The organism is Micromonospora sp. WMMD735, from assembly GCF_049178995.1.
Taxonomy (GTDB): domain Bacteria; phylum Actinomycetota; class Actinomycetes; order Mycobacteriales; family Micromonosporaceae; genus Micromonospora; species Micromonospora wenchangensis.
In genome coordinates this window covers 6,970,208-7,431,580 of record NZ_JBMHMJ010000002.1, presented here as the reverse complement: position 1 = coordinate 7,431,580, position 461,373 = coordinate 6,970,208, and the positions used below count along the sequence as shown (strand labels likewise).

The 461,373-nt window shown below is 73.5% G+C and carries 323 protein-coding genes, 1 tRNA gene, 4 pseudogenes and 1 riboswitch (2 of these 329 only partly in view); of the genes and pseudogenes, 146 read left to right on the top strand and 182 right to left on the bottom strand.

The window, feature by feature from the left end:
• From pdxS to pgsA, 5 genes are all read right to left on the bottom strand, one after another.
• Nucleotides 1-437, bottom strand: the 5' portion of a protein-coding gene (gene pdxS / locus ACN268_RS32260) for a pyridoxal 5'-phosphate synthase lyase subunit PdxS (RefSeq protein ID WP_421486751.1). Its footprint begins 481 nt before the window's first position; the window shows 437 of its 918 coding nt (coding positions 1-437); it begins with the start codon at nt 435-437; the stop codon falls past the left edge of the window.
• 162 nt (nt 438-599) lie between these two features.
• Nucleotides 600-1,103 carry a hypothetical protein gene (locus tag ACN268_RS32255; protein WP_421487059.1) on the bottom strand — a complete coding sequence of 168 codons (504 nt, stop codon included), beginning with the start codon at nt 1,101-1,103 and terminating at the stop codon, nt 600-602.
• Nucleotides 1,104-1,111: 8 nt separating this feature from the next.
• Nucleotides 1,112-2,281 (bottom strand): glycosyltransferase family 4 protein, encoded by a 1,170-nt coding sequence (locus ACN268_RS32250; RefSeq protein WP_421486750.1) that lies wholly within the window; start codon nt 2,279-2,281, stop codon nt 1,112-1,114.
• Nucleotides 2,282-2,295: 14 nt separating this feature from the next.
• Nucleotides 2,296-3,237, bottom strand: coding sequence for a phosphatidylinositol mannoside acyltransferase (locus ACN268_RS32245; protein ID WP_421486749.1), 942 nt, complete (start codon nt 3,235-3,237; stop codon nt 2,296-2,298).
• Nucleotides 3,234-3,854, bottom strand: a complete 621-nt coding sequence (gene pgsA / locus ACN268_RS32240; RefSeq protein ID WP_421486748.1) for a phosphatidylinositol phosphate synthase — start codon at nt 3,852-3,854, stop codon at nt 3,234-3,236. The genes ACN268_RS32245 and pgsA overlap by 4 nt, the downstream gene beginning before the upstream one ends.
• A 251-nt stretch (nt 3,855-4,105) precedes the next feature.
• On the opposite strand from pgsA, the gene ACN268_RS32235 reads away from it, so the two are divergent.
• Entirely contained in the window at nt 4,106-6,253 is a 2,148-nt protein-coding gene (locus ACN268_RS32235; RefSeq protein ID WP_421486747.1) for an elongation factor G-like protein EF-G2, read from the top strand.
• Nucleotides 6,254-6,430: 177 nt separating this feature from the next.
• On the opposite strand, the gene ACN268_RS32230 is transcribed toward ACN268_RS32235, so the two are convergent.
• The 4 genes from ACN268_RS32230 to thrS form a co-directional block, all read right to left on the bottom strand.
• Complete coding sequence (locus ACN268_RS32230) at nt 6,431-7,489, bottom strand: aldo/keto reductase (protein WP_421486746.1); 1,059 nt, start codon at nt 7,487-7,489, stop codon at nt 6,431-6,433.
• 146 nt (nt 7,490-7,635) lie between these two features.
• Nucleotides 7,636-8,286: a CG0192-related protein gene (locus ACN268_RS32225; protein WP_421486745.1), complete on the bottom strand. Its 651-nt coding sequence runs from the start codon at nt 8,284-8,286 to the stop codon at nt 7,636-7,638.
• A 106-nt stretch (nt 8,287-8,392) separates the two neighbouring features.
• Entirely contained in the window at nt 8,393-8,965 is a 573-nt protein-coding gene (locus ACN268_RS32220; protein ID WP_421486744.1) for an HIT family protein, read from the bottom strand.
• Nucleotides 8,966-9,045: 80 nt separating this feature from the next.
• On the bottom strand, nt 9,046-11,049 hold the full coding sequence (thrS, locus tag ACN268_RS32215) for a threonine--tRNA ligase (RefSeq protein WP_421486743.1): 2,004 nt from the start codon (nt 11,047-11,049) through the stop codon (nt 9,046-9,048).
• 211 nt (nt 11,050-11,260) lie between these two features.
• On the opposite strand from thrS, the gene ACN268_RS32210 reads away from it, so the two are divergent.
• A complete protein-coding gene (locus tag ACN268_RS32210) occupies nt 11,261-12,124 on the top strand; it encodes a DUF1775 domain-containing protein (protein WP_421486742.1) in 864 nt (287 codons plus the stop codon).
• A gap of 9 nt (nt 12,125-12,133) precedes the next feature.
• Here the strand turns inward: ACN268_RS32210 and ACN268_RS32205 are convergent, their stop codons facing one another.
• Nucleotides 12,134-13,057 (bottom strand): ADP-ribosylglycohydrolase family protein, encoded by a 924-nt coding sequence (locus ACN268_RS32205; protein ID WP_421486741.1) that lies wholly within the window; start codon nt 13,055-13,057, stop codon nt 12,134-12,136.
• Nucleotides 13,058-13,130: 73 nt separating this feature from the next.
• Between ACN268_RS32205 and ACN268_RS32200 the strand changes: the two genes are divergently transcribed.
• Together ACN268_RS32200 and ACN268_RS32195 are read left to right on the top strand one after the other, a co-directional pair.
• The gene (locus ACN268_RS32200) at nt 13,131-13,820 is read left to right on the top strand and encodes a response regulator transcription factor (protein WP_204927653.1); all 690 of its coding nucleotides are present in this window, start codon (nt 13,131-13,133) and stop codon (nt 13,818-13,820) included.
• Nucleotides 13,821-13,849: 29 nt separating this feature from the next.
• Nucleotides 13,850-15,253 carry a HAMP domain-containing sensor histidine kinase gene (locus ACN268_RS32195; protein ID WP_421486740.1) on the top strand — a complete coding sequence of 468 codons (1,404 nt, stop codon included), beginning with the start codon at nt 13,850-13,852 and terminating at the stop codon, nt 15,251-15,253.
• Between the two features lie 226 nt (nt 15,254-15,479).
• Here ACN268_RS32195 and ACN268_RS32190 read toward each other — a convergent pair whose 3' ends face one another.
• Nucleotides 15,480-16,499 carry an adenosine deaminase gene (locus ACN268_RS32190; RefSeq protein WP_421486739.1) on the bottom strand — a complete coding sequence of 340 codons (1,020 nt, stop codon included), beginning with the start codon at nt 16,497-16,499 and terminating at the stop codon, nt 15,480-15,482.
• Nucleotides 16,496-17,290, bottom strand: a complete 795-nt coding sequence (locus tag ACN268_RS32185; RefSeq protein ID WP_421487058.1) for a trans-aconitate 2-methyltransferase — start codon at nt 17,288-17,290, stop codon at nt 16,496-16,498. Before ACN268_RS32185 ends, ACN268_RS32190 begins: the two co-directional genes overlap by 4 nt.
• A gap of 85 nt (nt 17,291-17,375) precedes the next feature.
• Here ACN268_RS32185 and ACN268_RS32180 point away from each other — a divergent pair, with 85 nt between their 5' ends.
• Together ACN268_RS32180 and ACN268_RS32175 are read left to right on the top strand one after the other, a co-directional pair.
• A complete protein-coding gene (locus ACN268_RS32180; protein ID WP_204927726.1) occupies nt 17,376-18,359 on the top strand; it encodes an aldo/keto reductase in 984 nt (327 codons plus the stop codon).
• Nucleotides 18,360-18,447: 88 nt separating this feature from the next.
• Nucleotides 18,448-18,642, top strand: a complete 195-nt coding sequence (locus ACN268_RS32175) for a hypothetical protein (RefSeq protein ID WP_204927656.1) — start codon at nt 18,448-18,450, stop codon at nt 18,640-18,642.
• Nucleotides 18,643-18,841: 199 nt separating this feature from the next.
• Here ACN268_RS32175 and ACN268_RS32170 read toward each other — a convergent pair whose 3' ends face one another.
• The 7 genes from ACN268_RS32170 to ACN268_RS32140 form a co-directional block, all read right to left on the bottom strand.
• A complete protein-coding gene (locus tag ACN268_RS32170; RefSeq protein ID WP_011905669.1) occupies nt 18,842-19,045 on the bottom strand; it encodes a cold-shock protein in 204 nt (67 codons plus the stop codon).
• Nucleotides 19,046-19,395: 350 nt separating this feature from the next.
• Nucleotides 19,396-19,668: a DUF4235 domain-containing protein gene (locus ACN268_RS32165; RefSeq protein ID WP_204961321.1), complete on the bottom strand. Its 273-nt coding sequence runs from the start codon at nt 19,666-19,668 to the stop codon at nt 19,396-19,398.
• Entirely contained in the window at nt 19,665-20,024 is a 360-nt protein-coding gene (locus ACN268_RS32160) for a DUF3618 domain-containing protein (RefSeq protein ID WP_377687554.1), read from the bottom strand. The genes ACN268_RS32165 and ACN268_RS32160 overlap by 4 nt, the downstream gene beginning before the upstream one ends.
• The gene (locus ACN268_RS32155; RefSeq protein WP_204927659.1) at nt 20,021-20,455 is read right to left on the bottom strand and encodes a phage holin family protein; all 435 of its coding nucleotides are present in this window, start codon (nt 20,453-20,455) and stop codon (nt 20,021-20,023) included. The genes ACN268_RS32160 and ACN268_RS32155 overlap by 4 nt, the downstream gene beginning before the upstream one ends.
• 228 nt (nt 20,456-20,683) lie before the next feature.
• Nucleotides 20,684-21,922: a mechanosensitive ion channel family protein gene (locus tag ACN268_RS32150; protein WP_204927660.1), complete on the bottom strand. Its 1,239-nt coding sequence runs from the start codon at nt 21,920-21,922 to the stop codon at nt 20,684-20,686.
• Nucleotides 21,923-22,002: 80 nt separating this feature from the next.
• Nucleotides 22,003-22,824 (bottom strand): DUF1206 domain-containing protein, encoded by an 822-nt coding sequence (locus ACN268_RS32145; protein WP_204927661.1) that lies wholly within the window; start codon nt 22,822-22,824, stop codon nt 22,003-22,005.
• 60 nt (nt 22,825-22,884) lie between these two features.
• Nucleotides 22,885-23,247, bottom strand: a complete 363-nt coding sequence (locus tag ACN268_RS32140; RefSeq protein ID WP_145918850.1) for a hypothetical protein — start codon at nt 23,245-23,247, stop codon at nt 22,885-22,887.
• Nucleotides 23,248-23,326: 79 nt separating this feature from the next.
• Between ACN268_RS32140 and ACN268_RS32135 the strand changes: the two genes are divergently transcribed.
• Nucleotides 23,327-24,553, top strand: coding sequence for a cysteine desulfurase-like protein (locus tag ACN268_RS32135; RefSeq protein WP_421486738.1), 1,227 nt, complete (start codon nt 23,327-23,329; stop codon nt 24,551-24,553).
• Nucleotides 24,554-24,562: 9 nt separating this feature from the next.
• On the opposite strand, the gene ACN268_RS32130 is transcribed toward ACN268_RS32135, so the two are convergent.
• Entirely contained in the window at nt 24,563-26,050 is a 1,488-nt protein-coding gene (locus ACN268_RS32130; RefSeq protein WP_421486737.1) for a glycoside hydrolase family 3 protein, read from the bottom strand.
• 139 nt (nt 26,051-26,189) lie between these two features.
• Here ACN268_RS32130 and ACN268_RS32125 point away from each other — a divergent pair, with 139 nt between their 5' ends.
• The 5 genes from ACN268_RS32125 to ACN268_RS32105 all read left to right on the top strand — a co-directional run bounded on the left by ACN268_RS32125 (nt 26,190) and on the right by ACN268_RS32105 (nt 30,990).
• Nucleotides 26,190-26,312 carry a hypothetical protein gene (locus ACN268_RS32125; protein ID WP_269756964.1) on the top strand — a complete coding sequence of 41 codons (123 nt, stop codon included), beginning with the start codon at nt 26,190-26,192 and terminating at the stop codon, nt 26,310-26,312.
• 95 nt (nt 26,313-26,407) lie between these two features.
• On the top strand, nt 26,408-27,358 hold the full coding sequence (locus ACN268_RS32120; RefSeq protein ID WP_421486736.1) for a TIGR03557 family F420-dependent LLM class oxidoreductase: 951 nt from the start codon (nt 26,408-26,410) through the stop codon (nt 27,356-27,358).
• Nucleotides 27,359-27,531: 173 nt separating this feature from the next.
• Entirely contained in the window at nt 27,532-29,163 is a 1,632-nt protein-coding gene (locus ACN268_RS32115; protein ID WP_421486735.1) for a RecQ family ATP-dependent DNA helicase, read from the top strand.
• Between the two features lie 61 nt (nt 29,164-29,224).
• Nucleotides 29,225-29,728, top strand: coding sequence for a hypothetical protein (locus ACN268_RS32110; RefSeq protein WP_421486734.1), 504 nt, complete (start codon nt 29,225-29,227; stop codon nt 29,726-29,728).
• 230 nt (nt 29,729-29,958) lie between these two features.
• On the top strand, nt 29,959-30,990 hold the full coding sequence (locus tag ACN268_RS32105) for a helix-turn-helix domain-containing protein (protein ID WP_421486733.1): 1,032 nt from the start codon (nt 29,959-29,961) through the stop codon (nt 30,988-30,990).
• 201 nt (nt 30,991-31,191) lie between these two features.
• On the opposite strand, the gene ACN268_RS32100 is transcribed toward ACN268_RS32105, so the two are convergent.
• Genes ACN268_RS32100 through ACN268_RS32065 form a run of 8 tightly spaced genes read right to left on the bottom strand, consistent with a single transcriptional unit; the run spans nt 31,192 to nt 40,012 of the window.
• On the bottom strand, nt 31,192-32,175 hold the full coding sequence (locus tag ACN268_RS32100) for a DNA topoisomerase IB (RefSeq protein ID WP_421486732.1): 984 nt from the start codon (nt 32,173-32,175) through the stop codon (nt 31,192-31,194).
• A gap of 1 nt (nt 32,176) precedes the next feature.
• On the bottom strand, nt 32,177-33,166 hold the full coding sequence (locus ACN268_RS32095; RefSeq protein ID WP_421486731.1) for a glycosyltransferase family 9 protein: 990 nt from the start codon (nt 33,164-33,166) through the stop codon (nt 32,177-32,179).
• Complete coding sequence (locus ACN268_RS32090) at nt 33,163-33,864, bottom strand: SDR family oxidoreductase (RefSeq protein ID WP_421486730.1); 702 nt, start codon at nt 33,862-33,864, stop codon at nt 33,163-33,165. Before ACN268_RS32090 ends, ACN268_RS32095 begins: the two co-directional genes overlap by 4 nt.
• Nucleotides 33,861-35,354, bottom strand: coding sequence for a PfkB family carbohydrate kinase (locus ACN268_RS32085; RefSeq protein WP_421486729.1), 1,494 nt, complete (start codon nt 35,352-35,354; stop codon nt 33,861-33,863). Before ACN268_RS32085 ends, ACN268_RS32090 begins: the two co-directional genes overlap by 4 nt.
• Complete coding sequence (locus ACN268_RS32080; protein WP_421486728.1) at nt 35,351-36,133, bottom strand: D-sedoheptulose-7-phosphate isomerase; 783 nt, start codon at nt 36,131-36,133, stop codon at nt 35,351-35,353. Before ACN268_RS32080 ends, ACN268_RS32085 begins: the two co-directional genes overlap by 4 nt.
• Entirely contained in the window at nt 36,133-37,350 is a 1,218-nt protein-coding gene (locus ACN268_RS32075; RefSeq protein ID WP_421486727.1) for a glycosyltransferase, read from the bottom strand. Before ACN268_RS32075 ends, ACN268_RS32080 begins: the two co-directional genes overlap by 1 nt.
• The gene (locus ACN268_RS32070; protein ID WP_421486726.1) at nt 37,335-38,309 is read right to left on the bottom strand and encodes a glycosyltransferase; all 975 of its coding nucleotides are present in this window, start codon (nt 38,307-38,309) and stop codon (nt 37,335-37,337) included. Before ACN268_RS32070 ends, ACN268_RS32075 begins: the two co-directional genes overlap by 16 nt.
• On the bottom strand, nt 38,306-40,012 hold the full coding sequence (locus ACN268_RS32065; protein ID WP_421486725.1) for an HAD-IIIA family hydrolase: 1,707 nt from the start codon (nt 40,010-40,012) through the stop codon (nt 38,306-38,308). The genes ACN268_RS32070 and ACN268_RS32065 overlap by 4 nt, the downstream gene beginning before the upstream one ends.
• A 186-nt stretch (nt 40,013-40,198) precedes the next feature.
• Between ACN268_RS32065 and ACN268_RS32060 the strand changes: the two genes are divergently transcribed.
• Both ACN268_RS32060 and ACN268_RS32055 read left to right on the top strand, forming a co-directional pair.
• Nucleotides 40,199-40,648 (top strand): SRPBCC family protein, encoded by a 450-nt coding sequence (locus tag ACN268_RS32060; RefSeq protein WP_307826362.1) that lies wholly within the window; start codon nt 40,199-40,201, stop codon nt 40,646-40,648.
• An 89-nt stretch (nt 40,649-40,737) separates the two neighbouring features.
• A complete protein-coding gene (locus ACN268_RS32055) occupies nt 40,738-41,505 on the top strand; it encodes a polyprenol monophosphomannose synthase (protein ID WP_421486724.1) in 768 nt (255 codons plus the stop codon).
• A gap of 28 nt (nt 41,506-41,533) precedes the next feature.
• Here the strand turns inward: ACN268_RS32055 and ACN268_RS32050 are convergent, their stop codons facing one another.
• Nucleotides 41,534-43,138, bottom strand: coding sequence for a phytoene desaturase family protein (locus tag ACN268_RS32050; RefSeq protein ID WP_421486723.1), 1,605 nt, complete (start codon nt 43,136-43,138; stop codon nt 41,534-41,536).
• A 70-nt stretch (nt 43,139-43,208) separates the two neighbouring features.
• On the opposite strand from ACN268_RS32050, the gene ACN268_RS32045 reads away from it, so the two are divergent.
• Nucleotides 43,209-44,642, top strand: a complete 1,434-nt coding sequence (locus ACN268_RS32045; RefSeq protein WP_421486722.1) for an aldehyde dehydrogenase family protein — start codon at nt 43,209-43,211, stop codon at nt 44,640-44,642.
• A gap of 51 nt (nt 44,643-44,693) precedes the next feature.
• Here ACN268_RS32045 and ACN268_RS32040 read toward each other — a convergent pair whose 3' ends face one another.
• Nucleotides 44,694-45,095, bottom strand: coding sequence for a ChaB family protein (locus ACN268_RS32040; RefSeq protein WP_421486721.1), 402 nt, complete (start codon nt 45,093-45,095; stop codon nt 44,694-44,696).
• A gap of 167 nt (nt 45,096-45,262) precedes the next feature.
• On the opposite strand from ACN268_RS32040, the gene ACN268_RS32035 reads away from it, so the two are divergent.
• The 4 genes from ACN268_RS32035 to ACN268_RS32020 all read left to right on the top strand — a co-directional run bounded on the left by ACN268_RS32035 (nt 45,263) and on the right by ACN268_RS32020 (nt 47,616).
• Complete coding sequence (locus tag ACN268_RS32035) at nt 45,263-46,246, top strand: YihY/virulence factor BrkB family protein (protein ID WP_204927686.1); 984 nt, start codon at nt 45,263-45,265, stop codon at nt 46,244-46,246.
• Between the two features lie 62 nt (nt 46,247-46,308).
• Nucleotides 46,309-46,725, top strand: coding sequence for a DUF2795 domain-containing protein (locus ACN268_RS32030; RefSeq protein WP_421486720.1), 417 nt, complete (start codon nt 46,309-46,311; stop codon nt 46,723-46,725).
• Between the two features lie 52 nt (nt 46,726-46,777).
• Nucleotides 46,778-47,239, top strand: coding sequence for an SRPBCC family protein (locus ACN268_RS32025; RefSeq protein ID WP_281899028.1), 462 nt, complete (start codon nt 46,778-46,780; stop codon nt 47,237-47,239).
• A gap of 113 nt (nt 47,240-47,352) precedes the next feature.
• Nucleotides 47,353-47,616, top strand: coding sequence for a hypothetical protein (locus ACN268_RS32020; protein WP_421486719.1), 264 nt, complete (start codon nt 47,353-47,355; stop codon nt 47,614-47,616).
• Nucleotides 47,617-47,777: 161 nt separating this feature from the next.
• On the opposite strand, the gene ACN268_RS32015 is transcribed toward ACN268_RS32020, so the two are convergent.
• Nucleotides 47,778-49,190 carry an MFS transporter gene (locus ACN268_RS32015; RefSeq protein WP_421486718.1) on the bottom strand — a complete coding sequence of 471 codons (1,413 nt, stop codon included), beginning with the start codon at nt 49,188-49,190 and terminating at the stop codon, nt 47,778-47,780.
• Between the two features lie 161 nt (nt 49,191-49,351).
• Between ACN268_RS32015 and ACN268_RS32010 the strand changes: the two genes are divergently transcribed.
• Nucleotides 49,352-49,564, top strand: a complete 213-nt coding sequence (locus ACN268_RS32010) for a hypothetical protein (RefSeq protein ID WP_204927690.1) — start codon at nt 49,352-49,354, stop codon at nt 49,562-49,564.
• Nucleotides 49,565-49,582: 18 nt separating this feature from the next.
• Here the strand turns inward: ACN268_RS32010 and ACN268_RS32005 are convergent, their stop codons facing one another.
• Complete coding sequence (locus ACN268_RS32005; RefSeq protein WP_421486717.1) at nt 49,583-50,416, bottom strand: hypothetical protein; 834 nt, start codon at nt 50,414-50,416, stop codon at nt 49,583-49,585.
• Nucleotides 50,417-50,622: 206 nt separating this feature from the next.
• On the opposite strand from ACN268_RS32005, the gene ACN268_RS32000 reads away from it, so the two are divergent.
• Together ACN268_RS32000 and ACN268_RS31995 are read left to right on the top strand one after the other, a co-directional pair.
• Nucleotides 50,623-51,552, top strand: coding sequence for a hypothetical protein (locus ACN268_RS32000; RefSeq protein WP_421486716.1), 930 nt, complete (start codon nt 50,623-50,625; stop codon nt 51,550-51,552).
• Between the two features lie 191 nt (nt 51,553-51,743).
• The gene (locus ACN268_RS31995) at nt 51,744-52,109 is read left to right on the top strand and encodes a DUF6401 family natural product biosynthesis protein (protein WP_421486715.1); all 366 of its coding nucleotides are present in this window, start codon (nt 51,744-51,746) and stop codon (nt 52,107-52,109) included.
• A 66-nt stretch (nt 52,110-52,175) separates the two neighbouring features.
• On the opposite strand, the gene ACN268_RS31990 is transcribed toward ACN268_RS31995, so the two are convergent.
• A complete protein-coding gene (locus tag ACN268_RS31990; RefSeq protein WP_421486714.1) occupies nt 52,176-53,048 on the bottom strand; it encodes a mechanosensitive ion channel family protein in 873 nt (290 codons plus the stop codon).
• 186 nt (nt 53,049-53,234) lie between these two features.
• Between ACN268_RS31990 and ACN268_RS31985 the strand changes: the two genes are divergently transcribed.
• Both ACN268_RS31985 and ACN268_RS31980 read left to right on the top strand, forming a co-directional pair.
• Nucleotides 53,235-55,355 carry an ATP-binding SpoIIE family protein phosphatase gene (locus ACN268_RS31985; protein WP_421486713.1) on the top strand — a complete coding sequence of 707 codons (2,121 nt, stop codon included), beginning with the start codon at nt 53,235-53,237 and terminating at the stop codon, nt 55,353-55,355.
• Nucleotides 55,356-55,526: 171 nt separating this feature from the next.
• On the top strand, nt 55,527-56,822 hold the full coding sequence (locus ACN268_RS31980) for a cation:proton antiporter (protein ID WP_421486712.1): 1,296 nt from the start codon (nt 55,527-55,529) through the stop codon (nt 56,820-56,822).
• 35 nt (nt 56,823-56,857) lie between these two features.
• On the opposite strand, the gene ACN268_RS31975 is transcribed toward ACN268_RS31980, so the two are convergent.
• Nucleotides 56,858-57,796, bottom strand: a complete 939-nt coding sequence (locus ACN268_RS31975) for an NAD(P)/FAD-dependent oxidoreductase (protein WP_421487057.1) — start codon at nt 57,794-57,796, stop codon at nt 56,858-56,860.
• Between the two features lie 94 nt (nt 57,797-57,890).
• Between ACN268_RS31975 and ACN268_RS31970 the strand changes: the two genes are divergently transcribed.
• Nucleotides 57,891-58,106, top strand: coding sequence for a DUF3072 domain-containing protein (locus ACN268_RS31970; RefSeq protein WP_357934125.1), 216 nt, complete (start codon nt 57,891-57,893; stop codon nt 58,104-58,106).
• 2 nt (nt 58,107-58,108) lie between these two features.
• Here the strand turns inward: ACN268_RS31970 and ACN268_RS31965 are convergent, their stop codons facing one another.
• From ACN268_RS31965 to ACN268_RS31955, 3 genes are read right to left on the bottom strand one after another with little or no spacing between them, the layout of a single operon-like run.
• Complete coding sequence (locus tag ACN268_RS31965) at nt 58,109-58,609, bottom strand: metallophosphoesterase family protein (RefSeq protein WP_421486711.1); 501 nt, start codon at nt 58,607-58,609, stop codon at nt 58,109-58,111.
• A 42-nt stretch (nt 58,610-58,651) separates the two neighbouring features.
• Nucleotides 58,652-59,431, bottom strand: coding sequence for an SDR family oxidoreductase (locus ACN268_RS31960; RefSeq protein ID WP_421486710.1), 780 nt, complete (start codon nt 59,429-59,431; stop codon nt 58,652-58,654).
• Nucleotides 59,432-59,471: 40 nt separating this feature from the next.
• A complete protein-coding gene (locus ACN268_RS31955; RefSeq protein WP_421486709.1) occupies nt 59,472-61,319 on the bottom strand; it encodes a glycoside hydrolase family 15 protein in 1,848 nt (615 codons plus the stop codon).
• A gap of 184 nt (nt 61,320-61,503) precedes the next feature.
• Between ACN268_RS31955 and ACN268_RS31950 the strand changes: the two genes are divergently transcribed.
• Nucleotides 61,504-62,091 carry a general stress protein gene (locus tag ACN268_RS31950; RefSeq protein ID WP_421486708.1) on the top strand — a complete coding sequence of 196 codons (588 nt, stop codon included), beginning with the start codon at nt 61,504-61,506 and terminating at the stop codon, nt 62,089-62,091.
• A gap of 234 nt (nt 62,092-62,325) precedes the next feature.
• Here the strand turns inward: ACN268_RS31950 and ACN268_RS31945 are convergent, their stop codons facing one another.
• Both ACN268_RS31945 and ACN268_RS31940 read right to left on the bottom strand, forming a co-directional pair.
• Nucleotides 62,326-62,511, bottom strand: a complete 186-nt coding sequence (locus ACN268_RS31945; RefSeq protein WP_421487056.1) for a DUF397 domain-containing protein — start codon at nt 62,509-62,511, stop codon at nt 62,326-62,328.
• Nucleotides 62,508-63,275, bottom strand: a complete 768-nt coding sequence (locus ACN268_RS31940; protein WP_421486707.1) for a DUF5753 domain-containing protein — start codon at nt 63,273-63,275, stop codon at nt 62,508-62,510. The genes ACN268_RS31945 and ACN268_RS31940 overlap by 4 nt, the downstream gene beginning before the upstream one ends.
• Before the next feature lie 427 nt (nt 63,276-63,702).
• Here ACN268_RS31940 and ACN268_RS31935 point away from each other — a divergent pair, with 427 nt between their 5' ends.
• Together ACN268_RS31935 and ACN268_RS31930 are read left to right on the top strand one after the other, a co-directional pair.
• Nucleotides 63,703-63,984 carry a hypothetical protein gene (locus ACN268_RS31935; RefSeq protein WP_421486706.1) on the top strand — a complete coding sequence of 94 codons (282 nt, stop codon included), beginning with the start codon at nt 63,703-63,705 and terminating at the stop codon, nt 63,982-63,984.
• Complete coding sequence (locus ACN268_RS31930; protein WP_421486705.1) at nt 63,981-64,235, top strand: flavin reductase; 255 nt, start codon at nt 63,981-63,983, stop codon at nt 64,233-64,235. The genes ACN268_RS31935 and ACN268_RS31930 overlap by 4 nt, the downstream gene beginning before the upstream one ends.
• A gap of 50 nt (nt 64,236-64,285) precedes the next feature.
• Here the strand turns inward: ACN268_RS31930 and ACN268_RS31925 are convergent, their stop codons facing one another.
• Both ACN268_RS31925 and ACN268_RS31920 read right to left on the bottom strand, forming a co-directional pair.
• On the bottom strand, nt 64,286-64,882 hold the full coding sequence (locus ACN268_RS31925; protein ID WP_421486704.1) for a DUF1684 domain-containing protein: 597 nt from the start codon (nt 64,880-64,882) through the stop codon (nt 64,286-64,288).
• 368 nt (nt 64,883-65,250) lie between these two features.
• Nucleotides 65,251-65,778 carry a GNAT family N-acetyltransferase gene (locus tag ACN268_RS31920; protein ID WP_088644082.1) on the bottom strand — a complete coding sequence of 176 codons (528 nt, stop codon included), beginning with the start codon at nt 65,776-65,778 and terminating at the stop codon, nt 65,251-65,253.
• Between the two features lie 136 nt (nt 65,779-65,914).
• On the opposite strand from ACN268_RS31920, the gene ACN268_RS31915 reads away from it, so the two are divergent.
• Nucleotides 65,915-66,397 carry a MarR family winged helix-turn-helix transcriptional regulator gene (locus ACN268_RS31915; RefSeq protein ID WP_421486703.1) on the top strand — a complete coding sequence of 161 codons (483 nt, stop codon included), beginning with the start codon at nt 65,915-65,917 and terminating at the stop codon, nt 66,395-66,397.
• Between the two features lie 10 nt (nt 66,398-66,407).
• Nucleotides 66,408-67,394: a pirin family protein gene (locus ACN268_RS31910; RefSeq protein ID WP_421486702.1), complete on the top strand. Its 987-nt coding sequence runs from the start codon at nt 66,408-66,410 to the stop codon at nt 67,392-67,394.
• A gap of 60 nt (nt 67,395-67,454) precedes the next feature.
• Here the strand turns inward: ACN268_RS31910 and ACN268_RS31905 are convergent, their stop codons facing one another.
• Nucleotides 67,455-67,583: a hypothetical protein gene (locus ACN268_RS31905; protein WP_269756975.1), complete on the bottom strand. Its 129-nt coding sequence runs from the start codon at nt 67,581-67,583 to the stop codon at nt 67,455-67,457.
• Between the two features lie 136 nt (nt 67,584-67,719).
• Here ACN268_RS31905 and ACN268_RS31900 point away from each other — a divergent pair, with 136 nt between their 5' ends.
• Complete coding sequence (locus ACN268_RS31900) at nt 67,720-69,309, top strand: phospholipase D family protein (RefSeq protein WP_421487055.1); 1,590 nt, start codon at nt 67,720-67,722, stop codon at nt 69,307-69,309.
• Here ACN268_RS31900 and ACN268_RS31895 read toward each other — a convergent pair.
• On the bottom strand, nt 69,238-70,011 hold the full coding sequence (locus ACN268_RS31895; protein WP_421486701.1) for a hypothetical protein: 774 nt from the start codon (nt 70,009-70,011) through the stop codon (nt 69,238-69,240). The genes ACN268_RS31900 and ACN268_RS31895 overlap by 72 nt on opposite strands.
• A gap of 317 nt (nt 70,012-70,328) precedes the next feature.
• Here ACN268_RS31895 and ACN268_RS31890 point away from each other — a divergent pair, with 317 nt between their 5' ends.
• A complete protein-coding gene (locus tag ACN268_RS31890) occupies nt 70,329-71,150 on the top strand; it encodes a SigB/SigF/SigG family RNA polymerase sigma factor (protein ID WP_088644086.1) in 822 nt (273 codons plus the stop codon).
• A gap of 227 nt (nt 71,151-71,377) precedes the next feature.
• Here ACN268_RS31890 and ACN268_RS31885 read toward each other — a convergent pair whose 3' ends face one another.
• From ACN268_RS31885 to ACN268_RS31875, 3 genes are read right to left on the bottom strand one after another with little or no spacing between them, the layout of a single operon-like run.
• Nucleotides 71,378-71,971 (bottom strand): GNAT family N-acetyltransferase, encoded by a 594-nt coding sequence (locus tag ACN268_RS31885; RefSeq protein WP_421486700.1) that lies wholly within the window; start codon nt 71,969-71,971, stop codon nt 71,378-71,380.
• The gene (locus ACN268_RS31880) at nt 71,968-73,488 is read right to left on the bottom strand and encodes an APC family permease (protein WP_204927900.1); all 1,521 of its coding nucleotides are present in this window, start codon (nt 73,486-73,488) and stop codon (nt 71,968-71,970) included. Before ACN268_RS31880 ends, ACN268_RS31885 begins: the two co-directional genes overlap by 4 nt.
• 53 nt (nt 73,489-73,541) lie before the next feature.
• On the bottom strand, nt 73,542-74,168 hold the full coding sequence (locus tag ACN268_RS31875; RefSeq protein WP_204927901.1) for a GOLPH3/VPS74 family protein: 627 nt from the start codon (nt 74,166-74,168) through the stop codon (nt 73,542-73,544).
• Nucleotides 74,169-74,310: 142 nt separating this feature from the next.
• Between ACN268_RS31875 and ACN268_RS31870 the strand changes: the two genes are divergently transcribed.
• From ACN268_RS31870 to hrpB, 3 genes are read left to right on the top strand one after another with little or no spacing between them, the layout of a single operon-like run.
• A complete protein-coding gene (locus tag ACN268_RS31870) occupies nt 74,311-75,156 on the top strand; it encodes a helix-turn-helix domain-containing protein (protein WP_420117138.1) in 846 nt (281 codons plus the stop codon).
• Between the two features lie 40 nt (nt 75,157-75,196).
• On the top strand, nt 75,197-75,397 hold the full coding sequence (locus ACN268_RS31865; RefSeq protein ID WP_420117137.1) for a DUF397 domain-containing protein: 201 nt from the start codon (nt 75,197-75,199) through the stop codon (nt 75,395-75,397).
• A 25-nt stretch (nt 75,398-75,422) separates the two neighbouring features.
• Nucleotides 75,423-78,029, top strand: a complete 2,607-nt coding sequence (gene hrpB, locus ACN268_RS31860; RefSeq protein ID WP_421486699.1) for an ATP-dependent helicase HrpB — start codon at nt 75,423-75,425, stop codon at nt 78,027-78,029.
• A 22-nt stretch (nt 78,030-78,051) separates the two neighbouring features.
• Here the strand turns inward: hrpB and ACN268_RS31855 are convergent, their stop codons facing one another.
• Nucleotides 78,052-78,777, bottom strand: coding sequence for a PP2C family protein-serine/threonine phosphatase (locus tag ACN268_RS31855; protein ID WP_421486698.1), 726 nt, complete (start codon nt 78,775-78,777; stop codon nt 78,052-78,054).
• A gap of 254 nt (nt 78,778-79,031) precedes the next feature.
• Between ACN268_RS31855 and ACN268_RS31850 the strand changes: the two genes are divergently transcribed.
• Together ACN268_RS31850 and ACN268_RS31845 are read left to right on the top strand one after the other, a co-directional pair.
• Nucleotides 79,032-81,641: a glycoside hydrolase family 9 protein gene (locus tag ACN268_RS31850; protein WP_421487054.1), complete on the top strand. Its 2,610-nt coding sequence runs from the start codon at nt 79,032-79,034 to the stop codon at nt 81,639-81,641.
• A gap of 129 nt (nt 81,642-81,770) precedes the next feature.
• Complete coding sequence (locus ACN268_RS31845; RefSeq protein ID WP_421486697.1) at nt 81,771-82,181, top strand: hypothetical protein; 411 nt, start codon at nt 81,771-81,773, stop codon at nt 82,179-82,181.
• A 41-nt stretch (nt 82,182-82,222) separates the two neighbouring features.
• On the opposite strand, the gene ACN268_RS31840 is transcribed toward ACN268_RS31845, so the two are convergent.
• From ACN268_RS31840 to ACN268_RS31805, 8 genes and pseudogenes are all read right to left on the bottom strand, one after another.
• Nucleotides 82,223-82,423, bottom strand: coding sequence for a DUF397 domain-containing protein (locus ACN268_RS31840; protein ID WP_421486696.1), 201 nt, complete (start codon nt 82,421-82,423; stop codon nt 82,223-82,225).
• Complete coding sequence (locus ACN268_RS31835; RefSeq protein WP_421486695.1) at nt 82,414-83,181, bottom strand: Scr1 family TA system antitoxin-like transcriptional regulator; 768 nt, start codon at nt 83,179-83,181, stop codon at nt 82,414-82,416. The genes ACN268_RS31840 and ACN268_RS31835 overlap by 10 nt, the downstream gene beginning before the upstream one ends.
• A 208-nt stretch (nt 83,182-83,389) precedes the next feature.
• A pseudogene (locus ACN268_RS31830) lies at nt 83,390-83,953 on the bottom strand (snapalysin family zinc-dependent metalloprotease); the annotation flags it as partial.
• Between the two features lie 96 nt (nt 83,954-84,049).
• Complete coding sequence (locus ACN268_RS31825; protein WP_402900997.1) at nt 84,050-84,307, bottom strand: UBP-type zinc finger domain-containing protein; 258 nt, start codon at nt 84,305-84,307, stop codon at nt 84,050-84,052.
• Nucleotides 84,307-85,884 carry a Na+/H+ antiporter gene (locus tag ACN268_RS31820; protein ID WP_421486694.1) on the bottom strand — a complete coding sequence of 526 codons (1,578 nt, stop codon included), beginning with the start codon at nt 85,882-85,884 and terminating at the stop codon, nt 84,307-84,309. Before ACN268_RS31820 ends, ACN268_RS31825 begins: the two co-directional genes overlap by 1 nt.
• Nucleotides 85,885-85,921: 37 nt before the next feature.
• A complete protein-coding gene (locus ACN268_RS31815; protein WP_421486693.1) occupies nt 85,922-86,887 on the bottom strand; it encodes a TIGR03885 family FMN-dependent LLM class oxidoreductase in 966 nt (321 codons plus the stop codon).
• Between the two features lie 66 nt (nt 86,888-86,953).
• Nucleotides 86,954-88,366 (bottom strand): NADP-dependent succinic semialdehyde dehydrogenase, encoded by a 1,413-nt coding sequence (locus ACN268_RS31810; protein ID WP_421486692.1) that lies wholly within the window; start codon nt 88,364-88,366, stop codon nt 86,954-86,956.
• An 11-nt stretch (nt 88,367-88,377) separates the two neighbouring features.
• Nucleotides 88,378-88,641: a DUF6343 family protein gene (locus ACN268_RS31805; protein WP_421486691.1), complete on the bottom strand. Its 264-nt coding sequence runs from the start codon at nt 88,639-88,641 to the stop codon at nt 88,378-88,380.
• A gap of 253 nt (nt 88,642-88,894) precedes the next feature.
• Between ACN268_RS31805 and ACN268_RS31800 the strand changes: the two genes are divergently transcribed.
• Nucleotides 88,895-89,749, top strand: a complete 855-nt coding sequence (locus ACN268_RS31800) for a GDSL-type esterase/lipase family protein (protein WP_421486690.1) — start codon at nt 88,895-88,897, stop codon at nt 89,747-89,749.
• A 94-nt stretch (nt 89,750-89,843) separates the two neighbouring features.
• Here the strand turns inward: ACN268_RS31800 and ACN268_RS31795 are convergent, their stop codons facing one another.
• The 3 genes from ACN268_RS31795 to ACN268_RS31785 form a co-directional block, all read right to left on the bottom strand.
• Entirely contained in the window at nt 89,844-90,566 is a 723-nt protein-coding gene (locus ACN268_RS31795) for an EcsC family protein (RefSeq protein WP_421487053.1), read from the bottom strand.
• Nucleotides 90,567-90,729: 163 nt separating this feature from the next.
• Nucleotides 90,730-90,879: a hypothetical protein gene (locus ACN268_RS31790; protein WP_168222413.1), complete on the bottom strand. Its 150-nt coding sequence runs from the start codon at nt 90,877-90,879 to the stop codon at nt 90,730-90,732.
• Between the two features lie 153 nt (nt 90,880-91,032).
• Complete coding sequence (locus ACN268_RS31785; RefSeq protein WP_421486689.1) at nt 91,033-91,914, bottom strand: peptidase M23; 882 nt, start codon at nt 91,912-91,914, stop codon at nt 91,033-91,035.
• Nucleotides 91,915-92,332: 418 nt separating this feature from the next.
• Here ACN268_RS31785 and ACN268_RS31780 point away from each other — a divergent pair, with 418 nt between their 5' ends.
• From ACN268_RS31780 to ACN268_RS31770, 3 genes are all read left to right on the top strand, one after another.
• A complete protein-coding gene (locus ACN268_RS31780; protein ID WP_088646244.1) occupies nt 92,333-93,253 on the top strand; it encodes a proteasome assembly chaperone family protein in 921 nt (306 codons plus the stop codon).
• 172 nt (nt 93,254-93,425) lie between these two features.
• Nucleotides 93,426-94,235, top strand: a complete 810-nt coding sequence (locus ACN268_RS31775) for an exodeoxyribonuclease III (protein ID WP_421486688.1) — start codon at nt 93,426-93,428, stop codon at nt 94,233-94,235.
• Nucleotides 94,236-94,373: 138 nt separating this feature from the next.
• Nucleotides 94,374-94,694, top strand: coding sequence for an antibiotic biosynthesis monooxygenase family protein (locus tag ACN268_RS31770; protein ID WP_302741989.1), 321 nt, complete (start codon nt 94,374-94,376; stop codon nt 94,692-94,694).
• Nucleotides 94,695-94,710: 16 nt separating this feature from the next.
• On the opposite strand, the gene ACN268_RS31765 is transcribed toward ACN268_RS31770, so the two are convergent.
• The 3 genes from ACN268_RS31765 to ACN268_RS31755 form a co-directional block, all read right to left on the bottom strand.
• Nucleotides 94,711-96,060, bottom strand: a complete 1,350-nt coding sequence (locus ACN268_RS31765) for a lanthionine synthetase LanC family protein (RefSeq protein WP_421486687.1) — start codon at nt 96,058-96,060, stop codon at nt 94,711-94,713.
• 77 nt (nt 96,061-96,137) lie between these two features.
• On the bottom strand, nt 96,138-96,857 hold the full coding sequence (locus ACN268_RS31760) for a class F sortase (RefSeq protein ID WP_421486686.1): 720 nt from the start codon (nt 96,855-96,857) through the stop codon (nt 96,138-96,140).
• 299 nt (nt 96,858-97,156) lie between these two features.
• Nucleotides 97,157-97,771 (bottom strand): hypothetical protein, encoded by a 615-nt coding sequence (locus ACN268_RS31755; RefSeq protein WP_421486685.1) that lies wholly within the window; start codon nt 97,769-97,771, stop codon nt 97,157-97,159.
• A 222-nt stretch (nt 97,772-97,993) separates the two neighbouring features.
• On the opposite strand from ACN268_RS31755, the gene trmB reads away from it, so the two are divergent.
• Both trmB and ACN268_RS31745 read left to right on the top strand, forming a co-directional pair.
• The gene (trmB, locus tag ACN268_RS31750; RefSeq protein WP_421487052.1) at nt 97,994-98,623 is read left to right on the top strand and encodes a tRNA (guanosine(46)-N7)-methyltransferase TrmB; all 630 of its coding nucleotides are present in this window, start codon (nt 97,994-97,996) and stop codon (nt 98,621-98,623) included.
• A gap of 147 nt (nt 98,624-98,770) precedes the next feature.
• Nucleotides 98,771-101,284: a DEAD/DEAH box helicase gene (locus ACN268_RS31745; RefSeq protein WP_421486684.1), complete on the top strand. Its 2,514-nt coding sequence runs from the start codon at nt 98,771-98,773 to the stop codon at nt 101,282-101,284.
• Nucleotides 101,285-101,457: 173 nt separating this feature from the next.
• On the opposite strand, the gene ACN268_RS31740 is transcribed toward ACN268_RS31745, so the two are convergent.
• Together ACN268_RS31740 and ACN268_RS31735 are read right to left on the bottom strand one after the other, a co-directional pair.
• Entirely contained in the window at nt 101,458-102,183 is a 726-nt protein-coding gene (locus tag ACN268_RS31740; protein WP_421486683.1) for a nucleotidyltransferase domain-containing protein, read from the bottom strand.
• Nucleotides 102,184-102,204: 21 nt separating this feature from the next.
• Nucleotides 102,205-102,495, bottom strand: coding sequence for a hypothetical protein (locus ACN268_RS31735; RefSeq protein ID WP_421486682.1), 291 nt, complete (start codon nt 102,493-102,495; stop codon nt 102,205-102,207).
• A 283-nt stretch (nt 102,496-102,778) separates the two neighbouring features.
• Here ACN268_RS31735 and ACN268_RS31730 point away from each other — a divergent pair, with 283 nt between their 5' ends.
• The 5 genes from ACN268_RS31730 to ACN268_RS31710 all read left to right on the top strand — a co-directional run bounded on the left by ACN268_RS31730 (nt 102,779) and on the right by ACN268_RS31710 (nt 107,735).
• Nucleotides 102,779-103,423, top strand: coding sequence for a hypothetical protein (locus ACN268_RS31730; protein ID WP_204927922.1), 645 nt, complete (start codon nt 102,779-102,781; stop codon nt 103,421-103,423).
• A 227-nt stretch (nt 103,424-103,650) separates the two neighbouring features.
• Nucleotides 103,651-104,394 (top strand): GNAT family N-acetyltransferase, encoded by a 744-nt coding sequence (locus tag ACN268_RS31725; protein WP_421486681.1) that lies wholly within the window; start codon nt 103,651-103,653, stop codon nt 104,392-104,394.
• Complete coding sequence (locus ACN268_RS31720; protein ID WP_363656656.1) at nt 104,391-105,362, top strand: hypothetical protein; 972 nt, start codon at nt 104,391-104,393, stop codon at nt 105,360-105,362. The genes ACN268_RS31725 and ACN268_RS31720 overlap by 4 nt, the downstream gene beginning before the upstream one ends.
• Complete coding sequence (locus tag ACN268_RS31715) at nt 105,359-106,093, top strand: iron-containing redox enzyme family protein (RefSeq protein ID WP_421486680.1); 735 nt, start codon at nt 105,359-105,361, stop codon at nt 106,091-106,093. Before ACN268_RS31720 ends, ACN268_RS31715 begins: the two co-directional genes overlap by 4 nt.
• 145 nt (nt 106,094-106,238) lie before the next feature.
• The gene (locus tag ACN268_RS31710) at nt 106,239-107,735 is read left to right on the top strand and encodes a peptide ligase PGM1-related protein (protein WP_421486679.1); all 1,497 of its coding nucleotides are present in this window, start codon (nt 106,239-106,241) and stop codon (nt 107,733-107,735) included.
• Between the two features lie 32 nt (nt 107,736-107,767).
• On the opposite strand, the gene ACN268_RS31705 is transcribed toward ACN268_RS31710, so the two are convergent.
• Entirely contained in the window at nt 107,768-108,247 is a 480-nt protein-coding gene (locus ACN268_RS31705; RefSeq protein ID WP_421486678.1) for a cytidine deaminase family protein, read from the bottom strand.
• Nucleotides 108,248-108,480: 233 nt separating this feature from the next.
• On the opposite strand from ACN268_RS31705, the gene hrpA reads away from it, so the two are divergent.
• Nucleotides 108,481-112,536 carry an ATP-dependent RNA helicase HrpA gene (gene hrpA / locus ACN268_RS31700; RefSeq protein ID WP_421486677.1) on the top strand — a complete coding sequence of 1,352 codons (4,056 nt, stop codon included), beginning with the start codon at nt 108,481-108,483 and terminating at the stop codon, nt 112,534-112,536.
• Here the strand turns inward: hrpA and ACN268_RS31695 are convergent, their stop codons facing one another.
• Nucleotides 112,537-113,475, bottom strand: a complete 939-nt coding sequence (locus ACN268_RS31695) for a LysR family transcriptional regulator (RefSeq protein WP_421486676.1) — start codon at nt 113,473-113,475, stop codon at nt 112,537-112,539.
• Nucleotides 113,476-113,552: 77 nt separating this feature from the next.
• Between ACN268_RS31695 and ACN268_RS31690 the strand changes: the two genes are divergently transcribed.
• From ACN268_RS31690 to ACN268_RS31660, 7 genes are all read left to right on the top strand, one after another.
• Nucleotides 113,553-114,236, top strand: coding sequence for a succinate dehydrogenase cytochrome b subunit (locus ACN268_RS31690; protein ID WP_364317426.1), 684 nt, complete (start codon nt 113,553-113,555; stop codon nt 114,234-114,236).
• Between the two features lies 1 nt (nt 114,237).
• Complete coding sequence (locus ACN268_RS31685; RefSeq protein ID WP_421486675.1) at nt 114,238-116,175, top strand: fumarate reductase/succinate dehydrogenase flavoprotein subunit; 1,938 nt, start codon at nt 114,238-114,240, stop codon at nt 116,173-116,175.
• Nucleotides 116,172-116,933: a succinate dehydrogenase/fumarate reductase iron-sulfur subunit gene (locus ACN268_RS31680; RefSeq protein WP_145918780.1), complete on the top strand. Its 762-nt coding sequence runs from the start codon at nt 116,172-116,174 to the stop codon at nt 116,931-116,933. The genes ACN268_RS31685 and ACN268_RS31680 overlap by 4 nt, the downstream gene beginning before the upstream one ends.
• Nucleotides 116,934-117,136: 203 nt before the next feature.
• Nucleotides 117,137-118,321, top strand: a complete 1,185-nt coding sequence (locus ACN268_RS31675) for a zinc-dependent alcohol dehydrogenase (protein WP_421486674.1) — start codon at nt 117,137-117,139, stop codon at nt 118,319-118,321.
• A complete protein-coding gene (locus ACN268_RS31670) occupies nt 118,318-119,337 on the top strand; it encodes an SDR family NAD(P)-dependent oxidoreductase (RefSeq protein ID WP_421486673.1) in 1,020 nt (339 codons plus the stop codon). The genes ACN268_RS31675 and ACN268_RS31670 overlap by 4 nt, the downstream gene beginning before the upstream one ends.
• Nucleotides 119,338-119,424: 87 nt before the next feature.
• Nucleotides 119,425-120,432, top strand: coding sequence for a serine hydrolase (locus tag ACN268_RS31665; protein WP_421486672.1), 1,008 nt, complete (start codon nt 119,425-119,427; stop codon nt 120,430-120,432).
• 146 nt (nt 120,433-120,578) lie between these two features.
• A complete protein-coding gene (locus tag ACN268_RS31660) occupies nt 120,579-121,724 on the top strand; it encodes an MBL fold metallo-hydrolase (RefSeq protein ID WP_421486671.1) in 1,146 nt (381 codons plus the stop codon).
• A gap of 23 nt (nt 121,725-121,747) precedes the next feature.
• On the opposite strand, the pseudogene ACN268_RS31655 reads toward ACN268_RS31660, so the two are convergent.
• Nucleotides 121,748-123,255 (bottom strand): annotated as a pseudogene (locus ACN268_RS31655) (deoxyguanosinetriphosphate triphosphohydrolase family protein).
• 271 nt (nt 123,256-123,526) lie between these two features.
• On the opposite strand from ACN268_RS31655, the gene ACN268_RS31650 reads away from it, so the two are divergent.
• A complete protein-coding gene (locus tag ACN268_RS31650) occupies nt 123,527-126,007 on the top strand; it encodes a Tex family protein (RefSeq protein WP_421486670.1) in 2,481 nt (826 codons plus the stop codon).
• A 268-nt stretch (nt 126,008-126,275) separates the two neighbouring features.
• Entirely contained in the window at nt 126,276-126,710 is a 435-nt protein-coding gene (locus tag ACN268_RS31645) for a hypothetical protein (protein ID WP_421486669.1), read from the top strand.
• Here the strand turns inward: ACN268_RS31645 and ACN268_RS31640 are convergent.
• Genes ACN268_RS31640 through ACN268_RS31630 form a run of 3 tightly spaced genes read right to left on the bottom strand, consistent with a single transcriptional unit; the run spans nt 126,685 to nt 129,712 of the window.
• Nucleotides 126,685-127,944 (bottom strand): glycosyltransferase family 4 protein, encoded by a 1,260-nt coding sequence (locus ACN268_RS31640; protein ID WP_421486668.1) that lies wholly within the window; start codon nt 127,942-127,944, stop codon nt 126,685-126,687. The two genes, ACN268_RS31645 and ACN268_RS31640, sit on opposite strands and share 26 nt — an antisense overlap.
• Before the next feature lie 5 nt (nt 127,945-127,949).
• Nucleotides 127,950-128,879 carry an NAD-dependent epimerase/dehydratase family protein gene (locus tag ACN268_RS31635; protein ID WP_421486667.1) on the bottom strand — a complete coding sequence of 310 codons (930 nt, stop codon included), beginning with the start codon at nt 128,877-128,879 and terminating at the stop codon, nt 127,950-127,952.
• Nucleotides 128,876-129,712 (bottom strand): sugar transferase, encoded by an 837-nt coding sequence (locus tag ACN268_RS31630; protein ID WP_421486666.1) that lies wholly within the window; start codon nt 129,710-129,712, stop codon nt 128,876-128,878. The genes ACN268_RS31635 and ACN268_RS31630 overlap by 4 nt, the downstream gene beginning before the upstream one ends.
• Nucleotides 129,713-129,902: 190 nt before the next feature.
• Between ACN268_RS31630 and ACN268_RS31625 the strand changes: the two genes are divergently transcribed.
• The 3 genes from ACN268_RS31625 to ACN268_RS31615 are packed head-to-tail and all read left to right on the top strand — an operon-like array spanning nt 129,903 to nt 133,496.
• The gene (locus ACN268_RS31625) at nt 129,903-130,976 is read left to right on the top strand and encodes a polysaccharide biosynthesis protein (protein WP_363656629.1); all 1,074 of its coding nucleotides are present in this window, start codon (nt 129,903-129,905) and stop codon (nt 130,974-130,976) included.
• The gene (locus ACN268_RS31620; protein ID WP_421486665.1) at nt 130,973-131,971 is read left to right on the top strand and encodes a dTDP-4-dehydrorhamnose reductase family protein; all 999 of its coding nucleotides are present in this window, start codon (nt 130,973-130,975) and stop codon (nt 131,969-131,971) included. Before ACN268_RS31625 ends, ACN268_RS31620 begins: the two co-directional genes overlap by 4 nt.
• 55 nt (nt 131,972-132,026) lie before the next feature.
• Nucleotides 132,027-133,496 (top strand): O-antigen ligase family protein, encoded by a 1,470-nt coding sequence (locus ACN268_RS31615; protein ID WP_421486664.1) that lies wholly within the window; start codon nt 132,027-132,029, stop codon nt 133,494-133,496.
• A gap of 58 nt (nt 133,497-133,554) precedes the next feature.
• On the opposite strand, the gene ACN268_RS31610 is transcribed toward ACN268_RS31615, so the two are convergent.
• From ACN268_RS31610 to ACN268_RS31595, 4 genes are read right to left on the bottom strand one after another with little or no spacing between them, the layout of a single operon-like run.
• Nucleotides 133,555-134,808 (bottom strand): glycosyltransferase, encoded by a 1,254-nt coding sequence (locus ACN268_RS31610; RefSeq protein WP_421486663.1) that lies wholly within the window; start codon nt 134,806-134,808, stop codon nt 133,555-133,557.
• Between the two features lie 5 nt (nt 134,809-134,813).
• The gene (locus ACN268_RS31605) at nt 134,814-136,016 is read right to left on the bottom strand and encodes a glycosyltransferase (RefSeq protein ID WP_421486662.1); all 1,203 of its coding nucleotides are present in this window, start codon (nt 136,014-136,016) and stop codon (nt 134,814-134,816) included.
• On the bottom strand, nt 136,001-137,494 hold the full coding sequence (locus ACN268_RS31600) for a lipopolysaccharide biosynthesis protein (RefSeq protein ID WP_421486661.1): 1,494 nt from the start codon (nt 137,492-137,494) through the stop codon (nt 136,001-136,003). The genes ACN268_RS31605 and ACN268_RS31600 overlap by 16 nt, the downstream gene beginning before the upstream one ends.
• Nucleotides 137,491-138,447 carry an NAD-dependent epimerase/dehydratase family protein gene (locus ACN268_RS31595; protein WP_421486660.1) on the bottom strand — a complete coding sequence of 319 codons (957 nt, stop codon included), beginning with the start codon at nt 138,445-138,447 and terminating at the stop codon, nt 137,491-137,493. Before ACN268_RS31595 ends, ACN268_RS31600 begins: the two co-directional genes overlap by 4 nt.
• 222 nt (nt 138,448-138,669) lie before the next feature.
• Here ACN268_RS31595 and ACN268_RS31590 point away from each other — a divergent pair, with 222 nt between their 5' ends.
• The gene (locus ACN268_RS31590) at nt 138,670-140,700 is read left to right on the top strand and encodes a hypothetical protein (RefSeq protein WP_421486659.1); all 2,031 of its coding nucleotides are present in this window, start codon (nt 138,670-138,672) and stop codon (nt 140,698-140,700) included.
• Between the two features lie 50 nt (nt 140,701-140,750).
• Here ACN268_RS31590 and ACN268_RS31585 read toward each other — a convergent pair whose 3' ends face one another.
• Complete coding sequence (locus tag ACN268_RS31585) at nt 140,751-141,290, bottom strand: acyltransferase (RefSeq protein ID WP_364315399.1); 540 nt, start codon at nt 141,288-141,290, stop codon at nt 140,751-140,753.
• A 117-nt stretch (nt 141,291-141,407) separates the two neighbouring features.
• Entirely contained in the window at nt 141,408-142,616 is a 1,209-nt protein-coding gene (locus ACN268_RS31580; RefSeq protein ID WP_421486658.1) for a glycosyltransferase family 4 protein, read from the bottom strand.
• Between the two features lie 244 nt (nt 142,617-142,860).
• Between ACN268_RS31580 and ACN268_RS31575 the strand changes: the two genes are divergently transcribed.
• Nucleotides 142,861-143,574 (top strand): NeuD/PglB/VioB family sugar acetyltransferase, encoded by a 714-nt coding sequence (locus tag ACN268_RS31575; RefSeq protein WP_421487051.1) that lies wholly within the window; start codon nt 142,861-142,863, stop codon nt 143,572-143,574.
• On the opposite strand, the gene wecB is transcribed toward ACN268_RS31575, so the two are convergent.
• Together wecB and ACN268_RS31565 are read right to left on the bottom strand one after the other, a co-directional pair.
• Nucleotides 143,503-144,627 (bottom strand): non-hydrolyzing UDP-N-acetylglucosamine 2-epimerase, encoded by a 1,125-nt coding sequence (gene wecB / locus ACN268_RS31570; RefSeq protein ID WP_421486657.1) that lies wholly within the window; start codon nt 144,625-144,627, stop codon nt 143,503-143,505. The two genes, ACN268_RS31575 and wecB, sit on opposite strands and share 72 nt — an antisense overlap.
• A gap of 64 nt (nt 144,628-144,691) precedes the next feature.
• Nucleotides 144,692-145,933, bottom strand: coding sequence for a glycosyltransferase family 4 protein (locus ACN268_RS31565; RefSeq protein WP_421486656.1), 1,242 nt, complete (start codon nt 145,931-145,933; stop codon nt 144,692-144,694).
• A gap of 182 nt (nt 145,934-146,115) precedes the next feature.
• Between ACN268_RS31565 and gmd the strand changes: the two genes are divergently transcribed.
• The 3 genes from gmd to ACN268_RS31550 are packed head-to-tail and all read left to right on the top strand — an operon-like array spanning nt 146,116 to nt 149,449.
• The gene (gmd, locus tag ACN268_RS31560) at nt 146,116-147,129 is read left to right on the top strand and encodes a GDP-mannose 4,6-dehydratase (protein WP_421486655.1); all 1,014 of its coding nucleotides are present in this window, start codon (nt 146,116-146,118) and stop codon (nt 147,127-147,129) included.
• Complete coding sequence (locus ACN268_RS31555) at nt 147,126-148,328, top strand: glycosyltransferase (RefSeq protein WP_421486654.1); 1,203 nt, start codon at nt 147,126-147,128, stop codon at nt 148,326-148,328. Before gmd ends, ACN268_RS31555 begins: the two co-directional genes overlap by 4 nt.
• Nucleotides 148,325-149,449, top strand: a complete 1,125-nt coding sequence (locus ACN268_RS31550) for a DegT/DnrJ/EryC1/StrS family aminotransferase (protein ID WP_421486653.1) — start codon at nt 148,325-148,327, stop codon at nt 149,447-149,449. Before ACN268_RS31555 ends, ACN268_RS31550 begins: the two co-directional genes overlap by 4 nt.
• Nucleotides 149,450-149,479: 30 nt before the next feature.
• On the opposite strand, the gene ACN268_RS31545 is transcribed toward ACN268_RS31550, so the two are convergent.
• The 4 genes from ACN268_RS31545 to glgC all read right to left on the bottom strand — a co-directional run bounded on the left by ACN268_RS31545 (nt 149,480) and on the right by glgC (nt 155,238).
• Nucleotides 149,480-150,763, bottom strand: a complete 1,284-nt coding sequence (locus ACN268_RS31545) for a hypothetical protein (RefSeq protein ID WP_421486652.1) — start codon at nt 150,761-150,763, stop codon at nt 149,480-149,482.
• 64 nt (nt 150,764-150,827) lie between these two features.
• On the bottom strand, nt 150,828-152,135 hold the full coding sequence (locus tag ACN268_RS31540; RefSeq protein WP_421486651.1) for a hypothetical protein: 1,308 nt from the start codon (nt 152,133-152,135) through the stop codon (nt 150,828-150,830).
• Between the two features lie 158 nt (nt 152,136-152,293).
• Nucleotides 152,294-153,931, bottom strand: a complete 1,638-nt coding sequence (pgm, locus tag ACN268_RS31535; protein ID WP_421486650.1) for a phosphoglucomutase (alpha-D-glucose-1,6-bisphosphate-dependent) — start codon at nt 153,929-153,931, stop codon at nt 152,294-152,296.
• A 74-nt stretch (nt 153,932-154,005) separates the two neighbouring features.
• Nucleotides 154,006-155,238 (bottom strand): glucose-1-phosphate adenylyltransferase, encoded by a 1,233-nt coding sequence (gene glgC, locus ACN268_RS31530; protein WP_421486649.1) that lies wholly within the window; start codon nt 155,236-155,238, stop codon nt 154,006-154,008.
• A 95-nt stretch (nt 155,239-155,333) separates the two neighbouring features.
• Between glgC and glgA the strand changes: the two genes are divergently transcribed.
• Nucleotides 155,334-156,536, top strand: a complete 1,203-nt coding sequence (gene glgA, locus ACN268_RS31525) for a glycogen synthase (RefSeq protein WP_421486648.1) — start codon at nt 155,334-155,336, stop codon at nt 156,534-156,536.
• A 448-nt stretch (nt 156,537-156,984) separates the two neighbouring features.
• Here glgA and ACN268_RS31520 read toward each other — a convergent pair whose 3' ends face one another.
• Complete coding sequence (locus ACN268_RS31520) at nt 156,985-157,296, bottom strand: hypothetical protein (protein ID WP_421486647.1); 312 nt, start codon at nt 157,294-157,296, stop codon at nt 156,985-156,987.
• 61 nt (nt 157,297-157,357) lie between these two features.
• Nucleotides 157,358-157,633, bottom strand: a complete 276-nt coding sequence (locus tag ACN268_RS31515) for a hypothetical protein (protein WP_421486646.1) — start codon at nt 157,631-157,633, stop codon at nt 157,358-157,360.
• A 193-nt stretch (nt 157,634-157,826) separates the two neighbouring features.
• On the opposite strand from ACN268_RS31515, the gene ACN268_RS31510 reads away from it, so the two are divergent.
• The 3 genes from ACN268_RS31510 (at nt 157,827) to ACN268_RS31500 (ending at nt 163,705) form a co-directional block, all read left to right on the top strand.
• Nucleotides 157,827-160,055, top strand: a complete 2,229-nt coding sequence (locus tag ACN268_RS31510; protein WP_421486645.1) for a maltotransferase domain-containing protein — start codon at nt 157,827-157,829, stop codon at nt 160,053-160,055.
• The gene (gene glgB, locus ACN268_RS31505) at nt 160,043-162,145 is read left to right on the top strand and encodes a 1,4-alpha-glucan branching protein GlgB (RefSeq protein ID WP_421486644.1); all 2,103 of its coding nucleotides are present in this window, start codon (nt 160,043-160,045) and stop codon (nt 162,143-162,145) included. The genes ACN268_RS31510 and glgB overlap by 13 nt, the downstream gene beginning before the upstream one ends.
• A gap of 72 nt (nt 162,146-162,217) precedes the next feature.
• The gene (locus tag ACN268_RS31500) at nt 162,218-163,705 is read left to right on the top strand and encodes a M48 family metallopeptidase (RefSeq protein ID WP_421486643.1); all 1,488 of its coding nucleotides are present in this window, start codon (nt 162,218-162,220) and stop codon (nt 163,703-163,705) included.
• 15 nt (nt 163,706-163,720) lie between these two features.
• Here the strand turns inward: ACN268_RS31500 and ACN268_RS31495 are convergent, their stop codons facing one another.
• On the bottom strand, nt 163,721-164,761 hold the full coding sequence (locus ACN268_RS31495; RefSeq protein ID WP_357932909.1) for an App1 family protein: 1,041 nt from the start codon (nt 164,759-164,761) through the stop codon (nt 163,721-163,723).
• Nucleotides 164,762-164,920: 159 nt separating this feature from the next.
• Between ACN268_RS31495 and yaaA the strand changes: the two genes are divergently transcribed.
• The 3 genes from yaaA (at nt 164,921) to ACN268_RS31480 (ending at nt 167,533) form a co-directional block, all read left to right on the top strand.
• Nucleotides 164,921-165,721 carry a peroxide stress protein YaaA gene (yaaA, locus tag ACN268_RS31490; protein ID WP_421486642.1) on the top strand — a complete coding sequence of 267 codons (801 nt, stop codon included), beginning with the start codon at nt 164,921-164,923 and terminating at the stop codon, nt 165,719-165,721.
• Nucleotides 165,722-165,818: 97 nt separating this feature from the next.
• Nucleotides 165,819-166,484 (top strand): hypothetical protein, encoded by a 666-nt coding sequence (locus ACN268_RS31485; protein ID WP_421486641.1) that lies wholly within the window; start codon nt 165,819-165,821, stop codon nt 166,482-166,484.
• 86 nt (nt 166,485-166,570) lie between these two features.
• Entirely contained in the window at nt 166,571-167,533 is a 963-nt protein-coding gene (locus ACN268_RS31480) for a TAXI family TRAP transporter solute-binding subunit (protein WP_421486640.1), read from the top strand.
• A gap of 4 nt (nt 167,534-167,537) precedes the next feature.
• Here ACN268_RS31480 and ACN268_RS31475 read toward each other — a convergent pair whose 3' ends face one another.
• The 5 genes from ACN268_RS31475 to ACN268_RS31455 form a co-directional block, all read right to left on the bottom strand.
• Nucleotides 167,538-168,959, bottom strand: coding sequence for an ATP-binding protein (locus tag ACN268_RS31475; RefSeq protein WP_421486639.1), 1,422 nt, complete (start codon nt 168,957-168,959; stop codon nt 167,538-167,540).
• Between the two features lie 10 nt (nt 168,960-168,969).
• Nucleotides 168,970-169,626, bottom strand: coding sequence for a response regulator transcription factor (locus tag ACN268_RS31470; protein WP_204927976.1), 657 nt, complete (start codon nt 169,624-169,626; stop codon nt 168,970-168,972).
• 167 nt (nt 169,627-169,793) lie between these two features.
• Nucleotides 169,794-171,548, bottom strand: coding sequence for a CDP-glycerol glycerophosphotransferase family protein (locus tag ACN268_RS31465; RefSeq protein ID WP_421486638.1), 1,755 nt, complete (start codon nt 171,546-171,548; stop codon nt 169,794-169,796).
• Nucleotides 171,549-171,764: 216 nt separating this feature from the next.
• Nucleotides 171,765-173,885: a DUF6077 domain-containing protein gene (locus ACN268_RS31460; RefSeq protein WP_421486637.1), complete on the bottom strand. Its 2,121-nt coding sequence runs from the start codon at nt 173,883-173,885 to the stop codon at nt 171,765-171,767.
• 167 nt (nt 173,886-174,052) lie between these two features.
• Nucleotides 174,053-174,691, bottom strand: coding sequence for a TetR/AcrR family transcriptional regulator (locus tag ACN268_RS31455; protein ID WP_421486636.1), 639 nt, complete (start codon nt 174,689-174,691; stop codon nt 174,053-174,055).
• A 178-nt stretch (nt 174,692-174,869) separates the two neighbouring features.
• Here ACN268_RS31455 and ACN268_RS31450 point away from each other — a divergent pair, with 178 nt between their 5' ends.
• The 4 genes from ACN268_RS31450 to ACN268_RS31435 all read left to right on the top strand — a co-directional run bounded on the left by ACN268_RS31450 (nt 174,870) and on the right by ACN268_RS31435 (nt 179,968).
• Entirely contained in the window at nt 174,870-175,763 is an 894-nt protein-coding gene (locus ACN268_RS31450) for an ABC transporter permease (protein ID WP_421486635.1), read from the top strand.
• A complete protein-coding gene (locus tag ACN268_RS31445; protein ID WP_088645414.1) occupies nt 175,756-176,574 on the top strand; it encodes an ABC transporter ATP-binding protein in 819 nt (272 codons plus the stop codon). Before ACN268_RS31450 ends, ACN268_RS31445 begins: the two co-directional genes overlap by 8 nt.
• A gap of 170 nt (nt 176,575-176,744) precedes the next feature.
• Nucleotides 176,745-178,253, top strand: a complete 1,509-nt coding sequence (locus tag ACN268_RS31440; RefSeq protein WP_145918733.1) for a bifunctional cytidylyltransferase/SDR family oxidoreductase — start codon at nt 176,745-176,747, stop codon at nt 178,251-178,253.
• A gap of 23 nt (nt 178,254-178,276) precedes the next feature.
• Nucleotides 178,277-179,968 carry a CDP-glycerol glycerophosphotransferase family protein gene (locus tag ACN268_RS31435; RefSeq protein WP_421486634.1) on the top strand — a complete coding sequence of 564 codons (1,692 nt, stop codon included), beginning with the start codon at nt 178,277-178,279 and terminating at the stop codon, nt 179,966-179,968.
• 133 nt (nt 179,969-180,101) lie between these two features.
• Here the strand turns inward: ACN268_RS31435 and ACN268_RS31430 are convergent, their stop codons facing one another.
• The 4 genes from ACN268_RS31430 to ACN268_RS31415 form a co-directional block, all read right to left on the bottom strand.
• Nucleotides 180,102-180,950, bottom strand: a complete 849-nt coding sequence (locus ACN268_RS31430; RefSeq protein WP_421487050.1) for a C39 family peptidase — start codon at nt 180,948-180,950, stop codon at nt 180,102-180,104.
• A 271-nt stretch (nt 180,951-181,221) separates the two neighbouring features.
• A riboswitch (cyclic di-AMP (ydaO/yuaA leader) is annotated at nt 181,222-181,366 on the bottom strand.
• A gap of 715 nt (nt 181,367-182,081) precedes the next feature.
• Nucleotides 182,082-182,843, bottom strand: a complete 762-nt coding sequence (locus ACN268_RS31425; protein WP_421486633.1) for a hypothetical protein — start codon at nt 182,841-182,843, stop codon at nt 182,082-182,084.
• 131 nt (nt 182,844-182,974) lie between these two features.
• Nucleotides 182,975-183,370 carry a hypothetical protein gene (locus tag ACN268_RS31420; protein WP_421486632.1) on the bottom strand — a complete coding sequence of 132 codons (396 nt, stop codon included), beginning with the start codon at nt 183,368-183,370 and terminating at the stop codon, nt 182,975-182,977.
• A gap of 296 nt (nt 183,371-183,666) precedes the next feature.
• Nucleotides 183,667-185,013 (bottom strand): acyltransferase family protein, encoded by a 1,347-nt coding sequence (locus ACN268_RS31415; RefSeq protein WP_421486631.1) that lies wholly within the window; start codon nt 185,011-185,013, stop codon nt 183,667-183,669.
• Nucleotides 185,014-185,193: 180 nt separating this feature from the next.
• On the opposite strand from ACN268_RS31415, the gene ACN268_RS31410 reads away from it, so the two are divergent.
• The 3 genes from ACN268_RS31410 to pseI all read left to right on the top strand — a co-directional run bounded on the left by ACN268_RS31410 (nt 185,194) and on the right by pseI (nt 188,846).
• Entirely contained in the window at nt 185,194-186,519 is a 1,326-nt protein-coding gene (locus tag ACN268_RS31410; protein ID WP_421486630.1) for a polysaccharide pyruvyl transferase family protein, read from the top strand.
• Nucleotides 186,520-186,608: 89 nt separating this feature from the next.
• Nucleotides 186,609-187,727, top strand: a complete 1,119-nt coding sequence (locus ACN268_RS31405; RefSeq protein WP_421486629.1) for a glycosyltransferase family 2 protein — start codon at nt 186,609-186,611, stop codon at nt 187,725-187,727.
• A 69-nt stretch (nt 187,728-187,796) separates the two neighbouring features.
• Nucleotides 187,797-188,846 carry a pseudaminic acid synthase gene (gene pseI, locus ACN268_RS31400; protein ID WP_421486628.1) on the top strand — a complete coding sequence of 350 codons (1,050 nt, stop codon included), beginning with the start codon at nt 187,797-187,799 and terminating at the stop codon, nt 188,844-188,846.
• A 45-nt stretch (nt 188,847-188,891) separates the two neighbouring features.
• On the opposite strand, the gene ACN268_RS31395 is transcribed toward pseI, so the two are convergent.
• Genes ACN268_RS31395 through ACN268_RS31380 form a run of 4 tightly spaced genes read right to left on the bottom strand, consistent with a single transcriptional unit; the run spans nt 188,892 to nt 191,586 of the window.
• Nucleotides 188,892-189,371 carry a hypothetical protein gene (locus ACN268_RS31395; RefSeq protein WP_421486627.1) on the bottom strand — a complete coding sequence of 160 codons (480 nt, stop codon included), beginning with the start codon at nt 189,369-189,371 and terminating at the stop codon, nt 188,892-188,894.
• Nucleotides 189,355-190,101, bottom strand: a complete 747-nt coding sequence (locus tag ACN268_RS31390) for an SDR family NAD(P)-dependent oxidoreductase (RefSeq protein ID WP_421486626.1) — start codon at nt 190,099-190,101, stop codon at nt 189,355-189,357. The genes ACN268_RS31395 and ACN268_RS31390 overlap by 17 nt, the downstream gene beginning before the upstream one ends.
• Complete coding sequence (locus ACN268_RS31385) at nt 190,094-191,338, bottom strand: AMP-binding protein (RefSeq protein ID WP_421486625.1); 1,245 nt, start codon at nt 191,336-191,338, stop codon at nt 190,094-190,096. Before ACN268_RS31385 ends, ACN268_RS31390 begins: the two co-directional genes overlap by 8 nt.
• On the bottom strand, nt 191,335-191,586 hold the full coding sequence (locus ACN268_RS31380) for an acyl carrier protein (RefSeq protein WP_169733084.1): 252 nt from the start codon (nt 191,584-191,586) through the stop codon (nt 191,335-191,337). Before ACN268_RS31380 ends, ACN268_RS31385 begins: the two co-directional genes overlap by 4 nt.
• Before the next feature lie 89 nt (nt 191,587-191,675).
• Between ACN268_RS31380 and ACN268_RS31375 the strand changes: the two genes are divergently transcribed.
• On the top strand, nt 191,676-192,188 hold the full coding sequence (locus ACN268_RS31375) for a GNAT family N-acetyltransferase (RefSeq protein ID WP_421486624.1): 513 nt from the start codon (nt 191,676-191,678) through the stop codon (nt 192,186-192,188).
• A 103-nt stretch (nt 192,189-192,291) separates the two neighbouring features.
• Here the strand turns inward: ACN268_RS31375 and ACN268_RS31370 are convergent, their stop codons facing one another.
• The gene (locus tag ACN268_RS31370) at nt 192,292-194,085 is read right to left on the bottom strand and encodes a hypothetical protein (RefSeq protein ID WP_421486623.1); all 1,794 of its coding nucleotides are present in this window, start codon (nt 194,083-194,085) and stop codon (nt 192,292-192,294) included.
• Nucleotides 194,086-194,433: 348 nt separating this feature from the next.
• On the opposite strand from ACN268_RS31370, the gene pseB reads away from it, so the two are divergent.
• The 7 genes from pseB (at nt 194,434) to ACN268_RS31335 (ending at nt 201,792) form a co-directional block, all read left to right on the top strand.
• Nucleotides 194,434-195,417, top strand: a complete 984-nt coding sequence (pseB, locus tag ACN268_RS31365; protein ID WP_363656547.1) for a UDP-N-acetylglucosamine 4,6-dehydratase (inverting) — start codon at nt 194,434-194,436, stop codon at nt 195,415-195,417.
• Nucleotides 195,414-196,571, top strand: coding sequence for a DegT/DnrJ/EryC1/StrS family aminotransferase (locus tag ACN268_RS31360; protein ID WP_421486622.1), 1,158 nt, complete (start codon nt 195,414-195,416; stop codon nt 196,569-196,571). The genes pseB and ACN268_RS31360 overlap by 4 nt, the downstream gene beginning before the upstream one ends.
• Before the next feature lie 12 nt (nt 196,572-196,583).
• Entirely contained in the window at nt 196,584-197,420 is an 837-nt protein-coding gene (locus tag ACN268_RS31355) for a hypothetical protein (protein WP_204927995.1), read from the top strand.
• Nucleotides 197,417-199,222 carry a class I SAM-dependent methyltransferase gene (locus ACN268_RS31350; protein WP_421486621.1) on the top strand — a complete coding sequence of 602 codons (1,806 nt, stop codon included), beginning with the start codon at nt 197,417-197,419 and terminating at the stop codon, nt 199,220-199,222. The genes ACN268_RS31355 and ACN268_RS31350 overlap by 4 nt, the downstream gene beginning before the upstream one ends.
• Nucleotides 199,223-199,332: 110 nt before the next feature.
• Nucleotides 199,333-200,061 (top strand): cytidylyltransferase domain-containing protein, encoded by a 729-nt coding sequence (locus tag ACN268_RS31345; RefSeq protein WP_421487049.1) that lies wholly within the window; start codon nt 199,333-199,335, stop codon nt 200,059-200,061.
• Nucleotides 200,058-201,146, top strand: coding sequence for a PseG/SpsG family protein (locus ACN268_RS31340; protein ID WP_421487048.1), 1,089 nt, complete (start codon nt 200,058-200,060; stop codon nt 201,144-201,146). The genes ACN268_RS31345 and ACN268_RS31340 overlap by 4 nt, the downstream gene beginning before the upstream one ends.
• Before the next feature lie 13 nt (nt 201,147-201,159).
• Nucleotides 201,160-201,792 carry an alpha-ketoglutarate-dependent dioxygenase AlkB gene (locus ACN268_RS31335; protein WP_421486620.1) on the top strand — a complete coding sequence of 211 codons (633 nt, stop codon included), beginning with the start codon at nt 201,160-201,162 and terminating at the stop codon, nt 201,790-201,792.
• Between the two features lie 43 nt (nt 201,793-201,835).
• Here the strand turns inward: ACN268_RS31335 and ACN268_RS31330 are convergent, their stop codons facing one another.
• On the bottom strand, nt 201,836-204,325 hold the full coding sequence (locus tag ACN268_RS31330; protein WP_421486619.1) for a DNA gyrase/topoisomerase IV subunit A: 2,490 nt from the start codon (nt 204,323-204,325) through the stop codon (nt 201,836-201,838).
• Nucleotides 204,326-204,363: 38 nt separating this feature from the next.
• On the bottom strand, nt 204,364-206,421 hold the full coding sequence (locus tag ACN268_RS31325; protein ID WP_421486618.1) for a DNA gyrase/topoisomerase IV subunit B: 2,058 nt from the start codon (nt 206,419-206,421) through the stop codon (nt 204,364-204,366).
• Between the two features lie 311 nt (nt 206,422-206,732).
• On the opposite strand from ACN268_RS31325, the gene ACN268_RS31320 reads away from it, so the two are divergent.
• Nucleotides 206,733-207,989: a hypothetical protein gene (locus ACN268_RS31320; RefSeq protein ID WP_421486617.1), complete on the top strand. Its 1,257-nt coding sequence runs from the start codon at nt 206,733-206,735 to the stop codon at nt 207,987-207,989.
• A gap of 69 nt (nt 207,990-208,058) precedes the next feature.
• Here the strand turns inward: ACN268_RS31320 and ACN268_RS31315 are convergent, their stop codons facing one another.
• Nucleotides 208,059-208,511: an RrF2 family transcriptional regulator gene (locus tag ACN268_RS31315; protein WP_421486616.1), complete on the bottom strand. Its 453-nt coding sequence runs from the start codon at nt 208,509-208,511 to the stop codon at nt 208,059-208,061.
• 145 nt (nt 208,512-208,656) lie between these two features.
• On the opposite strand from ACN268_RS31315, the gene ACN268_RS31310 reads away from it, so the two are divergent.
• The 4 genes from ACN268_RS31310 to ACN268_RS31295 all read left to right on the top strand — a co-directional run bounded on the left by ACN268_RS31310 (nt 208,657) and on the right by ACN268_RS31295 (nt 212,987).
• Nucleotides 208,657-209,874, top strand: coding sequence for a globin domain-containing protein (locus ACN268_RS31310; protein ID WP_421486615.1), 1,218 nt, complete (start codon nt 208,657-208,659; stop codon nt 209,872-209,874).
• Between the two features lie 240 nt (nt 209,875-210,114).
• Entirely contained in the window at nt 210,115-211,335 is a 1,221-nt protein-coding gene (locus ACN268_RS31305; protein ID WP_421486614.1) for a glycosyltransferase, read from the top strand.
• Between the two features lie 64 nt (nt 211,336-211,399).
• Nucleotides 211,400-212,263: an alpha/beta fold hydrolase gene (locus tag ACN268_RS31300; RefSeq protein ID WP_421486613.1), complete on the top strand. Its 864-nt coding sequence runs from the start codon at nt 211,400-211,402 to the stop codon at nt 212,261-212,263.
• A 100-nt stretch (nt 212,264-212,363) separates the two neighbouring features.
• On the top strand, nt 212,364-212,987 hold the full coding sequence (locus ACN268_RS31295; RefSeq protein ID WP_088647384.1) for a hypothetical protein: 624 nt from the start codon (nt 212,364-212,366) through the stop codon (nt 212,985-212,987).
• A 92-nt stretch (nt 212,988-213,079) separates the two neighbouring features.
• On the opposite strand, the gene ACN268_RS31290 is transcribed toward ACN268_RS31295, so the two are convergent.
• Complete coding sequence (locus tag ACN268_RS31290) at nt 213,080-213,976, bottom strand: DUF72 domain-containing protein (RefSeq protein ID WP_421486612.1); 897 nt, start codon at nt 213,974-213,976, stop codon at nt 213,080-213,082.
• A 138-nt stretch (nt 213,977-214,114) separates the two neighbouring features.
• Between ACN268_RS31290 and ACN268_RS31285 the strand changes: the two genes are divergently transcribed.
• A complete protein-coding gene (locus ACN268_RS31285; protein ID WP_421486611.1) occupies nt 214,115-214,621 on the top strand; it encodes a DinB family protein in 507 nt (168 codons plus the stop codon).
• A 10-nt stretch (nt 214,622-214,631) separates the two neighbouring features.
• Here ACN268_RS31285 and ACN268_RS31280 read toward each other — a convergent pair whose 3' ends face one another.
• A complete protein-coding gene (locus ACN268_RS31280; RefSeq protein WP_421486610.1) occupies nt 214,632-215,678 on the bottom strand; it encodes a polyprenyl synthetase family protein in 1,047 nt (348 codons plus the stop codon).
• Between the two features lie 4 nt (nt 215,679-215,682).
• Nucleotides 215,683-216,144 (bottom strand): hypothetical protein, encoded by a 462-nt coding sequence (locus ACN268_RS31275; RefSeq protein WP_421486609.1) that lies wholly within the window; start codon nt 216,142-216,144, stop codon nt 215,683-215,685.
• A gap of 183 nt (nt 216,145-216,327) precedes the next feature.
• On the opposite strand from ACN268_RS31275, the gene ACN268_RS31270 reads away from it, so the two are divergent.
• On the top strand, nt 216,328-216,672 hold the full coding sequence (locus ACN268_RS31270) for a hypothetical protein (protein ID WP_421486608.1): 345 nt from the start codon (nt 216,328-216,330) through the stop codon (nt 216,670-216,672).
• Between the two features lie 149 nt (nt 216,673-216,821).
• A complete protein-coding gene (locus ACN268_RS31265; protein ID WP_421486607.1) occupies nt 216,822-217,544 on the top strand; it encodes a Pr6Pr family membrane protein in 723 nt (240 codons plus the stop codon).
• Here ACN268_RS31265 and ACN268_RS31260 read toward each other — a convergent pair.
• From ACN268_RS31260 to ACN268_RS31245, 4 genes are all read right to left on the bottom strand, one after another.
• Nucleotides 217,506-219,572, bottom strand: a complete 2,067-nt coding sequence (locus ACN268_RS31260) for a glycogen debranching N-terminal domain-containing protein (protein ID WP_421486606.1) — start codon at nt 219,570-219,572, stop codon at nt 217,506-217,508. The genes ACN268_RS31265 and ACN268_RS31260 overlap by 39 nt on opposite strands.
• Complete coding sequence (locus ACN268_RS31255) at nt 219,569-219,934, bottom strand: SCP2 sterol-binding domain-containing protein (RefSeq protein ID WP_421487047.1); 366 nt, start codon at nt 219,932-219,934, stop codon at nt 219,569-219,571. The genes ACN268_RS31260 and ACN268_RS31255 overlap by 4 nt, the downstream gene beginning before the upstream one ends.
• Nucleotides 219,935-220,066: 132 nt before the next feature.
• Nucleotides 220,067-220,573, bottom strand: a complete 507-nt coding sequence (locus tag ACN268_RS31250; RefSeq protein WP_421486605.1) for a mycothiol transferase — start codon at nt 220,571-220,573, stop codon at nt 220,067-220,069.
• Between the two features lie 103 nt (nt 220,574-220,676).
• A complete protein-coding gene (locus ACN268_RS31245) occupies nt 220,677-221,048 on the bottom strand; it encodes a VOC family protein (RefSeq protein ID WP_421486604.1) in 372 nt (123 codons plus the stop codon).
• 263 nt (nt 221,049-221,311) lie between these two features.
• Here ACN268_RS31245 and ACN268_RS31240 point away from each other — a divergent pair, with 263 nt between their 5' ends.
• A complete protein-coding gene (locus ACN268_RS31240; RefSeq protein ID WP_421487046.1) occupies nt 221,312-222,709 on the top strand; it encodes an acyl-CoA synthetase in 1,398 nt (465 codons plus the stop codon).
• Between the two features lie 4 nt (nt 222,710-222,713).
• On the opposite strand, the gene ACN268_RS31235 is transcribed toward ACN268_RS31240, so the two are convergent.
• The 4 genes from ACN268_RS31235 to ACN268_RS31220 form a co-directional block, all read right to left on the bottom strand.
• Nucleotides 222,714-223,553 (bottom strand): metallophosphoesterase family protein, encoded by an 840-nt coding sequence (locus ACN268_RS31235; protein ID WP_421486603.1) that lies wholly within the window; start codon nt 223,551-223,553, stop codon nt 222,714-222,716.
• A 77-nt stretch (nt 223,554-223,630) separates the two neighbouring features.
• A complete protein-coding gene (locus ACN268_RS31230) occupies nt 223,631-224,269 on the bottom strand; it encodes a 4'-phosphopantetheinyl transferase family protein (protein WP_421486602.1) in 639 nt (212 codons plus the stop codon).
• A complete protein-coding gene (locus ACN268_RS31225) occupies nt 224,266-225,315 on the bottom strand; it encodes a 2-oxoacid:ferredoxin oxidoreductase subunit beta (RefSeq protein ID WP_421486601.1) in 1,050 nt (349 codons plus the stop codon). The genes ACN268_RS31230 and ACN268_RS31225 overlap by 4 nt, the downstream gene beginning before the upstream one ends.
• A complete protein-coding gene (locus tag ACN268_RS31220; RefSeq protein ID WP_421486600.1) occupies nt 225,308-227,209 on the bottom strand; it encodes a 2-oxoacid:acceptor oxidoreductase subunit alpha in 1,902 nt (633 codons plus the stop codon). The genes ACN268_RS31225 and ACN268_RS31220 overlap by 8 nt, the downstream gene beginning before the upstream one ends.
• A gap of 359 nt (nt 227,210-227,568) precedes the next feature.
• On the opposite strand from ACN268_RS31220, the gene ACN268_RS31215 reads away from it, so the two are divergent.
• From ACN268_RS31215 to ACN268_RS31205, 3 genes are read left to right on the top strand one after another with little or no spacing between them, the layout of a single operon-like run.
• Nucleotides 227,569-229,089, top strand: coding sequence for a serine/threonine-protein kinase (locus ACN268_RS31215; RefSeq protein WP_421486599.1), 1,521 nt, complete (start codon nt 227,569-227,571; stop codon nt 229,087-229,089).
• Between the two features lie 17 nt (nt 229,090-229,106).
• Nucleotides 229,107-230,411 (top strand): sensor histidine kinase, encoded by a 1,305-nt coding sequence (locus ACN268_RS31210; RefSeq protein ID WP_421487045.1) that lies wholly within the window; start codon nt 229,107-229,109, stop codon nt 230,409-230,411.
• Nucleotides 230,375-231,037, top strand: coding sequence for a response regulator (locus ACN268_RS31205; RefSeq protein ID WP_204928153.1), 663 nt, complete (start codon nt 230,375-230,377; stop codon nt 231,035-231,037). Before ACN268_RS31210 ends, ACN268_RS31205 begins: the two co-directional genes overlap by 37 nt.
• Nucleotides 231,038-231,106: 69 nt before the next feature.
• On the opposite strand, the gene ACN268_RS31200 is transcribed toward ACN268_RS31205, so the two are convergent.
• From ACN268_RS31200 to ACN268_RS31190, 3 genes are all read right to left on the bottom strand, one after another.
• The gene (locus ACN268_RS31200) at nt 231,107-233,671 is read right to left on the bottom strand and encodes an FtsX-like permease family protein (protein WP_421486598.1); all 2,565 of its coding nucleotides are present in this window, start codon (nt 233,669-233,671) and stop codon (nt 231,107-231,109) included.
• On the bottom strand, nt 233,671-234,477 hold the full coding sequence (locus ACN268_RS31195; RefSeq protein ID WP_421486597.1) for an ABC transporter ATP-binding protein: 807 nt from the start codon (nt 234,475-234,477) through the stop codon (nt 233,671-233,673). The genes ACN268_RS31200 and ACN268_RS31195 overlap by 1 nt, the downstream gene beginning before the upstream one ends.
• 142 nt (nt 234,478-234,619) lie before the next feature.
• Nucleotides 234,620-237,445: an AAA family ATPase gene (locus ACN268_RS31190; RefSeq protein WP_421486596.1), complete on the bottom strand. Its 2,826-nt coding sequence runs from the start codon at nt 237,443-237,445 to the stop codon at nt 234,620-234,622.
• An 826-nt stretch (nt 237,446-238,271) separates the two neighbouring features.
• Here ACN268_RS31190 and ACN268_RS31185 point away from each other — a divergent pair.
• Nucleotides 238,272-238,541, top strand: coding sequence for a DUF5988 family protein (locus tag ACN268_RS31185; RefSeq protein ID WP_421486595.1), 270 nt, complete (start codon nt 238,272-238,274; stop codon nt 238,539-238,541).
• Between the two features lie 171 nt (nt 238,542-238,712).
• On the opposite strand, the gene ACN268_RS31180 is transcribed toward ACN268_RS31185, so the two are convergent.
• Nucleotides 238,713-239,489 carry a thioesterase II family protein gene (locus ACN268_RS31180; protein WP_421486594.1) on the bottom strand — a complete coding sequence of 259 codons (777 nt, stop codon included), beginning with the start codon at nt 239,487-239,489 and terminating at the stop codon, nt 238,713-238,715.
• Nucleotides 239,490-239,765: 276 nt separating this feature from the next.
• Entirely contained in the window at nt 239,766-241,505 is a 1,740-nt protein-coding gene (locus ACN268_RS31175; RefSeq protein ID WP_421486593.1) for an MFS transporter, read from the bottom strand.
• A gap of 81 nt (nt 241,506-241,586) precedes the next feature.
• Between ACN268_RS31175 and ACN268_RS31170 the strand changes: the two genes are divergently transcribed.
• Nucleotides 241,587-242,195: a TetR/AcrR family transcriptional regulator gene (locus tag ACN268_RS31170; protein ID WP_421486592.1), complete on the top strand. Its 609-nt coding sequence runs from the start codon at nt 241,587-241,589 to the stop codon at nt 242,193-242,195.
• Between the two features lie 122 nt (nt 242,196-242,317).
• On the opposite strand, the gene ACN268_RS31165 is transcribed toward ACN268_RS31170, so the two are convergent.
• The 4 genes from ACN268_RS31165 to ACN268_RS31150 form a co-directional block, all read right to left on the bottom strand.
• Nucleotides 242,318-242,584: a PqqD family protein gene (locus tag ACN268_RS31165; RefSeq protein WP_204928161.1), complete on the bottom strand. Its 267-nt coding sequence runs from the start codon at nt 242,582-242,584 to the stop codon at nt 242,318-242,320.
• Nucleotides 242,585-242,801: 217 nt separating this feature from the next.
• Complete coding sequence (locus tag ACN268_RS31160) at nt 242,802-264,011, bottom strand: SDR family NAD(P)-dependent oxidoreductase (protein ID WP_421487044.1); 21,210 nt, start codon at nt 264,009-264,011, stop codon at nt 242,802-242,804.
• A gap of 159 nt (nt 264,012-264,170) precedes the next feature.
• On the bottom strand, nt 264,171-264,407 hold the full coding sequence (locus ACN268_RS31155; RefSeq protein ID WP_088642118.1) for a ferredoxin: 237 nt from the start codon (nt 264,405-264,407) through the stop codon (nt 264,171-264,173).
• Entirely contained in the window at nt 264,404-265,591 is a 1,188-nt protein-coding gene (locus ACN268_RS31150; protein WP_204928163.1) for a cytochrome P450, read from the bottom strand. Before ACN268_RS31150 ends, ACN268_RS31155 begins: the two co-directional genes overlap by 4 nt.
• Before the next feature lie 357 nt (nt 265,592-265,948).
• On the opposite strand from ACN268_RS31150, the gene ACN268_RS31145 reads away from it, so the two are divergent.
• From ACN268_RS31145 to ACN268_RS31130, 4 genes are all read left to right on the top strand, one after another.
• Nucleotides 265,949-267,295 (top strand): KamA family radical SAM protein, encoded by a 1,347-nt coding sequence (locus ACN268_RS31145; RefSeq protein WP_421486591.1) that lies wholly within the window; start codon nt 265,949-265,951, stop codon nt 267,293-267,295.
• A 28-nt stretch (nt 267,296-267,323) separates the two neighbouring features.
• On the top strand, nt 267,324-268,580 hold the full coding sequence (locus ACN268_RS31140) for a pyridoxal phosphate-dependent aminotransferase (RefSeq protein WP_421486590.1): 1,257 nt from the start codon (nt 267,324-267,326) through the stop codon (nt 268,578-268,580).
• A 64-nt stretch (nt 268,581-268,644) separates the two neighbouring features.
• The gene (locus ACN268_RS31135) at nt 268,645-269,574 is read left to right on the top strand and encodes an ACP S-malonyltransferase (RefSeq protein ID WP_421486589.1); all 930 of its coding nucleotides are present in this window, start codon (nt 268,645-268,647) and stop codon (nt 269,572-269,574) included.
• 25 nt (nt 269,575-269,599) lie between these two features.
• Entirely contained in the window at nt 269,600-271,144 is a 1,545-nt protein-coding gene (locus tag ACN268_RS31130; RefSeq protein ID WP_421486588.1) for an AMP-binding protein, read from the top strand.
• Nucleotides 271,145-271,289: 145 nt separating this feature from the next.
• Here ACN268_RS31130 and ACN268_RS31125 read toward each other — a convergent pair whose 3' ends face one another.
• Nucleotides 271,290-272,885, bottom strand: coding sequence for a D-alanine--poly(phosphoribitol) ligase (locus ACN268_RS31125; RefSeq protein WP_421486587.1), 1,596 nt, complete (start codon nt 272,883-272,885; stop codon nt 271,290-271,292).
• A gap of 159 nt (nt 272,886-273,044) precedes the next feature.
• On the opposite strand from ACN268_RS31125, the gene ACN268_RS31120 reads away from it, so the two are divergent.
• Nucleotides 273,045-273,299 (top strand): phosphopantetheine-binding protein, encoded by a 255-nt coding sequence (locus tag ACN268_RS31120; protein WP_088642125.1) that lies wholly within the window; start codon nt 273,045-273,047, stop codon nt 273,297-273,299.
• Nucleotides 273,300-273,364: 65 nt separating this feature from the next.
• On the opposite strand, the gene ACN268_RS31115 is transcribed toward ACN268_RS31120, so the two are convergent.
• Complete coding sequence (locus tag ACN268_RS31115) at nt 273,365-274,231, bottom strand: aldo/keto reductase family oxidoreductase (protein WP_421486586.1); 867 nt, start codon at nt 274,229-274,231, stop codon at nt 273,365-273,367.
• A gap of 122 nt (nt 274,232-274,353) precedes the next feature.
• Between ACN268_RS31115 and ACN268_RS31110 the strand changes: the two genes are divergently transcribed.
• Nucleotides 274,354-274,818 (top strand): winged helix-turn-helix transcriptional regulator, encoded by a 465-nt coding sequence (locus ACN268_RS31110; RefSeq protein WP_421486585.1) that lies wholly within the window; start codon nt 274,354-274,356, stop codon nt 274,816-274,818.
• A gap of 24 nt (nt 274,819-274,842) precedes the next feature.
• On the opposite strand, the gene ACN268_RS31105 is transcribed toward ACN268_RS31110, so the two are convergent.
• The 10 genes from ACN268_RS31105 to ACN268_RS31060 form a co-directional block, all read right to left on the bottom strand.
• On the bottom strand, nt 274,843-275,748 hold the full coding sequence (locus ACN268_RS31105) for a proline iminopeptidase-family hydrolase (RefSeq protein WP_421487043.1): 906 nt from the start codon (nt 275,746-275,748) through the stop codon (nt 274,843-274,845).
• Between the two features lie 11 nt (nt 275,749-275,759).
• Complete coding sequence (locus ACN268_RS31100; RefSeq protein ID WP_421486584.1) at nt 275,760-291,776, bottom strand: SDR family NAD(P)-dependent oxidoreductase; 16,017 nt, start codon at nt 291,774-291,776, stop codon at nt 275,760-275,762.
• Nucleotides 291,777-291,835: 59 nt separating this feature from the next.
• Nucleotides 291,836-296,599 carry a type I polyketide synthase gene (locus tag ACN268_RS31095; protein ID WP_421487042.1) on the bottom strand — a complete coding sequence of 1,588 codons (4,764 nt, stop codon included), beginning with the start codon at nt 296,597-296,599 and terminating at the stop codon, nt 291,836-291,838.
• 37 nt (nt 296,600-296,636) lie between these two features.
• Entirely contained in the window at nt 296,637-305,657 is a 9,021-nt protein-coding gene (locus ACN268_RS31090) for a type I polyketide synthase (protein WP_421486583.1), read from the bottom strand.
• 48 nt (nt 305,658-305,705) lie between these two features.
• The gene (locus tag ACN268_RS31085; protein ID WP_421487041.1) at nt 305,706-311,087 is read right to left on the bottom strand and encodes an SDR family NAD(P)-dependent oxidoreductase; all 5,382 of its coding nucleotides are present in this window, start codon (nt 311,085-311,087) and stop codon (nt 305,706-305,708) included.
• Between the two features lie 365 nt (nt 311,088-311,452).
• Nucleotides 311,453-312,718, bottom strand: a complete 1,266-nt coding sequence (locus tag ACN268_RS31080; protein ID WP_421486582.1) for a family 16 glycosylhydrolase — start codon at nt 312,716-312,718, stop codon at nt 311,453-311,455.
• 279 nt (nt 312,719-312,997) lie between these two features.
• A complete protein-coding gene (locus ACN268_RS31075; protein WP_088642133.1) occupies nt 312,998-313,216 on the bottom strand; it encodes a hypothetical protein in 219 nt (72 codons plus the stop codon).
• 75 nt (nt 313,217-313,291) lie between these two features.
• Nucleotides 313,292-314,395, bottom strand: a complete 1,104-nt coding sequence (locus ACN268_RS31070; protein ID WP_421486581.1) for an NYN domain-containing protein — start codon at nt 314,393-314,395, stop codon at nt 313,292-313,294.
• A gap of 167 nt (nt 314,396-314,562) precedes the next feature.
• Entirely contained in the window at nt 314,563-315,576 is a 1,014-nt protein-coding gene (locus ACN268_RS31065) for a cupin-like domain-containing protein (RefSeq protein WP_421486580.1), read from the bottom strand.
• Nucleotides 315,573-315,851, bottom strand: coding sequence for a hypothetical protein (locus ACN268_RS31060; RefSeq protein ID WP_421486579.1), 279 nt, complete (start codon nt 315,849-315,851; stop codon nt 315,573-315,575). The genes ACN268_RS31065 and ACN268_RS31060 overlap by 4 nt, the downstream gene beginning before the upstream one ends.
• Nucleotides 315,852-315,968: 117 nt before the next feature.
• Here ACN268_RS31060 and ACN268_RS31055 point away from each other — a divergent pair, with 117 nt between their 5' ends.
• Together ACN268_RS31055 and ACN268_RS31050 are read left to right on the top strand one after the other, a co-directional pair.
• Entirely contained in the window at nt 315,969-316,658 is a 690-nt protein-coding gene (locus tag ACN268_RS31055; protein WP_421486578.1) for a YoaK family protein, read from the top strand.
• A 204-nt stretch (nt 316,659-316,862) separates the two neighbouring features.
• Complete coding sequence (locus ACN268_RS31050) at nt 316,863-322,328, top strand: carboxyl transferase domain-containing protein (protein WP_421486577.1); 5,466 nt, start codon at nt 316,863-316,865, stop codon at nt 322,326-322,328.
• A 162-nt stretch (nt 322,329-322,490) separates the two neighbouring features.
• Here ACN268_RS31050 and ACN268_RS31045 read toward each other — a convergent pair whose 3' ends face one another.
• The 4 genes from ACN268_RS31045 to ACN268_RS31030 all read right to left on the bottom strand — a co-directional run bounded on the left by ACN268_RS31045 (nt 322,491) and on the right by ACN268_RS31030 (nt 327,338).
• Nucleotides 322,491-324,104, bottom strand: coding sequence for a class I adenylate-forming enzyme family protein (locus ACN268_RS31045; RefSeq protein ID WP_421487040.1), 1,614 nt, complete (start codon nt 324,102-324,104; stop codon nt 322,491-322,493).
• A 188-nt stretch (nt 324,105-324,292) separates the two neighbouring features.
• Nucleotides 324,293-325,057 (bottom strand): ABC transporter permease, encoded by a 765-nt coding sequence (locus ACN268_RS31040; protein ID WP_145918663.1) that lies wholly within the window; start codon nt 325,055-325,057, stop codon nt 324,293-324,295.
• Nucleotides 325,058-325,082: 25 nt separating this feature from the next.
• Nucleotides 325,083-326,063 (bottom strand): ATP-binding cassette domain-containing protein, encoded by a 981-nt coding sequence (locus tag ACN268_RS31035; RefSeq protein ID WP_421486576.1) that lies wholly within the window; start codon nt 326,061-326,063, stop codon nt 325,083-325,085.
• A 93-nt stretch (nt 326,064-326,156) separates the two neighbouring features.
• Nucleotides 326,157-327,338, bottom strand: a complete 1,182-nt coding sequence (locus ACN268_RS31030) for a glycosyltransferase (protein ID WP_421486575.1) — start codon at nt 327,336-327,338, stop codon at nt 326,157-326,159.
• A 168-nt stretch (nt 327,339-327,506) separates the two neighbouring features.
• Here ACN268_RS31030 and ACN268_RS31025 point away from each other — a divergent pair, with 168 nt between their 5' ends.
• The gene (locus ACN268_RS31025) at nt 327,507-328,451 is read left to right on the top strand and encodes a 3-oxoacyl-[acyl-carrier-protein] synthase III C-terminal domain-containing protein (protein ID WP_421486574.1); all 945 of its coding nucleotides are present in this window, start codon (nt 327,507-327,509) and stop codon (nt 328,449-328,451) included.
• 81 nt (nt 328,452-328,532) lie between these two features.
• Nucleotides 328,533-329,444, top strand: coding sequence for a 2-hydroxy-acid oxidase (locus tag ACN268_RS31020; RefSeq protein ID WP_421486573.1), 912 nt, complete (start codon nt 328,533-328,535; stop codon nt 329,442-329,444).
• Nucleotides 329,445-329,529: 85 nt separating this feature from the next.
• On the opposite strand, the gene ACN268_RS31015 is transcribed toward ACN268_RS31020, so the two are convergent.
• The 6 genes from ACN268_RS31015 to ACN268_RS30990 all read right to left on the bottom strand — a co-directional run bounded on the left by ACN268_RS31015 (nt 329,530) and on the right by ACN268_RS30990 (nt 336,839).
• Entirely contained in the window at nt 329,530-330,555 is a 1,026-nt protein-coding gene (locus tag ACN268_RS31015; RefSeq protein ID WP_421486572.1) for a histidinol-phosphate transaminase, read from the bottom strand.
• A gap of 6 nt (nt 330,556-330,561) precedes the next feature.
• Nucleotides 330,562-331,836: an FAD-dependent oxidoreductase gene (locus ACN268_RS31010; protein ID WP_421486571.1), complete on the bottom strand. Its 1,275-nt coding sequence runs from the start codon at nt 331,834-331,836 to the stop codon at nt 330,562-330,564.
• Complete coding sequence (locus ACN268_RS31005) at nt 331,833-333,533, bottom strand: prenyltransferase/squalene oxidase repeat-containing protein (protein WP_421486570.1); 1,701 nt, start codon at nt 333,531-333,533, stop codon at nt 331,833-331,835. Before ACN268_RS31005 ends, ACN268_RS31010 begins: the two co-directional genes overlap by 4 nt.
• Nucleotides 333,530-334,567, bottom strand: coding sequence for a UbiA family prenyltransferase (locus ACN268_RS31000; protein ID WP_421486569.1), 1,038 nt, complete (start codon nt 334,565-334,567; stop codon nt 333,530-333,532). Before ACN268_RS31000 ends, ACN268_RS31005 begins: the two co-directional genes overlap by 4 nt.
• A complete protein-coding gene (locus ACN268_RS30995) occupies nt 334,564-335,583 on the bottom strand; it encodes a polyprenyl synthetase family protein (RefSeq protein ID WP_421486568.1) in 1,020 nt (339 codons plus the stop codon). The genes ACN268_RS31000 and ACN268_RS30995 overlap by 4 nt, the downstream gene beginning before the upstream one ends.
• A gap of 230 nt (nt 335,584-335,813) precedes the next feature.
• On the bottom strand, nt 335,814-336,839 hold the full coding sequence (locus ACN268_RS30990; protein WP_421486567.1) for a methyltransferase: 1,026 nt from the start codon (nt 336,837-336,839) through the stop codon (nt 335,814-335,816).
• Between the two features lie 168 nt (nt 336,840-337,007).
• Here ACN268_RS30990 and ACN268_RS30985 point away from each other — a divergent pair, with 168 nt between their 5' ends.
• On the top strand, nt 337,008-337,871 hold the full coding sequence (locus ACN268_RS30985; protein WP_421486566.1) for a TauD/TfdA dioxygenase family protein: 864 nt from the start codon (nt 337,008-337,010) through the stop codon (nt 337,869-337,871).
• Nucleotides 337,872-337,920: 49 nt separating this feature from the next.
• Here ACN268_RS30985 and ACN268_RS30980 read toward each other — a convergent pair whose 3' ends face one another.
• Nucleotides 337,921-339,093 (bottom strand): cytochrome P450, encoded by a 1,173-nt coding sequence (locus ACN268_RS30980; protein ID WP_421486565.1) that lies wholly within the window; start codon nt 339,091-339,093, stop codon nt 337,921-337,923.
• Between the two features lie 187 nt (nt 339,094-339,280).
• Here ACN268_RS30980 and ACN268_RS30975 point away from each other — a divergent pair, with 187 nt between their 5' ends.
• Both ACN268_RS30975 and ACN268_RS30970 read left to right on the top strand, forming a co-directional pair.
• A complete protein-coding gene (locus tag ACN268_RS30975) occupies nt 339,281-340,462 on the top strand; it encodes a nucleotide disphospho-sugar-binding domain-containing protein (RefSeq protein WP_421486564.1) in 1,182 nt (393 codons plus the stop codon).
• A 30-nt stretch (nt 340,463-340,492) separates the two neighbouring features.
• Complete coding sequence (locus tag ACN268_RS30970) at nt 340,493-341,698, top strand: cytochrome P450 (protein WP_421486563.1); 1,206 nt, start codon at nt 340,493-340,495, stop codon at nt 341,696-341,698.
• Between the two features lie 82 nt (nt 341,699-341,780).
• Here the strand turns inward: ACN268_RS30970 and ACN268_RS30965 are convergent, their stop codons facing one another.
• Nucleotides 341,781-343,178, bottom strand: coding sequence for a condensation domain-containing protein (locus ACN268_RS30965; RefSeq protein WP_421486562.1), 1,398 nt, complete (start codon nt 343,176-343,178; stop codon nt 341,781-341,783).
• A 90-nt stretch (nt 343,179-343,268) separates the two neighbouring features.
• Here ACN268_RS30965 and ACN268_RS30960 point away from each other — a divergent pair, with 90 nt between their 5' ends.
• The 3 genes from ACN268_RS30960 to ACN268_RS30950 all read left to right on the top strand — a co-directional run bounded on the left by ACN268_RS30960 (nt 343,269) and on the right by ACN268_RS30950 (nt 345,685).
• Nucleotides 343,269-343,973, top strand: coding sequence for a 4'-phosphopantetheinyl transferase family protein (locus ACN268_RS30960; RefSeq protein ID WP_421486561.1), 705 nt, complete (start codon nt 343,269-343,271; stop codon nt 343,971-343,973).
• A gap of 72 nt (nt 343,974-344,045) precedes the next feature.
• Nucleotides 344,046-344,327: a phosphopantetheine-binding protein gene (locus tag ACN268_RS30955; protein ID WP_421486560.1), complete on the top strand. Its 282-nt coding sequence runs from the start codon at nt 344,046-344,048 to the stop codon at nt 344,325-344,327.
• Nucleotides 344,328-344,371: 44 nt separating this feature from the next.
• Nucleotides 344,372-345,685, top strand: coding sequence for a glycosyltransferase family 2 protein (locus ACN268_RS30950; RefSeq protein ID WP_421486559.1), 1,314 nt, complete (start codon nt 344,372-344,374; stop codon nt 345,683-345,685).
• A 45-nt stretch (nt 345,686-345,730) separates the two neighbouring features.
• On the opposite strand, the gene ACN268_RS30945 is transcribed toward ACN268_RS30950, so the two are convergent.
• From ACN268_RS30945 to ACN268_RS30935, 3 genes are all read right to left on the bottom strand, one after another.
• Nucleotides 345,731-346,966, bottom strand: a complete 1,236-nt coding sequence (locus ACN268_RS30945) for a beta-ketoacyl-[acyl-carrier-protein] synthase family protein (protein ID WP_421486558.1) — start codon at nt 346,964-346,966, stop codon at nt 345,731-345,733.
• A gap of 70 nt (nt 346,967-347,036) precedes the next feature.
• Nucleotides 347,037-347,297, bottom strand: coding sequence for an acyl carrier protein (locus ACN268_RS30940; protein WP_204928196.1), 261 nt, complete (start codon nt 347,295-347,297; stop codon nt 347,037-347,039).
• Between the two features lie 168 nt (nt 347,298-347,465).
• Nucleotides 347,466-348,749, bottom strand: coding sequence for a cytochrome P450 (locus ACN268_RS30935; RefSeq protein WP_421486557.1), 1,284 nt, complete (start codon nt 348,747-348,749; stop codon nt 347,466-347,468).
• Between the two features lie 166 nt (nt 348,750-348,915).
• Between ACN268_RS30935 and ACN268_RS30930 the strand changes: the two genes are divergently transcribed.
• The 3 genes from ACN268_RS30930 (at nt 348,916) to ACN268_RS30920 (ending at nt 350,815) form a co-directional block, all read left to right on the top strand.
• On the top strand, nt 348,916-349,461 hold the full coding sequence (locus ACN268_RS30930; RefSeq protein ID WP_421486556.1) for an RNA polymerase sigma factor: 546 nt from the start codon (nt 348,916-348,918) through the stop codon (nt 349,459-349,461).
• Nucleotides 349,458-350,219, top strand: coding sequence for a hypothetical protein (locus ACN268_RS30925; protein ID WP_421486555.1), 762 nt, complete (start codon nt 349,458-349,460; stop codon nt 350,217-350,219). The genes ACN268_RS30930 and ACN268_RS30925 overlap by 4 nt, the downstream gene beginning before the upstream one ends.
• A 119-nt stretch (nt 350,220-350,338) precedes the next feature.
• Entirely contained in the window at nt 350,339-350,815 is a 477-nt protein-coding gene (locus ACN268_RS30920; RefSeq protein WP_377682801.1) for an iron chaperone, read from the top strand.
• A 79-nt stretch (nt 350,816-350,894) separates the two neighbouring features.
• Here the strand turns inward: ACN268_RS30920 and ACN268_RS30915 are convergent, their stop codons facing one another.
• The 3 genes from ACN268_RS30915 to ACN268_RS30905 form a co-directional block, all read right to left on the bottom strand.
• Nucleotides 350,895-351,476, bottom strand: coding sequence for a hemerythrin domain-containing protein (locus ACN268_RS30915; protein WP_421486554.1), 582 nt, complete (start codon nt 351,474-351,476; stop codon nt 350,895-350,897).
• Nucleotides 351,469-352,683 carry a hypothetical protein gene (locus ACN268_RS30910; protein ID WP_421486553.1) on the bottom strand — a complete coding sequence of 405 codons (1,215 nt, stop codon included), beginning with the start codon at nt 352,681-352,683 and terminating at the stop codon, nt 351,469-351,471. Before ACN268_RS30910 ends, ACN268_RS30915 begins: the two co-directional genes overlap by 8 nt.
• Before the next feature lie 76 nt (nt 352,684-352,759).
• On the bottom strand, nt 352,760-353,506 hold the full coding sequence (locus tag ACN268_RS30905) for a GAF and ANTAR domain-containing protein (RefSeq protein WP_421486552.1): 747 nt from the start codon (nt 353,504-353,506) through the stop codon (nt 352,760-352,762).
• Nucleotides 353,507-353,741: 235 nt separating this feature from the next.
• Between ACN268_RS30905 and ACN268_RS30900 the strand changes: the two genes are divergently transcribed.
• The 5 genes from ACN268_RS30900 (at nt 353,742) to ACN268_RS30880 (ending at nt 359,339) form a co-directional block, all read left to right on the top strand.
• Nucleotides 353,742-354,191: an STAS domain-containing protein gene (locus tag ACN268_RS30900; protein ID WP_421486551.1), complete on the top strand. Its 450-nt coding sequence runs from the start codon at nt 353,742-353,744 to the stop codon at nt 354,189-354,191.
• Nucleotides 354,188-354,634, top strand: coding sequence for a hypothetical protein (locus tag ACN268_RS30895; RefSeq protein ID WP_421486550.1), 447 nt, complete (start codon nt 354,188-354,190; stop codon nt 354,632-354,634). The genes ACN268_RS30900 and ACN268_RS30895 overlap by 4 nt, the downstream gene beginning before the upstream one ends.
• A 98-nt stretch (nt 354,635-354,732) precedes the next feature.
• Complete coding sequence (locus tag ACN268_RS30890; RefSeq protein WP_421486549.1) at nt 354,733-356,991, top strand: catalase; 2,259 nt, start codon at nt 354,733-354,735, stop codon at nt 356,989-356,991.
• A gap of 96 nt (nt 356,992-357,087) precedes the next feature.
• Nucleotides 357,088-357,528 (top strand): hypothetical protein, encoded by a 441-nt coding sequence (locus tag ACN268_RS30885; RefSeq protein WP_421486548.1) that lies wholly within the window; start codon nt 357,088-357,090, stop codon nt 357,526-357,528.
• A 152-nt stretch (nt 357,529-357,680) separates the two neighbouring features.
• Nucleotides 357,681-359,339 carry a glycoside hydrolase family 27 protein gene (locus ACN268_RS30880; RefSeq protein ID WP_421486547.1) on the top strand — a complete coding sequence of 553 codons (1,659 nt, stop codon included), beginning with the start codon at nt 357,681-357,683 and terminating at the stop codon, nt 359,337-359,339.
• A 62-nt stretch (nt 359,340-359,401) separates the two neighbouring features.
• On the opposite strand, the gene ACN268_RS30875 is transcribed toward ACN268_RS30880, so the two are convergent.
• The gene (locus ACN268_RS30875; protein WP_421486546.1) at nt 359,402-360,247 is read right to left on the bottom strand and encodes an alpha/beta fold hydrolase; all 846 of its coding nucleotides are present in this window, start codon (nt 360,245-360,247) and stop codon (nt 359,402-359,404) included.
• A gap of 101 nt (nt 360,248-360,348) precedes the next feature.
• Between ACN268_RS30875 and ACN268_RS30870 the strand changes: the two genes are divergently transcribed.
• Both ACN268_RS30870 and purU read left to right on the top strand, forming a co-directional pair.
• The gene (locus tag ACN268_RS30870; protein ID WP_421486545.1) at nt 360,349-360,822 is read left to right on the top strand and encodes a MarR family winged helix-turn-helix transcriptional regulator; all 474 of its coding nucleotides are present in this window, start codon (nt 360,349-360,351) and stop codon (nt 360,820-360,822) included.
• A 94-nt stretch (nt 360,823-360,916) separates the two neighbouring features.
• Complete coding sequence (gene purU / locus ACN268_RS30865) at nt 360,917-361,768, top strand: formyltetrahydrofolate deformylase (protein WP_357935914.1); 852 nt, start codon at nt 360,917-360,919, stop codon at nt 361,766-361,768.
• A gap of 78 nt (nt 361,769-361,846) precedes the next feature.
• On the opposite strand, the gene ACN268_RS30860 is transcribed toward purU, so the two are convergent.
• From ACN268_RS30860 to ACN268_RS30830, 7 genes and pseudogenes are all read right to left on the bottom strand, one after another.
• Nucleotides 361,847-363,484 carry a DHA2 family efflux MFS transporter permease subunit gene (locus ACN268_RS30860; protein WP_421486544.1) on the bottom strand — a complete coding sequence of 546 codons (1,638 nt, stop codon included), beginning with the start codon at nt 363,482-363,484 and terminating at the stop codon, nt 361,847-361,849.
• Nucleotides 363,485-363,546: 62 nt separating this feature from the next.
• On the bottom strand, nt 363,547-377,523 hold the full coding sequence (locus ACN268_RS30855) for a type I polyketide synthase (RefSeq protein WP_421486543.1): 13,977 nt from the start codon (nt 377,521-377,523) through the stop codon (nt 363,547-363,549).
• Nucleotides 377,524-377,567: 44 nt separating this feature from the next.
• A complete protein-coding gene (locus ACN268_RS30850; RefSeq protein WP_421486542.1) occupies nt 377,568-378,425 on the bottom strand; it encodes an alpha/beta fold hydrolase in 858 nt (285 codons plus the stop codon).
• Nucleotides 378,426-378,506: 81 nt separating this feature from the next.
• Complete coding sequence (locus ACN268_RS30845) at nt 378,507-379,544, bottom strand: ketoacyl-ACP synthase III family protein (RefSeq protein WP_421486541.1); 1,038 nt, start codon at nt 379,542-379,544, stop codon at nt 378,507-378,509.
• 47 nt (nt 379,545-379,591) lie between these two features.
• Complete coding sequence (locus tag ACN268_RS30840) at nt 379,592-393,508, bottom strand: SDR family NAD(P)-dependent oxidoreductase (RefSeq protein WP_421486540.1); 13,917 nt, start codon at nt 393,506-393,508, stop codon at nt 379,592-379,594.
• A gap of 91 nt (nt 393,509-393,599) precedes the next feature.
• Nucleotides 393,600-396,689, bottom strand: a pseudogene (locus ACN268_RS30835) (type I polyketide synthase); the annotation flags it as partial.
• Nucleotides 396,690-396,733: 44 nt separating this feature from the next.
• The gene (locus ACN268_RS30830; RefSeq protein ID WP_421486539.1) at nt 396,734-408,496 is read right to left on the bottom strand and encodes an SDR family NAD(P)-dependent oxidoreductase; all 11,763 of its coding nucleotides are present in this window, start codon (nt 408,494-408,496) and stop codon (nt 396,734-396,736) included.
• Between the two features lie 184 nt (nt 408,497-408,680).
• Between ACN268_RS30830 and ACN268_RS30825 the strand changes: the two genes are divergently transcribed.
• The 4 genes and pseudogenes from ACN268_RS30825 (at nt 408,681) to ACN268_RS30810 (ending at nt 418,197) form a co-directional block, all read left to right on the top strand.
• The gene (locus ACN268_RS30825) at nt 408,681-409,886 is read left to right on the top strand and encodes a cytochrome P450 (protein WP_204928633.1); all 1,206 of its coding nucleotides are present in this window, start codon (nt 408,681-408,683) and stop codon (nt 409,884-409,886) included.
• The gene (locus tag ACN268_RS30820) at nt 409,883-410,092 is read left to right on the top strand and encodes a ferredoxin (protein WP_307826481.1); all 210 of its coding nucleotides are present in this window, start codon (nt 409,883-409,885) and stop codon (nt 410,090-410,092) included. Before ACN268_RS30825 ends, ACN268_RS30820 begins: the two co-directional genes overlap by 4 nt.
• Nucleotides 410,093-410,188: 96 nt before the next feature.
• A pseudogene (locus ACN268_RS30815) lies at nt 410,189-416,671 on the top strand (SDR family NAD(P)-dependent oxidoreductase); the annotation flags it as partial.
• 11 nt (nt 416,672-416,682) lie between these two features.
• Entirely contained in the window at nt 416,683-418,197 is a 1,515-nt protein-coding gene (locus tag ACN268_RS30810) for an FAD-dependent monooxygenase (protein WP_421486538.1), read from the top strand.
• A 66-nt stretch (nt 418,198-418,263) separates the two neighbouring features.
• On the opposite strand, the gene ACN268_RS30805 is transcribed toward ACN268_RS30810, so the two are convergent.
• Entirely contained in the window at nt 418,264-418,515 is a 252-nt protein-coding gene (locus ACN268_RS30805; protein WP_421486537.1) for a phosphopantetheine-binding protein, read from the bottom strand.
• Nucleotides 418,516-418,535: 20 nt separating this feature from the next.
• The gene (locus ACN268_RS30800) at nt 418,536-419,495 is read right to left on the bottom strand and encodes a ketoacyl-ACP synthase III family protein (RefSeq protein ID WP_421486536.1); all 960 of its coding nucleotides are present in this window, start codon (nt 419,493-419,495) and stop codon (nt 418,536-418,538) included.
• Between the two features lie 627 nt (nt 419,496-420,122).
• Here ACN268_RS30800 and ACN268_RS30795 point away from each other — a divergent pair.
• Complete coding sequence (locus ACN268_RS30795) at nt 420,123-423,116, top strand: BTAD domain-containing putative transcriptional regulator (RefSeq protein ID WP_421486535.1); 2,994 nt, start codon at nt 420,123-420,125, stop codon at nt 423,114-423,116.
• Nucleotides 423,117-423,268: 152 nt separating this feature from the next.
• On the opposite strand, the gene ACN268_RS30790 is transcribed toward ACN268_RS30795, so the two are convergent.
• Nucleotides 423,269-423,442, bottom strand: coding sequence for a hypothetical protein (locus ACN268_RS30790; RefSeq protein ID WP_421486534.1), 174 nt, complete (start codon nt 423,440-423,442; stop codon nt 423,269-423,271).
• Between the two features lie 513 nt (nt 423,443-423,955).
• Between ACN268_RS30790 and ACN268_RS30785 the strand changes: the two genes are divergently transcribed.
• From ACN268_RS30785 to ACN268_RS30765, 5 genes are all read left to right on the top strand, one after another.
• Entirely contained in the window at nt 423,956-424,741 is a 786-nt protein-coding gene (locus tag ACN268_RS30785) for an AfsR/SARP family transcriptional regulator (protein ID WP_421486533.1), read from the top strand.
• Nucleotides 424,738-425,514, top strand: coding sequence for a thioesterase II family protein (locus ACN268_RS30780; RefSeq protein WP_421486532.1), 777 nt, complete (start codon nt 424,738-424,740; stop codon nt 425,512-425,514). Before ACN268_RS30785 ends, ACN268_RS30780 begins: the two co-directional genes overlap by 4 nt.
• A gap of 184 nt (nt 425,515-425,698) precedes the next feature.
• Nucleotides 425,699-426,550: a hypothetical protein gene (locus ACN268_RS30775; protein ID WP_377684955.1), complete on the top strand. Its 852-nt coding sequence runs from the start codon at nt 425,699-425,701 to the stop codon at nt 426,548-426,550.
• Nucleotides 426,547-429,657, top strand: coding sequence for a non-ribosomal peptide synthetase (locus ACN268_RS30770; protein ID WP_421486531.1), 3,111 nt, complete (start codon nt 426,547-426,549; stop codon nt 429,655-429,657). The genes ACN268_RS30775 and ACN268_RS30770 overlap by 4 nt, the downstream gene beginning before the upstream one ends.
• 12 nt (nt 429,658-429,669) lie before the next feature.
• On the top strand, nt 429,670-430,887 hold the full coding sequence (locus tag ACN268_RS30765; RefSeq protein WP_421486530.1) for a cytochrome P450: 1,218 nt from the start codon (nt 429,670-429,672) through the stop codon (nt 430,885-430,887).
• A 346-nt stretch (nt 430,888-431,233) separates the two neighbouring features.
• Here the strand turns inward: ACN268_RS30765 and ACN268_RS30760 are convergent, their stop codons facing one another.
• From ACN268_RS30760 to ACN268_RS30725, 8 genes are all read right to left on the bottom strand, one after another.
• Nucleotides 431,234-431,449 carry a DUF5988 family protein gene (locus ACN268_RS30760; RefSeq protein WP_421486529.1) on the bottom strand — a complete coding sequence of 72 codons (216 nt, stop codon included), beginning with the start codon at nt 431,447-431,449 and terminating at the stop codon, nt 431,234-431,236.
• A 163-nt stretch (nt 431,450-431,612) separates the two neighbouring features.
• Nucleotides 431,613-432,647, bottom strand: coding sequence for a 2-oxoacid:ferredoxin oxidoreductase subunit beta (locus tag ACN268_RS30755; RefSeq protein WP_421486528.1), 1,035 nt, complete (start codon nt 432,645-432,647; stop codon nt 431,613-431,615).
• A complete protein-coding gene (locus tag ACN268_RS30750; RefSeq protein ID WP_421411581.1) occupies nt 432,637-434,517 on the bottom strand; it encodes a 2-oxoacid:acceptor oxidoreductase subunit alpha in 1,881 nt (626 codons plus the stop codon). The genes ACN268_RS30755 and ACN268_RS30750 overlap by 11 nt, the downstream gene beginning before the upstream one ends.
• 27 nt (nt 434,518-434,544) lie before the next feature.
• Nucleotides 434,545-435,393 carry an alpha/beta fold hydrolase gene (locus ACN268_RS30745; protein WP_421486527.1) on the bottom strand — a complete coding sequence of 283 codons (849 nt, stop codon included), beginning with the start codon at nt 435,391-435,393 and terminating at the stop codon, nt 434,545-434,547.
• A gap of 95 nt (nt 435,394-435,488) precedes the next feature.
• Nucleotides 435,489-436,388 carry an NAD-dependent epimerase/dehydratase family protein gene (locus ACN268_RS30740; RefSeq protein WP_421486526.1) on the bottom strand — a complete coding sequence of 300 codons (900 nt, stop codon included), beginning with the start codon at nt 436,386-436,388 and terminating at the stop codon, nt 435,489-435,491.
• A 154-nt stretch (nt 436,389-436,542) separates the two neighbouring features.
• Nucleotides 436,543-437,058 carry a hypothetical protein gene (locus ACN268_RS30735; RefSeq protein WP_421486525.1) on the bottom strand — a complete coding sequence of 172 codons (516 nt, stop codon included), beginning with the start codon at nt 437,056-437,058 and terminating at the stop codon, nt 436,543-436,545.
• A complete protein-coding gene (locus ACN268_RS30730; RefSeq protein WP_421486524.1) occupies nt 437,048-438,850 on the bottom strand; it encodes a RyR domain-containing protein in 1,803 nt (600 codons plus the stop codon). The genes ACN268_RS30735 and ACN268_RS30730 overlap by 11 nt, the downstream gene beginning before the upstream one ends.
• A 61-nt stretch (nt 438,851-438,911) precedes the next feature.
• Nucleotides 438,912-443,117, bottom strand: coding sequence for a HEAT repeat domain-containing protein (locus ACN268_RS30725; RefSeq protein WP_421486523.1), 4,206 nt, complete (start codon nt 443,115-443,117; stop codon nt 438,912-438,914).
• A 299-nt stretch (nt 443,118-443,416) separates the two neighbouring features.
• Here ACN268_RS30725 and ACN268_RS30720 point away from each other — a divergent pair, with 299 nt between their 5' ends.
• On the top strand, nt 443,417-444,403 hold the full coding sequence (locus tag ACN268_RS30720; RefSeq protein ID WP_421486522.1) for an SCO2521 family protein: 987 nt from the start codon (nt 443,417-443,419) through the stop codon (nt 444,401-444,403).
• On the opposite strand, the gene ACN268_RS30715 is transcribed toward ACN268_RS30720, so the two are convergent.
• The 7 genes from ACN268_RS30715 to ACN268_RS30685 form a co-directional block, all read right to left on the bottom strand.
• Nucleotides 444,382-445,359, bottom strand: coding sequence for an SCO2522 family protein (locus ACN268_RS30715; protein WP_421486521.1), 978 nt, complete (start codon nt 445,357-445,359; stop codon nt 444,382-444,384). The two genes, ACN268_RS30720 and ACN268_RS30715, sit on opposite strands and share 22 nt — an antisense overlap.
• Entirely contained in the window at nt 445,344-446,273 is a 930-nt protein-coding gene (locus ACN268_RS30710) for an SCO2523 family variant P-loop protein (protein ID WP_421486520.1), read from the bottom strand. The genes ACN268_RS30715 and ACN268_RS30710 overlap by 16 nt, the downstream gene beginning before the upstream one ends.
• Nucleotides 446,273-448,114 (bottom strand): SCO2524 family protein, encoded by a 1,842-nt coding sequence (locus ACN268_RS30705; RefSeq protein WP_421486519.1) that lies wholly within the window; start codon nt 448,112-448,114, stop codon nt 446,273-446,275. The genes ACN268_RS30710 and ACN268_RS30705 overlap by 1 nt, the downstream gene beginning before the upstream one ends.
• A gap of 223 nt (nt 448,115-448,337) precedes the next feature.
• The gene (locus ACN268_RS30700) at nt 448,338-449,126 is read right to left on the bottom strand and encodes an SCO2525 family SAM-dependent methyltransferase (RefSeq protein WP_421486518.1); all 789 of its coding nucleotides are present in this window, start codon (nt 449,124-449,126) and stop codon (nt 448,338-448,340) included.
• A gap of 662 nt (nt 449,127-449,788) precedes the next feature.
• Nucleotides 449,789-449,983, bottom strand: coding sequence for a DNA-binding protein (locus ACN268_RS30695; RefSeq protein WP_421486517.1), 195 nt, complete (start codon nt 449,981-449,983; stop codon nt 449,789-449,791).
• A gap of 105 nt (nt 449,984-450,088) precedes the next feature.
• Nucleotides 450,089-450,160: transfer RNA gene (locus ACN268_RS30690), tRNA-Val, on the bottom strand.
• A 56-nt stretch (nt 450,161-450,216) separates the two neighbouring features.
• The gene (locus ACN268_RS30685; protein WP_421486516.1) at nt 450,217-450,849 is read right to left on the bottom strand and encodes a TIGR02611 family protein; all 633 of its coding nucleotides are present in this window, start codon (nt 450,847-450,849) and stop codon (nt 450,217-450,219) included.
• Nucleotides 450,850-451,141: 292 nt separating this feature from the next.
• Between ACN268_RS30685 and ACN268_RS30680 the strand changes: the two genes are divergently transcribed.
• Nucleotides 451,142-451,573, top strand: coding sequence for an SsgA family sporulation/cell division regulator (locus ACN268_RS30680; RefSeq protein ID WP_053653619.1), 432 nt, complete (start codon nt 451,142-451,144; stop codon nt 451,571-451,573).
• Nucleotides 451,574-451,685: 112 nt separating this feature from the next.
• Here the strand turns inward: ACN268_RS30680 and ACN268_RS30675 are convergent, their stop codons facing one another.
• Nucleotides 451,686-452,462 carry a glucose 1-dehydrogenase gene (locus ACN268_RS30675; protein ID WP_421486515.1) on the bottom strand — a complete coding sequence of 259 codons (777 nt, stop codon included), beginning with the start codon at nt 452,460-452,462 and terminating at the stop codon, nt 451,686-451,688.
• A 155-nt stretch (nt 452,463-452,617) separates the two neighbouring features.
• Here ACN268_RS30675 and ACN268_RS30670 point away from each other — a divergent pair, with 155 nt between their 5' ends.
• From ACN268_RS30670 to ACN268_RS30655, 4 genes are all read left to right on the top strand, one after another.
• Nucleotides 452,618-453,532, top strand: coding sequence for a helix-turn-helix transcriptional regulator (locus ACN268_RS30670; RefSeq protein WP_421486514.1), 915 nt, complete (start codon nt 452,618-452,620; stop codon nt 453,530-453,532).
• A 7-nt stretch (nt 453,533-453,539) separates the two neighbouring features.
• Nucleotides 453,540-453,995: an RrF2 family transcriptional regulator gene (locus ACN268_RS30665; RefSeq protein WP_204924179.1), complete on the top strand. Its 456-nt coding sequence runs from the start codon at nt 453,540-453,542 to the stop codon at nt 453,993-453,995.
• A 162-nt stretch (nt 453,996-454,157) separates the two neighbouring features.
• The gene (locus ACN268_RS30660; RefSeq protein ID WP_007075522.1) at nt 454,158-454,337 is read left to right on the top strand and encodes a DUF4236 domain-containing protein; all 180 of its coding nucleotides are present in this window, start codon (nt 454,158-454,160) and stop codon (nt 454,335-454,337) included.
• 160 nt (nt 454,338-454,497) lie between these two features.
• On the top strand, nt 454,498-455,028 hold the full coding sequence (locus tag ACN268_RS30655; RefSeq protein WP_421486513.1) for a potassium channel family protein: 531 nt from the start codon (nt 454,498-454,500) through the stop codon (nt 455,026-455,028).
• Here the strand turns inward: ACN268_RS30655 and ACN268_RS30650 are convergent.
• Together ACN268_RS30650 and ACN268_RS30645 are read right to left on the bottom strand one after the other, a co-directional pair.
• Nucleotides 454,988-455,893 carry a hypothetical protein gene (locus ACN268_RS30650; protein WP_421486512.1) on the bottom strand — a complete coding sequence of 302 codons (906 nt, stop codon included), beginning with the start codon at nt 455,891-455,893 and terminating at the stop codon, nt 454,988-454,990. The two genes, ACN268_RS30655 and ACN268_RS30650, sit on opposite strands and share 41 nt — an antisense overlap.
• A gap of 24 nt (nt 455,894-455,917) precedes the next feature.
• Nucleotides 455,918-456,439 carry a VOC family protein gene (locus ACN268_RS30645; RefSeq protein WP_420118955.1) on the bottom strand — a complete coding sequence of 174 codons (522 nt, stop codon included), beginning with the start codon at nt 456,437-456,439 and terminating at the stop codon, nt 455,918-455,920.
• Nucleotides 456,440-456,489: 50 nt separating this feature from the next.
• Between ACN268_RS30645 and ACN268_RS30640 the strand changes: the two genes are divergently transcribed.
• Both ACN268_RS30640 and ACN268_RS30635 read left to right on the top strand, forming a co-directional pair.
• Nucleotides 456,490-456,951 (top strand): MarR family winged helix-turn-helix transcriptional regulator, encoded by a 462-nt coding sequence (locus ACN268_RS30640; RefSeq protein WP_421487039.1) that lies wholly within the window; start codon nt 456,490-456,492, stop codon nt 456,949-456,951.
• Nucleotides 456,952-457,008: 57 nt separating this feature from the next.
• A complete protein-coding gene (locus ACN268_RS30635) occupies nt 457,009-458,997 on the top strand; it encodes a tetratricopeptide repeat protein (protein ID WP_421486511.1) in 1,989 nt (662 codons plus the stop codon).
• Between the two features lie 217 nt (nt 458,998-459,214).
• Here ACN268_RS30635 and ACN268_RS30630 read toward each other — a convergent pair whose 3' ends face one another.
• Nucleotides 459,215-460,690 (bottom strand): HAMP domain-containing sensor histidine kinase, encoded by a 1,476-nt coding sequence (locus tag ACN268_RS30630; protein ID WP_421487038.1) that lies wholly within the window; start codon nt 460,688-460,690, stop codon nt 459,215-459,217.
• A 41-nt stretch (nt 460,691-460,731) separates the two neighbouring features.
• Nucleotides 460,732-461,373, bottom strand: the 3' portion of a protein-coding gene (locus ACN268_RS30625; RefSeq protein WP_088642184.1) for a response regulator transcription factor. Its footprint extends 15 nt past the window's final position; the window shows 642 of its 657 coding nt (coding positions 16-657); the start codon falls outside the window, past its right edge; the stop codon is at nt 460,732-460,734.

Here is a 461,373-nt window from a genome sequence, read left to right as displayed (position 1 = left end):
GCCTCGCCCAGGTTGGTCGCGCCGCATACGAACGGGACGGTGAACGCCCACTTGTCGATGTGGTTGGCGTAGTCGGCCGGGGTCAGCACCTCGGACTCGTCGACGTAGTCGACGCCGAGCGACTGGAGGATCTGCGCCTCGACGAAGTGGCCGATCCGGGCCTTGGCCATCACCGGGATGGAGACGGCCTGGATGATGCCGTCGATCATGTCCGGGTCGCTCATCCGGGACACGCCGCCCTGGGCCCGGATGTCGGCCGGCACCCGCTCCAGCGCCATCACGGCCACCGCGCCGGCGTCCTCGGCGATCTTGGCCTGCTCGGCGGTGACCACGTCCATGATCACGCCACCCTTGAGCATCTCGGCCATGCCCCGCTTGACGCGGGCGGTGCCCCAGACCTGGGCGTCACCGGCGTTCGGGGAGGTCGTTTCGGGCACGGCTCATCACTCCTCGGACGTGCTGGGGGGTGGGTTCCGGCTGATGCTACGACCGTGGCGACGCCGTTCCGACAGCCAATCGGCCCCACGGTGGCCTGCCCTGTGGCCCGCGTCACCACGTCCGCGCAGCGCCCCCGGCGGCCCGGCCGGCACGCCGTGGGGTCAGCCCGTGGGGACGTCGGCGGGCAGGGCCAGGGTGGGGTCGTCGATGTCGAAGTAGCGCGGCCACGGATGGCGACGGCCCATCCGGCACACCCGCACCAGCGGTCGGCTACGCGCGCTACGGGCGTCCCGGACCAGGTCCGTGTGCACCTGCCGGGACAGGGCCAGCCGCCGGCTCGCCGCGATCACCGCCTCGCACGCCGGATCGGCCGGGTCGAGCCGGACCGCCCGCAGTTGCCGGGTGAGGTCGTTCTCGGCCGCCTCCCGCTCCTCGGGGACGGCGTCCAGGGCGATCCGGGCCGCCGCGTACAACTCGACGCCGTAGCGCTTCTCGGCCAGCACCGCGGCGGCGGCGGCCCGGCGCAGCAGGTGCGCGTCGAGGGCCCGTGCCGCCGACTCCGCCCGGGTCTGCAGCCGCTCGACCCGGCCGGCCGTCCAGACCAGGTAGACCACGAGCAGGGCGGCCACGACCGCGGTGCCCAGCACCGCCCACAGCTGCGGCAGCGTGGTGCTCACCCGGGACCACCCAGCCCCGCCCACTCCTGGTCGATGACCCGCCCGTCGGTGGCCTCGATGGCCGCCGCGTAGACCTCCACCACCCGGCGGGCCACCACCGGCCAGTCGAAGTGGGCGACCACCTGGTCGCCGCAGGCGGTCAACGCCGCCCGCTGCGCCGGGTCGTCGAGCAGTTCCGCCAGGGCGGCACGCAGGCCGACCGGGTCGCCGGTCGGGAAGAGCCGGCCGGCCCGCCCGCCGTCGAGCACCCGACGGAACGCGTCCAGGTCGCTGGCGACCACGGTGGCGCCGGCCGCGAGCGCCTCGGTGAGGATCATGCCGAACGACTCGCCGCCGGTGTTCGGGGCGACGTAGAGGTCGACGCTGCGCAGCATCCGGGCCTTGTCGACCTCGGAGACCAGGCCGAGGAACGTCACCCGGTCACGCAGTTCGGCCGGGAACCGCCCGAACAGGTCGTCCGGATCGCCGGGCCCGGCCACCAGCAGGCGCAGCCCCGGCCGGTGCGGGGCCAGCGCGACGAAGGCGTCCCGCAGGATCGGGAAGCCCTTGCGGGCCTCGGTGAACCGGCCGAGGAAACCCAGCGTCCCGCCGCTGCCGGTGGCGCACTCCCCCGGCCAGCCGGGCAACGGCTCGACGCCGGCGAACTTCGCCACCGCCACCCCGTTGGGGATCTCCACCGCCCCGCCGTCCATGTGCTCGACCTGCACCTTGCGGGCCAGCGCGCTGACCGCGATCCGGGCGGTGATCCGCTCCAGCAGGATCTGGAGCACCCCCTGGGCGGCGGCGAGCACCCGGGAGCGGGTCATCGCGGTGTGGAAGGTGGCCACCACCGGCCCCCGGGCGGAGAGCACCGCCAGCATCGACAGGCTCGGGGTGAGCGGTTCGTGCACGTGCAGCACGTCGAAGTCGCCCCGGGTGAGCCAGCGCCGCACCCGGGCGGTGGAGACCGGCCCGAACGCGATCCGGGCCACCGAACCGTTGTACGGCAGCGGCACCGCCCGGCCGGCGGAGACCACGTACGGCGGCAGCGTCGACTCCTCGTCGGCGGGGGCCAGGACGCTCACCTCGTGCCCCAGCCCGAGCAACGCCTCGGCCAGGTCCATGACGTGGTTCTGCACCCCGCCCGGGACGTCGAAGGAGTACGGGCACACGATGCCGATCCGCACTGGCGCCCCCTCCCTCAGACCGATCCGGCGCTGGCCGGGGGCGGCGGCGCGGTGGACCCGCCGTCGGTGGAGCCCCGCTGGTCCAGCCACATCCGCTGCAACATGTGCCAGTCTTGCGGATGACGGGCGATGCCCGCCGCCAGACGGTCGGCAATCCGCTGGGTCAGCACCCGGACCCGCTCGTCCAGGGGTGCGCTGTCCGGTTCGGGCACCGGCAGCGGGCCCTCCAACTGCGCGCGCGGCATCTCCGGTTCGTACCACAGCGACGCAACGTAGAGCGGGGCGCCGGTGCGGATGGCCAGCAGGGCGGGCCCGGCCGGCATCTTGGTCCGCGCGCCGAAGAAGTCCACCTCGATGCCCCGGGCGGACAGGTCCCGGTCGGCCAGCAGCGGCACCACCGCGCCGCTGTGCAGCCGGTCCACCAGCACGTCGAAGGCCGGCCGGGCACCGCCGTGGGTGGGCAGGATCTCCATGCCGAGCGTCTGCCGGAAGGCGAGGAACCGCTGGTAGACGCCCTCCGGCTTGAGTCGTTCGGCAACCGTGGTGATCGGCCAGCCGGTGGCCGCGACCCAGGCGCCGGCAGCGTCCCAGTTGCCCGCGTGCGGCAACGCCACCACCGCGCCCCGGCCGGCCGCCACGTCGGCGGCGAGCATGTCCGAGCCCCCGAGGTGGAACCCGTCGAGGATCTGCCGGCGGCTGAGCGAAGGCAGCCGGAACGCCTCCATCCAGTACCTGGCGTACGACCGCAGCCCCTGCCTGACCAGCGCGTCCAGCTCCGGCTCGGGCAGGTCCGGGCCGACCACCCGGCGCAGGTTGGCGCGCAGCCGGGTGGCGCCCTTGCCGCGGCCCCGGTGGGCGTGGTCGGCACCGGCCCGGAAGGCGGCGGCGACCACGGGCCGGGGCAGCGCGCGGGCCAGCCGCCAGCCGGCGACGTAGCCGAGCTCGGTGAGGTTCACTCGCGGCCGACCAGTTGCGCCTGCCGGTACACGTGGGCCACCCGCTGGCCGACCGTGAAGATCGACACGGCGGCGAGCAGCCAGAGCGAGATCTCCAGGGCCGGGCCGACCCCGAGGCCGGTGAGCAGCCCACCGACCCCGACGATCAGCAGCCGCTCGGTGCGTTCCGCGACGCCCACGTTCGCGCTCATGCCCAACCCCTCGGCGCGCGCCTTGACGTAGGAGACCAGTCCCCCGGCGGCCAGGCAGAGCAGCGCGGCGGCCACCCCGGAGTGGTTGCCCTCGGTGGCCAGCCAGTAGGCGACCGCGCCGAACACCGCACTGTCGGAGACCCGGTCCATCGACGAGTCGAGGAACGCGCCGAACCGGGTCGATCCGCCGCTCATCCGGGCCATCGTCCCGTCGAGCATGTCGGTCAGCGCGAAGAACGTCACGATCAACGCTCCGGCGACGAGGTGGCCACGGGCGCCGAAGCCGAGCGCGCCGACGAGCACGCCGACGGTGCCGGCCACGGTGACCGCGTTGGGGGACACACCGGCGCGGAGCAGGCCGCGCGCGACCGGCTCCACGACGCGGGTCATGCCCGCGCGGGCCGTCACTTGGAAGATCTTCGCCATGGCGGTCCCACGATAACGGCCGGCAGTCCCGCGCGGTACGGCCGGTCGCCCGACCCGCCCGGGAGGCTTGTGCCGGCCCCCCGCCGGGTGTGAGATCGGGGTGGAAGGTGAGCCAGCTCACCGTCGCGGCCGTTGACCGTCGTCCGGCCGGCGGGTCACCGGAGGATAGCGCCGCGGCACCCGCACCGGGCCCCGCTTCCCGTCGCGCGCGGCGGTCGCCATCCACCACCGGCTGAGGGAGGTGCGCCGCGATGGCGCAGAGGAACCACGACAGGGCTGCCACCGGCGTGCCGGCGGTGACCGACCCCGGCACCGTACGCAACGTGGTGCTGGTCGGGCACTCGGGGGCCGGCAAGACGACCCTGGTCGAGGCGCTGCTCGCAGCCAGCGGCACGATCGACCGGGCCGGCAGCGTCGCCGCCGGCACCACCGTCGGCGACCACGACCCCGCCGCGGTACGCCAACAGCGTTCCGTCGCCCTGTCCTGCGCGCCGCTGGTGCACGCCGGGGTGACGGTGAACCTGCTGGACACCCCCGGGTACGGCGACTTCGTCGGCGAGCTGCGGGCCGGTCTGCGGGCCGCCGACGCGGCACTGTTCGTGGTGTCCGCCGTCGACGGGATGGACGCCGCCACGGCCGCCCTGTGGGAGGAGTGCGCCGCGGTCGACCTGCCGCGTGCGGTGGCGGTCGCCCGGCTGGACCATCCGCGTGCCGACTTCGACGAGGCGGTGGCGCTGTGCCAGCGGGTCTTCGGGGACAACGTGCTCCCGCTGCACCTGCCGATGCTCGGTGACGACGGCGAGTCGGTGGCCGGTCTGCTGGCGTTGGTCACCCGGCGGGTGCACGACTACTCGGCCGGGCTGCCCGCCACCGTGCGCGACCCGGACCCGCAGCACCTGCCGGCGATCACCGAGTCCCGGGGCGAGCTGATCGAGGGGATCATCGCCGAGAGCGAGGACGAGACCCTGATGGACCGCTACCTCGACGGTGCGGAGATCGACCCTCAGGTGCTGGTCGCCGACCTGGAGAAGGCGGTCGCCCGGGGACACTTCTACCCGGTGGTGCCGGTTTGCGCGGCCACCGGCGTCGGGCTGGACGTGCTGCTCGACGGCCTGGTGTCGGCGTTCCCGTCGCCGCTGCAACGGCCGGTGCCGGCGGTCACCGGGCTGGACGGCTCCCCCCGCCCGCCGCTGGACTGCGACCCGGACGGCCCGCTGGTCGCCGAGGTGGTCCGGACCACCGTCGACCGGCACGTCGGCCGGGTCTGCCTGGTCCGGGTCTTCTCCGGGACGCTGCGCCCCGACCAGACGGTGCACGTGTCCGGGCACGGGAGGGCCGACCGGGGGCACCCCGACCACGACGCCGACGAGCGGATCGGGCACGTCTACCGTCCGCTCGGGGCGGCCCTGCGGGAGGTGGACGCCTGCGTCGCGGGTGACATCTGTGCGATCACCAAGTCGGGCAGCGCGGAGACCGGCGACACCGTCTCGGCGCGCGACGAGCCGCTGCTGATCGCGCCGTGGGAGATGCCGGAGCCGCTGCTCCCGGTGGCGGTGGTGGCCCGCAGCCGCGCCGACGAGGACGCCCTCGCCCGCAACCTGGGCCGGCTGATCGTGGGCGACCCGACGCTGCGGCTGGAACGCAACCCGCAGACCCACCAGCTGGTGCTGTGGTGCATGGGCGAGGCGCACGCCGACGTGGTGCTCGACCGGCTCCGGGCCGGCGGGGTGGAGCTGGACACCGAGCCGGTGCGGGTGCCGCTGCGGGAGACGTTCACGGTGGCCGCCACCGGGCACGGGCGGCACGTCAAGCAGTCCGGTGGGCACGGCCAGTACGCGGTCTGCGACCTCACGGTGGAGCCGTTGCCCCGGGGTGCCGGGATCGAGTTCGTCGACCGGGTGGTCGGCGGGGCGGTGCCGCACCACTTCGTACCGTCGGTGGAGAAGGGCGTACGGGCGCAGTTGGCGCAGGGGCTGGTCGCCGGCCACCCGGTGGTGGACGTGCGGGTGACCCTGGTCGACGGCAAGGCGCACAGCGTCGACTCGTCCGACGCCGCGTTCCAGACCGCCGCCGCGCTCGCCCTGCGCGACGCCGCCGGGCGGGGCGGGACGACGCTGCTGGAGCCGGTGGACGAGGTGGTGGTCCGGGTCGCCGACTCCTCGGTCGGGGCGGTGCTGGGCGACCTGTCCGGCCGGCGGGGCCGGGTGCTCGGCACCGAGGCCGACCCGGACGTCGAGGGCCGCACCCTGATCCGGGCCGAGGTGCCCGCCCTGGAACTGCTGCGCTACGCGGTGGAGCTGCGCGCCCTGACCGCCGGCACCGGCACCTTCCGCCGCACCTTCTCCCACCACGACCCGATGCCCGCCCACCTCGCCGCCGCCCCCTCCACCCCCCACTAGCCCACCCGTCCTTCCCCACCCACCCCCACCCCCACCCACCCCGCAGCGCCGATCATGGAGTTGTGGTGGGGTTTTAGCCCCGATACGCGAGTTATGCGGAGCCCCACAACTCCATGATCGACGGGGTGGGAGGGGCGGGAGGGGTGGGGTGGGGGTGGGGAAGGGCGGGTGGGGTGGTCAGGGGCGGGCGGTGGGGATGGGGGGGAGCGGCCAGTGGGGGCGGTCGGCGTCGCGGAGGGCGGCTGTGCGCAGCGCGGCGAGCTGCCGTTCCACCTCGGCGAAGTGGTCCGGCGTGAGCGGGCCGAGGCGCAGCGCGGCGGCGTTCTCCTCCACCTGGGCGACGGTTCGGCAGCCGGGGATCGGCACCGCCCGGCCGCTGCGTGCCCAGATCCAGCCCAGCGCGCCCTGGGCCAGGGTCCGGCCGTCGGCGGTCAGCGCGCCACGGACGGCGGTGACCCGGCGCAGCCACTCCGGCGCGGGCCGGCCACCCCGGAACCACTCCAGCCATCCGGGGGTCATTCCCCGCACGTCGTCGCGGGGCAGGGTGGAGCCCGCCGTGTACTTGCCGGTGAGCAGCCCCATCCCGAGCGGTCCCCGGTTGACGCTGGCCAGGTCGTACTTGTCGCAGGTGGCCAGCATCGCCGGCGCGTCGCGCAGCACCGACAGGTTGTGCTGGATCGCGGTGGCGTGCGCAGCCACCTGGGCGAAGCCGGCGGCCCGGTCGGCCCGGTCGGTGCTCCAGCCGTACGCCCGGACGAGGCCGTCGGCGACCAGGTCCTCGCAGGTGCCCACCAGCGCCTCCACCCGGGGCAGCGGCAGGTCACCCAGGTGCAGCTGGTAGAGGTCGATCCGGTCGGTGCCCAGCCGACGCAGGGAGTCGACGACCGCCCGCCGCAGGTACGCCGGGGAGGCGTCCTCGCCGGTGGCCTGCCGGGCCCGTTCGTCGAAGGTGTACCCCCACTTGGTGGCGATCACCGCCTCGTCCCGGCGGCCGACCAGCGCCCGCCCGAGGACCCGTTCACCGTGCCCGGCGCCGTACGTGTCGGCGGTGTCGAAGAGGGTCACGCCGAGGTCGAGGGCGCGGCGGACGGCCCGCACCGACTCCTCATCGTCGACCGCGCCCCAGCCCAGCGGCTGGGATCCTTCGGCCCAGGGGCCACCGATCGCCCAGCACCCCATGCCGAGGGCGCTGACCTCGATGCCGCTGCGACCCAACACCTGTGTCGTCACTGCCATCGCCGCATCGTGTCACCTTCCGCAGGCGTGGGGAGACGAAGCTGACGCATCGTGCCCGATCGACCACAAGCGACACCCCCGGGCGCGGACTCCGGGCGACGGCGACCCGCCCGGCCCACCCGTGGTGTCGGGACTCCGCGGGGCGGTCAGCGGGGCCTGACGCATGCCAGCGGCACCAGGGTCGACTGCCCCGGCCAGCGGCCGGTCAGGGTGGCGGCTGCCGGCCCGCCGTCGGGCAGTCCACCGACCGGTCCGTCACCGGGCAGTCGGCGCGCGACGAGCAGGTCGACGGTGTCGGTGCCGATCCGGGTCGGGTCGCCGTCGACCACCTGGCGTACCGCGCCGACGACCGGGGTTCCCACGCTGCCGGTGGTGGCCACCGTCATGGACGGCTCGCGGATCTCCCGCACCCCGTCGATCTCGAAGTACTCCTGCGCCTGACCGGTTCCGGTGAGGATCGCGGCGGCCAGGGCAGCGGCGTAGACCGGGTCGCCGCACCCGTCGTAGACCCAGCGGGGGCCGAGCACCGAGTGGTGGGTGGTGCCGACCAGCCACTCGTCGGCGTCGGCCAGCGGCGCGTCCCGGTAGGTCAGCGGGACCTCGTGGACCGGGCCGGCGTCGACCCGTACCAGGATCGTCTCGATGCCGACGGCACCGGCGGGGTCGTCGAACCGGTAGGCGGCCACCCGGACCGGCTCGCCGGCGGCCGGCCCCGAATACCACCGTCGGCCCGGCAGCCAGTCGGCCAGGAGTTCGAGCTTCGTGGGGCGGATCTCCGCCTGGTGCAGCAAGGCCATGATCACATCCTAGGAGTCGGCACACCGGCCGCCGCACCCGTCACGCGGCCCGGTCGACCGGCCCGCGCCCGACCGTGCCGTGGCGGATGCGCGTCCCGGCCGCCGGTCAGGACGGCCAGGCGCGGGCGAGCAGCTCGCGGGTGTCGGAGAGCAGTTGCGGCAGCACCTTCGTCCGGCCGATCACCGGCATGAAGTTGATGTCCCCACCCCACCGGGGCACCACGTGCTGGTGCAGGTGGGCGGCGATGCCGGCGCCGGCCACCCCGCCCTGGTTCATCCCCAGGTTGAACCCGTGCGCGCTGCTGACCTGCCGGACCACCCGCATCGCGGTCTGGGTGAACGCCGCCAGCTCCACCGTCTCGGCCTGGTCGAGTTCGGTGTAGTCGGCCACGTGCCGGTAGGGGCAGACCAGCAGGTGCCCCGGGTTGTACGGGTAGAGGTTGAGCACCGCGAAGACGTGCGTGCCCCGGGCCACCACCAGGCTCCGCTCCGGCGGCAGGCCGGGGGCCAGGCAGAACGGGCAGCCGGCGGGCTTCTCGTAGCCCCCCTCGGGGCGGTCCTCCCCCGAGATGTAGGTCATCCGGTGCGGGGTCCAGAGCCGGTCGAGCCCGTCGGCCAGGCCGTCGTCCGCCGGGCCGTGGTCCGTGTCGCCGTCGAGGTGCCGCTCCGCCCCAGTCACACCGCCGATCCTACGATCTCCCACCACGACCGCCACCGGCCCGTCGGTACGGGGGCCGGTGGCGGGTGGGTGGGGCCGGGTCAGCCGGCGGCGGACGGCCCCGCGTTGGCCCGCGAGGAGACCACGTCGAGCACGTGGTCGACCGCCTCGGCGACCGGCACCCCGTTGCGCTGGGAACCGTCGCGGTAGCGGAACGAGACGGTGCCGGCGGCCACGTCGTCGTCCCCGGCGATCACCATGAACGGGATCTTCTGCTGCTGGGCGGTGCGGATCTTCTTCTGCATCCGGTCGTCACCGGCGTCGACCTGGGCCCGGATGCCCTTGGCGCGCAGCGCCGCGACGAAGCCGTGCAGGTACTCGGTGTGGTCCTCGCGGATCGGGATGCCGACCACCTGCACCGGGGCTAGCCAGGCCGGGAACGCCCCGGCGTAGTGCTCGGTGAGGACCCCGAAGAACCGCTCGATCGACCCGAACAGCGCCCGGTGGATCATCACCGGCCGCTGCCGGCTGCCGTCGGCCGCCTGGTATTCCAGGCCGAACCGCTCGGGCAGGTTGAAGTCGACCTGGATGGTGGACATCTGCCAGGTCCGGCCGATGGCGTCCTTGGCCTGCACGGAGATCTTCGGCCCGTAGAACGCCGCACCGCCCGGGTCGGGCACCAGGTGCAGGCCGGACTCCTCGGCGGCCGAGCGCAGCGCCTCGGTGGCCCGCTCCCAGTTCTCGTCGGTGCCGACCGACTTGTCCGGGTTACGGGTGGACAGTTCGAGGTAGAAGTCGTCCAGGCCGTAGTCGCGCAGCAGCTCCAGGACGAAGGCGAGCAGCGACTTCAGCTCGCCGGCCATCTGCTCCTCGGTGCAGAAGATGTGCGCGTCGTCCTGGGTCATGCCCCGGACCCGGGTCAGGCCGTGCACCACGCCCGACTTCTCGTAGCGGTAGACCGTGCCGAACTCGAACATCCGCAGCGGCAGCTCCCGGTAGGAGCGACCCCGGGACCGGAAGATCAGGTCGTGCATCGGGCAGTTCATCGGCTTGAGGTAGTAGTTCGCCCCCTCCACCTCCATGGGGGGGAACATCCCGTCGGCGTACCAGTCGAGGTGCCCGGAGACCTCGTACAGGTGGCCCTTGGTGATGTGCGGGGTGTTGACGAACGAGTAGCCGGCCTCCTCGTGCTTGACCCGCGAGTAGTTCTCCATCTCCCGGCGGATGATGCCGCCCTTGGGGTGGAAGACCGCCAGGCCGGAGCCCAGCTCGTCGGGGAAGCTGAACAGGTCGAGGTCCACCCCCAGCTTGCGGTGGTCGCGCCGGGCGGCCTCCTCCAGCAGCTTCAGGTACGCCTTCAGCTCGTCGCGGGTCGGCCAGGCGGTGCCGTACACCCGCTGGAGCTGCGGGTTCTTCTCCGACCCCCGCCAGTACGCGGCGGCCGAGCGCATCAGCTTGAACGCGCCGATCAGCCGGGTGTTCGGCAGGTGCGGGCCCCGGCACAGGTCCGACCAGCAGACCTTGTCCTCGCCGGCGGCGAGGTTGTCGTAGATGGTCAACTCGCCGCCGCCCACCTCCATCACCTCGCTGGTGTCCAGCCCCTCGCCCTTGACCTCGATCAGTTCGAGCTTGAACGGCTCGGCGGCCAGCTCGGCCCGCGCCTCGTCCAGGCTGCCGAAGCGGCGGCGGCGGAACCGCTGGCCGGACTTGACGATCTCCTGCATCCGCTTTTCCAGCTTGGCCAGGTCGTCGGGCTGGAACGGCTTGTCGACGGCGAAGTCGTAGTAGAAGCCGTTCTCGATCGGCGGGCCGATGCCCAGCTTGGCCTCGGGGAAGACGTCCTGCACGGCCTGCGCGAGCACGTGCGCGGTGGAGTGCCGCAGCACGTTGAGCCCGTCCGGCGAGTCGAGGCTGACCGGTTCGACGGTGGTGTCCTCGGCGGGGGCCCAGTCCAGGTCGCGGAGCTGGCCCTGCGGGTCGCGGACCACCACGACCGCCTTCGGGCCGGCGGCGGGCAGCCCGGCCGCGGCCACCGCGTCGGCCGCCGTCGTCCCGGCGGCCACGACGACGGGGTCGGCCACGACGGGGGTACGGGGTGCGGACACGGTGAACTCCTCAACGGCAGGCGGCACGGATGGGCCGGACGCGCCGGCTGCTTCGATGCTATCGGTCCCGCCGTCGCCCCCGGTCGCCGGGAAAGGAAGCCCGGTGGCGGCGTCGACCCGCACCGGCGTTGAACCTTTTCGGCCCGCCGTCCGAACTACCAGGTGTGGCCGGAGCCGGTGTCGGCCACGGCGAGACGGATGGGGGCGGAAGATGACGACGACCCGAGGTGACGTCCGGCGGCGTCGGGGCGTGCTGGTGCTGGCGGCGGTGGCGGCCGGGGTGTTCGGCGCCCCGGGCGCGGCGCTGGCGGACGGGCTGTCGGCCAGCCCGAGCCAGGCGGTACAGGGCGACGCGGTGGAACTGACGTTCGTGGTGCCCGAGCAGCGGCCCGGCGCGCGCACCGAGAAGATCGAGTTCAGGATGCCGCAGGACGCCCCGATCGGTGAGGTGTATCCGCTGTCGGTGGACGGCTGGGCGCCCCTGATCACCTCCCGCGAACTGGAAGCGCCGGTGGCCGGCATCCACGCCCCGTCGGTGAGCACGGTGACCTCGGCGGTGGTCTGGACCCGGGGTGCCGGGCCGGCGGTGGCGGGTCCGGCCCGGCTCTCGGTGGCCATGGGGCCGCTGCCGCAGACCGACCGGATGACCTTCGAGGTGGTGCAGACCTACTCCGACGGGACGGTGGTGCGTTGGGCCGACCCGGCCGGCGGCGGGCATCCCGCCCCGACGCTGGCGCTGGTGCCGCCCGCTCCCGGCGCGGCGACCGGGCACCACGGTGGCGCGGCCGACGGGACGGACGCCCAGGCTGCCCCGGCCGACGACGCCGCACCGGCCGACGACGAGGGCGGCCCCAGTGCGGACCTGCTGCTCGGCGGTGGCCTGCTGGTCGGGTTGGGCGGCGGTGCGGCGATCGGCTGGGTGGCGAGCCGGTCGCGCCGTCGGGCCGCCGCCGACGACCCGGGGGACGACGACCCGACGGCGGAGGCCGGCTCCGCCCCCGGCGAGCGGGGCTGGCGGCTCGACGGGCACGCCCCGGGCGACCACGCCGACGCCGGGCGGGTGTCGGCGCGCTGAACGCACCGGTCAGTCCAGCCAGTCCGGCAGCGGCTCCCGGGCGGCCACCCAGTCGGCGGGCACCCCGCCGGGCGTGCCGACCCCGGTGTGGCCGCCGATGATCCCGCCGACGATCGCGGCGGTGGTGTCGACGTCCCCGCCCGCCTCGACGCAGGCGCGGATGGCGGCCGGGTAGTCGGCCAGGTGGGTGGCGACCACCCAGAGGGTGAACGCGACCGTGTCCTGGGCGGTCACCCGGGCGCCGTTGCCCAGCGCCGCGACGGCCTCGTCGAGGTCGCGACCGAGCAGGCCGATCGCCCGGCGTACCCCCCGGTGCACGGCGCTGGCCGGGTCGATCGACCCGGCGACGGTGGTGAGCAGCCGGGCCACGTCGGGGCGGGGTTCCCCGTCCAGCCGGGCCCGGGCGGCGAGCGAGGCGGCGACGGCCACCGCGACCGCGCCGGCGATCCCCTCCGGGTGGGCGTGGGTGACCTCGGCGCTGACCCGGGCGCGGGACGCCGCGCGGGTGGTCGAGTCGGCGTACCAGGCGCCGAGCGGGGCGACCCGCATCGCCGCGCCGTTGCCGCAGGAGCCCTGGCCGTCGAAGGCCGACGCGGCGGCCACCGGCCACGGGGTGCCGGTGCGGATCAGCCGCAGGATGCTCACCGCGCCCGGCCCGTAGCCCCGGTAGGGCTCGGCCCGGGTGGCGAAGGCCAGCGCCAGCCGGTCGGCGTCGACGTCGCCGTGGATGGCGAGTTCGGCGAGCACCGAGCAGGCCATCTCGGTGTCGTCGGTCCACTGCCAGGGCGGCGGGGGCAGCCGGCCGGCCGCGAGGTCGTCGGGTCGCCGGCCCGGTACGAAGAACTGCGAACCGAGGGCGTCGCCGACGGACAGCCCGGCGAGGCTGTCCCGGGCCAACGCCAGCCGGGCGTCGGGAAACAGGGTGAACGGCATCGTCGTACCATTTTGCCCGGTTCGCGGATCCGCCGCAACGCGCCCGACTTGCCACGGGCAGTACGGTGCTGACGTGGCCACCGTGCTCCTGGTCGAAGACGACCACGTCGTCCGTGGCGCGATGCTGCGGTCGCTCAGTGAACGGGGGCACGCGGTGCACGCGGTCGGCACGGCGCTGGACGCGCTGCGTCGGGTCGCCGCCGAAACCCCCGATCTGGTCGTGCTCGACCTGGGCCTGCCCGACCTCGACGGCTCGGACGCGCTGCGGATGCTGCGCGGCATCACCGACGTGCCGATCATCATCGCCACCGCCCGCGACGACGAGCAGTCGGTGGTCCGCCTGCTGCGGGCCGGCGCGGACGACTACATGGTCAAACCGTTCACCGGCGCCCACCTGGACGCCCGGATCACCACCGTGCTGCGCCGGGTCGGCCGGGCCAGCCGTACCGTCGCGCCGGCCGTGCACTCCGTCGGTGGGCTGCGGGTGGACGTGGGTGAGCGCAGCGCGGTGCTCGACGGGGAGCCGCTGGCGCTCACCCGTAAGGAATTCGACCTGTTGGCGTATCTGGCGGCGCGGCCCGGCCGGGTGGTGTCCCGGCGGGAACTCTTGGAGGAGGTATGGCGCCAACCGTCGGTCGGCGAGGACCAGACCATCGACGTGCACCTGTACTGGCTGCGCCGAAAGATGGGCGAGTCCGCGGCGAAGCCGCGCTACCTGCGCACCGTGCGGGGGGTGGGGTTCCGGCTGGTGGCCCCCGACTGAGGCCGGCGCTGGCCGCGTTGACGGCCGGCATGTGCACGCTGGTCGCGTCGGCGTTCCTCGTCCCGCTCGGGTTGACCCTGCGGGAGGAGGTGCGCGAGGAGGCGCTCGCCGACGCGGCGCGACGCGGGGCACTGGTCACCGGCGCGCTCGCCGTCAGCGCCGAGCCGGCGGCGGTCCGCCGCGCGGTCGAGGCGACCGGGGACGACCCGGCGACCCGTCCGGTGGTGCACGGCCTGGCCGGGAAGCAGCCGGCCGGCCGGGCGTCGGCCGACGACCTGGAGCGGGCGCGGGCCGGGGAGCAGTCCCGGGTGGTCGACGTCGACGGCGGGTTGATCCGGCTCGACCCGGTGGTGCTCGACGGCCGGGTCGCCGTGGTCGAGGTCTTCGTGCCCGACGCCGTCCTCGACGAGGGGGCGGGCGGCACCTGGTTGCTGCTCACCGGGGTGGCCGTGGCGTTGGTCGGCGCGGCGGTGATCGTGGTGGACCGGGTCGCCGGGCGGGCGGTCGACTCCACCCGGGCCCTGGTCCGCGCCGCGCTCGCCGTGGGCGACGGTGACCTGGGGGTACGGGTCGAGCCGAGCGGCCCGCGCGAGCTGGCCGAGGCGGGCTACGCGTTCAACCGGATGGCCGACCGGTTGGTCGCCGCCCGTACCGACGAACGGGAGCTGGTGGCGGACCTGTCGCACCGGTTGCGTACCCCGCTGACGGTGCTGCGGCTCGACGCCGAGGGGCTGGACTCCGACGACACCAGCGTCGGCTCGTTCAGCGCGGCGGAGCTGGACCGGCGGCGGACGATCAGGCGCATCCGGCAGGCGATCGTCACCCTGGAGGGCGAGATCGACGTGCTGATCAAGACGACCCGCAAGGCGGTGGCGCACGAGGCCGGGCCGGCCGAGTGCGACGTCAGCGAGGTGGTCCGGGACCGGATGGTGTTCTGGGCGGCGCTGGCCGGCGACCAGAACCGCCCGCACCGGGTCAGCGGCGCCCAGTTCCGCATTCCGGTGCCGGTGCCCCGGGCCGAGCTGGCCGCCGCCCTGGACGCGGTGATCGGCAACGTCTTCCGTTACACCCCGCAGGGCACCGCGTTCGAGGTGGCCGTCTCCCGCCGGGACGGGTACGTGGCGATCCGGATCGACGACGCCGGGCCGGGCATCGCGAACCCGGACCGGGCGTTGCGGCGCGGGGCCAGTGACCAGGGCTCGACCGGGTTGGGGCTGGACATCGCGCGGCGGGTGGCGTTGCAGGCCAACGGCTCGGTCAGCCTCGACCGGGCCCGCCTGGGCGGGGCGAGCGTGGTGATGCTGCTGGCCGATCCGCAGGCGACGCCCCGGCAGGTCAACCGGTTCGGGTTGGTGGGCCGGATGGCGCGGGAGGCCCGGGAGCAGAAGGGCGGGGGCCGCCGCTGGCCCCGGCGGCGGCCCACCGACGGCTGAGCGGGCGGCGCTGACTGTGCTGTGGCGCAAGGTTTCCTTAGATCCGGATTAACGACGGCGACGCGGGGCCGGCGGGCTGACAGGATCGGGGCCGAACCCATCGGTTCCACCGGCCTGTCGCCCCTGACACCCACCGGCCGGTGGATCGGTACGCGCGGCGGGGGCACGGTCCCCCACACCAGCTCCCGCCGCGTGTACACCACTCTTCCCGGTCACCCGTGACGGTTCAGCGGGTCGCCACGAAGGCGTCGATCTCGGCGATGATCCGGGCCTGTCCGGCCGGGTCGAGGAACGACGCGGACACCGCCTCCCTGGCCAGTGCGGCGAGCCCGTCGGGGCCGGCGTCGAGCAGCCGGGCGGCGACGGCGTACTCGTCGTTGAGGGTGGTGCCGAACATCGGCGGGTCGTCGGAGTTGATGGTGACCCGCACCCCCGCGTCGACGAGTCGCCGCAGCGGGTGCTCCTCGATCCGGGCGACGGCCCGGGTCCGTACGTTGGACGTCGGGCAGACCTCAAGCGGGATGCGCCGCTCGGCCAGGTACGCCAACAGCTCCGGGTCCTGGGCGGCGGAGATGCCGTGGCCGATCCGCTCGGCGCCCAGCTCGCGCAGGGCGTCCCAGACGGTCTGCGGGCCGGTGGTCTCCCCGGCGTGCGGCACGGACCGCAGCCCGGCCGCCCGCGCCTGGTCGAAGTACGGCTTGAACTGCGGCCGGGGCACCCCGACCTCGGGGCCGCCGAGGCCGAAGGCGACCAGCCCGTCGGGGCGCTCGTCGAGGCTGATCCGCAGGGTCTCCTCGGCCGCCGGCAGGCCGGCCTCGCCGGGGATGTCGAAGCACCAGCGCAGCGCGATGCCGAAGTCGGCCTCGGCACGGCGGCGGGCGTCCTCGATGGCCTCGCAGAACGCCGGTGCGGGGATGCCCCGGCGCACGTGCGAGTAGGGGGTGACGGTCAGCTCGGCGTAGCGGACCTGCTGGCGGGCCAGTTCCCGGGCCACCTCGTGGGTGAGCAGCCAGACGTCGTCGGGGTCGCGGATCAGGTCGACGACGCTGAGGTAGATCTCGATGAAGTGGGCGAAGTCGCGGAACGCGAAGTAGTCGGCGAGGGCGTCCGGGTCCGCCGGTACGGGACTGCGTCCCTCGTGCCGGGCGGCCAGTTCGGCGACGATCCGGGGGGACGCGGAGCCCACGTGGTGTACGTGCAGCTCCACTTTGGGCAGTTCGGCGATGAAGGCGGACAGGTCGGTCACTGCGGCTCCTTGTGCCGGGCACCCGTACGGGCGACCACGAAGATCCGACGGAACGGGAAGTACACCTGACCCTGCCGTACCGGGTACGCGCGGGCCAACAGGTTCTCCAGCGCGGCGCGGAAACCGGCGAGGGCGGTGTCGTCCAGCACGGCCCGCACGGGGCGCAGGGCGGTGCCGTCCAACCAGGTCAGCACGGGGTGTTCGGCGTCGGCGAGGGCGGGCAGCCGGTGCAGGTAGGTGGTCTCCCAGGCGTCGACCGCGCAGCCGGCGGCGGTCAGCGCGGTGGCGTACCCGACCGGGTCGTCGACGGGGTCCTCGCGTAGCAGCGGCCGGACGGTGGCCGCCCAGCGGGGGTCTTCGGCGACCTCCCGGAGCGCCCGGTGCGAGGGGCCGGTGAAGTTGCCGGGCACCTGGAACGCCAGCCAGCCGCCGGGCGGCAGCGCGTGCGCCCAGCGGCGCAGCAGGGCCGGGTGGTCGGGCACCCACTGCAGCACGGCATTGGCGACCAGCACGTCCACGTCGGGGGTGGGCCGCCAGTCGGTGACGTCGCCGACGGTGAAGTCGACGGTGGTGTCGAGTGTCCGGGCCCGCCCGATCATCTCCGGGGAGGAGTCCAGGCCGCTGATCCGGGCGTCCGGCCAGCGTCGGGCGAGGGTCGCGGTGAGGGTGCCCGGACCGCAACCGAGGTCGACCACCGCGCGTGGCCGGTCGGCGTCGACCCGGGCCAGCAGGTCGTGGAACGGGCGGGACCGCTCGTCGTCGTAGCGCAGGTACGTGCCCGGATCCCACATGACCAACCCCCAAACCGTACGTACGTTTTGTTACAAGGTACGGCCGGCGCTGCGCCCCGGCAAGCAGGTCACTAGGCTCGACGGCATGGAACAGCGCAGCTTCGACCGGCTCGGCCGGCAGGTGGGTGTGGTCGGCCTCGGTGCCTGGCAGCTCGGCGCGGACTGGGGACAGGTCAGCGAGAGCGACGCCCTGGCCGTCCTCGCCGCCGCCGTGGAGTCCGGCGTCACCTTCCTCGACACCGCCGACGTCTACGGCGACGGCCGCAGCGAACAGCTGATCGGGCGGTTCCTGCGGGACAACCCCGGGCACGGGCTCACCGTCGCCACCAAGATGGGCCGCCGGGTCGAGCAGACGCCGCAGGCGTACACCCTGGACAACTTCCGGGCCTGGACCGACAGGTCCCGGGCCAACCTCGACGTGGACACCCTCGACCTGGTGCAGCTGCACTGCCCGCCCACCGAGGTCTTCGCCGACGACCGGGTCTTCGACGGCCTCGACACCCTCGTCGCCGAGAAGCGCATCGCCGGGTACGGCGTCAGCGTCGAGACCTGCGACCAGGCGCTCACCGCGATCGCCCGGCCGGGGGTGGCCAGCGTCCAGATCATCCTGAACGCGGTCCGGCTCAAGCCCCTCGACGAGGTGCTGCCGGCCGCCGCCGCGGCCGGCGTCGGGATCATCGCCCGGGTGCCGCTGGCCAGCGGCCTGCTCTCCGGCCGCTACGACGAGCACACCACCTTCGCCGCCGACGACCACCGCACCTACAACCGGCACGGGGAGAGCTTCGACGTCGGCGAGACCTTCTCCGGCGTCGACTTCGACCTCGGCCTGACCGTGGTGCGCCGGCTCGCCCCACTGGTCGGCGACGGGCGCACGATGGCGCAGTTCGCCCTGCGCTGGGTCATCGACCAGCCCGGGGTGACCGTGGTCATCCCCGGCGCCCGCAACCCGGAGCAGGCCCGGGGCAACGCCGCCGCGGCCGGGTCCCCCGCGCTCACCGGGGCCGAGCTGGACACCGTCCGGTCGGTCTACGACGAGCTGGTCCGCCCCCGGGTGCACGACCGGTGGTGAGCCACGCCGGCCGGGTCGTCGCGTCGGTGCCGTCCGGCCGGCATCCTGGTGACCGGGCCGGGTCGACCGGCCCACGGAGGGGGGACCGGTGAGGGGATGGCTCACGCTCACCCTGGGCCTGCTGGCCGTGGTGGTCGGCGCCGTCTGGACGGTCCAGGGCCTCGGCTACGTCGACGGCAGCCTGATGAGCGACGAGCGGCTGTGGGCCGTCGTCGGGCCGCTGCTGGTGCTGGCCGGCCTGGTGCTGCTCTGGCGTGGCCTGCGAGCCCGCCGGCTGCCCTGACCGGCCCGACGAGCTGCGGGCCGGCGGCTGCCCCTGACGGGCGTGCCGGGCTGTGGCCCGGCACGCCGACGGGGGGCGGGACCGATGCGGAAGCCCCGCGTCCGGGGATGCGGAAAGCCCCGCGTCCGGAAGGACACGGGGCTTCTCGTCGATCCGGCTGGCCGGACCACCCGGGCCGGCGAACGCCGACCGACTTCGCTCAGAGGGGGCGGACCTGCTCGGCCTGCGGACCCTTCTGACCCTGGGCGATCTCGAACTCCACCCGCTGGTTCTCCTCCAGCGTGCGGTAGCCGCTGGTCTGGATGGCCGAGAAGTGGACGAACACGTCAGCACCCCCGCCGTCGACGGTGATGAAGCCGAAGCCCTTGTCAGCGTTGAACCACTTCACGGTTCCCTGCGCCATGTGTATCTCCTTCTAAAACCGGCGGCCGAGCACGCTGTGCGGCCGATTGGCCGTGTGCGGGCGGCGACGACCCGGGCGGGCCCCCCACAGCGGGAGACCGCTCCGTGCCGACACCGTCTCGCAACAGCGGGGATCAGCAAACCACGTACCCAAAAACCTTGCACAGCCTAATCGACGAAATTCTCCGACATGTGACCTGACGGATGCCCGACGCACGCTGGCCGGGTCGTCCCGACCCGGGCGAAAGGCCCCCCGTCCGTCGATGCGTACGGGGGGCCACAGGTCGTCGTCACCATCCGGTAGGACAGCCGTCGCGGCTGGTCACCGGGGTTACGGCCGGTCGGGACGGGTCAGTCGGGCCAGCGCCCGGTCAGCCGCCGGACGCCGACCGCGCCACCCCGGTCCACCGCCGCCCGGACGACCGAGAAGATCGCCCCCTGCAACGCCGCCGCCGCGAGGATCTCGCCCCAGCGGCGGTCCTCGTCGGTGGGGTTGGGCGCCTCGCCGTCCCCGGCGGTCGCCTTCCACACCTGCCGGAAGATCATTCCGGCCAGCGCGCCCGCCGCCAGTCCCAGCACCACCCCGACCGGCTTGTACGCGGTCCTGCCGATGCCCTTGCTCACCTGCGCCTCCCCCGAACGATCAACAACACCACCACGGCGGCCACCGCGCCTGCCGCTATCGTCGCCCACGGCACCGGATCGCGCCGCACCGCCACCGACGTGTCGTACGCCTGGGCCCGCGCGTGGTCGACGCTCTGGGCCGCCTGGCCGCGTACCCGGGCCACGGTCAGCGCCGCCTGCTCGCGCACCCGCTCCTTCGCCTGCTCCGCCGAGTCCTTCAGCCGGGCCTTGACGTCGGCCTTGGCGGCCAGCAGTTCCATGGTCTCGCCCAGCTCCACCCGGGTGCGCCGGATCTCCTCGCGCAGCGCCTCGGTGTCGCCGGTGCCGTTGCCGTTGCTGCCTGTCGTGCCGGTCATGCCCGTCCCCTGTCCTTCACCGCGGCGGCGACCGTGTCCACGTCCGCGCGGACGCTGCGGACCGTCGCCTCCGGCATCGGGGGGACCGCGTGGCTGACCTGCTTCTTCCCCACCAGGGCGAGCACCCCGGCGACGAGGAAGAGCACCACCGCCACGATCAGCGCCGCCGCCCACGCGGGCAGCACCAGGGCCAGCAGCAGGATCGCGGCGGTGACCAGTGCGCCGAGGCCGTACAGGGCCAGCGCCCCGCCGCCGCCGAAGAGGCCGATCCCGATCCCGGCGTGTTTGCCCTTCTGGGTCAGTTCCGCGCGGGCCAGGGCCAGCTCGTCCCGGACCAGTCGGGAGACCTGCTCGGTGGCCCGCTGCACCAGTTCGGCGGTGGACGGCTCGCTCCCGGTCCGGGACGTACGGTGGTTCGCGACGTCAGCCATGCTGTCCTCCTTTCGTCATCACCGCGCTGTATGCCCGGAGCCGCCGTCCGTCAATCCTGCGCACGGTGACCAACCACATCTGACCGCAGGTCGGGCCGGGGCGTCCGGCAAAACGCCGAAGCGGGTACGACGAGCGCCGCGACCGGCAGTCGCGGGGCTCGTCGGGGCTGGGGATGGCTCCGCCCCCGCGACCGGCGGTCGCGGGGGCGGGACGGGGCTGTGGGTGGCTCAGCGGCGGGCGTCGCCCCCCGGGTCCGCACCGACGGTGACGGCCTCACCCCGGGCGTCCTGGTCCGGGCCGACGAACGCCTCGCTGCGGGCATCGCCGTCGTCGCTGCCGCCGAAGACCCGGGCGTCGTCGGGCAGCTCGCCCTCGGCGCGGCGGCGGACCTGACGCCGCGGCGGCACCCACTGCCACGGCAGGTTGCCGGCGCCGTCGCCCACCTCGGCGCGGGTCCGGGGCAGCGCGGTCGGCCGGTGGTCGCGGACCCAGCCGACCAGGTGCTCCCGCACCAGGCAGCGCAGGTCCCACAGGCTGCCGGCGTCGGCGGCGCTGACCAGGGCACGCACCTTGATCGCACCGCCGGTGGCGTCGGTGACCTGGAGCACGCAGACCCGACCGTCCCACAGGTCGGTGCTCTCGACCAGCCGGCGCAGCTCCTCCCGCATCGACTGCACCGGCACCGACCAGTCGAGGTGGAACTCGGCCGTGCCGAGCACCGCCGCCTCGGTCCGGGTCCAGTTCTGGAACGGGGTGCTGGTGAAGTACGAGGTGGGCAGGATCAGTCGCCGGTCGTCCCAGATCTGGACCACCACGTAGCTGAGCGTCAGCTCCTCGATCCGGCCCCACTCCCCCTCGACCACCACCACGTCGTCGAGGCGGACGGCGTCGCTGAAGGCGAGCTGGAGGCCGGCGATGACGTTGCCGAGCAGGCTCTGCGCGGCCAGCGCGGCGACCACACCGACCACACCGGCGCTGGTGAGCACGCCCGCGCCGACGCCGCGTACCGCCGGGAAGGTCATCAGCATCACGCCGACGGCGAGCACCACGATCACCACGATGGTCAGCCGGCGCAGCAGCACCACCTGGGTGCGTACCCGCCGGACGTGCCGGTTGTCGGGCACGTCGACCCGCAGGAACCGGGCCAGCGCGGTGTCCTCCGCCACCACCAGCAGGGAGGCGACCAGCCAGGCCACCGCGGCGACCACCCCCAGCACCAGGATGTGCAGCACGGCCTGCCGCCACCCGGTGCCCACCGCGTAGCCGGTGGTCCAGCGGACCGCGAACTGGACGGCCACCACCGTGCCGGCCACCTGCAACGGCCGGTGGACGTGCGCGGTCAACTCCGTCATCAGGTGGGACCGCCGGCCGAGCCGGCGGATCAGCCGGTGTACCACCTCGACGAGCAACAGAGCGATCGCCGCCGCGGTGGCCGCGGCGGCGATCGTCTCGAGGTAGTCCTGCACGTGGTTGTCTCCCTCCGGCCGGGCTGATCGCAATCGGGCAAAGGCCCAATGGTGCCCGGCGTTTCCGGTATCGACCAGGCTCAGATCTTGCGGAACCGGGACTGGAAGAAGCAGTAGACCCCGAAGGCGGCGATGCCGAGCGCCATCAGCGCCAGGATGAACGGCCCGTACGGCTGGTCCCGCAGGGTCCGCAGCGCGGCGTCCAGGCCACGGGCCTTCTCCGGGTCGTAGTTGATCGCGGCGACGACGATCAGCAGACCGGCGACGGCGAACACCGCGCCCCGGGCGATGTAACCGGCCATGCCCAGCCGGCGGACCGTCTGCCGGGTCTTGCCGTTCATCTCGTTGGTCTTGAGGTTGCGCTCGAACTTCTTCTTGTAGCCGTAGATCACCATGCCGATGCCGACGGCGGCGAGCACCAGGCCGGCGAACCCGACCAGACCACGGCCGCCGCTGGAGGCCATCAGCTTCTCGCTGAACTGCTCCTGCTGGTCGGCGCTGTTGGAGCTGGCGTCCTGCACCACCTGGATGGAGGTCCAGGCGAGCCAGAGGAAGACGACGGTGCGGACGGCCGAGGCGATCCGCTCGAAGAGACGTTCCTTGCCGCGCTTGGCGTGGTGGCCGACGGCCGCCTCCAGCGCCTGCCAGATGGCCATCGCGATCAGGCCGACGGCGATCGCGATCAGCAGGAACTTGCCCATCGGCTGGGCGCCCAGGGCACGCAGCGCCCCGTTCTGGTTTCCCTCCTCGCCGGAACCGGCGAAGGCGATCTGGAGGATGATCCAGGCGAAGAGCAGGTGGACGATCCCGTAGCCGATGAAACCGGCCCGGGCGAGGAGTTCCAGCCAGCGGCTGTCCGCGGTGCGGCTAGCGGTGGCTTCGGCGTTCCGGGTGAGTGACATGGGCCCACAATCTCCGTTCGGGAAGATCCCCAAACGTGGTGCCCGCGCCCGGCGTGCAGGTCAGCTGCCGGCGTTGCGCGACACCCGGATCTGCACCTGTTGGTCGGTGACGCTGTCCAGGGTGACCGCGAAGCCACCCACCTCGGTGGCCTGCTGGCCGATGGTCAACGAGAGCTGCTCGCCGGCGACCTCGACGGTCACCTGGTCGCCCTGCGCGCCGATCAGCTTCGCCTCGACGCCGAGGATGGAGGCACGGGCGTCGACACCCCGGTCGAAGGTGACCGTGCAGGCGTCCAGGCCACAGTCGGTGTCGGCGCCGTCCGAGCTGCATCCGGCCAGCACGGCCACGCCGAGCGCCAGGCCGGCCAGCAGGCCGGCGGTCCGCCGGAGGGGGGTGGGGGTGGTGGCGCTTCGCTTCGTCACCCCACCAAGGGTACGAGACGCAGCCCACCCCGCCACCCGGGTGGATCTTCGGGTCGGTCCGGCGGGCTAGGGTCCGGGCATGCCGTTCGACATCACCCGTACCCGGGCCGCGTACCCCGCGCTCGCCGAGGGTTTCGCCCACTTCGACGGTGCCGGTGGCACCCAGACCCCCCGGACGGTGATCGACGCGGTGGCCGAGGCGATGCGCATCGCCGTGGGCAACCGCAGCACCGCCTTCCTGCCCGGCCGCCGGTCGCTGGAGCTGGTGGCGGGGGCCCGCACCGCGGTGGCCGACCTGCTGGGCGTCGCACCGGACGGGGTGGTGCTCGGGCCGAGCGCGACCGCGCTGACGTACACGCTGGCCCGGACGCTGGGCGCGGACTGGGGCCCCGGGGACGAGGTGGTGGTCTCCCGGCTCGACCACGACGCCAACGTGCGGCCCTGGGTGCAGGCGGCCGAGGCGGCGGGGGCGACCGTACGCTGGGCCGAGTTCGACCCGGCCACCGGTGAGCTGCCCGCCGGGCAGTACGCCGACCTGGTCGGCGTGCGGACCCGGCTGGTGGCGGTGACCGCCGGCAGCAACGCCACCGGCACCATGCCGGACGTGGCGGCGATCGCCGCGACGGCCCACGCGGCCGGCGCGCTGGTCTGCGTGGACGGGGTGCACTCGGTGCCGCACGGCCCCACCGACCTGGCCGCCACGGGTGCCGACTTCCTCGTCACCAGCGCCTACAAGTGGTCCGGGCCGCACCTGGCCGCGGTGGTGGCCGACCCGGCCCGGTGGGCGGGGCTGCGCCCGGCCAAGCTGGTCCCCTCCTCCGACGCGGTGCCCGACCGGTTCGAGGCCGGCACGCCGAGCTTCCCGCTGCTCGCCGGGGTGGCCGCCGCCGTCGACCACCTGGCCGGGCTGGACCCGACGGCCACCGGTGACCGGCGGGCCCGGGTCCGCGCCGGGCTGGCCGCCGCGCAGGATCACGAGGGGACGCTGTTCGCCCGGCTGGCCGAAGGGCTGGCCGCCCGGCCGGCGGTCGCCGTCCTGCCGGCCGGCGTGCGGCGCTGCCCGACGGTGTCGTTCCGGCTGGCCGGGTGGACGCCGGCCGGGCTGGCCGCCGCGTTGGGGGCCGCCGGGCTCTGCCTGTCCAGTGGGGACTACTACGCCTACGAGTACTTCCAGGCGCTCGGCCTGCGGGACAGCGGCGGGGCGGTACGGGCGAGCGTCTACCACTACAACACCGTCGACGAGGTGGACCGGCTGCTGGCCGAGCTGGACCGGCTGGCCGAGCAGGGGGAACCGGCGGACCGCTGAGCGGGCGGGTCAGCGGGTTCCGGTGAGCAGTTCGGCGGCGGCGCGGGCGGCGGCCCGGGTCGCGCCGTGGGTGGCCAGGTGCAGGCCGCCGGTGACCAGCTCGGGCAGGCCGAGTTCGACTATCACGGCGTCCGGCCGGGTGGCCAGCGCCCGGTCGACCGCGGCCCGCATCCACGGGTGCCGGTGCAGGTCCCGCACCACCAGCACCAGGGGCCGGCCGGCCGCCGCACCGGTCGGGTCGGCGGGCAGGTCGGCCTCGGTGAGCCGGACGGTGGTGGTGCCGGGGAGCAGGTCGGCCAGGGGTGCCCCGAGACCCCACGGGGTCTCCGCGCCGATCGCGATGTTGTGCGGTGCGGCGAACTCGACCACGTGCGCGGCGGCGGTCAGCGGCAGCCGGCCGACCGCGTCGCCGCTGACCCGCACCGCCCGCCGGGCGGCGGTCAGGCCGACCGGCGAGCCGTCGGTGGGACGCGGGGCGGGGTCGGGCCGGCCGGCGCGGGCGGCGGTGCTCCACTCGGCGAGCTGACCGACCCGCTTGGCGGCCTCGGCGAGGCGTTCCTCGGGCAGCTCACCGGCGAGCACCGCGGCCACGATCGCGTCGCGCAGGTAGCGGGCGGCGGCCTCGTCGGCGCGTTCGCCGCCGACGCAGATCGCGTCCGCCCCGGCGGCGAGGGCCCGGACGGCGGTGCCGGCGAAGCCGTACCGGTCGGCGACGGCGCGCATCTCCACCGCGTCGGTGACCACCACGCCGGAGAAGCCCAACTCCTCGCGGAGCAGGTCACCGAGGATGCGGTGGCTGAGGGTGGCCGGCAGGTCGGGGTCGAGGGCGGGGACCAGCAGGTGCCCGGTCATCACCGCCTGCACCCCGGCGGCGACGGCGGCCCGGAACGGGACCAGCTCACCGGCGTCCAGGCGGGCCCGGCTGGCCCCGATGCGGGGCAGGTCGTGGTGCGAGTCGACCCGGGTGTCGCCGTGGCCGGGGAAGTGCTTGGCGCAGGCGGCGACGCCTGCGGACTGGAGGCCGCGTACCCAGGCGGCGGTGTGCCGGGCGACCAGGTGCGGGTCGGCGCCGAAGGACCGCACCCCGATCACCGGGTTGGCCGGGTTGATGTTGACGTCGGCGTCGGGGGCGTAGTTGAGGGTGACGCCGAGGTCGGCGAGTTCGACGCCGAGGTCGCGGGCCACGTCCTCGGTGAGCGTCGGGTCGTCGACCGCGCCGAGGGCGAGGTTGCCGGGACGGGAGCTGCCCCGGCCGGACTCGATCCGGGTGACGTCCCCGGCCTCCTCGTCGATGGCCACCAGGACGTCGGGGCGTTCGGCGCGCAGCGTCGCGGTGAGCGCGGCCACCTGCCCGGGGTCGACGACGTTGCGGGCGAACAGCACCACCGCGCCGAGCCCCTCGGCCAGCCACCGACGGACCCAGTCGGGCGGGGTGGTGCCGACGAAGCCGGGCTGCAGGACGGTGGCGGCCAGACCCGCCAGGTTGCGCTCGTTCATCCGGCCCCGGTACCCCCGTCGCGTGTCGACGGCCCGATGCCGTCGCGGTGCTGCCATGGTCACACCGGGCAAGGTAATAGTCAATAAACCTTACTGTTACTGTCTGGCGTCGGTCGGAGGGACGTGCGACAGTGCGGGCATGGACCTGCCGCTCGCCGACGCCACCTCACCGGCCGACATCCCCGGCGTACGCCTGCTCGGCCTGGTGGTCGGCGGGTTGCTGCTGCTGGCCGCCATCCGGGCCATGTTCGGCCGCCGCTGAGTTCGGCCGCCGCCGGCCGACTGATCACCCGCCGACCGGGGTACCGCTGGCGGAGGTCGCGCCGCACCCGGCGGCGGGCCCGGCGAGGGGGCACCATGAAGATCGGCTACTTCCTGTCCAGCGAGGAGTACACCCCGGCGCAACTGCTGGAGCAGGCCCGGGCCGCCGAGCGGGCCGGTTTCCAGGCACTGTGGATCTCCGACCACTACCACCCGTGGACGGACGCCCAGGGGCAGAGCCCCTTCGTCTGGTCCGTCATCGGGGCGCTGAGCCAGGTCAGCTCGTTGCCGGTGAGCACGGCGGTGACCTGCCCGACGGTCCGCATCCACCCGGCGGTGCTGGCGCAGGCCGCGGCGACCAGCGCCGTCATGCACTCCGGCCGGTTCGTGCTCGGCGTCGGCACCGGCGAGGCGCTCAACGAACACATCTTCGGCGACGCCTGGCCGCAGACCGACGTGCGGCTGGAGATGCTGGAGGAGGCCGTGACGGTGATGCGGGAGCTGTGGCGGGGCGACTTCGTCAACCACCACGGCCGGCACTACACGGTGGAACACGCCCGCGTCTACACGCTGCCCGACGCGCCCCCGCCGGTGTACGTCTCCGGCTTCGGGCCCAAGGCCGTCGACCTGGCCGCCCGGATCGGTGACGGCTACGTCAGCATGATGCCCGACGGCGACCTGGTCAGCCGGTTCCGGGACAACGGCGGCGGCGACAAGCCGTGCCAGGCCGGCTTCAAGGCCGCGTACGCCGACACCGCGGACGAGGGCGCGCGGATCGCCTACGAGACGTGGCCCAACGCCGGGGTGCCGGGCGAGCTGTCCCAGGTGCTGCCCTCCCCCCGGCACTTCGAGCAGGCTGCCCAACTCGTCACGCCGGATCAGGTGCGGCAGGGCTTCGTCTGCGGCGACAGCGCCGACGCCCACCTGGAGATGATCGACAGGTACGCCAAGGCCGGCTTCGACGAGGTCTACGTCGCCAACACCGGCCCGCACTGGCAGGGCCTGTTCGACCTCTACCAGCGCGAGGTGCTCCCCCACCTGAGCTGAATTCCACCGTCCACGGGTCACCGACACGCACCGCCGTCGGTGACCCGTGGTCGATCACGTGTGCGCGCCCGGTCACCGCGCCTGACCTGCGACGTACCGGCCACCGTGGGCGGTGTGCCCGATCCGGTGGGAGCGGTTTCGCCGCCGATCCACCCGGGTACCTCCGGCCCTCGATGAAGCTGTCCATGCACTCGACGACGTTGCGCCGCGCGGCGCGCAGCCTGTTCGGCTGGAAAGCGCTGCGGCCCAACCAGCTCGCCGCCATGCGCGCGGTGATGAAACGACGCGACGCCCTGGTGGTGCTCCCCACCGGAGCCGGCAAGTCGGCGATCTACCAGATCCCGGCGAGCCTGATCCCCGGGCCGACGGTGGTGATCTCCCCCCTGCTGGCCCTTCAGCAGGACCAGATCGCCGCGCTCAACGAACGCCAGCGCCCCGAGCTGCGCGCCGTGCGGATCAGCTCGGACGAGAGCGCCGCCCAGCAGGCCGAGGCGATCGAGGAGATCCGGCAGGGGCGGGCGGAGTTCCTCTTCATCACCCCGGAGGCGCTGGCCAACCCCGACCGGATGGCCGAGGTGAGGTCGCTGCAACCGGCCCTGGTGGCGATCGACGAGGCGCACTGCATCTCGGCGTGGGGGCACGACTTCCGCCCCGACTACCTGGCGTTGGGCCACCTGATCGACGGTCTGGGCCGGCCGCCGGTGGTGGCGCTGACCGCCACCGCCTCCCCGCCGGTACGCGACGACATCATCGCCCGGCTGCGGCTGCGCGACCCCGAGGTGGTGGTCTCCGGGCTGGACCGGCCGAACCTGTTCGTCGAGGTCGCCCACTGCCCCACCGACGACTACCGCTGGCGGCGGCTGATCGCGCTGCTGCGTGACGACGAGCGGCCCGGCATCATCTACGTGCCGACCCGGCGGGCCGCCGAGGAGCTGGCCGCACGGCTGACCACGGCCGGGTTCCCGGCGGAGTACTACCACGGCGGGATGCCCACCGCCGCCCGGCACGGGCTGCACGAGGCGTTCCTCGCCGACCAGGTGCCGATCATGGTGGCGACCTCGGCGTTCGGCATGGGCATCGACAAGCCGAACATCGCCTGGGTGGTGCACATGGCGCTGCCCGACTCGCCGGACAGCTACTTCCAGGAGATCGGCCGGGCCGGGCGCGACGGTGCGCCGGCCCGGGTGCTGCTGCTGTGGCGGGCCGAGGACGTCGGCCTGCAGCGCTACTTCTCCGGCGGCCTGCCGGACGAGACCGAACTGCGGGACCTGGCCGCGCTGCTGCGTCGCCGGGCGACGACCAAGAAGGCGCTGCGCGAGACGACCGGCCTCGGGCCGCGCAAGCTCGGGCAGTACCTGGCCCTGCTGGAGCAGATCGGGGCGGCCGAACCCCGGGCCGGGCAGAAGATCGGCGCACCGCGCTACTCCCCCACCCCGGCGGAGGCGGGCGCGGCGGCCCTGGCCGAGGCCGAACGGCAGCAGACGGTGACCCGCTCGCGTACCGACATGATGCGCGCCTTCGCCGAGACCACCGGGTGCCGGGGGCAGGTGCTGCTGGCCTACTTCGGCGAGCAGATGTCGCAGGTCTGCGGGCACTGCGACAACTGCCACGCCGGCACCAGCGTGGCGAGCGACGGCGCGGTCGGCCCGTTCCCGGTGCACAGCCAGGTCCGGCACCCGGAGTGGGGTCCCGGCCTGGTGCTCAACTACGAGGAGGACCGGATGACGGTGCTCTTCGACGAGGTGGGTTACAAGACGCTCTCCGTGCGCGTGGTGTCCGAACAGGGTCTGCTGACGCTGGACTAGCCTGACCCGGGCGACCGCCGGGGGCGGTGCCCGCAGTGGAACGATCGAGAGGGGCTCAGTCGTGATCGAACAGCCGGCGTACACCGGGTTCGGGTTCTCCGACGAGGAGTGGGGGCTGCTGGTCGGCCTGCCGCAGTCGGTCCTGACCGCGGCCAGCGCCGCCGAGTCGGACGGCGCCCGGCGCACCCGCGCCGAGAACGCGGCCGGGCTGGAGACCATCGCCGCCGGCCGGGAGTCGGCGAGCCCGCTCGTCGCCGCCGTCGCCGGGGAGATCGTCTCCCGGGTGGGCGACCCGGAGGCCGGCGAGGAACTGCCGGTGATCTCGCCGGCCGACCCGCAGGCGCTCATCGACGACGTGCTGGTCCGGGCCGGACAGGCGGCCACCCTGCTGGCCGCGAAGGTGGACGAGGGCGAGGTCGGGGCGTACCGGCACTGGCTGGTGGAGATCGCCGACCAGGTGGTCGGGGCGGCGTCCAGCGGGGGGCTGCTCGGCCTCGGCGGCGACCAGGTCAGCGACTCGGAGCGGAAGTTCCGCGACCGCCTCTCCCAGGTCCTCAACGACTGACGTCGACCCACGGCGACGGGCCGGGCCAGCCTGACGGCGGCCCGGCCCGTCGCCGTTTCGTGGTGGTGATCGACCCGAGGTCGCCGATCGTGCGGTATCCCGGGCGCTCCGATGCCGCTATGTCGGCGAAACAGCGGCATCGACAGACCCCACGACCCCCGCGCGGAGCGGGCCCGTGGGGTCTTCGTCCAGAATGGAGGGGAAGTGCCCGCCGACGGGGGAGGCCGGACATGGTGCACCGCACGGTGATCGACACTGAACAACTGCCACCGACGGAACGGTTCGGGATGTGGCTGGACCTGGTCGCCCGCACCTCCACACCGTTGCGGATCCGCTCCGACCACCAGCACGACTTCCGGGCCCGCGCCGAGTTCGTCGAGCTGGGCCCGATCCGGCTGGTGCGCTACCGGTACCCGTCGCTGGAGGCGGTCCGCACCGCGAAGCTGGTCCGCCGCACCGAGGTGGACTTCCACCTGCTCGCCCTCACCACCAGCGGCACCGGCGTCGCCGGGCAGGCCGGGCGCCGGAGCCGCCTCGACGCCGATGAGTTCACCTTCTACGACGGCTCCCGGCCGCACGAGGTGAGCCACTTCGGTGACGGCGACGCGCAGCACGCCACCTCGGTGGTCGCGTTGATCCCGTACGGGGCGATCCCGCTCACCCCGGACCAGCTCGCCCCGCTGCTGGCCGGCCGGATGTCGGCCGGCGAGGGGATCGGCGCGCTGGTCGCCCACTACCTGACCCGGATCGCCACCCATCCGGAGCAGTACCAGCAGGCCGACGCCGAACGGCTGGGCGGGGTGGCGCTGGACCTGATCTCCACCATGCTCGGCCGCTACCTGGTCGCCGAGGACGAGATGCCCCGCGAGGTACGCCGCCGGGCGCTGCTCACCCAGGTGCGGGCGTACGTCCAGCGGCGGCTCGGCGACGCCGGGCTGACCCCGGCCACCATCGCCGAGGCGCACCACATCTCGGTACGCAGCCTGCACCGGCTCTTCGAGGAGGAGCACGCCACGGTGGCGTCGTACATCCGGGAGCTGCGGTTGGAGCGGTGCCGGCGGGACCTGGCCGACCCGACGCTTGCCCACCGGCCGGTGCAGGCCGTCGCCGCGCGCTGGGGTTTCCGGGACAAGGCCCACTTCAGCCGGGCCTTCCGCGCCGCCCACCGGCTCACCCCCCAGGAGTACCGGATACAGCACCTGCAACAGGCACGGATCGTCAACAGCACGGCGTCCGCAGTCAACCCGGGACCGACATACTGACAGCGGGCCGGCGGTCACCCGAGCGGCCGGCCCGACGGTAACGGGGGACCGCGGCGTGGCGTCCGTGACCCGGATGGGTCACGGACGGCCGCCCGGTGCCGCAGCCCGCCCGGCGCGCGACCGCCGTCGCCCCGGATGGCCCTCCCGGCCGCACCGGCCCCGACCCCGTCGCGCCTCCCCCAGGACCTGCGGCGGGGTCGGTCAGGTCTCCTCCAGCAGCTCCAGCACCGACCGTTCGACCTGCTCCCGCGGGGCGTCGGCGGGCACCGGCAGCACCACGCCGTCGTGGTAGAGGTCGACCACCCGGGGATCCACGTACGACGTACGGGCCACCGTGGGGGTGTTGCCGAGCAGGTCGGCGACCTCCCGCATCACCCCGGCCACCGCCCGGCGACGCGCCGTCACCGAACGCTGCGTCCCCACGGTCGCCAGTTCCGTGGCCGCCCGGACGGTGGCGTGCCAGGTGCGGAAGTCCTTCGCGGTCATCTCGCCGCCGCTGGCGTCGCGCAGGTAGCCGTTGACCTCGTCGCTGCGCACGTCCCGCCAGGTCCGCCCGTCCCAGTAGCCGAAGAGCCGCTCCTCGGTACGCCGCCGCCGCCGCAGGGTGGTCAGCACCCGGCACAGTTGCGGGTCCTCGATCCGGCGGACCTGCTCGATGCCGCCCTTGGCCGGGAACTCGAAGACCACGCAGCCGCCCCGGGACCGGGCGTGCTCCGGACGCAGGGTGGACACGCCGAAGGTGGCGTCCTCCCCGACGGCGTACTGCTCGTTGCCGACCCGGAAGGCGCCCATGTCGAGCAGCCGGGCGACGGTGGCCAGCACCCGGTCCCGGTTCAGCCCCCGCCCGGTCAGGTCACCGGCGATCCGCTCGCGCAGGGTCGGCAGCCGACGGGCCACCTCCAGCACGTGGTCGAACTTCGCCTCGTCCCGCTTGCGCCGCCACTGCGGGTGGTAGAGGTACTGCCGTCGGCCGGCGGCGTCGGTGCCGGTGGCCAGGATGTGCCCGTTGGGGTACGGCGCGATCCACACGTCGGACCAGGCCGGCGGGATCACCAGCTCGGACAACCAGGCCAGCGTGTCCGGGTCCCGGACCCGCTCACCGTGCCGGTCCAGGAAGGTCCAGCCCTTGCCGCGCCGGCGACGCCCGTAGCCCGCCCGACCCGGATCACTGCGCCTCAGTCGCACCTCAGACCCGTACCGTTTCCTCGGCCTCGTCCACGGCGGCCAGCACCCGGTCGACCGGGAGCGCCGCCCATCTCGCCGCCGTACCTACCCCCGGCCCGGCGGCGCAATCCTCGCCCGCCGCCCAGAGGACCCGGTGCCACGGCCGGTCGGCCGGCGGGCCCCAGCGGGCCGGCGGCACCGGGCCGAACAGCAGCACCGACGGGACCCGGTAGGCGGTGGCCAGGTGACCGACCCCGGTGTCCCCGCTGACCACCAGCCGGGCGGCGGCCACCAGGGCGGCCAGCTCACCCAGGTCGGTCCGGCCGGCCAGCACCGCCGAGTGGGGCAGGCCGGCGCCGGCCGCCACCCGGTCGGCCAGGTCCCGTTCGCCGGCCGAGCCGGTCACCACCACCCGGTGCCCCCGGTCGGCCAGCCGCCGGGCCAGCGCGGCGAACCGGTCCGCCGGCCACCGCTTCGCCTCGACCTTGCTGCCCGGGTGCACCACGGTCACCCCGACCGGCAGCCGGCCCGCAGGTGGCCGGCGCAACGCCAGGTCGGTGCGGTCGGCCGGGATGCCGTACCAGTCGAGCAGCCGGCACCAGCGGTCCACCTCGTGCTCGTCGTCGTCCCAGTCGGGTCCGTCGCGGTGCCCGGCCGGCGGGCACCGGAAGGCCACCAGCCGGCCCGCGCCGGCCAGCATCAGGTGCGAACGCGGCCCGCGTCCGTGCAGGTTGACCGCCACCTCCGGCGGCGGCCCGGACCACGGCGGCACGCCATCCGGGGGCGGGCCGGGCCACCGGCCGGCCGACGGCGGGACGGGCCAGGGCGGCGGGCCGAGGTCGTCGGTGGGCAGCAGCCGGTCGACCCCGCCGACCAGCTCGACCAGCGGGCCCAGCCAGGCCGGCGCGGCCAGCACCAGTTCCTCGCCCGGGTGCCCGGCCCGCAGGGCGCGTAGCGCGGGCACCGCCGTGGCCAGGTCACCGACGCCGAGCGCCCGCAGCACCAGGATCACGGGTACGAGGTCTCCTGCTCGGCGCAGACCACCAGCTCCCGCACGGCGCTGCCGGGCGGCTGGGAGAGCGCGAACATGATCGCGGCGGCGGTGTCGGCCGGGTCGTTGAGCTTCGCGTCCGGCCCCGGGCGGTACTGCGGGTCACGGTCGTCGAAGAACGCGGTCCGCATCCCGCCGGGGATGAGCAGGGTCACCCCGACGCTGCCGGCCAGCTCGGCGGCGAGCGACCGGGTGAACCCGACCACCCCGAACTTCGCCGCGCAGTACGCGGTGGCGTCCCCGACCGCCTTGACACCCAGGGTGGAGGCGACCGTGACGACGTTGCCCCGGGACGCCTCCAGGTAGGGCAGCGCGGCCCGGACCACCGCCACCGTGGCGAGCAGGTCCACCACGACGATCCGTTCCCAGGTGTCGCGGGGGACGTCGGCCAGTTTGCCGGGCACGTCCATGCCGGCGGCGGTCACCACCGCGTCCAGCCCGCCGACCCGCTCGGCCAGGTCCCGGGTGGCCTCCTCGGCGGCCCGGGTGTCGGCCAGGTCGCACTCGACCCACGGCACCCCGTCGTCGGGGGGCTGCCGGTCCAGCACCAGCGGTCGTCCGCCGGCCCGCGCGACGGCGGTGACCACCGCCGCGCCGAGACCGCTCGACCCGCCGGTGACCAGGACGGCCGGACCGGCACCGGGTGGACTGCTGCTCATCGTGCTCCCTTCGTCGTCGGATGCGCCGGGCGGGACCCGGCGGGTTCCGGCCGCACGTCGCCGGTCGGGCCGGTGCGCCGGCGTTCGCCCCGGGCCGCCGCGATCATGTCGGTGGTGGAGCGCCCGTCCAGGTACGGCACCACCACGCTGTCCCCGCCCCACCGGCGCAACAGCTCGCCCTCCGGCAGGCCCGGTCCGTCGCCGACGCCGGTGGCGTAGTCCCCGCCCTTGACCCAGATGTCGGGCCGCAGCCAGCCCAACGTCGCGTGCGGGGTCGGTTCGTCGAAGACCACCACCGCGTCGACGCAGCTCAACGCCGCGAGCAGCCGGGCCCGGTCGCCCTGCGGGATCACCGGCCGGTCGGGGCCCTTGAGGCCGGTGACGCTGGTGTCGGAGTTCAGGCAGACCACCAGGCAGTCGCCGAGCTGCCGGGCCGCCTGCAACGTCGCCACGTGCCCGGCGTGCAGCAGGTCGAAGCAGCCCCCGGTGGCGACCACGGTGCCGCCGGCCGCGCGGACCTCGGCCACCACCGCGCCCGCCGCGGCGGCCCCGATCCGTTCCCCGCCGCCGACCAGCACCGGCGGGCAGTCCCGCACCGGTACGGGCAGCGCGGCGGCCACTCCGCCGTCCGCCACGTACGCCGACGCCGCCCCGACGGCCGCCTGGACCGCCTCGGAGACCAGCGCGCCCCCGGCGAGCGCCACCGCGGCGGCCGAGGCGAACCGGTCCCCCGCCCCGCAGGTGTCCCCCTCGGCGCTGACCGGCGCGGAGACCATCAGCGGCGTCGCCCCGGCGGAGCAGAGCAGCGCACCGTCGCCACCGAGGGTGACCACCACCGCGCCGGCCCGCCAGCGTTCCCGCAGCCCCTGGCCGGCGCGGGCGGCGACCGCCAGCCGGGACCCGCCCGGCGGCACCTTGGCCAGTTCCCGGGCCTCCGGCTCGTTCGGGGTGACCAGCCGCACCCCCGGCACCGCGACCGGGCCCCGGGGGTGCGGGTCCCAGACCACCGGGGCGCGGGTCGCGGCCAGCGCCGCCCGCAGCGCCGGCTGTCGGGCCATCCCCCGGCCGTAGTCGCTGACCAGCACGGCGGACGCCCCGGCGAGCAGCCGCAGCACCGCCTCGGTGGGTGGGCCGGGTTCGCCCGCCACGCCGCCCCGGTCGTGGCGCAGCAGCACCCGGCCCCGGGCCCGCAGCCGGACCTTCTCCGGGGTGGCCCCGGCCAGCGGCAGGCCGTACACCTGCACCCCGGCGGCGGTGAGCAGGGAGCTGAGCCGGGCCGCCCCGGCGTCGTCGGCGAGCGCGGTCACCAGCGCCACCTCGGCACCCGAGGCGGCGGCGAACACGGCGGCCAGGCCGGCCCCGCCGGGCCGGTCGGCGGCGGCCGTCTCGTCCAGCACCGGCACCGGCGAGTCGGGGCACAGCCGGTTCACCACCCCCTCGACGTCCCGGTCGAGCAGGGTGTCCCCGACCACCACCAGTGGGCCCCTCACGCCGGGTCCCCGCGTCGCCCGTCGGCCGCCGGGTCGACGACCACCTCCACCCCGGCCCGTACCGGCCCGTCGTCGGCCACCGACCGGTCCGCCGCCCCGGGCGGATCCACCGGGGGGCCGGCGGGGTCCACGGGCGGGGCCGGCGACGCGGCGGCGCTGGCCGCCGCCTGGCCGGCCAGCGCGGTCAGCGCCGTGGGCAACGCCCGGTCGACGTACTCGCAGAGCACGTGGGTGGAGACCAGGTGCAGTTCCTGCACCACCTGGCTGTCCGGCGAGGCGACGCCCAGCGCCTCGTGGCAGGCGTCGGCGAGCGGGTTCGGTGTCGGGCCGGTGAACGCCCAGCAGCGCAGCCCGACCTCCCGGGCGGCCGCCACGGCGGCGAGCAGGTTGCCGCTGGACCCGCTGGTGGACATCAGCAGCAGGACGTCACCGGGACGGCCGTGGGCCCGCACCTGCCGGGCGAAGACCTCGTCGTAGCCGTAGTCGTTGCCGATCGCGGTCAACGCGGAGGTCTCGGCGTGCAGGGCGATCGCCGACAGCGGCCGGCGCTCGTCGCGCAGCCGGCCGACCAGTTCGGCGGTGAGGTGCTGGGCCTCGGCGGCGCTGCCCCCGTTGCCGGCGACCAGCAACCGGCCGCCGCCGACCAGGATGCCGGCCAGCTCGGTGCCCCAGCGGGCCAGCAACGGCTCCGCCGCACGGTACGGCAGCAGCGCCTCGGCCAGCAGGGTCAGGTGCGCGTCGAGCAGGCCGGCCCGCGCCGCCCGGGTCGAGGTCGTCATCAGGCGACCACCCGGCTCGGCCTGCGTACGGCGGCGACCTCGGCGTACACCTCGGTCAACCGGTCGGCGGCGGTGGCCCACGAGTAGCTGCGGCGGGCCCGCTGCAACGCGGCGGTGGCGTAGCCGTAGCGGCGGGCCGGGTCGCCGAGCAGGCCGGCCAGCGCGGCACCCAGCGCCTGCGGGTCCCGGGCCGGCACCAGGTCACCGGTCACCCCGTCGACCACGGTGTCCCGGATGCCGCCGACCGCTGTGCCGACGACGGGCACGCCGCAGGCCATCGCCTCCAGCGGGGTCAGCCCGAACGGTTCGTACCAGGGGGCGGCGACCAGCACGTCGGCCGACCGGTACCAGCGGCCCATCTCCTCCCGGGGCACCGCCCCGACCAGCCGGACCCGGTCGGCCACCCCGCAGGTGCCGGCGAGCGCCCGCAGTCGCCGGGCGTACGGGTCGGTCTCCAGCAACCCGGCGGGCGGCCCGCCGACGACCACGCACTCGGCGTCGGGCACCAGGGCCATCGCCCGGATCACCGTCTGGAAGCCCTTGCGTTCCACCAGCCGGCCGACGGTGAGCACCCGGGGCCGGTCGGCGTCGCGGTCGACGGCCGGGCCGAGCGGGGCGAAGGTGTCCAGGTTCACCCCGGACGGCACGACGGTCATCCGGGACCGGGGGACGCCGAGCCGGACCAGTTCCCCCACCTCGTCGCGGCACTGGGCGACGACCCGGTCGACGGCGCACCCCAGTTCCCGTTCGTAGCCGATCCGCCGGGCCGGGCTGGTGTCCTGCACCCCCTGGTGACGTCGCTTGACCGTGCCCAACGCGTGGTACGTCTGCACCACCGGCACCCCGGTCTGCCGGCCGGCGGCCAACGCGGCCAGCCCGCTCATCCAGAAGTGCGCGTGCACCACCTCGGGCACCCAGTCCCCGCCCCGCCAGCGGTCGGTGAGCCAGTGGCTGAACTCCTTCATGTGCGGCAGCAGGGCATCCTTGGCGACCGGCTCGGCCGGCCCGGCGGGCACGTGCACCACCTCGTACCCGTCCGGGGCACGCACGGCGACCGGCAGGTCGACGGCGTCGCGCCGGGTGTAGACCCGGACGTCGTGGCCGGCCGCCACCAGCGCGGCGGAGAGTTCCGCGACATGCGTGTTCTGCCCACCGGCGTCCTCACCGCCCAGCACGGCGAGCGGGCTGGCATGCTCGGAGATCATCGCGATGCGCATACTTCCTCCTCCAGCAGGCGGTCCCAGTCGGCGAGGAAACGGTCCAGGCCGTAACGGCCCAGCGCGGCGGTACGCGCCTGCGCACCCGCCCGGCGGGCCTCGGCGGGGTCGGCGACGAACCGGGCGGCGGCGGTCAGCAGGGTGTCGACCCGGGTGGACAGCGCCCCCGCCCCGGGGGGCACCGCCTGCACGGCCTCGGTGGTGGCCAGCGCGACCACCGGCATGCCGATCGTCATCGCCTCGATCAGGCTCAACCCGAGCGAGGTCCACCGGCACAGGTGCAGGTAGGCCCGCCGCCGGGCCAGCTCGGCGTGCATCCGGTGCTGCGGGACGTCGTCGTGGCTGGTCAGCCGGTCGGCCGGCAGTCCGAGGTGGTCGGCGAGCCCGGCCACCTTCATGCCGAAGACGTCCAGCGGGGCGATCTCGGCGAACCGGGCGAGCAGGTCGGTGCCGGTGATCCGGCCCCGGCGTACCGGCTCGTTGATCACCACGGCGAGCCGGTCCAGCTCACCGGTCCAGGTCACCGCGGGCGGCACCACGCCGTGTTCGACGACGGCGGTGCGGGTGGACCCGTTGTCCCAGAACAGCTCGTTGAAGTGGGTGACGTGGGTGAGCAGCAGGTCGTCCCGGTCGGCCATCGGGTGCCGGGTGTCAGGCACGTCGCCCTTCGGGGTGTTGTGCTCGACGTAGACCGCCGGCACGGCCCGACCCACCGGCCGGCCGAGCCACTCGCCGGCCAGGTCGTGCTCCTCGGGGCGTTGCAGCAGCACCACGTCGACGTCGGCGTGACGCAACTGCTCCGGGGTCACCTCGACGGCGCTGTCCGGCCACGGGTAGGTACGCGCCCGGCCCAGCCCGTACGGGCCCCGGTCCGGGGTGACCGGCACCAGGTAGCGGTGCCTGCCGTGCACGAAGGACGTGGTCCAGGAGCCGTGCACGTGCCAGAGCAGGATGTTCATCGGTCACTCCCCCGCCCGGCCGTCACCGGCGTCACCCCGGACCGCGTCACCCCGGCCGGGCCGACCGGGGCGTCGGCGGGGACGCCGAGCAGGCGTACCGCGTCGAGGACCCGGCCCGGTTCGACGGCCGACAGGCAGGGGTGGCCGGGCACCGGGCAGACCGTGGCCCGGGTGTCCCGGCACGGCGCGGCGGCGTCGCCCAACCGGACCGTCGGCACCCGGTAGGGCCCCCACTGTCCGTAGGGGACGGTGGGGGCGAACAGGCTGACCACCGGCACGCCCAGCGCGGCAGCCAGGTGCGCCGGCCCGGTGTTGCCGACCACCAGCGCACCGGCGTCGGCGAGCACCCCGGCCAGGTCGGCCAGACCCGTCCGGCCGCCCAGGTCGAGGCCGGTGTCGCCGGCCACCCGGGCGGTCAGCGCCGTCTCGTCGGGTCCGCCGGTGACCGCCACCCGGTGCCCGGCGGCGGTGAGCGTCCGCACGATCCGGGCCGCCAGCTCGGGTGGCACGGCCCGGCTCGGCACCGCCGAACCGGGGTGCAGCACCAGGTATCCGGGGCCGCCGAGCCCGGCCGGCGCCGGCGGCACCCGGTCGGTGCGGACCCGCAGTCGCGGATCGTCGCCGGCCGGCAGCGCGAACCCGGCGGCGGCGGCCAGCGACAGCGCCCGCTCCGGCTCGGGCAGCCCGGCGGGGACCCGGTGCCGCACGTCGAGCAGCGAGCCCGGATAGTCGTCGCTGATCGCGCTGACCCTCGGCACGCCGGCCAGCCGCAGCAGCAGCGCCAGCGGCAGCGGTGACTGGTGGAAGGAGGTGAACACGACCGCCTCGTCGGCGCGGACGGCACGCAGCCGGTCGGTGAGCCGGTCGATGTCCTGCGGGTCGACCGGGTCGGGGGCGCCGTCGATCCAGGGCAGCGGCCACTCGACGATCTCGTCGACGCCGGGCAGCAGGGCGGCGGCGGCGCGGCCCCGGGGGCCGCAGAGCAGCACGACCCGCTCGGCGTACGCGGCGACGGCCCGCACGGCCGGGCCGGTGACCAGGACGTCCCCGGCGGAGTCGCTGCGGGCCACCAGCACGGTGCCGGCCCGGCGCGGCGGTGGCCCGGCGACCAGGGCGGACCGGGTCAGGATCAACTCCACGGCGGCGGACAGATCGGCGGCGACCTGCCCGGCGGCGGCCACCTCGACGGCCCGGGTGGCCGGGGTGGGCACGAGCACCCCGGCGGCACCGGCCGCGGCGGCGGCCCCCAGGTCGGCGGCGATGTCCCCGACCAGCACGCAGCGCTGCGGGGTGGTGCCGAGCGCCCGCGCGGCGGCGTGCACCATACCGGGCGCGGGTTTGCGGCAGGCGCAGCCGGCCCGCTCGTCGTGCGGGCAGCACTGCCAGGTGTCGAAGGGGCCGAGCAGCTCCTCGACCCGGGCGTTGACCGCCCGCAACTGGGCGGCGGTGAACAGCCCCCGGGCCAGCCCCGACTGGTTGGTGACCACGCCGAGCCGCAGCCCGGCGGCGCGCAGCCGGTCCAGCGCCGCCCGCGCGCCGGGCACCGGCCGTACCTTGTCGGGGTCGCCGTTGTACGGCACGTCCTCGATCAGGGTGCCGTCGCGGTCGAGCAGCACCGCGTCGTACAGTGCGCGGCCGTCCCGGCCAGCGACCGGATCAACCCGGGCTGACCTGCGCTGATACGGCTCCGCGTCCCGTCGCACGGGCGGCGGGTTCCCGAGGCCCCGGGGAGTAAACCTGGCCCTACCGGGCGGTACGCCGCCCGGCGGCGTCGGGCCGGCACGCGCCGTCGACCCGCCCGCGTCGGTGCAGCGTTACCCGTCGCCCCGGAGAAGCTAACGCGGCGGGTTAGGCCGGGCGGGCCCGGGTACTGGTCAGCGGTGGCAGTCGTGGAGAAAGTGATCGATGCACCCCCGCAGCAGGTCTTCGACGTGCTGGCCGACGGTTGGACGTACAGCGACTGGGTGGTCGGCACGGTGCACGTGCGTGACGTCGACGCGCAGTGGCCCCGGGTCGGTACCCGACTGCACCACCGGGCCGGTCCCTGGCCGTTCTCCCTGGAGGACGCCTCGACGGTGCTGGTCTGCGAGCCGCCGCACCGGCTGGTGCTGCGGGCCGGCCTGTGGCCGGCCGGGGAGGCGGTCGTGGTGTTCACGCTGACCCCGGAAGGCGACGGCGCGACCCGGGTCCGCATCGGCGAGGACTTCGCCGCCGGCCCGTTGCGCTGGGTCCGCAACAAGCTCAACGACCTGGTGCTGCACCAGCGCAACAAGGAGACGCTGCGCCGGCTCTCCGACATCGCCACCCGGCAGAAGGCCGACGAGCGCGCCGAACGGTGACCGGGCGGTCGCGGGGAGCCTCGGCGGGGTCCCGTCGGGCTTTTGGCTACCCTGTGGGGGAATGCCGACCCCGACTGAGGATGTCCGAGATGATCGAACCCGTGGAGCTGCCGTCACCGTGGCGGGACGCACGCCTGACCGTCGTGGTCCCCACCTACAACGAGGCGGGCAACCTCCCGGTGCTGGTCGAACGGCTGCTGACCCTTCCGCTGCCGGGCCTGAAGGTGCTCGTCGCCGACGACAACTCACCCGACGGCACCGGTGAGGTGGCCGACAAACTGGCCATCGAGAACCCGGACCGGGTGCAGGTCGTGCACCGGGCCGGCAAGGAGGGCCTGGGCCGGGCGTACGTGGACGGCATCGGCCGGGCCCTCGACGGCGGCGCGGAGTACGTGGCGCAGATGGACGCCGACCTGTCGCACCCGCCGGAGGCGCTGCCCGGGATGCTGGGTGCGCTGCTGTCCACCCAGGCGGGGGTGGTGATCGGTTCCCGCTACGTGCCGGGCGGGCAGCTCGACGAGGCGTGGCCGCTCTACCGGCGGGCGCTCAGCGGCTGGGCCAACCTCTACGTGCACACCCTGCTGCGGGTGCGCATCCGCGACCTGACCGCCGGCTTCAAGATCTGGCGGGCGGACGCGCTGCGCGACATCGGCCTGCACCGCGTGCAGTCGAACGGTTACAGCTTCCAGGTGGAGATGCACTACCTGGCCACCAAGCTGGGGCACACCATCCTGGAGGTGCCGATCCGGTTCGAGGAGCGGCGCGACGGCCTGTCCAAGATGACCACCGCGACCAAGGTGGAGAGCGCGCTGATGCCGTTCAAGCTGCGTACCCGGCACCGCAACCTGGACTCCTGACCCCGCAGCGGGGTCGTGGGTGGACGGTTCAGCGGTAGAGCGTCCGGTGCGCGGCGTCGATGACGCCGGCGTACAGGCCACCGGTGACGGCGCGGTCACGGGCCAGCGCCGCCCGGGCGGCGTTCGCGCCCGGCGCGCCGTGCACCCCGCCGCCGGGGTGTGCCGACGCGCTGGCCAGGTAGAGCCGGTCGACCGGGGTGTCGGCCCGACCCAGGCCGGGGATCGGGCGCAGGAACAGCTGCTGGTACGCCGCGGCGGTGCCGCCGCCCAGCGCCCCGCCGACCAGGCTCGGGTCGCCCCGCTCCAGCTCGGCCGGCCCGGCGACGTGCCGGCCGACGACGAGGCTGCGGAACCCGGGGGCGGCGGCCTCCAGCACGTCCTCCATCCGGTCCACCTGGCGGGCGACGTCCTCGGCCCGCCAGTCCCGCCGGAACGGCAGGTGGGTGTACGCCCACAGCGACTCGGTGCCGGCCGGCGAGTGCGTCGGGTCGGCGGTGGTCATCTGCCCGGCCAGCAGGAACGGCTTCGTCGGGATCTCACCCCGGGCCAGTTCGGCGGAGTAGCTGGTGAGCCCGTCGAGGTCGGCGCCCAGGTGCACGGTGCCGGCGCCGGCCACCGCCGGGTTGGTCCACGGCAGCGGGGCGGACAGCGCCCAGTCGACCTTGAGGGTGGAGCCGTCCCAGCGGAAGTGGGCCAGGTCCTCGACCAGCCGCGGCGGTAGCTGGGCGGCCCCGACCAGATCCAGGTAGAGGGCGGGGGCGGGGACGTCGGCGAGCACCGCCCGGCGGGCCCGCCACAGCTGCCCGCCGACGGTGCGCACCCCGACCGCCCGGCCCCGGGCGGTCAGCACCCGGTCGACCTCCGCCCGGTAGCTGATCCGGCCGCCCCGCTCGGTGAGCCGGGCCACCAGCGCGTCGGTGATCCGCTGCGCGCCGCCGACCGGCACCGGCCAGCCGACCTGCTGGCCGAGCATGGCCAGCAGCCAGCCGTAGACGCCGGAGCCGGCCTCCTCGGGGGACAGGTCGGTGTGCAGGGCGCAGCCGGCCAGCAGCGCGGGGCCGCCCTCGCCGGTGAACAGTTCGCTGCCGAGTTTGCGCACCGGCAGGACCAGCCGGCGGGCCAGCCGCAGCGCGCCGCCGACCCGCAGTTGGCGCAGCAGGCCCAGCCCGCCGCGTACCGGGGGGAAGGGGGTGGTGATGGCGTCGAGCATCGGCCCGGCCACCTGCGCCCAGTCGGCGTACGCGTGCCGCCAGCGGTCCCCGTCGTCGGGGGCGAACGCCTCCAGCGAGGCGGCGGTGGTGTCCAGGTCCCGGTTGATCACCGCGGCGCGCCCGTCGGGCAGCAGGTGGGCCAGCACGTCGGGGGCGTGCGTCCAGGTCAGCCCGTAGCGGGGCAGGTCGAGGCCGGCCAGCACCGGCGAGGCGTACCCGAGGGGGTAGAAGGAGCTGTACAGGTCGCTGAGGTAGCCGGGGGCGGTGACCTCGGCGGAGCGGACCGCCCCGCCCGGCGCGCCGGTCGCCTCCAGCACCAGGACGTCCCAGCCGGCGTCGGCGAGCAGGTTGGCGGCCACCAGGCCGTTGTGTCCGGCGCCGATGACGACGGCGTCCGCGGTGTCCGTGCCCGGCGAGATCATCAGATCCAGCTACCCGGCGGGCAACCGGGCGAAACGTGTTTGCTTCGACGGGAGCGGGGCATCCCGCCGCATGTACCGGGTGGAGCAACTCATCGGTGGGGTGTGGGGCGCGGGCGGGGCGGGCGGTGAGCTGACCGTCCTCGATCCGGCGGACGGCCGGCCGGTCGGCACCGTGCCGGTGGCGACGGCCGACGAGGTCGCCAAGGCGGTCGGGGCGGCCCGCGAGGTGGCCGCCGGGTGGGCGGCGATGCCGGCGGCCGGGCGGGCGGCGCTGCTGCACGAGGCGGCGGACGCGGTGGCGGCGGCAGCCGAGGAGCTGGCCGCCGCGACGACGGCGGAGATGGGCAAGCCGTTGGGTGACGCCCGGGGCGGGGTGGCGGCCGGCGTCGGCACGCTGCGCCAGTACGCCGAGCTGGGTCCGCTGCGCGGCGGCCGGACGCTGCACGGCGACGGCGACGCGATCGACTTCATGCTGCCGCAGGCGCGGGGCGTGATCGCCGCGATCACCCCGTGGAACGACCCGGTGGCGGTCTCCTGCGGGCTGCTCGGCGCGGCCCTGGTCACCGGCAACGTGGTGCTCTACAAGCCGAGCGAGCGGACCCCGGTCACCGGGTGGCTGCTGGCCCGGCTGTTCGACGGGGTGTTCCCGGCGGGGGTGTTGTCCCTGCTGACCGGGGGTGCGGAGGTGGGTGCGGCGCTGGCCGCGCAGCCGGTGGACGTGGTGGCGCACGTCGGGGCCACCGCGACCGGCCGGGCGATCGCGGCGGCCTGCGCCCGCACCGGGGCCAAGGCGCTGCTGGAGAACGGCGGCAGCGACCCGTTGGTGGTCGACGCCGGGGTGGACCCGCGCTGGGCGGCCGAACAGGCGGCCCTCGGGGCGTTCGCCAACGCCGGGCAGCTCTGCGTGGCGGTGGAGCGGATCTACACGCACCGCGACGTCGCCGAGGACTTCGTCGACGCGCTGGTGGAGCGGGCCGGGGCGCTGGTCGTCGGGCCGGGCCGCGACCCGGCGACCGAGCTGGGCCCGCTGGTCGACAGGCGGCACCGCGACCAGGTGCACGGGCAGGTCACGGCGGCGGTGGCGCAGGGGGCGACGCTGCGCGCCGGTGGGGTGCTGCCGGACGGGCCGGGGGCGTTCTATCCGGCGACGGTGGTCACCGACTGCCGGCAGGAGATGCCCCTGGTCCGGGAGGAGACGTTCGGGCCGGTGGCGGCGGTGGTGACGGTGGACTCGTTCAGCGAGGCACTGCGGTGTGCCGCCGACTCGCCGTACGGGCTGGCGGCGACGGTGCTGACCGGGTCGATGAGCCACGCCCAGCGGGCCTTTCGGGAGCTGCCGGTGGGCACCGTGAAGGTCAACGCGGTGTTCGGGGGCGCGCCGGGTGGTGCCGCGCAGCCGCGCCGGGGCAGCGGCCAGGGCTTCGGGTACGGCCCGGAGCTGCTGGACGAGTTCAGCACGGTCAAGGCGGTGCACCTGCAGCCGCCGGCCGGCGGGCACTGGTGAGCCGGGGCCGCCCCGAACCGGGGCGGCCCCGCGTTCCGCGCGTACCCCCGGTCAGTCGCCGCGGGCCTTGCGGGTGGCCCGGTCGTTGGCCTTCGCGATGGCCTTGACCAGTTCCGGCTTGGTCATCCGGCTGCGGCCGGGCACGTCCAGTTTCTTCGCCACCTGCATCAGGTGGTCCTTGGTGGCGTTGGCGTCCACCCCACCGGCGGTGGGGGCCCGGCGGGCGGGGCCACCGCCCTCGGCCTGCCGGTCGCTGGGCCCCTTGCGGCCCTTCGGCTCCCAGTGGTCGCCGACCTTCTCGAAGCTGTGCTTGACGGCGGCGAAGGCGGCGCGGTGCGCGCGCTCCCCCTCGCCGTAGGTCTCCACCGCCGAGTCGTGCGTCTTCTCCCAGGTGCGCTGCGCCTTCTCCGGGGAGCGTCGCAGCGTGCTGGGCAGTACCTCGCGCCCGGGCATCCCGTCCTCCTCCGCGTCGACTTCGTCTGGCTGACCGAACCGTTCCCTGGGCCGGCACCGGCAAACACCGACGTCGGGTTTGTCGATTTCCGCCGTCGGGTACCGCCCCGCCCAGACGCGCGCCGGACGCCGGGTCCGCCGGGTCGTCGGGCGACGAGGAGCCGAACATGGCAGCGACGACGGAGCCGACCACGGTCGCCGATGACGGACCGCAGCTACGGATTCCCCGGCGGATGCGCCAGTTGAGCTGGTCCACCTGGCGGGGGGTGCTGGTCCGCAGCGGGCGGGGTTTCGTGAAGGACAACTGCGCCGACTGGGCGGCGGCGTTGACCTACTACGGGGTGCTCGCCCTGTTCCCGTCCACGGTCGTGGTGGTGGCCCTGGTGGGGCTGGTCTCCGACGGCGAGCGGACGGTGGACACCGTGCTGGACCTGGCCCGCGACATCGGGGCCGGTTCGGTGGTCGGCAACGAGGGTTTCGTCTCGGTGGTGCGCACGGTGGTCGACCAGCAGAGCGGCACGAAGGTGCTGCTCAGCTTCGGGTTGGCGGGCGCGTTGTGGTCGGCCTCCGGCTTCATCGGCGCGTTCACCCGGGCCTCCAACGCGATCTACGGCGTCGAGGAGGGCCGGCCGTTCTACCGGTTGCGCCCGTTGCAGATCGGGATGGCCGCGCTGTCCCTGCTGCTGCTCGCCGTGGTGGCGCTGGGTCTGATCGTCAGTGGCCCGGTGACCGACGCGGTGGGTGACCTGGTGGGCGCGGGCGGACTGGCCCGCACGACGTGGAGCGTCGCGAAGTGGCCGGTGCTGGCCATGGTGATGATGACGCTGTTGTCGCTGATGTTCTGGATCGCCCCCAACGTCCGGCAGCCCCGGTTCCGGTGGCTCACCCCGGGTGGGGCGGTGGCGTTGCTGTCCTGGATCGTCGTCTCCTTCGGCTTCGGCCTGTACGTGGCCAACTTCGGCTCGTACGACGTCACCTACGGCAGCCTGGGCGCGGTCATCGCCTTCCTGGTGTGGCTGTACCTGTCGAACTCGGCGCTGATGTTCGGGGTGCAGATCAACGCGGAGTTGCAGCGCGGACGCAGGTTGCAGGCGGGCGAGGACGACCCGGGTGAGCCGGTGCTGCCGCCGAAGGCCACCGCCGGTTCGTGACCCGTCGGGTTCGGCGTCCGGATCGGTGTTTCCCCGGGGCGGGCGCGGGTAGCACAACAGACATGGAACGTGGCAGCAGCAAGCACGCACCGAGGGTCGACGACCAGATGAGCCAGGAGGTCAGCGGCCTCGTCCAGGGGCCGGGCACCGGTGGCTCCCGGGTCGAGGAGTTCCGCGAGGCGGAGCCGGCCGGCGAGGACCAGCCGGGCGCGACCACGGCACCGGCGGGCGACCTGCGCACCGGCACCCCCCAGGGGATGACCTCGGAGGACGTGGAGGCGCGCAGCCGGCTGGGTCGGTTCATCACGATGACGGCCCTGCCCGGGGACCGGCTGACGTTGATCGCCAACGCGCGGGAGAACGACGCGCCCGACGACCTGGTGGCCGCCCTGGAGCGCCTGCCGGAGGGCACCCGTTTCCAGACGATTTCCGAGGTGTGGGCCGCACTCGGGCACCGGAACGAGACGACGCGTTGGTGACCGGATCGGCCCACGATCCGGACGAGCACCAGCGGCCAGAGGAGGATTTCGCATGAGCGGCGTCATCGAGCACGTGGACGTGTCGGTACCGGTACGGACCGCCTACGACCAGTGGACCCAGTTCGAGGAGTTCCCCCACTTCATGGAGGGGGTGCAGGAGGTCCGGCAGCTGTCGGAGACGATGACCCACTGGACGGTGGAGATCGCCGGGGTCAAGCGCGAGTTCGACGCCGAGATCACCGAGCAGCTCCCCGACGAGCGGGTGGCCTGGAAGTCGACGGGTGGCACCCAGCAGGCCGGTGTGGTGACGTTCCACCGGCTCGACGAGGGCAACACCCGGGTGACCCTGCAGATGGACTTCGAGCCGCACGGCGTGGTCGAGCAGGCCGGCGACAAGCTGGGCGTGGTCGACCGGCGGGCCAAGGGCGACCTGGAGCGGTTCAAGCAGTTCATCGAGCGTCGCGGTCAGGAGACCGGGGCGTGGCGCGGGTCGGTCGACCGGCCGCAGCCCTGATCCCCCTTCCCCCGACCCGGACGCACACCTCCGACGGCCGCCGGTTCCCCGGCGGCCGTCGCCGCGTCCGGGTCCGGCCGTTTGCGATCATCGGGTCGGGGTACCGCGACGGTATGACGGACAACGACGGCAGGGTGTGGCGGGACGAGGAGAAGACACCGCTGGAGGAGCTGGACCGGGCGATCGCCAGGTCCACCATCGACGGGCAGGCCGACGACCCGACCGGCAACGACGCGGGCGAGGAGGCCGCCTTCGGGCACGGCCCCGAACCGGTGGACCGGGAGGCCGGCCCGCAGACCGGGCGTCGGGAGATGACCGACACCGAGCGCGCCTACCGCCCCTCCACGACGGGACGTACCGGACCCGACACCATGTGACGGTCCGCGTCCGCGTCCGCGTCGGCGTCGGGGTCGGGGTCGGGGTCGGCGTCGGCGGCTTCTGGGCCGATGATGCGGTGTCCCGGTCGAACGACACCGCATCATCGGCCCAGAAGCCCGATTGCGCGGGACGGTCGAGCCCGAGAAGGGCGGAAGCGGGCTCAGTGGGTGGGGGGCGGTGCGGCCGTCTGGCGGGCGGCGGCGGCGTGCGCCACCAGCAACGCCACCGCCAGCACGGTCAGCGCCGGGCCGAGCAGCCGCACCGACGTGTCGCCGAGCAGCACGCCCAGCCCGGCCGGGATGAGGGCCGCCCCGATGCCGGCGGCGCCGATCTGCACGCCGATCACCCGGTCGGCGTGCTGCCGGCCGACCCGTTCGGCGGTGCTCAGGGTGAGCAGCGGGAACACGGGCGCGGCGGCGAACCCGAGGACGACCAGGCCGGCCACCGTCACCCAGCCCGGCCCCGGCAGCGCGATCAGCACCGCCCCGACGGCCATGCCCAGCAGGCTGCCCCGCAGCACCCGGGCGGTGCCCAGCCGCTCGGCGACCAGCCCCTGCACCACCCGCCCGACGAAGAGGCTGCCCCAGTAGCCGGAGACCGCCACCCCGGCGGCCTCAGCGGACACCCCCCGCCCCTCGGTGAGTAGCAGGAACGCGTAGAGCCCGGCGGACACCTCGATGGCCACGTAGACGGCGAAGGCGAGCGCGCCGAACCAGACGGCGGGCAACCGGAGCGTGTCGGCGATCCGCACCCCCACCGGGCCGCCGTCCGACCCGCCAGGCCCGGCCACCGCCGGACCGTCCACCGGTCCACCACGCCCGGCCACCGCCGGGTCGTCCACCGATCCACCACGCCCGGCCACCGCCGGGTCGTCCACCGGTCCACCACGCCCGGCCACCGCCGGACCGTCGACCGGCCCGGGGTGGCCGGCCGGCGCGACGACGGTGTCGTCGGGCCGCGCACCGACCGTCCGGTCGACCGGCGCGGCGTGCGGCGACGGGGGGCCGGCCGCACGGTCCCGCCAGGCGCCGACGGTGAGCGCGAACGCGGTGGCCAGCGCGAGCTGGGCGGCGGCGGTGACGGCGTACCCCCAGCGCCAGCCGGCCCCGGTGCTCAGCATGGCGGTCATCACCAGCGGGCCGATGGCCACGCCGAGGCCGAAGAAGGCGTGCATCCAGTTCATGTGGCGCGGGCCGAACGCCCCTGCGGCGTACGCGTTGAGGCCGGAGTCGATCGCCCCGGAGCCCAGGCCGAGCACCAGCGCACAGCCGATCAGCACGGTCAGCGCCGGTGCGCTGGCGTACCCGGTCAGCGCGAGGCTGGCCAGCAGGGTGCTGCCGGCCAGCAGCCGGCCCACGCCCAGCCGGGCGAGGGTGAACCCGGCCAGGACGCTGGAGGTCAGGTACCCGATCGTGCCGGCGGTGAGCACCAGCCCGACCGCGCCGGTCGGTACGCCGAACTCGGTGCTGATCGAGGGCCAGCCGACGCCGAGCAGGCCGTCGGGCAGGCCGAGACTGACGAAGGCGAGGTAGGCGAGCAGGAGCAGGGAGGTACGGGGCGGGGCGACGGACACGGAGGCTCATCCTGCCGCATCACCGGGAACGGGTCGACGTGATTGTCACCTCCCCCGAACCGGTGGTTTGGAACGCCCGGACGGGCAGTAAACCGGACAGGTCGTCCAGAATCCACCGTTCGGCTGACGGTAATCCGAAGGGGTCGCGCAAGACTTTCGGGATGCAACAGGGCTCCGGTTTCCTCACCCCTCGTCAGCGTCGCCTGGCCTGGCTCGGCTTCCTGCTCGCCGCCATCCAGGCCCCGGTCTCCGCCAGGTTCTCCTCCGACGACTCGTGGCTGTTCAGCCTCTGCGTCGCGCTCATGGTGGCCACCGTGATCATCGCCGACGACGCCAGCCGTCGTCGCCCGGCCGACGCCACCAGCGCGGACTGACCCGCCCGGCGGCCCCCGTCACGGGGTCGGGCCGGGGAACTCCCGCTGCGGGCAGCTGAGCGGGCGGGCCGGGTCGATCCGGTGCAGGGCGTACCCGGCGCCCTGGGTCGGGACGTGTGTGCTCGGCGCGCGGTCGCCGATCTGGATCAGGGCGTGCCAGCCGGTGCGCTGCGCGGTGTACCGGGTGCAGCCGTCGATGACCTCGGTGTGCTGCCGGGCCGCCACGGTGGCCCGGCTCTGGACGAAGCTCGTCGGGTCGGCCGGGTCACTCCCGGCCAGCAGCAGCGAGGACGCGGCCGTCGTGGTGTGCGCCCAGAACGACTCCCCCGCCGTCAGCCAGAGGTCGGCGACGGTGACCACGTCGTGGTCGACCAGGCTGGAGAAGGTCAGGTCGGGGTCGGCCGCACCGGTGGTGCCGGAGTGCGTCACCGGCGGCAGGGTGATCGTGGCGGTGTCCGTGCGCTGCTGCACCCAGTACGGGCCGGGCGTGTACGCGGTGACCGCGGCCGTGTAGGCGCCGAACGGTCGGTGTCCGGCCGTGGAGTCGACCACCACGAAGTCGGTGCGGCCGAGCCCGTAGAGGCTGGTGGCGAGCGTGCTGCCGGCGGCGTCGCGCAGGGTCAGGTCCCAGTCGGCGGTGGCGGCGGGCTGGACGGCGACCACCGACCAGTGCCGCTGGTAGGTGCGGTAGGTGTAGTCCTGTGCGGTCCGGGCGATCTGCACGTCGCCGTCGCCGAGCGCGGTGCCGGCCACGGCCGCCCCGGGGTGGGCGAGCGGCACGGTCAGGGCCAGGGCGACGGTGCCGGCGAGGCGCACGCCGAACCACCGGCGGGCGGAACGGGACAGAGCCATCGATGGGATTCCTTCCGGGTGGGATCTGGACTGTAGCGACGCCGGACCGTCCGGGGCGTCGTCCCGCGCTGTCGGATATCGGCCCCGCCACGGCGGCCACCGGTGTGCGACCTTGTCGGCATGCCGCCGCACACCGGCACCGGGCCCGGCAGCCGTCGCGCTCCGGTCGCCGTACACCGGCACCCCGACCCCGAGGAGCGCCGACCGTGACGAGACGACCGACGGTGTGGACGTGGCTGCTGAGCCTGCTGGCGGTGGTGGCGCTCACCCCGACCCCGGCGTCGGCCGCCCCGGTCGTGGGCGAGCGGGACGCCCGCGGCCTCGCCGCCGTCCGCAGCGCCGCCGCGCAGGCGACGTGGTCGACCGGCCCGGTCGCACCCGGCGTCAGCCAGGGCTGGGTGTGGAACAACGCCAACCCGCTCAACGCCGCCTACCAGGTGGGGCTGTCCCCCACCGGGGCCGGCGACACGACCCCCTGCCAGTTCGAGGTGGCCCGGACCTGGTACTCCCGGGAGCCGGGCGGCGAGCGCCGGTTCCACTTCGTGGTCCGCAACAGCGGCACGCTCACCTGCACGGCCACCGTCCTGCTGTCCTGGCTGACGCCGACCCACGACTGGTCGACAGGCGCGCTCGCGCCCGGGGCCAGCGGCAACTACGGCTGGGTGGAGCAGATCGCGCCCACCGTGTCGTACCTGCTGGGGGTGACGCCGACCGGGGCGACCGCGACGGCCGCCTGCCAGTTGGAGATCACCCGCAGCTGGTACCGGCAGGAACCGGACGGGGTACGCAAGTTCTACTTCGTGCTCCGCAACATCGGTACGATCACCTGCTCCGGTCAGTTCCAGCTCGCCCGGACCGACCCGTCGGCGTCGTGGTCGACCGGCACCCTGCCCGTCGGGGGCTCGGCCACCTGGACCTGGAACAACGCCAACCCGCTGACCGCGGTCTACCTGCCCGGACTGGCCCCGACGGGAGCCGCCGGGGGCAACGCCTGCCAGTTGGAGGTGACCCGGAGCCGGTACGTGCAGCGGGCCAACCCCGACGGCTCCCGCCAACGGCAGTACGTGCTGACCGTCGGCAACGTCGGGCAGCTGCCGTGCGGCGGGACCGTGCTGCTCGGGTCGTTGACCCCCTGACACGCCGGGGCGGATTCCGGCACCGCGTCCCGTTGCTGTCCGCCCCGACGCCGACGGTGGGCGGTGCGCCCTCTGGCCGCCGGGGCGCGGATCGGTCCCGGTGGCCGAGGGCCGGTCGACCGGCGGGGGGGGCCCGTACCGGCCGGCTGGCCGACTCCGCCGGGGTTACCGGGTGGTTAACCTCGGTCCTCATGCGAGTGCCGTACCCCCAGGTCGCCACCCGGACCGCCGCGCGCGCGGCACGCTCCCACCTGGCCCTGCTCAGCGCCTCGGTCGGTGCCCCCGGCCTCGCCGCCGCCGCGGCCCGGCCCGGCCTGCTCGCGCTGGTCGACCAGCACGCCGCGGCCATCCGGGACAGCCTCGACGGTGACCGCCGGCCGCTGACCCCGGCCGCCCTGTCCGGCTACGCCGAGGGGGTACGCGACACCGCCCGCGCGCACGGCCTGTTCCCCGAGGGCGCGGCGGACTTCACCGCCCCGGACTGGGTGCTGGTCCGTCTGCTCGCGGTCTGCGCCCTGGCCCGCACCCTCGACCCCCGGCACCTCGACCCGGCCTGACCGGAAGCACGCAGGCAGGGTGCCCGCGCCACGCGCGGACACCCTGCCTGTACGTGTGCTTCCGACTCAGCTGCCCGGACGGCCGAACTGCTGGGTCTCGTCGCCGGAGCCGGACTGGTAGGTGCCCCGGCCACCGGCCATCGTGCGGGCCTCGTCGACGCGCGGCATGGCCTGTGTCCGCTCGCCGCCCCGGTCGGCCATCTGCCGGCTCATGTCGCCCTGCCCGGCCGCGCGGGCCCGCCGGTGCTCCTGGACCGCCCGCGACTCCTCGGCCGCCCGGTCCAGCCAGCCGTCCCAGCGGGACTGCATCGGCTTCACCAGACCACCGCCGACGCCGACGATCAGGATGCCGGCCACGGTGGCGAGCACCGCGATCAGGACCGGCGTGGTGACCGTGGTGGCGATGCCGACCTGGTTGAGCGCGGCGATCACCCCGAGCGCCAGGATGAACACGGCCGTCAGGTCGGCCAGCACCTTGCCGTACGACAGGCCACCGAGCGCACCGGAGACCAGGTCCCGCACGGCGTTGGCGATGGCGGCGGCCACGACCACGATGACGATCGCGACGAACGCCCGTGGCAGCCAGGCCACCACCCCCCGGATGAGGTCGCTGATCGCGTTGGGGCCCCACACCCCGAACGCGAACTGCAGGGTGAACAGCAGCACCGCGTAGTACGCCAGGCGGGCCAGGATGTCACTGGCGTCGTACTTGGTGCGTTCCAACGCGCGTCTGATCCCGCCCCGTTCGACCGCCCGGTCGAAACCCACCCGTTCCAGCGCCGCGTCCACGATCTTCAGTACCGCGCGGGCGATGAGCCAGCCCACCACGAGGATGACGATGAACGCGATGGCTCTCGGCACGAACAGCAGCACCGATCGCCACATGTCGGTCAAGGCGCTACCGATGTCGACCTGCCTGACCGCAAGGGTTTCCGGCATGATGTCCCTCCTGTCCAATGGACTGCGCCGCCCGGTTACCCGTCCGCCGCAGCAGCACGCCGGAGAATCCGCACCGATTTTCCCGACATGTCTATAGAAAAGTGGCGGAACTGCACGAACGTCGGTGTCAGTGGAGGCGCCGGGCATGATCGGGTCGTCCGGGCCGGCTCCGGATAGGCTGCGGGCATGCCAGGCACGGTCGGGCGGGTCCCGACGTCACCAACCCCCGCACCGGGGCCGGCCGGGGTCGAACCGGAGGCGACGGCCGTGCCCGCCCACCCGTGGGCCGACACCCCGCTGGGCCCGCAACAGGGTTGGGACGTGACCATCCGCGTCCTGGTCGACGTGATCCTGTCCTGCCCCGTACCGATGGCGCTGCACTACGGCGACGACTTCGTGCTGCTCTACAACCAGGCGTACGCGGAGGTGATCGGCGACCGGCACCCGGACGCGATGGGCCGGCCCGCCCCCGAGGTCTACGCCGACCTGTGGCACACCCCGGGCGTCGGCGAGGTCATCGAGCGCGCCTACCGGTACGGCGAGTCCTTCCTCCAGAAGGAGTCGGTGCTCCCCGTCCACCAGCAGGGCACCGGCGAGCACACCGTCTTCACCAGGGGCCACTCCCCGGTCCGCGACAGCACCGGGCGGATCGTCGGCGTGCTCACCGTCGCCGCCCAGACCAGCCAGCTCACCCAGCAGTTGCAGAGCCTGTCCGACTTCGCCGCGGCGCTGTCGGGCACCCTCACCCTCGACGACGTGGCCCGGGTGACGCTGCGCTACGCGCTGCACTCCTTCGACGCCGACCAGGTCTCCTTCGCCGTCGACGACGGCCCCGCCTGGCGGCTGGTCCGCCGGATCCGGGGAGAACTGCTCGACGAGGCCGACGAGCGGCTGCCCCCGCTGTGGCGGCCCGTCCCGCCGGACACCACCGCGCCGGTGGTGGTCGGCGCGCGCAGCGGGGTGCCCTTCTTCGCCGGCGACGGCCAGCCGCTGCGGGACACCGCCGTCGACCGGCACGACCAGAAGATCCGTTCACTGGCCGCGTTGCCGCTGCGCTCGTCGGTGATACGCGGCGGCCTCGCCGTCGGCTACCAGACCCCGCACGGCTGGACGGCGGCGGAACGGGCGCTGCTGGCCGCCTCGGCCGAGCTGGTCGGCCAGGCGGCGGAGCGCGCCCGCCGGTTCGAGACCCAGCACGGCACCGCCCAGCTGCTGCAACGCAGCATGCTCCCGGAGCAGTTGCCGGCGCTGCCCCGGCTGCGCATCGCCGCCCGCTACGACCCCGGGGTCGACGGCAACGCCGCCGGGGGCGACTTCTACGACGCGTTCCTGCTGCCCTCCGGTGACCTGGGGGTGGTGCTGGGCGACGTCGCCGGACACGACGTGCAGGCGGCGGCCCGGATGGGGCAGGTACGCGCCGCGCTGCGGGCGCTGGCGCTGACCGATCCCCGCCCGGACGCCGTCCTGGCCGGGCTGGACCGGCTGGTGGCGAGCCTGGGCACCGAGACCGGCACCCACGAGCTGTTCGTGACGGTGGCCTTCGGGGTGGTCGACGCCGACCGGGGCGAGATCACCCTGGCCAGTGCCGGGCATCCCCCGCCGCTGATCCGGCGGACCGGGCCGGACGGCGTCGCCACCGCCGTCTTCGTCGAGCTGCCGACCGGTGCACCCCTGGGGTTGGGGTGCCGGCCGCACACCGCGACGGTGCCCTTCGCCCCCGGCGACACCCTGCTGCTCTACAGCGACGGGGTGGTCGAGCGGCGGCGGCAGAGCCTCACCGCCGGCCTGGCCGGGTTGGCGGCGGCGGTGGCCGGGGCGGCCAGCGGTGACCCCCGGGCGCTGTGCGCCGTCGCCACCGGCGCGGTGGCCGGGGCCACCGAGGACGACGTGGCGGTGCTCGCGGTCGAGCACGCGCTCAAGCCGAGCCGGTCGGCCGGGATGGAGATGCCCGCCGAACCGACCGCGCCCAGCCGGGTACGCCACTGGATGACCGCACAGCTGGCCGAGTGGCAGGTGCCCGAGGCGGTGATCGGCGCGGCCGTGCTGTGCACCAGCGAGCTGACCACCAACGCGTTGCTGCACGCCGGCACCGCCGCCCGGGTGGAGATCGACCTCAGCCCGGAACGGCTGCTGGTGTCGGTGGCCGACTCGGGCACCCGGGGCACGGTGACCCGCGCCCAGACCGACACGCTGAGCAGCCGGGGCCGGGGCCTCGGGCTGATCGAAGAGCTCTCCGACGCCTGGGGCACCGACCCGACGGTCCGGGGCTCGACGGTCTGGTTCGAGATCCTCCTGCCCACCGGCTGACCGCCCCACACCGGCCGGTCCGGCCCGGGTCGGTCGGCCGGCGGCCCATCGGCGGCCACTGATCGACCGCCCGTGCCGGGACAAGCCGGACACCCAGGCTTAGCCCGGCCGGTCACGGGGCACAGTCCCACCCCCGCCCACACCGGTGGCCGGGGGTGAGAGGCGGTCGGGGTGGAACTGGTCGATGTCGAGTTCGCGCTGGTGGGCGTGGGTGCCCTGCTGGCCGGGGTGCTCCCCCGCCTGCTGGAGCGTCGTCCGCTGTCGATGCCGATAGCGTTCCTCGGCCTCGGGATGCTGGTCTTCGCCCTGCCGATCGGGCTGCCCGCGCCGGACCCGTTGCGGTACCCGCAGGTCGCCACCCACCTGACCGAGATCGGCGTGATCGTGGCACTGATGGGCGCCGGCCTCAAGATCGACAGACCGTTGAGCTGGCGGAAGTGGTCGTCCACCTGGCGGTTGCTGGCGATCGCGATGCCGCTGTGTATCGCGGCGGTGGCGCTGCTCGGCTGGTGGTGGGCGGGCCTGGTGCCGGCCGCCGCGCTGCTGCTCGGCGCGGCCCTCGCCCCCACCGACCCGGTGCTCGCCTCCGACGTGCAGGTCGGCGAACCCACCGACGCGGAGGACTCCGAGGACGAGGTGCGCTTCGCGCTGACCTCCGAGGCCGGCCTCAACGACGGCCTGGCCTTCCCGTTCGTCTACGCGGCCATCGCGATCGCCACCGCAGGGCTGGCCCCGTCGGGCTGGTTCGCCGAGTGGTTCACCGTCGACGTGCTCTACAAGCTGGCCGTCGGCATCGGCGGGGGCCTGCTGGTCGGCTGGCTGCTCGGCAAGCTGTTCTTCCGCGCCCCGAGCGAGCTGCGGCTGGCCCGGCACGCCGAGGGCTTCCTCGCGCTGGCCGCCACCTTCCTGGCGTACGGGCTGGTGGAGGTGATCGGCGGGTACGGCTTCCTGGCCGTGTTCGTCGCTGCGCGGGCGATCCGGGCCGCCGAACGGACCCACGAGTTCCACGCCGTGCTGCACGACTTCGCCGAGCAGACCGAGCGGCTGCTGACCGTCCTGCTGCTGCTCCTGTTCGGGGGCGCGGTGATCACCGGTCTGCTCGCCCCGCTCACCTGGCAGGCGGCGACGGTCGGGCTGGCCCTGGTGTTCGTCATCCGGCCGCTGTTCGGGTGGCTGTCGCTGCGCGGCGCACCGGGTCGACCGGCCGAGCACTGGGTGATCTCGTCGTTCGGCATCCGGGGCGTCGGCTCGTTCTACTACCTGGCGTACGCCACCACCAAGGCGGACTTCGCCCAGGCGGACCTGATCTGGGCGACGGTCGGCCTGGTGGTGGTCGTGTCGGTGGTGGTGCACGGGATCGCCGCGACCCCGGTGATGCAGTTGCTGGACCGGGCCGGTGAACGCACCTCCGACCCGTCGGAGCGGGGTCGACGCGACGAGCCGGCCCTGGACGCCGCCCGGGGCTGACCGGGCACCGGATGCCGGGTCGGCCGGTCGCACGGTCAGGTGAGCCGGCGGGCGAGTTCCCGGCCCAGGTCCCGGCCGGAGCGCCAGGCGCTCTGCACCCGGGGCCTGCCGAAGGCGTCCCCGGCCAGCCCGACCAGGTCGTCGTCGAGGAAGAACCCGCCCTCGGGGTCCGGCTCGACCGGCCGGGCGTACGTCCACCGGTGCACGTGGGTCAGTTCGGCCGGGTCCGGCAGCCCGAGCAGGTCCCGCACGGCCTCCTCGATCGCCGGGCCGGCCGCGCCGGGCTGGGCCAGGTGCCCGGCGGCGAACTCCGGCGTGGTGTGGGCGACCAGCACCGGGGCGCCGTCGCCCCGCCGGTCGCCGTCGTCACAGACCAGGGCGAGCACCGGGTGGTCGTTGACGAACGCGCCCCGGAAGTCGGCCCACCGCCGGCCGGGGAAGCGCAGCACCGCCGCGAGCACCGGCGACCACCGCTGCCGGCCGGCGGCCCGGGTGACCCCGGCCAGCGCCGGGTCGAGCAGCAGGGCGGCCTGCGGACCCGGGGTGCACAGCGCCACGGCGGCAGCGGGCTCCCCGTCCACCACCGGGCCCGGTGCGACGCCCGACACGAACCGGTCCACGGTCACCGGCAACTCCCGGGCCAGCTCCTCGACCAGGGAACGCAGGCCGCGCGGGGCGGCCCAACGGACCGGTCCGGGCACCTCCCGCCGGCCGTCCGGGCCGTACGCGACGAAGGTGTCGGTCCACTCCCGCACCAGCCCGGCGGCCTGCCAACGCCGGACGACCTCGACGAAGTCCGGGTCGTCGGCGGTCAGGTACGCCGCCCCCAGGTCGGCGGGGCGGCCGTCGAAGCGTCGGCTGGCCATCCGGCCACCGGCCACCCGACCGCGTTCCCGGACCTGCACCGGTACGCCCGCCCGCGCCAACTCCCCGGCGCACGCCACCCCGGCGATGCCGGCACCCACCACGATCACATCCGTGTCCACCTGTTGATCGTAGGCACCGCGACCGGCATGAGCGGGCGACCGGCGGGGTATTGGCACGGCTGTTCGAGGAGAGGTGAACGTGATGACCGACCGCAACGACCAGCAGCCCGACCCACGTGGGGCGATCAAGGACCCGGATGAATGGGTGACCGGGGACGAACCGCCCACCGCCGCCCAGGAGTCGTACCTGCACACCCTCGCCCGGGAGGCCGGCGAGGAGGTGCCGGACGACCTGACCAAGGCGGAGGCGTCCCGGCGGATCGACGAGTTGCAGGAGGAGACCGGCCGGGGCCGGTGACCTCAGCGGGGTGGCAGGCGGTGCAGCACGACCCGGTCGAGCTGTCCCGCCGCCACCTCGGCGGTCAGGTAGGTGGCGTACGGCTGGGCCCGCCGGTCGGTGGGTGAGCCCGGGTTGAGCAGTCGCAGGCCGCCCGGCGCGACGCTGTCCCACGGGATGTGCGAGTGGCCGAAGACGAGCAGGTCGTGGTCGGGAAACCGGGCCGCGCAGCGCTGTTCCCGGCCGCTCTTCGGCCCGGTCTCGTGCACCACCGCCACCCGCAGGCCCGCCAGCTCCACCTCCGCCACCTCGGGCAGCCGGGCCCGCAGGTCGGGGCCGTCGTTGTTGCCGTACACGCCGACCAACCGACGGGCCCGGTCGGCGAGCCGGTCGAGCAGGTCCACCGCGACCCAGTCCCCGGCGTGCAGCACCACGTCGGCGGCGTCCACCGCCGTCCAGACCTCGTCCGGCATATCCCGGGCGCGCCGGGGCAGGTGGGTGTCGGCGATCATGAGCAGCCGCATCAGGCGGGCCTTCCGGGCGGGGGCCGGGCGCGGCCGGCCGGCTCAGGCGCCCTGACCCTGATTCTGCATCAGGCCGCCGTCCATGAAGTACGTCGACCCGGTCACGTAGTCGGCGTCGTCGCTGGCCAGGAAGACCGCCAGTTTGGCGATCTCGGCCGGCTCGGCGGCCCGCTTCCACGGGATGCTCTGCACCTGCTCTTCCAGGTATTTCGGGTCGTCGATGGCCTCCTGGTTGAACGGGGTGAGCACCATCCCGGGTCCGATGTTGTTGACGTTCATCCGCATCGGGGCGACCTCCAGGGCGAGGCTCTTGGCCAGTTCGAGCATGCCGCCCTTGCTGGCGTCGTAGTCCGCCCCGCCGGCCCGGGCGACCTCCTGGTGGATCGAGGTGATGTTGATGATCTTCCCGCCGCCGCCCTGGTCGCGACGGTGCCGGACGAACCGTCGGCAGCAGAAGAACATCCCGTACAGGTTGGTACGGATGCACCGGTCCCAGGTCGCGGTGTCCAGGTCGGCCACGCCGATGCCGGAGGCGTCCACCCCGGCGTCGTTCATCAGCACGTCAAGCGCGCCGAACTGCGCCAGCGCCTCGTCGAACATCGCCTCGACCTGGTGCTCGACGCTGATGTCACCCTGCACCACCACCGCCCGTCGGCCGGCCTTCTCGATCTCGGCCCGGGTGTGGTTAGCGCCGGCGTGGTCGTGCAGGTAGTGCACCACCACGTCGGCGCCCTCCCGGCCGAACTCGATCGCGGTGGCCTGCCCGATGCCCGAGTCCGAGCCGGTGATCAGGGCGGTGCGGCCGGTCAGTCGTCCGCTCATCAGCGTGTCCCCTCCGTCGGTCCGTGCCGGTCGGCACGGCTCACGTCGACGTCGCCACGACGTCGGTGCCGGTCGTCACGAAATGCGGCCGGTCCGTGGCGAGGTCGCGTCGTCGTTCGGCGATGTCGGTGAGCAACCCGGCCGCGTTGATCAGGCCGATGTGCGAGAACGCCTGCGGGAAGTTGCCCACCTGTTCGCCGGTGGCCTGGTCGATCTGCTCGGCGTAGAGGCCGAGGTCGTTGACCCGGCCGGCGAGCTGCTCGAACAGCCGGGTGGCCCGCTCCTGCTCGCCGGCCAGGGCCAGGCAGCTGGCCAGCCAGAACGAGCAGATCACGAAACCGGCCGGGTCACCGTCCCAGCGGCGCAGCAGCCCGTCGCGCGACAGCCGCCGCTCCACCACGTCGATGGTGGAGCGCATCCGCGCCTCGGCGGCGGGCAGGAAGCCGACCAGCGGCATGAGCAGCACCGAGGCGTCCAACCGGTCGGAGTCGAAGGCCCCGGTGTACGCGCCCAGCCGGTCGTTCCACCCCCGCCGCAGCACCGCCGCGCGGACCTCGTCGCGGGCCCGCGTCCACCGCGCGACGTCGGCCGGGTCGCCGAGGCGGGGACCGAAGCGGACCGCCCGGTCCAGCGCCGTCCAGCACTGCACCTTCGACGACAGGTAGTGCCGTTCGGCGTCGCGGGACTCCCACATGCCGGAGTCCGGCAGGTGCCAGGCCCGGACCGCCTGGTCGGCCAGGGCCCGCAGCAGGTGCCGTACGTCGGGCGACATCGGGTCCAGGTAGTGCCGCATCAGCCAGGCGGCGTCGAGGATCTCGCCGAGCACGTCGTTCTGCCGCTGGGTCCAGGCGTCGTTGCCGACCAGCACCGGGCGGCTGTCGGCGTAGCCGTGCAGGTGGTCGAGGGAGTGTTCGGTGAGGTCCCGCTCCCCCTCGACGCCGTACATGATCGGCACCCGGCCGTCGTCGATGCGGCCCATCGCCCGCGCCACCCAGGAGAACTGCCGGTCGGCCTCGTCCGGGCAGGCGGACCGCCACAGCGCCTGGAGGGTCAGGCTGAAGTCGCGGACCCAGACGTAGCGGTAGTCGTAGTTGCGGTCGCCACCCACCTGTTCCGGCAGCGACGTGGTGGCCGCCGCGACGATCGCGCCACTGGGCTGGTAGGTCATGCCCTGCACCACCATCGCGCTGAGTCGTACCTGGTCGCGGTACAGGCCCCGGTAGTCGTGCAGGTCGGCCCAGGAGCGCCAGCCGGCCACCGCGTCGGCCACCACCCGGTCGGCGGCGGGCAGCGCCGGTTCGCCGCCGTCGTAGGTCGGGGCGTACCCGAGGGTGAGCCGCAGGGTGTCCCCGGCCCGGACGGTCGCGCGGCCGACGGCGTCGCCGTGCCGGCAGGCCAACGGCACGTCGGAGCGCAGGCTGAGCCGGCACGCGCCGGCACGCGCGTCGATCACCCCGTCGGCGTGGGTCAGGTACGCGGTGACCCGGCCGTACTCGAACCGGGGCGCGAACTCGACGCGCACCGACACCTCGCCGGAGAGTCCCTCGACGAGCCGGGCGAGCACCCGGGGCGAGCGCAGGCCGATGTCGTGCCCGCGTGCGCCGGGCTCCAGGGCCAGCGCGTCGGTGACCGCCACCGAGCCGGTGCCGGTGTGGAAGACGGTACGCAGCACCAGCGAGTCGTCCAGATAGGAGCGGGACACCCGGACGTCGTCGCCCTCCGGGGCGATCGACCAGTGCCCGGCCCGGTCGTCGAGCAGCCGCCCGAACACCGACGGGCTGTCGAACCGGGCCGGGCACCACCAGTTGACCGAGCCGTGCCGGTCCACCAGCGCGGCGCTGCGCCCGTCGGCGAGGAACCCGTGCTCGCTGATCCGTCCGCTGTCCACGGGGCGGGTTACCCGGGCTCCTCGTACCGCATGCCTCGCCCGGCGGGGTTGTCCCCGCGGCCCGGATTGCCGGGCGACTCGTATTGCCGGGCGACTCGTATTGCCGGGCGACTCGTATTGCCGGGCGGCCCGGCGTTATCCCGGCGGGTCGGCGGGAACGCCTGTCGTTGACGAAGGAGGAGCCATGACCAGAGCAGCGAACCCGACCGCCACCTGGCGACCCGGGATGCCGGGCGGCGACAACCTCCCGTCCGGTCCGGCCGGCCGGCCGGCGACCCCGCCGGGGGACGGGCACGGCCCGCAGGGCGGCCCGCCCACGGTGACGATCGGCGCGTACCCGGACTACCCGTCCGCACAGCGCGTGGTGGACTACCTGGCCGACAACCGGTTCCCGGTGGAGCACACCGCGATCGTCGGGACCAACCTCACCCTGGTGGAGACGGTGCTCGGCCGGCTCACCACGGGACGCGCCGCCCTGCTGGGTGCCGGCACCGGCGCGTGGTTCGGGCTGTTCATCGGCCTGTTGTTCGGCATCTTCACGGTCGGCAACTGGCTCGCGGTGATCCTGGTCGGACTGGTGATCGGCGCGATCTGGGGTGCCGTGTTCGGCGCGGTGGCGCACGCCATGTCCGGTGGCCAGCGCGACTTCACCTCGGCCAGTTCGTTGCGCGCCGGCCAGTACGCGGTGACCGTCGACGCCGCCCTGGCCGACCAGGCGCGGCAACTGCTCGGCCGGATGCACCTGACCCCGACCGGGGCCACCGCCCGCTGACCCGTCCGACCCCGCCGCCGTCCCGACGCGCCCAGCGCCGGGGCGGCGGTTCGCGCCGGGGCGGCGGTTCGCGCCGGGGCGGCGGTTCGCGCCGGGGCGGCGGTTCGCGCCGGGGCGGCGGTTCGCGTCGCCGGCCCCCCACCGGGACGGGCGGCCCGACCACGACACGCCGGGAGCACCCGTCACCCGGGCGGCGAGGAAGGCCCCGGCCGACGGGGGCACTGAGATTTCTGGCTAGCGGGACGCCTTCGCGAAGTCCACGAACCCCCGCCACGCACCCGGCGCGAACGCCAGCGTCCCACCCGCACGGTCCTTCGTGTCCCGCACCAGGACGACGCCGGGCAGGTTGTCGGCGACCTCGACGCACGCGCCGCCGTTGTCCCCGCTCTTCGTGCTCTTGCGCCACCGCGCGCCGGTCATGTCCATGCTGCCACCGCTTTCCTGATGAGGTCGAGAGACTGCGACCGGGGTAGGGCCTCGCCGACTATGCGGGCCCACCTCCGTTCAAGGCTAGCGATCTCTGCTGCGTCGTCAATGATGTGTGCGCTGGCCGGACCGTCCTGGTGCGCCATCCGCGCACCGTCCGGCAGCTCGGCCAGGATGAACGGACCGCCCATGCCCAGGTAGATAGGCGTGTCGAGCGGTACGACGTGCACCTGCACGCACGGCAGTTCGGCGCAGGCCGCGAGGTGTTCGCACTGCTCGCGCATCAGCTTGCCGTCGCGGCCTGCGCGCCGCCGGAGGACCGCTTCATCGATCACCGCGACGACGAGCGGAGGCTCTGGCCGGTGGAGGATCGCCTGCCGCTGCATCCGTGTCGTCACCAGTTCGTCGACCTCTTCGGGGGTGGGTGTCGCCAGCGCCAGCGTCGCCCGCGCGTACGCCTCGGTTTGCAGGAGCCCCGGCACCCACGCGAGTTCGAACCATCGCAGCTCGACCGCTTCGCGCTCGATGTCCGCCCATCGTCGGAACCAGACCGGCTCGTGGCGCTTCACCGCATCCGGCCAGAGGTCCAGGACGTCGCGGCCCAGGACCGCCGCGACCTTGGCGCGATGCCGGGTCTGCGGGATGCTCCCGTGGCGTGCCCACCTGGCTGCGGTCTTCGGGTCGACCCCGACCTGAGCTGCCAGGCTCTCGGCGGTTTCCCCGGTCTGCGCCATGGCCTCTTTGACTGCCAGATTCATCCCGCTCCCTCCTATTTTGCGGCCGAACGTTCTGAACGTCTGCCTGCATATTGCTACGCGGTGTGTTTGCTCCACAACCCTCGGCAAGGTGGATTCCAGAGCAGCGCGGCCGGTTGGAGAAGAGATCCGGCGGCTGCGTCTGCTGCGGGGGCCGTCTCCTGTGGAGGGGCAGGAGGCGGCCCCCGTTCCATCCACCGCTACGAAGGGGGAGCACCGTGCCGGACACGCCGGAGCCCGACAGCCCGCCGCCGCCCGAGCCGCACCACAAGCCTGACGACGCACCACCGGCACGCCCGTCGGTGCCCGGCCCGATCGGGCCGTTCGTCCCACCGTGGCGGGGCCCCGGCCGGCTGGCGAACGCCGTCCCCTGCCACCGCCGGACCCCCTGCCACCGCCGGGCCCCTCGGCTGGAACGGGAGCCAGCCCGGTGACCCCGCACACGATCCGCCCCGGCGACGTGCTCCACCTGACGCGCGCCGCGAGCGTGCAGTTCATCCGTCCGATCACGGTACGGGTCATCCGGGTGCTCGCCGACCGGCACACGTACGACTGCTGGTTGTGGATCGACGCCTACGAGCTGGACGCAGCCGGCGACGCGGTCCGGCGGCGGACCCTGTTCCTGATGCCGGCCGGAGCGACGCGCCTGGAGCCCGGCCCCCGTCGACCGGCTCCGCGCAGGCCGATCCCGGGAAGGGTCGTGGTGGCGTGACCGAGCTGCTTCCCGGCCGGCACACGCCGCTGCCACCCACCTGGCTCTGCCGGATCGACGCCCACCCGTGGCCCTGCGGGGAAGCGAAACTCGCGCTCCTCGCGGCGTACGCCGACGACCGGCCGGGCCTGCTGACCCTGCTGTCGACGCTCAAGGAGGAAGCCGAAGACCAGCTCACGCAGCTCGACGGCGGCAGACCCGTGGACGCCACCGACCGCTTCCTGACCTGGACATGCCGGGCCGGCCGCTGACCGCACCTCTCGCCGAGCGGCGGGGTGGGTGGGGCGGGGACGTGGCAGGGTCAGCGGTCGCGGCGGGGATAGACCAGTTCACCGGCCCGGATCGGTGTGACGAGCCGGTTCTCCGGGGGTGCCAGCGGGCAGGCCCAGGTGTCGTCGTACGCGCAACTGGGGTTGTAGAGATAGTTGGCGTCGAGGCGCACCCGGTGACCGGGGAGCACGGTGAGTCCCCGCCCGAAGGTCCCCTTGACCGTGTCGGTGAGATACCGGCCACCACCGTACGTCTCCCGACCGCTGGTGCCGTCGCGGACCGGCACGAACAGTCCCCCGCCGTACGCCTCGATCCACCACACGGTCAGCGGCCCCCACGGTGTCTCGGCGACCGCCACCCGCCGGTAGCGGACCACCCCGTCGGGGCCGCCGGTGTCGATGGTCTCGGCGCCGGAGGCGGGTCGCAGCGGGGCCTCGACCACCGCCGCCGGGTCCGGTGGGAACCAGCCGAGCCCGGGGAAACCGGCCCGGTCGGCGGCCGGCAGTGGGCTGGCCGGGTGGCTCCGGAACAACTCGTCCCGGGCGGCCCGGAAGCCGGTCAGGTCGGTGTCGGACAGGTAGAGCGCGGCGGTGCGTTCCCGCCAGTCGAGCACGTCGAGGTCGTCCACCCGTCGACCCTAACCAGCCCCCAGCCCGACCCAGCCACTCTCCCACCACCCCAGCCCCTCTCCCCTCCCCCGCCCTGAGCCCCTCTCCCCCGCACCCCCGCGCCCTCCCCGAGCCGCCGTCCCCGGTGATCAAGAGGTTCGCGTCAGTATCGGGCTGAACGATGACGCAAACTTCTTGATCACCGGGGACACCGCCGGGACACCGCGCCGAGCGGCGGTGATCAAGAAGTTTGCGTCAGCATTCCGGCTCAACGGTGACGCAAAGCTCTTGATCACCCGGGACAGGGCAGGGCCGCGGCGAGGGCGGGACGGGTGAGCGGGGGCGACGGGTGAGCGGAGGCGGGATGGGTGAGCGGGAGCGGAGCGGGTCAGTCGTCGGTGGCGAGGCGGGCGTGCAGGTGCTCGTCGTGGCGGTGGCCGTCGCCGTAGCGGTACGACTCGCGCAGCGTCCCCTCCCAGCGGTAGCCGGCGCGGGTGGCGACCCGGCAGGAGGCGGGGTTGTCGACCGCGTGGCACAGCTCGATCCGGTGCAGGTCGAGGTGGGTGAAGGCCCAGCCGGTGAGCGCCCGCAGTGCGCCGACGGCGACGCCGCGTCCACGCGCGGGCCCGGCGGTCCAGTAGCCGACGGCGGCGTTGCCGTGCCGGATCTGGTGCACGGAGACCCCGCCGAGCAGCGTCCCGTCGGTGGCGTCGGTCACCGCGACGGAGACGTGGCTGCCGTCGCTGCGGTCGGCCCGTCGGGTGATCCACGCGGCGGCCTGCGCCAGGTCGGTCACCCCCTGCCCGTTCCACCTGACGATGTCGGGGTCGACCAGGGCGGCCAGCACGGCCGGCGCGTCCGCCGCCCGCCAGGGGCGCAGCACCAGGCCGGGTGCGGTGATCTGCACAGGTTCCACCGGGGCAGTCTGGCAGCTCACCGGCCAGCGTTTCCTTTCAAATCCCGAAGTTCCTCCCGTCAAGCAAGGCTGTCTGACTGCTCACACGGGCAGCAGAGAGCTTGTTGAAATTTGAAAGAGTGCTATTGTTCGGGGCATGACGGAGGGCCTGGACAGCGAGCGGATGGCCTGCTGGCGTGCCTACATCGAGGCCAGCCAGCGGCTGTTCACCCGGCTGGAGGACGATCTGCGCGCCGACGGTGAGCTGAGCTTCGCCGACTACCACGTGCTGGTCCTGCTCTCCGAGGCACCGGGCCAGCGGCTGCGGATGGGCGAGCTGGCCACCCGGCTGGTCTTCTCGCCCAGCCGGCTCACCTACCAGATCTCCACCATGCAGCGGCGGGGTCTGGTCGCCCGGCAGTCCTGCCCCGGGGACCGTCGGGGCAGCGAGGCGGTGCTCACCGCCGCCGGGCTGCTGGCCCTGCGTGAGGCCGCGCCGGGGCACCTCGCCTCGGTCCGGCGGCACCTGATGGACGACCTCGACGACGCCGAGGTCGCCACCCTGACCCGGGTCTTCGACCGGCTCGGCCGGCGGCTGCGCGCCGACCGGGACGCGTCGTCCACCCACCGCGACACCTGAGGAGCCCGTGATGCCCGCGATCACCGTCGACGACGTCCTCGTCCTGCCCCGCCTGCCCCGGCTCGACGAGACCACCAGCTACCGGCCGGTCCGCCGGCTGACCACCGCCCCCAGCGGCTACGAGGGTGAGGGTTTCCCGGTCCGCCGCGCCTTCGCCGGGGTGCCGATGTCGGATCTCGACCCGTTCATCCACCTCGACCAGATGGGCGAGGTGGACTACGCGCCGGGCGAGCCGAAGGGCACCCCGTGGCACCCGCACCGGGGCTTCGAGACGGTCACCTACATGATCGACGGGATCATGGACCACCAGGACTCGCAGGGCGGCGGTGGCACCATCACCGACGGCGACACCCAGTGGATGACGGCCGGCAGTGGCCTGCTGCACATCGAGGCCCCGCCGGAGCACCTGGTCGCCAGCGGCGGTCTCTTCCACGGCCTCCAGCTCTGGGTCAACCTGCCCCGGGTGGCCAAGATGATGCCGCCGCGCTACCAGGACATCCGTGGTCGGGAGTCGGCGCTGCTGACCACGCCGGACGGTGGCGCGCTGATCCGGATCATCGCCGGTGAGATCGCCGGGCACCGGGGGCCGGGGTCGACCCACACCCCGATCACCATCGCGCACGTCACGCTGGAGCCCGGCGCGGAGCTGGACCTGCCCTGGCGGGCCGACTTCAACGCGCTGGTCTACGCGCTCTCCGGTCGCGGCACGATCGGCACCGACCGGCGGCCGTTCCAGGGCGGCCAGTTGGCCGTGCACGGTCCGGGCGACGCGCTGCGGGTGACCGCCGCCGGCAAACAGGACGGCAACACCCCGGCGCTGGACCTCTACATCATGGGCGGAAAGCCCATCCGGGAGCCGGTGGCGCACTACGGGCCGTTCGTGATGAACACCCGCGCCGAGCTGATGCAGGCCTTCGAGGACTTCCAGGCCGGCAAGCTGGGCGTGGTTCCCGCCCAGCGGCTGCCGCACACCGGCGGCCAGGGCGACCGCCCCTGAGACCGACTCCGACGGGCGTCCCGGTGTCACACCGGGACGCCCGGGGCGGTGCCGCGTCGGTCAGGAGACCGCGAAGATCCCGGCCACCCCGAGGATCACCATCAGCAGCACCGCCAGGATCGCGCCGCGTTCGCTCTCGACCGCATCCGTACGGTCCTCGGTCGCGGGGTTCGTCGTCTCGGCGGGCATGGCCTGGCCTCCTCGGCGTTCACGGCTTCGCGGGGTGCGGTAGGCCACCGTCCGGGCGGGGTCCGGGAGACCCGGAGTGCGTACCGGCGGTGGGGGTCCTACCGTGAGGACGTCGTCGACCTCGGGAGGCTGGAACGTGGCGATCGAGGACTGGTTCCTGACCGCTGAGGAACGCGCCAACCCGGTCTCCGGGATACCCGTCTGGACGTCCGGAAACCTCGCCGAGCCTTTGATTCACGGGTCGGCGTACTTCGACCGCCTGGTCACCGAGGTCGAGGCGCTCGGCGCGGGTGACCAGCTCTTCTTCACCGACTGGCGGGGCGACCCGGACGAGCGGATGCGCCCGGACGGCCCGACGGTGGCCCAGCTCTTCGCCCGGGCCGCCCAGCGGGGCGTGCTGGTCAAGGGGCTGCTCTGGCGCTCCCACCTCGACGCGTTGTCCTACAGCGAGGCGGAGAACCGCGACCTGAGCGAGACGGTCAACGCCGCCGGTGGCGAGGTGCTGCTCGACCAGCGCGTCCGGCGGGGCGGGTCGCACCACCAGAAGCTGGTGGTGCTGCGCCACCGCGACGCCCCGGAGCGGGACGTCGCCTTCGCCGGCGGAATCGACCTGTGCCACAGCCGCCGCGACGACGCCGACCACCACGGCGACCCGCAGGCGCTCGCGATGTCGCCACGGTACGGCCCGCACCCGCCGTGGCACGACGTGCAGCTGGCCGTCCGGGGGCCGGTGGTCGCCGCGCTGGACACCACGTTCCGCGAGCGGTGGACCGACCCGATGCCGTTGGACTCGGAGAACCCGCTGGCCTACCTGCGGGACCGGCTGCGCGGCTCCGACCTGAGCCCCGATCCGCTGCCCGACCCGTCGGCCGATCCGCCGCCCTGCGGCCCGCACCACATCCAGGTGCTGCGCACCTACCCGGCGGTGCGGCCCCGCTACGCGTTCGCCCCGGACGGCGAGCGGACGGTGGCCCGGGGCTACACCAAGGCGGTACGCCGGGCCCGCCGGCTGATCTACCTGGAGGATCAGTACCTCTGGTCGACCGAGGTGGCCGAGCTGTTCGCCGAGGCGCTGCGGGACAACCCCGACCTGCACCTGGTCGCGGTGGTCCCCCGCTACCCGGACGTGGACGGCGCGTTGGCGCTGCCGCCCAACACGGTGGGCCGGGAGCAGGCGCTGTCGCTGTGCGAGCGGGCCGCGCCGGACCGGGTGCACGTCTTCGACGTGGAGAACCGGGCGGGCGACCCGGTCTACGTGCACGCCAAGATCTGCGTGGTCGACGACGTCTGGGCGAGCGTGGGCAGCGACAACTTCAACAGGCGCTCCTGGACGCACGACAGCGAGCTGTCCTGCGCGGTGCTCGACGAGACCCGCGACGAGCGGGTGCCCGTCGACCCGGCGGGTCGGGGTGACGGGGCCCGGGTGTTCGCCCGGGACCTGCGGCTGCGGTTGTGGCGCGAGCACCTGGACCGCGACCCGGACGGTGCCGACGACGCCGACCTGCTGGACCCGGCCGACGCCGTCGCGGCGATCACCGCCACGGCGGACGCCCTCCAGCGGTGGCACGACTCGGGCCGCTCGGGCCCCCGGCCGCCGGGCCGGCTGCGCCCGCACCGGCCGGAGCGGCTGCCCTGGTACACCCGGCTGTGGGCGCTACCGGCGTACCGGCTGGTCTACGACCCCGACGGCAGGCCGCTGCGCGCCCGCCGCAAGGGCACCTGGTAGCTCCCGCCGGTCGGCGGTCGGCGCGGGCGGGGTGGGGTGGCGGGTCAGCCCGCCCGGGTGGGCGAACGAGGTACGCGGGGCGTAGCAGCCGCTGGCGATGAGCAGCGGGTTCTCCGGGCGCAGCGCGTAGCTCGGGTGCCGGGGGTCGAGGAACTCCACCGACTCGATCTCGAACGGGCTGACCGGTTCGCAGACGTAGGGGTAGACCCCGCTGAACAGCTCGCCGTCGCGCCGGGTGAAGTACCGGTGGTGGCCGGTGCGCAGCAGGTGGCCGGTGTGCCCGATCCGGGCCCGGGTCCGGATCAGCGGGACGCCGCCGACCTCGGTCTCGGCGACCAGCACGTCGCCCCGTACCCGCAGGGTGGTGTGTCCCAGCACGGCCGGGGCGCCCCGGGCGGCGGCGTAGTCCCGGACCCGGGGGCTGGAGGTGACGTAGTGGGTCCACCAGCCGCCGGGGGTCGCCCCGTCGGGCGCGTCGACCCCGGCGAGGGCCACCCCGACGTAGGTCAGCGAGTACGCGCCGAGGCCGGAGGTCTGACCGGCGTCGTCGACGACGTACTGGTTCATGAAGACCTGCCGGTCGGGGCGCGGACACAGGCCGGGCGGGACCAGCGCGACGACCGCGTCCGGGTCGGCCGGCAACCAGCTGAAGTGCAGCGTACGGCTGTCGACGACGAGCTGCGGGTCCGCGGGGTCGAGCACGTGGTCCTCCGTACGGCGGTGGTCTCCCGCGACGCTACGGGCGGTCCTGTCGGCGGGACAAGGACGGATAGCCGACACCGCCGCCGTGGTGTCGGGTTCCGGGTGGCCCGCCGGTCCGACAGGTGCCTGTGATCACAATCGACGCGAACCATGTCCGATAGTGTGGCTTTGTTACTTGAAATCACTTAAGTACATCAGCCTTTCGGCTAGATTTCCGCTCACCGATCAGGCTATGGTGGCTTCCGAACGGCCCATCTGAAGCTAAACCGAAGCGTCACGTCTTTTTGACCGCGGACGAGGTGCAGGGAGGACCACCAATGACCGCGCCCACCATGAGCAAGCCGGCGGCGACACCGTCCACCACCGAGAAGCTGGACCCGCGCGCACTCACCGACAGCGCCGCCGACCTGCTGAACGCGATGGCCGCGCTGCCCGCCGGCCACCCGTCCCGGGCCGCGCTGCGCGACCGGGCGATCGAGGCCTGGCTCCCGCTGGCCAACCACCTGGCCCACCGCTACAGCGGCCGGGGCGAGCCCACCGACGACCTCGCCCAGACCGCCGCCGTCGGCCTGATCAAGGCGATCGACAAGTTCGACCCGTCGCGCGGCGTCGACTTCGCCGGCTACGCCATCCCGACCATCATCGGCGAGCTGAAGCGGCACTTCCGCGACCGCACCTGGGACATCCGGGTCCCCCGGCGGCTCCAGGAGCTGCGGCTGGCCATCTCCGACGCCAACAGCTCGCTGTTGCAGACCCTCGGCCGCTCGCCGACGGTCGCCGACATCGCCGCCCACCTCAAGCTCACCGAGGAAGAGGTCCTGGAGGGCCTGGAGGGTGCCCGCGCGTACAACGCGGTGTCGCTGTCCACCCCGACCGGCGACGGCGACCGCGCCACCGAGCTGGGCGACATGCTCGGCGGCGAGGACAACGAGTTCGAGCTGGCCGAGCTGCGGGTCGCCCTCGGCCCGGCGCTGGCCACCCTCGACGAGCGCGAGCAGAAGATCCTCACCCTGCGCTTCTACGGCAACCTGACCCAGTCGCAGATCGCCGACCAGATCGGCGTCTCGCAGATGCACGTGTCCCGGCTGCTCGCCCGGGCCCTGACCAAGCTGCGCGGTCAGCTCGACGGCACCTACTGAGGGGGTGGAGGCGGTCACCGGTCCCCGGTGACGGTCACGACCACGGGGCCCGGCCGGCGGTTCGCCGGCCGGGCCTTCCCGACATCGAACGACGCACCGGCCCCGACGCACCCGCGTCGGGGCCGGTGCCACTTCGGTTGGCGTCCACGCCGGTACGCGACGCCGACGTCGCCCGGGACGCCGGTCAGCCGACCGCCGGCTCCCGCCACAGTGGCCCGGGACGCCGGTCAGCCGCCTGCCGGCTCCCGCCACATCGGATAGAACGGCGTGCCGTCGGGCAGCCGGAAGACCTCGCGCAGCCGGTAGCCGTGCCGGGCGTAGAGGTCCCGTCCCGCCTCGCTGCTGGCCTCCAGGTAACCGGGCACCCCGTGGGCGTCCAGCCAGGCGTGGTGGTGCCGCAGCAGCGCGGTGCCCAACCCCTGCCCCTGCCGCCCCGGCCGGACGGCGAGCAGCGCCAGGTGGTGGTGGTCGGGGTGCGGATGGTTGGCGGCGAACAGCTCGTCGAGGTGCTGGAACCGGGGCGTCCACTCCCCGCAGGCGGCGGCCAGCCGGTCGTCGTAGTCCACCGGGGCCGGCGACCCGCCACCGACCTGCGGGAACCAGACCGCCACCGCGTCGCGGTCGGCCGTGCCGAAGACCAGCCCGTGCCGCATCGCGTGGTCGACCAGGATCTCGAAGTTGTCGGCGAAGACGGCCTCCCGCTTGGCCTCGTCGGGCACCAGCCACCGGGTCGCCGGGAGCACCAGGAACGCCTCGGCGATCCGCTCGGCGACCCACCGGGTGTCGGCGGCGGCGAGCCGTCCGATGGTCGGCGCGGTCACCGCCGGGACTCCACCGGCACCGGCTGCTCCACCGGAGGGCCGAACAGCGAGGTGGCCGTGCTCTCCGCGCCCCGCCCGATCCGGGCGTAGACGTCGGGACGGTTGGCGCGCAGCACCAGGCCCCACAGCAGGCCGATCAGCGCGGCCACCGGGTAGACCCCGGGGATGATCCAGCGCAGCGGCGAATCCGGCGCGACGCCGAGCAGGGTCGCGAAGTTCGCCACCGCCACCGCCACCACGGCGGCCAGCGCGACGGTGGCCAGTGCCGGGGCGATCGCCCGCTTCCACAGCGACTCGGCGGTGTCGGAGCGGGCGAAGTAGACGATCACGGCGACGCTGGTGGTGGCGATCAGCAGCAGCACGCCGAAGCCGCCGCCGGTGCCGGCGTAGTAGAACAGCTGCACCACCGGGTCCCAGCCGTTGACCGCGTACAGCACGATCACCAGCAGGCCGAGCAGGCTCTGCGCCAGCGAGGCCATCCGGGGTGCGCCGGTGCGCGGCGAGGTCTGCCCGAAGGCGGCCGGCAGCACCCGCTCCCGGCCCAGCGCGAAGGCGTACCGGGCGGTGGTGTTGTGGAACGAGATCATCGCGGCCAGCACCGAGGTCATGAACAGCGCCTGGCCGATGGTGACCGCGGTGTCGCCGAGGTGCGCGGCGGCCAGGTTGAAGATCAGTTCGATGCTCTGCTCACCGGCGGCGGCGGAGATGTTCTCCGGGCCGACGGCCACGGTCATCGACCAGGAGGAGAGCGCGTAGAGCCCGGCGATGATCGCCACCGAGAGGTAGGTCGCCAGCGGGACCGTCCGCCGCGGGTCCTTGCTCTCCTCGCTGAACACCACCGAGGACTCGAAACCGACGAACCCGGTCATGGCGAGCACCAGCAGCGCGCCCGCCCCCGGCACCAGGAGGTTGGCCGGGGCGAGGGCGGCGAAGCTGGTCGAGCCGCCCGCCGGGTGGCTGAGCTGGCCCAGGTCGAACACGACGATCACCACGATCTCGGCGATCAGCAGCACCGCCAGGACCAGGCCGTTGACGTCCACCCGCAGCAGGCCGAGGAACGCGACGAGCGCCCAGGCGACCAGCGCCACCACGGACCAGTGCGGCTCGACGCCGAACAGGGTGCCGAGCACCGGGGCGGCGGCGGCGCCGATCGCGCCGTACAGGCCGACCTGGAGTGCGTTGTAGGCGATGAGCGCGACCCAGGCCGCGCCGACGCCGGCCGGGCGGCCGATGCCCCGGGCGACGTAGGCGTAGAACGCGCCGGCGTTCTCGACCCGGCGGGCCATCGCCACGTAGCCGACGGAGAAGAGCGCCAGGACGGCGCCCACGGCGAGGAAGGCCAGCGGCATGCCGGTGATGCCGGTGACCGCGTAGCCGGTGGTGACCACGCCGGCCACCACGGTCAGCGGCGCGGCGGCGGAGAGGACGAAGAAGATGACCGACGGCACGCCGAGGCGGCCACGGGCCAGGGCGTCGCTGACGTTGCTGGGGCGGTCGACTGTCGGATGCGGGGGCATGGGGCTGCTCCGGAAGAGGGGGAGATGAGGGGGAAGGGGGTGGCGCGGCGAGATCAGGGGATGCCGCGCAGCACCGCCGCGCCGACCGCGGCCTCGGTGTGCACGACGAGTTCCTTCAGGGGAGGCGGCAGCGAACCGACGAGGGTGGACAGTCGGTGGTGGGCGCGGGGGCCGGCGCTCCACAGCACCTCGCGGGTCAGCCCGGCCGCGGCCACCAGGCCGAGCAGCGTCGTGTCCGACACCAGCGGCTGTTCGGGCCGCTCCACCAGGGCCCGCAGCCGGGTCGCCGGCCAGGCGGCGGCGTTGAGGTCGATCGGCAGGTAGCTGACGGTGGTGCGCAGCAGGCGGCGGTTCTCCTGCCGGCGCAGCACCCCGGCCCGGGCCAACCGCTCCCCCACCGAGGTGGTGGACGACTGGGCCAGGAAGGCGAGCCAGGTGCGCACCGCCTGGTGCTGCGACTCACCGATCAGTTGGTCGAGCACGGTGTGGGCCAGCGCGTCGGCCGGGGGACGCCTGTCGATCACGGTGACCAGTCCACCGGAGACGGTGATCTGTCCGAACAGGATCAGCTCGGCCAGCAACCCGGCGGCCAGGCCGAGCCCGGTGGCGCTCGGGTGCAGTTTGGCCTTGCCACGACTGTCGTTGTGGGCGATCAGAAAGAACTCGTCGGCGACCAGCAAACGAGCCTCCCACGCATTGTCCACAGGTGATCCACGCCGGGTGACAGGATGCCCCCAGAGCTCCAGCTTTGCAACTCCCGGATTCGATGGTTGCACTCCGTGCTCATGCGACCTGCGGATCTTGTCGTGACAGACTCGGAGGGTGACCGTCAGCCCCACTGTTCGCCGCCGCCGCATCGCCCGTGAACTCCGCCAACTGCGGGAACGCGCGGGCATGACACTGGACGTCGCCGCCCGCCAACTCGACATGTCCAAGAGCAACCTGTCCCGGATCGAGAACGCCCAGATCGGCATCAAACCCCGGGACGTACGCGCCGCGTTGGCCCTCTACGAGGTGACCGGGGTCGATGCCGAGGCGCTCATCGAGATCGCCCGGGGCGCCCAGCAGCGCGGCTGGTGGCAGAACTACAGCGACGTGCTGCCCGAGTGGTTCGAGTTCTACGTCGGGCTGGAGGCCGAGGCGGAGAGCCTGCGCACGTACGAGGCCGAGTCCGTCCCCGGGCTGCTGCAGACCGAGGCGTACGCCCGGGAGATGTTCCGTCGTACGGCCGGCGAGGAGGGGCTGGAACGCAAGGTGGCCGCCCGGCTGCGCCGGCAGGAGGTGCTGCACCGGGAGTCTCCCCCGGTCGAGCTGTCGGTGGTGCTCAACGAGGCGGTACTGCTGCGCCCGGTGGGCGGGCCGGCCGTCATGGCGGAGCAGTTGACCCACATGGCCACGGTCGCCCGATCACCGAACGTGACATGTCACGTACTTCCGTTCGCATCCGGTGGGCACCCCGCGATGAGCACTCCGTACGTGATCATCACGTTTGCCGACGCGGCCGACAATTCCGTGGTTTACCTGGACAATCTCACGCTGGGTCTGGCGCTGGAGGAAGCGGGACACGTGCGCGGGTATACCCTTGTGCACGAGGAGCTGTGCCGGATGGCACTGGATCCGGCGGCGTCTCTGGCCCGCCTGGAGGAGGCTGCTCGTCACTTTGCGTGATCGCATTGCGGCACGCCCGGGGGGAACGGAAGGTACGGGAATGCAGGCGCTGCCTCTGTCCATGATGGACTGGCGGACCAGCAGCCGCAGCAGCGGCAACGGCAACTGTGTGGAGATCGCCACCACCGACGACCGGATCGCGGTGCGCGACAGCAAGGACCGGTGCGGGCCCGCGCTGGTCTTCTCCGCCCACGCCTGGACAGCCTTCGTCACCGGCATGGAGGCGGTACGCCGGGGCTGACCCCGGGCGTGCCACAGTGGCAGCCGTGCTCTCCGACGTACCCCTCGACCTGCCGGTCCGGCCGGCGCTGGCACCCCTGCTGCGAGCGCTGACCGACGCCGGCGGTGCGGTCCTGGTCGCCCCGCCCGGCACCGGCAAGACCACCCTGGCCCCGCTCGCCGTGGCCGACGGGGTGGCCGGGCGGGTGCTGGTCGCCCAGCCCCGCCGGGTGGCCGCCCGCGCGGCGGCCCGGCGGATGGCCGACCTGCTCGGCGAGCGGGTCGGCCACCGGGTCGGCTACGCCGTGCGCGGCGACCGCCGGGTCGGCCCGGACACCCGGATCGAGGTGGTCACCACCGGCCTGCTGGTCCGCCGGCTGCTGCGCGACCCGGACCTGCCCGGGGTGGACGCGGTGCTGCTCGACGAGGTGCACGAGCGGCAGCTCGACGCCGATCTCGCGCTGGCCTTCGCCGTGGAGGCCCGGGCGGCGCTACGGCCCGAGCTGTGGCTGGTGGCGATGTCGGCCACCCCGGAGGCGGACCGGTTCGCCGCGTTGCTCGGCGGCGACACGCCGGCCCCGGTGGTCCGCGCCGAGGCGGCCCTGCACCCGGTCGCCCGGGTCTGGACGCCACCGTCGCGCCCGGTCGCGCCGCCGGGCGCGGGACGGGTCGATCCGCTGCTGCTCGACCACGTCGCCGCGACCGTCCGGCGGGCCCTGCACGAGCAGGACGGCGACGTGCTGGTCTTCCTGCCCGGGGCGGGCGAGATCGGGGCGGTGACCCGTCGGCTGGCCGACCTGGCCGACCGGGTGGCCGTCCTGCCGCTGCACGGGCGGCTGCCCGCCGCCGCGCAGGACGCCGCACTGCGCCCCGCCGACCGCCGTCGGGTGGTGCTCGCCACCTCGGTGGCGGAGAGCAGCCTGACCGTGCCCGGGGTCCGGGTGGTGGTCGACGCCGGCCTGGCCCGGGTGGCCCGTACCGACCTGGCCCGGGGGCTGGGCGCGCTGGTCACCGTGCCGGTGTCCCGGGCCGCCGCGACGCAGCGGGCCGGCCGGGCCGGCCGGCAGGGCCCCGGGGTGGTCTACCGCTGCTGGTCGGAGGGGACCCACGGCCGGCTCGCCGCGCAGCCCGAGCCGGAGATCGCCAGCGCCGACCTGACCGGCTTCGCGCTGGACCTGGCCGCCTGGGGCAGCCCCGACGGGGCCGGCCTGGCGCTGCCCGACGCGCCGCCGCCCGCCGCGCTGACCGTGGCCCGGGAGACGTTGACCGCCCTCGGCGCGATCGACGCCGACGGCCGGGTGACCGCCCGGGGACGGGCCATCGCCGCCACCGGCACCCACCCCCGGCTGGGCCGGGCCCTGCTCGACGGTGCCGCCCGGATCGGCCGGGACCGGGCCGCCGAGCTGGTCGCCCTGCTCGCCGAGGACGGCCTGGCCGGGCGGCACGACGACCTCACCGCCGCGTGGCGGCGGCTGCGCGACGACACCGACCCCGGTGCCACCGCCCGCTGGCGCGCCGAGGTCCGCCGGCTGCGGGCCGCGCTGCCCGCCGGCGATCCCGACCGGGCCGGCACCCCGGCCGGTCCCGCCCGCACCGCCGACCGGGAGCGGCCCGGCGACCGGCCGGCTGCCCAGGGACGGAACGGCCGGGGACGGGCCACCGGGCCGTGGCTGCCCGACGATCTGGCGGCGGGGCTGCTGGTGGGGCTGGCCCATCCGGAGCGGCTGGCCCGGCTGCGCCGGGCCGGTGGGACGTCGTACCTGATGGCGGGTGGGACGGGGGCGGAGCTGGCCGCCGGGTCGGCGCTGACCGGGACGGGCTGGCTGGCCGTCGCGGTGGCCGACCGCTCGCCGGGCGCGCCGACGGCCCGGGTCCGGCTGGCCGCCCCGCTCGACGAGGCGACCGCCCGGGAGGTCGGCGGCGCGTTGCTGACCGAGGTCAGCGAGGTCGGTTGGGTCGACGGCGACGTGCTGGCCCGCCGGGTGACCCGGCTCGGCGCGATCGAGCTGGCCAGTCGGCCGCTGGCCCGACCGGCCCCGGAGCTGCTGGCCGCCGCCCTGGCCGACGGGCTCCGCCAGGCCGGCCTGGACCTGCTGACCTGGACCTCGGCGGCCCGGTCGCTGCGCCAGCGGCTGGCGTTCTGCCGCCAGGCGCTGGGCGGGCCGTGGCCGGAGGTCTCCGACGACGCGCTGCTCGCCGCCGCCGACCGGTGGCTCGGGCCGGAACTTGCCGCCGCCCGCCGCCGGGCCGATCTGGCCCGGACCGACGTGGTCGGGGCCCTGCGCCGGCTGCTGCCCTGGCCCCAGGCGGGCCGGCTGGACGAGCTGGCCCCGGAACGTGTCGAGGTGCCCAGCGGCTCCCGGGTCCGGGTCGACTACGCCGATCCGGCCGCGCCGGTGCTGGCGGTGAAGCTCCAGGAGACGTTCGGCTGGCAGCAGACGCCCCGGCTGGCCGACGGCCGGGTGCCGCTGCTGCTGCACCTGCTCTCCCCCGCCGGCCGGCCCGTCGCGGTCACCGCCGACCTGGCGTCGTTCTGGCGTACCGGCTACCCGCAGGTGCGCGGGGAGCTGCGCGGGCGCTACCCGCGCCACCCCTGGCCGGAGGACCCGGTCACGGCCGCGCCGACCCGGCACACCACGCACCGTCGCCGCTGAGCCCGCGCAGCGCCGGTCGCGGTCACTCGTCGACGACGTCGGCGATCAGCACGGTGATGTTGTCCGGGCCGCCGGCCCGCAGGGCGAGGTCGATCAGGCGGCGGGCGCAGTCCTGGCGGCCCGGGGTCTCCCGCAGCACCTCGGCGAGGGTGTCCGGGCGGACGACGTTGGACAGGCCGTCGCTGCACAGCAGCCAGCGGTCGCCGGCCCGGGGCACCATCGTGGCGTACGACGGGGAGACCTGCTCGCCCTGCAACGCCTGGGTGACCACGGCCCGCCGGGGGTGGCTGGACGCCTCCTCGGGGCTGATCACCCCCTGGTCGACGAGCATCTGGACGAAGGTGTCGTCCCGGGTGACCTGTTTGAGGGTGCCCTCGCGGAACAGGTAGGCCCGGGAGTCGCCGACGTGGGCCAGCGCCAGGCAGCTGCCGGTACGGGAGAACAGCAGGGCGGTCAGTGTGGTGCCCATGCCCTGCCGCTCGGGGTCCTCCCGGACGGCCTGGTGGATCCGCGCGGTGGCCAGCTCGATGCCGGTCTGCAACGCCGCCACCAGGGCGTCCTCGGGGGTCTCCACGTCCAGTGGGGCGACCGCGTCGATGGCGATCCGGCTGGCCAGGTCGCCGGCCGCCATCCCGCCCATGCCGTCGGCGACGGCGACGAGCCAGGCACCGGAGTGCAGGGCGTCCTGGTTTCCGCTGCGGATCAGCCCACGGTCGCTCGTCCCGACGGAACGAAGCTTCAGGGTCATGGGTGGCAGCCTGCCAGGCGGAGGGCGTTGTTGTCTCTAGGAGATCAGGACGACTGCGCGTGGCGCGGCGAATCTCACTGCCGCAGGCGTCGGTCCGGGCGGCTGCGACCAGCCCGAAGGTCATCCAGTCGAATCGATTGACAGGGAGGAGACGCGCTGGAAACATCTGGCTGATAGCTGGGAGCGCTCCCAGCGACAGGCATCGACGGCACACCCCACCACTACCCTTCCGCCCGGAAAGGAATCCCGTGATCCTGACCCGACGACGTCGGCGGCATCTCGCGGTACTGGCAGCGACGACCCTGATCCTCACCGGCGCCGGCACCGGCGTGGCCCACGCCGAGGTCCCGCCGGACGCCCCCGAGCAGATCAGCAACGGCGACTTCAGCGAGGGCGTCGCGCCCTGGTTCTCCTACGGCACCGGCCCGCTCGACGTCGTCGACGGCCGGCTCTGCGTCACCGTCCCCGCCGGGCTGGCCAACCCGTGGGACGCCGGCATCGGCCACGACGGGGTCCGGCTCAACGCCGGCGCGGAGTACAAGCTCAGCTTCGACATCTCGGCCACCCCCGGGCTGAGCGTCAACGCCGTGCTCCAGCTCGGCAGCGCCCCCTACACCTCGTACGCGAGCGTGCCGGCGGTGGCCGCCCCGACGAGCAAGCGGGTCGAGCAGACGTTCACCGTCCCGGACGACAACCCCAACGCCCAGCTCATCTTCCAGGTCGGTGGGGCCGCCGCCGAGCAGCGGATCTGCCTGGACAACGTCTCGTTGCGCGGTGGTGAGGCCGCCCCGCCGTACGTGCCGGACACCGGCCCCCGGGTGCGGGTCAACCAGGTCGGCTACCTGCCCGGCGGCCCGAAGAACGCCACCGTGGTGACCGAGTCGACCGAGGCGCTGCCCTGGCAGCTCAAGTCGGCCGCCGGCACGGTCGTGGCCAGCGGCCAGAGCACCCCGCGCGGGGTCGACGCCGCCTCCGGGCAGAACGTGCAGACCGTCGACTTCTCGTCCTTCCGCACGCCCGGCACCGGCTACACGCTGGTCGCCGACGGCGAGACCAGCCACCCGTTCGACATCTCCGGCGACCTCTACGACCGGCTGCGGGCCGACGCGATGCAGTTCTTCTACGCCCAGCGCAGCGGCATCGAGATCGACGGTGACCTGATCGGCGAGGAGTACGCCCGCCCGGCCGGCCACCTCGGCGTGGCCCCCAACCAGGGCGACACGCAGGTGCCCTGCCAGCCCGGCGTCTGCGACTACTCGCTGGACGTGCGCGGCGGCTGGTACGACGCGGGCGACCACGGCAAGTACGTGGTCAACGGCGGTATCGCCGCCTACCAGCTGCTGAGCGCCTTCGAGCGGACCAAGACGGCGGAGACCGCCGCCGGTGGGGCCGCGCTGGGCGACTCGACGCTGCGGCTGCCCGAGCGGGGCAACGCGGTGCCGGACATCCTCGACGAGGCCCGCTGGGAGATCGAGTTCCTGCTCCGGATGCAGGTGCCGGCCGGCAAGCCGCTGGCCGGAATGGTCCACCACAAGATCCACGACAAGGCGTGGACCGGCCTGCCGCTCGCCCCGCAGGACGACGCCCAGCCGCGTGAGCTGCACCCGCCGACGACCGCCGCCACCCTGAACCTGGCCGCCGTCGCCGCGCAGTGCCAGCGCCTGTTCGCCCCGTACGACGCGGCGTTCGCCGCCCGCTGCGGCACCGCCGCGTCGAGCGCGTACGCCGCGGCCAAGGCGCACCCGGCGGTCTACGCCGACCCGAACGACGGCATCGGCGGCGGCGCGTACGACGACACCAACGTCACCGACGAGTTCTACTGGGCGGCCGTGGAGCTGTACCTGACCACGGGCAAGAAGGCGTACCTGGACGACCTGACCGCCTCGCCCCAGCACACCGGCGACGTGTTCGCCACGGGCGGCGCGTTCAGCTGGCAGAGCGTGGGCGCGGTCGGCCGGCTCGAACTGGCCACCGTGCCGAACGGCCTGCCGGCCGCCGACCGGGCCCGGGTCCGCGCCTCGGTGACCGCCGCCGCCGACAACTACCTGACCACCCTGCACGCCCAGGCGTACGGCCTGCCGGTGCCGGGCGAGGCGGCAAGCTACGTCTGGGGCAGCAACAGCAACATCATCAACAACATGGTCGTGCTGGCTACCGCGTTCGACCTGACCCGGGACGCGAAGTACCGGGACGGTGCCGTGCAGGCGACCGACTACCTGCTCGGCCGCAACGCGCTGAACATGTCGTACGTGACCGGCTGGGGCGAGCAGAACGCGCGCAACCAGCACAGCCGGATCTTCGGCAACCAGCTCAACCCGGCCATGCCGAACCCGCCGGTTGGCTCGCTCGCCGGTGGCCCGAACGCCGCCCTGCAGGACCCGTTCGTCGCCCAGCTGCTCAAGGACTGCGCGCCGATGTTCTGCTACGTCGACGACATCAACTCGTACTCGACCAACGAGGTGGCGATCAACTGGAACTCGGCGCTGGCCTGGCTCGCGTCGTTCCTCGCCGACCAGGGGGAGGCCAAGGCGGTGGCCCCGCGCACCTGCGCGGTCAGCTACCAGGTGCACGGCACCTGGCCGGACGGCTCCAACACCCAGGTCGTCCTGCGCAACACCGGTGACACCGCGATCGACGGCTGGACGCTGCGCTACGCCTACAACGGCGACCAGAAGGTCACCCAGGCGTGGTCGGCGAAGGTGACCCAGTCCGGGGCCACCGTGACGGCGAAGAACGAGGCGTACAACGCGAAGATCGCGCCGGGCGCCAGCATCACCTTCGGTCTGCTCGCCAAGACCGGGACGCTGGCCAACCCGGAACCGGATCTGATCACCGTCAACGGCGGCGCCTGCACGGTGTCCTGACCGGCACTCCTACCCTCGGACCCCGGGCTGCCACCCGGGGTCCGAGCGCGCCGGGCGGTCGTCCCCCGACCGCCCGGCGCCCCCGCCCGACCGCCCGGCACGCCCGGCCCAGCAGTGGAGACGAGTCCGATGCCCGAGCAGACCACGATCTCCGACGCCGAGCGTCGGCGCATCGTCCACGAGTTCGTCGACGGGACCGTCGGCGACGCCCACCCCGAGGTGGTGGCGATGGTCCGTGACCTCACCCACCGGGTCCGCGACACCGTCGAACTGGCCCGGGCCGCCGGCATCACGCCCGAGTCGCCCCGCGCCGGCCACGTGGTGGCCGCGCTGGTCTGCGCGTACGGCGAGGTCTTCGACCGGGTCGACGACGCCGGCTACCGCAGCGCGCTGCTGGCCCGGCTGGAGGTCGCCAACGACCCGCGGACCGAGCGGTACTTCCAGCTCCTCGCGACGGTCAACGGCTGGACCGCGCCGCCCACCCTGACGCCGGTGCTGGACTGGTTCATCGCCGCGCTGCGCCACCACCCGGCGCCCTGACCCGTACCCCGCCGACGCGGTGACGACGGTGGGCGGGCAGGTCAGCCGGCCTGTCGCGTCGACCGGGCCAGGCGCAGGAAGCCGCGCCAGGCACCCGGGGTGAAGGCCAGGGTGCCGCCCGCACGGTCCTTCGTGTCGCGGACGAGGACGACACCCGGCAGGTTGTCCGCCACCTCGACGCAGTTGCCACCGTTGTTGCCGCTCCTGGTGCTCGTGTGCCACCGGGCGCCGTTCAGCTCCATGATGTCGCCGCTTTCCTGACGAGTTCCAGGGATCGCGCCCGGGGTAGGGCCTCCCCCACTATGCGCGCCCACCGGCGTTCCAGGACGGCGATGTCCGCACGCTGGTCGATGATCTGCGCGCGTACCTGCCCGTCGACGTGCGCCACCCGCGTGCCGTCGTCCAGCTCGGCGACGACGAAGGGCCCGCCGAGGCCGGCGTACATGCCCGTCTCGGCCGGGACCACGTGCACCTGCACGGTCGGCAGCTCGGCGCAGGCGGCGAGGTGGGCGCACTGCTCGCGCATCAGTTCGGGCCGGCCCGGCACCGGGCGGTGCAGCACCGACTCGTCGATGACGGCGACCAGGAGCGGCGGGCGGTCGCGGTGCAGGATCGCCTGGCGGGTGAGGCGGGCCGTGATGAGCTGGTCGACCTCCTCCTCGGTGAGGGTCTCCCCGGCCAGGGTCGCCCGCGCGTACGCCTCGGTCTGGAGCAGGCCGGGCACCCAGGCCAGCTCGAAGCCGCGCAGCACGACGGCCTCACGTTCGATGTCGGCCCACGGCCGGAACCACGCTGGCTCGTGTCGCTTGTGCAGGTCCGGCCAGAGGTCGAGGACGTCCCGCTTGAGCAGCGCGGCGACCTCGGCACGGTGCCGGGTCTGGGGAATCCGCCCCTGGCTGGCCCAGCGCGCCGCGGTCTTCGGGTCGACCCCGATGCGGGCGGCGAGGCTCTCGGCCGTCTCACCCGCCTCGGCCATCGCCTCCTTGACTGCCAGATTCATCCTGACCCTCCCCGGACATCCTGGATATCCGGAGCCATCTTGCTACGCCGTGTGATCATGTCGCAACCCTTCGGCACGACGAGACCCGGCGGCGGCACCGACGGGCCGGACTCCCGTCGGCGGCACCCACGGGGCCGCGCTCCCGACCCGGGGGGCGGGAGGCGGCCCCTGCACCGTGGACCGACGGGGCTCAGGAACCGGCGGGGGCGCCGACGGCGACCGGCGCGGGGGCACCGTCACCACGCCAGACGTAGCTGACCCCGGCCGGCGCGGTGAGCGAGCCGGCGAACAACGCGTTGACCCGGGACGCCTCGGCGCTGCTCGGCCTGGCGTTGCGGCACGACACCGGGGCGCTGCTGCCCGACATCAGGTCGGTGCACAGGCCGGTCCGGTTGTCCGGCAGGCCGAGGATGTGACCGATCTCGTGGGTGGCGATCCGGGTCCGGTCGTACCCCTGGTCGACGGCCTGGGTGCCCATCCAGACCCGGCCGTTGCCCAGGCTGGTGGTCTGCGCCCGGGGCCAGCCGGTGTCGACGTAGATGGTGATGTTGCCGGGCGTGCGGGCGACCAGCCGGACGTTGGTCACCGAGCTGTTCCAGATCGTCGCGGCCTGGTCGAAGTTGGTGCGGAACTCCCCGGCCCGGCTCGCGTCGTAGTAGACCGTCCGCGCGGCGGCGGACGCCGCGCCGCCACCCGTGGCGACCACACCGGTCGCCGTGAGCACCAGCGCCAGCAGGGTCCCGGCGGTACGCGAGAACTGTCGTCGGCGCATCGTCCGACCTCCCATCGATAGAAGTTCACCGATGTTAAGCGGTCGGTCGGAACCCGGTCGAATAGCGGTTACGTCATACCGCCACCACCGGACGGCTCAGCCGATCTCCTCGTCGACGAAGCACCAGCGCCAGGACTCCCCCGGCTGGATGGACCGCATCACCGGATGCCCGCTCGACTCGAAGTGCTTCGTCGCGTGCTGGTACGGCGACGAATCGCAGCACCCCACCTGCCCACACTCCACACACGACCGCAGGTGCACCCAGTCGTCGTTGCCGACGGCCACGCACTCCGGGCAGGCGTCGGTGACGCTCGGCTCGACGGTTCCCGCCCCGGTCAGGTGCGCACAGCTCATCAGTCACTCTCCCGTCGCAACAACGACTCCTCCAGGTCCAGGTCGCGGTACGCCCGCACCAGCACCTCCTCGGGAATCCGTCCCTCGTCACGGGCGGCCCGGAAGACCTCCCGCTCGGCGTCGATCATCTCCTGCCGCAGCCGACCGTACGCCTGCGACGGCGTCTCCCGGTCGCTGCCGCCGAGCCGCTCCCACGCCAGGTTGGTGCGGCTCTGCACTAGCCCGCGCAACCGCTCCACCACGGCCGGCGGCGCGCCCTCGGCCAGTTCGTCCAGCTTCTCCCGGGCCGCCCGCCCGGCCTGCTGCTGCACCGTGGCGGCGGAGAGCGCGTCGGCCACCGGGTCGTCCGGGGGCAGCTTCAACCGGCGGGCCAGCCACGGCAGGGTCGCCCCCTGACCGAGCAGCGTCGCCATGATCACCGCGAAGGCCAGCCAGATGAACAGCGCCCGCTGGTAGGGCTGCTCCCCGGACAGGGTCAGCGGCAGACCCAGCGCGGCGGCCAGCGTCACCACCCCGCGCATCCCGGCCCAGCCGATGACGATCGGGAACTGCACCGGCGGCCCCGGGTCCCGCTGCCGGACCCGGGGCACCAGCCGGGCCAGGTAGGTGGCCGGGAAGACCCAGACGAAGCGGGCCAGGAAGACCGCCGCCAGCACCGCCGCGGTGATCCCCACCAGCCGGCCGGTCGGCTCGTCGAGATCCTGCAGCACCTCGGGCAGTTGCAGGCCGACCAGCAGGAAGACCAGCCCCTCCAGCAGGAACTGGACCAGCCGCCAGAACGCGCCGGTCTGCAACCGGGAGGCCGCCGACAGCAGCAGCGGCATCTTGTGGCCGATCCCCAACCCGGTGACCACCACCGCCACCACCCCGGAGGCGTGGATCTCCTCGGCGGCGAAGACCACCGCGAACGGCACGATCAACGACAGCGCGTTGTCCAGCAGCGGGTCGGTGGTCCGCTTGTGCAGGTAGCCGAAGACCACCACGCCCAGCAGCCCGACCAGCACCCCGCCGCCGGTGGCGACCACCACCTCCTGCGCCACGTACCCGAAACTCACCGAGCCGGCGCTGGCGGTGGCCGCGACGATCGCCACCCGCAGCAGCACCAGCGCGGTGGCGTCGTTGACCAGGCTCTCCCCCTCCAGGATGGTCACCACCCGCCGGGGCAGGCCCACCCGCCGGGCCACCGCGGTGGCCGCGATCGCGTCCGGCGGGGCCACCACCGCGCCCAGCGCCACACAGATCGCGTACGGCAGGTCGGGCAGGAACAGGTGCACCACCGTGCCCACCACGAACGCGGTGAAGATGACCAGCCCCACCGCGAGCAGCAGGATCGGCCGCAGGTTGAGCCGGAACGCCGGCACCGAGGTCTCCAGCGCCGCCACGTAGAGCAGCGGCGGCAGGATGCCCACCAGCACCAGGTCGGGATCGAGCCGCACGTGCGGGAAGCCCGGCAGGAAGGACAGCCCGAGACCGAGCACCACCAGCAGGATCGGCGCGAGCAGACCCAGCTTGCGGGCCAGCGCGGCACCGAAGGTCGCGATCGCCAGGAAGACCACGACCTCGAACAGAGCTTCCATGGAGTAGCAGCCTAGGGGTACGGACGGCCCGGGGTGATCACCCGGCGGCGCGCAGCTTCGGCAGCACCTCCGCACCGAACGTGTCGATGAAGGCGCGCTGCTCCTGCCCGACGTGGTGCAGGGCGATCTGGTCGAAGCCCAGCGACAGGTACTCCTCCAGCCAGCCCACGTGCCGGCCCAGATCCGCCGACACGTTCACCACCTCGGCGACCTGCTCCATCGGCACCCGCTCGCTGACCACGTCGAAGTGCTCGGCGGTGTCGAGGTCCCAGCAGACCGGCGGCGCGAAGACGTTGCTGCGCCACTGCTCGTACGCGATCGCCTCGGCCTCGGCCTGCTCCGGCGCCCAGCTCACGTGCACCTGCAGGTGCAGCGGCCCCCGCCCGCCCGCCTCCCGGTAGGCGTCGATCATCTCGCGCAGGTGCGCGGTCGGGGCGTTCACCGTGATCAGGCCGTCCGCCCACTCGGCGCACCACCGGGCGGTGGCCACGCTGACCGCCGCCCCGATCAGCGCCGGCGGTTCCTCCGGCCGGGTCCACAGCTTCGCCCGGTCCACCCGGACCAGGCCGTCGTGGCTGACCTCCTCGCCGGCCAGCAGCGCCCGGATCACCTCCACGCACTCCCGCAGCCGGGCGGTCCGCACGTCCTTGCGCGGCCAGCCGTCGCCGGTGATGTGCTCGTTGCTCGCCTCGCCGGTGCCCAGCGCCGCCCAGAACCGCCCCGGGTACATCGCGCCCAGGGTGCCGATCGCCTGCGCGATGATCGCCGGGTGGTAACGCTGGCCGGGGGCGTTGACCACCCCGAACGGCAGCCCGGTGGCCTGCAGCGCCGCGCCCAGCCAGGACCAGGCGAAGCCGGACTGGCCCTGCCGGGTGCTCCACGGCGAGAAGTGGTCCGACGACATCGCGGCGTCGAAGCCGGCGCGTTCGGCGTGCACCACCGCCTCCAGCAGGCGGCTCGGATGGATCTGCTCGTGGGAGGCGTGGAAGCCGAACACCGTCATGGCGTCCTTCCGTACCCATGACGGTGTCCGGTTAAAGCTCGCCCGCGCCGGTCGCCCGGCGCGGGGTCACTCGGCGTGCGCGCCGGCCCCGGCGGTGGCGGCGCCCTCCCCCACCCAGACGGTCTTGGTGTTGCAGAACTCCCGCATCCCCAGCGCCGACAGCTCCCGGCCGTAGCCGGAGTTCTTCACCCCACCGAAGGGCAGCTCCGGGTACGAGGTGGTCATGCCGTTGACGAAGACGTTGCCGGCGTCCAGGTCGGTGGCGAACCGCTCCTGCTCGGCCGGGTCGGTGGTCCAGGCGTTCGCGCCCAACCCGAACGGCGTGCCGTTGGCCACCGCGACCGCCTCGTCGTACGAGGACACCCGGTACAGCCCGGCGACCGGTCCGAATACCTCCTCGGCCCACATCCGCATCTGCGGGTTCAGGTCGGTGACCACGGTCGGCGGGTAGAACCAGCCGTCGCCGGTCGGCTTCTCGCCCCCGCAGAGCACCGTCGCGCCGTGCGCCACCGCGTCGCGCACCTGGGCGTGGATCTCGTCCCGGCCGCTCTCGCTGGCCAGCGGGCCGACGTCGGTGTCGGCGTCCATCGGGTCGCCGACCCGCAGCGCGGCCATGTTCGCGGCGAACTTCCCGGCGAACGCGTCGAAGACGTCGGTGTGCACGATGAACCGCTTGGCGGCGATGCAGGACTGGCCGTTGTTCTGGCAGCGGGCGGTGGTGGCCACCTCGGCGGCCCGGTCCAGGTCGGCCGAGGGCATCACCACGAACGGGTCGCTGCCGCCCAGCTCCAGCACCGTCTTCTTCAGCTCCCGGCCGGCGATCTGGGCGATCGAGCGGCCCGCGCCCTCACTGCCGGTCAGCGTCGCCGCCCGGACCCGGGGGTCGCTGAGGATCCGGTCGACGGCGTCGGAGCCGACCAGCAGGGTGGTGAACGCGCCCTCGGGGAAGCCGGCCCGGCGGAACACGTCCTCCAGGTAGAGCGCGGTCTGCGGCACGTTGGAGGCGTGCTTGAGCAGGCCGGTGTTCCCGGCCATCAGGGCCGGCGCGGCGAACCGCATCACCTGCCAGAGCGGGAAGTTCCACGGCATCACCGCGAGCACCGCCCCGATCGGCTGGTAGCGGACGAAGGCCCGCTTCGCCTTCACCGCGGCGGCGTCGGCGGGTTCGTCGGCGAGCATCCGCTCCGCGTTCGCCGCGTAGAACCGGCAGGCGGTGGCGCACTTGGTGACCTCGGCCCGCGCTGCGGCGTAGGTCTTGCCCATCTCGGTGGTCATCAGCCGGGCGGTGTCGTCGCGTTCGGCGTCGAGCAGGTCCGCGGCGGCGTTCATCCACTGCGCCCGCTGGGCGACCGTGGTCCGGCGCAGGTCCCGGAACGCCAGGTCGGCCCGTTCGATGGCGGCGTCGATCTGCTCGCTCGACATCGGCTCGTAGGACTTGAGCACCTGACCGGTGGCGGGGTTGGTGGTGGCGATGGGCATCTCTTCTCCTGTCACTCGAAGAGTGAGTGCCGCGCGCCCGGCTGCTCACGGCGGCGGGCCGCACGGCGGCGCTGGATGACGACCAGGTCGACCACCGCCACGACGGCGAACAGCGCGCACGGCACACCCAGCCAGGCCAGCCCGGCCCCGAACGCCACGACCGCGAGGACGGTCATGGTGACCAGGCCGAACAGGGCCAACGCCAGGCGCAGGTTCAACGCGCTGTACGCGTGGCCGACCGTGCCACGGGCACGCCGGGGCTGCGATCTCGTCATCGTCTCGGCCTACCCCGGCACGGACGCCGCTAACCGGTCCCGACGCCCGGATCACCCCACGTCGACGCCGCCCACCGGGCCGATGTCGGGCGGTTGACCTGCCCGGATAGCCCCGCTCCGACCTGTTCTTACCAGATTCATGTTTCGAGCTGTTGAATCTGCCCGGAAGTCGACACGAGCGGGCCGCCGCACCCGGTACGGCCCGTAGAGTGACCGGGCTGTCGCTCTGCGCCGTCTGACCGGGGGAAGACGCATGCCTCGACGCTGGGTCGCCGCCGTAGCCTGCCTGCTGGCGCTCACCGCGCTCGCCTGCGAGGAGGGCGGCGGGGCCTCCCCGCGCCCGACGAAGAGCGGATCGACACCGACCGGCCTGCCCGGCACGATGGCCGCCCTCGGCGACTCGATCACCACCGGGTTCGGTTCCTGCCTGGTGCTCACCTCGTGCCAGCGCAACTCCTGGTCCACCGGGGACGGCATCCGGGTGGAGAGCCACTACCGGCGGCTGCTCGACGCCGACGCGCCGATCCGCAACCGGGCCCGCAACCACGCCGTGCCGGGGGCCCGCGCCGAGGCCCTCGCCGGGCAGGCCGGTGCCGCCGTCAAGGACAAGGCCGACTACGTCACCGTGCTGATCGGCGCGAACGACGCCTGCCGCGACGACATCGACGCGATGACCGCGCCCGCCACCTTCCGCAGCCAGGTCGACAAGGCGCTGCGGGTGCTGCGCGAGGGCCGCCCGAAGGCCCGGGTCCTGGTGGCCAGCGTCCCCGACCTGAACCGGCTCTGGGAGGTCGGGCACACCGAGTCCCGGGCGGTGCGGATCTGGAAGACCGGGATCTGCCCGGCACTGCTGGCCAACCCCACCTCGGACGCCAAGGCCGACCGGGATCGCCGGGCCCGCTTCGCCGAGCGGATCGACGCGTACAACAGCCAACTGAAGGCGGCCTGCCGGGCGTACGGGTCGCGGTGCCGCTACGACGGCGGGGCGGTGCACCGGGTGCGGTTCAGCCTGGACGAGGTCAACGCGTTGGACTGGTTCCATCCCAACGTCGCCGGGCAGAACCGGCTCGCCGACGCGACGTTCCCGGCGGCCGGCTGGCGACTCTGAGCCACCCCGGCACCGGCTCGCCCGCAGCCGGATGTCGCGGCGTGCGCGGGCCGCGCCCGGTGGTGGGCCGGACGCGGCCTGGCACCACCGCCGGTCAGGGGCGGCGCGGGTGGGGCACGCCGCCCTGGTGTTCCCGGTAGAGCGCCTGGGCGCGCTCGGCGAGATCCTTGGTGGCCGACGAGTTGGCCCAGGTGCCGAGGATGATCGCGGCACCGGGGACGACCTTGGCGAAGACCCGCTTGGCCGCCCGCACCCCGGCCATCCGGGCCAGCCGGACGCCGAGTTGCAGCATCACCCGCCCGAGCGGGTTCTGGGCGGCGTGACCGAACAACGCGCCGGCCCGCTCCCGACCGGCCGCGACGCCCAGCGCCAACCGGGCCGCCTCGGCCGCCTTGTGCACCTTCTGCAGGACGAGCAGGTCGGTGGCCCGGTCCGGGTGCACCGGGTCCGTGCCGTACGCGGCGGCCACGTGCAGCACCAGCCGGGCCTGGGTCCAGGCCAGCACGCCGACGTCGATCACCGCGCCGGGCAGCCCCGCCGCACCCGAGACCGCTCCGGAGAGCCGGGCCCGGTTGACGAAGCGCCGGATGGCCTGCTCGGCCAACTGGTCGGCGGTGGCGTCGGGGCGTTCCGCCCGGGCCCGGGCGACCCACTGCGCCGCCTCCGGACCGAGCCGGCGGACCGCCTCCAGGGCCAGGTGTTCCGGGGCGTACTGCGGGTCGTCCCGCATCCGGTCCCAGAGCCGGGCCGGCGGCGCCTCCGGCGCGTCGCCCGGATCACCGGCCGGCACCGCCGGGACCGGAGCCGACGCCCCCACCGTCGCCGGGACCGTGGCGGTCGGCGACCCGCCGGCAGGTGTCGCGGGGACGGCCGGGCCGGCGGTTTCCGCCGGTACCGGCGGCGTGGGGACGGTCGGTTCGTCGTCGGCGGGGACGGCGTCGGTCACGGATGCTCCCGGGGTGGAATCGGTTCGCGGACGGTCAGCGGCGACGGCCCGACAGCTTGCCGGCCGCCTGCTTGAGCCGTGCCTGGTTCTCCGGCTTGGCCAGCTCGCGCCGGCCCCGGTCGACCAACTGCTGCCCCTTGGGGGAGCGCAGGAAGGCGCTGATCCGCTGCATCAGTGCTGACATGTCGTCCTCCGATCGGGTGTCCTGCGTCATGTGTACCCGATCCCGGCAACCGCCAACCGTCCACTGTGTCCGGTCGAGGGTAGCCATCCGTCGACGCCGACGCGAACCGGCCCGGCCCGGCCGGGGCATTGCGGGCCGGGCCGGGCCGGCGGCTCAGACCAGGATGGCGGCGACCACCTCGGTGGCCCGCCACTCGTGCTGGGCGTAGAGGTCCGGGTAGGCGGAGATCTGCACGGCCTGGGCGGCGACGGTGAGCGGGAGATCCGCCCAGCCGGGGATCTCCAGCAGCGCGGTGAGGAACGCCCGGGTGGCGAATGCCGGGTCCATCAGCTGGCCGACCTCGCCCCAGCCGCTGCTCGGGCGCTGCTGGAACAGCCCGACCGAGTCGTGGTCCCAGCCGATCGCCTGATGCGGGTAGTTCTGCGACTCGGGCAGCACGCCGCTGGCGTAGTTGTAGAGGTTGCTCTCCTGCATCGCGGTGGCCACCGCGATGACCAGGGCCCGGCGCGGGACGCCCATCGCCCGGCCGGCCTTGACGATCTCCTTGGCGTTGTCCATCTGGGCCTGGTCGAGGCCGGCAACCGGGACGATCCGCTTCGGCCGGGGCTTCGGCTTCGGCCGGGGCTTGGGCTTGGTGGTCCTGGTCGCGCTCGGGGTCGGGCTCGGGGTGGCGGCGGACGGGCTGGCGGCGGACGGGCTGCTGGGCACGACCGTGACCGGGGTACGGACCTCGGCCCGGGAGGCGGCCTGCTGCTGGGCGCGCTCGGCGAGGGCGGCCTCGGTGGCGGTCCGGTCGTCGGCCCGCTCGTCCGGCAGCGCCTGGACGCCCGCGACGGCGGTGACGCCGAGGCAGCAGAGCACCCCGGCGGCGAGGAGCGCCGGCCGGCGGCGGAGGTTAACGAGCCCGCCGAGGCGGGTACGGAGGGAACGGGGTTCACGGAGAACGCCGACCTGAACGGACGAGGGGGTGTCGTCCGAACGGCCAGTCATGCCCTGAGGGGCGCCCTGGTCGTCGATGGTGTCGTCGTCACGCATCCGCCGAGGCTAGGCATGCCCTTTCCCGTCCACCCACCTGCAGGAAGTGGCCCTCGCCACATTTTCCGGCGGGTCGCCGGGACGCCCACCCCGGACGCGGGACCGGGGTGCCAGACCACCCGCAACGGGCATTACAGTCAGCTACCGCGCCCGCCGTCGTCGGAGCGGGTCCACCACCCAGACCGCCCCGCCCGACTACAAGATCCATGATGTCCCCCTTTCAGGCGACACGCCGGAACCATCCGGCCGAGCGCTCCCGGCCCGTCGGACGAATTGGTCGCTTCCTCCGGGTTTGATAGCCGGATCGGTCACGACGCGCCCAGTGATGGAATGGATGACGCCGACGGGTACGTTCCCCGAACCGGGTGCCGTCCGTGCGCGGCCACCCGTAGGCGCATTTCCTCAGGAGGTCCGACCGGTGCTCGACCCACACGAGCTGTACCAGCTCACCGACGATCTGCCCGACCTCGGTCAGCCGGTGCTGATCCAGGCGCTCACCGGCTTCGTCGACGCCGGAAACGCCACCCGGCTGGCCCGCGAGCAGCTCCTCACCTCACTGGACGCCCGGACGATCGCCACCTTCGACGTCGACCAACTCTTCGACTACCGGTCCCGCCGTCCGGTGATGACCTTCGTCGAGGACCACTGGGAGGACTACGACGCCCCCGAGCTCGCCCTGCACCTGCTCCGCGACGACGACGAGACGCCCTTCCTGCTGCTCACCGGCCCGGAGCCGGACCTGCAGTGGGAGCGGTTCGTGGCGGCGGTCGGCGCGGTGGCCGCCCGGCTCGACGTCCGGCTCACCGTCGGGCTCAACTCCATCCCGATGGCCGTCCCGCACACCCGCCCCACCGGGGTCACCGCACACGCCACCCGTCGCGAGCTGATCGCCGGCTACGAACCGTGGTTGCAGCGGGTGCAGGTCCCGGGCAGCGTCGGTCACCTGCTGGAGTACCGGCTCGGCGAGGCCGGCAGGGACGCCCTCGGGTTCTCCGCGCACGTGCCGCACTACGTCGCCCAGACCGAGTACCCGGCCGCCGCCGAGGTGCTGCTCGCCTCGGTGTCCCGCAGCACCGGGCTGCTGCTGCCCAACGAGAGCCTCCGCTCCGCCGCCGAGGTGGTCCGGGTGGAGATCGACCGGCAGGTCGCCCAGACCGACGAGGCCGCCGCGCTGGTCACGGCCCTCGAAGAGCAGTACGACGCGTTCGCCCGGGGCCGGGGGGAGAAGAACCTGCTCGCCGCCGAGACCGGCCCGCTGCCCACCGCCGACGAGCTGGGCGCCGAGCTGGAACGTTTCCTCGCCGAGCAGACCCGACCCGGCGAGACCCCCGGCGCCTGACCCACGGCCGGGCGGCGGCGACGCCGCCCGGCCCGCCCACCCGCAGCCCCCCGCGCAGCCGACCCGACGACGGGCCGTCCCGGCGGGGTGGGCCGGGATGGCCCGCGCGTCGCAGCCGACCCGACGGCGGGCCGTCCCGGCGGGGTGGGCCGCGATGCGGCAGGCTGGGCACATGCGCCTGGCGACCTGGAACGTGAACTCGGTGAAGGCCCGCCTGCCCCGCCTGCTCGACTGGCTGGCCGGCACCGCCCCCGACGTGGTCTGCCTCCAGGAGACCAAATGCCCCGACGGGGCCTTCCCCGTCGCCGAGGTCGGCGAGCTGGGCTACGAGGTGGCCAGCCACAGCGACGGCCGGTGGAACGGAGTCGCCATCCTGTCCCGCGTCGGACTGACCGACGTCGCCGTCGGGTTCCCCGACGAGCCGGGCTTCCCCCGGCCCGAGGCCCGCGCCATCGCCGCCACCTGCGCCGGGGTCCGGATCTGGTCGGTGTACGTGCCGAACGGCCGCGCGACAGACGACCCGCACTACGCGTACAAGCTGGCCTGGCTGGCGGCGCTGCGGGACGCGGTGACGCCGGAGGTCGCCGCCGGTGGCCCCGTCGCCGTCTGCGGGGACTTCAACGTCGCCCCGACCGACGCCGACGTGTGGGACCCGGCGCTCTTCGTCACCTCGACCCACGTCACCCCCGCCGAGCGGGCCGCCCTGGCCGCCCTGCGCGACCTCGGCCTCAGCGACGTGGTGCCCACCCCGATGAAGGGCCCGCACCCGTACACCTACTGGGACTACCGGGCCGGCATGTTCCACCAGAACAAGGGCATGCGGATCGACCTGGTGTACGCCTCCGCGCCGCTGGCCGACGCGGTCCGCTCCGCGTACGTCGACCGGGAGGCCCGCAAGGGCAAGGGCCCCTCCGACCACGCTCCGATCGTGGTCGACGCCGACCTGCCCGACGCGGAGCCCGGCCCGGCCGAGGTGGGGTAGCGCGCACGCCCCGGCCGGCCGCGGGTGGATTGTGGAGAGTCGTTGCGGCCGGGGCGACAAGAACTCTCCACGATCCGGACGCCGGACGCGGCGCACCAGCCGGGGACCGACCCGGCCGCGCGGGGCTAGGGTGGGCAGATGGCAGTCGTGAAGATCAACGCGATCGACGTCCCGCCCGGTGCCGGCGAGGAGCTGGAGAAGCGGTTCGCCGCCCGGGCCGGCGCGGTGGAGAACTCCCCCGGTTTCCTCGGCTTCGAGCTGCTGCGCCCGGTGGCCGGCGAGAGCCGCTACTTCGTGTACACCAGGTGGGAGACCGAGGAGGCGTACCAGGCGTGGGCGGCCGGGCCGTCGCGGGCCGCGCACGCCGGTGGTGGGGGCGGCGAGCAGCAGCGACCGGTGGCCTCCGGCGCGACGCTGCTGGAGTTCGAGGTGGTCCAGCAGGTGGCCGGCAAGGGCTGACCGCAGCCCCGGCCGGTCAGAGCCAGGGCAGGACGGGCGCGGTGGTGGGGGCGGCGAGCCGGGCGAGCCAGCCGGCGATCCCGGCGGCGCCCTGCATGAAACCGGGCTCCGGCGGCAGCTCCGCCGGGGTCCGGGTGTGCTCGGTGTTGCACCAGGCGACACCCGTCGGGGTGGCCACGGTCCGGGCGAGCACGTCCCCGGCGAGCCGGTGCGCCCAGGCGAGCAGGGCGGGGTCGGCGGTGGCCCGGTAGCGGTCGAGCAGCAACTGCCCGACGCCGGCCGTGCCGCAGCACCGGGCGAGGTTGTCCCAGAACCCCGGGTACCGCCGCTGCGGCAGGCCGCTGTCGCGCAGCGCCCCGAGGCACCCGTCGACGGCCTGCTGCCAGCGGGGCTGCGGGTCGACGGTGTCGAGCAGGGTGAACAGCCGCACCGTGCCGGTCGGGCCGTGGCACCAGCCGAAGTTGACCGCCGGGCGGTCCGGGCGGGGCGGGACCAGCAGCGGCAGCGCCCAGCCGTCCGGCTGGCGACCCATGGCCAGCAGTCCGTCGGCGGCCCGGACGGCGGTGTCGAGCAGGTCGTCACGGCGCAGGGTGACACCGGCGACGGCGAGGGCGTACGCGACCCCGGCGGTGCCGTGGGAGAAGCCCGGCATCAGCCGCTCGTCGCCGGCGCGCATCCGCCAGTGCGGACCGTCCGGGTGTTCCTCGGCGAGCCCCACCAGCCCGTCGGCGAGGACGTGCGCCGCCTGCTCCACCACCGGACCCGTGTCGACGGCGTCGAGGAGGGCCAGCAGGATGCCGGCGTCGCCGGAGATGACGTCGGAGCAGCGGTCCGGGTCCACCGGGCGGTCCCGCAGCCGTTCGGCGACGCGCGCCGTCACCGACGCGGCGGCGTCGAGGGCTACCGGGTCGGCGGCGACCCGACCCCAGGCGCGCAGGGCGACGGCGGCCCCGGCCCAACCGCCGAACATCCCGTCGTCGGGCAGCGTCGCGGCATCCGGCTCGTGCCGGGCGAGGTGCACCAACCGGTCCCGGGCACCCGCCGCGACCCGGTCGAGAGCCGCCCCGGCCCCGCTGCCCGACCCGGTGACGGTGCCCGCCCCGGCCCCGCTGCCCGACCCGGTGACGGTGCCCGCTTCGGCCCCGCTGCCCGACCCGGTGACGGGCGGCGTGGCCTCGGTGGGCAGCCCGGCCGCCGGGGAGGCGCCGGCCGCGGTGGCCTCGGCGCAGCCGAGCAGCACCCCGGCGGTGCCGGCGTACAGGTCGTCGAAGGGTTCGCCCGCCTCCCGCCAGCACGGGCCGCCCTCGGCGGGCACCGCCACCGACTCGATCCAGGTGAAAGCCTGCCGCACCACGTCCGCCGTCACCGCGCGATCCTGCCACCCGCCGTCGTGCGGCGTCGCCGCAATATCGGCCCGGCGGTCAGGGTGACATCGGTCGGCGGTCAGGGTGACCGGGTCGCCGCCAACGAGGCGAACGCGATGACGTTGTCGGCGTATCCGGTGCGTCCGCCGATCCACTGGCCGCCGCAGGTGATCAGCCGCAGGGCCGGTGCGCCGTCGCGGCCGTAGACCCGGTCGGCGGGCAGGGCCGACTTGTCGAAGAACTCCACCGAATCGACCCGGAACACCACCACCCGCCGGTCGTCCCGGGTCACCTCGATCGTGTCGCCCGGGTTGAGTTTGCGCAGGTCGTAGAAGACCGAGGGGCCGTCCTTCGAGTCGACGTGGCCGACGATGATCGCCCGGCCGGGCTCGCCGGGGGTCGGGCCCCGGTCGTACCAGCCGGTCTCGTCGTGCCGGTCGAGCGGAGGTACGTCGATCGACCCGTCCCGGGCCTGACCGACCGGGGCCACCGGGGCGGCCACCTTGATCGCGGGCACGGTGAGCCGTACCGGGCGGCTGGCCGGCAGGCTGCCCGGTACGGGGCTCTGCCGGGCACCGGCGGCCGGACGTTGCGACGGGGTGCCGGTCCGGTCCAGCGGCCCGACCGAGCGCCCCAGCCCGGCACCGGTGGCGAAGACACCGAGCAGCACCAGCACCACGGCCAGCGGCACCGACCAGGGGCCGCGCGTCGAGGACCGGCCGCCGTCCGGGGCGGCCGGGGCCGGGCCGGCAGCCGTCGGGCCGCCGGACGGGACCGGGGCACGGAACGGCGGCGACATCGGATCGTCGGGCGGCCGGGGCGGAGCGCCGCGCCGCGCGGCGGCGGACGGCGACGGTCCGGGCACCGGGCCGGCCGGCGGCGGGATCAGGCCAGCCCAGCGTGGGCGGGTGCCGCCGGGCACCGGGCCGGGGGGACGGCCGTGGGCCGGCGTACCGCCGGGGGGACGGCCATGGGACGCCGTACGGCCGTGGGACGTCGGGTCGCCGGACGGAGCGACGGGCCGGGAGTCCGCGGGCGGCGGGCTGCCGGGGGGCGGGAGGGGGCCGTGGCGCGGACCCGGGGAGGCGGGCGGCACGGTCACTGCCCGGCGACGCCACGCGGCCGGCGGGCCGCCACGATACCGACGACGGCCCCGGCGATGGTCAACGCCAGCCCGCCGGGCACGAGCAGCCCGCCGGGTATCCCGTCGCCGCCGGCCGCGCCGCCGAAGCCCGTGTGCGGCCCGGGGCTGGGCTTGACCTTCTTGACCACCTGGAGCGCCGTCGAGGCGGTCGCCCCGTCGGGGCATTCCAGTTTGACCCGGTAGTTGCCCGGCCGGACCCGCTCCCTGACCATCGGCGCGGCGGTGAGCAGGCCGTGCTGCGGCTGCACCTGGACCCGGCCGAAGGCGTCGGACACGACCGTCGCCGGGATCGAGTTGTCGTGGCAGCTCGCCCGGATGCCGACCAGGTAACCCGGCTCGACGGTCCCCGGGGTCACCTCGACGAAGAGCACGCCGGGTGGCGGCTGCGGGTCACCGCCCCCGTCGGGCGGGGGCTGATCCGGCCCGGGGGCCGCGGCGACGGCCGGCGGGGCGACCGGGACCGGGGCGACCGAACCCGGGACGGCGGAGGCCGGGACGGCGTGCCACAGGGCGGGGACGAGGGCACCGAGGGCGACCGCCAGCGCGGTGCGGTGCAGCGCGATCGACACCTCTCCCCCTTCCGGCCCCCCGGGCGGCACCCGGACCCGACCCGGACGCCGACCTGCCGTACGGGATGAATCGTCTCACCCTCCGACCGACGGCACATCCGATACGGCGGAACCGTCGCGTACGCTCGGGTCGCTGTGACCTCCATCGACCAGAACCCCGCCGTCCCGGTGGCCCGGCCGGGCACCGGGACGATCCGCACCTTCCACCCCCGACGGGGCCGGATGACCAGCCGGCAGACCGATGCGCTGGCCCGGCTGCGGCCGGCGTACGGGATCGAGATCGCCGACCTCGACGGGCCGGTCGATCCGGCCGGGTTCTTCGGTCGGGGCGCGCCCGTGGTGCTGGAGATCGGCTCCGGGATGGGTGACGCCACCGCGGCGATGGCCGCCGCCGACCCGGACCGTGACTACCTGGCGGTCGAGGTGCACACCCCGGGCATCGCCAACCTGCTCGACCTGGTCCAGCGTCACGGCCTGGGCAACGTCCGGGTCGCCCAGGGTGACGCGCTGGACCTGGTCCGGGCCATGCCGGAGCGCTGTCTGGACGCGGTGCACGTGTTCTTCCCCGACCCGTGGCCCAAGTCGCGGCACCACAAGCGGCGGATCATCCAGCCGGAGCACGTGGCGTTGCTGCGGTCCCGGCTGGTCGGCGGCGGGACGCTGCACTGCGCCACCGACTGGGCCGAGTACGCCGAGTCGATGCGCTCGACGCTGACCGCCGATCCGGAGCTGGTCGACGTGCACGGCGGGTACGCGCCCCGGCCCGCCCACCGTCCGGTGACCAAGTTCGAGCGGCGGGCCCTGACCGCCGGCCGCGACGTCTTCGACCTGGTCCACCGCCGCCGCGCCTGAGCCCGCCGGACCGCCCTGGCGGTGGTGTCCGGCCACCGGCGACACCGCCACCTCGACCCGCCGGCGGTTCCGCGCGACCGGGGGCGGATCAGGGCGGGCGGCCCGGTTGGCGGGCGGGGTGGTGGTGCGGGCACGATGGGGGGCGTTATGACGCTCACTGCCGCGCTGCCTCGAAGCGCCGACCCCGACACCCTCTTCGACGCGTTCGCCGGTTGGGCGAAAGAGCGTGGGCTGGACCTCTACCCGCACCAGGAGGAGGCGATCATCGAGATCGTCTCCGGCGCGAACGTGATCATGAATACCCCGACCGGTTCGGGCAAGAGCCTGGTCGCTATCGCGGCGCACTTCACCGCCCTGGCCGACGACCGGACGAGCTTCTACACCGCGCCGATCAAGGCCCTGGTGTCGGAGAAGTTCTTCGCGCTCTGCGAGGTGTTCGGCGCGGAGAACGTCGGCATGCTGACCGGCGACGCCAGCGTCAACGCCGACGCCCCGATCATCTGCTGCACCGCCGAGATCCTGGCCAACCTGGCGCTGCGCGAGGGGAAGCGGGCCGACGTCGGCCAGGTGGTGATGGACGAGTTCCACTTCTACGCCGAGCCGGACCGGGGCTGGGCGTGGCAGGTGCCGATCATCGAACTGCCGCAGGCGCAGTTCGTGCTGATGTCGGCCACCCTGGGGGACACCACCCGGTTCGTCGACGACCTGACCCGGCGCACCGGCCGGTCGACCGCCGTCGTCCGGTCGGCCGAGCGGCCGGTCCCGCTGATCTTCTCGTACGCGATGACGCCGCTGCACGAGACGCTCGAAGAGCTGCTGGAGACCAAGCAGGCCCCGGTGTACGTGGTGCACTTCACCCAGGCCGCCGCGCTGGAACGCGCCCAGGCGCTGATGAGCGTGAACGTCTGCACCCGGGCCGAGAAGGACATGATCGCCGCCGCGATCGGCAACTTCCGGTTCACCTCCGGCTTCGGCAAGACGCTGTCGCGGCTGGTGCGGCACGGCATCGGCGTGCACCACGCCGGCATGCTGCCCAAGTACCGCCGGCTCGTGGAGACCCTGGCCCAGGCCGGGCTGCTGAAGGTCATCTGCGGCACCGACACGTTGGGCGTGGGCATCAACGTGCCGATCCGCACGGTGCTGTTCACCGGCCTGAGCAAGTACGACGGGGTGCGCACCCGGCTGCTCAAGGCCCGCGAGTTCCACCAGATCGCCGGCCGGGCCGGACGGGCCGGTTTCGACACCATCGGGCGGGTCGTGGTGCAGGCCCCCGAACACGTGATCGACAACGAGAAGGCCCTGGCCAAGGCCGGCGACGACCCGAAGAAGCGGCGCAAGGTGGTGAAGAAGAAGCCGCCGGAGGGCTCGGTCGGCTGGGGCGAGCCGACGTTCCAACGCCTGGTCGAGGCCGAGCCGGAGCCGCTGACCTCCAGCTTCCAGGTCAGCCACTCGATGCTGCTCAACGTGATCGGCCGGCCGGGTGACGCGTTCGCCTCGATGCGGCACCTGCTCACCGACAACCACGAGGACGCCGCCGCCCAGCGCCGGCACATCCGCCGGGCGATCGCCATCTACCGGGCGCTGCGGGCCGGCGGGGTGGTCGAGCAGCTCGACGAGCCCGACGAGACCGGCCGGCGGGTCCGGCTCACCGTCGACCTCCAGCTCGACTTCGCGCTCAACCAGCCGCTGTCGCCGCTGGCGCTGGCCGCCATCGAACTGCTCGACGCCGGGTCCCCGTCGTACGCCCTGGACGTGCTGAGCGTGATCGAGTCGATCCTCGACGACCCGCGCCAGGTGCTCTCCGCGCAGCAGTTCAAGGCGCGCGGCGAGGCGGTCGCCGCGATGAAGGCCGAGGGCATCGAGTACGAGGCCCGCATCGAGCTGCTCGACGAGGTGACCTGGCCCAAGCCGCTGGCGGAGCTGCTGCACGCCGCGTACGAGATGTACCGGCAGGGGCACCCCTGGGTCGCCGACCACCAGCTCTCCCCCAAGTCCGTCGTGCGGGACATGTACGAACGCGCGATGACCTTCGGCGAGTACGTGCAGTTCTACGGGCTGACCCGCTCCGAGGGCCTGGTGCTGCGCTACCTCGCCGACGCGTACAAGACGCTGCGGCAGACCGTTCCCGAGGACGCCAAGACCGAGGAGCTGGTCGACCTCATCGAGTGGCTGGGCGAGCTGGTCCGGCAGGTCGACTCCAGCCTGATCGACGAGTGGGAGCGGCTGCGCAACCCCTCCGACGTCGCGGACGCCGCCCAGGCGCACGCGTCGCTTGAGGAGCGGGTGCCGGCGGTGACCCGCAACGCCCGCGCCTTCCGGGTGCTGGTCCGCAACGCGTTGTTCCGCCGGGTCGAGCTGGCCGCCCTGCGCCGCTGGTGGGACCTGGGCGAGCTGGACGGGGCGTCCGGGTGGGACGCCGACGCCTGGGCGGAGGCGCTGGAGCCGTACTTCGCGGCGTACGACGGGATCGGGGTGGGGCCGGACGCCCGCGGCCCGGCGCTGCTCATGATCGAGCAGGGACGGGAGAAGTGGACCGTCCGGCAGATCCTGGACGACCCGGAGGGCGACCACGACTGGGGGATCAGCGCCGAGGTCGACCTGGTCGCCTCGGACGAGGTGGGTGCCGCCGTGGTCCGGGTGACGGACGTCGGGCAGCTCTGAGTCTTTCTTCGCAGGGGCCGTCCGGTGTGTCCGTGTCCGGTCCGGCGTCGGTGGCCGCCGGTCGCGTGGATGGCCACCAGCGGGACAGCTTCCTGCGGACGATCCGCCGTGATCTCGTCCGGAATCAGTTGGCTAAATCTTGGCTGCCTGGGACGTTACGGCGAGGCGGGAGTTCAAAGAGCGCGCTTCGCGCGAGCGACTGTCCGGCGGGCGTCGAGCCAGGCGACTACGGCTGTCCGTATCCGAGGCGAGGAGACGGCTTCGCCTCGCCGTCTCGCGCTGAGTTGGTCGATCAGCCAGGTTGGGGCGTGCGCCTGTTCGATGGCCTGCGTCTTGGTGAGGAGTTCGCCCTTGTCGAGTGCGTGGCGACCCCTGGCCATGGAGGTAAGGCCGAGTTCAGCGATGGTGGGGTCCACCCATATCCACGGACGTCGAGCGGCCCAGGCCCAGTAGCCGGTGAGCTCGGCGCGGGCCGCCGCTCGTATGTCCTCGGCTGAGACTGCGGGGAAGACCTCGCGCGGCGAGCGTCCGAAGACCTCGTATCCGTGTCTCGCTAGTTCTGCTCTTGTGACCCGGGAAAGAATGCGGTGAACGAGTCGACCGTGGGTCCAGGTCGGATGCTGCTCCTCGATTTCGGAGACGGTCGCAGTGTCGACGTATACGCAGCCCAGGCTGAAGCCCGCGCCGCTCCCGCTGTCGAGTCGACGGTGGATCACTGAAAGTGCTGCCTGCCGACCGGTGTCAACAGGGCCGTCAACAAGCGCAACCAGGTCAAGATCGCTGATGCGTGGGATGTAGTCACCGGTGGCCAACGACCCTGCCACCAGGAGATCGCTGACCCAACCGAGTTCCTTCAGTTCGTAGCCGAGGTCCCGAACGGCAGCAGGTGATGTCGCCATGGTGGCGAGTGTAGGAAACGCCTACAGCAGCCGACATGAATTTCGCTGCTCGATGGTCTCGCTCAACTGTTGTCCCGCAGTCCGGTCCGACCCGACGTCGTTGTAGGCCTGCTGCTGGATTTGATCGATCACAATGGGTGGGTCGACGGCCAACAGGGCCTCTCCGATGGCGAGGGCGGAACTCCCGTACGCGAGCCCGATCTCCACGCCTCTCCGCGCCTTCTCGGCGACCAGGAGGTCACGGACGAGGTCGCCGTCGCGTTCGGGCAGGGGCACGGTCTGGAGATCGAGTTCAGGTCCGCGCGTCCACACCAACCTGTCCCGGGCAATTTGGTTGGGTACATCCCGAACTCGCGCTCCGCGTCGTTCGTCACGCGACCAGTGTCCAGACGGGCAGTCGGAGGGAGCCGCGGGAGAACCTCAGGGGTGGCTGGCCGTCTTCGGGCGGACGAGACCACGCTGTCGGCCATGTTCCGGCGGACTGGCCAACTGCAGCCGGACTGGACCGGGATCGGCGACCTCCACCCCTGGGCGATGTCACACCCGTCGATTAGAATGTATGTACTAATCGAGTTCCTGACCTGGGAGGACGCTCGTGACCGCGCCCGTCAACGCCCCCCTCACGCCGTACGCCACCCTCCTCGGCTTCACCCGGTACGTCGACCGCACCGGGCCCACCAAGGCAAGCTTCGTCGGCGGGCTGCGCAAGCAGCGGGCCAGCCGGCACGGCTTCAACCCGCACGGCCAGTTCGTCAAGGCGCTCAAGGCCGACATCGCCTTCCACACCGGCGGCACCCACCTGGCCGGGGTGGCCGATCTGGTCAAGCCGCGCTGGCGTCCGCTCTACCAGGCGCTGACGCCCGGCGCGACGGCGTGGCTGGAGTCGCTCGGCGAGCCGACCGGCGTCGACCTGGCGCAGACCCGCGACGCCCTCGCGATGCTCGGCGACCTGCCCGTCAAGATCAACCCCCACTTCGGCATCCGGTATGCCGACGGCCACGCCGAGGCGGTGCGACTGCACTTCGACGAGACCCCGCCGAGCGAGGAGGCGGCCCTGGCCACCCTGCACCTGATGGCCCGGCACATGGACGCGGTGCTGCCGCACGCCGAGCCGGTCCTGGTCGACGTGCGGCGCGGGGTGGCCCACCGGACGCCCGAGCACGTCAAGCCGGCACAGGTCGAGCAGTGGCTGGCCGGCGAGGCGGCCGCCTTCCGGGCCATCTGGTCCACCGCCGCCTGACCACGATTCCGGCACATCCACCTACACATTGACCTGCTTAATTGTTTGAGACAGCTCGGACGGCAGCGTTGCCGTCCGATCTGTCTGTCGTTGCAGACTTCCCCAAAGACCGTTCTGATCATCGCAGAAGCCGACACCGACCGTAGAGTGTTGCGGAAATCACGTTCATCTACCTCGATGTGTAATGGCGCAGGTACGCACCAGTCCGATCGGAGGTGGAATTCCCGATGAGTCATGTCCGGTTCCGCTACTTCGCCGGCGCAGAATCGATCCCCCCCGATTTCGTCCACCGAATACGCACCGACCTGGCCCGGTCGATGCCCCGGCACCGGGTGGCCGACTACCTGACCACCAAACAGCACATCCTGCGGGAGAGCCACCACCTCGTCGCCGCCGAGACGGCCCAGGGGTGCGTCGGGCTCGTCGCCGCCACCGAACGCGACCCCGACGACCGGCCCTTCACCTACGTCGAAACCCTGCTGGTCGCCGAGGAACACCACGGGGGAACCGTCGCCTTCGGCCTCGTCTCCCGACTTTTCCGCGAAATCACCCGCCGGCTCGGCGAATTTCCGGAACTGGTGGCGATGAAGACCTACACACCGAAGGCGTACACGGTCATGCGCCGGTTCACCGTGCACGACGACATCCGCTGCTATCCGTCCCTCGACGGCTCCGACCCCGACGAGGTGCGCCGGCTGGCCGGGCGGCTGGCCGCCCAACTGTCACCGGAGTGCCGGTTCGATCCCCGTACCGGGGTGATCGTGCACGGCGGCGGCACGGTCGGCAGCGATTTCTGGCAGTACCGGCCACGCTCCGGAAACCGGCGCGTCGACGCCTTCTTCTCCGCCGAGGTCGGCGAATTCGACCGGGTGCTGTGCCTGGTGCACGCCCCGACACCGGCCGCCCGCGCGGCACTGGCCGCGGCATTGCGTATCACCCCGAATCCGGCACCCCGACAGGAGATCGCGTGAACGACGTAACCATGTCCGGCGGCGCGGCACGGGACTGGCTGGCCGGGAAGGGCTACCCGTTCACCGACAACGTCGCATTCCACCGCTCGGCCGGCGAGTTCGACGGGGGCGGCCAGTTCGGCGTCGAGATCCCGGCGGTGAACTCGATGCGCGACCTCGAAATCATGGTCAAACTGCTCAACGAGCACGGCGTCCGGGTCACCCGGTTCAACGAGACGTTGGGGTCCTTCCTGCTCTCCGACGCCGAACTGACCGACATGTTCGCGCTGTGCCGGGAGAACGACCACGGCATCGTGGTCAGCCTGGGCCCCCGCCCCGAGTACGACACGAAGAGCGCCTTCTACCGCACCGGCTTCGGCCTGGAGATGGGCCGGCAGATCAACAACAGCGACGGCATCCGCGCCTGCGTGGCCGAGGCGCTGCGGCTCGCGGCGCTCGGCTGCCGGGGCATCACCGTCTACGACATCGGCGTGCTGCGGGTGCTCGCGGAGCTGCGGTCGGACGGCCTGCTCCCGGCCGACCTGGTCTTCAAGACCTCCAGCCACTGCATGCCGACGAACCCCTTCCTGGCACGGATCTTCGCCGAGAACGGCGCCGACAGCATCACCCTGGCGCACGACCTGGGCCTGCCGATGATCCAGGAGATCCGGCGGCTCAACCCCGAACTGCCGATGGACGTGCCCACCGACGTCTACCGCACCAAGGGCGGCTTCATCCGGTTCTACGAGCTGGCCGAGATCGTCCAGATCGCCGCCCCGGTGATGCTCAAGATGGGCGCGAGCGTGCAGGAACACCCGTACGACCCACCGAGTGAGGCACGGACCGTCGAGCGGGTCCGGCGCGTCGCCCGCGGCCTGGAAATGCTCGACCGCCACCTTCCCGACAAGACCGCCATCTCCCGCCGCAGCCGGCAGTACGCGATTCCGGCCGCGGCGTCCGACCGACGACAGGGGCCGGCAAGCGCATGACCACGAAAGAGCACGCCGCATTCAAGCAGGAGGTCGACGAACTGCTGCGGCAGATGGTGCAGCAGTTCTACCGCGAGGTCGAGGGCGCGGACCACCTCTTCCGGGCCAGGGACATCAACATGGCCTACTACCAGCGGCACGTCATCGAGATCATTCTCCGGCTGCGGATGAAGCGGTGGATCGACGCGCTGACGATCCACTACTTCACCAAGCACAACCCGGTGCTGGCCAAGAAGTGGTGTGCGTACACCGAGGACGAGATGCTGCACGACTCGATGTTCGCCAAGGACCTGGAACGGGTCGGGGTGAGCCGGGAGGAGATCTACTCGACCGAGCCGATGTTCTCCACCAAACTGCTCCAGGGTTACTTCTACTACGGCCTCGAACACGAGGGCCAGCCGCTGGCCTCGCTGTCCAGTTCGTACTTCATCGAGAACGTCTCGCTGATGACCCAACCGGACTGGATCGAGAACGTCGAGCAGGTGCTCGGCGCGGGCATGGCCAAGGGTCAGCAGGCGCACGTCAACCACGACCTGGAGGACGACCACACCGATTTCGTGTGGGACGTGCTCATGACGTTCGTGCACACCGACGACGACCGGCGACGGGTGGTGGAACACATCACCAACGTGTACCGGCTGTTCTGCGCCTTCTACACCGAGCTGTACCACCGCACCGTGCTGAAACAGGACGGCGCATTCGCTGTGGTGAAAGCGCTGACCACCCCCTGAGGAGGCGAATCGCGGGCGGACGCGGGTCACCTCGGGACACCGGTCGCGGTGTTAGGGTCGGGCCCACCTTCCGTCGGACGGCGGTCACGTCACCACCGGTGGCGTGACCGCCCGTCGACCTCCGCCGCCGAGGAGAATGATCGCGATGGCCGTCACCGGTAACCGTCGTGCCGTCGTTTCCGTGCAGAGCCGGGAATGCAGCCCCGAACTGTTGGAACGGTTGAGCGGGTCGACCCTGTTTCCCGAACGGCCGGTCGGGGCGACGATCGTCGCGGTGGTCTGCCGGGGCGGCGGTTCGCTGCTCTACCTGACCGCGCCCCGCATGATCGACGCCGACCGCCAGGTGGACTACTTCCTCGGGCTGTTGCCGCAGGAGCCGGTCGACGGGCGGGACCCCCGCCGGGACCGGGTGGTCATCGGCAGCCTCGACGACTCCTCGCCCCGCTGGCTGAGCGACAAGCTGCTCGACCCGACGAACCCGGCGGCCACCCGGTTGCGCGAGCGCGTGGCCGACTTCGTCGCCGCCGCCCGGCAGGCGGGCGACGAGGTCACGCTGAGCTACTTCGAGCCGTCGGGCAACCTGCAGGACTACGCCGCCGCCCTCGGCGTCCCGGGGGACCAGGCCGACGCCGGGTACATCCCGCTCGGCACCAAGAGCGCCGGCCGGGACATGTTCCGGGCGCTCGACATCGCGGTGCCGGCGGGCACCCCCGAGTGCCACGACGTCGACACGCTCGCCGAGGCGGTCGCCGACCTCGTGCTGGCCGGGCGACGCCGGCTGGTGCTCAAGCTGAGCAGCACCGCGTACGGCGCCGGGATGGGCAACGCCACCGTCGACCTCACCGAGGTCACCGGCACCGACCGCGCCGAGGTGGTCGCCGCCGTGGCCAAACGGCTACCCGACAGCCGGCTCGTCGACGGCAGGCTGGGCTGGGCGGAGTTCGCCGGCCTGATCCCCCATGCCGGCATCGTCGCCGAGGAGTTCGTCGAGGCCGACGAGCTGCGCAGCCCCAGCTTCCAGGGGCGGGTGACCCCCACCGGTGCCGTCGAGTGCGTCTCCACCCACGACCAGGTGCTCGGCGGGGCGGGCCTGACCTACGTCGGCAGCTCGTTCCCGGCCGACGCCGCCTACCGCGCCACCGTGGTCGAGTACGGCCTGCGCGTCGGCAGGTACCTCGTGGCGCAGGGCGTCACCACCGGCGACTACGGCGTCGACTTCATCGCCGCCCGCCGGGGTGACACGTTCCGGGTGCTCGGCTGCGAGCTGAACCTGCGCGCGACGGGGACCAAGCACGGTTTCGTGATGGCCAGCCAACTGCTCGACACCGTGCCGGACGCCGACGGCCGGCTGTTCACCGACACCCCCGACGGCCGCGCGGAGCGCGTCTACCAGGCGTCCGACGCGATCACCGACCCGTCGTTGGTGGGGCTGACCCCGGCCCGGCTGATCGACGCCGTCGAGCGGTCACCGCTGCGCTACGACCACACCCGGCGCACCGGCACGGTGCTGCACATGCTCAGCGCGCTGCCCGCCTACGGCAAGTTCGGCGCGGTCTGCATCGGCCGGGACGCGGCCGAGGCGGCGGAGCTGATGCGGGCCACCCGCGCCCTCGCCCTGGACGTGGCGGCCCACGACGCCTGAGCGCGCCCGGCCGGCGGGGCGACGGCCCGGGCTCAGTCCTCCGAGGCGGGGCGGCTCGCCGGGACGGTCGGCATCGGCCACTGCCCCGTCCGGACGATGGCGGAGGCGTCGAGCCGCTGCTCGGCCCAGACGTAGGTGTCCGGCAGCAGATCGGCCACCGGCACCTTGCGCAGCGCGTCCAGCGGCCCGACGATGACCTGGATGCCCGGGTGGTAGTCGAGCAGCACCTGCCGGCACCGCCCGCACGGCGGGATCACCCCGCGCCCCCGGTCACCCACCGCGACGATGGTCTCCAACTCCCCCACGCCCTGGGTGGCGGCGGCGCCGATGGCCACCAGCTCCGCGCAGGGGCCACCGGTGAAGTGGAACAGGTTCACCCCGGTGAAGACCCGGCCGTCGGTGGTCCGGGCCGCCGCCGCGACGGTGTGGTTCTCGCTGCGGCAGCGCAGCTTGGCGACCGCCGTGGCGGCCTGGACCAGCGCGCGGTCGGTGTCCAGCATCGTCGTCGTCATCCGGCAGCCCCCGTGGTCGCGTCGTCGGCGCTCAGCGTAGCCCGGCGGCGGCCCGTTTCCCGGGCAGCGCACCGGGGGACGTGACCGGTCACCCACCGCCTCGCACACCCGCCCCACCCGGCCCGCGACCTGCACCGCGACGGCCTGGGCCACCCGACCCACCACCGGCCGTGGGGCTCCCGGGCGTAACCCGGGGGCGGTCCGGCGGTCGGCTGCCTATCCTTGGCGACGACATGCAGAATCCAGCCGCCTCCGGTCCCGCCGCGCCCGCCGACGCCCCGACCGCCCGTGAGCTGCACCGCCGGCTCACCCCGTTGATGTTCCGCGACCAGCGTCGCCTGCAGCGGCGGCTGGAGGGGGTGCGCCGGCTGCGTGACCCGCAGCGGCGCGACGAGGCGCTGGCCGAGATCGCCGTGGAGGTGTCCCGGGCGGAGGGCCGGCTGGCCACCCGGCGGGCCGCCGTGCCGACGATCACGTACCCGGCACAGTTGCCGGTCAGCGAACGCCGCGACGACATCGCCGCCGCCATCCGCGACCACCAGGTGGTGATCGTGGCCGGCGAGACCGGCTCCGGCAAGACCACCCAGCTACCCAAGATCTGCCTGGAGCTGGGGCGGGGGATCACCGGCCTGATCGGGCACACCCAGCCCCGCCGGCTGGCCGCCCGCACGGTCGCCGACCGGATCGCCGAGGAGCTGGGCACCGAGCTGGGCGACGTGGTCGGCTACAAGGTGCGCTTCACCGACCAGGTGAGCGACCGCAGCCTGGTCAAGCTGATGACCGACGGCATCCTGCTGGCCGAATTGCAGACCGACCGGATGCTCCGCCAGTACGACACGTTGATCATCGACGAGGCACACGAGCGCAGCCTCAACATCGACTTCATCCTCGGCTACCTGCGCCAGCTGCTCCCCCGGCGGCCCGACCTCAAGGTGGTCATCACCTCGGCGACCATCGAGACCGACCGGTTCGCCAAGCACTTCGCCGACGCCGACGGCCGGCCCGCGCCGGTGGTCGAGGTCTCCGGGCGTACGTACCCGGTGGAGGTCCGCTACCGGCCACTGGTGGAGGTCACCGAGGGCGACGACGACGGGGACGACGACGAGGAGAACGTCCGCGACCAGATCCAGGCGATCGGCGACGCGGTGCAGGAGCTGGCCGCCGAGGGGCCGGGCGACATCCTGGTCTTCCTCAGCGGCGAACGGGAGATCCGGGACACCGCCGAGGCGCTGGGCAAGCTGACCCAGTCGAAACGCGCGCTGCTCGGCACCGAGATCCTGCCGCTGTACGCCCGGCTGTCGGCCGCCGAACAGCACCGGGTCTTCGCCCCGCACGCCGGACGCCGGGTGGTGCTCGCCACGAACGTCGCGGAGACCTCGCTGACCGTCCCCGGCATCAAGTACGTGGTGGACCCGGGCTCGGCCCGGATCTCCCGCTACTCCAGCCGGCTCAAGGTGCAGCGGCTGCCGATCGAGCCGGTCTCCCAGGCGTCGGCCAACCAGCGCAAGGGCCGCTGCGGCCGGACCTCGGACGGCATCTGCATCCGGCTCTACGACGAGCAGGACTTCGCCTCCCGGCCGGAGTTCACCGACCCGGAGATCCTGCGTACCAACCTCGCCTCGGTCATCCTCCAGATGACCGCGATCGGCCTCGGTGACCTCGCCGCGTTCCCGTTCATCGACCCGCCGGACCGCCGCAACGTCACCGACGGGGTCAACCTGCTGCACGAACTGGGCGCGCTGGACCCGACCGAGACCGACCCGGCCAAGCGGCTCACCCCGCTGGGTCAGCGGCTGGCCCAGCTCCCGGTCGACCCCCGGCTGGCCCGGATGGTGATCGAGGGCGAACGCAACGGCTGCGCCACCGAGGTGCTGGTGATCGCCGCCGCGCTGTCGATCCAGGACCCGCGGGAGCGGCCGGCGGAGAAGCAGGCCCAGGCCGACCAGGCGCACGCCCGGTTCACCGACCGGGAATCCGACTTCGTGTCGCTGCTCAACCTGTGGCGGTACCTGCGCGAGCAGCAGCGGGAGCTGTCCTCCAGCGCGTTCCGCCGGATGTGCCGGGCGGAGTACCTCAACTACCTGCGGGTACGCGAGTGGCAGGACATCGTCGCCCAGTTGCGGCAGGTGCTGCGTACCCCGGAGCAGGGTGACGGGCGGCGGGGCCGGCGGGGCGCGGCGCAGGCCCCGGCCGACGGCGGCCGGCGCGGGGTCGCCGCCGACCTGCCGGAGGAGATCGACACCCCGAAGGTGCACCAGTCGCTGCTGCCCGGCCTGCTGTCGCACATCGGGCTCAAGGACGCCCAGAAGCACGAGTACCTGGGCGCGCGGGGAGCGAAGTTCGCGATCTTCCCCGGGTCGGCGCTGTTCAGGAAGCCGCCGCGCTGGGTGATGGCCGCCGAACTGGTGGAGACCTCCCGGCTGTGGGGGCGGGTCGCCGGGCGGGTGGAGCCGGAGTGGGTCGAGCCGCTGGCCCAGCACCTGGTCAAACGCAGCTACAGCGAGCCGCACTGGGAGAAGAAGCAGGCCGCCGTGATGGCCTACGAGAAGGTCACCCTGTACGGCGTTCCGCTGGTCACCTCCCGCAAGGTCAACTTCGGTCGGATCGACCCGGCGCTGAGCCGGGAGCTGTTCATCAGGCACGCCCTGGTGGAGGGCGACTGGCAGACCCACCACCAGTTCTGGCGGGACAACGAGAAGCTCCGCACCGAGATCGAGGAGCTGGAGAACCGGGCCCGCCGCCGGGACATCCTGGTCGACGACGAGAGCATCTTCGCCTTCTACGACCAGCGCGTCCCCGCCGACGTGGTCTCCGGCCGACACTTCGACGCCTGGTGGAAGACCGCCCGCCGCCAGCAGCCCGACCTGCTCACCTTCACCCGGGAACTGCTGGTCAACGCCGGACGGGGCGGGGTCGACGAGGCCGACTTCCCGGACGAGTGGCGGGCCGACGGGGTGACCCTGCCGCTGACGTACACCTTCGACCCGACCGCGCCCACCGACGGCGTCACCGTCGACATCCCGCTGCCGCTGCTCAACCAGGTGCCGGCGGAGAGCTTCGACTGGCAGGTGCCGGGGCTGCGGGAGGAGCTGGTGATCGCGCTGATCCGGACGCTGCCCAAGGCGGTGCGGCGCAACTTCGTCCCGGTGCCCGACCACGCCCGTGCGGCGCTCGCCGCGATCACCCCGGGCGAGGAGCCGCTGCTGGACGCGTTGGCCCGGCAACTGCGCCGGATGACCGGGGTGACCGTGCCCCGCGAGGCGTGGGAACCGGCGAAGCTGCCACCGCACCTGCGGGTGACGTTCCGGGTGATCGGCGACGCGGACCAGCCGGTCGCCGAGGGCAAGGACCTGCCGGCCCTGCAACGCCAGCTCCGCCAGGAGGTACGCCAGGTGGTGGCCGCCGCCGCGCCGGAGCTGGCCCGCAGCGGGCTGACCGGGTGGACCATCGGCACCCTGCCGCGCACCGTCGAGCAGGTCCGGGCCGGCTACGCGGTGACCGCCTACCCGGCGCTGGTGGACGAGGGCACGACGGTCGGGGTGAAGGTCTTCGACTCCGAGGCCGAGCAGGCCGCCGCACACTGGGCGGGCACCAGGCGGCTGCTGCGGCTGACCGTGCCGTCACCGGCGCAGTTCCTGCAGGGGCGGCTGAGCAACGAGGCGAAGCTGGCGTTGAGCCGCAACCCGCACGGCGGGGTGCAGCAGCTCATCGCCGACGCCGCCGGGGCCGCCATCGACAAGCTGATCGCCGACGCGGGTGGGCCGGCCTGGGACGCCGACGGCTTCGCCGCGCTGCGCGACCGGGTCCGCGCCGACCTGGTCGACACGGTCGTGGAGGTGATGGGCCGGGTCCGTCAGGTGCTCGCCGCCGCGTACGCGGTGGAACAGCGCCTCGGCGCGACCCGCAACCTGGCGGTGGTGGCCGCCCTGGCCGACCTGCGCCAGCAGCTCACCGGCCTGGTGCACGACGGTTTCATCACCGAGACCGGGTACGCCCGGCTGCCCGACCTGCTGCGCTACCTGACCGCGATGGAACGCCGGCTGGACCGGCTGCCCGCCAACCCGCAGCGGGACAAGTCCCAGCAGGACCGGATCGCCACGGTGCAGCAGGAGTACCGGGACATGGTGGCCGCGCTGCCCCCGGCGCGCCGCGACTCGGCCCCGGTACGGCAGATCCGCTGGATGATCGAGGAGCTGCGGGTGAACGTCTTCGCGCAGGCCCTCGGCACCCCGTATCCGGTGTCCGAGCAGCGCATCTACCGCGCGATGGACGACGCCGAGGGGCGCTGATCAGGGCAGCGGCTCCACGCCCGGCGGCAGGTCGCTGGTGCTGGTGGCCGCGTGCACGTAGTCGAGCAGGATGCGCCGCAGTTCCCGCCCGGCGTGGGTGGGCACGACGTCGCGACGGCGGGCCACCGCGATGGTCCGGCGCACCCCGGGCGGGGCGAGCCGGGTGACCCGGATGCCGGGGCGCCGGCTGACCACGATGCCCGGCACCAGGGCGATGCCCAGTCCGGCCTCGACGAAGCTGAGCACGGCGTCCATCTCGCCGCCGTCGACCGAGAAGGTGGGCTCGAAGCCGGCCTCCCGGCACGCCTGGATGGTGGCGTCGCGCAGGTCGTAGCCCTCGCGGAACATCACCAGCGGTTGGTCGCGCAGGTCGGTGATCCGCAGTTCGCCACTGACCAGGGCGGCGGGCAGCGGCTCCACCGAGGCGACCACCAGGCTCTCCCGCAGGATCGGGTCGACCCGCAGCCCGGGGTCGGCCCCCTGCGCGGGCATGATGATCAGGGCGAGGTCGAGGTCGCCGCGCAGCAGGTCGCGGACGAGGTCCTGCGAGCCGCCCTCCTCGACCCGCAGGTCGACGGCGGGGTGGGCGTCGCGGAACCGGCGCAGCACCGGCGGGGCGAGCGAGGTGGCCAGGCTGGGGGTGGCCCCGAGCCGGACCCGGCCCCGGCGCAGGCCGACCAGTTCCTGCACCTCCCGGGTGGCGGTGTCGACGTCGGCGAGGATGCGTTTGGCCAGCGGCAGCAGCACCTCACCGGCGGCGGTGAGGGCGATGTTGCCGCGTACCCGCTCGAACAGGGGGGCGCCGAGGGTGGTCTCCAGAGCGTGAACTTGCTTACTCAACGACGGCTGGGTTATGCCGACGATGTCGGCGGCTTGGGTGAAATGTCGTACTTCAGCCACCGCGACGAAGTACCTCAGCTGATGGAGCTGCATCTTCATAGCTTACGGCTATCGAGACTGCGAGTTCGATGCATTGGACGACTGATTGCCGGGCTCCTAGCGTCGGTCAGGTGGTAATCACGAAAACTCGGTCGCCCATCCGCTCCAACGTCGGCCTCAAGGCCGTCATGGCGGTGACGGGCATCATGCTCGTGCTGTTCCTCGTCGCCCACATGCTCGGCAACCTCAAGGTGTTCACCGGCGAGACCTCGTTCGACCACTACGCGCACTGGCTGCGCGACATCGGCAAGCCGCTGCTGCCCGGGGTCTGGTTCCTGTGGATCCTGCGCACCGCGCTGGTGGTGGCCGTGATCGGGCACATCTGGGCGGCGACCGTGCTGGCCGTACGGGCGCGCGCCGCCCGCCCGGTGCGCTACGCCCACCGCAAGAAGGTCCAGGGCAGCTACGCCGCGCGCACCATGCGCTGGGGCGGCGTGATCATCCTGCTCTTCGTGATCTACCACATCCTGGACCTGACCACCGGCACCCTCAACCCGGTCGGCGACGCCAGCAACCCGTACGGCAACGTGGTCGCCGACTTCGCCCCGGACCGCTGGTACGTGACGCTGTTCTACACGCTGGCGATCGTCACCGTCGGCTTCCACCTGCGGCACGGGCTGTTCTCCGCGTTGCGCAGCCTCGGCCAGCAGACCCCCCGGGGCGAGCGCCGGGCCCGCACCGCCGCGCTGGTCTTCGCCGTCGTGCTCTGCGCCGGCTACCTGGTGGTCCCGTTCGCCGTACTCACCGGATTGGTGTCCTGACATGGAACTCTTCACCGAGGGCGAGCCGATCGCCGACACGAAGGCTCCCGACGGCCCGGTCGAGAAGCGCTGGGAGACCCGCCGCTTCGAGGCCAAGCTGGTCAACCCGGCGAACCGGCGCAAGCTGACGGTGATCGTGGTGGGCACCGGCCTGGCCGGTGGCTCCGCCGCCGCCACCCTCGCCGAGCAGGGCTACCGGGTGCGCAGCTACTGCTACCAGGACAGCCCGCGCCGCGCCCACTCGATCGCCGCACAGGGCGGCATCAACGCCGCCAAGAACTACCGCAACGACGGCGACTCGGTGCACCGGCTCTTCTACGACACGGTCAAGGGCGGTGACTTCCGCTCCCGCGAGTCGAACGTGCACCGGCTCGCCGAGGTGTCGGTCAACATCATCGACCAGTGCGTCGCCCAGGGTGTCCCGTTCGCCCGCGAGTACGGCGGGCTGCTGGACACCCGCTCCTTCGGCGGCGCGCAGGTGCAGCGCACCTTCTACGCCCGGGGCCAGACGGGCCAGCAGCTGCTGCTCGGCGCGTACCAGGCGCTGGAGCGGCAGATCGGCCTGGGCAACGTGGAGATGCACACCCGGCACGAGATGCTGGAACTGGTCGTCGTGGACGGCCGGGCCCGGGGCATCGTGGTCCGCGACATGGTCACCGGTGAGATCAGCACCGAGATGGCCGACGCGGTGGTGCTCGCCTCCGGCGGCTACGGCAACGTCTTCTACCTCTCCACCAACGCCAAGGGCTGCAACGTCACCGCCTCCTGGCGGGCGCACCGCAAGGGCGCGTACTTCGCCAACCCCTGCTACACCCAGATCCACCCGACCTGCATCCCGGTCTCCGGCGACCACCAGTCGAAGCTGACCCTGATGAGCGAGTCGCTGCGCAACGACGGCCGGGTCTGGGTGCCGAAGGCCAAGGGCGACGACCGCGACCCCCGGCAGATCCCGGAGGACGAGCGGGACTACTACCTGGAGCGGATCTACCCGTCGTTCGGCAACCTGGTCCCCCGGGACATCGCCTCCCGGGCCGCCAAGAACGTCTGCGACGAGGGCCGGGGCGTCGGGCCGACCAAGCTCGGGGTCTACCTCGACTTCGCCGACGCGATCGAACGGCTCGGCCGCAAGGCCATCGAGGCCAAGTACGGCAACCTGTTCGAGATGTACGAGCGGATCACCGGCGAGGACCCGTACCGGGTGCCGATGCGGATCTACCCGGCCGTGCACTACACGATGGGCGGGCTGTGGGTCGACTACGACCTCCAGTCGACCATCCCCGGCCTGTTCGTCATCGGTGAGGCCAACTTCTCCGACCACGGCGCGAACCGGCTCGGCGCGTCGGCCCTGATGCAGGGCCTGGCCGACGGGTACTTCGTGCTGCCCACCACCATCGCCCACTACCTGGCCTCCGGTCCGCTGGACAGGGTCGACGCCAGCCACCCGGCGGCGGTGCAGGCCCGGCGCGAGGTGGAGGACCGGATCGCCCGGCTGTTGGCCGTCAACGGCGACCGGACGGTGGACTCGTTCCACCGGGAGCTGGGCCAGATCATGTGGGAGCACTGCGGGATGGAGCGCTCCGAGGCCGGGCTGCGCAAGGCCATCGACGAGATCCGGGCGCTGCGGGAGCAGTTCTGGCAGCGGGTCCGGGTGCCTGGTGACGGCGAGGGGCTCAACCAGTCGCTGGAGAAGGCCGGCCGGGTGGCCGACTTCTTCGAGCTGGCCGAGCTGATGTGCATCGACGCCCTGCACCGCGAGGAGTCCTGCGGCGGCCACTTCCGGGCCGAGCACCAGACCCCCGACGGTGAGGCGCAGCGCGACGACGACCGGTTCGCCTACGTGGCGGCCTGGGAGTTCACCGCGACCGGTGAGCCGGCCGTGCTGCACAAGGAAGACCTGAAGTTCGAGTACGTCCACCCCACGCAGCGGAGCTACAAGTGAACCTGACCCTGCGCATCTGGCGTCAGTCCGGCCCCCAGGACAAGGGGCGGATGGTGACCTACCCGGTCGACGACGTCTCCCCCGACATGTCGTTCCTGGAGATGCTCGACGTGCTCAACGAACGGCTGATCCTCGCCGGGGAGGAGCCGGTCGCGTTCGACCACGACTGCCGCGAGGGCATCTGCGGTATGTGCGGTCTGATGATCAACGGGGACGCGCACGGCCCGCAGCGCGGCACCACCGCCTGCCAGCTGCACATGCGGCAGTTCTCCGACGGCGAGACGATCGACATCGAGCCGTGGCGGGCCCGGGCCTTCCCGGTGATCAAGGACCTGGTGGTCAACCGGAGCGCCTTCGACAAGATCATCGCGGCCGGGGGCTACATCACCGCGCCGACCGGCAGCGCCCCCGAGGCGCACGCCGCGCCGGTGGCCAAGGCCAACGCCGACGCCGCCTTCGAATCCGCCGCCTGCATCGGCTGCGGGGCGTGCGTCGCGGCCTGCCCCAACGGCTCCGGCATGCTCTTCACCGCCGCCAAGGTCACCCAACTCTCGCTGCTGCCGCAGGGCCAGCCGGAGCGCTACACCCGGGTGATCGGCATGGTCGACGCGCACGACGAGGCCGGCTTCGGCGGCTGCACCAACGCCGGCGAGTGCACCGCGGTCTGCCCCAAGGGCATCCCGCTGAACACCATCGGCCGGCTCAACCGGGACTACCTCACCGCCACCGCCAAGCGCGGCGACACCCCCGGCTCCTGAACACCTGCTCCACCACGACCGCCGCACCCCCGGCTCCGGGGATGCGGCGGTCGCCGTCTCTCCTGCGCCGTCGCCGCCGTCCACCGGGATGCGCGGCGGCGGATCGCCGGGCGGCCCGGCGCGGGTAGGCAGGCACGCCGCCGGTTCAAGCGCCCCTGCCGGGGTAGCAGACCCCTCGACGGCACCGAGAGGGGACAGCAGCGATGAAGGCACTGACCTGGCACGGCACGCGCGACGTCCGGGTGGACGAGGTCCCGGACCCCCGGATCGAGGCACCGACGGACGCGATCGTCCGGATCACCTCGACCGCGATCTGCGGCTCCGACCTGCACCTGTACGAGGTGCTCGGGCCGTACCTGAAGCCGGGTGACATCCTCGGGCACGAACCGATGGGCATCGTCGAGGAGGTCGGCTCCGGGGTGACCCGGCTCAAGCCCGGCGACCGGGTGGTCGTCCCGTTCAACATCGCCTGCGGACACTGCTGGATGTGCGAGCGGCAGCTCTTCGCCCAGTGCGAGACGACCCAGGTGACCGCCGAGGGCAAGGGCGCGTCGCTGTTCGGCTACACCTCCCTCTACGGCTCCGTCCCCGGCGGGCAGGCCGAGTACCTGCGGGTCCCGCAGGCCCAGTTCGGCCCGATCACCATCCCGCAGACCGGGGCCGACGAGCGCTACCTGTACCTCAGCGACATCCTGCCCACCGCCTGGCAGGCGGTGAAGTACGCCGACACCCCGCCCGGCGGCACCCTGGCCGTGTTCGGGCTCGGCCCGGTCGGGCAGTTCTGCGCCCGGATCGGCCGGCACCTCGGCGCGGGCCGGGTGATCGGGCTGGACCTGGTGCCGGAGCGGCTGGAGATGGCCCGCCGGCACGGCATCGAGACGCTCGACGTCAGCCAGCTCGACGACGTGCCCGGCGCGCTGATCGACCTGGTCGACGGGCGCGGCCCGGACGCGGTGATCGACGCGGTCGGCATGGAGGCGCACGGCTCGACCAGTGGCAAGCTGGCCCAGCACGCCGCCGGGCTGCTGCCGGACAAGCTGGCCGACAAGATGATCGACAAGGTCGGTGTGGACCGGTTGACCGTGCTCAAGGCCGCGCTCAAGGCGGTGCGGCGCGGCGGCACCGTCTCGATCTCCGGGGTTTACGGCGGCGAGGTGGACCCGATGCCGCTGATGGAGATGTTCGACCGGGGCATCCAGCTGCGGATGGGCCAGTGCCACGTACGCCGGTGGACCGACGAGATCCTGCCGCTGCTGTCCGGCGACGACGACCCGCTGGGCGTGGAGGACCTGCGGACCCACCGGATGCCGCTGGTGGACGCGCCGAAGGCGTACGAGATGTTCCAGAAGAAGGAGGACGGCTGCGTCAAGGTCGTACTCGCTCCGTGAGCCGGGTGGTGGTGGTCACCGGGGCCACCAGCGGCATCGGCCGCGCGGCGGCCCTGGAGTTCGCCGGGCGCGGGGACCTGCTGGTCCTCGCCGCCCGCTCCCCCGAAAGCCTGGCCGAGGTACGCCGGGAGTGCCACGACGCCGGCGCCGGGCGGGTACGCACGGTGCCCACCGACGTCACCGCCCCCGACGCGCTCGACGCCCTGGCCGACACGGCGGAACGCGAGTTCGGCCGGATCGACGTGTGGGTGCACACCGCGGCGGTGATGGCCTACGGCCGGTTCGAGGAACTGCCGGCGGCGGTCTTCGACCGGGTGGTCCGCACCGACCTGCTCGGCGCGGCCGGCGTCGTCCGGGTGGCGCTGCGCCGGTTCCGGGCGGCCGGCGGGGGCACCCTGATCCTCACCGGCTCGGTCCTCGGGCACGTCACCGCCCCCTACATGAGCGGCTACGTGACCAGCAAGTGGGGCCTTCAGGGACTGGTCCGCACCGTGCAGCAGGAGGCCCGGGAGCTGCCCGGGGTGCACGTCTGCCTGGTCACCCCGGGCAGTGTGGACACCCCGGTCTACCAGCGGGCGGCGAACTACCTGGGCCGGGCCGGCCGGCCCCCGCTGCCGGTCACCACCCCGCAGCGGGTGGCGAGGGCCATCGCGCGTTGCGCCGACCGGCCCCGCCGGGAGGTGTCGGTGGGCCGGGTCAACCTGCTCATGCGGGGTGGCTTCACCCTCCTGCCGGGCGTCTACGACGCGCTCGTCGGGCCGCTGATGCGGCGCGGCGGGCTGACCGGGCAGGCCGTCGCGCCGCACGACGGTGTCGTGTTCGCCCCGGACCCGGCCGGCGCGGCGGTGCGCGGCGGCTGGCTGCCGGAGCTGTCCGCCCTGCTGCGCCGGTCCGCCGTACCGGCGCGCAGGACGGCCGCCGCGCTCGGGACGGGGGTGGCGGTCGCGGCCGGGACGGCGCTGGCGGTCGGGACGGCGCTCGCGGCGGGTGGCGCGGCCCGGCGTCGACGACGCTGAGCGGCGCCCCCACCACCCCCGACCGGTCACCTAGAGTGGTGGCCCGGAGACAACTCCGGGCCACCACTCGACGGGAGAGACGTGACGGTGAACCGCAGGACGGCGCTGGGTCTCGGCACGGCAGCCACGGCGGGAGCGGTGCTCGTCGGCACTGCGGCGTCGGCCGCCGCCCGCCCCGGTAAGTCCGCCACCGCCGGGGCGAGCCCGGAACTCGTCGCCCCACGGATCGCCGCGGCCTTCCAGCGGGAGAAGTCGCTGACCGGCGGCAACTGGCAGGTCCACCTCAGTCTGGAGAACGGCGCCACCCCACTGGTCGCGGTCTCCGAGTCCGCCGACCGGCGGGTCGAGGCGTACAGCGTCAACAAGATCGCGGTGGCTGTCGCGGTGCTCGACCGGGTCGACCGGGGGCTGCTCACCCTCGACCAGCGGGTCGAGGTGGCCGCCTCGACCGTGGTGCCCGGCGGTGACGGCATCTTCGTCCTGGACACCGCCTACCCCAGTTCGGTGACCGTCGGGCACGTGCTGGCCAACCTGCTCACCGTCTCCGACGACACCGCGTCGCGGCTGTGCGGCCTGGTCTGCCCGGCCACCGAGATCAACCGCACCCTCGCTGCGAAGGGCTTCCCCAACACCCAGGTGCAGCCGCTGTCCGACCCCCACCGGTTCTATCTCGGCACCAGCACCGCCCGGGAGACGCACGCGCTGCTGCGCGCCCTGGTCGCCGGCACGTTGCTGTCGCCGTCGTCGACCGCCCTCGTGCTCAAACTGCTGCGCTCCCCGGTCGCCTTCACCGACGGCATCCGGCGCACCATGTCCTCGGCGGAGCGGGCCCGGGTGGCCACCAAGGCGGGCTGGTTCGTCGACGCCCGGCACGAGGCCGGTGTGGTCTTCGACACCACCGGGGCGGCCGTGCTGACCTACGTGCTCTTCGCCGACGGCCAGGCCGACCGGGACAACTTCGGTGCCACCCACCCGGTGGTGCAGGCTCGGGCCCGGCTCGGCCGCTTCCTCCTGGACGCCACCACGCAGCTGAGGGGCACCGCCGACGCGCCCCGGCACCGGGTGGCCCGGCAGCGCCCCAGCAACGGCGGCTGACCACCTGGGCCCGCTCCCCCGGGCCCGGGTCGTCCGCCGGCCCGCCGGCCGGCCACCCGAAGCGGGACGGACCGTGGCTCGACGTGGGCGGGAGCCGTCGGCGGTGACTACCGTGTACTGCGGGACACCGGCGAGGGGGACGACACATGGGGAAAGCGGCGGAGCGCACGACCGGGCGGACGATCGGCGGGCAACTGTGGCGGGTGGCGGGGCTGGCCGCGCTCGCGGGCCTGGCATGGACGGCCCGGGACGTGCCGGCGGCCCTGGGCGGCCGGCTGACCGGGGCACGCGCGGAACGGGCCGCCCGCTCCGCGCAGTTCCGCGACGGCACCTTCCACAACCGGGTCGCCACCCGCACCATGCCCGGCGGTGATCCCGACCGTAACCTGCTGCGGGAACTGCTCTTCGGTCCGCAGCGTCGCCGCCCGACCGCACCGGTGCCGTTGCTGCGGCCCACCCCCGCTCCGACCACCGACGTCGCGCGGGAGCTCAACGTCGTCTGGTACGGCCACGCCTCGACCCTGATCGAGATCGAGGGACACCGGGTGCTGATCGACCCGGTGTGGAGCGACAGGTGCTCGCCGTCGGCGGTGGTGGGGCCGAAGCGGCTGCACGAGCCCCCGGTACGCCTCGACGAACTGCCCACTGTCGACGCGATCCTCATCTCCCACGACCACTACGACCACCTCGACATGGCCACCGTCCGGGAGCTGGTCCGCCGGCAGTCGGCGCCGTTTCTGGTGCCGCTCGGCGTCGGCGCGCACCTCGACCGGTGGGGGGTGCCCGACGACCGGATCATCGAGCTGGACTGGTCGCAGGGGCACCGGATCGGCGGCCTGGAGATCACCGCGACCGCCGCCCAGCACTTCTCCGGCCGGGGGCTGCGCCGCGACGGCACGCTGTGGAGTTCCTGGGTGGTCGCCGGGGCGCACCGCAAGGTCTTCTACACCGGCGACTCCGGCTACTTCGACGGGTACGCCGAGATCGGCGCGGAGCACGGGCCGTTCGACGTGACGCTGATGCAGATCGGCGCGTACGACCGGGCCTGGCCGGGCATCCACATGTTCCCCGAGGAGGCCGTCGCCGCCCACCTCGACCTGCGCGGCGACCTGCTCGTCCCGGTGCACTGGGCCACCTTCAACCTGGCCCTGCACGACTGGTCCGAGCCGGTCGACCGGCTCTGGGCCGAGGCCAAGGCGCGGGGCGTACGGCTGGCGGTGCCCCGCCCCGGCGAGCGGGTGGTGGTCGACGACCCGTCGGCGGTCGACGGCTGGTGGCAGACGATCGCCTGACCGCAGGCGTCCACCGCCGCCGCTCAGAGCACGAAGGCGTCGGTCCACAGCGCGCCGGAGCGGCCGGACAGCACGTCCAGCATCGCCGCCGCCTGCCCGTCGGTGAGCTGGGCGACGAAGTCGACGATGGCCCGGCCCCGGGCCCGGGAGATCCGGTCCGGGGTACGCGGGTGCAGCTCGGCCTCGGCCAGCTCCACCAGGTCGGGCAGGCGGCGGGGCAGCCGGGACTCCTCCTCGGGGTCGAGCAGCCACTCCCACAGCGACTCGACCAGGGTGCCCAGCAGCCGGGCCTGACCCCGCTGGTGCAGGGCCAGGTCGGGGCGGGCCAGCACGAAGCGGTGGTGGACGAACTTGAGCACCTGCACCTCGTGCCACTGGGCGCGGGCCAGCAGCACGTGGCCGGAGCGTACGTCCGGGGTGGCGGTCACCGTGATCGCGTCGACCAGCCGGGTGGTCCACCGGGCCGAGAACCGGGCCACGTACTGCTCCGCCTCGATCGAGCCGTCGAAGGGCAGCGCCAGCAGCCCGTCCACCAGTTCCTCGCGGACGTGCTCGACGGCGGCGGCGAACGCGTCGTCGTCGGCGATCCAGGCGTCCTTGCGGTGCAGCTGCCGGCGCAGCGCCTCGATCGCCGAGCCGGGTCGGCGGGCCGCGCCGGCCAACGCGGCGTCGGTGACCGCCCGCAGGTGTCCGCCCTCGCGCTGCCAGGCCATCAGGCGGCCACGGTGCCCTGCTGGAGCACCCCCACCCGGTAGAAGTCCTCCACGTCGTGGATGGCGTACGCGATGTCGTCGGCGGTGTCCATCACCGACGCCTCGACGGTCTGCTGCCACTGCGCGATCCGCCCGGCGAACGGCGCGCGGGCCTGCCGCAGGTCGGCGAGTTCCGTGCCGTACGCGCCGAACTTCAGCGAGCCGCTGTCCGGGTCGTCGGGTGGGGCGGCGGCACCCCGGGGCGCGGGACGCAGGTGCCGGGGGTGCGGGTCGGGGTGGTCCAGCCGGGTCCACGGGTACTTCAGCATCGCCGCCCGCACGGCGGCGGTCAGGTCGAGGCCGGTGGTGGCCGCGCCGCGGATCTCGGTGCTGGTGACGATCCGGTACGACTGGGCGTTGCCCTCGAAGCCGTCGGCCAGCCCGAGCCGCTGCCGGGCCAGCCGGTCGAGCACCCGTTCCCCCAGGTGCCCGAACGGCGGGTGGCCGAGGTCGTGGGCGAGGGCGGCGGCCTCCACCACGTCCGGGTCGCAGCCGCCCAGCTTGTCCAGCAGGTCCCGATGCGCCGGGTCGGCGGTCAGCCGTTCGGCGATCGCGCGGGCCACCTGGGCGACCTTGAGACTGTGGGTGAGCCGGTTGTGCACCAGCAGCCCGGAGCCGACCGGGCTGATCACCTGGGTCACCCCACCGAGCCGGGCGAAGAACGGTGAGGCGACGATCCGGTCCCGGTCGGCCCGGAACGGGCTCACGGCCAGGTCGCCGAGGGCTCGGGCGCTGCCACCGAAGAGCCGACGGGCACGCGGGTCCGCAGGTTGGTCCATGATCGCCACGCTAGCGCAGCCGACCGCCCGGCCGCGCCGGCTCGCACCGGGCCGCCCGCGGGCCGGGGCCCGGGGGCCGGCAGACGGTGCCCGGCGGTCGGGCAGGTCGCGGCCGGGCAGGCGGCTGCCGGACAGATGGCGACCGGCGACCGGGCAGGCGGCTGCCGGGCGGGCGGCGGTCGCCGGCACGGTCCCGGCGGGGGTGGCGCGGGGCGTCGGGGGTGGGCGGCACAATGCAGCAGGGAACCCGAAACGAAGGCGGATCAACATCGTGACCCAGTCAGTCCATCAGCGGATCGCCGACGAGCTCGGCGTCGCCGAGCGCCAGGTGCGGGCGGCCGTGGAGCTGCTCGACGGCGGCGCGACCGTGCCGTTCATCGCCCGTTACCGCAAGGAGGCCACCGGCCTGCTCGACGACGCCCAGCTGCGCACCCTGGAGGAGCGGCTGCGCTACCTGCGGGAGCTGGACGAGCGGCGGGCCGCGGTGCTGGAGTCGATCCGCAGCCAGGGCAAGCTGGACGAGGCGTTGGAAGCGCAGATCATGGCGGCCGACTCGAAGTCCCGGCTGGAGGACATCTACCTGCCCTACAAGCCCAAGCGGCGGACCCGGGCGCAGATCGCCCGGGAGGTCGGGCTGGAGCCGCTGGCCGACACGCTGCTCGGCGACCCGACCCGGGACCCGAAGGAGACGGCCGCCGGGTTCGTCGACGCCGAACGCGGGGTGGCCGACGCCGCCGCCGCGCTGGAGGGCGCGCGGGCCATCCTGATCGAGCGGTTCGCCGAGGACGCCGACCTGATCGGCGCCCTGCGTGAGCAGATGTGGTCGCGGGGCCGGTTGGTCGCCCGGGTACGCGACGGGCAGCAGGACGCCGGCGCGAAGTTCGCCGACTACTTCGACTTCGCCGAGCCGTACCCGAAGCTGCCCTCGCACCGCATCCTGGCGATGTTCCGGGGCGAGAAGGAGGGCGTGCTCGACCTCACCATGGCCCCCGACGCCGAGGAGGACCCGGACGCCCCGCCCACCGGTCCGACCCGCTACGAGGCGGCCATCGCCGGCCGGTTCGGCATCAGCGACGCGGGCCGGCCCGCCGACCGGTGGCTGGCCGACACGGTGCGCTGGGCGTGGCGGACCCGGATCCTGATCCACCTCGGTGCCGACCTGCGGATGCGGTTGTGGCAGGCGGCCGAGGAGGAGGCGGTCCGGGTCTTCGCCACCAACCTGCGCGACCTGCTGCTCGCCGCCCCGGCCGGCAGCCGCGCCACGATGGGTCTCGACCCGGGTCTGCGGACGGGGGTGAAGGTGGCGGTGGTCGACGCCACCGGCAAGGTGGTCGCCACCGACACGATCTACCCGCACGAGCCGCGTCGGCAGTGGGACGCCTCGGTCGAGACGCTGGCGAAGCTGGCCGGGGCGCACCGGGTGGAGCTGGTCGCGATCGGCAACGGCACCGCCAGCCGGGAGACCGACAAGCTCGCCGCCGACCTGATCAAGCGGTATCCGCAGCTCGGTCTGACCAAGGTGATGGTCTCCGAGGCCGGCGCGTCGGTCTACTCCGCCTCCGCGTACGCCTCGCAGGAACTACCCACGTTGGACGTGTCGCTGCGCGGGGCGGTCTCCATCGCCCGCCGGCTCCAGGACCCGCTGGCCGAGCTGGTCAAGATCGACCCGCGCTCGATCGGCGTCGGGCAGTACCAGCACGACCTGTCCGAGGTGAAGCTGTCCCGCTCGTTGGACGCGGTGGTGGAGGACTGCGTCAACGGCGTCGGGGTGGACGTCAACACCGCCTCCGCCCCGCTGCTGACCCGGGTCTCCGGCATCGGTGCCGGGCTCGCCGAGAACATCGTGCTGCACCGGGACGCCAACGGGCCGTTCCGCACCCGCGCCGAGCTGAAGAAGGTGGCCCGGCTCGGCCCGAAGGCGTTCGAGCAGTGCGCCGGCTTCCTGCGCATCCCCGGCGGTGACGACCCGCTCGACTCGTCCAGCGTGCACCCGGAGGCGTACCCGGTGGTGCGTCGCATCCTGGCCAGCACCGGGCAGGACCTGCGCTCGCTGATCGGGAAGTCGGCCCTCCTGCGCGGGCTGCGGGCCACCGACTTCGTCGACGACACCTTCGGCCTGCCCACCGTCACCGACATCCTCGCCGAGCTGGAGAAGCCCGGCCGGGACCCGCGACCGGAGTTCCGCACCGCCACCTTCGTCGAGGGGGTGGAGAAGATCGGCGACCTCACCCCCGGGATGCTGCTGGAGGGCGTGGTCACCAACGTGGCGGCGTTCGGCGCGTTCGTCGACGTGGGCGTGCACCAGGACGGCCTGGTGCACGTCTCGGCGATGTCGCACACCTTCGTCAAGGACCCGCGCGACGTGGTGAAGTCCGGTGACGTGGTCCGGGTCAAGGTGCTCGACGTCGACGTGCCGCGCAAGCGGATCTCGTTGACCCTGCGGCTGGACGACGAGGTGCCGGCGGGCGGTGGCCGGCCGGCCGGCGACGGGCAGCGGCGCGAGCGCGGCACCCCCCAGGGCGGGCGCGGCGACACCCCGGGCGGCCGGCGCGGCGGCGCGGGCGGGTCCGGTGGCGCGGGGAGGTCCGGTGGCGCGGGGAGGTCCGGTGGCGCGGGCGGGTCCGGCGGCCAGCGGGAGCAGCGGGGCGGTTCGCGGGGCGGGCCGCAGCAACGGCAGGGTCGGGGCGGCTCCGCGCCGGCACCCGCCAACGACGCGATGGCCGAGGCGTTGCGCCGGGCCGGCCTGGCCTGACCCGGCCGGCCCCGCCCCGCCCGGGACCGACCGGGCGGGGCGGCAGCCCGCCCGGCACCGCGTCCCGGGCGGGGCGGGTGCGCGCTCGCTGGACCGGTTCGACGGGCGGCGGACCGTGCACCGGGGCCGGGGACGACGGGTGGCGGGCGGCGGGACGTGCACCAGGGCCGGGGCCGGCGGGTGGCGGACCGTGCACCAGGGCCGGGGACGACGGGTGGCGGGCGGCGGGGCGTCGCCGGGTCGCCGACGGTGGGCGTACCGTCGCGGCATGGACGGTGACGGCGATCCGCAGTGGCGGGAGCGGCGGCAGCGGGCGGTCCGGGCACACGCGGCGGCCGACGCCCGTCGGCGCGACGGCGAGCACGCGCAGGCCGAGGAGCTGGTGGCCCGGTTCACGGCCGAGGCGGCCCGGCGCGGGCTGCGCACCACCCGCCTGGTGGCCCAGGGCTACGACGGGCGGGGCCGGTACCGGACCGGGCTGACCGGCTGGTACGTCGACCGGGCCGGCCTGCGCGCGGTCGCCGTCGACGGCCGGTTCTACCTGCTCACCGTGCCGTCGGGCGTGCGCGCACTGCTGTTCGGCGTCGACGTGCCGCCGGCCCGGCCGCCCCTGGTCGTCGGGCGCGGCGGCCGCGACGGCGAGTCGATCCCGCTGGCCGACCTGCTCACCCGCCGGCTCACCGCCGGCGACGACTGGCCCTGAACCCCGGGTCCGCCACCATCTCGTGCAGGGTCCGCTCGACCCGGTCGGCACCCACGGCCACGGAGAACATCCGGTCGTAGTAGGCCCGACCGGCCTGCCCGAGCAGTTCCAGCTTCTCCCGGCCCAGGTCGCAGACCTCACGCAGGGCGTCGGCGATCGAGTCGGGGTCACCGGGCCGGGCGGTGATCCCCGCGCCGCTGTCCCGGGCCACCGCGGCGGCGTCGCCCTCCGCGGCGACCAGCAGCGCCCGTCCGGCGGCCAGGGTCGCCTGCACCTTGCTCGGCATCGTGTACGCGGACATGCCGCCCGGGCGCAGGCTCACGTAGTGGACGTCCCCGGTGGCCATCAGCGCGGGCATCCGTTCCCGGGGCAACTGTCCGAGGAACCGGACGTTGGACGCGCCGACCTCCGTGGCGCGGCGACGTAGCCGATCCTGCGTGGTGCCGGAGCCGGCGATCAGGCACACCAGCCGGGGGTCGTCGGTACGGGCGCAGGCGTCGACCAGCGAGTCGAGCCCCTGCGCCTCGCCGAGCGCGCCCGCGTACACCAGCACCACCTGGTCGGGCCGGAGCCCGAGTTCGGTGCGCAGGTCGGCGGCGCGGACACCCAACGTCTCGTCCGCCCACACCGGGACGTGCACGAGCTTGTCCCGGGGCACGCCCCGGTCGGCGAGCAGGTCGGCGGCACCGGGTGCGACGTGGGCGACCCGGGAGGCGCTGCGGTACATCGCCCCGCACCAGGCGGCCATCCCCCGCTCGACGGTCCGCGACACCGGGCCGGTGCCGAGGAAGCCGCTCGCGACCACGCTGTCCGGCCACAGGTCCAGCACGTGCAGCAGCACCGGCACCCGGTGCACGTAGCGGGTGAACCACATCGGCAGGGCGACGCTGATCGGCGAGTTGCCCACCCAGAGGGCGTCCAGTCCGCGCAGCGCCGGGGTGCCGGAGACCAGCGCGGACACCGCGAACGACCCGTAGTTCGCCACCCGGCGCAGCGCGGAACCGTCGTGGCTGGGATAGAGGGCCACCCGGCGGACCCGGGTCGCCCCGACGACCTCGTCGTGGCGGCGGGCCAGCCGGTAGCCGGGGGCCAGCCGGCCGGTCGGGTAGTTCGGGAACCCGGTGAGCACCCGGACCTCGTGGCCCCGTTCGGCGAGGGCGCGGGCGAGCATCCCGGGCAGGGCCGCCGGGCCGGGCTCCGGGTCGTACCACTGGGTGAGCAGACCGATCCGCATCCGCCTCACCCCGCCGCCACGCCGGCCACCGGCCGGTCCGACCGTTCGCCGTCGGCCCGCCACAGGGCGCGCAGCGATGCGGCCAGGTCGTACGCCGGGGTCCAGTCGAGCACCCGGCGGGCGCGGTCGACATCGGCGCACATCCAGGGCACGGCGGCCGAGCGGGTGGCGTCGGGCGGGAAGCCGCCGGGGCGGATCTGACCGGTGAACCCGGCCACGTCGGCCAGCAGCCGGACGACGTCGCGGGTGGCCGTCGCCCGTCCGCTGCCCACGTTGACGACCCGTTGCGCGCCGACGGGGGCGCACCGCGTCGCGGCCAGCACCGCCGCCGCCACGTCCCGCACGTCGACCAGGTCCCGGTACGTGTCGTGCAGGCCGAGGGCGATGTCGTCCGCGCCGTCGGCCATCGCGGTACGGATCATCGCGGTCGCCCGGGCCAGCATGTTGCCCGCCGGCATCCCCGGCCCGACCGGGTTGAAGACCCGCAGCACGACCGTGTCGACCCGACCGGCGTCGCCCGCCAGCTCGGCCAGCCGGGTGGCCGCCAGGTGGCTGAGCCCGTACTCGCTCACCGGTACGGCCGGATGATTCTCCCCGACGGCCAGACCGTGCGGCACGACGCCGTACTCCGCCGCCGAGCCGATCCGGACCAGCCGTGCACCGGGCGCGGCGACGGCCACCGCCTCGATGAGCTTCGCGGTCGCCACGACGTGTGCCTGGACGAAGTCGGGTCCGGAGCCGACGATGCGGCCCGCCGCGCTGACCACCACGTCGGGTCGTTCCCGGGCGACCAGCGCGGTCAGCTCGGGCAGCTCCATCCGGGCCGGGTCGCACCGGGTGCGGGAGGGGGCCCGGACGGTGGTGTGGCCGGCCAGCGTGGCGTGGATGTGCCGGCCGAGGAATCCACCCGCGCCCAGCAGCAGCACCCGGTTCATCGGGGCCGCACGACGTCCCGGTCGTCGGCCGACGACGTGGACGGGTGGCCGGCGGCCGACGACGTGGACGGGTGGCCGGCGGCCGACGCCGTGGACGGGTGGCCGGCGGCGGTCGGCGCGGCGGGCCGGTCGTCGGCGGCCGACGGGGCGTTGCCGGTGAACTCGTGCCAGGTGGCCGCGCCGGGGGCGGAGATGCCCTCCCGGGTGAGCACCACCCTGACGGTGGCCAGCAGGATCCTCAGGTCCAGCAGGAAGGACCGCCTGTCGACGTACTCGATGTCGGAGGCGAACTTCGCCTCCCAGCTCAGAGCGTTGCGTCCGCGTACCTGGGCGAGCCCGGTGATGCCCGGCCGCACGTCGTGCCGGCGGGCCTGCTCGGGGGTGTAGAGGGTCAGGTACCGCACCAGGTGCGGGCGGGGGCCGACCACGCTCATCTCGCCGCGCAGCACGTTCCAGAACTCGGGCAGCTCATCGAGGCTGCTCGCCCGCAGCCACCGGCCGACCCGGGTGAGGCGTTGCGCGTCGGTGACCAGCCCGCGCTGCGGGTCGGGGTGGCGCATGGTGCGGAACTTCACCACGTCGAACAGTTCGCCGTGCAGGCCGGGCCGGGTGTGCCGGAACAGCACCGGCCGGCCGTGGGTGACCAGCACCAGCAGGGCCACCAGGGCCAGCAGGGGCGCACCGAGGGTCAGCACGACCAGCGCGCCGAGCACGTCGAGCAGCCGCTTGCATCTGTCGTACGGGCGGCGGGTCGACGGGTCGGTCTCCCGTCCGGTCACCGGGCCGGCGTCACCGGCGCGCGGCTGTGCCGCGGGGGCAGCAACTTTGGACATGGAACAGACCTACCACCTTCCCGGCGACCGTTCCGCAGTTTCACATTTGCCGCACCGGTGGGCCGGCAATGGTGGCCGCGCAGCACCGCGCGAAACGTGAAACGTGATTGTTCCTCCCTTTCCCGGAAGCGCGCACGGTCTCGTTATCGCAACAGTATGGTCACCATTGACGAGATCGTGATCCCCGAGGATGGTCCGACGGGAAAAGGCAGGAGGAGATATGCTTTCCTCGCTTGCGGACAGGCGTTTCCTGGTCACCGGGGGCACTGGTTCGTTCGGCCAGACAATGGTTTCCCGACTGCTCGACGCCGGCGCCGCCGAGGTGCGGGTCCTCAGCCGGGACGAGTCGAAGCAGGACGCGATGCGCCACCGCCTCGGCAACGACCGGGTCCGCTACTACATCGGTGACGTGCGCGATTACGACAGCGTGCTCAAGGCCGCCCGGGGCATGGAGTTCGTCTTCCACGCCGCGGCGCTGAAGCAGGTGCCCTCCTGCGAGTTCTTCCCGCTGGAGGCGGTCCGCACGAACGTGCTCGGCAGCGCCAACGTGGTCGACGCCTGCGAACGCGTCGGGGTGGAGACGCTGGTCCTGCTGAGCACCGACAAGGCCGTCTACCCGGTCAACGCGATGGGCATGACCAAGGCGTTGATGGAAAAGGTGGCGCAGGCGCACTCCCGTAACAACGCGACGGCCCGCACCAGGGTCTGCTGCGTGCGTTACGGCAATGTCATGTACTCGCGCGGATCGGTGATTCCGTTGTTCATCGACCAGATCCTGCGCGGCGGTCTGCCGACGGTCACCGACCCGTCGATGACCCGTTTCCTGATGTCGTTGCCCGAATCGGTGGAACTGGTGGAGCACGCGTTCACCTACGGCCAGCCGGGGGACGTGTTCATCCGCAAGGCCGACGCCTGCACCATCGGCGACCTGGCCACGGCGCTGTGCAACCTGTTCGGGGTGCCGGCGAAGTTCACCGTGCTCGGCATCCGGCACGGCGAGAAGCTCTACGAGACCCTGGCCAGCCGGGAGGAACTCGCGTTCGCCGAGGACCTCGGCGACTTCCTGCGGGTGCCGGTGGACAGCCGCGACCTCAACTACTCCCTCTACTTCGAGGAGGGCGACGTCGAGCACGGCGGGCTGGCCGACTTCCACTCGCACAACGCCCGCCGGCTGTCCGTACCGGAGATCGAGTCGTTGCTGATGACGCTGCCCGAGGTACGCGCGCAGGTCGCCGCGGCCACGGCGGCCGTGGTGACGAGTTGAGCGCGGGCACCGACGCCGCCCGCCCGGACCGGGTGCCCCGCCGCCGCACCGACCACCGGCCGGACCAGCGGGCCGCCGCCCCGGTGCGACGGGTCCTCGTCGTCGGGGTCACCGGCATGCTCGGGCACACCGTGCTGCGCGAGCTCGCCGACGATCCGACGCTCGACGTGCACGGCCTCGCCCGCAGCATCGACGACCGGGCCGGCCACTACCCCCCGCACCTGCTGACCCGCATCGTCCCGGCCGTCGACGTGACCCGGTTCGACGACGTCCGGCGGCTCGTCGACGAGCTGCGGCCCGACGTCGTCGTCAACTGCGTCGGCGTCATCAAGCAGCGGCCGGACGTGCAGGACGCGGTGCCGACGGTCACCCTCAACGCGCTCCTGCCCCACCTGCTGGCCGACGCCTGCGCACAGGTCGGCGGCCGGCTCGTCCACGTCAGCACCGACTGCGTGTTCTCCGGCCGGCGGGGCGGCTACCTCGAGGACGACCTGCCCGACCCGCCCGACCTCTACGGCCGGTCCAAGCTGCTGGGCGAGGCCACCGGCGCGTCGGCGCTCACCCTGCGTACGTCGATCGTCGGGCACGAGCTGACCACCCGCCGCTCCCTGGTCGACTGGTTCCTGTCCCAACAGGGTCAGGTGCGCGGCTTCACCCGGGCGGTCTACAGCGGGGTGACGACCGTGGAGTTCGCCCGGCTGCTGCGCACGGTGGTCCTGCCCCGGCCGGAGCTGACCGGCCTCTACCACGTCGCCGCCGAACCGATCACGAAGTACGACCTGCTCCGGCTGGTCGCCGAGGTCTACGGGTGGCCCGGTGAGCTGGTGCCGGACGACGCGTTCGTCTGCGACCGGTCGATGCGCGCGGACGCCCTCGCCCGCGCCACCGGTTACCGTCCGCCGAGCTGGCCGGACATGATCACCGCGCTGCACGCCGCCCGGGAACGCTGGACGTCCGACCCGGCCCGGCCGGGCCTGGCGGGCGTACCGCGCTGACGCAGCAAACGACCATCGCCGGCGCTGCCGGCCCGTCGGAGTCGAAGGACATCACGTGGGGAACCGAGTGGGTCAACTGTGCCTGGTCGTCGGGGCGGTCCTGGCCGTGGTGGTCACCACCGTCGCCAGCGTCACCGTCCCGCTGGTCGCGGTCGGCGCGGTGGCGCTGCTGCTGCTCGCGCTGTTCGCGCTCGCGCAGCAGATGGACGGCTGGCGCTGGCTGCTGGGCCTGACCATGGCGCTGCTGGTCTGCGCCTCGTCCAAGCTGCCGAGCCTGGTGGAGGCCAGCTTCTATCCCCGGTACGCGGCGGTGGCCGCCCTGGTCGTCTGGGCGCTGGGCGCACCGGGCCGGACGGTGGCGCGGGTCGACCCGTGGACCCGGCTGCTCGTCGGCGCGCTCTGGGCGATGGCCGGCCTGGCCACGGTGAGCTTCACCTGGTCGGTGGTGCCGTTGGAGACCCTGCAACGGGGGGTGGCGCTGCTCCTGCTGGCCGCACTCGTGCACGTCCTGGTCCGCCGCCGGTGGCCCGACCGGGCGGTCATGCTGGCCGACCTGCGCATGGTCTACCTGGTGCTCAGCGGGTCCGCCCTGATCAGCCTCGGCGTCGGGCTCACCGACGGCACGCTCGTCGCCGCGCTGTCGCGGACCGACCGGTTCGAGGGCCTCTACAACAACCCCAACATGCTCAGCATCGTCTGCGCCCTGACCACGCCGCTGGGCTGGGCGGTCTACCGGCAGTCCCGCCGTCGGGTGGAACTGCTCGGCATGGTGCCGGCCGTCGCCTGCCTGCTGCTGTCGCAGTCCCGCACCGGCCTGATCGCCGTGCTCGCCGGGGCCTGCTGGGTCGTGCTGCGCAACGGGCTGGGCCGGGTGGTACGGCTGGGCGCCGGACTGGCCGTGGGGCTACTGGTGGCGTACCTGTTCAATCTGCTGCCGGTCCTGTTCGCCGGCCCCTGGGTACGCCAGCTCGTGCTGCGCTTCACCGACCCCACCGGCGGTGACCTGTCCAACGGCCGCACCGAGATGTGGCAGGCCACGGTGGACCTGTGGTGGCAGAACCGACCCACCCTGGGCTTCGGGTACGCCTCCCGCAACCACCTGTTCGCCCTCGCCAGCCTCGACGAGTCCTTCGGGACCGGGGTGAGCGTGGTGCACAACAGCTACCTGCAACTGCTGCTGGAGTTGGGGCTCGCCGCCGTGGCGCCGCTGGTGCTGCTGCTGCTGGCCGTCGGACGGGTCGCCCTGCGCTCCCCGGTGCGCCGGGCCGACTCCGGGCTGGTCTGGCTCGTCGTCACCGGCCTGCTGATCCAGATCACCGAGTCGGCCATCTTCGGCACCGGGCAGACGTACCCGTACGTGTTCTGGTGCGTGGTCGCCGGGGTGCTGCTGCACCTGCCCGGTGGACGCGCCGACGCCGACGCGGCGCAGGCGGACCCGACGGCGGACCCGACGACGGCGACCCCGCCGTGGGTCGGTGCCCCGGCCGGCGACCTGACCCGCCTGCCGGTCCCCGCCCTGCGCTGAGGTCACCCGACGGTGGGCGTCCCGACCGGGCACGCCCACCCCGTCGTGTCCACCCGGCTCAGCGCCGGTCGTCGGCCACCAGGAAGGCGCTGACCTCGGCCCGCCAGGCGCGGTGGTCGAACGACCCACGGGCCCGGGACCGGGCGGCCCGGCTCATCGCCGTCCACTCCTCGTCGCGCAGCCGCAGCGCCCGCTCGATCCCCCACCGCACGTCGTCCGGCCCGTTGCCGTCGAGCACCAGCCCCTCGACGCCGTCGTGCACGTGGGCGGCCAGGTCGCTGGTGTGGTTGAGCAGCACCGGACAGCCGGCGGCGAGGCTCTCCGGCACCTTGGACGGGAAACCGTTGGCCGCGTACCCGCCGGTGGGGCGGACCAGCATCGAGAAGTGCGACTCCGCGAGCAGCGTCAGCACGGTGTCGCGGGGCACCCGACCGAGGAACCGCACCTCGGCGACGATCCCGTCGAGGACCGTGACGTCCAGGTCGGAGTGGGTGGCGGCGGCCTCGCGGGTCACCCCGGCGATGGTGAGGCTGACCCGGCGCTGCTGCTGCGGGGTGAGCCGGGCGATCCCACGCAGGATCACGTCCAGCATGTCCTTGCGGCCGGGGGTGCCGGCGTAGAGCAGCCGCAGCCCGGTGGAGAGCGCGGGTGGCCGGGCCGTCGGGAAGTCGTCGCAGTCCACCTGCGGCGGCACCACCAGCACCGACATCCCGTGCCCGGTGAGGTAACCGGCCAACGTGGTGGAGACCGCGGTGGCCCGGTCGACCAGCCGGGTGGCCAGGAACGTCGACCACCGGTGCCGGACGTAGTACGGGGTGAGCCAGCCGTGGCGGAACTGCCGCCGGTCGTGGCGTTCGCTGGCGTCGACCACCACCGGGCAGCGCAGCGCCAGCCGCAGGACCGCCCAGTTGCCCAGCGTCATCAGTGCCATCGGGAGCAGCACCACGCTCACGTCGCCCCGGCGTACCCCCTGCCGACGGGCGGCCCGCAGCACGCGGACCGGACGGGCCAGCCGGGCCGGCAGCCGGGTGAGCCGGTGCCGGCCCCGCACCCGCAGGGTGACCAGGTCGACGCCGGCCGGCTCGGGCGGTCGGGCGGGGAAGGCCAGTTCGCAGGGCCAGTCGTTGACGACGAGCGTGCGGGTGCCCTCGGGCGCGGCGGACCGGGCGAGCTGCAACAGCCGGTTGGAGGTGGCGTCGCCGTACGGGAAGGCGTAGGCGCCGACGAGCAGCGGACGCGGTGGGCCGGTCCGCCCGGTCGGTCCGCCGTCGGGCAGGGGTCGCCGACCCGCGACCAGGGTCTGTTCGTTCATCTCTGTCACCGTCCCGAGCCGACCGGTGGCCGGCTGCTCTGTCGTGGCGTGCGGTCCCGCCCGGGGCGGGCCGCCGCCCACCGGTGGTAGATCTCCAGGTGGGTGGTGGCCGCCGTGTCGATGGCGAAGGCGCTCTGGAAGAACCGCTCGGCGGCCACCGCGGGGGCGGTCGACGCGGTGTACGCCGCCGCCCGGCCCACCGCCCGTGCCCACACCTGCGGCGGGGCGTCGACCCCGACGACGGTCACGCCGGGCAGCCGCTCGTCGATGAAACGCACGCCGGGCAGGTCGGCGGCGACCGTGCCGACGCCCAACGCGACGGGCTCCAGCACTCCCCCGGGCAGCCCCTCCAGGCAGGACGGGTGGACGACGACGTCGGCCTGCCGCAGCAGCCCGCCCACGTCGTCGCGGGGGCCCAGCAGGTGCACCCGGTCGCCCAGCCCGACGGCGTCCGCCGCCGCGCGGACCCGCTCGTCGTCGGCCGGGTCACCCGGCCCGACGAGCACCGCGTGCGCGGACACGCCCCGGTCGCGCAGCGCGGCCAGGATCGGCGGGAGCAGCCAGCGGCGTTTCTCGGGTGAGGCCCGGCCCACGGTCACGCAGACCAGGTCGGCCGGTCCCGCGCCGATCAGGGCCCGCAGGTCGTCGGGGCTGGGGCGACGGAGCCGGTCGAGGTCGAGCCCGTTGAGCACCACCCGGCACCGGTGGTCGGCACGCCAGCCCGGGTGGTAACCGAACGTCAGCGAGCTGGGCGAGACACCGAGGATGTCGGTGGCGCAGACCCGCAGCAGCCGCCCGCAGACCCACCGGTAGACCCGGCGGCGCAGGGTGCGCGTCGCGTTGTCGTCGCCCCGGAAGTGCGCGACCCGTCCGGGTACGCCGCGCAGCGCGGCCAGCGCGAGCGGCACCCCCGAGAAGTTGGCGCAGTCGGCGTGCACCACGTCCGGGCGCAGCCGCCCGAGCAGCCGCAGGAACCGCAGCGGGAAGCGCGGGTCGAGGGGGATCGCGGTGACGCTGCCGCCGTGCCGGGCGACCACGTCGGCCAGCGGCCCCGGGCCGACCCGGTCGCTGAGCGTCACCACGTGCAGGTCGACGCCGCCGGCCGCGAGCCGGGGCAGCAGTTCGGCGGTACGCATCTCGGTGCCGCCGAAGTTCAGCTCACCGACGACCCGCAGCACCCGCAGCCGGCCGGTCACGACGGACCGCACCGGGCCAGCGCCCGCCGGTAGCCCACCAGCGCGGCCGGCACCATGGTCGACAGGTACGCGACGCAGGCCGCCGCCGGCAGCCCGGCCAGGCCGAACTGGCGCAGCCCCCAGACCTTGAGCACGGTGGCCAGCACCAGGAACGCCGCCCATCCGACGAACTGCGGCCGGAGCAGGCCGATGCTGTTCTGCACCATGATCAGCGGGGAGGTGACCGCGACCAGCAGCGACCAGCCGGCCAGTCCGACGAGGACGGGTAGCCGGATCGTCGACCGGTCGACGGACCCGAGCCAGAGCGCGATCAACCGGTGGCCGGTCACGACCAGCGTCAACCCGACCGAGCCCACCACCACCCCGTAGAGCAGCACCATGCGCCGGGTGTTGCGGCGTACCCAGTCCACCTCGCCCCGGGCGAGGGCGGCGCCGTTGACCGGCCAGACCGTCATGCCCACCAGCCCGACGAAGACCCACAGCACGCCGAACAGCTTTCCCACGACCGCGTAGTGCGCCGCCGCCGCGAGCCCCAGCACGTTGGCGACCAGCGGGTTGTCCACGTTCAGCGCGATCGACGACATCGTGGTGAGCACGAAGAACCGCACGCCCAGCCGGAGCAGGCCGGCGACGGTGTCGCGGTGCACGAGTCGCGGCCCCGGCCGGTGCGCCTGAGGGCAGGACCAGAAGTAGGTGACGGTGTTGAGCAGGTTGGTCACCGGCACCGCCAGCACCGCACCGGCGACGACCACCAGCGGTGGCCAGCCGGCGGTGATGGCGACGAGCACCACGGCCAGGGCGGCCAGGGCTCCGGCCGACTGCCAGGCGTTGCTCTGCACCATCTGGCCACGGGCGTACTGCACCCGCTGGACCAGCGAGAGCGGGATGTTGACCACGAAGGCGCCGAAGCAGATCAGGACCAGGGTGGGGGTCTGCGCGGCGACGCCCGGGTCACCGACGGCGAACAGCTCCACCCAGGGCACCACCGGCGTCACCACCAGCAGGGCGGTCAGCAGCAGCACCGCGACCACGCCCAGGGTGGCGAACGCGCCGGAGATCTCCCGGGCCTGTTGGCGGGGGTCGTCGGCCAGTTGGCCGAGCCGGGTGAGCAGCCCGTTGCCCAGCCCCAGGTCGGCGAACCAGGCCATTCCGGTGAGCGCGGTGATCGCCATCCACAGGCCGTACCGCTGCTCACCGAGGTACCGGAAGCAGGCGGGGGTCAGCACCAGCGGCGCGGCCAGGCCGATCCCCTTGGCCACCATCGCGGTGGCGATGCCCACCGTGACGGTACGGTCCCGGCCCGGCCCCGACGCCGGGAAACCGACCGGCAGCGCGGCGGTGGCCGTCGTGGCGGTGGCCGTCGTGGCGGTCGCCGTCGTGGCGGTGTCGACGGTCGTGGCGGTCGCCGTCGTGGCTTCGGCCTTGGCGGCTCCGGTCGTCGTGGCGGTGGGGGCCGTGCCGGCGGTGGCCCGGCCCACGGCCCGGGTCACCGGTGGGTGGCGGGGGCGACGGCCAGCCGCTCGGCCAGCCACTCGGCCGTGGCCCGCAGCCCCTGCCGGCGGGCCACCGGGGTGACGTCCGGGAACAACTCCCGCAGGGCGGTGTTGTCGGCGAGCGAGTGCGGAACGTCCCCGGTACGCGGTGCCACGTGCTCCCGGGCGATCGGCCGGCCGAACAGCTCCTCCAACTCGTCGAGGACCTGGAGCAGGCTGGCCCGCGCGCCGAAGGCGAGGTTGACCGGATGCGGGTGGTGCACCCGGCGGCGCAGCGCGTCGAGGATCACCTCGCAGACCGTGCCCACGTAGGTGAAGTCGCGGGACTGGGTGCCGTCGCCGTGCACCTCGACCGGCTCGCCGCGCAGGGCGGCGTGGGTGAACCGGGGGATGACTGCCGCGTACGGGTGGTCGTGGCGCTGCCCGGGGCCGAACACGTTGAAGAACCGGAACGCCAGCGTGGGCAGCCCGAATGACGCCTGGTGGGCCAGCGCGTACGCCTCGGTGGCGAGCTTGCTGGCCGCGTACGGGCTCATGGGCCGGGTCCAGGTCAGCTCCGCCTTGGGCAGTGCCGGGTTCATCCCGTACACCGACGAGGAGGAGGCGACCAGCACGTGCCCCACGTCGTGCCGGCGGGCCGCCTCCAGCACCATCAGCGTGCCGGTGGCGTTCGCGTGGTGGGAGGCGAGCGGGTCGCGCAGCGACCGGGGCACGCTGGGCAGCGCGGCCAGGTGGACCACCGCCTCCCGGCCCGCCATCGCCGCGTCCAGGGCCGCCGGGTCCAGGATCGACCCCTCGACGAGGTCGACGTCCAGCCCGGCGAGGTTGCCGCGCAACCCCACCGAGAAGTCGTCGAGGACGCTGACCTCCTTGACGGCCGGCTCGCCGAGCGCGGCGCGGGCCAGGTTGGCGCCGATGAAACCGGCCCCGCCCGTGATCAGAATGCGCATGAACCACCCCCATGTACGCACATCACCTGTACATCGAGCCGGGACGCGGCACGTTACGGCGGCGGCGCGAAATTCACCCTGCCCACGGCGGGGACGTCGGCCTCCGGGCGGGCCGGCATCCGCCGAACGGCCGACGGTGCTGTCCGGGAGCCGACCGAAAAACGCCGTGAGCTGCGCAAACGCGCACAGTGACTGCATCGTCGTGCGTCGTGGAGGTGGGGGATGCCCGAGCTGATCGTCTACCGGTCCAACGCCCTGATGTCGGTCAGGTCGCGGTTCGACGCCACCCGGGACGTGGTGATGCCGGCCAACCTCGCGTACCCCGAGGGGATGGTCGGCCTGTGGCACTCCGGCCTGCCGCAGGTGAGCCTCGTGCCCTCGACCGCGACCGACGCCCAGGTGTGGCCGGTGATGTCCGCCGTCGGCACCCGCATCCACGACACCTCCGACGACAACTGCCCGATCAACACCGGCTGGTCCTACGTCGGCGGCAACCACGGCTACAACGTCGGCAACCAGATCGTGGTGGCCAACCACGGCAAGACGACCGCCGACGTGGGGTCGCAGTGGAGCGACGGGACCCGCATCTTCACCCTGCTGGCCGTCACCAACGCCAGCAGCCTGCTGTTCGGCAACCCGTACACCGTGGTGGACGGCATCGCGCAGGGTGCCCGGGTGAAGCCGGCCGGGCCGCTCACCCACGTCTCGGGGGCGACCAACCGGACCACCGTGCCGATCACCGGTCTCACCCCGGACGTGCAGATCCGCCCCGCCACCCACTCGCACACGGTCGCCGTCGAACTCGACGGGCGGCCGGTGCCCGACGGTCGGTCGACGGGCCTGGAACTGGTGATCCGGGAGTCCTACCTCATCCCGTCCTACCAGGGGATGATCGACACGGCGCGGGCGAACGTCGGCACCCCGATCGCCACGATCATGCCCAGGATCCCGTCGCTGTGCCGGATCGCCAACGTCTACCGCTGGTCGCCCGGCGGCGGCCTGCTCGTCACCCAGACGGTGACCGCCCTGACCCGGTTCGCCCTCAACGCGGGCGTCACCCAGTGCGCGCCGCTGACGCCGGTGACGGGCGGGTCCCGCCGGCAGTTCATGCCGAACGTGGGAGTGGCCGGCGGCCTGAACTGGTCGGTCTGGGCCAACATCGACACCCTCGCCGCGCTCACCGACGTCACCCCGGCGGCCCTCGTCGACCGGACGATGCCGGCGGCCGGCATGACCCAGTGGGTGGTCAGCGGCGGCGGCGTGCAGCAGTGGGGTATCGCCGTCGGATTGCTGCCGGTCGCGGACGGGGTGCCGCAGGTCCGCGCCCGCTACACCACCGCCAAGAGCTGGTTCATCAGCTCCAGTCTGAAGAAGAACTACCCGCAACTGGTGTGGGGGCGCACCATGGCCGCCGGGGAGTCGGTGACCGGGACCGCCTACCGCCGCTACCTGGCCCCGCCGTCGACCGCCACCGAACTCGTCGTCTCCACCGGCGACGACGACTTCGTGGTGATCGAACGGGTCGGCACGGTCGCCCAGGCCGAGCTGGCCGCGCCGCAGCTGTTCCACCGGCTGCTGGTCCCGGTGGGCGCGACGAACCTCACCGTGCCCGACCGGGTCACCGTCGCCGGGGTGCCGTACGCCGTGCCGGTCTCCCCCGGGTACGGGACGTGGCGCGCGGACCCCGACGAGGCCCTGCCGCAGCCGCTGCCGGGGGCGTCCGGGGCCCGGGGCGGCTACTTCCTCGTCCGGTCCGGCCCGACGGTGGAGAGCACCTGTACCGGCGCCTACCAGCGGCTGCTGCTGCACCCGTTCTTCCTGGCCGAGCCGACCCCGGTCGACCGGGCGTGCGTGGAGGTGACCCGGGTCGGCACCGGCGTGCTGCGCCACGGCGTGTACGCCCACGACCCGGCCACCGGTCGGCCCGCCCTGCTCGGCCCGGTCGCCGACTTCGGCACCGTGGCCGTCACCACCGTCGGGGTTAAGGAGTCGGTGCTGGGCGCACCCGTCCTGCTGCCGGCCGGCTGGCACTGGTACGGGCAGGTGTGGCAGGTCAGCGGCGTCACCGCGCCCACGGTGCGGGCCGGTGGCGTCGGCTGCGCCACCGTGCTGAACCTGGGTTCGACGGCGGCGGCGATGACCGGCGACCGGTTCGGCTACGAGGTGAGCGCGGTGACCGGCGCGCTGGGGGCGATCACCATCGGTGGGGTGCACGGGTTCCCCCCGCCGCAGGTCGCCTACCGGCGGGCCTGACCCGACGGCCGAGCAGGCGGTCGGGTGATCGGGGCGGGGCGTCGTCGGCGTCAGCCGGTGGGGACGCCGTAGATCCGCTTCATCGCCTCGTGCTTGGCCGGGACGGGCAGGTGCCCGATGCCCAGCGACTTGGCCCGCAGCCGTTCCAGGTACTCGTCGGTGGTGCGCACCGGCCGGGCCGGGACGCCGGCCGCCACGGTGTTGTCCGGGACGTCCCGGGTGACCACCGAACCGGCCCCGATGACGCACCGGTTGCCGATGGTGACACCCGCCAGGATCATCGCGCGCATGCCGATGTAGACGTCGTCGCCGATCGTGATCGGTGCGGTCCAGTCGAGGTCGGGATAGTCCTTGCGGAGGATCAGCGTGCCACCGTCGTGGGTGATGAACTGCACCTCGGAGGTGACGTAGACGTTGTCGCCGATGGTGATCAGCCAGGGTTCCGAGCCGAACATCGCCCGGTTCACCCCGTAGAACCTGACCCGGCCGGTGAGGTTGACCCCCAGGGACCTGACGAACGCCTCGGGGTCGCGGGACGCGGCCAGATGGTCCCGTACGCGCCGGGCCATCGTACGAACACGACTGGGCACTGGCTGTCCTCGATCGCAGGTCAGGTACGGTCACGGGCTGCCGGCACCCGCCGGGTCCGGTCACTGGCACAACGAGCGGGGTACGGCCCCGGTGACGGGTGGCCCCGCCCTCGGCGGTCAGCGGCAGAACTGGCGGGCGTGTTCCAGCACGTTCAGTTCCCGGTGCCGCTGCCGCCAGTGCCGGTAGCGCCGCCCGGCGGTGTGCTTGGCCTCGGCGCGTTCGACGGGTGTCCGGTCGGCGAGCAGGTCCAGCGCCCGGCTGAGGCCGGCCGCCGTCGCCGGTCGGACCACCATCCCGCCGGTGTCGGCGATCAGGTCGCTGAACGGCGTGTTGTCCGAGCAGACGACCGGGCAGCCCGAGGCCAGGCTCTCCAGGATCACGTGGCCGAAGTTCTCGCCGAGGGTGGGGAAGAGGAAGGCGTCGTACCGGCTGAACGTCGGCATGACGTCCGCCGCCACGAGTTCGCCGAGGTAGCGGACCCGGACGTGCCCCGGCATGGCCGCGATGAGCCGTCGGCAGCGCGACCAGTAGTGCGGGTCCTCCACCGGGCCGAAGATGTCGAACTCCACCGGCCGGGTCGTGCCGGCCACCGCCTCCAGGGCGGTGGACAGGTTCTTCATCGGCGAGATCCGGCCGACGAAGACCAACCGCAGCGGGCCGTCGTGCGCGACGACCGGTGGGGGCGGGTCCGCCGGGATGGGGCTCTCGTTGCCGTTCACCATCACCTGCGCCCACGGCAGGTTGGCCCGGATCTGCCGCTCCTCCAACCCGCTGCACGCCTGCCAGCGCACCCGCAGCCTGCGCAGCAGCGGCGCCCACAGCGCCAGGAAGATCCGCTTCTTGGCCGACCTGATCGCCAGGGCGCCGGGCGACAGCTCGCCGCGCGGGGCGACCAGGACGGCCCCGACCCGGACCAGGCGCAACGCCACCGCCAGGATCGCCAGCACCGAGAACAACGACCAGATGCTGTTGACGTAGAGCAGGTCGACCGGGCGGGCCCGGACGTGGCGGACCAGCCGGGCCCAGTGCCGGGGCGCCCACGGGTTCAGGTAGAAGACGGCGGACCGCCCGTCGCGTCGCAGCAGCCTGCCGGACAGACCGGGGTACGGTGCTGACGAGCCGAGATCCCGGTCCCGGGTGATCAGGGTGACGTCGAGATCCCCCGGCAGGGTGTCCAGGATGAACCGCAGCGAGCGGATCGGGCCGCCGCCCCGGAAGCCCGGCTCGAACACCCCCGCGGTCGCCACCACCCGGTAGGTGCCCACGGACCGTCGTGGCGTGCCGGCGACTTCCAGGGAGGGCAGCCTTGTCAACTTGTTCACCATCGGCTCACCTTCACCGTGCCGCCCGAGAAGCGGCGTCCCGTAGGAATGTCCGCACCGCCCGGGCCGCGGCCGGAGGGCCCGGCCCGTACGGGAGGTCGCAGTCGAGGGGAAGGGTGCGTCCGCGGGCCGTGGACTCGACCCGTGCCCCCGCCCGGCGAACACCGACGGTGCCGCTGCGGGGTGGCGGGCGGAGCGCGACCGGCGCTCCCCGTGGCCGAGGGGGCAACGGTTGACGACCGACGTAGTGATCGTAGGCGCGGGTGGGATGGGCAGGGAGATGTTCGGGGTAATTCGGCTGCTCAACGACCACGCGGTGGGTGCGCGGCCGTGGCGGGTCCTCGGCTTCGTCGACGACTACCCGACCGGGGAGAACGTGGCCCGGGTACGCCGGCTCGGTGTCCCCTTCCTCGGCCCCACCCGCTGGCTCGCCGGTGGCCCGGCGGGCCTGACGGTGGCGCTGGGCGTCGGGCACCCCCGGCTGCGCCGCGAGACCGACCGGGCCCTCGCCCGGTACGGCCTGCCCGCCGCCACGGTGGTGCACCCGGCTGCCGAGATCGGGCCGGACTGCGTCGTCGGCGAGGGGCTGTTCGCGGCCGGCGGGGCCCGGGTGACGACGAACGTGGTGCTGGGCCGCCAGGTGCACCTCAACCAGAACTGCACCGTGGGGCACGACAGTGTGCTCGGCGACCACGTCTCGGTCAATCCGCTCGCCGCGGTCTCCGGCTACTGCCGGCTGGACGACGGCGTCATGGTGGGCACCACCGCCGCCGTCCTGCCGGGACTGCGGGTCGGTCGGGACGCCGTGGTGGGCGCGGGCGCGTGCGTGACCAGGGACGTCCCGGCGGGCACGGTGGTCACCGGGGTGCCCGCCCGGCCGGTGCCGGGGTCAGCGGCGGATGCCCGCCCAGTCGTGGTGCCGGCGCACGGTCGACAGGATGAAGTCGACCACCCGGCGTGAGGTGTCCGGGACCCGGTAGTCCGGTGGGCAGTCGACCGGACCGGCCGCCACCTGGTCCACCACGACCCGTACGCCCTCGACCACGCCGGCCGGGTCGAGGCCGGTCATCACGATCGCGCCGGCGTCCAGCGCCTCGGGACGCTCGATGGACTCCCGCAGGGTCACCGCCGGGAAGCCGAGGATCGCCGCCTCCTCGCTGACGGTGCCGCTGTCGGACAGCGTGCACCGGGCGTGCCGTTGCAGGGTCACGTAGTCGAAGAAGCCGAACGGCTCGTGGAAGGTGATGCCGTCCAGGAGCGTGCCGTCGACGGCGAGCACCTCCAGCCGCTTACGGGTGCGCGGGTGGGTGGAGACCAGCAGCGGCAGCCGCCACTCGTCGCGTACCGCGCACAGGCAGTCGAGCAGCCGCCGGAGCCGGTCCGGATGGTCGACGTTCTCCTCGCGGTGGGCGCTGACGACGAAGTAGCCGCCCGGTTCGAGGGCGAGCTGCGCCAGGATGGTGGACCGTTCGATCTGTGGCCGGTAGTGGTCGAGCACCTCCCGCATGGGTGAGCCGGTGTGCAGGATGCGGCGGGGGTGCAGGCCCTCGGCGAGCAGGTTGCGCCGGGCGTGCTCGGAGTAGACCAGGTTGAAGTCGGCGACGTGGTCGACCAGCCGCCGGTTGGTCTCCTCCGGCACGTTCAGGTCGAAGCAGCGGTTGCCCGCCTCCATGTGGTAGACGGGCACCTTCATCCGCCGGGCCATCAGCGCCGCGATGGCGCTGTTGGTGTCACCGAGCACCAGCAGCGCGTCCGGCCGCAGCTCGCCGATCGCCTTCTCGGTGCCGACCAGCACCGCGCCGAGCAGGCTGCCGAGCGACCGGGTGTCGGCCCGCAGGAAGCGGTCGGGCGGGCGTACGCCCAGCTCGGTGAAGAAGATGTCGGACAGCGCCGGGTCCCAGTTCTGTCCCGTGTGCACCAACGTGTGCTCCACGGTGCGGTCCAGCGTGTCGATCACCCGGGCCAGGCGGATGATCTCCGGCCTGGTCCCGACGACGGTCATCACCCGGGTCACGGACGCCTCCTCGTGGTTGGTCTCGGTGGTTGCGGGCACCGCCGGCCGGACGGGTCGGCGGTGGTCACGACGTCCGGCCCTGCGGGGGCACCCGGTGCGGCGGTTCGTCGACCGCCTGCCACGCCTGGTCGAGCACGCTGACCCGGGGCCGGCTGAGCCGCCACCGGCGGTAGGCCTCCCCCGCGCTGAGCCGTGCCGCGCGCCGCTGGGCGGGCGGGGCGGTGGCGACCCGGGTGAGCAGTTCGCCCAGCGCCGCCGGGGTCAGCTCGGTGAGCACCTGCCCGCCGCCGTCGCGCAACACGGGCGTCCACGGCGTCCGGTCCGAACAGATCACCGGGCAGTACGCCGCGAGGCTCTCCGCGATGGCGTTGCCGAAGTTCTCGCCCCGGGTCGGCAGGACGGACGCGTCGTACCGGGCGAACGTCGGGCCGACCTGCCCGGGGGGCAGCTCACCCCGGTAGTTGACCACCGACGGGTCCGGCAGGGCCGCCCACAGTTCCTGGCACCGTTGCCAGTACCTCGGGTCCTCGACCGGGCCGTAGACGTCCAGCCGGACCGGGGCCCGGACGTGGGCGAGCGCGGCGAGCACCAGGTCGAGGTTCTTCATCGGGGAGATCCGGCTGATGAAGACCAGCCGGGTGTGGTCGGCGGGCGGCAGTTCGGCCGGGGCGGGGTACGGCTCGGGGCCGGGGGCGATCGCCACCACCCCGATGCGGGCCCGGGGCAGCACCCGGAGGATGTCGGCGACCTCCTGCGGCCCGGTGGCGTGCCACAGCACCCGGGGTCCCCGCAGCATCCACCGCCAGCCGGCCAGGAACACCCGTTTGCGCAGCCGGTGCAGGCCGAGGGCGGCCGCGCCGAACTCGCCCCGGGGGGCCACCAGGATGCGCTCGGCCCGCAGCAGGCCGAGCCGGGCCGCGACGATGGGCAGGATCGAGAAGACCGACCAGACGCTGTTGACGTAGAGCAGGTCGAACCGGGCCGAGCTCAGCGAGCGCCAGAGCGTCCGCCAGTGCGCCGGGTGCCGTGGGCCGAGGTAGAAGATGTCGGTACGGCCCCGGCGTACCCAGGTGCCGGACAGGCCGGGATAGGCGGCGGGGCAGCCGAGGTCGCGGTCGCGGGTCAGCAGGACGGTGGAGACCCCGGCGCTCGCCGTGTCGAGCACGTCGGAGAGGGAACGGACGGGTCCTCCGGCGCGCCAGCCGGGGCTGAAGTAGCCGGCCGTGACGAGGACCCGGAAACTGTTCCGACCGGCTTCGGCCAACCGTTCGTCGACTTCCGTCGCGGGGCTGGTGTCGCCGGCCATCCTCGCTCCTCGCTGAAGACACGAAACTGAGTGGCTCAACGAGTGGGGGCGCTTTTCGTGACTGCGTTGCGCAATTATCGCGAAGCTGTCGAACATTAGCCGTGAAACCCGCAGCCAGCAGGGCGCGAGCCGGTATAAGGAAGTCGACGGACACACATCTGACCCGGCCCGAGAGGACCCCCATGTCGCGAGTGGCACTCATATCCGGCACCACCGGTCAGGACGGTAGTTATCTGTCCGAGTTCCTACTCGACAAGGGCTACACGGTGCACGGGATAAAGCGAAGGTCGTCCTCGTTCAACACCGAACGGATAGACCGGGTCGACGTCCATCCCCGCGACGGCGAGGCCCGGCTGTTCCTGCACTACAGCGACCTGTCCGATCCGGCGTCGCTGACCGCGCTGATCCGCGACGTCCGGCCTGACGAGATCTACAACCTCGGCGCGCAGAGCCACGTCCGCGTCTCCTTCGACGTCCCCGGCTACACCGCCGACGTCACCGGGCTCGGCGCCCTGCGGATGCTGGAGGCGGCCCGGGCGGCCGACGTCGACTGCCGCTTCTACCAGGCGTCCTCGTCGGAGATGTTCGGTTCCGCCCCGCCCCCGCAACGTGAGCAGACCCCGTTCCACCCCCGCAGCCCGTACGCGTGCGCCAAGGTCTACGCCTACTGGACGACGGTCAACTACCGCGAGTCGTGGGACATGTTCTGCGTCAACGGCATCCTGTTCAACCACGAGAGCCCCCGGCGCGGCGAGAACTTCGTCACCCGCAAGATCACCCGTGCGGTCGCCCGGATCGAGGCCGGCATCCAGGACAAGCTCTACCTGGGCAACCTCGACGCCGTCCGGGACTGGGGCTACGCCCCGGAGTACGTCGAGGCGATGTGGCTGTCCCTGCAACAGGACACCCCCGACGACTACGTGGTGGCCACCGGCGAGGGGCACTCGGTGCGGGAGTTCGTCGAGGCCGCCTTCGACCGGGTCGGGCTCGACTGGCGACGGTACGTCGAGATCGACCCCCGCTACTTCCGGCCGGCCGAGGTCGACGCGCTCGTCGGCGACTACACCAAGGCCCGGCGGCGGCTGGGCTGGGCGCCCAAGACCCTCTTCGGCGACCTGGTAAGGATCATGGTGGACGCCGACCGACAACTGCTGGAGGACGAGCGGATGGGACGCCTGGTGCGGGTGGACCGATGAGGATCACCGTCGAGGCCACCCCGATCCGGCCGGGGCACGCCGCCGGGGTCGAGGCGTTCACCTACGGCCTGCTCACCGGCATGGCCGCCGACACCTCCTGCGAGCTGCGGGTGAACGTCCTGCGGGGCACCCTGGACCGGTGGCGCGGCCGGGTGCCCGCCGACCGGCTCGACTGGGCCGAGGTCGCCCAGCCGCTGCGCTCGGACACCGCCGGCGGGCAGCTGCTGCGCCGGTGGACACCGACCCGGGTCCGCGACTCGGTTGCCGTACGCCGGGCGGTCAACGCGGTCCGGCAGCGTTCGGTGCCCCGGCAGCGCGGCGCGGACGTCACGCTCCACCCGTTCCACGGCGTCCCGATCGGTCCCGGCCCGTCCGTCGTCGTCGTGCACGACCTGCGGCACCTGCGGGCCGCCTTCCACGCTCCCGGCTTCGCCGCGGTGGTCCGGGAGAACGTGGCCCGCGCATCCGCCCTCGTGGTCACCTGGCCGCACCCGTACCGGGAGATGTTGCGGCTGTTCCCCGAGGCGGCGGAGCGGACCGCGCTCATCCCGACCCCGACGTTCCAACCCGCGCCCGCCCGCGCCGCCGCGCGCCCCGAACCGGGTCTGCTGCTCTACCCGTCGTCCACCGCGGGCCACAAGAACCACGCGACGCTGCTGGAGGCGATGGCGCTGCTCCCGCAGTGCCGGCTGGTCTGCCCCGGGCCGCTGGTCGAGCCGGACGCCAGCCGGCTGCTCGCCCGCGCCGCGCAGCCCGACCTGCGCGGCCGGGTCTCCTTCCCCGGCTTCGTCACCCTCGACGAGCTGAACGCCCTCTACGCCCGCGCCGACGCGGTGGTGATCCCGTCGCTGTGGGAGGCGGCGAGCGGTGCCATGCTGGAGGCGTTCAGCTGGGGCCTGCCCGTGGCCTGCGCGGACGCCGAACCGCTGCTGGCGCAGTTGGAGTTCACCGGGGCCGAGGCGGCCGTCTTCCGGGCCACCGACCCCGCCTCACTGGCCGAGGCGGTCTACCGGCTGCTGGCCGACCGGGCGCGCTACGCCGCCGCCGCCCGGCACGCCGACGGCCGGCTGGCCACCCGCACCTGGACCGCGACCGGCGGCGACTACCTCGACGTGCTGCGCTGGGTGGCCGACGGCCGGCCGGGACCGATGCCGCGCTCGGCGTTCGCCGCCGAGCTGACCGGGGAGGAACCCTCGTGAGCCTGACCGACGACCGCTATCCGGTGGCCCGTCCGAGCCTGACCGACCTGGAGGAACGGTACGTCGTCGAGGCCGTGCGCAGCGGCTGGGTCTCCTCCCAGGGTCCCTTCCTCACCGACTTCGAGGACCGCTTCGCCCGCCGGTGCGCCGCCGACGCGGCGGTGGCCACCGCCAACGGCACGGTCGCCCTGCACCTCGTCCTCGCCGCCGCCGGGATCGGTCCGGGTGACGAGGTCATCGTGCCCGCGCTGACCTACGTGGCGACCGCGAACGCCGTCGCGTACTGCGGGGCGCGGGCGGTCTGCGTGGACGTCCTGCCGCAGAGCTGGTGCGTCGACCCGGCCGCGGTGGCCGCGGCGATCGGGCCACGGACCCGGGCGGTCGTCGCCGTCGACCTGTACGGCCACCCCGCCGACTACCCGGCCCTGCGTGCGCTGTGCCACCGGCACGGCCTGCTCCTGGTCGCCGACGCCGCGGAGTCCTTCGGGGCCACGCTCGACGGGGAGCCGACCGGTTCCCTGGCCGACGCCACGACCTTCTCGTTCTTCGGCAACAAGGTGATCACCGCCGGCGAGGGCGGCTGTGTGACCACCTCCGACGCCGCGCTGGCCGAGCGGATGCGGCTGCTGCGCAACCAGGGCATGGACCCGCGGCGGCGGTACTACTTCCCGGTGCTGGGCTACAACTACCGGATGACGAACCTGTCCGCCGCGCTGCTCTGCGCCCAGCTCGACCGGGCCGACGAGATCATCGCCCGGCGGGACGCGGTGGTCGCCGGCTACGAGGCGCAGCTCGCCGACGAGCCGGCGCTGTCGGCCCAGCCGGTGCTGGCCGGCGTCCGCCGCGCGCCGTGGATGGCCTGTTTCCTGGTCGGGCCCGCCGGGGACGCCACCTCCCGGGACGCGCTGGCGCTGGCGCTGGACCGGCTCGGCGTGGAGACCCGGCCCTTCTTCGTGCCGATCCCCGAGCTGCCCGCCCACCACGATCCGGCGGCGCACTGCCCGGTGACCGCCGACCTGAGCCGGCGGGGCATCAACCTGCCCACGTATCCGGAGCTGACCGAGCCGGGGGTCAAGACGGTGGTGGAACGCGTCCGCACCGCCCTGGCGGCCGTCGGCTGAGCCGTCGTCCCACCCGGTCCCGCCCCCGGCTCAGCCCATGGGCGGGGCCGGGTGGTGTCGACGGTGAGCCGGGTGGTGGGACCGGGCATCCCACCGGTGGGCCGGCGTGTGCCCGGCCACCCGCCGCAGCAGCAGCAGGTAGCTGCCCGCCCAGGCGACCGCGCTGACCAGGGCCAACGCCGCGAGAGCGCCCGCCGCGCCGACCGCCCCACCCAGGACCGCCGCACCGACGACCACCGGCACCCGCAGCCCGCCCAGCAGGACACCGAGCAGGATCGCCCGGCGACTCGCCTGCTCCACCCGCAGCCCGGCGAAGCCGACGGCGGCCGGCACCGCGAACAGGCTCTCCAGCGCCAGCAGCACCAGCAGGCTACGGGCCGGTTCCCAGTTGCCGCCGAGCAGCATCCTGCCCAGCGGGTCGGGCAGCAGGGCGACCGCCGCCGTCATCGGCAGGACACCGACGGCCACCAGCAGCGAGACCCGCACGGCCGCCCGGGACCGGACCGAGCGGGACGCGGTACGGGTGCGGGCCAGGTAGGGCAGGGTCAGCGTGGCCGCGGTGGACAGGAGCAGATTCACCGGCCCCAGCAGGGTCCGCCCGGCGCTCAACGCGCCGACCACCGGGGTGCCCGCGAAGGCGGCCACCGCGCTGAGAGACACCTGCGCCGACCCGGTGGTGAGCAGGAACTGCGTACCGAATCCCAGCGCGACCCGGCGCTGCGCCCGGTCGACGTACCAGCCGGGCCGCAGGACGTAGCCGCGCCGGACCGCGACGACCACGCCCACCACGCCGCCGCCGACCGCCCAGCCGGCCACCACCCACGGCGCGTCGACCAGGCCGAGCAGGCCGGCCAGCGCGGCGCAGCCGGTGACCGCCCCCCAGGTCGCCTCCTGCCACAGCGCGCCCGACGGGACGCCGAGCCCGACGGCGACCGCCTTCGCGTGGTCGTAGAGCACCAGGCCCGGCAGGGCGAGGCCCACCCCGACCAGATAGGGCGACCCGTAGGCCACCCCGGCGGCACCGACCGGAACGCCGCAGAGCACCCCGAGCAGGACGACCCGTCGGGCGGCCGGGGCGACGCCCGTCCCCGCCGCCAGCGTCGCCTCGGTCACCATGCTGCGCACCAGCCCGGAGCCGAGCACGTAACAGGAGAAGGCCAACGCGTACTCGCCCACCCCGCCGATCGACTCCAGCCGGGTGACGGTGACCGCCACCAGCAGGTTGCCCCCGCTGGACAACCCCCCGACGACCAGCGCGAGCAGGGCGCGGCGGCCGGACCGGGGGCGGTCCGCGGCGGCACCGCGTCCGGTCACCGGAGCCCCGGCCCGGACGCTCACCGGACCCGCCCACCGGCGAGGTCGGCCGGTCGCCCCCGGATCACTCCGGACTGCCCGCCGGGCGGGGGATGCGGCGGGTGGACCGGGCGGCGATGGTGCGGGTCAGCCACAGCAGGAAGAAGACCGTCATCGCCGACACCACGTGTTGCAGGAAACCGATGGTCGAGTCGGGGTAGGTCCCGGACCAGAGCAGCACGTCGGAGCAGACCAGGCAGAACAGGCTCAACCTGGCCGGGCCGGGGCGGCCCCGCCAGCGCAGCAGCAACGCCACGAACCCGGCCCAGAAGGCGTGTACGGCCACCACCCCGACGGGACCGTCGAAGAACCAGATGTTGCCCAGCAGCAGGAAGTTGGAGGCGGACGTCGGCCCGCCGCCGAGGAACTGGTTGATCTGCTGTCCCGTCGACAGGGCCGGCCGGTCCGGGTCGAGAATCCGGGGCACCAGGCCGTAGCGGAGGTGGTCGGTCAGGTCGGGCTGACCCAGGTCGACCGGAACCTCGATGCCGGCGGCGGCCGTCAACTGCCGGTCCAGCCGCAGCCGGTCCGTCGACGTGACCGCGCTGTCCACCGCGATTCCCTGGTCCTCCCGGATGCCGTTGCGGTACTCGAACATCGACGGCCACAACAGCACCAGCACCACCGTGCCGAGCAGGAGGTGCCGCACCCGGAACACGCCGCACACCACCCCGGCGGCAGCCACGAAGAAACCGAAGGCGATCAGGGGGGCGGTGAGGGCGGTCAGCAGGGTGACGACCACCTGGGTCGCGACGAGCGCGCCGAGCCAGCTGTACAGCTTCGGCCGGGACAACCGCCCGCCCAGGTGGCTGGCGACCAGCAGCGCGAAGCCCAGCGCGCCCCAGCCGGAGAAGAGCTTGGTCAGCGCCGCCATCGGCGCGTCCGGCAGCTCACCGTAGATCTGCGCGACGATGCTGCCCCGGCCGAGGTAGGCACCCAGCAGGTCGGCGGCGATGCTGGTCAGCGTCACCAGCCGGGCCACCGGATAGATGTACGGATACCGGGCGGTCGCCTGCCGCATGCCCTGCCGCCACTGCGGATCGGGCCGCCCGAAGAGCAGGCCGACCGTCTCGACGGTGACGCTGCCCAGCAACGCCAGCCCCAGCAGGGACACGATGAAGCCGGTCTGCGGGTTGCCGTAGAACACCGCCATCGGCAGGATCAGCAGCACGTACGGCGCGAGCAGCAGGAACGTGACCGGATAGCAGCGCAGCAGCCCACCGACGAGTTCCCGCCGGCGTGCCGTCCGGTCACCACCGACCGGACGGGTCACGTGGGGGGCGGGCTGGCCGATCGTCGATCCAGGGTCGGGGGCCACCCTGGACCAGGTCATCAGCTGCTTCCCCCTCGTTTTCGGCCGCCCCCTGCGCAACGAGCCAGCGGGGGTGGCGACACGCTCCCGGGGAGAAAACCCCGGGAACGGGCGCGGACGACTACGCCCCGCCGGTCACCGTGCGGTGACCGGCGGGGCGCGACGACCTCGTCCGGCTGCTAGCCCAGCACCTCGTCGACCAGGGACTTCGCCTCGTCCTGGATGCGGGCCAGGTGCTCCGGGCCCTGGAACGACTCGGCATAGATCTTGTAGACGTCCTCGGTGCCCGAGGGGCGGGCGGCGAACCAGCCCGACTCGGTGGTCACCTTGAGCCCACCCATGGACGCGCCGTTGCCCGGGGCGCTGGTCAGGGTGGCGGTGATCGGCTCGCCGGCCAGCTCGGTGGCGGTGACCTGCTCCGGGGACAGCCGGCCGAGCACCGCCTTCTGCTCCCGGCTGGCCGGGGCGTCGATCCGGGCGTACGCGGGTGCGCCGAAGCGCTCGGTCAGCGCGGCGTAGTGCTCGCTCGGAGTCTTCCCGGTGGTCGCGATGATCTCGGCGGCGAGCAGGCAGAGCAGGATGCCGTCCTTGTCGGTGGTCCAGGTGCTGCCGTCGCGGCGTAGGAACGACGCCCCGGCGCTCTCCTCGCCGCCGAAGCCGACCGTGCCGTCGAGCAGCCCGGGGACGAACCATTTGAAGCCGACCGGCACCTCCAGCAGTGGCCGGCCCAGGTCGGCGGCGATCCGGTCGATCATCGAGGAGGAGACCAGGGTCTTGCCGACGGCCGCCGCCGGACCCCACTGCGACCGGGTACGGAACAGGTGCCCGATCGCCACCGCCAGGTAGTGGTTGGGGTTCATCAGGCCCCCGTCGGGGGTGACGATGCCGTGCCGGTCGGCGTCGGCGTCGTTGCCGGTGGAGACCTGGAACCGGTCCCGGGCGGCGATCAGCGACGCCATCGCGTTGGGCGACGAGCAGTCCATCCTGATCTTGCCGTCGCCGTCGAGGGTCATGAACCGCCAGGTCGGGTCGACCAGCGGGTTGATCACGGTGAGGTCGAGGCGGTGCCGCTGCGCGATCTCGCCCCAGTAGGCGACGCTGGCCCCGCCGAGCGGGTCGGCACCGATCCGCACCCCGGCGTCGCGGATCGCGTCGATGTCGAGCACCGACGGCAGGTCGTCGACGTAGCCGGCGAGGAAGTCGTACGTGCCGGTGGTGTCGGCGGCGCGCGCCCGCGCGTACGGGATGCGTCTGACCTCCTTGAGCCCGGCGGCCAGGATCGCGTTCGCCCGGTCCTGGATCCACCTCGTGACGTCGGTGTCGGCGGGCCCGCCGTTGGTCGGGTTGTACTTGAAGCCACCGTCGTCGGGCGGGTTGTGCGAGGGGGTGATCACGATGCCGTCGGCGAGCCCGTCGGTGCGCCCCCGGTTGTGGGTGAGCACGGCGTGCGACAGCGCCGGGGTGGGGGTGTAGCCGTCACGACTGTCCCGCAGCACGGTCACCCCGTTGCCGGCGAGCACCTCCAGCGCGTCGGCCTCGGCGGGGGCGGACAGCGCGTGGGTGTCCCGGGCCAGGAAGAGCGGCCCGGTCAGACCCTGCTTGCGGCGGTAGTCGCAGAGCGCCTGGGTGACGGCGAGGATGTGGTCGGAGTTGAACGCGTTGCGCAGGCTGGACCCCCGGTGGCCGGAGGTGCCGAAGGAGACCTGCTGCGCCGGGTCGTCCGGGTCCGGGTGCTCCGCGTAGTAGGCGGTCACCAGCTGGGGCACGTCGACCAGGTCGGCGGGCTCGGCGGGCTGTCCGGCACGGGGGTGGGCCACTGCGGAAACCTCCTCGGGTGGTAGGGGGCGGGTGCGCTGTCTTCCCCGGTGGTGGCCGGGTCACACACCCGGGCTCAGGGCTCGACGCGCTGCCCCTTGCCGATGACGACGACGCCGTTGTCGGAGACCGTGTAGCGCTGCCGGTCCTTCTCCAGGTCGACCCCGATCTCGGCGCCCTCGGGCACGAAGACGTTCTTGTCGAGGATGGCCCGGCGGACCACCGCGTGCCGGCCGATCTCGACGCCCTCCATCAGCACCGCGCCGTCGACCTGCGCCCAGGAGTGCACCTTGACCTTGGGCGAGACCACCGAGTTCTCCACCAGCGAGCCGGAGATCACCGCGCCGGGCGAGATCATCGAGCCGACCGCCCGACCGACCCGCTCGCCCCACTGGTGGACGAACTTCGCCGGCGGGTACGGCGGCTGGTCGGTGTAGATGGGCCAGTCGAAGTTGTAGAGGTTGAACACGGGGTGCACGTTGATCAGATCCATGTGCGCGTCGTAGAACGAGTCGAGCGTCCCCACGTCCCGCCAGTAGCCCCGGTCCCGGTCGGTGCTGCCGGGCACCTCGTTGTCCTTGAAGTCGTAGACGTTCGCCTCGCCCCGCTCGACGAGCATCGGAATGATGCTGCCGCCCATGTCGTGCTTGCTGGTCTTGTCGGCCGCGTCCCGCTCGACGACCTCGCAGAGCGCCCGGGTGGAGAAGACGTAGTTGCCCATCGAGGCGTAGATCTCGTCGGGGGCGTCGGGCAGGCCGACCGCGTCGGTGGGCTTCTCCCGGAACGCCCGGATCCGCTTGCCGTCCTCGCCGACCTCGATCACGCCGAACTGGTCGGCCATCGACAGCGGCTGGCGGATGCCGGCGACGGTGACCGCCGCGCCGGAGGCGATGTGGTCGTCGACCATCTGCCGGGGGTCCATCCGGTAGATGTGGTCGGCGCCGAAGACGATCACGTAATCCGGCTGCTCGTCGTTGATCAGGTTGAAGCTCTGGTAGATCGCGTCGGCGGAGCCGGCGAACCACCACGGGCCCCGGCGCTGCTGGGCCGGCACCGGCGTGACGTAGTTGCCGAGCAGCGTCGACATCCGCCACGTCTTGGTGATGTGCCGGTCCAGCGAGTGGGACTTGTACTGGGTCAGCACGACGATCTTGAGAAAGCCGGCGTTCGCCAGATTGGACAGGACGAAATCGACCATGCGGTACATCCCGCCGAACGGGACGGCCGGCTTGGCCCGGTCCGCGGTGAGCGGCATGAGGCGCTTGCCCTCTCCGCCGGCCAGGACGATCGCGAGCACCTTGGCAGCCATGACCCGACGCTATCCATACCGCTGCGACTTCACCACTCGTACGGGCACAGTTCCGCGACCGGTGCGCGGCCGGATTCTGCACTAGGGTGCCGGGCATGACCGACTCCGCCCCGCTGCGCGTGGACCTGCTGACCCGCGAGTACCCGCCGGAGGTGTACGGCGGGGCCGGGGTGCACGTCGAGTACCTGGCCCGGGAGCTGCGCCGGCTCGCCGACGTCCGGGTGCACTGCTTCGGCGCGGCCCGCGACGAGCCGGGCGTCACCGCGTACCCCGAGCCCGCCAGCCTGACCGGCGCGAACGCCGCGCTGCGCACCATGGGCGTCGACCTGGCGATGGCCGCCGGGTGCGCCGGCACCGACGTGGTGCACAGCCACACCTGGTACGCCAACCTGGCCGGGCACACCGCCAAGCTGCTGTACGGGGTGCCGCACGTGGTGACCGCGCACAGCCTGGAGCCGCTGCGACCGTGGAAGGCCGAGCAGCTCGGCGGCGGCTACGCGCTCTCCTCCTGGTGCGAGCGGACGGCGATGGAGTCCGCCGACGCGATCGTCGCGGTCAGCGCCGGGATGCGCCGGGACGTGCTGACCGCCTACCCGGCGGTGAACCCCGACCGGGTGCGGGTGGTCTACAACGGCATCGACACCGCCCAGTACGCCCCCGACCACGGCACCGACGTGCTGGACCGGCTCGGCATCGACCCGGCCCGCCCCAGCGTGGTCTACGTCGGGCGGATCACCAGGCAGAAGGGCCTGCCGTACCTGCTGCGGGCGGCCCGGGAGCTGCCCACCGACACCCAGCTCGTGCTGCTCGCCGGCGCCCCGGACACCCCGGAGATCGCCGCCGAGGTCCAGGAGCTGGTCACCGAGTTGCGGGCCAACCGGTCCGGGGTGGTCTGGGTGGCCGAGATGCTGCCCAAGCCCGAGGTGATCCAGGTGCTCACCCACGCCACGATCTTCGTCTGCCCCTCGGTCTACGAGCCGATGGGCATCGTCAACCTGGAGGCGATGGCCTGCGAGACGGCGGTGGTGGCGACCGCCACCGGCGGCATCCCGGAGGTGGTCGCCGACGGCGAGACCGGGCTGCTGGTGCCGATCGAGCAGGCCGGCGACGGTTCCGGCAACCCGCTGGACCCGGACCGCTTCGTCGCCGACCTCGGCGCGACGATCAACGGGTTGCTGGCCGACCCGAAGCGCACCGAGGCGTTCGGTCTCGCCGGTCGGCAGCGGGCCGTCGAGCACTTCTCCTGGGACGCCATCGCCATCCAGACCCTGGAGCTGTACCGCTCGCTGCGGGCATAGAAGGGGCAGGTCCGCGGCCGGTGCTCAGGGGGCAGCCGCCGCCACTCGTCGCCGGCCACCAGCCGCTCATGGCGTACCGACGCCGCCGTGACCTCGCCGAGGGCGGCCCCGGTGACCACAGCACCACCGGTCGAGCGCCTGGCCGGTCCGCTACGCCCTCCCCATCCTGGAGCGCGGCTGGATCGTCACCCGACGGCTACCACCCCCAAGAGACCTGTATGCCTGTCAGGCATATTTATGCCTGACAGGCATACAGGTCTCCGACGACAGTGTCGCCAAACGCGGACAGGTTCCATGACCGTCGACGCGCCCTCAGGATCGTCGTCGGAGACGGCACCCCTGCCCGCCGCTCGCACCTACGACGTGCCCGGCTGGCAGAAGGATGCCAGCCGACGCGGCGGCACCGCCGGAGAACGACGGCCAGGACGGACGCCTGCGGTGGGCAGAGCTACGAGCAGGGCCGGACCCAGGCGGTGCTGACCCACCCGTTGGTGTCACCCGAGGCGTTCCACAGCGAGACGTGGTAGCGGCCGTTGGCCTCCTGCGCCGCCCACATCCGGGTGTTGTAGCCGACCGAGTGCGGCCACTTCGTGGTCGACGAGGTGCTGTCCACGAAGACGGACAGGGTGCTGGCGGTGGAGCACTTGCTGTACTGGTAGTAGGCCGCCTGGGCGGCACCACCGGTCGCCACGGTCGCGCCGAGGCTGGTCAGGGCGGTCGCCGTCAGCAGGGCTACCGTGCGCTTGCCGATCGTGCTCATGGATACCTCCGGGTCGTCGGATGGGTGGGGCGGGGCCGTGCCGTCGTCGGCGTCGGGTCGCTCAGCAGGCGCGGACCCAGGCGGTGCTGACCCACCCGTTGGTGTCGCCCGAGGTGTCCCAGAGCGAGACGTGGTAGCGGCCGTTGGCCTCCTGCGCCGCGTACATCACGTTGTTGTGGCCGATCTGGTGCGGCCACCGCGTCGTCGACGAGGTGCTGTCGACGAAGAAGGAGAGGGAGGCGGCGTTGGAGCACTTGCGGTACTGGTAGTAACCGGCCTGGGCGGCGGAGCCGGGCACCGCGGCCGCGACGAGGCCGGCGACGGCAGCGCCCGCCACGAGGGTAGCCGCGCGTGATTTGAGCCGATTCATCCTACCTCCAGATTGCGACCTGTCGATTGACCCGGCCGACCATACACACGTGGTGATCTCACGGCAACGCCATGTGTCCGGACCTGGGCGGCAGTGCCGGAGCGGGGCGAAGGGGACGCTTGGTTGAGCGCGAGGGGATCTCGCACAGTAGGTTGAGCGGGTGAGCGGACGGTTCCCGATCGAAGACGTCTCCCCTGTCGTCGCCTGCGGTCGCTACCCGGCCAAGGCGGTGGTCGACGAGCTGGTGCCGGTGTCGGCCCGCGCCTACCGGGAGGGGCACGACGCGCTCGGCTGCAACGTGGTCTGGCACGGCCCCGACGGCGTGACCCGCCCGTTCACCCGGATGCGGCCGGGCGAGCCGGGGCAGGACCGGTGGCACGCCACCATCCGGCCGGACGCCGTCGGCGAGTGGTCGTTCACCGTCGAGGCGTTCCAGGACCCGTACCTGACCTGGCACAACGCGGTGACCAAGAAGGTCGCCGCCGGGCAGGGCGCGGCCGAACTGGCCAACGACCTGGCCGAGGGCGTGCGGGTGCTGACCGCCGCCCTGGACCTCGTACCGGCCGACGCGACCGGGCGGGTCACGGCGGCGGTGAAGGCGCTGGGCGACGAGCAGGCCGAGCTGGCCCGCCGGGTCGCCCCGGCCCTCGACCTGGCCGACCTGCTCTGGGCCCACCCGGTGCGGGAACTGGTCACCACCGGCACCCCGCACCTGCTCTGGGTCGACCGCCCCCGGGCGCTCTTCTCCGCCTGGTACGAGTTCTTCCCCCGCTCCGAGGGCGCGATCCCGGCCACCGTCGACGCCCCGGCCCGCTCGGGCACCTTCGTCACCGCGATGGACCGGCTGCCCGGGGTCGCGGCGATGGGCTTCGACGTGCTCTACCTGCCGCCGATCCACCCCATCGGCCGGGTCAACCGCAAGGGCCGCAACAACGCGCTGACCGCCGGCCCCGACGACGTCGGCTCACCGTGGGCGATCGGCGCGGCCGAGGGCGGCCACGACGCCATCCACCCCGACCTGGGTACGCCTGAAGACTTCCGCGACTTCGTCGCCGCCGCCGCCGAGCAGGGGCTGGAGGTGGCGATGGACCTGGCGTTGCAGTGCGCCCCCGACCACCCCTGGGTGACCGAGCACCCGGAGTGGTTCACCACCCGCGCCGACGGCAGCATCGCGTACGCGGAGAACCCGCCGAAGAAGTACCAGGACATCTACCCGGTCAACTTCGACAACGACCCCGAGGGCATCCGGGCCGAGGTGCTGCGGGTGGTGCGCCACTGGATCGGCGAGGGCGTCCGGATCTTCCGGGTGGACAACCCGCACACCAAGCCGTTCGACTTCTGGCACTGGCTGATCGCCGAGGTCAAGCGCACCGACCCGGACGTGCTGTTCCTGGCCGAGGCGTTCACCCGGCCGGCGATCATGCACGGCCTCGGCAAGATCGGCTTCACCCAGTCGTACACCTACTTCACCTGGCGGACGACGGCCGCCGAGATGCGGGAGTACTGCGAGGAGCTGGTCGCCTCGGTCGACTGGATGCGGCCCAACTTCTGGCCCAACACCCCGGACATCCTGCACGAGTCGTTGCAGCACGGCGGACCGCCGATGTTCAAGATCCGGGCGGTGCTCGCCGCGCTGCTCAGCCCGTCCTGGGGGATCTACGCCGGGTTCGAGCTGTTCGAGCACGTCGCCCGCCCCGGGGCCGAGGAATACCTCGACAACGAGAAGTACGAGCTGCGTCCCCGCGACTGGGCCGGCGCGCAGGCACACGGCCGCTCGCTCGCCCCGTTCGTCGCCACCCTCAACCGGGTGCGCCGCGAGCACCCGGCCCTGCACCAGCTGCGCAACCTGGTCTTCCACGACATCGACAACCCGGCACTGCTCTGCTGGTCCAAGCACGACCCGGACACCGGCGACACGGTCATCGTGGTCTGCTCGTTCGACTCGCACACGGTGCAGTGGGGCAACACGACGCTGGACATGCCGGCGCTCGGCTTCGACTGGCACGAACGGTTCACCGTGCACGACGAGCTGACCGGGGCCCGCTACGAGTGGGGCCAGCGCAACGCGGTCCGGCTCGACCCGTACCTGCAACCCGCGCACGTGCTGACGGTCCGCCGCCCGCCGACGCCGCCGGCCGAGATTCCGGCCGGCGCGGAACCGGTCGGGTTGACCGTGACGGAGGTACCCGCCGAACTCTCCGGCGGCACCGCGCCGACCACCCCCGCCCCGGAGGCCGACCAGCCGACCGGCCCCGCCGCGACCGACCTCCCCGCGCCCGGCCCCGCCAGGACCCGCCGCGCCAGGGCCGGCGGCACCAGGACCGGCCGTGCCCCGCACGGCAGCACCCCGACCGACCCCGCCTCGAAGGACGACCGATGGACCAGCTGATCGCCGGCGCGACGCACGACCCGCACGCCCTGCTCGGCGCGCACCCCGCCGACGGGTGGACCACGATCCGCACCCTGCGGCGGGGCGCCGGTGACGTGGCGCTGCTCGTCGGCGACGACCGGCACCCGATGAAGCGGGTGCACGACGTCGGCGTCTTCGAGGCCCGCGTCGAGGGCAGCGTGCTCGACTACCGGGTCGACGTCGACGGGTGGGTCACCGACGACCCGTACCGCCACCCGCCGACCCTCGGCGAGCTGGACCTGCACCTGATCGGCGAGGGCCGGCACGAGCGGCTCTGGGAGGCGCTCGGCGCGCAGGTCCGCGACGGCGGCGTCGCCTTCGCGGTGTGGGCCCCGAACGCCGGTGGGGTGCGCGTGGTCGGCGACTTCACCGGCTGGGGTCCCGACGACGGCTGGCCGATGCGCAGCCTCGGGTCCAGCGGCGTCTGGGAGATCTTCGTGCCCGGCGCACCGGAGGGCGCCCGCTACAAGTACCGCGTCCTCGGTGCCGACGGGCGGTGGCGGGACAAGGCCGACCCGATGGCCGCGTACGCGGAGGTGCCGCCGGCCACCGCCTCGGTGGTGCACCGGTCCCGCTACGAGTGGACCGACGCGCAGTGGCTGCAGCGGCGGGCCCGCCGGCAGCCGCACCGGGAACCGATGAGCGTGTACGAGGTGCACCTCGGCTCGTGGCGGCCCGGCCTCGGCTACCGGGAACTGGCCGACCAGCTCACCGCGTACGTCACCGAGATGGGCTTCACGCACGTGGAATTCCTGCCGGTGATGGAGCATCCGTTCGGCGGCTCCTGGGGCTACCAGGTCACCGGCTACTTCGCGCCCACCTCCCGGTTCGGCGACCCGGACGACTTCCGGTACCTGGTGGACCGGCTGCACGCCGCCGGCATCGGGGTGCTGCTGGACTGGGTGCCCGCGCACTTCCCCAAGGACGAGTGGGCCCTCGCACGCTTCGACGGCACCCCGCTCTACGAGCACCCCGACCCGCGTCGCGGCGAGCACCCCGACTGGGGCACGTACGTCTTCGACTTCGGCCGCCGCGAGGTCCGCAACTTCCTGGTCGCCAACGCGCTCTACTGGTGCGACGAGTTCCACGTCGACGGCCTGCGGGTCGACGCGGTCGCCTCGATGCTCTACCTGGACTACTCCCGCCCCGACGGGCAGTGGCTGCCCAACCAGCACGGCGGTCGGGAGAACCTGGAGGCGATCGCCTTCATGCAGGAGGTCAACGCCACCGTCTACAAGCACCACGCCGGGGTGGTGATGATCGCCGAGGAGTCCACCGCCTGGCCCGGGGTCACCCGGTCCACCGCCGACGGCGGGCTCGGCTTCGGTTTCAAGTGGAACATGGGCTGGATGCACGACACCCTGCTCTACACCGCGAAGGACCCGATCTACCGGCAGCACCACCACCATCAGCTCACCTTCTCGCTGGCGTACGCCTGGAGCGAGAACTACGTGCTGCCGATCAGCCACGACGAGGTGGTGCACGGCAAGGGGTCGCTGGCCGGCAAGATGCCCGGCGACACCTGGCAGCGGCTGGCCAACGTACGGGCGCTGCTGGCGTACATGTGGGCGCACCCGGGCAAGCAGTTGCTCTTCATGGGCTGCGAGCTGGGCGACGACCGGGAGTGGAGCGAGGAGCGCGGCCTCGACTGGTATCTCCTGCACGATCCGGCGCGGGCCGGGGTGCAGCGGCTGGTCGCCGACCTCAACGCCGCCTACCGGGACACCCCGGCGCTGTGGGCGCAGGACACCGACCCGGCCGGGTTCCGCTGGATCGCCGGTGACGACGTCGCCAACAACACGGTCTCCTTCGTCCGGATCGCCCCGGACGGCGCGACCCTGGTCTGCGTGGCGAACTTCTCGGCGAGCCCGCTGGAGGACTACCGGGTCGGCCTGCCGGCCGCCGGCACCTGGACCGAGGTGATCAACACCGACGCCCACCACTACGGCGGGTCCGGGGTGGGCAACCTGGGCGCGGTACACGCCCAGGACGTCCCCTGGCACGGCCTGCCCGCCTCGGTGTCACTGCGGGTGCCCCCGCTCGGCGTGCTCTGGCTGCGCCGCGACTGACCGTCCGAAAGGGCCTTGTGGCGCATCTCCTCCGGTCGATACTGTGCTCGCCGCACCGGGGGAGGAACGCGCGTGAAGACGTGGTTGCAGGCAGTGCTGTCCGTCGTGCTGCTCGTCGGCTTCCTCGTCCTGGCCGTCGCGCTGGTGGTTGGGGTCGGGGCGTTCGGCCTGGGCTACGGCACCGACGGGGACAGCTCCGGCACCAGGGAGTTCCGGCCGCTCGTCGTCGGTGCCGCCCTCACCGTGTTGTTCGCGTTGGTCTTCACTCTCGGCCGGGTGCTGACCCGACGCCCGGCCCCACTGACCGGCATCCTGCTCAGCCCGGAACAGGCACCCGAGCTGTGGCGCATCGTCCGGGACCTCGCCGCCCGGGTGGGCACCCGGGAGCCGGACGACCTCCGCCTGGTCGCCGAGGCCAACGCCGCGGTGACCGAGGAGGTGCGGCTGCTCGGCCTGCTGCCCGGCCGCCGTACGGTGATCCTCGGGCTGCCCCTGCTGCCGGCGTACACCGTCGACCAGATCCGGGCGGTCCTCGCCCACGAGACGGGGCACTTCTCCGGCCGGCACACACGCAGCGTGCGCATCGCCCTGCGGGCCCGGATGATGATCGTCGGGACCGCCCAGAACACCGTGGACGGCGTGCTACGCGCGGTCCTCTCCGCGTATGCCCGCCTGTTCGTCGCCGTCGAGCAGGGCATCAGCCGGCAGATGGAGTACGAGGCGGACCGCTACGCGGTGGCCGTCGCCGGGCGGGACGCCATGGTGAACGCCCTACGCGAGATCCGGTTGGTGGGCACCGGCTGGGACGGGTACCTCGCCGACCACGTGCTGCCGGCGTACGACCGTGGGCACCTCCCGGAGGATCTGTTCGAGGGGTTCGCCGCCTACCTGGCCGAGTGCCGCGAGGAGATCCGCGAGCGCAGTGTCGAGGTCGCCCCCGCCGAGCCCGCCTGGTGGGAGTCGCACCCGCCGCTCAGGGAACGGATCGCCGCACTGCGTTTCGTGCCGGACGTGTCCGTCATCCCGGATCGCCGCCCCGCCACCGTCCTGGTTCCCGACCTCGTCACCGCAGGTCGCCGGCTCCGGGAGAGCCTGTTCGACCGGCCCGGAACCCGGCTGTTGCCCTGGGACCGGCTCACCCCCACCCTCGCTCACCGGTCCGCCCGGGAGCAGGCCGACCCGCTGTACCGGGCGGCGGCGCGACTGACCGGGCGACCCGACGCCGATCTCGGCCTGCTGCTGGACCTCCTCGCCCAGGACCGGTGCCTCGACCTCGCCCGTGAGCTGGCCCCGGATTCCGCCGAGGAGGACGCCCTCCGGTTCCTGACGGTGGCCTACGAGGGGGCGCTGGAGGCTGCGGCGGTCGACTCGGCCGCCGCCTCGTGGCGGCATTCCTGGTCTGGCCCGCCCGAGCTGTCCACCACCGCCGGCGAACCGCTGCCGCTCGGCGAACTGGTGGACCTGTCGGCCGATCCCGCCACCGTGCCGGCCGCACGGGAGCGTCTTGCCGCGCTCGGAATCCGGACGACCGCCACCCCCGCAGCAGCCCCGACCACCTGACCGTCGGGCCGGTGGTCAGACCAGGCCGGCGTCGCGGAGCAGCTTCCACAGGCCGGCCCCGTCGGGGGCGGAGAGCCACTTCTGCCCCACCGGCCCCGCCGAGGACGGCCGGTCGTTCGGCACGGGCAGGCTACCGGCGAGCACCGACTGGGTCGGGGAGAGCCGGCGGATCGCCACCCCGGCGACGTTCTCCGGGTGGGCGGCGGCGAACTCCCGGTAGATCTCCTGGTCGTGCTGGCCGTCGTCGCCGATCAGCAGCCAGCGCACGTCGGGGAACTCGGTGGCCAGCCGGGCCAGGGTGGCCCGCTTGTGTTCCCGCCCGCTGCGGAACCAGCGGTCGGCCGTCGGCCCCCAGTCGGTGAGCAGCAGCGGGCCGGCCGGGTAGAGGTGCCGGGACAGGAACCGGGTCAGCGTCGGCGCGACGTTCCACGCGCCGGTCGACAGGTAGAACACCGGGCTGCCCGGGTGGGCGGTGACCAGGCGTTCGTAGAGCACCGCCATGCCGGGCACCGCCGTACGGGCGTGCTCGTCGAGGACGAAGGTGTTCCAGGCGGCCAGCATGGGCCGGGGCAGCGCGGTCACCATGACCGTGTCGTCGATGTCGGAGAGGATGCCCAGGCGCACCTCCGGGTCGATCACCCGGACCAGCGCCTCGACCGGTTCGGCGTCGGCGACCCGCAGCCGCACCGATGCCCAGCCGGGCGTGAAGTCGGCCTTGACCACGGTGTCGACGAAGCCGCTGCGGTCGGCCTGGGCGGTGTGCACGCTGCCACCCGCCTCGATGGTGACCTCGACGTGCTTGGCGGGCAGGGTGGCGAAGCTGCGCCAGCCACGGACCTTCTCCAGCCGCCCCTGCCGCCGGTCGGGGCGGCTGAGCAGCACCCGGCACAGCACCCGGGCCCAGCCGGGGGCGCCGTAACCGGCGTACGCGACGATGTTGGGCTGCCACCCGGTGCGCCGCAGCCGGCGCTCCACCAGCTGGTGCAGGGCGTCCTCGATCCGCGCGGCCCGGTGCAGGGTGGGTACGGCCAGCTGGCTCGCGGTGGTGGAGGGCACGGTGCAACCCTGCCACAGGTGTCCGGGAGCGGCCAGGCGAGCGCCCTGGTAGTCGGCCGGTGACACCGGCAACACGCCGGGCCGACGACCCGGGTGGGAGCGGGAGCGGCCCGAGCGCCGTCCGGCCGGGACGCCGACCCCGGCCCGTACGCTGTGCCGGTGCTCATCCTGCTGCCGCCCTCCGAGGGCAAGGCTGACGCCGGCACCGGTCGTCGGCTCGACCTGACCCGGCTCTGCCTGCCCGAGCTGACCCCGGCCCGCGAGGAGGTGCTGGGCGCGCTGATGACGCTCTGTGCCACCGGCGGGTCCGACGCCGCCGCGGACGCCGCCCTGGCCGCCCTCGGGTTGACCGCCGGGCAGCGGGGCGAGCTGGCCCGCAACGCCCGGCTGGACCGGGCCGCCACCGCACCCGCCGGGCAGGTCTACACCGGGGTGCTCTACGAGGCGCTCGGCCTGGCCACCCTGCCGCCCGGGGCGCTGCGGACGGCCCGCCGCACCGTGCTGGTCAGCTCGGGCCTGTGGGGCGCGGTCCGGCTCGCCGACCGGATCCCGCCGTACCGGTGCCCGATCGGGGCGCGGTTGCCGGGGGTGGGGGCGCTGTCGGCGTACTGGCGGCGGGTGCTGTCACCGGTGCTGACGGCGGCGGCCGGCAGCGGCCCGGTGTTGGACCTGCGCTCCGCCGCCTACGCGGCGACCTGGACGCCGCCGACGGAGCTGGCCGGTCGGACGGTCACCGTGCGGGTGCTGCACGAGCGCCGGCCGGGCGAACGCACGGTGGTCAGTCACTTCAACAAGGCCACCAAGGGGCGGCTGGTCCGTGACCTGCTGCTGGCCGGGGCCCGGCCGCGGACCGCGACCGCGTTGATCGGCGCGTTGCGTGACCTGAAGTATCCGGTCGAGGAGCAGCCGGTGAGGGCGGGGCGGCCCCGGCAGATCGACGTGGTGGTGACCGAACTCTAGGAACGCAAGATTTCCTCAAATCCGGTGCCGATGGCTGGAGGCGGGCCGACCGGCAGGCGACCGTTAGGGGAATCCCCCGTCGAGAAGGAGCGGTCCGATGACCTCCGAACCCCGCCTGCTCGACCGGCCACGCCTCCCGTCGTCCCCACCCCCGCTGGACTGGCTGACCCTGGCCGACGCGTTCGAGGTGGCCTGCCTGGTGCGCTGCACCCCGGCACCGACGGCCCACCCGCACGCCCCCACGCCGCCGCAGCGGGGGGCCGTGGAGTTCAACCGGGAGGACGCCGCGCTGCGGATGCGGCAACTGCTCGCCCGGCTCGACGTCCCCGTCGAGCACGAGGTGGTCACCGGTGGCCTGCGGCGTCGGTACGAGCTGCACCGGTTGCACGTGCCGGCGGATCACCGCGCCGGGTTCACGCTGCTGCGGGAGACGGGCTGGCGGCAGGGACGCCGGGAACTGCTCGGGCCGGCCGTCGGGTCCTCCACCCCGAGGGCCGCCTGGCGGACCCGGCTCGCCTCGGCCGCCTGGCGTTCTGCCCTGCTGGCCGGCGGCCGGCACGTCCGGCGACACATCCTCGGCATCCGGCTGGCCGACCGGGAACTCGCCGCCGTGCTGATCCGCTCGGCGGCGCTGCTGGAGGTGCCGGCGCTGCTGCGCCCGGGGGCCGGCTGCCTGGTGGTGAGCGTCGCGGACGGACCGGACCGGCTGCGGATCATGGAACGGGCCGCGTTGGCGCCCGCCCGGACCCCCACCCTGGTCTGACACCGGCCACCACAGCGCGCACCGATCCGGCGGTCACCGGCGGCCCGAGCTTGCGCCGGAGCCGGTGACGGCGCAGAGTGCACCGCGTGAGCCGTAGCCGGACCGGGCGCGGCCGGCGGTCCGCCTCCGCCGGCGGGGCGCTGCTGATGCTGCTGGTCGTGATCCTCGGCGGGCTGGCCGCCTGCCAGGAATCCCCCGACGAGCCGATCCCGATCCGGATCGCCACCGGCAGCCCGACCGCCGTCTACCACGCCTTCGGCCAGTCGCTGGCCACCGTCCTCAACCGCGAGCTGCCCGGCGTCCGGGCCAGCGTGGTGGTCACCGCCGCCTCCGCCGAGAACGTCCGGCTGGTCGGCTCCGGCGCCGCCGAACTGGGCTTCACCCAGGCCGACGTGCTCGACACCAGCCCGACCGCCCCGCCGAGGGTGCTCGCCGTGGCCCGCGTCTACGACGACCTGCTGCACCTGGTCACCACGGCCGGTGGACCGATCCGTGACCTCGCGGACCTGCGCGGGCGACGGGTCTCGGTGGGGGCGGCCGGCTCCGGCACCGAGGTCACCGTGACCCGGCTGCTGGAGGTGGCCCGGCTCGGCGGGGACCAGGTCCGCCAGGAACACCTCGGGCTGGACGACTCGGTGGCGGCGTTGCGCGCCGGCCGGATCGACGCCTTCTTCTTCTCCGGTGGCCTGCCGGTACGCGGGGTGAAGGCGCTGGCCGACGCCACCTCGATCCGGCTGGTGAACCTCGGCGAGTGGACCGAGCCGCTGCGCCGCGCCTACCGGGAGGTGTACGTCTCCCGGGACGTCCCCCGCTCGGTGTACGGGGTGGACCCGGTCACCACCGTCGCCAACCCCAACTACCTGATCGTCCGGGCGGACCTGCCCGAACCCCTGGTACGCGAGGTGACCCGGCTGCTGATGGAACGCCGGTCGGAGCTGGCCGCCGCCCACCCGGCGGCCGGTCGGATGAGTCCCCGCTCGGCGATCGCCACCACGCCGTTGCCGCTGCACCCGGGCGCGGCCGACTGGTACCGGTCCGCCAAACCCTGACCGCTCAGCCCGACCCGGCGGGCAGGGCGGGGGCACCGGCCTCCGACGGAGGGTCGGTGTCGGACGGGCCGGGGAACCACAGCTCGGCGACCAGCCCCCGTGGCTGCCCCGGGTGCATGGTGAGCCGGCCGTCGGAGGCGTCCACCAGCACCGCCACGATCGTCAGGCCGAGGCCGGCGCCCTCGATGTTCTGCGCGTCCGGGGCCCGCCAGAACCGCTCGGTGGCCTGGTCGAGCTGGCCCGAGGTCATCCCCGGCCCGGTGTCGCGCACCTCCAGCGCGGTGCCCCCGTCGGCGTGCCGGACCGCGACGGTCACCTCACCGCCGTCGCCGCTGAACTTGATCGCGTTGTCGATCAGCGCGTCCAACGCCTGGTCGACCGCGGTCGGCACGGTCCGGGCGTAGGCCGGACCGGAGGCCACCAGGCGCAACGTGACCGACCGGTGCCGGGCCAACGGCTCCCACGCGGCGACCCGGGACGCGGCCACCGCCGCCGCGTCCACGGTGACCCGTTCGTTCTGCTCCCGCTCGGCGCGGGCCAGGGTGAGCAGCCCGTCGAGGACCAGCGCCAACCGGTCGGTCTCCTCCAGGGCGAGCCGGTGCTCGGCCCGGCCGTCCTGGTCGACCACGCTCGGCCCCAGCTCCTCCACCCGCAGGCGCAGCGCGGTCAGCGGATTGCGCAACTGGTGGCTGGCGTGCGCGACGAAGGCCCGCTGCCGGTCCATCACGTCGGCGACCACCGCCGCCATGTGGTTGAAGTTGGCCGCCAGCCGGCGCAGCTCCGGCGGCCCCCACCGGTCCTGCACCCGGGCGCCCCGGTCCCCCTCGGCGATCTCATGGGTCACCGCGTCCAGCTCGGTCACCGGGCGCAAGACCCAGCCGGCCAGCCCGAACGCGGTGGAGACGCAGGCCAGCACGGCGAGCAGTCCGATCCCGGCGAGCAGCAGCCACCACGCGGTCACCGTGCGGCGCACCTTCGCCACCGGCGTGGCGGTGACCACCGCGCCGAGCACCTCACCGCCGTCGTTGATCGGCACCGCCACCACCAGCGGACCGTCCACCCACGGCCACACCGAGTCCGGCCCGTTGAACTGCTGCCCGGCCAGGGCGGTGTCCAGGGCCGCCCGGGTGTCCCGGCCGGTGCGCCAACTCGTCGACACCACCAGCGCCCGGCCGTCCCGGTCGACGACGGCGGCCCCGATGCCGTAGAGCTGGTCGTAGCTGACGAGTTCACCGGTCAGCGGTCCGGCCCCGCCGCCGCGCAGCGCCGGCCCGGCCAGCGAGGCGAACCGGGTGGCATCGGCGAGCCGGTCGGCGCGGACCCGGTCGGTCTCCCGGGACGCCAGGGTCGCCGCGAGCGGCGTCTCCAACGCCAGGAGCACCAGCACCATCAGCAGCAGGTAGCTGATCACCAGTCGACGCCGCACCGGCTGCCCCTCACTCGCCCCGGAGCCGGTAGCCGACCCCGCGAACGGTCTCCACCAGCCGGGGGTCGCCGAGCTTGCCGCGCAGCGAACCGACGTGCACCTCGACGGTGTGCCGGTCGGCCCAGGTGGTGCCCCAGACGTCGAGCAGGATGCGGTCCCGGGGCACCGCCGTGCCGGGCTGACGGGCCAGCGAGAGCAGGATGTCGAACTCCTTACGGGTCAGCGCCACCGGCTGACCGGCGACGGCGACCGTCCGGGCGGCCACGTCGATCCGGACCGACCCGACCTCGATCAGGTCCCGGGCCGGCGCGGCGTGCGCCGCCCGCCGCAGCACCGCCTCGATCCGGGCCTGCAGCTCCACCATCGAGAACGGCTTCACCACGTAGTCGTCGGCACCGAGCCGCAGGCCGAGCACCCGGTCGCGTTCCTCGCCCCGGGCGGTGACCGCGATGATGCCGAGCTGGCTGCTGCGCCGCCGCAACTCCCGGCACACCTCCGTGCCGTCCCCGTCGGGCAGGGTGAGATCGAGCAGGACCAGGTCGCAGGGGGCAGCGGAGAGCGCGGCGGCGACGGTGGCGGCGTGCTCGACCTCGTATCCGCGTCGGGTCAGCGCCGAGGCGAGGGCGGCGGCCACCCGTCGGTCGTCCTCGACCAGCAGGATGCGCACCGGTGGCCCCCATTCGTCGTACGGATGTCGAGCGAATGGTGGCAGAAGCACCGGCGTGGGGGAAACGGTGGGCGGCCCCGCGCAGGACGACGGCGTGCCGCCGCCACCGCCGGGGGAAACGACGCGGGACCCGGGGCGTCGTCGCCCGGGTCCCGCAGCGTGGTCGGTCAGCGGCAGAGCCGGGCGATCTCCTCCTGGAACCGGTCCATCGGGTTGGCCTCGGCCGGGCCGAGCAGGTAGGTCTTCAGCTCCCGCCGGGCATCGGTCATCGGGTCGTCGCCGGCCCGGGTCACCGCGACGATCTTCTCCAGCTCGCCGCAGTCCCGGGAGAGCAGGTACGCCCCCCGGGAGGTGGGGAACTCGCGCCGGAACTCGTCCTCCGGCAGCCCGCTCGGGTTGGCCACCACGTACGGCCGCTGGCTCTGCACGAAGTCGGACACCACGCTGGAGATGTCGCTGATCAGCAGGTCGGTCTGGTTGAAGCAGTCGAACAGGGCGGGGACCCGGCCGGTGACCACCCGGTGCCCGGGGCCGTCGAGCGAACCAGAGTCGGGGTCACCGCCGGCGGCCCGGATCAGCGACACCAGCCGCTCGTGCACCGCCCGGGCCTCCTTGGAACGGGAGCCGGTCAGTGGGTGCGGCTTGTAGACCAGGCGCACCTGCGGCGAGGCGAGCACCCCCCGGACGATCCGCTCCCCCATCAGCACCAGCGAGGTGTGGTAGGGGTCGTCGTCGAGCCAGCCCTCCCAGGTGGGGGCGTACAGGACGGTGAACGGCCGGTCCGGGGCGGTCCCGCCGAAGGTGTGCACCCCGGCGAGCTGCGGCCGGCCGATCTCCACGATGTCCTCGTCGCGGACGCCGACCGCGGCCCGCGCGTACCGCTCCCGGCCGGCCAGGCCGGCGACCCACACCTCGTCGTACACCTTGCTGTACGGGTTGACGCTGGCCTGCTTGTCGCTGTCGCCGTGGCCGACGAACACGTGCTTCATGCCCGGCTCGCGCAGCATGTGGATGTTCGCGCCGACGTTGGCCGCGTAGAGGGCGGCCCGCACGGTGCCCAGTTCGAGGTTCATGAAGTCCGGGCCGGTCGGCACGCAGATCACCGGCAGTCGGGTGTCGGCCAGCTCGAAGAACGCCTCCCTGCTGCGCATCAGCACGACCGCCCGCTGGTGCAGCGCCTCGGTCGGGGCCAGCCACATGTTCGCCTGGTAGACGTCCTTGGCGGGGCCGGCGAAGTAGAGCGCGACCTCGGGGCGGTAGCCGTCGATCCAGCGCTGGAGCACCGGCAGCACCGGGCTCTTGCCGGTGCCCCTCCCCCGCAGCCAGGTCACCGCGACGACCGCGCCGACCAGGGCGGCGAGCCCGGCGGCCAGCGCGGCGACCGCCAGCATGACGGTGACGTCGGTACGGACCGCCGCGACCACGGCGGCCGGGATCAGCAGCACGTTGAGCACCGCGAGCGGGACGCCGGCCAGGGCGGCGACCCACCCGGGCGGGCGGGGGGCCGACCGGATCGGCCCCAGCTCGATGTTGCGGACCAGCGCGGAGACCGGGTTCCGCCGGTCGATCATGGTGTTCAGGGCGCCCGAGAAGACGGCGGTCACCCAGACCGCCGCCGGCAGCACCAGCAGCCAGGTCAGCTCGACCCCGGTGAGCGGGACCGTGGCGGCGACCAGCAGCACGCTGGCCAGGTCGCGGCTGAGCTGCCGGTAGCCCCGGTTGAGGCCGACCTTCTCCAGCAGCACCTCCGAGGGGGGCGACCACCGGGTGACGGCGAACTCGCCGACGACGGCCGCCAACCCGGCCACGGCGAACAGGGCCACCCATCCGAAGCCGCCCGCGACGAGCATGACCAGGTAGGACAGCACCAGCAGCGCGCCTCGGGCGGCGGTGCCGGTGCGTTCCAGTAACGAGCCGAACAAGGGGGACGCTCCCTACGAGATCGATGACGGGCGGGGCCCGGCGGCCGGCGGCCTCGTCGTACGACGGGCGTGACCGCAGCACCGCGGCCGACCGGAGGTCGGCCTGCGGGTGACTGCGACTTTAACGCGAGAGGACGTCCCGGCCTCGCTCGGGTATCCATGTCCATTTCGGTCAGACGAGTCGATACCCGGCGGGCAGCACGGAGCGACCGCCGCTCAGCCCGCCCGCCCGTAGCAGGTCGTCGCGCCCGGTCCACGCCGCGAGGCGAACTCGGTGAAGCCCAGCTCGACGGCCGTCTCCCGGGCGTACCGGTTGCCGTTGTAGACGCAGATGGTGCCCACGCCGAGTCGCTCCACGGCGGCGGCGACCTGCACCCGCTCGGGTTTCTCTCGCCCGTCGGCGAAGTGGGCCAGCAGCAGCCGGTCCTTGGCGAAATCGGAGTTCAGGTCGTATTCGACCAGGTAGAAGTCGCGGGGCAGGACGACCCGGACCCGGCTGGTGACGATCAGTGAGGTTCGCATGATCGTCGAGGGGGCGAGCACCAGGCCGTCCGGCCGGTCCTGCCCGGCGATCCAGAACGCGATCTGCTGCCGCTGCTGGGGCAGCTTCCAGGTGGGGCGGGTGTGCGTCTCCACCCAACTGTCCGGTGACCACATCGGGGTGGCCCAGACGGCGAACGAGGTGACCATCGCGGCGGCGACCAGCCCGCCGACCGCGCCGCGCAGCAGCCGCGACGGCGACGGGACGCGCACCGTGCAGAGCAGGCCGATCAGGGTCGGCAGGGCGAGCAGCCACGGCACCCGCCAGAGCACCACGGAGATGCCGGTCAGCGCGCCGAGCGTCTCCAGCACGCCGGGCACCAGCAGCACGCTCATCACCAGGGCGGCGCCGGCGGCCAGCAGCGCCGGGGTGCGGCGGCGGGCCAGCAGCGGCCCGCACCACAGCGCCAGGCCGCTGATCACCCCGACGATCCCGACCAGCAGCGTGCGCCGGTAGGTGTACTCGGCGTCGAAGAAGGCGTCGTCCGCGCCGGCGGCGTCCATGCCGCCCAGCACGAGCCGGGACACCACGATCGCCCCCACCGGGTACGCCACGGCGGCGAGCCCGCCGACCACCGCGTCCCGCCACCGGCCGACCAGCAGCATGGCCAGCCCGGCCGCGCCGACCAGCATCGGCAGGATGATCGCCGAGGTGGTGGTGAGCCCGGCCGCGGTGACCGAGAGGGCGAAGACGAGCAGCAGCGAACGGCGGGACCGGGTGTCGAACCACTCGGTGAGGTAGAGCCACATCAGCGGGATGACCGCCGAGACGAACATCCCCTTGCCCTCGTAGAGGCGGGGCAGGTGGAAGGTGCCGAGCGCGGCGTCCGAACCGGCCACCAGGTAGAGGTAGGTCACCGCGACACTGAACGCGAGCACCGGCCGGCGCGGGGCCCACCGGTGGGTGAGCCGCCACAGCGCCAGGACGGCCAGCACCGCCATCACCGGCAGCGCGAGGTACCAGGTGGCGGACGCCCCGTGGATGCCGAGCACGTGCGCGAGCGCGCCGTCGAACACCTCGATCGACGGGGTGGGCGGCAGCGAGCCCATCGCCGGGGCGACGTTCTCGGTGAACAGGAAGTCGTTGGTGGGCACCAGGTCACGCTCGGCCACCCAGACCGTCTTGCCGACGTAGTAGACGTCGTCCGGGGTGTTGCGGGCCAGGTAGAGCGAGGAGATCGCCGTCCCGACCGAGATCAGCAGCGCGAACCCGGACTGGCCGGCGGTGGGGACGGGCGGCGCGGGTGGGTCCGCGTCGTCGGCCCGCCACGCCCGCCGGGTGAGCAGCATGACCCCGATACCAGCGACCGCGCCGGCGGCGGCCGGGACCCACCAGGAGAGCACGTCGCCGGCCGGGGTGCCGGCGAGGCCTGCGGTGACGGCGGCGACCACCCCGGCGGCGACCACGGGCAGCAGCCAGCGGCGCGGCTGGCCCGTCCCGCCCGCCGGGACGGGGTCGGAAGCCGCGGGCGCCCCGGCGGCGTCGGGAGCCGCACCCGCCGGGGCGGGGACGCGGGCCCGGCGCAGGGCGCGCACCCCGACCAGGGCGGTGACCAGGGCGCAGCCGACCAGCCAGATCAGGAACGTCACCGACGGGCGCAGCCCGAACAGGAAGGACGCGTGGTAAAGCACCGTCCACAGCGCGAAGCCCAGCACGGCCGCGTCGGTGATGACGGCCGGGGCGGCGGCGAGCGCCGACCGCAACCGGTGCACGGGCCGCGGTCGTCCGGCGGCCGGCACGGTGGGGGGTGGTGCGACGGGCGGAGACGCGACGGCAACGGGGTCGGCGTTCGGCACGGGTCGTCCTTGTCGTCGTGCGGGCACGGTACGCGAGAGTCGTGCGGCCGGCGGGCGGCGGACGGTCGCCCGGCTCCGGTCCGGAAAGCAGGGTAACCGCAACCACCGCCGGTCGATGGCCGGTGGGCGGCGTGGCGGTGTCCCGGAGGTGGCCGGATGGGGGCCGGTCAACCGGACACCGGTGCCTCCCGCTGGCGGGGCACCGTGCCGTTCGCGGTCAACCCGGCCGCCACCGACTCCACCAGCAGATCCAGGTAGCTCGGAGTGAGCGGGGTCCGCGCGATGGCCAGCCGCCAGTACAGCGGGCCGACGATCAGGTCGACGGCCGCGTCGGCGTCGGTGTCGGTGGGCAGTTCGCCGCGTTGCACCGCCAGGCCGATCAACCGGCCGCCGATCTCCTGCTGCTTGGCCCGCAGGAGCTGCTGGAGGGTGGCGTCGATGGTCGGGTTGCGGGCCGCCTCGGCGAGCAGGTCGGGGATGATCTGCGAGGCCAGCGGGTGGCTGAGCGCGTGGGCGATCACCTGGAACAGCAGCGTCAGGTCGCCGCGTAGGCTGCCGGTGTCCAGCGCCGGCAGTTTGTTGCCGGCGGCGGCCACCACGGTCTCGATCACCAGGTCGAGCTTCGAGTTCCACCGTCGGTAGATCGCGGTCTTGCTCACCCCGGCCCGGCGGGCCACCGCCTCGATGGAGAGCCGCCCGTATCCGACCGCGGCGAGTTCCTGCATCAGGGCACGGCGGATGGCTCTGGTGATGTCGCCCCGCAGCACTGCGGCACCGGCCGGCGTACGCCTCTTGTCGCTGGTCATCGGGGACTCTTCGCACCTGTCACGGGGGCCAATGTAGCGCAACGACGGTACGGTTGCGTCCCGACGTGTTTTGGACTACCGTCCACGCAGCGACGAGGCTGCCCCGGCACCGCGCCGACCCACGGATCCCCATCGTCGCGCGCATCCCGTTGGTACGAAAGATCGGAGCGCCCTTCCCATGGCCACCACCGCGCTGGTCGACCCCGAAACGGGCCTGACCCAGGCGCAGCTGGCCGCTCGGCACGGACTACGGGTCGCCGGCGAGCGCCCCTCCCTGACCGAGTACAGCCGCAGACTGTGGGCCTACCGGCACTTCACCGCCGCGTACGCCAACGCCAAACTGGTCGCTTCGTACAGCAACGCCAAGCTGGGCCAGATCTGGCAGGTGCTCACCCCGCTGACCAACGCCGCCGTCTACTACCTGATCTTCGGCGTGGTGCTCGGGCAGAACACCATCCCGAACTTCATCGCGTACCTGACCACCGGGTTGTTCATCTTCAACTTCACCCAGAGCGCGGTGCTGGCCGGCACCCAGTCGATCAGCGGCAACCTGGGGCTGATCCGGGCGCTGCACTTCCCCCGGGCCTGCCTGCCGCTGGCCGCCACGCTCACCCAGTTCCAGCAGCTGCTGGCCTCGATGATCGTGCTGCTCGGCATCGTCCTGGTGACCGGCGAGCCGATCACCCTGGCCTGGCTGATGCTGCCCCCGGCGCTGCTGCTGCAGGCGCTGTTCAACGCCGGGATCGTGATGGTGGTCGCCCGGATGGGCTCCAAGGCCAGCGACCTCAAGCAGGTCATGCCGTTCATCCTGCGCACCTGGATGTACGGCTCCGGCGTGCTCTACAGCGTCAAGCTGTTCGACCGGCTGCCCGAGTGGGCCGCGACGATCATCCAGTTCAACCCGATCCTGGTCTACATCGAGCTGGCCCGGTACGCCCTGCTGGAGCAGGCGCCGCTGCTCAACGAGTCGGTGACCCAACTCTGGCTGGTGGCGGTCGGCTGGGCGGTGCTGGGCGGCATCGCCGGGTACGTCTACTTCTGGCGCGGCGAACAGGAGTACGGCCGTGGATGACCGGTACGAGACGTCCAACGACGTCACCGTGACACTGCCCCGGATCGTCGAGCGGATCCCCACCGTGGTGGTCGACGACGCGCACGTGATCTACCGGGTGCACAAGGGCGCCGGGGGCGGGACCACACCGGTGGCCGCGCTGCGCCGGCTGGTCAAGCGCTCCTCCGCGCCCAACATCCAGGAGGTGCACGCGGTCAAGGGGGTGTCGTTCACCGCCTACCGGGGTGAGGCGATCGGCCTGATCGGCAGCAACGGCTCCGGCAAGTCGACCCTGCTGCGCACCATCGCCGGGCTGCTCCCGGTCAACCGGGGCGCGGTCTACACCCAGGGCCAGCCCTCCCTGCTCGGGGTGAACGCCGCCCTGCTCAACGACCTCTCGGGTGAGCGCAACGTCACGCTGGGCTGCCTGGCGATGGGCATGCAGCCCGACGACGTGGCCCGGATGACCCCGGAGATCATCGAGTTCTCCGGGATCAACCAGCGCGGTGACTTCGCCAGCCTGCCGATGCGGACGTACTCCTCGGGCATGGCGGCCCGGCTGCGGTTCTCCATCGCCGCCGCCAAGAAGCACGACGTGCTGCTGATCGACGAGGCGCTCGCCACCGGCGACAAGGGCTTCCGCAAGCGCAGCGAGCAGCGGGTGCGGGAACTGCGCGAGGGGGCCGGCACGGTCTTCCTGGTCAGCCACCAGCTCTCCTCGGTGCGGGACACCTGCGAACGGACGATCTGGTTGGAGTCGGGGCTGATCCGGATGGACGGGCCCACCGACGAGGTGATCCGGGCGTACGAGGCATTCGCCAACGGCAAGTAGTATTCCGGGCGCGCGTGCCGCATCGATCCGACGCCCGACGGACCGCGTCGTCCCGTTGGGGCGGCGCGGTCCGCGCGTTAAGGTTCATCCCGTCGCCACGCTGGCGCAATCTTCCGTTCAGGGTGCCCCCCGGGACGCGTGCAGACATCCCCCGAGAGTGAGGATCGGCAATGACGCAGGACCACACCACTGGCCCGGACGCCACACCGGAGACCCCGGCGCCGTGGCGGCCCTCCCGGACGGTGGCGGTGGTGCTGGCCGGAGGCACCGGGACCAGGCTGGGCCTGGGCATCCCGAAGCAGTTGCTGAAGATCGCCGGCAAGCCGATCATCGAGCACACCCTGGCCGTCTTCGAGGCCGCCCCGGAGATCGACGAGATCATCGTGCTGATGGCCACCGGGCACGTCGCCGAGGCGCAGCAGATCGTCGACAAGGCCGGCTTCCGCAAGGTCAGCAAGGTGATCGAGGGCGGCGACACCCGCAACGCCACCACCCGGATCGCGCTGGACGCGGTCGGTGACGGTGACGTCAACATCCTCTTCCACGACGCGGTCCGCCCGCTGGTCAGCGCCCGGATCGTCCGCGAGTGCGTGAACGCGCTGTGGAGCTACTCGGCCGTCGACGTGGCCATCCCCTCGGCCGACACGATCATCCAGGTCGACGAGGACGAGTGCATCACCGACATCCCGGTCCGGTCCCGGCTGCGCCGGGGGCAGACCCCGCAGGCGTTCCGCTCGGGCACCATCCGGGAGGCGTACCGGCGGGCCGAGGGCGACCCGGACTTCGCCGCCACCGACGACTGCGGCGTGGTGCTGCGCTACCTGCCCGGCACCCCGATCAAGGTGATCGACGGCTCGGACGAGAACATCAAGGTCACCCACCCGGTCGACGTGCACCTCGCCGACAAGCTGTTCCAGCTCGCCGCCGCCCAGGCCCCCCGGCTGTCGCACCGCAGCTACACCGAGGAGCTGGCCGGGCGCACGATCGTCATCTTCGGCGGCAGCTACGGCATCGGGCACGACCTCGCCGAGTTGGCCCGTGGCTACGGCGCGCAGGTCTTCCCGTTCAGCCGCTCCAGCACCGGCACCCACGTCGAGCAGACCGGCGACGTCGAGGCCGCGCTGAAGACCGCCTTCGAGGCCACCGGCCGGATCGACCACGTGGTGGTCACCGCCGGCATCCTGGAGAAGGGCGCGCTGGCCGAGATGGACGAGGAGACCATGGACCGGGTGCTCCAGGTCAACTTCGTCGGGCCGGTGATCGCCGCCCGGCAGTCGCTGCCGTACCTGCAGCAGACCAAGGGGCAGCTGCTGCTCTACACGTCCAGCTCGTACACCCGGGGCCGGGCCCAGTACGCGCTCTACTCGTCGACGAAGGCGGCGCTGGTCAACCTGACCCAGGCGCTGTCCGACGAGTGGGCCGAGTACGGCGTCCGGGTCAACTGCATCAACCCGGAGCGCACCGCCACCCCGATGCGCACCAAGGCGTTCGGCGAGGAGCCGGAGCACACCCTGCTGGCCGCCGAGACGGTCGCCCAGTCCTCGCTCGACGTGCTGATCTCCGACCTCACCGGCCAGGTGATCGACGTCCGGCGGGCCCCCGGCGAGGCGGCCCCGGTGCCCGCCCAGCCGACCGCGGCCGAGCAGGACCGGCTGCCCAGCGGCGTCGACGCCGGCTGACCCGACCCCCGGAGACGTACGACATGCGTGGTGACCTGGTCAGGAAACTGATCGCACGGTGCCTGACCACCGGCCTGGCCGTCCTCGCCTTCCTGGTGGTGGCGCTCACCGGCGCGACCGGCTGGGGCCTGGCCCTGGCGGTGGCCGCGCTGGCCGCCGCCGGCTACGAACGCCGGGTCCGCCCCGACGCCGACATCGTCGCCGAGACGGTGCTGCTGGCCGCCGGCATCATGGTCGGCCACGCCCGCCGGCTCGACGACGGGTTCGACCCGGTGCTGGCGCTCACCGCGCTGGTGCTGCTGGGCCTGGTGCTGCTGGTGGGGCCGCTGCGCGACGCCGGCAACCTGGAGATCCGGGCGGCGAACCTGCCGGTGCGGGCGTGGACCCCGCTGGTCGCCGCCCGCCTCGACGGCATCCTGCTGGGGCTGCTCGCGGTGGTGGCGGTGGCCGCCGCGTTCGCGCTGCCCGCCGTGGTCGCGTTGGCCGTCGTGCTGGTGGTCGCGGCCGGCTGCGGCGCGGTCGGCCTGGACCTGGCCCGGCGGCGGTTCCGGCCGTCCGGCGGGGGCGGCCCGGTGACCCGGGCGCTGCGCGCGCACCAGCCGGAGTTCCTGCTCTACTTCTCCGCCCCGCCCGGCTCGGAGTACCAGGTCACCATGTGGCTGCCCTACCTGGAGCGGCTCGGCCGGCCGTTCCTGGTGCTGCTGCGGGAGCCGGAGTTCCTGCCCACGATCGCCGCCGCGACGAGCGCCCCGGTGGTCTACTGCCCCACCCTCAAGGCGATGGACGAGGCGCTGGTGCCCAGCCTGCGGGTGGCGTTCTACGTCAACCACGGGGCGAAGAACAGCCACTGCATCCGGTTCACCCAGCTCACCCACGTGCAACTGCACCACGGCGACAGCGACAAGGCCCCCAGCGCCAACCCGGTCTCGGCCATCTTCGACAAGATCTTCGTGGCCGGTCCGGCGGCGATCGAGCGGTACGCGCGGGCCGGCGTGGAGATCCCCGCCGAGAAGTTCGTCGTGGTCGGCCGCCCCCAGGTCGAGGCCATCGAGGTACGCGGGGAGGCCCGCCCGTCGGCCGCCCCGACCGTGCTCTACACCCCCACCTGGACCGGCCACCACGCCGACGCCAACTACTGCTCGTTGCCGGTGGCCGAGCCACTGCTGCGCAGGCTGCTCGACCGGGGGGCCACGGTGATCCTGCGGGCCCACCCGTACACCGGGCAGAACCCGGCCTCGGCCCGGCAGCTGGCCCGGCTCACCGAGCTGCTCGCCGCCGACCGGACCCGTACGGGCCGGCAGCACCTGTGGGGTGCGGCGGCCAGCCGCGAGCTGAGCCTGACCGACTGCGTCAACCGCTCCGACGCGCTGGTCTCCGACGTCTCCGGGGTCATCTCCGACTACCTCTACTCGGGCAAGCCGTACGCGGTGACCGACCTGGGCGTCGACGGCGACGAGTTCCTGGACCGATTCCCGCTGGCCCGCTCCGGTTACGTGCTGCGCCGGGACATGGCCAACCTCGACGAGGTGCTGACCGGCCTGCTGGACACCGACCCGCTGGCGGCGGCCCGGTGGGACACCCGCCGCCGCTACCTGGGCGACTTCCCCGCCGACGCGTACGCCGACGGTTTCCTCGACGCCGCCCGCCGGGAGTTGGAGCCGGGCTGGACCCCGCCGACGCCCCGGACCGCCACGGTCCTCTCCCCCCGGGCCTGAGCCGGCGGTGCCCGACGCCTATCGGGGCGGTGTCGCGGTATCCGAGTCCGCTGACACCGCTGTATCGGCCCTATGACGAGCACCGCCCCGGCCACCCGTGGTCGGGGCGGCCGGGGCGGGTGGGGTGGGTCGGTCAGGCGGAGTAGCCCCGGGTGGCGATCCAGTTCGCCAGGGTGGTCACGCTGACCCAGTAGGCCGGCAGCGACGGGTCGGCCGAGTCGGCGACCCGCACGGTGCGGCCGTTGTCCCGGTAGCCCACGGCGGCGACGTAGTGGCCGCCGGGGAAGGAGTGCCAGCCGCCGTCGAGGTCGGTGGCGTCCCCGGCCACGTTCGCGACCACGGCCCGCCGGTCGGTGACCGCCGCGACCACGTCGGCCCGCAGCCGCTCGATCTGCGCGTCACTCGGGGTCCCGGCGAACATCCGGGTCCGGTACGGGTCCCCCTTGACCACGGCGTTGAGTACCCGGGTGGTGTCCTCGGCCGAGTTGGTGCCCATCTCGGTGGTGCCCAACTGGGCGGCGAGGGCGTCCTGGCCGCGCTCGATGCCGGCGGCGCTGAGCGCGTTGCGTACCGCCGCCGGGCCGCAGTAGTAGTAGGTGATCTGGGCCTGGTAGTCGTAGCGCAGGACCTTCGACGACGGGGGCTTCGGGGTCGCCCTGCGGGTCAGGTCCGGGTCGGCGGTGGCGCGGGCCTTGGCCCGGGTGACCCGCGGCGACGGGGTGGGGCTCGCCGACGGGCTGGTCGAGGGGGTGGCCGACGGGCCGGCCGGGGCGGGGACGGCGACCCGGGCCTGGGCGCGGCTGGCGACGTCGTCGAGGCGGGGGGCGGTCTCGGCAACGGCGGTGGCGTGCTGGTCGGTCGGGGCGTCGTCGACCCCGGCGGCCAGGGCGGTGCCGCCGGCGACCAGGACGAGGACCGCCGCCGAGCCGACGACCATCCGGTACGGGCGCTGGGCGCCCAGCCGGCGGAGCTGACGCTTCATGTGGTGCTTCACGGGGTGTTCCTCCACGGGGCGAGGCGGCCGGGCACGCCGGACCGGCACGTGGCGGGTACGCCACGCGCGGATCGGGTGTTCGGACGCTCGTTCGGCAGGGACCGCCCGACGGGAGCCGGACGGATCGGCGGGTCGCCCGACCGGGGTCGGGCGGCGGGGTGGACGGCCGGGTCAGCGCGTCAGGCGCGACGGTCCGGCGGCACCCCGGCACCGAGGTGGAGGAACCACCGAGGGGTGGGGTCATGCTGCACGAGGATGAAACTCCTTCCGCTGCCGCCGACCGGGTTAGCTGACGGATTCGGGCGGGAAGATCGCCCTACCCCGGGCCGTGGCCCGGAGATTCACCCCAGGTGGTGCGTGTGGGTCCCCGGTTCGTGCCGTGCACGATTGAGCGGGTCGGCGCGGCGTCGCCTCCTGCGATCGGAAACCGCACCGGACCGCAGCGACACTACTGGCCGCCCTTCCCTCCCGCCAAGCCCCGTGACCTGCGTAAACATCGCCGGGTCGGCCGATTTGCGGGGCAGTCGGGCAGCGGGGGTGCGGGCCGGGGACGAATGGCCGTCGGGGCTCGACAGGGCCGTGACCGGACAGCCGACCCGCAACCTCCGATGATCATCGGAGTCGATGTGACCGAGTGTGACGGGGTGTCCGGTTCCGCCGGGACGTGACCGCACCCACACCGGCCTGGATAACAATTCGGTCCCCGGGACCCCCGGTCCCCCGGTCTCCCCGGTCCCCCGGTCCCCCGGTCCGCGCGGCCCCGGGCAGGACCACCGCCCGCAACGGGACCGCAGGGGCGGGGGCACGGCATCCGCAACGGGGCCGAGGTCGTGGGGTCAACGCGGCACGGACACCGCCATCTGCGCGTCGTTGTGTCGATCGCCCCGGGCCGGACCGGACCGGGCCGGACCGGGCCAGGCCGGACCGGGCCAGGCCAGGCCAGGCCAGGCCGGACCGGGCCAGGCCAGGCCAGGCCAGGCCGGACCGGGCCGGGCCAGGCCAGGCCAGGCCAGGCCGGACCGGGCCAGGCCAGGCCGGACCGGGCCAGGCCAGGCCAGGCCGGACCGGGCCAGGCCGGACCGGACCTCGTCCGGTCCGGGAGCGGTGGTCCCGGGGCGGTCAGCCGACCCGGGCCGGGTGCCAGCGGGTGGCTTGCGTGAGGCGGGTCGCCGCCGACGTCGCGGTACGGGGCCGCGGGACCCGGCCCGGCCGCACCCGCTGCGTCGCCGCGTACGCCTCGGCGGCCAGGGAACGGGCGGCCTCGGCGGCCAGCTCGGCGTCCCGCCACGCGACGCTCTCCCGCCAGGCCGCCGCCCGGTACGCCGCACGCCGGTCCTCCCGGACCGCCCGGGCCAGCATCACCTCGTGCTCGACGGGGTGCCGGCGCGGGTCCCAGCCGTCGCGGTGCGCGAAGACGTCCCGCAGCCGCTCCACCGACAACTCGCCCCGCCAGTGCGCCGCCACCGCCTCCTGGTGCAGCCACCGCTCCCGGCCCGCGTACTCGGCGGGTGTCCGGGGGGTACGCGGGCTGGGCAGCGCCCCCGCGCCGACGAACCGGCGGGCGGCCGTCTCGGCCTCGTCGTACGCCTGCCAGGCCCGTTCCAGGGTGTCCTGGGCGGCCAGCCAGGCGGTCCGGTGCCGGCGGGCGGTCTGGGCGGCCCCGGCGGCGGCGACGGCCACCTCCTCGGCGTAACGCCGCAGGTCGGCGACCGGGGGCGGGGCGTCCGGCGGCGGCGCGACGGGGGTCACCTCGGTCGCCTGGTCCCGCTCGGGGCGGGCGACCAGGACGGCGAGGCCGGTCAGCGCGAGGACGAGCAGCAGGGACCAGATCGCGGTGGCGGTCGGCACCCCGATCAGGAACTGGGACAGCACGGTGTTCACGGGTCGACACCTCGCGGGCGGATGTGGCGGGTCGGGGCCGTACCGGGGCGGGACCGTTGCGGGCAACGTCCGCCCGGGGTGGTACGGGGACGAGGTCGTGGTGGTGGCGGGCGGCCCCCGCTGGGGCGGGTTCAGCCTGCCGGGGGTGCCCGGGGCCCGGCGGTGGCGGGCACCCAACCGCCAGGTGTCACCAGGGTGGCGGCCGGAAGCTCCCGTGCCGGACCGGCCGGTGCGGCGGTCACGCCGGCGTCGACCCGCTCGGTCGCCAGCACGTCGGCCCGCTCGGTCGCCCGGCCGTCGGAGCGGACGCCGTCGCCCCGGCCGAACGGGGTGTCGAAGGCGACGGCGGCGGGGAAGGAGTGCGCCGCGTCGGCCGACAGGGCGCCCGGGACCGGGTCGAACAGTGCGGGGCCGACCGGGGCGGGGCCGGCGGCGGCGAACGCGAGTGCGACGGCGAGGCCGGCGAGCAGCCGGGACATCCCGCGCGCGACCCACCACAGGGGACCGGTGGGCGCGACCGGGAACACGTGACCACGCTACCGAAGGGGTCACCGACCCGCAGCACCGCCGGGCGTGTCGCCGCGCCGAGCAGGCGGAGGAGCAGGTCACCCGGGGCCTGGGCCCGCACAGCCGGTTGGTGTCCATGATGGGGCGACGCATCGCGGCCGACGGAACACGTCCACGCCGACGCCCGGCCGGAGCAGGGGGCACCGGGAGGATGTGGTCCGATCCCGCCATCCCGGTGCCGGAACAGGGCGGTGTCCCGACTGCGGCGCGTCCTCGCCGGCGGCGGGAACGGAGGGAACCGGGCCGGGTGGGCGGGTCAGCGCGGGTCGCGCGGCCCGGCGTACTCGACGGGACGGCCGTCGCGCGGCCCGTCACCGGCCCCCCTCGGCCCCGGCACGACGCCGTCGCCGCGAGCGGAGGCAGCGCCGGGAGCAGCCGGGGTGTCGGAGGCGGCAGGGGTGTCGGAGGCGGCAACGCCAGGAGCAGCCGGGGTGTCAGAGGCGGCAACGCCGGGAGCAGCCGGGGTGTCAGAGGCGGCAACGCCGTCATCGGCGGCGGAGGTGACGGGAGCGGAGGTGGCGGCCGGCTTGCGGCGGCGGGGGGCGAGGCGGCGCATCATCGGCGTCTCGACGAAGCGGTGCAGCGCGGCGGCCAGCGCCAGGTTCGCCACCAGGAAGCCGAGCACGGCCAGCGGCCCCGACCAGCCGGACAGCCCGACGCCCCAGTGCCCGGTGAGCCGCAGGACGGTCATCATCACCAGCACGTGCACCAGGTAGAAGGCGAACGACACCTCACCGAGCCAGATCAGGCTGCGGTGCCGCCACGGTGACCAGCGGCCCTGCACGTCCGCGCGGGCCGCCGCCGGGATGACCAGGATGTACGCCACCGACAGCAGCGCCGCCCACATCTCGGCCGGGACCCAGTGCGCCGCCACCCAGACGGCCACGAACAGCAGGCTGGCCAGGGGCAGCCCCGGGCCCCGCCAGTGACCACGGCGCAGCAGCTCGGCAGCGGCGACACCCAGCCAGAACTCGGTGGAGCGGACCAGCGGGAAGACCTGGGTGAACCACCAGTTGGTGCCCTCGGGCAGCAGTTGCTGGCCGGGCCAGAGTGCCAGGATCACCAGCGGCACCGCCACCACCACGGCCCAGAGCGCGCCGGAGCGGGCCCGCCGGATCGCCGGCAGCGCCAGCGGCAGGCAGAGGTAGAAGAACAGCTCGCAGGACAGCGACCAGCTCACGTTGTTGATGCTGTAGAAGTAGCCGGGGGTCGGGTCCCACGCCTGGACGAGGAAGAGGTTCTCCAGGGCGGCACGCGGCACCACCGGGTCGGCGAACCACCACATCACCAGTAGCGCCGCCGCCCAGGTCAGCACGTGGTTGGGATAGATCTTGGCGAGCCGGCGACGCCAGAAGTCCCGCCGCCGGTCGCCGTCGCGGGCCGACCAGACCAGCACGAAGCCACTGAGGATGAAGAAGAACTGCACCCCGGACAGGCCCAGGGTGAACAGCCAGTCGACCACCGCCTTGGCGTCGGGCTGGGCGACGATCCGCATGGTGCCGACGTGGTAGCCGAAGACCAGCATGGCGGCGATCCACCGCAGCCCGGTCAGCGACGGGAGCCGGTTCAGCGCCGGGGACGCGGGGGTGGGCACGCTGGTCACCCGGGGCACCCTACCGGCAGGCCCCGTCCCCGGCGACGGAACGGGGTGGTGCGGATGTGCGGAAGGTGTACGAAATCCCTCCACTGCCCTAACATCGCGGGACCTGTCGGTGTCGGCGCACCCGTGGGTCAGGTCGGCGGCCCGTCGGAGGCTCCCGGCAACGAGGAACGGAGCGAAGTGGTGCACCAGCGGATCCTGATGCGGGCGAAGAAGGACCCGTTCGACGTACGCGGCCCGGAGGAGGCGTACGAGGGGAACTGGATCGGGGAGAACAACGGCAACCTGGTCTTCAGTCACGCCGCCCACAAGCTGCTACGCACCTCCACCGCGCGGATCACGTCGACCGAGTTCAAGGTCGACCTGCGCGACGCCGACCGGATCAACGAGCAGTACGACGTGTACGTCATCCCGCTGGCCAACGCGTTCCGGCGCAGCTACGCCCACCGCATCGAGCTGATGACGAAGCTGGTCGAGCGGCTGCGGATCCCGGTGGTGGTGTTCGGGGTGGGCGTACAGACCGACGTGCACGGCGACCGGGAGTACCTGCGTCCGATCGACGACGTGGTCAGCCGGTTCGTCCGGGCGGCGCTGGAGCGGGGGCCGAGCATCGGCGTACGCGGGGAGATCACCGCGCAGTACCTGAACACGCTGGGCTTCTCCGCCGTCGACGTGATCGGCTGCCCGTCGATGTTCCTGCACGGCGACCAGCTCCGGGTGGAGAAGTCCGCACCGGCCCTGAGTACCGACGCCCGGGTGGCGCTGACCGTCTCCCCGTACGTCAAGTCGATGGCGAAGATCATCGCCTCGCACCAGGCCCGCTACCCGAACCTGCGCTACCTCCCGCAGGATCTCAAGACGCTGGGCACCCTGCTCTACGGCGACGCGCCGCAGGACCGGGGCAAGACCAGCGCCATCCCGGTCCACACCTCGCACCCGCTGTTCACGCAGGACAAGGTGCGGATGTTCCTCGACCCGTGGACCTGGATGGACTACCTCGCCGGTTTCGACTTCGCCTTCGGCACCCGCATCCACGGCACCATCACCGCGCTGGTCGCCGGCACGCCCGGCTACCTGTTCGCGCACGACTCGCGCACCCTGGAACTGGCCCGTTACTTCGACATCCCGCACCGGCTGATGCCTGACGTGCCGGCCGACGTCGACGCCGCCCAGCTCTACGCCGAGGCCGACTACACCGGCCTGAACACCGGGCACCGGGCCCGCTACGAGGTGATGCGCGCCTTCCTCGCCCGGCACGACCTGGGCAACGCGTTCGACGACGGCGACAGCGCGGCCCGCTTCGACGCGCAGGTCCGCGAGACGGTGTTCCCGCCGGCGGTCCGGCCCGCCTCGGCCAGTTCACCCGAGGAACTGCTGGCCCGCATCCAGTGGCTGCGCGACCGCAACGCGGCGCTCGGCGACGAGGTGCGGGAACTGCGTGAGCAGCGGCTGCGGGCCCGGGTGCGACGCGCGGTCCCCGCACCGGTGCGGCGGATCATGGGTCGTTAACCCACCGCTCGGCCGCTGTTCAGCAGCTCCATCTCCACCGGATACGTCACGTTCCGTGGCCGTCCATACCCGTGCACCAGGGTGGCGGGGTGGTCAACCAGCCCGCGCCCACCCCGCTGCTCAGCGTCGTCGTCCCCGTCCACGGGGTGGAGGCGTACCTGCACCAGTGCCTCGACTCGGTGCGCACGGACGTGCCGGCCGACGCGGCGGGCGCGGTCGAGATCGTGGCGGTGGACGACGCCTCGCCGGACCGGTGCGGGGAGCTGCTGCGTGCGTACGCGGCCGAGCATCCGGGCGTCCGCGTGGTGCACCTGACCCGCAACGTCGGGTTGGGTCCGGCCCGCAACGCCGGCCTGGACGTGGCGACCGGCGCGTACGTCTGGTTCGTCGACAGCGACGACTGGCTGCCCCCGGGCACGGTCCCGGCGGTGCTGGACCGGCTCCGGGCGCACCGCCCCGACGTGCTGATGCTCGACCACCTGCGGGTACGCGACGACGGCCGTCGTGAGGTGGACGCGAGCAGTCACCTGCTGCGCGGTGTCCCCGGGGTGGTCCGCCTCGCCGACCGTCCCGGGCTGCTGCGGGTGCAGCACACCGCGTGGAACAAGGTGGTCCGCCGGGCCTACCTGCACGCCTTGGAGCTGCGTTTCCACCCCGGCTGGTACGAGGACATCCCGTTCAGCAACCCGCTGCTGATCGGCGCGGAGCGGATCTCCGTGCTGGACCGGGTCTGCTACCTGTACCGGCAGGGCCGGCAGGGTGCGATCACCTCCACCCGCAGCGGTCGCCACTTCGACGCCTTCGACCAGTACGACAGGCTGTTCGACTGGGTCGCCCGACGGTATCCGGACGAGCGGCTGCGCGGTGAGCTGTTCACCCTGATGGTCAACCACATGCTGGTGGTGGTCGGCAACGACGGTCGGTTGCACCCGCACCTGCGCCGGGAGTTCTTCCGCCGGGTCGCCGCGCACTACCGCCGGCACCTGCCGCCGGGCGGCTACCCCCGGCCGGGCGGGGTGACCGGGCTCAAGCACCGGCTGGTCGGCCGGGACGCCTACCTCCCGTACGCGGTGCTGCGCCAGGCGCACCGGCTGGCGGGGTGGCTGCGCCGCCCGGCCGCCACGCCGCAACCGGTGCCGCCGGCCGTCGGGCCGGCCCCCGACTGCACCGCCGACCGCGACGCGCTGGCGGGTCGCGGCAGCCGGTGACCGGCCGGCCCGCCGTCGGGGGCGGCGGCCGGGGTACGAGCAACGAGCACAGGGAACAGGGGTCTGGGGATGACGACAGTGAAGATCGGGCCGCACCTGGTGGGGGCCGGGGAGCAGCCGTTCGTGGTGGCGGAGATGTCCGGCAACCACAACGGCGACCTGGGCCGGGCGCTGGCGATCGTGGACGCGGTGGCGGCCAGCGGGGCGCACGCGCTGAAGTTGCAGACGTACCGGCCGGACACCATCACCATCGACGTGGACACCCAGGCGTTCCGGATCTCCGGCGGGCACGAGCTGTGGGGCGGGCAGAACCTCTACCGGCTCTACGAGCGGGCCCACACCCCGTACGAGTGGCACGGGCCGATCTTCGAACGGGCCCGGCAGCGGGGGCTGACCGTGTTCTCGTCCCCGTTCGACCCGTCGGCGGTGGAGCTGTTGGAGGGGCTGGACGTCCCGGCGTACAAGATCGCCTCGTCGGAGCTGGTCGACCTGCCGCTGATCCGGCTGGTCGCGGGCACCGGCAAGCCGCTGGTCATCTCCACCGGCATGGCCACGCTCGCCGAGATCGACGCCGCGGTGCGCACCGCCCGCGACGGCGGGGCCGGCGGCATCGTGCTGTTGGCCTGCACCGCCGCCTACCCGGCCCCGCCGGCCGACAGCAACCTGCGCCGGATTCCGGTGCTGGCCGACGCGTTCGGGGTGCCGGTCGGCCTGTCCGACCACACCCCCGGCATCGGGGTGCCGGTGGCCTCGGTGGCGCTGGGCGCCTGCTTCATCGAGAAGCACGTCACCCTCGACCGGGGCGACGGCGGGGTGGACTCCGACTTCTCGCTGCACCCCGACGAGCTGGCCGCCCTGGTGGTGGAGTCGGCGCGGGCGCACGCGGCGCTCGGCGGCACCGCCGTCGGGCCGACCCCGGCCGAGCGGGAGGGGTTGCGGTTCCGCCGTTCCCTGTTCGTGGTGGCCGACGTCCGGGCCGGCGACGAGGTGACCGCCGCGAACGTCCGCTCGATCCGCCCGGCCGGCGGTCTGCCCCCGGTGGAGATCGACCGGGTCCTCGGCCGCACCTTCACCACCGACGTCCCCCGGGGCACCCCGCTGAGCTGGGACCTCGTCTGACCCCGCCCGCCTCCGCCCCGCGCCACCGCGCGGGGCGGGGCGCGTTCAGGGGGCGAAGGCGATCGTGACCACCAGGTCGGCCAGGCGCAGGGTGCGCCAGACCGCGCGGGTGTGCGGGGGTACGGCCAGCCCGTGCCGCCGCCACCAGGCGGCCACCGGCACCTCGGCCAGCTTGCACAGGCTCTCCGCCCGGGTCCAGCGGGCCCAGAAGTCGGCCGGGCCGAAGCGCGCGGCCAACGCGGGCGGGACCTCGGCGGTGGCCCGTTCGGCGTCGATCGCCACCCGCCAGCCGGGGGCGGCCGGCCCGTACCAGCCGACGCAGCGCCCGTCGTCGAGGTGGCTGCGGGTCACCGCGTACCGCAGCTCGTCGGGGGTGCCGACGCGCAGGTGCCGTTCGGCGGCACCGAGCAGCGCGGGCACCGGCCGCAGTCCGGTGTCCCCGGCCGGCCGGGGCGGGTGGGCCGGCGGCGGCCCGGCCACCCGCAGGCCCCCCGACCCGGCCCCGAGGTCAGATCGAGGCGGCACCGTCGACCACGATCACCTGGCCGTTGATGTTGGTGTGCGCGCACAACAACATCCGCACCACCGGGACCACCTCGGCCGGTTCGGTCAGGTGGCCGGTGGGGGTGCGACGGACGATCTGGTCGAGCTGGGTACTGCCCAGCACGGCGGACATCTCCGAGGCGAAGAAGCCCGGTGCGACGGCGTTGACCAGCATCCGCCCGCCCAGCTCGCGGGCCAGCGAGCGGGTGGCCGCGTCCATGCCGCCCTTGGTGGCCGAGTACGCGACCAGGCCGGGGAAGCCGCGCTGGGCGCAGATCGAGGTGACGTTGACGATGCGTCCGCGCCGCCCCTGGCCGAGCATCCGCCGGGCCACCAGGCGGGTGAGCTGCAACGGCGCGGTCAGGTTGGTCTCGACGATCCGGGCGATGTCGGCGGTGGCGGTGTGCGTGTGCATCGAGTCCTGCCCGACGGCGGCGTTGTTGACCAGGCCGTCGACCGGGCCGAACCGTGCCTCGACCTCGCGGAGGAACCGCTGGGCCGCCGCGAGGTCGGTGACGTCCACCGCCCCGACGTGCACCCGGTCGGGGTACGCGTCGGCCAGCTTCTCCAGCTCGGGGGTGACGGTACGGGCGAACGCGGCCACGGTGAGGCCGGCGTCGAGCAGGTCGGTGACGATGGCCAGGCCCAGCCCCCGGGACCCGCCGGAGACGAGGACCACGGTGCTGGCGGGAACGGGCGGCGAGTCAGACATCGCTCTTCAGGGTCTCCTTGACGGGGATCTCGGTCAGCAGGCGGATGCGGCGGGGCACCGCGTACTCGGGGAGCCGGTCGGCGCACCAGCGCACCAGCGCGCCCTCGTCCGGCTGCCCGGCGTCGCCCGGCGCGGTGGTGGGGACGACCTCGGCGACCACCATCCGGCCGAGCACCGGCGCGCGGCGGCCGGTGACCCGGGCCCAGGCGACCCCGGGGTGGGCGGTGAGCACGGCGCGGACCAGCCCGGCGGAGACCTTGCTGCCGCCGACGTTGATCTCGTCGGAGTCCAGCCGGCCGGTGATCACCACCCGGTCGTCGACCACCTGGGCCCGGTCACCGGTGCGGACCGGCCCGTCGAGGCCGACCCCGTGGTGCGGGGAGGTGATCACCAGTTCGTCGTCGCGCAGGGAGAGGGTGGGACGACCCGGGGTGACCCGGTCGAGCCAGCCGACCGGGAACCCGGCCCGCCCGTCGTGCACCACGATCGACGCGCCGACCTCGGAGGAGGCGTAGATCCAGGAGATCCGGGCGGTCGGGAAGAGCTCCCGCAGGCGGTCCAGGACGGCCTGGTCGACCGGTTCGCCGCCGAGGGTGAGCTGGCGCAGCGGCACCCGGGCCAGCGCCTGCGGGTCGCGGTGCAGAGTACGCCGCCAGAAGGTGGGGGTGCCGGAGACGGCGTCGACGCCGTGCGCGGCGGCGACCGCCGGCCAGTCGTCCAACTCGTCGGGGTCGACCACCACCAGGTGCTGGCCGGGCTGGGTCAGCGACAGGGTGACCACCTGCCACCAGGCGTAGCTGCCGGGGGCGTACGGGCAGAGCCAGGTCCGTTCCGGCTGCGCCGACCGCACGGTGGTCAACGAGTCGAGGCTGTGCCCGACCCGCTTGGGCCGCCCGGTCGACCCGGAGGTGAGCAGCCAGAGCCGACCCGCCTCGGGTGCCCGCGAGACGGCCGGCGGCACGGTCCGCGGCACCCCGGCGGTGAGCACGGTGACGGCGAACCCGGCGGCGCGCAGCTCGTCGCGCATCGTCGCGTCGACCCGGGTGGGGGCGGCGAGCAGCAGTTCGGTGCCGTCGACGGCGTGCCGCCGGGCGACGGCGAGCGCGTCGGCGGCCCCGGCGGCGAGGACCACCCCGGGCGACGGCAGCGCCGGGGTGGGCAGGTCCCGCCACCTCCGGGCCACCCCTGCGACGACGACCCGGTTGTCCAGCCCGGCTGGCGAGGTCGCGACGGTCACTGCCGCTGGAGTTCGGCGAGGAAGTCGAGGACGTCGCCGACGGTGGCGATCCGGCGCAGGCCGGGGGCGTCGAAGTTCAGCTCCTCGCCGGTGGCGTCCTCGACCCGCAGGGCCAGTTCCGAGAAGTCCAGCGACCGGAAGCCGATCTCCCGCAGGTCGGTGGAGTCGTCGTCGGGCAGCACCCGGCCCTGGTTGCGCACCACCTGCGCCATGAGGTCGCGAATCTGCGCGCGACTCAATTCGTTCATGCGCCGGAGTGTACAGCCCGACAATTGTCCGACCCCTTTACCCGGGTAGGGTCCGCAGGGGTCCACCAGATGAATACAAAGGGGTACGGGTGCTGCGCGAGGCCACGACGGAAGACGTTAACCTGATGTTGTCCTGGCGTAATCAGGAAACCAACCGGCAGGTCAGCAAGACCAGTCACGAGATCACCGCCGCCGAGCACGCGGCGTGGTGGTCGCGGGTGCTCACCGACCCGACCCGGCGGGTGCTGATCTACCTGCACGACGACCGGCCGGCCGGTGTGGTGACCTTCTTCGACCTGCGCCCGGACGGGCCGCAACGCACCGCTTCCTGGGGTTTCTACCTGGACGCCGACGGGTTGGCCGAGCGGGGGGCGACGCTGCCCGCCTGGCTGGGCGTGATGCGGGCGGCGGTGGACCACGCCTTCGACGTGCTCGCGCTGGACCGGCTCGACGGCGAGGTACTGGCCGACAACACGGTCGTACGGCAGATGAACCGACGGTTCCGGTTCGTCGAGGGAACCGGTCGACGCGAGACGCACGACGGCCGGGAAATCACCGTCGTCCCTATTTCCCTGAGCCGGGAGAACCGTCGCCGTCGCTGATTTCGGCGATTGTCCGGTGACCATTAACCGGCCCGCCATCCTGCGTTAACCGAATTGCGTCGCCGAGCCCGGCGGGCCGGTTCCGGGCGGCGCGGCCCTCGGCTCAGGCACGCCGCCAGGCGGCCCAGTGCTGCTGCGGGTTGCCGCCGAGGCGGACGAAGCCGTACCGGGTGCCGTCCCAGTCGTCCGGCCCGCCGGGTGCCCACCTGACGAACACCACGTCGGCGTCGGCCGGCGGGGCGTCCCCGAACCACCGCACGTCGGCCCAGGTGACCTGGTGGCTGAGGTTGAACCGGAGCACCCACTGCACCCCGAGCGACGCCCAGACCCGGTCGCCGGGGCGTACCCCGAGGTCGGAAGCCCGGGGGGTGGGTGCGGTCGCCGCGACCACCGGCCGGACCAACCGGTCGGTGATCACCTGCATGGTGCCGAGGTTCACCGCCACCAGCGCGGCGAGCACCGGCAGCCGCCACCGGGGCAGCCGCAGGGCGGCGACCAGCAGCAGGCAGCCGGCGATCCCGACGGCCGCCCCGGTGAACGGCCGGAACTCCCGCCAGCCACCGGTGAGCGCCATCAGGTCCGGTGCGCCGAAGCCGCCGTAGCGCAGCTCGTGCCCCCGGCTGGCGACCCAGGCCAGCCGGGCGGCGATCAGGGTCGCGCCGGCCAGCAGCAGGCCCACCGCGACCGCCGCCCGCCGCCACCGCTGCCGGGGCGTCGCCGTCACCAGCATCCCCACCCCGAGCAGCAGCCAGAACGGGGCGAGCATCTGCACGTACCGGCCGTAGATGGCGTCCAGCGGTTTGCCGGTGACGCCGGCCAGGATCACCGACGCGCCGGCCGCCACCCCCACGCTGGTCACCAGCGCCACCCCGACCGTCCACCGGGTCGCCCCGTCCCCGTCGGCCGGGCCGGCGGCGGGCGGCGGGGACACGGCGGGGGCGTGCCCCGTCGTCGCGGCGGGGGCGGGACGGCCAAGCAGGAGGCGGACGGCACCGGCCCAGGCGACACCGGCCGCCCCGAAGGTGATGACCACCAGGTACCAGAGCTGGGTGCCGACCGCCGCGCCGACCCGCAGCAGCCCCGGCCCGGAGGCGACCGCCCGGACGGTGCCGCTGCCGGGCGGGTCACCCAGCAGGTAGACCCGGTCGCCGAGCAGCCGGATGACCGCCTCGTTGAGCAGTGCCAGCGCCAGCACCGGCAGCACCGCGGCCAGCACCTGCGCCGGACCGGTCCGTCGCCGCAGGAACAGCAGCAGCACCAGGCCGGCGTGCACGCCCACGATCACCAGGCCCCGGGAGTGCAGCAGGTGGAACGTCCCGACCAGGGTGCCGGCCCCGGCGGCGACCAGCGGGCCGGGCCGGCGCACCCAGTGGTGCACGGCCAGCAGCCAGGCCAGCACCAGCGGCGCGAGCACCGCGTCGATCATCGCCACCCCGGCGTAGAACACCGTCGCCGGCAGGGTGGCCGCGACGGTCGCGGCGGCCAGGGCGACCGCCGGGCGTACCGGCACCAGCCGGCGCAGCAGCAGGTACGCAAGCGGCAGCACCGTCGCGTTCACCGCCGCGTTGATCAACTGCACCAGTCGGTAACTGTCGGTGAAGTCCCGCTCCCCGAGGAACGCCGGGGAGATCAGCAGCGGGTAGCCGACCCGACGCAACGGCCCGTTCTCGCTGCTGAAGCCGCCCGGCCCGCCGGCCAGCGCGCGGGCGGTGTGCAGGTAGCTGTCCTCGTCGGTGTGGGCGATGGGCAGCGGCACGTGCCGGGACAGCCACATCCGCCAGCCGACGCCCAGCAGCCAGCCCACCACCAGCAGCGCCGGCACCAGTCGCCGGCGTCGGCGAGCCGGCTGCCCGGCCGGGTCGGCGACCCGGTGTCCCACCTCGGTGACGGCCACCATGCGTCGTCTCCTGCCTCGTCGGGGTACCCCCGTCGGCCGGCCCGGGACGCACGACGGTCCCGGCCCGCAGGCCGGGCCGGTGGGGCGGTGCCCGGCCGTGGGTGTCGGATGCGCCTCCGGGGGGGGTGCCCACCGGGCCGCGCCGGGCCACTGTAGTCAGCGGCGTACCCGCTGGTCAGCCGGCAGCGGCCGGGTCGGCAAGTGTTCGCCCGCCGGGGGGCCGGCATTCACACGACCAGCGTGGGCGGTTAACCCGGGGGCGTCGGTGCGTTAACCCGACCTGGTTAGCGTCCGTCCGGTCGCCTGGCCCGGAGCCTGCGGCGCAACCACGAGCTGGGGAGCACCACATTGAGTGAGTTGAACGGGTCGTCCATTCTGGTCACCGGCGGGACGGGGTCCTTCGGGAAGACGTTCCTCCGGCACGTCCTCGACGTGGCCGACCCGGCCCGGGTGGTGGTGTTCTCCCGCGACGAACTCAAGCAGTACGAGCTGCGCCAGCAACTCGGCGACGACCCCCGGCTGCGCTGGTTCATCGGGGACATCCGGGACCGGCACCGGCTCACCCGGGCCATGCACGGGGTGGACCACGTGGTGCACGCCGCCGCCCTCAAGCAGGTGGACACCGCCGAGTACAACCCGTCGGAGTTCATCGCCACCAACATCACCGGCTCGCAGCACGTGGTCGACGCGGCCATCGAGGCCGGCGTCCGGAAGGTCATCGCGCTCTCCACCGACAAGGCGTCCAGCCCGATCAACCTGTACGGCGCGACCAAGCTCGTCGGCGACAAGCTCTTCGTCTCGGCCAACCACTACGCCGCCCAGCACCCCACCCGGTTCGCCGTGGTCCGCTACGGCAACGTGGTCGGCAGCCGGGGCTCGGTGGTGCCGCTGTTCCGCCGGCTCGCCGCCGAGGGCAAGAGCCTGCCGATCACCGACAAGCGGATGACCAGGTTCTGGATCACCCTGGACCAGGCCGTGCAGTTCGTGCTGGACAGCTTCGACCAGATGCAGGGCGGTGAGTTGTTCGTACCGCGCATCCCCAGCATGCGCATCCTCGACCTGGTCGAGGCGGTCGCCCCGGACGCCACCACCCACGAGATCGGCATCCGGCCCGGCGAGAAGCTGCACGAGGAGATGATCGCCCCGGACGACAGCCGCCGGACGCTGCGCGCGAAGGACCGGTTCATCGTCCAGCCGACGATCGCCACCTGGGGTTACCGGCCGCCTGTCGACTGCGAGCCGGTGCCGGACGGCTTCGCCTACCAGTCCGACGGCAACGACGAGTGGTTGAGCGTCCCGCAGCTGCGCGACATGCTCGGCATCACGGCGTGACGGCGATGCTCCCGTACGGCCGGCAGTCGGTGACCGACGACGACGTCGCCGCCGTGGTCGCCACCCTGCGCAGCGACTGGCTCACCACCGGCCCGCAGGTCGACGCGTTCGAGGCCGACCTCGCGGGCTGGACCGGCGGGGCCGGCTGCGCGGCGGTCGCCAACGGCACCGCCGCCCTGCACGTCGCCTACGCGGCGGCCGGGGTGGGCCCCGGCGACGAGGTGGTGGTGCCGCCGATGACGTTCGTGGCGACCGCCAGCAGCGCGGTCGCCCTCGGCGCGCGGATCGTCTTCGCCGACGTCGAGGAGGGGACGTTCACCCTGGACCCGGCGGCGGCCGCCGCCGCGACCACGGCCCGGACGAAGGTCGTCGCGGCCGTCGACTACGCCGGCCACCCGGCCGACTACGACGCCCTGCGCACCGCCCTGACCGGCTCCGACGCGCTGCTGCTGGCCGACGCGGCGCACTCCATCGGGGCCACCTACCGGGGCCGGCCGGTCGGGTCGCTGGCCGACCTGACCACCTTCTCGTTCTTCCCGACCAAGAACCTCACCACCGCCGAGGGCGGCGCGGTCGCCACCACCGACCCGCAGCTGCTGACGCGGGCCCGCCGGTTCCGCAACATCGGGCTGGTCCGGGAGCGCGCCGAGCTGCGCGCGCCGGACGAGGGCGGCTGGCACCAGGAGGTGCACGAATTCGGGTTGAACTACCGGCTGCCGGACGTGCTCTGCGCGCTGGGCCGCAGCCAGCTGCGCCGGCTCGGCGACTTCCTCGCCGCCCGCGCCCGGCTGGTGGCCCGCTACGACGAGGCGCTGGCCGACCTGGACGGGGTGCTCACCCCGACCCGCCGGTCCTGGGCCGCCCCCGCCTGGCACCTCTACCCGGTCCGGATCCTCGACGGCCGCCGCCGCGAGGTGTACGACCGGATGCGCGCCGCCGGCATCGGCGTCCAGGTCAACTACCTGCCGGTGCACTGGCACCCGGCCTTCGCCGACCTGGGCTTCCGGCGCGGGTCCTGCCCGGTGGCCGAGTCGTTCTACGCCCAGCAGCTCTCGCTGCCGCTCTACCCGGGTCTCACCGACACCGACCAGGACCGGGTGATCGACGCGCTCGGCGCGGCGCTGCGCGGCGTCACCGCGCCCACCGCCGCCTGACCGGGGGAACCGATGCACCACGCGAACCACTTCTACGGCCACGCCCACGTGCTGGCCCGCTACTGCGGGCTGGGCGACGGCCACCCGCCCCGGATCAACGGGTACGTCCAGCACGGCTGGAACATCGGCGACGGTCTCGCCCCCGGCCACCCGTACGCCGAGCGCACCCCGAGCCTGCTCTGGTCGGAGCAGACCCGGCGACGGGCCTGGTCGGTGGGGCGGCGCAACGTGGTGGTCGTCGGCGCGCCCTTCGCGTACCTGCTCGACCTGCGCCGCGACGACCCGCCGCCGGCCGCCCGGGAGGGCACCATCTGGTACCCGTTCCACGGCTGGGAGGGTCAGCACGTCAAGGGCGACCACCGGGAGCTGATCGCCCGGATCAGGGACACCGAACCCGGCCCGGTCACCGTCTGCCTCTACTGGCACGAGTACGGCATGCGCCGGGTCCGCCGGCTCTACGAGAACGCCGGCTTCCGGGTGATCTGCCACGGCTACCGGGGCCACTGGTGGCGCGACACCGACCCGCTGTTCCTCGACAAGCAGCTCACCGAGCTGCGCCGGCACGCCCGGGTGGCGTCCAACCGGCTGACCAGCGCCATCTTCTACGGCATCGCCGCCGGATGCGAACCGGCCGTCTACGGCGACCCGATGATCCTGGCCAAGGAGGACCCCACCTTCGGCGGCACCGCCCGCATCCGGCGGCAGTGGCCGCAGCTGCACGGCGAGTCGGTGGACCTGCCGACCGCTGTCGGGATCGCCCGTGCCGAACTGGGCACCGACCACCGTTGCACCCCGGCCGAGCTGCGTGAACTGCTCGGCTGGGCGCATCCCGCAGGAGGAACGAGTTGACCACTGGAACCACCGCCCCCGTCGTCCTGCCCGGCGGGGAGATGCTGGCCTGGTCCGACCTGCCGGAGCAGCGGCTGGCCGACGGTGGGCCGCTGGGCGCGCTGGCCGCCCGGGTCGTCCCGGCCGGGGCGCGGGTGCTGCTGGCCGGGCCGCACGACCCGGCGCTGCTCGACCGCCTCGCCCACGCCGAGGTGACCTGCCTGCTGCGCAGCCACCCGGACGCGGTGGCCCTGGCCGGCCGGGCCGCCCGGGTGGTCGTCGGCGGCCCGGCCGGACTCGACCCGGCCGACACGTTCGACGTGGTGGTGGCCGGGGCCGGACTGGACGCCGTCGAGTCGGTCGAGGGGGCCCGGCTGGGCTGGACGGGGGTGCTGGCCCGGCTGGCCGCCGCCCTGCGCCCCGGCGGCACGCTGCTGCTGCGCCTGGACAACCCGCTGGGGGTGACCCGGCTGGTCTCCCCCACCCCCTGGTACGCCGACCGGGGCGACGCGGCGTGGAGCATCGGCGGGGTGCTCGACGCCGGCCGCCCGGCCAACCGGGAGCAGCTAAGCGCCCGGCTCGCCGAGGTGGGACTGACCGCCGACGCCGGCTACGCCGCGTACCCCGGTCTGGGTGCCCCGACGGCCCTGGTCGCCACCGACGCGCTGGAGCAGCGGCCCACCTCGGGGCTGCTCGACGCGGTGCTGCACGGTGCCTGCGCCGGTGGGTCCGCCGCCGGCCCGGTGCTCCAGGACCCGGCCCGGCTGGCGGTCGACGCGCTGCATGCCGGGCTCGGTGCGGCACTGGCCCCCGGCTGGCTGACGCTGGCCCGCCGCCCCGGCCCCGCTGCGCCCGTCGACCCGGCGCTTCCGGTGGTGCTGGTGCAGACCGGCCCGCCCGGGGTGGGGGTGGTCGAGGTGGCCGACCGACCGGACGGCTGGCACTGGGCGGTCACCGGCGGCGGGGCCGACCGGACCCGACCGGCGCCATTCGCCAGCCGGGAGGCCGCCCACCGGGACCCGACCGCGCTCACCGGCCCGGTGCCGCCGGGACGGCTGCTGCGCACCGTGCTGCTCGACGGCTGCCTGCGCCGTGACCTGGACACCCTGCGCCGGCTGCTGGGCGGCTACGCGGGGTGGCTCGCCGGACGGGCCGGCCCGGACGGGCGGCTCACCGGGGCGGTCGCGCTCGCCGACCCGGACACCGTGGTCGTCGACGGCGACACCTTCGCGGTGCTCGACCCGAGCTGGCAGGCCAGCGAGCCGCTGACCCTCGAGGTGGCGCTGGCCCGGGGGCTGTGGCGGTTCGCGGTCACCCTGCTCACCGGCGGCTACGCCCACCCCTGGCCGTCCACCCTGGACGTCGCCGGGTTGACCGTGGTCCTCGGCGGCGTCGCCGGGCACGACCTGGACCGGGCCACCGTCGACGCGGCCGTGCAGACCGAGGCGGCGGTCGCCGCCGCCCTACGCGGCCTGGACGCCGACGGGCGGGGGATGCTCGCCGCCGAACTGCGGGCGGTCACCCCCACCGACCCGCCCGCCGGGCCGCGCAGCTACCAGCAGATGCGGGAAGCCTGGGTACGCCAGCGGGAGGAGCTGACCCGGCTGGCAGCCCTGCTGAAGTGGACCGAGGAGCTGCTCACCTCGCGGGAACGGGCGTTGCGTCGCGCCGACGCCACGATCAACCTGCTCAGCGGCTCGCTCAGCTACCGGGTGGGCCGGCTCGCCATCACCCCGGCCCGACTGGCGAAGCGGGGTGCGCGGGCGGCCAAGCGGCGGGCCCGCGAGGCGCTCGGCCCGAAGCCGCCGCAGGAGCAGCAGTGACCGCCCCGGCCACCCCGCCGCCGGAACGGCCCGGCGGCGGGATGGCGACGGGCCGGCCCGGTCACGCCGACCCCGTCGGAGCCGACGCGGTTGCACCGGCCGGCTCCGACCTGCGGATCGTCGGCATCGTGCAGGCCCGGATGGGTTCGTCGCGGCTACCCGGCAAGGTGCTGCGCCCGCTGGCCGGACGCAGCGTGCTCGGCCGGGTGGTCCGGGCCGCCCGGGACAGCGGGGTCCTCGCCGACCTGGTGGTCGCCACCAGCGTCGACGCCGTCGACGACGCGGTGGTCGCCGAGTGCGCACGGCTCGACGTGCCCGTGCACCGGGGGCCGGTGGACGACGTGCTGAGCCGGTTCGTCGGCGCGCTCGACGCCCACCCCGGCGACGCCGTCATGCGGTTCACCGCCGACTGCCCGCTGCTCGACCCGGAGATCGTCACCCTGGTGGCGTCGGTCTACCGGGCCGTCCCCGGGCTCGACTACGCCAGCACCTCGATCGCCCGTACCCTGCCCCGGGGGCTGGACGTGGAGATCATCCGGGCGGACGCGCTACGCACCCTGGACCGGCTCGCCGTCGACCACCACCGGGTGCACGTCACCTCCTTCGCGTACGCCCATCCGGAGCTGTTCCGGGTGCTCGGGGTGACCCTCACCCCGGACCGGTCGACGCTGCGGCTCACCCTCGACACCGACCAGGACTGGGCGCTGGTCAGCGCGGTCGTCGACCACTTCGGCGACGTCAGCGTGCCGCTGGCGAAACTCGCCGACTGGCTGGACGGGCGGCCCGACCTGCGTACCCTCAACTCCTCGGTACGCCAGAAACGGCTGGAGGAGTCCTGAACCCACCACGGATCGGGCTGCGCTGCGACGCCGGCCCGCACACCGGCGTCGGGCACCTGGTGCGGTGCCTGGCCCTCGGCGAGGAGTTCCTGGCCCGGGGCGCCCGGGTCGAACTGTTCGGCACGGTGGACCGGGTCGGCTGGGCCGCCGCCCACCTGGCCGCCTGCGGCATCCCGGTCCACCCCGGCCCCGACACCCCCGCCGGGCTGGTCGAGGCGGCCCGTACGCACGCCCTCGACGCGTTCGTGCTCGACTCGTACGAGCTGGACCCGGCGGGCGCGGGAGCGCTGCGGGCGGCCGGCGTGCTCACCCTCTGCCTCGTCGACGGCGACACCCGGGGTCAGGACGCCGACCTCTACCTGGACCAGAACTACGGCGCGGACACCCCCGGGGGGCAGCCCACCGCCGACGTACCCGACGACGGGCGGCTGCTGGCCGGCGTCCGGTACGCGCTGCTGCGCGACGCGGTGACCGCCGCCCGGCCGGCCGCCCCGCCGCCGGCCACCCCGGCACCCCGCCCCCGGGTGCTCGCCTTCTTCGGCGGCACCGACGCGGTCGGCGCGGCCCCGGTGCTGACCCGGGTGCTGCTCGGCACCGGCCACCCGATGGCGGTGACCGTGGTCGTCGCCCGCCCCGGGATCGAGGCCGAACTGTCGCGGGTCGGCACCGGGCGGGGGCAGTCGCTGCACCTCGTCGCGCCGACCGACGCCCTGCCCACGCTGATCGGCGCGGCCGACCTGGTGGTCAGCGCCGCCGGCACCTCCACCTGGGAACTGTGCTGTCTCGGTGTACCCGCCGCCCTGGTCTGCGTGGTCGACAACCAGCGCGACGCGTACCGGCGGGTGGTGGCGCACGGGCTCGCCGCCGGCCTCGGCGAGCTGCCGGAACTGGCCGCACCGGGGTTGGCCGGGCGGGCCGCACGGGCGGACGCGGCCCGCACCCTACGCACCCTGCTGGCCTCCCCCCGACGGCGGGCTGCCCTCGCCGCCCGCGCCTGGACCACCGTCGACGGGCGCGGCCGGCAACGGGTCGCCGACGCGGTCCTCACCCGGATCGCCGATCGTACGGGTGTACTAAAGCACTGATAGGGTGCCGGGTATGCCGCAGGCCGCCTACCAACCGTCGATGATCGACCTCACCGACACCGGCCCGACGCTGACCCCGCTGTCCGGGCTGCGCCGCCGGACGCTCACCCGGGGCGCCTGGGTCGACCACCTGCCCGGCTGGGTGCACGGCTCCGACGCGGTCCTCGACACCCTGCGCACCGGCGTCCCCTGGCGGGCCGAACGCCGCACCATGTACGACACGCAGGTCGACGTCCCCCGCCTGCTCTGCTGGTACGGCCCCGACCGCCCGCTGCCGCACCCGCTGCTCACCGCCGCCCGCACGGCACTGAGCCGGCACTACGCCGCCGAGCTGGGCGAGCCGTTCGTCACCGCCGGCATGTGCCTCTACCGCGACGGGCGGGACAGCGTCGCCTGGCACGGCGACACCCTCGGCCGTTCCGCGCACAGCGACACGATGGTGGCGATCGTGTCCTTCGGCGCGCCCCGCCCGCTGCTGCTGCGCCCCCGGGGCGGCGGCGACACCCTGCGCTTCCCGCTCGGCCACGGCGACCTGGTGGTGATGGGCGGGTCCTGCCAGCGAACCTGGGAACATGCCGTGCCCAAGACCACCCGCCCGGTCGGCCCCCGGGTCAGCGTCCAGTTCCGCCCCGTCGACGTCGCCTGACGCCGACGGGGCGGCCGGCCGCCAGCCCTCGGCCGGGCCGGGCTCAGTCGCGTTCGATGAGGTGCCCGACGACGGTCGGGCCGAGCATGACGGCGAAACCGGACCCGTCCCGGCGCGGATCGGCCGGCGGCAGCTCCACCGGGTCACCGGTCGCCGTCGCGCCCACCGGCCGCGCCCCGATCCAGGCCACCACCAGATCCGTCTCACCCTTGAGGAACCGCTGCGCGCGCACCCCGCCGGTCGCCCTGCCCTTCGCCGGGTACGACGCGAACGGCGTCACCTTGACCGTCGCCCCCGTCGAGGTGACCACCATCGGCTCCCCGTGCGCGGCGTCGTCGGTGCGGACCGCGCCGAAGAACACCACCCGGGCGCCCGCCGGCAGGCTGACCCCGGCCATCCCCCCACCCTTGAGCCCCTGCGGGCGGACCACGGACGCCGCGAACCGCAGCAGGGACGCCTCACTGGTCACGAACGCCAACGTCTCGCTGCCGTCGTCGAGCCAGGTGGCCCCCACCACCTCGTCGCCCGACCGCAGCGAGATCACCTCGAACTCGTCCGACCGCACCGGCCACTCCGGCGTGCACACCTTCACCACGCCCTGCCGGGTGCCCACCGCCAGGCCCGGGGAGCCCTGCGCGGTCGGACCGAGCGGGGCCAGCCCGATCACCGTCTCCCCCGCCGCCAGCGGGACCAGCTCGGCGGCGGCCATCCCGCCCCGCAACGACACCGTGCCGGCCTGCTCGGGCAGCACCGGCAGCGGCAACACGTCGACCTTGAAGGCCCGGCCGGCGCTGGTGACCAGGAGCACCCGCCCCCGGGCCGTGGTGTGCACGACCGCGCGTACCGTGTCGTGCTTGACCCGGCCGTTGCGTCGACGCCCCTCGGACGCCTCCTCCGACTCGGCCGCCGTCCGGGCGACCAGCCCGGTCGCCGAGAGGATCACCTGACACGGGTCGTCGGCCACCTCCAGCGGCCCGGCCGGCACCGACGCCGCCAGCACCTCCTTGAGGTCCCCGTCGACCAGGGTGGTCCGCCGCGCCCCGGAGAACTGCTTCACCACGGCGGCCAACTCGTCGGAGACGACCTTGCGGAGCACCTTCGGGTCGTCGAGGATCTTCGACAGCGCGGCGATCTCCCCGCGCAGCTTCTCCTGCTCGGCCTCCAGCTCGATCCGGTCGTACTTCGTCAACCGGCGCAGCGGGGTGTCCAGGATGTAGGTGGCCTGGATCTCGGAGAGCTTGAACTTCTGCATCAGGCCGTCCTTGGCGGCCTGGGCGTCCTCGCTGGCCCGGATCAGCTTGACCACCCGGTCGATGTCGAGCAGGGCGATCAGCAGGCCGTCGACCAGGTGCAGCCGCTCCTGGCGCTTGCGCCGCCGGTACGCGCTGCGCCGGGTCACCACCTCGTAGCGGTGGGCCAGGAACACCTCCAGCAGCGCCTTCAACCCGAGGGTGCGCGGCTGCCCGTCGACCAGCACCAGGTTGTTGATGCCGAAGGACTGCTCCAGCGGGGTCAGCCGATAGAGGTCGGCCAGCAGCGCCTGCGGGTTGACCCCGACCTTGCACTCGACGACCAGCCGGGTGCCGCTCTCCCGGTCGGTGAGGTCCTTGACGTCGGCGATGCCGGTGAGCCGCTTGGTCTTGTTCACCTCGTTGGTGATCGCCGCGATGACCTTCTCCGCGCCGACGCCGTACGGCAGCTCGACCACGGTGATCGCCTGCCGGCCCCGGCTGCCCTCCAGCGGGCCGATCTCCACCCGGCCGCGCATCCGCACCACGCCACGCCCGGTCTCGTACGCCCGGCGCACCTCGTCCAGCCCGAGCAGCAGGCCACCGGTGGGCAGGTCGGGGCCGGGGACGAACTCCATCAGCTTGTCCAGGTCGGCGTCCGGGTGGTTGATCAGCCAGCGGGCGGCGGAGACCACCTCGCCCAGGTGGTGCGGGATCATGTTGGTCGCCATCCCGACCGCGATCCCGGACGCGCCGTTGACCAGCAGGTTGGGAAAGGCGGCGGGCAGCACGGTCGGCTGGGTCAGCGAGCCGTCGTAGTTGGGCTCGACGTCGACGGTGTCCTCGCCCAGCTCACCGACCAGCAGCATCGCCTCCCGGGAGAGCCGGGCCTCGGTGTAGCGCGCGGCGGCCGGTCCGTCGTCCGGGGAACCGAAGTTGCCGTGCCCATCGATGAGGGGCGCGTTGAGCGAGAAGTCCTGGGCGAGCCGGACCATCGCGTCGTAGATCGCCGTGTCGCCGTGCGGGTGGTACTTGCCCATGACGTCGCCGACGATCCGGGCCGACTTGACGTGCCCCCGGTCGGGGCGGTGGCCCTGTTCGTGCATGGACCACAGGATGCGGCGGTGCACCGGCTTGAGGCCGTCGCGGGCGTCGGGCAGGGCGCGGGAGTGGATGACCGAGAAGGCGTACTCCAGGTAGGAGTCGGACACCTCGGTGACCAGCGGGTTGTCGAAGACCCGCGCGCCGGCCTGGTCGAAGGCGGACAGGTCCACCTTGGCGCGGTCGTCCTTACGGCGTGCCATCGTTCAGCTCTCTTCCCGGTGTACGGCGGCCACGGTGCTCATGCGTCGATCGCGTCGCGGTCGACCCGGTCGGAGGAGTCGATCAGCCAGTTGCGGCGCGGCTCGACCTTCTCGCCCATCAGCAGTTCGAGGATGCGCTCGGCGGCGTCGACGTCGTCGAGGGTGATCCGGCGGACCGCCCGGGTGGCCGGGTTCATCGTGGTCTCCCACAACTCGTCGGCGTCCATCTCACCGAGACCCTTGAAGCGCGGGATCGGGGTGACGATCTGCCTGCCGGCCTTCTCCAGCTTGCGGACCGTCGCCTCCATCTCGGCCTGGGTGTAGGTGTAGGTGGTCTGCGGGGTGCGCCCCTTCGTGGTGATCTTGTGCAGGGGCGGCATCGCGGCGTAGAGCCGGCCGGCCTCGATCAGCGGTCGCATGTAGCGGGCGAACAGGGTGATCAGCAGGGTCCGGATGTGCGCGCCGTCCACGTCGGCGTCCGCCATGATCAGCACCCGGCCGTAGCGCAACGAGGACAGGTCGAAGGTGCGTCCCGAGCCGGCCCCGAGCACCTGCACGATCGCGGCGCACTCGGCGTTGTCGAGCACCTGCTGGAGGTTGGCCTTCTGGACGTTAAGGATCTTGCCGCGGATCGGCAGAAGCGCCTGATACTCGGCAGAACGGGCAAGTCGCCCTGTGCCGAGGGCGCTGTCGCCTTCCACGATGAATAATTCACTTCTATCGATGCCTGCGGCGCGGCAGTCGACCAGTTTGGCGGGCATCGACGCGCCCTCCAGGGCGGTCTTGCGCCGGGCGGCGTCCTTCTGCTGCTTCTGGGTCAGCCGGACCCGGGCCGCGTCGACGATCTTCTGGAGCACCGTGCGCGCCTCGGCCTTGCTGCGCCGGTCCTCCAGCCAGGCCTTGACGTGCTGCTCGACCAGGGTCTGGAGCACCTTGGTGATGCCGGCGGTGGAGAGCTCGTCCTTCGTCTGCGAGGTGAACTGCGGCTCGGGGATGCGCACGTGCACCACCGCCGTCATCCCCTCCAGGACGTCGTCCAGGGTGGGCGGGTCCTCCTTGGGCTTGAGCAGGCCCCGGGTGTTGCGGACGGCGTCGGCCAGGGTCCGGGTCAGCGCCCGCTCGAAGCCCTTACGGTGGGTGCCGCCGTGGGCGTTGCGGATGGTGTTGGTGAAGCACTCGACGGTGCGCTCGTAGCCGGTGCCCCAGCGGAAGGCGATCTCGACCTCGGCCCGGCGCTGCACGTTGGACTGCATCACGCCGTTGGCGTCGGCGGCGTTCTCCCGGTACGTCCCCTCGCCGGTGACCAGCAGGGTGCCGGAGACCGGCCGGTCACCGGCCGGCGCCAGGAACTCGACCATGTCGGTGAGCCCGTTGGGGTAGTGGAAGCGCTCCTCGACCGGCTCCTCGGCGGTCTCGTCGCGCAGCCGGTAGTCGACCCCGGGGACCAGGAAGGCGGTGTTGCGCAGCTTCATCCGGACGGCCTCGACGTCGAGGCGCGCGCCGGTCTCGAAGTAGCGGGCGTCGTGCCAGTAGCGGATCGAGGTGCCGGTGCGCTGGCCCCGCTTCATCGACCCGACGACCTGCAGGCCGGGGCCGGGGGTGAACGGGGCGTCCGGGCCGTCGCCGGCGAAGACGCCGGGGACGCCGTGCCGGAAGGACATCGCGTGCACCTTGCCGCCGCGCCGGACGGTCACGTCGAAGCGGCGGGACAGCGCGTTGACGGCGGAGGCGCCCACGCCGTGCAGGCCGCCGGAGGTCTTGTAGCCGGAGCCGCCGAACTTGCCGCCGGCGTGCAGCCGGGTGAGCACCAGCTCGACCCCGGAGATGCCGGACTTGGCGTGCACGTCGGTGGGGATGCCCCGGCCGTCGTCGTCGACCTGCACCGAGCCGTCGGCGTGCAGGATCACCTCGACCGTGGTGGCGTGACCGGCGACACCCTCGTCGGTGGAGTTGTCGAGGATCTCGTTGACGAGGTGACCCACGCCACGACTGTCGGTCGAGCCGATGTACATGCCGGGACGCTTGCGGACGGCGTCCAGGCCCTCCAGGTGGGTGAGGTCGTCTGCCCCGTAGAGGGTCTCAGGCTGTGCGGTCAACTGGTCGTACTCCCCGGTCTCGGCGGTGTGGTGCCGCTCACCGTCTCGATCTCCACGCGCGGCGTGCCGCAGCGAGCGTAGCCGTACGCCCCGACAGCGCCGTGCAGCCCCACGTCGGACGGCGGGTGCGCGTCCGCCGGGGGCAACGCCGCCGGGGGTCGGGGCCTTCCCGGGCGGGGTGCCCGCCGGCCGGAAACGACCGTTTCCGCCATGGGACGATCGTGTTAAGAGGCATTGACGTCCATCTCGCCAAGTGATCTGATCCGGCCCGGAAGGATCTTTCACATTTCCATGGACAGATGGGGGACGTCATGTCCAGGTTCCACCGTAGCGCCCTCGCGGCGCTGCTCACCGTCGCCACGGCCGCCCTGCCGGTCGCCGTCGGCTCCGCCGCACCGGCCGCCGCCGCGCTGCCCACCGCCGCCGTCGCCCTCGGCGACAGCTTCATCAGCGGCGAGGGTGCCGGGGCGTACTCGGCGGTGACCGACGTCAACGGGGTCGCCCAGCCGTTCCCGGGCTGGTCGGCACCGAACAACAACGCCTACTTCTGCCACCGATCACCCAACGCCTCGCTGTTCAAGGCGGACCTGCCCGGCATCTCCGCCCGGTTCAACCTGGCCTGCTCCGGCGGCCAGCCGTACGACATCGCCAACGCGTCGGCCAGCCGGGCCAAGGGCCGTCAGGTCGCCGCCCAGCTCGACCAGTTGCGCGCGGTCGGGCAGACCCACGACATCGACCTGGTGCTGGTCGGCCTCGGCTCGAACAACAGCTCGTTCACCTTCGGCACCGTCGCCGAGAAGTGCGCGAACCGGTTCATCGCCGACGCCTGGACCGGGTGGTGGGAATTCTGGGCGTACCTGGGCGGGCCGGTGGAGCAGAAGCCCTGCTCGGACGCCGACCTGGCCACCTCCGCCCAGGTCGCCGCCGCGACGGCGGAGACCACGGCGGCGGTCCGGCAGATCCTGACCACGCTGGACCAGATCGACGCCGACGGCCAGCACCGGATCGTCTTCCAGGACTACACCAACCCGCTGCCGCCGGAGCTGGCCTCGACCTACTGGGAGGAGGACAGCCGGGACGACACCCGGGACAAGTTCCGTGACCTGGGAGCCGAGCGGTACGCCGCCGGTTGCCCGATCCACCGGGCCAGTCTCGCCCCCGGCCAGCGCTTCTCGCAGGGCCTGGGCACCCTGGTGAGTTCGGTCCGCAACACGCTGTCCGCCGAGTTCCCCGCCGCCGACCTGGTCTACCTCAACGTGCAGCGGGCCTTCGACGGCGCCCGGCTGTGCGAGTCGGCGGGCAGCCCCGGCAACGCGCTGGCCACCCCGATCCGGCTCCAGGACGGCACCTCGGGGGTCTTCGTGACCAGCCTGTCCGGCTACGACAAGCTGGACATCCAGCGGATCGCCAACACCTGCGGGACGTACTTCCAGACCTGCCAGGAGTCCTGGCACCCGAGCGCGGCCGGGCACCAGGTGCTGGGCCGGTGCCTGACCGGCGCGGCGTCGACCGGCGCCCGTACGGTCTCCTGCGTCCGCTCGCCGGACGGGACGGTCCAGGTCAGCTGAACCGGCGGCCGGTGGGGTGACCGTCCGGGTCGCCCCGCCGGCCGACCGGTCCGGGCCCGCCGGTCCCGGTCAGCTCTCCGCCGGGGTACGGGCCCCCGGGCCGGGCGCGGGGGTGAGCAGCAGGGCCGCCGCCGGGCCGTCGGCCAGTTCCGCCAGGGGCATCTCGTCGAGTACGGCGAGGAAGGCGGCCTGGGCGCGGCGGAGCTGGACCCGCAGGCGGCAGCCGGCACGCAGGGCGCAGCCGGTCTCCTCGCAGGAGACCACCTCCCCCTCCCCCTCGAAGGCGCGCACGACGCGGCCGACGGTGATCCGTTCGGCTCCCTCGGCGAACGCCACCCCGCCGGAGCGGCCCCGGACGGTGAACAGCACCCCGATGCGCTGGAGCCGCTGGACCACCTTGGCCACGTGGCTGCGGGGCAGGTCCAGCCGTTCGGCCAACTCGTCGACGGTGGTGCGGGTCGACGCGGGGGCGGTGAGCATGGCGATCCGCAGGGCCATGTCCGTCGACAGGTTGAGCTTCACGATCCGACCCTAGCCAGCGCCCCTGGTGGCGGACAGGGGCCGGGCGGCGGTGACCGGCGCGCCGACAGGCCCGGGACTTTCGACCCTAAGAGGACTTTCGAATTCCTGTTTGAGTGGTCTCCGGTACCCATCTGGAGGAGGAGCCGTGCTCTCGGAGTCGTCAGCCGCCGTCGTCACCGCCACCCTGCCCGTGGTCCGGGCCCACGCCGACCGGATCACCGGCCGGTTCTACGCCCGGATGTTCGCCGCCCATCCGGAACTGCTGAACCTGTTCAACCGGGGCAACCAGGCGACCGGCCGGCAGCAGGCGGCGCTGGCCGCGTCGGTCGTCGCGTACGCCGGGCACCTCACCGGCGAGGACGCGACCGGATGGACGGCGGTGCTGGAGCGCATCGCGCACAAGCACGCCTCGCTGGGCATCGCCGCCGGCCAGTACCCGCTGGTGGGCAGGCACCTGATGGCCGCCATCGGCGAGGTGCTGGGGGCGGCGGTCACCCCGCAGGTCGCCGCCGCCTGGGACGAGGTGTACTGGCTGATGGCCTGCGAGCTGGTGGCCCGGGAGGCCCGGCTGTACGCGGCCACCGGGCTGCCCCACGGCGGGGTGGTCTGGCGCGACTGGCGGGTCACCGGGGTCACGCCGCAGGCCACCGACGTCGTCTCGGTCACCCTCGTCCCGGTCGACGGCGGCCCGGTGCCGGGCTTCGTCCCCGGCCAGTACGTCTCGGTCGCGGTGGACCTCGACGGCGGACGCGGCCGGCAGATCCGGCAGTACAGCCTCTCCGGCCGTCCCGACGCCGACCACTGGCGGATCACCGTCAAGCGGGTACGCGGCACGGCGGGCGCCCCGGACGGGCTGGTCTCCGGTTTCCTGCACGACCACGTCGGCCCCGGCGACGTGCTGCGGCTGAGCCCACCCTTCGGCGAGGTGAGCGCGGTGGCGGGCCAGGGGCCGCTGTTGCTGGTCAGCGCCGGGATCGGGCTCACCCCGGCGATGTCGGCGCTGGCCCACCTGGCGGCGACCGCGCCGGACCGGCCGGTGGTGCTGGCCCACGCCGACCGGGACGGCGCCGCCCACGCCCACCGGGCCGACCTGGTCGAGCTGCACACCCGGCTGCCCCGGCTGCGGCTGCGGCTGTGGTACGAGGAGATCTCCGGCGACGACGGCCCGACGCTGCCGGCCGAGGTGAGCCGGGGCCGGATCGACCCGGAGCTGATCCCGCTCTCCCCCGACGCGCACGTGCACCTGTGCGGTCCGTTGCCGTTCATGAACCGGGTCCGCGGCGGCCTGCTGCGCCGGGGGGTGCCGGTGGAGCGGATCGCCTACGAGGTGTTCGGGCCGGGGATGCTGCCCGAGGTGGGCTGAGCACGGCCGGTCGCGGGGCACGCAGGGCGTTCGGACGGGCACGCAAAGTTGATGTTTACCGCCTCCGCGCTGGGCAACTGGTTCGGCATACCGGGCGGCGCGTGACGTCCGGGCACCGACGCCGCGAGGGCGGCCGGGTGCCTGTCACGCGCCCGGTGCGCGGGACCGGGTGATGACGCCGGCCGGAAGCCCCCGCACCGGATTCCGCCTCGCCGGTGACCGGATCACGGAGGAGGAAGCATGCGCATCGCGATGGTCTCGGGGCACGCCAGCCCGCTCGCCGTCCCCGGCGGACAGGATGCCGTGGGGCTGCACCTCCACGTCGCCGAGCAGGCGGCGGCGCTGGCCGCCGAGGGCCACGAGGTGCGGGTCTACACCCGGCGGGACGACGCCACGCTGCCCGACACGGTGCCGACCGACGCGGGGTACCAGGTGTGGCACGTGCCCGCCGGTCCCGCCCGGCCGGTGCCGGCCGACGAACTCCTGCCCCACGTGGGCGAGTTCGGTCGCTGGCTGGCCGCGCACTGGCAGCAGGCCGGCTGGCGGCCGGACGTGACGCACGCCCACTTCTGGCTGAGCGGTCTGGCGGCCGTGCACGCCGGCCGGCGTACCGACACGCCTGTGGTGTTGACGTACCACGACCTGGGCAGCAGCACGTACCGACGCCGCCCGGAGGGCCGGGAGCCGGTCGGCCGGGGGAGGATCGGCTACGAGCGGGCGCTCGGGCGGGCCGTCGACCGGGTCGTCGTCCAGTCGCACGACGAACTGGGGGAACTGGTCCGGCTCGGGGTGCCCCGGGCGAAGCTGGCGCTGGTGCCCTCGGGGGTGGACGAGCGGCTGTTCACCCCGACCGGGCCGGCCGTACCGCGCGATCCGGACCGGCCCCGACTGCTCACCGTGGGGCCGCTGCACGACCGCCGGGGCGTGCAGGACGTCGTGCGGGCGCTGCCCGGGGTGCCCGGGGCCGAGTACGTGGTGGTCGGCGGACCGCCGGCCGGGTCGCTGGCGACCGACGACGTCGCCCGCCGGTTGACCGCGCTCGCCGGGTCCTGTGGTGTCGCCGACCGGGTCCGGCTGGTCGGCGCGGTGCCCCGCGAGGAGTTGGCGGCCTGGTACCGCTCGGCCGACGTCCTGGTCGCCGCCCCGTGGTACGAGCCGTTCGGCCGTAGCCCGCTGGAGGCGATGGCGTGCGGCGTCCCGGTGGTCGGCACGGCGGTCGGCGGGATCACCGACAGTGTGGTCGACGGGCTGACCGGGGATCTGGTGCCGCCGCGCGACCCCCGGGCGCTGGGTGCCGCGGTCCGCCGGCTGCTCGCCGACCGGGTCCGCCGCTTCGCGTACGCCACGGCGGCGTTGGACCGGGTGCGGGTGCGCTACTCCTTCCGGCACTGGGCCGAGCAGCTCGGCGGCGTCTACGCCGCGGTCAGCGGGGTCGGCCGGCTCGCTCCGGCGGCGGCCTGACCGGCCGCGACGGCCCACCCGGGCGGGGCGCGGGCCACTTATTACCGGCCGGTAGGATGGGCTGGTGAGCGGGGACGCGGAGTACACGCAGGAGTTCGTCGACGTCGACGGGGCCCGGATCGGCATCCAGGTCTATCCGGAGCCCGCCGGCACCTCCGCCGCGCCGGTGGTGCTGATCTGCCCGGCGATGGGGGTACGCGCCCGCTACTACCGCCCGTTCGCCGCCGCGCTGCGCGCCGCCGGCCTGGCCGTGGTCGTCGCCGACCTGCGCGGCACCGGGGCCAGCACGCCCCCGCCGTCGCGGGCCTGCCGGTACGGCTACCGCAAACTGGCCGCCGACGTCGGCGCGGTCCTCGACGCGCTCAAGTCCCGGCGGGACGGCCGGCCGACGCTGCTGCTCGGGCACTCCCTCGGTGGGCAGGCGGCCCTGCTGCACCTCGCCCTGCACGGTGTCGAGCAGGTCGACGGCCTGGCCCTGCTCGCCGTCGGTATGCCGTACTGGCGCGGCTACCCGGGCCTGCGCCGGTACGGCGTGCTGCCGTACAGCCAGGGGATCGCGGCGGTCGCCGGGACGCTCGGGGTCTGGCCGGGCTGGGGGTTCGGCGGCCGGCAGGCGCGCGGGGTGATCCGGGACTGGGCGCGCACCGCCCGCACCGGCCGCTTCCCCACCCTCGACGGGGTGGACGGCGACGCGGCGGTGGGCCGGCTGACCCTACCGGTGCTCGCGGTCAGCGTCGACGACGACCAGTACACCCCGCACCCGATCGTCGACCACCTCTGCACCAAGCTCACCGCCGCGCCGGTCATCCGGCACCGGTACACGGCAGCCGAGGCCGGGGCCCCGTTGGACCACTTCCGCTGGGTCCGGGCCGGCCTGCCGCTGAGCCGCCGGGTGGCCGACTTCGCGGCCGGTCTGCCCCGCCGCTGACCCCGGTGTCCGGTCCCGCACCGGTCCGCCGCCACCCGGGCGCGTAGCCCCCGTCGGGACGGGTATGCCGCTGCGCCCGAACACGGTGGAGGGGGATCAGATGTCGGAACGACACACCGCACTGCGCTCGATGCACGATCTCGGCCTGGCGGCCTGGTTCGGTGGCTCCCTGATGGGGGCGCTGGGCGTGAACGGAGCGGCGGCACGGATCAGCGACTCGACCCAACGGCTTCCGGTGGCCTCGGCCGGCTGGTCGCGGTGGACGCCGGTCAACGCGGCGGCGATCGGCGCGCACCTGGCCGGCGCGGTGGGTGAGCTGGCCACCGAGAGCCCCCGGATGATGGCCCAGTCCGGGGTGGGCCGGATGAGCGCGGTGAAGACGGCGCTGACCGTCGGCGCGCTCGCGGTCACCGGGTACAGCCGGTTGGTGGGTATGAAGTTGCAGAACGCCGGTAACCCGCCGGTGTCGGGGACCACCGAGCCCAACTACCAGACACCCGCCGAGGTGGCGCACCGGCAGCGGCAGATGAAGGTCCTGCAGTGGACCATTCCCGCGTTGACCGGGGCGTTGGTGGTGGTCACCGCGTACATGGGTGAGCAGCAGAAGCCGGGCCAGGTGTTCCGGGGGATGCTCGGGCGCGCCGGTGGTCTGATGGGCGCGCCGATGACGATGGGCCGGCTGGCCGCGACGGGGGCCCGGCGGCGGATGGCGATGGCCGGCTGACCGGCGGGCCCGGGACCGGCCGGTACGGGGGTCGCCGTCGACGCGGACGGGGGGCCCCGTACCGGCGCGGTCAGTGGCCCGTACCGGCGCGGTCAGTGGCCGACGGCTGCCGTCGTGGGAGCGACCCCGAGCAGTTCGGCCAGCCGGGCGGCATCGCGTTGGGCCTGCCCCGCGCAGCAGTTGTTGAACAGCACGTGCAGCTCCCCGGACCGGTCGGCCAGGTCGGTGAGCAGGTCGGCCCAACGGCGTAGTTCGTCGTCGGCGTAGGCGTACCGGAACCGGTCCTCCTTGCTGCCGTGTTCCCAGTGGGCGCTGTGGCCGTGCATCCGTACCAGCACCGGCTCGGCGGTACCGATCATGATCGGGGGCACCGAGGACGGGTGCCCCTGCGGCATGTCGACGCAGACCAGGCTGAGGTCGTGGTCGCGCAGGAAGGTCACCGTCTCGGCCGCCGCCGCACCGTCGAACCAGGACCCGTGGCGCAGTTCCACGGCGACCCGCCAGGGCCGGCACCGGTCGGCCAGTTCCGCGATCCGCCGTCGGGCACCCTCCCCCCGCACCAGCCACGACGGGAACTGCAACAGCACCGCGCCGAGCCGGTCAGCCGCCGCGAGCGGTGCCAGCGCCGCCCGGAACCGGGTCCACAACTCGTCGTACGTCGCCTCGGGCAGGTCGCGGCGGCGGACCCGGGACGGGCCGGTGGCCGGTCGCAGGTCCCTCGGCAGCACCTGCACCGGTGTCGAGTGTCCGGTGAAGAGGCTGAACGCCTTGACGTCGAAGGTGAAGCCCGGCGGGGTGGCCGCCGCCCAGCCGCCGGTGGTCTCCGGCACCGGAATGGCGTAGTACGAGGTGTCCACCTCGACCAGCCCGAACCGCCCGGCGTACCAGCCCAGCCGCTGGGCCGGGGTCCGCACCGACCGGGGATACCAGCCGGCGCGCAGCAGCGTCTGATCCGCCCAGGACGACGTTCCCACCCTGATCGTTCCCATGTGGTCCAGTCCACCGTCCGGCGGCCGGATCGGCAACCGCAGGGGCGGACGCGGTCGGACGCGCGGTGTGGCGGGCGGGAAGTGTCGGGGGGTGGCCCTAGCGTGACCCTCGACGACATCGACCACGGAGGGTGGCGGATGACCACTTCGGAGCGGGTGCTCACCGGCGAGAAGGCCGACCTGTTGCAGTCCCTCGGCCAGCACCGCGGCTTTCTGCGGCACACCGTGCGCGGGTTGACCGACGAGCAGGCGGCGGCCCGCAGCACCGTCAGCGAGCTGTGCCTGGGCGGCCTGATCAAACACGTGACCCTGGTGGAGCACCGGTGGGCGCGGTTCATGGCCGGCGGGGCCGAGGCGATGGAGAGCGAGCCGGTCGACTGGGCCGGCATGTTCCGGATGACCGACGACGACACCCTGACCGACCTGCTCGCCCGGTACGCCGAGACGGCGGCCCGCACCGACGAGCTGGTCGCCACCCTCGACCTGGACACGGTCCACCCGTTGCCGGAGGCGCCCTGGTTCGAGCCGGGGGCGAGCTGGTCGGTGCGCCGCACGGTGCTGCACGTGATCGCCGAGACCGCCCAGCACTGCGGGCATGCCGACATCATCCGCGAGTCCATCGACGGCGCGAAGACGATGGGCTGAGCCCGGCCGGTCACCGTGGGCGGTCGACGACGAAACGGGTCAGGCCGAGCAGGAACCGGCCGTCCTCGGTGCCGGCCCGGTCGCCGAGCACGGCAAGTCCCTCGGCCAGCGCCGCGTCGGCCAGTTCCCGGGCGCTGCGTCGGGCCACCTCCACACTGTCGTACGCCGTCAGCCGGCGGTGCAGCCAGCGCACGTCGGCCGCCGTCCGGTCGGCGCGGGGGGTGCCGAGGAAGGCCACCGTCCGTTCCCGTTCCCCGGCGGTGCAGCGGGCGAGGAAGTCGATGAGGATCAGGGTGCGCTTGCCCTCCCACAGGTCACCGGCGATCTCCTTGCCGTAGGCGGCGTACTCCCCCACCAGGTTCAGCACGTCGTCGGTGATCTGGAAGGCCGCGCCGAGGTACCAGCCGTAGCGGTCCAGCCGGTCGGTGCGCAACCGCCCGCCGCCGGCCGCCAGCACCCCGGTGCGGCACGGGTAGATGCAGGTGTACCAGGAGGTCTTCTTCAGGCACATCCGGTAGTAGTCGTCGGGGGTGAGGTCGCAGGCGTTGTCCCTGATCCAGCCGATCTCGATGGCCTGGCCCTCCAGCGAGTGGCGCAGCATCAGCCGGGTCTCCTCGACCAGTTGCCAGGCGGTGCCGGAGCCGAGGCCGTCCCGGTTGGCCAGCAGCCGGTCCAGGGCGAGCAGGTTGGTCATGTTGCCGACGTTGAGCGCCACGCCGACGCCGTACGCGGCGGGCAGGGTCGGTGCGCCCCGCCGCTGCTCGCTGCCGTCCTGGATGTCGTCGTGGATGAGGAAGGCGTTGTGGAACAACTCGACGGTGGTGGCCACGTTGACCGCCGCCTCGTCCGGTTCGTCGCCGTCGCCGGCGAGCCGGCACGCGGCCAGACAGAGCGCCGCCCGCAGCCCCTTGCCGGAGCGGCGGGGATAGTCGGCGACCAGGTCGTAGAGGTAGCGGGGGCCGCCGGTGGGCAGCTGGGCCAGCAGGGTCGCCATGGTCCGCGCCCGGTAGCGGTCCAGCACCTCCTCGACCCGGTCGTCGATACCCGGTGCGGTCATCGGCTCAGGACACCGGGCCGGGCCCGCCGTCGGCCCCCGGGGTTCCCGGGTCCCGGTCGACGCGGACCGGGCCGGTCGGTTCGGGGCCCTGGCCCGACACCCGGTCGATCAGCCCGTTGGCCAGTTCCGGGGTGAGCCGGGCCAGGTCGAGCAGGCTGTCCAGCACGTCGTGGGCGTCGGCGGCGTAGCGGCGGGTCAGCTCGCCCCGCTCGCCGGTGACCGGCAGTTGGGCGACCACCATGTCGATCAGCGCGTGGGTGTCCCTGCGGACCCGCCCGGCCACCTCGTCGAAGGCCGCCGGGTCGACCCGCCGGTCGGCGGTGAGTTTCTCCTGGAGCCGGCGGGCGCTGTCGATGCCGGCGGACAGCTCCTCCTGGAGCACCGACGCCGCGCGGGTGACGGCGGCCGACATCTCGTCGCCGAGCTGATCGAAGCGTTCGTCACGGTGGGTGTCACGTTCGGGCATGGCCCAACCTCCCTCGATGCGACCTGTCCAGCGGATTGTTACACCAGCGCATACCGACCGGTCACGTACTGTAGGGATGCCGACCCGGTTTTCGTCCCCGCCGCCCGGCTCGGGTGTGACCGGGGCCACGTCCGGCCCCGTCGGCGTGACGTCCCACCCCGCGCCGACGCTGAGGGACACGAGATGACCCGATACCGCCTGGATCAGGAAACCGCTGAGCGGCTGCTCAGCGGGGCGGTCGACGGGTCGACCGGCCCGGTCCGGCCGCTGGTGACGCTGCTGACCGCGGTGCGCCCCGCAGCGGCCCGGGACGAACTGCCCGGGGAGTCGGCGGCGATGTCGGCGTACCGGGCTGCACGGGCCACCCGGGCCACCCCGGTCCCCGACCGGGCGGCCGCGGACCCGGCCGGAGACACGGGCAGTCCGGTGGACGGCAACCACCCCGGGCCGGATCACCCGCCGGGGCTCGGCCGCCCACCCACGACCGGTGACCGGGAGGACCGACGGCCGCCGACCCACGACCCATGACCGGTAGGGCCGACGCCCCACGACCGACGCCCCACGACCGACGACCGAAGGGCCGAAGGGCCGTCGGCCGCCGACCGCTGGCGCGTGACCTGCGGACGGTGGCCCGACCACGGCCGGGGCGGCGACAACGGGGCTGGTAGCTTGCGCCGATGACTCTGCGGCGTCGACGCCTGGCGGTGGCCTTCCGGCTGGCGATCGTGATCGGTGTGCTGGCCGGGATCGTGCTCACCGCCCTCGGCCCGGCCACCGTCACCGGGCTGCTGCCGTACTTCACCATCCAGAGCAACCTGGCGGTCGGGCTCTTCGCCGGCTACGCCGCCTGGCAGGCCGCACGACGTCGACCCGAACCGCCGTCGGCGCTCAAGGGCGCGGTGACCCTCTACGTCACCATCACCGGCGTGGTCTACCACCTGGTGCTGGCGAACCCGGCCAGCCCGTTCGCGATGACCCAACCCGACCGGGCGCTGGGCGAGGCGCTGGGCAACCAGCTCCTGCACACCGTCGTGCCGCTGCTCGCCGTCGCCGACTGGACGCTGTTCGACCCGCGCGGCCGGCTACGCCCCCGGTACGCCCTCTGGTGGCTGGCGTTCCCGCTGGCGTACCTGGGGTTCGCCCTGGTACGCGGGCTGATCGTGCACCGCTACCCGTACCCGTTCATCGACGCCGGACAGCTCGGCTACGACGGCGTCGCGGTCAGCGCGGTCTTCTTCGCCGTCGCCTTCTGGCTGCTCGGCCTGCTCTTCGTCGGCGTCGACCGGACCCTGTCCCGGTGGGTCACCCACCCACCCGCCGACCCGGACGCCCCGGCGCGACCGGCACCCCCGGCCGGGCGGTCAGCGCAGCCGGGGACGACGCCCCGGGCGGACGGCTGACCGGTCCCGGCCGTACGCGTCGGCCCGGCCCCACCGGCCGGGCACGTCCAGCAGCTCGATCCGGCCGAAACCGTCGGGCAGGGCCGGGTTCACCAGCAGGTTGTCCCCGCAGGGCCGCAGCCCGAGCAGGGTGCCCAGCAGCATCAGCAGGGCCCCGGCGGACCACGACTGCGGTCGGCCGGCCATCGGCAGCTGCACCGGGTAGCCGGTGACCGCGCGGGGATACCCGGCGATCACCTCCGGCACCGATCCCCCGACCAGGTCCGCCATCGCGAAGATGCCGTCGGCGACCCGGGCGGCCTCCTCGTCGTGGTGGTACCGCCGCAGCCCGGCCGCGACGAGGGCGTTGTCCGACGGCCACACCGCACCCAGGTGCGCGCCCACCGGGTTGTACGCCAACTGCCCGTCGGCGAACGTGCGGACCCCGAAGCCGGAGAAGAGCTGCGGCCCCACCAGATGGGCGGCGAGGGCGGCGGACCGGTCCTCGGCGACGATCCCGCTCCACAGCAGGTGCCCAAGCTGGGACGTCAACGCCACCACCGGGGTGCCGTCCGGCTCCAGGGCCGACGCGTAGTGCTCCTGGCGGGGCAACCAGAAGTCCCGGTTGAACCGTTCCTTCAGCGCGTCGGCCTGCCGCTCCAGCAGGTCGGCGTACTCGGGCTCGCCCCAGAACTCCCGGGCCAGGCGGGCTCCGCGCCGCTTCGCGTCGTAGGCGTAGCCCTGGAGTTCGCAGGTGGCCCTGGGCCCGGCGGGGGCCCGGCCGTCGGCGTCCACGATCGCGTCCGGCGAGTTGCGCCAGCCCTGGTTCACCAGCCCGTTGCGGGTGTTGCGCCGCTGGTAGCGCAGGTAGCCGTCGCCGGTCAGGTCGCCGTAGCCGTCGATCCAGTCCAGCGCCATCCGGGCCGGGTGGCGCAGCTGCCGGACCAGCGCGGCGTCGCCGGACCAGCGCTCGTACTCGTCGAGCAGGATCACGAACAGCGGGGTGGTGTCGGCCGCGCCGTAGTACAGCCCGGTCGGCTGCTCGTCGAAGGCGGCCGACTCGCCGTACCGCAGTTCGCCGAGGATCTTGCCGGGTTCCTCCTCGTGCTGGTCGTCGAGCCGACCACCCTGGAGCAGGGCGAGCATGCGCAGCGTGTTCGGGGCCAGCTCGGGGGTGAACGGCAGGGTCATCAGGCAGGTGACCAGGGCGTCCCGGCCGTAGAGCGCCATCGCCCAGGGCAGACCCCCCACCGGCACCCGTCCCGGGTACGCCAGCGGGACGTAGCGCAGCGCGGCCAGGTCCGTCAGCGCCTGCTCGTACGTCGCCGGCAGCCGTTCCCGCTCGCTGATCAGCTGCGGTGCCCGGTCGAGCCAGTCGACCAGGTCGTGCCGCATGTCGTGGCGCACCCGCATCCGGTGCGACTCCAGGCTCTCCCGCAGGTCGTGCCCGCCCTCACCCCGGATGGACATGCCGACGTGCAGGTCGGTGACCCACGTCCCGTGCGCCGGCACGGTGATCCGGTAGGTGAAGCCCCCCTCGTCGACGTCGGCCGGGGCGGTGCTGGAGACCGTCGCCTCCCGGGCGAACCGCTCCCGTTCGTAGCGCAGCCGCAGCACCGCGTCGGACGGGGAGGCGACCGTGGTGACCCGCCGGGGCGTCGGGCTGCGGATCTCCGAGGTGTCGGCGAAGTCCGCGCCGACCTCCATCCGCACCACGAAATCGGCGGGCTCGGCGGAGTGGTTGAGCACGGTGAGCTGCTCGGTGAAGCTGTCGTCGATGGACCGGTGCCGGATCACCGACACGTCCGCGTCGACGTAGTGGCTGGCCGTGCCGGGGACCAGGAAGAACCGGGTCTCGAAGTAGGTCATGTCGTCGCGGGACAGGGCGTGCAGCCGCTGCCCGTCGATGGTGAGCACCCAGCGGCACAGGAACCGGGTGTCGAAGGAGAACAGTCCCACCGGCGTCCTCGGGTCCACCTCCATGTCGCCGTGCGCGTCGCTGACGGCGAAGGCGTTGCCGGCGACGACGTGGACCCGTTCCTCCCTCACCGGTGGCCGTCCCGTTCCCGGGCGACCTGCCGGGGGTGCCGGGCGTCGGGCGGGCCGGGGAAGATCCGCCGCAGCATCATCAGCAGCCGCATGTTGCCCCGTACCGACAGGTCGTTGCGCAGCAGCGCGGTGGCGAGGTGGGTCCGGCCCGACGCCAACCGGTCGAAGACCTCCCGGTCGGCGCGGACGACCAGGTCGGCCTCGTCGGCGGAGCGGGTGACCTCGACGCGTTGGTCGCGGATGGTCAGCCGCCAGTGCGCGGTGTGCCCGTCCCCGGCGGCGTCCAGGCGCAGCGTGCCGCTGGTCGTCTCCGGGAGGTCGGGCCGCCGACCCCCGTCCCACCGCTGCAGGAAATCCGCCATCGACGTCCCCACGGCTGCCCTCCCCCACGGCGTGTCACGTGCCTGGTCAGCGTGCCGGTCGAGGGGGTGAGGCCGGCTCACCCGGACCGGACGAGATCGGGGACGGGATGGGGTGGGACCGGTCGCGGACGGTCAGGACCGCAGCAGGCCCCGCAGGTAGGCGGCCTGGCCGACGTGCTGGAGATCGTCGGCGGCGATGCTGACCAGCCGGACCCCGAGGGTCACCGGCGGGTCCCAACTCTCGTCGACAACCCGGTCCAGGTCCACCGGACGCAACCCGGCCAGGAACGTCCGGGTCCGCTCCGCCACCGCCCGGTGGTAGTCGACGAGCACCTGCGCGCTGTCCGGCCGGACCGTGGCGACCTGCTCCGGGGTGTGGCCGTAGCCGGTGTCGGCCGGGTCGGCGGGCAGCCCGAACCGGGCCGCCCGGTCACCGGCGACCCACACCTGGTCGACCCCGAGCAGCTCGGCGACCTGCTGGTCCTGGATCCGGGTGAGGTGCCAGACCAGCCAGCCGACCGGGTTGGCACCCGGACCGGGCCGCCGGCACAGCTGTTCGGGGCTGAGCCCGTCCACCGCCGCGTCCACCAGGTCGGACAGGTGGTCGTAGATTCCGGTCAGCAGGGCGTCGACGTTCACCGGGGCCTCCTCGTAGCGGCGTACCCGGTCGGGATACCGCAGCCGGGGCCCGGCAAACCGCCGCGCCGGACGATCCGGTGACCCCCGCGGGCGTACCCCGGGGTCAGCGCGCCGGTTCGGGGCGGGTGATGGCCCAGCTGCCGCCGTGCCGGTCGTGCAGCAGCACCTCGCGCGGCGTGCCGTTGGCGGCGCTGACCTGCGCGCCGGCCGCGCGGGCGCGGCGCAGCACCGCGTCGGCGTCGGCGGCGGTGACGGTGAGCACCGGCAACCCGCCGGCGACCCCGGGCGGGTCGGTCCACTCGCTGACCGTGAACCGGTGACCGTCGACGACGAGGTCGGCGGCGAGCACCCGCCCGTCGGGGAGGCACTCCTGGCAACATGGGACCGCACCGAAGACCCGGGTGTAGAACGCGATGGCGTCGGACGCGTCGGTGACCGTGAGGTGCGGCGCGGCTGGTGGGTGCTCGGATGTCATGACGTCGGTGCCACCTTCCCGGTCGACCGGTGACGGAACCGTCGCATGTGACGGTAGGCGGCCCGGCCGCGGCACCGGCACCCTTACCCGACCCCTGAACCGTCCCGACGGCAGGTCGTGGCCGCCGCGCCGGGACCCCGGTGGCGGAGCGTGGTGGGGGGTGGTGACGGGCCGGTCGCCGCACTAGCGTCGGCGGCACGGGGCCGCACCGTGCCCCCGTGCGATCGACCGGAGGGGCGTGGACCGTGTCGCTGCTGGCCGCGATGTCATCGTCGGTGGACGACCGTCCGGATCTGCTCCGGGTGGGTGAGGTGTGCCTGTCCCGGTCCCGGCTGCTCGGCCTGGCCACCGCCGTCGCCGACGACCTGCGCGGCCTGGACCGGGTCGCGGTCGTGACCACCCCGACGATCGAGACCGTGGTGGGCGTGGTGGGCGCGTTGCTGGCGGGTACGGCGGTGGTGCCCGTGCCGCCGGACGCCGGGCCCCGGGAGCGGGAGCACATCCTGCGCGACTCGGCGGTCGGGGCCCTGCTCGCCCCGGCGGGCACGGCCCCGCAGGACTCCCCGGCGGCGGACGCGTTGCCGGTCGTCCCGGTCGACCTGCGACGGGTGTCGGCGACCACCCATCCGGAGCCCGGAGCGGAGCGGACCGCCCTGATCCTCTACACCAGCGGCACCACCGGCGCGCCCAAGGGGGCGCTGCTGTCCCGGGGGGCGATCGCCACCTGCCTGGACGGGTTGGCCGAGGCGTGGGCGTGGACGCCTGACGACCTGCTGGTGCACGGCCTGCCGCTGTTCCACGTGCACGGTCTGGTGCTCGGGGTCCTCGGCCCGTTGCGGGTCGGCGGCCGGCTGCACCACGTCGGCCGGCCGCAGCCCGAGCGGTACGCGGCGGCCGGCGGGACGCTCTACTTCGGCGTACCGACGATCTGGTCGCGGATCGCCGCCGCGCCGGCCTCCGCACGGGCCCTGCGCGACGCGCGGCTGCTGGTGTCGGGCAGCGCGGCGCTGCCCACGACGGTCTTCGACGACCTCACCGGGTTGACCGGGCACCGGGTCGTCGAGCGGTACGGCATGACGGAGACCCTGATCACGGTGAGCGCCCGCGCCGACGGCCCGCGCCGTCCGGGCGCGGTCGGGGTGCCGCTGCCCGGGGTACGCACCCGGATCGTCGACGAGCAGGGCCGGGACCTGCCCACCGACGGTACGGCGATGGGCGAACTGCTGGTCACCGGCCCGACCCTGTTCGACGGCTACCTGAACCGGCCGGACGCCGACGCGGCGAGCCGTACCGCCGACGGCTGGTTCCGCACCGGGGACGTCGCCACGGTCGGTCCGGACGGTTGGCACCGCATCGTCGGCCGGGCGAGCACCGACCTGATCAAGAGCGGCGGGTACCGGATCGGGGCCGGTGAGGTGGAGGAGGCGCTGCTGGCCCACCCGGCGGTGCGCGAGGCGGCCGTGGTGGGCCTGCCGCACCCGGACCTGGGGCAGCAGGTCACCGCGTACGTGGTCGGCGACGGGGTGACCGGGCCGGAGCTGGTGGACTTCGTCGCCCGGCACCTGTCGGTGCACAAGCGGCCCCGGGAGGTCCGGCTGGTCGACGCCCTGCCCCGCAACGCGCTGGGCAAGGTGCAGAAGAAGCGCCTCGTCGAGGGGTGAGCCGTCAGACCTGCACGGGCGTCGACTGCACCCGCCGCAGCCACGAGTCGGGGCGGGGGCGGGTACGCCACTCCCGGGGGTAGCCGACGGAGACCTCCTCGAACCGCACCCCGTCGTGCCAGGTCACCCGGGGGATGTGCAGGTGCCCGTAGATCACCGCGGTGGCGTGGAAGCGGCGGTGCCAGTCGGCGGTGAGTTCGGTGCCGCACCACTGGGCGAACTCGGGGTAGCGCAGGATGTCGGTGGGCATCCGGACCAGCGGGTAGTGGTTGACCAGGATCTTCGGCACCGCCGGGTCGCTGCCGGCGAGCCGGCTCTCGGTCAGTGCCACCCGGGCCCGGCACCAGGCGTCCCGGCTCGGGTGCGGGTCGGGGTGCAGGAAGACCTCGTCGGCGCAGACCACCCCGGCGGCGTGGGCGCGGGCCAGCGCCTGTTCCTTGCTGGTGACGCCGGGCTCGCGGAACGAGTAGTCGTAGCCGACGAACAGCGGCGCGACCAGCAGCGGGCCGCCGGGCCCGGTCCAGACCGGGTAGTCGTCCTCGGGGGTGGCCACCCCCAGGTCGCGGCACTGCCGCACGAGGGCCTGGTAGCGGGCCTCGCCGCGCAGCCGGACCGGGTCCTGCGAGTGGGTCCACAGCTCGTGGTTGCCGGGCGCCCAGATCACCTTGGCGAACCGCTCGGCGAGCAGCGCCAGCGCCCAGGTGACGTCGGCGAAGAGTTCGGCGACGTCCCCGGCGACGATCAGCCAGTCGCCGGCCGCGCGGGGCCACAGGCTCTCCACGATCTTCCGGTTCTCCGGGTACGCCACGTGCAGGTCGCTGACGGCGTAGATGCCGGCGTTCATCGGGTGTGGTCCCCTCGTTCGTCCGGTGCGCACGGCGGGGCGCGGCTCCGGGTCGGCTGGTGCGGTCCGGCTCGGGTTCAGTGCGGTACGGCGACGACGGTCAGGGTCAGCCCGGCGTCGTGCAGGTAGCGACCGTCGAAGTCCCGAACGCGGCCGGGGACGAGGACGTGGCCGGTGAAGGTACGTCCGGCCGGGTGCAGGACGATCCGGGCCTCGTCGAAGCCGAGGAAGACCCCGGTGATCGGGAACCATGCCTTGTAGAGGGACTCCTTGGCGCTGAACAGCAGCCGGTCCCAGTGCGGTCCGGGGGCGTCGGTGGTCAGCCGGCCCACCATGGCGCGTTCCTCGGGCAGGGCGATCGCGTCGAGCACACCGTCGGGCAGTGCCTCGTCGGGTTCGGCGTCGATGCCGATGGAGCGGACGTCCGCCGCGCGGGCGACCACGGCGGCCCGGTAGCCGGCGCAGTGGGTGAGGCTGCCGACCACACCGGACGGCCAGACGGGTGCCCCCCGGTCGCCGGTGAGCACCGGGGCGGGCGGTACGCCGAGGGCGCGCAGGGCCCGGCGGGCGCAGGTACGGGCGGTGGTGAACTCCCGCAACCGCTTGTCGACGGCGCGGGCCACCAGCGCGGCCTCCTCGGGGTGCAGGGGTTCGGTGTCGGTGTCGTCGAACGCCTCGACGGCGACGACACCCGGTGGCGTGATCCGGTCGATCATGCGTCAGCCAGTGGCCGGATGGTCCAGGTGTCGCCTGTGTGTAGGAGGGTGGTGAGTTGTTGTTCGGGGGTGTCGGTGGTGGTGTTTCGGGCGGTGGTGATCTGGTGTTGGACGGTGGTGTCGTAGGTGGGGCGTTGGGTTTGGCGGAGGATGCCGATGGGGGTGTTGCGGAGGTCGGGTTGGGGGAGGCGGGACAGGGCGAAGGCGTAGGCGGGGTCGGTGATGGTGGTGTCGTGGATGACGATGTCTTCGGGTGGGGTGGTGGCGGTGTCGCGGATGTCGAGGCCGAAGCCGTGGGGTGGGTGTACGACGCAGTGTTGCTGGTCGCGGCCGAAGGTGATGGGTTGGCCGTGTTCGAGGCGGATCAGGTAGTCGTCGCGGGTGTCGGGTTGTTTGAGTTGGTCGAAGGCGCCGTCGTTGAAGATGTTGCAGTTTTGGTAGATCTCGACGAAGGCGGTGCCGTGGTGTTCGGCGGCGGCGCGTAGGACGGTTTGGAGGTGTTTGCGGTCGGAGTCGATGGTGCGGGCGACGAAGGTGGCTTCGGCGCCGAGGGCGAGGGACAGGGGGTTGAAGGGGGCGTCGGCGGATCCGGCGGGGGTGGATTTGGTGATTTTGCCGGTTTCGCTGGTGGGGGAGTACTGGCCTTTGGTGAGGCCGTAGATGCGGTTGTTGAACAGCAGGATCTTGAGGTTGACGTTGCGGCGTAGGGCGTGGATGAGGTGGTTACCGCCGATGGACAGGGCGTCGCCGTCGCCGGTGACGACCCAGACGGACAGGTCGGGGCGGGTGACGGACAGTCCGGTGGCGATGGCGGGGGCGCGGCCGTGGATGGAGTGCATCCCGTAGGTGTTCATGTAGTAGGGGAAGCGGGATGAGCAGCCGATGCCGGAGATGAACACGGTGTTGGCGCGGGGGATGTTCAACTCGGGCATGAACTGTTGGACGGCGGCGAGGATGGCGTAGTCGCCGCAGCCGGGGCACCAGCGGACTTCCTGGTCGGATTTGAAGTCTTTCCCGGTGAGTTTCAGGGCGACGGGTTCAGGCATTTTTGCAGACCTCTTCCAGCATCGTCTCCAGTTCGGCGGCGGTGAAGGGTAGGCCGCGGACCTGGTTGTAGGTGATCGCGTCGATCAGGTATCGGGCGCGGATGACCTGGGCGAGTTGGCCGAGGTTCATCTCGGGGATGACGACCCGGTCGTAGGCGGAAAGGACGTCGCCGAGGTTGCCGGGCAGGGGGTTGAGGTGGCGTAGGTGGGCCTGGGCGATGGGTTGGCCGCGGTGGCGCAGGGTGCGGCAGGCGGCGCCGATCGGGCCGTAGGTGGAGCCCCAGCCGAGCACGAGGGTCCGGGCGGTGCCGTCGGGGTCGTCGACGTCGAGGTCGGGCACGTCGATGGCCTGGATGCGGGCGGCGCGGGTGCGGACCATGTAGTCGTGGTTGGCCGGGTCGTAGGAGATGTCGCCGGTCTTGTCGGCTTTCTCCAGGCCACCGATGCGGTGTTCCAGGCCGGGGGTGCCCGGCACGGCCCAGGGACGGGCCAGGGTGCCCGGGTCACGCAGGTAGGGCAGGAACGTGACGCCGTCGTCGCCGTTGGGGGCGGTGGCGAAGTCCACGCGCAGGTCGGGCAGGGCGTCGACGTCGGGTAGCAGCCACGGTTCGGAGCCGTTGGCGACGTAGTTGTCCGACAACAGGATCACCGGGGTGCGGTAGGTCAGGGCGATCCGGGCGGCTTCGAGCGCGGCGTGGAAACAGTCCGACGGTGACTTCGCCGCGATCACCGCGACCGGGGCCTCACCGTGACGGCCGTGCAACGCCATGTTCAGGTCGGCCTGTTCGGTCTTCGTGGGCAGACCCGTCGACGGACCGGCACGCTGCACGTCCACGATCACCAACGGCAACTCCAGGGCGACGGCCAGGGAGATCGTCTCGGACTTCAACGCCACACCCGGACCGCTGGTCGTGGTCACCCCCAACGCACCGCCGTAGGAGGCGCCCAACGCCGCGCCGACCGCGGCGATCTCGTCCTCGGCCTGCATCGTGACCACACCGAGCCGCTTGTGTTTCGACAACTCGTGCAGGATGTCCGACGCCGGGGTGATCGGATACGCGCCGAGGAACACCGGCAGACCCGACCGCACCCCCGCCGCGACCAACCCCAACGACAGAGCGGCGTTACCGGTGATGTTGCGGTAGGTACCCGGCACCATCTTCGCCGGTTTCACCTCGTACCGCACCGAGAACGAATCGGTGGTCTCGCCGTAGTTCCAGCCCGCCTTGAACGCCGCGATGTTCGCCGCGACCAGATCCGGCCGCTTGACGAACTTCCGTTCCAGGAACCGCAACGTCGACTCGTACGGACGCGAGTACATCCACGACAACAACCCCAACGCGAACATGTTCTTCGCCCGCTCGGCGTCCTTCTTCGACACCGACAACTCCGCCAACGCCCCGACCGTCATCGACGTCAACGCCACCGGATGCACCACGAACCCGTCCAGCGTGCCGTCCTCCAACGGGCTGACGGCATAGCCGACCTTCACCAGGTTCCGGCGCGTGAACTCATCAGTGTTCACGATGATGTCCGCACCCCGACGCAGATCACCCAGATTCGCCTTCAACGCCGCCGGATTCATCGCGACCAACACATTCGGCGCGTCCCCCGGCGTCAGAATGTCATAATCCGCGAAATGCACCTGGAAACTCGACACCCCCGGCAACGTTCCCGCAGGCGCCCGAATCTCCGCCGGGAAATTCGGCAACGTCGAAATGTCATTACCCAACTGCGCCGTCTCCGAGGTGAACCTGTCCCCCGTCAACTGCATCCCGTCACCCGAGTCACCAGCAAACCGGATCACCACCCGGTCCAACTGACGCACCTCGGTCCTGCCGGGCGTCCCGCCGTCCGCCGCCGGCGCATCGTCGTACCGGGTGGTGGAGGTCATGGGCGATCACGTCCCTCTCTGCTGCGCGACCCGCACCACGACGGTGCGTTGCCGGCGAACGGCGGGCCGACACCCGGCCCCGGCGGTACCAGCGCAGCCATCGGCCGGCGCGGTACGGCGGCGCAGGTCCGTACCGCCGGGGTCGGCGACCCCGGCGTCATCCTGCGGGGTCGCCGACCGCATCAAGCGCCGGCGAGCGCGTGCGACCACACGCTAGGTTCCGGCCCCGGCCGTGCCAACCCTTAGCGATCCCCTACCCCCACCCGGCTGCGAGCGGCCGGACGACGGGCTGTCCGGGGCGTCCACCGGGGACGGCGCAGGGGGCGCGTGCCTCGACCCGACATGGGACACTTGTCTACATGGGCGAGCTGACCAGCGGCGCAGTGGCCGAGCCGGGGTCACCGCTGCGGCCGGGCGATCCGGAGCACGTCGGGCCCTACCGGCTGCGTCGCCTGCTCGGCTCGGGTGGCATGGGGGTGGTGTTCCTGGCCGAGGCCCCGGGCGGGGGCCGGGTGGCGGTCAAGGTCGTCCACGACGAGCTGCGCTCCCGGCCGGAGTTCCGGCGACGGTTCGCCCGCGAGGTCGCCGCCGCCGGCCGGGTGGCCGACTTCTGCACCGCCCGGATGCTCGACGCCGACCCGCAGGGGCCGGTCCCCTACCTCGTCACCGAGTACGTGACAGGCTCGTCCCTGCACGAGCACGTGACCCGGCACGGCTCGCTCTCCGGCCCGCAGGCCGAGGCGCTCGCCGTCGGCGTGGCCGCCGGGCTCACCGCGATCCACGCCGCCGGGCTGGCCCACGGCGACCTGACCCCCCGCAACGTCCTGCTGTCCCCGTTCGGCCCGAAGGTCATCGACTTCGGGTTGGCGAGCCTGATCGAGGCGCTCGACCCGACCACCGGCCCCTCGTACGGCACCCCGGGCTGGTTGGCCCCGGAACGTCTCGCCGGTTTCCCGCCGGCCCAGCCCGCCGACGTCTACGCCTGGGGCATCCTCGTCGGCTGGGCCGCCACCGGCCGGCTACCGGTGGACCCCCGGGTGCACCCGGGGGGCCCGCCCGACCTGAGCGGGCTGCCCGCGGGCCTGGCGGCGGTGGTCGCGCGGGCGCTGCGCACCGAGCCCGGCCAGCGCCCCACCGCGCGGGAGGCGATGCTGATCCTCGTCGGCAGTGCCGACACGGCCAGCATCCGGTCGGCGGTGGAACCGGTGGCGGCCACCACCGAGCAGCTCGACGGCACCCGGTGGTACCCGGCGACCGGCCAGCCGGCCACCCTGGTCGCCCCGACGCCGCCGCCACGTCGCCCGCCGCCGTCCTGGCCGGCGGTGCTGACCGGGGTGGTGGCGGTGGTGGCCCTCGTCGTGCTGGGCGTGGTCGCGCTGCGTCAGGCCGACCAGCGCGGCGCGCCGTCCGCCGGGCCGGGCCCGTCCGCGCCGTCCGGCGTCGTCACGCCGAGCCCCACCCCGAGCCCGTCACCCACCCCGAGCCCCACCCCCGCCACCGCGACCGGGCAGGACGGGTCGTTGGAGTTCACCGTGACGGGGGTGCACTGCGGGTCGCGCGAGATCGGGTTCTGGCCGTTGACCCAGAAGGCGGACGGCGTGTTCTGCATGGTCGACGTCGACGTGGTCAACAAGGGGTCCAAGGGCACCATCGTCTGGCCGCTGAGCCAACGGTTGGTCGACGCCGATGGGCGCGGGTACACCCCCGACACCCGTTCCCTGCTCTACTATCCGGACACGCAACGGTTGACGAAGAAGATCGAGCCCGGCGCGACGGTCAGCGGCTCACTGGTCTACGACACGCCGGTCGGTGCCGAGCTGCGCCAACTGGTCGTCCACGACACGCCACTGAGTGCGGGCACCACCATCGATCTGCCGTGACCGGGGAGCCGGAGGACATGGACGTCGCCAACGCCGCGGAACTCATCGGGCGGGCCCTGTCGCGGGCGCTGCACGCCACCGGGCGCGGTGTGCTGCTCGTCGCCAGCGCCGCGCTCAGCCTGGCCCTGCTCGTCGCCACCGTGCTCGCCACGGCGTTCATCTCGCTCGGCGTCGGGGTGCTGCTGCTGCCCCTGGTCACCCCGCTGGTCCGCCGGGTCACCGGGCTGTGCCGGGACCTCGCCGGCCGGGCCGGGGTGCCGATCGCCACGCCCTACCTTCCCGCGCCGCCCACCGAGCGGGGCGTGGTCGGCTGGGTGCAGCGCTGCCGGTCCATCCTCACCGACCCGGCGACCTGGCGGGACCTGCTGTTCCTCCTGCTCAACGTGCTGGTCGGTTTCGTGCTCGGCCTGCTGCCGGTGACCCTGCTGGTCTACTCGGTGGAGGGGCTGGTGCTCTCCGCCGGGTTCTGGATGCTGATGCGGGAGTCCGGAGTGGACTTCTGGTACGGCTTCACCCCGATGGACACCTGGCCGCACGCGGTGCTCGGCGCGCTGGTCAGCCTGGTGGTGTTCGCGATCTGGGTGGCCGCCGCCCCCGGGGTGGTGGCCGGGCACGCCTACTTCGCCCGGACGCTGCTGGGTCCGAGCGAACGGGCGGAGATCGCCTCGCGGATGCGGCACCTCTCCGAGACCCGCTCGGACGTGATCAACATCCAGGCCACCGAGCTGCGCCGGATCGAACGGGACCTGCACGACGGCGCGCAGGCCCGGCTGGTGGCGATCGGCATGAAGCTCGGCGCGGCCACCCGGCAGCTACGCACCAATCCGGACGTCGCGGAGACCCTGCTGGTGGACGCCCGCAACGCGACCGCCAGCGCACTGGAGGAGCTGCGCTGCCTGATCCGGGGCATCCATCCGCCGGTGCTGGCCGAGCGGGGGCTGGAGGACGCCATCCGGGCGATCGCGTTGGAGAGCCCGATCGAGGTCGACGTCACCGCCGACGTCCCCGGCCGGCTGGCCGCCCCGGCGGAGTCCGCCGTCTACTTCGCCCTGTCCGAGCTGTTGAACAACGTGGTCAAGCACTCCAACGCCGACCGGGCCAGCATCGACCTGCGGCACGAGGACGGTTCGCTGCGGGCCGTCGTGATCGACAACGGTCATGGCGGGGCCGACGCCAGCCTCGGCACCGGACTCCGGGGCATCGAGCGGCGCTGTGCTACGTTCGACGGGACGCTCGACCTCAGCAGTCCCGAAGGTGGGCCGACCGTCGCGATCCTGGAGCTGCCGTGCGCGTTGTACTCGCCGAGGACCTCTTCCTTCTGAGGCAGGGAATGGTCCAGCTCCTGGAGTCCTACGACTTCGAGATCGTCGCGGCGGTCGACAACGGACCGGCTCTGCTCGACGCCCTGGTGACCCTCCGCCCGGAGGTCGCGGTGGTCGACGTGCGACTGCCGCCCACGTTCACCGACGAGGGCCTGCAGGCTGCACTGGAGGCGCGTCGCCGCTGCCCCGGCCTGCCGATCCTGGTGCTCTCCCAGCACGTCGAGCAGCTGTACGCCAAGGAACTGCTCGCCGACGCCAGCGGGGGGATCGGCTACCTGCTGAAGGACCGGGTGCTCAACAGCGACCAGTTCGTCGACGCGATCCGCCGGGTCGCCGACGGGGGCACCGCGATGGACCCGCAGGTGATCTCCCAACTGCTGGCCGGCCGGTCCCGTCGGGAGCCGCTGTCGACCCTCACCCCGCGCGAGCGGGAGGTGCTGAAGCTGATGGCCGAGGGATGTTCAAATACGGCCATCGCCCAGCGTCTCATCGTCAGCCAGGGTGCCGTCGCCAAGTACACCACCAGCATCTTCACCAAGCTCGACCTCACCCCGGCTGACGACAGCAACCGGCGGGTGCTGGCCGTGCTGGCGTACCTGAACGGCACCCGGGCCGACGTCGGCTGACCCCGACGCCACACACGACGGTGCCCCCGGTCGGTCGACCGGGGGCACCGTCGTGTGTGCGGGTTGCCGTCACTCGACGGCGACGGCGGCCTCCGCCGGCCGGGAGAGCATCACCCGGCGGCCCGGCAGCACGGTGGCGGCGAAGGCGAGCACGGTCGCGCCCGCCACCACGGCCAGGTAGATCCAGATCGGGCCGGAGGGCACCGGTCGGCCCAGCACCACGATGCTGAACGGCATCAGCGTGGCGATGGAGGCGATGGTGCCGAGCACCACCCCGATGACCGCGACCATGCCCGCCTCCACACTGAGCATCTGGAGGGCCTGCTTGCGGGTGGCGCCGATGAGCCGCTGCATGCCCAACTCCCGGCGTCGGCCGGCGGTCGCCACGATCAGGGTGTTCGCCACCGAGATCATCGTGTAGCCGGCGACCAGGGCGACGAGCAGGTAGTTGACCCAGGCCTGGGTCTTGGTCCGTTCGGCGAACGTGGTGATCGCATCCCGGCCCTCGATCATGGTGCCCGGCTGGTTGGCGACCTTCTCCCGCAGGCTGGCCGTCAGCGCGTCCCGACTGGTGCCGGGCTCGGCGGTGACCAGGATCTGCCGGGACAGGCCGGTCGTGCTGTGCGCGGCGAGCAGGTCGGCGGGGAGCAGGATCGTCTCGAACCCCTTCTTCGCCGGGTAGAGCGCCACCACCCGCAGGTCCACCGCCGAGCGGTCACCGAGCCGCAGGGTGATCTGGTCACCGACGCCGACGTTGAGGTTCTTGCCGGCCACCTCGGGCAGCGCCACCGTGTCGCCCCGCAGGTCCCCCAGATTGCCGTCGCTGGTACGCACCCCGGTGATGCCGGCGGCGCTGGCCCCGCTGACCCCCTGCAACGGCCAGGGCGACTCGACGTGCGACCCGTCGTACGGCTTGTTGATCCAGCCGGCGCTGGTCACGTACGCCGACGCCTCCTCGACGCCCGGCGCGGACCGGATCGCCTCCACCGTGTCGGCGGGGAAGCCGCCGGTGGTGGAGCTGAGCACCAGGTCGGCCCGGAGGTTGTCCGAGTAGTAGCGCTCGGCGGCCTCGTTCTGGGTGGTCTGGAGGTAGAAGTTGGCCACCGCCAGCGCCACGGCCAGCATGATCGGCGTGACCGCGGAGGCCACCCGGACGGCGCGGGTGCGGACGTTGACCGTGCCGAGGTAGCCGGCGAGGCCGAAGAACGCCCGCACCGGCAGGCTGAGCACGCCGGCCAGCAGCCGGGTCAGCCCCGGGCTGATCAACGCGATCGAGATCGCCCAGCACATCACCGCCGGCCCGGCGGTCGCGGACGCCACCGCGCCCTGCATCACGATCGCCGTCACCAGGATCAGCGCGAACCCGGCGGCGAAGAACAGGATGGAGAACACCACCCGGGGCCAGCTCACCCACTTGCGCTGCAGGGCCGCCTCGGCGATGCCGGCGGTGGGCTTGGTCTTGGAGGGGCGACGGCCGGCGACGTAGGCGGCCACCATGGCGGCGAAGATGCCGATCGCGGGCGCGGCCAGGTAGGGGATGAAACCCTGGTGGAACTGCACCACCGGCGAGATGACCCCGGCGTCGGAGACGATGTCGTAGAGCAGCGGCCCGAGGAACACCCCGGGCGCGCAGCCGAGGATCGCCGCGCCGACCGCGACGACGAGCGCCTCGCGGCGCACCATCGCGCGGATCTGCCGGGGCGTCGCGCCGATCGAGCGCAGCAGCGCGATCTCCTTCTGCCGCTGCTGCACCGACAGGCCCAGGGTGCTGGCGACCACGAAGATCGCCACGAACACCGTCATGCCGGCGAACACCCCGGAGAGCGGGATGAGCTGCGCCTGGCCGCCGACCGCCTCGGGGAACTCCGCCGCGCCCCGGTCGTCGCCGGTGAGCACGACGAGCTTGCGGTCGGCGAGGGTCCGCTCGATCCGGTCGCGCAGCGCGTCGAGGTCGGTGCCGGGCTTGGCCAGCACACCGATCGCGTCCGCCGTGCCGGTGTGCGGGTTGAGCCGCCGCTCGTCGTCGTCGGAGAAGAACAGCGCCGACTGGCTCAGCTCACCGGGCGGCGCGGCGATGCCGGTCACCTGGAAGGACGACTGGACCCCGCCGACCACGACGTCGACCCGGTCGCCGACCTTGATCCGGGCCAGCTTGGCCACGGCCCGGTCCAGCACCACCTGACCGGCCTGGGCCGGCGGCTGCCCGTCGAGCCGGTACGGCCCGAGCTGCGCCGACTCCCAGCGGTGGCCCAGCGACTGCGTCCCGACGATCACGGGTGCGCCGTTGCGGACGACGGTGGCGGCGAACGACGCCTCGGCCACCGCCCGTTCGACCCCGGGCACGCCCTGGATCTTGCCGACCAGTCCCGGGTCGATCCAGTACCGCTCGGCCAGCGGCACCGACTTGATGTTCTTGGTGTCCTGCGGGTCCTTCTTGGGCACACCGTAGGTCTGCTTGCCGCTCACCACCACGTCGGCCGCCGCCAGCCGCTGCGGCGGGACGGCCATCCGGATGCCGGTCTCCATCAGCCCGCCACAGGCGACGATCAGCGCCACGCCGAAGAAGACCGCGATGAACGTCGCGATGAAGGCGAGCTTGCGGTAGCGCAGGGTGCGCCACGCGAGGTACGTCATCAGAAGCCACCCCTGCCGGTGGCCTGCGGCGCGCGGTTCTGCTGCCATGCGGTCAGGTGGGTCATCCGCTCGGCCACCACGTCGGCGGTCGGTGCCTCCAGCTCGCCGATGAACTGCCCGTCGGCGAGGAACAGCACCCGGTGCGCGGCGGCGGCGGCGACCGGGTCGTGGGTCACCATGATGATCGTCTGGCCGCCGCTGGAGACCGTCTCGCGGAGCAGTTGCAGCACCTCGATGGTGGTCTGGGTGTCCAGCGCGCCCGTCGGCTCGTCGGCGAAGATGACCGCCGGCCGCATGATCAGCGCCCGCGCGATCGCGACCCGCTGCTGCTGACCACCGGACAGCTCGCTCGGCAGGTGCTTGCGCCGCTCGGCCAGGCCCACCCGGCCCAGCACCTCCACCACGGAGTGCCGGTCGGGCCGGCGGCCGGCCAGCCGGAACGGCAGGCCCACGTTCTGCTCGACGTTGAGCGCCGGCATCAGGTTGAACGCCTGGAAGATGAAGCCCACCCGCTCCCGGCGCAGCCGGGTCAGCTGGTTCTCGTTCATGCCGCTGAGTTCCTTGCCGTCCAGCACAACCGAGCCGGACGAGGGCACGTCGAGCCCCGCCGCGCAGTGCAGGAAGGTGCTCTTGCCGGAGCCGGACGGCCCCATCACCGCCGTGAAGCTGCCCCGGGGGAAGCTCATTGTCACACCCCGCAGCGCGTCGACGCGGTTGTCGCCGCGTCCGTACGTCTTGCGCACGTCGTCGAGCCGCACCGCGTCGGCACCACTGGCCGGCGTCCGCCGGTCCTTGTTTCTGTCCACCTCAAGCTCCCCGCAAAAGAACGTCGCCGAACGGCGGTGGGTACATGTTTCACGGTATGGATCGGGCCGTTTGCGCTCAATGGAGCTAATGACCCGAAGGGGTGGGCCTAGGCCCACCCCGGAATCGCCACCTCTGACGAGTTCAGCTCGCCTGGACCGCCGACTCCCACTGCGGCCAGGAGCGCTCGGCGCCGCCCGGCGCCACGGCGAGCAGCCCGGCCCCGGCGGCGTCCATCGGCAGGCCCAGCGACAGCTCGGTGCGCCGCCGGACGTTCAGCTTCCGGTAGACCCGGGTCAGGTGCTGCTCGACCGTGCTCACCGTGATGTAGAGCTTCTTGCCGATCTCCCGGTTGGTGTGGCCGAGCGCGGCGAGGGTCGCCACCCGCTGCTCGGCGTCACTGAGCCGGGACATCTCCTCGTGCTCCGGCGGGGTGTCCGGGTCGTCGGCACCGGCCGCGTCGCCCCCGGGAAGCAGCCGGCGGCACAGCGCCTGCGCCTGGATGTCCTTGGCGAGCTGCATCGCGCTGCGGGCCACCACCCGCGAGGTGTTGAACTCGCCCCGCCCGTAGTGCGCGCTGCTGAGCGCGGCCAGGGCCAGGAATAGCTGGTAGCGGTCGCCGGACTCCTGGAGCAGGTTGGCCGCCTGCCGCAGGGTGTTGACCCGCTGCTTCACGTCCAGCGCGGAACCGAGCAGCCGTAGCGAGATGCCCCGGGTACGGGCGTTGTCGGCACCGGGCCGGGAGAGCTGCTCGGTCACCATGCCCCGGGCCCGGTCGGGCCGGCCGGAACGCAGGTAGACCTGGGCCAGGTCGCCGCGCCAGGGCAGCAGGGTCGGCAGGTCCATGCCCCACTGGGTGGCCAGCTGCCCGCAGGTCTCGAAGTCGGCCAGTGCCGCGTGCACCCGCCCGCCGGCCAGGTGCAGGTGGCCCCGGGCCCGCAGGTACATCGGCCAGAACCAGGTGTCGCGCATCGCGTCCGGGATGACGTGCTTGAGCTGTGCCTCGGCCTCGTCGAGCTTGTCCATGCCGATCTTGGCGAGCAGCATGTTGGACAGCGGTGACCCGATCGCCACGCCCCAGTTGTGCGGGGACATCGCGTCCAGCGCCTCCCGGGCGAACCGCTCGCTGAGCGGCAGGTCGCCCTGGCGCAGCGCGATGTGCGAACGGACGTCGGACAGGATGGCGTGCCAGGTGGTGGCACCCCGGGCGCCGGCCTCGGTGCCGAGCACGTCGCACCAGTGCACGGCACGGTCCATCCGGTCGGCGTAGACCAGCGTCTGGAGGGCGCACAGCGCCGACTCCAGCCCGACGTCGACCAGCAGGTGGCTGCCGAGCACCTGCTCGGCGCGGGCGATCACCTCGTCGGTCACCCCGTCGGTGAGCACGGCGGTCAGCGACGGGGTGGCCGAGCCGAGGGAGCCGTCGGAGCGGGCCGGGGCGACGGCCGGCGCGACGTCGGTGGCGTCGAGTTCGGCGAAGGCGACGGGGAAGTGCAGCCGCAGCCACTCCGCGCACCCCTCCAGCTCGGCGGCGGTGGTGGCGTCGAGCTGCTGCCGGGTGTCACGCAGGTGCCGCAGGGTCTCCTGGGCGTCCGCCCGGTGGCCGTGCCAGAGTTGGTAGCGCAGCAGCGCGGCGGCGTGCCGTTCGGAGAGGTGACCGGCCCGCAGCGCCTCACGCTGCGACTGGAGGTGCTGGCTCACCGCCGCCGGGTTGACCCGCCACTGGCAGGCGGCCAGCATCGCGGTCAGCGCCGCCCGGCGCGGCTCGTCGTCGCACATCTCGTGCGCCAGCTTGAGCGACTCCACCGCGTCGTCGACGCGGTCCTCGGCCAGCGCGTGGGTGGCCGAGTCCTGGAGCACCGTGATCGCCCACGGTTCGGCCAGGCCACCCGCGGCGAGCAGGTGCCCACCGATCGCCGGTGCCGGGGCACCCTCGGCGTGCAGCAGTTCCGCCGCCCGGGCGTGCATGTCGGACAGCGCGTCCGGGGCCAGGTCGTGCAGGACGGCCGCCCGCGCCGCCGGATGCCGGAACCGGCCGCCGTGCAGCAGACCGGACATGGTCAGCGCGTTGAGCACCCACTGGACCCGGGCCGGCTTGGTGTCCAGCAGCCGCGCCAGCAGGGCCGGGGTGGCGAAGTCACCGAGCAGGGCCAACCCGTGGGCGGTCTCCAGGATGGTCGGATCCCAGCGGCGCAGGCAGGACAGGACGGCCTGGCGGAACTGGTCGCCGACGGCCACCTCGGTGGGCTCCGTCGTCCCGGCGACCCGCCGGTCCTGGCCGAGCGCGTGCAGCAGCAACGGGTTGCCACCGCTGACCTCGTGGTACGCCGGAGCGAGCGCCGTGGCCGTCGCGTCGTCGGTCCAGCCGCGCAGCAGTTCGGCGACGCCCGCCTCGGACAGCGGTGACAGCTGGATGTTGCAGAAGCTCGCCTGCCGGCTGATCTCGGCCCGGAACTCCGGGTGGAACGGCTGCGGCTGCGGCGACTCGGTGAGCACCACCAGGATCTGCGCGGCGGTGAGCCGGCGCTGGAGGTAGAGCAGGGTGCGCAGGGTCTGCTCGTCGGCGAACTCGACGTCGTCGACGAGCAGCACGAGCGGCCGGTTGCGGGCGATGTCGAGCAGTTCGACGCACATCGCGTGCACGGCCCTGATGTCGGCGTCGCCCTCCGTGGCGACGCCCTCGATGTCGACGTACGCGCCGATGCGCCGCATCACCTCGTTCGGCAGCGGCACGCTGTGGAACAGCTGCCCCATCACGGCCGCGGGCAGCAGGCGTTCGGCCCGGGAGCAGGCGGCGCGCAGCACCAGCCCGCCCGCCGCGCCGACGTGGTCGGCGAAGGCCCGCAACAGCTCGGTCTTGCCCGTGGCGCCGGGGCCGCTGATCAGTGCGACCCGCCCCCTGCCCGTGGCACTGTCGGAGTAAAGGCCCCGCAAGATGTCAAGCTCGCGGCTTCTCTCCACAAAATCCACCCGTCTCCCCCCAGGTCAGCGATGAGGCATCGAACGGGCGCTGCCGACTCCGGGCCAGGCCCCCCGACGAAACCGTTCGGCTCGATGCCACGCGGCCACCGGGACCCACCCGGTCCCCGGCCCACGTCGGCCGGCAAACCGGGCCTTGCAATGATGACTGCCAATTGATTGATGGCTTTCACCGCGTCCCGACGGCGAGCACAGCATACATAGACACCCGTACAAGACGGTAGTGGGGTGGTGATACTTCGTCACCGATATTACGAGCGGGGATGGCGTTTTGTCGGTTTGTTGTCCCCGGTCGAGAAATTACCACTCGGTAGCAATTACATGATCGAAGAGCCATCGCGACCCCTCCCACCTGCAGGGATGGCCGCAGATTCATCCTCCGACACAGGGCTCTGACCTGGGAAATGACTCCGACAGAGGTCTCCTACCGGAATTTTTCGGGCCAACTCCCCCGGCCCGCACGGTTACCCCCGACGTCGGCACACCACCACCCACCGGACGAGAAGCAGCGAATCGGGCAATCTACTCTTGAGCAAAAATTGAGTTTCGGGGAGAAGACGACCCTATTACAGAAGCAATTCATAAGCCACCGTCAATGCTGTCACCCATGCGACAAGCCGAGGGACGCACAAATGCGACTCACCGGGCCACAAAGTAACCGCAGGTTGGCCGGCCGTTGAAATCTGGTCGCCGGCCGGGAGTTAGGGGTCGCTTCCGGGTATGCGCCGGCCGGCGCTGCCGCCACGCTGGAAGCATCCGAGGACAGTGACGCGAAACACGGTTTGCAGCGTCGCCGTCCCCAGCCGAGGAGGAAAGCGTGGACGATCTCACACGGGTGAGCAGCGCGCGGCGGTTCAGCGGCGTTCGCGGCGACGACCACTTCGACGTCGTGCTCGAAGGTGGCCCGGCCGGGCTGACCGCCATCGAGCGGGCCCACAGCGCGCCGGCCGGCACCGGCCGGATCAAGGTGCCCTACCTGGGCGGCTACGAGCACTTCGAGCGTTCCAGCGACCACGACGGCCTCAACGACGACGCCTCGCGGGTGGTGGTCTTCCACTGGACCATGCGGACGAAGATCGCCGAATGACGGGTACGACGGGCGGGGCGCCGGTGGCCGGCGCCCCGCCCGTCGTGGTGTCCGTACCCGGTACGACCGGCGACCCGCCCGACGCCTGCGGCGGGTGGCTAGCCACCGGTCCCCGCGGCAGGGGTGTCCTGCCCCGGGAGGACCGACACCCCGGCCGGGGCGCGGGTCCGGTCAGGCCGCCGGACCGCCGGGGACCGCGCGGTGCAGTTCCGCCCCGATCAGCTTGATCACGTCGGCGGCGTGGTCGTTGAGGTAGAAGTGCCCACCCGGATAGACCCGGACGTCGCACTCCGCGGTGGTGTGCCGGGCCCAGTCGTGCGCCTCGTCCACGGTGGTCATCGGGTCCGCGTCCCCGGTCAGCACGGTGATCGGGGCGTCCAGGCGCTGGTCCGGGTCGGTCCGGTAGGTCTCCACCGCCTTGTAGTCGCCACGCACCGCGGGCAGGATCATCGGCAGCAGCTCCGGGTCACCCAGCACCCTCGGGTCCGAGCCGCTGAGCCGGGCCAGCTCCCGCAGCACTCCGGCGTCGTCGCGGGTGTGCACGTAACGCTCGTCGCGGACCCTCGACGGCGCCCGGCGACCGGAGGCGAACAGGCGCACCGGCGGCTGACCCGTCCGCTTCTGCAACCGCAGCCCCACCTCGTAGGCGAGCACGGCGCCCATGCTGTGCCCGAAGAGCGCCACCGGCCGGTCCAGCCACGGCCGCAGCGCCTCGAACACCCCGTCGGCCAGGGCGGCGACGGAATCCAGCACCGGCTCGTGCCGGCGGTCCTGCCGACCCGGGTACTGGATCGCCAGCACCTCGACCGTGGGCGAGAGGGCCCGGGAGACCGGGAACAGGTAGCTGGCCGAGCCACCGGCGTGTGGCAGCGCCACCAGCCGGATCGCGCTGGTCGGCGACGGATGGAACCGCCGCACCCAGAGGTCGTTCTCGAGCGTTGCCGTCATCACTGGTCCCCTACCGGATCGGCGCTGCGGGTGCGCCCCACAGCAGGACGTTCTCCAGCGGGCCACCCCCGTGCCGACGCTCCGGCCGGCCCGCCGGACGCGGTGTCGCGCCGGTGCCCTCGGGTGGCTCCGGTGCCCGCAGTCGATGCGAGCGTAGGAACGCTCGAAACGCCGGAACAACCCCTAAGCAGCGCTGCTCCCCCCTAGCCCGGCACCGCCACGGACGACGGTGGCGTCCCCGCCCACCGCGGGAACGCCACCGTCGGGACCGTACGGTCAGGCCACCGGATGTGCCGGCCGGGCCGGTGGGGCGGTCGACTCGGGTCCGATCCGGACCACCGGCGAACCGGTGTCGAGGTGTCCGCCCGTCGCGGCCTGTGCCGCGTGGGTCGCCGGGTCGCCGCCCGTGCCCGCCCCGTCCGGGTCGGCGGCGGCGTCCGGGTCGACCGGCGGGGTGTCGTCGGCACCGGCGGGGCCGCCTGACGGATCCTGGCCGGGCACCGAGGCCCCGACGTTACGCAGCAGCACGGCGGCCAGGACCGCCGTCACCACCAGGATGCCGGCCGCGGCGAGCGCGGCGACCCGCAGCTCGTCGGCGAAGGCGGCCCGGGCCAGCGTGACCAGCGTGTCCGCCGCGGTGGCGGAAAGCGTACGGCTCTCCTCGACCGCGCCACCCAGGGTCTCCCGGGCGGTCGCCCAGGAGTCGGCCGGGACGCCGTCGGGTGCCCCACCGGCGAGTTGCCGCCGGTAGACGTACGTGCCGATGCTGCCGAGGATCGCCACACCGAGCGCCGCGCCGAACTGGCTGCCGGTCTCGGAGAGCCCGGCCGCCGCGCCGGCCCGCTCCGGCGGCGCGGTGGAGACGATCAACTCGGCGCTGAGCGTCAGCACCATCGCGATGCCACCCGTCATCAGTGCCTGGCCCACCACCACCATGGCCAGCCCCGAGTCGTCGCCGACCTGGGCGAGCACCAGGCAGCCGGCGGCACCCACCAGCAGGCCCCCGGCGGCGACGTAGGCCCGCCGGAAGCGCTGCGCCAGCATCGGCGCGAGCACCGCCGCGCCGATGCCCGCCGCACCGGCGGCCGGCAACGACCACAGGCCGGCGGTGAACGGCCGCAGCCCGAGCACCAACTGGAGGTACTGGCTGATGAAGAACATGAACCCGACCAGCGCGAAGTTGGCGAGCACGTTCATCACCACGGCCGCGCTGAACGCGGGGGCGCGGAACAGCCGGACGTCGATCACCGGATCGGCGAGCCGCCGCTGACGCAGGACGAACACGGTCAGGAAGAGCAACCCGGCGAGCACACCGGCCACCGGCGGCCAGGTCATGCCGTCCTCGGCGAACTGCTTGATGCCCCAGATCATCGGCAGCACGGCGACGAACGCCAGCACCGTGCTGAGCAGGTCGAGCCGGCCGGCGGCGGGGTTGCGGAACTCGGGCAGCAGCAACGGGGCCAGGATCAGCAGGAGCAGCATGATCGGCACGTTGATCTCGAAGACGGTGCCCCAGGAGAAGTACTGCAACAGCGCCCCGCCGGCCACCAGGCCGATGACGCCACCGGCGGAGAAGCCGGCCGCCCACATGCCGATCGCGGCCCGGCGCTCGTTCTCGTCGTGGAACATGTTGCGGATCAACGACATGGTCGACGGCATGAGCGTCGCACCTGCGGCACCCATCACCGCCCGGGTCCCGATCAGCATGCCGGGACTGGTGGAGAGGGCCGTGGCCACGGATGCGGCACCGAACACCGCCGCGCCGATCATCAGCAGCCGGCGGCGCCCGATCCGGTCCCCCAGGGTCCCCATCGGAATCAGCAGGCCGGCCAGCACGAAGGCGTAGACGTCCGTGATCCAGAGGAGCTGACTGCTGGTCGGCTCAAGGTCCGCCGTGATGAACGGCAGAGCGTACGACAGCACGGTCATGTCCATGCTGATGATCAGTGTCACCATGACGAGTACCGCGAGGCCGATCCACTCGCGACGGCCGGCCTTTGCCTGCGCTGTAGCCATGGCCGAAAGCTACCACCGGATTTAGACGCTCGTATACATCCGGTGGATGAATTAGGGGGTGGTTCCGAGTAGGGTGACGCCGTGGGTCATCGGGAACGCCTGCTGGCAGGGGCCAGGGTCTGCCTCTACGAGCGCGGCTACACACGCACCACCGCCCGTGACATCGTCGCCGCCTCGGACACGAATCTGGCGTCGATCGGGTACCACTTCGGTTCCAAGGAGGCGCTGCTGACCGCCGCCCTGGTACAGGCGTTCGAGGAGTGGGGTGTCGAGATCGACCGGGTGTTGCGCGACGGCACCCAACCCGACCTGATGGACCGGCTGGAGACCATGTGGACCGGCCTGGTGGAGTCGTTCGGCACGCACCGGCCGCTCTGGGTCGCCGGGATCGAGGCGTTCGCGCTGGCCGAGCACCTGCCGGTGCTGCGGGAGCAGCTCGCCGAGACGTACACCCGGGCCCGCCCGGCGCTGGCCACCTTCGTGATCCGCAACGGTGGTGAGAACGTCCCCGAGGAGACCCGCAGGGCCGTCGGCTCGTTCCTGCTGGCGTTGATGACCGGCCTGACGGTGCAGCGGCTGCTCGATCCCGAGGCCGCCCCCTCCGGCAGGGACCTGGCCGAGGCGCTGCGGGTGATCGTCGGCGCGGTCAACGAGTCCGGCGACCCCGGGCACCCCTGCACCGACGCCTGACCGCCGGCCGCCGGGCCGCGTCCCGGCCGACCCGACAGGGGTACGACCCGCCGCGGCCCGCGTACAGGGGGTCGGGATAGGGGTCGGGGCGACACCGCCGCCGGCCGGACCCGCCGGGCCGGTCACTCCACCCGGACCAGACCGGCACGGAGCATGTCCTCCAGCCAGACGTCGAAGTCGCGCCGGGTGACCGCCGGATCGGCCGACCACTGCCGGGCCAGCACACCGGCCGCCCGCTCCAACGAGCCGCCCTGCTGCTGCAACGCGATCCACATCGCGGCGGCGGTCGCCCCGAACCGGTATCGCAGCCCGCTCCGTTCGGAGATCAGCTCAAGCTGCCCGTTCCGGGTGACCTTGGCGACGATGCCCTGTTCGAGTCGCACCCGCATCCTCCCTGCCTCTCCCCGTGTCCACCCTGGTGGCACCCTGTGGCGAACCGTGACGTCCACCAGGCCCGGTCACTACCGTATGAGGTCGGACGGTGACACGGTACGGCCATGGACCCACGTCGAAGGTGGACAAAAGCCCACCCGTACGCGGGAGGAAGCCCGAGGCCCGCCGGCCACCCGTGGGGGTCGACGGACCTCGGGCCTCCTCGGAAGAGGGTCAGTCGGACGCCTCCAACTCGTCGTCGAGGATGTCGAACAACTCGTCCGCGGTGACCGACGCCAGGTCCCGGGCGTCCGACGTCACCTCGGCCGCCCCGTACGCCGCGTTCCACCGGGACATCAGCGCCTGGAGCCGGACGGTGATCCGGCCCCGCTCCGCCTCGTCCGGCACGGTGCCGTCCAGCAGCGTCTCCCACCGGGCCAGCTCCGCCTCCAGCGACGGTGCGGCCGGCAGGTCACCGGCCAGCTCGGACCGGACGAACCGGGCCACCGCCGCCGGGCTGGGGTGGTCGTAGATGAGCGTCGCCGGCAACCGCAGCCCGGTCGCCGCACCGAGGCTGTTGCGGAACTCCACGGCCGCGAGGGAGTCGAAGCCCAACTCCAGGAAGCCCTTGTCCACGTCCAGCAGGTGCGGGCGGTCGTGCCCCAGCACCTCGGCCGCGCGGGCCCGGACCAGCTCGGTCACGGTCCGGTCGGCGTCGTCAGGCGACAGCCCCGCCAGCCGGTCGGCCAACGGCTTCTCCCCCGCCACCGGGCCGGCCGCACCGGCCGCCGCCCGCCGGGCGGGCGCCCGGACCAGGCCGCGCCACAGCGGCGGCACCCCGTCGGCCCGGGACCGGATCGCGGCCAGGTCCAGCCGGACCGGCAGGGCCACCGCCGGCACCGGCCCGAGGGTCGCGTCGAACAGCGCCAACGCGTCGGGCGTGGACAACGCGCCCACCCCGGAACGGGCCATCCGGCGCAGGTCCGCCGCACCGAGGTGCCCGGTCATCCCGCTGCCCGCCTCGGCCCACAGGCCCCACGCCAGCGCGGTGCCGGCGAGACCGTGCGCCCGCCGGTGCTGGGCGAGGGCGTCCAGGTAGGCGTTCGCCGCGGTGTAGCTGGCCTGGCCGGCGCCACCCAGGGTGGCCGCCGCCGAGGAGAACAGCACGAACCAGCGCAGTGGCCGGTGCAGGGTGAGTTCGTGCAGGTGACGGGCGGCCTCCGCCTTGGGGCCGAGCACCGCCGCCGCCCGCTGCGGGGTCAACGTCGGCAGCAACCCGTCGTCGACCACCCCGGCGGCGTGGACCACCCCGGTCAGCGGGTGCTCGGCGGGCACCCCGTCGAGCAGGGCCGCCACCGCCGCCCGGTCGGCCAGGTCGCAGGAGGCCACCGTCACCTCCGCGCCGGCCGCCGTCAGGCGGGCGGTCAGCTCGTCCACCCCCGGGGCCGCCGGGCCGCGCCGGCTGGCCAGCAGCAGCCGTCGTACGCCGTGCCGGGTCACCAGGTGCTCGGCGAGCAGCCGGCCCAGGCCCCCGGTGCCGCCGGTGACCAGCACCGTGCCCGTCGGGTCGATGCCGGCGGGCGGCTCTTCGTCGGGCACCGGCAGCGCCGCCAGCCGGGGCGCGAGCAGGCCACCGCGACGGACCGCCAGTTGCGGTTCGCCGTCGACGGCCAGCGCCGCCCGCACCCCCGCCGGGTCCGGCCCGTCGACGTCGATCAGGACCAGCCGGCCCGGGTTCTCCTCCTGCGCGGCCCGGACCAGCCCCCAGACGGTGGCGTCCACCGGCCGGGGCACGTCCTCGCCGTCGACGGTGGCGACCGCCCGGGTCGTCACCAGCGCCAGCCGGGCACCGGCGAACCGGTCGTCGGCGAGCCACTGCTGCACCAGGGACAGCGCCCCGGTGGCCACCGCCGAGGGGGAATCCGACGGGGAACGCCAGGCCACCACGACGGTGTCCGGCGTGCCGTCCCGCGCCGCGAGCGCGGCGAGGTCGGCGTGCCGGGACACCCCGAGGCCGAGGTCGTCGTCGCCGAGGACCACGGTCGTGCCGTCGCCGGTGCCCTGCGGCGTCTCCACCGCGGTCCAGGTGACCTGGTACAGCGACGAGCGGTGCCCGGACCGCGCCCCGCCCAGCTGGTCGGCGGCGAGCGGCCGGACCACCAGCGAGGCCACCGAGGCGACCGGTGCGCCGGTGGTGTCGGCCAGGTCGAACGCCACCTCCTGCGGGCCGGTCGGGCGCAGCCGCACCCGCAGCGCCGTCGCGCCGGTGGCGTGCAGGGTGACGCCACGCCAGGCGAACGGCAGCCGCAGCTGGTCGTCGTCCGGCTCGTCCCCGGTCAGGTCGAGGGTGTGCAGCACCGCGTCGAACAGCGCCGGGTGCAGGCCGAACCGACCGGCCGTCGACGTCGCCTCGTCGGGGAGCGCCACCTCGGCGTACACCTCGTCGCCGTTGCGCCAGGCGGCCCGCAGGCCCTGGAAGAGCGGACCGTAGTGGTAACCGGCGTCGGCCAGCCGGTCGTAGCGGCCGGCCAGGTCGACCGGGATCGACCCGGCGGGCGGCCAGGCGTCGCCGGCCGGACCGGCCGACGCGGTCGACGCCGCCGGGGCCAGCACGCCGGTGGCGTGCCGGGTCCATCCGTCGACGCCGTCCTCCGGCCGGGAGTGCACGGTGACCGGGCAGCGTCCCGTCCCGTCGGGCGCTCCCACCACCACCTGCAGGTCGACGCCGCCCCGGGGCGGGACGACCAGCGGGGCCTCCAGCGTCAACTCCTCCACCTGGGCGCAGCCGACCTGGTCAGCGGCGCGGACGGCCAGCTCGACGAACGCCGTGCCGGGCAGCAGCACCGTCCCGGCGAGATCGTGTTCGGCGAGCCACGGGTGGGTCCGCAGCGACAACCGGCCGGTCAGCACGGTGCCGTCGGCACCGGCCAGCCCGACGACCGCGCCGAGCAGCGGGTGGGCGGCCGGCCGCTGACCCAGCGCCGGCACGTCACCGCCGCCCGCCGGAGCGTCCAGCCAGAGCCGACGCCGCTGGAACGGGTACGTCGGCAGGTCGGTGACCCGGGCGCCGGTGGGCACGAACCAGGCCCGCCAGTCGACCGGGACACCTCGGGTGTGCAGGGTGGCGAGGGCGGTCAGCAGGGTCGCCGCCTCGTCCCGGCCGCCGCGCAGCACCGGCACCAGGGTGACGCCCCCGGTGTCGGTGACGCACTCCCGGCCCATCGCGGTGAGCACCGCGTCCGGGCCCACCTCCAGGAACGTGGTGACGCCGGCCGCCTCCAGGGTGGCGATCCCGTCGCTGAACCGGACCGCCTCCCGGACGTGCCGCACCCAGTAGCCGGGGGTGGTGATCTCGTCGGGGTCGGCGAGCCGGCCGGTCAGGTTGGACACCACCGGCACCCGTGGCGGTGCGAAGGTCAACCCGGCGGCGACCCGGTGGAACTCGGCCAGCATCGGCTCCATGTGCGGGGAGTGGAACGCGTGGCTGACCCGCAGCCGCTTGATCCGGCGTCCCCGGGCCCGCCAGTCGTCGGCGAGCGCGCCGACGGCGTCGTGGTCACCGGAGATCACCACGGACCGGGGGCCGTTGACCGCCGCGACACCCAGCTCGGTCTCCCGACCGGCCAGCTCCCCGCGCATCTCCTCCTCGGACGCCTCGACGGCGACCATCGCGCCGTCCTCCCGCATCGCCTGCATCAGCCGGCCGCGCGCGGTGACCAGGGTCGCGGCGTCGGGCAGCGACAGCACCCCGGCGACGTGCGCGGCGCTGATCTCGCCGATGGAGTGCCCGGCGACCAGGTCGGGCCGGACGCCCCACGATTCGAGCAGCCGGTACAGCGCCACCTCGATGGCGAACAGCGCGCTCTGGCTGTAGACCGTCTGGTCGAGCAGCGCGGCGTCGGCGACGTCGGGTTCGGTGTAGAGCACCTCCCGCAGCGGCCGGTCGAGCTGCGCGTCCAGGTGGGCGCACACCTCGGCGAACGCCGCCGCGAAGGCCGGGTACGCCGCGGCCAGCTCGCGGCCCATGCCGAGGCGCTGCGCGCCCTGGCCGGTGAAGAGCATGGCGAGCTTGCCGGCCGACGGCGTCCCCTGCACCCACTCGGCGGGGTCGGTGCCCCCGGCGGCCGCGCGCAGGGCGCGGACCGCGTCGTCCCCGGCCGGGGCGACCACCACGGCCCGACGTTCCAGCACCGCCCGGGTGGTGGCCAGCGAGTACGCCACGTCCAGGGTGGCCCCGGTGTCGGCGACCAGCCCGGCCTGGGCGCGCAGCGCCTCCGCCGAGCGGGCGGAGAGCAGCCAGGGCAGCACCGGTGGGGTGTGCGGGGCGTCCCCGTCGGCCGGCGTCGCCTCGACCGCCGGTGCCTGCTCGATGATGACGTGGGCGTTGGTGCCGCTGATGCCGAACGAGGAGACACCGGCACGGCGGGGCCGCTCCAGTGCCGGCCACTGCTGCGCCTCGGTGAGCAGCCGGACCGCCCCGGCCGACCAGTCCACCTGCGGCGACGGCTGGTCGGCGTGCAGGGTGCGGGGCAGCACCCCGTTGCGCATCGCCAACACCATCTTGATCACGCCAGCGACACCTGCCGCGCCCTGGGTGTGGCCGATGTTCGACTTGATCGAGCCGAGCCAGAGCGGCCGGTCCTGCGGACGGTCCTGACCGTAGGTGGCGAGGACCGCCTGTGCCTCGATCGGGTCGCCCAGGGTGGTGCCGGTGCCGTGCGCCTCGACCAGGTCGACCTCGTCGGGGCGGACGTCCGCGGCGGCCAGCGCCTGCCGGATGACACGCTGCTGGGCGGGACCGTTCGGGGCGGTCAGCCCGTTGGACGCGCCATCCTGGTTGATCGCCGAACCCCGCACCACGGCGAGAACGTGGTGACCGTGGCGTTCGGCGTCGGAGAGCCGCTCCAGCAGCAGCATGCCCGCCCCCTCGGACATGCCGGTGCCGTCGGCGTCGGCGGAGAAGGACTTGCACCGGCCGTCTGCGGCCAGCCCCCGCTGGAGGCTGAAGTCCAGGAAGGTGTCCGGCTTGGACATCACCGTGACCCCGCCGGCCAGCGCGAGCGAGCACTCGCCGGAGCGCAGCGCCTGCACGGCCAGGTGGATCGCCACCAGCGACGACGAACACGCGGTGTCGACGCTGACCGCCGGCCCCTCCAGGCCCAGGGTGTACGAGATCCGCCCGGACGCGACGCTCGCCATGCTGCCGTTGCCCAGGTAACCGGCGAGTTCCTCGGGTACCTCGGACAGCCGGCTGCCGTAGTCGTGGTACATGACCCCGGTGAACACCCCGGTCGGGCTGCCCTTGAGCGAGGTCGGGTCGATCCCGGCCCGCTCCAGCACCTCCCACGACGTCTCCAGCAGCAACCGCTGCTGCGGGTCCATCGCGACCGCCTCACGCGGGCCGATGCCGAAGAAGTCGGGGTCGAAGTCGGCCGCGTCGTAGAGGAAACCACCCTCCAGCGAGTACGTCCGGCCGGGCTTGCCGGGCTCCGGGTCGTAGAGGTGGTCGAGGTCCCAGCCGCGGTCGGTGGGGAACGACGAGATGGCGTCCGCGCCGTCGACCAGGAGTTGCCACAGGTCCTCCGGGGTGCGGACCCCGCCGGGGAAGCGGCAGCTCATCGCCACGATGGCGACGGGTTCGTCGACCACCGGCCGGACCACCGTGCTCGGCTGCGCCGACGCCGGTCCGCCGAGGATCGTGCCGTGCAGGTACCCGGCCAGCGCGGTCGGGTTCGGGTAGTCGAACACCAGGGTCGCCGGCAGCCGCAGCCCGGTGGCGGTGTTGAGCCTGTTGCGCAGCTCGACGGCGGCCAGCGAGTCGAAGCCGAGTTCCTTGAACGCCCGCGCCGGCTCGACGGCGGTGCCGCTGTCGTGGCCGAGGACGGCCGCGACGTTGGCCCGGACCAGGTCGAGCAGCACCCGGTGCTGGTCGTCCGCGTCGAGGGTGACGAGCTGCCGGTGCAGGCCGGAGCCGGTGACCGGGGTGGCCGGACCACCCGCCGCCCGTCGGGCCGGGAGCCGGACCAGGCCCCGGAACAGCGCCGGGAGCTGCTGGCCCTGGGCCCGCAGCGCGGCGGTGTCCAGCCGCACCGGCACCAGCAGCGGCTCGTCGCCGGCGACGGCCGCGTCCAGCAGGGCCAGACCCCGGTCGGAGTCCAGCGGCAGGACGCCGGAGCGGGCCATCCGGGCCACGTCGGCCTCGCCGAGGTGCGCGGTCATCCCACTGCGCTGCTCCCAGAAACCCCAGGCCAGCGACGTGGCCGGCAGGCCCAGGGCCCGCCGGTGCGCGGCCAGGGCGTCGACGAAGACGTTCGCGGCGGCGTAGTTGGCCTGCCCCGCCCCGTCGAGGACCCCGGCGGCGGAGGAGAACAGCACGAACGCCGACAGGTCACGGTCGCGGGTCAGCTCGTGCAGGTGCCAGGCCGGGTCGGCCTTGGCCCGCCACACGGTGTCGAGCTGTTCCTGGGTCAGGGCGGTCAGCAGGCCGTCGTCGAGGACCCCGGTGGTGTGCACGACGGCGGTCAACGCCGGGATGCCGTCCAGCAGGGTGGCGACGGCGTCCCGGTCCGCCAGGTCGGCGGCCACCACCTCGACGGTGGCCCCGAGGCCGGTCAGTTCGTCGCGCAGCTCCGCCGCGCCCGGCGCGGTCAGCCCTCGCCGCGAGGTCAGGACCAGGTCCCGCACCCCGTGCACCGTCACCAGGTGCCGGGCGACGAGCGCGCCCAGCACACCGGTGCCGCCGGTGACCAGGACGGTGCCGTCGGCCCGCCACGCTCCACCGGTGGTGGTCGCGCGGGCCAGGCGCGGCACCCGCACCTGGCCGTCGCGCAGCGACAGCTCCGGCTCACCGGTGCCCACCGCCGCCAGGATCTCCTCCACCGGAGTCTCCGGATCGGCGTCCACCAGCACGAACTGGCCGGGGTTCTCCGCCTGCGCGGCGCGGACCAGGCCCCAGATCGGGGCGTGGGCCAGGTCGGTGCCGCCGTCGGCGGCACCGTTGGTGATCACGACCAGCCGGGCGGCGGCCTGGGTCGGGTCGGCCAGCCAGGACTGGAGCAGGGCGAGGGTCTCCCCCACCGCCGTCCGGGCGGCGGTGGCCGGGTCGAGGTCGGCGGCGGGCGGGGTGAGCGGGGCGAGCACGACGTCGGGTACGCCGAGGCCGAGACCCTCCAGGTAGCCCCACGACTCGGCGGCGGTGCCGGTGGGCACGGTCACCCAGTCGACGCGGTAGAGGTCCCCGTCGGTCGGGGCGGCGGCGGTGAGCTGGACCGGGCGGGACACCAGCGCGCCGACCACGGCGACCGGTTCGCCGTCCGGGTCGGCCAGGTGCAGGGTGGCGGACTCCGGGCCGCTGGCGGTGACCTTCACCCGCAGGGCGGTGGCGCCCGTGGCGTGCAGCGTCACATCCGTCCAGGCGAACGGCAGATACGGCGGACGACCCACCGGCACCGGCTCACCGATCCCCACCACCTGCAACGCCGCATCCAACAACGCCGGATGCACCCCGAACCGCGACGCCTCCCCATGCGCCTCCTCCGGAAGCGCAACCTCAGCAAACACCACCTCACCAACCCGCCAGGCAGCCTGCACCCCCTGGAACACCGGACCATACTCGTACCCCTGCACCACCAGGTCGTCATACAACCCCGCCGTCGGCACCGGCACCGCACCCGACGGCGGCCAGACCCGCAGGTCGAAGCCGGGGTCGGTGACGTCGGCGGAGAGCACGCCGGTGGCGTGCCGGACCCAACTGCCGGTGTGTTCCGGCCGGGAGTGCACGGTGACCGTCCGGCGGCCGGTGTCGTCGGCGGCGGCGAGCAGCAACTGCACCTGTACGGCACCCTGCTCGGGCAGGATCAGCGGGGCGTGCAGGGTCAGCTCGTCGAGGTGGCCGAGGCCGACGTCGTCCCCGGCGTGCAGGACGAGTTCGACGAAGCCGGTGCCGGGCAGCAGGACGGTGCCGTTGACGGCGTGGTCGGCCAGCCACGGGTGGGTGTCCAGCGAGATCCGGCCGGTGAACAGCACCTCGCCGGACTCGGCCATGGTGACGGCGGCCCCCCACAGCGGGTGCCCGGCGGAGCCGAGACCGGCGGAGGTGAGGTCGGCGCTGCCACCGGTGGCGTTCAGCCAGTAGCGGCGGCGCTGGAACGGGTACGTCGGCAGCGGCACCTCGCCCCGGGGCCGGGCCGGCAGCACCGGCGACCAGTCGACGGTGACGCCCCGGGCGAACGCCTCACCGAGCGAGGTGAGCCAGCGGTGCAGCCCGCCCTCGCCCCGGCGCAGCGACCCGACGGCGGCGACCTCGACGCCCGCGTCGGCGGCGGTCTCCTCGACACCCATGGTCAGCACCGGGTGCGCGCTGCACTCCAGGAACACCCGCATCCCGGCGTCGAGCAGGGCGCGGGTGGTCTCCTCGAAGCGGACGGTCTGCCGCAGGTTGGTGTACCAGTAGCCGGCGTCCAGGCCGGTGGTGTCCAGCACCCGACCGGTGACGGTCGAGTAGAACGGGACCGTGGCGGCACGGGGGGTGACCTGGGCGAGGTCGGCACGTAGCCGCTGCTCGATCAGCTCCACCTGGGCCGAGTGCGACGCGTAGTCCACGTTCACCCGCTTGGCCCGCAGCCCCTCGGCGGTCAGCGTCGCGACCAGGTCGTCGACGGCGTCCGGGTCACCGGAGACGACGACGGAGGAGGTGCCGTTGACGGTGGCGATCGAGATGCGGTCGGCGTAGCCGGTCAGCCGTTCGGCCGCCGCCCGCTCGGGCAGGCCGATGGAGGCCATCGCACCCCGACCCGCCAACACCTCCGCAATCGCCAAACTCCGCAACGCCACCACCAACGCCCCATCCCGCAACGACAAACCACCCGCCACCACCGCCGCCGCGATCTCACCCTGCGAATGCCCAATCACCGCATCCGGCACCACCCCGAACGACCGCCACAACCCCGCCAACGACACCATCACCGCCCACAACACCGGCTGCACCACATCAACCCGCTCCAACGACGGAGCACCCTCCACACCCCGCAAAACCTCAACCAACCGCCAATCCACAAACTCCGACAACGCCACCCCACACTCACCGATCCGCTCCGCAAACACCGGAGACGAATCCAACAACTCCACCGCCATCCCCACCCACTGCGAACCCTGCCCCGGGAACACGAAGACCGTGCCGCCCTGGAGCACACCGGGGGCGGTGCCGTTCTCGGCGAACGCCCGCGCCCCGGCGACGAAGTCGCTCCGGTCGCCGACGATCACCGTGCGCCGGTCGAGCAGCGCCCGCCCGGTCGCCAACGCGTACGCGAGGTCACCGGCCCTGACGGACCCGTCGCCCGCGACGTCGGCCACCCGGGCGGCCTGCTCCCGCAGGGCCTGGTCGGTGCGGGCCGACAGCACCCAGGGCAGCAGCTCCGGCTCGGGGACGTCGACCGGCGGTTCCTCGGCCGGGGGTGCCTGTTCGAGGATGACGTGGGCGTTGGTGCCGCTGATGCCGAACGAGGAGACACCGGCACGGCGGGGCCGCTCCAGCGCGGGCCACGGCTGCGTCTCGGTGAGCAGCCGCACCGCCCCGGCCGACCAGTCCACCTGCGGGGTGGGCTCGTCCACGTGCAGGGTGCGGGGCAGCACCCCGTTGCGCATCGCCAACACCATCTTGATCACACCGGCGACGCCTGCCGCACCCTGGGTGTGCCCGATGTTCGACTTCACCGAGCCGAGCCAGAGCGGCCGGTCCCCGGGCCGTTCCTGACCGTAGGTGGCCAGCAGCGCCTGCGCCTCGATGGGGTCACCGAGGGTGGTGCCGGTGCCGTGCGCCTCGACGGCGTCCACCTCGGTGGCCGGGATGCCACCGGCCGCCGCGAGGGCCTGCCGGATCACCCGCTGCTGCGAGGGACCGTTCGGGGCGGTCAGGCCGTTGGACGCGCCGTCCTGGTTGATCGCCGAACCCCGCACCACGGCGAGGACGTGGTGACCGTGGCGTTCGGCGTCGGAGAGCCGCTCCAGCAGCAGCATGCCGACGCCCTCGGACATCGCCGTGCCGTCCGCGCCGGCCGCGAAGGACTTGCACCGGTGGTCGGCGGCCAGGCCCCGCTGGAGGCTGAACTCGATGAACGTGTCCGGGGTGGACATCACGGTGACGCCACCGGCCAGCGCCAGCGAGCACTCGCCGGAGCGCAGCGCCTGCACGGCCAGGTGGATCGCCACCAGCGACGACGAACACGCGGTGTCGACGCTGACCGCCGGCCCCTCCAGGCCCAGGGTGTAGGCGATCCGGCCGGACGCGACGCTGGCCATGCTGCCGTTGCCCAGGTAACCGGCGAGTTCCTCGGGCACCTCGGGCAGCCGGCTGGCGTAGTCGTGGTACATGACCCCGGCGAAGACACCGGTGAGGCTGCCGCGCAGCGAGTTCGGGTCGATGCCGGCCCGCTCCAGGGCCTCCCACGAGGTTTCCAGCAGCAGCCGCTGCTGCGGGTCCATCGCGATTGCCTCACGCGGGCTGATCCCGAAGAAGTCGGGGTCGAAGTCGGCCGCGTCGTAGAGGAAACCACCCTCCATGGCGTACGTCTTGCCGGTCCGGCCGGGCTCCGGGTCGTACATGCCGGCGAGGTCCCAGCCCCGGTCGGTGGGGAACGGGGTGATCGCGTCGGTGCCGTCGGCGAGCAGTCGCCACAGGTCCTCGGGGGTGCGGACCCCGCCGGGGAAGCGGCAGCTCATCGCCACGATGGCGACGGGTTCGTCGTCGGCGACGGGGGTGGCCACGGTCGGGGCCTGCGGGGTGGCCGCACCGAGGATCCTGGTGTGCAGGTAGTCGGCGAGCGCGGTCGGGTTGGGGTAGTCGAAGACCAGGGTCGCCGGCAGCCGCAGCCCGGTGGCGGTGTTGAGCTTGTTGCGCAGCTCGACGGCGGCCAGCGAGTCGAAGCCGAGTTCCCGGAACGCCCGGGACGGCTCGACGGTGGCCGGGCTCTCGTGGCCGAGCACCCCGGCGACGTTGGCCCGGACCAGGTCGAGCAGCAGTCGCCGCTGGTCGGCGTCGGCGAGGCCGAGCAGTTGCCGGTGCAGTGCCGAGCCGCCGACCGGCGTCGCGGTCGCACCGGCGGCCCGTCGGGCCGGGAGCCGGACCAGGCCCCGGAACAGCGCCGGGAGCTGCTGGCCCTGGGCCCGCAGCGCGGCGGTGTCCAGCCGGACCGGCACCAGCAGCGGCTCGTCGGTGGCGACCGCCGCGTCCAGCAGGGCGAGACCCTGGTCGGTGCCGATGCCGAGCACGCCGGAGCGGGCCATCCGGGCCACGTCGGCCTCGCCGAGGTGCGCGGTCATCCCACTGCGCTGCTCCCAGAAACCCCAGGCCAGCGACGTGGCCGGCAGGCCCAGGGCCCGCCGGTGCGCGGCCAGGGCGTCGACGAAGACGTTCGCGGCGGCGTAGTTGCCCTGCCCGGAGCCGTCGACCACGCCGGCGGCCGAGGAGAACAGCACGAACGCGGACAGCTCACGGTCCCGGGTGAGGTCGTGCAGGTGCCAGGCCGGGGTGGCCTTGGCCCGCCACACGGTGTCGAGCTGCGCGTCGGTGAACGCGGCGACGGTACCGTCGTCCAGCGCGCCGGTGGTGTGCACGACGGCGGTCAACGCCGGGATGGCGTCGAGCACCCCGGCGACCGCGTCCCGGTCGGCCAGGTCGGCCGCCACCACCTCCACGGAGGCACCCAACGCCGCCAACTCGTCCCGCAACTCCACCGCACCCGGCGCGGTCAACCCGCGCCGGGAGGTCAGGACCAGGTCCCGCACCCCGTGCACCTCCACCAGGTGCCGGGCCACCAGCCCGCCCAGCACACCGGTGCCACCGGTCACCAGCACCGCACCGTCGGCCCGCCACACCGGCTCCCCGGCGGCGGCGCGGGCCAGGCGCGGCACCCGCACCTGACCGTCGCGCAGCGACAGCTCCGGCTCACCGGTGCCCACCGCCGCCAGGATCTCCTCCACCGGAGTCTCCGGATCGGCGTCCACCAGCACGAACTGACCCGGGTTCTCCACCTGGGCGGCCCGGACCAGGCCCCACACCGGGGCGTGCACCAGGTCGGTCACCTGGTCGGCCGCGCCGCTGGTGAGCACCACCAGCCGGGACTCGGCCAACCGGGGGTCGGCCAGCCAGCGCTGCAGCAGCGCGAGCGCCGTACCCACCGCGGCCCGCGCGGCCACCTCGACGTCGGCGACCGGTCCGTCGCCCGTGAGACGGGCGAGGACCAGCTCCGGCACGTCGTCGGCGAGGTCCGCCAGGTGGGCCCACGAGGGCGTCGTCGGGGTGGCGGGCACCGCGACGGTGGTCCAGTCGACCCGGTAGAGGTTGCCCTCGGTGGTGGCGGCGGCGAGCTGCACCGGCCGGGACACCAGGGAACCGATCTCGGCGACCGGCGCACCGGTCGGGTCGGCCAGGTGCAGGGTAACCGCCTCCGGGCCGGTCGGGGTGACCTTCACCCGCAGGGCGGTGGCGCCCGTGGCGTGCAGCGTCACATCCGTCCAGGCGAACGGCAGATACGGCGGACGACCCACCGGCACCGGCTCACCGATCCCCACCACCTGCAACGCCGCATCCAACAACGCCGGATGCACCCCGAACCGCGACGCCTCCCCATGCGCCTCCTCCGGAAGCGCAACCTCAGCAAACACCACCTCACCAACCCGCCAGGCAGCCTGCACCCCCTGGAACACCGGACCATACTCGTACCCCTGCACCACCAGGTCGTCATACAACCCCGCCGTCGGCACCGGCACCGCACCCGACGGCGGCCACGCCGACAGGTCGAAGCCGGCGGCGGCCGGGGTGTCGGTGAGCACGGCGGTGGCGTGCCGGGTCCACGGCTGTTCCGCCTCGGCGTGCTCGGCCCGGGAGTGGACGCTGACGGTCCGCCGGGTCGACTCGTCGGCGGCGGTCATCAGCAGCTGTACCTGCACGGCGGTGCGCTCGGCGAGCAGCAGCGGGGCGTGCAGGGTCAGCTCCTCCAGGTGGCCGAGGCCGACGTGGTCACCGGCGTGCAGCACCATCTCGACGAAGGCCGCACCGGGCAGCAGGACGGTGCCGTTGACGGCGTGGTCGGCCAGCCACGGGTGGGTGTCCAGCGAGATCCGGGCGGTGAACAGCACCTCACCGGACTCGGCCATCGCCACCGACGCACCCCACAGCGGGTGGCCGGCCGCGCCGAGGCCCACCGACGCCACGTCGGTCGTGCCGCTGGTCGCGTCGATCCAGTAGCGGCGGCGCTGGAACGGGTACGTCGGCAGCGGCACCTCCCCGCGCGGACGCGCCGGCAACGCCGACGACCAGTCCACCGGCACCCCACGGACGAACGCCTCACCCAGCGAGGTGAGCCAACGACGCAGCCCGCCCTCGCCCCGGCGCAGCGACCCGACTGCGGCGACCTCGACGCCCGCGTCGGCGGCGGTCTCCTCGACACCCATGGTCAGCACCGGGTGCGCGCTGCACTCCAGGAACACCCGCATCCCCGCCCGCAGCAGCACCCGGGTGGTCTCCTCGAAGCGGACGGTCTGCCGCAGGTTGGTGTACCAGTAGCCGGCGTCCAGGCCGGTGGTGTCCAGCACCCCGGCGGTCACCGTGGAGTAGAACGGCACGGTCGACGACCGGGGCGACACCTCGGCGAGGTCGTCGCGCAGCCGCTGCTCGATCAGCTCCACCTGGGCCGAGTGCGACGCGTAGTCCACGTTCACCCGCTTGGCCCGCACCTCCTCGGCGCTGAGAGCGGCGACGAGGTCGTCGACGGCGTCCGGGTCACCGGAGACCACCACCGACGACACCCCGTTGACCGTGGCGATGGACACCCGGCCGTCGTAGGCGTCGAGGCGCTCGCGGACCCGCTCGGCGGGCAGGCCGATGGAGGCCATCGCACCCCGACCCGCCAACACCTCCGCAATCGCCAAACTCCGCAACGCCACCACCAACGCCCCATCCCGCAACGACAAACCACCCGCCACCACCGCCGCCGCGATCTCACCCTGCGAATGCCCAATCACCGCATCCGGCACCACCCCGAACGACCGCCACAACCCCGCCAACGACACCATCACCGCCCACAACACCGGCTGCACCACATCAACCCGCTCCAACGACGGAGCACCCTCCACACCCCGCAAAACCTCAACCAACCGCCAATCCACAAACTCCGACAACGCCACCCCACACTCACCGATCCGCTCCGCAAACACCGGAGACGAATCCAACAACTCCACCGCCATCCCCACCCACTGCGAACCCTGCCCCGGGAACACGAACACCACCCCGGAGCCGCCCTGCAACGGCGTCGGCACCGCAGCCCCGGCGACCAGGGCGTCCGCGCCGGTCAGGAAGTCGCTGACGTCGCCGACGACGACGGCCCGCCGGTCCAGCGCCGCCCGCCCCTTGGCCAGCGCGTACGCGAGGTCACCCGGGTCGGTGGTGGCGGCGGCGACGGCGGCCCGCAGCTGGGCGGCCTGGGCGCGCAGTGCCTCCTCGGTCTTGGCCGACAGCACCCACGGCAGCACGGCCGGCGGCGCGACGATCTCGCCCTCCAGCTCGACCGGCGGGGCCTCCTCCACGATGACGTGGGCGTTGGTGCCGCTGATGCCGAACGACGACACGCCCGCCCGGCGCGGCCGGTCCAGCGCCGGCCACGGCTGCGCCTCGGTGAGCAGCCGCACCTCGCCGGCCGACCAGTCGATCTGCGGGGACGGCTCGTCGGCGTGCAGGGTGCGGGGCAGCAGACCGTTGCGCATCGCCAGCACCATCTTGATCACGCCCGCGACACCTGCCGCACCCTGGGTGTGGCCGATGTTCGACTTGATCGAGCCGAGCCACAGCGGACGCTCACCCGGCCGGCCCTGCCCGTACGTGGCCAGCAGCGCCTGCGCCTCGATCGGGTCGCCGAGGGCCGTGCCGGTGCCGTGCGCCTCCACCGCGTCGACCTCGGTCGCCGGGATGCCACCGGCCGAGGCCAGCGCCTGCCGGATCACCCGCTGCTGCGAGGGACCGTTCGGGGCGGTCAGCCCGTTGGACGCGCCGTCCTGGTTGGTGGCCGAGCCCCGGATCACCGCGAGCACCTGGTGGCCGTTGGCCCGCGCGTCGGAGAGCCGCTCCAGCAGCAGCATGCCGGCGCCCTCACCCCAGCCGGTGCCGTCGGCCCCGGCGGCGAACGACTTGGAGCGGCCGTCCTTGGCCAGGCCCCGCTGGCGGCTGAAGTCGATGAACGTGTCCGGGGTGGACATCACCGTGACGCCGCCGGCCAACGCCAGCGAGCACTCCCCGGCCCGCAGCGCCTGCACGGCCAGGTGGATCGCCACCAGCGACGACGAGCAGGCGGTGTCGATCGACACGGCCGGCCCCTCCAGACCGAGGGTGTAGGCGACCCGGCCGGAGACGATGCTGGCGAGGCTGCCGTTGCCCAGGTAACCGGCCAGCTCGTCGGGCACCTGGTGCAGGCGCAGCGCGTAGTCGTGGTACATGACGCCGGCGAAGACACCGGTCGGGCTGCCCTTGAGCGAGGTCGGGTCGATCCCGGCCCGCTCCAGCACCTCCCACGACGTCTCCAGCAGCAACCGCTGCTGCGGGTCCATCGCGACCGCCTCACGCGGGCTGATCCCGAAGAAGTCCGCGTCGAAGTCGGCCGCGTCGTAGAGGAAACCACCCTCCATCGAGTACGTCTTGCCGGGCTTGCCGGGCTCCGGGTCGTACATGCCGGCCAGGTCCCAGCCCCGGTCGGTGGGGAACGGGGAGACCGCGTCGACGCCGCCCTCCAACAGCTCCCACAGCTGCTCCGGAGTGCTCACCCCACCGGGGAAGCGGCAGCTCATCGACACGATCGCGATCGGCTCCTGGGTGAACGAGGCAGGTGCCAGCTCCGGCACCACCGGGTCCACGTCGGTGCCGAGCACGGTGGAGACCACGAACTCGGCGAGCGCCACCGGCGTCGGGTAGTCGAAGACCAGGGTCGCCGGCAGCCGCAGCCCGGTGGCGGCGTTGAGCCGGTTACGCAGCTCCACCGCGGCCAGCGAGTCGAAACCCAGCTCGTTGAAGGCGCGGCGGGGCTCGATCGCCTCCGCACCGTCGTGGCCGAGCACGGCGGCGACGTGCGCGCGGACCAGGTCGAGGGTGACCCGGTCCCGTTCGGCCGGGGTGAGGCCGGCGAACTGCCGGGCCAGCCCCTGGGCGGCGTCCGCCGGGCCGGCGGCCTGCGCGGCCCGCCGGGCCGGCAGCGGCACCAGGCCGCGCAGCAGCGCCGGCACCCCGTCGGGCCGGTTGCGCAGCGCGGTCAGGTCGACCCGGATCGGGGCGAGCACCGGCTCGTCGACGCCGAGCGCCGCGTCGAGCAGGGCCAGGTTCTCGGCCGGGCTGAGGCCGGGCATGCCGGACCGCTCGATGCGCTGCAACGCGGCGGCGTCCAGCTGGCCGCCCATGCCGCTGTCACCGGTCCACAGACCCCAGGTGAGGGCGACGGCGGGCCGGCCCTGCGCCCGACGGGTGGTGGCCAGCGCGTTCAGGGTGGCGTTCGCGGCGGCGTAGTTGCCCTGCCCGGCGCAGTCGAGCAGGCTCGCCAGCGAGGAGAAGAGCACGAAGGCGGTCAGGTCGGCGTCGCGGGTCAGCCGGTCGAGGTTGACCGCGCCGTCCAGCTTGGCCTGCAGCACCGCGTCGAGCCGCTGCGGGGTGAGCGAGCCGATCGTCCCGTCGTCGACGATGCCGGCGGCGTGCACCACCGCCCGCAACGGCCGGTCGGCCGGGACGGCGGCGAGCAACGCGGCCAGGGCGTCGGCGTCGGCCGCGTCGCAGGCGGCCACGTCGACGCTCGCGCCTGCCGCTTCCAGTTCCGCGCGCAGCTGCGCCACACCGGCCGCCGCCGGGCCACGACGACTGGTCAACAGCAGGTGGCGTACGCCGTGGTTGCCGGCCAGGTGCCGGGCGACGTGCGCGCCGAGCCCGCCGGTGCCGCCGGTGACCAGCACCGTGCCGTCGGTCGGCCACCCGGCGGCGTCGTCGTTGCCGTCGGGGGTGGTGGCGACCCGGGCCAGCCGGGGCACACTGATCTCCCCGTCCCGTACCCGCAGCTCCGGTTCGCCGGTGGCCAGGGCGGCGGCCAGCAGCGACGTGGGGGCGTCGGCGAGCCGGACGGTGACGAACCGGTCCGGGTTCTCCGTCTGCGCGGCGCGCAGCAGACCCCAGACCGCCTCGGTGGCGAGGTCGTCGGCGCGGCTGACGAAGACCAGCCGGGTGCCGGCCAGCCGCGCGTCGGCCAGCCACTGCTGCAGCAGCGTCAACGCGTCGGCGGTGGCGGCCCGGACGTCACCGGCGTCGACCCCGACGAACGCGAACTCGGGGGCGGTCGCGCCGGCGTCGATCGCGGCGCCCAGTGCGGCCGGGTCGGCGTACCGGGGGGCGGTGCCGATCCGCTCGTCGCCGAGCACCGCCCAGCGGGGGGTGCCCGTCGGGGCGGGCCGGTGACCGAGCTTCGTCCACTCCAGCCGGAACAGCCGCTCGTGGTAGCCGCCCCGGGCGGCGGTGAGCTGGGCGGTGGAGACCGGCCGGGAGACGAACGACCGCACCGAGGCCACCGGTGCGCCGGTGGCGTCGGCGAGGGTCACCGACACGCTGTCCCCGGCGGCCGGGGCGATCCGCACCCGCACCTCGGCCGCACCGGCGGCGTGCAGGGTGACGTCGTTCCAGGCGAACGGGATGCGCACCGCGTCGTCGGTGGGCTCGCCCCGGTGGGCCGCGTCGATGGCGTGCAGGGCGGCGTCCAGCACCGCCGGGTGCAGGCCGAAGCGGGCCGCCTCGGCCCGGCTGTCGGCGGGGAGCGCGACCTCGGCGTACACCTCCTGGCCGCGTCGCCAGACGGCCTTGAGGCCCTGGAAGACCGGGCCGTAGCCGTAGCCCTGGTCGGCCAGTTCGGCGTAGATGCCGGCCAGGTCGACCGGCCGGGCGTCGCGCGGCGGCCACTGGGTGAGCGGCTGACCGGCGTCGACGGCCTCCGGGGTGAGGAAGCCGCTGACGTGCCGGGTCCACAGCTGGTCGTCCGGGTCGGACCCGTCGGGCCGCGAGTAGACGGCCACCGGGCAGCGGCCGGCCGGGTCGGCGGCGCCGACGACCACCTGGAGGGCGACGCCGCGCTCGTCGAGCGCCAGCGGAGCCTCCAGGGTCAGCTCCTCGACGGTGGGGCAGCCGACCTGGTCGCCGGCCCGCACGGCCAGCTCGACGAAGGCGGTGCCGGGCAGCAGCGCCACCCCGGAGATGGTGTGGTCGGCCAGCCACGGGTGGCTGCGCAGCGACACCCGACCGGTGAGCACCACGCCGTCGCCGCCGGCCAGGCCGACGACCGCACCGACCAGCGGGTGCCCGGCGGCGAGCTGACCGAAGCCGGTCGCGTCGGCGCTGCCGCCGCCGGATTCCATCCAGAACCGGCGACGCTGGAACGGGTACGTGGGCAGCGCGACCCGACGCGCCCCACGGGCGGCGAAGAACGCCGTCCAGTCCACCGGCACCCCCCGCACGTGGGCGCGGGCGACGGCGGCGACGACGTCGGCCTCCTCGTCGTGGTCGGCGCGCAGCAGCGGGGCGAAGACCGCGTCGGCGTCGTCGTCGAGACAGGCCGGACCCATCGCGGAGAGCACACCGGCCGGACCGAGTTCGAGGAAGGTGGTGACCCCCTCGTCGGCCATGGCCCGGACGGCGTCGGCGAACCGGACGCTGTCGCGTACGTGCCGCACCCAGTATTCGGGGTCGCACAGTTCCCCGGAGAGCACCGGCCGGCCGGTGACCGTGGAAACGACCGGGATGGTCGGCGGGCGGTAGGTGAGCACGTGCGCCAGCCGGCCGAACTCGGCGAGCATCGGCGTCATCAGCGGCGAGTGGAAGGCGTGGCTGACCTTCAGCCGCTTCGTCTTGTGCCCGGCGGCGGCGAGGGCGGCGACCACCTCCAGCACGGCGTCCTCGTCGCCGGAGACCACCACCGAGGCGGGGCCGTTCACCGCGGCCAGGCCCACCTGAGCCTCGCGGCCGGCCAGCAGCGGACGGACCTGCTCCTCGGTGGCCTGCACCGAGATCATCGCGCCCTCGGCGGGGAGCTGCTGCATGAGCCGGCCCCGGGCGGCGACCAGCAGGGCGGCGTCCTCCAGGGAGAGCACCCCGGCGACGTGGGCGGCGGCCAGCTCACCGATCGAGTGCCCGGCGAGCAGGTCCGGCCGGATCCCCCACGACTCCAGCAGCCGGAACTGGGCGACCTCCACCGCGAACAGCGCGCACTGGGTGTAGGCGGTCTGGTCGAGCAGGGCCGCCTCGGCGGTGCCGGGCTCGGCGAACAGCACGTCGGCCAGCGGCACGTCCAGTTGCAGGTCGAGCCAGCCGCAGGCGTCGTCGAACGCGGTGGCGTAGACCGGGTAGCTGCGGTGCAGCTGCCGGCCGGCGTCCAGCCGCTGGCTGCCCTGCCCGGTGAACAGGAAGCCGAGCCCACCACCGGTGGCCTGGCCCAGGTGCACGCCGGGCACGTCGCCACCGGCGGCGAGGGCGGCCAGGTCCTGGACCGTCGCGGCCCGGTCCCGGGCCACCAGCACCGCCCGGTGCTCCAGCGCGGTCCGGGTGGTGGCCAGCGAGTACGCGACGTCGAGCAGTTCCGGGGCGTCCCCGTCGGTGTCCACGACGGCGAGCAACGCGGCGGCCTGGTCGCGCAGCGCGGCCTCGCCGCGGGCGGAGAGCACCACCGGCAGCACCTCGCTGGGCAGCTGCGGCACGGCGGGCACGGCCTCGTCGTCGACGGCCGGCGGCTCCTCGACGATGACGTGCGCGTTGGTGCCGCTGACCCCGAACGAGGAGACCCCGGCCCGGCGCGGGTGGCCCGCGTCGTCCCACGGGCGGGCCTCGGTGAGCAGGGCGACGGTGCCGGCGGACCAGTCCACGTTGGGGGTGGGCGCGTCGACGTGCAGGGTCTGCGGCAGCACCCGGTGCCGCATCGCCATCAGCACCTTGATCACACCGGCGACACCGGCGGCGGCCTGCGAGTGGCCGATGTTGGACTTGAGCGAACCGAGCCACAGCGGCCGGTCGGCGGGGCGTTCCCGGCCGTAGGTGGCGATGATCGCCTGCGCCTCGATGGGGTCGCCGAGGCGGGTGCCGGTGCCGTGCGCCTCGACCAGGTCGACGTCGGCGGGGGCCAGGCCGGCCGAGGCCAGCGCGGACATGATCACCCGCTGCTGGGACGGCCCGTTCGGGGCGGTCAACCCGTTGGACGCGCCGTCCTGGTTGATCGCCGATCCCCGGATCACCCCGAGCACCCGGTGGCCGTTGCGGCGGGCGTCGGAGAGCCGCTCCAGCACCAGGATGCCGACCCCCTCGGCCCAGCCGGTGCCGTCGGCCGCCGCCGCGAACGGCTTGCACAGCCCGTCCGGGGCGAGGCCGCGCTGCCGGCTGAACGCGGTGAACGCGCCCGGGTGCACCATCACGGCGACGCCACCGGCCAACGCGGTGGTGCACTCACCACGCTGCACCGCCTGGCAGGCCAGGTGCAGGGCGACAAGCGAACCCGAGCAGGCGGTGTCCACGGTCAGCGTCGGGCCCTCGAAACCGAAGGTGTAGGCGAGCCGACCGGACACCACGCTCGGCGCGTTGCCGGTGAGCAGGTAGCCGTCCAGTCCCTCCGGGGCCTCGTGCAGCCGGGGGCCGTACTCCTGCGGTTCGGCGCCGATGAAGACACCGGTCTGGCTGCCGCGCAGCGACGCCGAGTCGATGCCGGCGTCCTCCAGCGCCTCCCAGGCGGTCTCCAGCACCAGCCGCTGCTGCGGGTCCATCGTCATCGCCTCGCGCGGGCTGATGCCGAAGAAGTCCGCGTCGAACTCGGCCGCGCCCTCCAGGAAACCGCCCTGGCGCACGTAGGTCTTGCCCGGCTTGCCCGGGTCCGGGTCGTAGAGCCCGTCGGTGTCCCAACCCCGGTCGGTCGGGAAGTCGCTGATCACGTGCCGGCCCTCGGCGACCAGCCGCCACAGGTCGTCGGCAGAGGTGCTGTGCCCCGGATAGCGGCAGCCGATGCCGACCACGGCGATCGGCTCGTCGTCGGCGGCGGGCCGGCGTAGCGGCGCGGCGACCGGCGCGGGTGCGGCGTCCCCACCGAGCAGGGTCCGCAGCAGCCGCCCGACCGCCTGCGGCGTCGGGTGGTCGAAGACCAGGGTGACCGGCAGGTCCAGGCCGGTCGCGGCGGTGAGCCGGCGGTGCAGCTCGACCGCGGCGAGCGAGTCGAAGCCCAGGTCGCGGAAGGGCCGGCCGGGCTCGACGGCGTCCGGGCCGTCCGGCAGTACGGTCCGCAGCACGTCGCGGGCCTGCTCCCGGACCAGCGCGGTGAGCGCCCGGTCCTGCTCGTCGGCCGTGCGGCCCTCCAGCCGCCGCCGCAGTGCCGACAGGGCGTCGGGCTCGGCACCGGTGGGGTTCACGGACTCGCTCATGGCACGCTCCACTAGGTCTCCGGGTTCGACGCCCGGCTCGGTGTGTCGGCTTTCGGCGCCCGATCACGGCAAGGCCGCCGCGACCGGTAGGGGGGACCGGTCGCGGCGGCCTCGCGGCGACCGGTGGGTTCACCGGTCGGGGCGGTGTTACTCCTCGGGCGCGAGCAGCGCGCCGGAGGCGGCGTCGCGGACCGTGATCGCGGACATCGGGCACATGTCGGCGGCGTCGATGACCGCCTCGTCGGGCGCGGTCTCCGGGGCCAGGGCGGACGCCTTGCCGGCCCGGATCTCGATCTGGCGGGGGGCCGCGCCGGCGCAGACCCCGGTACCGATGCAGGCGTCCCGGTCGACGGTGACCGTCCACCTGGTGTCCACAGCGGTCACCAGGCCACCAGCAGCTTGTTCGGGCCCCGGACCAGCAGGCCGGACTTCCACGACACGCCCGCGTCGCCGTCGGCCAGGCTCAGCTCGGGGAACCGGTCCAGGATGGTGTGCAGGGCGACCTGCAGCTCCATCCGGGCGAGCTGCGCGCCGAGGCAGTGGTGCGGGCCGTGGCCGAACGCGACGTGCGGGTTCTGCTCGCGGGTGAAGTCGAAGGTCTCCGGGTTGTCGAAGATCTCCGGGTCCCGGTTGGCCCCGGGCAGCGAGACCAGCACCGGCTCACCGGCGCGCACGGTGATCCCGCTCAGCTCCACGTCCTCCACCGCGTACCGGGGGAACATGGCGGCCGGGTTCAGCGGGATCATCCGCAGCAGTTCCTCCACGGCCGCCGGCACCAGGCTCCGGTCGGCGCGCAGCTGCGCCATCAGCTCCGGGTGGGTGAGCAGCGCGTAGACGAAGTTGGGGATGTGCGTGGAGACCGTCTCGACGCCGGTGAGCAGCAGCCCGACCCCGGCGATGGAGAGCAGCTCCTGCTCGGTCAGCCGGTCGCCCTCGTCGCGGGCCTTGACCAGCGCGCCGAGCAGGTCGTCGGTGGGCTGCTCGCGGCGCTGGGCGACCAGCTTGCCCATGTAGCCGAAGAGCTGCTCGGCGTAGACCATCAGCTGCTCGCTGGTGCTGGTCAGCCCCTCGGTCCAGATCCGGAACTGGGCCCGGTCCTCGAACGGCACCCCGAGCAGCTCGCAGATGACGGTGATCGGGTACGGCAGGGCGAACAGCTCGACCAGGTCACCCGGGGAGCCCTTGGCGATCATCTCGTCGACGTACTCGTTGGCGATGCGCTGGGCGCCCTCGCGCATCTCGTTGACCCGGCGGGCGGTCAGCGCCTTGCCGGCGAGCTTGCGCAGCCGGGTGTGGTCCGGCGGGTCGAGGCCGATGATGCCCTCGTAGGTCATCTCCTCGCGGGTGCGGGGCTGGTCCTTGCCCTGCGCCGCGGCCCGGCTGAACCGCGGGTCGGTCAGCACGGTCTTGACGTCCTCGTACCGGGTGGCGAGCCAGGACACCTCGCCGTACGGCAGTTGCACCCGGGCCAGCGGCTCGGTGCTGCGCAGCAGCCCGTAGACGGGGTCGATGTCGATCCCGGGCGCCTCGCTGAACGGATATTTACGGATCTCCTGATCGATCGTCACGGAGCACTCCCTCGGGTCGCACCGGGCGCACGTGATCCGGCGCTGGCATCGGTGTCTGCACGGCCGCTCGGTGCGGTACGGCGTATCCGGGCGACACGCCGGGCGCCGGCCGGACCAGGCGAGGGATACGTAATCAGGAAAGGAAATCCACCTACACCCCCGCGACGCCCCTAGCCTCCCCCTACCGGCTGCGCTAAGGGGCGGCTCTGGGGTTCCGCTAGGGGTCCGGGCGGACGGGCCGCCACTAGCGTGTGGGCGAGGCAACGCGCTGTTGACCGTCGAGCGATTCTCGCGGGCGCGCACCGGTGATTGAGTCACGCCACGTCGGTGGGCGCAACCCCCCATGGAGGATGGTTGATGTCCCTGCTCGTTTCCACGACCGCCGATCCGGGGCGGTTCCACTCCTTCGGGCCGCACCACATCGAAGAGCTGGGCGGCCGGTACGGATTGTCGGCCGACAATCTGCACGCGATCCGCACCATTTCCCAGGTGCTGCCCTTCCGGGTCAACGAGTACGTCCTGTCGCACCTGATCGACTGGGACCGCATCCCGGACGACCCGATCTTCCGGCTGGTGTTCCCGCAGCGCGGCATGCTCGCCGCCGACGACGAGCGGATCGTCGGCGACCTGCTGCGCGCCGGTGACCGCAAGGGGCTGCGCGGCGAGGTGGCCCGGATCAGGGCGGGGCTCAACCCGCACCCGTCCGGGCAGCAGCAGCACAACGTGCCCAGCCTGGACGGTCAGGAACTGCCGGGCATGCAGCACAAGTACCGGGAGACGGTTCTGTACTTCCCGCAGCAGGGGCAGACCTGCCACGCGTACTGCACCTACTGCTTCCGGTGGGCGCAGTTCGTCGGGGACGCCGACCTGCGGTTCGCCGCACCCGGCCCGGAGCAGTTGGTGAGCTACCTGCACCGGCACCCGGCGGTCACCGACGTGCTGGTCACCGGGGGCGACCCGATGATCATGTCGACGGAGCGGCTGCGCAGCCACGTGGAGCCGCTGCTGACGGTCGACACGGTGCGCACCATCCGGTTCGGCACCAAGGCGGTCGCCTACTGGCCGTACCGGTTCGTCTCCGACACCGACGCCGACGACCTGCTGCGGTTGTTCGAGCAGGTGGTCGCGTCGGGGCGCAGCGTCGCGGTGATGGCGCACTTCAGCCACCCCCGGGAGCTGGCCACCGAGGTCGCCACCCGGGCCATCGCCCGGATCAGGTCGACCGGGGCGGTGGTCTACTGCCAGGCCCCGCTGATCCGCTACGTCAACGACGACGCCCGCGCCTGGAGCGAGATGTGGCGGGCGGAGCTGGCCGTCGGCGCGGTGCCCTACTACATGTTCGTCGAGCGGGACACCGGTCCCCGGGACTACTTCCAGGTGCCGCTGACCCGGGCCGCCGACATCTTCCGTACCGCGTACCAGGATCTGCCCGGACTGGCCCGGACGGTGCGCGGACCGGTCATGTCGGCCACCCCCGGCAAGGTCCTCGTCGACGGCGTCGAGCGGACCCCGGACGGCGACTTCTTCCAGCTCCGGCTGATCCAGGCCCGCGACCGGCGGCTGGTCGGCCGGCCGTTCCGGGCCCGCTGGTCGGCCGACGCGGCCTGGCTGAGCGACCTGGAACTGGACCCGACGGCCCCGGCGGACATCCTCGCCGCGGTCAGCCCCAGCGCGGCCCGCCCCGGCGCGGCCGTCACCGCCTGAACACCCACCGACCCGAAGGGAGCTGGCGATGGCCGGCCGGAAGATTTCGCCCAACCTCGCGCTCGACCAGATGGTCGCGCAGCGCATCGCCGCGGGCGAGTCCATCGTGCACCTGGGCTTCGGCGAGTCCCGCCTGCCGGTGTTCCCGCCGCTGCTGCGGGCGCTGACCGACGGCGGCGACCGCAACGCCTACGGGCCGGTGGTCGGTGACCCGGCCACCCGGGACGCGGTGGCCGGGTACTTCTCCCGCCGCCGGCTGCCCACCGAGGCCGACCAGGTGATCATCGCGCCGGGCAGCAAGCCGCTGCTGATGGCCCTGCAACTGGTCGTCGGCGGGGACACCCTGCTCGCCGCGCCGAGCTGGGTCACCTACGCCCCGCAGGCCCGGCTCGCCGGCCGGACCGCGCTGGGGGTGCCGGTGCCCGAGTCGTGCGGCGGGGTGCCCGACCCGGCGGCGCTGCGGGAGACGATCCGCGCCGCCCGGGTGCTCGGCCACGACCCGCGCATCCTGGTGCTCACCTCGCCGGACAACCCGACCGGCACGCACGCCCCGGACGACCTCGTCCGCGAGCTGTGCGCGATCGCCGAGGAGGAGGACCTGCTGATCGTCTCGGACGAGATCTACCGGGACATCCTGCACACCCCGGGCACGGACCTGCTCTCCCCCGCCGAGGTCGCACCCCGGCGGACCGTGGTGCTCACCGGGCTCAGCAAGAACCTGGCGCTCGGCGGCTGGCGGATCGGCGCGGCCCGGTTCCCGGCCGGCGGGTGGGGGGAGCGGATCCGCGCCGACGTCGCCTCGGTGGCCAGCGAGATCTGGTCCACCCTGGCCGGGCCGATGCAGTCGGTCGCCCGGTACGCCTTCGCCGAGCCGCCGGAGATCCGTGAGCGGCTCACCGAGGACGCCGCGCTGCACGGCGCGGTGGCCGGCGCGGTGCACCGGATCATGGTGGACGCGGGTGCCACCTGCCGGCCGCCGACCGGCGCGTTCTACGTCTACCCGGACTTCGCGCCGCTGCGCGAGCCGCTGGCCGAGCAGGGCATCACCGACGGGGCCACCCTGCAGCACCACCTGCTGGAGGAGCTGGGCGTGGCGGTGCTCTCCGGCCACCACTTCGGCGACCGGCCGGAGGCGCTGCGGTTCCGGGCCGCCACCAGCATGCTCTACGGCGACACCCCGGAGCAGCAGCGGCAGACCCAGACCGCCGCCGACCCGCTGACGGTGCCGCACGTCGCCGACGCGTTGGTCCGTATCGAGCAGGCCCTGGCCAAGCTCCCCCGGTGACCCGCCCCGACTCCCCCGCCGACCGCGCCGGTGCCGGTCTGCCCCGACGACAAGGACGCCCCAGATGACCAGCGCGATCGTCTTTCCCGGGATGGGTCCGTGCGACTTCGCCGACGTCGCGAAGTTCATGCTCATCGACCGGGATGCCCGCGAGCTGCTCGCCACCGCCAGCGAAGCCCTCGACTACGACCTGTTCGCCAGGTACCGCGACAGCGACAGTGACTACTCGGAGTACGCCCAGGTGGCCTTCCTGGTCAACTGCGTGGCGTTGGCCCGGTGGGCGGAACGGACCATGGACCTGCGGCCGGACCTGATCGCCGGGCCCAGCTTCGGGGGCAAGGCCGCCGCCGTGTTCAGCGGCGCGCTGGACTTCGCCGAGGCGGTCCGGATGACGGCGCGGCTGTCCCGGATCGAGACGGAGTACTTCACCGCCGAGCAGCGGGGCGTGGTGACGATGTCGTTCGTGCGTACCCCGGCCGAGCGGCTGCGGGAGATCCTGGCCGAGCTGGACGAGGCCGGCGAGTGGTACGAGATCTCCTGCTACGTGGACACCGACTTCTGGATGGTGACCCTGCACGAGGGGCGCACCGACTGGCTGGCGCAGCGGCTGCGGGCCGGCGGCGGGCTGCCGCTGTACGTGATGGACCCGCCGCTGCACGCCGCCGCGTTCGGGCCGCTGCGCGACCGGGTGGAGGCGGAGCTGTTCGGGTCGCTGCGCTTCACCGACCCGCAGATCCCGGTCGTCGCCGACCAGGACGGCACGGTACGCACCACCGCCGACGGTGTCCGGGCGATGCTGCTCGACGGGATCGTCACCCCGGTGCGCTGGCCGGAGGTGGTCGCCACGTTCCAGCGGTCCGACGTGCAGACGGTGCACGTCTGCGGGCCGGACCGGTTGTGGGGCCGGGTCGGCGCCACCGTCCGCAACTTCCGGACCACCATCGTGGACCCGCGACGGGCGATGCGGCCGATCCGTCGCGCCGTGGCCGCCTGAGCCTCGGTAGAGCACGGAGGACGAGATGACCCAGCACACCGACTACGCCCTGCACGGCCGGTTCCTCCAGGGGCTGGCCGCGGCACCCCGGGCCACCGCCCTGCACCTGCCGTCCGGGCCGGTCAGCTACGAGGAGCTGCACGCCACCGCGCTGCGCTGGGCGGGGGCGCTGGCCGCCGGGCCGGACGGTCCGCCCCGGGTGGTCGGCATCCTGGCCGGCAAGACCCTGGAGTCGTACGCGGGGCTGCTGGCCACCCTGTACGTCGGCGCGACCGCCGTACCGCTGCACCCGGAGTTCCCGGCGGCCCGGACGGCGGGGATGCTCACCGCGTGCGGGGTCTCCACCCTGCTGCTCGACGAGGCCGGGTTGGCGGTCCGGGCCGAAATGGGCGACGCGGTCGCCGGGGTGCCGGTGTTCGCGCCGGTGGTGGACCCGCGCGGCAGCGGCACCGGCCCACGGCTGCCGGTGGTCGGGGCGACGCCGCTGGCCGCGCCCCGCCCCGCCGGCCCGGACGACGTGGCCTACGTGCTGTTCACCTCCGGGTCGACGGGGCGGCCCAAGGGGGTGCCGATCACCCACGGGAACCTGCGGCACTACTTCTCGGTGCTGGACGACCGGTACGACTTCGGCCCGGACGACCGGTTCTCCCAGTCGTTCGACCTGAATTTCGACTGCGCGATGTTCGACCTGTTCTGCGCCTGGGGTGCGGGGGCGAGCGTGCACCCGGTGCCGCCGGCGGCGTACCGGGACGTGCCGGCGTTCGTGGCCGAGCGGGGACTGACCGTGTGGTTCTCCACTCCGAGTGCGATCACCCTGGTCCGGCGGACCGGCCGGCTGGCCGCGGCGGCGATGCCGTCGCTGCGGTGGAGCTTCTTCGCCGGGGAGGCGCTGCACGCGGCCGACGCGGTGGACTGGCAGGCTTCGGCCCCCGCATCGACGCTGGAGAACATCTACGGCCCGACCGAGCTGACCGTGACCATCACCGGGCACCGCTGGTCGCCGCAGACCTCGCCGGGGTTGTGCGTCAACGGTCTGGTCCCGATCGGGACGCTGCACGACGGGCACGACGGGGTGCTGCTCGACGCCGACGGGGCGGCCAGCGAGGTGGAGGGGGAACTCTGCATCACCGGCCCGCAGCTCACCCCCGGCTACCTCGACCCGGCCGACGACGAGGGCCGGTTCCTGCTGCGCGACGGCCGGCGCTGGTACCGCACCGGGGACCGGGTCCGGCGGCTGGACAACAAGGAACTGATCTACCTGGGTCGGCTCGACTCGCAGGTGCAGGTGCACGGCTGGCGGGTGGAGCTGGCCGAGATCGAGCACGCCCTGCGGGGCTGCCCCGGCATCGAGGACGCGGTGACCGTGGCCCGCTCCGGCGCGGGCGGCACCGAGCTGGTGGTCTTCTACACGGGTGCGCCGACGGCCCCGGCGGAACTGTCCCGGCAGTTGCGGCAGATCCTGCCCAAGGGGATGCTGCCGCGTTCGTACCGGCACGTGCCGGAGTTCCCGTTGAACTCCAACCGCAAGGTGGACCGGGCCCGGTTGGCCCGCGAGGCCGCCGAGGGCTGACCCGGACGATCGACGCTGTCACGCCGAGATGGCGGCATCCGAGGACTCGGATGCCGCCATCTCGCTGTCCTGGCGGTGACGCAGAAAAAACCCCTGGCCGGTCCCCCTCCTGAAGGGACCGGCCAGGGGCCGTCAGGGGTGCGGATCAGCGCTGGGCGGACTGTCCGGCGCGCTCGGCGAGGGCCCGCCGGTCGATCTTGCCGTTGGCGTTGACCGGCAGTTCGTCGATCACCCGGACCTGCTGCGGCACCATGTAGTCGGGCAGCGCCTCCAGGCAGAACGCGCCCAGCTCCATCTCCTCGACGCCGGTGACGCCCTCGTCGAGCACCACGAACGCGGCCAGCACCGGGTCCCTGCCCTCCTGGGGCAGCATCAGCGCGGCGGCCCCGGCGATGCCCGGGAACTCCCGGACCCGGCGCTCCACCTCGCCCAGCTCGACCCGGTTGCCGCGCACCTTGACCAGGGAGTCGGCCCGGCCGGTGAAGTACAGCTCCCCACCCTCGCCCCGGTAGGCCAGGTCGCCGGTGCGGAAGACGACCTGCCCGGTGGCCGGGTTGAGCGGGTCGGGGACCAGCGCGGCGGCGGTGGCCTCCGGGTCGTTCCAGTAGCCGTGGAACAGGGCGGCGCTGCGCAGGTGGATCTGCCCGACGACGCCCGGGGAGTCGACCGGCCGGCCGTCCTCGTCGATCAGCAGCATCTCCGCGCCCGGGTGGGCGTGGCCGATGGAGATCCGGTCGACGTCGTCGGGCAGCGGGTTGGGCACGTCGGTGAAGGACGCGGCGATGGACTCGCTGCTGCCGAAACAGTTGACCACCCGGGCGTGCGGCAGGGCGCGTTGCAGCTCGCGCATCTCGGGCAGGGGGAAGTTCTCGCCGGAGTAGAGCACCCCGCGGATCTGCTCACCGAGCGCGGCCAGCCCGGCGAACTCGTGCCGCAGCACCCCCCGCCAGATCGACGGCACGCCGTTGACCTGGGTGGCGCCGCTGTCGGCGAGGAACTGCACGAAGCGGCGCGGCCAGCGCAGCAGCGACCGGGGCACCGGCACCACGGCCGCGCCGCTGCCCAGCGCCAGGCCGATGTCGAGCAGCGAGAAGTCGAACTGCAACGGCGAGGTGGTGGCGACCCGGTCCTCGGCGGAGACGATGCCGTGCCGCAGCATCCCCCGGAAGAAGGCGAGCACGCCCCGGTGGCTCATCACCACGCCCTTGGGTCGGCCGGTGGTGCCCGACGTGAAGATCATGTAGGCCGGGTCGGTGGGCACCAGTTCCCGGCGGTGCCGGGTGCGCGGCGCGGGCGCCCGCTCGACCTGGATGCCGTCCGGGCCGAACCGGGCGGTGCCCAGCGGCGCGGGCACGCCCTCGCGGCGGCCGTCGACGGGTTGCAGGTGCAGCGCGGCGGCGGTGCTCTCGGCGATCAGCGCGAGCCGCTGGGCCGGGGTCTCCGGGCTGACCGGGATGAAGGTCAGGCCCAGCGACGAGCAGGCCAGGAAGACCGCGATGGCGGTCGGGGAGGTGTCCGACTCCAGGATCACCCGGTCACCGATGTCGAGGCCGAGTTCGTCGAGGGCGGCGGCGTAGCCGTCGACCCGCTGGGCGAGCTGACGGTACGAGATGGAGCCGACCTCGCCGCCGACGGCCTGGATGACGGCCGGTTTGTCGGGCGTCAGCCGGGCGCCCGCCAACAGGAACTCGTGCAGCGTCTCCACGGAGGCGTGCGTGCGCGCGAAGTTCTCTCGACTCATGGCCGGAGCGTATCGGCGGCCCCGCCGGCCCCCACCCGCATCGACCCCCCTAACGACCCCTTACCCGGGCCGGGCGGCGGCCGGGGAATTTGTCGGGTCGTCAGCCCCCGTGGGGCGTTGTTAGCGTCTTCTCACCCTGCACCGGAAGGAATCGCGGACATGTGGGATCAACGGTTCGAGGCCATCCTGCGCCAGCACCTGCCCTTCCTCGACCCCGAGGAGACGCTGCTGGCCGGCACCAGCCTGCGCGACTCCGGCCTGGACTCCCTCGCCATGGTCGAACTGCTGGCCACCCTGGAGAGCGAGTACGACGTGCGCTTCGTCGACGAGGCGATGTCGATGGAGACGTTCGCCACCCCGCAGACGTTGTGGAGCGTGCTGACCGACATGCGTGGCGTGCCCGCTCCCGTGTGAGCGGCACCCGTTTCGAAAGTGCCCGTGACCGCATCTGGTCACGGGCACTTTTCGCGGTCCTGCCCTCAGCGTCCGATCGCGTCCAGCGCGGCGAGGTCGTCGGCGGTGAGCGTCAGCCCCGCCCCGGCGACGTTCTCCCGCAGGTGCGCCACCGACGAGGTGCCGGGGATGAGCAGGATGTTGGGCGAGCGCTGCAGCAGCCAGGCCAGGGCGACGGCCATCGGGGTGGCGTCCCGGCGGGCGGCCACGGCCGACAGCGCGGCGGACTGCAACGGGCTGAACCCGCCCAGCGGGAAGTACGGCACGTAGGCCACCCCCTGCGCGGCGAGCTGGTCGATCAGCGCGTCGTCCTGCCGGTACGCCAGGTTGTAGAGGTTCTGCACGCAGACGATCGGGGCGATCGACTGCGCCTCGGCGACCTGCTCCGCCGTCACGTTGCTGAGCCCCAGGTGCCGGATCAGGCCCTTGCGCTGGAGTGCGACGAGCGCCTCGAGCGGCTCGGCGAGGGAGCCGGCCCGGGGCCCCGTGGCGTCACCGAGCCGGAGGTTGACCAGGTCCAGGGCCTCGACGCCGAGGTTCTCCAGGTTCTCCTCGACGGCCCGGCGCAGTTGCTCCGGCTCCCGCGCCGTGGGCCAGCCGCCCTGCGCGTCCCGGGTGGCACCGACCTTGGTCACCAGGTGCAGCCCCTCGGGGTACGGGTGCAGGGCCTCGCGGATCAGCCGGTTGGTCACGTGCGGCCCGTAGGCGTCGCTGGTGTCGATGTGCGTGATGCCGAGGGCGACGACCTCCCGCAGGACGGCCAGCGCGGCGTCCGGGTCGGCGGGCGGTCCCATCACCCCGGGACCGGCGAGTTGCATGGCGCCGTAGCCGAACCGGGTGACGGTCAGGTCGCCCAGCGTCCAGGTGCCGCCGGGCAGAGTACGGGTGAGCATGCGGGTTACCTCGGCCTTTCTTGGTGAACGGGCTGGTACCGGACCACTATCGGTGAGGTAGGTTTCTGGTGGGAAGTAGGCACCTGAAAGTGCGTAGCGCACCGACTGCGGGAGGAACGGCGATGACCACGAGGACGGCGGCCGAGCGCCGCGCGGAGACGGCGGTGGCGTACGACGCGTTCGTGGCGCAGTGTCCCAGTCGCGAACTGCTCGCCCGGATCTCCGACAAGTGGGTCGCGCTGGTGCTGGCCGCGCTGCGCACCGACGGCTCGCACCGGTTCGGCGCGGACTGTGCCGGCACCCCCCGGCCGATGCGCTACTCGGAGCTGTCCCGCCTGCTCGCCGGGGTCAGCCAGAAGATGCTCACCCAGACGCTGCGCACCCTGGAACGCGACGGCCTGGTCAGCCGGACCGCGACGGCGACCGTGCCGGTCACGGTCACCTACGAGCTGACCGACCTCGGCTTCTCCCTGCACGAGACGATGCGTGCCCTCAAGACGTGGGCCGAAACGCACCTGGACGACGTGCACGCCCACCGGGCGGCCTACGACGCCCGGCACCCCGCCCCGGCGGCCCGCCCCGCCTGAGCGGGCCGGCCGGGCGGTCGGGGCTCAGAGCTTGTCGAGGAACTGGGTGAGGATCTCGGTGAACCGCTCCGGGGTCTCCAGGTGGGGCAGGTGGCTGGCCCCCTCGATGATCTCCCAGCGGGCCCCGGGGACGAGATCGTGGAAGGGGCGCACGGCGGCGGGGGTGACCTCGTCGTACTCGCCGCTGATCACCAGGGTCGGCGTGTCGATCTGCGGCAGCCGGTCGAGCAGCGAGTAGTCGCGCAGCGTGCCGGTGATGTGGAACTCGCTCGGCCCGTTCATCGCGTGGTAGACGGTCGGATCGCCGTTGATCTCCATGAAGGTAGCCATCAGCTCCGGCGGCAACGGCTTGCGCCGGCACACGTGCCGCTGGTAGAAGACCATCATCGCGGCCGTGTACGCCGGGCTGCCGGTGGTGCCGGCGGCCTCGTGCCGGCGCAGCGTCGCGTCCACGCCGGGCGGCAGCGCCGCCCGCAGCACGTCCAGCTCCGGCAGCCACAGCGGGTACGACGCGGGCGCGTTGGCGATCACCAGGCCGCGCAGCCCGGCCGGCCGGTCGGCCGCGTGGGCCGCCGCCAGCACCCCGCCCCAGGACTGCCCGAACAGCACGTACTCCTCGGCGATGCCGAGGCGGCGCAGCAGGTTGTCGAGTTCGGCGAGGAACAGCTCGACGGTCCAGAAGTCGGCGCCCCGGCCCCGCAGGTGGGTGGAGCCGCCGTTGCCGAGCTGGTCGTAGTGCACCACCGGCCAGCCGGACCTGCTCAACCCGGCCAGGTTGAGCAGGTAGTCGTGGGTGCTGCCGGGCCCGCCGTGCAGCACCACCAGCGGTGGCTTGCCGTCGTGCAGCTCGCCCGTCACCCGGTACCAGGTCCGGTGGTCACCGAACTCGACGGTGCCCTTCGCGGTCGGTGCCAGTGTCATGTCGTCCACTCCCGGTGTCGTCACTGCGCGATCCAGTCCCGTACCACCCCGGCGGTCGTGGCGACCTGACCCTCCATCATGGTGAAGTGGTCGCCGGGCACCTCCCGGAGCGTGTGCGGGGTCTCCCAGGTGGCCCGCCACCCGTCGTCGTCCCCGCCGGCCACGATGGACTCCTGCGGCCGGACGAAGAGCACCGGCGTGTCGATCTCCTCCACCGGGCAGCTCTGCAACAGCCGGACGTAGCGGCCCATCGCCGACAGCCGGGCGCTGCTGAACTCGCCGAAGGTGGCCTCCCGGTCCAGCAGCGAGTCGAGCATGTGGGTGAAGAACGTCGCCGTGGTGCTGCCGGTGGTGAGGTAGGTGTCCAGCAGCACCACCCCGGCCGGGCCGTGCCCCTGCCGCTCCAGTTCACCGGCGGTGGCGTGGGCGAACAGTCCGCCGGAGGAGTATCCGACGATCACGTACGGCCCCTGCTCGGCGATCGGGCGGACCATCTCGGCGAAGACCCGTACCGCCGCGTCGGCGGAGGCGGGCAGGCTCTCGTCCCGGCCGAAACCGGGCACCGGCAGGGTCCACACGTCCCGGGTGCCGCCGAACTCGGCGGTGAACCGGGCGTACTGCTGGTCGCCGCCGAGCGCCATCGGCGACGGGAAGCAGATGATCGCCGGCCCCTGGTCGCCCCGGGCGAGCCGGCGCGGGGCGGGGACCTGCGGCAGGTCGGCCGGGCCGTCGAAGGTGGGCCGGATGTCGGCCACCGCGTACAGCAGGGACAGGCCCTGCTGCACCCGGCCGCTCTTGACGGCGGTGCGGAACAGCGCGCTCATCGTGTCGGCGGCGACGTCGGGCGTGCCGGCCCGCTCCTCGGCCGGTGGCGCGGCCAGCTCGGTGCGCAGCAGCGCGGCGAGTTCGTCGACGCTGCCGTGGTCGAAGACCACCCCGGTGGCCAGTCGCAGTCCGGTCGCCTCGTTGAGCGCGGTGCGCAGCTCCATCGCGGTGAGCGAGTCGAAGCCCAGCTCGACGAAGCGCAGCGCCGGGTCGAGGTCGTCGGCACCGCCGTGGCCGAGCACGGCCGCGGCGCGCGAGCGGACCAGGTCGGCCAGCAGCGCCTGCTGGCCGTCGGCGTCGAGCCCGCCGAGGGTACGCCGCAGCGCCGCCGGATCGGGCCGGTTCGTTGCCGACGCGGCCCGCCGGGTCGGGGTGACCAGGGCCCGCAGGATCGCCGGCACCTCGTCCCCCGCCGGGGTGCCCAGGTCGGCCTTGACCGGGACGAGCACCGCCTCGGCACGGGCCAGCGCCGCGTCCAGCAGGGCCAGCCCCTCCCCGGTGGACATCGGCAGCACCCCGCCCCGCGACATCCGGGCCCGGTCGGTGCCGCCAAGGTCGTCGGCCATCCCGCCGCCGGCCCACGGCCCCCAGGCCAGGGACTGGGCGGGCAGCCCGGCGGCCCGCCGCGCGCCCGCCAGCGCGTCGAGGAAGGCGTTCGCCGCCGCGTAGTTGCCCTGCCCCGGGCCACCGAGCACGCCGGCCGCCGAGGAGAACAGCACGAACGCGGTGAGGTCCGCGTCGCGGGTCAACTCGTGCAGGTGGGTGGCGGCGTCGACCTTGGGGCGCAGCACCGCGTCGAGACGGTCCCGGGTCAGCGACGGGATGATCCCGTCGTCGAGCACCCCGGCGGCGTGCACCACCCCGGTCAGCGGGTGCCCGGCGGGCACCCCGGCGAGCAGCGCGGCGACCGCGTCCCGGTCGGCCAGGTCGCAGGCGGCCACGGTGACCTCCGCTCCCCGGGCGGTGAGGTCGTCGCACAGCGCGGCCATCCCGTCGGCGTCCGGCCCACGCCGGCTGGCCAGCAGCAGGTGCCGCACCCCGTACGTGTCGACCAGGTGCCGGGCGACGAGCCCGCCGAGGGTGCCGGCGGCCCCGGTGAGCAGGACGGTCCCACCTTCGGTGAAGGCGCTGCCGGGGGTGCCGTCGGGCGCGGTGGCGGGCACCAGCCGGGCGGCGTGGGCGACGCCCTCGCGGACGACGAGCTGCGGTTCGCCGCCGGCCAGCACCGCCGGGAGCGCCTGGGCCGACCCGTCGTGGTCATCGAGGTCGACCAGGACGATCCGGCCGGGGTTCTCCGACTGGGCGGACCGGACCAGACCCCAGACCGCTGCGGCGGCCGGTTCGGTGACCCGGTCACCCTGCGCGCCGTGGGTGAGCACCAGCAGCCGGGACGACGCCAACCGCTCGTCGGCGAGCCAGCCCTGCAGCAGGGTGAGCAGCTGCCCGGTGGTGTGCCGGGCACCGGCGGCGAGGTCCCGCGAGTCGGGCTGGACGCTGGCGACCAGCACCACGTCCGGCGCGGCCCCGCCCGCGTCCAGGGCGGCGGTGAGGGCCGTCAGGTCGGGGTGGGTCTCGGCGAGCAGGCCGACGGTGTCGAGCGCGGCGGCCACCTTGAACTCGTCGACGCCGACCAGCGCCCACCGGCCGGTGGCCGGGGTGGCGGGCAGCGGCACCGGGGTCCAGTCGACCCGGTAGAGGTGGTCCTGCCGGCTGGCGCGGGCGGCGGTGAGCTGACCCGCGTCGATCTCCCGCAGTACCAGCGAGTCGACCCGGGCGACGGGTGCGCCGCTGTGGTCGGTGAGGGTGAGGGCGACCTCGTCGGGGCCGGCGGGGGTGACAGTGACCCGCACCGCGTCCGCCCCGGTGGCGTGGACGGTGACCCCGGTCCAGGAGAACGGGACGCCGGGCCGGCCCTCGCCCCGGCTCAGCCCGACGGCGTGCAGGGCCGCGTCGAACAGGGCGGGGTGCAGGTGGAACCGGTCGGCGTCGAGCACGTCGGCGGGGAGCGCCACCTCGGCGTACACCTCGTCGCCGTGCCGCCAGGCGGTCCGCAGGCCCTGGAAGACCGGGCCGTAGACCAGTCCGGCGTCGGCCATCCGCTCGTAGATCCCGTCGACGTCGACGGGGGTGGCGGCGGCCGGCGGCCAGGCGGTCGCCGGGTCGGCCGGCGGGTCTACCGGGGCCGGGGTGAGCAGGCCGGTGGCGTGCCGGGTCCACGGCACGTCCCGGTGCCGGGAGTAGACGGTGACCGGCCGGCCGCCGTCCTCGCCGGGCGCGCCGACGGCCACCTGCACCTGGACGCCGTCGTCGTCGGGGACGACCAGTGGCGCCTGGAGGGTGAGTTCGGCCAGCCGGCCGCAGCCGACCTGGTCCCCGGCCCGGACGGCGAGTTCGACGAGTCCGGTGCCGGGCAGCACGATCGTGTCGCCCAGCGCGTGCTCGGCCAGCCACGGGTGGGTACGCCGGGACAGCAGCCCGGTGGCGATCAGCCCGTCGGTGTCGGGCAGGGTGGTGACGGCTGACAGCAGCGGGTGCCCGGCGTCGAGCAGCCCGGCGGCGGTGACGTCCCGGTCCGCGCCCGTGTCCTGCATCCAGTAGTGCTGGTGCTGGAAGGCGTAGGTGGGCAGGTCGACGGTCCGGCCGCCGGGGTTGACCGCCGTCCAGTCAAGGTCGACGCCGCTGATCCACGCCTGCGCCATCCCGGTGGCGTACGCGGCCACCTGTTCCCGGTCGCGGCGCTGCAACGGAATCGCCACCGCGTCGTCGACGCAGTCGGCGACCATCGCGGTCAGCACACTGTCCGGCCCGATCTCCACGAACCGGGTCACACCCCGGGCGGCGAGGGCGGCCACCGCGTCGGCGAACCGCACCGTCCCCCGCACCTGACCCTGCCAGTATTCGACCGAACCGAGTTGATCGTCACCGGCCAGGTCGCCGGTGGCGGTCGACACCAACGGGATGCCCGCCGGGTTGGTGGTGACGCCGTCGAGGACCAGCCCGTAGCCGGCCAGCATCGGGTCCATCAGGTGCGAGTGGAACGCGTGCGACACCCGCAACCGACGCGTCTTCACCTCAAGCGACGCCTCCAGCGCCGCGATCTGCTCCTCGGTGCCGGACACGACCACCGCCCGGGGACCGTTCACGGCCGCGACGTCGACGTAACCGAGGTCCAGCTCGGCAAGCGGCGCGGCGATCGCCAGCATCGCGCCGCCCGCCGGAAGGCCCTGCATCAGACCACCCCGGGCCGCGACGACCCGACAGGCGTCGTCGAGGGACCACACCCCGGCGACGTGGGCGGCGGCCAGCTCACCGATCGAGTGACCCGCAACGAAATCGGGCTTCAGCCCCCACGACTCCGCCAGGCGGAACAACGCCACCTCGACCGCGAACAACGCCGGCTGCGTCCACCCCGTCCGATCCAACACCCCGTCCGGATCGGTGAACATCACCTCCCGCAGATCACCATCGAGCAACGGCCCGAACGCCGCACACACCTCGTCAAGGGCCTGTGCAAACACCGGGAACGCTTCGGCCAGCTCACGGCCCATCCCGACCCGCTGCGCACCCTGACCGGTGAACAACACCGCCGTACGACCGGCGACGGTCCGACCCGACACACCGCCACCCGAGGTCAGCGCCTCCAGGGAGACGGCCAGGTCAGCGGCCGTACCGCCAACGGCGACGGCCCGATGGTCCAGGGCCGCCCGACCGACGGCCAGCGAATGCCCCACGTCGACCGGCCGCTCCTCGGTGAGGAAGTCCCGCAGGCGGCCGGCCTGGGCGGTGAGGCCGGTCGTGGAACGGCTGGCCAGCGGCCAGAGCACCACGGCCGGTGCCAGCGTCGGCTCGGGGGCCACGACGGGCTGCGGGTACTCCTCGACGATGACGTGGGCGTTGGTGCCGCTGATGCCGAACGACGACACCGCCGCCCGGCGGGGGTGGCCGTTGGCGGGCCAGTCGACGGCCTCGGTGGCGAGCCGTACGTCACCGGAAGACCAGTCCACGTGCGGGCTCGGCGCGTCCACGTGCAACGTGCGCGGCACCACCCCGTGCCGCATCGCCAACACCATCTTCATCACACCCGCCACACCAGCGGCGGCCTGCGTGTGACCCAGGTTCGACTTCACCGAACCCAACCACAACGGCTGCTCCCGATCCCGACCGTACGTCGCCAGAATCGCCTGCGCCTCGATCGGATCACCCAACGTCGTACCCGTACCGTGCGCCTCCACCACATCCACCTCGGCCGCCGACACCCCCGCGTTCGCCAGAGCCTGCCGGATCACCCGCTGCTGGGAGGGACCGTTCGGGGCGGTCAGCCCGTTCGACGCGCCGTCCTGGTTGACCGCCGAGCCCCGGACGAGACCGAGGATCGTGTGCCCGTGCCGACGGGCGTCGGAGAGGCGTTCGAGCACCAGCACACCGACGCCCTCGGACCACCCCGTCCCGTCGGCCGCCGCCGCGAACGGCTTGCACCGACCATCAGGCGCCAACCCCCGCTGCCGCGAAAACTCCACGAACGTCTCAGGCGTCGCCATCACCGTCACCCCACCGGCCAACGCCAGATCACACTCACCCGACCGCAACGCCTGACCCGCCAGATGCATCGCCACCAACGACGACGAACACGCCGTGTCGACGGTGACGGCGGGGCCTTCGAGGCCGAGGGTGTAGGCGATCCGCCCGGAGACGACGCTGCCGGCGCTGTGCCCGGTCACGTAGTCGTGGTACATCAGGCCGGCGAAGACGCCGGTGGCGGAGCCGCGTACCGAGGAGGGGTCGATACCGGCCCGCTCGAACGCCTCCCAGGAGACCTCCAGCAGTTGCCGCTGCTGCGGGTCCATCAGCACGGCCTCGCGGGGCGAGATGCCGAAGAAGGCCGGGTCGAAGCCGGCCGCGCCGGGCAGGAAGCCGCCCTGGTCGGCGTAGCTGGTGTCGGGGCGGGTTCCGGTCGGGTCGTACAGCCGGGCCAGGTCCCAGCCCCGGTCGGTGGGGAAACCGTCGATGGCGTCGACGCCGTCGGCGACGAGCCGCCACAGGTCCTCCGGGGAGGACACCCCGCCGGGGTAGCGGCAGGCCATCCCGACGATCGCCACCGGCTCGTCACCGAACGCCGTGGTGGTGCTCCGCCGCTCCTGCGGTACGTCGAGCGCGCCGCTCAGCTCGCCGTACAGGAAACCGGCGATGGCCACCGGCGTCGGGTAGTCGAAGATCAGGGTGGCCGGGAGCCGCACGCCGGCCACCGTGGAGAGCGCGTTGCGCAGCTCGACGGCGGTGAGCGAGTCGAAGCCGAGGCTCTGGAAGGTGCGGTCCGCCTCGACCGCCTCCGGGCCGGCGAGGCCGAGCACGGCGGCGACGTGGGTGTGCACCAGGTGCCGGACGGCACCGGCCCGCTCCTGCTCCGGCAGGCCGGCCAGCCAGTCGCTGCCCGCCCGGTCGACGGTGCTGGCGGCGGTGGCCGTACGCCGGGTCGGCCCGGTCAGGGCGCGGAACACCGGGGGCAGCCGGTCGCCGAGGGTACGCAGCGTCGGCACGTCGAGCCGGGCCGGAACGAGGGTGGCCGGTCCACCGGCGACGGCGGTGTCGAGCAGGGCCAGCCCGTCGGCGGTGGCCAGCGGCAACACCCCGCCCCGGGACATGCGCTCCCGGTCGGCGTCGGCGAGCTGGTCGGTCATCGCCGAGCCCTCACCCCACAGGCCCCACGCCAACGACACGGCCGGCAACCCGGCGGCCCGGCGGGTGGCGGCGAGCGCGTCGAGGTAGGCGTTCGCCGCCGCGTAGTTGCCCTGCCCCGGCGCACCCAGCACCCCGGACAGCGACGAGAACAGCACGAACGCCGACAGCTCCCGGTCCCGGGTCGCCTCGTCGAGCAGCGTCGCCGCGTCCACCTTGGGCCGCAGCACCGCCGAGACCCGGTCCGGGGTCAGCGACGACACCACGCCGTCGTCGAGCACGCCTGCGGTGTGCACCACGGCCGACAGGTCCGGCACGTCGGCCAGGACGGCGGTCAACTGGTCCCGGTCGGCCACGTCGCAGGCGACCAGGTCGACCCGCGCGCCGGCGGCGGTCAGCTCGGCGACGAGGTCGTCGGCACCGGCGGCGGCCGTGCCGCTGCGCGACAGCAGCAGCAGCCTCGGCACCGCGTGCTCCGTCACCAGGTGCCGGGCCACCGCCGTGCCCAGAGCGCCGGTCGCGCCGGTGACCAGCACCGTGCCGCTGCCGTAGAGCGGGGCGTCCGACGGGCTCGCCGGGAGGGTCCGGCGGACGATCCGGGGCACCCGGACGACGCCGTCGCGGATCGACACCTGCGGGTCGCCGGCCGCCAGGGCCGCCGGCAGGACGTCGTCGGGCCGGTCGGTGTCGGTGTCGACGAGCAGGATGCGGTCGGGGTCCTCCGCCTGCGCGGAGCGCAGCAACCCCCAGACCGCCGCGCCGGCCAGGTCGGTCACGTCGTCGCCGACGGCGTGGCGGGTGAGGACGACCAGCGGCGCGGGGTCGTCCCCGGCCAGCCAGCGCTGGGTGACCGCGAGCACCCGGTGCACCTCGGCGTGCACGTCGGCGGTGCCGCCGGCCCGCAGCACCACCGCGTCGGCGGGGCCGCCGCCGGTCGGGCCGGTCGCGGTGCCGTCGACGGTGTCGGGGTGCCAGGTCCAGGTGGTGGCGGTCGGGGTGACGGTGACCGGCTGCCAGTCCAGGCCGAACAGCGCGTCGGCGACGCCGGTGCCGGCGGTGACCTGCACCGGGCGGAGCACCAGCGACCGTACGGTGGCCACGGGTGCGCCGACCGCGTCGGCGACCGCGATCCGGACCCCGCTGCCGGCGGGGGTGAGCCGGACCCGCAGGCTGGTCGCGCCGGTGGCGTGCAGCGTCACCCCCGACCAGGCGAACGGCAGGCCCCGGGGGGCGTCGCCGTCGGCGCGGGTGAGGGCGTGCAGGCCGGCGTCGAACAGGGCCGGGTGCAGGCCGTAGCCGTCGGTCTCCGTACCGTCGGGGAGGTCGACCTCGGCGAAGAGTTCGTCACCTGCCCGCCAGGCACGGCGTAGGCCCTGGAAGACGGGGCCGTAGTCGAGGCCGCCGGTGGCGAGGTCGTCGTAGAGGCCGGCCAGCGGCAGCGGCTCGGCGTCGGCGGGGGGCCACGCGGTGAGGGCGACGCCGGGGGTGTCCCCGGCGGTGAGGACGCCGGTGGCGTGCCGGGTCCACGGGACGTCGTCGCGTTCCCGGGAGTGCACCAGGACGGCCCGGCGGCCGGTCGGGTCGGGCGTCTCCACGGCGACCTGCACCTCGACGCTGCCGGCGGCGGGGACGACGAGCGGCGCGTGCAGGGTCAGCTCGTCGAGCAGGCCGACGCCGACCTGGTCACCGGCGTGGATGGCGAGTTCGACGAGTCCGGTGCCGGGGAACACGACGGTTCCGCCGACGGCGTGGTCGGCGAGCCACGGGTGGGTGTGCAGCGACCACCGGCCGGTGAAGACGACACCGTCGGTGTTGGCCAGCGGCACGGTGGCGTCGAGCAGCGGGTGGGTGGCGGCGAGCAGGCCGGCGCCGACGAGGGCCGGGTCGTAGAGCCAGTAGTGCTGGCGTTGGAAGGCGTAGGTGGGCAGGTCGACCTGCCGGGCGGCGGGATGGATGGCGGCCCAGTCGAGGTCGACGCCGGTGGTCCACGCCTGCGCCATCCCGGTGGCGTACGCGGCGACCTGCTCCCGGTCGCGGCGCTGCAACGGGATGGTCACCGCGTCGTCGACGCAGTCGGCGACCATCGCGGTCAGCACACTGTCCGGCCCGATCTCCACGAACCGGGTGACGCCTCGGGCCGCGAGGGCGGCGACGGCGTCGGCGAACCGGACGGTCCCCCGCACCTGGCCCTGCCAGTACTCGGCGCTGCCCAACTCGTCGTCACTGGCCAGGTCACCGGTGGCGGTGGACACCAACGGAATGCCTGCCGGGTTCGCGGTCACCCCGTCGACGACCTGCCCGTACTCGGTGAGCATCGGGTCCATCAGGTGCGAGTGGAACGCGTGCGACACCCGCAACCGACGCGTCTTCACCTCAAGCGAGGCTTCCAGCGACGCGATCTGCTCCTCCGTGCCGGACACGACCACCGCCCGGGGACCGTTGACGGCCGCAACGTCGATGTCGCCGAGGTCCAGCTCGGCAAGCGGCGCGGCGATCGCCAGCATCGCGCCACCGGCCGGAAGGGCCTGCATCAGACCACCCCGGGCCGCCACCACCTGGCAGGCGTCCTGCAGGGACCACACGCCGGCGACGTGGGCGGCGGCCAGCTCACCGATCGAGTGACCCGCCACGAAATCCGGCTTGAGACCCCACGACTCGGCCAGGCGGAACAGGGCCACCTCGACCGCGAACAACGCCGGCTGCGTCCACCCCGTCTGATCCAGCACCCCGTCCGGGTCGGTGAACATCACCTCCCGCAGATCACCATCGAGCAACGGCCCGAACGCCGCACACACCTCGTCCAACGCCTGCGCGAACACCGGGAACGCTTCGGCCAGCTCACGACCCATCCCGACCCGCTGCGCACCCTGACCGGTGAACAACACCGCCGTACGACCGGTGGTCAGGTGGCCGTGCACACCCTGTCCGGCGGCGAGGGCGCGGAGACCGGCGACGCCGTCACCGACGGCCACCCCCCGGTGCTCCAGGGCCGCCCGGCCGGTGCCGAGGGTCAGCGCCACGTCGGCGGGGTTCAGGTCGGCGTCGGCGAGGAAGTCGGCGAGGCGGGCGGCTTGGGCGGCGAGGCCGCTGGCCGACCGGCCGGAGACCGGCCACAGCGGCACCGGCGTCGGGGCCGGCGGCGCGGGCGGCGCGGTTTCGGGGGCCTGTTCCAGGATCAGGTGGGCGTTGGTGCCGCTGATGCCGAACGACGACACCGCCGCCCGACGCGGCCGGTCCACCGCCGGCCACCGCACCTCGTCGGTGGCGAGCCGCACGTCACCGGAAGACCAATCCACGTGCGGGCTCGGCGCGTCCACATGCAACGTACGGGGAACCACCCCGTGCCGCATCGCCAACACCATCTTCATCACACCCGCCACACCAGCGGCGGCCTGCGTGTGACCCAGGTTCGACTTCACCGAACCCAACCACAACGGCTGCTCCCGATCCCGACCGTACGTCGCCAGAATCGCCTGCGCCTCGATCGGATCACCCAACGTCGTACCCGTACCGTGCGCCTCCACCACATCCACCTCGGCCGCCGACACCCCCGCGTTCGCCAGAGCCTGCCGGATCACCCGCTGCTGGGAGGGACCGTTCGGGGCGGTCAGCCCGTTCGACGCGCCGTCCTGGTTCACCGCCGAACCGCGAACCACACCCAGCACCCGGTGCCCGTTGCGCACCGCGTCGGACAACCGCTCCAACACCAGCACACCGACGCCCTCGGACCACCCCGTCCCGTCAGCCGCCGCCGCGAAAGGCTTGCACCGACCATCAGGCGCCAACCCCCGCTGCCGCGAAAACTCCACGAACGTCTCAGGCGTCGCCATCACCGTCACCCCACCGGCCAACGCCAGATCACACTCACCCGACCGCAACGCCTGACCCGCCAGATGCATCGCCACCAACGACGACGAACACGCCGTGTCCACCGACACCGCCGGCCCCTCCAGCCCGAGCGTGTACGCCACCCGGCCGGTGACGACACTGCCGGCGCTGTGCCCGGAGACGTAGTCGTGGTACATCACCCCGGCGAACACGCCGGTGGACGAGCCGCGCAGGGTGCCCGGGTCGATGCCGGCCCGCTCGAACGCCTCCCACGACACCTCCAGCAGCAGCCGCTGCTGCGGGTCCATGATCACCGCTTCGCGGGGGGAGATACCGAAGAAGACCGGGTCGAACTCGGCGGCGTCGGTGAGGAACCCACCCCTGTCCACGTACGTGGTGTCGGGGCGGGTGCTGGTCGGGTCGTACAGCCGGGCCAGGTCCCAGCCCCGGTCGGTGGGGAAACCGTCGATGGCGTCCGCGCCGTCGGCGATCAGCCGCCACAGGTCCTCCGGCGAGGTGACGCCGCCGGGGTAGCGGCAGGCCATCCCGACGATCGCCAGCGGCTCGTCCTCGGCGACGGCCGTGGCGACCTTCCGGACGGCATCGACGCCGTCCGGGCCGGCGATCCCGCTGAGCAGGTGCCGGGCCAGGTCACGCGGCGACGGGTAGTCGAAGATCAGGGTGGCGGGCAGCCGCAGGCCGGTGGCGGCGGAGAGCCCGTTGCGCAGCTCGACGGCGGTGAGCGAGTCGAAACCCAGCTCCTGGAACGCCCGGCCGGCGTCGATCCGTTCGGCGGAGGCGTGCCCGAGCACCGCCGCCACCTGACTGAGGACCAGGGCGGTCGCGGCGCGCTCGCGTTCCTCGGTGGACAGCGCGGCGAGGTCCGCCGCCCACCCGGTGGCGACGCCCGCGGCGGCACGGGCGGCCGTCCGCCGGGCCGGGCGGACCAGGCCGTGGAACGGCAACGGCAGGTCCTCGCCGAGGGTACGCAGGGCAGCCAGGTCGAGCCGGGCCGGCACCGCGGTCGGGTACGGGTTGGCCACGGCGGCGTCGAGCAGGGCCAGCCCGTCGGCGGTGGCCAGCGGCAGCACCCCGCCCCGGGACATCCGCTCCCGGTCGGCGTCGCCGAGCCGGTCGGTCATCGCCGAACCCTCACCCCACAGGCCCCACGCCAACGACACCGCCGGCAACCCGGCGGCGCGACGGGACACCGCCAACGCGTCGAGGAACGCGTTCGCCGCCGCGTAATTGCCCTGCCCCGGCGCACCCAGCACCCCGGACAGCGACGAGAACAGCACGAACGCCGACAGCTCCCGGTCCCGGGTCGCCTCGTCGAGCAGCCACGCCGCGTCCACCTTGGGCCGCAGCACCGCCGACAGCCGGGCGGTGGACAGCGACGACACCACGCCGTCGTCGAGCACGCCTGCGGTGTGCACCACCGCCGACAGGTCGGCGCGGGCGTCGAGGAGGGCCGCCACCTGGTCCCGGTCGGCCACGTCGGCGGCGACCAGCTCGACCTGCGCGCCGGCTGCGGTCAGCTCGGCGACCAGGTCGTCGGCCCCCTGCGCGGCGGGGCCCCGGCGGGACACCAGCAGCAGCCGGGTGACCCCGTGCGTGGTCACCAGGTGCCGGGCCACCGCCGTGCCGAGGGCACCGGTCGCGCCGGTGACCAGCACCGTGCCGCTGCCGTAGAGCGGGGCGTCGGGGGAGGCCGGCTCGACGACCTGACGGGTGAGCCGGGGCACCGAGACCACGCCGTCGCGGACCCGTACCTGCGGCTCGCCGGTGGCCAGGGCCAGCGCGAGCGTCCCGGCCACGTCGGCGGCGGGGTCAGTGTCGACCAGCAGCAGCCGGTCGGGGTTCTCGGCCTGCGCCGAGCGGAGCAGACCCCAGACGGCAGCCCCGGCCAGGTCGGTCCCGTCGCCGCCGACGGCACGCCGGGTGAGCACCACGAGCCGGTGGGTGTCGGGGCCGGCCAGCCACTCCTGCACCAGGCCGAGGACCCGGTTCACCTCGTCGTGCACCGCTTCCGGACCGGCGGCGTCCCCGGCGCTGCCGGCGGTCAGCACCAGCAGGTCCACGTCGGGGGTGGCCGGACCGGTGCCGGTGGCCGGGTGGTGGGCCCAGGCCGGGACGACCGTGCCGGTGGGGGTGCCGATCTCCGGCCAGGTCAGGTCGAACAGCGCGTCGGCGACCCCGCCGGGGCGGGTCACCTGGACGGGCCGCAGCACCAGCGAGTCGACGGTGGCGACGGGTGCGCCGACCGCGTCGGCGACCGCCACCCGCACCCCGGAGCCGACCGGGGTGAGCCGGACCCGGACCCCGGCCGCGCCGGTGGCGTGCAGGGTCAGGCCGGTCCAGGCGAACGGCAGTCCCCGGAAGGTGTCACCCTCGGCGAGGCCGAGGGCGTGCAGGCCGGCGTCGAGCACGGCGGGGTGCAGGCCGAACCCGTCGGCGTCCACCCCCTCCGGCAGGGTGACCTCGGCAAAGAACTCGTCGCCGCGCCGCCAGACCCGGCGCAGGCCCCGGAACACCGGGCCGTAGACGAGGCCGCCGGTCGCCAGGTGCTGGTAGAGGTCGTCGATGGGCACCGCTTCGGCGTCGGCCGGCGGCCACTGCGTGAGCGCGGTCCCGGTGGTACGCGGGCCGGGGGCGAGCACCCCGCTGGCGTGCCGGGTCCACGGGGCGTCGGCGTCGGCGCTGCGGGCGTACACCTGGAGGGTGCGGGTGTGGTCGGTGCCGGCGGGGCCGACGACGACCTGGAGCTGGACGCCCCCGTGTTCGGGCAGGACCAGCGGGGCTTCGATGGTCAACTCGTCGACGGTCTCGACGCCGACCTGCGCCCCGGCGTGCAGGGCGAGGTCGACGTAGCCGGTGCCGGGGAAGACCACCGCGCCGTCGACGGCGTGGTCGGCGAGCCACGGGTGCCGGTCGAGGGAGAGCCGGCCGGTGAGGACGGCCCCGTCGGCGTTGGCGAGGGTGACGGCCGCGCCGAGCAGCGGGTGGTCGGCGGAGTCCAGGCCCATGGCGGTGGCGTCACCGGGGTCGGCCGTGGCGTCCAGCCAGAACCGCTGGTGTTGGAAGGCGTAGGTGGGCAGGTCGACGGTCCGGCCGCCGGGGTTGACGGCCGTCCAGTCGAGGTCGACGCCGCTGATCCACGCCTGCGCCATCCCGGTGGCGTACGCGGCCACCTGCTCGCGCTTGCGGCGCTGCAGCGCGATGGCGGTGGCGTCCTCGACGCAGTCGGCGACCATCGCGGTCAGCACACTGTCCGGCCCGATCTCCACGAACCGGGTCACACCCCGGGCGGCGAGGGCGGCCACCGCGTCGGCGAACCGCACCGTGCCCCGCACCTGACCCTGCCAGTACCCGACGCTACCCAACTCCTCGTCGGTGGCCATGTCACCGGTCGCGGTCGACACCAACGGAATGCCCGCCGGGTTCGCGGTCACCCCGTCGACGACCTGCCCGTACTGGTCGAGCATCGGGTCCATCAGGTGCGAGTGGAACGCATGCGACACCCGCAACCGACGCGTCTTCACCTCCAGCGACGCCTCCAGCGCCGCGATCTGCTCCTCAGTCCCCGACACCACCACCGCACGGGGACCGTTCACCGCCGCAACGTCCACGTCACCCAGGTCCAACTCATCCAACGGCGCGGCAATAGCCAACATCGCCCCACCCGCCGGAAGGGCCTGCATCAGACCACCCCGGGCCGCCACCACCCGACACGCGTCGTCGAGGGACCAGACACCCGCGACGTGCGCGGCGGCCAGCTCACCGATCGAGTGCCCGGCGACGAAGTCCGGCTTCAACCCCCAGGATTCGGCCAGCCGGAACAGGGCCACCTCGACCGCGAACAACGCCGGCTGCGTCCACCCCGTCCGATCCAACACCCCGTCCGGATCGGTGAACATCACCTCCCGCAGATCACCGTCGAGCAACGGACCGAACGCCGCACACACCTCGTCAAGGGCCTGCGCGAACACCGGGAACGCTTCCGCCAGCTCACGGCCCATCCCGACCCGCTGCGCACCCTGACCGGTGAACAACACCGCCGTACGACCGGCGACGGTCCGACCCGACAGGCCAGCGCCGGTCGCCAGGGCCTCCAGGCCGGCCACGTCGTGGCCGAGCACCACACCCCGGTACGCGCCGGCGGCCCGGGTGGTGCCCAGCGAGAACCCGACGTCGACCGGACGCTCGTCGGTGAGGAACTCCCGCAGCCGGGTGGCCTGCCCGGCGAGCGCCGCCGCCGACCGGCCGGACAGCGGCCAGAGCACCACCGGCGGCTCGGCGGTCTCGTCCGGCGCGACGGTCTCCGCCGGGGGTGCCTGCTCCAGGATCACGTGCCCGTTGGTGCCGCTCACCCCGAACGACGACACCCCGCCCCGGCGCGGCTGGCCGTGGTCGGGCCACTGCCGCGCCTCGGTCAGTAGCTGCACGGTGCCGGCGGACCAGTCGACGTGGGTGGACGGCTCCCCCACGTGCAGGCTCTTGGGCAGGACGCCGTTGTGCAGCGCCATCACCATCTTGATCACGCCGCTGACGGCGGCGGCGGCCTGGGCGTGGCCGATGTTCGACTTGACCGAGCCGAGCCAGAGCGGCCGGTCCGCCGGCCGGTCGCGCCCGTACGTGGCGATCAGCGCCTCCGCCTCGATGGGGTCACCGAGGGTGGTGCCGGTGCCGTGCGCCTCGATCAGGTCGACGTCGCTGGAGGTGAGGCCGGCGTTGGCGAGCGCCTGGAGGATGACCCGCTGCTGGGCCACCCCGTTGGGGGCGGTGAGCCCGTTGGACGCGCCGTCCTGGTTGATCGCGGAGCCCCGGATGACGGCGAGCACCCGGTGGCCGTTGCGCTGGGCGTCGGAGAGGCGTTCCAGCAGCAGCATGCCGACGCCCTCACCCCAGCCGGTGCCGTCGGCGTCGTCGGAGAACGGCTTGCAGCGGCCGTCGGAGGCGAGCCCCCGCTGCCGGCTGAACGCGACGAACGCGCCGGGCGTCGACATGACGGTGACGCCACCGGCCAGGGCCAGCCCGCACTCCCGTTGCCGCAGCGCGTGCGCGGCCAGGTGCAACGCGACGAGCGAGGACGAGCAGGCGGTGTTGACGGTGACGGCCGGCCCCTCCAACCCGAGGCTGTACGCGACCCGGCCGGAGATGACCGCCCCGGAGCTGCCGGTGCTCATGTACGCCTCGACCGGCTCGGGCAGCACGGTGAGCCGGTCCCAGTAGTCCTGGCCGCCGCAGCCGACGAAGACACCGACCGGGCCGCCGCGCAACGTGTCGGGGTTGATGCCGGCCCGCTCGCACGCCTCCCAGCTCGCCTCCAGCACCAACCGCTGCTGCGGGTCCATCGCCAGCGCCTCGCGGGGCGAGATGCCGAAGAACTCGGCGTCGAACTCGTCGGCGTCGTGGACGAACCCGCCCTGTTGGACGTAGCTGCTGCCGGCGGCGTCCGGGTCGGCGTCGTAGAGGGCGGCGGTGTCCCAGCCCCGGTCGGTGGGGAACTCGCCGATGGCGTCGACACCGTCGGCGACCAGCCGCCACAGGTCCTCGGGTGAGTTGACCCCACCCGGGTAGCGGCAGGCCATGCCGACGATCGCGATCGGGTCCTGCTCCTGCGATTCGACCTCGCGCAGCCGCTCCCGGGTGCGGTGCAGATCGGCGGTGACCCGCTTCAGGTACTCGAGGAGCTTCTCTTCGTTCGCCATCCGAACCTCACCAAACTCGTTGCCAGCGGGACACGTTGCTCCGGGAGCGCGGTGGCGGCTCAGGTCATGCCGAGTTCCTTGTCGATCAGGTCGAACACGTCGTCGGCGGAGGCCGTTTCGAGCCGGTCGACGAGGGTGGCGCCGGTGGTGGTGCTGAGCGTCTCGTTGAGCTTCGCCAGCAGCGACTGGAGCCGGGCGGTGACCCGGTTGCGTTCGATCTCCTCCGGCGTCAGGCCGGCCACGGTCACCTCCAACCGGTCCAGCTCGGCGAGCAGGCCGCCGGCGGTGTCGCCGGTGTAGCCGAGTTCGGCCCGGAGCTGGTCGGCCAGGGCGGTCGGGTTGGGGTGGTCGAACACCAGGGTCGCGGAGAGCCGTACACCGGTGGCGGCGCTGAGCCGGTTACGCAGCTCGACGGCCGTCACCGAGTCCATGCCGAGTTCCTTGAACGCGCGCTGCGGCTCGACCAGGTCGGCGTCGCCGTAGCCGAGGACGGCGGCCACGTTGGTGCGGACGGTCTCCAGCAGTAGGGCGCGCTGCTCGACCTCGGACAGCGTGCCGAGCCGGTCGGCGAGCGCCGACGACGACCCCGCCTCGGTGGCCTCGGCGGCCTCCGGTGCGGCGTCGGGCAGTTCGGCCAGCAGCGGCCGGGGCCGGGCCAGGGTGTAGATGGGGCCGAACCGGGCCCAGTCGATGTCGGCGACGACGAGGTGACTCTCGTCGTGGTCGAGGGCCTGTCCGAGCGCGTCGACGGCGAGCCGCGGGTCCATCACGCCGACGCCGAGCCGGTCGAGGTGCGCCCCGACCTCGCCGCCGGCCATGCCACCGCCGCCGCCCCAGCTACCCCAGGCGACCGATGTGGCGACCGCACCCCGGTTGCGCCGGCGGTGCGCCAACGCGTCCAGGTACGCGTTCGCCGTCGCGTACCCGGCCTGACCGGCGCTGCCCCACACCGCCGCGCCGGAGGAGAACACCACGAACGCGTCCAACGGCCGGTCGGCGGTCAACTCGTCGAGGTGCACCGCGCCGAGCACCTTCGCCCGGCACACGTCGGCGAAGTCGTCGAGGGCGGTCTGCCCCAACGGCACCTCGGGGTGCAGCACCCCGGCGGCGTGGAACACGGCGGTCAGCTCGTCACCGAGGTCGGCCAGCAGCGCGGCTACCGCGTCCCGGTCGGCCACGTCGACGGCGACGACCTCGACCTCCGGGTGCCGGGCCACCAGCTCGGCCGCGCCCGGGGCGTCCGGACCACGCCGGCTCGCCAGCACCACGCGCTGCGCGCCGTTGCCGACCAGCCATTCGGTGACGTGCCCGCCGACCCCGCCGGTGCCGCCGGTGACCAGGACGGTGCCGGCGGGTCGCCAGCGCCGTTCGGGTGCCCCGGTCACCGGACGGCGGACCATCCGGCGGGCCAGCGTGCCGGCCGCCCGCAGCGCCACCTGGTCCTCGCCGCCGCCGGTCAGCACGTCGGCCAGCCGGTCGACGGTCTGCGGCGTCCACTCGGCGGGCAGGTCGACCAGGCCGCCCCACCAGCCGGGATAGTCGAGGGAGAGCACCGTGCCCAGGCCCCACAGGGCACCCTGGGCCGGGTCGGCGACCGGCTCGAACCGGTCCACCCCGACCCCACCGGCGGTGACGCACCAGAGCCGGCCGGTGAAGTCGGACGCGGCCAGCGCGTGCACCAGCGACACGGTGGCGGTGATCCCGGCGGACAGGCCGACACCCAGCGGGTCGGGGCCGTCGTCCAGGGCGAGCAGGGAGAGCACCCCGGCGGGGGCCTCCCGGCCGCCGTGGTCGGTGCCGGTGACGGTGACCACCTCGGCGCCCCGGGCGGTCAGGCCGTCGGCGAGCGTACGCAGCCGCTCGTCGCCGGCCAGCGCCGCCGGGGCGACCACCCACCACACGCCGCTGAGCTGCCCGCCGGTGGGCACCTCGGTCGGCCGCCACACCACCCGGTACCGCCAGCCGTCCACGGTGGCGACGTCGCGCTGCCGGGACCGCCACGACGTCAGGCCGGGCAGCACCTCCCCGACCAGTGCGGTGTCGACGCCGAGGCCGTCGGCGAGCAGGTCGACGTCGGCGCGTTCCACGGCGTCCCAGAACCCGGCGTCGGTGCCGCCCCCGGTCGGGGCCGCGACGGTCGGCGCGATCCAGTAACGCTCGTGCTGGAAGGCGTAGGTGGGCAGGTCCACCCGGCGGGTGCCGGGCAGGGCGGCGGCCCAGTCCACGTCGACGCCCCGCACGTGCAGCTCGGCCAGGGAGGTGAGCAGCCGGTCGAGGCCGCCGTCGTCGCGGCGCAGGGTGCCGGTGACCACCGTCGGGCGGTCCGCCGACTCCAGCGTCTCCTGCATCCCCATGCCGAGCACCGGGTGCGGGCTGACCTCCACGAACCCGGTCCAGCCCTGCCCGGCGAGAGAGCGGATCGCCGGGTCGAACCGGACCGTGTTGCGGAGGTTGTCGTACCAGTAGCGGGCGTCGAGGGTGGCGGTGTCCACCCAGTCGCCGGTGACCGTGGAGAGCATCCGGATCGTCCCGGTACGCGGGTTGATCGGGGCCAGGTCTTCCAGCAGCCGGTGTTCCAGCAGCTCCACCTGCGCGGAGTGCGAGGCGTAGTCGACGGCGACCTGCTTGACCCGCACCCCCTCCTCGGTGAGGGCGGCGACGAGTTCCCGCAGCGCCTCAGGGGTGCCGGAGACCACCACCGAACCCGCGCCGTTGACCACGGCGAGGGAGATGTCGCCCGCCCACCGGGCGATCCGCTCCTGCGCCCGGTCGGCGGGCAGCCCGACCGAGACCATGCCGCCCCGGCCGGCCAGCTTCTCGCCGATGGCCCGGCTGCGCAGGGTCACCACCCGCGCCCCGTCGGCCAGGGAGAGTCCGCCGGCCACGCAGGCGGCGGCGATCTCACCCTGCGAGTGGCCGACGACCGCGTCGGGTTCGACGCCGTAGCTGCGCCAGGTGGCGGCGAGGGAGACCATCATCGCCCACAGGGCGGGCTGGACGACGTCCACCCACTCCAGGGAGGGTGCGCCGGGAACCCCCCGGACCACGTCCAGCAGGTCCCAGTCGACGTACGCGCGCAACTCGGCGGCGCAGCGGCCCATCTGCTCGGCGAAGACCGGCGAGGAGTCCAGCAGCGCGGCGGCCATGCCGACCCACTGGGCGCCCTGGCCGGGGAAGACGAAGACGACCCGACCGGCGGCGTCGGCGGTACCGGTGACCGCGGTGGGGGCGGGCAGCCCGTCGGCGACCGCGCCGAGCGCCGTCCGCAGGTCCGGAAGGTCGCCACCGAGCACCACGGCCCGGTGGTCGAGCCGGGCCCGACCGGCCAGCGTCCGCCCCACGGCGGCCGGGTCGGCCGGTACGGCGTCCAGGTGCGACAGCAGCCGCCGTGCCTGGGCCCGCAGCGCCCGGTCGGTGTGCCCGGAGAGCACCCACGGCAGCACCGCCGGGGTGGCCGGCTGCTCGTCCTCCTCGGCCGGGGCCGCTTCTTCGAGCACGACGTGGGCGTTGGTGCCGCTGATGCCGAACGAGGAGACCGCACAGCGGCGGGCGTGGCCGGTCTGCGGCCACTCCACCGGCTCGGTGAGCAGCTTGACCGTGCCGGGCGACCAGTCGATCTCGCCGCTGGGCTCGTCGACGTGCAGGGTGCGGGGCAGCACCCCGTGCCGCATCGCCTGCACCATCTTGATCACGCCACCGACACCGGCGGCGGCCTGCGAGTGGCCGATGTTGGACTTGAGCGAGCCGAGCCACAGCGGCCGGTCGGCGGGCCGGTCCCGGCCGTACGTGGCGAACAGCGCCTGCGCCTCGATCGGGTCGCCGAGCCGGGTGCCGGTGCCGTGCGCCTCGACCGCGTCGATCTCCTGACCGGCGAGCCGGGCGTTGGCCAGCGCGGCCCGGATGACCCGACGCTGGGAGGGGCCGTTGGGGGCGGTGAGGCCGTTGGACGCGCCGTCCTGGTTGATCGCGGAGCCCCGGATGACGGCGAGCACCGGGTGCCCGTTGCGGCGGGCGTCGGAGAGCCGTTCCAGCACCAGCGACCCGGCGCCCTCGGCCCAGCCGGTGCCGTCGGCGGCGGCGGCGAACGACTTGCACCGGCCGTCGAAGGACAGCGCCCGCTGCCGGGAGAACTCGACGAACGCGTCGGGGGTGCCGATCACGGTGACCCCACCGGCGACGGCGAGCGACGACTCCCCGGAGCGCAGCGACTGGCAGGCCCAGTGCAGGGCGACCAGCGACGACGAGCAGCCGGTGTCGACGGTGACCGCCGGCCCCTCCAACCCGAGGGTGTACGACAGCCGGCCGGAGACGATGCTGCCGGCGCCCCAGCTGTTCGGGTAGTCGTGGTAGACGACGCCGGTGAACACGGCGGTGGGGCTGCCCTTGAGCGACAGCGGGTCGATGCCGGCCCGCTCCAACGCCTCCCAGGACGTCTCCAGGAACAGCCGCTGCTGCGGGTCCATCTCGGCGGCCTCGCGGGGCGAGATGCCGAAGAAGGTCGGGTCGAAGGCGGCGGCGTCGTAGAGGAAGCCGCCGTCGCGGGTGTAGCTGGTGCCGGGGTGGTCCGGGTCCGGGTCGTAGAGCCGGTCGAGGTCCCAGCCCCGGTCGGTGGGCATGCCGGAGATCGCGTCGGTGCCGGCCGCGACGAGGTCCCACAGGGCCTCGGGCGAGTCGACGCCGCCGGGGTAGCGGCAGCCCATGCCGACGATGGCGATCGGTTCGGCGGCGCGCTCCTCGATGTCGCGGAGCCGCTCGCTGGTCTCGTGCAGGTCGGCCGTGACCCGCCGCAGGTAGTCACGAAGCTTCTGTTCGTTGGACATCAGGAACCCATTCCCGGACGGCGCCGACGGAGCGGACGGATCATGAGGTGCCGAACTTGCTGTCGATGAAGTCGAAGAGGTCGTCGTCGGAGGCGGTGTCGAGATCCTCGGTGACGCTGGCGACCTCGGCCGGGCGTTGACCGGCGGTCCACGCGGCGAGCATGGTGCGCAGCCGCTCCCCCACCCCGGCCCGGGTGCTCTCGTCGAGTGCGGCGACCGCATCGGCATCCAGGGTGGACAGCGCCGCCTGGAGCCGGTCGAGGTCGTCGAGCAGGGTGACGCCCCCGGCGTCGGCGGGCACCAGCTCGGTGAGCAGTTGCTGGGCCAGCTCGGTCGGGGTCGGGTAGTCGAAGACCAGCGTGGCGGGCAGCCGCAGCGCGGTCTCGGTGGTGAGCCGGTTACGCAGCTCGACGGCGGTCAGCGAGTCGAAGCCGGCCTCCTTGAACGCCCGCTCCGGGTCGACGTCCGCGCCGGAGGCGTACCCGAGGACGGCGGCGACCTGGTCACGGACCAGCACCAGGACGGTGTCCAGGCGGTCCGGTGACGGCATCGCGGCGAGCCGACCGGCGAGGTCGGCGGTCACGGTGACCGGGGTGGCCGGTTCGGCCTCGGGTTGGGCGTCGGGCAGCGCGGCCAGCAGCGGCCGGGGCCGGGCCAGGGTGTAGATGGGGGTGAACCGGGTCCAGTCGATGTCGGCGACGACGAGGTGGCTCTCGTCGTGGTCGAGGGCCTCCCGCAGCGCCCGGACGGCGAGCCGGGGTTCCATCGGCGGGGTGCCCTGCCGGCGCAGGTGTGCGGTGGCCTCCCCGTCGGCCATTCCGCCGCCGGCCCAGCTGCCCCAGGCGACCGAGGTGGCGACCGCACCCCGACTGCGCCGACGGTGCGCCAACGCGTCCAGGTACGCGTTCGCCGTCGCGTACCCGGCCTGACCGGCACTGCCCCACACCGCCGCACCGGAGGAGAACACCACGAACGCGTCCAACGGCCGGTCGGCCAGCAACGCGTCCAGGTGCACCGCGCCGAGCACCTTCGCCCGGCACACCTCGGCGAACTCGGCCACGCTGGTCTCCGGGAGCGACTTCTCCTGGTGCAGCACCCCGGCGGCGTGGAACACGGCGGTCAGCTCGTCACCGAGGTCGGCCAGCAGCGCGGCCACCGACTCCCGGTCCGCCACGTCACACGCCACCACCTCGACACCCGGATGCCGGGCCGTCAGCTCCGCCGCACCCGGGGCCGCCGCGCCCCGCCGGCTCGCCAGCACCACCCGCCGGGCACCCTGACCGACAAGCCATTCGGTCAGGTGCCCGCCGATGCCACCGGTGCCGCCGGTGACGAGCACCGTGCCGGTGGGCGTGTAGCGCCGCTCGGGGTTGCCGGCGGCCGGCCAGCGGACCAACCGTCGGGCCAGCACCCCGGCGGTACGGACGGCCACCTGGTCCTCCGCACCGGCGGCGAGGACGTCGACGAGCCGCGCGACGTGCTCGTCGGTCCAGTCGGTCGGCAGGTCGGCCAGGCCACCCCAGGAGTGCGGGTACTCCAGGGACAGCACGGTGCCGAGCCCCCACAACGCGCCCTGCGCGGGGTGCGGCAGCTCCTCGAACCGGTCGACGGCGACACCACCCGAGGTGAGGCACCACACCCGGCCGGCGAATTCGGTGGCGGTGAGGGCCTGGATCAGCGCGACGGTGTCGGTGACGCCGACGGACAGGCCGGCGTCGGTGACGTCCGGGGTGTCGTCGAGGGCGAGCAGGGACACCACCCCGGCGGGGGTGTCCCCGGCGGGCAGCTCGGTGCCGGTGACGGTGACGACGTCGGCGCCCCGGGCGGCGAGTCCGGCGGCGAGGGCGGACACCCGGGCGTCGCCCGTCGACGCGGCCGGTACGACGAGCCACCAGGTGCCGGTGAGTTCACCACCGTCGGGCAGTTCGGTGGAACGCCACACCACCCGGTACCGCCAGTCGTCCACGGTGGCCGCGTCCCGTTGCCGGGCCCGCCAGGCGGCGAGGCCGGGCAGCACCTCGGTGACGACGCCCGGGGCGACGCCGAGACCGTCGGCGAGCACGTCGGTGTCGCCCCGGTCGACGGCGTCCCAGAACCCGCCGTCGGCCTCGTCGGTGCCGGTGCCGGTGGTGGTCTCGGGCTCGATCCAGTACCGCTGGTGCTGGAAGGCGTAGGTGGGCAGTTCCACCTGCCGCCCGCCGGGGTTGACCGCCGTCCAGTCGAGGTCGACGCCGGTGGTCCACGCCTGCGCCATCCCGGTGGCGTACGCGGCCACCTGTTCCCGGTCGCGGCGCTGCAACGGGATGGTCACCGCGTCGTCGACGCAGTCGGCGACCATCGCGGTCAGCACACTGTCCGGCCCGATCTCCACGAACCGGGTCACACCCCGGGCGGCGAGGGCGGCGACCGCGTCGGCGAACCGCACCGTGCCCCGCACCTGACCCTGCCAGTATTCGACCGAACCGAGTTGATCGTCACCGGCCAGGTCACCGGTGGCGGTCGACACCAGCGGAATGCCCGCCGGGTTGGTGGTGACGCCGTCGAGGACCAGCCCGTAGCCGGCCAGCATCGGGTCCATCAGGTGCGAGTGGAACGCGTGCGACACCCGCAGCCGACGGGTCTTCACCTCAAGCGACGCCTCCAGCGCCGCGATCTGCTCCTCGGTGCCGGACACGACCACCGCCCGGGGACCGTTCACGGCCGCGACGTCGACGTCGCCCAGGTCCAACTCATCCAGCGGCGCGGCAATGGCCAACATCGCGCCGCCCGCCGGAAGGGCCTGCATCAGACCACCCCGGGCCGCGACGACCCGACAGGCGTCCTCCAGGGACCAGACTCCGGCGACGTGTGCGGCGGCCAGCTCACCGATCGAGTGACCCGCAACGAAATCGGGCTTCAGCCCCCACGACTCCGCGAGACGGAACAGGGCCACCTCGACCGCGAACAACGCCGGCTGCGTCCACCCCGTCCGATCCAACACCCCGTCCGGATCGGTGAACATCACCTCCCGCAGATCACCATCCAACAACGGACCGAACGCCGCACACACCTCATCAAGGGCCTGCGCGAACACCGGGAACGCTTCCGCCAGCTCACGGCCCATCCCGACCCGCTGCGCACCCTGACCGGTGAACAACACCGCCGTACGACCGGCGACGGTCCGACCCGACACACCGCCACCCGAGGTCAACGCCTCCAGGGAGACGGCCAGGTCAGCGGCCGTACCGCCGACGGCGACCGCCCGATGGTCCAGGGCCGCCCGACCGACGGCCAGCGAATGCCCCACGTCGACCGGCCGCTCCTCGGTGAGGAAGTCCCGCAGGCGGCCGGCCTGGGCGGTGAGGCCGGTCGTGGAACGGCTGGCCAGCGGCCAGAGCACCACGGCCGGTGCCAGCGTCGGCTCGGGGGCCACGACGGGCTGCGGGTACTCCTCGACGATGACGTGGGCGTTGGTGCCGCTGATGCCGAACGACGACACCCCCGCCCGGCGCGGGCGGTCCCCGGCCGGCCAGTCGACCGGTTCGGTGAGCAGCCGCACGTCCCCGGCGTCCCAGTCGACCTGCCGCGACGGCGTCTCGGCGTGCAGCGTGCGCGGCAGGGTGCCGTGCCGCATCGCCATCACCATCTTGATCACACCGGCCATGCCGGCGGCGGCCTGGGCGTGACCCATGTTGGACTTGATCGAGCCGAGCCACAGGGGGCGGTCCCGGTCCCGGCCGTACGTCGCGAGCAGCGCCTGGGCCTCGATCGGGTCACCGAGGGTGGTGCCGGTGCCGTGTGCCTCGACCGCGTCGACCGCGTCGGGGGTGATCCGGGCGTTGGCCAGCGCCGCCCGGATCACCCGCTGCTGGGCCGGCCCGTTCGGCGCGGTCAGCCCGTTCGACGCACCGTCCTGGTTGACGGCCGAACCCCGGATCAGCCCGTAGACGCGGTGCCCGTTGCGCTGCGCGTCGGAGAGCCGCTCCAGCACCAGCACCCCGACGCCCTCGGACCAGCCGGTGCCGTCGGCGTCGTCGGAGAACGACTTGCACCGGCCGTCCGGGGCGAGCCCCCGCTGCCGGCTGAACGCCACGAACGGGGTCGGGTTCGACATCACCAGCACCCCACCGGCGATGGCGGTGGTGCACTCCCCGGCCCGCAGCGCCTGGCTGGCGAGGTGCAGTGCGACAAGAGACGAGGAACACGCCGTGTCGACGGTCATCGACGGCCCCTCGAACCCGAACGCGTACGACACCCGGCCGGAGATCACCGACGCGGAGCTGCCGGTGCTCAGGTACGCCTCCGACTCGGCGGGGGCAAGGCCGAGCAGGTCGCCGTAGTCCTGGGCACCGGAGCCGACGAACACCCCGACGGGGCTGCCGCGCAGCGCCTCCGGGTCCATCCCGGCCCGCTCGCACGCCTCCCAGGTGACCTCCAGCATCAGCCGCTGCTGCGGGTCCATGGCGATCGCCTCACGGGGCGAGATGCCGAAGAACTCGGCGTCGAACGCGCCCGCCTCGTAGACGAAGCCGCCGGAGCGGACGTAGCTGGTGCCCGGCTGGTCCGGGTCGGCGTCGAAGAGGGCGTCGGAGTTCCAGCCCCGGTCGACGGGGAACGCGCTGATCGCGTCGGTGCCGCTGTCGACGAGCCGCCACAGGTCCTCCGGGGACCGGACGCCGCCGGGGTAGCGGCAGCTCATCCCGATGATGGCGATCGGCTCGTCGGGGTCGGAGCCGCCGACGCCGGACGCGACGGGGGTCGGGGCGGCGGTGCCGACGAGTTCGTCGTACAGGTGACGGGCCAGCACGGCCGGGGTCGGGTGGTCGTAGACCATGGTGGCCGGCAGGCGCAGCCCGACGGCCGCGCCGAGGGCGTTGCGCAGCTCCACGGCGGTCAGCGAGTCGAACCCGAGTTCCCGGAACGGCCGCTGGACGTCCACGGTGGTGGCCGCGTCGTACCCGAGGACGGTGGCGACCTGGGCGCGGACGGTGTCCAGCAGGTACGGCAGCCGCTCGGCGTCGGGCAACCCGGCCAGTACGGAGGTGTCGGTGGGCGCGGCCGGGGCGGCGGCTGGGGTCTGCTGGGCCTCGGGGAGCGCGGCGAGCAGCGGCCGGGGCCGGGCCAGGGTGTAGATCGGGGTGAACCGGGCCCAGTCGATGTCGGTGACCACGAGGTGGCTCTCGTCGTGGTCGAGGACCTGCTGCAACGCGCCGAGGGCCAGACGCGGTTCCATCGGCGGGGTGCCCTGCCGCAGGAGCTGCTCGGTGGCCTGCTCGTCGACCATGCCGCCGCCGCCCCAGGTGCCCCAGGCCACCGAGGTGGCGGTCAGGCCCCGGCGACGGCGCTGGTGGGCCAGCGCATCGAGCCAGGCGTTGCCGGTGCCGTAGGCGGCCTGCCCGGCGCTGCCCCAGACGGCCGCGCCGGAGGCGAACAGCACGAACGCGTCGAGCGACCGGTCGCCGAGCAGCGCGTCGAGGTGGGTCGCGCCGAGCACCTTGGCCCGGCACACGGCGGCGAAGTCGTCGAGGCTGGTGTCGCCGAGCGGGGCCGGGTCGTAGAGCACCCCGGCGGCGTGGAAGACGGCGGTCAGGTCGTCGCCGATCCCGTCGAGCAGCGCGGCGACCGCGTCCCGGTCGGCCACGTCGCAGGCGACGACCTGAACGCCGGGCAGGCGGGCAGCCAGGTCGGCGGCCCCGGGGGCGGCCGGTCCGCGCCGGCTGGCCAGCACCACCCGCTCGGCACCCCGGTCGAGGAGCCATTCGGTGAGGTGTGCGCCGATGCCGCCGGTGCCGCCGGTGACGAGCACGGTGCCGGTGGGGGTGTAGCGCCGCTCGGGGCTGCCGGCGACGGGCCAGCGCACCATCCGCCGGGCCAGCGCCCCGGCGGTACGCAGGGCCACCTGGTCCTCGCCGCCGTCGGCGAGCACGTCGACGAGCCGGTCGAGGGTGTCGGGCGTCCAGTCGGCGGGCAGGTCGACCAGGCCACCCCACCAGCCGGGGTAGTCGAGGGAGAGCACCGTGCCGAGCCCCCACAGGCCGGCCTGGGCGGCGTGCGGCAGGTCCTCGTACCGGTCGACGGCGACGCCGCCCGTGGTGAGGCACCAGAGCCGGCCGGTGACGTCGGCGGCGGCGAGGGCCCGCACCAGTCGTACGGTGCCGGTGACCCCGGCGGACAGCCCGGCGTCGTACGGGTCCGGGGTGTCGTCGAGGCCGAGCAGGGAGAGGACACCGGTGGGGGTGCCCCGGCCGGCGAGCGGGTCGGTGCCGGTGAGCCGGGTGACGGTGGCCCCCCGGGTGGCGAGCGCGTCGGCCACGGCGGTGACCCGGGGGTCGTCGGTGAGGGTGTCCGGGGTGACGAGCCACCAGTCGCCGGTGAGTTCCGCGCCAGTGGGCAGATCGGCGGCCCGCCACACGACCCGGTAGCGCCAGTCGTCGGTGACGGTGGCCGGTGCGGCGGTGGGGGCGGCCAGCCAGTACCGCTGGCGGGCGAAGGCGTAGCCGGGCAGCTCCACCTGCCGTGCCCCGGGGTGCACGGCCGTCCAGTCGAGGTCGACGCCGGTGGTCCACGCCTGCGCCATCCCGGTGGCGTACGCGGCCACCTGCTCCCGGTCGCGGCGCTGCAACGGAATCGCCACCGTGTCGTCGACGCTGTCGGCGACCATCGCGGTCAGCACACTGTCCGGCCCGATCTCGACGAACCGGGTCACCCCACGCGCCGCCAGAGCAGCCACCGCGTCGGCGAACCGGACCGTGCCCCGCACCTGACCCTGCCAGTAACCGACCGAACCGAGTTCGTCGTCGCTGGCCAGGTCACCGGTCGCGGTCGACACCAGCGCAATGCCCGCAGGGTTCGCGGTCACCCCGCCGACCACCTGCCCGTACTCGGCCAGCATCGGGTCCATCAGGTGCGAATGGAACGCGTGCGACACCCGCAACCGACGCGTCTTCACCTCAAGCGACGCTTCCAGCGCCGCGATCTGCTCCTCCGTGCCCGACACCACCACCGCACGGGGACCGTTCACCGCCGCAACGTCGACGTCACCCAGGTCCAACTCGGCAAGCGGCGCGGCGATCGCCAGCATCGCGCCACCCGCCGGAAGGGCCTGCATCAGACCACCACGAGCCGCCACCACCCGACAGGCGTCGTCGAGAGACCAGACACCCGCGACGTGGGCGGCGGCCAGCTCACCGATCGAGTGCCCGGCGACGAAGTCCGGCTTCAATCCCCAGGATTCGGCCAGGCGGAACAGGGCCACCTCGACCGCGAACAACGCCGGCTGCGTCCACCCCGTCCGATCCAACACCCCGTCCGGATCGGTGAACATCACCTCCCGCAGATCACCGTCCAACAACGGACCGAACGCGGCACACACCTCGTCGAGAGCCTGCGCGAACACCGGGAACGCTTCGGCCAGCTCACGGCCCATCCCGACCCGCTGCGCACCCTGACCGTTGAACAACACCGCCGTACGACCGGTGGTGATCCGACCCGACACACCGGTGCCGGCGGACAGGGCGTCGAGACCGGCGGACAGCTCGCCGGCCCCACGGCCCACCGCCACCCCCCGGAACTCCAACCCGGCCCGACCCGCACCCAGCGAGAACCCGACGTCCACCGGACGCTCGTCGGTGTCGGCGGCGAACCCGGCGATCCGGGCGGCCTGGCGGGCCATCCCCTCGGGGGACCGTCCCGACACCGGCCAGAGGACGACCGGCGGGGTCGGCCCCGGCGTGCCGGCCTCCACGGGCGGGGCCTGCTCGACGATGAGGTGCACGTTGGTGCCGCTGATGCCGAACGACGACACGCCCGCCCGGCGGGGCCGGTCCAGCTCCGGCCAGTCGACCGGTTCGGTGAGCAGCCGCACGTCCCCGGCGTCCCAGTCGACCTGCCGCGACGGCGTCTCGGCGTGCAGCGTGCGCGGCAGGGTGCCGTGCCGCATCGCCATCACCATCTTGATCACACCTGCGACCCCGGCGGCGGCCTGGGCGTGCCCGATGTTGGACTTGATCGAACCGAGGAAGAGCGGCGTCCCCCGGTCCCGGCCGTAGGTGGCGAGCACGGCCTGCGCCTCGATCGGGTCACCGAGGGTGGTGCCGGTGCCGTGCGCCTCGACCACGTCCACGTCGGCGACGGAGAGCCGGGCGTTGGCCAGCGCCGCCCGGATCACCCGCTGCTGGGCCGGCCCGTTCGGCGCGGTCAGCCCGTTCGACGCACCGTCCTGGTTGACGGCCGAACCCCGGATCAGCCCGTAGACGCGGTGCCCGTTGCGCTGCGCGTCGGAGAGCCGCTCCAGCACCAGCACCCCGACGCCCTCGGACCAGGCCGCGCCGTCCGCACCGTCGCCGAAGGACCGGCACCGGCCGTCCGGGGACAGCGCACGCTGCTTGCTGAACTCGACGAAGAGCTGCGGGGTGGCCATCACGGCGACCCCGCCGGCCAGGGCGAGCCCGCACTCCTCCTTGCGCAGCGACTGGCAGGCCAGGTGCATCGCCACCGACGACGACGAGCAGGCGGTGTCGACGGTGATCGCCGGCCCCTCCAGGCCCAGGTTGTAGGCGACCCGGCCGGAGACGAGGCTGCCGGAGGTGGTGCTGTCGACGTAGTCGTGGTGCATCACGCCGACGAACACGCCGGTGGCGGTGCCCTTGAGGGCGACCGGGTCGATGCCGCCGTGCTCGAACGCCTCCCAGGACGCCTCCAGCAGCAGCCGCTGCTGCGGGTCCGTCTCCACCGCCTCGCGGGGGCTCATCCCGAAGAACCCCGGGTCGAAGTCGGCGGCGTCGTAGAGGAAACCACCGTGCCGGGTGTAGCTCTTGCCGGGCTTGCCGGGTTCCGGGTCGTAGACGCCGTCGACGTCCCAGCCCCGGTCGGTGGGGAAGCCGGAGATGGCGTCGGTGCCGTCGGCGACGAGCCGCCACAGGTCCTCCGGCGACCGGACCCCGCCGGGGTAGCGGCAGCCCATGCCGACGATCGCGATCGGCTCCTGGTCCCGGCCCTCCACCTCACGCAGCCGCCGGTTGGCCTGTTGCAATTCGGCGGTGGCGCGCTTGAGGAAGGTCCGGAGCTTGTCGTCGTTCGCCATCGTTCACACCAATCTTTCCCGCGCCGGAAGGTTCGTCGGAGGCTGCCGTCAGGAGAGGCCGAGCTCGTTCTCCAGCACGTCGAACAGTTCCTCGTCGGTGGCGGACTCGTAGTCGTGCGGGGTGTCGTCGTCGGGGCGGCCGGTGCGGTCCTGCCAGCCGCGCAGCACCGCCTCGAGCCGGGCGGTCAGCCGGGCGTGTTCCGCACCGGGCACCTCGGTCAGGGCCTTCTCCAGCCGGTCGAGGTCGGCGAGCACCGCACCGGCCGGGTCGGCGTCGGGCACCACCAGGTCGGCCTTGAGGGCGCGGGCCAGGGCGGTGGGTTCGGGGTGGTCGAAGACCAGCGTCGCGGGCAGCCGCAGCCCGGTGACGGTGCTGAGCACGTTGCGGAACTCGACGGCGGCGAGGGAGTCGAAGCCGAGGTCCTTGAACGCACGGCCGGGTTCCACCGACGCCGGGCCGGGGAAGCCCAGCACGGCGGCGGCGTGCGTGCGGACCAGGTCGAGCAGCAGGGTGTCCCGGTCGGCGTCGGAGAGGCCGGCGAGGCGCTGGGCCAGCGGCGGGCCGTCGGCCGCCGCGCCCGCACCGGCGGCGGTCGGCCGGGCGGGGGTACGGACCAGGCCGCGCAGCACGGCGGGCAGCGCGTCGGTGCGTCGCCGCAACGCGTCCAGGTCGAGCCGCACCGGTACGGTGGTGGGCCGCCCGGCGGCGACGGCCGCGTCGAACAACGCCAGCCCCTCGTCGGTGCTCATCGCGGGCATCCCGAGCCGGCGCATCCGGTGCAGGTCGGCGTCGTCGAGGTGACCGCCCATGCCGGTGCCGGTGGCCCACAGGCCGTAGGCCAGCGAGGTGGCGGGCAGGCCGTCGGCGCGGCGGCGTTGGGCGAGGGCGTCGAGGAAGAGGTTCGCGGCGGCGTAGTTGCCCTGCCCGGCCCCGGCCACCCAGCCCGCCGACGAGGAGAACAGCACGAAGGCGGTCAGCTCGTGGTCGCGGGTGAGGTCGTGCAGGTGCCAGGCGGCGTCCACCTTGGGCCGTAGCACCCGATGCAGTTGCTCGGGGGTGAGGGCGTCGACCAGCGCGTTCTCGGCGGTGCCGGCGGCGTGCACCACCGCGCCGACCGGGTGTTCGGCGAGCAGGGCGGCGACCGCGTCCCGGTCGGCGACGTCGCAGGCCGCGACCGTCACGTCCGCACCGGCGGCGGTGAGGTCCGCGACCAGGTCCGCCGCGCCGGGCGTGGCCGCGCCGCTGCGCCCGGTCAGCAGCAACCGACGTACGCCGTGCCGGGTGACCAGGTGCCGGGCGACGAGGCTACCCAGCCCGCCGAGCCCACCGGTGATCAGGACGGTGCGGTCGGTGGCCCAGCCACCGTCGGCGGGCGCGTCGCCGCCCACCCGGGTCAGTCGGGGCACCAGCAGCCCGCCGTCGCGGACGGCCACCTCGGGTTCGCCGGTGGCCAGCGCCGCCGCCAGGTGGTCGGTGCCGCCGTCGTCGGTGTCGACCAGGACGAACCGGCCCGGGTGTTCGGCCTCGGCCGCCCGGACCAGCCCCCACAGGGCCGCCGCGGCGGGGTCGACCGGCGTGTCGCCGGCACCGACGGCGTCCCGGGTGAGCAGGGCGAGCGTGCTGTGGACGTACGCCGGATGGGTGAGCCAGCGGCGCAGCAGCCCCAGCAGGCGTTCGGTGGCCCCGTGCACGGCGGCCGGCGGGGTGCCGGGCGGGTCGAGGGTGACCACGACGGTGCCGGGTGCGGGTTCGGGCAGTTCCGCGTCGACGTCGAGCGCGGTCCAGGTGCCGGTGGCGGCGGCCGGGGTGGGGACGGGCTGCCAGCTCACCTCGTACAGGTGGCGGTGCCGGTTGCCGGCGGCGCCGAGCGCGTCGGCGGCGACCGGCCGGGCCACCACCTGGTCGATCGTGGCGACCGGGTTGCCGTGTCCGTCGGCGACGGTGACGGCCAGCTTGTCGCCGGTGGCCGGGGAGATCCGGATGCGCAGGGTGGCGGCGTGCGCGGCGTGCAGGGTGACGCCGCGCCAGGAGAACGGCAGCGGGGTGTCGCCCGCGCCCTCGTCGACCAGGTTGGCGTGCAGGGCGGCGTCGAGCAGCGCCGGGTGCAGCAGGAACCGGGTCGCGTCGGCGGCGGCCACCTCGGGCAGCGCCGCCTCGGCCCACACCTCGGCGGCGTCGCCGTCGCCGCGCCGCCACACCGCGCGCAGCCCCTGGAAGACCGGCCCGTAGCCGTAGCCGTGGTCGCACAGCCGGTCGTAGAGGCCGTCGAGGTCGACGGGTTCGGCGCCGGCGGGCGGCCATTCGGTGAGGTCGGCGGCGGCCGGGTCGGCCCCGGCCTGTCGGACCAGGACCCCTTCGGCGTGCCGGGTCCAGTCGGTGTCGTCGGCCGCGTCGTCGGCCCGGGTCCAGATCCCGAGGGTACGCGCGCCGCTGTCGTCGGCGGCGTCGACGGTGACCCGCAGGGCCAGGCCCCCGTCGGTGGGCAGCACCAGCGGCGCGTTGATGGTCAGCTCGTCGAGGACCGGGCAGCCGACCTGGTCACCGGCGCGCAGGGCGAGTTCGACCAGCCCGGTGCCGGGGACGAGGACGGTGTCGAACACGGCGTGGTCGGCGAGCCACGGCTGGGTGCTGCGGGAGAGCCGGCCGGTGAGGACCACGCCGCCGGTGTCGGGCAGGTCGACGACCGCGCCGAGCATCGGGTGGTCGGCGGGGAGCTGGCCGAGTCCGGTGGTGTCGCCGCTGCCGGGCGGCACGTCGAGCCAGTACCGCTGGTGCTGGAAGGCGTAAGTGGGCAGGTCGACCTGCCGGCCGCCCGGGTTCACCACCGCCCAGTCCAGGGCGGTCCCGCTGGCCCACGCCTGGGCCATGCCGACCGCGTACGCCTGCACCTGGCCGTCGTCGGGCGCGCTCTCGTCCTGCCCGCGCTTGCGGCGCTGCAGCGCGATGGCGGTGGCGTCCTCGACGCAGTCGGCGACCATCGCGGTCAGCACACTGTCCGGCCCGATCTCCACGAACCGGGTGACTCCGCATGCGGCAAGAGCAGTTACCGCGTCAGCGAACCGCACGGTCCCCCGCACCTGACCCTGCCAGTACCCGACGCTGCCCAACTCGGCATCGGTGGCGAGATCGCCGGTCGCGGTCGACACCAGCGCAATGCCCGCCGGGTTCGCGGTCACCCCGCCGACCACCTGCCCATACTCGGCGAGCATCGGGTCCATCAGGTGCGAATGGAACGCGTGCGACACCCGCAACCGACGCGTCTTCACCTCAAGCGAGGCTTCCAGCGACGCGATCTGCTCCTCGGTCCCCGACACCACCACCGCACGGGGACCATTCACCGCCGCCACGTCGATGTCGCCCAGGTCCAACTCATCCAGCGGCGCGGCGATCGCCAACATCGCCCCACCCGCCGGAAGGGCCTGCATCAGACCACCCCGCGCCGCCACGACCCGGCAGGCGTCCTCCAATGACCAGACACCCGCGACGTGTGCGGCGGCCAGCTCACCGATCGAATGACCCGCCACGAAGTCCGGCTTCAATCCCCAGGATTCGGCCAGGCGGAACAGGGCCACCTCGACCGCGAACAACGCCGGCTGCGTCCACCCCGTCCGATCCAACACCCCATCCGGATCGGTGAACATCACCTCCCGCAGATCACCATCGAGCAACGGCCCGAACGCCGCACACACCTCGTCGAACGCCTGCGCGAACACCGGGAACGCTTCGGCCAGCTCACGACCCATCCCGACCCGCTGCGCACCCTGACCGGTGAACAACACCGCCGTACGACCACCGGTCACCCGACCCGACACACCGGTGCCGGCGGCCAGGGCGTCGAGACCGGCGGACAGCTCGCCGGCCCCACGGCCCACCGCCACCCCCCGGAACTCCAACCCGGCCCGACCCGCACCCAGCGAGAACCCGACGTCCACCGGACGCTCGTCGGTGAGGAAACCGCGCAGCCGGGCGGCCTGCCCGGCCAGGGCCGCCGCCGACCGGCCGGACAGCGGCCAGAGCAGCACCGGCGGCTCGGCGGCCGGCGTCGGTGCGGCGGTGTCGTCCGGGTCGGCGGCCTCGGCCGTCGGGGCCTGTTCCAGCACCACGTGGGCGTTGGTGCCGCTGAGCCCGAACGACGACACGGCAGCCCGCCGGGGCCGCCCGGTGGCCGGCCAGTCGACGGCGTCGGTGAGCAGCCGGACGTCGCCCGCCGTCCAGTCGACGTGCGGGGTGGGCTGGTCGACGTGCAGGGTGCGGGGCAGCACGCCGTGCCGCATCGCCAACACCATCTTGATCACCCCGGCGACGCCGGCGGCGGCCTGGGTGTGACCCAGGTTCGACTTCACCGAGCCGAGCCAGAGCGGCTGTTCCCGGTCCCGTCCGTACGTGGCGAGCAGTGCCTGCGCCTCGATCGGGTCACCGAGCCGGGTGCCGGTGCCGTGCGCCTCGACGGCGTCGACCTGGTCGGCGGTGAGCCGGGCGTTGGCGAGGGCGTCGGCGATGACCCGCCGCTGCGAGGGACCGTTGGGGGCGGTGAGGCCGCTACTCGCGCCGTCCTGGTTGACCGCGGTACCCCGGACGACGGCCAGCACCCGGTGCCCGTGCCGCTGGGCGTCGGAGAGCCGCTCGACCAGCAGCATCCCGACACCCTCGGCCCAGCCGGTGCCGTCGGCGGCGGCGGCGAACGGCTTGCACCGGCCGTCGGCGGCCAGCCCCCGCTGGCGGCTGAAGTCGACGAACGTCTCCGGGGTGGCCATCACGGTCACCCCACCGGCAAGCGCCAGGGTGCACTCCTCGCGGCGCAGCGACTGGATGGCCAGGTGCAGCGCGACCAGCGAGGACGAGCAGGCGGTGTCGACGGTGAGGGCCGGGCCCTCCAGACCCAGCACGTAGGCGACCCGGCCGGAGAGGATGCTGCCGGTGTTGCCGTTGCCGATGAAGCCCTCAAGCTCGGCGGGCACCTGCGGCAACCGGCTGGAGTAGTCGTGGTACATCAGCCCGGCGAACACCCCGGTGCGGCTGCCGCGGACCGAGGTCGGGTCGATGCCGGCCGATTCGAACGCCTCCCAGGACGCCTCCAGCAGCAGCCGCTGCTGCGGGTCCATGGCGATCGCCTCGCGTGGGGAAATGCCGAAGAATTCGGGGTCGAATAGCGCGGCGTCGGAAAGGAAACCGCCGGTCCTCGCGTACGTCTTGCCGGTCTTGGAATCGTCGGGGTCGTAGATGTCCTCGACGTTCCAGCCGCGGTCGTCGGGAAAGTCGGAGACCGCGTCCGTCCCGTCGGCCAGCAGCTGCCACAGGGCGGCCGGACCGTCCACACCACCCGGGAAGCGGCAGCTCATACCGACGATCGCGATCGGGTCGTACTCGCGGCGTTCGGCCTGACGCAACTGCCGACGGGCCTCACGCAGATCGGTGGTGGCCCGCTTCAGGTACCCGAGAAGCTTCTCCTCGTTCTCCATCTACGTCTCCCGCCACTAGCCCCAGCCGGGCAGACCCGGGCCAATATCGGCACACGGGTCGGCGCGGCGGCAATTGTCGAAACAGAGAGCTTCTTCAGGCATTCTTGGTTGTTCGCGATGACCCTACGGCCGCCCGGCGCAGCACTAACCCCCTACCGCCCCCAGAGCGCCCCCTAGCCCTCGACGCCGCTACCTCGACCCTCGGGCGTCGCCGGCCGGGCCACCCCGGTGGAGGCTGGGGTTGCGGGCCGGCCGGCTGACCGGGGCACGACGACGGACGGCCCCCCGGCGGGTGCCGGGGGGCCGTCCGTCGCGGTGCTACCGCCGGGCCGTGGTCAGAAGCGGGACCACTTCTGACTGGCGACGCCGAGGCAGTCCCACAGGTGCAGTTTGCCGCCGTTGTTGGGGTTCTGGTCGCGTACGTCGACGCACCTGTTGGCGCTGAGGTTGACCAGGTCCCCGGCGCCGTTGAGGGTGAACCGTTGGGCCGGGTTGCCGTTGCAGGTGACCAGGTTGACCTCGGTGCCGTTGGCGGTGCCGGCCCAGGCCGGGTCCATGCACTTGCCCATCGCGCGGACGGTGCCGTCGGCGGCGAAGGTCCAGGCCTGCGCGGCGGTGGTGTTGCAGTCCCAGATCTGGAGTTTCGCGCCGTCGACCGGGTTGGCGCTCGGGATGTCGATGCACCTGCCGCTCTGCGTGCCGCGCAGCCGGGTGGTGCCGGGTTGCGGGTTGCCGCCGCCGGGGACGTAGCTGGAGACCCGGACGTAGTCCACGAGCATCTGCTGGGGGAACTGGGTGGAGCCGTCGGGGTAGCCGGGCCAGTTCCCGCCCACCGCCACGTTGAGGATCATGAAGAACGGGTGGTCGTAGACCCAGCGGTTGCCGCCGAGCCGGGACGGGTCGACGCGGTGGTACTCGACGCCGTCGAGGTACCAGACGATCAGGTTCGGCTCCCAGTCCACCCGGTAGGTGTGGAAGGTGTCGGCGAGGGGCTGGCCGATGGTGCGGCTGCCGGTGATGCCACCCCCGCCGGAGTAGCCGGGGCCGTGCACGGTGCCGTAGACGGTGTTGGGTTCCCGGCCGATGTTCTCCATGATGTCGATCTCACCGGCGGCGGGCCAGCCGGCGCTGCCCATGTCGTTGCCGAGCATCCAGAACGCCGGCCAGATGCCCTGACCCCGGGGGATCTTGATCCGGGCCTCGAACCGACCGTACGCCTGGGTGAAGGTGGCGGCGGTGAGCAGCCGCGCCGAGGTGTACTCGCACCGGCCGTAGTGGCACTGGTAGTTGGCCGGGTTCTCCTTGCGGGCGGTGATGACGAGGTTGCCCTGTCCGTCGTGGACGGCGTTGCTGGTGCTGTTGGTGTAGTACTGCCGTTCGTTGTTGCCCCAGCCGCCACCGCCGATGTCGAAGCGCCACCGGTTCTGGTCGACGGGGGTGCCGGCGGCGGCGTTGAACTCGTCCTGCCAGGTGATGCCGCCGATGGCGGCCGAGGCGGGCTCGGCCTGGGCGGGCAGGACGAGGGCGGCGGCGAGGGTGACGAGGGCGACCGCCGCGCGGGCGAGGGATCGGGGCCGGGGGACGGCTCGGGCTCCTGGCACGGGAGGCTCCTTGGGGCGACATCGGGGGCGGGGAGCACGCCGGGGAGAGCGCTCTCCTCGAAGGATGTCGATACCAGGCTCTTCTGTCAAGAATGTTGCCAGTTAGCTCGCCCTGTTCAGGGCCTCGCCGACCAGCCAGTGAGAAGAAAACTACTTTGCGTAATCAGAGCCGTTGCGCGCCACCCAGTCCGGAAGTCCCCACGGGGCGCCCGGCCGGGACCGGCCGGAGGGCGGGGCGGGCGGGACGCGGTGCGGACCGCCCGCCGGCGCCCGGACCGATCAGCGGTGCAGCCCGCGCCAGGAAGGATTGCTGCCGCGCCAGGCGTCGGCCAGGATGACCGCCGCCGCCCGGCTCGGGCACTGCTGCACGCGGGAGCGACCCGACGCCCCGCCGATCTGCGCCTGGACCTCCCAGGCCTCCCCGTCGGTACGGATGTAGACGTCCCGCCGCCCGCGTGGGCTCGGGTCACCGTTCCACCAGTGCTCCTCGACCATCATTCACCGACCGTATAGCAACTCGGCCGTGGAACGTGAGTCACGAATTCGTCGAGGCCCGAAGCCGACCCCGCCCGGTCACCCCTGCCGGGGCGTGAGCAGGTAGTCGTCGGCCTCCGCGCTCCAGGCCAAGGCGACCTCACCGGCAGTGGCGGCGGCCTTACCGAACTGGAGGAAACTGCGGTAGCCGAGCTTCTTCTCGCTGAATTCGGGACGGGCGCGGCGGAGCTGGTTCTTGAGTCCGGAGAGCGCCACCGGGCCACCGGCCGCGGCCAGCTCCGCCACCACCGTACGCAGCAGCGCGAAGGCCACCTCCTGGTCGCCGTGCTCAGGCAGGGAAACCTCCGGGTCGCCCTTGGCCGGCCCCTCGGCCAACTCGACGACGTTGTGCCCGGCGAGGTGGCGCAGCAGCTCGCCGAAGGTGCGGAACCCGTAGTCGGACTCGCTGAACGTGGGGTCCTTGCGCAGCAGGGTGCGCTTGAGCCGGGAGGCGGTCACCTCTCCCTCCGAGCTGCCCTGGAGGCCGGCGACGGTCTGGGCGACCAGCACCGCGAGCGCGTCGGCGTCGCGTACCGGCTCCTCGGCGGCGGGCGAGGGCTCCGGCTGCTCCGGCTGCTCCGGTGTCGGCTCCACCGCCGTCGGCTCCGGCTGCTGCGGTCCGGCCGGCTTGGCGGGGCGTCCGCGTCGGGCCCGTACGGGCGGCAGGTCGACGCCCTCCAGCCGGTCGTAGTAGAGGAACTCGTCGCAGGCGGGCGGGAGCAGCGCCGAGGTCGATTTCTCCACCCCGACCCCGATCACCCGCTTGTTGAGTTCACGCAGCTTGTGCACCAGCGGGGTGAAGTCGCTGTCCCCGGTGCAGATGACGAAGGTGGAGATGTAGCCGCGCTCGAAGGCCAACTCCACCGCGTCGACGGCCATCTTGATGTCGGCGGCGTTCTTGCGGGACGCCCCCATCCGCTGCGGGATCTCGATCAGCTCGACGTGCGAGCGGGTGAGCATCCGACGGTCCTCGTCGAAGTACGACCAGTCCGCGTACGCCCGGCGGACCACCACCCGTCCCCGCTCGGCGAGGGCGTCGGCGATCGGCCGGAAGTCGAACGCCCGCCCACCATGGTGTTCCCGGGCACCCAGGGCAAGGTTCTCGTAGTCGAGAAAGAGCGCGATTCGATCCTCGTGATCCACCGCAACACCCTAATCCCGCACCACTGCCCCACCACCCCGCCACGTCGCACACACCCCGCCCAAGCCCGGTGATCACGAGGAAAAGGTCAGCCGCCGGGCAACTTCCTGACGCATTTCTCTTGATCACCGGGGGCCAGGGCCGGTGGGGGCCGGGCGGGAGGGGTGGGTCAGCGGGGTGGGGTGGCGGCGGGCGGGGTAGCCATCTTGTGGTTCTGGCCCGGGATGGCGAAGTGGTGGAAACTGACCGTGGCGCTGACCTCCAGCGCCTGCACCCAGTGCCACCAGCCCACCGGCACGAACAGCAGCTGACCCGGCTCCAGCACGACGTCGAGCACCGTCGCCTCGGCGTAGCGGGGGTGCCGGGTGAGGTCCGGGTCCGCCGCGTCGACCGCGCTGAACGTGCCGCCGCGCGGATAGACCAGGTGCCGCTCGTACGACGGGACCAGCCGGACGTGCTTGCGGCCGAGCACCTGGCCGAGCAGCACCGAGCTGTTGTCCACGTGCAGCGGGGTCACCGTGCCGGCCGGTCCGAGCAGCAGGTGACCGAGCCCGGACGGGTCCACGATCCCCCGCGGGGCACGGATGTCGGCGACGAGCGGGCGCAGCGCGCCTGCCCAGTTCTCGTTGCGCGGCACCATGTAGTAGTCGTTGGTGCGCCGGCCCGAGGCGAGCAGCGCCAGGTACTCGCGGAACGGCATGCTGGTGCGGTGCCTGTCGTACTGCCAGGCGTGGTCCGGGTTGGCCTCCCGCCCGGTCATCACCTCGACCACGGCGTCACCGCAGGCCGCCGCCAGGCCGGGAAGCGTCCAGCCGAGGGCGGGCCAGTCGGCCATCAGGCCGTCCAGCACCACCGGCCGGTTGCCGAAGTAGTAGCGGGAGAAGAACTCCCCGGGGTCGAGGTCCGCGCGCCGCTCCAGCGTCCGCCCGCCGTCGCTGTCGCGCAGCGTCCGGTACGTGTCGAGCACCGACTCCAGCCAGTCGTAGCGCAGCGCGAGCCGCCGGCACACCGCGAAGTACGGATGGTCGGTCAGTTCCCGCAGCTCGGCGTCGACGGCCTGCGGGTCGGCGGACCCGGCGACGGCCACCGCCCGCGCCTGCGCCACCGACGCGCCCATGGCCAGGTTCTCGACCAGCCACTCCCGCCAGGCGGGGTCGAGCCGGGGCGGGACGACGGTGGTCATGCCCCGGCCGCCGGCACGAGGGTGAGCCGGGGCGGGCGGACCGCCTCCTGGCAGGTCGGGTACGAGTTCTTCACGTGCTCGGGGAAGTGCTCGGCGGCCGGCGGTGGGGTGAGCCGCAGCTGGCGGGCGTACTCCTGGCAGTTGACGTAGGAGTTCTTCACGTGGGCCGGGATGTGCTCCGGCGGCGGGGTGAGCCGCGCCTCGCGGGCGTACTGGTCGCAGTTGACGTAGGAGCCCTTGACGTGGGCGGGGAAGTGGTCCGGCAGCTCTGTCATGGGTGCCAGTCAACGGGCCCCGGCGTCCCGGCCACCAGGGGTCGGTGTCCCGGCCGCCCGGGACGTTCCCGCAGGTCATGGGTAGACTGCCGGCCGGAAACGATCATCGGAAGGGCCATGACGAAGAGCTACGAGGTGCCGCTGCTGGTGCTGACCGCGGCGACCGGCGCGGTCGACGGCGTCAGCTATCTCGCCCTGGACCGGGTCTTCACCGGCAACATGACGGGCAACGTGCTCTTCATCGGGTTCGGGCTGGCCGGGGTGTCCGGCCTGCCGGTGCTCAACAACCTGGTGGCGTTGCTGACCTTCATGCTCGGCGCGGTGCTCGCCGCCCGGCTGACCCGGGGTGCGCCGGGGCCGGCGGCGTTGCCCGCCGCCGGGCTGGCCATCCTGGTCGGCGGCAGTGTGCTCTCGCTCGCCCTGGCCGGGTTCTGGCTCGTCACCGGCCCACCGGCGCACGGGGTGATGCTGGCCGTCACCGGTCTGCTCGCCCTGGTGCTCGGCGCGCAGGCCGCGGCGGTCAGGCACATCGGCATCCGGGACCTCTCCACGGTGGTGGTGACCATGACCATGGTGAACCTCTCCGCCGACAGCCGGGCCGCCGGCGGTCCGGGCACGGCCTGGCTCCGCCGGTTCGGGGCGATCACCACGATGGGCCTCGGCGCGTTCGTCTCCGCCGTGCTGACGTTGCGGGTGAACGGGGCGGTGGCGCTGGTCGTGGCGGGCGCGCTGTTGACTGTCGGCACGGCGCTGATCGCGGTGGTCCGCCGCCGGGAGGTCGCCGCGGCGGCGTCGGCGCACGGCTGACCCCGGCGACCTGCGGCGGGTGCCGCAGAGTCTCCGGCGCGGGCGGGGAAGACCAAAAACTTTTGTGGGGTTCCTACAACGGTCACCGCTCAGGGTTCGGTGATTACGACATGGCGCTACCGGCCGGCACGCGGAAGGGTGATCGCTGTCGGGGGTCGATGCCTTGCGGCGCGTACTCGTGGATCTACCGGAGGAGTCGGTCGGGTGTTCAGCCGTGTCGCCATCGTCAACCGGGGTGAGGCCGCGATGCGCCTCATTCACGCGGTCCGAGAGCTGGCCGCGCAGACCGACACTCCCATCGAGACGGTGGCCCTCTATACCGATGTCGACCGCACCGCGACCTTCGTCCGCGAGGCCGACATCGCCTACGACCTGGGTCCGGCGTCCGCCCGGCCGTACCTCGACCTGAAGAAGCTCGAACAGGCCCTGGTCGAGACCGGGGCCGACGCGGTGTGGGTCGGGTGGGGTTTCGTCGCCGAGGACCCGGCCTTCGCGGAGCTGTGCGAGAAGATCGGCATCACCTTCGTCGGGCCGAGCCCGGACGCGATGCGCAAGCTCGGTGACAAGATCGGCGCGAAGCTGATCGCCGAGGAGGTCGGCGTGCCGGTCGCGCCGTGGAGCCGGGGCGCGGTGGAGACCCTGGAGGCCGCGATCGCCGCCGCCGCCGAGATCGGCTACCCGCTGATGCTCAAGGCGACCGCCGGTGGTGGCGGGCGGGGCATCCGGGTGGTCACCAGCGATGCCGAGCTGGCCGACGCCTACCAGCGAACCAGCCAGGAGGCGGCCCGCGCCTTCGGCAGCGGGATCGTGTTCCTGGAGCGCCTGGTCACCGGCGCCCGGCACGTCGAGGTGCAGGTGATCGCGGACGGTCAGGGCACCGCCTGGGCGCTCGGCGTACGGGACTGCTCGGTGCAGCGGCGCAACCAGAAGGTCATCGAGGAGTCGGCCTCCCCGGTCCTCGGCCCGGAGCAGACGGCCGAACTCAAGTCCTCGGCCGAGCGGCTGGCCGTCGCGGTCGGCTACCGGGGTGCCGCCACCGTCGAGTTCCTCTACCACCCGGGTGACCGGCTGTTCGCCTTCCTGGAGGTCAACACCCGCCTCCAGGTGGAGCACCCGATCACCGAGCTGACCACCGGATTCGACCTGGTCAAGGCGCAGTTGCACGTCGCGGCGGGCGGCCGGCTCGACGGGGTGCCGCCGGTGGAGCGCGGGCACGCAATCGAGGCCCGGCTCAACGCCGAGGACCCGGACCGCGACTTCGCCCCCGCCCCGGGCCGGATCGCCCGGCTGGACCTGCCCGCCGGTCCCGGCATCCGGGTCGACACCGGGGTCAGCGAGGGCGACACCATCCCGGCCGACTTCGACTCGATGATCGCGAAGATCATCGCGTACGGGCGGGACCGGGACGAGGCGCTCGGTCGGCTGCGCCGGGCGATGGCCGAGACCACGGTGATCATCGAGGGTGGCGCGACGAACAAGAGCTTCGTGCTCGACCTGCTCGACCAGCCCGAGGTGATCGACGCCAGCGCCGACACCGGCTGGATCGACCGGGTGCGCGCCGAGGGCCGGCTCGTGTCGCACCGGCACTCCGCCGTCGCGCTCGCCGCCGCCGCGATCGAGGCGTACGAGGAGCAGGAGCAGGCCGAGCAGCAGCGGCTGCTGTCGACGGCGTTCGGCGGGCGACCCCAGGTGCAGCACGCCAGCGGCCGGCCGCTGGACCTCAAACTGCGTGGCGTCGGCTACCGGATGCGGGTGGCCCGGGTCGGCGCGCACCGGTTCCGGGTCGGCATCGAGGCCGGCGGCGACGTGCACACCGCCGACGTCGAGCTGGACCGGTTCGACAGGCACACCGGGCAGATCGCCGTCAACGGCGCCCGGTACCGGCTGCTCACCGGCACCCACGGCGCGATCCACCTGGTCGAGGTGGACGGCGTGACCCACCGGGTCGGCCGCGACGAGGGCGGCGTGGTCCGCTCGCCGATGCCGGCGCTGGTCGTCGCCACCCCGGTCGAGGTGGGCGCCGAGGTCGAGGCGGGCGCACCGGTGCTGGTGCTGGAGGCGATGAAGATGGAGACGGTGCTGCGGGCACCGTTCCGGGCCCGGCTCAAGGAGTGCGGCGTCTCCGTCGGCAGCCAGGTGGAGGCCGGCGCGGCGCTGCTGCGGCTGGAGCCGCTCGCCGACGACACCGACGACGCCCCGGTCGCCGAAGCCGCCGCGCCGGTCGCCCTGGACCTGCCCGCCCCGCCCGACCAGGCCCCGGCGGTGGAGCGGTCCCGACGCGGCCAGGAGGACCTCCGTGGGCTGCTGCTGGGCTTCGACGTGGATCCGCACGACGACGGCCGGGTGCTCGACGAGTACCTCGCGGCGCGGCGGGCCGCCATCGAGGACGGCCACCGCCCGCTGGCCGAGGAGATCGACCTCGTCAACGTCTTCGCCGACCTCGCCGAGCTCAGCCGCAACCGGCTGACCGGGGAGGACGTCAGCGGCGACAACCACGTCCCCAGCGCCCGCGAACACTTCCACACCTACCTGCAGAGCCTCGACGTCGAACGGGCCGGTCTGCCGGCGCCCTTCCAGGCCAAGCTGGCCAAGGCGCTCGGCCACTACGGCGTCACCGAGCTGGACCGCTCCCCCGCCCTCGAGGCCGCCGTGTTCCGGATCTTCCTGGCCCAGCAGCGGGCGGCCACCGACGCGACGGTCATCGCGACGTTGCTGCGCGCCTGGCTGCGTGAGCCGCCGCCGGACGCGGTGCTGCGCGAGCCCGCCGGCCTCGCGTTGGAGCGGCTGGTGGCGGCGACGCAGGTGCGTTTCCCGGTCGTCGCCGACCTGGCCCGGGGGGTGGTGTTCGCCTGGTTCGCCCAGCCGCTGCTGCTGCGCAACCGCGCCCGGCTGTACGCCTCCGTCCGGCGGCACCTGCGTCACCTGGACGCGAACCCGGACGCGGCGGACCGCACCGAGCGGGTCGCGGAGATGGTCCGCAGCACCGAACCGCTGGTGCGGGTGCTCGGCCAGCGGCTCGTGCGGGACCACCTCGACAACGCGGTGATGCTGGAGGTGCTGACCCGGCGGTACTACGGCAACAAGGGCCTGGCCGACGTGCGGACCCGGCGGGTGGCGGACTGCACGTTCGTCGTCGCCGAGCGGGCCGACTCCAGCCTGCTCTCCGCCGCCGTCCGGTTCGACGCGCTGGGCGACGCGCTGCGCGGGCTCGCCGAGCTGGCCGCTGACGGCTCCGCCGTCGACGCCGACATCTACCTCGGCTGGGAAAACCAGCCGGAGGACTTCGACGCGATGGCCGCCGCGCTGCTGGAGGTCGTCAACGCGCACCCGCTGCCGGCCCAGGTCCGTCGGCTCACCACCACCGTCGCCGGGCGCGGCGGCGCGGTGATGCACCACCACTTCACGTTCCGCCCGTCGAGCACGGGGATGAGCGAGGAGCGGCTGATCCGGGGCCTGCACCCGTACATCGCGCAGCGGATGCAGCTGGAGCGGCTGCGCAAGTTCGACCTGACCCGGCTGCCGTCGTCGGACGAGGAGGTCTACCTCTTCCAGGCCGTCGCGCGGGAGAACCCGTCCGACGAACGGCTCGTCGCGTTCGCCCAGGTGCGTGACCTGACCGCGCTGCGGGAGCACGACGGGCGGCTGGTCGCCCTGCCCACGGCCGAGGACATCGTCGCCACCTGCCTGGACTCGATCCGCCGGGCGCAGACCCGCCGCCCGGCCAAGACCCGCTTCAACACCAACCGGATCGTCATCTACGTCTGGCCGCCGAGCGACCTGACCCGCGAGGAGATGGAGATGATCGCCGGGCGGGTCCGCCCGACGACCGTCGGCGCGGGGCTGGAGGAGATCCTGTTCATCGCGCGGCAGCGGGACCGCCGGACCGGCGAGCTGAACAAGATCGCGGTGCGGATCGCGTTCGACGCCACCGGCGGGGCCGAGCTGACCATGGGTGAGCCGCCGGTCGACCCGGTCGAGCCGCTCGACGACTACCGGCTGAAGGTGCTGCGGGCCAGCAGCCGCAATACGGTCTACCCGTACGAGCTGACCGGGCTGCTCGGCCAGTTCGTCGAGCACGACCTCGACGACGACCACGCGCTGGTGCCGGTGGATCGGCCCCGGGGACGCAACACGGCGGCGATCGTCGCGGGTGTGGTCACCACGCCGACCCCGAGGCACCCGCAGGGCGTCACCCGGGTGGTGCTGCTGGGCGACCCGACCAAGTCGCTCGGCGCGCTCTCCGAGGCCGAGTGCCGGCGGGTGATCGCCGCCCTGGACCTCGCCGAGCGGTTGCAGGTGCCGCTGGAGTGGTACGCCCTGTCGGCCGGCGCGCGGATCTCGATGACGTCGGGCACCGAGAACATGGACTGGGTGGCGGCGGCGCTCAAGCGGATCGTCGAGTTCACCCAGGACGGCGGCGAGATCAACATCGTGGTCGCGGGGATCAACGTGGGCGCCCAGCCGTACTGGAACGCCGAGGCGACGATGCTCATGCACACCCGGGGCATCCTGGTGATGACGCCGGAGGCCGCGATGGTGCTCACCGGCAAGCAGTCGCTGGACTTCTCCGGCGGGGTGTCCGCCGAGGACAACTTCGGCATCGGCGGCTACGACCGGGTGATGGGCCCCAACGGGCAGGCGCAGTACTGGGCGCCGAACCTGACGGCCGCCCGGGACGTGCTGATGGCGTACTACGACCACACGTACGTCGCGCCCGGGGAGAGCCAGCCGCGCCGGGCGACCACCGTCGACCCGGTGGACCGGGACATTTCCGCCTTCCCGCACACCGTGGCGGGCAGCGACTTCACCACCGTCGGCGAGATCTTCTCCGCCGCCGCCAACCCGGACCGCAAGAAGCCGTTCGACATCCGTACGGTGATGCGGGCGCTGTCCGACCAGGACCACCCGGTGCTGGAGCGGTGGGCGGGCATGGCCGACGCGGAGACCGCGGTGGTGCAGGACGTCCACCTCGGTGGTATCCCGGTCTGCCTGCTCGGCATCGAGTCGCGGTCGGTGCCCCGGCGGGGCTTCCCGCCCACCGACGGCCCGGACACCTACACGGCGGGCACCCTGTTCCCCCGCTCGTCCAAGAAGGCCGCGCGGGCGATCAACGCGGCCAGCGGCAACCGGCCGCTGGTGGTGCTGGCCAACCTGTCGGGCTTCGACGGCTCACCCGAGTCGATGCGCAAGCTGCAACTGGAGTACGGGGCCGAGATCGGCCGGGCGATCGTCAACTTCCGCGGGCCGATCGTGTTCTGCGTGATCTCCCGGTACCACGGCGGGGCGTTCGTGGTCTTCTCCAAGGCGCTGAACCCGAACATGACGGTGCTGGCGCTGGAGGGCTCGTTCGCCTCGGTGCTCGGCGGCGCCCCGGCGGCGGCGGTGGTGTTCTCCGGCGACGTCAACGCCCGTACGGCGGCCGACCTGCGGGTACGCGACCTGGAGACGCGGGTCGCGGCGGCCACCGGCACCGAGCGGGCTGCGCTCACCGCCGAACTCGACGAGACCCGCGCGGCGGTCCGCGCGGAGAAGCTCGGCGAGGTGGCGGCGGAGTTCGACCGGGTGCACAACATCGGGCGGGCGGTGGAGGTCGGCTCGGTCGACGCGGTGATCCGGGCCGCCGAGTTGCGCCCCCGCATCATCGAGGCGATCGAGTCCCGACTGGGCTGACGCCGGGGTGGGGCCGGCGGAACCCGCCGGCCCCGGGTACCCGCCCGGGGAGTGCCGTCGTGAACGGCCCTGTGCCCCACCCGCATGTTCATGCGGGTGGGGCACAGGGCCGTTCGGACGGGTGCCCGGCCCGGCCACACGGCGGGCGCAGCGGGCGACGGGTCAGCCGGTGCTGGCCGCCCCGGCGTCGGCCAGCAGCCGCTGGCGCATCAGGAACTTGCGGACCTTGCCCGTCGGCCCCATCACCACGCCGTCGGCGGGCACCGTGACCACCCGCCGCAGCGTCGCGGCGACCACCGGGCCGAGCGCGGCGCGGACCTGGTCGGAGCGGTCGAGGTCCGGGTCGGCGTCCTCGGCGAGCACGAGCAGCACCTCGGTGACGGTCCGCTCGTCGGCCTCCCGGGCCGCGATGACCGTGCAGTCGCGGACGTCGGGGCAGTGCTTGAGGATGCGTTCCTCGGACAGCGCCGTGTAGAGCCAGTTGCCGTCGCCCAGGTCGACCGCGTCGCTGGCCCGGTCGACGTGGTGGTAGTTGCCGTCCGGGTCGCGGTACATCAGGTCACCGGTGAGGTAGTAGCCGCCCAGCCGGGTGCGGAACGTGTTGACCGAGTCGTTCCAGTACCCGAGCGCCAGGGTCGGCGACTTGAGCCCGACGTGCCCCACCTGCCCCTCGGGAACCTCCTCGCCGGTGGTCACGTCGAGCAGGGCGATCTGCGCGAACGGGTACGGCTTGCCGACGCAGCGGTCGTAGTGGTCGCTGCCGAGGCGGTGGCTGATCCGGAACGCGCCGTGGCCCATCTCGGTGGAGCCGAGCATGTCGACGAACTTGGACCCGGGCACGTCCACCATGCCCTGCCGGGTGTACGCCGGGTGGCTGCCCACGGCGACCAGCCGCCGGATGTGCGACTCGTGGGCGCAGTCCCCGGTGTTGAACCAGTTGCGCACGGAGCTCAGGTCGCGGGTGGTCAGGTCGTGGCGGGCCAGCTCGGACCAGGTCACCGCGAAGCCGAAGACGCCTGTCGGCCGCCAGCGTTCGATGGCGTCGAGGATCGTCTCGGCGCTGCTGGCGAACGGGCCGCCCTGTGCCGACAGGTAGAGCAACTGGTAGCTGTTGCACAGCGCCTGGTTGACCGTGATGATGCCGGCGGTGTGCGCGGCCGGCAGGACGGACAGCTCACGCACCTCGCCGTACGGGCGGGACTCGGTGAGCCGCACGGCCCGGATGGCGGCGAACAGCCCGTGGTGCGAGTGGACGATCGCGGCCGGCACCCGGGTGGTGCCCGACGAGTGGGTGATGGCGACCGGGTCCTCGGGGTGGTGGCGGTAGTGCGGTGGGGCCTGGTCGGGGTCGCCGGTGCCGGTCTCGGCGGCGTCGCCGAGGATCGGCACCCCGAGGTCGTGCTCGCGCAGCGCGGCGTGGTCGGCGTCGACGACGACCCCGACGCCGCGCAGCCGCCTGATGAACTCGGCCGCCAACTCGATCGGCATGTTGCCGTTCATCAGGGCCGGGATCGCGCCGAGCCGGTTGAGGGCGAAGAAGTTGAGGAACACGTCGGGCGCGGACGTCACGTAGACCGCGACCGGGTCACGCCGGCCGACGCCCCGCCGCCGGAACCAGTCGGCGCGGGCGGCGACCCGCTCGGTGAGGGTGGCCAGCGACAGCGGCGTCCAGGCGGGGATGCCGTCCACGTCGACGTCGAAGGTCACCCGGGGCAGGTCTGGGTCGGCGCCGTGTTCGGCGAGCCGGAGCAGCACGTTGCCGGCCCCCAGCTCCATGTCGGCCGCGAGCGTCGCCCGGAAGTTGTCGGCACCCAACGAGTTGTCTCCTCACCTGGCACGCTCACGGTCACCGCACCCCGGCGCAGCAGCCGATCTGGGACACGCTCAGGCTAGATCGCCGATCACCTGCGGACAATGGTCAACATCAATCCTGGTCACACCGGCCCGGCCGCCGGCGGTCCGGCTCAGGAGACCTCGCGGTTGAACAGGTGCGACGACCAGACCAGGCTGATCGCGGCCAGCACGATCATGATGAGGGCGCCCTGCCAGACCACGGGCTCGGTGAGCTGCCCGTTGAACAACGCCCGCATGCCGTTGGTGGCCCAGGAGAACGGGTTCCAGACCGCGACCTGCTGGATCCACAGTGGTGCCAGCACCAGCGGGATGAGCACCCCGGCGAGCAGCGAGATCGGCTGGCCGACGGTGTTGACCAGCACGCCGAGGCTGTTCTCGTTGCGTACCAGCAGGGCGATGTCATACGAGATCGAGGTGCTCAGCAGCACCATCACCGACAGCAGCGCGTACGAGATGAGCAGGTTGCCCAGGTGCACCCGCAACCCGAACGGCAACGCCACGATCGTGATGATCACCGCCTGCACCACGTTCAGGCAGACGTGCATCAGGGCCCGGCCCAGCAGCAGGCCGGTACGGCTCACCGGGGTCACCCGGCACCTGTCGATGATGCCGGCGCGCAGCGCGCTGAGCAGCCCGTACCCGGCGAACAGGCCACCGAACAGGCCCATCGCCACGAACAGGCCGGGCACGTAGATGCGGTAGGCGTCGGCGTACGAGGAGGCACCCCGGTCGACCATCACCACCTTGAGGAAAGGGGCGAACAGGATGAGGTAGGTGACCGGCTGGGCCAGGCTGAACGCCACCATCACCGGGTTGCGCACCATCAGACCGACCTCCTGTTGGAAGATCAGCCAGGTGTCGCGGACCAGTTTCACTGCGGCTCCTCTCGTACCGGCCGGGTCACTCCTGGAGGGAGCGGCCGGTCTTGGCCAGGAAGACGTCGTCGAGGCTGGGCCGGCGGGCCTCGATCGCCCCGGGTTCGATCCCCCGTGTCAGCAGGGTGCGCATGATCTGCGGGATCGCCGTCGCGGCGCTGTCCACATAGAGCCGCAGGGTGCCGTCGACCGCCTCCGACGAGTGCACGTACGGCTGCTCGGCCAGCAGTTTCGTGGCGATCGGCAGGTCGGCGTCGGCCGGGCCGTCGGTCACGTCGGCGCGGGTCAGGTCGATCGCGACCACGTCGCCGGAGATCTCCCGCTTGAGATCCGACGGGGTGCCCTCGGCGACGATCCGACCGTCGTCGATGATGGACAGCCTGTCGCACAGGGTGTCGGCCTCGTCGAGGTAGTGGGTGGTGAGGAAGACCGTCATGCCCTCCGCGCGCAGCCGCCGGACCTCCTGCCACATCCGTACCCGGCTGGGTGGGTCCAGCCCGGCGGTCGGTTCGTCGAGGAAGATGACCTGCGGAGAGTGGATCACCCCGAGCGCCACGTCGAGCCGCCGACGCTGCCCCCCGGAGTACGTCCTGATCCGCCGGTCGGCGAAGTCGTCGAGCTGGAACGCCCCGATCGCCGCCTCGGCCCGGCGCTGCGCCTCGGCCTTGCCGAAGCCGTACAGCCGGGCCTGGAGCACCAGGTCCCGGCGGGCGGTCGAGTCGTCGTAGGTGCCGCTGGCCTGGGCCACGAAACCGATCTGCCGGCGCACCTGGGCCGGGGCCCGCAGCAGGTCGACGCCCGCGATCGACGCCCGGCCCCCGTCGGGGCGGATCAGCGTGGCCAGCATCCGCATGGTGGTGGACTTGCCCGCGCCGTTGGGGCCGAGGAACCCGACGATCTCGCCCCGCTCCACGGCGAAGTCCACCCCCCGCACCGCCTCGACGGTGCCGGCGTTGCGGCCACGGCCGACCCGGTAGGACTTGCGCAGGCCGGTGGCCTCGATCATCGAGCCTCCTCGGACGGGGACGACGCCGGGCCACGGGGTGCCGACCCACGGGGTGTCGACGGTGGACGGCGACACCCCTGCGGGTGCGTCAGGTCAGGCTAGTGTGGCCGTACCCGAAGGACAATGGTCGATGGGCCGGGCCGCCAGGGCGGCGAGGTGCCGGGCGGCGGCGGTCGCGCCACCGGCGGCGGCGAACGACTCGCCCACCCGGCGGGCCGCCGCCCGGTAGCCCGGATCGTCGAGGACGGCGGTGAGCGCGGCGGTGAGGTCCGCCGGGGTCGCCGAGGCGAACGCGACCTCGATTCCGGCGCCCGCCTCGGTCACCTGACGGGCCACCGTCGGGTGGTCGTGCCGGATCGGCGCGACGACCACCGGCACGCCGTGCGCCAACGCCTCGGTGACGGTGCCCAGCCCGCCGTGCGACACCACCGCGTCCAGCCGGGGCATCAGCTCCAGCACCGGCACCCGGGGGGCGGCCAGCACGTGCGCGGGCGGGTCGGGCAGCACGTCGGGCGAGGCGGTCACCACCACCTGCACCCGGTCGGCCAGGGCCGCCGTCGCCGCCATCATCCGCTGGTAGAAGTCCCGGGCCAGGTGCTCGGCCATCGTCCCGACGGTGACCAGCAGGTGGCGGCGGGAAGGGTCCCAGGTGGCCCAGTCGAAGGCCGGCGCGTCGGGGCGGTGACCCAGGGCCGGGCCGGTCAGCACGCACCGCGCCGGCAGCGGCGTCGCACCGGTCAGCGCCGTGCTGGTCAGCCCGAGCACCAGGTACGGCGAGAACCGCAGGTCGATCGCGTCGTCGACGGGCAGGTCGGTCATCGCCCAGACCCTGGCCAGTTGCGCGCGCACGTAGTCGGTGAACCCGGGCAGGTCCGGCGGGGTGAGTTCCAGCGCGCCCACGCAGAAGGTCGCCCACGGCACCCCGTGCCGGTGCGCGGCCAACGCGCCGGCCAGTGCGTACTGGTCGACGACGACGACGTCCGGCCGGTGCTCGGCGACCGCCCGGTCCACGGCGTCCCGGATGAACCGGTTGACCGGCAGCACGTGCCCCTCCCAGAGGCTGCGCACGGACGCCATGCCGGTCTCGCCGTCGAGGCGGAAGTACCGCTTACCGGTCGGGTAGAGCGTCGCGTCGGGGCCGATCAGCGGACGCAGGTCGGTGCGGGGGCCGCACCACGCCACCTCGTGCCCGGCGGCCCGCAGCGCCTGGCCGATGGCGAGCGGGGCGTTGAGGTGCGACGCCACCGGCAGGACGACGAACAGGAAGCGGGCCACGTCGATATTCTGGCACGCGTTGACAGCGACGGACGCCGCTGATGGGATTCCTGCCGTGGCGGTCGACGAGCAACGTTCCCGGGTCCGACCGTCCACTGTGCCCTCCGGCGGTGGGGCACGTCCCGGCCCGGTCGCCGGCCGTCCCCGGTCGACTCCGGCGCCGGCGGCATGACGGCGCTCGACGCGGTCGCGGTCCACCTGCCGCCGCACCGCGTCCCGATCGAGAGCCTGGCCGGCCCGCTGGAGTTGACCGAGATGCAGGTCCGGCTGTTCCGCCGCTTCCACGGTCTCGACCAGGTCCGCCGCGATCCCGACCGGCCCCTGGCCGACCTGCTCCGGCACGCCGCCACCGGGCTCACCGCCCTGCGCGGGCAGGAACACCGGGTCCGGTTCGTGCTGTACGGGCGGGCGTTCCCCGTCGTCGTGCCGTACCCGGTCAACCCGTTGCACGACGTGTGTCGCGCGCTGGGGCTCGGCCACGCGGTCGCCTTCACCCTGACCCAGCAGTCCTGTGCCAGCGCGCTGCTCGCCATCGAGATGGCCGGTCGGCTGCTGGCCGCCGAGCCGGGGCCGCACGCGCCGGGCGAGGGACCGTTGGCGCTGGTGCTCACCGCCGAGAAGGCGTTCACCCGGGACGCCCAGTTCATCCCGGAGACCTCCGTGTTCAGCGAGGGGGCGTCGGCGTGCCTGGTCAGCCTCGACGGTCCCCGCGACCGGCTGCTCGGCTACGCGTGCCGGCAGCGGGGCGAGTTCGACGTCGCCGGTGGCGCGTCCGGCGCGCAGTTCCAGCGCGAGTACCGGCCGGCGCTGGCGGACGTGATCGGCCGGGCCCTCGCGGTGGCCGGGGTTACCCTCGACGACATCCGGCTGATCCTGCCGCACAACGTCAACGTGGTGACCTGGCAGCGGTTGAGCCGGCTGATCGGGTTCCCCCGCGACCGGGTGCTGCTGGACAACGTCCGGGAGACCGGCCACGTGTTCTGCGCGGACGCGTTCACCAACTACCTGACCGCCCGCGACCGCGGCCTGCTGAACCCAGGTGACCGTTACCTGGTCGCGGCGGTCGGGGCCGGCGAGGGCGCGACCTTCGCCGCGATGGTCTTCGCCCACTGAGACCGCGATGGTGTCTTCGCCCACCGGGACCGCGCGCCGGCCGGACACCGGGGAACCGGACACCGGGGAAGGAGCACCGCGATGGCGGTCCCGTCGACCGACCTGCACCTGATCCGGGCCGCCCGGCGGGTCTTCACCGGGCCGGCCACGCTGCTGGACGATCCGGACCAGCGGGCCCGGTCCGCCCGCTACCTGGCCGACCTGACCCACCCGTACGGGCTGGAACTGCCCGACGGCCCGGGGCAGGACGCGCTGGGCCGGTCCCACGCGGAGATGGCCGAGGCGCTGATCGGGGCGCTCGTGCCGCCGGAGGAACCGGTCGACCTGCTCGTGCTGGCGTTCGCCCGGCACGACGTGCTGCCCGGCCGGGCCACCGCCACCTACCTGAGCCACCTCTGCCCGGGGACGCCGCTCTCCTTCGCCGTCTGCGACCAGGGGCCGGCGGCGGTCGTCAGCGGTCTCCGGCTCGCCCACGCGTACGCGTCCCCGGGCGACCGCACGACGGCCCTGTTGATCGCCGTCGACCAGGCCGTGCTTCCCTACCGCACGCCGCCGCCCGCCCCGGCCCGGCAGCAGGCCGTCGCCATGCTGTACCGCACCGCCCCGGCGGCCGGGGCGGTGCCGGAGCACACCGGCGACGTGGTGCGCGCCCCGGCCCGGATGACGGCGCTCCGCCAGCATCCGGACGTGGCGGCCGGCGACGTCGCCGCGCTGGCCGGGTCCGAACTGGCCGCGCTGTCGGCGGGCCGGCCCGACGCCCGGGTGGTGCTCGGCGTCGACCTCGCGGCGGCCTGGCCGGCGCACCCGACCGACGGGGTGACCGTCGCCCCGCCGGGACAACCGGTCACCGGACCGTGGTGGACCCTGCTCGACGTGCTCGCCGCCGACCCGGACCGGTCCCGGCCGGTGCTGACCGCCGACTACGACCCCGACCTGCGCTACCTCTGCCTGACCGGCTGGGAGCCCACCCCGGCCGACATCCGGCCCCGCTGACCGGGCCCCGCCGACCCGTCAGGCACCGGCGACCCGTCGATCACCGGCCCCTGCGATCACCGGCCCGTCGATCGCCGCCGACCCGTCAGTCGCCGGCGGCCAGGATGGTCCGGGCGACGGCGCACAGCCGCTCGTTCGCCTCGTCGGTGCCGACGGTGATCCGGACCCCCGCGCCGGGCAGCGCCATCACCAGGATGCCGGCGTCGCGGGCCCGCTCGGCGAACGGCGCCGCCCGCTCCCCCAGCGGCAGCCAGACGAAGTTCGCCTCGCTGGGGGCCACGATGAGGCCGATTTCGCGCAGCCCGTCGGTCAGCCGGGTCCGTGCGGACGCCAGGTCGGCGCAGCGCCGGGTCAGCTCGGGGGTGACCGCCTCGTCGAGGCTCGCCACCGCCGCCGCCTGGGCCAGGCTGTTCGGGAAGAACACCGCGCCCACCATGCCGGCCAGCGGCGTCACCCGGGGTGGCACCACCGCGTAGCCGACGCGCAGCGCGGCCAGCCCGTACGCCTTGGAGAAGGTGCGCAGGACGCAGACGTTGTCGTGGGCACGGAACAGGTCCATCCCGTCGGGCACCTGCGGGTCGGTGACGAACTCCCGGTACGCCTCGTCGATGATCACCGGCACGTCGGCCGGGATCCGGGCCAGGAACGCCTCGATCTCGTCGCGGTGCAGCACCGCCCCGGTCGGGTTGTTCGGGTTGCACAGCAGCACGCAGCGGGTCTGGTCGGTCACGGCGGCGGCCATCGCCGGCAGGTCGTGGCGGTAGCCGTCCATCGGCACCGGCACGCCCCGGGCCCCGACGTTGCGGATGATCAGCGGGTAGCCCTCGAAGGACAGCGCCGGGTGCACCACCTCAGGGCGCGGCCCGAGCGCCTGGACGAGGTGCTGGCACAGCCCGGCCGAACCGGGCCCGACGAGGATCGACTCCGGTCCCACGCCCAACCGCGCGGACAGCGCGCCCCGCAGCGCGGCGGCGGTCCGGTCCGGGTACCGCTGGAGGGCGGCGGCCCCGTCCTCGACGATCCGCCTGATGCTCGGCAACGGCGGGTACGGCGTCTCGTTCATCGACAGGTCGGCCGGCGGCTGGGTGCCGACGGGGGTGGCAGTGGTCATCGTCGCTCACTTCGTCGCGGGGCCGGCGGGAACGGGTTGCTGGGCGTGCCGGTCGGTGAGCAGCCCGAGCTGGTACATCCGGTCGACCAGGGACAGCGGTCGGACGTTCGTGCCGGACAGGTTGCCGGCGGTGAGCCCGAGCAGCCGGGGGTTGGCCGCGGTGCGCCGCATCATCCGCGCCCCGAGCAGCCGGGGCAGCCCCGACACGCTGGTGATCATGCGGGCGGCGTTGTGGCTGACCGTGGCGACGTGGTCGAGCTGGGGCCGGCGGGCGGTGTCGTAGTCGCGCAGCGCCCGGTCCACGGCCGCGTCGTCCAGGCCGCCCCCACCGGTGGCGAGGCCGGCGGCGAGGGTCTCGGCATCGGCGAGGGAGCTGTTCACGCCCTGCGCCGCCATCGGGTGCACCGCGTGGGCGGCCTCCCCGAGCAGGGCGAGGCCGGGCACGGTCAACCGTGCCGCCCGTAGCCGGTAGACGGCGAGGAGCTGCCGCCGGTGCAGGTTCGCCCGCAGGGCCGCACCCAGCGGCCGGACGGCCGGCACCCCGGCGAGCAGCCGGTCGCACCAGTCGGCCAGGTCGGCGGCGCTGCGGCCGCGGAACTCGTCCGGGGTCACCTGGACGTAGACCCGGCACCGCCCGCCGGGCAGCGGGTAGACCAGGCACAGGCCCCGCTCGGTGCGGTAGGCCGACACTTCGTCGGCCACCTGGACCCCGGGCACGTCGAAGGCGACCAGGCCGTGCGGGTACTCCCGCCGCTCGACGTCGATGCCGACGGCCTTGCGCAGCGGCGAGGACATGCCGTCGGCGGCGACCACCAGGGCCGCCCGGATCTCCTGCTCGCCGTCGCCGTCGCTGACCCGGACCCCGGTGACCCGGCCGTCGGCGGCGCGCAGCGGGCCGGTGACCCGCTGCCCCCACCGGATCTCGACGCCGGCGGGTAGCCCGTCGGCGAGCACGGCACGCAGGTCGCCGTAGTCGGCGCAGAGGATCTGCCGGTACCCACCGGGCAGGGTGCCGTAGTCGAGGGCGAGCAGCGGACGGCCCTGCGGGTCGCGGATGGCCAGCCGGTCGACCGGGCACGCGCCGGTGGCCCGCAGGGCGTCCAGCACGCCCCAGCCGTCCAGGATGCGTACCGTCTCGGGTTGCAGGATCTCGCCCTTGGCGATCGACGCGGGGGTGCGTTGCCGGTCGAGCACCAGCACCCGCAGCCCCCGCGCGCCCAGCGCGCGGGCGGCGGCCAGGCCGCCCGCCCCGGCACCGACCACGACGACGTCGGCGCTCATCGGGCGACCGCACCGGGGGTGACGCCCGCCCGGCCGGCGACGGTACGCCGGTACTCACCGAGCGCCCGCAGCGCGACCGCCTGGGTGATCACCGCGTTGGGGTAGCGCAGGTGGTGGCGGATGTAGTTGCAGACCCGGGTGGCCGGCCAGCCACCGTCGGGGCCGGCGGCGGCGAGCAGCCAGGAGACCCCCCGGTCGACCGCGTCGGTGGCCTCCGGGTCACCGCTTGCCAGCAGGCCCTGCACGGCCCAGCCGGTCTCCTCGACCGACCCGGCGCTGCCGTCGCCCGGCCCCCACGACCCGTCGGGCAGTTGGGTGTCGCGCAGCCAGCGCACCGCCCGCCGGACCACGTCGTGCCGGGCGTGGCCGACCCGGGACAGCGCCGCCACCACCACCGCCGTGCCGGAGGTGTGGTCGCGGTACCAGAGGTTCTCGTAGCTGCCGTCGGGGCGCGCGGCGGTCAGCAGCCAGGCCGCCCCGGCGGCGATCGCCGGGTGGTCGTCGGGGTGCCCCGCGTCGTGCAGGGCGTGCAGCGCCTGGCTGGTGATGGCGGGGCAGGGGCCGTCGTTGGCGAGCTTGGTGTCGCGTACCCACAGGCTCCACGAGCCCCTGCTGTCCTGCCGGCCGACGAGCCAGTCCAGGCCGCCGCGCAGCACCGGGTCGGCGTCGGCGTCGGGAAAGCCGGCGAGCGCCGACAGGATCTCGGCGGACTCCAGCGTCACCGGCCAGCCGCCCACGTTGGAGTAGCTCCACCCGCCCGGGGGCACGTCCAGCACCGTGAACGCGGTCGGCTTCCGGGTGGCGTGGAAGAACTCGCGGGTGGGACGCAGCCGGGGGTCGGCGGCGTACCCGGCGGCGATCAGCCCGGTCACCGCGTACCCGGAGCGGGTCAGGTCGAGGTTGGCCACCGCGTCCCAGGCGCCGTCGGGACGCACCGCGCGGCGCAGCCAGCCCACCACGGCGGCGGCGATGTCGGGGGCCTCGCCTGCGCGGGCCAGGCCGAGCAGCACCAGGGCGGCGGGCCACGGGTCCTCGCTCAACGCGCCGGTGCGGCCCTCGTGGTCGTAGATCGCGCGCAACAGCCGCAGCGCCGCCGGACGGGCCCGCCGCAGGGTGGCCCGGCGCAACCGGCCGGTGGGCAGCAGGTCGGCCTGCATCAGGGCCAACCCGATGAACGGCGCGGTACGGAACGACAGGCGCTGGCGGCGGACCCGGTCGAACAGGACGATCTCCAGCGGCAGCCGGCGCAGCGGACCCGCCTCGGCGGTCAGCCCGGCCATGGTGAGCAGTTGCCGGCAGAGCAGTGAGATGGCCGGGTCGGTGACCGTGTCGACGCCGCCCATCGCGGCCAGCCGGGCGCGGCCGGCGGTGATCGCCTCGGCGCTGGCCCCGGGTGCGGTCAGGGCCAGCGCGGCGACCGCGACAGCGGTGGCGACGACCTCGCTGTCGGCCCCCACCACGCCGCCCCAGCCGCCGTCGTCGTGCTGTTGCCGACGCAGCCATGAGGTGCCGGCGTCGACCAGGTCGGCGCTGCCCACCGGGTCGGCGGCGTGCAGGGCGGCCACCGTGCCGGCGGTGCCGAGCACCGAGGCCGGCGGGTCGTCGCCGAACACCCCGTCGGGGCGCTGCCGGCGCAGCAGCGCCTCCGCGCCGCGGGTGATGGCCCGGTCGAGGGCCTCGGTGGGCACAGCGGTCATGACACGTCCTCCATGGCGGCTCGACGGGGGGTGGCCAGCGCCAGCACGGGTCGGCCGGTGCCGAGTTCGTGCCCGGCGCGCATCATCCGCTGCGCCCACCAGGTCAGGGCGACCATCGGCACCGCCAGCAGCAGTTGCGGGCCGATCCCGAGCCCCAGCCCGACCAGGGCCGAGGCCAGCACCACCCGCTCGACCACCAGGACGGCGTGCGCCCGCAACGCCACCAGCACGGGCATGTCGGCCCGGTGCGCGACGAGCGGGGCCAGGGCGACGCCCCCCAGCGCCACCACGACGGCCAGCGTCGCCAGGTAGCCTGCCCGCCGGTCCGGGTCGGCCAGCAGCCCGGCGACCAGCGCGGCGGTGACGGTGCCGGCGTAGAGGGCCAGCACCGTACGCACCGCGAACGGCGCACCCCGGCGGACCGGCAGGGTGCGGTAGCCGCCGGCCCGGTCACCGTCCATGTCGCGCAGTGCACCGACCAGGTTGGACATGGTGTCGTGGGCCCAGAACGCGAGCATCGAGGCGAGCAGCACCGGCACCGCCGACGGTCGCTGCGGGGACAGCCCGACGGTCAGCGTGCCGTAGAGCAGCGCGATCGCGCCGAGCGCGCCCCGGACCAGGTTGCCGGCGATGCCGCGCGCCTTGCACCAGCGGCTGTAGGCGACGATGCCGAACCCGGCGAGCACGGCCGCCGACATGGTGCCCCAGCCGCCGAGCACCGCCAGCAACGCGAGGACGGCGAAGCAGGCGCAGCCGCACCACAGCGCCGTACGGGCGGCCAGCCGGCCCGACGGGATCGGCCGGTGCGGCTTGCTGCCGGCGTCGAGGTCCCGGTCGAAGTAGTCGCCGAGGTAGTGGCCGCCGAGCCAGCCGGCGGTCGGGGCGGCCCAGGCCGACAGCAGCAGCCAGGGGTGGTGCGGCCCGTCGGCCAGGGCCGCACCGGCGAGGCCGACCAGCCCGACGTACCACAGGGTGTACGGCCGCCAGGTCTCGACGTGGGCCCGCAGCGCCCGTACCGTGCCGGCGGCGCTCACGCCGTCTCGCTCGTCATCCAGTGCGCGATGCCGGCGAGCACGGTGGCGCTGGGAGACGGGGCGAGCCCGGCCAGCTCGGCCAGTGCCCGCTCGGCGTGCTCCACCATCCGCCGGCGGGCGCTGCGTACCGCGTCGACCTCGGCGAGCAGGCCGGCGACCCACTCGACGTCCCCGGGGCCGGCCCCGCGCCGGTGCAGCACCGCCATCAGTTCCACCCGGCCGGCGTCGGTGGCGGCGTCGTAGGCGAGCAGCAGCGGCAGGGTGGGCCGGCCGTTGTTGAGGTCGCTGGTGGCCGGTTTACCGGTCTGTTCGGGGGTGGCCACGTAGGACAGCAGGTCGTCGCGGATCTGGAAGGCGACGCCGAGGTGCTCGCCGTAGCGGGCCAGTGCGGCGGCGACCTGCGGTTCGGCACCGCCGAGCAGCGCGCCGACGTGGCAGACGGCGCGGAACAGCGCGCCGGTCTTGAGTCGGATCATCTCGGCGTAGCTACGGGCGCCCTCGTCGAGGTCGCCGACGAGCTGCGTTTCGAGCATCTGCCCCCGGCACAGGTCCCGGCCGGCCTCGGCCAGGGCCGCGACGGCGGCGGCGACGTGCCCGGCCGGCACGGCGGCTCCCGACTCCACAATGGACTGGAAGGCCGTGAAGATGAGGTGGTCGCCCACCACGATGGCGTTGGGGATGCCGAAGGCGACAGGCACCGCCGGGCGACCCCGACGCAGCGTGTCGGCGTCGATGATGTCGTCGTGCACGAGCGTCGCGACGTGCAGGTACTCCATCCCCAGCGCGGCCGGCAGGACGTCGGCCGGCGAACCGCCCACCGCCTCCGCCGCGTGCAGCGTCATCATCGGACGGAGCAGTTTGCCCGCCGGCAGAAGGGCGTAGCGGGCGATGCCGACCAACGGGTCGGTCGACTCCGGCCACCGGCGTCCGAGTTCCGCGTGCAGCAGCCGCCCCGATTCACTGCGGGCAAGGTCGTCGATGAAGGGCGGATATCGCGTGAAACCAGTAACCGTCATAGCGTGTCGACCCTTTCGCAAAGGCTCGGCCCAGCCGGCACGCGAGACGTTACCTGCCGGTCCGTCCATGAACAACCTTCGGAAAACTGCGCAGGCTATGGAGAAACACGAATGTCACGAACCTATTCACCGGCAAATCGGTCGATGCCAGAGAAATCCGCTGAACCGCTTACCGTGTGTCACACGGCAGCGCGAAAACAGGTACGAACGTCTGATCACCCGTCGCCGGATCAGGCGTCCACAACGAACTCCAACAGCGTCAGTCCCCCGGTGCCGCGGTAGGTCCCGACCGGTTTCAGACCCGCCGCCGCCGCGAGCGCCACGTGCTCGGCCACCCCCCGCTCGCGGCCACCCACCAGCACCAGCATCTGCAGGTCGTACGGGGAGCGGTACGGCACGTACGGGTCGGTCGGCAGCACCTCCACCACCAGCACCCGACCGGTGCGCCCGGCCGCCTCGGCGCACCGGCGCAGGATCGCCGTCGCGTGCCCGTCGCTCCAGTCGGTCAACGCCCGGGACACCACGTACACGTCGGCCCCGGCCGGCAGCTCGGCGAAGAAGTCCCCGACCACGGCCTCGACCCGGTCGGTCAGCCCGTGCGCGGCGAACGTCGCCGTCGCCGTCGCCACCGGCTCGTCGCGGTCGACCAGGGTTCCCCGCAGGTGCGGGTGGGTCGTCAGCAGCTCCCGCAGCAGCCCGCCGGCACCTCCGGCGACGTCGGTCACGTGGGCCACCCGCTGCCACGGGTAGAGCGCCGCCACCTGCGGCGCGGTGAACCGCTGCTGGCTGAGCATCAACGCGTCGAAGTAGGCCCGGTAGGACGGGTGCGCGTCGAGGTCGGCCCAGAAGTCCCGCCCGTGCACCGCCTGGTAGCCCGGCCCGCCGGTGCGCACCGCGTGCGGCAGCCCCGTGTAGGCGAGGTCCATCCGCGCCCCGAGACCGTCGAGGTCGAGGTAGCCGCCGTGGCCGCCGCCGTCGCGCTCGCAGAGCAGCTCGCCGACGTCGGTCAGCGCGAACACGTCAGGCGCGGTCTCCACGAACACGCCCCGGTGGACCAGGTAGCGCAGCAGCCGGCCGAGCGCGTCCGGGTCGGCGTCGCAGGCGGCGGCCAGCTTGTCCAGACCGGTCACGCCGGCCGCGATCCGCTCCGGCACCCGCAGGGTGACCGCCGTGCGTACGGCGAACGGGGTGGCCAGGTCGGTCAGCCGGCCGAGCCGGGCCGCCGGATCGTCATCGGTCGAGGTCTCGATCGTCACCGGGACAGCCTCCCCGTCGCGAGGCGCGTCCACGATGGCCGTGGCCTCCGCCGGCCCGAATGCTCCCAGGGACGGCGCGACGACGTCAATATCAACGGTGGAGATCCCATTCACCGTCGTGGAACAATGCGCCGACGGGCCCGGGCGCCCAGACCGGAGGAAGCACCGATGACCACGTCCCTCGTGCCGCAGGTACGGCTCGTCGCGGGCGCCCTGGGCGCCGAGGTCCACGGCATCGACCTGAACACCCTGACCGACGAGGGGTTCGCCCACCTGCACCGGCTGCTGCTCGCGCACCAGGTGGTCTTCGTCGCCGGGCAGACCGCGCTGACGCCGCAGGCGCACATCGCCTTCGGCCGGCGTTTCGGCGAGGTCGAGCTGCACCCGTACCTGCCCCGGCTGGAGGGGCACCCGGAGATCGTCCTGATCGACTCCGAGGACGGCGGCAAGGTCGACGTCTGGCACACCGACATGACCTTCCACCAGAGCCCGCCGATCGCCTCGATCCTGCACCTGGTGCAGCTGCCCGAGACCGGCGGCGACACCATGTGGACCAACCAGTGCAAGGTGTACGAGGCGCTCTCCGCGCCGATGCGCGACCTGCTCGACGGGTTGACCGCCATCCACGTCATCCGGATCGGCACCGAGTTCACCAGCCGGGCCGAACACCCGGTGGTCCGGGTGCACCCCGAGACCGGCCGCCGCTCGCTGTACGTCAACCGGCTGTTCACCTCGCACATCCCGCAGTTGAGCCGCAACGAGAGCGACGCGCTGCTGGAGTACCTGTTCGCCTTCTCCGAGGGCCCCCAGTTCACCTGCCGGTACCGCTGGCGGGTGGGCGACGTCGCGATCTGGGACAACCGGGTCACCCAGCACTACGCGATCAACGACTACGCGGGGGTGCGGCGCGGGCAGCGGATCACCGTGCTCGGCGACCACCCGACCGGCGACGCGCCCCGGTGGGAGCACTACGTCGCCGCGCCCGGCCAGCGCTACTGGCCGGACCGGGTCAACGCGGTGGAGAGCTACTGACCGCCCGCGTCGGCGGGGTGGCCGCCGCCGGCCGGTGACCGGGGCGGCCTCACCAGGTGACCGGGAACGACGCGATGCCGCCGTTCATCCGGTCGTGCCGCCAGGGGATCTCGTCGAGCGGCACTGCGGGGGCCAGCCCCGGCAGCCGCCGCAGCAGCTCGCCGATGGACAGCTCCACCTGCATCCGGCCGAGCGCCGTGCCCAGGCAGAAGTGCGGCCCGAAGCCGAACGTGAGGTGCGGTGCGGTCGGCACCCGGTCGATGTCGAACACGTTGGGGTCCGGGAACACGCGGGGGTCACGGTTGCCGACCCACGGGATCGCCATCACGCAGTCCCCGGCGCGCATCGCCACCCCGCCCAGGGTGAGGTCCTCGCGGACCACCTGGACCCGGAACATGCTGCTCACCGACGTGTACCGGAGGATCTCGTCGGTGGCCGAGGAGAGCTTGGCCGGGTCGGCCCGCAGCTTCGCCAACTGCTCGGGGTGCTGGAACAGCGCGCGCAGCCCGGCACTGGTGGAGTTGATCTCCAGCCCGCCGAGCAGCACCCCCATCGCCAGCTCCACCAGCTCCGCGTCGTCGAGTTCGTGCGCGTCGCGGCCCAGCACCCAGGCCGAGAGCAGGTCGTCGCCGGGGTTCGCCCGCTTGCCCGCCAACTGCCCGGCCAGGTACGCCCGCAGCTCCGCCTGGGCGGCGGCGGCGTCGGCGGACCCGTACGCGGTGACCGAGTTCAGGCCCTCGATCCAGCCGTAGAACCGGGGCCGGTCGGCCACCGGCACCCCGAGCACGTCACAGACCACGTGCACCGGCAGCGGCGCCACCAGCGCGGCGACCAGGTCGGCGGGGCGGGGCCCGGCCAGCAGATCGTCGATCAACGCGTCGACCAGCCGGCGTACCCGGGGGCGGAAGGTGTCGATGCGGCGGGCGGTGAAGGCCCGGCTGGCCACCCGGCGGACGACCGCGTGCGCCGGACCGTCCATGTTCAACTCGCGGGGTCCGCCGCCGTCGGGGGTCCCGGTCGCGCCCAGCGGCAGCCGGGAGAACCGGGGGTCGGCCAGCACCGTGCAGCAGTCGTGGTAGCCGAGCACCAGCCAGGCGGGCCGCCCGTCGGGCAGCCGCACCCGGCTGACCGGCTCGGCCACCACCATGTCGAGCAGTTCGGCGGGCAGGTCGCCGGTGAACGGCGCGAAGGGGTAGTCCCGCAGCTCCGAGACGACGGTCATGGCGAGCTACCCACCTGTCGGTCGGCGGTCCACATCGGGCACCGGTAAGACTCGGTCATCGGTACGGCCGGCGTCAATATCCATTGGTCGCCGCGACGATCTTCCGGGTGCGGACACCCATCGCCTAGCATCGGTGCACCAGGACTGCCGGGTGGTACGCGCGGATGGGTCGGACTTGACTGCGGCTTTGCGGATTCTGTTGTCGACGTGGGGCTGGCGGTCGCATTTCTACGGCCTGGTGCCGCTCGGTTGGGCCCTGCAGGCCGCCGGCCACGAGGTGCGGGTGGCCAGCCATCCGGCGCTGGTGCCGGCGATCACCGCGGCCGGGCTGGCGGCGGTGCCGTTGGGCGCGGACGTCGACTTCGCCACCGCCTTCGCGGGCCGGATCGGCGCGGTGGGTGCCCTGGACCGGGCCGAGGACGAGCCGGACGACACGGTCGAACCGGCGATCACCGCCGACGGCGGCGTGGTCCGGTTCGCCGACGCCCTCCTCGACGACCTGGTCGGTTTCGGCCGCTCCTGGCGACCGGACCTGATGGTCTGGGAGCCGTTCAACCTCGCCGCCGCGGTGGCCGCCGCCGCGCTGGGCGTGCCCGGGGTGCGGCACCTGTGGGGGCCGGACTCCTCGGTCACCCTCCGGCTCGACCCGGAGCCGGTGCTCGGCCCGCTGGCCGGCCGGTTCGGGCTGGCCGCCGCCGACGTGGACCTGGCCGGGGTGCTGACCCTCGACCCGGTGCCGCCCCCGATGCAGGTGCCGGCGACCGGCCCGACCCGGCCGGTCCGCTACGTGCCGTACAACGGCCCGGCCGTGTTGCCGCCCTGGCTACACGGCCCGGCGGACCGGCCCCGGGTCTGCGTGACGGCCGGCACCATGATGGCCGGCGCCGGGCTCGACGACCGGCTGGACCTCCCCCGGGTCGTGCGGGCGGTGGCCGGGCTGGACGTGGAGGTCGTCGTGCTGGTCGAGCCGGCCCAGCAGGCGGCGCTGCGCCCGCTGCCGGACAACGTCCGGCTGGTCGACAGCCCGCTGGCCCTGCGGCTGGTGCTGCCGACCTGCGCCGCGCTGGTGCAGCAGGGCGGCGCGGGGACCACGATGACGGCGCTCGGCCTCGGGGTGCCGCAGCTCGTCCTGCCGCAGGTCAGCGATCAGCACTTCAACGCCGAGCGGCTGGCCGTCACCGGGGCCGGCACCTGGCTACCCGGCGGCCGGGCCGACGACGACACGCTGCGCGGGCTGGTCGGCGAGCTGATCGCCGACGGCCCCCGGCGCGCCGCCGCCGCGCTGATGCGCGACCGGGTCCGGGCGATGCCCGCCCCCGCCGAGGTGGTGCCGGCGCTGGTGGCCCTCGCCGCGGGCACCCGGAGCTGATCCACCGTCAGACCACCCTAGGAGTCGCAGATGACGCAAGAGCCCATTCCGTACCCGCTCGCTCCGGCTCCGACGATCTACCACCCGTCACCTGACTACACCCGGCTGCGGGAGACCTGCCCGGTGGCGCCGATCGCGCTGCCCGACGGCGGCAGGGCCTACCTGGCCACCCGGCACGCGGACGTCCGCCGGGTCTTCACCGACCAGCGGTTCAGCCGGGCCGCCGCGGCCGGGCCGGACCGGCCGACCCGGGAGTTGGGCTCGCTGGCCGAGGACTCGTTGATCGGGATGGACCCGCCCCGGCACACCACGATGCGCCGGGCGGTGTCGCACGCGTTCACCGTCCGCCGGGTGGAGGCGCTGCGCCCGACGGTGGCCGCGCTCGTCGACCGGATGATCGACGACCTGGTGGCGGCGGGCCCACCTGCGGACCTGATCCCCCACCTGTCCGCGCCGCTGCCGATCTACGTGATCAGCAAGCTGTTCGGCATCGCGGACCAGGACCAGGACCGGGTACGCGAGTGGTCCGACGCGCTCGTCGGCGACTGGGACGCCGATCCGGCGGCCCCGCAGGCCGCCCTCGACGCGTTCGGCGAGATGATCGTCGCGCGTCGCCGCGAGCCGGGCGACGACCTGATGAGCGCCCTGATCAAGGCCTGGGACGAGCACGACGACCTCACCGAACGGGAACTCGTCTCGGTGACCGCAGGCATCTTCGTCGGCGGCCACGAGACCACCACCAACCAGCTCAACCTGTTCCTGCTCGTGCTGGCCCGGCACCCCGAGCAGCTCGCCGGCCTGCGCGGGGACGACCCGGTGGCGGTGGCCCGTGCGGTGGAGGAGCTGTCCCGCTTCATCCAGCTCGGCGACAACGGGGTGCTGCTGCCCCGGGTCACCACCGAGGAGGTGGAACTGGGCGGGGTGTGCCTGCCGGCGGGCACCCCGGTGCTGCCGGCGATCGCCTCGGCCAACCGGGACGCGTCGGTGTTCGCCGGGGCGGACACCCTCGACCTGACCCGGGCCGACAATCCGCACCTGGCGTTCGGGGCCGGCCCGCACCACTGCCTCGGCGCGGCGCTGGCCCGGATGGAGTTGCAGGAGGCCCTCGGTGCGCTGCTGCGCCGGCTGCCCGGCCTGCGGCTGGCCGTGCCCGAGGAGGAGCTGCGGTTCAAGCCCGGCCTGGTGGTACGCAGCCTGGAGGCACTGCCGGTGACCTGGGACCGGGTCGAGCGGTGACCCTGCCCCGGGCCGTGGAGCGGTGACCGTCGCGGCGGCGGTCAACGGGTGGCACGCCGCCCGGTGACCGTCACGCGACGGGTCAGCCGGCGACCCGGGTCGGTGTCGTCGGGTCGAACGCCGCCTCGACGGCCACCTCCTCCACCCCGCGCAGCAGCGCCTCGGCCTGGGTCTCGGTGAAGCAGCCCAGGTCGAAGATCACCTGGAGGAAGATCGTGTCCGGCTGGTCCTCCACGGTGATGAACGCCTGCTCGGGCAGGTGGTCGAGGGTGCCGTCCCAGACCAGGAACGTCTCGCCCGCCCGGCGGCGGATCTGCTCCGGGGTCACCTCGGCGGCGCGGGCCGCGTCCTCCGCCGCCTGCCGGGTCACCACCCGCCGGTCGTTGATCCGGAGGGTCACCCGGGCCGGGTAGCCGCGCTCCTCGTCGAGCCGGGCGCCGGCCTCGGCGAGCTGCACCGGGTCGTAGTAGGCGTACATGCCGGCGGCGACGGAGGCGCGACGGGCCCTGGTCACCACCTCGTCCACGGTGGTGTCGGCGGCGTCCACGGTGAGCACCCCGTTCTGGCTCAGCGGGGCGATCGCCTCGGCGAATCCCGGCCGGAACCGGTTGCCGACGATGAGTTTGGCGGTCAACGGGCTGACCCCGGTGGCCCGGCCCACCGCCACGGCGATCACCGCCAGCAGCACCCGGGAGGTGTCCGTCCGGGTGCGTCGGGCGATGGCCTGCACCGCCAGGTAGGCCGCCGGTGAGCTGAACCGGCCGTGCCAGAACCGCCGGCCGTGCCGCCCGGCCGGGTTGGTGACCTCGCCGAAGGTCGAGGGTGGCAGGTCACGCAGGTGTGCCTCCCAGTGGCGGACCGCCCGGTCGCTGACCCGGCGCAGCGGCGGGGTGCGCTCGCGCCGGCCGAGGTCGAGCAGCTGCACCGTACGCGGGTCGGGTGCGCGCCGGGCCGTCAGGTCGACCAGCCCGAGGTCGGCCATCACCAGGGCGGTGGCGGTGCCGTCGACGACCAGGTGGTCGAGGGTCAGTACCCGGTGCACCAGCGCGCCCCGGTGCCTGACCACCGCCATCCGCACCGACCAGTCCCGGTAGAGGTCGTAGGGGGTCAGCAGCCGGGCGTGGCCCAGCTCGTAGGCGAACTTCGCCACGTCGGCCGGGTCGGCGTCGTCGGGGACGTCCAGCACGTCCAGGGCGATCTCCCCGTCGGCGGCGACCACCTGGCATGGCTCGCCGTGGTCGTCGGTGCCCAGCCGCATCCGCAGCGCCGGGTGCCGGCTCATCAGGTCACCGAGCTGCGCCGCGACCTGCTCCACGGTGACCCCGGCCGGCACCGGGTGCGCACCGCTGACGTTGTGCGTCCACCCGGTCTCCCGCATGTCCTGCATGATCGCCAGTTGACCCCAGGTCAGCGGCGCGGTCCCGGCCCCCGGGCCGGCGAACGGGACGAGCACCTGCGCCTCGGCGGTCTGCGCGAACATCGGTCAATCAGAGCAACGGAGATCGGCACGTGTCAACGCCGCAGATCGTGCCGCCGGCCGGGCGGTGCCGACGGGGCTAGGGTACGGCCCATGCGGGACACCGTCCGGATCTGGATCCTGCCGGCCCGACCCGACCCGGCTGAGCTGGCCCGGTACGACGCGGTGCTCACCGCCGACGAACGCGCCCGGGCGGCGGCACTCGGTCCGGCGACCGCCCGGGACCGGTTCACCGTGGCGCACGGGGCGCTGCGTCTGGTGGTGGGCGCGGCCCTGGGCGTCGCGCCCGGACGGCTCGCCTGGCGGCGGGGCCGGTACGGCAAGCCGATGCTGACCGAGCCCCGGGGCGGGCCGCAGACCAGCCTGTCGTACTCCGCCGACCTGGTCGCGGTGGCGGTGGGCGGCGGGCGGCCGGTGGGGGTCGACATCCAGCACGTGACGCCGGAACGGGACCCGGTGGCGCTGGCCGCCCGGTTCTTCGCCCCCGGGGAGGCCCGGCACGTCGCCTCGGGGCCGGACGTCGCCGACCGGGCCGACCGGTTCGCCAGGCTGTGGGCCCGCAAGGAGGCGGTGGTCAAGGCGGCCGGGGATCGGCTCTGGCCGCACCTGGCGCTGCCGGTGCACCGGGGGGACGTGGTGGCGTGCGGCGAGCCGCCGGGCGTACACCGGGTCACCGACGTCGCGACCCCGGCCGGCTACCGGGTCGCGGTGGCCCTGACCGGCGACGCGCCCTACGACACGGCGTCGTTCCACGGCCTCGACGGGCCGTCCGGAGCGGTTCCGCGACCGGTCGGCTGAAGATCGCGACAGCCGTTGACACCCGCCGATCACGTTTGCTCTGATGGGCTCCATGTTGGAGCGTGGGGTCCAGTGACAGAGCCCGACACGACCACCGCGCCGCAGCTGCGCGGGCAGGTCGTCGACACGATGGTCGCGCTGCTGACCCGGATGCTCCGGCCGGAGGCCCCGGTCACCGTCGGCACGCAGCTGATGGACGAGCTGGGCCTCAGCTCCTCCCTCGCGCTGGAGCTGCTGCTCGAGATCGAGGACGAGCTGGAGATCCAGATCGACGTCGAGGACCTCGACGAGGACCGGATGACCACCGTCGGCGACCTGGCCGACTACATCACCCGGCACTGCACCCCCCGCTGACGGCCCGCGACGGGGGCCCGGCCGGTATCTTCCGAAGGAGTCCCATGGACCGGCCCCGCCTGAGCGTGGTGATCCCCGCCCACAACAACGCCGTCGCGCTCGACACGACCGTCGCGTCGCTGACCCGGCAGACCCTCCCGGCGCAGGAGTTCGAGGTCATCGTCGGTGACGACGGTTCGGCCGTCCCGCTGACCCCGGTCGTCGAACGCTACGCCGACCGGCTGCGGATCGCCTGCGTGCGCAGCGAGACCAACCGGGGCCGCAGCGCCAACCGCAACGCGGCGGCGGCCCGTGCCCAGGCCGACGTCCTGCTGTTCCTGGACGCCGACACGGTCGCCCACCCCACCCTGCTCGCCCGGCACCGTGACCATCACGCCGCACGCGGCGGCCGGCCCGGGGTCCTGCTCGGCCAGCGCTACGACCTCGACTGGGCCGGTGCGGACGCGGTGCGCCGGGGCGAACCCGTCGACCCGGAGCTGCTGGACGCCGAGCGCGGCGACCCCCGGCTGGAGGACATCGCCCACCCGCAGCGCATCCGCGACTTCCCCAGCGCGCCCTGGGTGCTCGGTCTGACCCACAACGCCTCGGTCGACCGGGAGTCGTTCCTGCGGGTGGCCGGCTTCGACGAGGCGATGGTCAAGTGGGGGTTCGAGGATCTGGAGTTCTTCTACCGGATCTTCCACCTGCACGGGGGCCGGCCCGACGTGTTCGAGCTGGACGTCGAGGCGACGTCGTACCACCTGCCGCACTTCCGCAAGACGTCCAACGGGCTCGCCTCGATGGACAACATGAAGTACCTGCTGCGCAAGCACCTGCGCTACGACGTCGAGGTGCTGTACGCGATCAACACGTTCGGCCGGCACCTGGGCCGCATCCGCCTCTACGGTCAGGCCATCGAGGCGTACCGGCGGGCGGGGCTGGGGCGGCCGGAATCGCTGCCCGACACGTTGCGCACGGAACTGGCCACCCGCACCGCGTTGGTGATCGGCAACGGGGTGTCCACCCTGGAGCTCGGTCCCGACTCGCAGACGTTCGACCACGACGCCCCGGCCGGGCCGACCAACGCGCACCTGCTCGGCACGGTGCTCCAGCAGTTCAAGGCCGGCGCGCTCGACGTGATCGTCAACGTCGACCTGTGGCGGTTCCTGCTGCCCGAGGACCTGCCGGCGTTCCTGACACGGGGGCTGCTCAAGGCCGACCGGATCGAGCTGGTCTGCACCCACGCCCCGGTCGACCAGCGGGCGATGCTGCCGGTGCCCCTCGTGGCCGACCTCGACTACGTGACCGACATGCTGGACCAGCACTTCGCCGTCACCGTCGCCCGGCACGACGGGGCGTCGGTGCTCACCGTCCGCTGACACCGTCCCGACGCGGCAGCCGGAATCGTCCCGGGACGCGGCGGGTCACGCCCCGGGCGGGCCGAACAGCAGGCTGACGTTGTGGCCGCCGAAGCCGAACGAGTTGGACATCACCGTGGTGATCACGGCCGCACGCGGCTGCTTGCGGATGTGGTCGAGATCGTCACCCGGGTCGGGGTCGTCGAGGTTGTGGGTCGGCGGGAGCAGGCCGCGACGCAGCGCCTCGACGCCGATCGCCGCCTCGATCACCCCGGAGACGCCGAGCACGTGCCCGGTGACCCCCTTGGTGGAGCTGACCGGCGGACCCGCCGCGCCGAAGACGTCCCGCAGGGCGGCCACCTCGGCCGCGTCACCGGCCCTGGTGCTGGTGCCGTGGGCGTTGAGGTAGCCGACGTCGTCGGGGCCCAGGCCGGCGTCGCGCAGCGCCGTGCGCATGCAGTGCGCCGCACCGGACCCGTCGGGGCGGGGGGTGGTCGGGTGGTAGGCGTCGTTGTTCGCGCCCCACCCGAGCAGGTCGGCGTACCGCCGGGCACCGCGCGCCACCGCGTGCGCGGTGCGTTCCAGGACGAACACCCCGGCCCCCTCGCCGAGGACGAGGCCGTTACGCCGCCTGTCGAACGGGCGGCTCGCCTCCGTCGGGTCCGACCAGCCGTGGGCGAGCGCGCGGGCGTTGCCGAACGCGTCGGCGAAGGTCGGGAAGAGCGGCGCCTCGCTGGACCCGCAGAGCACCAGGTCGGCCTCGTCGGCGCGCAGGATGCGCAGCGCCTCCCCGATGGACTGGGCCCCGGACGCGCAGGCGGTGCCGATCGACGAGGTGTAGCCCCGGATGCCGTGCCTGATGGCGATCCGCGCCGCGCCCATGTTGGGCAGGGTGCCGGGCAGCATGTACGGGCTGACCCCGAACCGGCCCCGCTCGGCCCGCGCGAGGACCTGGCTCGCCAGGGTGGACAGGCCACCGACGCCGGAGACGATCACGGCCACCCGGTACGGGTCGACGTCCCGGCCCACCTCGACTCCGGCGTCGGCCACCGCGTCACCGGCCGCCCGCAGCGCCATCACGACCGCGCGGTCGGCCACCCGGGACTCGGGACCGGGCAGCACGCTGGCCGGGTCGATGTCCGGGCTGAACGCGGCGACGTCGACGACGCCGTGCACCGGGTGCCCCTCGGGGGGCCGGGTCAGGCCGGACCGGCCCGCGCAGACCGCGTCGAACACCTCGGCGGCGGTGCTGCCGACCGGGCTGACCAGCCCGATCCCGCTCACCGTCACGCCGGCACGCATGCGCGTCCCCCCTCGCGCCGCTGCACCGAACGCTTCACGGACCGCCTCCGGGGCGGCGCGGCGGGCACGGTCAGTGTGCCGAGGCGGGCTCGACGCGGGCGGCCACCGTGCGGCAGAACTCGCCGACTGTCATCATCGCCAGCGCCTCGGCCTCGTCGTCGTCGAAGGTCACCCCGAACCGGTCCTCCACCCGGACGGCCAGTTCGGCGAGGCCGAGCGAGTCGACGTCGAGACCGGCCGGACCGAACACCGTGTCGTCGTCGGCGCCCTCGATGTCGTACTTCATCTCGGTCAACGCGGCGAAGAGGAACGCGCGGATCTCGTCGGTCATGGTCGGGGTTTCCTTTCCGGAGGTCGGCGTCGGCGGACCCGGCCGCCGGTGGGACGCGGGAGGCGTGGCAGTGGCCGGGGACGCGGCCGGGACCAGGTGCGACGTCGGCGGGGCCGTCGCCGCGCTGGTCACCGGAGCAGCCGCTCCGTTTTGATCGACCTTACTCAATCAAGCCCGTTGCGCAAGGTCCACCCGGCCGGTGCCGTCCGGCCGATCGGCCGCCGGCTCGCCGACCCGCACCGCGAGCCGGTCGTGCCCCCGCAGCATGAGTTGCCGTGGCTCGCCGGGGGTCGCGGCGAGCGCCAGCGCCGGGAACCGGTCGAGCAGCCGGGGCAGCGCGATCCGCCCCTCCGTCCGACCCAGCGCCGCACCCACGCAGTAGTGCGGCCCGGCGCTGAACGCCAGGTGCCGGTTGTCCGCCCGGGACGGGTCGAACGTGTCCGGGTCGGGGAACCGGCGCGGGTCCCGGTTGGCCGCACCGGTCAGCACCAGCGCCGTCCGTCCACTCGGGACCTCGACCCCGGCGACCTCGGTGTCCTCGGCGGCATAGCGCACCGCGAAGTGCACAGGCGGCTCGTACCGCAGGATCTCCTCGACGTACGCCGGGGCGAGGGACGGGTCGGCGCGCAACGCGGCCAGCGCGGCGGGCCGCGCCAGGAGCAGGGTCAGCCCGCTGCCGAACAGGTTGGCGGTGGTCCGGAACCCCGCGTTGTACGTGACGATCAGGTTGGCCAGCAGCTCGGCCTCGGAGAGCTGGTCGGGGCGGCCGGCACGCAGGCTGGCCAGCGCCGAGACGAGGTCGTCGCGGGGTTCGGCCCGACGGGCGGCGAGCAGCGTGGTGAAGTACCCGGTCAGCTCCTCGGCGGCCCGGTTGGCGGCCCGGATCTCCCGGAACGAGCGCGGGCCGATCTCCAGCACCGCGTCGAACGCCCGCACCCGGGACGGGAACCAGGCCCGGTCGGCGGGCGGCACCCCGAGCAGCTCGCCGACGACGGCGCTGGGCAGCGGCAGGGCGAACGCCGCCATGAAGTCCACCGGCCGACCGCCCGCGCCCGCCTCGGCGAGCCCGTCGAGCAGGTCGTCGGTGATCCGCGCGATCGCCGGCTCCAGGGCGGCGACCCGGCGGGCGGTCAACGCCTGGCCGAACAGGTGACGCACCCGCGCGTGGTCCTCGGCCGGGGCGTTGAACATGCTGGCCTGCAGGGTCCGCAGCACCGCGTGGTCGCGCCAACGGACGCCGGCGCGGTCCAGGTACCGCGCGTCGAGCACCCGGAAGACCGGGTCACGCAGCACCCGTTGGGCGGCGGCGTACCCGTGGACCACCACGGCGTGCGGTGCCGTCGGGGCGAGGGCGACCGCCTCCCCCAGCTCGTGCAGCCGGGCGTAGTACGGGTAGGGGTCGCGTCGCACCTCGTCGCCGAGCAGCTCGTCGAGGGATACCGGGAAACCCATGGCGCTCCTCGTCGGGGGTGCACGGGCGGAGGATGCCGTGACCTTAGACGCATCGACGGCGGCCTGTCCACGGCCGGTCTCCCGGCGGGCCGCTGCCGAACCGGGGTGTGACAGTGGGGGTGCCGCCGGACAGGTAGGGGGTGCAACGACCGACCGAAAGGCGCACATGAGCAGTGCTGATGACGGCGTACGGGAGCGACGCTTCCGCTCCCTGCACGCCGCGACGTACCCGGACCTGCTGCGGTTCGTGCAGCGGCGGGTCCCGCCCAGCGAGGCGGAGGACGTCGTCTCGACCGTCTTCCTGACCGCTTGGCGACGATTCGACGACGTCCCCGCCGACGCCCGTCCGTGGCTGTTCGCGGTGGCCCGCCGCACGATGGCGAACCACACCCGGAGCTGGTTGCGCCGACAGGCCCTGGACGTCCGGCTGGTGGCGACGGACGGGCCGGCGTACGGGGACGACATGGTCGACGCCGCCGCCCGGATCGACCTCGACCGGGCCTGGCGCAGCCTGCGACCGGCCGACCGGGAGGTGCTGGCGCTGGTGGCGTTCGACGGGCTGACCGCCGCACAGGCCGCCACCGTGCTGGGCTGCCGCCGGTCGACGTTCGCCATGCGGTTGGGCCGGGCCCGGGAACGCCTGCGGGCCGCGCTGGAACCGCCCGCCGCCCGCCCGCACACCCTCACCGTCTTCAAGGAGCAGCAGTCATGACGGATCTGGAACGCCTCTCCGTGTTGGACCCGGCACGTGGGGTGCAACCGACCCCGGCCGAATGGGAACGGGCCACCTCGGTCGTCGACCGGATCGTCGCGGACCGGCCAGCCGCCCGCCCCGCGCCGGCCCGCCGCCTGGTGACCAGGCGTGGGGTGGTCGGCCTGGTCGCCGCCGGGGCGGTCGCGGTGGTGGGCGCGGTCACCGTGCCCGCGCTGCTGCCGGGGCCGATGGACCGGGCCTTCGCCTCGTGGACCCCGGTGCCGGGCGCGCTCACCGGCGAGCAGGTCCTGCCGCAGGCCCGCCGGTGCGCCGCGAGCGGGGTGGGCAGCGAGCCGGCGGCACCTGTCGGCCCCTCCGACGTGCTCCTGGCCGAGCGTCGGGGGGTGGCCACCCTGCTCATCCAGCGGCGCGGCTCGGGCGTGATCGAGTGCATGAGCGTGGACGACGGCCCGCCGACCGCGATGACGTTGGCGGACGGGCCCCTGCCGCCCCCCGCCGCCGGCACCGTCAACCTCGAGACGCGCAGTTCGGTCGGCTCCGGCCGCGACCAGTACTCCAACGCCGTTGGTCTGGTCGGCCCGTCGGTCACCGGCGTCGACCTGGTCCTCGCCGACGGCAGGACCATCCGCACCAGCACCGGGGGCGGATGGTGGGCGGCGTGGTGGCCGGGGCCGGAGGGGGGCGAGATCGGCAGGATCACGGTGGTCGTGCACCGCCCCGACGGCTCCACCACCCACCGGATCGAGGACCTGTGACCGGTGGCCCCGCCGGGTGCGACCGGTCAGGAATCGAGAAGCCGGCGACCCGGCGGGGTCATAGCCTTTACCCAGGTGGCCGGCAGGAGGCCGCGCCCGCACGGCGAGAGGGAGCCCGCGTGTCCACGAAGAAAGCGACCACCGCGTCCGACGGCGACACCACCGGGGAGGCCGGCGACGGGTTCACCGCCGAGGAGCGCGCCGCCATGCGGGAACGCGCCGCCGAGTTGCGGGCCGAGGGGCGCAAGGGCGCCAAGAAGGCCGACGGCATGCAGGCGGTGCTGGACCGGATCGCCCAGATGGCCCCGGCGGACCGGACGCTCGCCGAACGGGTGCACCTGACGGTCACCACGGCGGCCCCGCAACTGTCGCCGAAGACCTGGTACGGGATGCCCGCGTACGCGAACGAGGACGGCAAGATCGTCGTGTTCTTCCAGGACGCCGGCAAGTTCAACTACCGGTACTGCACCCTCGGCTTCCAGGAGTCGGCCAACCTCGACGACGGTGACCTGTGGCCGGTGTCGTACGCCCTGCGGACGTGGACCCCGGAGGTGGAGAAGCGGGTCCGGGACCTGGTGACCACGGCGGTCTCCTGACCGGCGACGACCGGTACGACCCGCAGGGGTGGACGGGAGAACCTCCCGCCCACCCCTGCCCCGGTTGCCGCCGAGGTCATCAACTCGCGGAGGGTTTGCGGAGCGCGTCGCGGACCCGGTCGACGACCGCCAACGCGGGACCGACCGCCAGGTTGCCGGTGGCGGTCTGCGCGCTCGGGTGCGGGCGGGTCGGCGCGGTCGCCTCCGCCGCCCGGACGGCCGTGGCGAGGCTGTGCAGCCGTTCGGCCGGCACGTGCTGACGCAGTTGGGGAAACTCGTACCGTTCCTCGTAGCGGGCGTGGGTGAGCACGGCGTCGCGGAGCAGGATGATGCCGGTGTCGAAGCCGTCGGCGTCGACACCCCCGGCGATCAACGTCTTCAGCGTCTGCTTGGCCTGGCGTTCCTCGTCGAGGCGGTCCTCGACCATCGCGTCGCCACCGCCGCCGGGCAGGGTCCGGGCCAGCGGGTGCACGACCTCCTCCTCGGCGGTCTCGTGCGCGGCGAGGAGCTTGACCAGGTCGTCGAAGGCGTCCCGGCGGGCGTCGCCGGTGCCGCCGATCACGAGCAGGAACAGCTGTTCGATCCGGGCGTGCTGGGCGAGCAGCAGGTCGACCACGTCCTGTTCGGGGCCCGGGGTGGCCGGGGCGTCGGTGTCAGGCATGGCTGCCTCCCCGCGTCCGCAGCCCCTCGACGGGGTGCGGCCCCTCGGTCTCGATGCGGTACTCGTCGCCGAAGCGTTCCCGGTGCATGTCGATGACCTGCTCGCTGGGCGGCTGCTGGCCGTCGTGCAGCTGCTGCTGCATCCACTCGAACCGTTCGTGGGCCTCGGTGACGTAGCCCTCGCCGAGCTTGGTCAGGTCGATCTGGGTGGCCAGCAGGTGACGCAGGTACTCCTTGTTGGGTTCGAAGGTCAGCGGCTCCGGCAGGCCGACGCTGCCGACGATCTCCTCCGGCTCCCGGCCGTCGTGCTGGCGCAGCAGGTCGGCGGCCTGCTGGAGGTGGGCCAGTTCCATCTGCAGGTGCAGCTCCCAGACCGCCTTGATCCGGGCGTCGCTCTCCTGCTGCAGGAACGAGTAGTACAGCCAGCACTCGTTGTACTCGTGGGTGAGCAGCCGCTCCCACCACGTCTCACCCGGGTCGACCAGCGACTCGTAGTGGGTGACGTGTTCCTGCTCGATCAGGCTGATCTCCTGGTAGAGCTGGCGGGCGATCGGCTCCATGTACTGCGGGCCGACGTTCATGTAGTAGAACATCACCTGCTGCTCGGCCGACAGGATCGTCAGCGCGTGCAGCTTGGAGCGCGGGTCCACCGAGTTGCGGTCGTACGGGGTACGCACCTCGTCGAACGGGTGCCGGTGCTCCTGCACGGTGGGGCGACCGGGCATCACCTCGGTCAACCCGTCGACGATCTTCTCGGCCTTGCGGCGCTCCAGCATCTCGTACAGGTTGGCGTAGCGGTAGAGGTGGTCGAAGTCCTCCAGCACCCCGAACTCGTACGCCTGCCTGAGGTAGGGGTCCGGCTCGTGGCGGGCCACCCAGGCGGTGAGGTCGACCGCCACCTGCTCGTAGCCGAGGGTGGTCTCCAGCACGCTCGCCACCCCGGGCAGCAGCCAGTTCACCACCCGCTGCTGCTGACTCTCCACGTACCGCAAGTAGGCGAGCTTCCGGCGGACGTCCTGGTCGGGGCAGTTGCGGGCGAACTGGTGCTGGAAGTTGATCGCCTCGACCTCGATGCCGTTCATCGTGATGATCCGGCACCTGGTGTACGGGTCGACCGCCTCCGGGTCGATCGGCTCGACGTTCAGCTCCCGCCAGTTACGGAGCTGGTTTTCCAGGGCTATTCCTTTATGATCCAACGGATTGAACATTTTTCTCCCGATTCATCTGGGTGGCCCGTTATTGCCTCCTACCCGGATGAAGGGCCAGTAACCTCCGGATGTGCGCCTATGCTCCCGGGTTCCGGAATGGCGCCGGAGATTCCGGTGCCGTGCCGGTCACGTTGACGATGATGTCCGCGGCGACGTCACGCAGTTTGCGGTTGCGGTGCTGGGAGGCGCGACGGAGCAGGTCGAAGGCTTCGCTGGCGGAACAGCGCTGCTGGGCCATGAGCACACCCATCGCCTGGTCGATGACGCTGCGGGAAGCCATCGCCGCGCCCAGTTGTTCCTGGACCGCCGCCTGGTCGGCGTGGCGCAGCATCAACGTCAGCGCCGCGGCGCACTGCTCGGCGAAGGCGGCGGCGTGCTCCCGTGGTGCCCCGACGAACGAGGCAGGCCGGACGGAATACAGGTTCAGCGCGGCCACGGTCTGCCCGTCGATCTGCAACGGCAGCGACAACGAGCTGGTCACGCCGCGGGCGACGGCGTGCGGCCCGTACCGTGGCCAGCGCCCGTCGGCGGCGAGGTCGTCGACCTGGACGACCCGGCCCTGGTACAACGCCTCCAGGCACGGCCCCTCGTCGGCGCCGTACTGCAACTCGTCGACCTCGGCGGCGAACGCGTCGCTGGTCGTCACGGTGACCGGGTGGCCGTCACGGCGCACGGTCAGCCCGCAGGCGGCGGCCGGGGTGACCACCCGCGCGGCGAGCATCACCACCTGGTGCAGGAAGTCGTCCAGACCGGTGCTGTCGCTGAGCAGGCCGAGCAGCTGCCGGTAGGCGTCGGCCAGATCGTGCGGGGACGCGTGGGACACGGCTACCGGCTCTCCGAAGCGGAAGCTTCGCTCGGGATGACACCGAGATGACGCCACCCGAACGGCAACGTACGAGAATCACCGGCCCACCGACCGTACCCGTACCGTCGCCTCTCCGCCGGGTTCCTCCGGTGGCAGTGCGTGGTAAGGAGGGGTAACGTGCCTGGTGGTTCGGACATGAGCCTCGGGTGAATCACGCCCACGTCGCCCTGCTCCCAGACAGGGGAACGTGCTCATGCCGCTTCCTGCCCACCTCCCCGAGCCGTCCGGTCCGGTGCTGACCCTGAGCCTGAGTTCATGCCGGGCGGGTCGACTCGTCATCGCGCGGGGCGAGCTGGACATGAGCACCACCCACCTGCTCACCGAACTCGTCGACCAGCTGGTCCGCCGGCCGAGAACCGGTCCGCCCCAGCTGATCCTCGATTTGACCGGCGTGACGTTCTTCTGCGCCGCGGGAGTGAACGCCCTGTTGACGGTCCAGCACACGCTCCGGGAGCGGTCGGTACGGCTCCTGCTCTGTGGGCTGTCGCCCCGCGTCCAGCGGATACTCGACATCACCGGCGATCGGACCCGGTTCGACATCCGGCCGGTGGCCGAAGCGCTGGACGCGCCGCACACGGATTCGTTGCGGGTCCGGCCGACGGTGGGTGTCACCACCGCGCAGGCGGGTAGGCGGGGAGGATGACGCCCACCAGCAGAGCCCTGATCGCCGGTGCGGCCGGCGCGTCCGCCCTCAACGCCGTCACCTACCTCGACATGGCGCTGCGGGCCCGGCCGGCCAGCAGCGCCGCCGAGGACAGCGCCGGCCGGCTGGCCGATCTGACCCACGTCGACCTCGGTGACCAGCGCACGGCCGCCAACCGCCGGTCCGGGCTCGGGCCGCTGCTCGGCTACGCCACCTCGGTGGCCGCCGCGGCCGGCTACGCGGCGGCGGGTGGCCGCCGGCTGCCGCTGGGCGTCTCCGTCCTGGCACTGACCGGCCTGGCGATGATCGGTTCCAACGGCCCGCTGACCGTGCTGCGGATCACCGATCCCCGGACCTGGTCGGCCACCGACTGGATCACCGACGTGGTGCCGCACCTGGCGTACGGCGCGGTCACCGCCGTCACCCTCCGCGCGCTGCGCTGAACCATCACGGGTGGCCGGCGACACCGGTGTGTTTTGCTCCGGGATGCCCGGGTAGGGGAGGAACACCCGTTCCCGCTCCACGAAGAGGTGCCGCCCAGATGGAACCCCGTAAGCCGGTCGAGGTCGTCAAGGACGTGGTGGACGCCGCGGCCGAGAAGGTGTCGCACCTGATGACCCCCGAGGTCCCCGGAGCGCCGGGCAGCGCTCCGCCGACCGTCGAGGAACCCACCACCCCGCACGACCCGCTGCCACCGAAGAAGGAGCAGGGCGCACCGGAGACCCGCACCCCGACCGGTGCGGCCACCGGTGCGCCGAGCGTCGCCAACGGCCAGCAGGGCGCGTTCCTCACCACCGCGCAGGGGGCCCGGCTGCGCGACACCGACCACTCCCTGAAGGCCGGCTCACGCGGGCCGACGCTGCTCCAGGACCACCACCTCCGCGAGAAGATCACCCACTTCGACCACGAACGCATCCCCGAGCGGGTGGTGCACGCCCGGGGCGCCGGGGCGCACGGCGTCTTCACCGGGTACGGCGCGCAGGAGGTGACCCGGGCCGGCTTCCTGCGCAAGGGCAAGGAGACGCCGGTGTTCGTCCGGTTCTCCACCGTCCTGGGGTCCCGGGGCTCGGCCGACACGGTGCGGGACACCCGGGGGTTCGCCACCAAGTTCTACACCGACGAGGGCACCTTCGACCTGGTCGGCAACAACATGCCGGTCTTCTTCATCCAGGACGCGATCAAGTTCCCGGACATCATCCACGCCGGCAAGCCGCACCCCGACCGGGAGATCCCGCAGGCGCAGAGCGCCCACGACACCTTCTGGGACTTCGTCTCGCTGCACACCGAGGCGCAGCACCACACCATGTGGAACATGTCCGACCGGGGCATCCCGCGCTCGTACCGGACCATGGAGGGCTTCGGGGTGCACACCTTCCGGCTGGTCAACGCCGCCGGGGCGACGGTGCTGGCGAAGTTCCACTGGAAGCCGAAGCTGGGCGTGCACTCGCTGGAGTGGGAGGAGGCGCAGCTGCTCAGCGGCATCGACCCCGACTTCCACCGGCGCGACCTCTACGACGCCATCGAGGCCGGCGCGTACCCGGAGTGGGAACTCGGCCTGCAGGTCTTCCCGGACACCCCGGAGGAGACCTTCGCCGGCATCGACCTGCTCGACCCCACCAAGATCGTGCCGGAGGAGCTGGCGCCGGTGCAGCCGGTCGGGAAGCTGGTGCTCAACCGGACGCCGACGAACTTCTTCGCCGAGACCGAGCAGGTCGCCTTCCACCTCGGTCACCTGGTACCGGGCATCGACGTCACCAACGACCCGCTGTTGCAGGGCCGGCTCTTCTCGTACGTCGACACGCAGCTCACCCGGCTCGGCGGGCCGAACTTCTCGCAGATCCCGATCAACCGGCCGCACGCGCCCGTGAACGACATGCTCCGCGACGGGTTCCACCAGCACGCCGTGCACGCCGGGGTCGCGCCGTACCGGCCGAACTCGCTCGACGGGGGCAACCCGTTCCCGGCCGGGGACGCCGAGAACGCGTTCGTCGACGTGCCGGTGACCGTGGCCGAGGCTCCGAAGGTCCGGGCCAACCCGGCCTCCTTCGACGACCACTTCAGCCAGGCCCGGCTGTTCTGGCTGAGCATGTCGCCGGTGGAGCGGGAGCACATCGTCCGGGCGTACACCTTCGAGTTGGGCAAGTGCTACCACCAGGCGATCCGGGAACGGCAGCTGCAGTGCCTGGCCAACATCGACCCGGTGCTCTGCGCGCAGGTGGCCACCGGTCTGGGCCTGCCGACGCCGGAGCCGACCGTGCCGCTGGCCGACGTCGCGCCCAGCCCGGCGCTGTCCCAGGTGGGCCGCACCTGGCCGGCCGACGGTCGTACGGTCGGCATCGTGGTCGACGCCGACGCCGGCACCGACGACGTCGAGCAGGTACGCCGGGAGGTGTTCGCCGCCGGCATGGTGCCACTGGTGATCGCCGCGCACGGCGGCACGGTGGGCGACCTGACGGTGCAGCGGACCTTCGCCACCGGCCGCTCGGTCGAGCTGGACGCGCTGCTGCTGGCCGGGGCTCCCGCCCCGGCACCGGACGCGCTGCCGGCCCGCGACGCCAAGGCGGGCGCGGCGGACGCCACCGTCGTCGACCCCCGGGTGCTGCTGCTGGTGCAGGAGTGCTGGCGGCACGCCAAGGTGATCGGCGGCTGGGGCGCGGGCGTGCGGGTGCTGGAGCTGGCCGGGGTGGCAGGCGCGGCGGGCGTGGTGACCGGTGACTCGCCGACCGGCGTGCTCGCCGACGCGCAGGCCCTGCTGGCCGCGCACCGGGTCTGGGACCGGTTCCCCGCCTCGATCTCCTGACGAGGGCCGTCGACGGGTGTCCGCCGTGGTGCACGGTGGACACCCGTCACGACCGGGCCGGCGGGCACCTTGCTGCCGGCCCGTACCGTCGGTGCGGTGACCGCCGAGAAGGAGCTGTCCGGCCGGGGTTTCGCCATCATCATCGTCGGCGTCGGCGTGCTGCTCTGCTGTGGTACCCCGACCGCCGGCTTCTACCTGTCCCACAAGGACGCGAGGGAGGAGCCCGGCATCCGTGCCGCCGCCGACGCCTACCTGTCCGCAGTGGTCAGGCATGACGACAACGGCGCGTACGACATGTTGTGTGCGGCCGACCGACGCCGCGAGTCGCGGGCGGCCTGGCTGGACCGCCCGGCGACCGGGTACGGGGTGACCGGGTTCCGGATCACCGACGTGACGGTCCAGCGCCTGAGCGAGGGACCGACCCTGCGGTGGGTGACCGCCGAGGTCACCTATTCGGACCAGGCACCCCGGACGGTGGGGCTGAACGTCGAGCGGCAGGACGGCGACTGGAAGGTGTGCAGCCCGGACGTCCGGTGACCGACCTCCCGACGTGCAGGCGGTGCGGCCCGGATGCGGGCGGCACAGGTACGGCCGACGGGCGCGTATTGACGTCAGATGTCAGACGAATTACGTTGGCGAACGTCGATGTATTACGGATCGTGGCCTGCACCCCGGCGAGGAGCGTGCACATGTCCAGACGAAGAGTCGCCCTGTTGTTGCCCGCCCTGCTCGCCACGACCCTCGGCACGGCGGTGGTCACCGGGGCGGTGGTGCTCGGCAGCGCCCCGCCCGCGCAGGCGTTGGAGAACGGCCTGGCCCGCACCCCGCAGATGGGCTGGAACGACTGGAACTCCTTCGGGTGCAACGTCAACGAGACGCTCATCCGGCAGACCGCCGACACGATGGTGGCAAGCGGCATGGCGGCGGCCGGCTACGAGTACGTCAACATCGACGACTGCTGGTCGACCAAACAGCGCAACGCCAGCGGCGACCTGGTCGCCGACCCGGCGAAGTTCCCCAGCGGCATGAAGGCGCTCGCCGACTACGTCCACGGCAAGGGGCTGAAGCTCGGCATCTACTCCTCGGCCGGGACGACCACCTGCGCCGGCTACCCGGCGAGCATCAACTACGAGCAGCGCGACGCCAACCTCTGGGCGTCCTGGGGCGTCGACTACCTCAAGTACGACAACTGCGGCGACCACCTCGGTCGCAGCGGGCAGCAGCGCTACACCGCGATGCGGGACGCGCTGGCGGCCACCGGCCGGAAGATCCTCTACAGCCTGTGCAACTGGGGCCAGGAGAGCGTCTGGACCTGGGGCGCGTCGGTGGGCAACTCCTGGCGCAACACCGGCGACATCGGCGGCAACTGGAACTCCATCATGGGCATCCTCGACCAGCAGGTCGGCAAGGACTCGTACGCCCGGCCCGGCGCGTGGAACGACCCGGACATGCTGGAGGTCGGCAACGGACCCACCGACACCGAGTCGCGGGCGCACTTCAGCCTCTGGGCGCTGTTGAACGCGCCGCTGCTGGCCGGCAACGACCTGCGCTCCATGTCGGCGGCCACCCGGACCATCCTGACCAACACCGAGGTCATCGCGGTCGACCAGGACTGGGGCGGGCGGCAGGGCTACAAGATCAGCGACAGCGGCGACCTGGAGGTCTGGCGTAAGCCGATGTCCACCGGGGCGGTGGCCACGGTGCTGCTCAACCGGGGTGGCGGCACGGCCACGGTCACCACCACGGCCAGCGCGCTGGGCCTCGGTAGCGCCTCGTCGTACGCGGTGCGGGATCTCTGGGCGCACAGCAGCGCGACGTCGGGCGGCACCATCAGCGCCTCGGTGCCGGCACACGGCGCGGCGATGTTCCTGGTGACCGGCGGCGGTACTCCCCCGCCGACCACCCCGCCGCCGACCACGCCGCCCCCGACCACTCCCCCGCCGACCACGCCGCCCCAGGGCACGACGTCCGCCGTACGCAGCGTCTCCGCCGGCCGGTGCCTGGACGTCAACGGCGCGGCGCAGACCAACGGCGCGACCACCATCGTCTGGGACTGTCACGGCCAGGCGAACCAGTCCTGGACCTCGACCGGCAGCCAGGAGCTGCGGGTCTACGGCAGCAAGTGCCTGGACGTCAACAACGCCGGCACCGCCAACGGCACATCGGTGATCATCTGGGACTGCAACGGCCAGTCGAACCAGAAGTGGCGCTTCAACGCCGACGGCACCGTCACGGCGGTCGGCTCGGGCCGGTGCCTGGACCTGGTGGGCAACGGCACGGCCAACGGCACCCGTACCCAGATCTGGGACTGCAACGGCGCGACCAGCCAGCGGTGGAGTCGCGGCTGAGCCGGTAGCCGGGCACCGGTCGACGACGCGCCGCCGCGGGCACCGCCCCGCGCGGCGCGTGGTCATTCCCGCGCGGCGAGGACCTCGCGCAGCGTCGCCGCGTACCCCCGGGGGTGGGTGGTGTTGCCGTTGTGCCCGCCGGGGAAGACCACCGGCGTGGTCCCGAGCAGCTCGGCCAGCCGGTCCGCGCACCGCCTGTCGAAGACCTCCGGCGCGGTGCGGGCACCGACCGCCGGGACGATCCGGGTGCCGCAGCCGGGCAGGTCCTCCGGGCGCAGGTCGTCGCCGACGATCGCGGTGAAGTCCCTTCGGATGAACGTGTCGAAGTTGGCGATGCGGCGCGGCGTCAGCGGCTGCGGGGTGAGGTCGGGCTCGGCCTCCTGGCAGGCCGGGTCGATGCCGAGCACCCGGGCGATCTCCCGCATCGCCTCGGTCAGCCCCCGGGCCGCGTAGCGTCGCTGGACGTCGAGCAGTTCGCGCTCGTGGCGGGCCCGCTCGGCGGCGGGCAGCAGCCGGGGGGAGACCGGCTCGTGGGCGACGAGGGTGTGCAGCAGACCGGGGTAGCGGACGGCCAGCCGCAGCCCGATCGAGGCGCCGAGGCTGCACCCGAGCATCGCGGCCGGCCGGTCGGTGAGGCTGGTCAGCAGGAGGTGGACGTCGTCCGCGTGGTCGACCAGGGTCACCGGCCGGTCGGGGTCGGTGAGCGGGCTGCGGGACAGCCCGCGCCGGTCGTAGGTCACCACGGTGTACGCGTCGGCGAGCTGCGCGACCAGGTCGGTGGTCCGGCGGGCGTCACCCTCTCCGCTCTGGCCGATCAGCAGGAGCGGGCCGCCGCCCCGGACCTCGTGGTAGAGCCGGGCGCCGGGAACGGCGAGCGTGCCGGTCCGGAGGGTGTCGGTGACGGACATCTGCATCTCCATGCGCTGACGGGCGGGCGGGTCCCGCCGACAAAAAGCATCGTATCAGATGCATCTCGGATGATGGATCGTTTCTGATGTACCCTGAACGGGTGAACGGCATCGAGTTGTTCCTCCTGGGGCGCACCCTCATGAAGCTCGGCGAGGAGGCGATCCCCACCGAGGGGGTCGACTCCCACCCGGCGCTGCACCGCTCCGTGCTCATCGTCGCCAGCGACATCCGGGCCCACCCGGGCACCTCGGTCAGCGAGATCGCCGACCGGACGGGCTTCCCGCAGAGCAAGGTGTCGGTCTGCGCCGCCCGCCTGCGCAAGGCCGGCGCCATCGAGGCCACCCCCGACCCCGACGACCGGCGACGGCTGCTGCTGCACACCGCGCAGCAGGTCTCCGACCGGGTCGTCCAGATCAGGGCCGCCTCGGTCGACGGCGCGCTCGCCGCCGCCCTCGGCACCGACGACCCGGCCCGGATCGCCGAGATCACCGCCGCCCTGGAAACCCTCGCCCGCAGCCTCACCCCGCAGACGCTGCTGCGGCTCCGCGGCGGCACCGAGCCGACCGACGGGTGAACGGCGCGACGCAGGATCGGCGTTAGACCGCGTCGGCAGACTCGGCGTCGGGGTGCCACCGTCCAGGGCGCCCCGGAATCGTCGAGGAGAGCGGATGTCGGTCGACACCCTTCGTCTAGTCGTGTCCAGCCCCGACCGGCCGGGCATCATCGCCGCCGTGGCCCGGTTCCTGCACGAGCGGGGAGCCAGCATCGTGGAGCTGGACCAGTACACCAGCGAACCCAGCGGCGGCCAGTTCTACCTGCGTACCGAGTTCACCATCGCGCCCGCACGGCGGGCCGGCCTGGCCGGGGAGTTCGCCACCGCCATCGGCGAGCCGTTCGGCATGCACTGGCGGTTCACCGACGCGCGGCAGGTCAAACGGATCGCCATCCTGGCCTCGCGGGCCGACCACTGCCTGGTGGACCTGCTCTGGCGGTGGCGACGCGGAGAGTTGGCCGCGGACATCACCCTGGTCGCCTCGAACCACCCCGTCCTGCGCGACACGGTGACCGGATTCGGCGTGCCCTTCCACGAGGTACCGGTCCGGCCCGGTGCCCGCGACGCCGCCGAGGGCACCCTCGCCGATCTGCTGGCCGGGCAGTGCGACCTGATCGTGCTGGCCCGCTACATGCAGATCCTCAGCGGCGGGTTCCTGGAGAAGGTCGGCGTCCCGGTGATCAACATCCACCACTCGTTCCTGCCCGCGTTCCCCGGCGCCGGCCCGTACGAGCGGGCCCGGCAGCGTGGGGTGAAGCTGATCGGCGCCACCGCGCACTACGTCACCGCCGCGCTCGACGAGGGGCCGATCATCGAACAGGACGTGATCCGCACCTCGCACCGGGACACCACCGCGACCCTGGTCCGGCTCGGCGCGGACGTGGAACGCACCGTCCTGGCCCGGGCCGTCGCATGGCACTGCGCCGACCGGCTGCTCCAGTACGACAACCGGGTGCTGGTCTTCTGAGCACCGCCCGACGCGAACGAGGTGTCCCCGGCCCGCGACTGCGGGCCGGGGACACCTCGTTCGCGGGCGTCAGCCGTCCTAGGAACGGCTTCCCTCGGTCGAGGCCGCCACGGCGGCGGCTGCGGCCGGTGCCGGCGCCGGCACCGCGGTGCCCGGCGGGGTCGGGGCCGGGGGACGCCGCCTGACGAACGTGGTGAGCACCGCCGCGACCACGACGATGGCGATCGGGAACAGGAAGTTGGTCTTCAACATGGACAGGAAGGCGTGGTCGTACACGTTGGTGAAGACCGTCGCGATCTGCGCCCGGAGCTGGTCGGGCAGGTCACCCGGCAGGTGACCGAAGATGCCACCGGGCCCGCCGGCCCCGGCCTGCACCCCGGCGTCGACGAACCGGTCGCGCACGTCCGCCGGCAACTGCCCGGCCTGCGCGGTCGCCTCCTGGCGGACGGTGGTGGCGAGCCGGCTCTGGATCAGCGCACCGACGATCGCCAGGCCGAGCACCGAACCGAGCTGGCGCACCGTGTTGTTGAGCCCGGACGCCGCCCCGGCCAGGCGCGGGTTGACCCCGCGCATCGCCTCGGTGGCCATCGGCGCGAGCAACGACCCGGTGCCGAGGCCGGCGACGAGCAGACCGGGCACGAAGGTGTACCACTTGCTGTCCAGCTGGGCCAGGCTGACCAGGATCACCATGCCGATGGCGTACATGGTGAGACCGAACAGCAGGACGAACTTGCCGCCGATGCGGTCCGACAGCCGCCCCGCGAACGGGGACACGATGATCGCAACCAGCGGCGAGGGCGCCAGCGTCAGACCGGCGTGCAGCGCGTCCATTCCCAGGACCTGCTGGAGGTAGAGGTTCATCGGCAGGACCAGCCCGAGCATCGCCATCGAGACGACGGCCGCGTTGATGCTCATGATCGTGTAGTTGCGGTCCCGGAACAACGCGAACGGCACCAGCGGCTCGTCGTCCTGCTTGGTGCGCTGGTGGGCGATGAAGACGCCGATCAGCACCACGCCGGCGGCGAGCAACGCCCAGATCTGCACGCTCCAGTCGTAGCGCTCGCCCTCGTTGAGGGCGAACACCACGCAGAACAGTGCCGCGGTGGCGATCAGCACGCCGACGACGTCGAAGCTGTGCTTGCGGTCCGGCTTCATGTTGGGGATAAGCAGCGGGGTCAGCACCAGCACGGCGATGCCCAGCGGCACGTTGACGAAGAAGATCGACCGCCAGCCGAAGGTCGACACCAGCAGGCCGCCGAGGGTCGGGCCGGAGATGGTGGCGACACCGGCGACGGCACCCCACACGCCCATGGCCGTGCCCCGCCGCTGCGGCGGGAAGATGCCGATGATCATCGCGAGGGTCTGCGGCACCATCATCGCCGCGCCGATGCCCTGCACGGCCCGCGCGCCGATGAGCTGGCCGGGGTTCTGCGCCGCGCCGCAGACGATGCTCGCCACGGTGAAGACCGCCGTGCCGGTGAGGAACAGCAGCCGTGGCCCCTTGAGGTCACCGAGCCGTCCGGTAGTGATCAACAGGACGGCGAGGACCAGCGAGTACGCGCTGATCACCCAGAGCACCTGGTTGAACGAGGCGCCCAGGTCGGACATCACGTCCGGGATGGCGATGTTGACGATGGTGAGGTCCAACAGGGTCATGAAGAAACCGATCGACAGTGTCGCCAGCACCGCCCACGGGTTTCCGCGCAGCCTACTCAAGATATTTCCCTTCCATGCCGAATGATGCCGATCCAGGTGCTGACCACACGGTCCCGTGCAGGTCAGGAGAGCCGATCCGGTTGCGGACCGCTGAGCTCTCGGTCGAGGGTGTGGAACAGGTCGTCGTCGTCGATCGCGTCGAGTTCGTCGGCGCCCCCGGCGGCTTCGTCGCCGCCCTGCCGGCCCTGCCAGCTCCACAGCAGATTCCTCAGTCGCTCACCGATGTCGTCCTCCTCCCCGTCGGGGATGTCGCGGGTGGCCAGCAGAGCGTCCAACCGGTCCAGCACGGCCAGCACCGCTCCGGCGGGTTCACCGGTCTCCGGCACCAGACGGGTGCCGATCTGCTCCGACAGCGCCGCTGCGGTCGGAAAGTCGAAGACGAGCGTGGTCGGCAGCCGCAGCCCGGTCGCGCTGTTGAGCCGGTTGCGCAACTCCACCGCCGTCAGTGAGTCGAAGCCCATGTCGCGCAGGCTGCGGGCGTCCTCCACGACCTCCGCGTCGGAGTAGCCCAGGACGCCGCGGATCTCCGTACGCACCAGATCCAGCAGCCGTTCGCCGCGCTGCTGCGCCGGCAGGGCGGCCAGGCTGTCGGCGAGCCCCTCCGGCCCACTGCCGGGGGCGGCGGCGGCCACCGACCGGCGGGCCGGCGCGGGCGTCACCGGGGCCAGCGCGGTGAGGACGTCCGGCAGCCCACCGACGCCGGCCGACGCCCGCAGCGCCGCCGGCGCGAACGCCGCCGCGACCACGACCGGCGGGAGGTCCCCGCCGGCACCGGCCACGGTGGACCCCCGGTACGCGAGCGCCTCGTCGAGCAGCCCCAACGCGTCCGGCGCGGCCATCGGGGTGATGCCGATCCGGGCCAGCCGGGCCCGGTCCGTCGCGCCCAGCTCGCCGGCCATGCCGCCGGTGCCCCACAGCCCCCAGCCGACGGCCAGGCCGGGAAGTCCCTCGGCACGGCGCTGCCCGGCCAGCGCCTCCAGGAAGCCGTTGGCCGCCGCGTAGTTGGCCTGCCCGGCGGTCCCGACGGTGGCCGCCACCGACGAGAACAGCACGAACGCGGACAGGCGTCGGCCCCGGGTGAGTTCGTGCAGGTTCCACGCGCCCCGGGCCTTCGGGCGGAGCACGGCGGCACAGCGTTGCGCGGTCAGCCCGGTGAGCACCCCGTCGTCGAGCACACCGGCGGCGTGGAAGACCGCACCCGGCCGGTACGCGTCGAGCACCTCGGCCAGCCGCTCCCGATCGGCGACGTCGCAGGCGACGACGGTGGCGGTGGCACCGGCGGCGGTCAGGTCGGCGAGCAGTTCCTCCGCGCCGGGAGCCGCGGACCCCCGCCGGGCGGTCAGCACCAGCCGGCGGACGCCCCGTGCGACGAGGTGGCGGGCGAGCACGCCGCCCACCGCGCCCGTCGCACCCGTGATCAACACGGGGCCGTCCGCGTCGAGCCGGTCGCCCGGGGTGGTCCCCGGGTCCGGCAGGCTCACGGCTGGGTCCCTCCCGTCCGGCGCGGTCCGGGAGGGGCGGGGAAGCGGGGTGAGCCGGGGGGCGAGGGCGACGCCGTCGCGCAGGGCCAGCCGGGGGTCCCGGGCGGCCAGTGCCATCGGCAGGGCGGTGATCGAGGCCGGGGTGCCGTCCACGTCGATCACCGTGATCCGGCCGGGGTTCTCGCTCTGCGCACTGCCGAGCATCGCCCACACCGCCGCCATCGCCGGATCGGGCGTCTCTCCCGGCCGCGCGGCGACCGCCAGTTCGGTGAGCACGATCAGGCCCACGTCGGCCAGCAGGTCGTCGGCCAACCACTGCTGCAACAGCTCCAGCGTGTCGGCGACCGCCCGCTCGGCGGCCACCGGCGGCGGCAGCTCGGCCATCGCCCGGCTCGTGGCGATCGAGGAGACGGCGTCGACCACGATCACCGACGGCGGCGGGGTCCCGGTCGCCACCGCCTCGTGCACGGCCGTCATGTCGACGAAGAGGGCGGCCGGGCCGAGCAGCTCCGCCGCCGAGTCGGCCAGCACCCGGCCGTCGTCGAGCACCGCCCACCGGGGGTGCGGGCTCGGGTCGACCGCCGGCAGCGCCACCGGGTGCCAGTCGACCCGGTACAGGTCACCGGCCGGCCCCTCCTCCGGCAGGTACGGCCGCAGGGCCAGCTCCGCGATGTCGGCGATCGGCGCACCCGCCGGGTCGACCAACGACACGGAGACGGTGCCGGCTCCGGTCCCCGGCGCGAGCCGCACCCGGGCGCTGGTCGCGCCGCTGGCGTGCAGGGCGAAACCGGCGACGGTGAACGGCAGGTGCAGCCGGTCGGTCGTGGGGACGCCGAACGCGACGGCGCGCAGTGCCGCGTCGAGCAGCGCCGGGTGCAGTCCGAAGCCGGCCGCGTCGGACGGCACCGGGTCGGGCAGGGTCACCTCGGCGTAGTGGACGTCACCGGCCCGCCAGAGCGCCCGGACACCGTCGAAGGCCGGGCCGATCGCCAGGCCGGCGGCGGCCAGGTCGACGTGCAGGGCGGCCAGGTCCACCGGTGCCGCCCCGCGCGGCGGCCACGACTCGCCCCCGGGCCAACCGGCCGGCGCGGACACCTCGGCGCTGAGCAGGCCGTCGGCGTTGAGCCGCCACGGCAGCGACCGGTCCTGCGGCTGGGTGTGCACGGTGAAGGCACGGCGACCCGACCCGTCGACCGGCCGGACGGTGACCTGGAGCCGGACGGCCTCCTGCGCCGCCAGCACGATCGGCGCCCGGAAGGTGAGTTCGTCGACCCGCCCGCAGCCGACCTGGTCACCCGCGCGCACGGCCAGATCGGCGATCGCCGCGCCGGGCAGCGTGACCACCCCGCCGACCGCGTGGTCGGCCAGCCACGGCTGGTCGGCCACAGAGAGTCGACCGGTGAGCAGTTCCCCCGCGCCGTCGGCCAACTCGACCACGGCACCGAGCAGGGGGTGGTCCGCCGCGTCCTGGCCGGCGGCCCGGGTGTCCCCGGCCGGGGCGGGGGCGTCGAGCCAGTGCCGGGTGGCCTGGAACGGGTAGGTGGGCAGGGCGACCAGCCGGCCGGCCGGGTTGCGCGCCGCCAGCACCGCCGCCGGGTCGGGGTGCTCGGCGTTGGCCAGCACGGTCGCCACGGTCGCCGCGAAGGTCTCCTGTTCCGGCTGGCCGGTCCGCAACGCGGCCACCGTCACCGGTGCCGGTTCCGCGCCGCCGATGCTGCCCTGCACCATCGCGGCGAGCACCGGGTCCGGTCCCAGCTCGACGAAGAGCCGGACCCCGTCGGCGTGCAGGGTACGGACCCCCTCGTGGAACCGGACGGTGCCCCGCAGGTGACGCGCCCAGTAGTCGGGGGAGGTCAGTTCCTCGGTGGTGGCGGTCCGACCGGTGACGTTGGAGACGATCGGGATCTCCGGCTCGTGGAAGGTCAACGCAGCGGCGAGGTCCACGAACTCCGCCAGCACACCGTCCATGTGCGCGGAGTGGAAGGCGTGGCTGACGCGCAGCCGCCGGGTGCCGATCCCGTCGGCCCGGCACCGCTCGGCGACCCGCTGCGCCGCGTCGGCGTCACCGGAGACGACCACCGACTCCGGGCCGTTGATCCCGGCGATGCTCAACCGGTCCGCGTCCGGCCCGAGCAGGGCGGTCACGGTGGGCTCGTCGGCCCGGATCGAGATCATCGCCCCACCCTCGGGGGCCGACTCCATCAGCCGGCCACGGGCGGCCACCAGCCGGCACGCGTCGGGCAGGGTGAGCACCCCGGCCACGTGCGCGGCGACGACCTCGCCGATCGAGTGGCCGATCAGCCGGTCGGCGACGACACCGGCCCGCTCGACCAGCCGGTAGAGCGCGGTCTGCACGGCGAACAGGGCGGCCTGGGTGTAGCGGGTCCGGTCGAGCAGCGCGGCGTCGGCCGAGCCGGGCGCGGCGAAGACGACCTCCCGCAGGGGACGGTCCAGGTGCGGGTCCAGGTGGGCGCAGACCTCGTCGAAGGCCGCCGCGAAGACGGGTTCGGTGGCGTACAGCCCGGCACCCATGCCGGGACGCTGGCTGCCCTGCCCGGTGAACATCAGCGCCAGCCCGCCGGGCGCGCCGCGCCCGGTGACGACGCCACCGGCCACGCCGCCGTCGGCGAGCGCCGACAGGCCGGCGAGCAGGCCGTCGCGGTCCCGGCAGACCAGCACCGCGCGGTGCGCGAACACCGCCCGCCGACCCAGGGTGTACGCCGTGTCCGCGAGCGCCCGCCGGCCGTCCGGGCCGGTCTGCGCGGCCGGCGGTCCGGCCAGGGCGTCGGCGAGCCGGCGGGCCTGCACGCGCAGCGCCTCGACGGTACGCGCCGAGAGGGGGACGACGACCGGGGTGGCCCCGGCGACGCCGTCGTCCGTACCCGGGTCGACGCCGGAGCGCTCCTGCCCCGGGTCGGGGGACGGGCTGCCCGGGTCGCCGCCGTCGGGGTGTCCGGCCGGCGCGGGAGCTTCGACGATGACGTGGGCGTTGGTGCCGCTGATGCCGAACGACGAGATACCCGCCCGGCGGGGACGGTCGGCCGCCCCGACCCATTCCCGGGCCTCGTCGAGCAGGCGGACCGCACCGGCCGACCAGTCCACGTGCGGCGTCGGCTCCTGCACGTGCAGGGTGCGCGGGAGGATGCCGTGACGCATCGCGAGCACCATCTTGATCACGCCGCCCACCCCGGCGGCGGCCTGCGCGTGGCCGATGTTGGACTTCAGCGAGCCGAGCCACAGCGGGGTCTGCGGGGAGCGTCCGGCACCGTACGTGGCGATGAGGGCCTCGGCCTCGATCGGGTCGCCGAGCCGGGTGCCGGTGCCGTGGGCCTCCACCGCGTCGACGTCGACGCCGGTGAGCCCGGCCGAGGCGAGCGCCTGCCGGATCACCGCACGCTGGGCCGTCCCGTTCGGCGCGGTCATCCCGTTGCTGGCCCCGTCCTGGTTGACGGCGGAACCGCTGAGCACCGCGAGCACCTCGTGCCCGTTGCGTTCGGCGTCGGAGAGCCGTTCGAGCAGCAGCAGACCGACCCCCTCGGCCCAGCCGGTGCCCGTCGCCGACGACGAGAAGGCCCGGCAGCGGCCGTCGGCGGAGAGCGCGCCCTGCCTGCTGAACTCGATGAACGTCTTCGGGGTGGCCATCACGGTGACGCCACCGGCGAGGGCCAGCGTGCACTCGCCCCGGCGCAGTGCCTGCGCGGCCAGGTGCACCGACACCAGCGACGAGGAGCAGGCCGTGTCGACGGTGACCGCCGGTCCCTCCAGCCCGAAGGTGTACGCGATGCGTCCGGAGGCGACACTGCCGGCGCTGCCGTTGTAGAGGTAGCCCTCGGCGGATTCGGGGGCGGCGGCCAGCCGGGCCCCGTAGTCGCCGTACATCACCCCGACGAACACGCCGGTGCTGCTGCCCCGCAGGGTGGCCGACGGCAGGCCGGCCCGTTCGAACGTCTCCCAGGCGGTCTGGAGCAGCAGCCGTTGCTGGGGGTCCATCGCGGCGGCCTCGCGGGGGTTGATGCCGAAGAAGTCGGCGTCGAACCGGTCGGCGTCGTAGAGGAAACCGCCCTGGTCGGCGTGGCTGGTGCCGGGTCCGTCCGAGCCGGTGTCGACCAGGCCGGACATGTCCCAGCCCCGGTTGCGGGGGAACCCGCCCACCGCGTCCACCCCGTCGGCGACGAGCCGCCACAACTGCTCCGGGGACTCGACACCGCCCGGGTAGCGGCAGCCCATCGCCACGATCGCGATCGGCTCGTCGGCCGGCCCGACCGTCGGGGCGACCGGCGTCGGGGCGGGGCCGGTGCCGCCGGAGACCCGCTGCTCGAGGTGCTCGGCGAGCGCGGCCGGGGTGGGGTGGTCGAAGACGAGGGTGACCGGCAGGGTGATCCCGGTGGCGGCCCCGATCCGGTTGCGCAGCTCGACCGCGCTGAGCGAGTCGAAGCCGAAGTCCTTGAAGGTGCGGTCGACCTCCATCGTCCCGGCCGGGTCGTGCCCGAGGACGGTGAGGACCGCGCCGCGCAGGAGTTCGGTGACCGCCTCCCGACGCCGGGCCGCAGGCAGCGCCGCCATCCGCCGCTCCCAGGACTGCCCGGTGTCGACGCCGGCGGTCGCCCGCACCCGACGTGGGGTGACCCGGACCAGGTCCCCGAAGAGGGCGGGCAACAGCCCGGCGGTGGCCTTCGCGCGGAGCGCGGCCTCGTCCAGCCGGGCCGCGACCACCGTCGCCGGGCGCGGCTGCGCTGCGGTCGGGTCGTCGGCCCGGACCGCCTCGAACAGCGCCAGGCCGGCCGCCTCGTCCAGCGCGCCGATCCCGTCGCGGCCCAGCCGGCTCAGGTCGGCCCGGCTGAGGTGGGCGGTCATGCCGGACGCCGTGGCCCACAGGCCCCAGGCGATGCTGGTGGCGGGCAGGCCGTGGGCGCGTCGGTGCGCGGCCAGACCGTCCAGGAAGCCGTTGGCCGCGGTGTAGTTGGCCTGGCCGGCGTTGCCCAGCGTGGCGGTCACCGACGAGAAGAGCACGAACTCGGTCAGGTCGAGATCGCGGGTCAACTCGTGCAGGTGCCACGCCGCGGTCTTCGGCCGCAGGACGACGTCGAGCTGCTCGGGGCGCAGCGAGGTGAACAGGCCGTCGTCGAGCACCCCGGCGGCGTGCAGCACGGCGGTGAGCGGATGCGCGGCGGGAATCGCGTCGAGCAGCCGGGCGAGCTGCGACCTGTCGGTCACGTCGCAGGCCGCCACCTCCACCCGGGCGTCGAGGTCGCCCAGCGCGGCGGTCAGTTCGGCCATCCCGGGCGCGTCGGCACCGCGCCGGGCGACGAGCAGCAGCCGCTGGGTGGGGTACCGGGCGGCCAGGTGGCGGGCGAAGACCCCACCGAGCACCCCGGAAGCGCCGGTGATCAGGACGGTGCCGTCGGTGCGCGTCGCCACGGTCGACGTCGTGCCGCCGGGCGGGGCGACCGGGGTCAGCCGGGGCCGGTGGTCGACGCCCGCCCGGATGGCGACCTGCGGCTCGGTGCCGCGCGCCGCGACGTCGACGGCGGCCTGGGAGCGCCCGTCGTCGTCCAGGTCGATCAGCACGATCCGGTCCGGGTGCTCGAGCTGGGCGGTACGCAGCAGTCCCCACACGGCGGCGGCGGCCGGGTCGACGTCCTCGCCGGGCCGGACCGCGACCCCGCCCCGGGTCAGCACGACCAGCTTCGCCGGGTGGATCCGGTCCGGCGACCCGTCGGCGTCGGCCCCGGTCAGCCAGCGGGTGACCTCGGCGTGCACCTCGTGCACGACCGACCGGGTGGCTTCGGCGACGTCGCCGTCGGTGTGCTCGACGCACCGGCCGGTCAGGTCCAGCACCTGCTGGTCGGGCGCGTCCGCCGGGTCCGCGTCGGTGACGCCCCGCTCGCCCGCGGGGGACCAGGTGATGGCGTACAGGCCGCCGTCGGTGGCGGGACCGCGCAGGTCGCCGGAGAGGGGCCGCATCGCGAGGCTGTCCACGGTGGCCAGGGCGGCGCCGGTCGGATCGGTGACGACCAGGTGCAGGACACCGGGTGCGGTCCGGGTGAGCTGGACCCGGGCCGACGTGGCAGCCGTCCGGTGCAACGCGACGCCGGACCAGGCGAAGGGCAGCTCGACGGGTGCGTCGGGGGCCTGCGGGTCGGTCAGGCCGGCGTGCAGGGCGGCGTCGAGCAGTGCCGGGTGGATGGCGAAGGCGGTGACCCCGGCGTGCTGCTCGGCGGCGAGCGCCACCTCGGCGAAGACCTGGTTCCCCCGACGCCAGGCGGCCTGCACACCCTGGAAGGCCGGGCCGTAGTGGTAGCCCCGCGCGGCCAGGTCGGGGTAGAGGTCGGCACAGTCGATGGGCTCCGCGTCGGCCGGCGGCCAGGTGTCGGCCAGGCCCTCGGCCGGCGCGCGGTCGGCGCTGTCGGAGAGGACACCGACGGCGCAGGTCGTCCAGGCCGTCCCGGCGGGGCCGCTGCGGGCGAAGAGGGAGACGGGCCGGCGACCGGCGTCGTCCGCGGCGTCGACCACGGCCCGCAGTTGCGTGGACCCGGTGGTCAGGACGAGCGGCTGATGCAGGGTCAGCTCGTCGACGTGGTCGCAGCCGACCTCGTCGCCGGCGCGCAGCGCCATGTCGAGAAAGGCCGTGCCGGGCAGGACGACCGTGTCGCCGACGGCGTGGTCACGCAGCCACGGCTGACCGGTCAGGGACACCCGGCCGGTCAGCACCACCCCGCCCGAGCCGGGCAGCTCCGTCGCGGCGTCCAGCAGCGCGTGGCCGGTGCGGGTCGCGTCGTCGCCGGTGTTGCGGGGTGCCTCCAACCAGTACCGCTCCCCCTGGAACGCATACGTCGGCACCTCCACCAACCGACCCGCACCCACCACCCGCTCCCAATCAACCCCCACCCCCGACACAAACGCCTCACCCAACGACAACAACACCCGACCCACACCACCCTCACCCCGACGCAACGTCGGCACCACCACACCACCCGAACCCAACACCTCCAACGACTCCCGCAAACCCACCGACAACACCGGATGCGGAGAACACTCCACAAACCGCGAAAACCCATCACCCACCAACACCCCCACCACCTCCTCAAACCGCACCGCCGACCGCAAATTCTCAAACCAATAACCACCCCCCAACTCCACACCCGACACCACACCACCCCGCACCGACGAATACACCACCACCTCCCCCGACGAACCCACCACATCCCCCACCAAACCCAACAACTCCTCCCGCACCACATCCACCACCGGATGATGCGACGCATAATCCACCGGCACCCACCGACACCACACCCCCACCCCCTCCAACAACCCCACCAGATCACCCAACAAACCCACCGGACCCGCCACCACACACGACCCCGGCCCATTCACCACACCCACCACCAACTCACCACCAAAACCCACCAACCACGACTCCACCTCACCCACCGACAACCCCACCGACACCATCCCCCCCAACCCCGCCAACCGCTCCCCCACCAACCGCGACCGACCCACCACCACCCGCAACGCATCCTCCAACGACAACACCCCCGCCACACACGCCGCCGCCACCTCACCCTGCGAATGACCCACCACCGCATCCGGCACCACACCCGCAGCCCGCCACACCTCCGCCAAACACACCATCAACACAAACAACGCCGGCTGCACCACATCAACCCGCCCCAACCACTCCTCCCCACCCTCCAACAACACCCCACGAACATCCCAATCCACCAACCCACCCAACACCCCAACACACTCCTCAAACCGCCCCCGAAAAACAGCATCACACCCCCACAACTCCCGACCCATACCCCACCACTGCGACCCCTGACCCGGAAACACAAACACCGTCCCACCCGACACCACCCCACCCGACACCACACCCGACGAAACCGACGGCGAAACAACCGACGGCGAAACAACCGAAGAAACCGACGGCGGAACATAATCCGAACCCGAACCCAACGCCGTCAAACCCGCCACCAACTCCGCCCGAGAACCACCCACCACCACCGCACGATGACCAAAAACAGCACGACCCGCCAACGTCCACGCCACATCCGACAACGACACCCCACCACCACCCACAAACCCCGCCAACCGCAACGCCTGCGCCCGCAACGACCCCACCGACCGCGCCGACAACACCAACGACACCGGACCGGCATCGTCCACCGACGGCTCCACCGTCGGTTCCGGTTCGAATTCCGGTGCCGACTCCAACACCACATGCGCATTCGTCCCACTGATCCCGAACGACGACACCCCCGCCCGACGCGGCCCGTCACCGTCCCAAACCCGCGCCTCCGTGAGCAGCTCCACCGCACCCGACGACCAATCCACATGCGACGTCGGCTCCACCACATGCAACGTCTTCGGCATCACCCCAGCACGCATCGCCAACACCATCTTGATCACACCAGCAACACCCGCCGCCGCCATCGTATGACCAATATTCGACTTCAACGAACCAAGATACAACGGACGCTCCGCCGAATGCTCCCGACCATACGTCGCCAACAACGCCTGCGCCTCAATCGGATCACCCAACCGCGTCCCCGTACCATGCGCCTCCACCACATCCACATCACCCGCCGACAAACCCCCACTCGCCAACGCCTGACGAATCACCCGCTCCTGCGACGGACCATGCGGCGCCGTCAACCCATTCGACGCACCATCCTGATTAACCGCCGAACCCCGCACCACCGCCAACACCCGATGACCATTACGCCGCGCATCCGACAACCGCTCCAACACCACCACACCAACACCCTCACCCCACCCCGTACCATCCGCCGACGACGAAAACGCCTTACACCGACCATCAGCCGACAACCCACCCTGACGCGCAAACTCCACAAACATCCCCGGCGAACCCATCACCGCCACCCCACCCGCCACCGCCAACGACACCTCACCCGACCGCAACGCCCCCACCGCCTGATGCAACGCCACCAACGACGACGAACACGCCGTATCCACCGACACCGCCGGACCACCCAAACCCAACACATACGCCACCCGACCCGACACCACACTCCCCGCCGAACCCGTCAACACATACCCACCAACACCCTCCCCCGCCTCACACAACCGCGGCCCATACTCCAAACCCATCACCCCCAAAAACACCCCCACCCCCACACCACCAACACCACCCACAACACCACCCAAACCCGCACCCTCCAACGCCTCCCACACCACCTCCAACACCACCCGCTGCTGCGGATCCATCACCACAGCCTCACGCGGAGAAACCCCAAAAAACTCCGCATCAAAAACCCCCGCACCCTCCAAAAACCCACCAAACCCCGGCACCCCACCACCCACCAAACCCTCCACATCCCACCCACGATCCACCGGCCACCCACCCACCACATCAACCCCACCCGACACCACATCCCACAAATCCCCCGGCGAACCCACCCCACCACCAAAACGACAACCCATCCCCACAATCGCCACCGCCTCACCCACACCCACACCCGCAACACCCACCCCCACAACCACACCCGACACCAAACCCACCAACCGCTCCGCCACCAACACCGGAGTCGGAAAGTCGAAGACCATGGAGGAGGAGAACGACTGGCCGGTTTCGGCGGTCACCAGGTTGCGCAGTTCCACCGCGGTGAGCGACGAGATGCCGAGTTCCTTGAAGGTGAGCGCACCGTCGACCTCCGCCGGGTCGGCGTACCCGAGCGTCTCGGCGACCAGGCGACGGACGAGCAGCTCGGCGGCGGGCCGGCGGTCCTCCTCGGGCATCGCCAGCAGACGCCCCGCCCAGCTCGCCGGGTCGACGTCCGCCGTCCCGGTCGCGGCGTCCTGCGGGGCGGCCGGCACCGCCGGACCGACCTGCCCGGCAGCGGCGGTATCGGTGGCGGTGGCCGTGGCCGTGTCGATCCAGTACGGCCGCCGCTGGAACGCGTACGTCGGCAGGTCGGTACGGTCGGCGTCCGGCCACAGTGGTGACCAGTCCACCGGTACGCCGTGAGTGTGCAGCCGGGCCAGCGCCGTCAATGCCGTCGTCGGCTCGTCGCGGTCCCGACGCAGCAGGGCGGCGTACGCCGAGTCGTCGGCGTCGCGCTCCGCCTCGGCGAGCCCGGTCAGCACCGGGTCCGGCCCGAGTTCCAGGAACCCGGTGACCCCGGCGGACCGCAGCGTGCGGAGACCGTCGAGGAAGCGCACCGGTCGACGGATCTGCGCCGCCCAGTACGCCGGGTCGGCGTAGTCGGCCCGTACCAGCTCCCCGGACACGTTCGACACCACCGGCACCAGGGGCGTCCGGGTGGGCACACCGGCGACGATGCGGGTGAACTCGTCGAGCGCCGGGTCCATGTGGGCGGAGTGGAACGCGTGGCTGACCCGCAGCCGTCGGGTCTTGACGTCGAGCTGGTCGAAGTGGGCGGCGAGGTCGGCGACGGCGTCGGCGTCACCGGAGACCACGACGGCGCTGCGCCCGTTCACGGCGGCCAGGTCCAGCCGCCCGGCGACGTCGGCGAGTTGGGCGGCCACGACCTCCTCCGGTGCGGCGATCGCCAGCATCGCGCCCCCGGCCGGAGCGGCCTGCATGAGCCGACCACGGGCGGCGACGAGCAGGCAGGCGTCGGGCAGGGACCAGACCCCGGCGGCGTACGCGGCGGACAGCTCACCGATCGAGTGGCCGAGCAGATGATCGGGGCGTACGCCGAAGGAGACGGTGAGCCGGAACAGTGCCGTCTGGAGGGCGAAGAGCGCGGGCTGCGTGTAGCCGGTCTGGTCGAGCGTGTCCGGGTCGTCCCAGACGACGTCGCGCAGCGGCCGGTCCAGGTGCCTGTCGAGTTCCGCGCAGACCTCGTCGAACGCGTCGGCGAAGACCGGCGAGGCGGCGTACAGGTCGCGTCCCATCCCGGGGCGCTGCGCGCCCTGGCCGGTGAACAGGAAGGCCAGTCCACCGCCGCCGGCCCGGCCGGTGACCAGCCCGGCCCGGCGACGACCGTCGGCGACGGCGGCCAGGCCGGCGAGCAGGTCGTCGCGGTCCCGGCCGACGATCGCGGCCCGGTGGTCGAAGCCGCTGCGGGCGGCCAACGAACGGCCGACGTCGCCGACCGGCACCGTGGGCCGGTCGACGAGGTGGTGGTGCAGCCGCTGCGCCTGGGCGCGCAGCGCCGCCGGGGTACGACCGGACAGCGGCCAGACGACGCGGTCAACGGCGGGCACGGCGGCCGGGGTGCCGGGCGGTTCGGTGGCGGGCGGTTCCGTGGCGGGCATCGCGGTGGCGGGCGGTTCGGTTGCGGGCAGTGCGGTGGCGGGCGGTGCGGGCCAGGGGCCGAGGACCAGGTGGCAGTTGGTGCCGCCCATGCCGAAGGAGGAGACGCCGGCCAGGGGTCGGGGGGCGGGCCACGCGGCGAGGGTGGTCTGCACGGTCAGCCTGGTGGCCGCGAAGTCGATCGCCGGGTTGGGCGTCTCGTGGTGCAGGGAGGCGGGGACCAGCCCGTGCCGCAGGGCGAGCACCGTCTTGATCAGCCCCACCACCCCGGCGGCGCCCTCCAGGTGACCGACGTTGGTCTTGGCCGAGCCGACCAGCAGCCGGTCACCGGGGGGCAGGGCCGCGCCGACCACCGCGCCGAGCGCGGCGGCCTCGATCGGGTCACCCACCGGGGTGCCGGTGCCGTGCAGTTCCACGTACCCGGTGGCGGCCGGGTCGGTGCCGGCGCGGGCGTGCGCGAGCCGGACCACCTGTTCCTGGCCGGCCCGGCTGGGGGTGGTGAGGCCGTCGCCGCCCCCGTCGTTGTTGACGGCGCCACCGTGGACGACACAGACGATCCGGTCGCCGTCGGCGACGGCGTCGGCGAGCCGCTTCAGGACGACCAGGCCACCGCCCTCGCCCCGGACGTAGCCGTCGGCGCGGGCGTCGAACAGGTGGGTACGCCCGGTGGGCGACAGGCCGCCGAAACCGCGTACGGCATCGGTGCTCTCCCCGGTGAGGATCAGGTTCACGCCACCGGCGAGCACCATCGTGCACTCGCCGGCGTGCAGCGACTCGATCGCCCGGTGCACCGCCACCAGGGCCGACGACTGGCCGGTGTCGACCACCATGCTCGGCCCGGCCAGGCCCAGCCGGTAGGAGACCCGGTTGGCGATGACGCTGCGGTGCAGCCCGGTGAGGGTGTGCGGGCCGGGGTCGCCACCACCGCGACGGGTCAGGGTGGCGTAGTCGTCCTGGATCGTGCCGATGAACACCCCGGTCGACGAGCCGCGCAGCGGCGTCGGGTCGGCGCCGGCGTTCTCCAGCGCCTCCCAGGCCAGTTCCAGCATCAGCCGCTGCTGCGGGTCCATCGCGGCGGCCTCGCGGGGTGACACCCCGAAGAACGGGGCGTCGAAGCCGGCCACGTCGTCGAGGAAGCCGCCGCGACGGACCGTACCCGGGTCACCGGACCAGCGGTCGGCCGGTGCCTCGCGGATCGCCTCCTCCCCGCGTACCAACAGGTCCCAGAACTCCTGCGGGGAGGCTGCGCCGGGAAACCGGCAGGACATTCCGATGACCGCGATGGCGTCCTGGTACGCGGGGGCGATGCTTCCCATGGATGGCCGTCCCTGTTCGGTGGTGGGATGTCGGAGCGCGGAACTCAGGCGACGGCGGCGAGCACCTCGTGCAGGCGCGCCGAGAAGGCGCGGGGGTGCGTGGTGTGGCCGTTGCGGCCACCGGGGAACTCCACCACCGCCGTACCGAGTTCGTCGGCGAGCGCCTCCGCGCAGACGTACGCCCAGATGTCCTGTGAGATGCAGCCGCCGGCCGGGACCACCCGGATCCCGGTCTGCTTGAGCCGGGCGATGTCGTCGGCGTCGAGCTGGCAGTTGCGGAAGGCCGGGCCGTCGTACCTGACGAAGAACTCGATGTTCGCGGCCCGGTCGACCGTCATCGGCTGGAAGTCGACGCCCGGTTCCATCTCCAGGGTGGTCAGGTCGATGCCGCTGAGCGCCGCCATCTGTTTCATGGCCGGGCCCCAGCCGTCGTTGTGGTAGGCCCGTTCGGCCGCGGCCACGCCCCGCACGACCCGTTCCCGGGTGGCCGCCGGCAGCAGCCGCAGGGTGGGCGCCTCGTGCGCGACCAGGGTGCGGACCTGCTGCGGGTGCCGCAGCGAGAGGTAGAGCCCGATCGCCGCACCGTAGCCGGAACCGAGCACGTGGGCGGGCTGGTCGGTGAGGTGGGTGAGCAGGGCGCTCGCGTCGTCGGCGTGGGTCTCCATGGTGAGCGGACCGGGTGGCCCGTCGATCTTGCTGCGGGACAGGCCACGCCGGTCGTAGGTCACCACCGTGTACCGGTCGGCGAGTTGCTGTACGAGGTAGCTGGTCCGTCCGGCGTCACCCTCACCGGCCTGCAGGACCAGCAGCACCGGTCCCTGGCCCTGGACCTCGTAATAGAGGCGTGCTCCGGGTACGCCAAAGGTCCCGGTATCGACATCGTCGGCCACGATCGCGTCCACTGAATCCCCTCCGTTGCGCACTCGGAACGTGTGACGGTTCGACGCTAGACAGAGGGCCTAGAACGCATCTAAAACGGCTGTTCACTCCAGCCAGGACGGCTTTTCCCGCAGGGTGAGCACGGCCGCGGAGCAGAGCCAGCCCGGGCCCTGGGAGACCAGCAGGAGGTGGTCGCCGGGCTGGACCTGCCCGGTGACGAGCAGGTGTTCCAGCGAGATGACCAGGTCGGCCGCGCCGACGTGCCCGACCGAGCGGCCGTAGTCCCAGACCGAGCGGGACAGGTCGACGCCGAGCGGGCCGAGGGTGGTGAACTCGGTCATCCGGGCGTCCTCGTTGATGGTGATCACCCGGGCCAGGTCGGCGACGTTGAGATCCGCGTCGACCAGGGCCCGCCGGATGATGCCGACGTCGAACTCGCTGAGGCTCTCCACGGCCCGCGCCAGCGGCATCTCGTCGTCGGTGAAGGCGGCCGCCCGGGCGGCCATCGACACCGGTTCGACGGTCTGCCCGGACGGTGGGGTCAGCGGACCGTCGCCGCGGTGCCACCGTTCCAGCTCGGGCAGGGTGCCGGAGCAGATCGACCGCACCTCGGCGAATCCCGGCTCGGTGGTGACGACGGCCGCCGCGGCGCCGTCGGCGAGGATGTACGAGTCACCGAAGCCGTGCCACCTGTCGATCAGCGGCGTCTCGAAGTTCTGGGCGGTGGTCAGCAGGGCCACGGCGAGTTCCGCCACGCCGGTGAGCTGCCCGACGGCGATCTCCAGCGCGGCGAGCAGCCCGTTGCACCCCTGCCGGATCTCCAGGGAGCCGACGCCGGTCACCCCCAGCTCGCGCAGGACGTAACCGGGTGGGTAGGAGCCCTCGGGGCCCTGGTGGTAGACGCTGGCGTGGATGTGCGACTCGACGTCGGCGGTCGCCACCGAGGACCGCTCCAGCGCGGTCCGGGCGGCCAGCACCGCCATGTCGAGGGCGGGTAGTTTCGTCGAGACGTGCGTGCCGGTCAGACCGCTGGCCTCGAAGACCTCCGCCCGGTAACGGCCGTCCGCGACCGCGTCCTCGGCGCTGACCCAGTCGGGCAGGTACTGGCCGATCCCGTCGAGATAGACACCATCGACTCGCACGGGGTCCCTCCATTCTTCAGCTGTGTCCGCCGCAGGCCGGCGGGTCGTCAGTAGCCGAGCAGTTCCTGCCTGAGGTGACGCACCAGGGCGTCGGGCGTGGAGTGGTCGAAGACCACCGTGGGCGCGAGCCGCAGGTCGGTCTCCGTGCTGATCAGGTTGCGGACCGTCAGGGCGGACAGCGAGTCGAACCCGGCGTCCCGGAACCGCCGGTCCCGTTCGACGGTCTCCGCCGACGCCAGGCCGAGCACCGCCGCGACGTTGCGGCGTACCAGTTCCAGCAGGATCTGGTCCCGGTCGCCCTCGGGTGCGAGCACCAGCCGTTGCTTGAGGCCGGCCGGGGCGTCGACGGCGGCCCGTACGGTGCGGCGGGCGCCGACCGGGGCCAGCGACCGCAGCAGCGCCGGGGCGTCGGGGGAACGGGACCAGGTGCCGGCTCCGGCCGCGACGACCAGCGACCCACCGAGGCGGCAGGCCGCCTCGACGAGGGCGAGTTCGTCCGGGGACGGCTCACCGGCGGGCCGCTCCCGCAGCAGCGTGACGGTCGGGGTGGCGCTGTCGGCGACCGCCGCCGCGTCGGGGGCGTCCACCCGGACGACGGTGGTGGTGGCGTCGTCCCCGCTGCCGTCGCCGGCCTCGATCCCGCATCCGCGCAGGAAGGCCACGGTCGCTCCGCGCGCCGCCGACGCGCCACCGGTGACCAGCACCGGGCCGGTGACGTCGAGCGGCGTCGCGTCGTGCACCGGGACGGCGACCCGGGTCAGCCGGGGCGTCAGCACGGTGCCCCGGCGCACGACCAGGTGCGGTTCGGCCAGGGTGAGCGCCGTCGCCAGCACCCGCCAGGACGCCTTGGCGCCGTCGACCACGACGGTGTCGCCGGATGCGGGTGGCGCGTCGACCGGCACCGCGGGGGCCGGTGCCGCCTCTGGTGTGGTGCCGCCCGCCCGGCCACGGCGGCGTACGGCGGTGGCGGTCGGGTCGCGGTGCAGGGTGACGAGGCGGCTGGTCTCCCAGGGGCTGCCGCCTGCCGGGGCGGGGTCGGTGTCGCTGAACAGGATGACGTCCGGGCGGGCCGCGCCGGCTTCGACCGCGGCGGTGAGCGCGGCCAGGTCAGGGTACGCCTCGGCGTAGGTGTCCGCCGACATCAGCCCGGCGCGCGCCCGCAGCGGGTCGGCACCGACGACCACCAGGGTCGGTGGCGACGGCGGGACGGGTGTCGGCACCGCGACCCACTCCACCCGGAACAGGCCGTCCTGGGCGGCGGCGCTCGCGGTCCGTGCCTCGCCGACCGGGCTGGGGCGGGTGGTGACGGCGGCGATCGTGGCCACCGGGGAGCCGGTCGCGTCGGCGACGGTCACCTGGCCCGATCCGGCGCGGTGCACGCGCAGCACTGTCGCGCCCACGGCCCGCAGGGTGACGCCGTGCATCCCGGCCAGCCGGGACGGCGTGCCGGCCGGATCGCCGACGGCCCGCAACGCGGCGTCGAGCAGGGCCGGGTGCAGTCCGAAGTGGTCCGCCTCGGCGTGCTGCCGGTCGGGCAGCCGGACCTCGGCGAAGACCTCGTCGCCCCGCCGCCACCGTGCGACACCGTCGGCGGTGGGCTCGGCGGTCGCGTCGGGAGCCGGCCAGACCGCCAGGTCCACCCCGGGCAGCGGTACGCCGACGGCGAGCACACCTGCGGCGTGGCACCGCCACGGGGCGCCGGCCGGGGTGTCGGCCCGTCGGGAGTGGATGCTCAGCGGCCGGCGGGCGTCGTCGCCCGGTGCGCCGATCTCCACCCGCAGGTGGACGGCGGTCCGGGCCGGCACGGTCAGCGGCTCGTGCAGGGTGAGGACGTCGACGTGGTCGAGCCCGACGTCGTCGCCGGCCTTCAGCGCCAGGTCGAGCAGTGCGGTGCCGGGCAGCACGACGGTGTCGCCGACGGCGTGGTCGGCCAGCCAGGGCAGGCCGGCCTGGGACACGGTGCCGGTCAGCACCATCCCGCCCGAGCCGGGGAGTTCCACCGCGGCACCGAGCAGCGCGTGGTCGCCCCGGTCGGTGGTACCGGTGGACGGGGCGTACCTGAGCCAGTAGTGCTCGTGTTGGAAGGGGTAGGTGGGTAGGTCGACCCGGGCAGCCTCCGGCACCACCCGCTCCCAATCAACCCCCACCCCCGACACGAACGCCTCACCCAACGACAACAACACCCGACCCACACCACCCTCACCCCGACGCAACGTCGGCACCACCACACCACCCGAACCCAACACCTCCAACGACTCCCGCAAACCCACCGACAACACCGGATGCGGAGAACACTCCACAAACCGCGAAAACCCATCACCCACCAACACCCCCACCACCTCCTCAAACCGCACCGCCGACCGCAAATTCTCAAACCAATAACCACCCCCCAACTCCACACCCGACACCACACCACCCCGCACCGACGAATACACCACCACCTCCCCCGACGAACCCACCACATCCCCCACCAAACCCAACAACTCCTCCCGCACCACATCCACCACCGGATGATGCGACGCATAATCCACCGGCACCCACCGACACCACACCCCCACCCCCTCCAACAACCCCACCAGATCACCCAACAAACCCACCGGACCCGCCACCACACACGACCCCGGCCCATTCACCACACCCACCACCAACTCACCACCAAAACCCACCAACCACGACTCCACCTCACCCACCGACAACCCCACCGACACCATCCCCCCCAACCCCGCCAACCGCTCCCCCACCAACCGCGACCGACCCACCACCACCCGCAACGCATCCTCCAACGACAACACCCCCGCCACACACGCCGCCGCCACCTCACCCTGCGAATGACCCACCACCGCATCCGGCACCACACCCGCAGCCCGCCACACCTCCGCCAAACACACCATCAACACAAACAACGCCGGCTGCACCACATCAACCCGCCCCAACCACTCCTCCCCACCCTCCAACAACACCCCACGAACATCCCAATCCACCAACCCACCCAACACCCCAACACACTCCTCAAACCGCCCCCGAAAAACAGCATCACACCCCCACAACTCCCGACCCATACCCCACCACTGCGACCCCTGACCCGGAAACACAAACACCGTCCCACCCGACACCACCCGACCGGAGGCGGAATTGCCGCCGGCGGCGACCGCGGCGTCGGAACCCGATCCGATTGCCGCCAGGCCGGAGACCAGCTCGGCGCGTGAACTGCCGACGACCACGGCCCGGTGATCCCACCGGGAACGGTCGCGGATGAGTCCGGAAGCAATTCCGGCGAGCGATTCTCCGCTTTCCACGACCCCGGCCAAGCGCACCGCCTGGGCGCGCAGGGCCTCCGCCGACCGGGCCGACAGCACCAGCGGCACCGGCCCGGCCGCGTCGGCCGGGGGCGCAGCGGCCGGTTCCGGCCCGGGTGCCGACTCCAGGACGACGTGCGCGTTGGTGCCACTGATCCCGAACGAGGACACCCCCGCCCGACGCGGCCCGTCACCGTCCCAGACCCGCGCCTCGGTGAGCAGCTCCACCGTGCCGGACGACCAGTCCACGTGCGTGGTCGGCTCGTCCACGTGCAACGTCTTCGGCATCACCCCGGCGCGCATCGCCAGGACGGTCTTGATGACGCCGGTGATCCCCGCCGCCGCCATCGTGTGGCCGATGTTCGACTTCAGTGAGCCGAGGTACAGCGGACGCTCCGCCGAATGCTCCCGACCGTACGTCGCCAACAACGCCTGCGCCTCGATCGGATCACCAAGCTTCGTCCCCGTACCATGCGCCTCCACCACATCCACATCACCCGCCGACAAACCCCCACTCGCCAACGCCTGACGAATCACCCGCTCCTGCGACGGACCATGCGGCGCCGTCAACCCATTCGACGCACCATCCTGATTGACCGCACTACCCCGCACCACCGCCAGGACCCGATGACCGTTACGCCGCGCATCCGACAACCGCTCCAACACCACCACACCCACACCCTCACCCCACCCCGTACCGTCGGCGGAGGAGGAGAACGCCTTGCAGCGGCCGTCCACGGACAGGCCCCGTTGGCGGGAGAACTCGACGAACATGCCGGGCGTCGCCATCACCGACACCCCGCCCGCCAGTGCCAGCGACACCTCACCCGCGCGCAGCGCCCCCACCGCCTGGTGCAGCGCCACGAGCGACGACGAGCACGCGGTGTCCACCGTCACCGCCGGGCCCTGCAACCCCAGCGCGTAGGCCACCCGGCCGGAGATGACGCTGGTGGACCTGCCGGTGAGCCGCAGCCCGTCCAGCCCCTCGGACACCTGGTGCAACGGGGAGCCGTAGTCCTGGGCGAGCGCGCCGACGAAGACGCCCGTCGCCGATCCGTTCAGCGCCGCCGGCACGATGCCGGCCCGCTCCAGCGCCTCCCACGAGGTCTCCAGCAGCAGTCGCTGCTGCGGGTCCATCGCCAGCGCCTCCCGGGGGGAGATGCCGAAGAATCCGGCGTCGAACTCCCCCGCCTCGTGCAGGAACCCGCCGTCGAGCACGTAGCTCTTGCCGGGCCGGTCCGGGTCGGGGTCGAAGAGGTCAGCGAGGTCCCAGCCACGGTCGTTGGGGGGTTCGCCGATCGCGTCGCCGTCGGTGGTCAGCAGCTCCCACAGCTCGTCCGGCGAACCGACACCGCCGGGCAGCCGGCAGGCCATGCCGACGATCGCGATGTGGTCGTCGTCGGTCGCACCCCGCGTGGGTGGCGGGGCGTCCGTCACCGCCGGCCGGGCACCGAGCAGTTCGTCCCTGAGGTACGCCGCCACGGCGGTCGGTGTGGGGTGGTCGAACACCATGGTGGCGGAGAGCCGGACACCGGTCGCCGCATTCAGCCGGTTGCGCAGCTCCACCGAGGACAGCGAGTCGAAGCCGAGATCCTTGAACTTCGCCTGGGCCGGGACCTGGGCGGCCGAGGCGTGCCCGAGCACCGCGGCGGCGGTCTGCCGGACCAGCTCGATCAGCAGTTGGTCGCCTTCCGCGGCCGGCAGCGCGACGAGTTGCTCGGCCAAAGCGTTGCCGGTGACGCGGGCCGCCGCGACCCGACGCTCGCGCCGGCCCACCAGAGCGGTGAGCAGCTCCGGGACGGCGCCGGCCGCCGGCGAACGCAGGGCGTCGAGGGCGAGCCGGGCCGGGACGGCCGTCGGCCGGTCGGCGGTGATCGCGGCGTCGAACAGGGCGAGGCCGTCCTCGACGGTCAGCGGGACCAGCCCGAGCCGGCCGATCCGGGCGACGTCGACGTCACTGAGTTGACCGGTCATCTCACTGCGCTGGTCCCAGAAGCCCCAGGCCAGGGCGGTCGCCGGTAGCCCCTCGGCACGCCGGGCGTGGGCCAGCTCGTCCAGGAACACGTTCGCCGCCGCGTAGTTGGCCTGGCTGGCGTTCCCGAGCAGACCCATGATCGAGGAGAAGAGCACGAAGCCGGCCAGGTCGCGGTGACGGGTGGACTCGTGCAGGTGCCACGCGGCGTCGGCCTTGGCCCGCAGCACCGTCTCGACGCGCGCGTCGGTCAGCGCGGGCAGCAGCGCGTCGTCGAGCACCCCGGCGGTGTGCACCACGGCCGTCAGCGGGTGCGCCGCCGGGACGCCGTCCAGCAGGGCGTCCAGGGCGGCCCGGTCGGCGACGTCGACGGCGGCGACCTCGACCGTCGCGCCGAGGCCGGTCAGTTCGCCGACCAACTCGGGTACGCCGGGGGCCGCCGGTCCCCGCCGGCTGGCCAGCAGCAGGTGCCGCATCCCGTGCCGGGTGACCAGGTGCCGGGCGAGCAGGCCGCCGAGCGTGCCGGTGCCGCCGGTGATGAGGACGGTCCCGTCGGGGTCCCATCCGCCCGGTACGGTCAGCACCGCCTTGCCGATCTGGCGGGCCTGGCTGAGCTGGCGGAACGCGTCGGCGGCGGAGCGGACGTCCCAGCACCTCGTCGGCAGGTGGGTCAGCGCCCCCCGGGCGAAGAGCGCGACGATCTCGGTGAGGATGCGCCGGATCAGCTCCGGGTCCCGGCGACCGACCTCGATCAGGTCGAACGCCTGGTAGTGGCGACCGGGGTGGTCCACGGCGACCCGGTCGGGGTCACGCAGGTCGGTCTTGCCCATCTCGACGAACCGGCCACCGTCGGCGAGCAGCCGCAGTGACGCGTCGAGCAGGTCACCGGCCAGGCTGTTCAACACGACGTCGACGCCATTCGGGGCGGCGACCCGGAAGGTCTCCTCGAACCCGTCGGTACGCGAGGAGGCGATCCGGTCGGCGGGCACGCCGAGGGCCCGTACCGCCTCCCACTTGGCGGGGCTGGCCGTGGCGTACACCGTCGCGCCGAGCTGGTGGGCGAGCTGCACGGCGGCCATGCCGACGCCACCGGCGGCGGCGTGGACCAGCACCGACTCACCGGCACGCAGGCCGGCCTGGTGGACGAGCCCGTAGTAGGCGGTGGCGAAGACGATCGGCACCGCGGCGGCCTGGGCGTACGACCAACCGGCCGGGATCGGCACGAGCAGCCGGTGGTCCACGGTGGCGGTGCCGGCGAACGACTCGGCCACCATGCCCATCACCCGGTCCCCGGGCCGCAGGTCGGTGACCGCCGCACCGGTCTCGGTCACCACGCCGGCACCCTCGATGCCCATCCGGGCCTCGCCGGGGTAGACGCCGAGGGCGATGAGGACGTCGCGGAAGTTCAGGCCGGCGGCCCGTACCGCGATCCGGACCTCGTGCGGGGCGAGGGCGGCCGGCCCGGTGGCCGGGGTCTGCCCGGCGACGATGGCGAGACCGTCCACGCTGCCCGATCCGGTGCCGTCCAGTCGCCAGTCGCCACCGGACACCGGCGCGACGCCGGGGGTCACCGGGGCGAGCCGGGGCACCCTCAGCTCCCCGTTGCGGACGGCCAGCTCGGAGCGGTCGGCGGCGAGGGCGGCCGGCAGCGCGGTCAGCGAGCGGGGGTCGTCGTCCAGGTCGAGCAGGAGGAACCGGCCCGGGTTCTCGGTCCGCGCCGAGCGCAGCAGCCCCCATGCGGTGGCGTGGGCCGGCGAGGACGCGGTGGTGCCCGCGTCGGTGGTGATCGCGTGCCGGCTCACCACGGCGAGCCGGGCGTCGGCAAGCTGCTCGGTGGCGAGCCAGTCCTGGGCCAGGGTGAGCGCCCACCGGGCGGCGGCGTGCGCCCCGGTGATCGCCGGGCCCTGCGGGGCGTCGGGCAGGGTCACCACGACGACGTCGACCTGCCGTCCGGCGGCTGCCAGGGCGGGCAGGTCGGGGTGACGCTCGACGTCGGGCAGGACGCTGCCGAGACCGAGCGGGTCCGGCCCGAGCAGCGCGTACCGCAGGGTGGACGGCGCGGCGGTGACCCCGGCGGGCTCGGCGACCCAGTCGAGGCCGTAGAGCGGGGGCGTGTCCTGTCGGGCGGTGCCGAGTCGGGCCGGGTCGACCTCGCGGAAGGTCAACGACTCGACGGTGAGCACCGGCTGGCCGGCGCCGTCGACGGCGGTCAGGGTGATCGCGCCGGTGGCCGTCGGCCGCAGCGACAGCCGCAGCATCGACGCCCCGGCGGCGGCGAGCGTGACGCCCTGCCAGGCGAACGGCAGCCGCAGGTCGTGCCGGCCGGCCAGCCGGTCACGGACGAGCATCGCGTGCAGCGCCGCGTCCAGCAGTGCCGGGTGCAGCCCGAAGCGGGCGGCGTCGGTGTGGGCCGCTTCCGGGAGCGACACGTCGGCGAAGACCTCGTCGCCGGACTGCCACATCGCGGTCAGGCCCCGGAAGGTGGGGCCGTAGCGGTATCCGCCGTCGGCCAGGTCGTCGTACGCGTCGCGGACGTCCACGGGGGTGGCACCCCGGGGCGGCCACTGCGCGGAGGGGGCCGGGAGGTCGGGGGCGGTCACGGTGGGGGACAGCGTGCCGGTGGCGTGGCAGGTCCAGGCGGTGCCGAAGTCGACGTCGGCGGCCCGGGAGTGGATGCTCACCTCACGGCGGCCGTCCCCGGCCGGCTCGTCGATCTCCACCCGGACGTGCACCGGCGCGCGGTCCGTCAGCACCAGGGGCGCCTGGAGGGTCAGTTCGTCGACGTGGTCGCAGCCGACCTCGTCGCCGGCGCGCAGCGCCATCTCGACGAACGCGGTGCCGGGCAGCAACACGGTGTCGCCGACGGCGTGGTCGGCCAGCCAGGGCTGGGCGGCGAGGGAGAGCGTGCCGGTGAGGCCGGTGACGGCGCTGCCGGCGAGTTCGACGACCGCGCCGAGCAGGGGGTGGGTGACGGCGGTCAGGCCGGCGTGCGAGACGTCGGCCCCGCCGGGTGCGGTCGGGTTCAGCCAGTAGTGGCGGCCCTGGAAGGGGTAGGTGGGTAGATCGACCCGGGCAGCCTCCGGCACCACCCGCTCCCAATCAACCCCCACCCCCGACACGAACGCCTCACCCAACGACAACAACACCCGACCCACACCACCCTCACCCCGACGCAACGTCGGCACCACCACACCACCCGAACCCAACACCTCCAACGACTCCCGCAAACCCACCGACAACACCGGATGCGGAGAACACTCCACAAACCGCGAAAACCCATCACCCACCAACACCCCCACCACCTCCTCAAACCGCACCGCCGACCGCAAATTCTCAAACCAATAACCACCCCCCAACTCCACACCCGACACCACACCACCCCGCACCGACGAATACACCACCACCTCCCCCGACGAACCCACCACATCCCCCACCAAACCCAACAACTCCTCCCGCACCACATCCACCACCGGATGATGCGACGCATAATCCACCGGCACCCACCGACACCACACCCCCACCCCCTCCAACAACCCCACCAGATCACCCAACAAACCCACCGGACCCGCCACCACACACGACCCCGGCCCATTCACCACACCCACCACCAACTCACCACCAAAACCCACCAACCACGACTCCACCTCACCCACCGACAACCCCACCGACACCATCCCCCCCAACCCCGCCAACCGCTCCCCCACCAACCGCGACCGACCCACCACCACCCGCAACGCATCCTCCAACGACAACACCCCCGCCACACACGCCGCCGCCACCTCACCCTGCGAATGACCCACCACCGCATCCGGCACCACACCCGCAGCCCGCCACACCTCCGCCAAACACACCATCAACACAAACAACGCCGGCTGCACCACATCAACCCGCCCCAACCACTCCTCCCCACCCTCCAACAACACCCCACGAACATCCCAATCCACCAACCCACCCAACACCCCAACACACTCCTCAAACCGCCCCCGAAAAACAGCATCACACCCCCACAACTCCCGACCCATACCCCACCACTGCGACCCCTGACCCGGAAACACAAACACCGTCCCACCCGACACCACCCCACCCGACACCACACCCGACGAAACAGAAACCGGAACCGAACCGGAATCCGACACCACGGTCGCGGTCGCCACATTGTCCGAGCCCGACCCCAGTGCGGTCAGACCCGTGAGCAGTTCCGCCCGCGAATTGCCCACGATGACGGCCCGGTGCTCCCACAGCGTCCGTTCACGCACCAGGGTCGAGGCGATTCCCGCCAGCGACACGCCACTCTCGACGACCCCGGCCAGTCGTACCGCGTGTGCCCGCAGCGCTTCCACCGACCGCGCCGACAGCACCAACGGCACCGGAGCGTCCGGCTCGCCGTCCTCCGTGACTGCCAGTTCCGGTTCGAATTCCGGTGCCGACTCCAACACCACATGCGCATTCGTCCCACTGATCCCGAACGACGACACCCCCGCCCGACGCGGCCCGTCACCGTCCCAAACCCGCGCCTCCGTGAGCAGCTCCACCGCACCCGACGACCAATCCACATGCGACGTCGGCTCCACCACATGCAACGTCTTCGGCATCACCCCAGCACGCATCGCCAACACCATCTTGATCACACCAGCAACACCCGCCGCCGCCATCGTATGACCAATATTCGACTTCAACGAACCAAGATACAACGGACGCTCCGCCGAATGCTCCCGACCATACGTCGCCAACAACGCCTGCGCCTCAATCGGATCACCCAACCGCGTCCCCGTACCATGCGCCTCCACCACATCCACATCACCCGCCGACAAACCCCCACTCGCCAACGCCTGACGAATCACCCGCTCCTGCGACGGACCATGCGGCGCCGTCAACCCATTCGACGCACCATCCTGATTAACCGCCGAACCCCGCACCACCGCCAACACCCGATGACCATTACGCCGCGCATCCGACAACCGCTCCAACACCACCACACCAACACCCTCACCCCACCCCGTACCATCCGCCGACGACGAAAACGCCTTACACCGACCATCAGCCGACAACCCACCCTGACGCGCAAACTCCACAAACATCCCCGGCGAACCCATCACCGCCACCCCACCCGCCACCGCCAACGACACCTCACCCGACCGCAACGCCCCCACCGCCTGATGCAACGCCACCAACGACGACGAACACGCCGTATCCACCGACACCGCCGGACCACCCAAACCCAACACATACGCCACCCGACCCGACACCACACTCCCCGCCGAACCCGTCAACACATACCCACCAACACCCTCCCCCGCCTCACACAACCGCGGCCCATACTCCAAACCCATCACCCCCAAAAACACCCCCACCCCCACACCACCAACACCACCCACAACACCACCCAAACCCGCACCCTCCAACGCCTCCCACACCACCTCCAACACCACCCGCTGCTGCGGATCCATCACCACAGCCTCACGCGGAGAAACCCCAAAAAACTCCGCATCAAAAACCCCCGCACCCTCCAAAAACCCACCAAACCCCGGCACCCCACCACCCACCAAACCCTCCACATCCCACCCACGATCCACCGGCCACCCACCCACCACATCAACCCCACCCGACACCACATCCCACAAATCCCCCGGCGAACCCACCCCACCACCAAAACGACAACCCATCCCCACAATCGCCACCGCCTCACCCACACCCACACCCGCAACACCCACCCCCACAACCACACCCGACACCAAACCCACCAACCGCTCCGCCACCAACACCGGAGTCGGAAAGTCGTAGGCGAGCGAGGACGGCAGCGGCAGGGCGGTGTCGTCGGCCAGCCGGTCGCGCAGCTCCACGACGGTGAGCGACGAGAAGCCGAGTTCCTTGAAGGTCGTCGCCGGGTCCACGTCGGTGGCGTCCGGGTGACCGAGAATGCCGGCGGCCCGCCGCCGGACCAGCTCCAGGGCGACGTCGAGGCGACGCTCCGCCGGCAGCTCCCGCAGCGCGTTCGCCCAGGCCCCGTCGCCGACGGGCTCCTCGGCCACCGGTGCGTCGGCCTCCGCCCCGGGGCGTACGGTCGCCACGACCGGGGTCGCTGCGGGCGCGTCGATCCAGAAGGGCCGGCGCTGGAACTCGTAGGTGGGCAGGGAGATCCGCCGCGCGTCGGGGAAGGACGTCGTCCAGTCGACCGGAGCGCCCACGACGTACGCGTGGCCGACGGCGTGCCGGAAGCGGTCGAGGCCCCCGTCGTCACGGCGCAGGGTGGGCACCACGGACGCCGGCTGCCCGGTCGCGGCGAAGGTCTCCCGCAGGCCGACGGCCAGCACCGGGTGCGGGCTGCACTCGATGAACGTGGTGTACCCGTCGTCGAGCAACGCGCGGGCCGCCGGCTCGAACCGGACGGTCTGCCGCAGGTTGCGGTACCAGTAGGCGGCGTCCAGCCCGGCCGTGTCGACGGGCGTTCCGGTCACCGCCGAATAGAAGGCGACCGGGGCGTCGGTGGGCGTGATCGGGGCGAGCTGGTCGAGCACGTCGTCGCGGATCGCCTCGACCTGCGGCGAGTGGGAGGCGTAGTCCACCGGGACGGCCCGGCACCGCACGCCCTGGGCGGTCAGTTCGGCGAGCACCTGCGGCAGCACGTCCACCGCTCCGGACAGGACGGTCGAGTCGGGGCCGTTGATCGCCCCGATCGCCACCCGGTCGCTCCACCGCTCCAGCACCGGCAGCAGCCGCTCGGCCGACAGCGCCACCGACGCCATCGCGCCGGTGCCCGCCAGGGCCCGGATCGCCCGGCTGCGCAGGGCCACCACCCGGGCCGCGTCCGACAGGGTCAACGCGCCGGCCACGTAGGCGGCGGCGATCTCACCCTGGGAGTGCCCCACCACCGCGTCGGGTTCCACGCCGTGCGCCCGCCACAGCGCCGCCAACGACACCATCACGGCGAACAGCACCGGCTGGACCACGTCGACCCGCGCCAACCGGTCGCCGCCCCCGCCCAGCAGGACGTCACGCAGGTCCCAGTCGGTGTGGGCGGCCAGCGCGTCGGCGCACTCGTCGAGGCGGTCGCGGAACACCGCGGAGTCGGCGTACAGGCCACGGGCCATCGCCTCCCACTGCGAGCCCTGACCGGGGAAGACGAAGACCACCCGGCCGGGGCGGACGCGACCGACGACCAGGTCGGGCCGGTCGTCCCCGGCGGCGAGCGCGTCGAGGGCGGCGAGCATGCCGGCGCGGTCACCGGCGCGCACCGCCGCCCGGTGCCGCAGCGCGGCGCGGGTCGACGCGAGCGAGTGGCCCAGGTCGGCGTCGGCGACGTCGACGCCGGACGCGACGAACCCCCGCAGGGTGGCCGCCTGGGCCCGCAGTGCGGCGGGGCTCTGGCCGGACAGCACCCAGGGCGCGGTGTACGCCTGCGCCGGCCGGTCGGCCCGGTCGGTGGTGGGCCGGGGCGCACGCCCGACGACCAGGTGGGCGTTGGTGCCGCCCATCCCGAACGAGGACAGGCCCGCCAGGGCGTCGCCGTCACCGGCGGCGTCCGCCGGCCACGCGCCGAGCGCGGTCTGCACCCGCAGGTTCAGCGCGGCCAGGTCGATGCGCGGGTTGACGGTGCTGAAGTTCAGGCTCGCCGGGATCTGCCCGTGCCGGGCGCTCAACGCGAGCTTGAGCAGCCCGACCAGGCCGGCGGCGCCTTCGAGGTGTCCGACGTTGGTCTTGGCCGATCCGACGGCCAGCGGAGCGTCCGCCGGCCGGTGCACGCCGATCGTCGCGCCCAACGCGCCGGCCTCGACCGGGTCGCCCACCGGGGTGCCCGTGCCGTGCAGCTCGACGTAGCCGACGTGGGCCGGGTCGGTGCCCGCCTGCCGGTGCGCCCGCCGGATCACGTCGGCCTGCCCGTCACCGTCGGGGACGGTCAGACCGGCGCCGCCACCGTCGTTGTTGACCGCCCCGCCGAGGATCACGCAGGAGATGTCGTCGCCGTCGGCCACCGCGTCGGCGAGCCGCTTGAGCACGACCAGGCCACCGCCCTCACCGCGTACGTAGCCGTTGGCGCGCGCGTCGAAGACCCAGGCCGTGCCGTCCGGGGAGAGGCCGCCGAACTCACCGACCCGGGCGGTGCTGCCCGGTTCCAGGATCAGGTTCACGCCGCCGGCCAGGGCCAGCGAGACGGTTCCGGCACGCAGGCTCTCGCACGCCTGGTGTACGGCGACCAGCGCCGACGACTGCCCCGAGTCGACGACCACGCTGGGCCCGGTCAGGCCGAGGGTGTACGAGATCCGGTTGGCCACGACGCTGCGGTGCAGCCCGGTGAGGGTGAACGCGGTGGCGGGCACCCGGCCGGCCAGTTGGGCGTAGTCGTCCTGGATCGCGCCGACGTAGACCGCCGCGGGCCGCCCGGCGAGCTGGTCGGGTGCCAGCCGGGCGTCCTCGATCGCCTCCCACGCCAGCTCCAGCATCAGCCGCTGCTGCGGGTCCATCGCGGTGGCCTCGCGCGGGGAGATGCCGAAGAACGCGGCGTCGAAGCCGGCGACGTCGTCGAGGAAGCCGCCGGGTGGCGCGTCCGGCCCGCAGCGGTCGGCGGGCGCCGCGCCGACCGCGCTCGTTCCGCTGGCGAGCAGGGCCCAGAACGCGGCCGGGTCCGCCGCGCCGGGCAGGCGGCAGGACATGCCGACGACAGCGATCGCGTCCTCGGAAAAGTCACGGGTCTGCGGCATGACAACTGACCTCATTCTGCGTCGATCGCGGGCCATCGGAGGGGGCGGGGCGGAGGGGCTAGACGGCGATCAGGGTGTCGACGTAGTCGACGATCGCCTCGAACGTCGGGTGCTCGTAGACCAGCGCGGCGGGCAGGTCCACGCCGGTGGCGGCGGCGGCCCGGTTGCGCAGGTCGACCGCCATCAGCGAGGTGAACCCGAGTTCGAGCAGCGGGACGTCGGCGGCGACGTCGTCGGCCCGGTCGAGCCGCATCACCTCGGCGGCCAGCCCGCGCAACGCCATCAGCAGCGTCGCCCGGCGTTCGGCGGGCGGGAGCCGCAGCAGCGTGACGGCCAGCGGCGGCTCCGTCTCGTCGCTGCCGTCGCCGAGCGAGTCCGGCGGCGTCGGCGCCCGGCGGGTGGCCACCATCGGCGCGACCGCGTCCAACCAGTAGTGCTTGCGCTGGAACGCGTAGGTGGGCAGGTCGACGGTGGTCGGGGCGAGCCCCTCGGTGAGGACGTCCCAGTCGACGCCGCCGCCCCGGGAGTACCAGGTCGCGACCCCGGTCAGGAACGCCGTCGGCTCGTCCACGTCCCGACGCAGCAGCGGCAGCACGGCCGCACCGGTCGTGCCGGCGACGCCGAGGTTCTCGGTGACCACCGCGCTCAGCACGCTGTCCGGGCCGACTTCGAGGTACTCGGTGACCTCGGCGGCGGCCAGCGACCGGACGGCGTCGGCGAAGCGGACCGGCCGGCGGGCGTGCGCCACCCAGTACTCCGGGTCCCCCAGTTCGCCGGGGCCGACCGGTCGGCCGGTGACGGTGGACACCAGGTCGACGGTCGGCGACTGGTAGGTCAGGCCCGCCGCCACCCGCCGGAACTCGTCGAGCATCGGCTCCATCCGGGGGGAGTGGAAGGCGTGGCTGACCCGCAGTCGGCTGGTCCGCCGGCCCCGGGCCGACCAGGCCGCCTCGATCTCGGCGACCGCCGGCTCGTCACCGGCGACCACGACGGAGGACGGCCCGTTCACGGCGGCGACGGCGACCTCACCCGCCCGGTCCGCCAGCATCGGTGTCACCTCGGCCTCGGTGGCCTGCACCGCCACCATCGCGCCGCCGGCCGGCAGTTCCTGCATGAGCCGCCCGCGCGCGGTGACCAGGGTCGCCGCGTCGGCCAGGGTGAGCACCCCGGCGACGTGGACGGCGGCGAACTCGCCGACCGAGTGCCCGACGAGCCGGTGCGGCCGGATGCCGAACCGTTCGAGCAACCGGTACAGCGCCACCTCCACGGCGAAGATGGCGGGCTGCGCGAACCGGGTCTGGTCGAGCAGCGCGGCGGCCTCGGTGCCGGCCGGGGCGAAGAGCACGTCGCGCAGCGCCACCGGCAGGTGCGCGTCGAGGGCCGCGCACGCCGCGTCGAGCGCCTCGGCGAAGGCCGGGAAGGCCTGGTACAGGTCGCGGCCCATGCCCGCGTGCTGCGACCCCTGACCCGAGAAGATCATGGCGAGGGTACGGGCTCCGGCCGGGGCGGGCCGGCCCCGGACCACCTGCGCCGAGCCGGAGCCACCGGCCAGCCGTTCCAGGCCGGTGAGCAGCTCGGTCGGGTCGGTCCCGAGCACCACCGCGCGGTGGGCGAAGCGTGGGCGGCGGCTCAGCGTGTACGCCACGTCGGCCGGTCGCAGCGACCGCTGACGCAGGTGACCGGCCAACCGTCGTGCCTGGTCCCGCAGCGCCTTCGGCGAGTTCCCCGACAGCGGCCAGGCGACCGGTCGCGCGGAGGTCGGCACGGGTGTGTCCTGCGCCCCGGCGGGTGGCGCTGGCGGTTCCTCCAGGATCAGGTGGGCGTTCGTGCCGCTGATCCCGAAGGAGGAGATGCCGACGCGGCGCACCCGCTCGGTGACCGGCCAGGGTACGGCGGCACGCAACAGGCGTACCGCGCCCGACGACCAGTCCACGTGGGGGGTCGGCGGGTCGGCGTGCAGGGACCGTGGCAGCACCCCGTTGCGCATCGCCTGCACCATCTTGATCAGACCGCCGACCCCGGCCGCGGCCTGGCTGTGCCCGATGTTGGACTTGAGCGAGCCCAGCCAGAGGGGGTGTTGCGCGTCCCGCCCGGTGCCGTACACGGCCTGCAGGGCGCGTACCTCGATCGGGTCGCCGAGGGTGGTGCCGGTGCCGTGCCCCTCCACCGCGTCGAGGTCGCCCGGGGTGAGCCGGGCGTCGGCGAGGGCGTTGAAGATCACCCGTTCCTGGGCGGGGCCGCTCGGGGCGGTGAGGCCGTTGCTGGCGCCGTCCTGGTTGACCGCGCTGCCCCGGATCAGGCCGAGCACCGGATGTCCGTTGCGCAGCGCGTCGGAGTACCGCTCCAGCATGACCACCCCGACGCCCTCGGCCCAGCCGGCGCCGTCGGCCCCGGCGGAGAAGGACCGGCACCGGCCGCCGGGTGACAGGCCACGCTGCCGGGAGAACTCGATGAACACCCCCGGTGTCGCCATCACCGTGACGCCACCGGCCAGGGCCACCGAGCACTCGCCCCAGCGCAGCGACTGGCAGGCCAGGTGGATCGCCACCAGCGACGACGAGCAGGCGGTGTCGACGGTGATCGCCGGGCCCTCGAAGCCCAGCGAGTAGGCGATCCGACCGGAGGCGATGCTCGCCGCGCTGCCGTTGCCGACGTACCCCTCGAAGCCCTCCGGTGCCGGCATCAGCCGCGACCCGTAGTCGTTGTACATCACCCCGACGAACACGCCGGTGTCGCTGCCGCGCAGCGACCGGGGGTCGACGCCGGCCCGCTCGATCGACTGCCAGGCGTGTTCGAGCAGCAGGCGCTGCTGGGGGTCGATGGACAGCGCCTCGCGGGGGGTGATGGCGAACAGTCCGGCGTCGAACTCGGCCGCGTCGTAGAGGAAACCACCCTCGCGGGCGTAGCTGGTGCCGACGGTGTCCGGGTCCGGGTCGTAGAGCCCGTCGAGGTCCCACCCCCGGTCGGTGGGGAACCCGGACACCGCGTCGACCTCACCGGCGACCAGTTCCCACAACTCGTCCGGGCTCTGCACCCCACCGGGGTACTGGCAGCTCATCCCGACGAGCGCGATCGGCTCGTGGCGGCTCTCCTCGAGGTCCCGGATGCGTTCCTGGGCGTCGCGCAGCTCGATGGTCATCCGCTTGAGGTAGTTGAGGAGCTTCGCCTCGTCACCTGACATGCGCTGGACACCCGCTCTCGTTGGCTCCTGCGGCCGGTGGCCGCTCACTGCGGCACCGTGCCGAACTCCTGGTCGATCAGGTCGAAGATCTCGGCCACCGACGCGGACTCGATGAGCGCGTTGGCGTCGGTGCCGGTCTGCCGGTCCGTCGGGGCGGCCTTCCAGTCGGCGAGCATGCTCTCCAGCCGCGAGGCGACCAGCCGGCGCAGGCCACGGTCGGAGGAGGCCGCCGCCATGGCGGCGGACAGCCGGTCGAGTTCGGCGAGGACCGGCCCCTCGGCGTCGGCCGGCGCGGCGGTCTCCCGGATGAAGTCGGCGAGTGAGGTGGGCCGGGGGTGGTCGAAGACCATTGTGGCCGGCAGTTGCAGACCGGTCGCTGCGCTGAGCCGGTTGCGCAGCTCCACCGCGGACAGGGACTCGAAGCCGAGTTCCTTGAACGACAGGTCGTCGTCCACGCGCGCCACCCGGTCACCACCGAGGACGGCGACGACGTTCCTGCGCACCAGATCCAGCACGATCTTCTGCTGCTCACCGACCGGCAGCCCGGCGAGCCGGGTGACCAGCGGCTGCGACGGCTGCTGGCCACCGCCGGGACGGCGGGCCGTGCGGGCCAGCCCGTACAGCCGGGGCGGCACGTTGTCGGTCTCGGTGCGGGCGCTCAGGCCGGCGATGTCGAAGCGGGCGGTGACCAGCACCGCCGGTCCGGCCGCCAGCGCGTCGTCGAAGAGGGCGAGCCCCTCGTCGAGTGACAGCGGCAGCAGGCCGCCCCGGCTCACCCGGTCCAGCGCCGCCCGGTCGAGTTTCGCCGCCGCGCCGGCCCCGGTGCCGTCGGTGTCTCCCCACAGGCCCCAGACCAGGGAGGTGCCGACCAGGCCGGCGGCGCGGCGGTGTTCGGCGAGCGCGTCGAGGGCGACGTTCGCCGCCGCGTAGTTGCCCTGGCCGAGGTTGCCGAGTTGACCCGCCACCGAGGAGAACAGCACGAACGCGGCCAGGTCGGCGTCCGCGGTCAGCTCGTGCAGGTGCAGGGCGGCCTGCGCCTTCGGCTGCCAGACGGCGTCGAGGCGTTGCGGGGTGAGGCCGGGCAGCACCCCGTCGTCGATGACGCCGGCGGCGTGCACGACCGCGGTGAGCGGGTGGGCGGCCGGCACGGTGGCGAGCGCCGCGGCAACGGATTCCCGTTCCCCGACGTCACAGGCGACCAGCCGGGCCGCCGCCCCCCGCGCGGTGAGGTCGGCGAGCAGCTCCTCGGCACCCGGCGCGTCCGCGCCGCGCCGGCTCAGCAACAGCAGGTGCCGCACGCCGTACGTCGTGACCAGGTGCCGGGCGACGAGAGCGCCGAGCGCCCCGGTGGCTCCCGTGATCAGGACGGTGCCGTCCGGGTCGAGCCTCGGCGGCGTGGCGGGTTCCTCCGACCGGCGTACCACCATCCGGGGCACCATGCCGACGCCGTGCCGCAGCGCGATCTCCGGCTCGCCGGTGGCCAGCGCGCCGGGCAGGGCGGGGCCCGAGTCGGCGTCGACGTCGATGTGCACCACCGCGCCGGGGTTCTCCGCCCGCGCGGTGCGCAGCAGGCCGGCGACCGGTGCCACGGCCAGGTCGACGTCGACGTCGCCGGGCAGCGGCAACGCGCCGCTGGTGACCACGACGAGTTTCGACTGCGCCAGCTCACCGCAGGCGAGCCAGCCCCGCACCAGGTCGAGCACCCGTCGGGTGGGCAGCCCGGTGGCGGCCGGGTCGGGCCCGGCACCTGGTGCCGGCCCGGTGCAGGAGACCAGCACGGTGGACGGGGCCGGCCGGCCGTCGGCGACCGCCGCCCGCAGCGACTCGACGTCCGGATAGTCCACCGGGTCGACGCCCGGCAGCTCGCGTAGGTGGTGCCCGTCCGTGCCGACGAGGACCCGGTCCTGCGTGGGGTCCGCCACGGCGGGGATCTCGACCGGACTCCAGCGGATCTCGTAGAGCGGCAGCCGGTCGGTGCGCAGCGCGGCGAGCCGGGCCGGGTCGATCTCGCGGAGGGTCAGCGCGCGCACCGACCCGATCGGGACGCCGGTGTCGTCGGCCATGTCCATCCGGACGGTCTCGCCGCCGGAGGCGTCCCACCGCACCCGCAGCCGGGTGGGCGTCACGTCGGTGGCCGTCACCCCCTGCCAGGAGAACGGTATCCGCAGCGGCAGCGGGCCGTCGGTGTCGGCGAGGGCGAGCGCCAGCAGGGGGTGCAGGGCCGCGTCGAGCAGCGCGGGATGCAGCCGGTGGCCGGCCGGGTCGGTGCCCTCCGGCAGGGTGATCTCGGCATAGCAGTGCTCCGGGTCCCGCCACAGCCCGGTCAGGCCCCGGAAGGCGGTGCCGTAGCCGTAGCCGTGCTCGGCGAGCCGGTCGTACAGGCCGGTGAGGTCGACGGGTACGGCGTCGACCGGCGGCCAGTTGGCCGGTGTGGTGCCGGCGGGGTCGGCGACCGGGGTGAGCACGCCGCTGGCGTGCAGGACCCAGTCCTGACCGGAGTCGGTGTCGGCCGACCGGCCGTGGATCGTCACCCGGCGTCGGCCGGTGTCGTCCGGGCCGGACGCGACGACCTGGAGGTCCACGACGCCCTGCGCGGGCAGTGCGAGCGGCGCGTGCAGGGTCAGGTCGTCGACCATGGCGAGTCCGGCGTGCGCGGCGCAGTGCAGGGCCAGGTCGACGAAGGCCGCGCCGGGCAGCAGGACGGTGCCGCCGACCAGGTGGTCGGCGAGCCACGGGTGGGTGGCGAGGGAGAAGCGGCCGGTGTAGAGGGTCCCGGCGTCGCCGGCCAGCTCGACCGCGGCGCCGAGCATCGGGTGGCCGGCCTGGTCCAGACCGGCGGCACTCAGGTCGCCGGTGTTGCGGGGTGCCTCCAACCAGTACCGCTCCCCCTGGAACGCATACGTCGGCACCTCCACCAACCGACCCGCACCCACCACCCGCTCCCAATCAACCCCCACCCCCGACACAAACGCCTCACCCAACGACAACAACACCCGACCCACACCACCCTCACCCCGACGCAACGTCGGCACCACCACACCACCCGAACCCAACACCTCCAACGACTCCCGCAAACCCACCGACAACACCGGATGCGGAGAACACTCCACAAACCGCGAAAACCCATCACCCACCAACACCCCCACCACCTCCTCAAACCGCACCGCCGACCGCAAATTCTCAAACCAATAACCACCCCCCAACTCCACACCCGACACCACACCACCCCGCACCGACGAATACACCACCACCTCCCCCGACGAACCCACCACATCCCCCACCAAACCCAACAACTCCTCCCGCACCACATCCACCACCGGATGATGCGACGCATAATCCACCGGCACCCACCGACACCACACCCCCACCCCCTCCAACAACCCCACCAGATCACCCAACAAACCCACCGGACCCGCCACCACACACGACCCCGGCCCATTCACCACACCCACCACCAACTCACCACCAAAACCCACCAACCACGACTCCACCTCACCCACCGACAACCCCACCGACACCATCCCCCCCAACCCCGCCAACCGCTCCCCCACCAACCGCGACCGACCCACCACCACCCGCAACGCATCCTCCAACGACAACACCCCCGCCACACACGCCGCCGCCACCTCACCCTGCGAATGACCCACCACCGCATCCGGCACCACACCCGCAGCCCGCCACACCTCCGCCAAACACACCATCAACACAAACAACGCCGGCTGCACCACATCAACCCGCCCCAACCACTCCTCCCCACCCTCCAACAACACCCCACGAACATCCCAATCCACCAACCCACCCAACACCCCAACACACTCCTCAAACCGCCCCCGAAAAACAGCATCACACCCCCACAACTCCCGACCCATACCCCACCACTGCGACCCCTGACCCGGAAACACAAACACCGTCCCACCCGACACCACCCCACCCGACACCACACCCGACGAAACCGACGGCGAAACAACCGACGGCGAAACAACCGAAGAAACCGACGGCGGAACATAATCCGAACCCGAACCCAACGCCGTCAAACCCGCCACCAACTCCGCCCGAGAACCACCCACCACCACCGCACGATGACCAAAAACAGCACGACCCGCCAACGTCCACGCCACATCCGACAACGACACCCCACCACCACCCACAAACCCCGCCAACCGCAACGCCTGCGCCCGCAACGACCCCACCGACCGCGCCGACAACACCAACGACACCGGACCGTCCGGCTCACCACCATCGGGAGCCGTCGCCGGCGCCGGCTCCGGCACCCCCTCCAGGACCACGTGCGCGTTCGTCCCGCTCATGCCGAACGAGGAGACCGCCGACCGGCGGGGACGCTCCCCGTCCCACGGCCGTGCCTCGGTGAGCAGCTCCACCGTGCCGGACGACCAGTCCACGTGCGTGGTCGGCTCGTCCACGTGCAACGTCTTCGGCATCACCCCGGCGCGCATCGCCAGCACCATCTTGATCACGCCGGCCACTCCGGCGGCGGCGAGGGTGTGGCCGACGTTCGACTTCAGTGAGCCGAGGTACAGCGGACGCTCCGCCGAATGCTCCCGACCGTACGTCGCCAACAACGCCTGCGCCTCGATCGGATCACCCAGCTTCGTCCCCGTACCATGCGCCTCCACCACATCCACATCACCCGCCGACAAACCCCCACTCGCCAACGCCTGACGAATCACCCGCTCCTGCGACGGACCATGCGGCGCCGTCAACCCATTCGACGCACCATCCTGATTAACCGCCGAACCCCGCACCACCGCCAACACGGGGTGCCCGTTACGCCGCGCATCCGACAACCGCTCCAACATGATCACGCCGACGCCCTCGCCCCAGCCCGTACCGTCGGCGGAGGAGGAGAACGCCTTGCAGCGGCCGTCGGGGGACAGCGCCCGCTGCCGGCTGAACTCGACGAAGTTGACCGGCCCGGCCATCACGGTGGCGCCGCCGACCAGGGCGAGCGAGCACTCGCCCGAGCGCAGCGAGCCGGCGGCGAGGTGCAGCGCGACCAGCGACGACGAGCAGGCGGTGTCCACCGTGATCGCCGGCCCCTCCAGGCCGAGCGTGTACGCGATGCGGCCGGACGCGACGCTCGTGGTGGTACCGGTGGAGACGTGTCCCTCGACGCCGGCCGGGATGTGGCCCAGCCGGGTGACGTAGTCGCTGGTGATGACGCCGACGAAGACGCCGGTGTCGCTGCCGCGCAGGTCCGCCGGGTCTATGCCGGCCGCCTCGATGGCCTCCCACGAGGTCTCCAGCAGCAGCCGCTGCTGCGGGTCCATGGCCGCCGCCTCGCGGGGGCTGATCTCGAAGAAGTCCGCATCGAACGTGTCGGCGTCGAGGAGGAACCCGCCTTGGCGGGTGTAGGTCCGGCCGACGGCGGCCGGGTCGGGGTCGTAGAGGTCGTCCACGTTCCAGCCCCGGTCGGTGGGGAAGTCGCCGACGGTGTCGACGCCGTCGGCGACCACCCGCCACAGGTGTTCCGGGCTGGTGACGCCGCCGGGGAACCGGCAGGACATGGCGACGATGGCGACCGGGTCGTCGGCGACCGCGACGGCGGTACGGATCGTCGGGGTCGCCGGTGCCACGCCGTCCGGCCCGGCGACGACGGTGCGCAGGTGCTCCACCAGCGCGGCCGGGGTGGGGTGGTCGAAGACCGCGGTCGCGGCGAGCGGGACGCCGGTCGCGGCGACCAGCCGGTTGCGCAGCTCGACGGCCGTCAGCGAGTCCACACCCAACTCCCGGAAGGGCCGCTGGGGGTCGACCGGTTCGCCGTCGGTGCGACCGAGGACCACGTCCACCTCGGCGCGTACCAGGTCGGTGAGGAAGACGGTCTGCTCCTGGGCGCTCTGCCCGGCGAGCCGTCGGGCGAGTTCACCGGTGCCGCCGGCACCCGGGGAGGCCCGCCGCCGCGCCGGCCGGACCAGCCGGCTGAGCATCGGCGGTACGGCGTCCCGGGCGGCGAACGCGTTCAGGTTCAGCCGTACCGGCAGGACCGTGGGGCGCTCCGCGTCGAGCGCGGCGTCGAGGGCGGCGAGCCCCTGGTGCACGTCGATCGGCAGCACACCGGCCGCCGCGATCCGGTCGAGTTCGGCCCGCCCGAGACCGCCGGCCATCCCGTCGGCGGTGTCCCAGAGTCCCCATCCGATGGCGGTGGCGCGCAGGCCGCTGCGGTGGCGCTGGTGGGCGAGGGCGTCCTGGAAGGCGTTGGCCGCGCCGTAGTTGGCCTGGCCCGGGTTCCCGAAGGTCGCCGCGGCGCTGCTGTAGGTGACGAGGGTGACGTCGGGGTGGTGTTGGAGTGCGGTGTGGAGGGCGTGGGTGGTGTCGATTTTGGCGGTGAGGGTGGTGTGGAGGGTGTGGGGGGTTTGGGTGGTGAGGGGGGTGTCGTGGAGGGTGCCGGCGGTGTGGATGACGGTGGTGAGGGGGTGGGTGGTGGGGAGGGTGGTGAGGAGTTGGTGGAGTTGGTGGGGTTGGGTGGGGTCGTATTGGGCGGTGGTGGTGGTTGTTCCGTGGGTGTGGAGTTCGGTGGTGAGGGGGGTGAGGGTGTCGGGGTTTCCTCGGGTGGTGAGCAGGAGGTGGTGGTGGGGGTGGGTGGTGGCGAGGTGTCGTGCGGTGTGGGTGGCGAGGGCGCCGGTGGCGCCGGTGATGAGGATGGTGCCCCGGGTGGGCTTCGGCACGGGCACCGTGACGGCCAGCTTGCCGGTGTGCCGACCCAGGCTGAGGTGACGCAGCACGTCGGGAAGGTCACTGGCGGGCCAGACGGCCACCGGGAGGGCGGGGAGGGCGTTGGTGGTGATGAGGTGGGTGAGGGTGGTGAGGAGTTGGTTGATGCGGGTGGGTCCGGCGTCGAGGAGGTCGTAGGGCTGGTAGGTGAGGTGGGGGTGGGTGGTGGTGATGGTGTGGGGGTCGCGGATGTCGGTCTTGCCGATCTCCAGGAAGGTGCCCCCCTCGGCCAGCAGCGCCAGACCCGCGTCGACGTGCGCCTGGGTGAGGCTGTTGAGGACGACGTCGACCCCCTGGGGGGCGACCGCCGCGATCCCCTCCCGGTACGCGGTGGTGCGGGAGTCGTGGATGTGGGAGTCAGGCACGCCGAGTGCGCTGAGGGTGGGCTGCTTGCCGGTGCTGGCCGTGGTGTGCACGGTGGCCCCGAGGTGCCGGGCGTAGTGCAGGGCGGCCATCCCGACCCCGCCGGTCGCGGTGTGGATCAGGACGGACTGCCCGGCCCGCAGGCCGGCGAGGTCGCCGAGGCCGTACATGGCGGTCAGGTAGGCGATCGGCAGCACGGCGGCCTGGCTGTCGGTGAGCTGCTCCGGGGTCCGGGTGAGCAGGAGGTGGTCGCAGACCGCGATCGGGCCGGTGCCCTCGGAGAAGAGGCCCATCACCCGGTCGCCCGGGTCGAGCCCGGTCACGCCGGGACCGGTCTCCACGACCACGCCCGCGCCCTCGCTACCCAGCGGCGCCTCACCGGGGTAGCTGCCCAGCGCGATGAGCACGTCGCGGAAGTTCAGGCCGGTGGCGTGGGTGCGAACCCGCACCTCGCCGTCGCGTAGCGGGCGCAGCGCCTCGGGTGCCGGGACCATGCCGACGTTGGCCAGGGTGCCGGCGGAGGTGGTGCCGAACCGCCAGTTCTCGTCCGGCGGCAGCAGCGGCGCCGGGTCGTCGGCGCAGCGGACCAGCCGGTCGACGTACGCCACGCCGAAGCGCACCGCGAGGTGCGGCTCGGCCGTGGCCAGCGCGGCGGGCAGCACCGACGGGTCGACGGGGCGGTCGTCCAGGTCGAGCAGCACGAACCGGTCGGGATGCTCGGCCTGCGCGGAGCGGGTGAGGCCCCAGCAGGCGGCGGCGGCCAGATCGGCGATCTGGTCGGCGAGGTGCGCGGCGACCCCACCCTCGGTGGTGATCACCAGCCGGGTGCCGGTCAGCCGCTCCTCGGCGAGCCACTGCTGAAGGCGGTGCAGCAGCGTCTCGGTCAGCTCGTGTGCGGCGGCGACCGGGTCGTCGGTGGTGGCGGCCGTGGTGTCGGCGGGCGTCTCGTCCGGGCGGGGGGTCCGGCAGGGCAGGAAGACCACCTCGGGCAGCTCACCGGCGAGCAGGGCGTCGAGGTCCGGCACCTGGGGCAGACCGGGCAGCGCGCCGCGCAGCGCCGGGCCGGGCGTGCCGAGGACGACCCAGTCCACCGGTTCCGCCGGCGGTGTGGCGTCCACGCGCAGTTCCTGCCAGTCGAGGCGGTGCAGCAGCTCGGTGCCGGGCGCGGCGACGACGGGCAGCGTGGCGGGGTCCAGCGCGCGCAGGTCGAGGCGGTCGACGGAGAGCACGGGGTGCCCGTCGGGGTCCTCCAGCAGCACCTGGTAGGCGTCCTCGCCGACCGCGGTGAGCCGGGCCCGGACCGACGTGGCCAGGGTGGCGTGCACGGCGACGCCGGAGAAGCTGTACGGCACGCGCGGCGCGGCGTCGGGGTGCTCGGCGGCGACGGCGATCAGCGCGTGCAGGGCCGCGTCGGCGAGCGCCGGGTGCACCGCGTACCCCTCGGGGCGCAGGTCCTCGGGCAGCTCGACCTCGGCGTAGACGTCGGGGCCGGCACGCCAGGCACGGCGCAGGTTCTGGAAGGCGGGCCCGTACTGGTAGCCCTTCGCGGCGAGCAGCGGGTAGAGCGCGTCGACGTCGACCGGTTCGCCGGCCGGGGGCCAGGCGCCGATCTCCGCCGGGAGGGTGGGGTCCCCGGGGTTGATGGTGGCGGTGGCGTGGGTGGTCCAGGTGGTGGTGGTGCGGGTGTGGATGGTGAGGGTTTGGTGGCCGGTGGGGGTGGGGGTGGTGAGGTGGAGGTGGAGGTGGGTGGGGGTGTGGGGGTGGAGGGTGATGGGGGTGTGGAGGGTGAGGTCGGTGGTGGTGGGGGTGTGGGGGTTGGTGGTGTGGAGGGTGAGGTCGAGTAGGGCGGTGGCGGGGAGGATGGTGGTGTTGTTGATGGTGTGGTGGTGGAGCCAGGGGTGGGTGGTGGTGGTGAGGGTGCCGGTGTGGTGGGTGGTGTGGTCGGGGGTGGTGATGGTGGTGGTGAGGAGGGGGTGGGGGTGGGTGGTGTGGGTGTGGGGTTGGGGGTGGAGCCAGTAGTGGTGGTGTTGGAAGGCGTGGGTGGGGAGGGTGGTGTGGGTGGGGGTGTGGTCGGTGGTGGGGGTGGGTGGGGTGGTGTGGGTGGTGTGGTGGGTGGCGATGGCGGTGGTGAGGGTGTGGTTTTCGGGGTGTTTGGGGTGGAGGGTGGGGGTGAAGGTGTGGCCGGTGGTGTGGGTGTGGGGGGCGGTGGTGGTGAGGGTGGTGTCGGGGCCGAGTTCGATGTGGTGGGTGGGGGTGTTGGTGAGGTGGGTGAGGGCGTGGTGGTAGCGGACGGGTTGGCGGATGTGTTGGGTCCAGTATTCGGGGGTGGTGATGTGGTGGGGGTCGGCGGGTTGGCCGGTGAGGGTGGAGAGGAGGGGGGTGTGGGGTTGGTGGTAGGTGAGGGTGGTGGCGGTGGTGTGGAAGGCGTCGAGGATGGGGTCCATGTGGTGGGAGTGGAAGGCGTGGCTGACGTTGAGGCGGGTGGTTTTGTGGTGGTGGGTGTGGAGTTGGTGGGTGAGGTGTTCGATGGCGTCGTGGTCGCCGGAGATGACGAGGTGGTGGGGGCTGTTGATGGCGGCGATGGTGAGTTGGTGGGGGTATTGGGTGAGCCATTGGGTGGCTTGGGTTTCGGTGAGGTTGGTGGCGAGCATGGCGCCGCCGGGGGTGGCGTTTTGCATGTGGTGGCCGCGGGCGGCGACGAGGGTGCAGGCGTCGGGGAGGGTGAGGATGCCGGCGGCGTGGGCGGCGGCGATTTCGCCGACGGAGTGGCCGATGAGGTAGTCGGGGTGGATGTTGTGGTGGGTGAGGAGGGCGTGGAGGGCGGTTTGGAGGGCGAAGAGGGCGGGTTGGGCGTAGCGGGTTTGGTGGAGTGCGGGGTGGTTGGTGAAGACGAGGTCGTGCAGGGGGATGTCGAGGTGGGGGTTGAGGTGGGTGGCGCAGGTGTCGAAGGTTTCGGCGAAGGCGGGGTGTCGGGTGTGGAGTTCGGCGCCCATGTGGGGGCGTTGGGAGCCTTGGCCGGTGAATTGGAAGAGGGTTTTGGTGGTGGTGGCGTGGCCGGTGGCGGTGCCGGGGTGGGGGGTGTTGGTGGTGATGGCGTTGAGGCCGGTGAGGAGGTCGTGGAGGGTGTGGCCGGTGATGGTGGCGCGGTGGGGGTGGCGGGTGCGGGTGGTGGCGAGGGCGTGGCTGATGTGGTGGGGGGGTTGGGGGTGGTGGGTGAGGTGGTCGTGGAGGCGTTGGGCCTGGTCGTGGAGGGCGTCGGGGGTGTGGGCGGTGACGGTCCAGGTCAGGAGGGTGTCGGTGGGGGTGGGTTCGTCGGGGGTGGTGGGTTGGGGTTCGGGTTGTTCGAGGATGAGGTGGGCGTTGGTGCCGCTGATGCCGAAGGAGGAGATGGCGGCGCGGCGGGGGCGGTCGTGGTGGGGCCAGGGTCGGGTGGTGGTGAGGAGGGCGACGTTGCCGGTGGTCCAGTCGACGTGGGGGGTGGGTTCGTCGATGTGGAGGGTGGCGGGCAGGAGGCCGTGGTGCATGGCGTGGGTCATTTTGATGACGCTGGCGATGCCGGCGGCGGCTTGGGTGTGGCCGATGTTGGATTTGATGGAGCCGAGCCAGAGTGGGGTGTCGGGGTGGTGTTCCTGGCCGTAGGTGGCCAGGAGGGCGTGGGCTTCGATGGGGTCGCCGAGGGTGGTGCCGGTGCCGTGGGCGTCGACGGCGTCGATGTCGGCGGCGGTGAGGCGGGCGTTGGTCAGGGCGGCGCGGATGACGCGTTCCTGGGCGGGTCCGTTGGGTGCGGTCAGGCCGTTGGACGCGCCGTCCTGGTTGACCGCGCTGCCCCGGATGACCGCGAGGACGCGCCGGCCGGCCCGACGGGCGTCGGACAACCGCTGCACCACCACCACACCCACACCCTCGGCGAAGCCGGTCCCGTCGGCTCCGGCGGCGAAGGCACGGCAGCGGCCGTCGCGGGACAGTCCGCGTTGCCGGCTGAACTCGATGAACAACCGCGGCGCGGACATCACCGTCACGCCACCGGCCAGCGCCATCGAGCACTCCCCCCGGCGCAGGGACTGGACCGCCAGGTGCAACGCCACCAGCGACGACGAGCAGGCCGTGTCCACCGACAGGGCGGGCCCCTCCAGGCCGAGCGTGTAGGAGATCCGGCCGGAGGCCACGCTGGTCAGCACGCCGGAGCCGACGTACCCCTCGGCCTCGGCCGGCACGGCACGGACGTCCGGCGCGTAGTCCTGCGGAATCGCACCGACGAAGACGCCGGTGTCGGTGCCCCGCAACGCGTCCGGCGCGATACCCGCCCGCTCCACCGCCTCCCACGACGTCTCCAGCAACAACCGCTGCTGCGGATCCATCGCCAACGCCTCACGCGGCGAGATCCCGAAGAACTCCGCGTCGAACCCACCCGCCTCGTGCAGGAAACCACCCTGCCGCGTGTACGACCGACCCACCGCGTCCGGATCCGGATCGTAGAGACCCTCCAGATCCCAACCCCGACCCTCCGGGAACCCACCCACCGCGTCGCGACCCTCGACCACCAGGTCCCACAACTGCTCCGGCGAGACCACCCCACCCGGAAAACGACACGCCATACCCACGATCGCGATCGGCTCCCGATCGGCGCCCTCCACCTCAGCCAGCCGGCGTCGGGTCTGCTGCAGGTCGGTGGTGACCCGCTTGAGGTACTCACGGAGCTTGTCTTCGTTCGCCATCGCGGGCCATCCCCCTGGGGGTAGCGGGCCTGAGGAGAGCAGACCCATCGGACTGCACAGGACTGTCCGCGTGCCTACTTAGATCGCCCTATCAGGGCTCTAAATCGCCTGTTGGGAGCCCGGAAACCGGAGCCTGGCAGGGCCGGGTAAGGGCGAATTTAGAGTCCGTCCCTAGGTTCCCGGCATGACCGAAGACGGCGTTCCGGGCGCACCGGCATTCCCCATGCCCCGTACCTGCCCGTTCTCCCCACCACGCGAGTACGCCGAGCTGCGGGCCGCACGGCCGTTGTCCCGGGTGACCCTCCAGGACGGCAACACGGCATGGCTGGCCACCAGCCACGAGTACGTCCGTACGCTGCTCGGCCACCCCGCCACCAGCGCGAACCGGGCCCACCCCGGTTTCCCGGCGACCGTCGCCAACGTGCAGGCCTTCGCACAGAAGGGCTTCCTGCTCTCGATGGACCAGCCGGAGCACTCGCTGCACCGGCGGATGGTGGCCGCCGAGTTCACCGTGCACCGGATCCGGCAGCTACGGCCCCGCATCCAGCAGATCGTCGACGACCGGATCGACGCGCTGCTGGCGATCGAGACCCGCCCGGTGGACCTGGTACGGGAGCTGGCCCTGCCGGTCCCCTCCCTGGTGATCTGCGAACTGCTCGGCGTCCCGTACGGGTCCCGCGACGTCTTCCAGGGGCACACCGAGGTGCTGCTTGCCCGCTCCAGCAGCCCGCAGCAGCGGCAGGAGTCGTTCGGCGCGCTGCGTGCCTTCCTCGGCGACCTGGTCACCAGCAAGGACGGCGACCCTGACGACGACCTGCTGGGTCGCCTGTCGGTGAAGTACCGGGCGGCGGACTGCTACGACCACGAACTGCTCACCGGGTTCGCGATGCTGCTGCTGCTCGCCGGTCACGAGACCACCGCGAGCATGATCTCCCTCGGTCTGCTCGCGCTGCTGCGTGACGAGCGGCTCGCGACGCAGCTGACCGACGATCCCACCCTGACCCCGAACGCCGTCGAGGAGCTGCTGCGCTACTTCAGCATCGTCGACTACCCCACCGCCCGGGTCGCCCTGGCCGACATCGACCTGGGTGCGGACCGGGTGCGCGCCGGTGAGGGCTTCGTCGCCTCCGCCGCCGCCGCGAACCACGACGGCGACGTCTTCGCCGATCCGGCCACCATCGACTTCCGGCGCGGCGTCCGTGGCCACGTCGCCTTCGGCTACGGCGTGCACCAGTGCCTCGGGCAGAACCTGGCCCGCGCCGAGCTCGAGATCGTCTACGACACGGTGCTCGCCCGGCTGCCCGCCATGAAGCTGCTGACCTCCCCCGAGGAGCAGCCGTTCAAGGAGGCCACCGTGTACGGCCTGCACTCCCTGGAGGTGACCTGGTGAGTTCCCTGCGCCTGAGCGTCGACGACGAGCAGTGCTGCTGCTCGGGTCAGTGTGTGCTCGCCGCCCCCGACCTGTTCGACCAGCGCGAGGAGGACGGCATCGCCGTGGTGCTGGTCGCCGAGCCGACCGCGGACCGGTACGAGGAGGCCCGGACCGCCGCCCGGCACTGCCCGAGCAACGCCATCTCCGTGCACGAGCGGGACTGACGTCCTGCCCCTTCGCTCGACAGCCCGCCCACCGGGCGCGTGGGCCGGGTTCCCACATTCCTGGCACCCGGAAAGGCCTGTCCCGTGTCGAACTCCGAAGACAAGTTCCGTGAGTACCTCAAGCGTGCCACCGTCGATCTGCGGCAGACCCGCGCCCGCCTCGCCGAGGTGGAGGAGCAGGACCGGGAGCCGATCGCGATCGTGGGTATGGCGTGTCGTTTTCCGGGTGGGGTGGTCTCGCCGGAGCAGTTGTGGGACCTGGTGGTCGAGGCTCGCGACGCGGTGGGTGGGTTCCCGGAGGGTCGGGGTTGGGATCTGGAGGGTCTCTACGATCCGGATCCGGACGCGGTGGGTCGGTCGTACACGCGGCAGGGTGGTTTCCTGCACGAGGCGGGTGGGTTCGACGCGGAGTTCTTCGGGATCTCGCCGCGTGAGGCGTTGGCGATGGATCCGCAGCAGCGGTTGTTGCTGGAGACGTCGTGGGAGGCGGTGGAGCGGGCGGGTATCGCTCCGGACGCGTTGCGGGGCACCGACACCGGCGTCTTCGTCGGGGTGATGTACAACGACTACGGCTCCCGGCTACGACCGGCGCCGAAGAGCTTCGAGGGCTACGTCGCCAACGGCAGCCTCGCGAGCCTCGCCTCGGGCCGGATCGCCTACACCCTGGGCCTGGAGGGGCCGGCGCTGTCGGTGGACACCGCCTGCTCGTCGTCCCTGGTGGCGTTGCACCTGGCCGCGCAGTCGCTGCGTAAGCGGGAGTGCTCGGCGGCGCTCGTCGGCGGGGTCGCGGTGATGGCCACCCCGACCACCTTCGTGGAGTTCAGCCGTCAGCGGGGTCTGGCGCCCGACGGCCGGTGCAAGGCGTTCTCCTCGTCCGCGGACGGCACCGGTTGGGGCGAGGGTGTGGGTGTGGTGGTGGTGCAGCGGTTGTCCGACGCCCGTCGGGCCGGCCGGCGCGTCCTCGCGGTCATCCGGGGCAGCGCGGTCAACCAGGACGGCGCGTCCAACGGCCTGACCGCACCCAACGGACCCGCCCAGGAACGCGTCATCCGCGCCGCCCTGACCAACGCCCGCCTCACCGCCGCCGACATCGACGCCGTCGACGCCCACGGCACCGGCACCACCCTCGGCGACCCCATCGAAGCCCACGCCCTCCTGGCCACCTACGGCCAGGAACACCACCCCGACACCCCACTCTGGCTCGGCTCCATCAAATCCAACATCGGCCACACCCAAGCCGCCGCCGGCATCGCCAGCGTCATCAAAATGACCCACGCCATGCACCACGGCCTCCTGCCCGCCACCCTCCACATCGACGAACCCACCCCCCACGTCGACTGGACCACCGGCAACGTCGCCCTCCTCACCACCACCCGACCCTGGCCCCACCACGACCGCCCCCGCCGCGCCGCCATCTCCTCCTTCGGCATCAGCGGCACCAACGCCCACCTCATCCTCGAACAACCCGAACCCCAACCCACCACCCCCGACGAACCCACCCCCACCGACACCCTCCTGACCTGGACCGTCACCGCCCACACCCCCGACGCCCTCCACGACCAGGCCCAACGCCTCCACGACCACCTCACCCACCACCCCCAACCCCCCCACCACATCAGCCACGCCCTCGCCACCACCCGCACCCGCCACCCCCACCGCGCCACCATCACCGGCCACACCCTCCACGACCTCCTCACCGGCCTCAACGCCATCACCACCAACACCCCCCACCCCGGCACCGCCACCGGCCACGCCACCACCACCAAAACCCTCTTCCAATTCACCGGCCAAGGCTCCCAACGCCCCCACATGGGCGCCGAACTCCACACCCGACACCCCGCCTTCGCCGAAACCTTCGACACCTGCGCCACCCACCTCAACCCCCACCTCGACATCCCCCTGCACGACCTCGTCTTCACCAACCACCCCGCACTCCACCAAACCCGCTACGCCCAACCCGCCCTCTTCGCCCTCCAAACCGCCCTCCACGCCCTCCTCACCCACCACAACATCCACCCCGACTACCTCATCGGCCACTCCGTCGGCGAAATCGCCGCCGCCCACGCCGCCGGCATCCTCACCCTCCCCGACGCCTGCACCCTCGTCGCCGCCCGCGGCCACCACATGCAAAACGCCACCCCCGGCGGCGCCATGCTCGCCACCAACCTCACCGAAACCCAAGCCACCCAATGGCTCACCCAATACCCCCACCAACTCACCATCGCCGCCATCAACAGCCCCCACCACCTCGTCATCTCCGGCGACCACGACGCCATCGAACACCTCACCCACCAACTCCACACCCACCACCACAAAACCACCCGCCTCAACGTCAGCCACGCCTTCCACTCCCACCACATGGACCCCATCCTCGACGCCTTCCACACCACCGCCACCACCCTCACCTACCACCAACCCCACACCCCCCTCCTCTCCACCCTCACCGGCCAACCCGCCGACCCCCACCACATCACCACCCCCGAATACTGGACCCAACACATCCGCCAACCCGTCCGCTACCACCACGCCCTCACCCACCTCACCAACACCCCCACCCACCACATCGAACTCGGCCCCGACACCACCCTCACCACCACCGCCCCCCACACCCACACCACCGGCCACACCTTCACCCCCACCCTCCACCCCAAACACCCCGAAAACCACACCCTCACCACCGCCATCGCCACCCACCACACCACCCACACCACCCCACCCACCCCCACCACCGACCACACCCCCACCCACACCACCCTCCCCACCCACGCCTTCCAACACCACCACTACTGGCTCCACCCCCAACCCCACACCCACACCACCCACCCCCACCCCCTCCTCACCACCACCATCACCACCCCCGACCACACCACCCACCACACCGGCACCCTCACCACCACCACCCACCCCTGGCTCCACCACCACACCATCAACAACACCACCATCCTCCCCGCCACCGCCCTACTCGACCTCACCCTCCACACCACCAACCCCCACACCCCCACCACCACCGACCTCACCCTCCACACCCCCATCACCCTCCACCCCCACACCCCCACCCACCTCCACCTCCACCTCACCACCCCCACCCCCACCGGCCACCAAACCCTCACCATCCACACCCGCACCACCACCACCTGGACCACCCACGCCACCGCCACCATCAACCCCGAACCGGCACCGGAGCCCGCGTCCCCGCCGGGCGCCTGGCCGCCACCGGGGGCACAGGCCGTCGACCTCTCCGGCCTGTACGCGCGGTTGACCGACCACGGCTACGCCTACGGCCCGACCTTCCGTAACCTGCGGGCACTCTGGCGGCACGGCGACGAGCTGTACGCGGAGGTCAGCCTCCCCGACGGGACCGAGGTCGACGGGCACGTCGTCCACCCGGCGTTGCTGGACGCGGCGCTGCACGCGCTGATCGCGACGCCGGCCGACCTCGACGGCCCGCTGCGGGTGCCGTTCTCCTGGGGCGGAGTGCGCGCGACCGGTCGCAGCGCCAGCGCCCTGCGGGTGCGGCTGACCCGGCTCTCCGAACACGCGGTGCGGCTGGTCGCCACCGACCCCGACGACGCCGAGGTGATCACCGTCGAGGAGTTGACCACCAGGCCGTTCACGGCCGACCGGTCGGCCGCCACGGAAGCCCCGGTCACACCGATGCGGGTCGAGTGGGTGCCGCAGGAGGCCGGCCCGGCGGCGGAGCCGTCCGGCGTGCACGTGGTCGGCGTCGACCCGCTGGGGTTGGCCGACGCGCTCCGCACTGCCGGCCGCGACGTCACCGTCCACCCCGACCTGGACGCGCTGGCGGCGGCGATCGCCGCCGGCACGGCGGTCCCGGCCGACACGATGGTGACCTGCGTGACCGACGGCGGGCCGGGGCCGGCGATCGACCGGGCCGCGCCACGTCCGGCGGACGAGGTCGTGGCCCTCGCCCACGAGGTCGCCGAACGGGCGCTGGGGCTGGCGCAGCGGTGGGTCGGCGAGCCCGCCTTCGGCGACCACCGGCTGGTGACGGTCACCCGGGGGGCGGTCGCCACCCGGACCGGGCCGGAGATCCAGGATCTGCCGGCGTCCACGGTGTGGGGTCTGATCCGGTCGGCGCGTGCCGAGTTCCCCGACCGGTTCGCCCTGCTGGACCTGCCCGGCCCGGCGGACGCGACGCTACCGGCGGCGGTGGACGGTCCGGAGCCGGAGGCGGCGGTCCGGGACGACACCACACTGGTCCCCCGGCTGGTGCCGGTCGCCGAGTCGGCGGCCGTGCTGCAACCCCCGGACGGGGGTGGCAACTGGCGGCTGGACGTGACGAGCCGCGGCACGTTGGCGAACCTGGCGCTGGTGCCGTCGCCCGCGGGGGACCGCCCGTTGGCCGGCGGCGAGGTACGGGTCTCGATGCGCGCGGCGGGCCTGAACTTCCGGGACGTGATGATCGCGCTGGGGCTCTACCCGGGCGACGACGCGCAGATCGGTGGCGAGGGTGCCGGCGTCGTGACGGAGGTCGGTTCCGAGGTCACCGGGCTTTCGGTCGGCGACCGGGTGATGGGGCTGTTCCCCGAGGGTTGCGCCGGCCCGGTGGCGGTCTCCGACCACCGTCATCTGGTGCGGACCCCGGCCCGGCTCAGCGACGTCGAGGCGGCGGTCCTGCCGATCGTCTACCTGACCGCCATGTACGGCCTGACCGACCTGGCCGACCTGCGGGCCGGTCAGCGGCTCCTCCTGCACACCGCGACCGGCGGGGTCGGGATGGCCGCCCTGCACTACGCCCGGTACCTCGGTGCCACCGTGCACACCACCGCGAGCGCGCCCAAGCAGGCCACCCTGGCGACCCTCGGCGTCCCCGCCACCCACATCCACGACTCCCGGACGACGGCGTACGGCGATCGCATCCGGCAGACCGATCCCGACGGTGTCGACGTCGTCCTGAACACGCTGACCCACGCGCACGTGGACACCAGCCTCGCGCTGCTGGCCGAGGGGGGCACCTTCCTGGAGATCGGCAAGACCGACATCCGCGACCCCCACACCATCACCACCACCCACCCCCACCTCACCTACCAGCCCTACGACCTCCTCGACGCCGGACCCACCCGCATCAACCAACTCCTCACCACCCTCACCCACCTCATCACCACCAACGCCCTCCCCGCCCTACCCGTCACCTGCTGGCCCGCCACCAACGCCCCCGACGCCCTGCGTCACCTCAGCCAGGCCCGCCACACCGGCAAGATCGCACTGACCATCCCCGCCCCCCGGCCGCAACGCGGCACCATCCTCATCACCGGCGCCACCGGCGCCCTCGCCACCCACACCGCACGACACCTCGCCACCACCCACCCCCACCACCACCTCCTGCTCACCACCCGAGGAAACCCCGACACCCTCACCCCCCTCACCACCGAACTCCACACCCACGGAACAACCACCACCACCGCCCAATACGACCCCACCCAACCCCACCAACTCCACCAACTCCTCACCACCCTCCCCACCACCCACCCCCTCACCACCGTCATCCACACCGCCGGCACCCTCCACGACACCCCCCTCACCACCCAAACCCCCCACACCCTCCACACCACCCTCACCGCCAAAATCGACACCACCCACGCCCTCCACACCGCACTCCAACACCACCCCGAGGTGAATCTCGTCGTCTTCGGCAGCGCCACCGGCACCCTCGGCAACGCCGGTCAGGCCAACTACGCCGCCGCCAACACGTTCCAGGACGCGCTGACGCACCACCGGCACACCATGGGGCTGGCCGGCACGACGATCGCGTGGGGCCTGTGGCACACCGAGTCGGGGATGGGGGCCGGCCTGCAGGAACAGGACCTGCAGCGGCTCAGCCGGATCGGCGTACGGCCGATGGACGTCGCCGACGGCCTGGCGGCGCTCGACGCGGCCGTCACCCTGGGCCAACCGGTGACCGTCGCGATGGGGCTGTACCTGCCCACCCTCACCGCGCGGGCCCGCGACGGGCTGCTCGCGCCGCTGTTCCGGGCATTGACCGGACCGGTCGGCGTGGACGCGTCGCCGCAGGACGCGCCGGCGGCGGTCCGGCCGCTGCCCGAACGGCTCGCCGGGCTCACCGACGCCGACCGGCACGACCTGCTCCTGACCCTGGTCTGCGAGAACGCGGCGATCACGCTGGGGCACGCCGGGGCGGCAGGCATCGCCCCGGAGCGGCAGTTCCGGGACCTCGGCATCGACTCGCTCACGGCGGTGGAACTGCGTAACCGGCTCGCCACGGCTACCCAGCTACGGCTCTCGGCCAGCCTGATCTTCGACCACCCGAGCCCGGCACAGCTGGCCCGGCACCTCGGGGACCGGTTGACACCGCAGGAGCAGGACCCGTTCGCGGTGCTGTTCGCCGAGTTGGACCGGTTGACCTCCGACCTGTCGGCGGCGGCGCCGTCGGCCGCGGCGATGGGCCGGCTGTCCGGCCGGCTGGCCGGCTTCCTCGACCGGGTGGAGGAGCAGCGGTCCGCCCTCGTGGCGGACACCGGTGACGAGGTGACCGCGATCTCGACGGCGACCGACGACGAGATCTTCGACCTGATCGACAACGAACTCGGCATCGGCTGAAGGAGTCGCACATGACCGCACCAGTGATCATTGCCGGCGGGAGCCTGACCGGGCTCATGCTGGCGCACGAGCTGGCCCTGTGGGGGATCGACGTCGTCGTGCTGGAGCGCGACCCCGCCCTGACCGACGAGTCACCCGGGCAGGCGATCAACACCACCACCGCCGAACTGCTCGACCAGCGTGGCCTGCTCGCCGGGCTGCGCGGGCACGTCTCCCCCGTGCAGGGCACGCACTTCTCGCTGATGTGGCTGGACATGTCGGCGCTCTCCGGCCGGCATCTGCCGGCCATGCTGCTCGGGCACCAGTTCATCGCGCGGCGGCTCGACGAGGCCGCGGTGGCCCGTGGGGCCGACGTGCGTCGGGGCCACCGGGTGACGGCCTTCACCCAGGACGACGACGGCGTACGGGTCCGGGTCGGCACCCCCGACGGCGGGTACCACCTGCACGGCAGCTTCCTGGTGGCGGCCGACGGTGAGGACAGCACGGTGCGCGCGGCCGCCGGCATCGCCTTCCCGGGCGCGGGTCCGGCGAACTGCGGTCTGGTGGCCGACGTCGAGATCGCCGTCGCGGAACTGGCCCCGGAGCACCGTGGGTCGCGGTTCTGCCCCGGCGGGGGCGTCTACTCGGCGGTGCCGGTCGGGCCGGAGCTGCTGCGGGTCATCACGGCGGAGTTCGACGTCGCGCCTCCCGCCGACACCGCGCCGACGACCGCCGAGCTGCGCGCGGCGGTCGCCCGGCTCACCGGCGCGGAGTTGCCGGCCGCGCCGGTGCGCTGGGTACGCCGCTACGGCGGGCAGACCCGGACGGCGGAACGGATGCGCAGCGGCCGGGTCTTCCTGGCCGGCGACTCGGCGCACACCTTCTATCCGTTGGCCGGTCTCCGGCTCAACCTGTGTCTGCAGGACGCCGTCAACCTGGGCTGGAAGCTCGCCGCGGAGTTGTCCGGCTGGGGCCGGCCCGGCCTGCTGGACACCTACCACGAGGAGCGTCACCCGCAGGCGGTACGCGCGGCGGATGCCACCGACGCGCAGCTCGCCCTGATCCACCCGATCGACCGGGTGACACCGCTGCGCGGCCTGTTCGCCGAGCTGCTGCGGCTGCCCCAGGTGAACACCTACCTGCTGGAGCTGTCGACCGGGCTCGACGTCCGCTACGACGTCGGGGTGGAGCCGTGCGGCCCGGTTCCGGTGGGCCGCCGCCTGCCGCACGTGCCGCTGGCCGGCGTCCGACCGCTGGCCGGTACGGCGGGGGGCGCGGTGACATCCACCTCGGTGGCCGACCTGCACCATGCCGGACGCGGCGTCTACCTGGACCTCGGTGGCCGCACGCCGGTGCCGACCCGGCGCACCCTGGCGGCGCTGGGCGACCGCATCGACGCGGTTCGCGCGGAGCCCACCGACGAGATCCTGGCGGATGCCGTCCTGGTGCGTCCGGACGGTCACGTCGCCTGGGCCGGGGATCCCGTCTCGGATGCCGAGGGGCTGTCCGGCGCGCTCAAGTCGTGGTTCGGTGAGCCGGCCGGGTGACCGGTCGTGCCGTACGAGCAGCGCCCCCGGCCGGTGGCCGGGGGCGCTGCTCGTACGGCGGTCGGGTCAGGGCGCGGTGACGGCGCCGGCGAGCTGCTGCGACCAGGCGGTCACGGTGGGCGCGGCGGCGAGGTCACCGAAGCGCACGCTCATCCCGGCGCGACGCCAGCCGTTGACGAGCCGCATCAGTTGCAGGGAGGTGAGTCCGAGTTGGACCAGGTTGGCGTCGTCGCCGATGGCTGCGGCGTCCAGGCCGATCACGACGGCGATCGCCTGTCGGATCTCCTCACGTGTGGTGCCCGCGGTGTCGTGCTGCACGATGGGTCCTTTCCGTCGACTCAGCGGTGCTCTTCGATGATCTTGATTACGGCGCAGCCGACCTCGATGCCGACGCCGACGGCAAGCAGCAGGACGTGGTCACCAGGGCCGACGGCGCCGGTGGTCAGCAGGTGGTCCAGCGCCAGGATCTGGTCGCTGGCGCCGCAGTGCCCGACCGTACGGCTGAAGTCCCACACGGTCTGCGCGTCGGTGATCCCGAGGGGGTCGAAGATGCCGTTCTGGAGCTGGTCGAGGGCGACCCCGCTGTGCGCGACCCGGGCGATGCCGGCCATCGTCACACCCGCCTCGTCGAGCACCCGGTCGACCGTCTCGGTGACCAGGTCGCCGAGGTGGAACACCGGCGGGGTGACGCCGTTGGCCCACTGCTCGGCCCAGTAGCGGGAGCGCGATTCGAGGTCGACCTGCCGCCCGGTGGTGATGCTCGGCGGGAAGAGCGGTTCGCCGCCGCGGTGCAGGACCTCGGCCGCCGGGTTGGACGCCGAGCCGACCGCGAGGAGTTCGGCGAAGCCGCCCCGGGTGGACAGCAGGGCGGCGCTCGCGCCGTCGGCCAGCACGTAGTGCGAGCTGATCCGCCAGCGGTCGACGACCGGGGTGGAGAAGTTGTCGGCGGCGGTGAGCAGGACGGCGGTCGACCCGGGGTCGGCCATCAGCTGCGCGGCCGCCAGCCGCAGCGCCGACAGCATCCCGTTGCAGCCGTGGTGGATCTCCAGCGCCGGCACCGCCCGGACGCCGAGCGTCTCGTGCAGGATGTAGTGCGGGGCGGACCAGGTGTCGGGCCCCTGGTAGTGGACCGGGCAGTGCATCAGCGCCGCGACGTCCTCGGGGCGGTGGGCCGAGCGCTTCATCGCCTCCGCGGCGGCCTGGAAGGCCATGTCGGGGGCGGGCGTGTCCGCTGAGACCGCGATCGAGTGCAGGTCGCTGTGGATGCGGTTCCCCTCGTCGTACCAACCGCGTTTCACGGCCTCTTCGGTGGTGATCCGGTCCGGCAGATACGTGCCGACACCAGCGACAAAGACGTTCCGGACTTTCATTGCCACCCGCTTTCGGGAAATGGTGCGGCCAACATCCCCAACGGTCCTCGACCTGCCTAACGGCCACCTAAAGAGGATCTTGGTACGCGCCCGTACCGTCGCGGCCGCACCGCCGGGCAGCGGATCGACGGGCGACGCCGCCACCCTCTGCGCCGCGCCCCCACCCGTCGCCCCGGGGCCCGCATTTGTGGCTGACATGCAGGCGTCGGTGCTTGCGGGGAGGCTTTTCGTGAGGGAGAGTCACCGAGCGGGCGAGTCGCATCGCCGACAGAAGACACTCGGCCGAAACACTTCCGTGCACATCGTTAGCGGTACCCCTGCACCGCTGGACGGCTCCGGGCCCCGAAGCCCTTCGGCAAAATTCTCGGAACGGTCTTAACGACCATATCGACAACACGGGATAAAGCAGGTTGACACCCTCGCTGAAACATGATTAATTGCGATTCGTCACATCTCTTGGGGAGGGATCCGTTGGCATCCGGTGATGATCGGGAGGCGTTGATCACCGCCGATCAACCAATTGTCTTCAAACTCCTCGGTCCCCTGGAAGTGTGGGTGGACAGCACCCGCGTCCCGCTCGGCGGCACCCGGCAGGAACTGGTGCTCGCGGCCCTGCTGCTGGCCACCGGATGCGTCGTCACCCTGCAACAGCTCGTCCAGGTCGTCTGGGAAACGCACCCGCCGTCGACGGCGGCGCACCAGATCCGGAAGATCGTGGCGGACCTGCGTCGGCGGCTGCCCGCCGGGCTGATCGTCACCGACGGGCCCGGCTACCGGATGGTCATCCACGACACGGCGGTCGACCTGCAGATCTTCGAGAAGCAACTCGTCCGGGCCCGGGCCGCCGAGGACGACGGCCGCCCGGCCGAGGCCATCGACGCCCTGACCACCGGCCTCTCCCTGTGGCGCGGCGACGCGCTGAGCGGCATGAACGGCCTCACCGTACGCACCGCGGCGGCCCGCGCCGACGAACGTCGCCTGATGACCGTCGAACGTCTGATCACCCTGCAACTGGAGATCGGCGAGGAGGGCGACCTGGTCGGCCAGCTCCGGGCGCTGGCGGCCGAGCACCCGATGCGGGAACGGTTGCTGGTCCTGCTGATGACCGCGCTCTACCAGAGCGGACGGCAGGCCGAGGCCCTCCAGGTCTACGCCGACGCCCGGCAGTCGCTGGCCGACCAGTTGGGCATCGATCCCGGGCCGGAGCTGAGCCGGCGGCACGAGCAGATCCTGCGCAACGACCCGGCCCTCGACCCGCGTGCCGCCACCCGCGCGGCGGTGCCCGCCGTCCGGGTCGTGACCTCGTCGAGCCGCCCGATGACGATCCCCCGGGACCTGGTCGACTTCACCGGGCACGACGAGACCCTGGAGACGCTCGTCGGGTTCGCCCGGCCGGATGCCACGGCGCTGACCCTCGTGTCGATCAACGGGATGGGCGGCGTCGGCAAGACCACCCTGGCGATCCACGCCGCGCACCGCCTGGGCAGGGAGTTCCCCGACGGCCAGCTCTTCCTGGACCTGCACGGCTTCACCTACGGCCGGGACCCGGTCGACCCGGTCGAGGCGCTGGGCGTCCTGCTGCGTGCGGTGGGCACCCCGGGCGAGCAGCTCCCCACCGACCAGGTCGGCAGGTCGGCGCTCTGGCGGGCCACGACCGCCGACCGGTCGCTGCTGATCCTGCTGGACAACGCCAGTAGCGCCCAGCAGGTCATCCCGTTGCTACCCAGTTCGGCCACCAGCCTGGTGCTGATCACCACCCGGTCGCGGCTCAACGGACTGGACGGGACCCACTCGGTCACCCTCGATCCGCCGCTCGACGACGAGGCCAGCGCGATCGTCCACCGCCTGCTCGGCGACCGGCACCCGGCGACCGAGGCCGAGGTGCAGGCCCTGGTCGAGGCGTGCGGCCGGCTGCCGCTGGCCCTACGGATCGCCGTGGCCCGGCTGCACAACCGCCCGAAGTGGACGCTCAGCTACCTGATCGGCCGGCTGCGCCGCGAGGGGCGGCTCATGCGGGAACTGGTCCTCGACGACCGCAGCGTCGCGGCCAGCATCGGCCTGTCCTACCACGGGGTCGGCCCCGACCACCAGCAGATGTTCCGCCTGATCGGGCTGTTCCCCGGGGAGAGCTGCGACGCGTACACGGCGGCGGCCCTCGCGGGCGTCCCGCAGGAGCGGGCCGAGCAGATCCTGGAGGACCTGCTCGACTCGCAGCTGCTCATCCAGCGGCAGGTCGACCGGTACGAGATGCACGACCTCGTCCGCAACTTCGTCCGTACCGTCCTCGCCCAGGACGAGGACGAGAACACCACCGCCATCCACCGGCTGCTCGACTACTACGTCGTCACCGCGGAGACGGCGGCGAACCGGGTCCAGCCCGGCCGGTTCGTGACCGAGGCCCGGGTGCGGTACCCGCCGCAGGACGTGGCGCCGCTGGCCGACCAGGCGGAGTCGCTGGAGTGGTTCGAGGCCGAGCGGCGCAACCTGCTGGCCGCGATCGACCTGGCGGCCGACCGGGGCCACGACTTCCACCTGTGCCACCTGCCCCGCACGATGGCCTTCTACCTCTACGTCCGGGGCGAGATGCACGAGCACATCGCCACCTTCCGCAATGCCGCCGCCGCCGCCCGCCGGATCGACGAACCGGTCCACGAGGGACTCAACCTGATCAACGTGGCGATCGCGCACTGGTACCTCGGGGAGTTCACCGAGGCCCTGGAGTGCTACGCCGACGCGCTGGCCATCGCCCAGGACACCAACGACACCGTCGGCGAGGGCACCTGCCTGGGGCGGATCGGCATCGTCTGCGCCAGCATGGGTCGCTTCGAGGAGGCGCTGAGCTACCAGCAGCGGGCGCTGGCCATCCACCGCACGATGGGCAGCCAGGCCGAGCAGGGCAACGCGCTGAGCAACATCAGCCAGCTCCAGAACGTCCTCGGGATGCACGCCGAGGCGGTGACGAGTGCCCGGGAGGCGGTGCGCCTGCTCGACGGCCGGGACCAGCCGGCCGATCTCGCCTCGGCGCTGACCCGGCTCGCCTCGGCGCAGAGCAACCTGGGTGAGGGACCGGCCGCGCTGGCCACGCTGACCCTGGCGACCGTTCCGGTGCAGACCACGAACAGCCGCCGGGCCCGCGCCATGCTCGATACGCGCTACGCCGAGGTCCTGATGCGGCTCGGGCGGCTCGCGGAGGCGGAACGGCACGGCCTGGCCGCGCTGAGCCTGCTGGGTGGCCTGGAGAACCCGGCGCTGCGCGCGGAGGTGGAGAACGTCCTCGGTCGGGTCCACACGGAACGGGGCGACTTCACCGGCGCCCTGGCCCGACACCGCAGGGCCCACGAGAACGCCGACCGGATCGGGCTGCGCCTCGAACAGGCGCGCGCGCTCGACGGGATGGGGCGCGCCCACGCCGGCCTTGGTGACTTCGACCGGGCGGTGACGGACTGGCGGGCCGCGCTGAGCCTCTACCAGGTCATGGGCATCACCGGCGACGATCTGGAGCAGCGGCTCGGATGCCTGGAGCAGTCCCGGTCGGCCGTGTCGCACTGACCGGAAGCTCCGGTGCCGGGCGGTCGCCGTTCCCGGGTACCGTCTGCACCCCGTAACAGCGCCGCCCGATTACATCGATCAGAGTAATTATCACAGGGAGGCGTCGTGGAAATTCGCCACGACTCGGTGACGTAATTCGGTCGGCGCGCGCCTCAGCGCGGGCCACCATTGTCGAGCAGCGGCCCGTCGGCGACCGCGACAACGGTGTGACCCTCCTGGCCGGCCACCACCCGACCTTGGTCGGCGGCGGATCCGGTGGCGGCGAAGGCCACGACGGCCAGGCTCAATGCGACAGCGGCCCGACCCAGGATGCGGATCTTGAACATGACATTCCCCCGATGTTCGTCGGTCGTTTTGACAATGCCACTGTCACAACCGTCGCTACCGGAACGATCCCACATCGCTCCCGGTGAATACCATTGTGGTCCCAGATGGCGAGGACGACGACACTGCGGCAATTATGGGCGCATGACGCAAAACGCATTCAAACCCATCGCTTGTGGCGACTCCCGCCGATGGGGTAGACATGGGGTGCCCGCCACGGCCGGCGCCGCCCCCTCCCCACGGCCGCCCCCTCCCCCGGGGGCCGATGCCGACCGGCGACAGGCGTCCCGTCGCCTCCCGCGCGTCGACCGCGCCGGCATTCCCCACCGCGAAGTGCGGCAACCCGGCCGGCGGGAACGGATCGGGACCGATTCGGTATCGGCCCGCGCCACAGTGGTGCAGTGACTTCGGTTGACCAGACGGCGGACTGACTCGCCACCACAGCGCCGGCACTCCACCCGATGCCACGTACCGCCGACACCGAGCCGGCGGGCGACTCGACGGGGGGAACATCCGTGAAGTACGAGATCCTTGGCGAGATCCGGGTCCATGGCGTCAGCGGTGTCGTCACGCCCCGTACCCGCAAGACCGAGACCCTGCTGGCGGTGCTGCTGGCGAAGACCAACCAGATGGTCACCTCCGACCAGTTGCTGAACGAGATCTGGGGCGAGGACCCGCCCAGCCGGGCCAACGACGCGCTCTACGTCTACATCTCGCAGCTCCGCAAGGTGCTGCGCGGCAGCGGCCACGACGCCGCCATCGTCACCCGGCCCCGGGGGTACACCATCCTGACCGACGCGGGCGACCTCGACGCCGACGAGTTCCGCCGACTCGCCCACCTCGGCCAGCAGCTCCGCCGCGCCGGCCAGTTCTTCCCGGCGGCCCAGACGCTGCGCAGGGCGCTCCGGCTCTGGGGTGGGCCCGCCTTCAGCGGGCTGATCGACAGCCCGGTCGTGTACGCGTACGCCACCCTGCTCAACGAGCTGCGCATCGAGTGCCTGGAACAGCTCATGGAGATCGAGCTGACCCTCGGCGGCCACCGCGAGATCGTCGGCCAACTCTCCGCGCTCATCACCGAACAGCCCCTGCGCGAGAAGCTCTACCAGTACCTGATGCTCGCCCTGCACCGTTCGGACCGCCGGGCCGAGGCGCTGGCCGTCTTCCACACCGCCCGCCAGCGGCTCGACATGGAGATCGGCATCGAGCCCTGCCAGGCCCTGCGCGACCTGCACCAGCACATCCTGCAGGACCGCGATCTCGGGTCGTCGATGCTGGTCAGCCCGCTCGCGGCGGCGTCGTGACCACGACCGCGGCGAACGTGCCGTACCGCACCGACGAGCCCGACCTCTGGCTGCGCCGGTTCGGCGCCCGCAGCAGCGGCGGCCCCACCCTGATCTGCCTGCCGCACGCCGGCGGCGCGGCGACCTTCTTCCGGCCGCTCGTCGGGCTGCTCGCCGCCGAGGTGGACGTGACGTGCGTGCAGTACCCCGGCCGCCAGGACCGCCGCGGCGAGCCACCTGTCGACACCATCGACGCCCTGGCCGACCTGCTGACCGAGGTGATCCGGCCGACCGTGCGCGGGCCGGTGGCGCTCTTCGGGCACAGCATGGGCGCGATCCTCGGTTTCGAGGTGGCCCTGCGCCTGGAACAGCTCGGGGTCGCCCCGCTGCGGCTGTTCGCCTCCGGTCGCCGGGCGCCCGGGGTGTCCCGGCACGAGACGGTCCATCTGCGCGACGACCGTGGGTTGCTGGCCGACGTCGCGGAACTCAGCGGAACCGAGGACGACGTCTTCGCCGACGAGGAACTGACCGCGATGGTGCTGCCGGCCATCCGGGCCGACTACCGGGCGATCGAGACGTACGCGCCCCGACCCGGGGTGCCCCGGTTGCGCTGCCCGGTGACGGCGCTGCACGGCACTTCCGATCCCCGGGTGGACCTCGCCGACGCGCACGCGTGGGCGGGCCACACCGACGGCGGGTTCCGGCTGCAACCGTTCCCCGGTGACCATTTCTTCCTGCTGCGGCAGTGGACTCCGGTGGCCCGGGCGATCCGAACGGATCTGCGGCTGGGCTGACCCGCCCTCGACACGGACCGGCCCCGGTGCGAACAGGCAGCGGGGCCGGTCGGATCGCGTCTCCTCCTATTGTCCCGGGCGATAAAGATCGACGCCGATCGACGCATGACGGGCTTTAGAACGGTTTCAGCGACCCGCCATAGCGTTCGCCGGACGGACAATGGAGCGAGGGGACCGACACACGATGAACGAATCGACCACCTGGCGAGCATTGACGACAGGCAGCACCGACGAGGTCGTCCTGGCCATCGACTTCGACGCCACCGGCCGCCCGGAGGCGCGGTTCGCCGACCTGGCACCGCACCTGGGACCGGATTCCAGCGTGTGGGAGACCGTGCCACTCGGGATGGACGCGCTGGCCGGACCCAGCGGCGAGGGATACGTCAAGCGCTGGGCCGACGAGGTCCGCGCCAGCGGCCGTACGGTGACGGCGGTCATGGGGTTCTGCGCCGGTGGCGCACTGGCCCCGGCCCTGGCCGCGCAGGTCGGCCAGTGGCAGCCGGAGCCCCCGCTGATCCTGTTCGACCCCGAGACCGTCACGCCGCTGACCATGTACTGGCAGTTCGCGAAGATCATCGAGGTGGCCACCTCGTCGCTGACGCCGGCCGAGCTGGACGAGGCCCGGGAGGCGGGCCGGCAGGCCCAGCGCGACCTGGGTGACCTGGAGCCGCTGGCGGACCGGCTCAGCGAGATCTTCGGACAGGTCGGCGCGGTGGCCTTCCCCCGGCTCGGTCTGGACGCCACCAGCGCCGCCGAGGTGGTCACCCTGTTCCGCTCCTTCATCAGCTACCTGTGCGCCGCCGGCCAGTTCGACCCGCTGCCGGCGTGGTCCCGGGCCACGGTGCTCACCTCGGCGAGCCCCACCAGCGGTCTGAACGGCTACCGGACGATCAACCCGCAGGCCCCGACGAACCTCGCCGGCGACGAGATCACCTTCTCGGTCGGGCACGCCGGCATGCTCGCCGACGCCACGGTCGCCGCGACCACCCGGGAGCTGCTGGCCCGGACCCGGGTCCTCGGGGGAGCGCGGTCGTGACCGGGCCGGCCGCCGCCACCCGCAAGGAGGAGGCGCTGTGGATGCTCGACCAGCTCGTCCCGGGTTCCGGCGTCAACAACCTGGCGGTGGCCCTCGACGTCGAGGGTGAACTCGGCGACTGGGAGCTGGAGGAGACCCTCGCCCGACTGCTGGCCCGGCACGCCACCCTGCGGACGGTCTTCCGCGACACCCCGGCGGGGCTGCTGCGGCACGTCCTCGGGCCGACCGAGATCACCGTCGCGCTCGACCAGCACGAGGTCGCGCGGGCCGACCTGGAGGAGCTGCTCACCGCCTACGTGGGCAGGCCGTTCACGATGGACGGCAGCCCGCTGCTGCGCGCCGGACGGTTCCGTACCCCCGACGGGGACGTGCTCTGCCTCGCCGTGCACCACCTCAACTTCGACGCCCTGTCCTCGGTGGTGCTGACCGAGGAACTGGTGGCCCTCTACACCGCGGTCTCGGAGGACGCCGAGCCGCCCGCCGAACTGGCGCAGCCGGCACCGGTCTGCGTGGAGCCGGCACCGAGCCAACGCAGCCTCACCTACTGGCGTGACCAGCTGCACGGGTTCGACCCGTCCGGGCTCGCCCTGTGGTGCGAGGGGCCGGACGTGGCCCAGCCGACCCTCACCGGAGACCGGGTCACCGCCCGCCTCTCGGCCGCCGCGTACGACGCGGTACGTGCCCTCGCCCGCCGACTGCGGGCACCGGAGGCGGTCATCCTCTACGCGGCGTACAGCCTGCTGCTGTCCCGGCACGGCGCGGGTCGGGACGTCGTCGTGGGCGCGCCCGCCTCGCTGCGGACCGCCGAGAGCAGCCGGGCCGTCGGCTACCACATCAACACGTTGCCGCTGCGGCTGCGCATCCCGCCGGGCGTCACCTTCGCCGACCTGGTCGGGGAGGCCCGGGGGGTGTTCCTCGCCTCGATCATCCACCGCGAGGTGCCCGTCGAGGCGCTGATGGCACAGTTCCGTCCGGCCGCCGGCTCCTGGCGTAACCCGGTCTTCAAGCACCTGTTCAACTACGTCCCGGACGAGGGGCAGGCCAGCTACGACCTCGGTGGGCTGCGGGCCGAGCGACGCATCGTGGAGAACGGGTTCAGCAAGTTCGACCTGGAGTTCTTCGTCGTCTCGACGGCCGGCGCGCTGGACGTACGGGCGGTCTTCTACACCGAGGTCCTCGGGCGGGCGGACGTGACCGCGATGCTGGCCCGGTTCGACGCGCTGCTGGTGACGCTCGGCCAGCGCAGCGGGGAGCCGGTCGACGCGCTGCCGCTGCACGCCCCGGCGGACCTCGCCACCATCGACACGGCGAACGCGACCACCCGTCCGGCGCGAAACCCCTCGGTGCTGGCGGCCATCGCCGACCGGGTCGCGGCGGCCCCGACGGCGGTCGCGGTCCGCGACGGCGACCGCGCGGTGTCGTACGCCCAGATCTGGGCGGCGGCGGACCGCACCCGGGCGGCCCTGCGCGCGGCCGGTGTGGGTCCGGGCGGGGTGGTCGCCCTGCTGGGCCGGCGGGGTCCGGAACTGCTCGGCGCGGTCCTGGGCACCTGGCTGGCCGGGGCCGCCTACCTGCCGGTCGACCCGGCCCACCCGTACCAGCGGATCGTCTACCAGCTCGACGACTCGGGCGCGGGGGTGGTGATCGCCGATCCGGGCACGCCGGTGCCGGAGGCGCCCGGCCGGGTGGTGCTGCACCCGGTGGAGGTCGCCGACGCCGATCCGGCACCGGTCGGCCCGCCCGCCGACGGGTTCGCCGCCGGCGATGACCCGGCCTACCTCATCTACACCTCCGGGTCGACCGGACGCCCGAAGGGCACCTGGATCACCCACCGGGCGCTGGCCAACCTGATCGAGCACTTCGTCGACCTGCTCCGCGCCGACGCCTTCACCGCGACGCTCTGGCTGACCACGTTCAGCTTCGACATCTCGGCGCTGGAACTCTTCCTGCCCCTGGCCACCGGCGGGTCGACGGTGGTCGCGCCGGACGCCGCCCGCACCGACGGGCAGGTGCTGCTGGACGTGCTGCGGCGGCACCCGGTCGACGTCGTGCAGGCGACGCCGACGACCTGGCGGCTGGTGGCCGAGCAGGCCGGGGACGTCCTGCGCGACGTCCGGCTGCTCAGCGGTGGCGAGGCGCTGCCGGCCGGGCTGGCCCGTCAGCTCGCCGGGGCCGGTCGGGAACTGCACAACGTCTACGGCCCCACGGAGACGACCATCTGGTCCACGGCGGCGCTGCTCGCCACCCCGTTCACCGGGCCCGTCCACGTCGGTGCGCCGATCGCGAACACGCAGGTCTTCATCGCCGACCCGGAGGGCCGCGAGCTGCCGGTGGGCCTGCACGGCGAACTCTGCATCGCCGGTGCGGGGGTGGCGATCGGCTACCACCGCCGCCCGGAGCTGACCGCCGAACGGTTCGGCGGGCACGAGCGGTACGGGCCGTTCTACCGCACCGGGGACCTGGCCCGCTGGCGGCCGGACGGCACCATCGAGGTGCTCGGCCGGATGGACCGTCAGGTGAAGCTGCGGGGCAACCGGATCGAGCTGGGCGAGATCGAGTCGGTGCTCGGCGAGCATCCGGCGGTCGACGCGGCGGCGGTGCTGGTGCACGGCGGCGCCGACGGCACGCTCGTCGCGTTCGTCGTCGGTCCCGACCCGGACGACGCCGTCCACGACGACCTCTGGCGGCACGCCATCGGGGTGCTGCCGCACGCCGCGGTGCCGCAGGAGTTCATCGTCGTGGCCGGCTTCCCCACCACCGGCAACGACAAGGTCGACTATCCCGCGCTGGGCCGGCTCGCCGAGGAGCGCCGGCAGCGGGCACGCGAGACCGCACGCCCGACGGCGGCCAGCGGCGACCCGGTGCTCGACGAGCTGATCACCCTGTGGCAGGACCTGCTCGGCCATGCCGACGTGCACGCCGGGTCCAACTTCTTCACCGCCGGGGGGCACTCGTTGCTCGCCGCCCGGCTCGTCCAGCAGGTCGAGGCCCGGCTGCGGGTCCGGCTCGCGCTGTCCGACATCTTCGCCAACCCCACGCCGATCGCGCTCGCCGAGGGCGTACGGGCGGCCCAGCGGCAGCGCCTCGACCGGGTCTCACTCAACTAAGGAGCATCCACCATGACAATCACCAGCGACCTGCCCGTCGTCGACCTGCCCGCGCTGCCGTTCGAGCGCGACCAGTTCGACGTCAACGGCATCGCACCGCTGTTCCGCGAGCTGCGGGACACCCAACCGATCGTCCGGGTGCGTACCTCGGCCGGTGACGAGGCCTGGCTGGTCACCCGGTACGAGGAGGTCAAGACGCTGCTCAACGACCCGCGCCTGGGCCGCTCCCACCCCGAGCCGGAGAAGGCGGCCCGGGTCGCCAACGCGGCCGTGCTGACCGGACCGCTGGGCACCCCGGACAAGGAGGTCGCCGCCCGGCAGCGGTTCCGGCGGCTGATCGGGCCGTCGTTCGCCGCCCGCCGGGTGGAGAAGCTGCGCGGCCAGGTCCAGGAGATCGTCGACCAGCTGCTCGACGATCTCGCGGCGAGCCCGCAGCCGGCCGACTTCCACGAGGCGCTCTCGTTCCCGCTGCCGGTGCTGGTCATCTGCCAGTTGCTGGGCGTGCCGACGGAGGACCGCGCCGAGTTCCGGCACTACTCGGCCGGCGCCACCGCGCTCGACGACCCCGCCGCGGCGAAGGCCGCCTGGGAACGGCTCGTCGCCTACATGTACCGGCTGATCGACATCAAGCGCGCCGAGCCGGGCGAGGACGTCTTCTCCGACCTGCTCGCGGTCGCCGAGCAGGAGAACCTCAGCGACGACGAGATCGCCCGGATGGGTGCCGGCCTGCTGTTCGCCGGCCACGAGACCACGGTCACCCGGCTGGACCTCGGCACCCTGCTGCTGCTCACCCACCCCGACCAGCGGAGGAAGCTGCAGAACGACCTGAGCCTGGTGCCGTCCGCGGTCGAGGAGATGCTGCGCATGGTCGCCCCGTCCACCCAGGACGTGCTGCCCCGCTACGCACACCAGGACATCACGGTCTGCGGCACCGACGTGCCGGCCGGTGACCTCATCCTGCTCGCCTTCACCGCCACCAACCGGGACCCGGACGTCTTCGTCGACCCGGACCGCTTCGACATCACCCGCGACTCCGACCGGCACATCGCGTTCGGGCACGGGCCCCGGTTCTGCATCGGGTCGAGCCTCGCACGGGCCGAGTTGCAGTGCCTGTTCGCGACGCTGCTCGTCCGCTTCCCCAATCTCCAGCTCGCTGTCCCCCCAGCCGAGCTGGAGTTCCGCGATTTCACCCTCACCGGTGGCGTTACCTCCCTTCCCGTCACCTGGTGAGCTGAACGCGCGGAACCCACTGGCACCGCCGGCCACGTCCCGCCGGCGGTGCCAGTGTCGTGTCCGGGGCACGTCACCGGGACGCGCGAACCCGGGGAGGCGGCCGCCGGTCCACGCGGACCCCGACCCCTGCGGACCCCGCTCCCCGCTACCTGCCCCCCGTCGCGCAGCGACTCTTCCGGCCGGGCCGGCGGCTCATCGGGCCGGGCCGGCGGCTCATCGGGCCGGGCCGGCGACTCTTCCGGCCGGGCCGGCGGCTCATCGGGCCCGGCCGAAGCTCGGGTGCGAACAGCGCGGTGGCCGCCATCGGGGGATGATGGCGGCCACCGCGGGTGGGGGGGAAAGGTCACTCGGCGATACGGGTCTGCGCCGTCCAGCGGTAGATGACGACATCACCGTCGACCGCCGTCAGCGACTCGTCGGTGCGCTCGAAGTGCTCGTAGCCGCAGCCGTACCGCACTTTGATCTTCGGCTCCAGGCTGTTGACCAACCGGGCCCGAAAGTCGTCGGGAAAACCGTTCGGGCCGCCCTCGAGACGAACCCTCACCTGCGACGTGGTCATGGCCATACCTCCGGCTCTGTGCTGTCGACGGGCTGTGCGAAACGGTGGGATCGGGGAGCGCCGGTGCCGACGTCCCGGCCGGTGACGACGCCGGGCCGGTCACCGGCCCGCACGGGCCGGGAACGTCCTCGGCCCCGCCCGTGTCGTGTGCGGTGCACGGCGATCAGCCGATCGTCCAGGTGTCGCCGCTGTCGAGCAGGTCGGTGAGCATCCGCGTCGGGTCGTCGGACCCGGTCGAGGTGGCGTGCGCGACCTGCGCGCGCACGGTGTCGTCGTAGCAGGGCCGCTCGACGGCGCGGAACACGCCGACCGGGGTGGTGTGCAGGTCGGAGCCGGAGAGCCGGGACAGCGCGAACGCGTACGCCGGGTCGGTGACCGACTCGTCGTGCACCACGATCTCGCCGGGCGGCACCTGCGCGGTGGGACGGACGGCGAGGCCGAACCCGCCCGGCGGATGCGTGACGCAGAACCGGCCGTCCGCGCCGAACCGGATCGGCTCGCCGTGGGTGAGCCGGATCAGGTGGTCGTCACGGACGTCCGGATCCTTGAGCGGCGCGAAGGCGCCGTCGTTGAAGATGTTGCAGTTCTGGTAGATCTCGACGAACGCCGAGCCACGGTGGGCTGCGGCGGCCCGCAGCACCGACTGCAGGTGCTGGCGGTCGGCGTCCAGGGTGCGGGCGACGAAGCTCGCCTCGGCGCCGAGCGCGAGCGAGAGCGGGTTGAAGGGTGTGTCGGGTGAACCGACCGGCGTCGACTTGGTGGTCTTGCCCAGTTCGGACGTCGGCGAGTACTGCCCCTTGGTCAGCCCGTAGATCCGGTTGTTGAACATCAGGATCTTGAGGTTGACGTTGCGGCGCAGGGCGTGGATCAGGTGGTTGCCGCCGATCGACAGCGCGTCGCCGTCGCCGGTGACCACCCAGACCGACAGGTCGGGCCGGCTGACGCACAGGCCGGTGGCGATGGCCGGCGCGCGCCCGTGGATCGAGTGCATCCCGTAGGTGTCCAGGTAGTACGGGAAGCGCGACGAGCAGCCGATGCCGGAGACGAAGACGATGTTCTCGCGCGGGATGCCCAACTCCGGCAGGAACCCCTGGACCGCGGCGAGGATGGCGTAGTCACCGCAGCCGGGGCACCAGCGGACCTCCTGGTCGGACCGGAAGTCCCGGGCGGTCAACGACAGGGCGACCTCAGGCATCACCGATCACCCTCTCGAAGGCGTTCTCCAGTTCGCCGGTGGTGAACGGCGAACCCTCGACCTTGGTGTGGGACACCACGTCGACCAGGTACCTGGCGCGCAGCACCCGGGCGAGCTGCCCCAGGTTCATCTCGGGGACGACCACCCGGTCGTAGCGGGCCAGGACGTCGCCGAGGTTCGCCGGCAGGGGGTTCAGGTGCCGCAGGTGGGCCTGCGCCACGGCGTGGCCGCGCCGGCGCAGCGCCCGGCACGCGGCCGTGACCGGCCCGTACGTCGAGCCCCAGCCGAGCACCAGCACCCGGGTGTCCGGGTCCGGGTCCTCCACCTCGACGTCGGGCACCGGGATCGAGGCGATCCGGGCCGCCCGGGTACGCACCATGAGGTCGTGGTTGGCCGGGTCGTACGAGATGTCGCCGGTGCCGTCGGCCTTCTCCAGGCCGCCGATCCGGTGCGCCAGCCCCGGCGTGCCCGGGACCGCCCACGGCCGGGCCAACGTCTGCGGGTCCCGCAGGTACGGCAGGAACCGGCCGTCCGGACCGTTGGGTTCGCGGGCGAAGCTGACCCGGAGGTCGGGCAGCCGGGACACGTCGGGCAGCAGCCACGGCTCGGAGCCGTTCGCCACGTAGTTGTCCGACAGCAGGATGACGGGGGTGCGGTAGGTCAGGGCGATCCGGGCCGCCTCGATCGCCGCGGCGAAGCAGTCCGCGGGCGTCGCCGGGGCGATCACCGCCAGCGGCGCCTCACCGTGGCGGCCGAACAGCGCCATGTCCAGGTCGGCCTGCTCGGTCTTGGTCGGCATGCCGGTCGACGGACCGGCCCGCTGCACGTCGATGACGACCAGCGGCAGTTCCAGCGCGACCGCCAGGGAGATCGTCTCGCCCTTGAGCGCCACCCCCGGCCCGGAGGTGGTGGTCACCCCCAGCGCACCGCCGTAGGAGGCGCCCAGGGCCGCCCCGACCGCGGCGATCTCGTCCTCGGCCTGCATGGTGGTGACGCCGAACCGCTTGTGCTTCGACAGCTCGTGCAGGATGTCCGAGGCCGGCGTGATCGGGTACGCGCCGAGGAACACCGGCAGCTCCGACCGGACGCCGGCCGCCACCAGCCCCAGCGCCAACGCCGCGTTGCCGGTGATGTTGCGGTACCTGCCGGGCGGCATCGGGGCCGGCGCGACCTCGTACCGGACGGTGAAGTCCTCGGTGGTCTCGCCGTAGTTCCAGCCGGCCCGGAAGGCGGTGACGTTCGCGGCGGCCAACTCCGGGCGGGTGGCGAACTTGCGTTCCAGGAACCGCAGGGTAGACGCGAACGGGCGGGCGTAGATCCAGCTCAGCAGACCGAGCGCGAACATGTTCCTGGCCCGTGCGGCGTCCCGCTTCGACACCCCCGTCTCGGCGAGCGCGCCGAGGGTCAGCGTGGTCAGCGCCACCGGATGGACCTCGTACCCGTCGAGCGAACCGTCCTCCAGCGGGTTGGCCCGGTAGCCGACCTTCGTCAGCTGGCGTCCGGTGAACTCGTCGGTGTCGACGATGATCGCCGCACCGCGGCGCAGGTCGGCGAGGTTCGCCCGCAGCGCGGCCGGGTTCATCGCGACCAGGACGTCGGGCGCGTCGCCGGGGGTGAGGGCGTCTACGGCGGAGAAGTGGAGCTGGAAGCTCGACACGCCGGGCAGGGTGCCGGCCGGCGCCCGGATCTCGGCCGGGAAGTTGGGCAGCGTCGCGATGTCGTTGCCGAGCTGGGCGGTCTCCGAGGTGAACCGGTCCCCGGTGAGCTGCATCCCGTCGCCCGAGTCGCCCGCGAAGCGGATGACCACCCGGTCGAGCCGCCGGACCGGCGTCTCCCCCGGTGCCGCACCGGTCGTCGTCGTGTCGTGCACCATCGTCGTCATGGTTCCGCCTTCCGAGCGTCACACGCCGAAACTGGAGAGCACCTCGCGCAGCCGGGCGGCGAAGGCGCGGGGGTGGGTGGTCAGCCCGGCGTGCCCGCCGGGGAACTCCGAGGTCGCCAACCCGAGGTGGGCCGCGAGGCGTTCGGCGGCGACGTAGCCCCACACGCCGCGCGAGTCCTGCCCGGCGGCCGGGACGACCCGCGTCGGCCCGGTCTTCATCGCGTCCAGGTCGTCCATGTCGAGCCGGTACTCCCGGAACGCGGGCAGGTCCCGGGACAGGAAGAACTCGATGTTCGCGGTCCGCCGTTCGTCGGGCGGCGGGGGCATCGCGACCCCCGGCTCGGTCGCCAGCCGGCGGAAGTCCACCCCGTTGAGCGCGCCCAGGCGCAGCAGCGCCGGCAGGCCGCCAGCGCTCCGGTGCAGCTCCTCCGCCTCGTCGAGGCCGGCGTTGACCGTGCGACACAGGTCGTCGGCCAGCAGGTCGAGGATCGGCGGCTCGTGCGTGACCAGCACCCGGACCTGTTCCGGGTGCCGGGTGGCCAGGTGCAGCCCGGTGAGACCACCGATGCTCGAACCGAACACCACCGCCGGCTCCGAGGTCACCTCGGCCAGCAGCCGGTGCACGTCGTCGGCGTGGGTCTCCACCGGCACCGGGCGGCCGTCGTCGGGGTCGATGACGCTGCGCGACAGGCCGCGCCGGTCGTAGGTGACCACGGTGTACGCCTCGGCGAGCTGCGCGACCAGATCGGCCGCCCGGTCGGCGTCCCCGTCCCCACCCTGGAGTATCAGCAGCACCGGCCCGGAACCGCAGATCTGGTAGTACAGGTTGGCGTCCGGAACCCGAAGCGTGCGACCGATCTCACTCATACGCCCGATCGTCGCGGGCGGACCTAACGCGAACCTTGCGTCCGGCTGTAGCGCCCCGGGGCACCCGCTGGCGGCGGTGTCAGCCGGTGGGGGTGTCAGCCGGTGGCGGCGAAGGTGTCGCGCACCGCCGGTTCCAGCGACCGGCCGGTGGTAGGTTCGACGAACAACTCGGCCAGCAGCAGGTCGGCGAGGTAGGTGGGGTTGAGACCCGCCTCCCGGCGCGCGAGAGCGTGCAGCATTCCGCCGCAGCCCAGCGCGGCACGGACGGCGGGGGCGGGCAGGCGGCCGACCCGACGCGGCCGGCCGACGGCATGGGCGATGCGGGTCATCATGGCCGCCCAGGTGAGGTTCTCGTCGGCGACCGGGACGTCCCCGCCCCGGGCCTGTTCGAGCGCGTCGGCGGCGACCTCGGCCACGCTGCGCGCCGAGGCGGCGGCCGTTCCACCGGCGGGGACCGCCAGCGGCGCCCGGGACCGCGCCCACCGGTCGAGCGGACCGGCCCAGTTGGGCAGCCGGTCGCCGGCCCGGCCGAAGACGAACGGCAACTCCAGCACGGTGACCGGCAACTGCGGGCCGGCGGCGGCGCGTCCCTCGGCGGCCTGTTCCCGCCGGCACCTGACGTAGACGTGCCGGTCCGCCAGGCGCCACTGTGGATGCCGCCGGTCGAAGAAGGTGTAGTACGACCCGGTCAGGACCGCCCGGGTGAGGCCCTCGGTGCGGGCAGCGGTGAGCAGGCGTACCACCGGGTCGACGAGTTCGCGGCGCAGCAGCGGGTGGATCGGCCGGGGCAGCACCCGCTGTTCGTCGGCCCGGGTGGCGAGGACGACACCGTCGTGGCCGGCGAGCAGCGGTCGCAGGTCGTCGGTCGAGGCGGACTCGACGTCGAGCAGGTGGTCGACACCGGGCCGGGCGGTACGGGCCACCGTGGTCACCCGGTGTCCCCGCCCGCGCAGCACCTCGACGACGTGCGCGCCGATCAGACCGCTACCACCCACCACAAGGATTCTCACGTCTCATCGTCCACTACGGACCGGGCCGGTTGTCAAGCCACGGCACCGCCGCGACGGCCGAGGCCAGCAGTCGCTGCGGCTCGAACTGCTTCGATGTCATGCCGGCGAGGACAGGTCGCCGCGCTGGACAGACGTGAACTCAGTGCGCCCCGGGCCGGGTCCGGCGGGCACCGGCCGGCCAGAGGACCGAGACCGGGATGCCCCGACGCCGGGCCCGGTCGATGGTCCGGTCCGTCGACGCCGCGTGGCAACCCGGCTCGCCGTCCCAGACCGCCACCAGCCGCTGCACCCGTCGCACCAGTTCCCGGTTGGCGGCGACGAAGGCGGCGGTGCCCGACCGGTCGTGGCCGGTGTGCACGACGGCAACCGCCCGGTCGAGCAGCTCGTCGAAGCCGGCCCGCTGCCCCGGGGCGATGACCGCGTCCCGGTAGTCCCGGGCCGGCAGTATCACCTCGTACGTGCCGCCCAGTTGCAGGACCGTGCGCGCGAAGATCTGGTCCGTGCCGCCGGCCAGGCAGGTGACGCCGCGCACCGGCCGGTCGCCGAGCCGGTGCAGTTCGGCCCGGAGCGCGTCGGCGACGAGCACCTCCGTGTCGCGGGTCAGGTGGATGTGCCCGGTCACGCCGATGCGCTCCGGCCCGGGATCAGCCGACATCCGCCGGTCCTCTCCGCGGCGCCGGCACCCCGGGCGCCAGCCGGATCAGCTCGAAGCCGCTGTCGGACAGCACCTCGGGCAGCGCCCGGATCTCCTCGCGGTTGCGTTCCTGGACGTCGGAGGGGAGTTCGTCCCACGGCCGCAGGGAGGGGTGCCGCTGCTGGACGTCGTCGCGGGACTCGCCGTACGCCCAGCCGTCCCCCTGCCGTTCCCGGCACCACCGTTCGTGTTCGAGCCGGGCGAGCACCTCGATCCGGTCGTCGATGGCCTCCCCTGCGGAGACGTCACCGGTGCCGCCTCGCCGGGGTGCGACCACGCACCCGAGGTTCAGCAGTTTGGCGGCGATGTCCTGGACGTGCGCCCGGTTGGCCCGCCGCAGCGACTCGGGCAGTCGCGACCAGTCGACCATCGCCGGGGTGTCGCCGGGACGCAGCCCGGCTCGTCGCCGCGCGTCGAGGTAACGCTCGTGGATCTTGCGGGCCAGCCGCTCGGTGAGGTCGTCACCGATCAACCGGGCATCGCAGGCGCGGGTGAGCACCGGATACAGGCGGAGCTTGCCGTGCACCTCGTCGAGCAGGTCGTGGCGGGAGTCGCCGTGGAAGGCCGCGGCCAGCGCCGCCTGCCGGTAGACCGGCACGAAGACGCAGCTCTCGACGACCTGCCAGAGACCCGGTGAGTCCAGCACGAACTGCAAGCCGCTGCTCTCCTCCGGTGCGCAGACGTAGATCCGATCGTAGCGGCCGGAGCCGAGCCGGCCGAGCGCGACACCGTCGAGGTCCCCGTCGTACGCGGTCAGCTCGCAGACGGTGCCCATGAACGGGTAGCGGGACGTCACCGCCTCCCGTTCGGCGCTGGCGTCCGGGGCCACGAGATCCACCCGCAGGGGTGGCAGGACGACACCGGCCGCCGCCTGCGCCCGGCATACCCGCCAGTGCCGGGCCGTCTCGGTCAGCAGGGCGCGGCGGAAACCGCCGGTGCCGGCGATGAGCAACCGGGTGGGTCGGTCGGCTGTGCCGGCCAGGGGGTGGTGCCGGTACAGGGCGCGGGCGGCGATGTCGTCGACGTGGAAGTAGTCCAGCCGCAGCCGGCTGGATCCGGCCGCGCCGAGCCGCCGCGCCTGCAGGGACAGGCACATCTCGGAGTCGTTGACCAGCACGTAGACCCGTGGTGGTTGCCGTCCGTCCCGGATGAGCCGGCTGGCGGTGTTGGCGATGGCGTGGTTACGGTCGTCGTCGTCACCGCAGGCGTAGATGGTGTGGGCCCGGGGCAGACCCGCGCCGCGTAGCACCTCGGCGCTGGTCGGATCACCGATGACGCCGAGATACCGGCGACGGCGGTACTCCAACGGGCCGAACGGTACGGACCGCACCACGACCACGCGTTCCCCGTCGGCGAAGAGCCGGTCGGCGAGCAGGTGGGCGAACCGGGAGTCACCGCAGACGAGAACGTGGCCACGGGCCCGTCGGGCGCGCAGGCGGCGACTCTCGGCGGCCAGCAGCAGCCGGCCCGCCTCGGCGACGGCGAGGAGGGTGAACAACGGTGCGGCGAACCGGGCGACCTGCAACTGCCACGGGTAGGGGCCGGGGTCCTGGAACGGCTCGGCACCGAACACGAAGAGTTGCAGGTCGTAGTAGAGCACGTCGAACCGGTCGTGCACGGTGTCCGGCCGGGTCCGTAGCAGGCTCTCGAAGCCGACGTAGCCGAGGATCAGCGCTGCCAGTCCGATGATCCCGAACAGTCCTCGCAGCCACCAGCCGGCCCGGCGGGGCGAGCCGACGACCGGGTCCGTCATGGGCCCATGGTATTTGACAGGGTCGATCAGAAGCCGTCGCGAAGCGCCGCGCGCGGGCCGGTCACAGGAAGTCGTCGGGCCTGGTGTCGGGCAGGGTGGCCAGCAGTTGACCGGCCAGCCGCCGGGTGCTGTCGTCCTGCCCCCGGTGGGTGAGCCGCACCAGCAGCTCCCGGGTCCGTGGGTCCCGCCAGTGGTGCCGGGTCAACGAGAGCAGCGCGGTCCGCCGGATCTCCCAGTCGTCGTCGTCCACCAGGCTCAGCAGCAGTTCCGGTACCTCCGGCCGGCCGGCCAGGTTCGCGCCCAGCTGTTCGGCCGCCCGACGCCGGACCTCCAGGGACGCGTCGTCGCGGACCAGACCGACCAGCAGGACCTGCACCTCGGGATCGGTGCCGAAGTGCTCGCCGAGCGCGGCGGCGACCCGTGCGCGGATCGCCGGGTCGTTGTCCGCCAGCCGACGCATGAGCCGCAGCGTCACCGCCATGGACGTCGGGCCCTGCCGGGTCAGGCAGGTCACCGCCGCGTCGAACACGGCCGGGTCGGTGTCCAGGTCGATGCACTCCAACAGCACGTCGGTCACCGCGTCGGAGCCGCCGTACCGGCCGAGCGTCTGCACCGCGGCCAGCCGGATGCCGCCGTAGCTGTCCCGCCGGGCCCGCCGGCACAGCGTCTCCCGCAGGCCGTCGGAGCCGTCGTGCCGGGCGAGCGCCTCGGCCGCCGCGCGGAGCACGGTCGGATCGGGATCCCTGCCGACCTGCTCGGTCAGGCACTCCCGCACCGTCGGCTCGGGCGGATCGGCGAGGGCCGTCAGGCTCCGGGTGACCCGCAACCGGACGAGCGCGTCCCGCTCCTCGAAGGCCCGGCCGATCAGCAGGGTACGGGTGGCGTGGCCGATCGGCAGCCGCCCGGTGAGCAGGTCGACGGCGGCGAGCCGGACACTGGCCGTCGGATCGCGTCGGGCGCTTTCCATCAGCAGTTCCCCGGTGCGGGGGTCCGGGTACGCGTCGACCAGGCCGCGCACCGCCGCCAGGCGTACCGTCGCGTCCTCGTCCTCGCGGGCCGCCCTCGCCACCACGGTCCACCCGGCCTCCTCGGCCCGGTCCCGGTCGATCAGCGCGGTCACCGCGGCGGCCCGCACGGACGGCTCCTCGTCCTGTTCGATCAGGTCGACCAGCCGGGACCGGCACCGTCCCTGCGGGTCGGGTCCGGAGGCCAGCAGCCGTACCGCCGCCGTGCGCAGCCGCGCGGAGCTGTCCGAGCCGGCCAGCTTCAGCAGCAGGTCCATGTCCTCCGGGCCGGGTGGTCCCGGCAGCAGGGTGGTCAGCAGGCAGCGTCGTACCTCGTCCGGGGCGTCGCCGTCCACCCGTCGCAGTGCGGCGGCGCGGGCTGACCCGGCCCGCCCGGGCAGGGCCAGCAGGCCCTCCAGCGCCCGCTGCGCCACCCCCGGGTCGGGGTCGGTGTCGAGCAGCAGTCGCAGTGTCCCGGCGGCGTCCGGCACCTCGGTCAGGCGCGCGGTGAGCACCCCGACGGCGGCCCGGCGTACCGGGGCGTCGGAGTCCGTGGTGGCCCGGACGACCATCCGGCGGACGTCGTCGGACAGTGCGGTGCGACCGCCGAGGGACTGTACGGCCAGCGCACGCACCGCGAGGTCGGCGGAGTCGACGAGCCCACGCAGCACGTCCGGCAGGTCGGGGTCGGCGCCGAAGTGGGTGACCAGGGCCCGCACCGCGGCCTGACGCACCGCGGTGGAGATCTCGGCGCGGGCCTGGGCGAGCAGAAGGTCCCGGTACCGGCGGCGACCGCTGCGGTCCATCCGGGCGGCGGCCTCGGCGAGCCCGGCGACCAGGGTGAGGTGGGCGTGCCGTTCGGTGCCCTGCCCGAACTCCAGGAGCAGGAGATCCTCCAGCCGTTCGTCGGCGGTGGAGAGCGCGGCGGCGATCCGGGTGGCGAACGCGGAGCCCGTGCGCCAACTGGTACGTATCCCACGGCGGCGGTACCAGTGCAGGAAGGTCGTCCGGCCGGGCCAGTCCGGCCCCAGCACCCGGATCGAGGAGAGCAGCTCGTGCTCGGTGAGGTCGACCAGTTGGGGGTCCTCGGCGGAGATGCCGTGCTCGACCAGCAGCACGACCTGGCGCAGCACGGCCTCGCCCGCCTCGGCCAGGTCCGCGGGTTGCGGGGCCTCCGCCACGCACTGCGCGGCGAGCACCAGGTTCCAGGGCGGACCGCTCAGGTTCAGCGGCGGCCAGGGTCGGGTTCCCTCGGTGGCGAGCCGGACGATGAGGTCGTTGGCGGTCGGGACGGGCAGTGCGCCGGCCACCAGCCGGAGCACCTCCCGCCAGGACGGATCGGCCCAGTGGTCACGGAACAGCGAACGCAACCGGTCGGGGCCCCAGGAGGCCGGATCGTGCTCGATTCCGTCCACGATCTCCTCGGCACAGAAGAACTCCAGGAACGCCCGGTGCACGAACCCGAACAGCCGTAGGCCGTAGCGCTCCAGGATGAAACTCCGCTCGCGCAATTTGCCGATCATCGAGTAGGCCATGGCGAGTGCCCGCTCGTTTCCGAAACTGTAGAACGTGACGAGGTGGTCCCGGAAGATGAGTGCCAGCTCGTCGGACTCGATGCAGTTCCCGGCCGGCCCCGATTCCCGGAACTGCATCCGGAAGGCCAACTGGCGCAGCAGCCGGTGCTTCGCCTTCAGATCCAGCGCCGGCACCTCGCCGTGGCTCTCCCGCAACTGTTTGGTGACGTCCCACTCGGAGATCAGGACGTCGGTGACGTGTGCGTACAGTCGTCGCCTGTTGCGGGGCAGCGGGTGGCCCCGGCCGACGATGGCCATGAGGATCAGCAACAGCGGGTTGCCGGCGATCTCGTGCATCGCGCGGGAGTTGCGCACCACGTCGAGAAGCTGTCGCCGTTGCTGTTCCGCCTCCGCCTCGGTGGGCATCACGTAGCGGCACCAGTTGCCGAGGAAGCGGGCGATCTGCCCGTCGTCGAGATCCTCGATCGTGAAATGGTCGAACCCGGCGCTGGCGAAGGTCTGCCGCAGATATCCCGCCGCCCGCGAGGTGACCATCGTCAGCACCCCCGGGTACTCGCTGGCGAAGGTGGCGATCTGCGCGGCCACCTCCTCCCGCTGCGCGGGGTCGACCACCTCGTCGAGCCCGTCGAACAGGAACAGCGCCCGGCCGCCCCGGCGCAGATACGCCTCCAGCACCGTCCGGTCGAGTCCGGGCAGGCCCATCTGCTGGCTGTGGCCCACGTAGTCCAGCAGACCGTCGCACCGCCCGTCCCCCCGGTGCGTGGCGTACGACCGCAGTTCGATCAGCACGGGCAGGTGGCCGTCCAGCGCCGCCAACCGGGGCTCGGCGCAGACCCCGGCCAGCACCAGCGCCAGGTAGCGGGCGACCGCGGACTTTCCGGATCCGGCGTCGCCCAGCAGCACCATCATCCGCCGGGCGGGATCACACACCACGTCGAACAGCATCAACGCGTCCTTGGCCGCGTACTCCTCCCGCAGCCGCTCCACCTCCTCCGGGTCCACCACCCCGGGCAGCCCCGCGTCGTCACCGTCCGGCGTGGTCCCGGCCGGGCGCCACCAGGCCAGCGGCATCTCCGGGCGGGCTTCCTCGTGCACGCGGGGCTCCACGAACACCTTCGGCAGCCCGACGGTCAGGTAGCCGATGGTGGGTCGGGGTGACACCGCGTTCACCGGGACCGCCTCGTACATCAGGGTCAGGTTCCGGTAGTAGCGGGCCCGCATCTCCTCCGGCAGGTGGGTGCCCGGGTCGGCCGGACCGCGGACCGGGGACCGGCCGCTGAGCACGTCGGTCAGCGCCGCCATCACCTTGGCGGTCAGGTCGTCCACGCTGGAGAAGAAGTCACACAGGTGGTGCTCCTGGAGTTCCCGGCGCAGTTCGACGATCCGGTCACCGTCGTCGCCCCGGTCCATCATGTGGCCCGGCCAGTGCGCGTCCTCGGCGAGCAGGAAGACCAGGCAGGGCTTTCCGGCCGCGAGCGCGGCGCGGTACTCCAGCTCCGTGATGGACGACGTGTGGCCGGGCGGCCGGAATCCGTACCGCCAGGCGAAGAGTCCCAGGTAGAGATCACAGTCCCGGACGTCGTTCAGGCAGCGCTCCAGCGGTGGTTCGACGTCGGCGCCGTACGCCTCCATGGCGACGTCCTGGATCTTCAGCCGACGGGCCACGGCGTGTACGGCCAGGCGGTATTCCAGCAGGTCCTTTTGGGTGGCCGAAATGTAGACCTTCATGAACGGCAAACTCCAGGAGGGAGACTGGCGACCGTTACTTTGAAAGTACCAGCCGCCGTCACCTGCTCATGTTCGACGAACACTCGTCGCGCGTTGCTGCGCGTGGGATTCCCGCGGAGGCCGGGCCTATGATGTCGACAGCACGGATTCAGGTCCGAGCGGGCCGGAGCTCGTTATCCCGAGATTTCCTTTTGTCCGGCACGCATCCGGATCGGCACGGATCACGGCGGCGCACGTCAATCACCAGGGGACGCATTCCGCGAGCCGGCGCGGACGGATGCGGTGATGCGGAGGAAGTCATGCTCACACTCGGTGAGGTGCACACCAACCTGCTGCAGCACAGCACGGCGCTGGCCCACGAGCAGAGTTCCGAGGTGCTCCGCCTGGTCGAGGGCGAGGCGGTGCTGACCTCCCGCCGTCCGTCGCTCTACGCGGTCTCCCCCGACGTCCGCACCGGGGTGGACTGCTGGCTGCCCAGCGCCCGACGCCGTCAGCTACGCGGGGTCGGTGCGGTGGTCACCCGGGCGATCGTCACCGGCGGCCGGATCGTGCAGGCGTCTTCGGTCATCCGGGTGACGGGCGGCGATCGACGCCGGCCGTGGTCGCACTACCTGGCCAACCCGGGTGTTCTGGAGACGGTGGGCAAACTGGACGCCGTGGATCTGACCGCGGGATTCCTGCGCGGCGACGACGCCGACGTGCTGAACCTGGAGGCGATCACCGGCCGGGTGCTCGACGGCGTGCAGACCTCCGACCTGCTGGACCGGCGTCCGCCGCTGCGCGCGGCGCGTACCCGGCTGCGTTGGGCCGCGCAGGTCTCGACACGGCCGGAGCGGGAGGTTTCGGCCGTGGTCACCGTGGACTCCCCCACGCTGCGTACGGTCGAACTGGTGCTGGATCCCCAGGACGTGCCGGACGCCGTGGCCGGCCTCTGCGAGGACCTCGCCCTGCACGACTGGCTGTTGACCACGCTGTCCTCCCTCGTGGAGGCCGCCGTCGCCCGCTCGGCCACCGGTCAGGAACATGTCGAGCGGCTGCGACCGGTGCTGGAGCACCTGCTGCACCTGTGGCTGCCCGGTGCCCGGGTGAGCCCCCGGCTGCGACCGATCTGGGACCGGCTCGAACAGGTGCCGGGGTTCAGCCGGCAGTGGAACTCGTCGGTCACCTGGATCCGGGACCAGATCGCCGTGGCCAACCTGACCCTGCTGCGTGACCTCGCCGGCCGGGTTCCGGCCGGCCAGCAGTGTGGCAGGGCACTGACCGCTCACCCGCCGATGAACACGTAACTCAACCGGTCGACTAGTTCGTCGGGCAACCGCAGGCCCTCGCCGCCCGCCCGGCTGGTGATCTGCTGCGCGATCGCCGGGGGCACCGCCACCTGGCCGAGAACCGTCCGCACCGCCATCTCCACCGGCAGGTACTGGGTGTCCATCAGCGTCAGCGTGCGGTACGCGCAGAACGGCGCGGCGGCCGGATTCAACTGGACGACGGCCGGTAGCGCGTCCCACGATTCGGGCAGCTCGCCGGTGAGCCGGTGCGGCTGCATCAGCGTCTCGCCGCGACGGCGCAAGACGCCCAGCCGGGCCATCTGCCAGACCGAGGCGAGCAGGGCGCAGGCCCACACCCGGCTGCTCGGCTCGCCGGACCACAGCTCGACGTCGACGAAGATGGAGTGCCGGGGATCACCTGACTGCACCGGCGGGGACCACGGCCGGGGCAGCGTCATCGCCGGCGCGTCGACGTGACCGGGTGAGCGCATCCCGTTGGACAGCCAGCCCGACTCGCTCAACGGTGGACGGCTACCCGTGGTGTTCCGGGGTGGCTCCACCACCAGGGTGTCGACGACCATCTGGGCCAACTCGACGCCGTCGTGGCGGGCGAAGCTGGACTCCCGGGCGACGTAGTCGAGCACCAGCCCCTGCGCCGCCGCCGCGCTCTGCACCTGCTCGATCACCTCGCGCGGGGTGCCGAACCGGTGGAAGTAGTCGTCCACCATGAAGCAGGTGCTGATCCGGGGCTGGCGACCCCCCGCCAGCCCCCGGTTCGCCAGCACCGGGATGATCGCCGACCACTCGGCGATCCGGGCGAACCTGTCCCGCAGCTCCTGACATCCCGCGCCGAAGTCCTCGGCGTAGAAGTGCCCCAACTCCACCGACAGGTGCGCGTACGCCACGCTCTCCGTACGAGCCACCGCAGCCGCCTCCTGGAACCTCACGTCCACGTCGATCACACGACTTCCCACGCGGTCTCGTCGAACAACTTCGCGGTCAGCTCCACGAAGGCGTCCACCGTCCCCGTATTCGCGATCTTGGTCTGCACGTCGTGGTCCGAGATGAGCTGCTCCCGCCACTGCAACAGCGGGTCGAGCGGCACCGAGCCGAGTCGGGAGGTACGGCCGACCCCCTTACGCCGGGCCAGCTCCGACAGCTCGTCGTCGCACTTACGCAGGAACGCCTGTTGGGCGAGGTCGAGATGACCGACCTCGCCGCCTCGGGCGTCGATCACCGCGGTGCGGACGAACCGCAGTGACTCCCGCAACCGTTCGCGCTCGTGGCCGTACTCCCCGCCCATGGCCAGAATCCCGCCCGCCTCGAAGGCCAGGTCCGCCGCCGCAGTGACGTGTTGCGGGGTCCACCTGTGGAAGACCAGCCAGCGGGCGGTGACCTTGCACAGGGCCGGGGTGGCGGTCGCGGCCAGGGCGATCTGACTGGCGTACGACCGGCCGGCGCTGAGGTCCACCAGGGTCAGGTCGAACTCCTCCTCCAGGCGGAGGAAGAGGTCGACACAGCGCTTGGCGATGTCGCTGGTGAAGCCGAACTCGCTGCCGTTGCGCTGGCCGGGTAGGAGCACCAGGGCCCCCGAGCCGACGGGCCGCTGGCGCAGGCTGGCCCGCTCGGAGGTGCCCCAGACGTCCAACCGCTCGGGCGAGGGAATCTCCCCGCGCAGGTACCGGTGCAGACCGCCGCGGCTCGGCCCCGAGCCCTCCACCCCGTTGACGGCCTGCGGGATCTGGAACGTGATCCCCGCGGTCGGCGAGCCGAAGTCGTAGTCCAGGTAGCAGGTCGACTTACCGGACAGCGCGCTGCGGTAGGCGATGTTCGCCGCGGTCACCGACCGACCGGTGCCACCCTTGTGTGACGTGACGAAGACCAGCATCAGACCCCCTCACCGGCCTTCTGCTGACCGGTGGTGACGTCGTTGATCTGCAGCAACACCGTGTTCGCCAGGGCGGCCGCCGTGCCCGGACGTTCGTCCACCAGCAGTTGGGCCCGACGCAGGCTCGACCGGATGCTGCGCATGTTGCGTTGCATCGCCACACCGGAGAACGTGCCGCGCATCATCTCCCGGTCGAACAGGTACTCGGCCTCGTCGACGAGATCCTGGGCGTACGCCGCGAGCCCGCCGGCCCGGGGGAAGGGCCGTTCCGAGAGCAGCTGACTGGCGTTGACCATCGCGTGCACCGCCCGCTCGGTCAGGTACCAGGAGGGTGCCTCGGGCATCGGCGCCAGCCCCGGGAACGCGCCACCGGCATGGTCCCACAACCCCTGGTGCCGACCGTTCGGGATGCGCCGCAGCAGCAGGTGGTCCCACACCTCGTCCGCCAACTCGAGCAGTTCGCTGCGCCGCCGGGCGTTGTTGAGCAGGCCGGCGACGGTTATCGCCCGCTGGAGCAGCACCGTGGAGAACTCGTTCACGTTCCACGTCATGATCGGCTTCGACTCACGGTCGTTGAGGATCACCTGCTTGCCTGGCGCGTGCACGAGCAGCGCCTGCTCACCGGGGGACGCGCGGCGGGTGATCCGCGCCCGCTGCGCCAACTCCACCAGCACCGAGGCGATCCGGCCGAGCTCCTCGTCGCCGCCGCGCCCCACGGCGAGCAGGCCCTTGACCGCCAACGACGTCGTCTGCAACGTGTAGTAGTCGGTCCGGTCGCCGTCGGTCGTCCGCCACGGGATGTCCTCGATCGGCCAGCGTCGCCGGTTGCCGAAGGTCGCCACCGTCGCCCAGTAGGTCCGGGTCAGCTCCCAGCGCAGCTGCAACGCCCGGGACAGTCGCTGCTGTTCCTCGTTGAGCAGGCCGAGCAGGCGGGTGCGTTCGGAGTTCAGGTCCTCGATGGCGTCCATCGCGATGACCGTGAAGTAGAGGTAGGGGGCGTTCTCCGCGGACCCGGGACGCTGTTGGCCGATCGGTTCGGTGGTCGGGACCTCCTCGGCTCCGGCGATGGTTCCCCAGGACCAGCCGCACTCGAAGAGCATCTCGCTGTTGTCGAGGTCCTCGGTCACCCGACCCGACCCGAGGAGCACGCTGCGCAGGCTGGCCATCGTGTCCCGCAGCTGTTCGCGCAACGCGTTCACGACTTCCCGGCGCGGCAACTCGTCCTGGTTGACCATGTCGCACAGCCGACGGCCGTACGGGTCGGTGGGGGTGAAGACCGAGGTGCTGAAGCTGCGGAGCAGGCCGACCATGGCCGCGGTCAGCCGCACGTTGGCCATCGCCTCCAACTCGTTCAACTGGGCGAGGAGATCACGCCGCTGGGTGGCCTTCCGGTAGACCTTGACGAAACCGATCGTCGCCAGCGTGAGCGTGACGGACACCGCGAACGAGTCGACGATGTCCCGCGAGTACTGCTCCTCGGTGAGCGGCGGCCCGCCCTCCGTCGGGGTGAGGTAGCTGCCACCGGCGAAGATCGGCGTGCCGGCCTCGTCGGTGTAGCGGCGGAAATAGTCGACCATCACGCCGACCAACTGACGGGGGATCTTGATCGCGTCGCCGAGCGAACCGAGTGCCTCGACCACGTCGTCGTCGACCCGGTCCGGATCGTCGAGCGACAGTACGGAAACCTTGGCCGCGGGGAGGAGCAGGGTCAGCAACTGCTCCGCGTCACTGATCGAGTTGCTGCCGCTCCGGCCGCCCCAGCGCCATTCACCATTGTCCCAACAACTGCGCACCGTGGCCCGCCAGATGTCGAGGATCTCCTGGCGCGGCTGTATCCGCATGATCCACCGCCGTCTGTTGTTGTAGTCGCCGACTCGAAACCGCTGCTGTTGCCGTACGCGCGAGGATCCACGGTGGCCGACAATGACGTGCACCGTCATGGTAGCGGGCCGGTCGACCGCCGTCCGAAGCGCTTTGTCGGCGGGGTGTCGGCAAGCCGACCATCGGGTGTGGAGCGTGTCCGCAGCCGCCGCCGACGGTGCCGTTCAGGCTCCGGCATCGACGCTATCCGCGGGTACGACCCGTGGTCAGCAACATACTCACGTATCCGTCACGCAACGGCGGTCGGGGGCGCTCCTCGTGGACGTCAAGTTCGTACGCGCTCGCGGCGATACCGGCAACCACCTCGGCACGGGCCAGCGACACCGCCGGAAACGACCGTCGACCGACGTGGTAGCCGGCGGAGCCCAGCATGACCGCCAAGGCAAAGGGCGACCCGGGCCGCAGCGCACGGAGGAACCGGGCGATCGCCCGTTCGGCCTCCGAGCGATGAGCCGAGATGGAACACGCCACGAAGAACATCGTTCCGGCGTCCCAGGCATGGACCGGCAGGGTGAAGACACTGGTCCGCGACACCCTGGCCACCCGCGCCAGACGCCGTCGCGGATCGGTCAGGGCAGCGTACGCCGGGTGCTCCGCACACACCTGCCAGTACGGATCCCACATCGGGTCGTAGGAGTCGACCTGCTGACGCAACCAACACACATTCGACGTCGACCATTCACACAGATCGATGGTATGGGCGAACGGCAGGAGCGCCAGCGTCGGATAGAGATTCGCTCCCGACCCCACGTCGACGCAGCGTGCCCCGGAAAGCTCCGCCCCGGCGAAGAAGTCCCTGGTCCGGCGGAGGAATTCCTGATCATCGGCTCGCAGGTTCGCGTAGTTGTGTCGGACATACGTCTGCGGGTCGAACCCGTCCCACTGGACCTCGGCATTGACCGGTCCCGGCGCCTCGATCGGCAGGGGCGAGGTCGAGGAGTCGCCGCCACCGGCCGCCGGGGTCAACGCCATGACCGCACCTCCATCGATGTCGGCGGACGACCTTCGGTGAGGTCTCGGACGCGCTCGGTGCACCGCCCTTTGTGTATCGGAAGTGTTGCCGGCCCGCAAGGGTCGCTCTTTCACCGCGCCCGACAACGACCACCCGACGGTGACCAATACGTGAGTCACGGGCGACACATTGCTGGTACGCACGTCGCGAATCCGCCACCCCCTCGGGGGTGGGCCGCCGGGCACCTATCCACCCAGGTGCGGGGTTGCCTCCGGCAATCCGGCGGGGCCGGGACAAATAGGTGGGCATACTTTCTCAGCATCCTTTCGACCTGACGGCGTTGACGAATCGCCGACGATGCCCGTCTGCGGAAACGGCACGTACGGCGGTTTCCACCGCAGCCGTCGCGTCAGCCGTGGGCGGCAAGCCCGATCGGGTCGGCCGCCGATCGGGTCAGCCGCGGATCGAATCGGCCGCGCCGGAGCGGTTGGACCTGAATCGCTGATGTCATCAGCTCGAAAGGATGCGCATCCACCAACCCGGCCCTCCGTCCGAGCCGGAGGGTGTCCACGCCGCGCCCGGCCGGGGATCGCAGGGGGATGCGGTGGCCCGAAGCCACCCTCGGCCAACAGAAGGCCCCGATCGAGCACCGTCCGAGTCGCCGGGGTCGCTGCTGGAGTTCCTATCCGAGACTGAGATCGTGCTGCTCCAGTGCGTGCTGAATGATTCCGAGCGCCTTCGGTCCCACCCCGTGCAGCACGGACAGCTCGGCGCGTGGCACGCCCGCGAGATCACGCAGCGTCGGGTAGCCGGCTTGGGTCAGGGCGCGCACAGCCGGCGCACCGATCTTCGGTAGGACGTTGAGATCGGTCATCATTCCGTCGACCCTACGCAACCGCAGCCGACCACCTGTTCATCGCCCGACAGCACAAAGACCACCTCCCGAACCCGGGAAGTGGTCTCTGACCTGCGGAACTGAGAGTGGGCGATGCTGGTATCGAACCAGCGACCTCTTCGGTGTGAACGAAGCGCTCTCCCACTGAGCTAATCGCCCTCAGCGCCGTTGACTCTACCCGATCGTGCGCCGGAGCCAAAAACCCGGGGTGCCGGTCAGGTCGTGGCGAGGTGGTGCAGCAGTTGGGCGACCAGGTCGATGCCGAGGCTGTACTTGAGCGAGAGCCAGAGCACCACGGCGACGAAGACGAGGCCGACGGAGCCGAGCAGGAACCGCACGGGCAGGGAGCGGGTGGCGGCCCACCGGGTCCAGGCGTGGACGTGGCGGCGGGTGAAGCCGAGCAGCCGGCGGGCCCAGTGGAACTCGACGGCCCAGATGGCGAGGCCGGCGATGACGATCAGCCAACCGGGACCGGGCAGCGGGATCAGGGCGATGCCGACGGTCACCACGATCGCCCCGGCGACGGCGACGAATATCTTGAGGGCGACGCGGCCGGTGGGGTTGGCCCGGATCAGGTCGAGGGTGGTGCGCAGCCGCCACCGCCAGCCGGTGGGGCGGGCGGCGAGGGCGGTCCGACCGGATCGACCGTCGCCACCGCGGGCGCGCCCGTTGACCGGTCGGGCCCGGCCGCGGGAGTTGCGGGGGGTGCCAGCGACGCGACCGGCACGTCCGGCGTCGGAGGTCGCCCGACCGTCTCGGTCCGGTGGCTTGATCGGCACCCTGTCACCCCGCCTTTTGGCTGCCCGGGCCCCTACTTTCGGTGACTCGGCCCTACTCACCGCATCCATTGAGGAACGCTTCGCGGCCATTTCACCCCCAGTGTCGTCCCGGCCCGTCACTTGCGCAGACCACTGGACGTTACCGGAGTAAGTCGACGACTGAACCACCCGACTTCGGACGGGCTCCCGACTGGGCAGAACCGGAAATCCTACAAGAATTCTCACATTCTCGCGGCGATTCGGACCCCCTTCCCACCACTGGGTGAAGTCAGCGTATGGCGGAGCGTAGCCAGCAGTAGCACCTGAGTATGGGAAAAGCGGGACACGCGCGTTCCGCAGCGGTGCCGGGGGGAGAACGTCCATGAGTGTCATCCGACCGACGACCGTAGAGGTCGAGACGTCGCTAAGGCTCGTCGCGCCTGACGCCACCGCCTTGCCGGTGCGTGCCAGCCTGCGTTACGACCCTGCTGACCCGTATGCGGTCCATGTCCTGTTCCACGCCGAGTCGGCCGGTGGCGAGGCGGTGAGCTGGTCTTTCGCCCGCGAACTGCTGGTCACCGGCCTCGACGAGCCGGCCGGCATCGGCGACGTGCGGGTCTGGCCCTGGGCCACCCCGCGCGGCGACTTCGTCGCGCTGGCCCTGTCGTCGCCGGACGGCAACGCCCTGTTCGAGGTCCCGCGCAGCGTGCTGGTGCGTTTCCTGCGCCGGACCTACGTCGTCGTCCCGCGCGGCCGGGAGGCCGAGCACCTGGACGTCGACACGGCGGTGACCCGGCTGCTCGCCGGTCGCTGACCAGTCTGCCCCGGAGCCGCGCGGATCTGCCGAGTCCGCGCGGCTCCGGCCGTCCAACTCCGGTGTACGCGCCACGCCGCCCGGTCACGTCACCGCCCGTCGGGTCCGCCGGTCAGCCGTGCGTGGTGATGCCCCCGTCCACCGGGATGACCGCGCCGGTCAGATACGCCCCGGCCCGTGACGCCAGGAAGATCGCCGCGCCGGCCATGTCGTCGGGGCGACCGATCCGGCCGAGCGGCACCTGCTGCGTGATCGCCGCCCGGGTCGCGGGGTCGTCCAGGGCGAAGGCCATCATCTTGCTCTCGAACGGGCCGGGGGCGATCGCGTTGACCGTGATCCGCTCGGCGGCGAGCTGGTGGGCGAGGCTACGGGTGAGCATGTGCACGGCGGCCTTGGTGGCCGAGTACGCGTACACCTCCATGGCCGGCACCCGGAGCCCGTCGATCGAGCCGATGTTGATCACGCGGGCCGGGTCGTCGTCGCCGGCCGCCGCCCGCAGCGCCGGCAGCAGCGCGGTGGTGAGCCGGAAGACCGCCTTCACGTTGACCGCCCAGAGCTTGTCGAACGCGCTGCCCGGGTACGACTCCAGCGGCGCGCCCCAGGTCGCCCCCGCGTTGTTGACCAGCACGTCGAGCCGGTCGTACCGCTCGCGGACGGCGGCGGCGAGAGCCTCGGCGCCCGCGTCGTCGCCCAGGTCGGCGGGGATCGCCTCGCACCGCCCCTCGGCCGACAACTCCGTGGCCACCGCCTCGCACACGTCGGCCTTGCGCGACGAGATGACGACCGTGGCCCCGGCCCGGACGAAGCCCCGGGCGATCATCAGCCCGATCCCCCGGGAGCCGCCGGTGACCAGAACCGTCTTGCCGTCGACCGAGAACAGATCCGTCATGAGCACCCCATCGCGCGTCGCGGTCCTTACCGATCGGTAACGTAGCCCGGCCCCGGCAGCCGGACAACCCCGGCGGGACGCCCCTCCACCGCAAGCGCGACAGAGTCCCGTCGCCGGGATGCGACCTGGGCCGTCCCCGGTTACGGTCGACGACGATGGTCCCTTCCGGTCAGCTCTCCCCGGCAACCCGTCCCGACCTGCCCCGCCCCGAGATCGACGTCCTGGAGCTGGGCGACCTCGTCCCCGGCACGGGCGCGCCCCGACCGGTCCTGCTCGACCACGATCTGCTCGCCCTGGTCACCGGCGGGCACGGCCTCGTCGAGCTGGACTTCCGGGCGCTGCCCTGCCGCCCCGGCACCCTGCTGCGGGCCGTTCCCGGCCAGGTGCTGCGCTGCCCCGCGCGGCTCGACGCGGTCGTGCTCCGCTGGCACGCCGACGCGCTGCGCGGCCTGGACGTCGACCCCGCCGCCGTGCCGCAGCACCACCAGCTCACCGGTCCGGACGAGGACGCCGTCATCAACGAGGTCTCCCAACTCGTGGTGGACCACCGCCGGCACCGCGCCGACCCGGCCGCGCACCCCCTGCTGCGGCACCAGCTCGCGGTGCTGCTGATCCGGCTCGCCCTGCTGCCCGGCGTCCGCGACTCCGGCGCGACGCCCGACGACACCGACCCGCAGCGGACCGAGCGGGCCACGTTCCGCCGGTTCTGCCGGGAGGTGGAGGCGGGGTACCCGTACACCCGGCGGGTGGAGGACTACGCGGCCCGGCTGGGTTGCTCGGTGCGTACCCTGACCCGGGCCTGCCTGGCGGTGACCGGGCGCAGCGCCAAGCAGGTGGTCGACGAGCGGGTCGCGCTGCAGGCCCGTCGGCTGCTCGCCGCCACCGACGAACCGGTGGCCCGGATCGGTCGGCAGCTCGGCTTCCCCGAGCCGACGAACTTCGGCCGGTTCTTCACCCGCGAGGTGGGGGTGAGTCCGGGCGCGTTCCGGGCCGCCCGGGACCGCCCGTCGGCGCGGATAGTCCGACCACGGCGACCCGCTGACCCCGCTGACCCCGACGGACGGGCATGATGGCATGGTGCAGATCTCCGCGCGCGGCGACTATGCGGTTCGAGCGGCCCTGAGCCTGGCCACCGCCTACCCCTCCCTGCTCTCCACCCAGGCGATCGCCAGCGAGCAGGACATGCCGCGCAAGTTTCTCGAAGCGGTCCTGGCCGACCTGCGTCGGGCCGGCGTGGTCCGCGCGCAGCGCGGCGCCGAGGGCGGCTACACCCTGGCCCGACCACCGCGCGAGGTCACCGTCGGGGCGATCCTGCGCGCCGTCGAGGGCCCGTTGGCCGGGGTACGCGGGCTGCGTCCCGAGGAGACCCGGTACGAGGGCTCGGCGGAGAACCTCCCCCGGCTCTGGGTGGCGGTGCGCGCCGCCGTCCGGCAGGTGCTCGACGAGGTGACTCTGGCCGAGGTGGTCAGCGGGCGGCTCCCGACGCACGTCCGCAAGCTGACCACCCTGCCCGACGCGTGGGAGCCGCGCTGACGGTCGCGCCACCCGTCGGTACGCCGGCCCCGCCCGTCGCACCCTCCCGCCGTGGTCCACACCGTCCAGCCTGGACCGGGACCAGGTTTCGGTTTTCGTGGATGCGGGCATCTATCGGGCCGAGACGGCAACGACGACAGGGAACGCGAAGGGAGCGCCACGATGGGTCTGATGTTCCGTAAGCGCAAGAAGTACGGGCCGATCATCCTGAACTTCACCGAGAACGGCTTCTCGTCGTGGAGCATCAAGATCGGTCGTTGGTCGTGGAACTCCCGCGCCAAGGCGCACCGTGTCGACCTGCCGGGCCCGCTGTCCTGGAAGCAGGACAAGTCCCGGGCGTGACGCCCTTGCGTCGAACGGGGTGCCGGTGGACCACCGGCACCCCGTTCGGCGTCCACGCCGGCCCACCGCCGGCCGGGTTCGGCGTCCACGCCCCGTACCGCCGCCTGCCGGGTTCGGCGTTCCCCGGATCGGGGCGGTCCCGACGGCGCAGAATCGCCGCATGGCGAGCGACGACGGAACCTGGGCGCGGATGCGACGGCACACCCTGGCCGCCTGCGTCCTGCTGGTGGTCAGCTACTTCCTGATTCCGTTGGAGCCCGATCCGAACGGGCTGCGGCTGACCCTGCGCGCGGTCGGCACCCTGCTGTTGATCGGCGTGGTCACCGTCCTGGTCACCCGTCGGGTGGGCCGCCAGTTGGGGGCCCGCGCCCCGGTCGGCGGGGACGAGGTCCGCTCGTTGAGCCGGCTGGTGGTGGCGCTGGTCGCGGGGCTGCTCGCGTTCGCGGTCGCCGACTACGTGGTGGCCGGCAGCGGGCCGGGGCAGTTCTCGGGGCTGCACACCCGCTTGGACGCGCTCTATTTCGCCCTGACCACCCTCACCACGGTCGGCTACGGCGACGTGCACGCCCAGGGGCAGCTCGCCAAGGCGATCGTCTGCGTGCAGATGGTGTTCAGCATCGGGGTGATCGCCACCGGGGCGTCCATCGTGGTCAGGCAGTTGACCGGGCGGCCGGGGCGGGGTCTGCGCTGATCAGCACGTCCCCGCCGAGCCGCCCGTGCTCCGGGTCCCGGGTGACCAGGCCTGCGTCCAGCAGCCCGGTCAGCGCCCGCCCGGCGTCCCCGGCCCGGTAGGCGGTCGCGGTCAGCGCGTGCCGGCGCAGCTCGGTCACCGTACGCGGGCCGTGGCGGGTCAGCTCGGCGAGCAGTTCGTCGCGCAGCGGGCCGGTGGGCGGTTCCGCCACCACGTCGAGCAGGCCACCGGCCGGGTCCCGGTAATGGACGGCGACGCCGTCGGCTCCGGCGGCGTCGGTGGCCCAGAGCGCGTCCTTGAACGCCTCCAGGCTCTTGTCCAGGCCGGTGCCGAAGGCGACCAGGGGGGCCGGCGTCCCGTCGGCGGGGACCAGCTCGACCTCGGCGACCAGGGGAAACCCGGCGGCGGTCAGGGCCGGCCGCAGGCTGGGGCCGGTGCCGGTGAGCAGCACCTCGGCCGGGCGGCCGGTGGTCGTGGCGGCCAGCAGCGCCGGCGTCGGTGCCGCACCGTCGACCACGGTGAGCAGTGGTGCGCCGGCCGCTCCGGCCGCCTTGAGCACCACCGGCAGCCGGGCCGGATCGCCGGGCACCACGTGCACGGCCACGTCGCCGGGCAGGCCGGCCTCGACGACGCCGAGCCGGGCGGGCAGCTCGGGGCCGCCGTCGGCGAGCACCAGCACGGTGAGCCGGCGGCCCCGGAGCCGGTCGGCGAAGCCGGCCACCACCCGCAGGGCCGCCTCGGCGGTGCCGGGGTCACCGGTGTACGCCAGGGCGAGGGTGGCCCGCCGGGAGCGGTGCAGGGCCCCCGGCAGCCAGTGCTCGAGCTGACGGACGAGCAGTCCGCCCAGGACGGCGTCGATCGACATGCTGTCGTTCTACCGTACGGCCGTTCAGGCCGGGACGGAGATCCCCACCCCGCCCCGGGTCTGTCCGCCGTAGCGGGCCCGTTCGCGGTCGAGGTCGAGCCGGCCGATCCGCTTGCGGGCGGCGAGGGTGTCCTCGTCGAGCTGGTCGGCCGGGACGATCCAGACGATCTCGAACTCCAGCCCGTCGGGGTCACGGCCGTAGAGGCTCTTGGTGGTGCCGTGGTCGGAGGTGCCGACCAGGGCGTCGGCGGCGGCCAGCCGCTGGGCGGTGGCGGCCAGCTCGTCGAGGGTGTCCAGCTCCCAGGCCAGGTGGTAGAGGCCGACGGTGGCCCGGCCGGCCTGCGAGCGGCCGGCGTTCGTGCCGATCTCGAACAGACCGAGGTCGTGGTCGTTGGTCGAGTCGGGGGCCTGGAGGAAGGCCGCGCCCCGGAACCCGTCCGGGGTCATCGGCACCGGGCGGAAGCCCAGCACGTCGCGGTAGAAGTCGATGCTGCGACGCAGGTCGGAGACGTAGAGCACGGCGTGGTTGAGGCGATGGATTCCCATGTCCACCACGCTAGCGCGATTTTGTTGAGCGTTCAACTATTCCGGTTATGATGGTCGTCATGACCCGCTGGCTGGACCCCGACGAGCAGCAGACCTGGCGCGCCTTCCTGACCGCCACCCGGGCGCTGACCGACACCCTCGACCGCGAGCTGCAACACGACGCCGGGATGCCGCACGCCTACTACGAGATCCTGGTCCGGCTCTCCGAGGTGCCCGACCGGCGGCTGCGGATGAGCGAGCTGGCCGACCTCACCGGCTCCTCGCGCAGCCGGCTCTCGCACGCCGTCGCCCGGCTGGAGACCACCGGTTGGGTATGCCGCGAGGACTGCCCCACCGACCGGCGCGGGCAGGTCGCCGTGCTCACCGACGCCGGTTTCGCGGCGCTCGCCGCCGCCGCGCCCGGCCACGTCGAGGGGGTACGCCGGCACCTGTTCGACGCGCTCAGCCCCGCCCAGGTCGACCAGTTGCGCCGGATCAGCGAGACGCTGGTCGCCCACCTGACCGGTTCTTGACCAAGTTGCCGACCGGCAAGGGTTGTACTAACCGTTGCCGGCCAAGCACGATGGGGCGTGTCTTCCGGCTTCGGTGAACTGACCCTCCAGGCGCAGCACCTGGTGTCCGCCGGCGACCTGGCCGGTGCCCAGCGACTGCTGGCCGATGCGCTGACCGACGCGGACCCCCGCCCCGATCATGCCTCCCCCGAGCTGGCCGAGGCCGCCGGGCTCCAGGCCCGACTGCTGGTCACCCTCGGCGAACCCCACTCCGCACGCGGCTGGGCCGCCTTCGCGTACGCGGCGTCGAGCCGCTTGTACGGCATCTCCGACCAGCGGACCATCTCGGCGGCGGCCACCCTGGCGGCGGTGCTGCACCGGGTCGGCAGCGACGCCCGCGCCGCCCGGCTCTACTCCGAGGTGATCCTGGAGCTGACCGCCCACGACGGTCCCGAGTCGCTGCGGGTGCTCGCCGCGCACGCCGACCTGGCCACCGTGGAGTATGCCCGGGGCCAGTGCTCCGAGGCCCGTGAACGCCTCCAGGACGCCTGGGAGCTGCACCGCGAGGTGTACGGCGACGGCCACGCCAGTGGCATCAAGATGCTCGCCCGACTCGGTGCCATGCAACGCGACTGCGGCCGGTTCGACGAGGCGCACGACAACCTCGCCCTCGCCCGCGAGCTGGCCCGTGAGCACCTGGCTCCCGACGACCCGCTCGCCCGGCAGGTGGCCGCCCTGGCCCGCGCCGCCGCCGACCCCGACCACGTCTGCGACGACGAGCCCAGCCCCGAGCGCGGTACGCCGGTGGTGCCGGCCGCCCGCACCCCGCCGCCCGCCGAGGGGCCGCCCGACCTGCCCGGCTGGTCGGCCGGCCCGGTGCCACCCGACGATCAGTACCCGCCGACGGTGCCCGGCCAGCGGATGCCCGCCGACGACACCGGCTACCCGCCGGACGCCGGCCGTCCCGGTCCCGCCGACCCCTACGGCGCCCCCGACCGGTTCGATCCCCCTGACCGGTTCGGCACACCCGGCCGCTTCGGCGCGGCCGGCACCGCGGCAGGTGGCGGGTATTCCGCCGGCACCGGCTATCCCACCGACAGCGGCTATCCGGCCGGCACCGGCTACGGCCCCTGGGACGGCCAGCCCGGCGGGGACGGCTACCGGGCCGGTGGCGGTCCGGACGATGTCGGCTACCCGGGCGATACCGGCTATCCGGGCGGCAGCGGCTACCCGGCCTCCGGTCATCCGACCTCAGCTCACCCGGCGCCGGGCCGCCCGGTCGAGTCGGGCTATCCGGCGGGCGCGGGTCATCCGACCGAGCCGGGTGATTTCGGCAGGCCCGGTCATCCCGGTGGACCCGGTCATCCCGGTGGGCCGGGGTATGCGCCAGGGTCGGGCCGGATCGACGACGACGGACGCTGGCCGCCCGAGCCGGCCGCGGCCGGGACGACCGGTTCCACGACCGGCGAATGGCGGGACACCCCCTACGCCCCGCCGCTGTCGCAGAGCCGCCGGGACGAGGAGGCGGCCGGGGTACGCCGGGTCACGCCCAGCGAGCCACCGGTGGACCCGTCACGGTTGCTGCCCGTACTGGTGCCGCGCCGGCACGCCCCGCCCCGCCGCCGCCCGGGTGCCGTACCGCTGGTGGCCGCCGGGGTGGCCGTGGTGCTGCTGGGTGCGGTCGCGGTGATCGCCGGGGTGTCCCAGGTGGGCGGCTCCGACGCGCCGCCGCCCGCCGCTCCGAGCGAGGCCGCCCCGACCGCCGCCACGCCGAACGCCGGCCCGCCCGCCTCGCCGGGCACCCCACCGGGGCGGGTGACGCTGCGGGACCGACCCGACGGCATCACCCTGACCTGGACGTACCCGGCCGGCAGCGAGGGCCCGGTGGTGCTCTCCGCCGCCCAGGCCGGGCAGGACCCGCGCCCCTTCCAGACCCTCCCACCCGGCACCGACAGCTTCGTCGTGCACGGCCTGGACCGCACCACCAACTACTGCTTCACCGTCGCCGTCGTCTGGTCCACCGACGTGGTGGCCCGAGCCAAACGCGTCTGCACCACCCGCCGCTGACCCACCCCTGCCCACCGGCCCCGTCGCCCCCGCCCCGCGCCGCGACGCCCACCGATGTTGATCAAGAGGTTTGCGTCACCCCCGGCGGAATTCCCGACGCAAACCTCTTGATCACCGCAGGCGGCCGGGGCACGCCGGGGCGGGGCACGCCGGGGCGGGCTGCCGCGCTCGCGCGGGCGGGGACCACGGGCGGGTGGCAGGCACGGCGGGAGGTGGGTCAGTCGGGGTCGGGTAGGACCGGCAGGTGGAGTCGGACGGTCAGGCCGGGGTGGGCGTCGTCGAGGGTGACGGTGCCGCCGCCCCGGCGTACCAGCTCGCGCACGATGGCCAGGCCGAGTCCGGCACCGCCCGCGTCCCGGGCCCGCCCCTCGTCCAGCCGGGCGAACCGGCGGAACACCCGCTCCCGGTCCGCGACCGGGATTCCCGGTCCGTCGTCGGTCACCGTCACCAGGTGGTACGTCCCGTCGGCCGCCGGTTGGACCGCCAGCACCACCCGGGTACGGGCGTGCCGGACGGCGTTGTCGACCAGGTTCCCCAGCACCCGCCGCAGTTCGTCGGGCACACCGACGGTCCACACCGCACCCGCCGCCGCGACGACGGTCACCTCCGGCGACACCGCCCGACCCGCCCCGACGACGGCGCCCTCCGGCGACTCACCCGCCCCCACGACGGTGGCCTCCCGCGGCCCGGCCGTACCCGCGACGACGGCGGCCTCCGGCGACCCGACAGTCCCGGCGGTCGGGCCGGGCCAGCGGGCGGCGACCTCGGTGAGCAGGGCACCCAGCTCCACCGGCTCCGCCGCGCGGAGGTGGTCGACCTGGTGTGCCGGCTCCTCGTCGAGGCGGGCGAGCAGGAGCAGGTCGTCGACGAGCCGGCCCAGCCGTTCGGTGTCGGTGAGCAGGTCGGCGGCGACGGCAGGCCAGTCGGTACGGTCACCGAGGCGCTGGGCCACCTCCAGTTCGGTACGCATGTTCGTCAACGGGCTGCGCAGTTCGTGTGCCGCGTCGGCGAGGAACGACCGTTGCCGGGCGCGGGCCGCCGCCAACCGGTCCAGCATGTCGTTGAGGGTGACCGCCAGCCGGTGGATCTCGTCCTGGGAGGCGGGTACGGGCAGCCGGCCGGCCGCGTCCCGCCCGGTGATCTCGGCGGCCCCGCTGCGTAGCGCCTCGACCGGGCGCAGGGTGGCCCCGACCACCCGCCAGGCGACCACCGCGAGCAGCCCCACCAGCAGCGGGAAGGCGACCAGTAGCACCGTACGGGCGGCCTGGGTGGCGTGCCTGACGTCCACCGTGGAGCGGCCCACCAGCACGGTCACCGGCTCCCCCGCCGACCGGGCGGGTACCGCCACCACGCGTACCGGCCCCTCCCAGCCGAGCCGTTGGCCGGGTACCACGGTGCGCTGCCGGCCGGTGCCGGTGAGCTGGTCGGGGCGGACCATCGGCACCAGCCGGTCGGCGTCGATGGAGGCGGCCCGGATCCGCCCGGCGGAGTCGACCACCTGGACCCGTAGCTGCCCACCGGCCACCGGCAGCGGATCGGGCAGGGCGTTCTCCCCGGCCAGTCGGGCGACCGCGTCGGCGGTGCGGAACGCCTCCTCGTCGACGGTGCGTTGCAGCGTCCAGCCGAGCGCCACCAGCAGCACCACCCCGCCGAGGGCCAGCCCGACCGACAGGCCGGCCACGCCGAGCACCATCAGCCGGGCGCGCAGCCCGAGCGCCGACCAGCGCAGCCGGCTCACGGGATCAGCCGGTAGCCGGCGCCCCGGACGGTCTCCAACCGGTCCCGGCCGATCTTGCGGCGCAGGTAGCCGACGTACACCTCGACGGCGTTCGGGGCGGTCCGCAGGCTGGCGTCCCAGACGTGGTCGAGCAGTTCGGTCTTGGAGATCACCTCGCCGGGGCGGCGGATCAGGTATTCGAGCAGCGCGAACTCCCGGGCGGTGAGCACCACCTCGGCGTCGGCCTTCGTGACCCGGCGGCGGGCCGGGTCCAGCCGCAGGTCCCCGACGGCGAGCACGGTCGGCCGTTCCGGTGCGCCCCGGCGCAGCAGCGCCCGCAGCCGGGCCACCAGCACCACGTACGAGAAGGGTTTGGTCAGGTAGTCGTCCGCTCCGCAGTCCAGCCCGTCGGCCTGGTCGTACTCGCCGTCCTTGGCGGAGAGCATCAGCACCGGCAGCCAGTGCTCGTCGGCGCGCAGCCGGCGGACCACCTCGTAGCCGGACAGGCCGGGGAGCATCACGTCGAGGATCATCGCGTCGTAGCCGCCGTGCCGGGCGGCGTCCAGCCCCGCCGGGCCGGTGCCGGCCGTGTCCACCACGAACCCCTCGGCTGTGAGGCCACGTTGCAACGCCGCCGCCAGCCGGGCCTCGTCCTCCAC

Bases quoted from the DNA above. Each gene is read 5' to 3' on its own strand.
- pgsA (WP_421486748.1), bottom strand. From the start codon at position 3,854: ATGGCGAAGATCTTCCAAGTGACGGCCCGCGCGGGCATGACCCGCGTC.
- ACN268_RS32235 (WP_421486747.1), top strand. From the start codon at position 4,106: ATGGCGCAGAGGAACCACGACAGGGCTGCCACCGGCGTGCCGGCGGTG.
- ACN268_RS32230 (WP_421486746.1), bottom strand. From the start codon at position 7,489: ATGGCAGTGACGACACAGGTGTTGGGTCGCAGCGGCATCGAGGTCAGC.
- ACN268_RS32225 (WP_421486745.1), bottom strand. From the start codon at position 8,286: ATGGCCTTGCTGCACCAGGCGGAGATCCGCCCCACGAAGCTCGAACTC.
- ACN268_RS32210 (WP_421486742.1), top strand. From the start codon at position 11,261: ATGACGACGACCCGAGGTGACGTCCGGCGGCGTCGGGGCGTGCTGGTG.
- ACN268_RS32205 (WP_421486741.1), bottom strand. From the start codon at position 13,057: ATGCCGTTCACCCTGTTTCCCGACGCCCGGCTGGCGTTGGCCCGGGAC.
- ACN268_RS32195 (WP_421486740.1), top strand. From the start codon at position 13,850: ATGTGCACGCTGGTCGCGTCGGCGTTCCTCGTCCCGCTCGGGTTGACC.
- ACN268_RS32185 (WP_421487058.1), bottom strand. From the start codon at position 17,290: ATGTGGGATCCGGGCACGTACCTGCGCTACGACGACGAGCGGTCCCGC.
- ACN268_RS32180 (WP_204927726.1), top strand. From the start codon at position 17,376: ATGGAACAGCGCAGCTTCGACCGGCTCGGCCGGCAGGTGGGTGTGGTC.
- ACN268_RS32170 (WP_011905669.1), bottom strand. From the start codon at position 19,045: ATGGCGCAGGGAACCGTGAAGTGGTTCAACGCTGACAAGGGCTTCGGC.
- ACN268_RS32160 (WP_377687554.1), bottom strand. From the start codon at position 20,024: ATGACCGGCACGACAGGCAGCAACGGCAACGGCACCGGCGACACCGAG.
- ACN268_RS32155 (WP_204927659.1), bottom strand. From the start codon at position 20,455: ATGGCTGACGTCGCGAACCACCGTACGTCCCGGACCGGGAGCGAGCCG.
- ACN268_RS32145 (WP_204927661.1), bottom strand. From the start codon at position 22,824: ATGTCACTCACCCGGAACGCCGAAGCCACCGCTAGCCGCACCGCGGAC.
- ACN268_RS32135 (WP_421486738.1), top strand. From the start codon at position 23,327: ATGCCGTTCGACATCACCCGTACCCGGGCCGCGTACCCCGCGCTCGCC.
- ACN268_RS32130 (WP_421486737.1), bottom strand. From the start codon at position 26,050: ATGAACGAGCGCAACCTGGCGGGTCTGGCCGCCACCGTCCTGCAGCCC.
- ACN268_RS32125 (WP_269756964.1), top strand. From the start codon at position 26,190: ATGGACCTGCCGCTCGCCGACGCCACCTCACCGGCCGACATCCCCGGC.
- ACN268_RS32120 (WP_421486736.1), top strand. From the start codon at position 26,408: ATGAAGATCGGCTACTTCCTGTCCAGCGAGGAGTACACCCCGGCGCAA.
- ACN268_RS32115 (WP_421486735.1), top strand. From the start codon at position 27,532: ATGAAGCTGTCCATGCACTCGACGACGTTGCGCCGCGCGGCGCGCAGC.
- ACN268_RS32105 (WP_421486733.1), top strand. From the start codon at position 29,959: ATGGTGCACCGCACGGTGATCGACACTGAACAACTGCCACCGACGGAA.
- ACN268_RS32090 (WP_421486730.1), bottom strand. From the start codon at position 33,864: ATGAGCAGCAGTCCACCCGGTGCCGGTCCGGCCGTCCTGGTCACCGGC.
- ACN268_RS32080 (WP_421486728.1), bottom strand. From the start codon at position 36,133: ATGACGACCTCGACCCGGGCGGCGCGGGCCGGCCTGCTCGACGCGCAC.
- ACN268_RS32075 (WP_421486727.1), bottom strand. From the start codon at position 37,350: ATGCGCATCGCGATGATCTCCGAGCATGCCAGCCCGCTCGCCGTGCTG.
- ACN268_RS32070 (WP_421486726.1), bottom strand. From the start codon at position 38,309: ATGAACATCCTGCTCTGGCACGTGCACGGCTCCTGGACCACGTCCTTC.
- ACN268_RS32055 (WP_421486724.1), top strand. From the start codon at position 40,738: ATGATCGAACCCGTGGAGCTGCCGTCACCGTGGCGGGACGCACGCCTG.
- ACN268_RS32050 (WP_421486723.1), bottom strand. From the start codon at position 43,138: ATGATCTCGCCGGGCACGGACACCGCGGACGCCGTCGTCATCGGCGCC.
- ACN268_RS32045 (WP_421486722.1), top strand. From the start codon at position 43,209: ATGTACCGGGTGGAGCAACTCATCGGTGGGGTGTGGGGCGCGGGCGGG.
- ACN268_RS32040 (WP_421486721.1), bottom strand. From the start codon at position 45,095: ATGCCCGGGCGCGAGGTACTGCCCAGCACGCTGCGACGCTCCCCGGAG.
- ACN268_RS32035 (WP_204927686.1), top strand. From the start codon at position 45,263: ATGGCAGCGACGACGGAGCCGACCACGGTCGCCGATGACGGACCGCAG.
- ACN268_RS32030 (WP_421486720.1), top strand. From the start codon at position 46,309: ATGGAACGTGGCAGCAGCAAGCACGCACCGAGGGTCGACGACCAGATG.
- ACN268_RS32025 (WP_281899028.1), top strand. From the start codon at position 46,778: ATGAGCGGCGTCATCGAGCACGTGGACGTGTCGGTACCGGTACGGACC.
- ACN268_RS32020 (WP_421486719.1), top strand. From the start codon at position 47,353: ATGACGGACAACGACGGCAGGGTGTGGCGGGACGAGGAGAAGACACCG.
- ACN268_RS32010 (WP_204927690.1), top strand. From the start codon at position 49,352: ATGCAACAGGGCTCCGGTTTCCTCACCCCTCGTCAGCGTCGCCTGGCC.
- ACN268_RS32005 (WP_421486717.1), bottom strand. From the start codon at position 50,416: ATGGCTCTGTCCCGTTCCGCCCGCCGGTGGTTCGGCGTGCGCCTCGCC.
- ACN268_RS31995 (WP_421486715.1), top strand. From the start codon at position 51,744: ATGCGAGTGCCGTACCCCCAGGTCGCCACCCGGACCGCCGCGCGCGCG.
- ACN268_RS31990 (WP_421486714.1), bottom strand. From the start codon at position 53,048: ATGCCGGAAACCCTTGCGGTCAGGCAGGTCGACATCGGTAGCGCCTTG.
- ACN268_RS31985 (WP_421486713.1), top strand. From the start codon at position 53,235: ATGCCAGGCACGGTCGGGCGGGTCCCGACGTCACCAACCCCCGCACCG.
- ACN268_RS31970 (WP_357934125.1), top strand. From the start codon at position 57,891: ATGACCGACCGCAACGACCAGCAGCCCGACCCACGTGGGGCGATCAAG.
- ACN268_RS31965 (WP_421486711.1), bottom strand. From the start codon at position 58,609: ATGCGGCTGCTCATGATCGCCGACACCCACCTGCCCCGGCGCGCCCGG.
- ACN268_RS31960 (WP_421486710.1), bottom strand. From the start codon at position 59,431: ATGAGCGGACGACTGACCGGCCGCACCGCCCTGATCACCGGCTCGGAC.
- ACN268_RS31950 (WP_421486708.1), top strand. From the start codon at position 61,504: ATGACCAGAGCAGCGAACCCGACCGCCACCTGGCGACCCGGGATGCCG.
- ACN268_RS31945 (WP_421487056.1), bottom strand. From the start codon at position 62,511: ATGACCGGCGCGCGGTGGCGCAAGAGCACGAAGAGCGGGGACAACGGC.
- ACN268_RS31940 (WP_421486707.1), bottom strand. From the start codon at position 63,275: ATGAATCTGGCAGTCAAAGAGGCCATGGCGCAGACCGGGGAAACCGCC.
- ACN268_RS31915 (WP_421486703.1), top strand. From the start codon at position 65,915: ATGACGGAGGGCCTGGACAGCGAGCGGATGGCCTGCTGGCGTGCCTAC.
- ACN268_RS31910 (WP_421486702.1), top strand. From the start codon at position 66,408: ATGCCCGCGATCACCGTCGACGACGTCCTCGTCCTGCCCCGCCTGCCC.
- ACN268_RS31905 (WP_269756975.1), bottom strand. From the start codon at position 67,583: ATGCCCGCCGAGACGACGAACCCCGCGACCGAGGACCGTACGGATGCG.
- ACN268_RS31890 (WP_088644086.1), top strand. From the start codon at position 70,329: ATGACCGCGCCCACCATGAGCAAGCCGGCGGCGACACCGTCCACCACC.
- ACN268_RS31880 (WP_204927900.1), bottom strand. From the start codon at position 73,488: ATGCCCCCGCATCCGACAGTCGACCGCCCCAGCAACGTCAGCGACGCC.
- ACN268_RS31865 (WP_420117137.1), top strand. From the start codon at position 75,197: ATGCAGGCGCTGCCTCTGTCCATGATGGACTGGCGGACCAGCAGCCGC.
- ACN268_RS31855 (WP_421486698.1), bottom strand. From the start codon at position 78,777: ATGACCCTGAAGCTTCGTTCCGTCGGGACGAGCGACCGTGGGCTGATC.
- ACN268_RS31845 (WP_421486697.1), top strand. From the start codon at position 81,771: ATGCCCGAGCAGACCACGATCTCCGACGCCGAGCGTCGGCGCATCGTC.
- ACN268_RS31840 (WP_421486696.1), bottom strand. From the start codon at position 82,423: ATGGAGCTGAACGGCGCCCGGTGGCACACGAGCACCAGGAGCGGCAAC.
- ACN268_RS31835 (WP_421486695.1), bottom strand. From the start codon at position 83,181: ATGAATCTGGCAGTCAAGGAGGCGATGGCCGAGGCGGGTGAGACGGCC.
- ACN268_RS31825 (WP_402900997.1), bottom strand. From the start codon at position 84,307: ATGAGCTGTGCGCACCTGACCGGGGCGGGAACCGTCGAGCCGAGCGTC.
- ACN268_RS31820 (WP_421486694.1), bottom strand. From the start codon at position 85,884: ATGGAAGCTCTGTTCGAGGTCGTGGTCTTCCTGGCGATCGCGACCTTC.
- ACN268_RS31815 (WP_421486693.1), bottom strand. From the start codon at position 86,887: ATGACGGTGTTCGGCTTCCACGCCTCCCACGAGCAGATCCATCCGAGC.
- ACN268_RS31810 (WP_421486692.1), bottom strand. From the start codon at position 88,366: ATGCCCATCGCCACCACCAACCCCGCCACCGGTCAGGTGCTCAAGTCC.
- ACN268_RS31805 (WP_421486691.1), bottom strand. From the start codon at position 88,641: ATGACGAGATCGCAGCCCCGGCGTGCCCGTGGCACGGTCGGCCACGCG.
- ACN268_RS31800 (WP_421486690.1), top strand. From the start codon at position 88,895: ATGCCTCGACGCTGGGTCGCCGCCGTAGCCTGCCTGCTGGCGCTCACC.
- ACN268_RS31790 (WP_168222413.1), bottom strand. From the start codon at position 90,879: ATGTCAGCACTGATGCAGCGGATCAGCGCCTTCCTGCGCTCCCCCAAG.
- ACN268_RS31785 (WP_421486689.1), bottom strand. From the start codon at position 91,914: ATGCGTGACGACGACACCATCGACGACCAGGGCGCCCCTCAGGGCATG.
- ACN268_RS31775 (WP_421486688.1), top strand. From the start codon at position 93,426: ATGCGCCTGGCGACCTGGAACGTGAACTCGGTGAAGGCCCGCCTGCCC.
- ACN268_RS31770 (WP_302741989.1), top strand. From the start codon at position 94,374: ATGGCAGTCGTGAAGATCAACGCGATCGACGTCCCGCCCGGTGCCGGC.
- ACN268_RS31760 (WP_421486686.1), bottom strand. From the start codon at position 96,857: ATGTCGCCGCCGTTCCGTGCCCCGGTCCCGTCCGGCGGCCCGACGGCT.
- trmB (WP_421487052.1), top strand. From the start codon at position 97,994: ATGACCAGCCGGCAGACCGATGCGCTGGCCCGGCTGCGGCCGGCGTAC.
- ACN268_RS31745 (WP_421486684.1), top strand. From the start codon at position 98,771: ATGACGCTCACTGCCGCGCTGCCTCGAAGCGCCGACCCCGACACCCTC.
- ACN268_RS31740 (WP_421486683.1), bottom strand. From the start codon at position 102,183: ATGGCGACATCACCTGCTGCCGTTCGGGACCTCGGCTACGAACTGAAG.
- ACN268_RS31725 (WP_421486681.1), top strand. From the start codon at position 103,651: ATGAGTCATGTCCGGTTCCGCTACTTCGCCGGCGCAGAATCGATCCCC.
- ACN268_RS31715 (WP_421486680.1), top strand. From the start codon at position 105,359: ATGACCACGAAAGAGCACGCCGCATTCAAGCAGGAGGTCGACGAACTG.
- ACN268_RS31710 (WP_421486679.1), top strand. From the start codon at position 106,239: ATGGCCGTCACCGGTAACCGTCGTGCCGTCGTTTCCGTGCAGAGCCGG.
- ACN268_RS31705 (WP_421486678.1), bottom strand. From the start codon at position 108,247: ATGACGACGACGATGCTGGACACCGACCGCGCGCTGGTCCAGGCCGCC.
- hrpA (WP_421486677.1), top strand. From the start codon at position 108,481: ATGCAGAATCCAGCCGCCTCCGGTCCCGCCGCGCCCGCCGACGCCCCG.
- ACN268_RS31695 (WP_421486676.1), bottom strand. From the start codon at position 113,475: ATGAAGATGCAGCTCCATCAGCTGAGGTACTTCGTCGCGGTGGCTGAA.
- ACN268_RS31685 (WP_421486675.1), top strand. From the start codon at position 114,238: ATGGAACTCTTCACCGAGGGCGAGCCGATCGCCGACACGAAGGCTCCC.
- ACN268_RS31675 (WP_421486674.1), top strand. From the start codon at position 117,137: ATGAAGGCACTGACCTGGCACGGCACGCGCGACGTCCGGGTGGACGAG.
- ACN268_RS31660 (WP_421486671.1), top strand. From the start codon at position 120,579: ATGGGGAAAGCGGCGGAGCGCACGACCGGGCGGACGATCGGCGGGCAA.
- ACN268_RS31645 (WP_421486669.1), top strand. From the start codon at position 126,276: ATGGACGGTGACGGCGATCCGCAGTGGCGGGAGCGGCGGCAGCGGGCG.
- ACN268_RS31640 (WP_421486668.1), bottom strand. From the start codon at position 127,944: ATGCGGATCGGTCTGCTCACCCAGTGGTACGACCCGGAGCCCGGCCCG.
- ACN268_RS31635 (WP_421486667.1), bottom strand. From the start codon at position 128,879: ATGAACCGGGTGCTGCTGCTGGGCGCGGGTGGATTCCTCGGCCGGCAC.
- ACN268_RS31630 (WP_421486666.1), bottom strand. From the start codon at position 129,712: ATGTCCAAAGTTGCTGCCCCCGCGGCACAGCCGCGCGCCGGTGACGCC.
- ACN268_RS31625 (WP_363656629.1), top strand. From the start codon at position 129,903: ATGGTCCGACGGGAAAAGGCAGGAGGAGATATGCTTTCCTCGCTTGCG.
- ACN268_RS31610 (WP_421486663.1), bottom strand. From the start codon at position 134,808: ATGAACGAACAGACCCTGGTCGCGGGTCGGCGACCCCTGCCCGACGGC.
- ACN268_RS31595 (WP_421486660.1), bottom strand. From the start codon at position 138,447: ATGCGCATTCTGATCACGGGCGGGGCCGGTTTCATCGGCGCCAACCTG.
- ACN268_RS31590 (WP_421486659.1), top strand. From the start codon at position 138,670: ATGCCCGAGCTGATCGTCTACCGGTCCAACGCCCTGATGTCGGTCAGG.
- ACN268_RS31580 (WP_421486658.1), bottom strand. From the start codon at position 142,616: ATGGTGAACAAGTTGACAAGGCTGCCCTCCCTGGAAGTCGCCGGCACG.
- ACN268_RS31565 (WP_421486656.1), bottom strand. From the start codon at position 145,933: ATGGCCGGCGACACCAGCCCCGCGACGGAAGTCGACGAACGGTTGGCC.
- gmd (WP_421486655.1), top strand. From the start codon at position 146,116: ATGTCGCGAGTGGCACTCATATCCGGCACCACCGGTCAGGACGGTAGT.
- ACN268_RS31555 (WP_421486654.1), top strand. From the start codon at position 147,126: ATGAGGATCACCGTCGAGGCCACCCCGATCCGGCCGGGGCACGCCGCC.
- ACN268_RS31540 (WP_421486651.1), bottom strand. From the start codon at position 152,135: ATGACCTGGTCCAGGGTGGCCCCCGACCCTGGATCGACGATCGGCCAG.
- glgC (WP_421486649.1), bottom strand. From the start codon at position 155,238: ATGGCTGCCAAGGTGCTCGCGATCGTCCTGGCCGGCGGAGAGGGCAAG.
- glgA (WP_421486648.1), top strand. From the start codon at position 155,334: ATGACCGACTCCGCCCCGCTGCGCGTGGACCTGCTGACCCGCGAGTAC.
- ACN268_RS31520 (WP_421486647.1), bottom strand. From the start codon at position 157,296: ATGAGCACGATCGGCAAGCGCACGGTAGCCCTGCTGACGGCGACCGCC.
- glgB (WP_421486644.1), top strand. From the start codon at position 160,043: ATGGACCAGCTGATCGCCGGCGCGACGCACGACCCGCACGCCCTGCTC.
- ACN268_RS31485 (WP_421486641.1), top strand. From the start codon at position 165,819: ATGACCTCCGAACCCCGCCTGCTCGACCGGCCACGCCTCCCGTCGTCC.
- ACN268_RS31455 (WP_421486636.1), bottom strand. From the start codon at position 174,691: ATGACCAGCGACAAGAGGCGTACGCCGGCCGGTGCCGCAGTGCTGCGG.
- ACN268_RS31450 (WP_421486635.1), top strand. From the start codon at position 174,870: ATGGCCACCACCGCGCTGGTCGACCCCGAAACGGGCCTGACCCAGGCG.
- ACN268_RS31440 (WP_145918733.1), top strand. From the start codon at position 176,745: ATGACGCAGGACCACACCACTGGCCCGGACGCCACACCGGAGACCCCG.
- ACN268_RS31435 (WP_421486634.1), top strand. From the start codon at position 178,277: ATGCGTGGTGACCTGGTCAGGAAACTGATCGCACGGTGCCTGACCACC.
- ACN268_RS31430 (WP_421487050.1), bottom strand. From the start codon at position 180,950: ATGAAGCGTCAGCTCCGCCGGCTGGGCGCCCAGCGCCCGTACCGGATG.
- pseI (WP_421486628.1), top strand. From the start codon at position 187,797: ATGACGACAGTGAAGATCGGGCCGCACCTGGTGGGGGCCGGGGAGCAG.
- ACN268_RS31390 (WP_421486626.1), bottom strand. From the start codon at position 190,101: ATGTCTGACTCGCCGCCCGTTCCCGCCAGCACCGTGGTCCTCGTCTCC.
- ACN268_RS31380 (WP_169733084.1), bottom strand. From the start codon at position 191,586: ATGAACGAATTGAGTCGCGCGCAGATTCGCGACCTCATGGCGCAGGTG.
- ACN268_RS31370 (WP_421486623.1), bottom strand. From the start codon at position 194,085: ATGGTGGCCGTCACCGAGGTGGGACACCGGGTCGCCGACCCGGCCGGG.
- ACN268_RS31355 (WP_204927995.1), top strand. From the start codon at position 196,584: ATGCACCACGCGAACCACTTCTACGGCCACGCCCACGTGCTGGCCCGC.
- ACN268_RS31335 (WP_421486620.1), top strand. From the start codon at position 201,160: ATGCCGCAGGCCGCCTACCAACCGTCGATGATCGACCTCACCGACACC.
- ACN268_RS31330 (WP_421486619.1), bottom strand. From the start codon at position 204,325: ATGGCACGCCGTAAGGACGACCGCGCCAAGGTGGACCTGTCCGCCTTC.
- ACN268_RS31320 (WP_421486617.1), top strand. From the start codon at position 206,733: ATGTCCAGGTTCCACCGTAGCGCCCTCGCGGCGCTGCTCACCGTCGCC.
- ACN268_RS31305 (WP_421486614.1), top strand. From the start codon at position 210,115: ATGCGCATCGCGATGGTCTCGGGGCACGCCAGCCCGCTCGCCGTCCCC.
- ACN268_RS31295 (WP_088647384.1), top strand. From the start codon at position 212,364: ATGTCGGAACGACACACCGCACTGCGCTCGATGCACGATCTCGGCCTG.
- ACN268_RS31290 (WP_421486612.1), bottom strand. From the start codon at position 213,976: ATGGGAACGATCAGGGTGGGAACGTCGTCCTGGGCGGATCAGACGCTG.
- ACN268_RS31285 (WP_421486611.1), top strand. From the start codon at position 214,115: ATGACCACTTCGGAGCGGGTGCTCACCGGCGAGAAGGCCGACCTGTTG.
- ACN268_RS31280 (WP_421486610.1), bottom strand. From the start codon at position 215,678: ATGACCGCACCGGGTATCGACGACCGGGTCGAGGAGGTGCTGGACCGC.
- ACN268_RS31275 (WP_421486609.1), bottom strand. From the start codon at position 216,144: ATGCCCGAACGTGACACCCACCGTGACGAACGCTTCGATCAGCTCGGC.
- ACN268_RS31270 (WP_421486608.1), top strand. From the start codon at position 216,328: ATGACCCGATACCGCCTGGATCAGGAAACCGCTGAGCGGCTGCTCAGC.
- ACN268_RS31265 (WP_421486607.1), top strand. From the start codon at position 216,822: ATGACTCTGCGGCGTCGACGCCTGGCGGTGGCCTTCCGGCTGGCGATC.
- ACN268_RS31255 (WP_421487047.1), bottom strand. From the start codon at position 219,934: ATGGCGGATTTCCTGCAGCGGTGGGACGGGGGTCGGCGGCCCGACCTC.
- ACN268_RS31245 (WP_421486604.1), bottom strand. From the start codon at position 221,048: ATGACATCCGAGCACCCACCAGCCGCGCCGCACCTCACGGTCACCGAC.
- ACN268_RS31240 (WP_421487046.1), top strand. From the start codon at position 221,312: ATGTCATCGTCGGTGGACGACCGTCCGGATCTGCTCCGGGTGGGTGAG.
- ACN268_RS31235 (WP_421486603.1), bottom strand. From the start codon at position 223,553: ATGAACGCCGGCATCTACGCCGTCAGCGACCTGCACGTGGCGTACCCG.
- ACN268_RS31230 (WP_421486602.1), bottom strand. From the start codon at position 224,269: ATGATCGACCGGATCACGCCACCGGGTGTCGTCGCCGTCGAGGCGTTC.
- ACN268_RS31225 (WP_421486601.1), bottom strand. From the start codon at position 225,315: ATGCCTGAACCCGTCGCCCTGAAACTCACCGGGAAAGACTTCAAATCC.
- ACN268_RS31220 (WP_421486600.1), bottom strand. From the start codon at position 227,209: ATGACCTCCACCACCCGGTACGACGATGCGCCGGCGGCGGACGGCGGG.
- ACN268_RS31215 (WP_421486599.1), top strand. From the start codon at position 227,569: ATGGGCGAGCTGACCAGCGGCGCAGTGGCCGAGCCGGGGTCACCGCTG.
- ACN268_RS31210 (WP_421487045.1), top strand. From the start codon at position 229,107: ATGGACGTCGCCAACGCCGCGGAACTCATCGGGCGGGCCCTGTCGCGG.
- ACN268_RS31200 (WP_421486598.1), bottom strand. From the start codon at position 233,671: ATGACGTACCTCGCGTGGCGCACCCTGCGCTACCGCAAGCTCGCCTTC.
- ACN268_RS31180 (WP_421486594.1), bottom strand. From the start codon at position 239,489: ATGACGGCAACGCTCGAGAACGACCTCTGGGTGCGGCGGTTCCATCCG.
- ACN268_RS31175 (WP_421486593.1), bottom strand. From the start codon at position 241,505: ATGGCTACAGCGCAGGCAAAGGCCGGCCGTCGCGAGTGGATCGGCCTC.
- ACN268_RS31165 (WP_204928161.1), bottom strand. From the start codon at position 242,584: ATGCGGGTGCGACTCGAACAGGGCATCGTCGCCAAGGTCACCCGGAAC.
- ACN268_RS31145 (WP_421486591.1), top strand. From the start codon at position 265,949: ATGTCCCTGCTCGTTTCCACGACCGCCGATCCGGGGCGGTTCCACTCC.
- ACN268_RS31140 (WP_421486590.1), top strand. From the start codon at position 267,324: ATGGCCGGCCGGAAGATTTCGCCCAACCTCGCGCTCGACCAGATGGTC.
- ACN268_RS31135 (WP_421486589.1), top strand. From the start codon at position 268,645: ATGACCAGCGCGATCGTCTTTCCCGGGATGGGTCCGTGCGACTTCGCC.
- ACN268_RS31130 (WP_421486588.1), top strand. From the start codon at position 269,600: ATGACCCAGCACACCGACTACGCCCTGCACGGCCGGTTCCTCCAGGGG.
- ACN268_RS31125 (WP_421486587.1), bottom strand. From the start codon at position 272,885: ATGAGTCGAGAGAACTTCGCGCGCACGCACGCCTCCGTGGAGACGCTG.
- ACN268_RS31120 (WP_088642125.1), top strand. From the start codon at position 273,045: ATGTGGGATCAACGGTTCGAGGCCATCCTGCGCCAGCACCTGCCCTTC.
- ACN268_RS31115 (WP_421486586.1), bottom strand. From the start codon at position 274,231: ATGCTCACCCGTACTCTGCCCGGCGGCACCTGGACGCTGGGCGACCTG.
- ACN268_RS31110 (WP_421486585.1), top strand. From the start codon at position 274,354: ATGACCACGAGGACGGCGGCCGAGCGCCGCGCGGAGACGGCGGTGGCG.
- ACN268_RS31100 (WP_421486584.1), bottom strand. From the start codon at position 291,776: ATGGCGAACGAAGAGAAGCTCCTCGAGTACCTGAAGCGGGTCACCGCC.
- ACN268_RS31090 (WP_421486583.1), bottom strand. From the start codon at position 305,657: ATGGCGAACGACGACAAGCTCCGGACCTTCCTCAAGCGCGCCACCGCC.
- ACN268_RS31075 (WP_088642133.1), bottom strand. From the start codon at position 313,216: ATGATGGTCGAGGAGCACTGGTGGAACGGTGACCCGAGCCCACGCGGG.
- ACN268_RS31065 (WP_421486580.1), bottom strand. From the start codon at position 315,576: ATGACCACCGTCGTCCCGCCCCGGCTCGACCCCGCCTGGCGGGAGTGG.
- ACN268_RS31060 (WP_421486579.1), bottom strand. From the start codon at position 315,851: ATGACAGAGCTGCCGGACCACTTCCCCGCCCACGTCAAGGGCTCCTAC.
- ACN268_RS31055 (WP_421486578.1), top strand. From the start codon at position 315,969: ATGACGAAGAGCTACGAGGTGCCGCTGCTGGTGCTGACCGCGGCGACC.
- ACN268_RS31045 (WP_421487040.1), bottom strand. From the start codon at position 324,104: ATGGAGCTGGGGGCCGGCAACGTGCTGCTCCGGCTCGCCGAACACGGC.
- ACN268_RS31035 (WP_421486576.1), bottom strand. From the start codon at position 326,063: ATGATCGAGGCCACCGGCCTGCGCAAGTCCTACCGGGTCGGCCGTGGC.
- ACN268_RS31025 (WP_421486574.1), top strand. From the start codon at position 327,507: ATGACGGCGCTCGACGCGGTCGCGGTCCACCTGCCGCCGCACCGCGTC.
- ACN268_RS31020 (WP_421486573.1), top strand. From the start codon at position 328,533: ATGGCGGTCCCGTCGACCGACCTGCACCTGATCCGGGCCGCCCGGCGG.
- ACN268_RS31015 (WP_421486572.1), bottom strand. From the start codon at position 330,555: ATGACCACTGCCACCCCCGTCGGCACCCAGCCGCCGGCCGACCTGTCG.
- ACN268_RS31010 (WP_421486571.1), bottom strand. From the start codon at position 331,836: ATGAGCGCCGACGTCGTCGTGGTCGGTGCCGGGGCGGGCGGCCTGGCC.
- ACN268_RS31005 (WP_421486570.1), bottom strand. From the start codon at position 333,533: ATGACCGCTGTGCCCACCGAGGCCCTCGACCGGGCCATCACCCGCGGC.
- ACN268_RS30995 (WP_421486568.1), bottom strand. From the start codon at position 335,583: ATGACGGTTACTGGTTTCACGCGATATCCGCCCTTCATCGACGACCTT.
- ACN268_RS30985 (WP_421486566.1), top strand. From the start codon at position 337,008: ATGACCACGTCCCTCGTGCCGCAGGTACGGCTCGTCGCGGGCGCCCTG.
- ACN268_RS30980 (WP_421486565.1), bottom strand. From the start codon at position 339,093: ATGACCGTCGTCTCGGAGCTGCGGGACTACCCCTTCGCGCCGTTCACC.
- ACN268_RS30970 (WP_421486563.1), top strand. From the start codon at position 340,493: ATGACGCAAGAGCCCATTCCGTACCCGCTCGCTCCGGCTCCGACGATC.
- ACN268_RS30965 (WP_421486562.1), bottom strand. From the start codon at position 343,178: ATGTTCGCGCAGACCGCCGAGGCGCAGGTGCTCGTCCCGTTCGCCGGC.
- ACN268_RS30960 (WP_421486561.1), top strand. From the start codon at position 343,269: ATGCGGGACACCGTCCGGATCTGGATCCTGCCGGCCCGACCCGACCCG.
- ACN268_RS30950 (WP_421486559.1), top strand. From the start codon at position 344,372: ATGGACCGGCCCCGCCTGAGCGTGGTGATCCCCGCCCACAACAACGCC.
- ACN268_RS30945 (WP_421486558.1), bottom strand. From the start codon at position 346,966: ATGCGTGCCGGCGTGACGGTGAGCGGGATCGGGCTGGTCAGCCCGGTC.
- ACN268_RS30940 (WP_204928196.1), bottom strand. From the start codon at position 347,297: ATGACCGACGAGATCCGCGCGTTCCTCTTCGCCGCGTTGACCGAGATG.
- ACN268_RS30935 (WP_421486557.1), bottom strand. From the start codon at position 348,749: ATGGGTTTCCCGGTATCCCTCGACGAGCTGCTCGGCGACGAGGTGCGA.
- ACN268_RS30930 (WP_421486556.1), top strand. From the start codon at position 348,916: ATGAGCAGTGCTGATGACGGCGTACGGGAGCGACGCTTCCGCTCCCTG.
- ACN268_RS30925 (WP_421486555.1), top strand. From the start codon at position 349,458: ATGACGGATCTGGAACGCCTCTCCGTGTTGGACCCGGCACGTGGGGTG.
- ACN268_RS30915 (WP_421486554.1), bottom strand. From the start codon at position 351,476: ATGCCTGACACCGACGCCCCGGCCACCCCGGGCCCCGAACAGGACGTG.
- ACN268_RS30910 (WP_421486553.1), bottom strand. From the start codon at position 352,683: ATGTTCAATCCGTTGGATCATAAAGGAATAGCCCTGGAAAACCAGCTC.
- ACN268_RS30900 (WP_421486551.1), top strand. From the start codon at position 353,742: ATGCCGCTTCCTGCCCACCTCCCCGAGCCGTCCGGTCCGGTGCTGACC.
- ACN268_RS30895 (WP_421486550.1), top strand. From the start codon at position 354,188: ATGACGCCCACCAGCAGAGCCCTGATCGCCGGTGCGGCCGGCGCGTCC.
- ACN268_RS30890 (WP_421486549.1), top strand. From the start codon at position 354,733: ATGGAACCCCGTAAGCCGGTCGAGGTCGTCAAGGACGTGGTGGACGCC.
- ACN268_RS30880 (WP_421486547.1), top strand. From the start codon at position 357,681: ATGTCCAGACGAAGAGTCGCCCTGTTGTTGCCCGCCCTGCTCGCCACG.
- ACN268_RS30875 (WP_421486546.1), bottom strand. From the start codon at position 360,247: ATGTCCGTCACCGACACCCTCCGGACCGGCACGCTCGCCGTTCCCGGC.
- purU (WP_357935914.1), top strand. From the start codon at position 360,917: ATGTCGGTCGACACCCTTCGTCTAGTCGTGTCCAGCCCCGACCGGCCG.
- ACN268_RS30855 (WP_421486543.1), bottom strand. From the start codon at position 377,523: ATGGGAAGCATCGCCCCCGCGTACCAGGACGCCATCGCGGTCATCGGA.
- ACN268_RS30840 (WP_421486540.1), bottom strand. From the start codon at position 393,508: ATGCCGCAGACCCGTGACTTTTCCGAGGACGCGATCGCTGTCGTCGGC.
- ACN268_RS30830 (WP_421486539.1), bottom strand. From the start codon at position 408,496: ATGGCGAACGAAGACAAGCTCCGTGAGTACCTCAAGCGGGTCACCACC.
- ACN268_RS30825 (WP_204928633.1), top strand. From the start codon at position 408,681: ATGACCGAAGACGGCGTTCCGGGCGCACCGGCATTCCCCATGCCCCGT.
- ACN268_RS30810 (WP_421486538.1), top strand. From the start codon at position 416,683: ATGACCGCACCAGTGATCATTGCCGGCGGGAGCCTGACCGGGCTCATG.
- ACN268_RS30790 (WP_421486534.1), bottom strand. From the start codon at position 423,442: ATGTTCAAGATCCGCATCCTGGGTCGGGCCGCTGTCGCATTGAGCCTG.
- ACN268_RS30775 (WP_377684955.1), top strand. From the start codon at position 425,699: ATGAACGAATCGACCACCTGGCGAGCATTGACGACAGGCAGCACCGAC.
- ACN268_RS30765 (WP_421486530.1), top strand. From the start codon at position 429,670: ATGACAATCACCAGCGACCTGCCCGTCGTCGACCTGCCCGCGCTGCCG.
- ACN268_RS30760 (WP_421486529.1), bottom strand. From the start codon at position 431,449: ATGACCACGTCGCAGGTGAGGGTTCGTCTCGAGGGCGGCCCGAACGGT.
- ACN268_RS30750 (WP_421411581.1), bottom strand. From the start codon at position 434,517: ATGGTGCACGACACGACGACGACCGGTGCGGCACCGGGGGAGACGCCG.
- ACN268_RS30745 (WP_421486527.1), bottom strand. From the start codon at position 435,393: ATGAGTGAGATCGGTCGCACGCTTCGGGTTCCGGACGCCAACCTGTAC.
- ACN268_RS30735 (WP_421486525.1), bottom strand. From the start codon at position 437,058: ATGTCGGCTGATCCCGGGCCGGAGCGCATCGGCGTGACCGGGCACATC.
- ACN268_RS30730 (WP_421486524.1), bottom strand. From the start codon at position 438,850: ATGACGGACCCGGTCGTCGGCTCGCCCCGCCGGGCCGGCTGGTGGCTG.
- ACN268_RS30725 (WP_421486523.1), bottom strand. From the start codon at position 443,117: ATGAAGGTCTACATTTCGGCCACCCAAAAGGACCTGCTGGAATACCGC.
- ACN268_RS30720 (WP_421486522.1), top strand. From the start codon at position 443,417: ATGCTCACACTCGGTGAGGTGCACACCAACCTGCTGCAGCACAGCACG.
- ACN268_RS30710 (WP_421486520.1), bottom strand. From the start codon at position 446,273: ATGCTGGTCTTCGTCACGTCACACAAGGGTGGCACCGGTCGGTCGGTG.
- ACN268_RS30705 (WP_421486519.1), bottom strand. From the start codon at position 448,114: ATGCGGATACAGCCGCGCCAGGAGATCCTCGACATCTGGCGGGCCACG.
- ACN268_RS30700 (WP_421486518.1), bottom strand. From the start codon at position 449,126: ATGGCGTTGACCCCGGCGGCCGGTGGCGGCGACTCCTCGACCTCGCCC.
- ACN268_RS30695 (WP_421486517.1), bottom strand. From the start codon at position 449,983: ATGATGACCGATCTCAACGTCCTACCGAAGATCGGTGCGCCGGCTGTG.
- ACN268_RS30685 (WP_421486516.1), bottom strand. From the start codon at position 450,849: ATGGATGCGGTGAGTAGGGCCGAGTCACCGAAAGTAGGGGCCCGGGCA.
- ACN268_RS30680 (WP_053653619.1), top strand. From the start codon at position 451,142: ATGAGTGTCATCCGACCGACGACCGTAGAGGTCGAGACGTCGCTAAGG.
- ACN268_RS30675 (WP_421486515.1), bottom strand. From the start codon at position 452,462: ATGACGGATCTGTTCTCGGTCGACGGCAAGACGGTTCTGGTCACCGGC.
- ACN268_RS30670 (WP_421486514.1), top strand. From the start codon at position 452,618: ATGGTCCCTTCCGGTCAGCTCTCCCCGGCAACCCGTCCCGACCTGCCC.
- ACN268_RS30660 (WP_007075522.1), top strand. From the start codon at position 454,158: ATGGGTCTGATGTTCCGTAAGCGCAAGAAGTACGGGCCGATCATCCTG.
- ACN268_RS30655 (WP_421486513.1), top strand. From the start codon at position 454,498: ATGGCGAGCGACGACGGAACCTGGGCGCGGATGCGACGGCACACCCTG.
- ACN268_RS30650 (WP_421486512.1), bottom strand. From the start codon at position 455,893: ATGTCGATCGACGCCGTCCTGGGCGGACTGCTCGTCCGTCAGCTCGAG.
- ACN268_RS30645 (WP_420118955.1), bottom strand. From the start codon at position 456,439: ATGGGAATCCATCGCCTCAACCACGCCGTGCTCTACGTCTCCGACCTG.
- ACN268_RS30640 (WP_421487039.1), top strand. From the start codon at position 456,490: ATGGTCGTCATGACCCGCTGGCTGGACCCCGACGAGCAGCAGACCTGG.
- ACN268_RS30630 (WP_421487038.1), bottom strand. From the start codon at position 460,690: ATGGTGCTCGGCGTGGCCGGCCTGTCGGTCGGGCTGGCCCTCGGCGGG.